291 protein-coding genes, 8 tRNA genes, 2 rRNA genes and 5 pseudogenes are annotated in these 341,634 nt (G+C 73.0%); 203 read left to right on the top strand and 103 right to left on the bottom strand.

Translation table 11 applies throughout. The annotated features are described in order from the left end of the window. The 4 genes and pseudogenes from ACFYWQ_RS28265 to ACFYWQ_RS28250 form a co-directional block, all read left to right on the top strand. Positions 1–73: ribosomal RNA gene (locus tag ACFYWQ_RS28265) — 23S ribosomal RNA — on the top strand; the annotation flags it as partial. Between the two features lie 100 nt (positions 74–173). Continuing rightward, positions 174–290, top strand: a 5S ribosomal RNA gene (rrf, locus tag ACFYWQ_RS28260). A gap of 145 nt (positions 291–435) precedes the next feature. Beyond that, positions 436–1,314: pseudogene (locus tag ACFYWQ_RS28255) on the top strand (hypothetical protein); the annotation flags it as partial. Positions 1,315–1,521: 207 nt separating this feature from the next. Beyond that, on the top strand, positions 1,522–2,277 hold the full coding sequence (locus ACFYWQ_RS28250) for a hypothetical protein (RefSeq protein WP_389520093.1): 756 nt from the start codon (positions 1,522–1,524) through the stop codon (positions 2,275–2,277). 73 nt (positions 2,278–2,350) lie between these two features. Here ACFYWQ_RS28250 and ACFYWQ_RS28245 read toward each other — a convergent pair whose 3' ends face one another. Next, the gene (locus ACFYWQ_RS28245; RefSeq protein WP_389520063.1) at positions 2,351–3,634 is read right to left on the bottom strand and encodes a DUF1015 family protein; all 1,284 of its coding nucleotides are present in this window, start codon (positions 3,632–3,634) and stop codon (positions 2,351–2,353) included. Positions 3,635–3,705: 71 nt separating this feature from the next. Here ACFYWQ_RS28245 and ACFYWQ_RS28240 point away from each other — a divergent pair, with 71 nt between their 5' ends. The 4 genes from ACFYWQ_RS28240 to ACFYWQ_RS28225 all read left to right on the top strand — a co-directional run bounded on the left by ACFYWQ_RS28240 (position 3,706) and on the right by ACFYWQ_RS28225 (position 8,008). Then, complete coding sequence (locus tag ACFYWQ_RS28240; RefSeq protein ID WP_389520061.1) at positions 3,706–4,734, top strand: HAD hydrolase-like protein; 1,029 nt, start codon at positions 3,706–3,708, stop codon at positions 4,732–4,734. Positions 4,735–4,923: 189 nt separating this feature from the next. After that, positions 4,924–5,967, top strand: coding sequence for a FecCD family ABC transporter permease (locus ACFYWQ_RS28235; RefSeq protein WP_389520059.1), 1,044 nt, complete (start codon positions 4,924–4,926; stop codon positions 5,965–5,967). A gap of 113 nt (positions 5,968–6,080) precedes the next feature. Then, entirely contained in the window at positions 6,081–7,100 is a 1,020-nt protein-coding gene (locus tag ACFYWQ_RS28230) for a FecCD family ABC transporter permease (RefSeq protein WP_389520091.1), read from the top strand. A gap of 32 nt (positions 7,101–7,132) precedes the next feature. Beyond that, positions 7,133–8,008 (top strand): ABC transporter ATP-binding protein, encoded by an 876-nt coding sequence (locus ACFYWQ_RS28225; RefSeq protein WP_389520057.1) that lies wholly within the window; start codon positions 7,133–7,135, stop codon positions 8,006–8,008. A gap of 88 nt (positions 8,009–8,096) precedes the next feature. Here ACFYWQ_RS28225 and ACFYWQ_RS28220 read toward each other — a convergent pair whose 3' ends face one another. Then, on the bottom strand, positions 8,097–8,444 hold the full coding sequence (locus ACFYWQ_RS28220; protein ID WP_389520056.1) for a sterol-binding protein: 348 nt from the start codon (positions 8,442–8,444) through the stop codon (positions 8,097–8,099). Positions 8,445–8,660: 216 nt separating this feature from the next. Between ACFYWQ_RS28220 and ACFYWQ_RS28215 the strand changes: the two genes are divergently transcribed. The 5 genes from ACFYWQ_RS28215 to ACFYWQ_RS28195 all read left to right on the top strand — a co-directional run bounded on the left by ACFYWQ_RS28215 (position 8,661) and on the right by ACFYWQ_RS28195 (position 14,398). Beyond that, positions 8,661–8,990, top strand: coding sequence for a hypothetical protein (locus tag ACFYWQ_RS28215; RefSeq protein WP_389520089.1), 330 nt, complete (start codon positions 8,661–8,663; stop codon positions 8,988–8,990). A 22-nt stretch (positions 8,991–9,012) separates the two neighbouring features. Beyond that, positions 9,013–9,828, top strand: coding sequence for a TlyA family RNA methyltransferase (locus ACFYWQ_RS28210; protein WP_389520055.1), 816 nt, complete (start codon positions 9,013–9,015; stop codon positions 9,826–9,828). Then, positions 9,825–10,730: an NAD kinase gene (locus tag ACFYWQ_RS28205; protein WP_389520053.1), complete on the top strand. Its 906-nt coding sequence runs from the start codon at positions 9,825–9,827 to the stop codon at positions 10,728–10,730. Before ACFYWQ_RS28210 ends, ACFYWQ_RS28205 begins: the two co-directional genes overlap by 4 nt. 233 nt (positions 10,731–10,963) lie before the next feature. After that, entirely contained in the window at positions 10,964–12,682 is a 1,719-nt protein-coding gene (gene recN, locus ACFYWQ_RS28200) for a DNA repair protein RecN (protein ID WP_389520087.1), read from the top strand. Between the two features lie 594 nt (positions 12,683–13,276). After that, positions 13,277–14,398, top strand: a complete 1,122-nt coding sequence (locus tag ACFYWQ_RS28195) for a glycosyltransferase family 4 protein (protein ID WP_389520051.1) — start codon at positions 13,277–13,279, stop codon at positions 14,396–14,398. A gap of 304 nt (positions 14,399–14,702) precedes the next feature. Here the strand turns inward: ACFYWQ_RS28195 and ACFYWQ_RS28190 are convergent, their stop codons facing one another. The 3 genes from ACFYWQ_RS28190 to ACFYWQ_RS28180 all read right to left on the bottom strand — a co-directional run bounded on the left by ACFYWQ_RS28190 (position 14,703) and on the right by ACFYWQ_RS28180 (position 19,758). Then, on the bottom strand, positions 14,703–16,346 hold the full coding sequence (locus ACFYWQ_RS28190) for a PucR family transcriptional regulator (RefSeq protein ID WP_389520049.1): 1,644 nt from the start codon (positions 16,344–16,346) through the stop codon (positions 14,703–14,705). 157 nt (positions 16,347–16,503) lie between these two features. Continuing rightward, the gene (locus ACFYWQ_RS28185; protein WP_389520047.1) at positions 16,504–17,886 is read right to left on the bottom strand and encodes an FAD-binding oxidoreductase; all 1,383 of its coding nucleotides are present in this window, start codon (positions 17,884–17,886) and stop codon (positions 16,504–16,506) included. Between the two features lie 69 nt (positions 17,887–17,955). After that, positions 17,956–19,758: a glycoside hydrolase family 15 protein gene (locus tag ACFYWQ_RS28180; protein WP_389520086.1), complete on the bottom strand. Its 1,803-nt coding sequence runs from the start codon at positions 19,756–19,758 to the stop codon at positions 17,956–17,958. Positions 19,759–20,288: 530 nt separating this feature from the next. On the opposite strand from ACFYWQ_RS28180, the gene ACFYWQ_RS28175 reads away from it, so the two are divergent. The 11 genes from ACFYWQ_RS28175 (at position 20,289) to ACFYWQ_RS28125 (ending at position 33,446) form a co-directional block, all read left to right on the top strand. Next, on the top strand, positions 20,289–21,953 hold the full coding sequence (locus tag ACFYWQ_RS28175) for a CTP synthase (protein WP_389520045.1): 1,665 nt from the start codon (positions 20,289–20,291) through the stop codon (positions 21,951–21,953). Between the two features lie 133 nt (positions 21,954–22,086). Beyond that, positions 22,087–22,713, top strand: a complete 627-nt coding sequence (locus tag ACFYWQ_RS28170; protein WP_389520044.1) for an NUDIX domain-containing protein — start codon at positions 22,087–22,089, stop codon at positions 22,711–22,713. A 173-nt stretch (positions 22,714–22,886) separates the two neighbouring features. Beyond that, positions 22,887–24,956: a tetratricopeptide repeat protein gene (locus ACFYWQ_RS28165; protein WP_389520043.1), complete on the top strand. Its 2,070-nt coding sequence runs from the start codon at positions 22,887–22,889 to the stop codon at positions 24,954–24,956. Positions 24,957–25,091: 135 nt separating this feature from the next. After that, the gene (gene ald, locus ACFYWQ_RS28160) at positions 25,092–26,216 is read left to right on the top strand and encodes an alanine dehydrogenase (RefSeq protein WP_389520041.1); all 1,125 of its coding nucleotides are present in this window, start codon (positions 25,092–25,094) and stop codon (positions 26,214–26,216) included. A 421-nt stretch (positions 26,217–26,637) separates the two neighbouring features. Continuing rightward, entirely contained in the window at positions 26,638–27,774 is a 1,137-nt protein-coding gene (locus tag ACFYWQ_RS28155) for a ParA family protein (RefSeq protein WP_389520039.1), read from the top strand. Next, positions 27,759–28,352, top strand: a complete 594-nt coding sequence (locus tag ACFYWQ_RS28150; RefSeq protein ID WP_389520037.1) for a hypothetical protein — start codon at positions 27,759–27,761, stop codon at positions 28,350–28,352. The genes ACFYWQ_RS28155 and ACFYWQ_RS28150 overlap by 16 nt, the downstream gene beginning before the upstream one ends. Before the next feature lie 363 nt (positions 28,353–28,715). Then, entirely contained in the window at positions 28,716–29,831 is a 1,116-nt protein-coding gene (locus tag ACFYWQ_RS28145; RefSeq protein ID WP_389520035.1) for a segregation and condensation protein A, read from the top strand. After that, positions 29,828–30,484 carry an SMC-Scp complex subunit ScpB gene (gene scpB / locus ACFYWQ_RS28140; RefSeq protein WP_389520033.1) on the top strand — a complete coding sequence of 219 codons (657 nt, stop codon included), beginning with the start codon at positions 29,828–29,830 and terminating at the stop codon, positions 30,482–30,484. The genes ACFYWQ_RS28145 and scpB overlap by 4 nt, the downstream gene beginning before the upstream one ends. A gap of 18 nt (positions 30,485–30,502) precedes the next feature. Next, a complete protein-coding gene (locus ACFYWQ_RS28135) occupies positions 30,503–31,570 on the top strand; it encodes a pseudouridine synthase (RefSeq protein WP_389520031.1) in 1,068 nt (355 codons plus the stop codon). A 137-nt stretch (positions 31,571–31,707) separates the two neighbouring features. Continuing rightward, a complete protein-coding gene (locus ACFYWQ_RS28130) occupies positions 31,708–32,430 on the top strand; it encodes an NUDIX domain-containing protein (RefSeq protein WP_389520085.1) in 723 nt (240 codons plus the stop codon). After that, entirely contained in the window at positions 32,427–33,446 is a 1,020-nt protein-coding gene (locus ACFYWQ_RS28125; RefSeq protein ID WP_389520029.1) for an ADP-ribosylglycohydrolase family protein, read from the top strand. The genes ACFYWQ_RS28130 and ACFYWQ_RS28125 overlap by 4 nt, the downstream gene beginning before the upstream one ends. Position 33,447: 1 nt before the next feature. Here the strand turns inward: ACFYWQ_RS28125 and ACFYWQ_RS28120 are convergent, their stop codons facing one another. Beyond that, entirely contained in the window at positions 33,448–33,867 is a 420-nt protein-coding gene (locus tag ACFYWQ_RS28120) for a Rieske (2Fe-2S) protein (protein WP_389520027.1), read from the bottom strand. Between the two features lie 299 nt (positions 33,868–34,166). Here ACFYWQ_RS28120 and aroH point away from each other — a divergent pair, with 299 nt between their 5' ends. From aroH to der, 5 genes are all read left to right on the top strand, one after another. Continuing rightward, complete coding sequence (aroH, locus tag ACFYWQ_RS28115; protein WP_389520025.1) at positions 34,167–34,529, top strand: chorismate mutase; 363 nt, start codon at positions 34,167–34,169, stop codon at positions 34,527–34,529. Beyond that, complete coding sequence (locus tag ACFYWQ_RS28110; protein ID WP_389520023.1) at positions 34,526–35,611, top strand: prephenate dehydrogenase; 1,086 nt, start codon at positions 34,526–34,528, stop codon at positions 35,609–35,611. Before aroH ends, ACFYWQ_RS28110 begins: the two co-directional genes overlap by 4 nt. A gap of 401 nt (positions 35,612–36,012) precedes the next feature. Then, on the top strand, positions 36,013–36,699 hold the full coding sequence (gene cmk / locus ACFYWQ_RS28105) for a (d)CMP kinase (RefSeq protein ID WP_389520021.1): 687 nt from the start codon (positions 36,013–36,015) through the stop codon (positions 36,697–36,699). Then, the gene (locus ACFYWQ_RS28100) at positions 36,657–37,358 is read left to right on the top strand and encodes a lysophospholipid acyltransferase family protein (RefSeq protein WP_389520019.1); all 702 of its coding nucleotides are present in this window, start codon (positions 36,657–36,659) and stop codon (positions 37,356–37,358) included. Before cmk ends, ACFYWQ_RS28100 begins: the two co-directional genes overlap by 43 nt. Before the next feature lie 121 nt (positions 37,359–37,479). Then, entirely contained in the window at positions 37,480–38,958 is a 1,479-nt protein-coding gene (gene der / locus ACFYWQ_RS28095; protein WP_389520017.1) for a ribosome biogenesis GTPase Der, read from the top strand. Between the two features lie 67 nt (positions 38,959–39,025). Here the strand turns inward: der and ACFYWQ_RS28090 are convergent, their stop codons facing one another. Together ACFYWQ_RS28090 and ACFYWQ_RS28085 are read right to left on the bottom strand one after the other, a co-directional pair. Then, entirely contained in the window at positions 39,026–39,430 is a 405-nt protein-coding gene (locus tag ACFYWQ_RS28090) for a hypothetical protein (protein ID WP_389520016.1), read from the bottom strand. 155 nt (positions 39,431–39,585) lie between these two features. Continuing rightward, on the bottom strand, positions 39,586–40,368 hold the full coding sequence (locus ACFYWQ_RS28085; protein ID WP_389520014.1) for a hypothetical protein: 783 nt from the start codon (positions 40,366–40,368) through the stop codon (positions 39,586–39,588). A gap of 519 nt (positions 40,369–40,887) precedes the next feature. On the opposite strand from ACFYWQ_RS28085, the gene ACFYWQ_RS28080 reads away from it, so the two are divergent. Then, complete coding sequence (locus tag ACFYWQ_RS28080) at positions 40,888–41,619, top strand: transglycosylase family protein (protein WP_389520012.1); 732 nt, start codon at positions 40,888–40,890, stop codon at positions 41,617–41,619. A gap of 206 nt (positions 41,620–41,825) precedes the next feature. Here the strand turns inward: ACFYWQ_RS28080 and ctaD are convergent, their stop codons facing one another. After that, entirely contained in the window at positions 41,826–43,514 is a 1,689-nt protein-coding gene (gene ctaD / locus ACFYWQ_RS28075; protein ID WP_389520010.1) for a cytochrome c oxidase subunit I, read from the bottom strand. Between the two features lie 415 nt (positions 43,515–43,929). Between ctaD and ACFYWQ_RS28070 the strand changes: the two genes are divergently transcribed. After that, positions 43,930–44,145, top strand: a complete 216-nt coding sequence (locus ACFYWQ_RS28070) for an I78 family peptidase inhibitor (RefSeq protein WP_389520008.1) — start codon at positions 43,930–43,932, stop codon at positions 44,143–44,145. Positions 44,146–44,312: 167 nt separating this feature from the next. Here ACFYWQ_RS28070 and ACFYWQ_RS28065 read toward each other — a convergent pair whose 3' ends face one another. Together ACFYWQ_RS28065 and ACFYWQ_RS28060 are read right to left on the bottom strand one after the other, a co-directional pair. After that, positions 44,313–45,317 carry a phosphatase PAP2 family protein gene (locus tag ACFYWQ_RS28065; protein WP_389520007.1) on the bottom strand — a complete coding sequence of 335 codons (1,005 nt, stop codon included), beginning with the start codon at positions 45,315–45,317 and terminating at the stop codon, positions 44,313–44,315. Between the two features lie 239 nt (positions 45,318–45,556). Beyond that, positions 45,557–46,795: a mannosyltransferase family protein gene (locus ACFYWQ_RS28060; protein ID WP_389520005.1), complete on the bottom strand. Its 1,239-nt coding sequence runs from the start codon at positions 46,793–46,795 to the stop codon at positions 45,557–45,559. 261 nt (positions 46,796–47,056) lie between these two features. Between ACFYWQ_RS28060 and ACFYWQ_RS28055 the strand changes: the two genes are divergently transcribed. Continuing rightward, entirely contained in the window at positions 47,057–48,652 is a 1,596-nt protein-coding gene (locus ACFYWQ_RS28055; RefSeq protein WP_389520004.1) for an MFS transporter, read from the top strand. Between the two features lie 79 nt (positions 48,653–48,731). Then, positions 48,732–49,919, top strand: a complete 1,188-nt coding sequence (locus tag ACFYWQ_RS28050; RefSeq protein ID WP_389520003.1) for an acyl-CoA dehydrogenase family protein — start codon at positions 48,732–48,734, stop codon at positions 49,917–49,919. Positions 49,920–49,954: 35 nt separating this feature from the next. Here ACFYWQ_RS28050 and ACFYWQ_RS28045 read toward each other — a convergent pair whose 3' ends face one another. Then, complete coding sequence (locus ACFYWQ_RS28045; protein WP_389520001.1) at positions 49,955–50,392, bottom strand: cell division protein SepF; 438 nt, start codon at positions 50,390–50,392, stop codon at positions 49,955–49,957. 353 nt (positions 50,393–50,745) lie between these two features. On the opposite strand from ACFYWQ_RS28045, the gene ACFYWQ_RS28040 reads away from it, so the two are divergent. The 5 genes from ACFYWQ_RS28040 to ACFYWQ_RS28020 all read left to right on the top strand — a co-directional run bounded on the left by ACFYWQ_RS28040 (position 50,746) and on the right by ACFYWQ_RS28020 (position 59,573). Continuing rightward, positions 50,746–51,936, top strand: coding sequence for a DUF5685 family protein (locus ACFYWQ_RS28040; protein ID WP_389520000.1), 1,191 nt, complete (start codon positions 50,746–50,748; stop codon positions 51,934–51,936). Between the two features lie 366 nt (positions 51,937–52,302). Then, positions 52,303–53,208, top strand: a complete 906-nt coding sequence (locus tag ACFYWQ_RS28035; RefSeq protein WP_389519998.1) for a S1 family peptidase — start codon at positions 52,303–52,305, stop codon at positions 53,206–53,208. Between the two features lie 400 nt (positions 53,209–53,608). Further along, on the top strand, positions 53,609–54,691 hold the full coding sequence (locus tag ACFYWQ_RS28030) for a S1 family peptidase (protein WP_389519997.1): 1,083 nt from the start codon (positions 53,609–53,611) through the stop codon (positions 54,689–54,691). Positions 54,692–54,921: 230 nt separating this feature from the next. Continuing rightward, positions 54,922–58,572, top strand: coding sequence for a DNA polymerase III subunit alpha (locus ACFYWQ_RS28025; protein ID WP_389519995.1), 3,651 nt, complete (start codon positions 54,922–54,924; stop codon positions 58,570–58,572). Next, positions 58,569–59,573 (top strand): hypothetical protein, encoded by a 1,005-nt coding sequence (locus tag ACFYWQ_RS28020; RefSeq protein ID WP_389519994.1) that lies wholly within the window; start codon positions 58,569–58,571, stop codon positions 59,571–59,573. The genes ACFYWQ_RS28025 and ACFYWQ_RS28020 overlap by 4 nt, the downstream gene beginning before the upstream one ends. Before the next feature lie 259 nt (positions 59,574–59,832). Here ACFYWQ_RS28020 and ACFYWQ_RS28015 read toward each other — a convergent pair whose 3' ends face one another. Beyond that, entirely contained in the window at positions 59,833–60,897 is a 1,065-nt protein-coding gene (locus tag ACFYWQ_RS28015; protein WP_389519992.1) for a lytic polysaccharide monooxygenase, read from the bottom strand. Between the two features lie 179 nt (positions 60,898–61,076). After that, on the bottom strand, positions 61,077–61,211 hold the full coding sequence (locus ACFYWQ_RS28010; RefSeq protein WP_389519991.1) for a hypothetical protein: 135 nt from the start codon (positions 61,209–61,211) through the stop codon (positions 61,077–61,079). A 139-nt stretch (positions 61,212–61,350) separates the two neighbouring features. Between ACFYWQ_RS28010 and ACFYWQ_RS28005 the strand changes: the two genes are divergently transcribed. Continuing rightward, positions 61,351–61,965, top strand: coding sequence for a class I SAM-dependent methyltransferase (locus ACFYWQ_RS28005; RefSeq protein WP_389519989.1), 615 nt, complete (start codon positions 61,351–61,353; stop codon positions 61,963–61,965). 102 nt (positions 61,966–62,067) lie between these two features. Here the strand turns inward: ACFYWQ_RS28005 and ACFYWQ_RS28000 are convergent, their stop codons facing one another. Then, positions 62,068–62,580, bottom strand: coding sequence for a DUF402 domain-containing protein (locus ACFYWQ_RS28000; RefSeq protein WP_389519988.1), 513 nt, complete (start codon positions 62,578–62,580; stop codon positions 62,068–62,070). Further along, positions 62,561–63,489 (bottom strand): annotated as a pseudogene (locus tag ACFYWQ_RS27995) (GNAT family N-acetyltransferase). Before ACFYWQ_RS27995 ends, ACFYWQ_RS28000 begins: the two are co-directional and overlap by 20 nt. Before the next feature lie 71 nt (positions 63,490–63,560). On the opposite strand from ACFYWQ_RS27995, the gene ACFYWQ_RS27990 reads away from it, so the two are divergent. Beyond that, the gene (locus ACFYWQ_RS27990; RefSeq protein ID WP_389519987.1) at positions 63,561–63,929 is read left to right on the top strand and encodes a GntR family transcriptional regulator; all 369 of its coding nucleotides are present in this window, start codon (positions 63,561–63,563) and stop codon (positions 63,927–63,929) included. 309 nt (positions 63,930–64,238) lie between these two features. Here ACFYWQ_RS27990 and ACFYWQ_RS27985 read toward each other — a convergent pair whose 3' ends face one another. From ACFYWQ_RS27985 to ACFYWQ_RS27960, 6 genes and pseudogenes are all read right to left on the bottom strand, one after another. Beyond that, positions 64,239–65,015 carry a DUF72 domain-containing protein gene (locus tag ACFYWQ_RS27985; protein WP_389519986.1) on the bottom strand — a complete coding sequence of 259 codons (777 nt, stop codon included), beginning with the start codon at positions 65,013–65,015 and terminating at the stop codon, positions 64,239–64,241. A 15-nt stretch (positions 65,016–65,030) separates the two neighbouring features. Beyond that, positions 65,031–66,125 (bottom strand): DUF5925 domain-containing protein, encoded by a 1,095-nt coding sequence (locus ACFYWQ_RS27980; protein ID WP_389519984.1) that lies wholly within the window; start codon positions 66,123–66,125, stop codon positions 65,031–65,033. Between the two features lie 182 nt (positions 66,126–66,307). Then, a complete protein-coding gene (locus ACFYWQ_RS27975; RefSeq protein WP_389519983.1) occupies positions 66,308–67,108 on the bottom strand; it encodes a polysaccharide deacetylase family protein in 801 nt (266 codons plus the stop codon). Between the two features lie 347 nt (positions 67,109–67,455). Beyond that, positions 67,456–68,418: pseudogene (locus ACFYWQ_RS27970) on the bottom strand (glycosyltransferase family 2 protein); the annotation flags it as partial. 125 nt (positions 68,419–68,543) lie between these two features. Then, a complete protein-coding gene (locus tag ACFYWQ_RS27965) occupies positions 68,544–69,374 on the bottom strand; it encodes a glycosyltransferase family 2 protein (RefSeq protein ID WP_389519981.1) in 831 nt (276 codons plus the stop codon). 605 nt (positions 69,375–69,979) lie between these two features. Then, complete coding sequence (locus ACFYWQ_RS27960; protein WP_389519979.1) at positions 69,980–71,188, bottom strand: S8 family peptidase; 1,209 nt, start codon at positions 71,186–71,188, stop codon at positions 69,980–69,982. 309 nt (positions 71,189–71,497) lie between these two features. On the opposite strand from ACFYWQ_RS27960, the gene ACFYWQ_RS27955 reads away from it, so the two are divergent. Beyond that, positions 71,498–72,304 carry an SGNH/GDSL hydrolase family protein gene (locus tag ACFYWQ_RS27955; protein ID WP_389519977.1) on the top strand — a complete coding sequence of 269 codons (807 nt, stop codon included), beginning with the start codon at positions 71,498–71,500 and terminating at the stop codon, positions 72,302–72,304. A gap of 8 nt (positions 72,305–72,312) precedes the next feature. On the opposite strand, the gene ACFYWQ_RS27950 is transcribed toward ACFYWQ_RS27955, so the two are convergent. The 4 genes from ACFYWQ_RS27950 to ACFYWQ_RS27935 all read right to left on the bottom strand — a co-directional run bounded on the left by ACFYWQ_RS27950 (position 72,313) and on the right by ACFYWQ_RS27935 (position 79,405). Beyond that, positions 72,313–73,971, bottom strand: a complete 1,659-nt coding sequence (locus tag ACFYWQ_RS27950; RefSeq protein WP_389519975.1) for a serine/threonine-protein kinase — start codon at positions 73,969–73,971, stop codon at positions 72,313–72,315. A gap of 43 nt (positions 73,972–74,014) precedes the next feature. Next, on the bottom strand, positions 74,015–75,694 hold the full coding sequence (locus ACFYWQ_RS27945; protein WP_389519973.1) for a sulfite exporter TauE/SafE family protein: 1,680 nt from the start codon (positions 75,692–75,694) through the stop codon (positions 74,015–74,017). Then, on the bottom strand, positions 75,691–77,694 hold the full coding sequence (locus tag ACFYWQ_RS27940; RefSeq protein ID WP_389519972.1) for a tetratricopeptide repeat protein: 2,004 nt from the start codon (positions 77,692–77,694) through the stop codon (positions 75,691–75,693). Before ACFYWQ_RS27940 ends, ACFYWQ_RS27945 begins: the two co-directional genes overlap by 4 nt. Positions 77,695–77,863: 169 nt before the next feature. Continuing rightward, the gene (locus ACFYWQ_RS27935) at positions 77,864–79,405 is read right to left on the bottom strand and encodes a DUF4331 domain-containing protein (RefSeq protein ID WP_389519970.1); all 1,542 of its coding nucleotides are present in this window, start codon (positions 79,403–79,405) and stop codon (positions 77,864–77,866) included. Between the two features lie 205 nt (positions 79,406–79,610). On the opposite strand from ACFYWQ_RS27935, the gene ACFYWQ_RS27930 reads away from it, so the two are divergent. The 3 genes from ACFYWQ_RS27930 to ACFYWQ_RS27920 all read left to right on the top strand — a co-directional run bounded on the left by ACFYWQ_RS27930 (position 79,611) and on the right by ACFYWQ_RS27920 (position 81,367). Beyond that, positions 79,611–80,153: a sigma-70 family RNA polymerase sigma factor gene (locus ACFYWQ_RS27930; RefSeq protein ID WP_389520084.1), complete on the top strand. Its 543-nt coding sequence runs from the start codon at positions 79,611–79,613 to the stop codon at positions 80,151–80,153. Next, the gene (locus ACFYWQ_RS27925; protein ID WP_389519969.1) at positions 80,150–80,965 is read left to right on the top strand and encodes an anti-sigma factor domain-containing protein; all 816 of its coding nucleotides are present in this window, start codon (positions 80,150–80,152) and stop codon (positions 80,963–80,965) included. The genes ACFYWQ_RS27930 and ACFYWQ_RS27925 overlap by 4 nt, the downstream gene beginning before the upstream one ends. Before the next feature lie 126 nt (positions 80,966–81,091). Next, positions 81,092–81,367 (top strand): hypothetical protein, encoded by a 276-nt coding sequence (locus ACFYWQ_RS27920; protein ID WP_389519967.1) that lies wholly within the window; start codon positions 81,092–81,094, stop codon positions 81,365–81,367. A gap of 9 nt (positions 81,368–81,376) precedes the next feature. Here the strand turns inward: ACFYWQ_RS27920 and ACFYWQ_RS27915 are convergent, their stop codons facing one another. The 4 genes from ACFYWQ_RS27915 to hmgA form a co-directional block, all read right to left on the bottom strand. Next, complete coding sequence (locus ACFYWQ_RS27915; RefSeq protein ID WP_389519965.1) at positions 81,377–82,573, bottom strand: CaiB/BaiF CoA transferase family protein; 1,197 nt, start codon at positions 82,571–82,573, stop codon at positions 81,377–81,379. A gap of 337 nt (positions 82,574–82,910) precedes the next feature. Further along, complete coding sequence (locus tag ACFYWQ_RS27910; protein ID WP_389519963.1) at positions 82,911–84,098, bottom strand: type ISP restriction/modification enzyme; 1,188 nt, start codon at positions 84,096–84,098, stop codon at positions 82,911–82,913. 26 nt (positions 84,099–84,124) lie between these two features. Beyond that, positions 84,125–84,874, bottom strand: coding sequence for a GntR family transcriptional regulator (locus ACFYWQ_RS27905; RefSeq protein WP_389519961.1), 750 nt, complete (start codon positions 84,872–84,874; stop codon positions 84,125–84,127). A gap of 152 nt (positions 84,875–85,026) precedes the next feature. Next, complete coding sequence (gene hmgA / locus ACFYWQ_RS27900; protein WP_389519960.1) at positions 85,027–86,391, bottom strand: homogentisate 1,2-dioxygenase; 1,365 nt, start codon at positions 86,389–86,391, stop codon at positions 85,027–85,029. Between the two features lie 221 nt (positions 86,392–86,612). Here hmgA and ACFYWQ_RS27895 point away from each other — a divergent pair, with 221 nt between their 5' ends. The 10 genes from ACFYWQ_RS27895 (at position 86,613) to ACFYWQ_RS27850 (ending at position 99,162) form a co-directional block, all read left to right on the top strand. After that, positions 86,613–87,389: a hypothetical protein gene (locus ACFYWQ_RS27895; protein WP_389519959.1), complete on the top strand. Its 777-nt coding sequence runs from the start codon at positions 86,613–86,615 to the stop codon at positions 87,387–87,389. Beyond that, on the top strand, positions 87,386–88,114 hold the full coding sequence (locus ACFYWQ_RS27890) for a TetR family transcriptional regulator (protein WP_389519958.1): 729 nt from the start codon (positions 87,386–87,388) through the stop codon (positions 88,112–88,114). Before ACFYWQ_RS27895 ends, ACFYWQ_RS27890 begins: the two co-directional genes overlap by 4 nt. 107 nt (positions 88,115–88,221) lie before the next feature. Continuing rightward, on the top strand, positions 88,222–90,474 hold the full coding sequence (locus tag ACFYWQ_RS27885) for a molybdopterin oxidoreductase family protein (RefSeq protein ID WP_389519957.1): 2,253 nt from the start codon (positions 88,222–88,224) through the stop codon (positions 90,472–90,474). Positions 90,475–90,610: 136 nt separating this feature from the next. Beyond that, complete coding sequence (locus tag ACFYWQ_RS27880) at positions 90,611–92,083, top strand: CitMHS family transporter (RefSeq protein WP_389519956.1); 1,473 nt, start codon at positions 90,611–90,613, stop codon at positions 92,081–92,083. A gap of 22 nt (positions 92,084–92,105) precedes the next feature. Next, positions 92,106–93,353 carry an MFS transporter gene (locus ACFYWQ_RS27875; RefSeq protein ID WP_389519954.1) on the top strand — a complete coding sequence of 416 codons (1,248 nt, stop codon included), beginning with the start codon at positions 92,106–92,108 and terminating at the stop codon, positions 93,351–93,353. 102 nt (positions 93,354–93,455) lie between these two features. Beyond that, positions 93,456–94,253 carry a hypothetical protein gene (locus ACFYWQ_RS27870; protein WP_389519953.1) on the top strand — a complete coding sequence of 266 codons (798 nt, stop codon included), beginning with the start codon at positions 93,456–93,458 and terminating at the stop codon, positions 94,251–94,253. Beyond that, positions 94,240–94,890 (top strand): class F sortase, encoded by a 651-nt coding sequence (locus ACFYWQ_RS27865; protein ID WP_389519952.1) that lies wholly within the window; start codon positions 94,240–94,242, stop codon positions 94,888–94,890. The genes ACFYWQ_RS27870 and ACFYWQ_RS27865 overlap by 14 nt, the downstream gene beginning before the upstream one ends. Positions 94,891–95,107: 217 nt before the next feature. Continuing rightward, positions 95,108–96,451 (top strand): ABC transporter ATP-binding protein, encoded by a 1,344-nt coding sequence (locus ACFYWQ_RS27860; protein ID WP_389519950.1) that lies wholly within the window; start codon positions 95,108–95,110, stop codon positions 96,449–96,451. A gap of 231 nt (positions 96,452–96,682) precedes the next feature. Then, positions 96,683–98,071 (top strand): aldehyde dehydrogenase family protein, encoded by a 1,389-nt coding sequence (locus ACFYWQ_RS27855; protein ID WP_389519948.1) that lies wholly within the window; start codon positions 96,683–96,685, stop codon positions 98,069–98,071. Positions 98,072–98,082: 11 nt separating this feature from the next. Continuing rightward, positions 98,083–99,162 (top strand): Zn-dependent alcohol dehydrogenase, encoded by a 1,080-nt coding sequence (locus ACFYWQ_RS27850; RefSeq protein ID WP_389519946.1) that lies wholly within the window; start codon positions 98,083–98,085, stop codon positions 99,160–99,162. A gap of 322 nt (positions 99,163–99,484) precedes the next feature. Here ACFYWQ_RS27850 and ACFYWQ_RS27845 read toward each other — a convergent pair whose 3' ends face one another. From ACFYWQ_RS27845 to ACFYWQ_RS27835, 3 genes are all read right to left on the bottom strand, one after another. Further along, the gene (locus ACFYWQ_RS27845) at positions 99,485–100,426 is read right to left on the bottom strand and encodes a DMT family transporter (RefSeq protein ID WP_389519944.1); all 942 of its coding nucleotides are present in this window, start codon (positions 100,424–100,426) and stop codon (positions 99,485–99,487) included. 206 nt (positions 100,427–100,632) lie between these two features. Next, complete coding sequence (locus ACFYWQ_RS27840) at positions 100,633–101,346, bottom strand: ArsR/SmtB family transcription factor (protein ID WP_389519943.1); 714 nt, start codon at positions 101,344–101,346, stop codon at positions 100,633–100,635. Positions 101,347–101,449: 103 nt separating this feature from the next. Continuing rightward, positions 101,450–102,091 (bottom strand): TetR/AcrR family transcriptional regulator, encoded by a 642-nt coding sequence (locus ACFYWQ_RS27835; protein WP_389519942.1) that lies wholly within the window; start codon positions 102,089–102,091, stop codon positions 101,450–101,452. Positions 102,092–102,169: 78 nt separating this feature from the next. On the opposite strand from ACFYWQ_RS27835, the gene ACFYWQ_RS27830 reads away from it, so the two are divergent. From ACFYWQ_RS27830 to ACFYWQ_RS27820, 3 genes are all read left to right on the top strand, one after another. Continuing rightward, positions 102,170–103,321: an acyl-CoA dehydrogenase family protein gene (locus tag ACFYWQ_RS27830; RefSeq protein WP_389520082.1), complete on the top strand. Its 1,152-nt coding sequence runs from the start codon at positions 102,170–102,172 to the stop codon at positions 103,319–103,321. 69 nt (positions 103,322–103,390) lie between these two features. Further along, positions 103,391–103,681: a YiaA/YiaB family inner membrane protein gene (locus ACFYWQ_RS27825; RefSeq protein WP_389519940.1), complete on the top strand. Its 291-nt coding sequence runs from the start codon at positions 103,391–103,393 to the stop codon at positions 103,679–103,681. 98 nt (positions 103,682–103,779) lie between these two features. Beyond that, positions 103,780–104,409, top strand: coding sequence for a TetR/AcrR family transcriptional regulator (locus tag ACFYWQ_RS27820; protein WP_389519938.1), 630 nt, complete (start codon positions 103,780–103,782; stop codon positions 104,407–104,409). A gap of 20 nt (positions 104,410–104,429) precedes the next feature. Here ACFYWQ_RS27820 and ACFYWQ_RS27815 read toward each other — a convergent pair whose 3' ends face one another. Continuing rightward, positions 104,430–104,891, bottom strand: a complete 462-nt coding sequence (locus ACFYWQ_RS27815) for a MaoC family dehydratase (RefSeq protein WP_389519937.1) — start codon at positions 104,889–104,891, stop codon at positions 104,430–104,432. 117 nt (positions 104,892–105,008) lie between these two features. On the opposite strand from ACFYWQ_RS27815, the gene soxR reads away from it, so the two are divergent. Further along, complete coding sequence (gene soxR, locus ACFYWQ_RS27810) at positions 105,009–105,530, top strand: redox-sensitive transcriptional activator SoxR (protein ID WP_389519935.1); 522 nt, start codon at positions 105,009–105,011, stop codon at positions 105,528–105,530. Positions 105,531–105,873: 343 nt separating this feature from the next. Here the strand turns inward: soxR and ACFYWQ_RS27805 are convergent, their stop codons facing one another. Then, on the bottom strand, positions 105,874–106,947 hold the full coding sequence (locus ACFYWQ_RS27805) for an RNA ligase (ATP) (RefSeq protein WP_389519933.1): 1,074 nt from the start codon (positions 106,945–106,947) through the stop codon (positions 105,874–105,876). A 482-nt stretch (positions 106,948–107,429) separates the two neighbouring features. Here ACFYWQ_RS27805 and ACFYWQ_RS27800 point away from each other — a divergent pair, with 482 nt between their 5' ends. Further along, on the top strand, positions 107,430–107,846 hold the full coding sequence (locus tag ACFYWQ_RS27800; protein WP_389519931.1) for a hypothetical protein: 417 nt from the start codon (positions 107,430–107,432) through the stop codon (positions 107,844–107,846). Positions 107,847–108,284: 438 nt separating this feature from the next. Here the strand turns inward: ACFYWQ_RS27800 and ACFYWQ_RS27795 are convergent, their stop codons facing one another. Next, positions 108,285–108,890, bottom strand: coding sequence for a hypothetical protein (locus ACFYWQ_RS27795; protein WP_385066868.1), 606 nt, complete (start codon positions 108,888–108,890; stop codon positions 108,285–108,287). A 244-nt stretch (positions 108,891–109,134) separates the two neighbouring features. On the opposite strand from ACFYWQ_RS27795, the gene ACFYWQ_RS27790 reads away from it, so the two are divergent. Then, positions 109,135–111,960, top strand: a complete 2,826-nt coding sequence (locus ACFYWQ_RS27790) for a penicillin acylase family protein (RefSeq protein ID WP_389519929.1) — start codon at positions 109,135–109,137, stop codon at positions 111,958–111,960. A 76-nt stretch (positions 111,961–112,036) separates the two neighbouring features. On the opposite strand, the gene ACFYWQ_RS27785 is transcribed toward ACFYWQ_RS27790, so the two are convergent. Beyond that, complete coding sequence (locus tag ACFYWQ_RS27785; protein ID WP_389519927.1) at positions 112,037–113,272, bottom strand: exo-beta-N-acetylmuramidase NamZ domain-containing protein; 1,236 nt, start codon at positions 113,270–113,272, stop codon at positions 112,037–112,039. A 173-nt stretch (positions 113,273–113,445) separates the two neighbouring features. Here ACFYWQ_RS27785 and ACFYWQ_RS27780 point away from each other — a divergent pair, with 173 nt between their 5' ends. Genes ACFYWQ_RS27780 through ACFYWQ_RS27770 form a run of 3 tightly spaced genes read left to right on the top strand, consistent with a single transcriptional unit; the run spans position 113,446 to position 116,518 of the window. Further along, on the top strand, positions 113,446–114,219 hold the full coding sequence (locus ACFYWQ_RS27780) for an SDR family oxidoreductase (RefSeq protein WP_389519925.1): 774 nt from the start codon (positions 113,446–113,448) through the stop codon (positions 114,217–114,219). Next, complete coding sequence (locus tag ACFYWQ_RS27775) at positions 114,216–115,883, top strand: class I adenylate-forming enzyme family protein (protein ID WP_389519923.1); 1,668 nt, start codon at positions 114,216–114,218, stop codon at positions 115,881–115,883. The genes ACFYWQ_RS27780 and ACFYWQ_RS27775 overlap by 4 nt, the downstream gene beginning before the upstream one ends. 41 nt (positions 115,884–115,924) lie before the next feature. Beyond that, on the top strand, positions 115,925–116,518 hold the full coding sequence (locus ACFYWQ_RS27770) for a TetR/AcrR family transcriptional regulator (RefSeq protein ID WP_389519921.1): 594 nt from the start codon (positions 115,925–115,927) through the stop codon (positions 116,516–116,518). 262 nt (positions 116,519–116,780) lie between these two features. Here the strand turns inward: ACFYWQ_RS27770 and ACFYWQ_RS27765 are convergent, their stop codons facing one another. Both ACFYWQ_RS27765 and ACFYWQ_RS27760 read right to left on the bottom strand, forming a co-directional pair. Next, positions 116,781–117,995 carry an acyl-CoA dehydrogenase family protein gene (locus tag ACFYWQ_RS27765; RefSeq protein WP_389519919.1) on the bottom strand — a complete coding sequence of 405 codons (1,215 nt, stop codon included), beginning with the start codon at positions 117,993–117,995 and terminating at the stop codon, positions 116,781–116,783. Positions 117,996–118,000: 5 nt separating this feature from the next. Further along, entirely contained in the window at positions 118,001–119,023 is a 1,023-nt protein-coding gene (locus ACFYWQ_RS27760) for a phosphotransferase family protein (protein WP_389519917.1), read from the bottom strand. Positions 119,024–119,281: 258 nt separating this feature from the next. Between ACFYWQ_RS27760 and ACFYWQ_RS27755 the strand changes: the two genes are divergently transcribed. Next, the gene (locus ACFYWQ_RS27755; RefSeq protein ID WP_389519915.1) at positions 119,282–120,244 is read left to right on the top strand and encodes an NADP-dependent oxidoreductase; all 963 of its coding nucleotides are present in this window, start codon (positions 119,282–119,284) and stop codon (positions 120,242–120,244) included. Positions 120,245–120,457: 213 nt separating this feature from the next. Here ACFYWQ_RS27755 and ACFYWQ_RS27750 read toward each other — a convergent pair whose 3' ends face one another. The 4 genes from ACFYWQ_RS27750 to ACFYWQ_RS27735 form a co-directional block, all read right to left on the bottom strand. After that, on the bottom strand, positions 120,458–120,772 hold the full coding sequence (locus tag ACFYWQ_RS27750; RefSeq protein WP_389519913.1) for a DUF202 domain-containing protein: 315 nt from the start codon (positions 120,770–120,772) through the stop codon (positions 120,458–120,460). Next, positions 120,769–121,161 (bottom strand): YidH family protein, encoded by a 393-nt coding sequence (locus ACFYWQ_RS27745; RefSeq protein WP_389519911.1) that lies wholly within the window; start codon positions 121,159–121,161, stop codon positions 120,769–120,771. Before ACFYWQ_RS27745 ends, ACFYWQ_RS27750 begins: the two co-directional genes overlap by 4 nt. Before the next feature lie 254 nt (positions 121,162–121,415). Beyond that, positions 121,416–121,931, bottom strand: coding sequence for an NUDIX hydrolase (locus ACFYWQ_RS27740; RefSeq protein WP_389519909.1), 516 nt, complete (start codon positions 121,929–121,931; stop codon positions 121,416–121,418). Between the two features lie 60 nt (positions 121,932–121,991). Then, positions 121,992–122,885, bottom strand: a complete 894-nt coding sequence (locus ACFYWQ_RS27735; protein ID WP_389519907.1) for a DMT family transporter — start codon at positions 122,883–122,885, stop codon at positions 121,992–121,994. Between the two features lie 713 nt (positions 122,886–123,598). Between ACFYWQ_RS27735 and ACFYWQ_RS27730 the strand changes: the two genes are divergently transcribed. From ACFYWQ_RS27730 to ACFYWQ_RS27720, 3 genes are all read left to right on the top strand, one after another. Beyond that, positions 123,599–124,528 carry a hypothetical protein gene (locus ACFYWQ_RS27730; RefSeq protein ID WP_389520080.1) on the top strand — a complete coding sequence of 310 codons (930 nt, stop codon included), beginning with the start codon at positions 123,599–123,601 and terminating at the stop codon, positions 124,526–124,528. A 121-nt stretch (positions 124,529–124,649) separates the two neighbouring features. Next, positions 124,650–125,375 carry a molybdopterin-dependent oxidoreductase gene (locus tag ACFYWQ_RS27725; protein WP_389519905.1) on the top strand — a complete coding sequence of 242 codons (726 nt, stop codon included), beginning with the start codon at positions 124,650–124,652 and terminating at the stop codon, positions 125,373–125,375. Continuing rightward, positions 125,359–125,994 carry a cytochrome b/b6 domain-containing protein gene (locus ACFYWQ_RS27720; RefSeq protein ID WP_389519903.1) on the top strand — a complete coding sequence of 212 codons (636 nt, stop codon included), beginning with the start codon at positions 125,359–125,361 and terminating at the stop codon, positions 125,992–125,994. Before ACFYWQ_RS27725 ends, ACFYWQ_RS27720 begins: the two co-directional genes overlap by 17 nt. 5 nt (positions 125,995–125,999) lie before the next feature. On the opposite strand, the gene ACFYWQ_RS27715 is transcribed toward ACFYWQ_RS27720, so the two are convergent. The 3 genes from ACFYWQ_RS27715 to ACFYWQ_RS27705 form a co-directional block, all read right to left on the bottom strand. Continuing rightward, entirely contained in the window at positions 126,000–127,235 is a 1,236-nt protein-coding gene (locus ACFYWQ_RS27715; protein WP_389519901.1) for a hypothetical protein, read from the bottom strand. Between the two features lie 203 nt (positions 127,236–127,438). After that, the gene (locus ACFYWQ_RS27710) at positions 127,439–128,836 is read right to left on the bottom strand and encodes a GntP family permease (protein WP_389519900.1); all 1,398 of its coding nucleotides are present in this window, start codon (positions 128,834–128,836) and stop codon (positions 127,439–127,441) included. A gap of 196 nt (positions 128,837–129,032) precedes the next feature. Then, positions 129,033–129,551 (bottom strand): gluconokinase, encoded by a 519-nt coding sequence (locus ACFYWQ_RS27705; protein WP_389519898.1) that lies wholly within the window; start codon positions 129,549–129,551, stop codon positions 129,033–129,035. 131 nt (positions 129,552–129,682) lie between these two features. Here ACFYWQ_RS27705 and ACFYWQ_RS27700 point away from each other — a divergent pair, with 131 nt between their 5' ends. Continuing rightward, positions 129,683–130,384, top strand: coding sequence for a FadR/GntR family transcriptional regulator (locus ACFYWQ_RS27700; protein ID WP_389519896.1), 702 nt, complete (start codon positions 129,683–129,685; stop codon positions 130,382–130,384). A gap of 19 nt (positions 130,385–130,403) precedes the next feature. Here the strand turns inward: ACFYWQ_RS27700 and ACFYWQ_RS27695 are convergent, their stop codons facing one another. Further along, on the bottom strand, positions 130,404–130,790 hold the full coding sequence (locus ACFYWQ_RS27695) for a YchJ family protein (RefSeq protein ID WP_389519894.1): 387 nt from the start codon (positions 130,788–130,790) through the stop codon (positions 130,404–130,406). A gap of 76 nt (positions 130,791–130,866) precedes the next feature. Then, a tRNA-Leu gene (locus ACFYWQ_RS27690) sits at positions 130,867–130,951 on the bottom strand. A gap of 204 nt (positions 130,952–131,155) precedes the next feature. Between ACFYWQ_RS27690 and ACFYWQ_RS27685 the strand changes: the two genes are divergently transcribed. The 3 genes from ACFYWQ_RS27685 to ACFYWQ_RS27675 all read left to right on the top strand — a co-directional run bounded on the left by ACFYWQ_RS27685 (position 131,156) and on the right by ACFYWQ_RS27675 (position 133,927). Then, complete coding sequence (locus ACFYWQ_RS27685) at positions 131,156–132,484, top strand: M20/M25/M40 family metallo-hydrolase (RefSeq protein ID WP_389519892.1); 1,329 nt, start codon at positions 131,156–131,158, stop codon at positions 132,482–132,484. 165 nt (positions 132,485–132,649) lie between these two features. After that, positions 132,650–132,883 (top strand): chaplin ChpH, encoded by a 234-nt coding sequence (gene chpH / locus ACFYWQ_RS27680; protein ID WP_389519890.1) that lies wholly within the window; start codon positions 132,650–132,652, stop codon positions 132,881–132,883. A 195-nt stretch (positions 132,884–133,078) separates the two neighbouring features. Then, complete coding sequence (locus ACFYWQ_RS27675) at positions 133,079–133,927, top strand: chaplin (RefSeq protein ID WP_389519889.1); 849 nt, start codon at positions 133,079–133,081, stop codon at positions 133,925–133,927. Between the two features lie 81 nt (positions 133,928–134,008). Here ACFYWQ_RS27675 and ACFYWQ_RS27670 read toward each other — a convergent pair whose 3' ends face one another. Beyond that, positions 134,009–134,197, bottom strand: coding sequence for a DUF5703 family protein (locus ACFYWQ_RS27670; RefSeq protein ID WP_385066927.1), 189 nt, complete (start codon positions 134,195–134,197; stop codon positions 134,009–134,011). Positions 134,198–134,244: 47 nt separating this feature from the next. On the opposite strand from ACFYWQ_RS27670, the gene ACFYWQ_RS27665 reads away from it, so the two are divergent. Further along, the gene (locus tag ACFYWQ_RS27665; RefSeq protein WP_389519888.1) at positions 134,245–135,105 is read left to right on the top strand and encodes a hypothetical protein; all 861 of its coding nucleotides are present in this window, start codon (positions 134,245–134,247) and stop codon (positions 135,103–135,105) included. A gap of 114 nt (positions 135,106–135,219) precedes the next feature. Here the strand turns inward: ACFYWQ_RS27665 and ACFYWQ_RS27660 are convergent, their stop codons facing one another. Both ACFYWQ_RS27660 and ACFYWQ_RS27655 read right to left on the bottom strand, forming a co-directional pair. Continuing rightward, positions 135,220–137,700, bottom strand: coding sequence for a helix-hairpin-helix domain-containing protein (locus ACFYWQ_RS27660; RefSeq protein WP_389519886.1), 2,481 nt, complete (start codon positions 137,698–137,700; stop codon positions 135,220–135,222). Continuing rightward, a complete protein-coding gene (locus ACFYWQ_RS27655; protein ID WP_389519884.1) occupies positions 137,697–138,683 on the bottom strand; it encodes an aldo/keto reductase in 987 nt (328 codons plus the stop codon). The genes ACFYWQ_RS27660 and ACFYWQ_RS27655 overlap by 4 nt, the downstream gene beginning before the upstream one ends. Positions 138,684–138,884: 201 nt before the next feature. Between ACFYWQ_RS27655 and ACFYWQ_RS27650 the strand changes: the two genes are divergently transcribed. Beyond that, entirely contained in the window at positions 138,885–139,940 is a 1,056-nt protein-coding gene (locus ACFYWQ_RS27650; protein ID WP_389519882.1) for an LLM class F420-dependent oxidoreductase, read from the top strand. 337 nt (positions 139,941–140,277) lie between these two features. After that, positions 140,278–141,066: a ferritin-like domain-containing protein gene (locus ACFYWQ_RS27645; RefSeq protein WP_389519881.1), complete on the top strand. Its 789-nt coding sequence runs from the start codon at positions 140,278–140,280 to the stop codon at positions 141,064–141,066. Between the two features lie 235 nt (positions 141,067–141,301). On the opposite strand, the gene corA is transcribed toward ACFYWQ_RS27645, so the two are convergent. Then, positions 141,302–142,297, bottom strand: a complete 996-nt coding sequence (gene corA, locus ACFYWQ_RS27640) for a magnesium/cobalt transporter CorA (protein WP_389519879.1) — start codon at positions 142,295–142,297, stop codon at positions 141,302–141,304. A gap of 83 nt (positions 142,298–142,380) precedes the next feature. Here corA and ACFYWQ_RS27635 point away from each other — a divergent pair, with 83 nt between their 5' ends. From ACFYWQ_RS27635 to mshC, 4 genes are all read left to right on the top strand, one after another. After that, positions 142,381–143,067, top strand: a complete 687-nt coding sequence (locus tag ACFYWQ_RS27635; RefSeq protein ID WP_389519877.1) for a histidine phosphatase family protein — start codon at positions 142,381–142,383, stop codon at positions 143,065–143,067. Between the two features lie 87 nt (positions 143,068–143,154). Then, positions 143,155–143,745, top strand: a complete 591-nt coding sequence (locus tag ACFYWQ_RS27630; RefSeq protein ID WP_385066945.1) for a DUF3090 domain-containing protein — start codon at positions 143,155–143,157, stop codon at positions 143,743–143,745. Beyond that, positions 143,709–144,542 carry an SCO1664 family protein gene (locus ACFYWQ_RS27625; protein WP_389519875.1) on the top strand — a complete coding sequence of 278 codons (834 nt, stop codon included), beginning with the start codon at positions 143,709–143,711 and terminating at the stop codon, positions 144,540–144,542. The genes ACFYWQ_RS27630 and ACFYWQ_RS27625 overlap by 37 nt, the downstream gene beginning before the upstream one ends. A 298-nt stretch (positions 144,543–144,840) precedes the next feature. Next, entirely contained in the window at positions 144,841–146,070 is a 1,230-nt protein-coding gene (mshC, locus tag ACFYWQ_RS27620; protein ID WP_389519873.1) for a cysteine--1-D-myo-inosityl 2-amino-2-deoxy-alpha-D-glucopyranoside ligase, read from the top strand. A gap of 108 nt (positions 146,071–146,178) precedes the next feature. Here mshC and ACFYWQ_RS27615 read toward each other — a convergent pair whose 3' ends face one another. The 6 genes from ACFYWQ_RS27615 to ACFYWQ_RS27590 form a co-directional block, all read right to left on the bottom strand. Beyond that, entirely contained in the window at positions 146,179–147,114 is a 936-nt protein-coding gene (locus ACFYWQ_RS27615) for a PAC2 family protein (protein ID WP_389519871.1), read from the bottom strand. A gap of 142 nt (positions 147,115–147,256) precedes the next feature. After that, positions 147,257–147,928: a FadR/GntR family transcriptional regulator gene (locus ACFYWQ_RS27610; RefSeq protein ID WP_389519870.1), complete on the bottom strand. Its 672-nt coding sequence runs from the start codon at positions 147,926–147,928 to the stop codon at positions 147,257–147,259. A gap of 276 nt (positions 147,929–148,204) precedes the next feature. Beyond that, entirely contained in the window at positions 148,205–149,821 is a 1,617-nt protein-coding gene (locus tag ACFYWQ_RS27605) for an FAD-dependent oxidoreductase (RefSeq protein ID WP_389519868.1), read from the bottom strand. 53 nt (positions 149,822–149,874) lie between these two features. Then, on the bottom strand, positions 149,875–151,413 hold the full coding sequence (gene glpK / locus ACFYWQ_RS27600) for a glycerol kinase GlpK (protein WP_389519866.1): 1,539 nt from the start codon (positions 151,411–151,413) through the stop codon (positions 149,875–149,877). A 76-nt stretch (positions 151,414–151,489) separates the two neighbouring features. Further along, entirely contained in the window at positions 151,490–152,284 is a 795-nt protein-coding gene (locus ACFYWQ_RS27595) for an MIP/aquaporin family protein (protein WP_389519864.1), read from the bottom strand. An 898-nt stretch (positions 152,285–153,182) separates the two neighbouring features. After that, positions 153,183–153,947, bottom strand: a complete 765-nt coding sequence (locus ACFYWQ_RS27590; protein ID WP_389519862.1) for an IclR family transcriptional regulator — start codon at positions 153,945–153,947, stop codon at positions 153,183–153,185. A gap of 300 nt (positions 153,948–154,247) precedes the next feature. Here ACFYWQ_RS27590 and metH point away from each other — a divergent pair, with 300 nt between their 5' ends. The 3 genes from metH (at position 154,248) to ACFYWQ_RS27575 (ending at position 160,698) form a co-directional block, all read left to right on the top strand. Beyond that, positions 154,248–157,763: a methionine synthase gene (gene metH, locus ACFYWQ_RS27585; RefSeq protein ID WP_389519860.1), complete on the top strand. Its 3,516-nt coding sequence runs from the start codon at positions 154,248–154,250 to the stop codon at positions 157,761–157,763. Between the two features lie 162 nt (positions 157,764–157,925). Next, positions 157,926–158,624: an HAD family hydrolase gene (locus ACFYWQ_RS27580; protein ID WP_389519858.1), complete on the top strand. Its 699-nt coding sequence runs from the start codon at positions 157,926–157,928 to the stop codon at positions 158,622–158,624. 466 nt (positions 158,625–159,090) lie between these two features. Beyond that, the gene (locus ACFYWQ_RS27575; RefSeq protein ID WP_389519856.1) at positions 159,091–160,698 is read left to right on the top strand and encodes an ABC transporter substrate-binding protein; all 1,608 of its coding nucleotides are present in this window, start codon (positions 159,091–159,093) and stop codon (positions 160,696–160,698) included. Positions 160,699–160,776: 78 nt separating this feature from the next. Here the strand turns inward: ACFYWQ_RS27575 and ACFYWQ_RS27570 are convergent, their stop codons facing one another. Then, a complete protein-coding gene (locus tag ACFYWQ_RS27570) occupies positions 160,777–161,448 on the bottom strand; it encodes a response regulator (RefSeq protein ID WP_389519854.1) in 672 nt (223 codons plus the stop codon). Positions 161,449–161,462: 14 nt separating this feature from the next. Next, positions 161,463–162,428: a RecB family exonuclease gene (locus tag ACFYWQ_RS27565; protein WP_389519853.1), complete on the bottom strand. Its 966-nt coding sequence runs from the start codon at positions 162,426–162,428 to the stop codon at positions 161,463–161,465. Between the two features lie 177 nt (positions 162,429–162,605). Here ACFYWQ_RS27565 and ACFYWQ_RS27560 point away from each other — a divergent pair, with 177 nt between their 5' ends. The 3 genes from ACFYWQ_RS27560 to ACFYWQ_RS27550 all read left to right on the top strand — a co-directional run bounded on the left by ACFYWQ_RS27560 (position 162,606) and on the right by ACFYWQ_RS27550 (position 166,000). After that, complete coding sequence (locus ACFYWQ_RS27560) at positions 162,606–164,279, top strand: site-2 protease family protein (protein WP_389519851.1); 1,674 nt, start codon at positions 162,606–162,608, stop codon at positions 164,277–164,279. A gap of 58 nt (positions 164,280–164,337) precedes the next feature. Further along, on the top strand, positions 164,338–165,240 hold the full coding sequence (locus ACFYWQ_RS27555; protein ID WP_389519850.1) for a tRNA (adenine-N1)-methyltransferase: 903 nt from the start codon (positions 164,338–164,340) through the stop codon (positions 165,238–165,240). A 190-nt stretch (positions 165,241–165,430) separates the two neighbouring features. Further along, positions 165,431–166,000, top strand: a complete 570-nt coding sequence (locus tag ACFYWQ_RS27550) for a hypothetical protein (protein ID WP_389519848.1) — start codon at positions 165,431–165,433, stop codon at positions 165,998–166,000. A gap of 58 nt (positions 166,001–166,058) precedes the next feature. Here ACFYWQ_RS27550 and ACFYWQ_RS27545 read toward each other — a convergent pair whose 3' ends face one another. Then, positions 166,059–166,364: a ferredoxin gene (locus ACFYWQ_RS27545; protein ID WP_389519846.1), complete on the bottom strand. Its 306-nt coding sequence runs from the start codon at positions 166,362–166,364 to the stop codon at positions 166,059–166,061. A gap of 243 nt (positions 166,365–166,607) precedes the next feature. On the opposite strand from ACFYWQ_RS27545, the gene arc reads away from it, so the two are divergent. The 6 genes from arc (at position 166,608) to prcA (ending at position 172,759) form a co-directional block, all read left to right on the top strand. Then, positions 166,608–168,374 carry a proteasome ATPase gene (gene arc, locus ACFYWQ_RS27540; protein WP_389519844.1) on the top strand — a complete coding sequence of 589 codons (1,767 nt, stop codon included), beginning with the start codon at positions 166,608–166,610 and terminating at the stop codon, positions 168,372–168,374. Positions 168,375–168,604: 230 nt separating this feature from the next. Then, a complete protein-coding gene (dop, locus tag ACFYWQ_RS27535) occupies positions 168,605–170,116 on the top strand; it encodes a depupylase/deamidase Dop (protein WP_389519842.1) in 1,512 nt (503 codons plus the stop codon). A gap of 187 nt (positions 170,117–170,303) precedes the next feature. After that, a complete protein-coding gene (locus tag ACFYWQ_RS27530) occupies positions 170,304–170,522 on the top strand; it encodes a ubiquitin-like protein Pup (RefSeq protein WP_389519840.1) in 219 nt (72 codons plus the stop codon). 45 nt (positions 170,523–170,567) lie between these two features. Next, positions 170,568–171,161 carry an endonuclease VII domain-containing protein gene (locus tag ACFYWQ_RS27525; RefSeq protein ID WP_389520078.1) on the top strand — a complete coding sequence of 198 codons (594 nt, stop codon included), beginning with the start codon at positions 170,568–170,570 and terminating at the stop codon, positions 171,159–171,161. Further along, complete coding sequence (gene prcB, locus ACFYWQ_RS27520) at positions 171,113–171,958, top strand: proteasome subunit beta (protein WP_389519838.1); 846 nt, start codon at positions 171,113–171,115, stop codon at positions 171,956–171,958. The genes ACFYWQ_RS27525 and prcB overlap by 49 nt, the downstream gene beginning before the upstream one ends. A gap of 57 nt (positions 171,959–172,015) precedes the next feature. Continuing rightward, entirely contained in the window at positions 172,016–172,759 is a 744-nt protein-coding gene (gene prcA / locus ACFYWQ_RS27515; RefSeq protein WP_389519836.1) for a proteasome subunit alpha, read from the top strand. 60 nt (positions 172,760–172,819) lie between these two features. On the opposite strand, the gene ACFYWQ_RS27510 is transcribed toward prcA, so the two are convergent. Then, on the bottom strand, positions 172,820–173,836 hold the full coding sequence (locus ACFYWQ_RS27510) for a LacI family DNA-binding transcriptional regulator (protein WP_389519834.1): 1,017 nt from the start codon (positions 173,834–173,836) through the stop codon (positions 172,820–172,822). Between the two features lie 160 nt (positions 173,837–173,996). On the opposite strand from ACFYWQ_RS27510, the gene ACFYWQ_RS27505 reads away from it, so the two are divergent. The 16 genes and pseudogenes from ACFYWQ_RS27505 to ACFYWQ_RS27430 all read left to right on the top strand — a co-directional run bounded on the left by ACFYWQ_RS27505 (position 173,997) and on the right by ACFYWQ_RS27430 (position 191,687). Beyond that, positions 173,997–175,256: an MFS transporter gene (locus ACFYWQ_RS27505; RefSeq protein ID WP_389519832.1), complete on the top strand. Its 1,260-nt coding sequence runs from the start codon at positions 173,997–173,999 to the stop codon at positions 175,254–175,256. Between the two features lie 9 nt (positions 175,257–175,265). Then, positions 175,266–176,627 carry a Pup--protein ligase gene (pafA, locus tag ACFYWQ_RS27500; RefSeq protein ID WP_030955459.1) on the top strand — a complete coding sequence of 454 codons (1,362 nt, stop codon included), beginning with the start codon at positions 175,266–175,268 and terminating at the stop codon, positions 176,625–176,627. A 161-nt stretch (positions 176,628–176,788) separates the two neighbouring features. Further along, positions 176,789–177,793, top strand: coding sequence for an FKBP-type peptidyl-prolyl cis-trans isomerase (locus tag ACFYWQ_RS27495; RefSeq protein ID WP_389519831.1), 1,005 nt, complete (start codon positions 176,789–176,791; stop codon positions 177,791–177,793). A gap of 61 nt (positions 177,794–177,854) precedes the next feature. Then, complete coding sequence (locus ACFYWQ_RS27490) at positions 177,855–178,226, top strand: FKBP-type peptidyl-prolyl cis-trans isomerase (RefSeq protein WP_389519830.1); 372 nt, start codon at positions 177,855–177,857, stop codon at positions 178,224–178,226. A gap of 193 nt (positions 178,227–178,419) precedes the next feature. Next, a complete protein-coding gene (locus ACFYWQ_RS27485) occupies positions 178,420–179,373 on the top strand; it encodes a helix-turn-helix transcriptional regulator (RefSeq protein ID WP_389519828.1) in 954 nt (317 codons plus the stop codon). 18 nt (positions 179,374–179,391) lie between these two features. Beyond that, positions 179,392–180,399 (top strand): annotated as a pseudogene (locus tag ACFYWQ_RS27480) (helix-turn-helix transcriptional regulator); the annotation flags it as partial. A 332-nt stretch (positions 180,400–180,731) separates the two neighbouring features. Next, a complete protein-coding gene (locus tag ACFYWQ_RS27475; protein ID WP_389519826.1) occupies positions 180,732–181,025 on the top strand; it encodes a hypothetical protein in 294 nt (97 codons plus the stop codon). A gap of 338 nt (positions 181,026–181,363) precedes the next feature. After that, entirely contained in the window at positions 181,364–181,558 is a 195-nt protein-coding gene (locus ACFYWQ_RS27470) for a hypothetical protein (RefSeq protein ID WP_389519825.1), read from the top strand. A gap of 261 nt (positions 181,559–181,819) precedes the next feature. Next, positions 181,820–182,107 carry a Sec-independent protein translocase subunit TatA gene (gene tatA / locus ACFYWQ_RS27465; protein ID WP_389519823.1) on the top strand — a complete coding sequence of 96 codons (288 nt, stop codon included), beginning with the start codon at positions 181,820–181,822 and terminating at the stop codon, positions 182,105–182,107. A 47-nt stretch (positions 182,108–182,154) separates the two neighbouring features. After that, positions 182,155–183,117 carry a twin-arginine translocase subunit TatC gene (gene tatC / locus ACFYWQ_RS27460; protein WP_389519821.1) on the top strand — a complete coding sequence of 321 codons (963 nt, stop codon included), beginning with the start codon at positions 182,155–182,157 and terminating at the stop codon, positions 183,115–183,117. 227 nt (positions 183,118–183,344) lie between these two features. Next, positions 183,345–186,194, top strand: a complete 2,850-nt coding sequence (locus ACFYWQ_RS27455) for a DEAD/DEAH box helicase (protein ID WP_389519819.1) — start codon at positions 183,345–183,347, stop codon at positions 186,192–186,194. A 789-nt stretch (positions 186,195–186,983) separates the two neighbouring features. Continuing rightward, positions 186,984–188,618: an ATP-binding protein gene (locus ACFYWQ_RS27450; protein WP_389519817.1), complete on the top strand. Its 1,635-nt coding sequence runs from the start codon at positions 186,984–186,986 to the stop codon at positions 188,616–188,618. Next, a complete protein-coding gene (locus ACFYWQ_RS27445; protein ID WP_389519815.1) occupies positions 188,615–189,022 on the top strand; it encodes a roadblock/LC7 domain-containing protein in 408 nt (135 codons plus the stop codon). The genes ACFYWQ_RS27450 and ACFYWQ_RS27445 overlap by 4 nt, the downstream gene beginning before the upstream one ends. Beyond that, positions 189,019–189,414 (top strand): DUF742 domain-containing protein, encoded by a 396-nt coding sequence (locus ACFYWQ_RS27440; RefSeq protein ID WP_389519814.1) that lies wholly within the window; start codon positions 189,019–189,021, stop codon positions 189,412–189,414. The genes ACFYWQ_RS27445 and ACFYWQ_RS27440 overlap by 4 nt, the downstream gene beginning before the upstream one ends. Further along, positions 189,395–190,015 carry an ATP/GTP-binding protein gene (locus ACFYWQ_RS27435; RefSeq protein ID WP_389519812.1) on the top strand — a complete coding sequence of 207 codons (621 nt, stop codon included), beginning with the start codon at positions 189,395–189,397 and terminating at the stop codon, positions 190,013–190,015. Before ACFYWQ_RS27440 ends, ACFYWQ_RS27435 begins: the two co-directional genes overlap by 20 nt. Before the next feature lie 46 nt (positions 190,016–190,061). After that, positions 190,062–191,687, top strand: a complete 1,626-nt coding sequence (locus tag ACFYWQ_RS27430) for a cytochrome P450 (protein ID WP_389519810.1) — start codon at positions 190,062–190,064, stop codon at positions 191,685–191,687. Here the strand turns inward: ACFYWQ_RS27430 and ACFYWQ_RS27425 are convergent. The 3 genes from ACFYWQ_RS27425 to ACFYWQ_RS27415 form a co-directional block, all read right to left on the bottom strand. Further along, positions 191,681–192,634: an RluA family pseudouridine synthase gene (locus ACFYWQ_RS27425; protein WP_389519809.1), complete on the bottom strand. Its 954-nt coding sequence runs from the start codon at positions 192,632–192,634 to the stop codon at positions 191,681–191,683. The two genes, ACFYWQ_RS27430 and ACFYWQ_RS27425, sit on opposite strands and share 7 nt — an antisense overlap. An 808-nt stretch (positions 192,635–193,442) precedes the next feature. Beyond that, the gene (locus ACFYWQ_RS27420) at positions 193,443–194,288 is read right to left on the bottom strand and encodes a siderophore-interacting protein (protein WP_389519808.1); all 846 of its coding nucleotides are present in this window, start codon (positions 194,286–194,288) and stop codon (positions 193,443–193,445) included. A 142-nt stretch (positions 194,289–194,430) separates the two neighbouring features. Beyond that, on the bottom strand, positions 194,431–195,360 hold the full coding sequence (locus ACFYWQ_RS27415) for a 5'-3' exonuclease H3TH domain-containing protein (RefSeq protein WP_389519806.1): 930 nt from the start codon (positions 195,358–195,360) through the stop codon (positions 194,431–194,433). Positions 195,361–195,619: 259 nt separating this feature from the next. Here ACFYWQ_RS27415 and ACFYWQ_RS27410 point away from each other — a divergent pair, with 259 nt between their 5' ends. The 3 genes from ACFYWQ_RS27410 (at position 195,620) to ACFYWQ_RS27400 (ending at position 199,524) form a co-directional block, all read left to right on the top strand. Beyond that, on the top strand, positions 195,620–196,702 hold the full coding sequence (locus tag ACFYWQ_RS27410; protein ID WP_389519804.1) for a glycine betaine/L-proline ABC transporter ATP-binding protein: 1,083 nt from the start codon (positions 195,620–195,622) through the stop codon (positions 196,700–196,702). Next, positions 196,695–198,509, top strand: coding sequence for an ABC transporter permease/substrate binding protein (locus tag ACFYWQ_RS27405; RefSeq protein WP_389519802.1), 1,815 nt, complete (start codon positions 196,695–196,697; stop codon positions 198,507–198,509). The genes ACFYWQ_RS27410 and ACFYWQ_RS27405 overlap by 8 nt, the downstream gene beginning before the upstream one ends. A gap of 448 nt (positions 198,510–198,957) precedes the next feature. Continuing rightward, positions 198,958–199,524 (top strand): helix-turn-helix domain-containing protein, encoded by a 567-nt coding sequence (locus ACFYWQ_RS27400; protein WP_389519800.1) that lies wholly within the window; start codon positions 198,958–198,960, stop codon positions 199,522–199,524. A gap of 19 nt (positions 199,525–199,543) precedes the next feature. On the opposite strand, the gene ACFYWQ_RS27395 is transcribed toward ACFYWQ_RS27400, so the two are convergent. Further along, a complete protein-coding gene (locus tag ACFYWQ_RS27395) occupies positions 199,544–200,683 on the bottom strand; it encodes a TDT family transporter (protein ID WP_389519798.1) in 1,140 nt (379 codons plus the stop codon). 70 nt (positions 200,684–200,753) lie between these two features. On the opposite strand from ACFYWQ_RS27395, the gene ACFYWQ_RS27390 reads away from it, so the two are divergent. Beyond that, positions 200,754–201,737: a LysR family transcriptional regulator gene (locus ACFYWQ_RS27390; protein ID WP_389519797.1), complete on the top strand. Its 984-nt coding sequence runs from the start codon at positions 200,754–200,756 to the stop codon at positions 201,735–201,737. Positions 201,738–201,896: 159 nt separating this feature from the next. Here ACFYWQ_RS27390 and ACFYWQ_RS27385 read toward each other — a convergent pair whose 3' ends face one another. Both ACFYWQ_RS27385 and ACFYWQ_RS27380 read right to left on the bottom strand, forming a co-directional pair. Then, entirely contained in the window at positions 201,897–202,631 is a 735-nt protein-coding gene (locus tag ACFYWQ_RS27385) for a gamma-glutamyl-gamma-aminobutyrate hydrolase family protein (protein WP_389520077.1), read from the bottom strand. Between the two features lie 78 nt (positions 202,632–202,709). Beyond that, positions 202,710–203,444 carry a FadR/GntR family transcriptional regulator gene (locus ACFYWQ_RS27380; protein ID WP_389519795.1) on the bottom strand — a complete coding sequence of 245 codons (735 nt, stop codon included), beginning with the start codon at positions 203,442–203,444 and terminating at the stop codon, positions 202,710–202,712. A gap of 119 nt (positions 203,445–203,563) precedes the next feature. Here ACFYWQ_RS27380 and ACFYWQ_RS27375 point away from each other — a divergent pair, with 119 nt between their 5' ends. From ACFYWQ_RS27375 to ACFYWQ_RS27365, 3 genes are read left to right on the top strand one after another with little or no spacing between them, the layout of a single operon-like run. Then, positions 203,564–204,934 carry a glutamine synthetase family protein gene (locus ACFYWQ_RS27375; RefSeq protein WP_389519794.1) on the top strand — a complete coding sequence of 457 codons (1,371 nt, stop codon included), beginning with the start codon at positions 203,564–203,566 and terminating at the stop codon, positions 204,932–204,934. A gap of 11 nt (positions 204,935–204,945) precedes the next feature. Continuing rightward, a complete protein-coding gene (locus ACFYWQ_RS27370) occupies positions 204,946–206,361 on the top strand; it encodes an aldehyde dehydrogenase family protein (RefSeq protein ID WP_389519792.1) in 1,416 nt (471 codons plus the stop codon). Beyond that, positions 206,358–207,149, top strand: coding sequence for a 3-oxoacyl-ACP reductase (locus tag ACFYWQ_RS27365; protein WP_389519791.1), 792 nt, complete (start codon positions 206,358–206,360; stop codon positions 207,147–207,149). Before ACFYWQ_RS27370 ends, ACFYWQ_RS27365 begins: the two co-directional genes overlap by 4 nt. Positions 207,150–207,316: 167 nt before the next feature. Here the strand turns inward: ACFYWQ_RS27365 and ACFYWQ_RS27360 are convergent, their stop codons facing one another. Further along, positions 207,317–208,519, bottom strand: a complete 1,203-nt coding sequence (locus ACFYWQ_RS27360; RefSeq protein ID WP_389519789.1) for an amino acid deaminase/aldolase — start codon at positions 208,517–208,519, stop codon at positions 207,317–207,319. A 1,043-nt stretch (positions 208,520–209,562) separates the two neighbouring features. On the opposite strand from ACFYWQ_RS27360, the gene ACFYWQ_RS27355 reads away from it, so the two are divergent. Further along, a complete protein-coding gene (locus ACFYWQ_RS27355) occupies positions 209,563–210,645 on the top strand; it encodes a hypothetical protein (protein WP_389519787.1) in 1,083 nt (360 codons plus the stop codon). Then, positions 210,642–211,844: a type VII secretion-associated serine protease mycosin gene (gene mycP / locus ACFYWQ_RS27350; protein WP_389519786.1), complete on the top strand. Its 1,203-nt coding sequence runs from the start codon at positions 210,642–210,644 to the stop codon at positions 211,842–211,844. The genes ACFYWQ_RS27355 and mycP overlap by 4 nt, the downstream gene beginning before the upstream one ends. Positions 211,845–211,975: 131 nt before the next feature. Here the strand turns inward: mycP and ACFYWQ_RS27345 are convergent, their stop codons facing one another. Then, positions 211,976–212,938: a serine hydrolase gene (locus tag ACFYWQ_RS27345; protein WP_389519785.1), complete on the bottom strand. Its 963-nt coding sequence runs from the start codon at positions 212,936–212,938 to the stop codon at positions 211,976–211,978. A 150-nt stretch (positions 212,939–213,088) separates the two neighbouring features. On the opposite strand from ACFYWQ_RS27345, the gene ACFYWQ_RS27340 reads away from it, so the two are divergent. Further along, positions 213,089–213,826, top strand: a complete 738-nt coding sequence (locus ACFYWQ_RS27340; RefSeq protein WP_389519784.1) for an SseB family protein — start codon at positions 213,089–213,091, stop codon at positions 213,824–213,826. A 12-nt stretch (positions 213,827–213,838) separates the two neighbouring features. On the opposite strand, the gene ACFYWQ_RS27335 is transcribed toward ACFYWQ_RS27340, so the two are convergent. After that, positions 213,839–214,216 carry a DUF1844 domain-containing protein gene (locus ACFYWQ_RS27335; protein WP_389519783.1) on the bottom strand — a complete coding sequence of 126 codons (378 nt, stop codon included), beginning with the start codon at positions 214,214–214,216 and terminating at the stop codon, positions 213,839–213,841. Between the two features lie 406 nt (positions 214,217–214,622). On the opposite strand from ACFYWQ_RS27335, the gene infC reads away from it, so the two are divergent. The 10 genes from infC to ACFYWQ_RS27285 all read left to right on the top strand — a co-directional run bounded on the left by infC (position 214,623) and on the right by ACFYWQ_RS27285 (position 225,720). Next, a complete protein-coding gene (infC, locus tag ACFYWQ_RS27330; protein WP_385075058.1) occupies positions 214,623–215,273 on the top strand; it encodes a translation initiation factor IF-3 in 651 nt (216 codons plus the stop codon). Between the two features lie 109 nt (positions 215,274–215,382). Then, the gene (gene rpmI, locus ACFYWQ_RS27325; RefSeq protein ID WP_004933563.1) at positions 215,383–215,577 is read left to right on the top strand and encodes a 50S ribosomal protein L35; all 195 of its coding nucleotides are present in this window, start codon (positions 215,383–215,385) and stop codon (positions 215,575–215,577) included. 97 nt (positions 215,578–215,674) lie between these two features. Next, positions 215,675–216,058 carry a 50S ribosomal protein L20 gene (gene rplT, locus ACFYWQ_RS27320; protein WP_030381833.1) on the top strand — a complete coding sequence of 128 codons (384 nt, stop codon included), beginning with the start codon at positions 215,675–215,677 and terminating at the stop codon, positions 216,056–216,058. 327 nt (positions 216,059–216,385) lie between these two features. Next, complete coding sequence (locus tag ACFYWQ_RS27315) at positions 216,386–217,234, top strand: TrmH family RNA methyltransferase (protein WP_389519782.1); 849 nt, start codon at positions 216,386–216,388, stop codon at positions 217,232–217,234. 47 nt (positions 217,235–217,281) lie between these two features. Beyond that, a complete protein-coding gene (locus ACFYWQ_RS27310; RefSeq protein ID WP_389519780.1) occupies positions 217,282–218,424 on the top strand; it encodes an ATP-binding protein in 1,143 nt (380 codons plus the stop codon). A gap of 150 nt (positions 218,425–218,574) precedes the next feature. Further along, on the top strand, positions 218,575–219,696 hold the full coding sequence (pheS, locus tag ACFYWQ_RS27305; RefSeq protein WP_389519779.1) for a phenylalanine--tRNA ligase subunit alpha: 1,122 nt from the start codon (positions 218,575–218,577) through the stop codon (positions 219,694–219,696). Beyond that, complete coding sequence (gene pheT / locus ACFYWQ_RS27300) at positions 219,696–222,206, top strand: phenylalanine--tRNA ligase subunit beta (protein WP_389519777.1); 2,511 nt, start codon at positions 219,696–219,698, stop codon at positions 222,204–222,206. The genes pheS and pheT overlap by 1 nt, the downstream gene beginning before the upstream one ends. Positions 222,207–222,436: 230 nt before the next feature. Beyond that, the gene (locus tag ACFYWQ_RS27295) at positions 222,437–223,516 is read left to right on the top strand and encodes a PP2C family protein-serine/threonine phosphatase (RefSeq protein WP_389519775.1); all 1,080 of its coding nucleotides are present in this window, start codon (positions 222,437–222,439) and stop codon (positions 223,514–223,516) included. Between the two features lie 218 nt (positions 223,517–223,734). Continuing rightward, on the top strand, positions 223,735–225,075 hold the full coding sequence (locus tag ACFYWQ_RS27290) for a transcriptional regulator (RefSeq protein WP_389519774.1): 1,341 nt from the start codon (positions 223,735–223,737) through the stop codon (positions 225,073–225,075). A 99-nt stretch (positions 225,076–225,174) separates the two neighbouring features. After that, positions 225,175–225,720 carry an NUDIX hydrolase gene (locus ACFYWQ_RS27285; RefSeq protein WP_389519772.1) on the top strand — a complete coding sequence of 182 codons (546 nt, stop codon included), beginning with the start codon at positions 225,175–225,177 and terminating at the stop codon, positions 225,718–225,720. A gap of 19 nt (positions 225,721–225,739) precedes the next feature. Here ACFYWQ_RS27285 and ACFYWQ_RS27280 read toward each other — a convergent pair whose 3' ends face one another. Further along, positions 225,740–225,997, bottom strand: a complete 258-nt coding sequence (locus ACFYWQ_RS27280; RefSeq protein ID WP_389519770.1) for a hypothetical protein — start codon at positions 225,995–225,997, stop codon at positions 225,740–225,742. Positions 225,998–226,251: 254 nt separating this feature from the next. Beyond that, positions 226,252–227,127 (bottom strand): 3-hydroxybutyryl-CoA dehydrogenase, encoded by an 876-nt coding sequence (locus ACFYWQ_RS27275; protein WP_389519769.1) that lies wholly within the window; start codon positions 227,125–227,127, stop codon positions 226,252–226,254. A 186-nt stretch (positions 227,128–227,313) separates the two neighbouring features. On the opposite strand from ACFYWQ_RS27275, the gene ACFYWQ_RS27270 reads away from it, so the two are divergent. Then, positions 227,314–228,552: a glycoside hydrolase family 10 protein gene (locus tag ACFYWQ_RS27270; protein WP_389519767.1), complete on the top strand. Its 1,239-nt coding sequence runs from the start codon at positions 227,314–227,316 to the stop codon at positions 228,550–228,552. 208 nt (positions 228,553–228,760) lie between these two features. On the opposite strand, the gene ACFYWQ_RS27265 is transcribed toward ACFYWQ_RS27270, so the two are convergent. Then, positions 228,761–228,967 (bottom strand): DUF1918 domain-containing protein, encoded by a 207-nt coding sequence (locus ACFYWQ_RS27265; RefSeq protein ID WP_385072712.1) that lies wholly within the window; start codon positions 228,965–228,967, stop codon positions 228,761–228,763. 103 nt (positions 228,968–229,070) lie between these two features. Further along, the gene (locus ACFYWQ_RS27260; protein WP_389519764.1) at positions 229,071–230,036 is read right to left on the bottom strand and encodes a DMT family transporter; all 966 of its coding nucleotides are present in this window, start codon (positions 230,034–230,036) and stop codon (positions 229,071–229,073) included. Here ACFYWQ_RS27260 and ACFYWQ_RS27255 point away from each other — a divergent pair. The 3 genes from ACFYWQ_RS27255 to ACFYWQ_RS27245 are packed head-to-tail and all read left to right on the top strand — an operon-like array spanning position 229,945 to position 232,635. Next, positions 229,945–231,531, top strand: a complete 1,587-nt coding sequence (locus ACFYWQ_RS27255) for a PLP-dependent aminotransferase family protein (protein ID WP_389519763.1) — start codon at positions 229,945–229,947, stop codon at positions 231,529–231,531. The two genes, ACFYWQ_RS27260 and ACFYWQ_RS27255, sit on opposite strands and share 92 nt — an antisense overlap. A 10-nt stretch (positions 231,532–231,541) precedes the next feature. Continuing rightward, positions 231,542–231,982, top strand: a complete 441-nt coding sequence (locus ACFYWQ_RS27250; protein ID WP_389519761.1) for a GNAT family N-acetyltransferase — start codon at positions 231,542–231,544, stop codon at positions 231,980–231,982. 59 nt (positions 231,983–232,041) lie between these two features. Continuing rightward, positions 232,042–232,635: a histidine phosphatase family protein gene (locus ACFYWQ_RS27245; protein WP_389519759.1), complete on the top strand. Its 594-nt coding sequence runs from the start codon at positions 232,042–232,044 to the stop codon at positions 232,633–232,635. Here ACFYWQ_RS27245 and ACFYWQ_RS27240 read toward each other — a convergent pair. After that, positions 232,617–233,060, bottom strand: a complete 444-nt coding sequence (locus tag ACFYWQ_RS27240; protein WP_389519757.1) for a DUF6314 family protein — start codon at positions 233,058–233,060, stop codon at positions 232,617–232,619. The genes ACFYWQ_RS27245 and ACFYWQ_RS27240 overlap by 19 nt on opposite strands. A gap of 143 nt (positions 233,061–233,203) precedes the next feature. Here ACFYWQ_RS27240 and ACFYWQ_RS27235 point away from each other — a divergent pair, with 143 nt between their 5' ends. From ACFYWQ_RS27235 to ACFYWQ_RS27210, 6 genes are all read left to right on the top strand, one after another. Then, positions 233,204–235,690 carry an alpha-L-arabinofuranosidase C-terminal domain-containing protein gene (locus ACFYWQ_RS27235; protein WP_389519755.1) on the top strand — a complete coding sequence of 829 codons (2,487 nt, stop codon included), beginning with the start codon at positions 233,204–233,206 and terminating at the stop codon, positions 235,688–235,690. Between the two features lie 295 nt (positions 235,691–235,985). Next, a complete protein-coding gene (gene argC, locus ACFYWQ_RS27230; protein ID WP_389519753.1) occupies positions 235,986–237,014 on the top strand; it encodes an N-acetyl-gamma-glutamyl-phosphate reductase in 1,029 nt (342 codons plus the stop codon). Next, a complete protein-coding gene (gene argJ / locus ACFYWQ_RS27225; RefSeq protein ID WP_389519751.1) occupies positions 237,011–238,162 on the top strand; it encodes a bifunctional glutamate N-acetyltransferase/amino-acid acetyltransferase ArgJ in 1,152 nt (383 codons plus the stop codon). The genes argC and argJ overlap by 4 nt, the downstream gene beginning before the upstream one ends. Then, the gene (gene argB, locus ACFYWQ_RS27220) at positions 238,159–239,076 is read left to right on the top strand and encodes an acetylglutamate kinase (RefSeq protein WP_389519749.1); all 918 of its coding nucleotides are present in this window, start codon (positions 238,159–238,161) and stop codon (positions 239,074–239,076) included. Before argJ ends, argB begins: the two co-directional genes overlap by 4 nt. Then, the gene (locus ACFYWQ_RS27215; protein WP_389519747.1) at positions 239,073–240,269 is read left to right on the top strand and encodes an acetylornithine transaminase; all 1,197 of its coding nucleotides are present in this window, start codon (positions 239,073–239,075) and stop codon (positions 240,267–240,269) included. Before argB ends, ACFYWQ_RS27215 begins: the two co-directional genes overlap by 4 nt. Positions 240,270–240,276: 7 nt before the next feature. Further along, the gene (locus ACFYWQ_RS27210) at positions 240,277–240,825 is read left to right on the top strand and encodes an arginine repressor (RefSeq protein WP_385072742.1); all 549 of its coding nucleotides are present in this window, start codon (positions 240,277–240,279) and stop codon (positions 240,823–240,825) included. 230 nt (positions 240,826–241,055) lie between these two features. On the opposite strand, the gene ACFYWQ_RS27205 is transcribed toward ACFYWQ_RS27210, so the two are convergent. From ACFYWQ_RS27205 to ACFYWQ_RS27185, 5 genes are read right to left on the bottom strand one after another with little or no spacing between them, the layout of a single operon-like run. Beyond that, positions 241,056–241,793, bottom strand: a complete 738-nt coding sequence (locus tag ACFYWQ_RS27205) for an FAD:protein FMN transferase (RefSeq protein WP_389520075.1) — start codon at positions 241,791–241,793, stop codon at positions 241,056–241,058. 55 nt (positions 241,794–241,848) lie between these two features. Beyond that, positions 241,849–242,976 carry an FMN-binding protein gene (locus ACFYWQ_RS27200; protein ID WP_389519745.1) on the bottom strand — a complete coding sequence of 376 codons (1,128 nt, stop codon included), beginning with the start codon at positions 242,974–242,976 and terminating at the stop codon, positions 241,849–241,851. Between the two features lie 28 nt (positions 242,977–243,004). Next, positions 243,005–244,387 (bottom strand): ferric reductase-like transmembrane domain-containing protein, encoded by a 1,383-nt coding sequence (locus ACFYWQ_RS27195; protein WP_389519743.1) that lies wholly within the window; start codon positions 244,385–244,387, stop codon positions 243,005–243,007. A 58-nt stretch (positions 244,388–244,445) separates the two neighbouring features. Further along, on the bottom strand, positions 244,446–244,892 hold the full coding sequence (locus ACFYWQ_RS27190) for an FMN-binding protein (protein WP_389519741.1): 447 nt from the start codon (positions 244,890–244,892) through the stop codon (positions 244,446–244,448). A gap of 10 nt (positions 244,893–244,902) precedes the next feature. Then, positions 244,903–246,249 carry a ferric reductase-like transmembrane domain-containing protein gene (locus ACFYWQ_RS27185; RefSeq protein WP_389519739.1) on the bottom strand — a complete coding sequence of 449 codons (1,347 nt, stop codon included), beginning with the start codon at positions 246,247–246,249 and terminating at the stop codon, positions 244,903–244,905. Between the two features lie 150 nt (positions 246,250–246,399). Between ACFYWQ_RS27185 and ACFYWQ_RS27180 the strand changes: the two genes are divergently transcribed. Further along, the gene (locus ACFYWQ_RS27180) at positions 246,400–247,140 is read left to right on the top strand and encodes a response regulator transcription factor (protein ID WP_389519737.1); all 741 of its coding nucleotides are present in this window, start codon (positions 246,400–246,402) and stop codon (positions 247,138–247,140) included. Beyond that, positions 247,137–248,594: a sensor histidine kinase gene (locus ACFYWQ_RS27175; RefSeq protein WP_389519735.1), complete on the top strand. Its 1,458-nt coding sequence runs from the start codon at positions 247,137–247,139 to the stop codon at positions 248,592–248,594. Before ACFYWQ_RS27180 ends, ACFYWQ_RS27175 begins: the two co-directional genes overlap by 4 nt. A gap of 74 nt (positions 248,595–248,668) precedes the next feature. On the opposite strand, the gene ACFYWQ_RS27170 is transcribed toward ACFYWQ_RS27175, so the two are convergent. From ACFYWQ_RS27170 to ACFYWQ_RS27160, 3 genes are all read right to left on the bottom strand, one after another. Beyond that, positions 248,669–250,351, bottom strand: coding sequence for a heme peroxidase family protein (locus ACFYWQ_RS27170; RefSeq protein WP_389519734.1), 1,683 nt, complete (start codon positions 250,349–250,351; stop codon positions 248,669–248,671). Between the two features lie 112 nt (positions 250,352–250,463). Next, positions 250,464–251,063 carry a pyridoxamine 5'-phosphate oxidase family protein gene (locus ACFYWQ_RS27165; protein ID WP_385072754.1) on the bottom strand — a complete coding sequence of 200 codons (600 nt, stop codon included), beginning with the start codon at positions 251,061–251,063 and terminating at the stop codon, positions 250,464–250,466. A 119-nt stretch (positions 251,064–251,182) separates the two neighbouring features. After that, on the bottom strand, positions 251,183–252,034 hold the full coding sequence (locus ACFYWQ_RS27160; protein WP_389519732.1) for a hypothetical protein: 852 nt from the start codon (positions 252,032–252,034) through the stop codon (positions 251,183–251,185). Between the two features lie 293 nt (positions 252,035–252,327). Between ACFYWQ_RS27160 and argH the strand changes: the two genes are divergently transcribed. From argH to ACFYWQ_RS27140, 4 genes are all read left to right on the top strand, one after another. Beyond that, the gene (argH, locus tag ACFYWQ_RS27155) at positions 252,328–253,761 is read left to right on the top strand and encodes an argininosuccinate lyase (protein ID WP_389519731.1); all 1,434 of its coding nucleotides are present in this window, start codon (positions 252,328–252,330) and stop codon (positions 253,759–253,761) included. 235 nt (positions 253,762–253,996) lie between these two features. Continuing rightward, entirely contained in the window at positions 253,997–254,968 is a 972-nt protein-coding gene (locus ACFYWQ_RS27150; protein WP_389519729.1) for an aldo/keto reductase, read from the top strand. 126 nt (positions 254,969–255,094) lie between these two features. Next, positions 255,095–255,661 (top strand): TetR/AcrR family transcriptional regulator, encoded by a 567-nt coding sequence (locus tag ACFYWQ_RS27145; RefSeq protein WP_389519727.1) that lies wholly within the window; start codon positions 255,095–255,097, stop codon positions 255,659–255,661. Then, positions 255,658–257,181 (top strand): MFS transporter, encoded by a 1,524-nt coding sequence (locus tag ACFYWQ_RS27140; protein ID WP_389519725.1) that lies wholly within the window; start codon positions 255,658–255,660, stop codon positions 257,179–257,181. The genes ACFYWQ_RS27145 and ACFYWQ_RS27140 overlap by 4 nt, the downstream gene beginning before the upstream one ends. A gap of 244 nt (positions 257,182–257,425) precedes the next feature. Here the strand turns inward: ACFYWQ_RS27140 and ACFYWQ_RS27135 are convergent, their stop codons facing one another. Beyond that, a complete protein-coding gene (locus ACFYWQ_RS27135; RefSeq protein ID WP_389520074.1) occupies positions 257,426–258,097 on the bottom strand; it encodes a lysophospholipid acyltransferase family protein in 672 nt (223 codons plus the stop codon). 602 nt (positions 258,098–258,699) lie between these two features. On the opposite strand from ACFYWQ_RS27135, the gene ACFYWQ_RS27130 reads away from it, so the two are divergent. From ACFYWQ_RS27130 to ACFYWQ_RS27120, 3 genes are all read left to right on the top strand, one after another. Next, positions 258,700–259,917: a glycerophosphodiester phosphodiesterase gene (locus tag ACFYWQ_RS27130; protein WP_389519723.1), complete on the top strand. Its 1,218-nt coding sequence runs from the start codon at positions 258,700–258,702 to the stop codon at positions 259,915–259,917. Positions 259,918–259,985: 68 nt separating this feature from the next. Next, positions 259,986–260,495, top strand: coding sequence for a sigma-70 family RNA polymerase sigma factor (locus tag ACFYWQ_RS27125; RefSeq protein WP_389519721.1), 510 nt, complete (start codon positions 259,986–259,988; stop codon positions 260,493–260,495). Between the two features lie 45 nt (positions 260,496–260,540). Further along, the gene (locus tag ACFYWQ_RS27120) at positions 260,541–261,038 is read left to right on the top strand and encodes a GNAT family N-acetyltransferase (RefSeq protein ID WP_389520072.1); all 498 of its coding nucleotides are present in this window, start codon (positions 260,541–260,543) and stop codon (positions 261,036–261,038) included. On the opposite strand, the gene ACFYWQ_RS27115 is transcribed toward ACFYWQ_RS27120, so the two are convergent. Together ACFYWQ_RS27115 and ACFYWQ_RS27110 are read right to left on the bottom strand one after the other, a co-directional pair. Then, a complete protein-coding gene (locus ACFYWQ_RS27115; RefSeq protein ID WP_385072831.1) occupies positions 261,028–261,444 on the bottom strand; it encodes a hypothetical protein in 417 nt (138 codons plus the stop codon). The two genes, ACFYWQ_RS27120 and ACFYWQ_RS27115, sit on opposite strands and share 11 nt — an antisense overlap. A 1-nt stretch (position 261,445) precedes the next feature. Then, positions 261,446–261,805 carry a hypothetical protein gene (locus ACFYWQ_RS27110; protein WP_389519719.1) on the bottom strand — a complete coding sequence of 120 codons (360 nt, stop codon included), beginning with the start codon at positions 261,803–261,805 and terminating at the stop codon, positions 261,446–261,448. A 574-nt stretch (positions 261,806–262,379) separates the two neighbouring features. Between ACFYWQ_RS27110 and ACFYWQ_RS27105 the strand changes: the two genes are divergently transcribed. The 8 genes from ACFYWQ_RS27105 (at position 262,380) to ACFYWQ_RS27070 (ending at position 274,424) form a co-directional block, all read left to right on the top strand. Continuing rightward, positions 262,380–263,432 carry a methionine ABC transporter ATP-binding protein gene (locus ACFYWQ_RS27105; protein ID WP_389519717.1) on the top strand — a complete coding sequence of 351 codons (1,053 nt, stop codon included), beginning with the start codon at positions 262,380–262,382 and terminating at the stop codon, positions 263,430–263,432. Then, a complete protein-coding gene (locus ACFYWQ_RS27100) occupies positions 263,429–264,166 on the top strand; it encodes a methionine ABC transporter permease (RefSeq protein WP_389519715.1) in 738 nt (245 codons plus the stop codon). Before ACFYWQ_RS27105 ends, ACFYWQ_RS27100 begins: the two co-directional genes overlap by 4 nt. Before the next feature lie 66 nt (positions 264,167–264,232). Next, on the top strand, positions 264,233–265,060 hold the full coding sequence (locus ACFYWQ_RS27095; protein ID WP_389519713.1) for a MetQ/NlpA family ABC transporter substrate-binding protein: 828 nt from the start codon (positions 264,233–264,235) through the stop codon (positions 265,058–265,060). Positions 265,061–265,286: 226 nt separating this feature from the next. Next, a complete protein-coding gene (locus tag ACFYWQ_RS27090) occupies positions 265,287–265,925 on the top strand; it encodes a GNAT family N-acetyltransferase (protein WP_389519711.1) in 639 nt (212 codons plus the stop codon). A gap of 94 nt (positions 265,926–266,019) precedes the next feature. Then, complete coding sequence (cbiE, locus tag ACFYWQ_RS27085; protein ID WP_389519709.1) at positions 266,020–267,237, top strand: precorrin-6y C5,15-methyltransferase (decarboxylating) subunit CbiE; 1,218 nt, start codon at positions 266,020–266,022, stop codon at positions 267,235–267,237. Positions 267,238–267,604: 367 nt separating this feature from the next. Then, positions 267,605–272,002 (top strand): nicotinate-nucleotide--dimethylbenzimidazole phosphoribosyltransferase, encoded by a 4,398-nt coding sequence (cobT, locus tag ACFYWQ_RS27080; protein WP_389519707.1) that lies wholly within the window; start codon positions 267,605–267,607, stop codon positions 272,000–272,002. Positions 272,003–272,289: 287 nt separating this feature from the next. Continuing rightward, positions 272,290–273,540 (top strand): uroporphyrinogen-III C-methyltransferase, encoded by a 1,251-nt coding sequence (cobA, locus tag ACFYWQ_RS27075; protein ID WP_389519705.1) that lies wholly within the window; start codon positions 272,290–272,292, stop codon positions 273,538–273,540. A gap of 65 nt (positions 273,541–273,605) precedes the next feature. Beyond that, positions 273,606–274,424, top strand: a complete 819-nt coding sequence (locus tag ACFYWQ_RS27070; protein ID WP_389519703.1) for a TrmH family RNA methyltransferase — start codon at positions 273,606–273,608, stop codon at positions 274,422–274,424. Between the two features lie 84 nt (positions 274,425–274,508). Here ACFYWQ_RS27070 and ACFYWQ_RS27065 read toward each other — a convergent pair whose 3' ends face one another. After that, positions 274,509–275,957 carry a serine/threonine-protein kinase gene (locus tag ACFYWQ_RS27065; RefSeq protein WP_389520071.1) on the bottom strand — a complete coding sequence of 483 codons (1,449 nt, stop codon included), beginning with the start codon at positions 275,955–275,957 and terminating at the stop codon, positions 274,509–274,511. A gap of 211 nt (positions 275,958–276,168) precedes the next feature. On the opposite strand from ACFYWQ_RS27065, the pseudogene ACFYWQ_RS27060 reads away from it, so the two are divergent. From ACFYWQ_RS27060 to ACFYWQ_RS27045, 4 genes and pseudogenes are all read left to right on the top strand, one after another. Then, a pseudogene (locus ACFYWQ_RS27060) lies at positions 276,169–276,448 on the top strand (hypothetical protein). 116 nt (positions 276,449–276,564) lie between these two features. Continuing rightward, positions 276,565–276,762 carry a hypothetical protein gene (locus tag ACFYWQ_RS27055; protein ID WP_389519701.1) on the top strand — a complete coding sequence of 66 codons (198 nt, stop codon included), beginning with the start codon at positions 276,565–276,567 and terminating at the stop codon, positions 276,760–276,762. Between the two features lie 378 nt (positions 276,763–277,140). Further along, positions 277,141–278,079 carry a phosphotransferase enzyme family protein gene (locus tag ACFYWQ_RS27050; RefSeq protein WP_389519699.1) on the top strand — a complete coding sequence of 313 codons (939 nt, stop codon included), beginning with the start codon at positions 277,141–277,143 and terminating at the stop codon, positions 278,077–278,079. Between the two features lie 81 nt (positions 278,080–278,160). Further along, positions 278,161–278,460, top strand: coding sequence for a zf-TFIIB domain-containing protein (locus ACFYWQ_RS27045; RefSeq protein WP_389519697.1), 300 nt, complete (start codon positions 278,161–278,163; stop codon positions 278,458–278,460). 106 nt (positions 278,461–278,566) lie between these two features. Here the strand turns inward: ACFYWQ_RS27045 and ACFYWQ_RS27040 are convergent. From ACFYWQ_RS27040 to ACFYWQ_RS27020, 5 genes are all read right to left on the bottom strand, one after another. Continuing rightward, positions 278,567–278,638 (bottom strand) — tRNA-Val (locus ACFYWQ_RS27040). Between the two features lie 34 nt (positions 278,639–278,672). Next, positions 278,673–278,744: transfer RNA gene (locus ACFYWQ_RS27035), tRNA-Val, on the bottom strand. A gap of 18 nt (positions 278,745–278,762) precedes the next feature. Continuing rightward, positions 278,763–278,834: transfer RNA gene (locus ACFYWQ_RS27030), tRNA-Val, on the bottom strand. 1 nt (position 278,835) lies between these two features. Next, positions 278,836–278,909, bottom strand: a tRNA-Cys gene (locus ACFYWQ_RS27025). Between the two features lie 39 nt (positions 278,910–278,948). Further along, positions 278,949–279,021 (bottom strand) — tRNA-Gly (locus ACFYWQ_RS27020). Positions 279,022–279,210: 189 nt separating this feature from the next. On the opposite strand from ACFYWQ_RS27020, the gene ACFYWQ_RS27015 reads away from it, so the two are divergent. The 3 genes from ACFYWQ_RS27015 to ACFYWQ_RS27005 all read left to right on the top strand — a co-directional run bounded on the left by ACFYWQ_RS27015 (position 279,211) and on the right by ACFYWQ_RS27005 (position 282,118). Then, positions 279,211–280,254, top strand: a complete 1,044-nt coding sequence (locus tag ACFYWQ_RS27015) for a chorismate-binding protein (protein WP_389519695.1) — start codon at positions 279,211–279,213, stop codon at positions 280,252–280,254. Continuing rightward, positions 280,251–281,072, top strand: a complete 822-nt coding sequence (locus tag ACFYWQ_RS27010; protein WP_389519694.1) for an aminotransferase class IV — start codon at positions 280,251–280,253, stop codon at positions 281,070–281,072. The genes ACFYWQ_RS27015 and ACFYWQ_RS27010 overlap by 4 nt, the downstream gene beginning before the upstream one ends. A 221-nt stretch (positions 281,073–281,293) precedes the next feature. Next, complete coding sequence (locus ACFYWQ_RS27005; RefSeq protein WP_389519692.1) at positions 281,294–282,118, top strand: GNAT family N-acetyltransferase; 825 nt, start codon at positions 281,294–281,296, stop codon at positions 282,116–282,118. A 109-nt stretch (positions 282,119–282,227) separates the two neighbouring features. Here the strand turns inward: ACFYWQ_RS27005 and ACFYWQ_RS27000 are convergent, their stop codons facing one another. Beyond that, a complete protein-coding gene (locus ACFYWQ_RS27000) occupies positions 282,228–282,773 on the bottom strand; it encodes a DsbA family protein (RefSeq protein WP_389519691.1) in 546 nt (181 codons plus the stop codon). Positions 282,774–283,347: 574 nt separating this feature from the next. Here ACFYWQ_RS27000 and ACFYWQ_RS26995 point away from each other — a divergent pair. Further along, the gene (locus tag ACFYWQ_RS26995; protein WP_389519689.1) at positions 283,348–283,794 is read left to right on the top strand and encodes a hypothetical protein; all 447 of its coding nucleotides are present in this window, start codon (positions 283,348–283,350) and stop codon (positions 283,792–283,794) included. Between the two features lie 348 nt (positions 283,795–284,142). After that, positions 284,143–284,295: a hypothetical protein gene (locus tag ACFYWQ_RS26990; protein WP_187750717.1), complete on the top strand. Its 153-nt coding sequence runs from the start codon at positions 284,143–284,145 to the stop codon at positions 284,293–284,295. A 150-nt stretch (positions 284,296–284,445) separates the two neighbouring features. On the opposite strand, the gene ACFYWQ_RS26985 is transcribed toward ACFYWQ_RS26990, so the two are convergent. Beyond that, positions 284,446–285,006: a CGNR zinc finger domain-containing protein gene (locus tag ACFYWQ_RS26985; RefSeq protein ID WP_389519687.1), complete on the bottom strand. Its 561-nt coding sequence runs from the start codon at positions 285,004–285,006 to the stop codon at positions 284,446–284,448. Between the two features lie 230 nt (positions 285,007–285,236). Next, positions 285,237–285,650 carry an SsgA family sporulation/cell division regulator gene (locus ACFYWQ_RS26980; RefSeq protein WP_004002642.1) on the bottom strand — a complete coding sequence of 138 codons (414 nt, stop codon included), beginning with the start codon at positions 285,648–285,650 and terminating at the stop codon, positions 285,237–285,239. A 191-nt stretch (positions 285,651–285,841) separates the two neighbouring features. Between ACFYWQ_RS26980 and ACFYWQ_RS26975 the strand changes: the two genes are divergently transcribed. The 7 genes from ACFYWQ_RS26975 to ACFYWQ_RS26945 all read left to right on the top strand — a co-directional run bounded on the left by ACFYWQ_RS26975 (position 285,842) and on the right by ACFYWQ_RS26945 (position 294,569). Next, entirely contained in the window at positions 285,842–286,300 is a 459-nt protein-coding gene (locus tag ACFYWQ_RS26975) for a TIGR02611 family protein (RefSeq protein WP_389519685.1), read from the top strand. Between the two features lie 76 nt (positions 286,301–286,376). Beyond that, positions 286,377–286,448 (top strand) — tRNA-Val (locus ACFYWQ_RS26970). Positions 286,449–287,958: 1,510 nt separating this feature from the next. Further along, positions 287,959–289,245 (top strand): ABC transporter substrate-binding protein, encoded by a 1,287-nt coding sequence (locus tag ACFYWQ_RS26965; RefSeq protein WP_389519683.1) that lies wholly within the window; start codon positions 287,959–287,961, stop codon positions 289,243–289,245. 14 nt (positions 289,246–289,259) lie between these two features. Then, entirely contained in the window at positions 289,260–290,216 is a 957-nt protein-coding gene (locus ACFYWQ_RS26960; RefSeq protein ID WP_389519681.1) for a carbohydrate ABC transporter permease, read from the top strand. Next, positions 290,213–291,088, top strand: coding sequence for a carbohydrate ABC transporter permease (locus tag ACFYWQ_RS26955; RefSeq protein WP_389519680.1), 876 nt, complete (start codon positions 290,213–290,215; stop codon positions 291,086–291,088). The genes ACFYWQ_RS26960 and ACFYWQ_RS26955 overlap by 4 nt, the downstream gene beginning before the upstream one ends. Positions 291,089–291,098: 10 nt before the next feature. Further along, the gene (locus ACFYWQ_RS26950; RefSeq protein WP_389519679.1) at positions 291,099–291,689 is read left to right on the top strand and encodes a hypothetical protein; all 591 of its coding nucleotides are present in this window, start codon (positions 291,099–291,101) and stop codon (positions 291,687–291,689) included. Between the two features lie 141 nt (positions 291,690–291,830). Further along, positions 291,831–294,569, top strand: a complete 2,739-nt coding sequence (locus ACFYWQ_RS26945; protein ID WP_389519677.1) for a Tat pathway signal sequence domain protein — start codon at positions 291,831–291,833, stop codon at positions 294,567–294,569. Positions 294,570–294,614: 45 nt separating this feature from the next. On the opposite strand, the gene ACFYWQ_RS26940 is transcribed toward ACFYWQ_RS26945, so the two are convergent. Continuing rightward, positions 294,615–296,954: an SCO7613 C-terminal domain-containing membrane protein gene (locus ACFYWQ_RS26940; protein WP_389519675.1), complete on the bottom strand. Its 2,340-nt coding sequence runs from the start codon at positions 296,952–296,954 to the stop codon at positions 294,615–294,617. Between the two features lie 94 nt (positions 296,955–297,048). Between ACFYWQ_RS26940 and ACFYWQ_RS26935 the strand changes: the two genes are divergently transcribed. The 3 genes from ACFYWQ_RS26935 to ACFYWQ_RS26925 all read left to right on the top strand — a co-directional run bounded on the left by ACFYWQ_RS26935 (position 297,049) and on the right by ACFYWQ_RS26925 (position 299,562). Beyond that, positions 297,049–297,495 carry an SRPBCC family protein gene (locus tag ACFYWQ_RS26935; RefSeq protein ID WP_389519673.1) on the top strand — a complete coding sequence of 149 codons (447 nt, stop codon included), beginning with the start codon at positions 297,049–297,051 and terminating at the stop codon, positions 297,493–297,495. 39 nt (positions 297,496–297,534) lie between these two features. Next, positions 297,535–297,606 (top strand) — tRNA-Val (locus ACFYWQ_RS26930). Between the two features lie 117 nt (positions 297,607–297,723). Continuing rightward, positions 297,724–299,562 (top strand): DUF2207 domain-containing protein, encoded by a 1,839-nt coding sequence (locus tag ACFYWQ_RS26925; protein ID WP_389519672.1) that lies wholly within the window; start codon positions 297,724–297,726, stop codon positions 299,560–299,562. 75 nt (positions 299,563–299,637) lie between these two features. Here the strand turns inward: ACFYWQ_RS26925 and ACFYWQ_RS26920 are convergent, their stop codons facing one another. Further along, positions 299,638–300,363, bottom strand: coding sequence for a 3'-5' exonuclease (locus ACFYWQ_RS26920; RefSeq protein ID WP_389519670.1), 726 nt, complete (start codon positions 300,361–300,363; stop codon positions 299,638–299,640). Between the two features lie 190 nt (positions 300,364–300,553). On the opposite strand from ACFYWQ_RS26920, the gene ACFYWQ_RS26915 reads away from it, so the two are divergent. The 3 genes from ACFYWQ_RS26915 to thrS all read left to right on the top strand — a co-directional run bounded on the left by ACFYWQ_RS26915 (position 300,554) and on the right by thrS (position 304,411). Then, entirely contained in the window at positions 300,554–301,120 is a 567-nt protein-coding gene (locus ACFYWQ_RS26915; protein WP_385072037.1) for a DUF4365 domain-containing protein, read from the top strand. After that, on the top strand, positions 301,117–302,343 hold the full coding sequence (locus ACFYWQ_RS26910) for a hypothetical protein (protein ID WP_389519668.1): 1,227 nt from the start codon (positions 301,117–301,119) through the stop codon (positions 302,341–302,343). Before ACFYWQ_RS26915 ends, ACFYWQ_RS26910 begins: the two co-directional genes overlap by 4 nt. Before the next feature lie 91 nt (positions 302,344–302,434). Continuing rightward, the gene (thrS, locus tag ACFYWQ_RS26905) at positions 302,435–304,411 is read left to right on the top strand and encodes a threonine--tRNA ligase (RefSeq protein ID WP_389519666.1); all 1,977 of its coding nucleotides are present in this window, start codon (positions 302,435–302,437) and stop codon (positions 304,409–304,411) included. A gap of 28 nt (positions 304,412–304,439) precedes the next feature. Here thrS and ACFYWQ_RS26900 read toward each other — a convergent pair whose 3' ends face one another. After that, a complete protein-coding gene (locus tag ACFYWQ_RS26900; RefSeq protein WP_389519664.1) occupies positions 304,440–305,108 on the bottom strand; it encodes a potassium channel family protein in 669 nt (222 codons plus the stop codon). Between the two features lie 67 nt (positions 305,109–305,175). Here ACFYWQ_RS26900 and ACFYWQ_RS26895 point away from each other — a divergent pair, with 67 nt between their 5' ends. Then, complete coding sequence (locus ACFYWQ_RS26895) at positions 305,176–305,739, top strand: HIT family protein (RefSeq protein WP_389519662.1); 564 nt, start codon at positions 305,176–305,178, stop codon at positions 305,737–305,739. Between the two features lie 185 nt (positions 305,740–305,924). On the opposite strand, the gene ACFYWQ_RS26890 is transcribed toward ACFYWQ_RS26895, so the two are convergent. Together ACFYWQ_RS26890 and ACFYWQ_RS26885 are read right to left on the bottom strand one after the other, a co-directional pair. Then, positions 305,925–307,577: a hypothetical protein gene (locus ACFYWQ_RS26890; protein WP_389519660.1), complete on the bottom strand. Its 1,653-nt coding sequence runs from the start codon at positions 307,575–307,577 to the stop codon at positions 305,925–305,927. A gap of 233 nt (positions 307,578–307,810) precedes the next feature. Next, positions 307,811–310,006 (bottom strand): elongation factor G-like protein EF-G2, encoded by a 2,196-nt coding sequence (locus ACFYWQ_RS26885; RefSeq protein WP_389519658.1) that lies wholly within the window; start codon positions 310,004–310,006, stop codon positions 307,811–307,813. A 295-nt stretch (positions 310,007–310,301) separates the two neighbouring features. Between ACFYWQ_RS26885 and pgsA the strand changes: the two genes are divergently transcribed. From pgsA to ACFYWQ_RS26795, 18 genes are all read left to right on the top strand, one after another. Next, entirely contained in the window at positions 310,302–311,024 is a 723-nt protein-coding gene (pgsA, locus tag ACFYWQ_RS26880; RefSeq protein WP_389519656.1) for a phosphatidylinositol phosphate synthase, read from the top strand. Next, a complete protein-coding gene (locus ACFYWQ_RS26875) occupies positions 311,021–311,956 on the top strand; it encodes a phosphatidylinositol mannoside acyltransferase (RefSeq protein ID WP_389519654.1) in 936 nt (311 codons plus the stop codon). The genes pgsA and ACFYWQ_RS26875 overlap by 4 nt, the downstream gene beginning before the upstream one ends. Then, entirely contained in the window at positions 311,953–313,137 is a 1,185-nt protein-coding gene (locus tag ACFYWQ_RS26870) for a glycosyltransferase family 4 protein (protein WP_389519652.1), read from the top strand. Before ACFYWQ_RS26875 ends, ACFYWQ_RS26870 begins: the two co-directional genes overlap by 4 nt. A 589-nt stretch (positions 313,138–313,726) precedes the next feature. Beyond that, a complete protein-coding gene (locus tag ACFYWQ_RS26865) occupies positions 313,727–314,269 on the top strand; it encodes a hypothetical protein (protein ID WP_389519650.1) in 543 nt (180 codons plus the stop codon). 288 nt (positions 314,270–314,557) lie between these two features. Beyond that, positions 314,558–315,463 (top strand): pyridoxal 5'-phosphate synthase lyase subunit PdxS, encoded by a 906-nt coding sequence (gene pdxS, locus ACFYWQ_RS26860; protein ID WP_389519648.1) that lies wholly within the window; start codon positions 314,558–314,560, stop codon positions 315,461–315,463. A gap of 7 nt (positions 315,464–315,470) precedes the next feature. Next, positions 315,471–316,082 (top strand): pyridoxal 5'-phosphate synthase glutaminase subunit PdxT, encoded by a 612-nt coding sequence (pdxT, locus tag ACFYWQ_RS26855; protein WP_389519646.1) that lies wholly within the window; start codon positions 315,471–315,473, stop codon positions 316,080–316,082. 74 nt (positions 316,083–316,156) lie between these two features. Further along, a complete protein-coding gene (locus ACFYWQ_RS26850) occupies positions 316,157–316,909 on the top strand; it encodes a YebC/PmpR family DNA-binding transcriptional regulator (RefSeq protein WP_389519644.1) in 753 nt (250 codons plus the stop codon). A gap of 138 nt (positions 316,910–317,047) precedes the next feature. Continuing rightward, positions 317,048–317,596: a crossover junction endodeoxyribonuclease RuvC gene (gene ruvC / locus ACFYWQ_RS26845; protein WP_389519642.1), complete on the top strand. Its 549-nt coding sequence runs from the start codon at positions 317,048–317,050 to the stop codon at positions 317,594–317,596. Then, positions 317,593–318,198 carry a Holliday junction branch migration protein RuvA gene (gene ruvA / locus ACFYWQ_RS26840; protein WP_389519640.1) on the top strand — a complete coding sequence of 202 codons (606 nt, stop codon included), beginning with the start codon at positions 317,593–317,595 and terminating at the stop codon, positions 318,196–318,198. Before ruvC ends, ruvA begins: the two co-directional genes overlap by 4 nt. Positions 318,199–318,250: 52 nt before the next feature. Continuing rightward, positions 318,251–319,324 carry a Holliday junction branch migration DNA helicase RuvB gene (gene ruvB / locus ACFYWQ_RS26835; protein WP_389519638.1) on the top strand — a complete coding sequence of 358 codons (1,074 nt, stop codon included), beginning with the start codon at positions 318,251–318,253 and terminating at the stop codon, positions 319,322–319,324. 243 nt (positions 319,325–319,567) lie between these two features. After that, positions 319,568–320,050, top strand: a complete 483-nt coding sequence (gene yajC / locus ACFYWQ_RS26830; RefSeq protein WP_389519636.1) for a preprotein translocase subunit YajC — start codon at positions 319,568–319,570, stop codon at positions 320,048–320,050. A gap of 137 nt (positions 320,051–320,187) precedes the next feature. Continuing rightward, positions 320,188–321,969 carry a protein translocase subunit SecD gene (gene secD, locus ACFYWQ_RS26825; RefSeq protein WP_389519634.1) on the top strand — a complete coding sequence of 594 codons (1,782 nt, stop codon included), beginning with the start codon at positions 320,188–320,190 and terminating at the stop codon, positions 321,967–321,969. Positions 321,970–321,972: 3 nt separating this feature from the next. Beyond that, the gene (gene secF / locus ACFYWQ_RS26820; protein WP_389519632.1) at positions 321,973–323,085 is read left to right on the top strand and encodes a protein translocase subunit SecF; all 1,113 of its coding nucleotides are present in this window, start codon (positions 321,973–321,975) and stop codon (positions 323,083–323,085) included. Next, entirely contained in the window at positions 323,082–323,621 is a 540-nt protein-coding gene (locus ACFYWQ_RS26815) for an adenine phosphoribosyltransferase (protein ID WP_389519630.1), read from the top strand. Before secF ends, ACFYWQ_RS26815 begins: the two co-directional genes overlap by 4 nt. Before the next feature lie 252 nt (positions 323,622–323,873). Beyond that, positions 323,874–326,405 (top strand): RelA/SpoT family protein, encoded by a 2,532-nt coding sequence (locus tag ACFYWQ_RS26810; protein ID WP_389519628.1) that lies wholly within the window; start codon positions 323,874–323,876, stop codon positions 326,403–326,405. A gap of 39 nt (positions 326,406–326,444) precedes the next feature. Then, positions 326,445–327,803, top strand: a complete 1,359-nt coding sequence (locus tag ACFYWQ_RS26805) for a protein kinase (RefSeq protein WP_389519626.1) — start codon at positions 326,445–326,447, stop codon at positions 327,801–327,803. Beyond that, positions 327,796–328,221, top strand: a complete 426-nt coding sequence (locus tag ACFYWQ_RS26800) for a hypothetical protein (protein ID WP_389519624.1) — start codon at positions 327,796–327,798, stop codon at positions 328,219–328,221. The genes ACFYWQ_RS26805 and ACFYWQ_RS26800 overlap by 8 nt, the downstream gene beginning before the upstream one ends. Then, positions 328,205–329,347 (top strand): caspase family protein, encoded by a 1,143-nt coding sequence (locus ACFYWQ_RS26795; protein WP_389519622.1) that lies wholly within the window; start codon positions 328,205–328,207, stop codon positions 329,345–329,347. Before ACFYWQ_RS26800 ends, ACFYWQ_RS26795 begins: the two co-directional genes overlap by 17 nt. Before the next feature lie 203 nt (positions 329,348–329,550). Here the strand turns inward: ACFYWQ_RS26795 and ACFYWQ_RS26790 are convergent, their stop codons facing one another. Both ACFYWQ_RS26790 and ACFYWQ_RS26785 read right to left on the bottom strand, forming a co-directional pair. Next, positions 329,551–330,780 (bottom strand): DUF349 domain-containing protein, encoded by a 1,230-nt coding sequence (locus ACFYWQ_RS26790; RefSeq protein WP_389519620.1) that lies wholly within the window; start codon positions 330,778–330,780, stop codon positions 329,551–329,553. Between the two features lie 143 nt (positions 330,781–330,923). Then, on the bottom strand, positions 330,924–331,739 hold the full coding sequence (locus ACFYWQ_RS26785; protein ID WP_389519618.1) for a peptidylprolyl isomerase: 816 nt from the start codon (positions 331,737–331,739) through the stop codon (positions 330,924–330,926). A 179-nt stretch (positions 331,740–331,918) separates the two neighbouring features. Here ACFYWQ_RS26785 and ACFYWQ_RS26780 point away from each other — a divergent pair, with 179 nt between their 5' ends. From ACFYWQ_RS26780 to ruvX, 9 genes are all read left to right on the top strand, one after another. Beyond that, the gene (locus tag ACFYWQ_RS26780; protein ID WP_389519616.1) at positions 331,919–332,635 is read left to right on the top strand and encodes an MBL fold metallo-hydrolase; all 717 of its coding nucleotides are present in this window, start codon (positions 331,919–331,921) and stop codon (positions 332,633–332,635) included. Positions 332,636–332,648: 13 nt separating this feature from the next. Continuing rightward, positions 332,649–333,911: a histidine--tRNA ligase gene (hisS, locus tag ACFYWQ_RS26775; protein ID WP_389519614.1), complete on the top strand. Its 1,263-nt coding sequence runs from the start codon at positions 332,649–332,651 to the stop codon at positions 333,909–333,911. A gap of 184 nt (positions 333,912–334,095) precedes the next feature. Next, complete coding sequence (locus ACFYWQ_RS26770) at positions 334,096–334,755, top strand: vitamin K epoxide reductase family protein (RefSeq protein ID WP_389519612.1); 660 nt, start codon at positions 334,096–334,098, stop codon at positions 334,753–334,755. Positions 334,756–334,838: 83 nt separating this feature from the next. After that, positions 334,839–336,194: a replication-associated recombination protein A gene (locus tag ACFYWQ_RS26765; RefSeq protein WP_389519610.1), complete on the top strand. Its 1,356-nt coding sequence runs from the start codon at positions 334,839–334,841 to the stop codon at positions 336,192–336,194. 299 nt (positions 336,195–336,493) lie between these two features. Beyond that, a complete protein-coding gene (gene rpsD, locus ACFYWQ_RS26760; protein ID WP_129796831.1) occupies positions 336,494–337,108 on the top strand; it encodes a 30S ribosomal protein S4 in 615 nt (204 codons plus the stop codon). Positions 337,109–337,554: 446 nt separating this feature from the next. Beyond that, entirely contained in the window at positions 337,555–338,001 is a 447-nt protein-coding gene (locus ACFYWQ_RS26755; protein WP_389519607.1) for a DUF948 domain-containing protein, read from the top strand. 6 nt (positions 338,002–338,007) lie between these two features. Beyond that, entirely contained in the window at positions 338,008–338,376 is a 369-nt protein-coding gene (locus ACFYWQ_RS26750) for a hypothetical protein (RefSeq protein ID WP_389519605.1), read from the top strand. Continuing rightward, entirely contained in the window at positions 338,376–341,048 is a 2,673-nt protein-coding gene (alaS, locus tag ACFYWQ_RS26745; RefSeq protein WP_389519603.1) for an alanine--tRNA ligase, read from the top strand. The genes ACFYWQ_RS26750 and alaS overlap by 1 nt, the downstream gene beginning before the upstream one ends. 35 nt (positions 341,049–341,083) lie before the next feature. After that, the gene (gene ruvX, locus ACFYWQ_RS26740) at positions 341,084–341,548 is read left to right on the top strand and encodes a Holliday junction resolvase RuvX (protein WP_389520069.1); all 465 of its coding nucleotides are present in this window, start codon (positions 341,084–341,086) and stop codon (positions 341,546–341,548) included. Positions 341,549–341,634: the final 86 nt, after the last annotated feature.

The raw sequence follows: 341,634 nt of genomic DNA, 5'->3' as shown, positions 1-341,634 counted from the left end.
GTTGATAGGCCGGATCTGGAAGCACGGTAACGTGTGGAGGTGACCGGTACTAATAGGCCGAGGGCTTGTCCTCAGTTGCTCGCGTCCACTGTGTTAGTTCTGAGGCAACGACCGTTGCCGGTTTGAGTGAAAACAAGTGAAAAGTGTGCTTGTTCGCTCGAAACCATTAGGGTTTCGGTGGTTATAGCGTGAGGGAAACGCCCGGTTACATTTCGAACCCGGAAGCTAAGCCTTACAGCGCCGATGGTACTGCAGGGGGGACCCTGTGGGAGAGTAGGACGCCGCCGAACAATCTTTGGAAGGACCCCTGGTCCCAGCGTTCAGCTGGGACCAGGGGTCCTTTTTGTTTTTCCGGAGCGCACCGGGTACCCGGTTGCGCGAGAATGACTTGCGGTACCGAAGACAGGAGTCACCATGTCCACCAACTCTCCCGACGACCGACCGGAGCGCGACCAGCGGCGACGGGACAGTGGGGATCGCGGTGAGCGCGGCGACGGCGGCCGTTTCCGTAACGACCGTGGTGAGCGCGGTGACCGCGGCGGTTTCCGCCGCGACAACGACCGCGGTGGGTACGGCGGTCACGGTCGACGTGATGACCGGGACCGCGGTGACCGCGGAGGGTTCCGCCGAGACGACCGCCGTGATGATCGGCGCGACGACAGGCGCGGCGACCACCGTGGCGGGCACGGCGATCGCGATCGCGGTGGCTACGGCCGGCGTGACGACCGCCGTGAAGGCGACCGGGGCTCGCGTCCCGGATTCCAGCGGGACGACCGCGACCGTGGGGCACGCCGGGACGATCGCGGGGACCGTGGTGACCGGCCCGCCTTCCGGCGCGACGACCAGCGAGGCGGCTACGGCCGGCGTGATGACCGTCGTGACGACTCACGCAGCGGTCACGGCCGCCGTGACGACCGGGGCGGCTTCCGCCACGACGACCGGGGCGGTTTCCGCCATGACGACCGTCGTGACGACCGCAGGGACGATCGGCGCGATGACCGTCGTGACGACCGTCGTGACGACTCACGCAGCGGCTACGGCCGCCGTGACGACCGTGGTTTCCGCCGTGACGACCGGGGCGGTTTCCGCCGCGATGATCGGCGTGATGACCGCCGTGACGACCGTCGAGGCGATGACCGCGGGGACCGGGGCGGATTCCGGCGCGACGACCGCCGGGACGACCGGCGCGACGACCGCGGGGACCGTGGTGGGTTCCGCCGTGACGACCGCCGCGACGATCGGCGTGATGACCGGCGCGACGACCGTCGGGGCGATGACCGCGGGGACCGTGGTGGGTTCCGGCGCGACGACCGCCGTGATGACCGCCGGGACGACAGCCGGGGTGGCGAGCGCGGTGGATTCCGTGGGCGGGACGACCGCGGTGGGCGCGGCCCGCGTCGGGACGACCGGGGCGGTAGGCCCGGTGGCTTCCGGGGCCGTGACGGACGGGACGACCGCCGGGGCGGCGGGCGGTTCCGCGACGAGCGGGAGCGTGACCGTGACCGCGAGCCGATCAAGCGGCTGCCGATCCCGGAGGACGTCACCGGCGACGAGATCGACAAGGACGTACGGCAGGAGCTCCAGAGCCTGCCGAAGACGCTCGCCGAGGACGTCGCCAAGAACCTGGTGATGGTGGCGCGGCTGATCGACGAGGACCCGGAAGGGGCCTACGGCTACTCCAAGGTCGCGCTGCGACTGGCGTCGAGGGTCGCCGCCGTGCGGGAGGCCGCCGGCTTCGCCGCGTACGCCAACCAGAAGTACAGCGAGGCGCTCGCCGAGTTCCGGGCCGCCCGGCGGATGACCGGGTCGGTGGAGCTGTGGCCCGTCATGGCCGACTGCGAGCGTGGGCTCGGACGTCCCGAGAAGGCACTGGACATGGCCGGGGCACCCGAGGTGCACAAGCTCGACAAGGCCGGGCAGGTCGAGATGCGGCTCGTCGCGGCCGGTGCCCGCAGGGACATGGGGCAGCTGGACGCGGCCATCGTGACGCTGCAGAGCCCCGAGCTGGCCTCCCACTCCGTGCAGCCGTGGACCGCCCGACTGCGCTACGCGTACGCGGACGCCCTCCAGGCCGCCGGACGGCAGAGCGAGGCACGGGAATGGTTCGCGAAGGCCGTCGAGGCCGACCGCGACGGCAGCACGGACGCCTCGGACCGGCTGGCGGAACTGGACGGCGTGGAGTTCGTCGACGCGCTGGACGAGGACGCGCCCGACGGCGAGCCGACCGAGGACAAGACCGACGGCAAGACCGACGGCAAGAGCGAGGGCCAGGACTGACACACGTCGGTGAAGGACGAAGGGGCGGGATCCCGGTGGAAGCCGGGATCCCGCCCCTTCGCCGTACGGAAGGTCAGAGGTCCAGGGCGCGCAGCACCAGGCCAGAGGCCGGTTTCGGACCGAAGGACGTCGACTTGCGGGGCATCGTGACGCCCTGGCGGGCCAGATCGCGGACCACGTCCTCGCGGACCGGGTGCAGCAGCACCGCCGTGGCGCCGTCGTGTTGCGCCTTCTCGACCGTCGCGGCCGTGTCGTGGATGTAGGCGATGCGGGAGGGGTCGTCGTCCGGGACGTGCCACACATGAGCCAGGAGTGTCATGTGCAGGACCGTGGCGTCCAGGGAGCGCCAGGCCTCCGGGCGGTCGGCGGGCACCGTGCGGGCCAGCAGGGCCGGATCAGGGCGGTCGAGGAGGTGGAAGGCGCCGTCACCGGCCAGGAGGAAGGCGTTGCCCGCGCAGGCGGCGTCGGCCAGGGCGTCGAGTGCCTCCGGCAGCGGTCCCGTCAGGCGGCGGACGCGGAACAGGCCCTCGACGCGGGACAGGGCGTCCGCCACCGGCAGGCCGTGCAGCAGGCGGTGGATGGCACGGACCCGCAGGGGATAGCGGGCCGTGTCGACCAGGAGGACCAGGCCGTGGTCCCAGGGACTGGGGGAGCCGTGCTCCGCGCGGAGGCGCCGGTACGTCGCCCAGCGGTGGTGGCCGTCGGCGATCAGGGCCTGGTGAGGGGAGAGGCCGCCCTGGACACGGGCCACCTCGGCGGGGTCGGTGATCGACCAGAGGCGGTGGTGGTAGCCGTCCTCCGTGGCGGTGGAGAGCAGCGGGGGCCGTTCGGTGGAGCGGTCCACGACGTCCGCCGCGGCGCCGTCGCCCCGGTAGGTGAGGAGCAGGGGTTCGAGGTTGGCGTGGGTGGCGCGCATCAGGGCCGCGCGGTCGGCGACGACGTGCGGCATGACGTCCTCGTGGGGGAGGACGACGCCCGCCGAGGGCTCCGAGACGCGCAGCGCGCCGATGACGCCACGCTGGAGTACGCCGTCGGAGTGCCGCTGTTCGTAGACGTACAGGGCCGGTTCGGGGTCGGCCGCCAGGACGCCCTCGGAGAGCCAGCGGCGCAGGGTGGCCGCGGCCTGCTCGTTGCGGGCGGCTGCCGTGCCGGCCTGGGGAAGGATCAGCCGGACGATGTTGTACGGGTCCGCGTCCTGGAGGTGGTGCAGACCGTCGGGGCGGACGACGACGTCGTACGGCGGGGATGTGACGGCGGCGAGACTGCCGACCCGGTCGGGGTCGTAGCGCAGGCCTCGGAACGGGGTGAGTTCCAGGCCTCGGGGCGCCGTTGCTTCCGAGTGACCCGCTGAGTTCATCCCGGCATCGTACGTGTGTCAGTGGCATGCGGGATGATCGAGGAAAGCGAGCGAACGAGGAGCGATGCGGAATGAGCCCGAGCGTGAGGACGGGTCCCGACGGCAGTGGACAGGCCCTGAGCGAGGCGTACGACACGGCGCTGCTCGACCTGGACGGGGTGGTGTACGCGGGCGGGAGCGCGATCGTGCACGCCGTCGAGTCCCTGGCCGCCGCGCGGGAGGGCGGGATGCATCTCGCGTACGTCACCAACAACGCGCTGCGGACGCCCGACACCGTGGCCGCGCACCTCACGGAGCTGGGGATACCGACAGGAGCGCGGGACGTCATCACCTCGGCGCAGGCGGTGGCCCGGCTCATCAGCGAGCAGGTGCCGGCCGGGGCACGGGTGCTCGTCATCGGCGGGGACGGGCTGCGGGTCGCGCTCCGGGAGCGGGGTCTGGTGCCGGTGGAGTCGGCGGACGACGACCCGGCGGCCGTCGTCCAGGGGTACGGCGGGCCGGACCTGCCGTGGGGGCGGTTCGCGGAGGCGTCGTACGCCGTCGCGCGCGGCGTGCCGTGGTTCGCGTCCAACACCGACCTGACCATTCCCAGCGGGCGGGGGATCGCCCCGGGCAACGGGGCCGCGGTGGAGGTCGTGCGGATCGCGACCGGGGCCGAGCCGCAGGTCGCGGGCAAGCCGCTGCCCCCGATGCACCGGGAGACGATCCTGCGCACCGGCGCCGAGCGACCGCTGGTGGTGGGGGACCGGCTGGACACCGACATCGAGGGGGCGTTCAACGGGGAGGTCGACTCGCTGCTGGTCCTCACCGGGGTGACCGACGGCGCCCGACTCCTCGCCGCGCCGCCGCAGCACCGGCCGACCTACGTCGACGCGGACCTGCGGGGTCTGCTCACCGGACAGCCCGAGGTGACGGCCGACGGGGACGGCTTCCGGTGCGGTGGATGGACCGCGAAGGCCGGGGCCGAGCGGCTGCGCCTCGACGGTGACGGCGACGCGTTGGACGGGCTGAGGGCGCTGTGCGCCGCCGCATGGACGGCGGCGGGTGACGGTGTGTGCGAGCTGGACGGGGAGAAGGCGCTGGCGCGGCTCGGGCTGTGAACCGGCCGCCCCGCGGTGGCGTGCCTGCGATGACACCCCGCGGTGGCATGGCTGCGATGACACCCCGCGGTGGCGTGGCTGCGATGACACCTCGCGGTGGCGTGGCTCCGGATGCGGACGCGAAAAGTGCCGCAACCGGTGTCGGTCAAGGCATCGAGCCAGGTGAGGAGGGTAGGCTAACCTAACTGCGTGTTGGTCGACAGTGTTCCAGAACAGCGCGCGGAGACCGCCCCCGCGCCCCCAACCCGCCGGGCGGGCCGTTCCCTTGGGCTGCTCGTCTCCCTCGCGGTCCTGGTGGTCGTGGCAGTGGCGAGTGTCGCCATCGGTGCCAAGGAACTCTCCCTGGAACAGGTCTGGCACGGCCTGTTCCACGACACGGGGACCTACGGCGACGTCGTCGTGGGCGAGCGGCTGTCGCGGACGGTGCTCGGGCTGCTGGTCGGTGCCGCGCTGGGACTCTCCGGAGCCGTGCTCCAGGCCCTCACCCGCAACCCGCTGGCCGATCCCGGACTGCTCGGCATCAACGCGGGCGCGTCGGCCGCGGTCGTCACCGCCATCACCTACCTCGGCGTCACCAGCCTGACCGGCTATGTGTGGTTCGCCTTCTTCGGGGCGGCCGCGGTCGGTGCGCTGGTGTGGTTCCTCGGCGGCAGCCGCGGCGCCACGCCGGTGCGGCTCGCGCTGGCCGGCACCGCGATCAGCGCCGCGCTCTTCGGCTACGTCCAGGCCGTCATGATCATGGACAAGGCGGCGCTCGCCAGGATGCGCTTCTGGACGGTCGGTTCGCTGGCCTCCGCGACCGACGAGACGATCCGGCAGGTGCTGCCCTTCCTGGCGGTCGGCACGCTCCTGGCGTTCCTGCTCGCCCGGCCGCTCAACGCCATGGCCATGGGCGACGACACCGCCAAGGCGCTCGGCGCCCACCTCGACCGCACCCGGGCGCTGTCCATGCTCGCCGCCACCGTGCTGTGCGGTGCCGCGACCGCCGCCTGCGGGCCGATCGTGTTCGTCGGACTGATGGTCCCGCACGTCGTCCGCTCCTTCACCGGACCCGACCTGCGCTGGATCATGCCGTACGCGGCGCTGCTGTCGCCGGTGCTGCTGCTCGGCTCCGACGTGATCGGCCGGGTCGTCGCCCGGCCGTCGGAGGTCCAGGTCGGCATCATCACCGCCGTCATCGGCGGCCCGGTCTTCATCTTTCTCGTACGACGGCGGAGGACGGCCCAGCTGTGAAGACCGCATCCAAGACCGCGGCGGAGACCTCGGGGCGGACCCCTGCGGAGGGGACCGGGCGGCCCGGGGAGACCGGCCGCACGGGCGCCCGTACGCCGGGGACGCTTCGCGCCCTGCGCACGCCCGGGGGACTCTCCCTGCGGGTGGACGCGCGTGCCCTCGTCGTCGTCGTGCTGCTGGTGGCCGCCGCGCTCACCGCGAGCGTGGTGCTGATCGGCACCGGCGACTTCCCGATCCCGTCCGGCGACGTGCTGAAGACGCTGGCGGGCGACGGCACCGCGGGCCAGGAGTTCATCGTCAACGAGCTGCGGCTGCCGCGCGTCCTCGTCGGGCTGCTCGCCGGGGCCGCGCTCGGACTCGGCGGCGCCGTGTTCCAGGCGGTGTCCCGCAATCCGCTGGGCAGCCCGGACGTGCTCGGGCTAGGGCAGGGGGCGACGGCCGGCGCGCTCGTGGTGATCGTGCTGATGTCCGGGTCCGCCAACCAGGTCGCCGTCGGGGCGCTCGTCGGTGGTCTGGTCACCGGTGCCGCCATCTACCTCCTCGCCTGGAAGCGCGGCGTGCACGGCTACCGGCTGGTGCTGGTCGGCATCGGTGTGTCGGCCATCGCGACCGCGGTCAACGGGTACCTCATCACCAAGGCCGACCTGGTCGACGCGGCCCGCGCGGTCGTGTGGATGACCGGCTCGCTCGACGGCCGGGACTGGAAGCAGGTCTGGCCGCTGCTCGCGCTGGTCTGTGTGCTCGCCCCGCTCGTCCTCGCCAACGCGCGCGGGCTGCGGATGATGGAGATGGGCGACGACGTCTCCAACGCCCTGGGCGTGCGGGTGGAGCGCGTACGGCTGCTGCTGATGGTCGCCGCCGTGCTGCTCACCGCGGCCGCCACCGCCGCCGCCGGGCCCGTCGCGTTCGTGGCGCTCACCGCGCCGCAGCTCGCCCGGCGCCTGACCCGTTCGCCCGGCCCCAACCTGCTGCCCGCGCTGTGCATGGGCGCCGCCCTCCTGGTCACCGCCGACTGGGCCGCGCAGCGGCTCTTCGGCGACGGACAGCTGCCCGTGGGCGTCGTCACCGGTGTGCTCGGTGGCGTCTACCTGCTGTGGCTGCTGGTCACCGAGCGCCGGTCGGGCCGCATATGACGCCCGGCCGGGACAGCGCGTCCGGCCGGGACATGAGCGCCACCACCCGTGTCAGCCACGGGCTGAACAACCAAAGGAGCACCGTGAACCGCCTGTCCGCCGAGAACGTCACCCTCGCCTACGACCAGCGGGTCATCGCCGAACAGCTGTCGGTGGAGATCCCCGACAACTCCTTCACCGTGATCGTCGGCCCCAACGCCTGCGGCAAGTCGACGCTGCTGCGGGCGCTGTCGCGGATGCTGAAGCCGAGTCAGGGTCAGGTGCTGCTCGACGGGCAGGTCATCCAGTCGATGCCCGCCAAGAAGGTCGCGCGGACGCTGGGCCTGCTGCCGCAGTCCTCGATCGCGCCCGACGGCATCACCGTCGCCGACCTGGTGGGCCGTGGCCGCTACCCGCACCAGGGCATCCTGCGCCAGTGGTCGACGGAGGACGAGCGGGTCGTCCAGGAGTCCATGGCGCAGACCGGCGTCGCCGAGCTCGCCGACCGGTACGTCGACGAGCTGTCGGGCGGTCAGCGGCAGCGGGTGTGGATCGCGATGGCGCTCGCCCAGCAGACCCCGCTGCTGCTGCTCGACGAGCCGACCACCTACCTCGACATCCAGCACCAGATCGACGTCCTCGACCTCTGCGCCGAGCTGCACGAGGAACAGGGCCGCACCCTGGTCGCCGTCCTGCACGACCTCAACCACGCGGCCCGGTACGCGACCCACCTCATCGCGCTGAGGGGCGGCGAGGTCATCGCCCAGGGCGCGCCGAACGACGTCGTCACGGCCGGGCTGGTCGAGGAGGTCTTCGGGCTGCGCTGCCAGGTCATCGACGACCCGGAGACGGGGACGCCGCTGGTGGTGCCGGCGGCGCGCAAGGCGCGGACGGACGTGCGGAAGGTCGCGGCCGCGGAGGCTTCCTGAGGGTCACCGCGCCTTTTCGGGGCCGCACAGGAGCCTCCGGACCCCTTCAGGGGCTTTCACAGGAGCTTCCGGAGCCCTTCGGGGGCTTTCACAGGAGCTTCCGGAGGCGGAACAGGTCGCGCAGGCCCGCCTCCAGCCTCACCCGGCCCGAACCCCAGGCCTTCGCGAAGGCCAGGTCGCCGTCCACCATCGCCACCAGGTCGTCCCCGGTCATGGTGAGACGTATCTGGGCCTTCTGCGGCGGCGGGCCCTGGACGGTGTCGTCGACCTCGATGCGGCCGCCGGTGAGGCGGCCGACGAAGGTGATGTCCAGGTCGGTGAGGCGGCAGCTCACCGAGCGGTCCAGGGACACGGCCTCGCGGGCGTCACCCCGGGTGCCCCCCAGGTTCTCCGAGAACTTCTCCAGTGCGGCGCGGCACTCCTCGATCGTGGCCATCGCGCCCGACGGTACCCCAGGGGTTCGCGGTAGCGTCGGGGCATGAGCGACACAGCGCCGGACGACGGGCTCGCGCCGCACACCGGGCCCGCGCCGGGCGCCGGGCCCGCACGGCACGCCGGGCTCCCGCAGGACGCCGGGCTCCCGCGCGACGAGGGGCCCGCGCGGGGCACGGGTGTCGTGCGGGACGCCGAGACCCCGTCTGGCGCCGACGCCGTGCCCGGCGCCGACGCCGTGCCCGGCGGATCCGACGGACCTGACGGACCTGACGGACCTGACGGACCTGGCGGACCTGGCGGGTCCGATGGCGGGTCTGGCGGGCCCGACGGCCCCGGTGACGACCCCGCCGCCCCCGCGCCCCTGCACGTCCCCCGCACGCCCACCGGCAACGACGAGGTCGACGCCCACCTGGAGCGGCTGGCCGACGCCGACCACCTCGGCACGGACGGCCACCTGGAGGTGTACGAGGATGTACACCGGGGGCTGCGCGACGCGCTCACCGCGCTCGACGCCCGCCCGGGACCTCCGGCGCCCCCCTCGACGTAGACCGGTAGGAGCTGAACCGAACGTGGCAGGAGTCGCACGTCGTCGTCTGGACGCGGAGCTGGTGCGCCGGAAGCTCGCGCGCTCGCGCGAGCACGCCGCCCAGCTGATCGCCGCGGGACGGGTCACCGTCGGGAAGACCGTCGCGACCAAATCGGCCACGCAGGTGGAGACCGCGGCGGCCATCGTCGTCGCCACCGACGACAGCGATCCCGACTACGTCTCGCGCGGCGGGCACAAGCTGGCGGGCGCGCTGACGGCGTTCGTGCCGCGGGGGCTCGTCGTCGAGGGACGGCGGGCGCTGGACGCCGGCGCGTCCACCGGGGGCTTCACCGACGTCCTGCTGCGGGCGGGCGCCGCGCACGTCGTCGCCGTCGACGTCGGGTACGGACAGCTCGCCTGGTCCCTCCAGAGCGATGAACGCGTCACCGTCAAGGACCGTACGAACGTACGCGAGTTGACGCTCGAAGCGATCGATGGGGAGCCAGTGGATCTTGTCGTGGGGGACTTGTCCTTCATTCCGCTCGGGCTGGTGCTGCCGGCCCTGGCGCGGTGCACCGGGCCGGACGCCGACCTGGTGATGATGGTCAAGCCGCAGTTCGAGGTGGGGAAGGAACGGCTCGGCAGCGGGGGTGTCGTCCGCAGCCCGCAGCTGCGGGCCGAGGCCGTCCGTGGCGTGGCCGCGAGGGCGTGGGACCTCGGGCTCGGTGTGAAGGGTGTCACCGCCAGTCCGCTGCCCGGGCCCTCGGGCAACGTCGAGTATTTTCTGTGGCTCCGGGCCGGGGCGCCCGCCCTGGACCCGGCGGATGTTCACCGTGCAGTGGCGGAGGGGCCGCGTTGACACAGAACCGAGCTCGTACTGTTTTCCTGCTGGCCCACACGGGCCGGCCCGCCGCGATCCGCAGCGCGGAGCTGGTCGTGAAGGGGCTGCTGCGCGAGGGCATCGGCGTGCGCGTCCTGGAGTACGAGGCGGCCGACCTGCCCCTGCCGGACGAGGTGGAGCTGGTCGCCGAGGCCACCCCGCAGTGCCTGGTGGGCTGCGAGCTGCTGATCGTCCTCGGTGGTGACGGCACGCTGCTGAGGGGCGCGGAGTTCGCGCGGGCGTCCGGCGTGCCGATGCTCGGCGTGAACCTGGGCAGCGTCGGCTTCCTGGCCGAGGCCGAGCGGGACGACCTGGACAAGGTCGTCGACCGGGTGGTGTCGCGGGCGTACGAGGTCGAGGAGCGGATGACCGTCGATGTCGTCGTGCACCGCAACGGGGACATCGTGCACACCGACTGGGCGCTGAACGAGGCGGCGGTGCAGAAGGCCGGCGCGGAGAAGCTGCTGGAGGTCGTGCTGGAGATCGACGGGCGGCCGGTCACCGGCTTCGGGTGCGACGGCATCGTGCTGTCGACGCCCACCGGGTCCACCGCCTACGCGTTCTCGGCCGGCGGGCCGGTGGTGTGGCCCGAGGTCGAGGCGCTCCTCATGGTGCCGATCAGCGCGCACGCGCTGTTCGCGAAGCCGCTGGTGACCTCGCCGAACTCGGTGCTCGCCGTGGAGCTGCTGCCGCACATTCCGCCGGGCGTGCTGTGGTGCGACGGGCGGCGGACCTTCGAGCTGCCTCCGGGGGCGCGGGTCGAGGTGCGGCGGGGGGCCGTGCCGGTGCGGCTCGCGCGACTGCACCACGCCTCGTTCACCGACCGGCTGGTGGCGAAGTTCGCGCTGCCCGTCTCGGGGTGGCGGGGGGCCCGGCACTAGCCGGTCGCAGGAGGAGCAGGAGGAGCAGGAGGGGCAGGAGGGGCAGGGGGGCAGGAGGGGGTGGCCGGGGACCGCCGGCGGCCGTGGGCCGTGGGTGGCCGGCCGCGCCCACGCGGCGGGGGCCGTACTTCGGCGCGGTCCCGCGTCCCCGGGACACCTCCACCCGCCCGGGTGACAGGGTGCCTCGCACTTCTCCTCCCGGACCTCGTAAGGTCGTGTCCGTGTTGGAGGAGATGCGGATACGGTCGCTCGGGGTCATCGACGACGCGGTCGTCGAGCTGTCGTCGGGCTTCACCGCCGTCACGGGTGAGACGGGCGCGGGCAAGACCATGGTGGTCACCAGCCTCGGGCTGCTGCTGGGCGGGCGCGCCGACGCCGCGCTCGTGCGGATCGGCGCCGAGAAGGCGGTCGTCGAGGGGCGGATCGCCGTGCCCGCGGACGCCTCGGTGGTCGTACGGGCCGAGGAGGCCGGGGCCGAGCTCGACGACGGGGCGCTGCTGATCAGCCGTACCGTCTCCGCCGAGGGGCGCTCGCGGGCGCACGTCGGCGGGCGCAGCGTGCCGGTGGGCGTGCTGGCCGAGCTGGCCGACGAACTGGTGGCCGTGCACGGGCAGACCGACCAGCAGGGACTGCTGAAGCTGTCCCGGCAGCGGCAGGCGCTCGACCGGTACGCCGGGGACGCCGTCGCCGTGCCGCTGGCCAAGTACACCGAGGCCTACCGGCGGCTGCGGGCCGTGTCCGTCGAGCTCGACGAGATCACCACGCGCGCGCGTGAGCGGGCCCAGGAGGCCGACATGCTGCGCTACGGGCTCGACGAGATCGCCGGCGTGGAACCGCGGGCCGGGGAGGACGGGGAGCTGGCGGAGGAGGCGGAGCGGCTCGGGCACGCGGAGGCGCTGTCCTCGGCCGCCACGGCCGCCCACGCCGCTCTGGCGGGCAATCCGGAGGACCCCGAGGGCATCGACGCCGCGACGCTCGTGGCGGGCGCGCAGCGGGCCCTGGAGGCGGTGCGGGCGTACGACCCGGCGCTGTCCGCGCTCGCGGACCGGATCGGGGAGATCGGGATCCTGCTGGGTGACGTGGCGGGAGAGCTCGCGGGGTACGCCGACGACCTCGACGCCGACCCGCTGCGGCTGGCCGCCGTGGAGGAGCGGCGGGCCGCGCTCACCGCGCTGACCCGGAAGTACGGGGAGGATGTCGCCGGCGTCCTCGCGTGGGCCGAGCGGGGTGCCGAGCGGCTGACCGAGCTGGACGGCGACGACGAGCGGATCGACGAGCTGACCGCCGAACGGGACGCGCTGCGGACCGAACTGGGCGGACTGGCGCAGGCGTTGACGGACGCGCGGGCGGAGGCCGCCGAGCGGTTCGCCGCCGCCGTGACCGCCGAGCTGGCGTCGCTGGCCATGCCGCACGCGCGCGTGTCGTTCGAGATCCGGCAGACGCCGGACCCCGAGGGCGTGGCGGTCGGCGGGCGGACGGTCGCCTACGGGCCGTCCGGTGCCGACGAGGTCGAGCTGCTGCTCGCCCCGCACCCGGGCGCGCCGCCGCGGCCCATCGCCAAGGGTGCCTCCGGCGGTGAGCTCTCGCGGGTGATGCTCGCCGTGGAGGTCGTGTTCGCGGGGACGGATCCCGTGCCGACGTATCTGTTCGACGAGGTCGACGCGGGCGTGGGCGGCAAGGCCGCGGTCGAGATCGGGCGGCGGCTGGCGCGGCTGGCGAAGACCGCGCAGGTCGTCGTGGTCACGCACCTTCCGCAGGTCGCCGCCTTCGCCGACCGGCAGCTGCTGGTGGAGAAGACGAACGACGGGTCCGTGACCCGGTCCGGCGTGAAGGTCCTCGAGGGCGAGGAGCGGGTCCGGGAACTGTCCCGGATGCTCGCCGGACAGGAGGACTCCGAGACGGCCCGGGCCCACGCGGAGGAACTGCTGGCGACGGCGCGGGCGGACGTGTAGCGCCCCGCCGGCCGGGGCCGGGCCCGGGGCCCGTGTTCTGGGAAGCGGAGCGCACGAGGGGCGGTGACCTTGGGGTCACCGCCCCTCGTGCGTGGCCGGGCGGGTTCCGTGGTGCTCGCGCGGGCCCCGGGGACGGCGGGGCGCGCGGCGCACGTGCCGGGCGCGCTCCCGGTGGGGCGGTCGAGGCCGGCGGCGGGCGGACGGGGGTGTCGTGAGCCGGCGCGCGCCCTCGGTGTGGTGGGCGTGCGGGCGGCAGGCGGCAGGCGGCGGGCGAGTGGTGGGTGTGCCGTATGGGCGGCGCGGGAGTGGGGGACACGCGGTCGCCGATCTGCCCGGGGGGAGTGGGGGCACGTGGTCGTCGATCTGCCCGAAGGCCTGACCCGCTCGAACGGAACCCCGACCTCCTTCACTCGTGTGAGTGACATGCGGGGCCGTGTTGCCGGAGCCTCGGGCGCTCGACGGCACGGAACACCCGTACGTGCTGGCATCCTTGACGTAGGAGAGGGCGGAGCCCGAGCGGTCCACCCCTCCGTCCGGCCCCCTTCCGCACGTTCCTTCGTGACCGTCCGACGCCGAACCAGGAGCCCCGGCCACGTGAGCATCCACTCACCGCACGGCCAGTCGCCGCTGCGCACCGTGCAGGTGCTGGGCGGTGGCAACGCCACCAGCAGCGCGCACGTGCGCTCCCTGGCCGCGGGGCTCGTCGCACGGGGCGTGCGGGTGACGGTGTGCGCCCCCACGGAGGCCGATCACACCTACGACTTCACGGGCACCGGAGCCGAACACATGCCCGTGCCGCGCAGCAGCGACCCCGCGTCCGTGAAGGCGCTGCGGGCGGCCTGCACGGACGCCGACCTCATCCACGCGCACGGCCTGCACGCCTCCTTCCGGGCCGTGCTGGCGCTCGGCGGCCGGCGTACCCCGCTCGTCGTCACCTGGCACGACCGGGCGTACGCCGAGGGCGCCCGCGCCCATCTGCTGCGCCTGTTGGAGCGGAGGGTGGCCAAGGCGGCCGCCGTCGTGCTGGGAACGACGTCCGGTCTGGTGGACCGGGCGCGCCGGACGGGTGCGCGGGACGCGCGGCTCGCCCCCGTGGCGCTGCCGGGAGTCCGCCCCGCCGAGGAGGACCCCGAGCGGCCGCGGTCCAAGGTGCGCGCCGAACTCGGCGCGATCGGACGCCCGTTGCTGATGGCGGTCGGCTCGCTGGAGCGCCACCGCGGCTACGACGTCCTGCTGGACGCCTCGCGCGCGTGGCGCCTGCTGGACCCCGTGCCGTTGGTCGTGGTCGTGGGGGAGGGACCGCTGCGGGCGGATCTCCAGCGGCGCATCGAGGACGAGGAACTGCCCGTCCGGCTCATCGGGCTGCGGGACGACGTGGGCGAGTTGCTGGCCGCGGCCGATCTCGCCGTGCTGGCGGGCGACGAGGAGGCGCGGTCCGTCGCGGCGCAGGAGGCGCTCCACGCGCGCGTGCCGCTCGTCGCCGCCCGGACCGGCGGCGTCCGCGAACTCGTCGGCGACGCCGCCGAACTCGTCCCGCCCGGCGACGCGGACGCGCTCGGCGACGCCGTCGCCCGTTTGCTCGACGACCCCGGACGGTGCGAGCGGCTCCGCGACCTCGGCACCCGGCAGGCGGCCACGTGGCCCACCGAGGACGAGACCGTCGCCCAGATCCTCAGCGTCTACGACGAGCTGACGCAGCCCCAGCCGTTGATCTGAGCCGGCCTCAACCGCATCGCGGCCCCGCCGAGAGGGCGTCGCGCCGATTCCCGGACGGGCCGACGCTTGGCGCGCACCGGATCTCGGACGCGCCGATTCCCGGGCGTGCCGGTCCAGGGCGTTCCCGTCCCCGGTGCGCCGGTCCAGGGCGTTCCCGTCCCCGGTGTGCCGGTCCGGGGTGCCGGTCCCGCGGTGCCGTAGCGCGAGGTCCCCCGCCCGGTGGCACGGCGGGGCACTGCGGGACACGGCGAAGTACGGCAGGGCGCGCTGTCGGCTTGCCGCGCTCGCCGCCCCGCCGGACGGTTCACGGCACCAGTCGGCGGGCCCGCAGGGCGAGGCTCAACGCCAGGACCGTCTGCGGGTCGTCCAGGTCCGTGCCCAGGAGTTCGCCGATGCGGGCGAGGCGGTTGTACAGGGTCTGGCGGTTGAGGTGGAGTTCACGGGCGGTCTCCGCCTTGCGGCCGGCGTGGGCGAGGTACGTCTCCAGGGTGGGCAGCAGGGGCGGCCTGGAACGCTGGTCGTGGTCACGGACCGGGCCGATCGCGCGGTCCACGAAGGCCGCCAGGTCGGGATGGTCGCGCAGGCGCCACAGAAGCAGCTCGATGTCGAGGCGGCGGGCGTCGTACCAGGGCCGGTCCGACAGTCCCTGGGCGGCGGTCGCCGTCTCCGCCGCGTGCCGCAGGCCCGCCGACGCGGCCGCCCAGCCCCCCGCGACGCCGACGACCACGACCGGCGGCCGGCCTCCCGGCCGCCGCATGCCCGCCCGCTCCGCGCCGGCCCGCAGCGCCGCCGCCACCCGGTCCGCCACCGCCGACCGCTCCGACTCCGCGCGCAGGCCGAGCAGCAGCGGCACCCTGCCCTCCACCGGGCGTACGCCGAGCAGGACCGGCACCCCGACCGACGCCAGCTCCTCCGCCACCGCACGCGCCAGCACCGCCCAGCCACCGCCCGGGGAGAGCGCGTCGCCCAGCCGCATGACGACCGGCAGCAGCGGGCTGTCGCCCGGCTTGAAACCCAGCACACGCGCCTGCGCCGGGGCGTCCTGCGCCGCGATCCGCCCCTCGGCGAGGTCGGTCAGGAAGTCGCCCCTGCCCCGCGCCGCCAGTTCCTCCTCCTGACGCGCCTGCATCAGCACCACGGCCAGGACCCCGGCCGCCCGCTCGACCGCCATGCGGTGCACCGGAGCCAGCGCGGCACGCACCGGCAGCAGCACGAGCCGGGCCCGCACCGATCCCGCACCCGGCCCGCCGCCGGGCACGTCCACCAGCACCGAACCGGCGGGCGGCGGCGCGTCCTTGTGGGGCCCGCGCAATCCCTCCCACACCTGGAGCGGATCCGCTCCCTCGGGCCCGGCCCCGGCGGCGTACAGCAGCCGGCCCTCGGTCGTCTCCAGGAAGACCGGGTTGCCGCAGAAGTCCGCCAGGATCTCCAGGACCTGCGGGACCCCGCCCCCGCCCAGCAGGGCCTGCGTACAGCGGCGGTGCACTTCCTCCGCCCGCTGGAGCAGCGCGTAGTGGCCGTTGACGATCTCGGTGTGGATCTCCTCGGTCACCGTCACGAACGGCACCTCGCGGTGCAGTTGGACCAGGGGCAGCCCCGACGTCCGCGCTGTCTCCACCAGCGCCGCGGGCAGGCGGGTGAAGCGCGGGCCCAGCTCGATCACCAGGGCCGCGATGCCCCGCTCGGCCAGGGTCCGCACGAACGCCCGCTGGTCGGCCGGCCGGGTGCCCAGGCCGTAGCCCGTGGTCAGCAGCAGTTCGCCGCCCTTGAGCAGGGAGGCGATGTTGGGGACCTCGCCCGCGTGCACCCAGCGCACCGTGCGGCCCAGCCGTTCCGCGCCCGCGAGGATCTCCGGCAGCCCGCTGCGCAGGCCGGGCAGCTCCAGCGCGCGCCGCACGGTGATGCCGGCGCCCTGACTGTCGTATCGATGGTCCGTGCGGCTGTCCATGCCGCGGACGCTACCTGCGAAGACGTCCCGGCGACAGCTCCGCCCGGAGCCGGGGACGATCTCCGTCGGCGGCCTCCGGGGGGTGGGCGTGTCGGGCCCCCGGCCGGTCCCCCGGGCCCCCCGGCCGGTCCCCCGGGCCCCCGGCCGGACGCGCCGCTCAGATCGGTCTGATGTTGTGGTTGAAGCGGAAGACGTTGTCGGGGTCGTACCGTCGCTTCAGGTCCCCGAGCCGCCGGGCGTTCCCGGCGCCCACACCGGCCACGATCCGGTCGGGGCCCTCGTCGCCGATGAAGTTGAGGTAGACCGCGCCCGTGCTCCACGGCCCCACCTCGGGCCGCACGCCCCGGACCCACCGCACGCACCGCTCGTCGTCCGCGGGGTCCTCCCACAGTCCGAAGGGGTGCACGGCCCAGGGCGCGTCCCGGTACGGCACCGGGAACCCGTGCGGGCCGGCGGCGATCGCCCCGCCCTGCGGGAACAGGGTGTGCATCGAGCCGGTCGGCACGGGCAGCGCCTCCCCCCGGGTGCAGAAGACGTCCACGAGGTCGTCGGGCGCGCCCGACAGGTACTCCGCCGACCAGTGGTTCCGCATCCCGGGCGGTTCGTCGAACATGCACTGCACGTCGGCGTACGGCATCGGCCCGACGATCTCCGCCTCGTGCGGCAGCGCCAGCAGCGGCTCGGCCACCTCGCGCAGACCGGCCGCCGACCCGGCGTACGTCAGCAGCACGGCGCACACCAGCGCGCCGGCCAGGTGCGGCGGGACGAACTTCGCGGGCCGGCCGGTGAGGTAGAGGACGGCGCCGCCCGCCTCGTCGGGGCCGGACTCGATCACATCGCGGTACGCGCGCGTGGCGTCGCGGCCCGACTCCGGCCGGTACAGCAGCAGCGCGACGGCGAACTCGGGCAGCTCGTGCAGCCGCAGGGTGAGCGCGGTGGCGACGCCGAAGTTGCCGCCGCCGCCGTGCAGGGCCCAGAACAGGTCGGGATGGTCGTCGGGGCTCGCGTGGAGCCGGTCGCCGTCTGCGGTGACGAGGTCGACGCCGAGCAGGTTGTCGACGGCGAGTCCGCAGCGGCGGTCGAGCCAGCCGGTGCCACCGCCGAGGACGAAGCCGCCGACGCCGGTGGTGGAGGCCCGGCCGCCGGTCGTGGCCAGACCGTGGGGCCGGGTGGCGCGGTCCAGGTCGCTCATCGTGGCGCCGCCCGCGACCCGCACCGCCCGCGCCGCGGGGTCGACGTCGACCGCGCGCATGTGCCGCAGGTCGACCACCAGGTTGTTGTCGTTCACCGCCATGCCCGCCACGCTGTGTCCGCCGCCGCGCACCGCGACCTTCAGGTCGAGGTCACGGGCGAACCGCACGGCCCGGACGACGTCGGCCTCGTCCACGCACTGCGCGATCACCGCCGGACGGCGGTCGATCATCGCGTTGAACACCGTCCGGGCCTCGTCGTACCCCACGTCCCACGGCGCGAAGACGTCGCCGACCAGATCCTCGCGCAGCGCGGCGAGGGCCGCGCCCGCCTTCGACGGGGGAGCCATGGGCCGCCGCCCCCTTCCGTGCAGGGGCCGATGCCCCCAGCCTAGGCGGGCGTGCCGGGTCGGGCCGGGTCAGCCGCCGTACGCGCCGGATGCCGTCAGGCGCAGGGCCGTGTCGATCAGCGGGACGTGGCTGAAGGCCTGCGGGAAGTTGCCGACCTGGCGCTGGAGGCGCGGGTCCCACTCCTCGGCGAGCAGTCCGAGGTCGTTGCGCAGCGACAGCAGCTTCTCGAAGAGCTTGCGGGCCTCGTCCACGCGGCCGATCATCGCGAGGTCGTCCGCCATCCAGAACGAGCACGCCAGGAAGGCGCCCTCGTCGCCGGGGAGGCCGTCCACGCCCTCGTGGTCGCCCTGGGTGGGGTAGCGCAGGATGAAGCCGTCCGGCGTGGACAGCTCCCGCTGGATCGCCTCGATCGTGCCGATGACCCGCTTGTCGTCCGGGGGCAGGAAGCCCATCTGCGGGATGAGCAGCAAGGACGCGTCCAGCTCCTTGGAGCCGTAGGACTGCGTGAAGGTGTTGCGTTCCTTGTCGTAGCCCTTCTCGCACACGTCCCGGTGGATGTCGTCGCGGAGCTCGCGCCACCGCTCCAGCGGGCCGTCCGCGTCGCCGGACTCGATCAGCTTGATCGTGCGGTCGACCGCGACCCAGGCCATGACCTTGGAGTGCACGAAGTGCCGGCGCGGACCGCGGACCTCCCAGATGCCCTCGTCCGGCGTGTCCCAGTGCTTCTCCAGGTAGCGGATCAGCTTCAGCTGGAGGAGGGAGGCGTAGTCGTTGCGGGCCAGGCCCGTCATGTGGCCCAGGTGCAGGGCCTCGGTGACCTCGCCGTACACGTCCAGCTGGAGCTGGTGCGCGGCGCCGTTGCCGACCCGGACCGGCGCGGAGTTCTCGTAGCCGGGCAGCCAGTCCAGCTCCGCCTCGCCGAGTTCCCGCTCGCCGGCGATGCCGTACATGATCTGGAGGTTCTCCGGGTCGCCGGCGACCGCGCGCAGCAGCCACTCGCGCCAGGCGCGGGCTTCCTCGCGGTAGCCGGTGCGCAGCAGGGAGGACAGGGTGATGGCCGCGTCGCGCAGCCAGGTGTAGCGGTAGTCCCAGTTGCGCACGCCGCCGATGTCCTCCGGGAGGGAGGTGGTGGGGGCGGCGACGATCCCGCCGGTGGGGGCGTAGGTCAGTGCCTTCAGCGTGATCAGCGAGCGGATCACGGCCTCGCGGTAGGGACCGTGGTACGTACAGTGCTCGACCCACTCGCGCCAGAACTCCTCCGTCGCCTCCAGCGACTGCTCCGGCTCGGGCAGGGGCGGCGGCTCCTTGTGCGACGGCTGCCAGGAGATCGTGAAGGCGATGCGCTCGCCGGGGGAGACGGTGAAGTCGGCGTAGGTCGTCAGCGACTTCCCGTAGGTCTCGCAGTCGGTGTCGAACCACACCGAGTCCGGTCCCGCGACCGCCACCGTGCGCCCCTCGTGCCGGTGCACCCAGGGGACGACGCGACCGTAGGAGAACCGCATCCGCAGGGCCGAGCGCATGGGGACGCGGCCGGAGACGCCCTCGACGATGCGGATCAGCTGGGGGGCGCCGTCTCGCGGGGGCATGAAATCGGTCACCCGGACCGTGCCGCGCGGGGTGTCCCACTCGGATTCCAGGATCAGCGAGTCGCCCCGGTAGGCGCGCCGGGCGGCGGTGGGCGGCTCCTGGTCGGAGCCGTAGGCGGGCCCGAGCCGCCAGAAGCCGTGCTCCTCGGTGCCCAGCAGCCCTGCGAAGATCGCGTGCGAGTCGAAGCGGGGCAGGCACAGCCAGTCCACGGTCCCGTCACGGCAGACCAGTGCCGCGGTCTGCATGTCTCCGATGAGTGCGTAGTCTTCGATGCGCCCGGCCACGTGCAACTCCAGTCGAACGGCCACGTCACCCCCATGAGGGGGCTGTCGCTAGTGCGGTCAAGGGGGTTGTTGTCATGCGTCGTTGAGCGGTGAAGCAAAGCAGCCGCTCAGCCGTGTTGGCAAAACGCCAATTCTTGCTCAACGAACTGACGAGCTCTCGTTGTTCCGGTGGATACGGACGGGGGTGGTGCCGTGTCGGCCGGCCGGGCTCGGCAGTGAGTGTCCGAGCAGGATACGACGCACGTAGATGATCTGTGTGCCGCTCCGGGCAACGCGGGTGGGCCGAACGGGTGAGCACCGGGTGAGAAACCAGTGTGGACCCCGGAGCCCGTGTCCGGACGTGTGCGGAGCGTGGCCGGAAGCCATCTCCCCGAGGCGCTGATACCCTGGTAGCCCGTGGACCGGTGGGCTCGAAACCCCCGAACCGCAGCGACGGCGCCCCCGGAGAAATCCGGCCCCAACCGCTGGTGAGAGCCTCCGGACGCCGCACCGCACCCCCAGACCGCGACCACGGGAGCCCCCTCTTGGCCATGCCGCCCAAATCCACGACGACCAAGCACATCTTCGTCACCGGGGGTGTCGCCTCCTCTCTCGGCAAGGGTCTGACGGCCTCCAGCCTCGGGATGCTGCTCAAGGCGCGGGGCCTGCGCGTCGTGATGCAGAAGCTCGACCCGTACCTCAATGTCGACCCTGGCACGATGAACCCGTTCCAGCACGGTGAGGTGTTCGTCACCAACGACGGCGCCGAGACCGACCTGGACATCGGCCACTACGAGCGCTTCCTCGACCGCGACCTGGACGGCTCGGCCAACGTCACCACCGGCCAGGTCTACAACACGGTGATCGCCAAGGAGCGCCGCGGCGAGTACCTGGGTGACACCGTGCAGGTCATCCCGCACATCACCAACGAGATCAAGCACCGCATCCGCCGCATGGCGACGGACGAGGTGGACGTCGTGATCACCGAGGTCGGCGGCACCGTCGGCGACATCGAGTCGCTGCCGTTCCTGGAGACCGTCCGCCAGGTCCGCCACGAGGTCGGCCGGGACAACGTCTTCGTGGTCCACATCTCCCTCCTTCCCTACATCGGCCCCTCGGGGGAGCTGAAGACCAAGCCGACCCAGCACAGCGTGGCCGCCCTGCGCAACATCGGTATCCAGCCGGACGCCATCGTGCTGCGCTGCGACCGCGAGGTCCCCACCGCCATCAAGCGCAAGATCTCGCTGATGTGCGACGTCGACGAGGACGCGGTGGTCGCCTGCCCCGACGCCCGCTCGATCTACGACATCCCGAAGACCGTGCACGGCGAGGGCCTGGACGCCTACGTGGTCCGCAAGCTGGACCTGCCGTTCCGTGACGTGGACTGGACGACCTGGGACGACCTGCTGGACCGCGTCCACAACCCCGACCACGAGATCACCCTCGCCCTGGTCGGCAAGTACATCGACCTGCCCGACGCCTACCTCTCGGTCACCGAGGCCCTGCGCGCCGGCGGCTTCGCCAACAAGGCCCGCGTCAAGATCAAGTGGGTCACCTCCGACGACTGCAAGACCCCGGCCGGCGCCGCGGCCCAGCTCGCCGGCGTCGACGGCATCTGCATCCCCGGCGGCTTCGGCGACCGCGGTGTGCTCGGCAAGGTCGGCGCGATCCGCTACGCCCGCGAGAACCGGATCCCGCTGCTCGGCCTCTGCCTCGGCCTCCAGTGCATCGTGATCGAGGCGGCCCGCAACCTCGCCGGCATCTCGGACGCCAACTCCACCGAGTTCGACCCGGCCACCGCCCACCCGGTGATCTCCACCATGGCCGAACAGCTCGACATCGTCGCCGGCGAGGGCGACATGGGCGGAACGATGCGCCTGGGCATGTACCCGGCCAAGCTCGCCGAGGGCTCCATCGTCCGCGAGGTGTACGACGGCAAGGAGTACGTCGAGGAGCGGCACCGTCACCGGTACGAGGTGAACAACGCCTACCGCGCGGAGCTGGAGAAGAAGGCGGGCATCCTGTTCTCCGGCACCTCCCCGGACGGCAAGCTCGTCGAGTACGTCGAGTACCCGCGGGACGTCCACCCCTACCTGGTCGCCACGCAGGCGCACCCCGAGCTGCGCTCGCGGCCGACGCGTCCGCACCCGCTGTTCGCGGGCCTGGTGAAGGCGGCCGTGGAGCGGCAGGTCGCAGCTGGGGCGAATTCGAAGTAACACACCAGTTGTACGGTGGCCGGGGTGCAAACCTTCAAAGGTGGGCACCCCGGTTTTCTTCCGGGGTTCTCTCTCGGCCGGTCTCTCCGCCGCGTGCGGGCCGGTCACTCGCGTACGTGTGGAAGGACAGGGCATGACGATCAAGGACACCCCCGAGGCGTGGGAGATCCGGGCGACGGAGACCCCCTTCGTGGGCAACAAGACCTCCGTCCGCACGGACGAGGTGGTCATGCCGAACGGCTCGGTGGTCCGCCGCGACTACCAGGTCCACCCGGGCTCCGTGGCCGTCCTCGCCCTGGACGCCGACGACCGCGTCCTGCTCATCAAGCAGTACCGCCACCCCGTGCGGCAGAAGCTGTGGGAGATCCCGGCCGGCCTGCTCGACGTGCCCGGCGAGAACCCGTTGCACGCCGCCCAGCGCGAGCTGTACGAGGAGGCGCACGTCAAGGCCGAGGACTGGCGGGTCCTCACCGACGTGTACACGACCGCCGGCGGCTGTGACGAGGCGGTGCGCGTCTTCCTCGCCCGCGATCTGTCCGAGGCCGACGGCGAGCGCTTCGCGGTGGAGGACGAGGAGGCCGACATGGAGCACGCGCGCGTGCCGCTGGACGAACTGGTCCGGGGCGTGCTCGCGGGTGACCTGCACAACAACTGCCTCGTCGTCGGTGTCCTCGCCCTGGTCGCGGCGCGCGGCGGCGACGGGCTCGACGCGCTGCGGCCGGCTCAGGCGCCGTGGCCGGCGCGTCCCTTCGAGGCGTGATCGGCAGGTTGCCGGTGGGCCCCCACCGCCCGGTGTGACGATCGGCTGATCCGATCGGGCGACGCCACCGCCGTGCTCCTCCCGGAACGTCGCAGAGCGTGAACTAGGCTCTGGAATCGCCCGGTCCGGAGACCCGGCGGGCTTGCGCGTGCGGTGGGACGGGAGTGTGGCCCGTGACGGAACAGGCAGTGGACACAGACGGCGTGCAGCTGTCGGGACACGCTGCGACGGAGGGCCATTTCCTGGGCCGGGCCCGGGAGTTGAAGGAACTGCGCGCCGACATCGCGCGCGCGGGGCTGGACACGCTGTCCGGGAAGAAGGCGCCCCGCGCGCGCGTGCTGCTCATCGCGGGCCGGCCCGGCTCCGGACGCACGGCGCTCGCCGAGGAACTGGTCCGCCAGGTCGCGGACCGTTACCGCGACGGTGTGCTGCGCGCCCGTCTCGGGGAGCCGGACGGCACCCCCGTCCCCGTCGAGCGCGCCGCCCGCGAACTGCTCGGCGCCCTCGGCCTGCCCGTCCCGCCGGGCGCCGGCGAGGAGGACCTTTCGGCCACGCTGCGCGAGGCGCTCGCCGAGCGGCGGATGCTGCTCCTGCTCGACGACGCGGCGGGTGCCGACCAGGTCGACGCGCTGCTCCCGGACTCCCCGGAATGCCTGGTCGTCGCCGTCTCCGCGGGCCCGCTCACCGGGATCTCGGACGTGCGTCCCTGCACCCTGGGCGGCCTGGACACCAAGTCCGCCCTCGAACTGATCACCCGCTACACCGGATCGGTCCGCATCACCGTCGACCCCCGTGCCGCGGAGGGTCTCGTGGAGGCCTGCCAGGGCCATCCCGCCGCGCTGATCCTCGCGGGCGGCTGGCTCGCCGCCCGCTCCAAGGCGACCGTCGCCGACCTCGCCAAACAGATGCACGCCGAGACCGGCGACGACGGCGCCGACACCAGTCCCCTCGGCCGCGTCTTCCGGCTCACCCACGACTCCCTGCCCGCGGCCTCCGCCCGGATACTGCGCCTGCTCTCCCTCGCCCCGGCCGGCCTGGTCGACCCGCACACCGCCTCCGCGCTCGCCGGCTGCTCGGTCGACTCCGCCCGCACCACCCTGGACGGCTTCGTCGCCCTCGGCCTGCTGCGGGTGGTGGAATCCCCGCTGCCGCAGTACGAGGTCCCCGCCTGTCTGCACCCCCTGCTGCGGGCCGCCGCCGAGAGCCACGAACGCCCGGGCGAGCTCCAGCTGGCGCGCGCCCGCATGCTGGAGCGGACGGTTCGGCTGCTCCAGTCCTGCCGGGCGATCACGGAGACCGACGACCCCGAGGTCCGCGGCAGGCTCCAGGGCATGCCCCGGGCCCTGCGCTTCCCGAGCCCCCGCGCCGCCGCCGACTGGCTGCGCGTCCGACGGCCGGCCCTGCTCGCCTCCGCCCGTCTCGCGGTCGCCGACGGGGAGCTGGACACCCTGGCCAGGCGGCTGATGTCCCAGCTGGTCAGGGCGATGGTCGCGCACTTCGGCACCCAGGGCGCCGCCCCCGACCTGTACGGCGTCCACCAGCTCGTCCTGGACGTGGCCGAGCGGCGCGACCTGCCCCGCGAGAAGGCCGCGGCCCTGCTGAACCTCGCCGACGTCGACGCCCGGACCGGGCGGACGGCGGACGCCCTGGTGCGCTACCGGGCGGCGCTGGACGCCGGACGCGAGGCGAACGACCCGTATGCGACCGGCCGCGCGATGGAATCCGTAGGCGGTGCGCACCAGGAACTCGGGGACTACGAGCGCGCCGCCGACTGGTTCGGCAGGGCCCTGGCCCAGCGGCTGGCCCGTGACGAGCGCGCGGACGCCGCCCGGCTGTACGGCCGGATCGCCACGGCGCAGACCTACGCGGGCCGCTACGGCGAGGCGCAGCGCGGCTGGCGGGCCGCGGCGGCCGGGCACCGCAAGAACGGCGATCTGGGCGCCTACGCGCGGGCGTTGAGCGAGCTGGCGCGGGTCCAGGAGTACGCGGGCCGCCCCGAGGAGTCGCTGCGCACCTGCCAGGAGGCGGTGGAGTGGGCGCGGCGCGCACAGGACGTACGGCTCCAGGCCGCGTTGCAGCTGCGGCTGGCCGACACCCTGGAGCACCTCGGCGACCCGGCGGCGGCCCTGCTGCACCGGGGCGCGGCCGAGCGCATCCTGGGAGAGGAGGCCCCCGACAGTGATCCAGGGCTGGAACACCGCGCTAACACCTGCGAAATCCGTAGTACACCCGCTGAAGATTGATGCTTTGAAAGGCTAGACAGCGGGAACACCTTCATTAGACTGGCTCTGCCGCACGTTCTCCTGCGGTGTATCCCGGTGTGCCCGTTGCCTCCGGGTATCTGCTGCTATACCCCCACACCCTCTGAGCCAAGGACCGTGATCGACGTGAAGGTCGGCATCCCCCGCGAGGTCAAGAACAACGAGTTCCGGGTGGCCATCACCCCCGCCGGTGTGCACGAGCTGGTGCGCCACGGCCACCAGGTCGTCGTCGAGCGCAACGCCGGTGTCGGCTCGTCGATCACGGACGACGAGTACCTGGCCGCCGGCGCGCAGATCCTGGAGACGGCCGACGAGGTGTGGGCCGCCGCCGACCTGCTGCTGAAGGTCAAGGAGCCCATCGCCGAGGAGTACCACCGCCTCCGCAAGGACCAGACGCTCTTCACCTACCTGCACCTGGCCGCCTCCAAGGAGTGCACGGACGCCCTGCTGGAGTCCGGCACCACGGCGATCGCCTACGAGACCGTGGAACTGGCGAACCGCGCGCTGCCGCTGCTCGCCCCGATGTCCGAGGTCGCGGGCCGGCTCGCCCCGCAGGTCGGCGCCTACCACCTGATGCGCGCCAACGGCGGGCGCGGTGTCCTGCCCGGCGGTGTCCCGGGTGTGCTGGCCGCCAAGGCCGTCGTCATCGGCGGTGGCGTCTCCGGCTGGAACGCCGCCCAGATCGCCATCGGCATGGGCTTCCAGGTGACCCTGCTCGACAGGGACATCAACAAGCTCAAGGAGGCGGACAAGATCTTCGGCACGAAGATCCAGACGGTCGTCTCCAACGCCTTCGAGCTGGAGAAGGCCTGCCTCGAGGCCGACCTCGTCATCGGCGCCGTCCTCATCCCGGGTGCCAAGGCCCCGAAGCTGGTCACCAACGAACTCGTCTCGCGCATGAAGCCGGGAAGTGTCCTTGTCGACATCGCGATCGACCAGGGCGGCTGCTTCGAGGACTCCCGGCCGACCACCCACGCCGAGCCGACCTTCCAGGTCCACGAATCGATCTTCTACTGCGTCGCCAACATGCCCGGCGCGGTCCCCAACACCTCCACCTACGCGCTCACCAACGCGACCCTGCCCTACATCGTCGAACTCGCGAACAAGGGCTGGGCGGAGGCGCTGCGCCGCGACGCCGCGCTGGCCCGGGGCCTCAACACCCATGACGGCAAGGTCGTTTACCGCGAGGTCGCCGAGGCGCACGGCCTGGAGCACGTGGAACTCGACTCGCTCCTCGGCTGATCCCGCCCACCGGGCACCTCGCCGCACGGCCAAGTCACCTTTTCGTAAAGGCGATACGTCAACTCGGCGCGTCAACCGCGCGCACCCGGCCGGACCTTGCCCGACAAGGTCCGGCCGGATGTGTGTATGGTCACTTTGCGATGCTCGGACAACTCGCCTCGAACGTAACTGTTCGACCGATTCGCACCCCGGTGAAACCTGCTGTGCGACGGCCGTACGCCCTTGACAGCGGGATGTTTCATTGCCGACACATCGGGCCGGGTCCGGCGGATTGTGTTGCTGCGGACGCCCGACACGCCATAGAGTCGCCAACCGTCGGCATGGTGCCACGCTGACCTTGTCTAGAAGTTTCCTGGTCACCAAGGAGGTAAGACGACTTGTGAATGAGTCGACATTTGCTCCCGGGGGTGGTCAACCAGGAATGCCTACGCGGGGCCAGGGCTCCACGGGGCTCGAGGCTGTCGGCTCCGTCGCTGTCCGAACCTTCGCAGCCCATCAGAGCCAGAGAAGCCCCCATACGGCTCTGTCAGCACACCAGAGCATGGATGGCCATCACGTGAACGCCATGGCCGGCGACGGAAGTGGCGCGCCCCACAACCATTTCGCCGACTACGACGAACTGCCCGACGGGCACTTCTACGACCCCGACGCCGAGTACGAGCCCGACCCGGAGTACGCGGCCACGCTCGCGCCCGACGCTGCCCGCCAGCGCCGCGAGCGCATCGGCCCGACCGGTCGCCCGCTGCCGTACTTCCCGATCCCGGGACCGCTGACGAACCACGGTCCCGCGACGATCATCGCGATGTGCAACCAGAAGGGCGGCGTCGGCAAGACCACGTCGACCATCAACCTGGGTGCCGCGCTCGCGGAGTACGGACGCCGGGTGCTGCTCGTGGACTTCGACCCGCAGGGCGCGCTGTCGGTCGGTCTCGGCGTCAACCCGATGGAGCTCGACCTCACCGTCTACAACCTGCTCATGGAGCGGGGCATGTCCGCGGACGAGGTGCTCCTGAAGACGGCGGTCCCCAACATGGACCTGCTGCCCAGCAACATCGACCTGTCCGCCGCCGAGGTCCAGCTGGTCTCCGAGGTCGCCCGTGAGTCCACGCTCCAGCGTGCCCTCAAGCCGCTGATGGACGACTACGACTACATCGTCATCGACTGCCAGCCCTCGCTCGGTCTGCTCACGGTCAACGCGCTGACCGCCGCGCACAAGGTGATCGTCCCGCTGGAGTGCGAGTTCTTCGCCCTGCGCGGTGTGGCGCTGCTGACCGAGACCATCGAGAAGGTCCAGGAACGGCTCAACCCGGAGCTGGAACTCGACGGGATCCTGGCCACCATGTACGACTCGCGCACCGTGCACAGCCGTGAGGTGCTCGCGCGGGTCGTCGAGGCGTTCGACGACCACGTCTACCACACGGTCATCGGGCGCACGGTCCGCTTCCCGGAGACCACGGTCGCCGGTGAGCCGATCACCACGTACGCCTCCAACTCCGTCGGCGCCGCCGCCTACCGCCAGCTCGCCAGGGAGGTGCTCGCCCGGTGTCACGCCGAGTGAGTCTGCCGGGGGCCGACGAACTCTTCCGTACGACAGGGGGGACGGCGCTCCAGCCGTCCGCACCCCGGCGCCAGGCCAACGGCGAGGCCCGGGTGCCCGCGCCGGCGGGCGAGAGCGACGCGGTGGCGGCCGCCTCCGGCGAGGACGTGCCGCAGGCGGTGCCCGCGCAGGGCGGCGACGGCGAGGGTGCCGAGCACGTGGCGGCGGACACCGAGCGGGCCGACGCCGGTGAGTCCCGCAGCCGGATCGCCGGCGCGGAGCGCTCCGCGCGGCGCCAGGAGGCGCCGGCAGGCTCTGCCGCGGCGGCCGCCGCAGCCGCGGACGCCCAGCCGCGCAAGCGCGGGCGGTCGTCCGCGCGCCGGCCCAGCGGCCGGGAGCGGCACGACGAGAAGATCACGGTGTACGTCTCCGCCGAGGAGCTGATGGACCTCGAACACGCGCGTCTGGTGCTCCGCGGTGAGCACGGACTCGCCGTCGACCGCGGCCGCATCGTCCGCGAGGCGGTCGCCGTCGTCCTCGCCGACCTGGAGACCCGCGGGGACGCCAGCATCCTCGTACGACGGCTGCGCGGGCGGTAGCGGTAGCCTGCGGGGGCCATGACCTCGAAGGACGTTCCCGCTTCCGGCTCCGGCTCCGGCTCCGCAGCCGGTGGCCGTCGGCGTGCGCTGGGACGAGGACCGGGCGCGAACGGGCCGCGGCCCGAAGCGGTGACGGGACCCGCCCGATCGCCCGAACCGTCGGTACCGCCAGTGCCGGCCGCACAGCCGGTACCGCCTGGACCGTCTGCACCGCCCGTACCGGTCGACCCGCCGGAGCCCGAGGCCGCGCATGCCGGGGGGACGGCGGCCTGGGTGGAGGCCGCCGGGCCGGGGGCGGACGGGCCGGGGGCGGACAGGCGGGCGGAGAGCGTCGCGCAGGGTGCGGACGGGCCGGCTGAAAGCGTGGCGCAGGGCGCGGACGGGCGGGCCGAGGCCGCCGGGCCAGAGGCGGACGGGTCCGCTGGGACCGTCGGACCGGAGGCTGCCGGGCCAGAGGCTGACGGGTCCGCTGGGACCGTCGCGCCGGAGGCCGTCGCGCAGGGTGCCTCCCGACCGGATGCCGACGTACCGGCCCGGATCACCGGCTCGGGAGACGTCGTGCCGGGGGCCGAGGGGCGGGTCGGGAGTGTCGCGGGCGAGGATGCCGGGGCGGAGGCGGGCGGGCGGCGGCCCGGGGCGGGCGGGGCGGATGCCGGAGCGGCAGGGGCCGGCGGGGTCTTCCAGGTTCGGCTCGCCAACTTCGAGGGCCCGTTCGACCTGCTCCTCCAGCTGATCTCCAAGCACAAGCTGGACGTCACCGAGGTCGCGCTGTCGAAGGTCACCGACGAGTTCATGGCGTACATCCGGGCCATGGGGCCGGACTGGGACCTCGACCGGACGACCGAGTTCCTGGTCGTGGCCGCGACGCTGCTCGACCTGAAGGCGGCCCGGCTGCTGCCCCAGGCGGAGGTCGAGGACGAGGCGGACCTGGCGCTGCTGGAGGCCCGCGACCTGCTGTTCGCCCGGCTGCTCCAGTACCGCGCCTACAAGCAGGTCGCCGACATCTTCCACGGCAGGCTCCTCGCGGAGGCCCGCCGCCACCCCCGTACCGTCGGCCTCGAACCGCACCACGCCGAACTGCTGCCCGAGGTCGTCATCAGCATCGGCCTGGAAGGGTTCGCGAAGCTCGCGGTCAAGGCGATGCAGCCCAGGGCCAAGCCGCAGGTGTACGTCGACCACATTCACGCGCCCCTGGTCAGCGTGCGGGAGCAGGCCGGGATCGTGGTCGCGCGGCTGCGCGAGCTCGGCGAGGTCAGCTTCCGCACGCTCGTCGAGGACACCGGCGACACCCTCACCGTCGTGGCGCGCTTCCTGGCCCTGCTGGAGCTGTACCGGGAGAAGGCCGTCGCCCTCGACCAGGAGAGCGCGCTCGGCGAGCTGCTCGTGCGCTGGACGGGCGGGGAGGGCGACGAGGCACCGAGGGTGACCGACGAGTTCGACCGGCCGCCCGAGGAGCCGGAGAAGGAGAGGAAACCGTGAGCGAGGAGACCGCCGGGGGCCCGGCCGCGACGGACACCGTCGCGGACCTCGACCTCAAGCCCGCCCTGGAAGCCGTCCTGATGGTGGTGGACGAGCCCGCGACCGAGGAGCACCTCGCGAAGATCGTGGAGCGCCCGCGCCGACAGGTCGCAGACGCCCTGCGCGAGCTGGCCGACGAGTACACCGTGCAGCGGCGCGGCTTCGAGCTGCGGTTCGTGGCCGGCGGCTGGCGGTTCTGCACCCGCGCCGAGTACGCCCCGGCCGTCGAGCGCTTCGTCCTGGACGGGCAGCAGGCCCGGCTCACCCAGGCCGCGCTGGAGACCCTCGCCGTCGTCGCCTACCGCCAGCCGGTCAGCCGCAGCCGGGTCTCCGCGGTGCGCGGAGTGAACTGCGACGGTGTGATGCGCACCCTCCTCCAGCGCGGACTGGTCGAGGAGGCGGGCACGGAACCCGAAACAGGTGCGATCCTGTACGGGACGACGAACTACTTCCTGGAGCGGATGGGCCTGCGCGGTCTGGACGAGCTCCCGGAGCTCGCGCCCTTCCTCCCGGAGGCGGAGGCGATCGAGGCCGAGACCCAGGAAGGCGTACCGTCGTTCGATCCGGACGCCCCGGAGCCGGACGACGGTCCCCCGACGGACATGCCCGATTAGGACAACGACGGAACTTTGATGCGAAGCAGCGGCAGCGGTAGCGGCAAGAGCGGTGGGCGCGGTAACTACCGCGGAGCCGGCAACGACAGGGACCAGAAGCAGGGCCAGGGCCGTCCCCGCAAGCCCCGCCCCGAGGAGCGCCGCTACGACGTGGGCCCCGGCGCCTCCCCGGACGGCCCGAAGTCGGGGCGCGGCGGCGCGGCCCGCGGCGGCGCCAAGGGCGGCCCGAAGAGGCCCCAGCAGGGCGGCCGTACGGCTCCGGCGCGCTCGCGCGAGTACGAGACGCGGACCGAGGAGCGCAACCGCGAGCGGTACGCGGGCAAGAAGGACATCAAGCTGCCGAAGACCTTCCCGGGCGCCGAGCAGGAGGGCGAGCGGCTCCAGAAGGTCCTCGCCCGCGCGGGCTACGGCTCCCGGCGCGCCTGCGAGGAGCTGATCGAACAGGCGCGGGTCGAGGTCAACGGCGAGATCGTCCTGGAGCAGGGCAAGCGGGTCGACCCGGAGAAGGACGAGGTCAAGGTCGACGGCCTGACCGTCGCGACGCAGTCGTACCAGTTCTTCTCGCTGAACAAGCCCGCCGGTGTCGTCTCGACGATGGAGGACACCGAGGGCCGGCAGTGCCTCGGCGACTACGTCACCAACCGGGAGACGCGGCTCTTCCACGTCGGCCGGCTCGACACCGAGACCGAAGGCGTCATCCTGCTCACCAACCACGGCGAGCTGGCGCACCGGCTGACCCACCCCAAGTACGGCGTGAAGAAGGTCTATCTCGCGCACATCGTCGGCCCCATCCCGCGCGACCTGGGCAAGAAGCTCAAGGACGGCATCCAGCTGGAGGACGGGTACGCGCGCGCGGACCACTTCCGCGTCGTGGAGCAGACCGGCAAGAACTACCTCGTCGAGGTCACCCTGCACGAGGGCCGCAAGCACATCGTGCGCCGCATGCTGGCGGAGGCCGGCTTCCCGGTCGACAAGCTGGTGCGCACGGCCTTCGGCCCGATCACCCTGGGCGACCAGAAGTCGGGCTGGCTGCGGCGGCTGTCGAACACCGAGGTCGGCATGCTGATGCAGGAAGTCGAGCTGTGACGCAGGAAGCCGAGCTGTAGGGCGCCGCGTCGCGCCCCCGTTGAGCGGCCGGTCCGGGATCTCCGGACCGGCCGCTTTCTTGTGCCCGCACCCCCGGGCGGTTTATAGTCTTCAAGACTATTAAGGGGGTGGGGTGGATGCAGGGCTACGACAAGTACGCCTTCGAACCCTTCGCCGTCACCGTCGACCTCGCCGTCCTCACCCTGCGCGCGGGCGCACTGCACGTCCTGCTCGTCGAGCGCGGGCAGGAGCCGTACGCCGGCCGGTGGGCCCTCCCCGGCGGGTTCCTGCTGCCGGACGAGTCCGCCGAGACCGCGGCCCGGCGCGAACTCGCCGAGGAGACCGGCCTCACGGACGTCTCCGGACTCCACCTGGAGCAGCTGCGCACCTACAGCGAACCCGGCCGCGACCCGCGGATGCGGGTCGTCTCCGTCGCCTTCGCCGCACTGCTGCCCGACGCGCCCGAACCGCACGGCGGCGGCGACGCGGCCCAGGCCCGCTGGCAGCCGTACGACCACGTGCGGGCGCTCGCCTTCGACCACGACCGGATCCTGGCCGACGCCCACGACCGGGTCGGCGCCAAACTCGAGTACACCTGCCTCGCCACCGCCTTCTGCCCGCCCGAGTTCACGCTCGGCGAGCTCCAGCGGGTCTACGAGACCGTGTGGGGCACGGGCCTGGACCGGCCCAACTTCCGCCGCAAGGTGCTCGCCACCCAGGGCTTCGTCGAGCCCGTCCCCGGCGGCGCCGCACGCCTGACCGGCGGCCGCGGCAAACCGGCCGCCCTCTACCGCGCCGGCACCGCCACCACCCTCCACCCGCCGCTGCTGCGACCGCCCCGGGAAGGACGCCCCGCATGACCACCACCACCGTCAGGAAACGCGCCGCGACCGGGTCCCTGGTGGGCCTCGCGCTGGGGGACGCGCTCGGGTTCCCCACCGAGTTCATCGGCGTGCAGAAGATCACTGACTGGTACGGGCCCTGGCGGACGCTGGAACTGGCCACGCCGGCACGTGTCTCCGACGACACTCAGATGACGTTGGCGCTGGGACGGGGGCTGCGGGCCGCCATGGACCGCGGATCGCTCACCCCGGAGTCCTTCGAGCGGCAGGTGCGCGAGGAGTTCATCGACTGGTACCGCTCGCCCGAGAACAACCGTGCACCAGGACGCACGTGTCTCCAGGCGTGCGGCCTGTTGCAGAGCGACCGCCCCTGGCAGGACGCCAGCCAGATCCACTCCAAGGGCTGCGGCGCGAACATGCGCGTCGCCCCCCTCGGCCTCGCCCCCGGCCTCAGCGACGAGCAGCGCGCCGGCGCCGCCCAGCTCCAGGCCGCCCTCACCCACGGCCACCCCACCGCGCTCGCCGCCTCCGACCTCACCGCCCACGCCGTACGGCTGCTCACCCAGGGCGCCGAGCCGACGGGGCTGGTCGGACTGCTGCGCTCGTACGCCCTGGAGAACCGGACCCGCTACCACGAGCGCTGGCTCGGCGACCTGTGGACCCGGAGCCAGGACCCGACCCCCGAGCACTTCATCGCGCGCGGCTGGGACGAGTGCCTGGCCGTCCTGGAGCGCCTCCGGGACGCCCTGCGCGCCCCCTCGCCCGAGACCGACCCCTGCCTGGCCACGGGGGAGGGCTGGATCGCCGAGGAGGCCCTGGCGACCGGTCTGCTCTGCTTCCTGCTCTTCCCCGACGAGCCGGTCACCGCCCTGCGCCGGGCCGCCTGCTCGTCCGGCGACTCCGACTCCGTCGCCTGCCTGGCGGGCGCCTTCGCGGGCGCCCACGCCGGAGCCGAGGCGTGGCCGACGCAGTGGGCGGACCGGATCGAGTACGGCGGGGAACTGGTGACCCTCGGGGCGCTCTGGGACCTCTGACCTACGCCAGCACGATGCTGTCGCCCTGGACCGTGATCCGCTCGGCGGGCAGGGGGGTGGTCGCCGGGCCGCCGGTCGGCGCGCCGTCGGAGATCTTGAAGCTGCTCCGGTGGCAGGGGCAGTTGATGGTGCCGTCGGCGACGCTGGCGACCGTGCACCCCTGGTGGGTGCAGACCGCCGAGAACGCCTTGAAGTCCCCCTCGGTCGGCTGCGTGACGACGACCTTCTCGTCCTTGAAGATCTTGCCGCCGCCGACGGGGATGTCGGCCGTCCGCGCCAGCACCTGGGCGTCGCCCACCGCGGCCGAGGACGTGGTGGCGGAGGCGGAGCCGCCGTTGTCGTCGTTGTCGCTGCAGCCGACGGCGAGCGCCGCCGCGCCCGTCGCGAGGAGAACCGTCCGGCGCGAGGCGGTGTGGGTCATGTCGTCACTCCGAGGATGCGGAAGAACCAGAGGCGAGGGGGCCGGCCGACGGTGTCCGGGTACGGACGGCCCCAGGGGATCAGCGATGCGGGATCGGCGATGCGGGATCGGCGATTCAGGAAAGACTGCCACAAAACACTCCTGCGGCCTGTCAGATCCACGCCCGGCGTGCGGCGGCGTATCGAGACATCGCCCCCGCGCACGCCGTCTCAGCGGGCGGGCGCGGCACACCGCCGGGGCCCGGCCTGACTACGCTGGACGCGAAGAGCCGAAACGTACGGGAAACAAGGAGCGGTGCCGTGGCGGTACGAGCGGTCCGGGGAGCGGTCCAGCTGGAGCGGGACGAGGCCGGACACATGGACGAGCAGGTCGGGGCCCTGCTCACCGCCATCATGGAGCGGAACTCCCTCGGCGCCGACGACCTGATCAGCATCTGGTTCACGGCCACGCCCGACCTGCACAGCGACTTCCCGGCGGCCGCGGCCCGCAAGCTCGGCATCGTCGACGTCCCGCTGATCTGCGCCCAGGAACTCGACATCCGGGGCGCCATGCCGCGGGTGGTCCGCGTCCTCGCGCACATCGAGTCCGACCGGTCCCGCGCCGACATCGACCACGTCTACCTCGGTGCCGCCGCGGCCCTGCGCAAGGACATCGCCCAGTGAGGACCGCGCTCGTCATCGGAACCGGGCTCATCGGAACCTCCGCGGCCCTGGCCCTCGCCCAGCGCGGCGTCGTCGTCCACCTGGACGACCACGACCCCGAACAGGCCCGTACGGCGGCCGCGCTGGGCGCCGGCACCGACGAGGCCCCCGACGGTCCCGTCGACGTCGCGATCGTCGCCGCCCCGCCCGCCCATGTCGCCGGCGTGCTCGCCGACGCCATGCGCCGGGGAGTGGCCCGCGGCTACCTCGACGTGGCCAGCGTCAAGGGCGGACCGCGCCGCGAGCTGGAGGCCCTCGGCCTCGACCTCTCGGCCTACCTCGGCACGCACCCCATGTCGGGCCGCGAGAAGTCCGGACCGCTGGCCGCGAGCGGCGACCTCTTCGAGGGCCGCCCGTGGGTGCTCACCCCGACCCGGGACACCGACACCGAGGTGCTCAACCTCGCCCTGGAACTGGTCTCGCACTGCCGGGCCGTCCCCGTCGTCATGGACGCGGACGCCCACGACCGGGCGGTCGCCCTGGTCTCCCACATGCCCCACCTGCTGTCCAGCCTGGTCGCCGCCCGCCTGGAGCACGCCGAGGAGGCCGCCGTACGGCTGTGCGGCCAGGGCATCCGGGACGTGACCCGCATCGCCGCCTCCGACCCCCGGATGTGGATCGACATCCTGTCCGCGAACCCCGGGCCGGTCGCCGACCTGCTCACCGACGTCGCCGCCGACCTGGAGGAGACGGTCCGGGCGCTGCGGGCCCTCCAGTCCGCCGACGACGACAAGCGCCGCACGGGCGCCGACGGCATCGAGTCCGTCCTGCGCCGCGGCAACGCCGGGCAGGTCCGCGTCCCCGGCAAGCACGGGTCCGCGCCGCGGGTGTACGAGGTCGTCGCGGTGCTGATCGACGACCAGCCCGGGCAGCTGGCCCGGATCTTCGCCGACGCGGGGCTGGCCGGGGTCAACATCGAGGACGTGCGGATCGAGCACGCGACGGGACGGCAGGCCGGTCTGGTGCAGTTGATGGTCGAGCCGAAGAGCGCGGTGGTGCTGGCGGCGGCGTTGCGGGAGCGGGGCTGGGCGATCCGGCAGTAGGGGCCCTGCCTGCCGGACCGCCTCGCCGGGGGCTGCCGCCCCCGGGCCCCCGCTTCGGCCCTGAACGGGCCTCGTCCTCAAACGCCGGACGGGCTGGAGATGCGAGCCCTCGCCGGGAAGGTGCCGTCGGGCGGGGGAAGGCGTCGTCCTCCGCCGGGAGGTGCCGTCGGGCGGGTGGGGGCGTCGGCCTTCGCCGGGAGGTGCCGTCGGGCGGGTGGGGGCGTCGGCCTTCGCCGGGAAGGTGCCGTCGGGCGGGGAGAGGCGTCGGCCCTCGCCAGGGAGGTGCTCCGTGGTGCCGTCGGCCCCTGTGCGGCCGGACGAGTGACCCGCACCCAGTAACCTTGTGCGGGGCACAGTGTCGCCCCGCAGCCCACCGCCTCGCACCAGGAAGGTGTCCCCCCGTGGAAAACGGCGCCGCCCAGCCCGTGATTGTCGCCATCGACGGCCCCTCCGGAACGGGCAAGTCGAGCACGTCGAAGGCCGTGGCCTCGCAGCTCGGCCTGAGCTACCTGGACACCGGGGCGCAGTACCGGGCGATCACGTGGTGGATGGTGCACAACGGGATCGACATCGAGGACCCCTCGGCGATCGCCGCCGTCGCGGGCAAGCCGGAGATCGTCTCCGGCACCGACCCGCTGGACCCGACGATCACGGTGGACGGCACCGACGTGTCCGGGCCGATCCGTACCCAGGAGGTCACCTCCCGGGTGAGCGCGGTCAGCGCGGTCCCCGAGGTGCGGACCCGGATCACGGAGCTCCAGCGGTCGCTGGCGGCCTCGGCCGAGCGCGGGATCGTCGTCGAGGGGCGTGACATCGGCACCACCGTGCTGCCGGACGCCGACCTGAAGATCTTCCTCACCGCCTCGCCCGAGGCCCGCGCCGCCCGCCGCAGCGGCGAGCTGAAGGGCGCGGACGTCAACGCCACCCGCGAGGCGCTGATCAAGCGCGACGCGGCCGACTCCTCCCGCAAGACCTCGCCGCTCGCCAAGGCGGACGACGCCGTCGAGGTGGACACCACCGAGCTGACGCTGGCCCAGGTCATCGAGTGCGTCGTCACCCTCGTCGAGGAGAAGCGGGCCGCGCGGTGAGCGAGCTGCCTTCCGAGCGGGGCGCGGAGGTCGGGCGGCGCATCGGCGTCGGCCTGATGTACGGGCTGTGGCGGCCGCGGGTGCTGGGGGCCTGGAAGGTGCCGGCGGCCGGCCCGGTGATCTTCGCCGTCAACCACTCCCACAACATCGACGGCCCGATGGTGATGGGCGTGGCGCCCCGGCCGACGCACTTCCTGATCAAGAAGGAGGCGTTCGTCGGCCCCCTCGACCCCTTCCTGACCGGGATCGGCCAGCTGAAGGTGGACCGCGACACCACCGACCGCACGGCGATCACCCGCGCGCTGGGCGTGCTGGAGAGCGGCGGGGTCCTGGGGATCTTCCCGGAGGGCACCCGGGGCGAGGGCGACTTCGCCTCCCTGCGCGCCGGCCTCGCCTACTTCGCGGTGCGCAGCGGGGCGCCGATCGTTCCCGTCGCCGTTCTGGGAAGCTCCGAGCGGCGCGGACGGTTGATGAAGGGGCTGCCCCCGCTGCGCTCCCGCGTCGACGTCGTCTTCGGAGACCCGTTCGAGGCGGGCGACGGCAGCGGACGGCGTACGCGCAAGGCGCTGGACGAGGCGACCGAGCGCATCCAGAAGCACCTGGCCGCGCACCTGGAGCACGCCAGACGGCTCACCGGCCGGCGGACGGCCGGGGACTAGCGGGCAGCGGGCCGAGAACGCCGGGCACCCGCACGGGCGCCGGCGACACCGAGTAGTGGACCGACCGGGGAAAACGGGCGGTCCACCGACCACCACGAATGAACGACGAGGTACGGACTTCATGAACGACCACATCCAGCCCGACGGCTCGGACGCCTTCGAGCACGATCACGGGGCGCTCGGCGACGCCGAGTACGCGGAGTTCATGGAGCTCGCCGCGGTCGAGGGCTTCGATCTCGAGGACGTCGAGGGCGCCATCGAGGCGGCCGGTCACGGGCCGCTGCCCGTGCTCGCCGTCGTCGGCCGCCCGAACGTCGGCAAGTCGACCCTGGTGAACCGGATCATCGGGCGCCGCGAGGCCGTCGTCGAGGACAAGCCCGGCGTCACCCGGGACCGCGTCACCTACGAGGCCGAGTGGGCGGGCCGCCGCTTCAAGGTCGTCGACACCGGCGGCTGGGAGCAGGACGTCCTCGGTATCGACGCCTCCGTCGCCGCGCAGGCCGAGTACGCGATCGAGGCCGCCGACGCCGTCGTCTTCGTCGTCGACGCCAAGGTCGGAGCCACCGACACCGACGAGGCGGTCGTCCGTCTGCTGCGCAAGGCCGGCAAGCCGGTCGTGCTGTGCGCCAACAAGGTCGACGGCCCCAGCGGCGAGGCCGACGCGGCCTACCTGTGGAACCTGGGCCTGGGCGAACCGCACCCCGTCTCCGCGCTGCACGGCCGCGGCACCGGCGACATGCTGGACGCCGTCCTGGAGGCGCTGCCGGAGGCGCCCGAGCAGAGCTTCGGCACGGTGGTCGGCGGCCCCCGCCGTATCGCGCTCATCGGCCGTCCGAACGTCGGCAAGTCCTCGCTGCTGAACAAGGTCGCCGGCGAGGAGCGCGTCGTCGTCAACGAGTTGGCGGGCACCACCCGTGACCCGGTCGACGAGCTGATCGAGCTGGGCGGCGTCACCTGGAAGTTCGTCGACACGGCCGGCATCCGCAAGCGGGTCCACCTCCAGCAGGGCGCCGACTACTACGCCTCGCTGCGGACCGCGGCCGCCGTCGAGAAGGCCGAGGTCGCCGTCATCCTGATCGACGCCTCCGAGACCATCTCGGTCCAGGACCAGCGCATCGTCACCATGGCGGTCGAGGCGGGCCGCGCGATCGTCCTCGCCTACAACAAGTGGGACACCCTCGACGAGGAGCGCCGCTACTACCTGGAGCGGGAGATCGAGACCGAGCTGGCCCAGGTCTCCTGGGCGCCCCGGGTGAACGTCTCGGCGCGCACCGGACGGCACATGGAGAAGCTGGTCCCCGCGATCGAGACGGCTCTGAACGGCTGGGAGACCCGGGTCCCCACCGGCCGTCTGAACGCCTTCCTCGGTGAGCTGGTCTCGGCCCACCCGCACCCGATCCGGGGCGGCAAGCAGCCGCGCATCCTCTTCGGCACCCAGGCCGGCACCAAGCCGCCGCGGTTCGTGCTGTTCGCCTCCGGCTTCATCGAGGCGGGCTACCGGCGGTTCGTCGAGCGCCGGCTGCGGGAGGAGTTCGGCTTCGAGGGCACCCCGATCCACATCTCGGTGCGGGTGCGCGAGAAGCGCGGCAAGAAGAAGTGACACGACGTCCGGAGGGCGGCACCCGCAACGGGGTGCCGCCCTCCGGACGTCCTGTGGACCGCCGTGCTCACAGGCCTCTTCGCGGCGCCGGGGGCAGGGCCGCCGGGACGTGGTGCGTTCCCGAGGGCGCGTGCTGCCGGCCCACCGGACCGAGCGGCCCGACCCGCTGCCACTGCGACTGCTGCCCGAGCCCGCTGCGCGCACTGTGCGCGCCCGCGCTGTAGGCGCTGTAGGTGCTGGTGTACGCGCTGCTGAACGACCCCGTACTGTGCGGGATGTTCCCGAAGGCCGTGAACCCCAGATCGTCCTCCCCGCTGCGGTCCCCGGGCAGTGAACGGAACGACTTGACGTACTCGGCGTAGAGCGCGTCGTAGATCGGTGTGGCCGAGGGGCCGCCCTGGGGTTCGTGTACCGGCCGCGCGGACGGGAGCGACTGGTAGGCCTGGCGGCGCGGAACGTCGTAGGTGTGCACGTATGTCCAAACGAGGCCGGACGGGAAGGGATGCGGCCGGGCGGCGCCCCGAAGGAGCGTGCGGCCGCGTCGATGGGCGGCCCGCCGCGCGGACGCGACGGGCCGCGGACCGTCCGCGGCCTCCGGCCGCCGGCAGTTCCCCGTCGCGGTGGTGCTCAGGTGCCCGCGAGGGGCAGCGCCGCCCCGACCAGCTTGCCGCCCGCCGCCGCCTTGTCCAGCGCGTCCCGCAGCAGGTCCTCCCGCGGCTGGCGGCCGATCGACCCCACCGGTGCCGCGAACATCAGCACCTGCTGGTGCTTGTTGGCGGCCGCCCGCCACCCTTCCGTCACCTGGAGCGGCTGGTGCGCCTGCCACCACGCGACCGGCTGGCCGCCGCTCGCCGAGGGCTGGAGCACCGCGTGCAGCTGGCCCATCGCCAGCAGCACCGACCAGCCGTGCTGCACCGGCGGCACCTCGGACAGCTCGGTCAGCGGCATGAAGCCCTGCTCGATGAGGAGCGGCAGGAAGTCGTCGCCGGCGCCCGTCGTGCCGGGGCGCGCGATGGGGGAGGTCGGCTCGACGACCAGGGCCGGGTGCAGCTCTCCCGCGATCAGGACGAGTCCGCTGGTGACGCCCAGCACGGCCTGCTCGGGCACGACCTTCGCGGGGTCCAGGTCGACGGTGTCGCCGCTGATCGAGCGCACGGCCCCCTGGAGCTGCTCCTCGGTCACCTGGACGACCTGGGAGGGCAGGCAGGTGGCGTGGGCGAAGGCGAGGACCGCGGTCTCGTCCCCGATGAACAGGACGGTGCTGGTGCGCTCGTGCTCGGAGTCGCCCGGGGTGCGGCAGGACGTGCAGTCGTAACTGCCCGGGGCGTTCTCTCCGGCGAGCAGCCGGTTGGCTTCTTCGTCGCCGATCTCGGCGCGTACCTCGTCGCTGACGTCGAGCATGCGCGGCACGGGTGACTCCCTCGGAATGCGGTGCGTTGGCGGGGCCGGGTGGCTCCCGGCTCATGAAGAAGACAACGGGCGATCTGTGGCCAGGGTCACGCTGCCCGGTGAACGGAATCGCATCGCCCTGCGCGTACGGTCACGACCTGTGCGGAATCGGACACTCACTGTCAAGTCCGAAGTGCCGTAGGGAAGTTGGTTCCGTGAGGTGGGCCACAGTCCGTCGAGGGCGCAGGTCGACAAATCCTGAAATCGGCGTATGAAGTGGGTGGCTGGATTTCGTTGCTACCGGCGGTAACAGGCAACTGGCCTGGAGCAACGGGATGTTGCTTGATAACGGTTCGTCAAAATCCCTACATTCCTCCGCCGTGTGCACAGAGCACCGCTCGGGTACGTCCGTCGGCCGCGCAGAGCCAGACAGCGCGCAGCACGACCGCCGGCGGACGGGACGGAGCACGACGGCCGCGCGACCGCGCGGACGTTCGCGCCCCGTTCGGGGGGAGCCCGGGTCCGTAGAGAGGGATCTTCATGTCCGAATGTGCCGACAACACCCGCGTCGACCACCGCGTCGACACCCGCGCCGGCAAGGCGCGGACCACGGCTGTCCTCACCGGGGCGGCGCTTCTCGCCCCCCTCGGCCTGCTGGCCGCGACGGGCAACGCCGCGGCGGCGGACAGCGGGGTGTGGGACCGCATCGCCCAGTGCGAGAGCGGCGGCAACTGGCACATCAACACCGGCAACGGCTACTACGGCGGGCTCCAGTTCTCCGCCTCCACCTGGCGCGCGCACGGCGGCACCGCCTACGCCCCCACCGCCGACCGGGCCACCCGGGAGCAGCAGATCTCCGTCGCCACCGAGGTCCAGCGGGCGCAGGGGTGGGGCGCGTGGCCCACCTGCTCGGCGCGCGCCGGGGCGTCCGGCGGCGCACCTGACGCTCCTACGTCCGGCTCGGGCTCCTCGACGTCGTCCGGCGAGACCAAGTCGGGCTCGTCGACGTCGGGTTCGTCGGCATCGGGCTCGACCGGGTCCGGCTCGTCCGCAGGAGGCTCCGGGGAGACGTCGGCGACGGCGTCCGGCCGCTCGGCGGACCGCGCCTCCCGCGGTGGCTCCGGCGGCGACTACACGGTCCGCGCGGGGGACACGCTCAGCACCGTCGCCGCCCGGCACGGCACCACCTGGCAGCGGATCTACGCCGCCAACCGGGCCGCCATCGGCGGAAATCCCGATCTGATCATGCCGGGCCTGCGCCTGAACCTCTGACCCGGCCCCGCGCCGACGGCCCCACCCGGTACGAACCGCCGGGCGGGGCAGCCCGCCGTCGTGCGGGAAGGACGGAGAAGGGCGGAGAAGGGCGGGGAAGGGCGGGGAAGGGCGGGGAAGGGCGGAGAAGGGCGGGGAAGGGCGGGGCGCGGCCGCGCCCCCCCAGGCCCCTTTCCGCCCCCGCGTACGGACCGTGCCCGGGACGGTCAGGACGACCCGCGGGCCTGGTGCTTCTTCGGCTCGGGCTGCGGGATCCCGGCCGCGTACTCCGGGTGGTGCAGGTCGAACGCCGGGGACTCCGAGCGGATCCGGGGCAGCGCGGTGAAGTTGTGCCGGGGCGGCGGGCAGGAGGTCGCCCACTCCAGGGAGCGGCCGTAGCCCCAGGGGTCGTCGACCTCGACCTTCCGGCCGTACTTGGCGGTCTTCCAGACGTTGTAGAGGAACGGCAGCGTCGACAGGCCGAGCAGGAACGCGCCGATCGTGGAGACGGTGTTCAGGGTGGTGAAGCCGTCCGCGGCCAGGTAGTCCGCGTACCGGCGGGGCATGCCCTCCGCGCCCAGCCAGTGCTGCACCAGGAACGTGGTGTGGAAGCCGACGAACAGCGTCCAGAACTGGATCTTGCCGAGCCGCTCGTCGAGGAGCTTGCCGGTGAACTTCGGCCACCAGAAGTAGAACCCCGCGAAGATCGCGAAGACGACGGTGCCGAAGACGACGTAGTGGAAGTGCGCCACCACGAAGTACGAGTCGGTGACGTGGAAGTCCATCGGCGGCGACGCCAGGATCACCCCGGTCAGGCCGCCGAAGAGGAACGTCACCAGGAAGCCCGTCGCCCACAGCATCGGTGTCTCGAAGGACACCGACCCCTTCAGCATGGTGCCGGTCCAGTTGAAGAACTTCACCCCCGTCGGCACCGCGATCAGGAACGACATGAAGGAGAAGAACGGCAGCAGCACGGCGCCGGTCGCGAACATGTGGTGGGCCCACACCACCACCGAGAGGCCGGTGATCGCCATCGTCGCCCCGACCAGCGTGAGGTAGCCGAAGATCGGCTTGCGGCTGAAGACCGGGAGGATCTCCGTGATGATCCCGAAGAACGGCAGCGCGATGATGTACACCTCGGGGTGCCCGAAGAACCAGAAGAGGTGCTGCCACAGCAGCGCGCCGCCGTTGTCCGCCTGGAACACCTGCGAGCCGAACCGCCGGTCCGACTCCAGCACCAGCAGCGCCGCCGCGAGCACCGGGAACGCCATCAGGATCAGGATCGACGTGAACAGCGTGTTCCAGGTGAAGATCGGCATCCGGAACATCGTCATGCCGGGCGCGCGCATCCCGATGATGGTGGCGATGAAGTTGACCGCGCCGAGGATCGTGCCGAACCCGGCCAGTGCCAGGCCCATGATCCACAGGTCCGGGCCGAGGCCGGGGGAGTGGGCGGCGTCGTTGAGCGGCGCGTAGGCGAACCAGCCGAAGGCGGCCGGCCCGTCCGGGATCAGCAGCGAGCCCAGCACGATCAGACCGCCGAACAGGAACAGCCAGTACGAGAGCATGTTCAGCCGGGGGAAGGCCACGTCCGGGGCGCCGATCTGCAACGGCATCAGCTCGTTGGCGAACCCCGCGAAGCTCGGCGTCGCGAAGAGCAGCAGCATGATCGTGCCGTGCAGGGTGAAGAGCTGGTTGAACTGGTCGTTGTCGACGATCTGGAGTCCGGGCCGGGCCAGCTCGGCCCGCATGATCAACGCCATCACCCCACCGACCAGGAAGAACGCGAACGACGTGATGAGGTAGAGGTGCCCGATCTTCTTGTGGTCGGTGGTGGTCAGCCAGTCGACGACCACCCGGCCGCGCCGCCTGGCCCGCACGGCTCGTGCCGTCCCCGGTACGGTCTCCGTCCCCATCCCTAGCCCTTCGCTCGTCGCCCCGGGCCCGCCGCCGCCCGCGCCGCACGGGTGCCCGCCGGTCGCCGCCATGATGCTCGCGCCCCCGCTCGCACCGACAGGGGGCGTGCGGAGGTCGTGTGGGGGAACAGTGCATTTCCTATGGAATGAGAGCTCTCGCGGTGCGGTGCGGGAGGGGAATGGAACGGGTTCCGGGGACGGTTCTCCGGGAACTTTCCGACGGGTTATTCGAGGGGTCCGGACGACACGCGGGAATTACGTTCGAATGCGCGCGGAAGGCGTAGTGAACCGCTCGTACGTGTGACGGACATACACCGAAACGCCTGTCGTGATCCTGTGACAGAAGTGTGACCGGAGTGATCCACATCTCCGTTCCGGGGTTCCGGGGACGGCCTCCTCGGCCTAGCGTGGCGGTATGGCACCGATTCCCGCTCCGCAGGCGGAGCCCCAGGACGATCCGGACGGATATGTCGGCCTCGAGGCGGCGCGCGCCGAGCGGCTCGCCCGGGAACGGGGGTGGTCGACCGTGCGCTCGCTGGAGCCCGGGACGGTCATCACCATGGAGTACCGGGTGGGCCGGCTGAACTTCGAGGTGCGGGGCGGGCGCGTCAGCCGGGCCTGGAAGGGCTGAGAGAGGTCCGGCGGGGTTTCCGTCGCGCCTCCACCGTGTCCCTTCGCAGGCCTGCCGCGTCCGCCGCGCCGCGACGACGAGGGCCCCGGCTCCTGGGGGACAGGAGCCGGGGCCCTCGGGGTGCGGAGCGGGGCGGGTCTGTGCGTACCGGGAAGCCCCGCGGCCGGTCAGCCGCCGGTCAGCGGGCGGGCCGTGGACGTGGTCGTACCGCGCGGCAGCCGGTCGGCGTGCGGTGGGCGGCGGCTGCCGACGGGGGTGACCGGGGTGCGCTCCGAGCGGACCGTGTGCGGGCCGGGGGCGAGGTAGACCGGCGTCCGCGGGGAGCGGGCCGCGGTGGTCTCGTCCTGGGCCGCGGCGCGCGGCTTGAGCGGTACGGGCACCGGGACCGGGGCGGGCACGGGCACCGGACCGGCGCTGCGGTCGCGCCAGTGGTCGCGCAGGGCGAGGACCCATGCCTCGGCGCGGGCGATCAGCGGCTCGAACCAGGGCAGTGCCAGCAGGATCAGCAGACCGGCGGCCCAGCCGAGGACCACGTCGCTCAGCCAGTGCGTACCGAGGTAGACCGTGGCCAGCCCGACGCCGAGGGAGGTGACCGCGGAGAGGGCGGACAGCCAGCGGCGGGCTCTCGGCGTGGAGGCCAGATAGGCCAGGATTCCCCAGGTCACGACCGCGTTGGCGGTGTGGCCGCTGGGGAATATATCGCCGCCCAGACCCATCTCGTTCGAGCCGATGGTGGTGGCGTAGTGCGGTCCGAGGCGGCCCATGCCGATCTTCGCGGCGCCGACGGTGACGTTCAGCAGCAGCAGTGAGGTGCCGAGGGTGAGGAGCGGGCGCAGGGTGTGCTGGCGCCAGGATCTCCAGCCGAGCCAGGCGGCCACCATCACGGCGGTCGGGCCGCGCTGGCCGAGGACCACGTAGTAGTCGACGAACCAGTGGATTTCCGACCACTGCTGGTAGGGCCGGAAGAACATGACCTGCCAGTCGAGGCGGACCAGCCACGAGGTGATCACCACGAGCCACACGATCGCCAGGTAGAAGGCGAAGGTCGCGGCGAACAGCGCGACCCGGTGCCTGCTCATCCTCGGCACGTCGATGTGGGTCGGCCGTTCCGGCTCGCGGTCCAGCCTGGCGAACACCCGGTCCAGACGGGTGAGGTTTTGTTCGGTACGCACCCAATCGACGTTACAGCGAGTGAGCTCAGTTCTCGGCCGAATCCACGGGTTTGTGATGACGATGTGATGTGGGATTGCTCTCAGGGCGGCCCTTATTCCTCCGGATTCCGCAATCCGCCCGTGCCGTTCCCTTCAATTCCTTTGATCATTCTGGGGGGTAGTTTTAGGGAACTTATGAATGGGTTCACCGAATGGCGGCCCCTCCATTCACTGCGCGCTCACTGACGGTACGGAGTCGATCATGGGGGACCGGAGCCGTTCAGCCACCACGCCCCGTAGAGCGCCGACGCCACCGCGAGACCCGTCACCACCAGCGCGGACCGCGGCGCCCGCCACCGGGCGAGGGTCAGGGCGAGGGGGAAGAGCAGGGGGAACGCGGGCAGCAGCAGACGGGGTTTCGAGCCGAAGTAACTCGACGCGCACAGCGCGAGCGCCAGGACCGCACCCGTGTACACCAGCAGCGGAAGCGGCTGGCGCTGCCGTAGGCAGACGGCGTACAGCAGGAGGAGCAGGGCCACGCCGGCGATCAGTGCCAGCCCGGCGGCGGCCGATGGAATTGACGTGAACTTGTCCATGATGAAGAGGGCGAAGGCGTACCCGCCGTCGAAGCCGTTGCGCCAGCCCGCCTGGACGTCGAGATAGCCGAGGGGGCCCCGGCCGGTGCGGTGGCCCACCCAGAGGACGTAGCCGGCCGTCCCGAGGGGGGCGAGGAGAAGACCGAGGGCGCGTCTCGTCCTATGTGCGCCCCTGATGGTGCGTTCACGCTGGGTGAGGGGGTGGGGGGAAGGCCGAGGGGCGCGCACCTCCATACGCGCGCTCTCCACAAGCTCCGCGCTCCGGTGTCCCCCGAACGAGAGCGCACCGGCCGTCCACACCGCCGCGACCACGGCGAGCCCCACCGGCCGGGTCAGGCCCGCCAGCGCCGCCAGCACGCCCGTGCTCACCCAGCGGCCGGTGAGCACCGCGTACAGCGACCAGGCGGCGAGCGCGGTGAACAGCGACTCGCTGTACGCCATCGACTGCACCACCCCGACCGGCAGCACCGCCCAGAGCAGCACCGCGCAGACGCCCGCCCGGCGCCCGTACCGCAGGTCGGCGACCGCGAAGATCCCCCAGGCCGCGGCGAGCGAGGCGACCAGGGAGACGACGAGACCGGCCGCGGCGTACGACAGCGGCGTCACCGCGTGCAGCAGGCGCTCCAGCCACGGCAGCAGCGGGAAGAAGGCCAGGTCGGAGTGCACGTCACCGTGGGGCAGACGCACCTCGTAGCCGTACCCCAGCTCGGCGACCCGCGTGTACCACAGCGCGTCCCAGCGTGCCGTCAACAACGTGTACGCGCTCTTGTCCCGCGCGGCGCTCCACACGGCGAGGGCGAGCAGCCCCAGGGCGCGGACGGCCGCGTACCCCGCCAGGGCCGGGGCCGCCCGGCGCAGGGCCGCGGAGCCGGGGAGCGCCCCGCGCGTTCCAAGATCGGTCACGGGCCCGATTATCGGCCGGGCGCGCCGGGGCGGGGCGCGCCGGGACGCCCGGGACGCTGGAAAGAGTGGTGTACGCCACACGGGTTGCCCGGAGGTCTGAGAGGTCCGCCACGTGGACGAGCCACGAACTCGCGTACGCTGCGTGTCTCTCGCCGTTCGTCCGCGCGCGGGCCGGGGGACACCGCTTCCCTCCGGCCGCGTCGCGGGGAGTCCCCGCCCCGCGAGCCCGCCGAACCCGAGGAACACCTGGGAGGTACGTACATGTCCGGGACGACCACGGCCGCCGTCGGGCTGCGCCGTCGGGCGGCCGGGGCCGGTGCCAACCGCTGGATCGTGCTCGTGGTCCTGTGCGTCAGCCTGCTCCTGGTCGCCGTCGACGCGACCGTGCTGCACGTCGCGGTGCCCGCCGTCACCGAGGACCTCCGGCCCGGGGCCATCGAATTGCTCTGGATCGTCGACACCTATCCGCTGGTCTGCGCCTCGCTGCTGATCCTCTTCGGCACGCTCGGTGACAAGGTGGGCCGCAGACGCGTGCTGCTGCTCGGATACGGCCTGTTCGGCGTCGCCTCCGCGCTGGCCGCGCTCGCGGGGAGCGCCGAGGTGCTCATCGCGGCGCGGGCGCTCCTCGGGGTCGGCGGCGCGATGATCATGCCGGCGACGCTGTCGATCCTGCGGCAGGTCTTCCCCGACCGGCGGGAGCGGGCGGTCGCGATAGGCGTCTGGAGCGCGGTGGCCGCGGTCGGCGCGGCGGTGGGGCCGCTGCTCGGGGGCTTCCTGCTGGAGCACTTCTGGTGGGGTTCGGTCTTCCTGGTCAACATTCCGCTGATGCTGGTCAGCCTGCCGGTGGGGCGCCTGCTGCTGCCGGAGTCGCGCGGTACGGGGGACGGGCCGTGGGACGTCGTCGGCGCGCTGATGGCCGCCGTCGGCCTGTTCTGCGTCGTGCTGGGCGTGAAGCGGCTGGGCGGCGGGGAGGCCGACGTGCTCACCGCGGTGCCGCTGCTCGCGGGCGCCACGCTGCTGACGCTGTTCGTACGGCGGCAGCGGCGGCGCGCGCATCCCCTGGTGGACCTGCGGATGTTCGCCCGGCCGGCGTTCAGCACGTCGGTGGGGTGCATCGTGCTGGCGATGCTGGCGCTGGTGGGTCTGGAGCTGATCGCGGCGCAGTACCTGCAACTGGTGCTGGGGCTGTCCCCGCTCCAGACCGGGCTGCGGCTGCTGCCGCTGACCGTCGCGGCGATGGCGGCGGGGCTGGCCGGGGCGCGGCTGCTGCGGCGGTTCGGGCCGCGGCGGATGGTGTGCGGCGGGTTCTGCCTCACGGCGGCCGCGGTGGTGACGCTGACCGCGATGGGCGGCACGGACGACGCGGGGCTGCTGCTGTTCGGGTTCGTGCTGCTCGGTCTCGGGCTGGAGACGACGCTGTTCGGGGCGTACGAGTCGATGCTGAGCGAGGCCCCGCCGGAGCGGGCCGGCGGGGCGGCCGCGATCGGGGAGACCTCGTACCAGCTGGGGGCCGGGATCGGGATCGCCCTGCTGGGCAGCGTCATGAACGCGGCGTACGCGCCCGGGCTGTCCTCGGTGCCGGGGGTGCCGGCCGCGGACTCCGCCGCGGCGGGGCATTCGCTCGGCGAGGCGTACGAGGTGGCCGGCCGGCTCGGGGGAGCGGCGGGCGACGCCCTGCGGCGCACGGCCCGGGACTGCTTCGTGCACGGGCTGCACGTCACGCTGCTGGTGAGCGCGGGACTGCTGTTGCTGGGGGCGGTGATGGCGCTGCGGTTGCCGCGGGCCATGCAGGACGAGACCCCGCCGGTGGAGCTGCCCGGCCCCCGGGAGGCCGCGGAGGCCCGCGTCACGGCGTGACGCCCGGGGGAGAACGCCGTAACGTGGGGCGCCGGAGTCCGTGACTAGCGGTGCTAGTTTTCCTGTTCCGGAGGGTTCGATGTCCGTTTCCGCCCTGCCCCCGTTCGACCCCGCCGACCCGCTCGGCCTCGACGACCTGCTGACGGACGAGGACCGCGCCGTCCGGGACACCGTGCGGGCGTGGGCCGCGGACCGGGTGCTGCCGCACGTGGCCGGGTGGTACGAGACGGGTGAACTGCCCGTGATCCGGGAGCTGGCGCGTGAACTCGGCGGCATGGGCGCCCTCGGGATGTCGCTCGAGGGGTACGGGTGCGCCGGGGCGAGCGCCGTGCAGTACGGGCTGGCGTGTCTGGAGCTGGAGGCCGCCGACTCCGGGATCCGGTCGCTGGTCTCGGTGCAGGGGTCCCTCGCCATGTACGCCGTGCACCGCTTCGGCAGTGAGGAGCAGAAGCGGACGTGGCTGCCGCGGATGGCCTCCGGCGAGGTCATCGGGTGCTTCGGGCTGACCGAGCCCGATCACGGGTCCGACCCCGGCTCCATGAGGACGTACGCCAAGCGGGACGGCTCCGACTGGATCCTCACCGGGCGGAAGATGTGGATCACCAACGGGTCCGTCGCCGGCGTCGCCGTGGTGTGGGCCCGGACCGAGGAAGGGGTCCGGGGCTTCGTCGTGCCCACCGGCGTCCCGGGTTTCTCCGCGCCCGAGATCAAGCACAAGTGGTCCCTGCGGGCCAGTGTCACCAGCGAGCTGGTGCTCGACGACGTGCGGCTGCCCGCCGACGCGGTCCTGCCCGGGGTCGTCGGGCTGAAGGGCCCGCTCAGCTGTCTGTCGCACGCCCGCTACGGGATCGTGTGGGGGGCGATGGGCGCGGCGCGCGCCTGCTTCGAGACCGCCGTCGCGTACGCGCGGACGCGGGAGCAGTTCGGGCGGCCGATCGGGGGGTTCCAGCTCACCCAGGCCAAGCTCGCCGACATGGCGGTCGAACTGCACAAGGGGATCCTGCTCGCCCATCACCTGGGGCGGCGGATGGACGCCGGCCGCCTGCGTCCCGAGCAGGTCAGCTTCGGCAAGCTCAACAACGTACGGGAGGCGATCGAGATCTGCCGGACGGCGCGGACGGTCCTGGGCGCCAACGGGATCTCCCTGGAGTACCCCGTCATGCGGCACGCGACCAACCTGGAGTCGGTCCTCACCTACGAGGGCACCGTCGAGATGCACCAGCTCGTGCTGGGCAAGGCGCTCACCGGACTCGACGCCTTCCGCTGACCCCCGGGGGGGGCAGGGCCGGTGACGGCCCTGCCTCAGCTCTGGTTGAAGAAGCCGTCCGTGCGGCGCGCGGCCGGGTCGCCGTTGACGATCTCCGTGTCGGCCGGGGTGAGAAGGAACACACGGGTCGACACCCGCTCGATCGAACCGCGCAGACCGAAGATCAGCCCGGCCGCGAAGTCGACCACGCGCTTGGCGTCGCCGGCCTCCATGGCCGTCAGGTTCATGATGACCGGGACCCCGTCGCGGAACAGCTCGCCGATCACCCGCGCGTCCCGGAAGCCGTCCGGGGTCACCGTGCCGATCCGCCGGCCCTTCTCCTGGGCCGTGTCGGCGGCGACCCTCACCCGGGGGTCGGTGACCCAGGCGTCCCCGGAGTCGGTCCCCTCGGCATAGTCGTCGTCGTAGTAACGCTCGTCATCGTTGTCGTCGACGAGGCCAAGCCAGGCACTCGCCTTGCGTACCGATCCCATGGACGCCTCCTCTCACAGCGGTCTTTCTTCCGTTCCGCTTCCCCATGGTCGTCCATGATGCGGATGTCGCGCCAAGTGGATAGACGCCGCGCGGGGGGTTTGTGACGGTACTGGTGCACAGCCGATCCGTCGAGAGTCCGTGTGCCCCAAGGGTCCCGTCCCACACGGCTGCTGACTGAGAGTGAAATATGATTCTTCGCGGCGTACGAGTGAGGAGCGGGCCGTGCGAGTGAATCGGGCGGGCCGCTCCGGTGTGATGATCCGTCGATACGATGCGGCGGCGCGCTGCGGTTCACGGTGGATCTCCGCAGGTCGTCGCAGCTCAACGTCGTACGGACCACGGGGGGATCGTCGTGTTCGGAATCGTCAGGCCGTGCCGTCACCGGCTCGGTGAGGGACTCAGGACCCAGTGGATGGCACATCTGTGCGGGCTGTGCCTCGCGCTGCGGCGGGACCACGGACAGTTCGCGCGGGTCGTCACCAACTACGACGGGCTGCTGATATCCGTCCTGACGGAGGCTCAGGCCGTCGGCCGGGACGGCGGAGGACGGCGCACGGCCGGGCCGTGCCCGCTGCGCGGGATGCGGAGCGCGTCCGTCGCACAGGGCGAGGGCGCGCGGCTCGCGGCCGCCGTCTCGCTGGTGCTGGCCTCCGCCAAGGTGCGCGACCACGTCGCCGACGGCGACGGCTGGCTGGCCCGGCGGCCGGTGGCGCTCGCCGCGCGCCGGGTCGCCACGAGCTGGGGCGCGGCGGGCGCCCGCGGCGGGTCCGCGGTCGGGTTCGACACCGCCGTCCTCGTCGACGCCGTCGACCGGCAGGTCGGCCTCGAGGCGCTCGCCGGGCCCGGCACGCCGATCCTGACGGTCACCGAGCCGACCGAGACCGCGACGGCCGCGGCCTTCGCGCACACCGCGGTCCTGGCCGGACGGCCGGGCAACGCCGAACCCCTCGCCGAGGCCGGGCGCCTCTTCGGACGGCTCGCGCACCTCCTGGACGCCGTCGAGGACAGGGAGGCCGACGCCGCGGCGGGGGCGTGGAACCCGCTCGCCGCGACCGGGACGCCGATCGAGGAGGCCCGGCGGCTCGCCGACGACGCCGTGCACGGCATCCGGCTCGCCCTGCGCGAGGCCGAGTTCGGCGACGCGAAGCTGGCCCATGTGCTGCTCGTGCACGAGCTGCGCGCCTCCGTCGACCGCGCCTTCGGCACCACCTCGTGCGGGCACCCGGCGCAGCGGTACGGGCCCCCGCCGGGCAACCCGTACGCGCCCTCCGGCCCCGGAGGCCCGCCCGCGCCCCCGCAGCCGCCGCACCGCGACCGGCGCGGCCTCCTCGCCGGCTGCCTGGTCTGGGCAGGGCTCGCCTGCACGTGCCAGATGTGCTGCGGCGAGTACGACGACCCGTGGACGCGGGAACGCAAAGAGGGGTACTGCTCGCGCTGCGACGACTGCTCCGACTGCTGCGAGTGCTGTGACTGCTGCGGGAACTGCGGTGACGGCTGCTGCGGTGACGGCTGTTGCTGCGACGGCTGCGGGTGTGACTGTTAGACGGCTGCGGGTGTGACAGGGCCCAGGGTAACGGGAAGAGGGGACGGCGATCGCCGGGTCCCGGGTCCCGGGGCCTGGGACCCGGGTGCCGGGCGCCGGGTGAGTTCCGGGCGCCCGGCCGCGTCCTCGCCGGGGCCGCGGGGGTTCGGCGCGTACGCTCATGACGCCCAAGTCGCTCAGCCCGTTCGAAGACTGACGGCCGAAAGGTGCCCTTGCGCCGACCGGCCGTTCGGCCGAATACTCCCCCTCAGCGCTTGTCAGGGGCACGGCGTGTCCGGAATCCGGACGCCCGGGCCGACCTTTGACTGCGCCTCACGGGCCCCGACCCCACGCGGGCCCCCGACTTCCCCTGGGAGGGAACGAAACGTGAGGATCAAGCGCACCACCCCCACCAGCGGCATCACGAGACGGACCCGGCTGACCGCCGTCGCCACCGGACTCGTGGCCGCGGCGGCCGTCGCCATGCCCCACGCGAGTGCGGCCGACGCCACCCCGTTCAGTGCCGCCGAACTCAAGAGCGCCGGCGCCTCGGTGCTCGAGGCCGACGTCCCGGGCACCGCCTGGGCGGTCGACAGCAAGACCAACCGCCTCGTCGTCACCGTCGACAGCACGGTGTCCCAGGCCGAGATCGCGAAGATCAAGGAGCAGGCCGGCGCCAACGCCGACGCTCTGACGATCAAGCGCACCGAGGGCACGTTCCGGAAGTACATCGCGGGCGGCGACGCCATCTACGCGAGCAGCTGGCGCTGTTCCCTCGGCTTCAACGTCGTCGACAGCTCCGGCAACTACTACTTCCTGACGGCCGGTCACTGCACCGACGGCGCGGGCACGTGGTGGTCCAACTCCTCCCACACCACCACGCTCGGCACCACGGCGGGCTCCAGCTTCCCGACGAACGACTACGGCATCGTCCGGTACACCAACACGTCGGTCACCAAGTCGGGCACCGCCGGCAACACGGACATCACCAGCGCGGGCACCCCGAGCGTGGGCACCACGGTCTACCGCGACGGCTCGACCACCGGCATCCACAGCGGCCGCGTCACCGCCCTGAACGCGACGGTCAACTACGGCAGCGGCGACATCGTCTACGGCATGATCCAGACCACGGTCTGCGCCGAGGCCGGTGACTCCGGCGGTTCGCTGTACGGCACCAACGGCGTGGCCTACGGTCTGACCTCCGGCGGCAGCGGCGACTGCACCTCCGGCGGCACGACCTTCTTCCAGCCCGTGGTGGAGGCCCTGAACGCCTACGGGGTCAGCGTCTTCTGATCCCGGCGCCGCCCAGGTGTGCGCCCGGGACGCCACCGGTCGGCAGGTGAGCCCCCGCGCGCGACGGCGCGCGGGGGCTCCCCCCTGCCCCGAACGGTCTGTCGCAGCGCACGACGGCGCCCTCGGTGACGCCGCGAGCACCGGCGACATCGCGTCAGGTCCGGACCTGATCACCCGGTGTCCGGTGCGCCACGCGTGGCGTTTGCAGTGCGAACCGCCCGGCGCGAGGGGGGTGGTGAAAGCGCGTGGGGCGCGCTGTGGTCACCGTGTGCGCGTCGGCAAGGCGACCTTGTGTGCTCCCTGGGGGGTTCGGGAGAGTGGGCGCGCCCGTCGCCCCGGTCCCTCCGGCCCGCGGCGGTCCCCACGACCATCCGGGCCGACCCCCGCAGGAGGACGCGAGTTGAAGTACCGACGCATGTCCGGACGGCGGGCCGTCCTCACGGGAGCGGGCGTCGCCGCCTTCGTCGTCGCGGGAGTCACCTTCCGGACTGCGAACGCGAGCGAGGCCGCGGACCCTCCCGCGCCCCGGCCGCTCTCCGCCCCGGCGGCCGGAAAGCTCGCCTCGGCCCTCGGCGCGGACCTCGGCGCCGACGCGGCCGGCAGCTACTACGACGCCAGGAGCGGGACCCTCGTGGTGAACGTGCTCGACGAGGCCGCGGCCAGGACCGTCGAGGCGGCCGGCGCGAGGGCCAGACGCGTCGAGAACTCCCTCGCCGAGCTGCGCGGCGCCCGTACGGCGCTCCGGAAGCACGCGGCCGTCCCCGGCACCTCCTGGGTGACCGACCCGACCGCCAACGAGGTCGTCGTCACCGCCGACCGCACGGTCTCCGACGCCGAGTGGGCCCGGCTCGCCCAGGTCGTCGAGGGCCTCGGCCCCACGGCACGGCTCCGGCGCAGCCGGGGGGAGTTCACGCCCTTCGTCGCCGGAGGCGACGCCGTCACGGGCGGCGGTGGTCGCTGCTCGCTCGGCTTCAACGTGGTCAAGGACGGCGAGCCGTACTTCCTGACCGCCGGTCACTGCACCGAGTCCGCCTCGACCTGGTCGGACTCCTCCGGCACCGTCATCGGCACGACCGAGGCCTCCGGCTTCCCCGGCGACGACTACGGCCTCGTCAAGTACACCGCCGACGTCCCCCACCCCAGCGAGGTGAACCTCCACGACGGCTCGGCGCAGGTGATCACGGGCGCCGCCGAGGCCACCGTCGGCATGAGCGTCACCCGCAGCGGCTCGACGACCCAGGTGCACTCCGGCACGGTCACCGGCCTGGACGCCACCGTGAACTACGGCAACGGCGACATCGTCGACGGCCTCGTCCAGACCGACGTCTGCGCCGAGCCCGGCGACAGCGGCGGCCCCCTCTTCTCCGGCGGCAGCGCGATCGGCCTCACCTCCGGCGGCAGCGGCGACTGCGCCTCGGGCGGGGAGACGTTCTTCCAGCCGGTGACCGAGGCGCTGTCGGAGACGGGCACCCGGATCGGCTGACGGCGGCCTCACCCGGCCCGACGGCGTCCACCCCGGCGGGGAGAGGCCGCGGGAGGTGCCGGTTCCGGTGATGGGGGCGGCGGTGGCCGGTGTCATGTCCGCGCGGCCCGGGACGGCGGGCGTTCGCGCAGGTGGGCGGTGCCCGAACGGCTGTCGTACATGTGTTCGGGAATTGGTCTATGGTGGGGGTGAGGCGGTTTTGAACTGATGTTCGATAGCGGGAGGTGTGGATGCCGGACTTCACGCATCTGCACACCGTCTCCGGGTTCTCCCTGCGCCACGGCGCCTCGCACCCGGAGCGGCTGGCCGAGCGCGCCTGCGAACGCGGCATGGACGCCCTCGCCCTCACCGACCGCGACACCCTCGCCGGCACGGTCCGCTTCGCCAAGGCCTGCGCGAAGGCGGGCGTGCGGCCGTTGTTCGGGGTGGATCTGGCGGTGGCGCTCCCCGAGCCGGTCCGCGGGGACGGGGCCGTACGGCGGGAGAGGCGCCGCACCCCGGTGCGCGGAGGCGCCTTCGTCGACGAGTCGGCCCCCCGCGTCACCTTCCTCGCCCGGGACGGCGCCCGGGGCTGGGCCGGTCTGTGCCGGCTCGTCACCGCCGCCCACACCGCGGCGGACACCCCCCTGCTGTCCTGGGCGGACCAGCACGGCGACGGCCTGACCGTCCTGCTCGGCCCCGACTCCGACGTCGGCCGGGCCCTCGCCGCCGGCCGCCCGGACCGCGCCGCGCGGCTCCTCGCCCCCTGGCGGGAGGTCCACGGCGACGCCCTGCGGCTGGAGGCCGTCTGGCACGGCCGTACCGGCACCGGGCCCGGCTCCCTGCGCCTGGCCGCCCGTACCGTCGGCTTCGCCGCCGAACAGCGGATCCGCCCGGTGCTCAGCAACGCCGTCCGGTACGCCGACCCGGGCCAGGGTCCGGTCGCCGACGTCCTGGACGCCGCCCGCCGCCTGGTGCCGATCGACCCGGCCGGGGAACGGGACTCCGGCGAGGCCTGGCTGAAGGACCCGGACGCCATGCTGCGGGCCGCCGAGCGGATCGTGGAGGCCGCCGGCTTCCGGCGCGAGGCCGCCCACCGCCTGCTGGAGCAGACCCGGGCGACGGCCGCCGAGTGCCTGGTGGACCCCGAGGACGACCTCGGCATCGGCACCGTCCACTTCCCCGAGCCGCACCTCGTCGGCGCCGGACGCCGGACCGCCCAGCGGGCGCTGGCCTCGCGGGCGGCGGCGGGGATGGTGCTGCGCGGCTACGCCGGGCGGCGCGCGTACTGGGAGCGGATGCACCGCGAGCTGGACATCATCGCCCACCACGGCTTCGCCTCCTACTTCCTGACGGTCGCCCAGGTCGTGGACGACGTCCGGGAGATGGGCATCCGGGTCGCCGCGCGCGGCTCCGGCGCCGGCTCCCTGGTCAACCACCTCCTCGGTATCGCGCACGCGGACCCGGTCGAGCACGGGCTGCTGATGGAGCGCTTCCTGTCCAAGGAGCGGGTGGTGCTGCCCGACATCGACATCGACGTGGAGTCCGCCCGCCGGCTGGAGGTCTACTGGGCGATCATCGGCCGGTTCGGCGCCGAACGGGTCGCGACGGTCGCGATGCCGGAGACGTACCGGGTCCGCCACGCGATCCGGGACGTCGGCGCGGCCCTGTCCATGGACCCCGCCGAGATCGACCGGCTCGCCAAGTCCTTCCCGCACATCCGGGCGCGCGACGCCCGCGCGGCGCTGGAGGAGCTGCCCGAACTCAGGACGCTCGCCGAGCGGAAGGAGACGTACGGGCGGCTGTGGGAGCTGGTCGAGGCCCTCGACGCCCTGCCGCGCGGTGTCGCCATGCACCCCTGCGGGGTTCTGCTCTCCGACGCCTCCCTGCTCGCCCGTACGCCGGTGGTGCCGACCAGCGGCGAGGGCCTGCCCATGTCCCAGTTCGACAAGGACGACGTGGAGGACCTCGGACTGCTCAAGCTGGACGTGCTGGGCGTGCGGATGCAGTCGGCGATGGCGCACGCGGTCGCGGAGGTGCGGCGGGCGACGGGCGACGGGGTCGACCTGGACGCCCTGCCGCCGGGCGACCCGGCGACGTACCGGCTCATCCGGTCCACCGAGACGCTGGGCTGCTTCCAGATCGAGTCGCCGGGCCAGCGCGACCTGGTCGGGCGGCTCCAGCCGAGCACCTTCCACGACCTGGTCGTCGACATCTCGCTGTTCCGGCCGGGGCCGGTCGCCGCCGACATGGTGCGGCCGTTCATCGCGGCGCGGCACGGGCGGGCGCCGGTGCGGTACCCGCACCCGGACCTGGAGGGGCCGCTGAAGGAGACGTACGGGGTCGTCGTCTTCCACGAGCAGGTCATCGACATCGTCGCCGTCATGACGGGGTGCGGCCGGGGCGAGGCGGACCGGGTGCGGCGCGGGCTGTCCGACCCGGAGTCGCAGGGGCGGATCAAGGTCTGGTTCGCACAGCGCGCGGCGGCGAACGGCTATGACGCGGAAACGATTCAGCGGACCTGGGGGATCGTCGAGGCCTTCGGCTCGTACGGCTTCTGCAAGGCGCACGCGGTGGCCTTCGCCGTCCCGACGTACCAGTCGGCGTGGCTGAAGGCGCACCACCCGGCCGCCTTCTACGCGGGGCTGCTCACGCACGACCCCGGGATGTACCCGAAGCGGCTGCTGCTGGCGGACGCACGGCGGCGCGGGGTGCCGGTCCTGCCGTTGGACGTGAACCGGTCGGGAGCCGCCCACCGGATCGAACTGGTGTCTGAATCCAGGGAGTCCGGGAAGTCCGGGAACTCCAGGGAGTCCATGGGGACTTCGGGGAACTCCGGCCGGTGGGGCCTGCGGCTGGCGCTCTCCGACGTGCACGGCATCAGCGAGGCCGAGGCGCGGCGGATCGAGGACGGACAGCCGTACGCCTCGCTGCTCGACTTCTGGGAACGGGCCCGGCCCAGCCGGCCGCTCGCGCAGCGCCTCGCGCAGGTGGGCGCGCTGGACGACTTCGGCGCCAACCGGCGCGACCTCCAACTGCACCTGACCGAGCTGCACCGCGGCTCCCGGGGCGCGGGCGGCGGCCAGCTCCCGCTGGCCGGCGGGCGCGGGACGGCCCCGGCGGGGCTGCCCGACCTCACCTCGGAGGAGCGGCTCAGCGCCGAGCTGGGCGTGCTGTCCATGGACGCCTCGCGCAATCTGATGGACGACCACCGGGAGTTCCTGCGCGAACTGGGCGTGGTGTCGGCGCGCCGGCTGCGCGAGGCGCGGCACGGCGGGACGGTGCTGGTCGCGGGTGCCAAGGCGGCCACCCAGACCCCGCCGATCCGCTCCGGCAGACGGGTCATCTTCACCACCCTGGACGACGGCACCGGCCTGGTCGACCTGGCCTTCTTCGACGACTCCCACGACGCCTGCGCCCACACCGTGTTCCACTCCTGGCTGCTGCTGGTGCGCGGGGTGGTGCAGCGGCGCGGCCCGCGCAGCCTCAGCGTGGTGGGAGCCGCCGCCTGGAACCTCGCCGAGCTGCTGGAGATACGGCGGGAGGAGGGGCTGGAGGGCGTCGCGGCCCGGCTCGCCGAACCGGCCGGCCCCGCGCCCGCCGACGGCTCCATGGCGGTTGACGGTTCCATGGCGGCCGACGGCTCCGCGCCCGCCGGGGGCTCCGCGCCCGCCGGGGGCTCCGCGCCCGCCGGTGCCGACGGCCCGGCGCGCAGGCGGCTCGCCGGTTCCGACGGGCTGCCCGCGCCGGCCGGGTCCGCGGCCCAGGACGCGATGGAGCGGCGGCACCTCCGCATGCCCACGGGGTACCGGATGCACCCCTGGGCCGATCTGCGCCCCGCGGGCGAAGGGCCCGCGGTGGGAAGGAAGTTGTGGCACCAGAGTCCGGGGAGTGCGGGATGACCATCCTCTGCGTACGTTTCCAGCTGCCGCCGACGCACGAGACCGCCCTGCCGGGGCTGCTCGGGCTCCTGGAGGACTTCACCCCGGTCGTCGAGGCGCTGCCGCCGGACGGGGCGCTGGCCGATCTGCGGGGCGCCGAACGCTACTTCGGGCGCGACGCCGTCGAGCTGGCCTCGGTGATCCGCGTCCGCGCCCTCGCGCTGCACGGGGTCGACTGCGCGATCGGCGCCGGACCGGGCCCGATGCTGGCCCGCATGGCGATGCGGGAGGCCCGGCCCGGCGTGACGTGCGCCGTGCCCGAGGAGGCGGTGCGGGAGTTCCTCGCCGCAAGGCCCGTCGTCGCCCTGCCCGGCATCGGCACCGCGACCGCCCGCACCCTGTGCGAGTACGGCCTCGACACCCTCGGCCGGGTCGCCGCCGCGCCCCTGTCCACGCTCCAGCGGCTGGTCGGGGCGAGGGCGGGCCGGGACCTGCACGAGCGGGCGAACGGCGTCGACCGGGGCCGGGTCGTCCCCGACGGCGTCTCACTCCCCCACTCTCGGCTTCGCTCGAGCGGGGGGACCCCCATCCTGGCCACCGAACGCCCCTTCACCCACGACGAGCTGGACCCCGACCGGCACCGTCGCGCCCTGCTCTCGGCCGCCGGGGAACTCGGCTCCCGGCTGCGCGCCCTGGACAAGGTCTGCCGCACCCTCACCCTCACCGTGCGCTACGCCGACCGTTCTTCCACCACCCGCACCCGCACCCTGCGGGAGCCGACCGCCCACTCGCCGGAGCTCACCCGGACCGCGTACGACCTCTACGAGGCGCTCGGCCTCCAGCGCGCCCGCGTCCGCGCGCTAGCCCTGCGGGCCGAGGGCCTCACCCCCGCCGAACAGGCCACCCACCAGCTCACTTTCGACCCGGTGGACGAGAAGGCCCGCCGCATCGAGGAGGTCGCCGACCGCGCACGGGCGAAGTTCGGCCCGAGAGCGGTGACACTGGGGACGCTGGCGGCGTGAGCTGGGCGGCGGGGTAGCCGGTTCCGGGTGATGTGAGCCCGTTGGCGGGAGGCCGGCCATGGGGGACATGAGCCCGCCGGCGGGTGGCCGGGCCATGGGCGATGTGAGCTCGCCGGCGGGGAGGCCGGCTCGGGGGACGCGATCCCGTCCCGGCCCGGTGTACGGCACCCCCGGGTGCCGGCGAGCGGCCGGTCACCGGGGGCGTCCGGCCGGGGCCTGACCGGCCTGAGCCGCCGTTCAGGCCCCGGAGTCCGTGCGCTCAGCGGCTGTGGCGGGCGCCGCTCACCGCGCGCCGGCGGACCGATGCGAAGAGCACGGCCGCGCCCAGCGCGAGGACGCCTGCGCCCCCGACCGCGATGTACGGCGTGCTGCTGTCGCCGCCGGTCTCGGCGAGGCTCGTGGCGCTGCCGGCGGCCTTCGGGCGGTTGGCACCGCCGGCCGCGGCGGTCCGCGACGCCTCGCTCGCGGGCGTGGCGTCCGTCGTCGTGGTGGCGTCCTGGTCGCCGTGGCCGTGGTGCTCGATCGTCGACTTGTCGGCACCGGCCTCGATCTGCTCGTCGGAGGGGGCGGACGCCTCGGGCGCGGCACTGCCGTCCTGCTCGGCGGTGTCGCCGCTTCCGGTGTCGGTGTCGGTGTCTCCGGTGCCGGTGCCGGTGTCGCTCTCTCCCGTGGCGCCGGTGCCGCTGTCCCCGCCGAACGCGACGTCCGAGCAGGAGTAGAACGCCTCGGGGCTGTCCGAGCGCTGCCACACCGCGTACAGCACGTGCCGGCCCGAGCGCTCGGGCAGGGCGCCGGAGAACGTGTAGAAGCCGTCCGCCGCGACCGGGTCGGTGACCGTCGCCACCGGGTTCTCCAGGTCCAGGTCGGACCAGGCCAGCGGCTGCGCCGGGTCGTAGCCGGCCTGGGTGAGGTACACCGTGAAGGTGCCCTTGTGCTGGGCGGTCACCCGGTACTTGAAGGTGTACGAGCCGGCGCTCACGCTCGTCGCCGGCCAGTCGGTGCGGGCCAGGTCGAGGCCCTTGAACTCGTCGTTGTTCGCGCTGCACAGCTTGCCGTCCGGGATCACCTCCTGGTGGCGGCCGCCGGCGTCGCCGACGCGGATGCCGTTCCAGTCGTACAGCGCCTGCGTCCCGCCGGCCGCGACAGCCGCCTTGCAGGCGTCCGACGTCGGGCTCTCGGGGCCTTCCGCGTAGCACTGGGAGACCCGGCTGACGGGGTCCCCCATCGAGCCGTGCGCGGCCGCGGGTGCGGCGGACAGCCCGGTCAGGGCCAGGGGGGTCAGGCCGAGGGCGGCGACGGCGGCGGCCTTGCGGCGTGCGGACATGGAGGTCTCCTAGGAACCGGTGCTGATGTGTGCCGGAACCAAAGAAACCGTGAAAACACCTGCTGGGGGCGGTCGCGGGCGATCTTTAGGGTCGCCTTAAGGAAGCGCTCAGGCTGGGATCAGGTACGGGGCGGACGCGCCGGCCCGAGACGCGCCCGGGACGGGCGGCCGGGGCGGCGCTACCCGTCCGGCCACCAGGTGCGGGCGATGTCCTTGCGCACCTCGGAGCGGCCGGAGGGGCGCTCGTCGGTCTCCTCGCGGATCCGGCGCGAGTCGTTCTTCTTCAGGGGCTTCTGCACGGTCGTGCGGCGCATGGCTGCCTCCTCGGGGCGCTACCGAGTTCCGTGGTTTCACGGAGATAGACCCGTTAGGGGAGAGTTCCTCATCGCCACCTGTTCTGTCAGTGGCGGCTGTCACGATTCGATTGTCAGTGGTGGGTGTCACCCTTGGGGCATGGCAAACCGGAGTGACGGGACGACTTCGCTGTGTGTCGACTGGGACGCGGCGGCCGCCGCCTTCGACCAGGAGCCCGACCACGGCCTGCGCGACCCCGACGTGCGCGCCGCCTGGGCGGGGCGGCTGCGCGGCTGGCTGCCGGGGACCCCGGGTGACCTGATCGACCTCGGCTGCGGCACGGGCAGCCTGTCGCTCCTCGCCGCCGAGCAGGGACACCGCGTCACCGGGGTCGACCTCTCACCGGCCATGGCCGACCGGGCCCGGGCCAAGCTCGCCGGACGCGCCGCGGTGATCCTCCTCGGCGACGCGGCGGCGCCCCCGGTCGGGGACCGGCGCTTCGACACCGTCCTCGTCCGGCACGTGCTGTGGGCCCTGCCCGACCCGGCCCGCGCCCTGCGCCACTGGTGCGGACTGCTGCGCCCCGGAGGGCGGCTCGTGCTGGTCGAGGGCGTGTGGGGCGCCGTCGCCCCCGTCGGCATACCCGCGGACCGTCTCACCGCCCTGCTGGCGCCGCTCACCGGGCACGCGCGCGTGGAGCGGCTCTCCGACGCGCCGGAGCTGTGGGGGAAGGACGTACGGGACGAGCGGTACGCGGTGGTGGCGACGGTGTGACGCCCTCACGCCGGTCGGCGCGACGCCGCACGCCTCACGCCCGACGGCGCGACGCCGTACGCCCCACGGCGTGACGCTCTCGCACCGGACGAGGTGGCGCCCTCACGCCAGCAGCGACTCCAGGCCGCCCTCGGCGCCGGCGGACGCCTCCAGGGCGTCGAGGGCGGCGAGGGCGGCGGCCGCGGCCCCGGGATCCCGCTCGGCCAGCCCGCTCTCCGCGAACTCGTCCTCGTCCAGCCGCCGTACGTCGCTGCCGTCGGCGGAGCACCACAGGTCCAGGTCGAGGTCCTCGACGACCAGGTCGGAGCCGGTGAGCGTGGCGGGGCGGGTGACGTCGCAGTACCAGCCCTTCAGCGCCCCCGACGCGGCGCGGACCTCCTTCACCGAGTACCAGCGGTCGCGCCAGTAGTACTCCGTGAAGACGTCGCCCGGCTCGAACCGCACGAAGCCGAAGTCCCTTACGCCGTCGCCCGCCCAGGCGGCCCGGACGGCGATCCTGGTGCCGTCGTCGGACAGCAGCCCGGCGGGGTAGCGGATCTTCGTCCGGCCGCCCTTGACGAGGACGACGTCCACCCGGCCCGGGGAGCCGGCGGGGTCAGTCGAGTTCGCGGACATACCGCACCTCCGTTGCGCAGATCTCGTATCCGAACCACCGGTTGACGGCGAGCATCGGACCGTTCCCGGTGTCGTTGCCGGTGTACGCCTCCCGGTACCCGGCGGCGCGGGCGCGGTGCAGCGAGGCGTTCTTCACGAACTTGGCCAGCCCCCGGCCGCGGAAGGCGCGGGCCGTGCCGGTCATGCCGGAGACGTAGCGGGTCGCGCCGTCCGCGCGGGCCGCGGTGAACGCGACGGGACGGCCGTCGACGACGGCGACCGTGGTCAGGCCGGGATCGAGGAGCGGATGCCCCCAGGTCTCCTCGATCCACGCCTCGTAGTCGGTGAGCTCGGCGCCGACGTCGCCCGGTTCGTCCGCGGTCGTCTCCGCGTCGAGTTCGAACAGCGGGCGGGGATCGCCGGCGAAGTCGGCTGCGGTGCGCAGCTCGACGCCGGGCGGCGGGTCCTGGAGCGGCGGCAGCGTGCCGTGCGCCAGGTCCAGGCGGAGGAAGTGCGCGGAGCGGCTCGCCCGGTAGCCGCGCCGCTCGGCGAAACCGCGGTGCTCCGGCTCGTCCAGCACCCAGGCGAACACCCTGGCCGCGCCGTGCGCGGCCAGGTGCTCCTCGCCCGCGCGGGCCAGGAGCGCCCCGGCGCCCCGGCGCGTGCGCCCGGGGTGCACGTACACGTTGAGGAAGCCCTGGCCGGGCTCCGGGCTGTCGTGGGCGAGGCCGGCGTCGGCCGTGCCGACGATCTCGCCGTCCGCCTCGGCGACCAGCCGCCGTAAGCGGGCCGCGGGGCGGGCGTGGGCGAGGTCGTGGAGCACGGACCGCGGGGTGGACACCAGGGCGGGCAGGGCCAGTCGCCTGACCCGGACGTAGCCCTCGGCGTCCGCCGGCACTTCGGGGGCAGGTCGCGCACGCTGACGGTCATGGGGCGCAGGCTAGGCGGGGAAACCTCCGGTGCGCCTCCCCTTTTCCGGCGGGTGCGGGACAATCGGGTCCGTGACCTTGAAGATCCACATCGCTGAGGGGGCCGCTCCGTACGAGCAGGTGCGGGCCCAGATCGCCGAGCAGGCCCGGTCCGGCGAGCTGCCCGTGGGCCACCGGCTGCCGACCGTCCGGGGCCTCGCCGAGTCGTTGGGGCTGGCGGCCAACACGGTGGCCAAGGCCTACCGGGCCCTGGAGGCGGACGGCGTGATCGAGACACGCGGCCGCCATGGCACGTACGTCGCCGCCGCGGGTTCGGCGGCGGCGCGCGAGGTGGCCGCTGCCGCGGGGGCCTACGGGGAACGGGCGCGGCGGCTGGGGCTCACCCAGGACGAGGCGCTGGCCGCGGTCCGGGACGCCCTGCGGGCCGCCTACCAGGAGTGATGGACGGGGAGGGGAGCCTGCCCCACGCGTGCGGCGCCTGCCGCGTGTGCGGCGCCTGCCGCGTGTGCGGCGCCTGCCGCGTGTGCGGGGGTGTGCCGGTCCGGCGGGCGGCCGCGGGTGCGTCGTGGCCGGTCGCGCAGTTCCCCGCGCCCCTGAGTGGGTGACCTGGACCGGGGGCAGGGATGCGGGGCTGAGTGGGTGATCTGGGCCGGGGCAGGGGTGCGGGGCTGGGTGGGTGATCTGGGCCGGGGCAGGGGTGCGGGGCTGGGTGGGTGATCTGGGCCGGGGCGGGGGTGCGGGGCGCGGGTGTCACCGGTGGGTGAGGGACGTGGGGTCGGGGACGCGGGTCGGTCGCAGGCCCGCCCGCTCCGCCGTCCGGCCGAACATGACCGCGTTCCGCACGGCCGCGCCCCCGGGGTCGTTGTTGAAGTACGCGTACACCTCGGCGTCGCTCGGCCAGGTCGTCGCCACGCGGTCGAGCCAGGTCTCCAGGGCACGGCGGCCGTAGTGCGGCGAGGGGTGGGCGCGGCCCTGGTGGAAGCGGACGTAGCCCCAGCCGGTGGTCCGCCACAGCGGGCTGACCGGGCGGGAGAGGACATCGGCCCAGCACAGGGCCGCGCCCCGGGACTCCAGGACCTCGCGGACCGCGGGTGTCCACCAGGAGTCGTGGCGGGGTTCGACGGCGACCCGGGTCCCGGGCGGGAAGCACGTCAGGCAGGTGTCCAGCAGTCCCGGGTCGGCGCGCAGGGTCGGGGGCAGCTGGAGCAGCACCGGGCCGAGCCGGGAGCCGAGGCCGGCCGCGTGGCTCATCAGCCGCTGCACCGGCTCCTCGGGCTCCCGTAGCCGTTTGATGTGGGTCAGATAGCGGCTGGCCTTGACCGCGACGACGAAGTCCGGCGGCACGCGCTCGCCCCAGGACGCGAAGGTCTCCCGCGAGGGCAGCCGGTAGAAGGCGTTGTTGATCTCGACGGTGGCGAACCGTGCCGCGTACTCCTCCAGCCACCGCCGCACGGGGACGTCGGCCGGGTACAGGACGTCCTTCCAGTCCTTGTACTGCCACCCCGACGTGCCGACGAACAGGGTCATGGATCCATCAAAGCACTACAGGTACAGCCCCGCGTCCGCCCCGCCCCGCGGCTCCGGCAGCGAGGTCGGGGAGGTGCCCCGCCGCAGCGCGTACAGCTCCGCCAGGGTCGCGCCCTCCCGGCCGACCCCCTCGTCCGTGCCGAGCCAGTCCACCGCCTCCGGGCGGGTCAGCGGGCCGACCTCGATCCGGGCCAGGCAGCGGCCCGGCCGGACCACCGCCGGGTGCAGACGCTCCAGGTCCTCGTTGGTGGTCACCCCCACCAGGACGTTGCGGCCCTGGCCCAGCAACCCGTCGGTCAGGTTCAGCAGCCGCGACAGCGCCTGGCCGGCGGTGTGCTTGGCCTCGCCGCGGATCAGCTCGTCGCAGTCCTCCAGGAGCAGCAGCCGCCACCGTCCCTTGCCGGTGCCGTCCTCCTCGCCGATCGCGATGTCCATCAGATAGCCGACGTCGGAGAACAGGCGCTCGGGGTCCAGGACGCAGTCCACCTGGCACCAGTCGCGCCAGGAGCGGGCCAGGGTGCGCAGCGCCGAGGTCTTGCCGGTGCCGGGCGGGCCGTGCAGGAGCAGCAGCCGGCCGGCGATGTCGTCCGGGGTCGTCCCCATCAGACGGTCCATCGCCTCGGCGACGGGGGCCGTGTAGTTGGGGCGGATCTCGTCCCAGGTGCCCGCGGAGATCTGCCGGGTGGTGCGGTGCGGGCCGCGCCTCGGGGAGACGTACCAGAAGCCCATGGTCACGTTCTCCGGCTGGGGTTCGGGCTCGTCCGCCGCGCCGTCGGTGGCCGCGTTGAGCACCTTCGTGGCCAGTTCGGCGCTGGTCGCGGTGACCGTGACGTCGGCGCCGCGGTTCCAGCGGGAGACCAGCAGGGTCCAGCCGTCGCCCTCGGCGAGCGTCGCGCTGCGGTCGTCGTCCCGGGCGACGCGCAGCACGCGTGCGTCCGGCGGGATCAGGTTCGCGCCGGAGCGCACGCGGTCGATGTTCGCGGCGTGCGAGTACGGCTGCTCGCCCGTCGCGAACCGGCCGAGGAACAGCGCGTCGACGACATCGGACGGGGAGTCGGAGTCGTCGACGGTGAGCCGGATCGGCAGGGCGTCGTGTGGGTGCGCGGACATGCCGCCATGATCCGGCACACGGGGCCCGCGCGCACCGGGTTTCCGCACTGCGCGGCGGTGTGTCGGAGGTGGCTACAGCATTTCTGACGGTTTCAGGGCATTCGGGTGCATAAGATGCGTATCGCGTCGGCACCGCGGGCCCGGCCGGGGCGGTTCGACCGCCCCGGCCGTACCCCGTCGGCTCAGACGAGCGCCCCGACGGCCCTGCGGTGGATCCGCCGGGTCCTGCGGACCACCGCGTACCCCTTGGTCAGGGCGCGGTCCCGGGCGAAGGCGCGGGCGACGGCCCGGCCGTCGAGGAGCCGTTCGAACTCCTCGGCACCCGTGCCGCGCCGGACGGTCACCCGCCGCAGGGCGTACGGTCCCTGGGTGCGGCGGGCGAGGGAGTTGCCGACGGCGAGCGCCTGGGCGAACCCGTTCTCCCGCACCGCCGTGCGCACCCGCCGGCTGGAGTAGCCGTACGGGTAGGCGAAGGAGACGGGCAGGGCGCCCAGTTCGTCGGCGACGATGTCCCGGCAGCGGGTCAGCTCGGCGCGCAGCGTGCCGTCGTCGACCTGGTCGAGCTGCGGGTGGGTGTGGCTGTGGCCGCCGATCTCGACGCCCGCGTCCGCCAGTTCGCGTACCTGCGGCCAGTCCAGCATGGTGTCCAGGCCGCCGCCGGTGTCGTACGCGCCCCGGATCCAGCCGGTGGACACGAACAGCGTGGCCGGGAAGCCGTGCCGGGCCAGGGCGGGGAGGGCGTGGCGGTGCACGCCCTCGTAGCCGTCGTCGAAGGTGATCAGGACGGGCCGGTCGGGCAGGGGCCGTCCGGACCGCCAGCGGGCGGCCAGGCCGGCCGTGGTGAGGGGGGTGAGCCCCCGGTCCGCGACCAGCCCCATCTGCTCGGCGAACGCCTCCGGTGTGACCGACAGGGCGCGGGTGGCGTCGTTCGGCTCGGCGGCGACCGCGTGGTACATCAGGATCGGAACCCGCGCTTCCGTCATACGGCGCCCTCCGCCCGCGGCACGCCCCGCCCGCCGCCGGCCTCACCCACACCACCCGTTCCGCCGCTCCCGCGGCCCCCGGGCCCACCGAACGGCGCGACGGCCCCTGCCGTTTCGGCGGCCCCGGCATCCGTGCCCGTACCGTCCGCCCCGGTGTCCGTGCCCGTACCGGCGGCCCCGGTGTCCGTGCCCGCACCGGCCGCCCCGCCGCTCCCGCGGCCGCCGCGGTCCCCCAGGTCGCCGGGATCGCCGGACGGCGCGACGTTGCCGGCCGTGTCGGTCGCCCCGGTGTCCCTGAGGGCGTCCTCCGCTCCGGGCCGCCTCTCCGGAGGCGGGCCGTTCGCCGCGTCCTCTCCGATCCGGACCACCGCGAAGGTCGTGCCGTCGCGGCGTGCGCGGGCGGTGCCCACCAGGTAGCCGCCGGCGGCGGTCAGGACGCCGGCGACGATCGCGCCGGCGCGGCGGGCGCCCCCGGCGCGGCCCAGGAGCCCGTCGCGCAGGCCCCGGACGACGCCGGCCGGCAGTACCCGGGTGGTGTACCGGCGTTCGGACTCCAGGCCCTTGCCGGCGCCGACGCTGCGGGCGACGAGCGCCTTGGACAGGCCCTCGGCGTAGGTGCGGGTGCGGAAGTAGGCGAAGTGCTCGCGGGTCTCGGGCACCTTGTGGTGGATCACCGCGCGGTCGTCGACCAGCAGGATCGCGTCGGGTCTCGCGCGGCTGAGCCGGATGCACAGCTCGGTCTCCTCGCCGCCCAGCGGCCGCTTGTCGCCGTCGCGCCCGATGCCGGTGGCGAAGCCGCCCGCGACGGCGAACGCCTCCCGCCGGAAGGAGGCGTTGCCGCCGAGGACGTTGCGCACCCGGACCAGGCCGGGCGGCAGGCCCCGGTAGGAGCAGCCCACCACCCAGTCGAACTCCTCGGGGAACCAGGCGGGCCGCCGGCCGGAGGACCAGGCCGGTACGGTCCGCCCGCCGACCGCCATGACCCGGGGGTCCGCGTAGGCGTCGGCGAAGCGGAGCAGCCAGTCCCGTTCGGCGACGGCGTCGTCGTCGAGGAAGGCGACGATCGCGCCGTGCGAGGCCGCGATGCCGGTGTTGCGGCCGGCCGACAGGCCGCGCGGGCCCGCGTTGGGCAGCACCCGTACGTCGTGCGCCTCCCGGTACTCCCCGGCCAGCCGGTCGAGGAGGACCGGGTTGTGGTCGACGACGAGCAGGGTCTCCAGGGCCGGCCGGGTCTGCGCCCGTACCGAGGCGACGGCCGCGAGGATGTCCTCCCAGCGGTCCTCGGTGTAGACGCAGACGACGACCGAGATGCCGGCGGAACCGTCGCGTGCGGCCCGGCCGGCCGGCGTGCCGTTCAGGCCGGCGCCGGCGCTGCCGGCAGTGCCGCCGTGCGAGGTGCCGGCAGTGCTGCTGCTGTGCGAGGTGCCGTTCGAGCTCAAGACACCTCTCCCCGGACCGTGTCGAGCATCGGCGACCGGTGTCCGCGGCGGCGCAGCGCCCGGCGGTTGGACCGTTCCCCGAGGATCACCCGCAGCACCCGCAGCCCGTCGCGGACGGCCCGCAGGTTGCTGACGCCGTGGATGCGCAGGTACTCGTGGCTGGGGATCTCCTGCACCCTCAGCCCGGCCTTGACGACCCGGATGTTCATCAGGGTCTCCACCTCGAAGCCGGTGCAGTCGAGTTCGATCTTGTCCAGGCAGTGCCGCCAGAAGGCGTTGTAGCCGTAGCACAGGTCGGTGTAGCGGGCGCCGAACTTGCGGTTGACGACGGCGCACAGGACCCGGTTGCCCAGCCGGCGGACGAAGGTCATGTCGTCGGTGCCGCCGCCGTTGGCGAAGCGCGAGCCCTTGGCGAAGTCCGCGCCGGAGACGAGGGCGGAGACGTACGACACGATCTCGTTGCCGTCGGCCGAGCCGTCCGCGTCGACCATCACGATGATGTCGCCGGAGCACGCCTCGAAGCCGGTGATCAGGGCGTCGCCCTTGCCCCGGCCCTGCTGTCCGACGACCTTGACGCCGGGCCACAGTTCACGCGCGACCTCGACGGTGCCGTCGGTGGAGTTGCCGTCGACCAGGACCACTTCGTGGATCCAGTCCGGCAGGGTCTTGAAGACGTACGGTAGGTTCTCGGCCTCGTTCATCGCGGGGATCACGACGCTCACCGGCGGTGTGATGGCCAGGTGAGAGGTGATGGGCCGGTACTTTCCGGCGGTGGACGGAGCCTGGAGATCCTGGCCCGATGTCGCCGGCTGCAGCACGGAACTCATGAGTCTGGTTCCCTCTCGTCCGGTGGGCCGCCCGCCCCTGGGCGGCCCGGATCTACGTCCGGTTCGAAAGGGGGGTTGTTTCCCACCCGCGGCCGCACGGCACGACGGAGGACCTCTCCGCGACACGTCCGGCACGGCATGGCGGAGGACTTCTCCGCGCACGCCGGGTGAGCTGGCAGAACTGGACGGCCCCGGGAAACGGCGGCCGACCGCGCGGCACGGCCCGGTCACACAGTGCGCTGACCGAGCTCGGCACCCCCCTACCGCGCTCCCGCGCCGGACGCCGTCGAGGCGGTCCTTGAGCCCTCCCCTAGAGCCGCTTGCCGACGGTCCGATGCGGGTGAGATGTATGACGGTATTGACGATTGCACCCGTATGGCAAGACCTGGAAAGAGACCTCACCTTTTTGTTCGTTTGACCGTTACACAGCGGGTCGTCCGGTCGCCGGGACGACAAGGGTGATCAGGGGCCTGACAAAAGTGTTCCCCGGAGGCGCGGGGCCTCCGGGGAACGGCTCCGACTCATCGCCGTCTCGGAGGACGTGAGTCAGGGGGAAGAGCGGGTGCAGGAGCAGGGGAAGAGCAGAGGCAGGAGCAGGTGGAGCGTCAGGGCACGATCTTCAGCAGCCGGTTCGGGGAACCGGTGCCGGCGCTGGTGACCACGCCGGTGGTCGCGCCGCTCGTCAGGGCCGAGGCGACCTGGGCCGGGGTGGCCGAGGTGTGGCTCGCCAGGTAGATCGCGGCCGCGCCCGCGACGTGCGGGGTCGCCATCGACGTGCCGGAGATGGTGCTGGTCGCGGTGTCGCTGGTGTTCCAGCCGGCCGTGATGGACGAGCCGGGGGCGAAGATGTCCAGGACGGAGCCGTAGTTGGAGTAGCTGGCCTTGGCGTCGGTGCTGGTGGTGGCGCCGACGGTGATCGCGGCGGCGACGCGGGCCGGGGAGTAGGAGGAGGCGTTGGCGCTGCTGTTGCCGGCCGCGATCGCGTAGGTCACGCCGCTGGCTATGGAGTTGGAGACCGCGGTGTCCAGGGAGGTGGAGGCGGAGCCGCCGAGCGACAGGTTGGCGACCGAGGGGCCGGAGTGGTTGGCGGTCACCCAGTCGATGCCCGCGATGACGCCCGCCGTGGTGCCGGAGCCGCTGTCGTTCAGCACCCGGACCGCCACGATGTTCGCCTTCTTGGCCACGCCGTAGGTGGAGCCGGCGATGGTGGTGGCCACGTGCGTGCCGTGGCCGTTGCCGTCGGAGGCGGTGGTGTCGCCGTCGACGGCGTCGTAACCGTAGGAGGCGCGGCCGCTGATCTGGGAGTGCGTGATGCGGACGCCGGTGTCGATGACGTACGCGGTCACGCCGCCGCCGGCGGTGTCCGGGTAGGTGTAGGTGCCGGAGAGCGGGAGCGCGGCCTGGTCGATGCGGTCCAGGCCCCACGGGGCGCTCGACTGCGTGGTGTCGGCGAGCCGGACGGTCTGGTTCTGCTCGACGGTGGCGACCGACGGGTCGGCGGCGAGTCTGCGGGCCTCGGCGGCGGAGAGGGTGGCGGTGTAGCCGTTCAGCGCGGCGCCGAACGTCTTCTTCACCGTGCCGCCGTACTCCGCGACGAGGTCCTTGCCCGTGGCCGAGGACGCCTTGAAGCCCGCGTCCTTCTTCAGGGTGACGATGTAGCTGTCCTTGACGGCGGTGGGGGAGCCGGCCGCGAGGACCTTGCCCTCGGCCGGTGCGGCCTGGGCGGGGAGCGCGGTGAGCCCGCCGACGAGAGCGGCGGCCGCCACGGTGGCGGCGGCGGTGACGCGGAGCTTGGTGCTGCGAAGGTGTGCCATTACGAGGGAGTCCTCCTCTAGGCGGCGCGTGCCCGGATGTGTGGCACGCGTCTGTGGGGGGTGCGCACGGAGTCGCGCGCACGGCGTCGAGCGTCGCGGCGTACCGCTCTCAGCTGTTGCAAAGCTTGTGTCATCTACAGGTGTGGAACAAGAGACTTGAAGGCCTGTCAACAAATTTGGCATGGCCACGTAACAAATCGCGCATGATCAATCGCGACACGACACGAAAAGACTTGGCATGAACACTTCCTGTCAACGCGCGTAGCTGCTACCACGGTTGTGGCAGAGATTCTGCTAAAGGGAGGTTCCATGAGACGTTCCCGAATTGCCGTAATCGTCAGTTCCCTCCTCCTGGCCGCCGGTGCCGCACTCACCGGCGCCACCTCGGCGCAGGGCGCCCAACTCGCCGCCACCGGCGGCTACGTGGCCCTCGGCGACTCGTACTCCTCCGGAGTCGGCGCCGGCAGCTACGACAGCTCCAGCGGCGACTGCAAGCGCAGCACCAAGTCCTTCCCCTACCTGTGGAACGCCGCCAACGCCCCCACGTCGTTCGCGTTCACCGCCTGTTCGGGCGCCCGGACGGGTGACGTCCTCTCAGGTCAGCTCAGCCCGCTCAACTCCGCCACCGGGCTGGTCTCCCTCACCGTCGGCGGCAACGACGCGGGCTTCGCCGACGTCATGACCACCTGCGTCACCAGCTCCGACAGCACGTGCGTGTCCCGCATCAACACGGCCCGGGCGTACGTCGACTCCACGCTCCCCGGCCAGCTCGACAGCGTCTACTCGGCGATCCGCTCCAAGGCGCCCAACGCCCGCGTCGTCGTCATCGGCTACCCCCGCTTCTACAAGCTGGGCACCACCTGCGTCGGCCTGTCCGAGACCAAGCGCTCCGCCATCAACGCCGCCTCCGACCAGCTGAACACCGCCATCGCCGCGCGGGCCGCGGCCCACGGCTTCGTCTTCGGCGACGTCCGCACCACCTTCTCCGGCCATGAGATCTGCTCCGGCAGCTCCTGGCTGCACAGCGTCAACTGGCTCGACATCGGCGAGTCCTACCACCCGACCGCGTCCGGTCAGTCGGGTGGCTACCTGCCCGTGCTCAACGGCGCGGCCTGAGCCGTCCCTCACGAGGGTGACGCGGAGGGGGAGGCCTCGCCCGACGGGGCCTCCGTCTCGCACGTCACCGAGAACGGCACCGAGTTCGACGTCGTCCGCAGCGGCTCGCGCACCTCGACCCCGATCGCGTTCCGGTACGTCCCGCTCTCCGCGTACGTCGTCACGGTCACCCGGTCCTGCCGCGAGGTCCCCCCGCCGGCCGGGAAGTCGAGCGTCCTCCAGCCCGAGTCGGCGAGTTCACCCTCCTCCGCCACCCAGCGGTAGGACACCTGCGCGGGCAGCCGGCCCACCGTGATCGTCGCGGTGAAGGCGGGCGCCCCCTCGTCCCGCGGCGGACAGGCACCGGAGAACTCCGTGTGCGTGCCCGTGACACTGACCGCGACGGACTGCGCCGGAGTCTCACCGGCGGTGTGCCCGCTCCCGCCCTCGCTCCCGCTGGGACTCGGCGAGGACTCTGCTTTGTTCCCGGTCTCGCTCTTCGTCGGCGACGCGGTGGGTGACGTGGACGCACTCACGCCCTGCGAGCCGCCGGACGAGGTGACACCGCCGCCGGTGCCGTCGCCCCCGTCGTCCCGGTCGAGCAGCGCGTACGTCAGTCCGGCGACCGCCAGCGCGAGCGCCACCACGCCCGCCACCAGAACGCCCGCGGCGCGCCGGTTGCCGTCCCGCTCGTCCCGGGCGGCAGACGCGGGTCCCGTACCCGAAGGAGGCGCGGGGAGTTCAGGTCGCCGCGTCGGCGGCGGTTCCGTGTCCGCCGCCGACGGCAGACCCGCCACCGTCGGCGCGTACGGCGTCCCCCGGACGGTGCCGGCGTACGGGGCGCCTCCCGCGGAGGGGGTACCCCCGGCCGCGACGACCCTCAGGTCCCGCTCGGCCCGCTCGGCGGGCAGCCGCTCGGCCGGGTCCTTGCGCAGCAGCCCCTCGACCACCGCGGCGAGCGGCCCCGCCCGGCGCGGCGGCGGCAGTTCCTCGTCGACGACGGCGCGCAGCGTGCCCAGCGGGGTGTCCTGCCGGAAGGGGGAGGCGCCCTCGACCGCCGCGTACAGCAGCACGCCCAGCGACCACAGGTCCGACCCGGGCCCCGGCGTACGCCCCAGCGCGCGCTCGGGCGCGAGGAATTCGGGGGAGCCGACGAGCTCGCCGGTCATGGTGAGCGCGGAGGTGCCCTCGACGGTCGCGATACCGAAGTCGGTGAGCACCACCCGGCCGTCGTTCGCCATCAGCACGTTGGCCGGTTTCACGTCCCGGTGCAGCACGCCCGCCGCGTGCGCCGCCCGCAGCGCGGCCAGCACCTCCGCGCCGATGCGCGCGGCCCGCGCCGGCTCCAACGGGCCCTCGGCGTCCAGCAGGTCGGCGAGGGAGATGCCCCGCACCAGCTCCATGACGATCCACGGCCGGCCGTCCTGCACGGCCACGTCGTACACCGTGACGACGTTGCGGTGCGCGATCCGGGCCGCGGACCGGGCCTCGCGCTCCAGCCGGGCGTACATCCGTTCCACGTCGGCGGCCGGCAGTCCGGCGGGGGCGCGCACCTCCTTGACGGCGACCTCGCGGTGCAGGACCTCGTCCCGGGCCCGCCACACCGTCCCCATGCCGCCCTCGCCGAGCGGCGACAGCAGCCGGTAGCGTCCCGCGATCAGACGTTCACTGCCCGGTCGTTCGGACACCGCGCCCCCTTCGCATCCCGGCGGACACCACCACAAACGTAGCTCAGGCGACCAGGGATGCGGCCCCCTTGAGCACCAGTGCGGCCCCGAGGGCCACGACGACGAGCGCGGACCACAGCGGCACGTTGCGGCGGACCAGCGCCACGACCGGGTGCGCGGGCCGGCGCGCGCTCCGGTCCAGGAACCGGGCCGCGCCCGTCCCCAGCCTGACCACGGCGAACCCGGCCGCGGTGAGCGTCAGCGCGAGGCCCGCGCCGTACGCCACGACGAGCAGCAGCCCGAACCAGGCGTGCCCGAGCGCGGCCGCGCCGACGAGCACCACGACGGCGGAGGGACTGGGCACGAGTCCCCCGGCGAAGCCGAGGAGGATCGTGCCGCGCAGGGTGGGGGCGGTGGAGTGGGTGTGGGTGGAGCCGCCGTGGGTGTGGGTGTGGGTGTGGCTGTGGGGGTGGTGGCCGTGATGGTGGTGACCGGGGCCGTCGTGCTCGTGGTGGTGACCGGGGCCGTCGTGCTCGTGGTGGTGACCGGGGCCGTCGTGCTCGTGGTGGTGGCTGTGGTCGTGGTCGTCGTGGTCGTCGTGGTCGTCGTGGGGGTGTCGGGTGGGGGCGCCGGACAGGGCGAGTGCGCGGACGGGGGGCTTCGCGTGCTCGTGGGTGGGGGGAGTGGGGTGAGGAGCGGTGGGTGTGTGCCGCCGGGTGTGCAGGGCCCGGCGGACCAGGGCGGCGCCCGCGCCGAGGACGAGGGCGCCGCTCGCCAGACCCAGCCAGGAGATCACCGACGGGGCCGCGGCCGAACCCGCGGTGACCAGGAGCCCCAGGGCGACCACGCCCAGGGTGTGGGTGACCGTGACCGACGCCGCCAGCGGCAGGACGTCCTTCATCCGGGCCCGGCCGCCCCGGGCCGCCGCCGTCGCGGCCATCAGGGTCTTGCCGTGCCCGGGGGCGACCGCGTGCAGCGCGCCGAGCCCGACCGCGAGGAGCAGGGCCAGGGCGGCGAAACCGACGGTGAGGTCCTGCCGGGCGACCAGCCGGTCCAGGGCCCGTGTCCAGCGGTCGGCGCCGCGCGGCAGGACGGACGCGGCGGGCGCCTCGCGCTCCCCGTCGGCGAGTGCCGCGCCGCCCGGGCGCACCCGCAGGGACGCGGTCGCGGTGTCGGCCGGGGAGGAGAGCAACTCCCGCGGGTAATCGATGAGTTCGCCGGACACGGACTCGGCCGGTACGTCCGAGGCGGTGAGCGTCATGCGGTCGCCCCGCGCGGTGATCTCCCGCCAGCCCGGCCCGGCGGACCCGCCCGCGCCCCGGAAACCGACGGAGACCGTGCGGTCCTCGGGCAGCGGTGCCGTCAGCCGGCACTCCACGCGCAGGGTGTCCAGCCCGGCCTGCCCCGGCCGTACGGCCGCCTCGGCGGCGGTGGACGTGAGGGTGACCGGGCGGCCGTCCACGGTCAGCGCGCTGCCGGCGGCGGCCGTGGCGCAGCGCCGCCGGGCCCACTCGGTGAGACCGAGCCGCCCGACGTCCGGCTTCGCCTGGGTCGCCGGGATCTCGGCGAGGTCCTCGACGTGGTCGACGAGGAGCCGGCCGGGGGCGGCGATCAGACCGTCGTAGCGGTTGACGGTGAAGTTGCCCAGGGGGTGTGCGCTCGCGGTGGCGGAAGGGCCCAGGGCGAGTGCGCACCCGGCCGTCAGGACGGCCGCGCAGGAGGCGAACGCACGACGGGCGGTCACCGGGCGCCCTCCGGTGTCTTCAGCGGATTCAGCGTCTTCAGCGTCTTCAGCGTCTTGAGCGCGGCACGGGCCTCGCGGGCGCCCAGCGGGGAGAAGCCCGGGTTGAGGTCGAGGGCCGCCGTGAGGTGGGCGCGGGCGTCGGCGGTGCGGCCGGTGGCGCGTTCGATCATGCCGAGGTGGTGGAGGAAGACCGCGTTGCGGTAGCCCGTGGCCGTCGCCCGGCGGGCGTAGGGGAGGGCTTCCTCGTCCCTGCCGTTGACGTGCAGGGCCCAGGCGAGGGCGTCCGCGGTGTGCACGGTGCGGCGGCGGGCCCACTCCGCGCGGGCCGCGCGCAGGGCCGCCGCCCGGTCGCCGTGGTCGGCGGCGGCGAGCGCGGTGTCGAGGTCGGCGTCGACGCCGTTGGCGCGGGCGAGGGACGTCCAGGCGTCGACGAGCGTGTACTGCTCCCGCGCCTTCGCCGCGTCGCCCCGCCCGCCGCGGGCCTCGTACAGTTCGCCCAGCGCGACGAGCGGGCCGGGGAGCGGGAAGCGGGCGACGACGTCCTCCAGGCCCTCGATCGCCTCGGCCTGCCGGCCGGCGGCCGCCTGCGCGCGGGCGCGGCCCTCCAGCGCCGGCAGGTACGTCTCGTCGGCGGCCAGGGCGCGGGCGTAGTGGGCGAGGGCGGTGGTGTGGTCGCCCTGGCTCCAGGAGAGGTTGCCGAGCTGGGTGGCGACGTAGGCGATGTCGCCGGGCGTGACCGAGGCGGCGAGGGCCTGCTCCAGCACCCGGCGGGCGGTGGCGACGTCGCCGCGCAGTTCGTGGACGTACGCGTACCGCGTGAACACCGGTACACCCGGACGCCGTTCGTCGGCGGTCCGCGCGGCCCGCGCCGCCTCCTCGTACCGGCCGAGCTCGACGAGCGCGTCGATACGGGTGCACAGGGCGCGTTCGCTGTAGGGGTTGCGCTCCAGGGCGCGGTCGGCGTACCTCAGGGCGCCGTCGAAGTCGTGGCGGGCGGCGGCGAGGGCGGCCCGGCCGGACAGGGCCTGGTCGTTGCCGGGCCGCAGTTCCAGCGAGCGCTTCAGGGCCCGCTGGGCCTGCGGATAGCGGGAGGGGTCGCCCTTGGTCCTGGCCTGCTCGACGTAGGCGAGCCCGAGCGAGGCCCAGCCGTCGGCGTCGCGCGGCTGGGCGCGCAAGTGGGCCTGGAGCTCGGCGACCCCGGCGTCGAGACCGGCCCCGGACAGCAGCCCCGGAGAGACCGCGGCGGCCGCGACGACCGGATGCCCGCCGTCGCGCACCGCGCCGAACGCGACCGCCCCCGCGGTGAGGGCGACGGCCAGCATGGCCGCACAGGCCCCCAGATGGACGGCCCGCCACCGGCGCCCCGCGGCCCCCACCCGGCGCACTGCGGCGACCCGCACGTCGACCTCGCCGAAACCGACGACCGTGTCCGCACCGTCGGCCCCGACGTCGCCGGCTTCGCGGGTGCCTTGGCGGGATGCGGCGGTGTCGCCTTGGCGGGATTCGGCGGTGTCGCCTTGGCGCGCTTCGGCAGCGCCGGCTTCGCGGGCGCTTTCGCGGCCTTCGGCGGTGCAGGCTTCGCGGGTGCTGTCGTCGGCCGCGGGGCTCCCGCCTCCGCGGGTGCCCTCGCGTGCCTCGGAGCCGCCGCCCTCGCGGGTGCTTCGGTCGGCCGCGGTGGTCCCGCCCTCATGGGTGCCCTGGCCGGGCACGGAACCCCCGCCCTCACCGGTGCCCTGGCCGGTCACGGCGCCCTCGCCCTCACGGGTGCTCTCGGGGAGGGCCTCGGCGTCCCGAGGGGCGGTCGTGCCCCGGGGTTCCCCGGCGGCGTCGCGGTCCTCGGTGTCGCACGGGGCGGGGGCGTCGCCGGTTCCGGGCGGCCGCGACGAGCCCGTACCGGTCCGGCTCTCCGGCCGGTCGTCCTGCTCGGCGGGGTGTCCGGGGCCCGGCCCGGAGGCCGGCCGCTCGCGCTCCGGTCCGCCGTCGTTCGTACGCGGGGGCATGCCCTCTCCTCGGTCGCCTGGGATGGTCCGTCCTGCGGGTGGGGGAGGCGCGGCCCGCGCCGTGGGGGAAGGGGTACGCGGGCCGCGCCGGTCGGGGGGTGCGGTGCGGGCCGGGGGCGCAGGATCCCCCGGCGGTGGCTCAGACGCCCTCCTGGTAGGCCCCGGCGGCCTAGTACGCCCGGCCCCGCATCCGGCGCCACCACATCAGGCCGCCGCCGATGAGCAGGATCCCGGCCGCGCCGGCGCCCGCGGAGGCGGCGATCAGACCGGTGTCGCCGTCGGTCCAGGACGAGGCCGGCTGGAGGGCGTCGCCGAGCTGGTTGCGGACGTCGTTGCCGCCGGCGGTGCCCTCGGCGAGGGCACCGCGCGAGCCTTCGGTGGGCAGGGCGACGTACGGGAAGGCCTTCTCGAAGTCCTTGTCGTTCGTGTCCACCGCGTCGCCCAGGTCGTTCTTGGCGCCGAGCAGTTCTCCCTCGACGACCTGGAGCGAGGCGTCGATCACGTCGTCGGTGAGCCGGCGCCCGTTCGGGAACCCGGCGGTGTCGCCGTCGAGCACGCCCAGCCGCTTGGGTTCGGCGGCCGGCTCGATCGAGGTGTTCAGCCGCAGTTGCTCCGACGGCGTCACGTGCGGCGGCTGGTTGAGGCCCTCGACGCCCTTCAGGAACACGTCGACGAGGTCGTCGCGCGGCTCGTCGGGCGCCTCGATCTGGTAGATCGCCTCGATGAGCTTCGGCAGTTCGGGGTGGGTGACGTTCTTCAGGAACCGGGCGTCGTCCCAGGGCGCGGACGCGTTGAACTCGTCCTTGTCCTCGATGGGGTTGACGACCTCGTTCACCAGCGGGTTGCCCAGGCGCGACACCTGGGTGAAGTGGCCCTGCGCGTTCTTGCGCTGGGTGGTCGACCAGATGCCCACGATCGGCTGGTGCGCGGACTGCGTGATCAGGTCGGTCGGCACCTGGAGGGCGATCGAGTTGACGTTGTAGCCCTTGAGGGTGTCGTTGCCGACCTCGGAGAGGTCCCCGCCGTAGAGCAGGTCGAAGACGCGCAGGTCGAGGAAGAACGGGTCGTCGGCCTGGCCAGCGAAGGTCTGCGCGCCGTTGGAGAGCTTGTGGACCGCCTGGTCGCGCAGCGCCGCGTAGTCCGGCATCGACGCCTTGCCGACGTTCGACGGCGCCACGGGCACGTCGTCCGCGAGCTTCGTCCGGTGGACGGCCTTCTGCTTCTTCAGCTTGATCAGCTCGAGGTCGTAGGTCTGCGTCACGTTCAGGTCGGGGTCGTCCAGGCTCTCGACGGGCCCGGTGTTGTACAGGAAGGTCTTCTCGTTCTTCGTCTGCGTCTTGAAGGTGTAGCGGAAGAGCAGGTCGCCCTGTGCGTCACCGTCGTTGTCGATGTGCAGGTCGTACTGGGCGTCCTCGGCGAACGGGTAGAAGTTCGGGCCGCCCGCGGGCTCCTCGAACGGTGTCCAGTTCGCGATGATGGTCGTCGAGTCCGGCTTGTCCGGGCTGACGAACGCGTACACGTCGGTGTTGTCGTACTGCGGTGTTCCCGAGATGAGCGGGGCCTCCCGGTGGCTGGAGGCGGCGGCCCCCACGGGTTCGAGCGCGGCGACGCCGGCGGCCGCGAGCCCCCCGGCGGCCAGCGCACCGCATACGAGGGCGGCCACGCCCCTGCGTCCGGATCCGCCGGATCCGCTCCTGGAGATAGCTGTCATGCCGTCCGTCCTTGGTGCCGACTTGCCTGACGGACAGTGATACGGAGCGGGGTGAGGGGCCGGATTGGTGGGAACCCGAAAACTTTTCCTCGCCTGTTCACCCGCGTTCCGGGCCGCGCGATCCGTACCTCCTCCGGAGGTGTGTGCGTTGAGAATGCCTGGTATGACGGGACGGCCCGGGTGCGGCCGCAGGGAGGGGGACCGGATGGAGGCGGACGAGCTGCTGATCCTCGTGGCGGGGGGCGACCAGAAGGCGTTCGAACAGCTCTACACGCTGGTGTCCGGCCCCGTGTTCGGTCTGGTGCGGCGCGTGGTGCGGGACCCGGCGCAGTCGGAGGAGGTCTCCCAGGAGGTGCTGCTCGAACTGTGGCGCTCCGCGGGCCGCTTCGACCCCCGCCGCGGCAGCGCCCTGTCGTGGATCCTCACCCTCGCCCACCGCCGCGCCGTGGACCGGGTGCGCAGCGCCCGCGCGGCCGGCGAACGCGAGCGGCGCGAGGCCCGGCGCGCCCACCACCCCGCCTTCGACCAGGTGACCGAGGAGGTCGAGGCCGGACTGGAGCGCGAATGGGTGCGCCGCTGCCTGGACCGGCTGACCGCCCTGCAACGCCAGTCCGTCACCCTCGCCTACTACGACGGCTACACCTACCGTGAGGTGGCCGAGCGGCTCTCCCTGCCGCTGGGCACGGTCAAGACCCGGATGCGTGACGGACTCACGCGGCTGCGCGACTGCCTGGGAGGTGCCGCATGAGCGTCCGCGCCCTGTTCCGCCGCGAGGACCTCCACTCGCTGGCCGCGCCCTACGCGCTCGACGCCCTCGACCCCGACGAACGCCGGCGCTTCGACAAGCACCTGACGCGCTGCGACCGGTGCGCCGCCGATGTGCGGGCGCTGTCCGAGGACGCCGTCCGGCTCGCCTGGTCGACGGCCGCCCCGCCGCCGGCCGCGCTGCGCGACCGGGTCCTGGCCGCCGTACGGACGACTCCGCAGGAGCCCGTGGCGGCGCCGGTGCGGGAGCACGAGCCGCGGTTGCCGCCGCACGTCTGGGGCACGCAGCCGCCGCCGCGCACCCGTGCGCCCCGTACGCGCCGTCCGCTGTTCGTGCCGTTCGCCACGGCGACGGCCGCCGCCGCGCTCGTCGTCGCCGCGCTCTTCGCGGTCCAGGCCGAGCGCACCCGGGACCAACTGGGCGCCGAGCGCGACCGGGCACGTGAGATCGCCCACGTTCTCGCGGCCCCGGACGCCAGGGCGAGCACCGGCCGGGACGCTCGGGGACGCACGATCGGAGTGATCGCCTCCGCTTCGGCGGGCGAAGCGGTCGTCACGCTGAGCGGATACGGCGACCCGCCCGGCGGACAGGTACATCAGCTGTGGGTCATGCGGCCTGACGCGCAACCGCGCTCTCTCGGGCTCTTCGACCACGACACGCCCTTGGTCGCGACCGGCCTCGACCAGTCGTCGACGTCACTCGCGGTGACCGTCGAACCTGACGGAGGATCACCGCAACCCACTACACAGCCGGTTGTCCAACTCACCCTGAAATCGGTTGGATTCGGAGAGTGACCAAACGCGCATCGTCAACCTCCTTACGGGGAAGGTGAATCCTGGGACCGCGATACACGGGTGCTCCGGCGGGGCGATAGGGTTACCCTGCCCGGGCCGGGTGGACTCGTACGGGTGGGGAGTGTCATGGAACAGATAACAGTGCGCAGCAGGGCGAGGGTCCCTGCGATCACCTGCGGGAGCAGCGCGACCAGTTCGCGCCTCGACCGCCATCTCTCGGTGCTGGCGGGCCCCGCCATACCGCAGCGGGAGACGGTCGAGGCGACCACGCTGATGCGGGAACTGACGGCGCGTTCGCCCGCCCACCGCCGCAGCGCCAGGGGCGCCCGAGTGAGCCGGGTCTCGCTCTTCGCGCCGCTGCGCCGACTCCGCCGTTCGCTGTTCGGCGGCAACAAGCACTGAGGCCCGCGCTCAGGCGGCCACACCGTCCCGGCGCAACGCTGCGATCTCGTCGTCCGTCATCCCCACGGCACGCAGCACCGCCCCGGTGTGCTCCCCGAGCGCGGGCACGGCCCCCATCCGTGCCTCCGCCCCACCCGGCAGTGTGATCGGAGGCAGCAACGCCCGCAGTGGCCCGACCGGCGAGTCCACCTCCCGCCACCGCTCCCGGGCCGCCAGCTGCGGATGCTCCGCCAGCTCGTGCACATCCCTCAGACGCGCGCACGCGATGCCCGCGCCCTCCAGCCGTGCCAGCGCCTCGTCGGTGTCCAGCGCGCCCAGCGCCCCCGCCACCCACGCGTCCGTGGCCTCCCGGCGCGCGACCCGCGCCGCGTTCGTCGCGTACTCCGGGTCCGCCCCCAACTCCGGCCGTCCGATGACCTGTTCGGCCAGCCGGCGCCACTCCCGGTCGTTCTGCACCGACAGCAGCACCCGTCCGCCGTCGGCGGTGGCGTACGCGTCGTAGGGCGCGATCACCGCGTGCGCGAGACCCGTGCGGGCCGGGGCGGTCCCGCCGTGCATCGCGTGGTGCAGCGGATGCCCCATCCACTCCGCCAGCGCGTCCAGCATCGACACCTCCACCGGCCCGCCCCGCCCGGTCGCACCCCGCCGCAGCAGCGCCGCCAGCACCCCGGAGAAGGCGTACATGGCCGCCGCGACGTCCGCCGCCGGGATGCCCGCCTTCACCGGCCGCTCCGGCGTCCCCGTCACCGACACCAGCCCCGCCTCGCACTGCACGAGCATGTCGTACGCCCGCTTGCCCGCGTACGGCCCCGACGCCCCGTACCCCGAGATGTCCACCGCCACCAGGCGCGGGTGCGCCGCGCACAGGGTCGCCGCGTCCAGGCCGAGACGGGCCGCCGCGCCCTGCGCCAGGTTCTGCACGAACACGTCCGCGCCGGCGACCAGCCGGCGGACGGCGTCCAGGCCGCGCGGGTCCTTCAGGTCCAGGGCGACGGACTCCTTGCCGCGGTTGCACCACACGAAGTGCGAGGCGAGGCCGCCGGCCGCGGTGTCGTAGCCGCGCGCGAAGTCACCGCCGTCGATCCGCTCGACCTTGATCACCCGGGCGCCCAGGTCGGCGAGCTGCCGGGTGGCGAACGGGGCCGCGACCGCCTGCTCGACGGCGACGACCGTGATGCCCTCCAGGGGCAGGGGGAGCTGGTCCATGGGGTGGATCATGGCCCTCGTCCCGGGGGTTTGTCATGCACGCAGGTGCGTGCCCGTCCGGGGGAGGACACGCAGGCGTGTGCCCTTCCGCGGGAGCCGCCGGCCGCAGCGGACACGGGCGGGTGCGTCTGCCGGTGTCCTGCCGGCCGCGGCGGAGGCGGGTGTGTAGCGCCCACCGGTGTCCCGCCGGCCGCGGCGGAGACGGTGTGCGCCTGCCGGTGTCCCGCCGGCCGCGGCGGAGGTGGGTGTGTGCGCCTGCCGGTGTCCCGCAGGCGGGCATGCGCCTGCGTGCGCGGCACCGCGCACGGGGTGGGCGTCCCGGTGGCCGGACGCGGGGTCAGAGCAGGGCGAGCTGGCCCTCGGGGCCCTCCTCCGCGTGGTCCAGGATCGACGCCGGGCGGCGGCAGCGGTCCGGGACCGGCAGGATGCCCGCCGCGCGCAGGTCCGTCGCCGTGACCGGGGCCGCCGTCGTGGCCGGGTCCGCGGTCCCCAGTTCCTCCCGCTGCGGCAGCACAGGGGCCAGCAGGGCCAGCACCGTGATCAGTTCGAGGAGCTCGGACGTCCAGTTCTGCGGCCACGCGGCCGGGCGGATCGCCGCCAGGGTGCCCGGCTCGGCCGCGGCCGTCCGGACCGCGCACCACTGCTCCAGGACCCGGACGCCGCCCACCTTGAAGTCCCACGCCTCCGGCGGGACCGGCGAGACGCGGCCCCCGTCGAGGTGGAGGGTCTCCTCCTCGCGGTCGTAGCGGAGGGTGAGCAGCGGGGTCGCTCCGTCCGGGCGGGACCGGGGGAGGGAGGGCAGGGGCGCGCGGACGTAGGGGCGCCGCCCGCCGGGGAGCCGGGGGCGTTCGCCGTCGCGGCGCAGGAGCCACAGCACACGGTGGCCCAGTTCCACGCCCCGCGACCAGAGCCCGGGGTCCCGGGTGAGGGGGACCGTGCCGTCGGGGCGGACGGCGGCGAGGACCCAGGCCAGGAAGTCCAGCGGGTCGGCGGAGTGGCCCAGGTGCTCCAGCAGCCCCGGCGCCAGGTTGGGCTCCGCGCCGCCCGGGCGGCGGAACAGGGGGCGGACCCGGCCCGCGCGCGGCAGCGGGAACAGCGAGGTGGCCGTCGGGAACGGGGAGTCCGGGCTCTCCACGACGAAGACCTGGTGCGCGTCCGCCACCCGCCACAGCTCGGGGCGGGCCGCGTCGATGAGGCGATGGTCGGGAATGAGCCACTGCTCGTCGAAGGGCGCGGCGAGGACCCGGACGGGTTCGGGGCAGGGGCCCGTGGCGCGGACCAGCCTCCCCGTGCCGGCGCTCCGGCCGGGCAGCTGCCCCACCGCCGTGTGCAGGGTGCGGGCGCGCGTCGGCTCGAACAACGCCTCGCGGTCCGGCCCCTCCGCCGTGACCAGCGCGGCCCAGCGGTCCTTCAGCACGGCCGGGTCGGGAGCCAGCGGCCACCCCCGGCCGAGCCGAGGCGGTGCGACGGACCACGGCATGAGGTCCGCGAGCGGCGGAGCGTCGTCGGGCGTCACGCCGAGCATCGTACGACGCACTCCGCGCGCGCGGGTCAGGTGGCGTCCAGGGTCACCGTGAAGGAGAAGCGGTCGCCGCGGTAGTGGATGACGGCCACGTCCAGCGGGCGGCCGCCGGTGTCGTAGGTGACGCCGGTGTAGTGCAGGATCGGGCTCAGCAGCGGGACCCCCAGCAGCCGGGCGGTCTCCGGGTCCGCCAGCCGCGCCTCGACCGTGTCGGTGATGCGGCCGATGTCCGCGCCCACGACGTCCCGCAGCACCTTGGTCATCGGCCAGCGTCCCAGGTCCTCCGGGTCGATCAGGGCGGCGAGTTCGGGACGCACGTAGTTGCGGGCGTGGTTGGTCGGCTCACCGGTCTTCTCGTCGCTGCGCAGCCGGTGGTACGTCGCCACCTCCGCCAGGTCCGGGAAGTATTCGGCGAGTTCCGCCGGGGTCGCCGCCGTGCCCCGGTCGAGCAGCCGCGTCTCCATGCCGGACTGCTGCGCCACGATCGCGTCGACCGAGCCGAGCAGCCGCACCGGCGTGCCCCGCCGGGCGGCCGGCTCGATGAACGTGCCGCGCCGGCGGTGCCGGCTGATCAGCCCCTCGTCCTCCAGTTCCTTCAGCGCCTGCCGCATGGTCAGCACGCTCACCCCGTAGTGCCCGGCCAGCTGCTCCTCGGTGGGCAGGCGCAGCGGGTCCCGGGGTGAGCGGCCGAGTATCGAGGCGCGCAGCGACTGCGACACCTGGTACCAGAGCGGCAGCTTGCGGTTGAGGACGATCGAGTCCGGGGCGAAGGAGGTCACGGGGCCATCCGTACCGGGAGGGCACACTCGGTGCAAGGGGCGGAAGCGGCGTTCGGCGCACGGGTGGAAGGGGCGTTCGGCGCGTGGGCGGAAGGGGGTGTTCAATGCGCGGGGCGGAAGGGGGCGTTTAATGCGCGGGGCGGAAGGTGCGTTCAGTGCGCGGGGCGGAAGTGGCGCTCCAGCCCCGACCACACGTCGTCGTAGCGCTGCTGCCGGTGGTCGGCGCGGGCCGCGTGCGGGGTGAGGACGACCGGCCAGCGCGTCTCGAACATGAACGCCAGCCCGTCGTCGACCTTGTGCGGCGTCAGCTCGGCGGTGCTCGCCCGGTCGAACGTCTCCCGGTCCGGGCCGTGCGCCGACATCATGTTGTGCAGCGAGCCGCCGCCCGGCACGAAGCCCCCCTTCCCGGCCGTCTTGGCGTCGTAGGCGCCCTCGATCAGCCCCATGTACTCGCTCATCACGTTCCGGTGGAAGTACGGCGGCCGGAAGGTGTCCTCGCCCACCAGCCAGCGCGGCGCGAAGACGACGAAGTCCACGCCGGCCAGGCCCGGGGTGTCGGACGGCGCGGTCAGCACCGTGAAGATCGACGGGTCGGGGTGGTCGTAGGAGACCGTGCCGATCACGTTGAAGCGGCGCAGGTCGTAGACGTACGGGACGTGGGTGCCGTGCCAGGCGACGACGTCCAGCGGGGAGTGGTCGTACGTCGCGCTCCAGAGGTTGCCGCAGAACTTGTTGACCACCTCCACCGGGCCCTCGACGTCCTCGTACGCGGCGACCGGGGCGAGGAAGTCCCGGGGGTTGGCGAGCCCGTTGGCGCCGATCGGGCCGAGGTCGGGGAGGCGGAAGGGGGCGCCGTAGTTCTCGCAGACGTAGCCGCGGGCCGTCCCGTCCAGCAGCTCCACGCGGAAGCGGACGCCGCGCGGGACGAGGGCGACATGGCCCGGCTCGGCGCGCATCAGCCCGAACTCCGTACGCAGGAGCAGGCCGCCGCGCTCGGGGACGATCAGCAGCTCGCCGTCCGCGTCGCCGAACACCCGGTCCATGGAGGCGTTGGCGTGGTACAGGTGCACGGCCATGCCGGTGCGCTGGGCGGCGTCGCCGTTGCCGCCGAGGGTCCACAGGCCCGCCACGAAGTCCGTGCCCGGCGCGGGCTCCGGCAGGGGGTCCCAGCGCAGCCGGTTGGGGTCGGGGACCGTCTGCGTGAAGGGCGCCGTGCGCAGCGTGCCGTTGGAGGTGCGGGTGAACTCCGGGTGCGCGGCCGACGGACGGATCCGGTACAGCCAGGAGCGGCGGTTGTGGGCGCGCGGTTCGGTGAACGCCGAGCCGCTGAGCTGCTCCGCGTACAGGCCGAGGGGGCCGCGCTGCGGCGAGTTGCGGCCCTCGGGCAGGGCGCCGGGCACGGCCTCGGAGGCGTGCTCGTTGCCGAAGCCGGGGAGCCCGGGGAGCCCGGAGAGCCCGGAGAGCCCGGAGAGGTGGTGCAGCCCTTCGGCCGTCCTGCGTGCGTCCTCGCTGCCCATGCGCGCTCCCTGTCGGCCGCCTATTCCTCTGTATCACCGTAGGATTGGGGTTTCGGGGGCGCAAGGGGAGGGGCTCCTCCGTACGGTGGACGATCGTGCGGTGGGCGATCACGCGGCGGGTGACCGCGTGGTGGGTGACCGCGTGGTGGGTGATCGTCAGGTGGCGAGATCCCGACCCCGGGGGGATCCGTGTGTCGTACCGGTGTTCTACGCTCCCCGGCATGTCGTGGACGCGTGGCTCCCTTTCCGCGCTCGCGGTCTGTGTCCTGCTGGTGACCGGATCCGCGGGCTGCGGCTCCGGTGACGCCGTCGAGGGGGGCGGGGCGGCCGGGACGGCCGCGGTCTCGCCGGAGCCGGTGGGCGAGGTGCTGGAGGACACCGACGGCGACGGGCGGCACTACCGGGAGGTCGGGGAGAAGGACGCGCCGGACGTACGGGTCGAGGTCGAGCCCGACGCCCGCGGCGGCTGGGACGTCCGGCTCGAGGTGCGCAACTTCCGGTTCTCGCCGGCCGGGACGGCGGCACGGGCGGCCGCCGGCCGCGGCATCGCCCGGCTCTTCGTGGACGACCGCGCCGTCGCCGACCTGCGCGGCCCCTCCCACGACATCCCCGCCGGCTACCTCCCGCACGGCACCCACCAGGTCACCGCACGCCTGTACGCGGACGACGGGACGGTGTGGGCGGTCGACGGCGAGCCGGTGGAGAGCACGGCGGACGTCACGGCGTCGGAGCCGGACGGCGCGTCCGCCGGCCCGACCCCCGGCCCGACCGGCGCGACCCCCGGGCCGACCGGGGCGTCCCCGGGCCCGACCGGCGCGTCCCCGGCCCTGACCACCGCGTTCTCCGGGCCGAGCGGCGCGTCCCTGGAGTCGGCCGGCGTGTCCCCGGGGCCGGGCGCCGGCGTCTCCGCCGCGTCCCTCTCCGCACTGAGTGCACCGGGCATCTTTCTCCGTACCGAGGGGCGAGGTTCACCCGACCGCGGCGGAAAGGCATCATGAGCCCCGTGCCCCATGCGACATCGCTACGCCGTGCGCCCGTGCAGCGGCGCAGTGCCGAACGGCTGACCAGAATCCTCGACGCCTGCGCCGACCTCCTGGACGAGGTCGGCTACGACGACCTGAGCACCCGCGCGGTCGCCCAGCGCGCCGGTGTCCCCATCGGCTCCGTGTACCGCTTCTTCGGCAACAAGAAGCAGATGGCCGACGCGCTGGCCCAGCGCAACCTCGAACGCTACGCCGAGCGCGTCACCGAGCGGCTGAACGGCGCCCGCGCCGCCGCCCCCGCCGCCCCCGCCGGGAGCGGCGAGGCCGGCGAGGGCGGCTCCCGTCCCGGCGAGGGCGGCCCCCGCGGCGAAGGCGGCCCCCGTCCGGGAGAGGCCGGGCGCCGGGGGGACTGGCGGGCCGCCATGGACGCCGTGCTCGACGAGTACCTGGCCATGAAGCGCACCGCGCCCGGCTTCTCCCTCGTCGACTTCGGCAACCAGATCCCGGTCGGCGCCCGCGCCGAACCCAACCACCGGGTCGCCGACCGCCTCACCGACCTGCTCTCCGGCTACCTCGGCCGCGAACCCGACGAGGACCTGCGCCGTACCTTCCTGATCGCCGTGGAGACCGCGGACACCCTCGTCCACCTGGCCTTCCGGATGGACCCGGAGGGGGACCCGAAGGTGATCGGCGAGACCAGGGAGCTGCTGCGGGCCTATCTCGCCCGGTCCCTGGACTGACGTCCGCCCGCCGGGTCGCGTCGGTCCGGGCCCTCCCCACCATGCGTACCGGTCGGTATGCTCCCGGAGGAGAGCGCCACAGCCGCCGCCTTCTTCCGGGAGGACCCGTGTCCCGCACCGCCCTGCGAATCTGCCCCCTGTGCGAGGCCACCTGCGGGCTGACCCTCACCCTCGACGGAACCCGGGTCACCGGCGCGCGGGGCGACCGGGACGACGTGTTCAGCAAGGGGTTCATCTGCCCCAAGGGCGCCGCCTTCGGGGCCGTCGATGGCGATCCCGACCGGCTGCGCACCCCCCTGGTGCGCCGGGACGGGGAGCTGCGCGAGGCCACCTGGGAGGAGGCCTTCGACGCGGTCGCCGCCGGTGTCCGGCCGGTCGTCGAGCGGTACGGGCCGAACGCCGTCGGGGTCGTCCTCGGCAACCCGAACGTGCACACCGTGGCCGGCGCGCTCTACCCGCCGCTGCTCGTCGCCGGACTCGGCACCCGCAGCCTGTTCACCGCCTCCACGGTCGACCAGATGCCCAAGCACGTCTCCAGCGGCCTGCTCTTCGGGGACGCGAACGCCATCCCGGTCCCGGACCTCGACCGCACCGACCACCTCCTCCTCATCGGCGCCAACCCCCTGGAGTCCAACGGCAGTCTGTGCACCGCGCCCGACTTCCCCGCCCGGCTCAAGGCGCTCAAGGCCCGCGGCGGCACCCTCACGGTGATCGACCCGCGCCGCACCCGCACCGCCCGGCTCGCCGACCGGCACGTCGCGATCCGGCCCGGCACGGACGCCCTGCTGCTCGCGGCGACGGCCCGCACCCTGTTCGAGGAAGGGCTCGTGGACCTCGGGGACCTCACGCCGCACGTCCAGGGCGTCGAAGAACTCCGCGCCGCCCTCGCGGACTTCACGCCCGAGGCCGTCGCCGAGGCCTGCGACGTGGACGCCGGGGTGCCCCGTGCCCTCGCCCGCGACCTCGCCGCCGCCCCCACCGCCGCCGTCTACGGCCGTATCGGCAGCTGCACCGTCCCGCACGGCACCCTCGCCAGCTGGCTGGTCGACGTCCTCAACGTCCTCACCGGCAACCTCGACCGCCCCGGCGGCGCCCTCTTCCCGCAGGCCGCCACCGACCGCACCCCCCGGCCGGCCGGTCCGGGCCGCGGCTTCGCGCTCGGGCGCTGGCACTCCCGGGTGAGCCGGCACGCCGAGGCCAAGGGCGAGCTGCCGCTCTCCGCGCTCGCCGAGGAGATCGACACCGCGACCGAGGCCGGCGAACCGGTCCGCGCCCTGATCACCGTGGCCGCCAACCCCGTGCTGTCCGCGCCCGACGGCGACCGGCTCGACAAGGCGCTCGGCTCCCTCGACTTCATGGTCGCCGTCGACCCGTACCTCAACGAGACCACGCGCCACGCCCATGTCGTCCTGCCGCCGCCCCCGCCCTCGCAGAGCCCGCACCACGACTTCGCGCTCAACACCCTCGCCGTGCGCCACCAGGTGCGCTACACCCGGCCCGCCGTCCCCCTCGAACCCGGCCGCACGGCCGAGAGCGAGATCCACGCCCGGCTGATCCTCGCCGTGACCGGGACGCACGGCGCCGACCCGTCCGCCGTCGACGACCTGGCCATCGGCCAGGTCCTCGGCAAGTCGGTCCAGGAGCCGCACTCACCCGTGCACGGCCGCGACCCGCGGGAGCTGGCCGCCCGGCTCACCGGGGAGAACGGCCCCGAGCGCCGGCTGGACCTGATGCTGCGCCTCGGCCCCTACGGCGACGGCTTCGGCGCGCGTCCCGACGGGCTGAACCTCGCCCGGCTGCTGGAGCACCCGCACGGCATCGACCTCGGACCGCTGCGCCCGCGCCTGCCGCAGCCGCTCAGGACGCGCAGCGGACGGATCGAGCTGCTGCCCGGGCCGATCGCCGACGACCTGCCCCGGCTGCGGCGGGCGCTCCGGGCGCCGTCCCCCGGGCCCGTCCTCGTCGGGCGCCGCCATCTGCGGTCCAACAACAGCTGGATGCACAACGTGCCCGCCCTCACCGGCGGCACCAACCGCTGCACCCTGCACATCCACCCCGAGGACGCCGAGCGGCTGGGCGTCCGGGACGGCTCCCCGGTGCGGGTCAAGGGTGCCGGGGGAGAGGTGACCGCCCCGGCCGAGGTCACCGACGGCGTGCGCCGGGGCGTCGTCAGCCTGCCGCACGGCTGGGGCCACGACCGGCCCGGCACCCGGACGGTCCATGCCGCCGCCGACCCCGGCGTCAACGTCAACCAGCTCCTCGACGGCAGTCTGCTCGACCCGCTCTCGGGCAACGCGGTCCTCAACGGAGTGCCCGTCGAGCTCCTCCCGGTGGCCGAGGGGAACGTGCCGCTGACCTGAGCAAAGCCGTGACCTGGAGTTTTGCGCTTATTGCTCGCACGTCAACGTCTTGTTAACAACGTGCGAGCGGTCCTAACGTCAACGCACCGCCGACCCCAGGTGGGATGTTCAAGGGCGAACGTTAGGTACTCCACTCATGCTGACCATCCTCGGCTTCGCCATGATCGCGACCTTCCTGGTCCTGATCATGCTGAAGAAGATGTCGCCGATCGCGGCGCTGGTGCTGATCCCGGCACTGTTCTGCGTGCTCGTCGGGAAGGGCGCCCTGCTCGGTGACTACGTCATCGACGGCGTCACCAGCCTCGCCCCCACCGCGGCGATGCTCATGTTCGCGATCGTCTACTTCGGTGTGATGATCGACGTCGGCCTCTTCGATCCCGTCGTGCGCGGCATCCTGAGGTTCGCGAAGGCCGACCCGATGCGGATCGTCGTCGGCACCGCCGTCCTCGCCGCGATCGTCTCGCTGGACGGTGACGGATCGACCACGTTCATGATCACGGTCTCGGCGATGTACCCGCTGTACAAGCGCCTGAAGATGAGCCTGGTGGTGATGACCGGTGTCGCCGCCATGGCCAACGGTGTCATGAACACCCTGCCGTGGGGCGGCCCCACCGCCCGTGCCGCCACCGCGCTGAAGCTGGACGCCAGCGACATCTTCGTCCCGATGATCCCCGCCCTCGGCGCGGGGCTGGTCTTCGTGCTCGCCCTGGCGTACGTGCTCGGCCTGCGCGAGCGCCGGCGGCTCGGCGTGCTGACGCTCGGCGAGGTGCTGGTGGAGGAGAAGGAGCAGGAGAAGCTGACCGGGGCGGTCCTCGTGGGCGCCGCCTCCGGCACGGGCACGGCGCGCACCTCCCGCCAGGGTTCCGGCGGAGCCGGCGCGCCCGCCGCCGGCCCGGACGCCGGCCCCGGCACCGGCGCGGCGGACGAGGAGTCCGGCGGCGCGGCGGACGAGGAGCCCGAGGGCGGCGCGCGGGTCCTCGACCCGGACCGGCCCACCCTCCGCCCCAGGCTGTACTGGTTCAACGCGCTGCTCACCGTGGCCCTGCTCACCGCCATGATCATGGAGTGGCTGCCGATCCCGGTGCTGTTCCTCCTCGGCGCCGCGCTCGCGCTCACCGTCAACTTCCCGCACATGCCGGACCAGAAGGCCCGGCTCGGCGCCCACGCCGAGAACGTCCTCAACGTCTCCGGCATGGTCTTCGCCGCCGCCGTCTTCACCGGCGTCCTCCAGGGCACCGGCATGGTGGACCACATGGCCGAGTGGGTCGTGGGCAACATCCCCGATGGCATGGGCCCGCACATGGCGCTCGTGACCGGCGTCCTGAGCATCCCGTTCACGTACTTCATGTCCAACGACGGCTTCTACTTCGGCATCCTCCCGGTCCTCGCCGAGGCGGGCCAGGCCCATGGCGTATCGTCCCTGGAGATCGCCCGCGCCTCGATCGTCGGCCAGCCGCTGCACATGTCGAGCCCGCTGGTCCCGGCCGTGTACGTGCTCGTGGGCATGGCGAAGGTCGAGTTCGGCGACCACACCCGGTTCGTGGTCAAGTGGGCGGCGCTGACCTCGGTGGTGGTGCTCGGGGCGGCGTTCCTCTTCGGCACCATCTGATCGACTCCCTGGAGGACGTCCCATGAGGCCCGGCGCGCACCGCGGCTGGCTGTTCCGCCTTGTCATCTCCTTCGTCTTCGCGCAGGGGGCGGTGTCGATGGCCCGGCCCGCCGTCTCCTACCGGGCCCTCGCCCTGGGCGCCGACGAACGGGCCGTCGGCGTCATCGCGGGCGTCTACGCGCTGCTGCCGCTGTTCGCCGCGGTCCCGCTGGGCCGCCGTACCGACCACGGCCGGTGCACGCCCCTGCTGTCCGTCGGAGTGGTGCTCATATCCGGCGGCTGCGCGCTCAGCGGCGCGGCCGGCTCCCTGTGGACGATGGCCCTGTGGAGCGGGGTCATGGGCCTCGGCCACCTCTGTTTCGTCATCGGCGCCCAGTCGCTGGTGGCCCGCCGGTCCGCCCCGCACGAGCAGGACCGCAACTTCGGCCACTTCACCATCGGCGCCTCCCTCGGCCAGCTGATCGGCCCGATCGCGGCGGGTCTCGTCGTCGGCGGCCCGGACATGGCCGGCAGCAGCGCCCTGGCCCTGCTCTGCGCGGGCGCGGTCGCCGCGGTCGCGTTCACCTCGCTGTGGCGCCTGGAACACCGCGCCACGGCACCCGGGTCCCGTACCGGGCCGGGCGACCGGGTGCCCGTCGCGCGCATCCTGCGCGCCCGGGGCGTGCCCGCCGGCATCCTGGTCAGCCTCGCCGTGCTGTCCGCGAGCGACATCCTCACCGCCTACCTGCCGGTGGTCGGCGAACACCGGGGTATCGCGCCCGCCGTCGTCGGCGTCCTGCTCAGCCTGCGGGCGGCGGCCACCATCGCCTGCCGCCTGGTGCTCACGTCCCTGCTGCGGCTGCTCGGGCGCAGGGCCCTGCTCACCGTGACCTGTCTGCTGGCGGCCCTGCTGTGCGCCGGGATCGCGCTGCCGGTACCGGTGTGGGGGCTCGCCGTGCTGCTCGTCGCCCTCGGCTTCTGCCTCGGGGTGGGGCAGCCGCTGTCGATGACGACGGTCGTCCAGGCCGCCCCCGACGGGGCCCGCTCCACCGCCTTGGCGCTGCGGCTGACCGGCAACCGGCTCGGCCAGGTCGCCGCGCCCGCCGCGGCCGGTCTGGTCGCCGGCGTCGCGGGCGTGGCCGCGCCCTTCGTGATGCTCGGGGCGCTGCTGCTGCTGTCGTCGGGGGTCGCGCTGCGCTCGCCGGGCGGCCCGCGGGGCGCCCAGGAGCCCAGGGCCGTCCCGCGGCCGCGGCGGACCGGGACCGGTGTGGGCCGGACGGGGGACGTCTGACGGCGCGTCGGGCCGTGCTCCGGCACGGCGCGGGCCGGGTGTGAAAGAGAGTCAGATGAAAGCGCGATTTGTATGAAAATCGTCTGACTCGGAGGAATGTCCATGCCCACATTGATGCTCCCGCACGCCGCCGGCAGCCGCCTCGGCGTCGCCGCCCTCACGGCCCTCACCGCGGCCGGGGCCACCTGGCTCGCGGCACCGGCCGCCACGGCCGCTCCGGGGGACGGCGCCGACATCAGGGTCCACAATGAGCGCGTGCCCTACGGGGTGTCCAAGGACGACCCCGTGGTCTGCCGGTTCTACCTCGACGCCGCCAACTTCGGTGAGGTGACGAGCGTCGCGTACACCATCCAGGCCCAGCCGCCGCTGCCCACCGCCGCCACCGTGAGCGGCACCATCACCCTCGCCGGAGGCGCCGGGCACACCGACACGCTGGGACTGGCCGACGGCCAGTACCGGCTCGTGTGGACGGTCGCGGGGGGCACCGGGCCCAGGGAAAAGGTCTTCCGCGTCGACTGCGGCGACCCCCGCCAGGGCGTCGAGGGCCAGGGCGGGAGCCCGGGCCAGGGCCAGGGCCCGGGGCAGGGCCAGGGCCCGGGGCAGGGCCAGGGCCCGGGGCAGGGCCAGGGCTCGGGGCAGGGCCCCGGGAGCCAGCAGCAGAACGGCACCGGCGGCCGCGGGGACGACCCGAGCCGTCCGATCGAGGACCGCCAGGACGGGCAGGGCTCCAGCGGCCACGGGGACGCCCCGAAGGGCGGTGTCCACGCCGGTGGCGGCGGTCTCGTCGACACCGCGCAGGCCTTCACCCCGCTGAGCGCGGCCGCCGCCGTGGGGCTGGTGGCCGTGGGCGGCGCGGTCTACGTCCGGTTGATCCGCCGACGCACGCATGGTGCCGCGTAGGCGCGGACGCAGGCCCTGGTACCGGACGCGGGCCTTCCGGCTCACCAGGACGGCCGCGCTGGTGGCCGTCCTGGTGACGGCCGGCGTCCAGTGCGGGGGGAACGACGGACCGGCCGGCCCGGCCGCCGACGGCGAGGACCGGGCCGGCCGCGCGGCCCCGGAACGCCCGCCGACTCCGCTGCCCCGCTCCCGGGCCACCACCCTGCGCGTACCGTCCCTGGGGATCGACGCGCCGATCGTCGGACTGCGGCTCGGCCCCGGCCGGGAGCTCGGCACCCCACCGCTGGACAGGCCCAGGCTCGTCGGCTGGTACGAGGACGGCCCCACCCCCGGTGAACCGGGCACGGCCGTCGCCGTCGGCCACCGCGACACCCGGACCGGCCCCGCGGTCTTCGCCGGCCTGGAACGCGTACCTCCCGGCAGCCGGATCGAGGCCCGGCGCACCGACGGCCGCACCGCCGTCTACACCGTCGACCGGGTCGAGGTCTTCGACAAGGACCGCTTCCCCGACAAGGAGGTGTACGGCGCCCGCAAGCGCCCCGAGCTACGGGTGCTCACCTGCGGCGGATACTTCCACCGCAGGACCGGCTACACCAGCAACGTGGTCGTCTTCGCCCACCTGACCGCCACCCGCTGACCCGGCCGCCCGGAACCGGGCCCGCCGCCCGCCGGGGCCCACTGAACCACCCCGTCCGTTTCCGCGCTCAGCGGACCGGCGTGTCCGATTCCGTCCCGTGTCTTCCCCCGGGTGCGCACGGTCCGTTAACTTCCGTGCCCCACAGCCCCGTACGACACCGTACGGGGCTCCCGACCGCGGAGCACCACGCCCGAGCGAGCCCCCGGGGACACCGCCCATGACACGCGCCATCTCCCTGCACGACGTGAGCAAGGTCTTCGACAAGGGCGTCCGGGTGGTGGACCGGCTGTCGCTGGACATCGCGCCCGGCGAGTTCCTGGTGCTGCTCGGGCCGTCCGGCTGCGGCAAGTCCACCGTGCTCCGCATGATCGCCGGCCTGGAGCGGATCACCGAGGGGGAGCTGCGGCTCGACGGCGCGTACGCCAACGACCTGCCGCCGGCCGGGCGGGACATCGCGATGGTCTTCCAGAACTTCGCCCTCTACCCCACCATGACCGGCCGTGACAACATCGGCTTCCCGCTGCGCCTGGAGGACCCCGGCGCCGATCCGCGCCCCCGCGTGGACGCCACCGCCCGGATGCTCGGCATCGAGGACCTCCTCGACCGCTTCCCCGGCCAGCTCTCCGGCGGGGAGCGCCAGCGCGTCGCCATGGGCCGGGCCATCTCCCGCCACCCCTCGGCCTTCCTGATGGACGAGCCGCTGTCCAACCTGGACGCCAAGCTCCGCAACCACCTGCGCGCCGAGATCGCCGGCCTGACCCGCGCGCTGGGCGTCACCACGGTGTACGTGACCCACGACCAGTCCGAGGCCATGTCGCTCGGCGACCGGGTCGCCGTCCTGCGCGGCGGAGTGCTCCAGCAGCTCGACAGCCCCCGCACGGTGTACGCGCTGCCCCGCAACGTCTTCGTCGCCGCCTTCATCGGCACCCCGCGCATCAACCTCCTGCGCGGCACGGTCCGCGCCCCGCTGGACGGGGCGATGACGATCAGCCTCGGCAAGCAGGCGCTGCGGCTGCCCGAACCCCTGTCCCCGGACCACAAGCTGCTGCGCGTGCAGCAGGGCCGGGACGTGATCGTCGGGCTGCGGTCGGAGGCCGTCCGCGTCGGCCGGTCCGCCGACGCGCGCCCCGGGGAGACCCTCATCACCGGGCTGGTGGAGCACGTGGAGTTCCAGGGCCACGAGGCGCTCGTCCACTTCGGCACCGGATCGCGCCCCGCCGTGGTGCCCGAGCTGGAGGCGCCCCGCCCGCAGCCCCGGCCGGTCCGGCGCCGCCGGGAGAGCGGGGTCCTCGACCGGCTGCGGGCGAGGGCGGGGCGGACGGGCGGACCGCCGGCCGGGCCGGGCGCGGCGCTCGAGGCGCCGACCGCGCCCGACCCCGCGGTCGCCTCCCCGCAGGGGCGGCCGCCCGGCGACCTCGTGGTCCGCACCACCCCCGACTTCGACCTGCGGCACGGCGCGCAGGTCCCCCTCCTCGTCGACATCACCCGCCTGCTCGTCTTCGACCGCCACGGCGAACGGATCTGCCCGGCGCCGGCCCGGCTGCCGGACCTGGACGAGTGACGCCGCCGGCCCCGGCACCCGCCGTCCGCCCCCGGGACGGACACCCCGGGAGGGACGCCCTGGGGTGGGACACCCCTGGGAGTGGCATCGCCGTCCGTCCGGCGCCCCGAAGTGACACGGCCGCACCCCCGGTGCCACCGTGAGGCGTCGCACGGAGGGCACCCCTGGTGCCCAAAAACTATCGGCGCTAGTTTAGGGCGCGGACGACGACGACCGCCCGGAGGGAACACGATGAAGGCACACGACGGCATCTACCTCGACGGTGCCTGGCGCCCCGCCGCCGGCCAGGACGTGATCGAGGTCGTCAACCCGGTGGACGAGCAGGTCGTCGACCGCGTCCCGGCCGGCGGCGCCGAGGACGTGGACGCCGCCGTACGGGCGGCCCGCGCCGCCCTCCCGGCCTGGGCCGCGACCCCGCCGGCCGAACGGGCCGCGCGCCTGGCCGCCCTGCGGGACGTGCTGGTGGCCCGCAAGGACGAGATCGCCGAGACGATCACCGCCGAGCTCGGCTCGCCGCTGCCCTTCTCCCAGGCGGTCCACGCGGGAGCCCCGATCGCGGTCGCCGGCTCCTACGCCGAGCTGGCCGCGACGCACCCCTTCGAGGAGAAGGTCGGCAACTCGACCGTCTACCAGGAGCCGATCGGCGTGGTCGGTGCCATCACGCCCTGGAACTATCCGCTCCACCAGATCGTCGCCAAGGTCGCCCCGGCCCTCGCCGCGGGCTGCACCGTCGTGCTCAAGCCCGCCGAGAACACCCCGCTGTCCGCCCAGCTCTTCGCGGAGGCGGTGCACGAGGCGGGCGTCCCGGCCGGTGTCTTCAACCTCGTCACCGGCCTCGGCACGGTCGCCGGGCAGGCCCTCGTCGAACATCCCGGTGTCGACCTGGTCTCGTTCACCGGATCCACGGCCGTCGGCCGGCGGATCGCCGCCACGGCCGGTGCCGCGATCAAGAAGGTGGCCCTCGAACTCGGCGGCAAGTCCGCCAACGTCATCCTCCCGAGCGCCGACCTCGCCCGGGCCGTCAACGTCGGCGTCGCCAACGTGATGTCCAACTCCGGCCAGACGTGCAGCGCGTGGACCCGGATGCTGGTCCACCGCGACCAGTACGACGAGGCCGTCGCACTGGCCGCGGCCGCCGCCGCGAAGTACGGCGACCGCATCGGCCCCGTCGTCAGCGCCCGGCAGCAGGAGCGGGTGCGCGGGTACATCGAGAAGGGCGTCGCCGAGGGCGCCCGCCTGGTCGCGGGCGGCCCCGACGCCCCGCGCGAGCGCGGCTGGTTCGTCAGCCCGACGGTCTTCGCCGACGTCACCCCGGACATGACCATCGCCCAGGAGGAGATCTTCGGCCCCGTCCTGTCCGTCCTGCGCTACGAGGACGAGGACGACGCCCTGCGCATCGCCAACGGCACGGTCTACGGCCTGGCCGGGGCCGTCTGGGCCGGCGACGAGGCGGAGGCGGTGGCCTTCGCCCGCCGTATGGACACCGGGCAGGTCGACATCAACGGCGGCCGTTTCAACCCCCTGGCGCCCTTCGGCGGTTACAAGCAGTCGGGCGTCGGCCGTGAACTCGGCGCGCACGGCCTCACCGAGTACCTCCAGACCAAGTCCCTCCAGTTCTGAGGAGCTTTTCCGTGGTTCGAGCCGCCGTCCTTCCCGCCGTGGGCGCTCCCCTGGAGATCACCGGGATCGACCTCCCCGACCCCGGGCCCGGACAGGTCCGCGTCCGGCTCGCCGCCGCCGGGGTCTGCCACTCCGACCTGTCCCTGTCCGACGGCACCATGCGCCTCCCCGTCCCCGCCGTCCTCGGCCACGAGGGCGCCGGCACGGTCGTGTCCGTCGGCGAGGACGTCACCCACCTCGCGCCCGGCGACGGCGTCATCCTCAACTGGGCGCCGTCCTGCGGCGCCTGCCACGCCTGCGGGCTGGGCGAGGTGTGGCTGTGCGCCGACGCCCTCAGCGGCTCCGCCGCCGTGCACGCCCGCACCCACGACGGCACCGTCCTGCACCCTGGGCTGAACGTCGGCGCGTTCGCCGAGGAGACCGTCGTCCCCGTCTCCTGCGCCCTGCCCCTGCCGGACGGCATCCCCCTCATGGACGCGGCCCTCCTCGGCTGCGCCGTCCTCACCGGCTACGGCGCCGTCCACCACTCCGCCAAGGTCCGGCCCGGCGAGACGGTGGCCGTGTTCGGCGTCGGCGGGGTGGGCCTGGCGACCCTCCAGGCGGCCCGCATCGCCGGCGCGTCCACGATCGTCGCCGTCGACGTCTCCCCCGAGAAGGAGCACCTGGCCCGCGCGGCGGGCGCCACCGACTACCTCGTCGCCTCCGCGACCACCGCCCGCGAGATCCGGGCCCTCACCGGCAAGCAGGGCGTGGACGCGGCCGTCGAGTGCGTGGGCCGCGCGGTCACCATCCGGACCGCCTGGGAGTCGACCCGCCGCGGCGGCCGCACCACGGTCGTCGGCATCGGTGGCAAGGACCAGCAGGTCACCTTCCACGCCCTGGAGCTCTTCCACTGGGGCCGCACCCTCTCCGGCTGCGTCTACGGCAACTGCGACCCCGTCCGGGACCTGCCGGTCCTGGCCGACCACGTCCGGGCGGGCCGGCTGGACCTGGGGTCGCTGGTGACGGAGCGGATCGCCCTGGAGGGCATCCCGGCGGCGTTCGAGAACATGCTGGCGGGGAAGGGGGGCCGGGCGCTGGTCGTGTTCTGACCGCCGCCGGGGACCGGCCCCGCGCACCCCGTCCACGCCATGCCGGGGGCCCAGGGTGCCCGGGGGCCGACCCCGCTCACCGGGCCAACCGGGGAGACGGGGGTGCACCGGACTCACCGGGCGTACCGGTGCGCGGGTGTACTGGTGCACGGATGTACCCGGTACATGGACGTACCCGGTACATGGACGTACCCGGTACATGGACGTACCCGGTACACGGGCGTACCGAGTACATGAGTGCACCCGCGTATCGCGTACACGGGTGCACCCGCTCTCCCGGCTCACCGGGCACACCGGTTCACCGGCCGACCCTCCCCGGCGCTCACGGCGCCACGTCGGACTCCTCGGAGGGCCGCGGCTCCCGCGCCGCGGCCCTCCCCGCCCGTGCCCGCGAGCGCGAACGGGACACCGCCACCCCCGCCAGGCACAGCGCCCCGCCCGCCAGTGTCAGCGGCCCGGGCACCTCGTCCAGGGCCAGCCACGACATCAGCACGACCAGGGCCGGCACGGCGTAGGTGGTCGCGCCCATGCGGCCCGCCGTCGTCCGGGCCAGGGCGTACGCCCAGGTGGTGAAGGCGAGCGCGGTCGGGAAGACGCCCAGGTAGACCATGTTCAGCGTGGCCTGCACCGGAGCGTCGGCGGCCTCCCGCACCAGCTGCCCGGCGAACGGCAGGCACACCACCGCCCCCACCAGGCAGCCGAACGTCGTCACCTGCAACGCGCTCGCCGAGCCCAGCGCGGGCTTCTGCGCCACGACCCCGCAGGCGTACGTGACGGCGGCCAGCAGACACAGCGCCACCCCCAGCAGCGAGGAACCGCCCCCGCCCGACATCGACAGCCCCACCGTCACCGCGCCCGCGAACGACACCGCCATGCCGGCCAGCAGCCTCGGTGGCGGCCGGTCGCCCAGCAGCCGTGCTCCGAGCAGTGCGATGAGCAGCGGCCCGACGTTCACCACCAGGGCGGCGGTCCCCGCGTCCACCTCCCGCTCACCCCAGTTCAGGGCCACCATGTACAGGCCGAACCACAGCACGCCCGACACGCCGATCCCGCGCCACGCCGCCCGCGGCGGCCACCCCTCCCGTCGTACGAGACAGATCACCCCCAGCGTCAGCGCCCCGGCCAGCAGCCGGCCGAGGGCCAGGGCGCCCGGGGAGTACACGTGCCCGGCGCTGCGGACCGAGACGAAGGCCGACGCCCACAGCACGACGGTGACCGTGGCCGCACCGGCGGCGAGCAGTTCCGGACGACGAGGGGTGTTCATCACGCTCCTGAGGTGAGGAAGCCGGGGAGGGGGCGGCCGGCGGGGTACGGAGGGGCGGTCCGGCTCCTGCCCGGTCGGGCCGTTCGGTGCGGTCCTCCCGATGGATCGTGCCAGAGCCGCCGGGGTCGGGCCGGAGTAGTCGATGGGCGGCGGGCCGGTGCGGCCGGTGCGGCCGGAGCGGGCGGTGGGTCCGGGCGGTGCCGCCGTCAGCAGCGCAGTGTCCGCGCGTCGATGCCCAGCAGTTCGGCCAGCGCGCGCTCGCCCGCCGGTGTCACCCGCACCGCCCGCTCGGAGCCGATGCGCTCGCACCAGCCCGTGTCGAGGGCGTGCCGGCACAGGGCCGCGCCCGCAGTGCCGGCGAGGTGCGGCCGGCGCTCGGTCCAGTCCAGGCAGGCCCGGACCAGCGGGCGGCGGCCCGCGCGGTCGAGGGCGATGCCGGCCCCCTCGAACCACCGCAGCCCCGCGTCCGTCAGCGCGAACCCGGTGTCCTGGAGCAGCAGCCCGCGCGCGGTGAACGCGTCGGTGACCGCGATGCCGAGCCGTCCGGCCAGATGGTCGTAGCAGGTACGGCCGCGGGCCATCGCCGACCCGGCGCTCGACGCGCGCAGGCTCCGGGGCCCCGCGACGTCACCGGGGGCGACCTGCGCGGCCAGGTCCTCCACCAGCTGGGCGATCCGCGCGTCGGCCAGCCGTACGTACCGGTGCCGCCCCTGCCGCTCCTCGGTGAGCACGCCGCCCGCGACGAGCTTGCCGAGGTGCTCGCTCAGTGTCGACGCGGCGACGCCCGCGTGCCGGGCCAGTTCGCCCGCGGTCCAGGCCCGGCCGTCGAGCAGCGCGAGGAGGCACGCGGCGCGCGTCTCGTCGGCGATCAGCCCGGCCAGCCGGGCCAGCAGCGGTGCCCGGGGGTCCCTGGTGGTCATGGCTCCCAGCATGGGACACGGACGGTTCGGTGTTCGCCGCAGCGTGCCCGCCGCCGCGTTCTCCGGCGCGCCGTCCCCGTCCGCGGCGGGGGCCGTCGTGCGGCTACGCCGTCCGCCGCACCTGCTCGTACTGCTGGGCCAGCCCGTCCAGCAGTGCGGTGAGGCCCGCCTCGAAGGCGCGTTCGTCGATCTTCTCCTGCTGCTCGGCCAGCAGGTGGGCCTGGCCGAGGTGCGGGTAGTCGGCCGGGTCGTACGCGCTGGCGTCGCCCACGAAACCGCCCGCGAAGGAGCCGAGCGCGGAGCCCATGATGAAGTACCGCATCAGCGCGCCGATCGAGGTGGCCTGCGCGGGCGGCCAGCCGGCGTCGACCATCGCGCCGTAGACCGCGTCGGCGAGCCGCAGTGCGGCCGGGCGGCGGCCGGGGCCGCGCGCGAGGACGGGGACGACGTTGGGGTGGTCGCGCAGGGCGGCCCGGTAGGAGACGGCCCAGTCGTGCAGCGCGGTCCGCCACTCCCGCCCGTCCTCGAACATCGACAGGTCGACCTGGGCGCTCACGGAGTCGGCGACGGCCTCCAGGATCTCGTCCTTGGTCCGGAAGTGGTTGTAGAGCGAGGGCCCGCTCACTCCCAGCTCGGCGGCGAGCCGCCGCGTGGAGAGGCCCGCGAGCCCCTCCGCGTCGACGAGCGCGCGGGCCGTCTCGACGATGCGGTCGGTGCTCAGGAGGGGCTTGCGCGGTCGGGCCATGGCGCACATAGTAGGGCTGCACCCAGAAACTAGCAGTGCTAATTTAAATGTACGGCTTTCAAGTGAGGTGGTCTCGTGGTGTACCTGGGGCTCAGCGAGGAGCAGGAGGCCGTGCGCCGGCTCGCCCGCGATTTCGTGGAGCGCGAGATCGCCCCGCACGCCGTCGCCTGGGACCGGGCCGAGGAGGTCGACCGGGGCATCGTGAAGAAGCTCGGCGAGGTCGGCTTCCTGGGCCTGACGATCGACGAGGAGTACGGCGGCTCCGGCGGCGACCACCTCGCGTACTGCCTGGTCACGGAGGAGCTGGGGCGCGGCGACTCGTCGGTGCGGGGCATCGTCTCCGTGTCCTTGGGGCTGGTCGCCAAGTCGATCGCGGCCTGGGGCGACGAGGAGCAGAAGCGGCGCTGGCTGCCGGGGCTCACCTCCGGCGCGTCCGTCGGCTGCTTCGGCCTGACCGAGCCCGGCACCGGCTCCGACGCGGGGAACCTGACCACCCGCGCGGTCCGCGACGGCGCCGACTACGTCCTGAACGGCACCAAGATGTTCATCACGAACGGCACCTGGGCGGACGTCGTCCTGCTGTTCGCCCGCTCCACCGACGCCCCCGGCCACAAGGGCGTCTCCGCCTTCCTGGTGCCGGCCGACACCCCGGGCCTGACCCGCCGCACCCTGCACGGCAAGCTCGGCCTGCGCGGCCAGGCCACCGCCGAGCTGGTCCTCGAGGACGTGCGCGTGCCCGCCTCCGCGCTGCTCGGCGAGGAGGGGAGGGGCTTCTCCGTCGCCATGTCGGCCCTGGCCAAGGGGCGTATGTCGGTCGCGGCGGGTTGCGTCGGGATAGCCCAGGCCGCGCTGGACGCGGCCGTGCGGTACGCGGGTGAGCGCGAGCAGTTCGGCAAGGCCATCGCCGGGCACCAGCTCGTGCAGGAGCTGATCAGCGACATCGCGGTCGACGTGGACGCCGCCCGGCTGCTGACCTGGCGGGTCGCGGACCTGATCGACCGGGGGCTGCCGTTCGCCGTCGAGTCCTCCAAGGCCAAGCTCTTCGCCTCGGAGGCCGCCGTCCGGGCCGCCAACAACGCCCTCCAGGTCTTCGGCGGCTACGGCTACATCGACGAGTACCCGGCGGGCAAGCTGCTGCGCGACGCCCGCGTGATGACCCTCTACGAGGGCACGAGCCAGATCCAGAAGCTGGTGATCGGCCGCGCGCTGACGGGGGTCTCGGCCTTCTGAGTAGCCGTCGCCGCCGTCTGAGTACGACGGCGGATGCGGTCGGGGCCGCGCCCGCCGAAGCTTCTCCCCATGAGTGACACACCGGTCAAGCAGCAGAGCACGGCCGCCTTCTACGGCCAGGCCGTCGCCTCGTTCGCCATCGCCATGGCGGCCACCGCCCTCGGCATCTACCGGCTGGACACGGACGCCTGGGTGCGGGCGTTCCTCGCGATCGCGGTCCTGTACCTGGTGACCTCCGCCTTCACCCTGGCGAAGGTGGTCCGGGACCGGCAGGAGGCCGGCCGGATCGTCAGCCGCGTGGACCAGGCCCGCCTGGAGAAGCTCCTCGCCGAGCACGACCCGTTCGCCGAGAAGCTCTGACCCCGGTCCCGCCCCGCACGGCACACACGGGCACACTAAGCGACCGCTCACCTTCGGCGGTATGGTGGAGCTCCTGTACCGAGAGGGGCGAACGAGCGATGAGTACGGCTCAGGAGACGGCCGGCGGCGAGGTCGAGCCGTGGGAGGAGGTCACTCCCGACGCGGCCCGGCGACTGCTCGTCGCCGCCGTGGAGGCCTTCGCCGAGCGTGGCTACCACGCGACGACGACCCGCGACATCGCGGGGCGCGCGGGCATGAGCCCGGCCGCCCTCTACATCCACTACAAGACGAAGGAAGAGCTCCTCCACCGCATCAGCCGCATCGGCCACGACCGTGCGCTGAGCATCCTGCGCACCGCGGCCCGCGGTGACGGCAGCGCGACGCAGCGGCTCGCGGACGCGGTGAGCTCCTTCGTCCGCTGGCACGCCGGGCGGCGCACCACCGCGCGGGTCGTGCAGTACGAGCTGGAGGCCCTGGGCCCGGACGCCCGTGCCGAGATCCTCGCGCTGCGCCGGCAGGTGGACGCCGAGGTGCGCGGGATCATCGAGGAAGGGGTCGCGGCGGGCGAGTTCGAGGTGCTCGACGTGCACGGCACGACCCTCGCCGTGCTGTCCCTGTGCATCGACGTGGCCCGCTGGTTCAACGTGGACGGCCCGCGCACGCCCGACGAGGTCGGCGCGCTCTACGCCGACCTCGTGCTGCGGATGGTGGGGGCGGCGGCGAGGTAGCCCCGCCGCCGCACGGGGGCTCAGAGGTAGTAGCGGGACACCGACTCCGCCACGCACACCGGCTTGTCCCCGCCCTCGCGCTCCACGGTGAAGGCGACGGTGACCTGGACGCCGCCGGGGACGTCGTCGACGGCGGTGAGCGCGGCGGTGGCCCGCAGCCGGGAGCCGACCGGGACGGGGGAGGGGAAACGCACCTTGTTCGTCCCGTAGTTGACGCCCATCTTCACACCCTCGACCGAGATCAGCTGCGGTCCGAACAGCGGCAGCAGGGAGAGGGTCAGGTAGCCGTGCGCGATGGTGGTGCCGAAGGGCCCGGCGGCGGCCTTCTCCGGGTCGACGTGGATCCACTGGTGGTCACCGGTGGCCTCCGCGAAGAGATCGATCCGCTTCTGGTCGATCTCCAGCCAGTCCGTGTACCCCAGCCGCTCGCCGACCGCCGCCCTCAGGTCGTCGGCGGACGTGAAGATCCTCGGCTCTGCCATGTCTGCGGCCTCTCTCGCGTCACGAAGTCACCTCTAAGCGACTGCTTAGCATGGTAGGTCGGGAGGGGCCTGTCAACGGACCCGGGTGCCGCCCGTCGGGTCGGTAGGCTTCGAGAGGTGCCCCAGATCCCTGAGAAGGTCCACGAACTCACGGTCGGCCAGCTCGCCGCCCGCAGCGGCGCCGCCGTCTCCGCCCTGCACTTCTACGAGTCCAAGGGGCTCATCAGCAGCCGCCGCACCCCGGGCAACCAGCGGCGCTACTCCCGCGACACGCTCCGCCGCGTGGCCTTCGTCCGCGCCGCCCAACGCGTCGGCATCCCCCTCGCCACGATCCGCGAGGCCCTCGCCGAACTCCCCGAGGAGCGCACCCCCACCCGCGAGGACTGGGCCCGCCTCTCCGAGGCCTGGCGGGCCGAACTCGACGAGCGCATCAAGCGGCTCAACCGCCTGCGCGACCACCTGACCGACTGCATCGGCTGCGGCTGTCTCTCCCTCGACACCTGCGTGCTGTCCAACCCCGACGACACCTTCGGCCAACGCCGCTCGGGCTCCAGCCTGCTGGCAGGCCCCACGGCCACCGAAGAGCGCGGCAGGACCGTCCCGCACACCGCCCCGCCCCCCACGAACAGCTGCACCTGACAGCACGAGCCCGCCCCACCCGGCCGCGCACTGCGCCGTCCAGCCGCACGCTGCTCCGTCCAGCCACACGCTGCTCCGTCCAGCCGCGGACGCGCGCGGTCCGGTGCCGCGCCGCCCGGCCGCGCACGCGCGTGGTTCGGCGGCACGCCGCCCGGCCGCGGACTGCTCTGTCCAGCCACGCGCTGCTCCGTCCAGCCGCGGGCATACGTGCCGCAGGGCGGCACGGGTGGGCGCGGGCGGCACCCCGTCGGCGCCGGGCCGCGCGATGCCCCCCGAGCCCCGACGCCGGGCACCGTCCCCCGCGGCCCCGCACTCACCCGGCGCGATCACCCCGAGCACACCTCTACTCGTACTCCGTACCGCCCTTCCGCGTCAGATACGCCGCACTCACCGCCTTCGCGATCGCCCGCCCGCCGGTCACCGCGCTGTACCGCTCCACGGCCGGCCGTACCACCACGCCCTCCCTCAGGTGCAGCCCGCGCCCGGACACCGTCTCCCGTCCGCTCGCCAGCTCCAGCACCCGCGCACTGTCGTAGGGCCCCTCGAACAGCACCGGCACCAGGGGCAGTTCGTCCCGCAGCGCCGACATCTCCGCCGTGTCCAGCCACCGCACCGCGCCCCCGATCTCCGCGGACACGTCGAACACGGCGTAGCCGAGGGTGTCCCGGCGGCCGTCGGCGCCGTAGGCGAGGTCCTGCACGCCCGCCCCGTACACCTCGCCGAAGACGCCGACCCGCCGGGCGCCGAGCCGCTCGGCGATCCGCGCCGCCGCCTCGGCGACACCGTGCAGCCGCACGGCCCGCCAGTACAGGTTCCCCGGGTCCTCCTTCAGCGCCAGCGACCGCGCGCCGAAGCCCTTCGAGGAGACGAACACCCGCCCCTCGTCCGCGACGTACGTCAGCAGACACGCCGACCCGTGCAGCTTCTCGGTGACCACCACCGGCTCGCCGGGCCGGAAGACGCCGGGGTAGCGCTGGAGGTTCTCGATGTCGACCCACGGCAGCAGCTCCGGTGCCGGTTCGGCCTCCCCGTTCATCGTCGGCGGGACCGGTGGCACCCACTTGGTGATGCCGAGCCGCTCGGCGAAGTCGGTGCCGTCCGCCGCCGCCCGCGCGAGGTCGACGTCCGCCAGCGCCTTCGGCCGGCACACGATGCCCTGCGACAGCTCGCCCCGCAGCCGTACGGCCTTGACCCGGTCCGCGTTGCCGCCCGCCAGCCGCCCGGTCAGCCCCAGTTCCTCGATGAGCCCGGCCGGGAGCACCGCCTGCTCGGGGATGTAGACCGCCGACTCGCCGGTGCGGTAGGCGCCCTTGGCGACGACGGCCCGGTACAGGCCGACCTGGGCCAGTTCGAGGGCGTCGGCGTTTGGGTGATCATGGACGGTCAGCACTTCGGCGGTGACACGCAGCGTCGACATGCGGTGGCTCCTTCAGGACCTCAGGGGCATCTCATCGCCCCCCACTGTGGTCACGGCAAAGGGGTGGAGCGACCCGTTTGGCCGCTGGTAGCGTCGTCCTCTTCGGCCGGCCGCGCCGCCGCGCACGGAGTCCCGAGGGGAATCGACTCCCTTGACCAGCACCGCGATCGCCGCCGCTCTCGCCGCCGCCCTGGCCGACGTCGACACCGTCTTCAACGGCTTCTCCAGCGCGCACGAGACGCCGTGCCCCCTCTGCCACCTGCCGGAGGAGACGGCGTACCTGCGCACGCCGTACACCCGTGTCCCCGTCGACGTCGTGAACCGGTACCTGTTCGAGGACCCCGGCCATTTCCACGACCACCCCGCCGCGATGCGCCGCCTGCTGCCCCCGGCCGCGCACGCGATGGCCGACGGCGTCCTCGACGGGATCGGCTGGGGCGTCCACGGCCTCGCCCGGGTGGCGTGGCGGTCGTGGCCCCCCCGTGCAGGCGGCGGCCGTCGAGGCGTTCGTCCTCGCGTGGTGGCGGCACGTCCTCGCCTCGCCCGACCCGCCCTACCCCGTGCCCGACGTGTTCGAGACCTGCGCCATGATCCTGGGGACGGTCACCGGGCTGTTCGACCGCTGGGAGCCGGGACCGGTCCCCGACGCGCACCTCGCGCGCTGCGCCGGCGCCTGGCTGGACGAACTCGCCACCGACCGGACGCCGTTCTCCTGGTGGTCCCCGGACGACGGGCCGGCGGTGGTCGCCGAACAGCAGGCCTGGCTCGCCCGCCACGCCCCGGACCGCCTGCGCGCCGTAGGCGAGACCGACCTCGCGGTCCGCGCCGCACTCCTCGGCCTGCCCCACGACGAACGCTGGGCGCACCCGTACTGGTGCGGCGCCGCCGTCACCGACTGAGCGTCGGACAGTGCCCGCCGCCCGTCCGGCAGGACCAGGGGCAACCTCCGGTCCGGTCCGATCCGGGGCGTCGGCCGCGGCACGGGCCACACGCCGCCGTCCGCGCCGTGCGGAGCCCGGTCCCGGACCACGGACCCGCCTCGACGCCCGGCCCAGGGCGACCAGCCGGCCGGTGACCTCCTCGGCGCCCGGGCTCGTGCCGGTCGGCCGGCGCGGAGCCGGGCGGCGCCGACCAGGAAGGGCCGTGCCGCCGGCCGCGCCCCGCGTCCCGTCCGGGCGCACCCGCACCCTGTCCCGAGGGTGACGGCCGCCCCGGGAGGGGACCGGCGGCGAGGAGCCGCGGGGCGGCACACGGGACGGTGACACAGGGGATGCGGTGACAGAGGGCGTGCGGTGACACAGGGGGTGCGGCATCCCCGACGCACCCCCGTCGTCCTCTCAGGCCGACACCAGCAGTCGTCCGCCGCGCCGGGCGTACGCCAGCGCGTCGGGCGTGAGCACGGGCCGCGGCACGAGTATCCCGCAGTCCGTGCAGACCGGACCCGCCGACGGCTCGTGGTCCAGGCCGTACTTCCACACCAGCCGCTCGCCGCCGCACACCGGGCAGCCGGAGCCCGGCGCGCGCTCCAGCGCGGCGATCAGCCGGCGCAGTACCTCGGCCAGCGGCTCACGAGGGTGGACCCGCGGGTCGTCGCACCACGCCACACCGAAACCGCCCCAGGTCAGCCGGTGCCAGTCGTCCACACTGCCGGGCCTGCGCAGCCCGTCGTGCTTCTCCTTCCTGCGGCGCTCGGCGAACTCGACCTCGTAGGCCAGCCACACCGCCCGCGCCTCCTCCAGCTCCTCCAGCGCGGCCACGAGCCGCGCCGGGTCGGGGGAGCGGTCCTCGGGACCGAAACCGGCCCGGGAGCAGAGATGGTCCCAGGTCGCCCTGTGCCCGTAAGGGGCGAACCGTTCAAGGCACTTGCGCAGTGAGTACCGCCGCAGCGCCAGATCGCACCGCGGGTCGCGCACCTGTCTCGCCAGACTCCGGAAACCGGCCATCGCCTTGCACCTCCGTCACATCTGCACCTGCACTTCGGTCACTTCGGCGTTCATCGCACGGACTTCGCACGACGTCGTCGAATAGACGTATCGACACGCGATTCGGCTCCCCTCGGCTCCATCCGGTGTCCGGTGCCGTCCCACGAGCCGGATGAGGCGACTCCCGAAAGTGACGCATGTTCATCTTCAATCCCGGGGATACCGGCGGTAACCTTCCGGCCACCCCCGTCGCGAGGAGCTGCCGATGCCACGGCGAATCCCACGCACCGCCCTCGACGAACTGAGAACTCCCGGCAGATTCCCCGGGTTCCTGAAGACCGCATCCGTATGCGTCCTGTTGGCCGGTCTTTTGACACCTCTTTCCCCGGCGGCGGCGGTCGCCGGGGCACCCCGTTCCGCCGCGGCCGCCGAGGCCGAGGTCGTGGCCGCGGCCGCGAACGACCACTGCGGCGGCCAGTGTTCCGACATCCTGCCGCCCGGCGAGAACGGCAACGCCACCCTCGCCCAGATCCTGCTCAACCAGGCCTTCGGCACCCAGCCCGCGCACGCCGAGGACCAGCTCGGCCCCTACGCCGCCCTGGCCAAGGGCCAGTCCACCCTCACCAACGCCACGATCAACACGTTCTTCAACGACGCGTCGTTCGGGGTTCCCGCCGATCAAGTCGCCTCCACCGTCAATCCCGCCGGCCGCGGCGACGTCACGATCGTCCGCGACAAGAAGACGGGCGTCCCGCACATCACCGGTACCACCAGGTACGGCACCGAGTTCGGTGCCGGCTATGCCGCAGCCGAGGACCGGCTGTGGCTCATGGACGTCCTCCGGCACGTCGGCCGCGGTCAGCTCACCTCCTTCGCGGGCGGCGCCGCCTCCAACCAGGGGCTGGAGCAGCAGTTCTGGCGCAACGCCCCCTACACCGAGGCCGACCTCCAGGCCCAGATCGACGAAGCCGTGGCCGGCAACGGCGCCCGCGGACAGCAGGCCCTGGCCGATGCCAAGGCCTACCTGGACGGCATCAACGCCTACATCGACGCCTCCGACAGCGGCCGCTACTTCCCCGGTGAATACGTCCTGACCGGCCACAAGGACTCAATCACCAACGCCGGGACCATCGCCCGGTTCACCGTCACCGACCTGGTGGCGCTGGCCTCGGTAGTCGGCGCCCTCTTCGGCTCCGGCGGCGGGGGCGAGGTCGCCAACGCGGTCTCCCTGCTGGCGGCGCAGGAACGGTACGGCGTGGAGGAGGGCACCGAGGTCTGGGAGTCCTTCCGCGAACGGAACGACCCCGAGGCCGTCATGACCCTCCACGACGGCAGCAGCTTCCCCTACGCCGTCCGGCCCGACGACCCGCAGGGCCTGGCGCTGCCCGACGCCGGCTCGGTGGTCGAGGAGCCGCTGGTCCACGACCGCACCGGCAGCGCGGCCGCCGCCACCGCGACGACCGCCTCCGCCACGGCGGCCGCCACCGCCCTCACCTCCGCCCGGCGCGGCATGTCCAACGCCCTCGTGGTCGGCGGCGACCACACCGCGAGCGGCCACCCGATCGCCGTCTTCGGCCCGCAGACCGGCTACTTCGCCCCCCAGTTGCTGCTGCTCCAGGAGCTCCAGGGCCCGGGCATCAGCGCCCGCGGCGCCTCCTTCGCGGGCCTGAGCATGTACGTCGAACTCGGCCGCGGCCAGGACTACGCGTGGAGCGCCACCACCTCGGGCCAGGACGTCATCGACACCTACGCCGTCGAGCTGTGCCAGGACGACTACCACTACCTGTACCGCGGCACCTGCACGGCGATGGAGAAGGTCGAACAGAAGAACGCCTGGACGCCGACCACGGCCGACGGCACCGCGGCCGGCTCGTACACGATGCGCGTCTGGCGCACCGCGTACGGCCCCGTCACCCACCGGGCGACGGTCGGCGGCACGAAGGTCGCCTACACCACCCTGCGCTCGTCCTTCCTGCACGAGGTCGACTCCATCATCGGCTTCCAGATGCTCAACGACCCCGGACACGTCACGAGCCCGCAGACCTTCCAGACCGCGGTGCAGCACATCAACTACACCTTCAACTGGTTCTACGCCGACGCCGAACACACCGCGTACTACAACAGCGGCGACAACCCGGTGCGCGCGACCGGCGTCGACGCCGATCTCCCGGCGTGGGCGCGGTCCGCGTACGAGTGGCGGAACTGGGACCCGGCGACCAACACGGCCGAGTACACCCCCGCCTCGGCGCACCCCCGGTCCATCGACCAGGACTACTACATCTCCTGGAACAACAAACAGGCCCAGGACTACGCGACCGCGCCCTGGGGCGACGGGTCCGTGCACCGCGGCAACCTCCTGGAGACCCGGGTGAAGAAGCTGGTCCAGGCCGGCGGCGTCACCCGTGCCGCCCTGGTGAAGGCCATGGCGGACGCGGCCCTCACCGACCTGCGCGCCGAGGACGTCCTGCCCGACCTGCTGAAGGTGATCAACAGCTCGCCGGTCACCGACACCACCGCCGCGTCGGCCGTGGGCAGGCTCCAGGCCTGGCTGACCGCCGGCGGCAAGCGCACCGAGACCACGGCCGGTTCGAAGACGTACGCCGACGCCGACGCGATCCGCACCCTGGACGCCTGGTGGCCGCTGCTGGTGCGGGCCCAGTTCGAACCGGGTCTCGGCACCGGGCTGTACACCGCGTTCACCGCCAACCTGCCCGTCGACGAGACCCCGTCGGCCGCCCACGGCCCCACCGGCGCGCACGCCGGGAGCGCCTTCCAGTACGGCTGGTGGAGTTATGTCGACAAGGACATCCGGACGGTGCTCGGCGAAGCGGTGCAGGGCCCGTTGGCGCGCACGTACTGCGGCGGCGGCAGCCTCAGCGCCTGCCGGGACGTCCTGATCACCACGCTGAAGACGGCGGCCGGCCGGACCGCGGCCCAGGTCTACCCCGGTGACGACCTCTGCGCGGCGGGCGACCAGTGGTGCGCCGACTCGATCGTCCAGCGCGCCCTCGGCGGCATCGAGCACGGCGCCGTCAGCTGGCAGAACCGGCCCACCTACCAGCAGGTCGTGGAGTTCACCACGCACCGCTGACCCCACGCCGGGCCGGGGCCCGTGGTGGGCCGTGTCGTCGCGGACACGCCCCACCGCGGGTACCGCCCCGGCCCGCTCACCCGTACAGCAGGTACCGCCTCCGCAGTCGCCGGAAAGCGGCCAGTTCCTCCTCCCAGCCCCCCACCACCTCGTCCACGCCCGCGCCCGCGTCGATCGCCGTGCGCACCCGGGCGGACCCCGTCAGCCGGTCGATCCAGTGGTCCGGACGCCACGCGAAGCCGCTCCAGACCCGCTTGGCCGTCACCAGCAGGGCGACACCGGTACGGACGGGGTCGAAGGCGTCCCGGTCGCGCACATGGATCTGCACCCCGCCCACGGTCCGGCCCTGGAACGTGGAGAAGGACGGCGTGAAGTACGCCTCCCGGAAGACCGCCCCGGGCAGCTCCAGCCCGTTCACGGCGGCCGCCCACCGCCCGTCGATCCCCTCCGCGCCGAGCAGTTCGAACGGCCGGGTGGTGCCCCGCCCCTCCGACAGGTTCGTCCCCTCGAACAGACACGTCCCCGCGTACACGAGGGCCGTGTCCGGGGTCGGCATGTTCGGGCTCGGCGGCACCCACGGCAGCCCCGACGCGTCGTACCACTGCGACCGCCGCCACCCGGTCATCTCCACGGTGTCCAGCTCCACCGGCGCCTCCAGGAACTCCCCGTTGAACAGCCGGGCCAGCTCCGCGACCGTCATGCCGTGCGCCTGCGCGATGGGCCGCCGCCCGACGAAGCTCGCGAACTCCGGCCGCAGCACCGGCCCCAGCGCCGTCCGCCCGGTCACCGGGTTCGGCCGGTCCAGCACCACGAACCGCAGGCCCGCCAGGCGCGCCGCCACCATGCAGTCGTACAGCGTCCAGATGTACGTGTAGAAGCGGGCGCCGACGTCCTGGACGTCGAAGACGACCGTGTCGACGCCGGACGCGGTGAAGACGTCCGCGAGCGGCCGGCCGCTCCTGAGGTACGTGTCGTACACGGGCAGCCCGGTCGCCGGATCGTCGTACCGGCCCTCGGAGCCGCCCGCCTGCGCGGTGCCCCGGAAGCCGTGCTCGGGACCGAAGACCGCCGTGAGACGGACACGGGGATCGGCGTGCATCACGTCGACGACGTGCCGGACGTCACGGGTGACACCGGTGGGGTTGGTGACCACGCCGACGCGCGCTCCGTGGAGCAGGGCGTACCCGTCGTCGGCGAGGCGTTCGAAACCGGTTCTCGGTCGCCCGTGGCGCTCGGCGGCGGCGTCGGCGCCGGACGCGGGCAGGGACGCCACGGCGGTGGCGGCGAGGAGACCCCGTCGGGAGAGGCGCATGGAGGGATGTGTCCCGCGTCCACCCTTCCCTGCAACATACCGACCGGTTAGTCTGACGCGGCAGCAGAGCCGACGCACGCCGTGCCGCGTACGCCCGTCCGGGTACGCCGTGCCGTGCGGCAGTCGTGTCGTGCCGTGCCGCAGCCGTGTCGCAGTCGCGTCGAAGGAGACCGATGGTGCAAGCCGTGCAGGGTGCCGGAGTCGTCGTCACCGGAGCGGGAGGCGGCATAGGCGCCGCCCTCGCCCGCCGCTTCGCCGCCGAGGGAGCCCGCGTCGTCGTCAACGACCTCGACGCCGACCGGGCGAAGGCGGTCGCCGACGAGATCGGCGGCACCGCCCTCCCCGGCGACGCCTCCGCGATCGTCGCCGAGGCCCGGGACGCCCTCGGCGGCACCGTCGACGTCTACTGCGCCAACGCGGGCGTCGCCTTCGACGGCGCCGACGCCGGAGCGCCGCTCGACGAGCGCGCCTGGACGGTGTCCTGGGACGTCAACGTCATGGCCCACGTCCGCGCCGCCCACGCCCTGCTCCCGGACTGGCTGGAGCGCGGCACCGGCCGCTTCGTCTCCACCGTCTCCGCCGCCGGACTGCTCACCATGATCGGCGCGGCCGCCTACAGCGTCACCAAGCACGGCGCGTACGCCTTCGCCGAATGGCTGTCGCTGACCTACCGCCACCGCGGGATCAAGGTCCACGCCATCTGTCCGCAGGGCGTGCGCACCGACATGCTCGACGCCGCCGGCAGCGCGGGCGACCTGGTGCTCAGGGCGACCGCGATCGCACCGCAGGCGGTGGCCGACGCCCTGTTCCAGGGCATCGAGGAGGACCGCTTCCTGATCCTCCCGCACCCCGAGGTCGCCGGGTACTACCAGGCCCGCGCCGCCGACCCCGAGCGCTGGCTGGCGACCATGAACCACATCCAGCAGAAGTGGGAGACCGCACGGTGACCGCGTCACGCTACGCAGCCCAGCCCTGGCTGGCCCTCCTCGACGAGGCCCAGCGCGCCCCCGTCGACCCCGACGCGTCCCTGGTCCACGCCCTGCGCCGGGCCGTCGCCGAGGCCCCGGAGCGCACCTTCCTCACCTACTTCGACGGACGGATCGGCTACCGCGAGGCGGACGAGCTGAGCGACTCGATCGCCGGCCACCTGGCCGCCCGCGGCCTGGAGCGCGGCGACCGGGTCGCCGTCCTGCTCCAGAACTCCCCGCACTTCGTCCTCGCCGTCCTCGGCGCCTGGAAGGCGGGCGCGACCGTCGTCCCGGTCAACCCCATGTACAAGGCGGGGGAGGTGGCCCACGTCCTGCGGGACGGCGAGGTCGCCGCACTGGTCTGCTCGGACCGCGCCTGGGAGTCGTACCTGCGCGACACGGCCGCCGACTCGCCGGTGCGGATCGTGCTCACGGGCTGCGAGCTGGACTTCCAGACCCGGGGCGACACGCGCGTGCTCACCTTCGAACGGCTCCCGCAGGCGCCGGACGCCGACGACCTCACCGCCGTTGCCCGCGCCGGCCACCGGGCACCCGAGGACCGCGCCCCGGCCGCCTCCGACGCCGCGCTGATCAGCTACACCTCCGGCACCAGCGGCACCCCGAAGGGCGCCGTCAACACCCACGCCAACATCATGCACAACGCCGAACGGCAGCGCACCGGCCTGCGCCTGCCCGAGGCGCCCGTCTACTACGCGCTCGCACCCCTCTTCCACATCACCGGCATGGTCTGCCAGCTCGCCGCCTGCGTGAACAGCGTCGGCACGCTCGTGCTGACCTACCGGTTCGAGGCGGGCGTCGTCCTGGAGGCGTTCGCCGAGCACCGCCCGCACTACACCGTCGGCCCCTCCACGGCGTTCATGGCGCTGGCCGCCCACCCGGACGTCACCCGCGACCACTTCTCCTCCTTCGTGAACATCTCCTCCGGCGGCGCCCCGCTGCCGCCGGCCCTGGTGGAGAAGTTCCGGGCGGGCTTCGGGCCGTACATCCGCAACGGCTACGGCCTGACCGAGTGCACCGCCCCCTGCGCCTCCGTCCCGCCGCACCGGGAGGCGCCGGTCGACCCGGTGTCGGGAACGCTCGCGGTCGGCGTGCCCGGCCCCGACACCGTCGTACGGATCCTCGACGACCGGGGCGAGGAGGTGCCCTTCGGGGAGCAGGGCGAGATCGTCGTGAGCGGGCCGCAGGTCGTGCCCGGCTACTGGCGGCGCCCCGACGCCACCGCCGAGACCTTCCCCGGCGGCGAACTGCGCACCGGCGACATCGGCTTCATGGACGAACAGGGCTGGCTCTACGTCGTCGACCGCAAGAAGGACATGATCAACGCCTCCGGCTTCAAGGTCTGGCCGCGCGAGGTCGAGGACGTGCTGTACACCCACCCGGCGGTGCGCGAGGCGGCCGTCGTCGGGGTGCCCGACGGCTACCGCGGGGAGACCGTCAAGGCGTACATCAGCCTGCGTCCGGGCGCCGACACGGACCCGGACGAACTCGCGGTGTACTGCAAGGAGAGACTGGCCGCCTACAAGTACCCGCGACAGGTGGAGATCCTGCCCGACCTGCCCAAAACGGCGAGTGGCAAGATCCTCCGTCGGGAACTGCGTTCCCGCGCGCACGACAGCCGGTGAGGCAGACGCCGGGACAGCATCGAGAAAGGCAGGTGGCGGCAGTGCCCAGGACGACGGACGGCGACGGGACACCCGTGCCGCAGCGGCTGCTGGCCGCCGCCACCCGGCTCTTCGCCGAGCGGGGCTACGACCGCACCTCCGTGCAGGAGATCGTCGAGGCGGCCGGCGTCACCAAGGGGGCGCTCTACCACTACTTCGGCTCCAAGGACGACCTCCTGCACGAGGTGTACGCGCGCGTGCTGCGCGTCCAGCAGGAGCGGCTGGACGCCTTCGCCGGCGCCGACGAGCCGATCGAGAAGCGGCTGCGGGACGCGGCGGCCGACGTCGTCGTCACGACGATCGAGAACCTCGACGACGCGTCGATCTTCTTCCGCTCGATGCACCACCTGAGCCCCGAGAAGAACAAGCAGGTCCGTGCCGAGCGCCGCCGCTACCACGAACGCTTCCGCGCCCTGGTCGAAGAGGGCCAGCAGGCCGGGGTGTTCTCCACGGCGACCCCCGCCGACCTGGTCGTGGACTACCACTTCGGCTCGGTCCACCACCTGTCGACCTGGTACCGCCCCGACGGACCGATGAGCCCCCAGGAGGTCGCCGACCACCTGGCCGACCTGCTGCTGCGCGCCCTGCGCCCGTAGCGGGGGCCCACACAGCCCGTCTGGGGGTGCCCCCTCCGTGGGAGTCTGAGGACGAGGCCTGTCCGGACACAGCCCGTCCGGGGGTGCCCCCTCCGGGGGAGCTTGAGGACGAGGCCCGTCCAGGGCCGATACGGGGGTCTGGGGGCGGAGCCCCCAGGTACGGGACGGGAAGGGGCGGCGGGGGCGAGGAACCCCCGGCCGCCCCTTCCCGTCCCCGGCCGCCCCGACCACTCCCGGCAGCCCCCGACCGCCCCCCGGACGGTCACGCGTACTTCTTCAGCTCCCGCCGCGCCAGCGACCGCTGGTGCACCTCGTCCGGCCCGTCGGCGAGCATCAGCGTCCGCGCCCCGGCGTACAGCTCGGCCAGCGGGAAGTCCTGGCTCACCCCGCCCGCGCCGTGCAGCTGGATCGCCCGGTCGATGATGCCGACCACCGCACGGGGAGTGGCGATCTTGATCGCCTGGATCTCCGTGTGGGCACCCCGGTTGCCGACCGTGTCCATCATCCAGGCCGTCTTCAGCACCAGCAGCCGCAGCTGCTCGACCGTCACCCGCGCGTCGGCGATCCAGTTGTGCACCACGCCCTGCTGCGCCAGCGCCTTGCCGAACGCCGTGCGGGACACCGCCCGCCGGCACATCAGCTCGATGGCCCGCTCCGCCATGCCGATCAGGCGCATGCAGTGGTGGATGCGGCCCGGTCCGAGCCGGGCCTGGGCGATGGCGAAGCCGCCGCCCTCCTCGCCGATCAGGTTCGTCACCGGCACGCGCGCGTGGTCGAAGACCACCTCGGCGTGGCCGCCGTGGTAGTGGTCCTCGTAGCCGAAGACCGTCATCGCGCGCCGCACGGTCACCCCCGGGGTGTCGCGCGGCACGAGCACCATGGACTGCTGGCGGCGGATGTCCGCCCCGTCCGGGTCCGTCTTGCCCATCACGATGAAGATCGCGCAGTCCGGGTCCATCGCCCCGGAGATGTACCACTTGCGGCCGGTGATCACGTACTCGTCGCCGTCCCGCTCGATGAGCGTGGTGATGTTCGTGGCGTCGGAGGAGGCCACCTCCGGCTCCGTCATCGCGAACGCCGAGCGGATCTCCCCGGCCAGCAGCGGCTGCAGCCACTGCTTGCGCTGCCGCTCGTCGCCGAACTGCGCCAGCACCTCCATGTTGCCGGTGTCGGGCGCCGAGCAGTTCAGCGCGGTGGGCGCGAGCTGCGGGCTGCGGCCGGTGATCTCCGCCAGCGGCGCGTACTGGAGGTTGGTCAGCCCGGCGCCGTACTCGGAGTCGGGGAGGAACAGGTTCCACAGCCCCTGCCGGCGGGCCTCGGCCTTCAGCTCCTCCACCACCGCCGGGGTGTCCCACGGCGAGGCGAGCCGGGCCCGCTGCTCCTCGACGACCGCCTCGGCCGGGTACACGTACTCGTCCATGAAGGCGAGCAGCTTGGCGCGGAGTTCCTCGGTGCGCGCGTCGAACGCGAAGTCCATGGGCGTCAGCCTTCCTGGAGGGTGGTCAGTCCGTGGTCGATGAAGACGGGCACGAGGTCACCGATGCGGTCGAAACCGCGGCCGACCGTCCGGCCCAGCGTGTAGCGGTAGTGGATGCCCTCCAGGATCACGGCGAGCTTGAACCACGCGAACGCCGTGTACCAGGAGACGGCCGAGACGTCGCGCCCCGAGCGGGCCGCGTACCGTTCGACCAGTTCGGCCGGATCCGGGTGCCCCGGGGCCTCGGCGGTGGTGGAGACGGGCGAGTCGGGCATCCCGAGCGACATGCTGTACATCACCAGCAGGCCCAGGTCGGTGAGCGGGTCGCCGAGCGTCGACATCTCCCAGTCGAGGATCGCCCGGATCGTGTCGTCCTCGCCGATCAGGACGTTGTCGAGCCGGTAGTCGCCGTGCACGACGGTGGCAGCGGGGGAGGAGGGCAGGTCCCGGCCGAGCGCCGCGTGCAGTTCGTCGATGCCCGCCAGGTCCCGGTTGCGGGAGGCGTCCAGCTGCTTGCCCCAGCGCCGCAGCTGGCGGTCGAGGAAGCCCTCGGGGCGGCCGAAGTCGCCGAGGCCCACCTCGGCGGGGTCCACCGCGTGCAGCTCCACCAGCGTGTCCACCAGCGACAGGACGGCGCCCCGGGTGCGCTCCGGGCCGAGCGGGGCCAGCTGCTCGGCCGTCCGGTAGGGCGTGCCCTCCACGAACTCCATCACGTAGAACGGCGCGCCGAGCACCTCCTCGTCCTCGCACAGCAGCACCGGCGCCGGCACCGGCACGCTGGTCGGGTGCAGGGCGCTGATCACCCGGTGCTCGCGCCGCATGTCGTGCGCGGTCGCCAGGACGTGGCCGAGCGGGGGCCGCCGTACGACCCACCGCGCCTCGCCGTCGGAGACCGCGTAGGTGAGGTTCGACCGTCCGCCCTCGATCAGCCGGCCGCCGAGCGGGCCGTGGACCAGACCGGGCCGCTCGCGGTCGAGCAGGGCGCGCAGCCGGTCGAGGTCGAGTCCGGGCGGGTGGTCGGGGCTCATGCGTCGCTCCTACGGACGGGTCAACGAGACCTGCCCCATGATGCCGACCGGTCGGTATGCCGTCCAGAGGCGGTGCCCAACGTGATCGGATCCACCCGGACCCGGCTGCTCCCCGCACTCCGGGCGGGGACCCGCGGTGGCCCCGCCGGTGCTCACCTCCGGGGTACGGGGTGGACGACGGCCGGGCTGCCACGCGAACGGCACACGTCGGGGCATCCGGGCTTGCGTGGCGTTCGAGTACCCCGGAGGGTCGGTGGCATGAAGGGCATCAGCTACAGCCGGTACGGCGGTCCCGAGGTCCTCGAGTACGGGGAGGTGCGCGACCCGAAGGTCGGCCCCGACGCGGTCCTCGTCAAGGTGCGGGCGGCCGCCGTCAACCCGGTCGACTGGAAGTGCCGCGAGGGCCTGCTCGACGGGATCCTCGACGCCGTGTTCCCCGTGGTCCCCGGCTGGGACGTCGCGGGCGTCGTGGTCCGGCCCGGCGCGTCCGTCACGGAGTTCTCGGTCGGCGACGAGGTCGTCGGCTACGTCCGCGAGGACTTCCTCTCCCGGGGCACCTTCGCCGAGTACGTCGCCGCCCCGGTGCGCACCCTCGCCCGCAAACCGCGCAACCTCACCTGGGAGGAGGCCGCCGGGCTGCCCCTGGCGGGCCTGACCGCCTACCAGGTGGTGATCCGCGCCCTCCAGGTGAGGCGCGGCGAGACCGTCCTGGTCCACGCGGCCGCGGGCGGCGTCGGCTCGATCGCCGTGCAGCTCGCCCGCCACCTCGGCGCGCGGGTGATCGGTACCGCGAGCGAGCCCCACCACGACTTCGTCCGCTCCCTCGGCGGCGAACCCGTGACCTACGGCGAGGGCCTGGCCGAACGCGTGCGGGGCCTCGCCCCCGAGGGTGTCGACGCGGCCTTCGACACCATCGGCGGCGACACCCTGAAGACCTCCGCCAACCTGCTGGCCCCCGAGGGCCGCCTGGTCTCGATCGCCGACGAGGGCGTCGTCGACTACGGCGGCCGCTACGCCTTCGTCCGCCCCGACGCCGAGGACCTCACCCGGCTGGGCGAACTGGCGGAACAGGGCGCGGTGTCCGTCCACGTCTCGCACACCTACCCCCTCGACCGCACGGCGGACGCCCACCGCACCAGCCAGGAGGGGCGCACCCAGGGCAAGATCGTGGTGACGGTGGAGTGGGAGGAGGAGACGGAGACGCGGGCCACGGGCTGGTAGCCACCGGGCGCGCCCGCGCCGGGACGGCCGACCGGGGCTGCCCGGACGGGACGCCTGAGGCGGGACGGCCAGGCCGGGATGCCCGGGCCGGGATGCCCGCGCTGGGACGCCCGCGCTGAGACGGTCGGGCTGGGACGCCCGCGCCGGGACGGTCAGGCGGGATGTCCGAGTCGGGGCGGCCGGACCGGGACGTCCAGCCCTGGTAAGCCCTAGCTAGACGATGACCAGGGCCGCCGCGCAGACCGCCATCGCCACCGCGCACAGGACCGCCGCCGTGGCGTGCCACGGGGCCAGGGCCGCCGGCGCGGGCGCCGCGGCAAGGACGCGGATCCGGCGGTGGGCGAGCAGCAGGAAGGCCAGCCAGAGCCCGCAGCACAGCGCGCCGACCACGATCCCGCCGGCCGACGGCCCGCCGTGCAGCGCGGTCTTCATGGCCAGGACGGCGGCCACGGTGCTCGACAGCGTCGTCCGCCGCCAGGCGAGCCGGGTCCGCTCGGGCTGGAGCCCGGGGTCGCGTCCGCCGTTCACCCGTCCCACCCGAGGAGCACCACGGCCACCATCGCGACGGCCACCACCGCGACGGCGAGACTGAGCAGCGCGGGGAACCGGGACGCCGGCAGGTCCTCGCCCCGCCGCATCGCCCGTTCGCACCGCACCCAGTGGTTCACCGCACGCAGGGAGCACAGCACGCCCGCCGCCAGCAGCGCCAGCGCGAACCCGACCCGCCAGCCCCACCGCAGGTCGGGCAGGAACTGGTCCACCGCGAACCCGCCGCCGATCAGCGCGAGCGCGGTCCGCAGCCACGCCAGGAAGGTGCGCTCGTTGGCCAGCGAGAAGCGGTAGTCGGGGGTACGCCCCTCCTCCCGCACCCTCTCGGGCACGAACCACAACCGGACGTTCCGCGCGAAGTCGATCACGCTCAGGACCCTACCCGGGGGCCGCCGACCGGGCGTTGTCGGTCTACTCACGGCGCAGGAGCCCCCACGGCGCAGGAGCCCCCCCACAGCGCAGGAGCCCCCACGGCGCAAGCGCCTCCCATGGTGCAGGAGCCCCCGACGGTGCAGGAGCCTCCCCAGGGCGCAGGCGGCGAGCCCGGCACCTGGGCGAGCCCGGCACCGATGGCGAGCCCGGCACCGGTGGCCTCCCTCCGCCGCGCCGGGTGCCGCGCCGCTCAGCCCGTCGCCCGGTGGGCCCTGAGCCGCTCGTACGCCGCCATCCCGTCCGGCACCCACTCCCACTCGGACAGCCGCCGCTCGACCTCCTCCTCGGGAAGGAAGCCGTACCAGGCGACCTCCTCCGCCTGGGGCCGTACGGGCAGCTCGCAGCGCACCTCGTACACCGCCGACCACCAGGACCGCCCGGGGCCGTCGTCGTACAGGAACTTGAAGAGGAACTCCGGACGGGGCAGCCCGCTCACGCCGAGTTCCTCCTCGGCCTCCCGCAGGGCCGCGTCGTCGTACGCCTCTCCCGCGCCGACCACCCCGCCGACGAACATGTCGTACAGGGAGGGGAAGACCAGCTTGGTCGGGGTGCGGCGGTGGACGAAGAGCCGGCCGTCGGCGTCCCGCGCCTGGACGAACACGCAACGGTGGCGCAGACCGGCCGCGTAGGCCTCGCCGCGGGGGGACCGTCCGACGACCCGGTCGTGCTCGTCGACGATGTCGAGGATCTCGTCAGCAGCGCTCATGCGCCCATCCAAGCAGGCGCCGGACGGCGCCCGGTCACCTGGCCGGACCCCGTCCCGGCCTCACCGCGGCTGGAGGCCGCTCACCTGCTCGCGGTCGGTGGTGCCCTGCGGCAGCGCCGGGTGCAGCCCGAGCAGCACGATGCCCGCGACGACCGCCGCGAGGCCCGCCGCCTCCCAGGCCAGCGCGCCGGTGTCGGTGCGCAGCCGGTCCCCGAGGAAGCCGACCCCGCAGAGGATGCCGGCGAGGGGCTGGGCCGCGGTCAGCGCGGGCAGCGACATGCGCAGCGGCGCCGTCTCGAACGCGCTCTGCACCAGGATGAGCCCGGTCACCCCGAGGGCCAGCACGGCGTACGGCTGCCAGCCGCTCAGCAGCCCGACGAGGCCCGCCTCGGCGAAGCGGTTCCCGCTGACCCGGGTCAGGGCGTCCTGCACGCCGTACAGGAGCCCGGCCGCGAGGGAGAGCAGCACCGGGGCGGAGGACAGCCGGGTGCGCTTGGCGTACGCCGTGAGGAGCAGGGCCGGCCCGACCGTGGCGCCGATGATCAGCCAGTGCCGCACCGGATCGGTGACGACGGTGCCGCCGTGCGGCTGGCCCGCCAGCAGGAACGCGCTCACCCCGCCCGCGAGGAGGGCCAGGCCCGCCCAGCCCTGGCGGCCCACGGGCTGTTTGGTCCGGTGGCGGGAGAGGGCGAGCGCGAAGAGCAGGTTCGTCGCCAGCAGGGGTTCGACGAGGGAGATCTCGCCCTTGCCCAGCGCGATCGCGCCCAGCACCATGCCGGCCACCATCAGCCCGATGCCGCCCAGCCAGCGCGGCACCCGCATCAGGTCGAGGAGCAGCCGGGGCCGGAGGAAGTCGCCGAGGGGCGCCTCCTGTGCCGCGCTCTGCTGGAGGACGAAGCCGAAACCCAGGCAGCAGGCGGCGCTCACGGCGAGGACCAGAACCAGAACCGACACGCTGCGTACCTCGATCATCGGGTCGGGCCACGGGAGTGCGTTGTGGCCGACTGTAGACCCCCGGCGCCCTCCAGGCCCGGGAGCGCCCGGAAACGGCTTCCGGGACGGCTCCTGAACCGGGCGGCCGGCGCGGTCGCGGCACCCGACGGAACCGGCGCGGGGCTCGGGGACGCGGGGCGACCGTACGGCCATGCTCCGGGACGGGAACGGCGGGCGCCATGGCGTACGCCACACCGCGACCGGGCGCACCCGCCCCACCAGGCCGGAGCCACGGCCAAGTCCCCCGAATCCGGAGGAAGTTGACACCTGTCATGTGACCGCGGCTCTTGACGATGGACGTGAGCTGAGGATTTCCTGTGGGTCACCGGCCGCTCGCGGGCCGCTGCCAGGCCCGTCACCGAGGAGCATGAGGAAGTCCCGCGGTGCCCCCACCCCCGCTCCCCCTCCACCGAGATCCGAATCCGGACCGGGGCCTGAACCCGGACCGAGCCCCGGACCTGGATCGAGACCCGAATCCGGACCGAGCCCCGGACCTGGATCGAGACCTGAACCCGGACCGAGCCCCGGACCGAGCCCCGGACCGAGACTTGGACCTGGACCACAACCTGAATGCGGACCGAGCCCCGGACCGAGCCCCGGACCGAGACTTGGACCTGGACCACAACCTGAATGCGGACCGAGCCCCAAACCGAGGCCTGACCCCGGATCGGCCCCTGGACCGCGAGCCCGCGGCCCGCCCGCCCGACGCCGGTCCCGGCGCGGCGCTCGACGACACCGATCTCGCCGCCGCCCGCTCCGCCCTGGCGCAGGGCCGCTGGCAGGCCGCCCGCTCGCTGCTCGCCCGCACCGGCGACGACTGGGACCGCCGCGGCCACCGCGTCGCCGTCCTCGCCCTCGAACCGTACGCCGCCGCCTGGGCCGGTGCGTGGCTGCTCGCCGAACCCGGCTCGGCCGACGCGGCCGTCCTGCGCGCCCTGGCCCGGGTCCGCCGGGCCCTGCGCGGCAGGGAGGACCCGGCGGGCGCCCGCGCGGCCTGCCGCGACGCCGCCGCGCTCGCCCCCGCCGACCCCACCCCGTGGCTCGGACTGCTGATGCTGGAGGGCGAGGGCTCCGCCGACGCCGTGCGGATCTTCGAGGAGATCCGCGCCCGCCACCGCGACCACCACCACGCCCACCACCTGATGGTCGCCCTGCTCGCCGAGCGCCGTGCGGCAGCCGGTCCGGACCCGCTGCACGAGGTCTACGAGTTCGCCGCCTGGGCCGCCGAGCAGGCGCCCGCCGACTCCCCGCTGGCGATCCTCCCGATCGTCGCGCACGCCGAGCGCTACCGTGCCCTGGCCGCCCGCGGCTTCGCCCCCGCCGACCCGGCCACCGCCGCGCACTGGCGCGACCACCGGGCCGCGGACGTGATGAAGGCCGCCTTCGACTGGTGGCTGGAGTGGGAGCACGACGGCCACCCCCGCCGCCTGGTCGACCTGAACTACCTCGCCCACGCCAAGGTCTGCGAAGGCCGGCCCGCCGAGGCGGCCGCCCTGTTCCACCGCATCGGAGACCACGCCACCCCGGCCCCCTGGTCCTACCCGGACCGCGACCCGTACGCCGCCTTCCGCGCGGCACGGGCCGGCGCGCTCGGCGGCGGCTGACCGCGCACCGGGACGCCTCGGACAGGGCGTTCTCTGAGGACCGGGTGAGAAATGGCGTCGGATCACCCCCGATCCCCTCGGTCCCTGGCCACGCCGGGCCCCCAAGTGCTCGAATGGACCTGTGCATCCCGAACAGCCCGAGGAACGCGGCACCCCCGTCGGCCGCCGCGTCTTCCTCGGCACCCTCGGCTTGGGCGCCCTCGGCGTCGTCGCCGCTCCCACCCTCCAGCGCGGTCTGGAGGGCTTCCTCGGCGGTGCCGCCGACAAGGACCCCACCGGCCTCACCGGTCTCCTCCCCAACGGCGGCGGCTTCCGCTACTACTCGGTGACGTCCTCCGTCCCCCGCAAGGACGCCGACACCTACCGCCTCACCGTCGACGGCCTCGTCGACCGCCCCGCCGCCTACACCCTGGCCGACCTGAAGGCCCTGCCCCAGACCCGTCTGGTCAGGGACGTCCAGTGCGTCACCGGCTGGCGGGTGCCCGAGACCCCCTTCGAAGGCGTACGGCTGTCCGCGCTGCTCGACGCGGCCGGAGTGCGCGCCTCGGCCGGCGCGGTCCGCTTCACCTGCTTCGACGGCGCCTACACCGAGAGCCTCACCCTCGCCCAGGCCCGCCGCGCCGACGTCCTGGTCGCCCTGCGCATGCAGGACCAGGACCTGGGCCACGACCACGGCGGCCCCGTCCGCCTCTACGTGGCGCCCATGTACTTCTACAAGTCCGCCAAGTGGCTCTCCGGCATCACCGTCACCGAGACGGTGCGGCCCGGCTACTGGGAGGAGCGCGGCTACGACGTCGACGCCTGGGTGGGCCGCTCGAACGGACGTGACGATGACCCCACGAGCTGAGACCGCGCCGGCCGCGCCGGCCGCCGCCCCGAGGGTCCACCGCTTCACCCCGGCCGAACGGTGGGTGCACCGGGCGACGGCCGTGCTGATGGGCGTGTGCGTGGTGACGGCCTCCTTCCTCTACGTCCCCGAGTTCGCGCGGCTCGTCGGCCGCCGTGAGCTGGTGGTCCGCGTCCACGAGTGGGCCGGCCTCGCCCTGCCCGTACCCGTCCTTGCCGGTCTGGCGTCCCGGGCCTTCCGCGCCGACCTCGGCCTGCTCAACCGCTTCGGCCCGCACGACCGCCGCTGGCTGCGCGCCGCCCTGCGCCGCGACCGGCGGCGGGAGTCCCGGCCGGCCGGCAAGTTCAACGCCGGGCAGAAGATCTACGCCGCCTGGATCGCGGGCGCCACACTGGTGATGCTCGGCACGGGACTGCTCATGTGGTTCACCCACCTCACCCCGATCATGTGGCGCACCAGCGCGACCTTCGTCCACGACTGGCTGGCGCTGACCATCGGCATCGTCCTCGCCGGCCACATCGGTATGGCCCTGGGCGACCCGGAGGCCAGGCGGGGCATGCGGACCGGGGCGGTGAGCCGGGAGTGGGCCGGGCGGGAGCATCCGCTGTGGCGCGGATGAGGGACTCAGACGGCGGGCGCACCGGCACCTGAGCGGGGCGGGCCGGGACCGCCGGAGCGGGAGCGGGAGCCGGCGCCGGTGCCGTCCGAGGCGCCCGGCGGTTGCGGGGATCCGGGTCCGGGTGAGCCTGTGGGGCCACCGCCCTCCGGACCCACCAGCCGGAAGGCGTCCCTCTTCACCGCCTCCGTCGCCGCGTACCGCACGACGACGTCGACGGGCCGCGGAGGCCCGGCGTCGCCGACAGCCGGGACGACGACATCCAGCACCAGCCGGTCACCCCGCGACCCCGATCCCGATCCCGATCCCGAACCCGGTACCGCCCCGCTCTCCGCGCCTGTCCCCGCCCCTGTCCCGGACGGCACCCCAGACCCGGACCCCACCGCCGACACGGCCGCCCGCCGACCCCCGATGAGCACCGTCCCGGACCGTGCCAGCTCCGCGGGATCGAAAGGGACGCCGCGCAGGGCTATACGGACGGTCTCCCCGGGACGTGCCGCGCCGTCGTCGCCCGCGTCGACCGCGGCGACGCCGTAGGAGCAGGCGGGTGCGGCGGTCGCCGGGGCGTCGGCCAGCCGGGCGGTGCCCGAGGGGCGGGCCCGGTGGAAGGCGATCAGAGCGGCGAGCACCCGCCGGGCGGCGGATCCCTTGCAGCTGTTCACCGCGTCGGCGAGGGCCGCATGGGCCTGTTCGGCCACCTTCCAGCTGCCGCCCCGGCCCTGAACGGCGAGGCAGGCGTGGGCCAGTCCGCGCAGCACCGTCCACTCGCCGGCCGCCGGGGCGGCGGGGATCGCACGGAGGGCGTCCGCGCACCGGTCGGGCGCGCGCAGGAGGTCGTACACGGACGCCGGGTCCGGCCGGTGGTCGGCATCGGGGGAGGCGGGCCCGGGTGGCAGCCAGGTCACGGTGGCCACCGGGCGGCGGGCGGTCGAGTCCGGGGACGGGGCGGGCGAAGGGGTCGTCCCGGCCGCCGGGCCGACAGGGCCCTCCGGCTCCGGCTCCGGCGCCGCGGCCTCGTCCGTCTCCGTGGAGCCCAGCGCGCTCGCGGCGGGCGTGGGGCTCCCGGGCACCCGCCCCTGCGGCGACGCGGATCCGGGCCGGCCCGTGTCGGCCGGCGCGCTGCCGACGCCACCGCGCGGCGGCGCCCCGGCATGCCCGTCGCCCTCGTACACGGCCGCCGTCACGATCGCCACGGCGCCCGCGACGAGCACGGCCGAGACGCGCGTGCCGAGCGAGATCGCCATGACGCCCCCCAGTCGTCGGTCCCTTCATGATGAGCCGTCCCCCCGGCCGCCGGAACCCCGCGACGAAAGGTCCGTACCGCACCTGCGCACCGCACCCGTGCACCGCACCTGCGCACCGCACCCGTGCACCGCCCTGCGCACCGCATCGGAGAACCGCCCCTGGGAGCGGAGGCGCCGGAGCCCGGTGACACGGCGCCGATCCGCTAGATGATCAGCGACAGGAGCAGGACCAGGCCGCCGGCCACGACCGAGATGATCGTCTCCATCACGGACCAGGTCTTGACCGTCTGGCCGACGCTCAGCCCGAAGTACTCCTTCACCAGCCAGAAACCGGCGTCGTTGACATGGCTGAAGAAGAGGGAGCCGGCACCGATGGCCAGGACCAGCAGGGCCGTGTGGGTGGTCGACATGTCGGCCGCGAGGGGAGCGACCAGACCGGCCGCCGACACCGTCGCCACCGTCGCCGAGCCGGTCGCAAGCCGGATCACCACCGCGATCAGCCAGGCCAGCAGCAGCGCCGGGATCGACCAGTCCTCGGAGATCTCCAGGACCATCTGTCCCACGCCGGAGTCGATCAGCGTCTGCTTGAAACCGCCGCCCGCGCCGACGATCAGCAGGATGCCCGCGATCGGCGCGAGGCCCTTCTCGACGAGCTGCGAGAGCCGCTCCTTGGAGAACCCGGCGGGCCGGCCCAGGGTGAACATGCCGACGATCACGGCGGCCAGCAGGGCGATGAGCGGGGAGCCGACGACGTCGAAGACGCGCTGCACGGAGTGCTCGGGGTCGTCCACGACGATGTCGACCAGCGCCTTGGCCAGCATCAGCACGACCGGCAGCAGGATGGTCACCAGCGTGGCGCCGAAGCCCGGACGGCGCTCCAGCTCCTCCGAGGGGCGCTGCGGGATCATACGGTCCGGCGCGGGCACGTCCACCCAGCGGGCGGCGAACCGGGAGAACAGCGGACCGGCGACGACCACGGTCGGGACGGCGATCAGGACGCCCAGCGCGAGCGTGACACCGAGGTTGGCCTGGACGGCGTCGATCGCCACGAGCGGGCCCGGGTGCGGCGGGACCAGGCCGTGCATCACGGACAGACCGGCGAGCGCCGGGATACCGATCCGCATGAGCGAGAAGTTGCCTCGCTTGGCGACCATGAGCACGACCGGGATCAGCAGCACGACCCCGACCTCGAAGAAGAGCGGCAGACCGATCACGGAGGCGATCAGCACCATCGCCCACGGCATCGAACGGCCGCCCGCCTTGGCGAGGATCGTGTCCACGATCTGGTCGGCGCCGCCGGAGTCGGCGAGCAGCTTGCCGAGGATCGCGCCCAGCGCGATCAGCACGCCCACCCCGGCGACCGTGGAACCCAGGCCGGTGGTGAAGCTGGTGATGGCCTTGTCGAGCGGCGCCCCGGCGAACGCGCCCAGCGCGAGCGAGCCGATGGTGAGGGCCAGGAAGGCGTGGAGCTTGAACTTGGTGATGAGCAGGACGATGACGGCGATACCGGCCAGCACGGCGATGCCCAGCTGGGCGTGGCCGGCCGAGGTGATCGGCTCGACGGTGTCCGCTGCCAGCATCTCGACGCTGAGTCTGGTCACGGGGGTCACAGGGGTCCCTTACTGATACGGGGGATGGGGGAGGGGAGGGGGAGGGGAGAGGAAGGGCTCGTTCCAGCGGCCGGTCCACCTGGCCGGTCCACCCGGACGGCGCGGCCGGTCCGCGCAGGCGGTCCGAGCGGCCGGTCCGAGCGCGGCCGGTCCACGACGCTGGACGGCGCCGGTCTGCGAGGCCGGTCTACGCGGCCGGTTCGGGGAGCACCGTCAGGGCCTCCATGGCCCGTCGGCTGATCTCCTCGGGACTGCCCGTCACGTCCACGACGACCCCGGCCTCGTCCTCCTGGAGCGGCTGGAGCGTGGCGAACTGGGAGTCGAGCAGCGCGGTCGGCATGAAGTGCCCCTGCCGCTGCGCCATCCGGTCCTCGATGAGTGCGCGGTCGCCCGCCAGGTGGACGAAGACCAGGTCGGGCGCGACGGCCCGCAGCCGGTCCCGGTAGGACCGCTTCAGCGCCGAGCAGCTGACCACCCCGCCGAGCCCGGCCCGCCCGTGCGCCCAGGTGCCGATGGCGTCGAGCCAGGGCCACCTGTCGTCGTCGTCGAGCGGGGTGCCGGCCGACATCTTCGCGATGTTGGCCTGCGGGTGGAAGTCGTCGCCCTCGGCGTACGGGACGCCCAGCCGGGCGGCGAGCAGCGGACCGATCGTGGTCTTGCCCGTACCGGCGACGCCCATCACCGCGACGACGTGGGGGGTGCGCATCTCTGCCTCGCTGTCTTCCTCGACACCTGATGTTCGACGACACTGAAACTCATTAGGTACGACGAATTCAAGAGTCTGTGACAAATAAGTCTGACTTTTTGGCGCCGTGACGTACCCCGTACGCTGAGTGCATGACCACTCCGGGCCGGGGTCTGCACGGCCAAGTACTGGACACCCTCGGCCCCGCGATCACTGCGGGCGAGTACCCTCCGGGCAGCGTCCTGCGCACCGACGAGCTGGCCCAGCGCTTCGACGTCTCCCGCTCGGTGATGCGTGAGGCGGTCCGCGTCCTGGAGTCCATGCACCTCGTCGAGTCCCGCCGCAGGGTGGGCGTGACGGTGCGCCCGAAGGCCGAGTGGAACGTCTACGACCCCCAGGTCATCCGCTGGCGTCTGGCGGGCGCCGACCGCCCCCACCAGCTGCGCTCGCTGACCGTCCTGCGCTCGGCGATCGAGCCGGTGGCCGCCGGGCTGGCGGCGCGGAACGCCACGGCGGGGCAGTGCGCCGAGCTGACCGAGTGCGCCCTCGGCATGGTGGCCAACTCGCGCGGCCACCGGCTGGAGGCGTACCTCTTCCACGACGTGGCCTTCCACCGGGTGATCCTCGCGGCCTCCGGCAACGAGATGTTCGCCCGCCTCGGCGATGTCGTCGCCGAGGTCCTCTCCGGCCGCACCCACCACGAGGTCATGTTCGAGGACCCCGATCCGGCCGCCGTCACCCTGCATGTCCAGCTCGCGGAGGCGGTCCGCGAGGGCGACGCGGACCGCGCGGAGAAACTGACCCGGGAGATCACGGCGGGCGCGCTGCAGGAACTGGACATCCTGGCGCCGTAGCCCGGGCGAGCCCCTGCCGCTACTCCGCCGGGAACTCCCCGTCGACGTACACCCAGCCCCCGTCGACCCGCTCGAACCGGCTCCGCTCGCGCAGGGTGCCGCCCCGGTAGGAGGCCCGGAACTCCACGACGCCCGTGGTGTGGAAGGCGGATCCGTCCACCGTGTCGAGGATCTCCAGTCCGGTCCACCGCATCCGCGGATCGAGGTCGAGCCGCTCGGGCCGGGTCCGCGGATGCCAGGTCCGCAGCAGGTAGCCGGCGTCCCCCTTCACGAAGGCGCTGTACCGCGAGCGCATCAGCGTCTCGGCGGTCGGTGCGGCGGCGTCGCCGGAGTGGAAGCGGCCGCAGCACTGCGCGTACGGCCCGGACAGCCCGCACGGGCAGGAACGGCTGGTCATGGTCACCATTGTGCGGGACGGCCGGACCGGCACGCGGACACGAGTGAGGGCCGCGACCTGACGGTCACGGCCCTCACTCTCCGTGTGTCCGAGGGGGGACTTGAACCCCCACGCCCGATAAAGGGCACTAGCACCTCAAGCTAGCGCGTCTGCCATTCCGCCACCCGGACAAGGTGTCTGTCGTGCGGGGTTTCCCCCGCGGCGACGTCGTAAACATTACCAGGCTTTCGAGGGTGCTCGATCACAGGTGGTCCGCCGGCCGCCGCGGCGCGGTCGTGAACGGGGTGTGACGAGCCGGGTCCGCTCTTGGGCGCGGACGGCGGGCGGGGGGAGGATGAGGGGGACCCACAGCAGCGACAGCGGGAGGAATCAGCGTGAGCGCGACGGACGACACGGCCAGGGGCGTCACCGGCGAGGACGAGGTCGTGGACCTCTGCCGTGAGCTGATCCGGTTCGACACCAGCAACTACGGCGACCACTCGGGGCCGGGTGAGCGCAAGGCGGCCGAGTACGTCGCCGAGAAGCTCGCCGAGGTGGGGCTGGAGCCGAGGATCTTCGAGTCGCACCCGGGCCGGGCGTCCACCGTGGCCCGCATCGAGGGCGAGGACCCGTCCCGGCCCGCGCTGCTGATCCACGGCCACCTCGACGTCGTACCGGCCAACGCGGCCGACTGGACCCACGGCCCGTTCTCCGGCGAGGTCGCCGACGGGTGTGTGTGGGGGCGGGGCGCCGTCGACATGAAGGACATGGACGCGATGACCCTGGCGGTCGTCCGCGACCGGCTGCGCACCGGGCGCAGGCCCCCGCGCGACATCGTGCTCGCGTTCCTCGCCGACGAGGAGGCGGGCGGCACGTACGGCGCCCGGTACCTCGTCGACCACCACCCCGAGCTGTTCGAGGGCGTCACCGAGGCGATCAGCGAGGTGGGCGGGTTCTCCTTCACGGTGAGCGAGCAGCGGCGGCTCTACCTGATCCAGACGGCCGAGAAGGGTATGCACTGGATGAAGCTGACCGTCGCCGGCACCGCCGGGCACGGTTCGATGATCCACCGGGACAACGCGATCACCGAGCTGTCGGAGGCGGTCGCGCGGCTGGGCCGCCACACGTTCCCGGTCCGGGTCACCAAGACCACCCGGGCCTTCCTCGACGAGCTCGGGGACGCGCTCGGCATCGAACTGGACCCGGAGGACATGGAGTCCACCCTCGCCCGGCTCGGCGGCATCGCCAAGCTGATCGGCGCCACCCTCAGCAACACCGCCAACCCGACCCAGCTCGGCGCCGGTTACAAGGTCAACGTCATCCCGGGCGAGGCCACCGCCCACGTCGACGGACGCTTCCTGCCGGGGCACGAGGAGGAGTTCCTCGCCGACCTCGACCGGATCCTCGGGCCGAAGGTGCGGCGGGAGGACGTGCACGCCGACAAGGCCGTGGAGACGTCGTTCGACGGGGCGCTGGTGGAGGCGATGCAGTCGGCGCTGCTCGCCGAGGACCCGACCGCCAAGGCCATCCCCTACATGCTCTCCGGCGGGACGGACGCCAAGTCCTTCGACGACCTCGGCATCCGCGGCTTCGGCTTCGCCCCGCTGAAGCTGCCGCCGGAGCTGGACTTCGCCGGCATGTTCCACGGCGTCGACGAGCGGGTGCCGGTGGACGGGCTCCAGTTCGGGGTGCGCGTGCTCGACCGTTTCATCGACGCGTCCTGAATTGTCCCATTGTCCCGGTGAAACGAGAATTTACTAATCGTGCGCCTGTGCGGGCGTGACTGGGAAGGGTGAATGCGCCGATAAGCGCGTAGCCTCATTAATTCCTCCTCGTTACTGGTGATGCGATCCGCTGCTGGGGATCGCTTTTGTCAACTAGGAGGAATAATGATCAAGAAGGTCGTCGCCGTCGCGGCTGCCACCGGTGGGCTGGTTCTCGCGGGCGCGGGCCTGGCCGTCGCCGACTCCGGTGCCCAGGGTGCCGCGGTGCACTCCCCGGGCGTCGCGTCCGGCAACGTGATCCAGGTGCCCGTGCACGTCCCCGTGAACGTCTGCGGCAACACGATCTCCGTGATCGGCCTGCTGAACCCCGCCTTCGGCAACTACTGCGTCAACAAGTGACGCCGACCCGCTGAGGGGTCGTCCACACCGTCGGTCCCGGAGTGCGCGCCACGCGCTCCGGGACCGACCGGTCTTTTCGCGTCCCTTCACGCGGACGTCGAAGGAAAAGCCGAAGAAGTTCGAAGAACCCGAGGCGATCGCGTCCCTGGAATGATGCGAGCAATTCGGGACGAGATCGAAAGCAGGGACTCAGCAATGCGACAGGTCACCCGCAAGAGCCTGATGACCGTGGCGGCGGCTACGGGGGTGATCGCCGCCGCCGGCGGCTACGCCCACGCCGACTCCGGCGCACACGGGTCCGCCTCCCACTCGCCCGGCGTCGCGTCCGGCAACACGGTCCAGGCGCCGGTGGACGTGCCGGTGAACGTCTGCGGCAACACCGTCGACGTCATCGGCATCCTCAACCCGGCCGTCGGCAACTCCTGCGCCAACCGGAGCGCCGACCACGGCGGCGGAGGCCAGCACATGGGCGGCGGCGAGCACGGCGGAGGCAAGCACGGCGGGGGCAAGCACGGCGGGGGCAAGCACGGCCACGGCGGCGACCAGGGCGGCTCCGGAGCGCACAGCGGCTCGGGCGGCGCACACGCGGGCGGGCACACCGCCCACTCGCCCGGTGTCGCCTCCGGCAACCACGTCGAAGCGCCGATCCACGTGCCGGTGAACGTCTGCGGCAACAGCGTCGACGTCATCGGCGCCCTCAACCCGACGACGGGCAACCACTGCGCCGACGACAGCGCCCCCACCGGCCACGACTACGGCACGCCTCCCGGCGACCGGACCCCCGGCGACCCCGGCACCCAGAACCCCGGCAAGCCGGCCGACTCCGCCCCGGCCGGACCCGAGGGCGCGCCGTCCACCCCGGAACGGGTCACCCCGGCCGGCCACGCGTCCGCGCGGCAGCCCGCCCACGCCGCGCAGCCCGCCCACGCCGCGCAGCTCGCGCAGACCGGCAGTGAGCTGCCCCTGGGCCTCGCCCTGCCGGTCGGCGTGGGCAGCCTGCTCGCGGGCGCGGTGCTCTACCGCAAGGCGCGCGCCTCGGCGTAACCGGCCACGCGCCTACGGCGCCCTCCACGACGGAGCGGGCCCCGCCGCCACGGGGCCCGCTCCGTCTCCGTCGTGTTCAGCTCACCACGTGGCACGCGCCTGGCGGATGATCCGGCGGCGCAGGCGCACCCTACGGCTGCCGTCGCGCAGCAGGCTCAGGCGGTGCAGCTCCCAGTGTCCGTACTCGGCATGGTCCGTCAGCAGACGTGTCGCCTCCTTGCGGGAGACCCCGCGCGGTACGTACACGTCGACAAATTCGTATTCCGGCATCGCATCTATTGTGCGGGCTGGGGCCCGGTACGGATAGCGTCTGCTCTATGTCTGATGCTGCGCAGCCCACCGCTGCCGAGGTACGCGCCGCCGCCGAGGCGGTCAAGACCGCGCTCGACCGCCACCTGGCCGCGGTCGAACGCAGGACGGGGGAGGACGACCCGGCCGTCTACGAGGCGTTCAACCAGCTGGCCGCGGCGGCGGAGGCGTACGACGAACTGCTCTACGACCGCTACGACGAGGTCACCCCCTTCGAGATCCCCGCGGCGGACGACTCGCTGCCGCCGTACGCGGGTCCGGAGGAACCGAACGCGCTGAGCGTGCTGATCCGCCGCGACTACGCCGTGGCGGACCAGCAGCGGCTGCTGGGGCAGGCCCAGCGGGTCGAGGCGGCGGAGTACACCGGCGGCGCCGACGCGGACAGCCGGGCCTCCGGCACCGTCCACGGGGCGCTCGGCCTGCTGTTCGGGGAGTTCGAACCCGACGAGATCGCCTCCCGGCACAAGGAGTTCGGCCTGGAGGAGGGCGACTCCACGCTGTGGGTGGTGGCCGCGGAGGAACCGGCCGAGCCGGGCGAATGGCTGGAGGCGCCCTTCGAGCAGCTCGACCCGCAGCGGGTGGTCTGCCGCTTCGACGTGAGCTCGGTGTTCGACGACGACCTCGACGACCTTGACGCGGCCGACGGCATCGAGGACACCGGTGACATCGACGATGTCGACGACGTGGAGGACGTGGAGGACATCGACGATGTCGAGGACGCGGTGGACGACGTCGATGCCGATGCCGAGGTCGACGACGACGACGATCTCGACACCGATCTGGACGAGGACGTCGAGGACGGGCATCCGGGGTCGCTGGACACGGATCGTGCGGGCCGGGTCGGCGGTGCGGGGCGCGTGGACCGGTAGCAGCAGCGCGGACCGGTAGTCCGGGCTGCTCGGTCCGGGCCGCGGTGACCGACGGCCGGCGGCGGTGGCGAGGGGTTCGACCCGCCACCGCCGCCGTTCGCCGTGTCCCGCCCGTCAGCCGGCCGCCGGCACCTGGGTGCGCAGCAGGGCGGACAGCCGGGTGGTCCGGGGCTTCGCCGGCACCTCGGCGACCGCTCGCGGCAGGGCCTGCTCGACCCCGTGGACCACGGACAGGTGGCGCTCCGCCCGCCCGAAGGCCGTGTAGACCCAGGGGCGGGAGAGGGTCCGCGCGGCGTCCCCGGGCAGCACCACGACCGCCGCCGGCCACCGGGCGCCCACCGCCTGATGGGCCGTCAGCGCCCAGCCGTGCCGCACGGACTGCTCCACCCGCTCGCGCGGGACGACCACGGGGGCGCCCGCCAGGGACAGGTGCAGCCCGTCCGCGTCGGCCTTCACCACCTGGCCCACGACCGTGCGGCCCGGCGCGGGGGAGTAGGCGATCCGGTCCCCGGGGTCGAACCCGCCGAAGCGGCCGGGGCCCGGGTTGCAGCGCTCCTTGAGGGCGGCGTTGAGTGCGCGCGTCCCGGCCGCCCCACCGTGGCCCGGGGTGATCACCACCGTGTGCTCGGGGGCGATCCCGAAGGCCCGCGGCACCGAGTCCACGACGAGCTGCACGGTCCGGTGCACGGCCTCGCCCGCGTCCCGCACCGGGACGATCACGATCTCCTTGCCGGGCGCGTCCACCTGGTTCAGCTCGCCGACACCGATCCCGGAGACCAGTTCGCCGAGCGGACCCGGGTCGGGCGTGCGCGAGGCAACCTGCGGACACGCGCGCGCGGCGAGCAGGTCGGCGAAGACCCGGCCGGGCCCGGCCGACCACAGCACGGCCGGATCCCCGCTGAGCACCAGCCGGGCGGAGTCCGGCAGCGACTCCACCACCATCGCGGCGGCCTCCACGTCCAGTTGCGGGGCGTCCAGCAGGATCAGCAGGTCCACCGCGAGCGCGCCGTCGGTGTCCCGGCCGGGTCCCTCCGCGCCGGAGAGCAGACCCGACAGGGTGACCACGGCGTCGTCCCCCGCGTCCACGACGGAGGCGAGCCGGCGCCGTCCGTCCGGTGCGTGGCAGGCGGCCACGGCGCGCAGACCGAGGGTCCGGGCGGCGGTGAGCAGGGCCGCGGTCTCCGCGCGGGCGGCCTCCCCGCCGGTGTGCAGCACCAGCCCGTGGGCGGCGACCGCGCGGATCAGCTCGGCGGCGCTGCCGCGGGCCGCGGCAGCCGCCGGCTCCCAGTCGGCGGCAGCCTCCTTGGGCGGGGAGTTGACCACCCGTGCGAGGCCGTCGGCGAGGCTCTCCTCGGCGAGCGCGTACCGCTCCAGGCCGACCAGGACCCGGACCGGGCGGGCCTCCTCCTCGTCCTCCTCGGCCTGCTCCCCTGGTGTCTCCCCGGCGCGGTTCACCCCGGCCGAGGCGGCGCCGGGCTCCTCCAGGGCGTCCTGGAAGGCGAGGGCCTCGCCCTCCGCGAGGGTGCTCTGCACCGCCGCGTCCGCGTCCGGCACGCCCTGCCGGTCGAGCGCGGCCGTCAGGGCGGGCAGCTCCAGGGCGGTGTGTCCGGCCAGGGCGGCCTGCTCCAGCAGCCACACCGTCACCGCGCGGCCCCGCCGCTCGTCGTCCGGGGCGCAGTCGGCGCCGAGCAGCGCCCGCGCGAAACCGTCGGCCTGCTCGGGCCGCACCCCGGGGACGCGCAGCAACTGCCAGGGATCCTCGCCCAGCGCCTGCTCCGCGCCCTCGCCGAGGGCGGAGGCGGTCTGCGGCGCCAGCGCCTCGGGCGCGCCGCCGCCGGCCAGGACGCGCCGGACGGCCTCGACGGTCTCCGGCGCGGGCGCCGAGCCCGTGGCGGCGGGTTCCGCGACCACCGGCTGCGGTCGCCGCTCGGGCTCCGGGGCCGGGCGGCGCGGGGTGGGAGCGGGCTCGTCGAACGCGGTGGCGGCGGGCTTCGCGCCGCTCTCCACGGCCCGGACGGCCGCGAGCAGGTCGGCGGCCTTCCCACTGAGCTTGGCGCCGCTGTCGATCGGCTCCTTCTCGGCCTTGCGCCGCTCGATCCGCTCCCGCTCCAGCTTCTGCGCTGCCAGCTCGGCCTCGGCCTCGGAGCGCGCTCCCGCGTCGGCGCCGTCGCCGGTCCCGGAGTCCGCCCCACGGCCGCTGCCGTCGTCGGCCCCGGACCCGGTCGTACCGCCGCCGTCCGCGCCCCCGGAGTCCGTCGTACCGCCGTCGTCTCCGGTCCCGGCACCCGCCGCGGGCCCGCCGCTGTCTGCGTCTTCGGTGCCGGCCGTACCGCCACTGTCCTTCGCCTCGGAGCCGCCCCCGGCGCCCGCGCCCGGCCTGTCCCCGCCCTCCCCGCCGTCCGCGACCACGGGGAACTCGCGCCGCGTCCGCTCCGCGGTCTGAGGGGAGGCGGTGCCGTCGGCCGCGGCGCCGTCGGCAGGCGTGCCGTCGGCAGGTGTGGCCTCGGCGGGTGTGGCCGCGGTGGGTGTGGCGTCGTCCGGGGTCCCCGGCCCGGTGTTCTCCGTCGTCTCGGGGGGCTCCGGCTCCGTGCTCACAGCGTGCTCCAGTCGTGATCGGGATAGCGGTGCACGGGCGCCGACACGTCGTCGAGCGCCCGGCAGATCTCGTCAGGAAGACTAAGGGCCTCCACTGACAACGCGGCCGTGAGCTGCTGCGCGGTGCGCGCTCCGACGATCGGGGCGGTCACGCCGGGCCGGTCGCGGATCCAGGCCAGGGCGACCTGGAGCGGGGTCACCGCGAGTCCGTCCGCCGCGGTCGTCACCGCGTCCACGATGCGGCTCGCGGTGTCGTCCAGGTACGGCTCGACGAAGAGCGCGAAGTGGTCGGAGGCGCCGCGCGAGTCCGGGGGCAGCGCGCCGCCCCGGTACTTGCCGGTGAGGACGCCCCGGCCCAGCGGCGAGGAGGGCAGCAGACCGATGCCGAGGTCCAGCGCGGCCGGCAGCACCTCGCGCTCCACGCCCCGCTGGAGCAGCGAGTACTCCATCTGCGTACTGGCCAGCCGGGTGCGGGCGCCCGGTGCGGCGAGCTGCCAGGTGGCGGCCTTGGCGAGCTGCCAGCCGCAGAAGTTGGAGACGCCGGCGTAGCGGGCGCGGCCGCTGGCGACCGCTATGTCGAGGGCCTGGAGGGTCTCCTCCAGCGGGGTGGAGGAGTCGAAGGCGTGCACGTGCCACACGTCGACGTGGTCGGTGCCAAGCCGGGCGAGGGAGGCGTCCAGGGCGGCGAGGAGATGGCCGCGCGAGCCGTCGAAGCGGCGTTCCGGGTCGGGCACGCTGCCCGCCTTCGTGGAGATGATCAGGTCGCGGCGCGGAACCAGGCCCTCCATGAGCCGCCCCAGCAGGTACTCGGCCTCTCCGTCGCCGTACACGTCGGCCGTGTCGACGAGGGTCCCGCCCGCCTCCCAGAACGTCTTCAAGAGGTTCGCGGCGTCGTGCTCGTCGGTGTCCCGCCCCCAGGTCAGGGTGCCGAGCCCGACGCGGGACACACGCAGGCCGGTGCGGCCGAGATGCCTCTGCTCCATGAACGCCGAGATTACTGGCCAGAACTGGGCCGTGGGTTGCCTGTGGACAACCGAATTCCGGGTGGTCCCGGCCCGGGTTCGGGCAGGCCGGGAACCCGTCCGGTCCGACACGGCCCTCGCCCCACTGCCCTCCCCTCGACGGCGGCCCCGCGCTACTGTCTGCCCGACAGCGTCGTTACTGATCAGTAAGGGGAATCGGCCATGCAGCTCGGGATCAACCTCGGCTACTGGGGTGCCGGAATGGACGCGGACAACCTGGCCGTGGCCCAGGAGGCCGACCGGCTCGGCTACGCCGTGTGCTGGGCCGCCGAGGCCTACGGCTCCGACGCGGCCACCGTGCTCAGCTGGGTCGCCGCCCAGACCGAGCGGATCGACGTGGGCTCCGCCATCTTCCAGATCCCGGCCCGGCAGCCGGCGATGACCGCGATGACCGCCGCCACCCTCGACTCCCTCTCCGGCGGCCGCTTCCGCCTCGGCCTCGGCGTCTCCGGCCCGCAGGTCTCCGAGGGCTGGTACGGCGTGAAGTTCGACAAGCCGCTGTCCCGCACCCGCGAGTACGTCGAGATCGTCCGCAAGGCGATGACCCGGGAGCGCCTGTCGTACGAGGGTGAGCACTGGACGCTGCCGCTGCCGGGCGGCCCGGGCAAGCCGATCAAGCTGACCGTGCACCCGCAGCGCGAGCACATCCCGCTGTACATCGCGGCCATCGGACCGAAGAACCTGGAGCAGACCGGCGAGATCGCCGACGGCGCCCTGCTGATCTTCCCGTCCGCCGACCACCTCGAGGACACCGCGGTCAAGCACCTGCGGGCCGGGCGCGAGAAGGCCGGGAAGACGCTGGAGGGCTTCGACGTCTGCCCGACCCTGCCCCTCGCCGTCGGCTCCGACGACGACGTCGAGCGGCTCGCCGACACCTTCCGCCCCTACACCGCGCTGTACGTCGGCGGCATGGGCAGCCGCAAGCAGAACTTCTACAACCAGCTCGCCCGGCGCATGGGCTACGAGCAGGCCGCCGCCGAGATCCAGGACCTGTACCTGGCCGGTGACAAGGAGGCCGCCGCGGCCGCCGTCCCGCACGAGCTGATCGACCGGACGACGCTGCTGGGCTCGGTCGAGCGGATCGCCGACCGGATGAAGGCCTACGCGGCGGCCGGCGTCACCACCCTCACCCTCGCCCCCGCGGGCTTCACCCTCGACGAGCGCCTGGCCTCGCTGCGGGCGGGCGCCGAGGCGCTGGAGCGCGCCGGCCTGGCGTAGGGGGGAAGGCAGGGCGCCGACCGGCGTGGGGGGAGAGAGGAGGGCCGTCGCCCGGCGAGCAGGTCACCGAGCAGGCCACCCAGCAGGTCATCGAGCAGGTCATCGAGCAGGTCATCGAGCAGGTCACGGAGGGTGTTCAGCGGCCGTGGTGGGGGCTCGGGGGTCTTCCCCGCCACGGCCGTCACGGGGAACAACGCGCCGCGGCCCGCGCGGTCACGCCCCCGGGGCGACCGCGGTGGTCCTCCGTTCGGCGCAGTCGTCCGACACCCCTGTTGCACCCCGCCCCGCGCCGCATTTGACTCGTTCTTCGCGGAACCCTGCGGAGAGGTGCCCCACGATGCTTTCGGCCAAGAGTCTGTTCCAGGAGATCCTCGACCACGACGAGTCCTTCCGGCTGTTCTGCTCCATCGCCGCCGGCGGGGAGGCCCAGGGCGGCTGGGAGAACGCCCGGATCGCGGCGCTCGTCCCGCAGAGCGAACGCGCGCTCGCCCCCAAGATCGCCCGGCACGGCGCCGACGAGGACAAACACGGCCGGATCTTCGCCGCCCTGCTGAAGAAGCGCGGCCTCGACCCCGTCCCCGTGCCGCCCGAGACCGACTACACCATGCTCCTGGAGCGCGGGGGCATCGGTCTCGCCCACGACCGGCTCGAGGCCGACCGGCCGCTGACCGTCCAGGACATCGTCACCTACCTCGCCCACAGCAGGGTCACCGAGCAGCGTGCCTCCGAGCAGATGGCGCTGCTGCGCAGACACTTCGCCGACCATCCCGACATCGGCCGCGCGGTGCGGATGATCTCCGACGACGAGGACAACCACCTCGCCTACTGCCACGAGGAACTGCTGCGCTTCGCGCGTGCCGGACACGGCCGGGCCATCCAGCGGACGCTGCGCGAGAGCGCCCTCGCCGAGATCCGCGTCCACCGCGACGTCAGCCTCGCCGTCATGGCCCGCATGGGCCGCATCCTCGGCTGGTCCCGGCCCCGGGCGGCCCTCCTCGCGGCCGGCATCCACGCCGTGCACGCCTGGGAGCGGTTCGCCGGCTGGCGGCGCATGGTGTCCCTGACGATGCCCGAACGCCGCGACGCCCTCGGCGGACCGGAGACCACCGCTCCCGAGTTCGCCTGAGCCGGAACCAGCCCTCCAGCCGCCCAGCCGTCCAGTCGGCGAGTCGGCCAGCAGCAACTGACCGGGCCAGCCGCGACCCGCCGGTTCAGCCGCAACCGGCCGGGCCAGCCGCGACCCGCCGGTTCAGCCGCAACCGGCCGGGCCAGCCGCGACCCGCCGGCCCAGCCGCAACTGACCGGACCAGCCGCGACCCGCCGGACCGGCTGCGACCGCTCCCCCCGCGCGCGGGAGCCCGCTACATCCACCCCCGGTGCTTGAACAGCCGGTACAGCAGCACCTCCAGAGCCGCCATGACCGCGATCACCGCCGGATACGACCACACCCAGCGCAGTTCCGGCATGTGCTGGAAGTTCATGCCGTAGATCCCCGCGATCATGGTCGGGATCGCGGCCATGGCCGCCCACGCCGAGATCTTCCGCATGTCGTCGTTCTGCCGGACGCTCATCTGCGCCAGGTGCGCCGACAGGATGTCCGACACCAGCCGGTCCAGACCCTCGACGGACTCGTTCACGCGCGCGAGGTGGTCGCCGACGTCGCGGAAGAACGGCCGCGCCTTGTCGTCGACGAACGGCAGCGCCGAACCGACCGACCCCGTGTCCGCGAGCCGGGTCAGGGGCGGTGTCAGCGGGCCGGTCGACCGGCGGAACTCCAGGACCTGCCGCTTGAAGCCGTAGATCCGGGACGCGGTGTGCCGCGAGCCGCCGCCGTCCGGGGAGAACACCTCCGCCTCCAGCTCCTCCAGATCGGTCTGGAGCTCGGTCGCCACGTCCAGGTAGTGGTCGACGGTCGCGTCGGCGATCGCGTACAGGACGGAGGTGGGGCCCTTCGCGAGCAGCTCGGGCTCCTTCTCCAGCCGCTGCCGCACGACCGCCAGTGGAGAGCCCTCGCCGTGCCGGACGGTCACCACGAAGGAGTCGCCGAGGAAGACCATGACCTCACCGGAGGAGACGGTGTCGCTCCGCGGCTCGTACACCACCGGCTTCAGCACCAGGAACAGCGAGTCGTCGTACACCTCCAGCTTGGGCCGCTGGTGGGCCTTGAGGGCGTCCTCCACGGCCAGCGGGTGCAGGGCGAACTCGCGCGTGACGTGGTCGAACTCCTTCTCGGTGGGCTCGTGCAGCCCGATCCAGACGAAGCCGCCCCCGGCACGCGCGTCGTCGAGCGCGTCGGAGAAGTCTGGCGGGCCCTCGGTGCGGTGCCCGTCCCGGTAGATGGCGCAGTCGACGATCACGGAGTGCGTTCCCCTTTCGGCCGTTCACCTGTGCACCAGGACGTATCACCGGTGCCCCCGGCCCTACGCCTACCCTGGGCGGCATGCCCACGCTGATCCTCGTCCGGCACGGACGGTCCACCGCCAACACCTCCGCAGTGCTCGCCGGCCGGACACCCGGCGTCGCCCTCGACGAGCGGGGCGCCGCCCAGGCCGCCGCGCTGCCCGGACGGCTGGCGGAGCTGCCGCTCGCCGAGGCCGTCACGAGCCCCCTGCAACGCTGCCGGGAGACCCTGCGGCCCCTGCTGGACGCCCGCCCCGGACTGCCCGTGCACACCGACGAACGCATCGGCGAGTGCGACTACGGCGACTGGTCGGGACGCAAGCTCGCCGAGCTGAACGACGAGCCGCTGATGGAGGTCGTCCAGACGCACCCCTCCGCGGCCGCCTTCCCCGGCGGTGAGTCCATGCGGGCCATGCAGACCCGCGCCGCCGAGGCGGTGCGCGAGTGGAACGCGCGCGTGGAGCGCGACCACGGCGCCGACGCCGTCTACCTCATGTGCTCGCACGGCGACATCATCAAGTCGCTCGTGGCGGACGCGCTCGGGCTGCATCTCGACCTCTTCCAGCGAATCTCCGTCGAACCGTGTTCCATCACCGCGATCCGTTACACCCGTCTGCGCCCCTTTCTGGTGCGCCTCGGCGACACCGGCGACTTCGCCTCGCTCGTCCCGCGCCAGGAGCCCCCGGCCCAGGAGGCGACGGTCGGGGGCGGTGCGGGCGCACCGTGATCGTCGCCCGCAGTAGGGTGAAGCGGTCCGCATACGCACGTTCACGCATGGACGTTCACGTACCCACGATTCCCAGGGAGACAGGACGTGTCCCGTCAGGTGTTCCTCTACGACCCCCCGGACCGCTTCGTGGCCGGTACGGTCGGACTGCCCGGGCGCCGTACCTTCTTCCTCCAGGCCACCGCCGGCTCCCGAGTGACCAGTGTGGCCCTGGAGAAGACCCAGGTCGCCGCGCTCGCCGAGCGCATGGACGAACTGCTGGACGAGGTCGTACGCCGTAGCGGCGGGAGCGCCGCCGTGCCCGCGATGGCGCCCGCCGAGATCACCGACACCGGCCCCCTCGACACACCGATCGAGGAGGAGTTCCGGGTCGGCACCATGGCCCTCGCCTGGGACGGCGAGGAACAGCGCATGATCGTCGAGGCGCAGGCCCTCGTGGAGCTCGACGCCGACTCCGAGGAGGACCTCGCCGAGGCCGAGGAGCGGTTGCTCCAGGACGAGGAGAACGGGCCCCCGATGCTGCGGGTCCGGCTCACCGGCGCCCAGGCGAGAGCCTTCGCGAAGAGAGCCCTCGACGTCGTCAACGCCGGCCGGCCGCCGTGCCCGCTGTGCAGCCTGCCGCTCGACCCGGAAGGACACGTATGTCCGCGCCAGAACGGATACCGCCGCGGGGCGTGACGACCGCCGACCCCGCGGACGCGGAACTGCTCGCCCATGGCGGGCTGACCGTGCGCGGACGCATCCGTGACGCCTCCAACGCCGCCCTGTACTGCACGGTCGCCCACGACGGCCGGGAGGCCGCCTGCGTCTACAAGCCGGTCGCCGGGGAGCGGCCCCTGTGGGACTTCCCCGACGGCACGCTCGCCCAGCGCGAGGTCGCCGCGTACGCCGTGTCCGAGGCGACCGGCTGGGGGCTCGTACCGCCCACCGTGCTGCGCGACGGGCCCTACGGCGAGGGCATGTGCCAGCTGTGGATCGAGGCGTCCCCGGAGGACGGGCTGCTCGCCCTGGTCGACGAGGAGGAGCCCGGGCCCGGCTGGAAGGCGATCGGGTTCGCCGAGGTCGGCGAGGACCGGACCGCGCTGCTGGTGCACGCCGACGACGAGCGGCTGCGGCGCCTGGCCGTCCTGGACGCGGTGCTCAACAACGCCGACCGCAAGGGCGGCCATCTGCTCACCACCGCCGACGGGCGGCTGTACGGCATCGACCACGGCGTCACCTTCCACGCCGACGACAAGCTGCGCACCCTCCTGTGGGGCTGGGCGGGGGAGCCCCTCACCGAGGAGGCCGTCGAGGTGCTCAGCGGCCTCGCCGGCGCCCTGGAGCCGGGCGGCACCCTGGCGGCCGGCCTGTCCGCACTCCTCACCCCCGCCGAGGTCGACGCCACGCGCGCGCGGACCACCGCGCTGCTGGAGTCCGGCCGGCACCCCGAGCCCGGCGGCGAGTGGCCGGCGATCCCCTGGCCGCCCGTCTGACACGGTCCCGCGGCCCCGGGGATGATCCGTGACCCGCATCCCGCGGACCCGGAGGTGATCCGTGACCCGCATCCCGCGGACCCGGAGGTGATCCGTGACACGTGTCCCGCGGCCCCGGAGGTGATCCGGGACACGTGCCCGAGGACCGCCCAGCACACCACCGGCGCACGCGCAAGAGCGCGTTCCCGGGCGTCCCAGGACCCCCAGCACATCGCCCGCGCAGACGCAAGAGCGCCTTCTCGGCCGTCCGGACCGCTCCGGTTCGTACCCGGAACTTCCGGCCGGTTACGCTCATGACATGCATGCCTGGCCCGCTTCCGAGGTCCCCGCCCTGCCTGGTCAGGGCCGCGACCTGAGGATCCACGACACCGCGACCGGCGGACCGGTCACCCTCGACCCCGGTCCCGTCGCCCGTATCTACGTCTGCGGCATCACGCCGTACGACGCGACCCACATGGGTCACGCGGCGACCTACAACGCGTTCGACCTCGTTCAGCGCGTGTGGCTGGACACCAAGCGGCAGGTGCACTACGTCCAGAACGTCACCGACGTCGACGACCCGCTCCTCGAACGGGCCGAGCGGGACGGCGTCGACTGGGTCGCCCTCGCCGAGCGGGAGACGGCCCTCTTCCGCGAGGACATGACCGCCCTGCGGATGCTCCCGCCGCGGCACTACATAGGCGCCGTCGAGGCCATACCCGGCATCGTGCCGCTCGTGGAGCGCCTGCGCGACGCCGGTGCCGCCTACGAACTCGAGGGCGACGTCTACTTCTCCGTGGAGTCCGACCCGAACTTCGGCACGGTCTCCCGCCTGGACGCCGCCGCGATGCGGCTGCTCTCCGCCGAGCGGGGCGGCGACCCCGACCGGCCCGGCAAGAAGAACCCGCTCGACCCGATGCTCTGGACGGCGGCCCGCGAGGGCGAGCCCAGCTGGGACGGCGGCTCGCTCGGCCGCGGGCGCCCCGGCTGGCACATCGAGTGCGTCGCCATCGCCCTGGACCACCTCGGCATGGGCTTCGACGTCCAGGGCGGCGGCTCCGACCTCGCCTTCCCGCACCACGAGATGGGCGCCTCCCACGCCCAGGTCCTCACCGGCGAGTTCCCCATGGCCAAGGCGTACGTCCACGCCGGCATGGTCGCCCTGGACGGCGAGAAGATGTCCAAGTCCAAGGGCAACCTCGTCTTCGTCTCCGCGCTGCGGCGCGAGGGCGTCGACCCCGCGGCGATCCGGCTCACCCTCCTCGCCCACCACTACCGCAGCGACTGGGAGTGGACCGACCAGGTGCTCCAGGACGCCGTGGACCGGCTCGGACGCTGGCGCGCGGCCGTCTCCCGGCCCGACGGCCCGCCCGCCGACGCCCTGGTCGAGGAGATCCGCGAAGCCCTCGCCGACGACCTCGACGCCCCGGCCGCGCTGGCCGCCGTCGACCGCTGGGCCGCGCTCCAGCAGGAGCGGGGCGGCACGGACACCGCGGCCCCCGGCGTGGTCTCCCGCGCGGTGGACGCACTGCTGGGCGTGGCTCTCTAGCGGCAGCGGCAGCGGCAGCAAGGAAAAGGGGCGGTGCGCCTTCCGGCGCACCGCCCCTTTCCACTCCTGTCCCTCGCCAGTCCTCCAGTCCTCCGACCAGTCCTCCGACTAGTCCTCCGACGATTCGTCGTCGTCGGCGGACTCCCCGCTCGGCTTCGGCGGCTTCGGCGGCCGGGTCCGTTCGCCCGGGGCGGGCGGACCGCCGCCGTCCCGGCGCCGCAGATACCGCTCGAACTCCCGGGCGATCGCCTCACCCGACGCCTCCGGCAGCTCCGCGGTGTCCCGGGCCTCCTCCAGCGTCTGGACGTACTCGGCGACCTCGCTGTCCTCGGCGGCCAGCTGATCCACGCCCACCTGCCACGCGCGCGCGTCCTCGGGCAGCTCGCCCAGCGGGATGCGCACGTCGATCAGATCCTCCAGACGGTTGAGGAGCGCCAGCGTCGCCTTGGGGTTGGGCGGCTGCGAGACGTAGTGCGGTACGGCCGCCCAGAGGCTGACCGCGGGCACCCCCGCGTGCGTGCACGCCTCTTGCAGGACACCGACGATGCCCGTGGGACCCTCGTACTTGGTCTCCTCCAGGTCCATCCGGCGCGCCAGGTCCGCGTCGGACGTGGTCCCGCTGATCGGCACCGGACGCGTGTGCGGGGTGTCGCCGAGCAGGGCGCCCAGGATGACCACCAGCTCCACGCCCAGTTCGTGGGCGAAGCCGAGCAGCTCGTTGCAGAACGAGCGCCAGCGCATGGACGGTTCGATACCGCGCACCAGCACCAGGTCGCGCGGCTTCTCGCCGCCGATCCGCACCACCGACAACCTTGTCGTCGGCCATGTGATCTTGCGGACGCCGGCCTCCATGAACACCGTGGGACGGTTCACCTGGAAGTCGTAGTAGTCCTCGGCGTCCAGCGCCGCGAAGACCTCGCCCTTCCACTCCCTCTCGAGATGCGCGACCGCGGTGGAAGCGGCGTCGCCGGCATCGTTCCAGCCCTCGAACGCGGCCACCATGACCGGGTCGATCAGCTCGGGAACCCCCTCGAGCTCGATCACCCAGTGCCTCCTTCCGACGTGCCCTCGCCTGACCACCCAACCTTACGGCGTCCCGCGGGGGCGCCCGCAGCCCCCTTGCACGGGGGAGTGAACGGATCACTGCCCCGTTCCCCACCCCCGAACACCCGCCTGCCGAAGCGGCTCACAGGCTCGACCTCAGCCACTGCTCCACGCTCGCGATGTGCACCGTCGCCCACGACCGCGCCGCCTCCGCGTCCCGGTCCCGCAGCGCCGCGAGGATCGCCCGGTGCTCGTGCAGGGTGCGGGCGACCGCGTCCTCCTGCGTCAGCCCGCGCCAGATCCGGGCCCGGGTGGTGGGCCCCGACAGGCCGTCGAGCAGGGAACACAGCACCGAGTTGCCCGCGCCCTGCACGATGCCCCGGTGGAACTCCAGGTCGCAGGCGACGAGTTCCTCCACCGACGGCCGGGCGCCGAGCCGGTCCAACTGCGCGCCCAGGGCGTCGAGTTCCTCCTCGCCGATGCGCAGCGCCGCCATCGCCGTCGCGGCCGGCTCCAGGATGCGGCGCACGGCCAGGAACTCCAGGACCGTGTCGTCGCGGTGGAAGTCGACGACGAAGCTCAGAGCCTCCAGCAGCAGTTGCGGGTCGAGGCTGGTCACGTATGTGCCGTCGCCCTGCCGTACGTCCAGGATCCGGATCAGCGACAGCGCCCGGACCGCCTCCCGCAGGGAGTTGCGGGACAGGCCCAGTTCGGCGGCGAGCTCGCTCTCCCTGGGCAGCCGGTCCCCGGGGCGCAGCGCACCGGTGACGATCATGCCTTTGATCTTCTCGATCGCCTCGTCGGTGACTGCCATGACCGGCCTCCCTGTCGTTCATCGCCCAGACATCGGATGTCTAGGCGTCATTATGGGGGCTGACCAGGCGCGTGCCTCCGGTTCTGCGATCACTGACGGCGGGGAGCGGGGAGCGGGGAACCGTCCCGCTCCAGTGGTGCCGGGCCCGGTGTGGCGACCGGTCCCCGGTGCCGGCTCCGGTCTGCGGAGGCCGGTTTCTCGGTGCCGGCCCCGGTGTGCCGAGGCCGGTCCTCGGTGCCGGCCCCGGTCGGGAGGGCGGGCCGGCACCGAAGCCCTCTACTTCTTGTCGAGCAGGTCCTGGACCCCGGCGCGGACCTCGTCCGTGGCCAGGCCGCGGATCGTCAGCGTCGTCCGGCGGCGCAGCACGTCGTCCGCGGTCTCGGCCCACTCGTGGTCCCGGGCGTACACGACCTGCGCCCAGATCTCCGGGGCGTCGGGGTGGACGCGCTCGCCCAGTTCCGGGTTCTCGTTGGCCAGGCGGGCGATGTCGAAGGCCAGCGAGCCGTAGTGCGTGGCCAGGTGCCGGGCGGTGTCGGCGGCCATGCGCGGTCCGGGCGCGGGGCGGTCCACCAGCAGGCGGTGCGCGACCGCGCGCGGGTTGGCGACCCCCGGCAGCGGCAGCTTCTTCGGCAGGGAGGCGATCGGCTCGAAGTCGTCGCCGAGCGGGTGGCCCGGCAGCGCCTCCAGCTTCTGCATGACCGTCCGGCCGATGTGCCGGAACGTCGTCCACTTGCCGCCCGCGACCGACAGCATCCCGCCCCTGCCCTCGGTCACCACGGTCTCGCGCTTGGCCTTCGCCGTGCTGCCGGGGCCGCCCGGCAGCACCCGCAGGCCCGCGAAGGCGTACGTGATCAGGTCACGGTCGAGCTGCTGGTCGCGGACGGAGAACGCGGCCTCGTCCAGGATCTGGGCCACGTCCTTGTCGGTGACCGCGACGTCCGCCGGGTCGCCCTCGAACTCCTCGTCCGTGGTGCCCAGCAGCAGCATGTCCTCCCAGGGCAGGGCGAACGTGATGCGGTACTTGTCGATCGGGGTCGCGAGCGCGGCCCTCCACGGCGACGTCCGCTTCAGGACCAGGTGCGCACCCTTCGACAGGCGGATCGACGGGGCCGCGTTCGGGTCCTCCATCCGGCGCAGGTGGTCGACCCACGGGCCGGTCGCGTTGAGCACGAGACGGGCGTTCACCCCGAACTCGTCACCGGACAGACGGTCCTTCAGCTCCGCGCCCGTCACCCGGCCCCTGGTGAAGCGCAAGCCGGTGACCTCGGCGTGGTTGAGCACGACCGCGCCCGCCTCGACGGCCGCGCGGACCGTCATCAGCGCCATGCGGGCGTCGTTCATCTGGTCGTCGCCGTAGACGGCCACGGCCTTGAGGTTCTCGGTGCGCAGCTCCGGCACGTCCTGCTGCGCCTTGGCGGGGGAGAGCAGGTGCCCCACGCCGTCGCCGAACGCCGACAGCGCGGAGTAGGCGAAGACGCCCGCCCCGAGCTTCGCCGCGCCGTGCGGCCCGCCCTTGTACACGGGGAGGTAGAACGTGAGCGGGTTCGCCAGGTGCGGGGCCACCTGGCGGGAGACCGCACGGCGCTCGAAGTGGTTCTCCGCCACCAGCTTCACCGCGCCGGTCTGGAGGTAGCGCAGACCGCCGTGGAGCAGCTTGGAGGAGGCGGAGGAGGTGGCGCCGGCGAAGTCGCCGGCGTCGACCAGTGCCACCCTGAGGCCGGACTGCGCGGCGTGCCAGGCGGTGGAGATGCCCAGGATGCCGCCGCCGATCACGAGGAGGTCGTACGACGCCTTGGCGAGCTGCTCCCGGGTCTCGGCTCGGCTCGGGTTCGAGCCGGAGGCCGGGTGCGTCCCCAGGGCAGGCACGGACGGCAGGGTGGACTGACTGGTCATATCGGGTTCTTACTCCTCATCAGAGCGTACGCCTGAGCCGTCGCGGGCTGTCGTCAGCTCTCGTCCTCGAGCCAGCCCATGGTCCGCTCGACGGCCTTGAGCCAGCTCTTGTACTCACGGTCGCGGGTCTCCGCGTCCATGCGGGGGGTCCACTCGGCGGCCCGGCGCCAGTTGGCGCGCAGGTCGTCGGTGCTGGTCCAGAAGCCGACGGCGAGCCCGGCGGCGTAGGCGGCGCCGAGACAGGTGGTCTCGGCGACCATCGGGCGCACCACGGGCGCGTCCAGGAAGTCCGAGAGGGTCTGCATCAGCAGGTTGTTGGAGGTCATGCCGCCGTCGACCTTGAGGGCCGCGAGCTCGACGCCGGAGTCCTTCGTCATGGCGTCGGTGATCTCCCGGGTCTGCCAGGCGGTGGCCTCCAGGACGGCGCGCGCGAGGTGCGCCTTGGTGACGTACCGGGTGAGGCCGGCGATCACACCGCGGGCGTCGGAGCGCCAGTAGGGGGCGAACAGGCCGGAGAAGGCCGGCACGAAGTAGGCGCCGCCGTTGTCCTCGACGGAGAGCGCGAGCGTCTCGATCTCGGCGGCGGTGGAGATCAGGCCCATCTGGTCGCGCATCCACTGCACCAGCGAGCCGGTGACCGCGATGGAGCCCTCGAGGGCGTAGACGGGCTTCTCGTCGCCGATGCGGTAGCCGACGGTGGTGAGCAGGCCGTTGTAGGAGTTGACCGGCTTGCCGCCGGTGTTCATCAGCAGGAAGGTGCCGGTGCCGTACGTCGACTTGGCCTCGCCCTCGGCGAAGCAGGTCTGGCCGAACAGGGCGGCCTGCTGGTCGCCGAGCGCGGACGCGACGGGGACGCCGCCCAGGAGGTCACCGAGCCTGCCGCCCGTGACCTCGCCGTACACCTCGGCGGAGGAGCGGATCTCCGGCAGCATCGCCAGCGGCACACCGATGGACTCGGCGATCTTGGCGTCCCACTCCATGGTGTGCAGGTTCATCAGCAGGGTGCGGGAGGCGTTGGTGACGTCGGTGACGTGCCGGCCGCCGTCGACGCCGCCGGTCAGGTTCCAGATGACCCAGCTGTCCATGGTGCCGAAGAGGATGTCGCCGGCCTCGGCGCGCTCGCGCAGGCCCTCGACGTTGTCCAGCAGCCAGCGGGCCTTCGGGCCGGCGAAGTAGGAGGCGAGGGGCAGTCCGGTCTCGCGGCGGAAGCGGTCCTGGCCGACGTTGCGGCCGAGTTCCTTGCACAGGGCGTCGGTGCGGGTGTCCTGCCAGACGATGGCGTGGTGGACGGGCTCACCGGTGTGGCGGTCCCACAGCAGGGTGGTCTCGCGCTGGTTGGTGATGCCGATGGCCTTGATGTCGTCGCGGGTGATGCCCGCCTTGGCGATGGCCCCGGCGACGACCTCCTGGACGTTGGTCCAGATCTCGGTGGCGTCGTGCTCCACCCAGCCCGGCTTGGGGAAGATCTGCTCGTGCTCCTTCTGGTCGACGGAGACGATGCGGCCGTCGCGGTCGAAGACGATGCAGCGGGAGGAGGTGGTGCCCTGGTCGATGGCGGCGATGAACGGGCCGGCGGTGTGGGCGTCGGTCACAGTGTGCTCCTGGAGGTTCCGTGGGTGGGGGCGGTGCGTACGGCGCGTGCCCGCCGTGCGGCGGGGCCGGATGTCCCTAAGCGAACGCGAGGTTGTAGATTCCCGCGGCGATCGCCCCGCCGGCCAGCGGGCCGACGACCGGGATCCAGGCGTAGCCCCAGTCGGAGCCGCCCTTGTTCGGCAGGGGGAGCAGGGCGTGCACGATGCGCGGGCCGAGGTCACGGGCCGGGTTGATCGCGTAGCCGGTCGGGCCGCCCAGGGACAGACCGATGGACACCACCACGAGCGCGGTGATCAGGGCACCCAGGGGACCGAGGCCGTTGCCGTCGTCGTTGAGGCCCTGGGTGAGGACCGCGAGCACCAGCACCACGGTGCCGATGATCTCCGTGGCGAGGTTCTGGACCGCGTTGCGGATCTCGGGGCCGGTGGAGAAGACGCCGAGCACCGGGCCCGCGCCCTTCTCCTGTGCCTCGACGGCCTTGGCCGCCGTGGCCTGCGCGCCCGGACCGCCGACGATCTCGCGGTCGGTGAGGTGCGCGTGGAACTGGCCGTAGTAGGCGGCCCACACCAGGGCCGCGCCGATCATGGCGCCGAGCAGCTGACCGGCCCAATAGACCGGGACGTCGCTCCAGTCGCCGTCCTTGATCGCGATGCCGAGGGTGACCGCGGGGTTCAGGTGGGCGCCGGAGAGCGGTGCCGAGGTGTAGACCGCGGTGAGGACGGCGAAACCCCACCCGAAGGCGATGGCGAGCCAGCCGGCGTTGCGGGCCTTGGAGGCCTTCAGGGTCACGGCGGCGCAGACGCCACCGCCGAGCAGGATGAGTATGGCGGTACCGATGGTCTCGCCTATGAAGATGTCGGAGCTGGACACCCGCGACTCCTTTGTCCTTCGTCCAGGGAAGCCGAACCCCGGGTCCCTCCGGGGTTTCCGGTGCCCTCGAGATGAGAGCGATGCCGGCCCTTGGCGTTGTCACACTCTAGCGCGTATTGCCGGTAGCTGTTCGACAATGCCGACCGATGGACGGGAGTCTTGTCCTGGCGTGACGGGTGAGTCAAGAGTTCTGTTATCCAAAACGGGATCGTTATTGATCGGAATCGGCTATCGGTGGGGGATTGCTCGGGGACCGGCGCACGGTCGGTTCCCACCCGCTGCCGCGCCCGCGCCGAAGAAGCCCATGCCCCAGCTCGCTGCCGCACCCGAGCCGAAGCCCACGCCTCGCCCCGCCGCCGCGCCCGAGCCCGCGTCCTGGCCCGCCCCGCCGCCCTGCCCGGGCTCGTGCCCGCGTCCCGGCTCGGCCCGCCGCCGCGCCCGGGTTCGTGCCGAGTCCCGCCTCGGCCCATTGCCATGCCCGGACTCGTGCCCGCGCCCGGACTCGTGCCCCGCGCCCGGACTCGTGCCTGCGCCCGGACCCGCCGTCGTGCCCGGACTCGTGCCCGCGTCCCGGCTCGGCCCGCCGCTGCGCCCGGGTTCGTGCCGCGTCCCGCCTCGGCCCATTGCCGTGCCCGGGCTCGCGCCCGGACCCGCCGCCGTGCCCGGATCCACGCGGGCGCCTCGGCCGCCCGCCGCCGTAGCCGGGTCCCCGCCGGCGCCTCGGCCGCCCGCCGACGCCCGCCGCCGTGCCCGCGCCCCAGCCCGACGTGCCCCCGGCCCGGCCCGCCGTCACGCCCCGCCCGGGCATGGCGAAAGCCGGGACGACCTCCGTCGTCCCGGTCCGTTCACCTGCGTGTACCGGCGGCCGCCGGTCCGCCCCGCGGCGGCGGCCCGCCGCTCAGAACCGGGCCGCGCCCAGGTCCCGCGACACCGCGCGGGCGCAGTCGCGCACCGCCGCGACCAGCTCGGGCCGCAGCTCGCCCTCCCGGCACACCCGCTCCACCGCGCCGGTGATGCCCACCGCGCCCACCGGCATCCGCCGCCGGTCGTGGATCGGCGCCGCGATGGAGGCGACCCCCTCCCAGGTCTCCTCCACGTCCGCCGCGTAGCCCCGCGCGCGCGTGATGTCGAGGAGCTGCTCGAAGTCCTCCAGCTCGCACACCGTGCGCTCGGTGAAGGGCTTGCGGTCGGCCTCCAGCGCCTCGCTGTGCGCGACCGGGTCGTAGGCGGACAGCACCTTGCCCAGGGCCGTGGAGTGCAGCGGCTGCATGGCCCCGATCTCCAGGACCTGCCGGCTGTCGTCGGGCCGGAAGACGTGGTGCACGATCAGCACGCCCTGCTGGTGCAGCACCCCCAGATGGACGCTCTCACCGCTGGAGCGGGCCAGGTCGTCCGTCCACACCAGCGCGCGCGCCCGCAGCTCGTGCACGTCGAGGTAGGTGGTGCCCAGGCGCAGCAGCTCCGCGCCCAGCTGGTAGCGCCCGGAGGCCTCGTCCTGCTCGACGAACCCCTCCTGCTGGAGGGTGCGCAGGATGCCGTGGGCGGTGCCCTTGGCCAGGCCCAGGGACGAGGCGATGTCCGACAGACCCAGCCGTCGCTCGCCGCCCCCGAGCAGCCGCAGCATCGCGGCCGCCCGTTCGAGCGACTGGATGTTCCGTGCCATCGCCGTCCTGCCTCCGTCCCCATCGCCTGTCCACGGGCGGCATGCGCCACCGTCGTTCGGCAATGTCGAACACTACCGGTCCCTGCCGACCTCCCGCCAACGGTCGGTCGATACGTCTTCACGCCACGCGTGTCCCACGGCGGCCGGGACCGCCGTCCTGGTCCGTCCCGTGGACGCCCCGAACCATAAGCCCACGGTCCCGGATACCCTGGCGGCGTGCGCCGTCCTCGGGAAGCGTTGTCGCGCGCATTTCCGAGGTGACGCAAAGCCGACAGCCGTCGCATCCAAGGGAGCCCCTCCATGGCCTCAGTGCCGCCGACCCTTTCCGCCGACAGCCGGGCCCGTGTGTCCGCGCTCCGCGAGGCCCTCGCCACCCGCGTGGTGGTGGCCGACGGAGCCATGGGCACCATGCTCCAAGCCCAGGAGCCGACCCTCGAGGACTTCGAGAACCTCGAGGGCTGCAACGAGATCCTCAACGTCACCCGGCCGGACATCGTCCGCTCCGTCCACGAGGCGTACTACGACGCCGGCGTGGACTGCGTCGAGACCAACACCTTCGGCGCCAACTTCGCGGCCATGGCCGAGTACGACATCCCCGAGCGGGTGTACGAGCTGTCCGAGGCCGGCGCCCGCATCGCCCGCGAGACCGCCGACGCCTTCGCCGGCCGCGACGGCCGCACCCGCTGGGTGCTGGGCTCGATCGGCCCGGGCACCAAGCTGCCCACCCTCGGCCACGTCGCCTACCGCACCCTGCGCGACGCCTTCCAGCAGAACGCCGAAGGGCTCATCGCGGGCGGCGCCGACGCGCTCATCGTCGAGACCACCCAGGACCTGCTCCAGACCAAGGCCGCCGTGCTCGGCGCCCACCGCGCCCGCGAGAGCGCCGGCCTGGACGTGCCGCTGATCGTCTCCGTCACCGTCGAGACCACCGGCACCATGCTGCTCGGCTCCGAGATCGGCGCCGCCCTGACGGCCCTGGAGCCGCTCGGCATCGACATGATCGGCATGAACTGCGCCACCGGCCCCGCCGAGATGAGCGAGCACCTGCGCTACCTGGCCCGCAACGCCCGCATCCCGCTCGCCTGCATGCCCAACGCGGGCCTGCCGGTCCTCGGCAAGGACGGCGCCAGCTACCCGCTGACCGCCCCGGAGCTGGCCGACGCCCAGGAGAACTTCGTCCGCGACTACGGCCTGTCCCTGGTCGGCGGCTGCTGCGGCACCACCCCCGAGCACCTGCGCCAGGTCGTCGAGCGCGTCCGCGGCCTCAGCCCCGTCGAGCGCAGCCCGCGCCCCGAAGCGGGCGCCGCCTCCCTCTACCAGACCGTCCCCTTCCGCCAGGACACCTCCTACCTGGCCATCGGTGAGCGCACCAACGCCAACGGCTCCAAGAAGTTCCGCGAGGCCATGCTGGAGGCCCGCTGGGACGACTGCGTGGAGATGGCCCGCGAGCAGATCCGCGAGGGCGCGCACATGCTCGACCTCTGCGTCGACTACGTCGGCCGCGACGGCGTCACCGACATGGAGGAACTCGCCGGCCGCCTGGCCACCGCCTCCACCCTGCCGATCGTGCTGGACTCCACCGAGGTCGACGTCATCGAGGCGGGCCTGGAGAAGCTCGGCGGCCGCGCCGTCATCAACTCCGTGAACTACGAGGACGGCGACGGACCCGAGTCGCGGTTCGCCCGGGTCACCCGGCTGGCCCGGGAGCACGGTGCCGCGCTGATCGCCCTCACCATCGACGAGGAGGGCCAGGCCCGCACCCCCGAGAAGAAGGTCGAGATCGCCGAACGGCTCATCGACGACCTCACCGGGAACTGGGGCATCCGTGAGGAGGACATCCTCATCGACACCCTGACCTTCACCATCTGCACCGGTCAGGAGGAGTCCCGCAAGGACGGCATCGCCACCATCGAGGCGATCCGCGAGCTCAAGCGCCGCCACCCCGACGTGCAGACCACCCTCGGCCTGTCGAACATCTCCTTCGGCCTCAACCCGGCCGCCCGCATCCTGCTCAACTCCGTCTTCCTCGACGAATGCGTCAAGGCGGGCCTGGACTCGGCGATCGTCCACGCGTCGAAGATCCTGCCCATCGCCCGCTTCAGCGAGGAGGAGGTCCAGACCGCCCTGGACCTGATCCACGACCGCCGCGCCGAGGGCTACGACCCCCTCCAGAAGCTCATGCAGCTCTTCGAGGGCGCCACCGCCAAGTCCCTGAAGGCCGGCAAGGCCGAGGAACTCGCCGCCCTGCCGCTGGAGGAGCGCCTCAAGCGCCGCATCATCGACGGCGAGCGCAACGGCCTGGAGACCGACCTCGACGAGGCCCTGCTGAGCCGCCCGGCACTCGACATCGTCAACGAGACCCTCCTGGACGGCATGAAGGTCGTCGGCGACCTCTTCGGCTCCGGCCAGATGCAGCTGCCGTTCGTCCTCCAGTCCGCCGAGGTCATGAAGGCCGCGGTCGCCCACCTCGAACCGCACATGGAGAAGTCCGACACCGAGGGCAAGGGCACCATCGTCCTGGCCACCGTCCGCGGCGACGTCCACGACATCGGCAAGAACCTCGTCGACATCATCCTGTCCAACAACGGCTACAACGTCGTCAACCTCGGCATCAAGCAGCCGGTCGCCGCGATCCTCGAAGCCGCCGAGGAACACCGCGCCGACGTCATCGGCATGTCCGGGCTCCTGGTCAAGTCCACGGTGATCATGAAGGAGAACCTGGAGGAGCTCAACCAGCGCGGCCTGGCCGCCGACTACCCGGTCATCCTCGGCGGCGCCGCCCTGACCCGCGCCTACGTCGAACAGGACCTCCACGAGGTCTACGAGGGCGAGGTCCGCTACGCCCGCGACGCCTTCGAGGGACTGCGCCTGATGGACGCCCTCATCGGCGTCAAGCGCGGCGTGCCCGGCGCCAAGCTGCCGGAACTGAAGCAGCGCCGGGTCCGCCCGGCCGCCGCGATCGAGGTGGAGGAGCGCCCCGAGGAGGGCCACGTCCGCTCCGACGTCGCCACCGACAACCCGGTCCCCGAGCCCCCCTTCTGGGGCACCCGCGTCATCAAGGGCATCCAGCTCAAGGAGTACGCCTCCTGGCTGGACGAGGGCGCCCTCTTCAAGGGCCAGTGGGGCCTGAAGCAGGCCCGCACCGGCGACGGACCGACGTACGAGGAACTCGCCGAGACTGAGGGCCGGCCGCGCCTGCGCGGCCTGCTGGACCGGCTCCAGACCGACAACCTCCTCGAGGCCGCCGTCGTCTACGGCTACTTCCCCTGCGTGTCCAAGGACGACGACCTGATCCTCCTGGACGAGCACGGCAACGAGCGCACCCGCTTCACCTTCCCCCGCCAGCGCCGTGGCCGCCGCCTGTGCCTCGCCGACTTCTTCCGCCCCCAGGAGTCCGGCGAGACCGACGTCGTCGGCCTCCAGGTCGTCACCGTCGGCTCCCGCATCGGCGAGGAGACCGCCAAGCTCTTCGAGGCGAACTCCTACCGCGACTACCTCGAACTGCACGGACTGTCCGTGCAGCTGGCCGAGGCCCTCGCCGAGTACTGGCACGCGCGCGTGCGCTCCGAACTGGGCTTCGCCGGCGAGGACCCGGCCGACATCCAGGACATGTTCGCCCTGAAGTACCGGGGCGCCCGCTTCTCCCTCGGCTACGGCGCCTGCCCCGACCTGGAGGACCGCTCCAAGATCGCCGAACTGCTGCGGCCCGAGCGGATCGGGGTCCGGCTGTCGGAGGAGTTCCAGCTCCACCCCGAGCAGTCCACCGACGCCATCGTCATCCACCACCCCGAGGCGAAGTACTTCAACGCACGGTGACCCCCGCGGAGCCTCACCCACGGTGCCCCCGGCGGGACCTCACCCACGGTGAAGCCCGCCTCACCCGGCACGCCGGACCGACACGCCGTACACTGGTCGGTCCACTGCAGGCCGGTTCCCCCAGCGGGAACCGGCCTGCTCGTCCCTCAAGGAGGTACGCGGATGACCAGCACGGTTCCCGCCCTAGGAACCCGTACGGCCGAGGGCTCCGCCCTCCAGGCCGTGCTCCTCGACATGGACGGCACCCTGGTGGACACCGAGGGGTTCTGGTGGGACGTCGAGGCCGAGGTCTTCGCGGGACTCGGCCACACCCTGGACGACTCCTGGCGCCATGTCGTGGTCGGCGGCCCCATGGCCCGCAGCGCGGGCTTCCTGATCGAGGCGACCGGCGCCGACATCACCCTCGACGACCTCACCGTCCTGCTCAACGAGGGGTTCGAGGAGCGCATCGGACGCGCCCTGCCGCTGATGCCGGGGGCCGCCCGACTGCTGGCCGAACTGTCCGAGCACGAGATCCCCACGGCCCTCGTCTCCGCCTCGCACCGGCGCATCATCGACCGCGTCCTCACCTCACTGGGCGCCCAGCACTTCGCCCTCACCGTCGCCGGCGACGAGGTCGCGCGCACCAAGCCGCACCCCGACCCCTATCTGTTCGCCGCCGCCGGACTCGGCGCGGACCCCGCCCGGTGCGCCGTGATCGAGGACACCGCCACCGGCGTGGCCGCGGCCGAGGCGGCGGGCTGCCACGTCGTCGCCGTGCCCTCGGTGGCCCCCATCGCCCCGGCCGCCGGACGCACCGTCGTGGCCTCGCTGGAAGAGGTCGATCTGACATTCCTGCGCGATCTGATGCCGCTCCGATGATCGACCGGTCGATCATCGGTGATCTCGCGATAACGGAAATGCGATAGCCGTTCACCCAGCGTGCATCATCGATTGCGGCGGAAATTCGGCGCGTGTGCGCGGTGAATTCGGATCATCACCGACAGCTGAATTGCACACCCCCCACACCGCGCCGAATGTGTGACGTTCCTCACGCCGAAGGGGGTCGACAGGGTGCCCTCCCCGTGCTGTTCACCCCTGTTCGGGCGGAGTGGGCGTGCCCTTGTGTCCCGATTGGTGGAACGCTGCACGAATCATTCCCCAGTCGGCTTTTCCGTGCGTCCACACCCGATTCCGCTGCGTGATGGGCATTCAACTCCGGTGACCGCGAACCGTCCTGCAAGCGCGGACTAATCTCATCGCGAGAACATCGCCCCCACCCCGTGATCCGCTGCCACACCCCTGCATGCCGGGTACACGGACTTGACAGTTCTGGAGAAACCCGAGCATGAACCGCAAGACTTTGGTGCTGCCGGCCGTGGTCGGTCTGCTCGCGCCCGTGCTCGCCGCGTGCGGCGGGACCGACAGCGGGAGCGGCGGCGGCGACGCCATCGTCGTGGGCACCACCGACCGGTTCAGCGCCACCAAGGACGCCCCGGCGCCGCTCGACCCGGCGTACTCCTACGACGTCGGCACCTGGAACATCCTGCGCCAGACCGTGCAGACCCTGATGATCCAGCCCAAGGGCGACGGCGACCCCGTCCCGGAGGCCGCCGAGAGCTGCGGCTTCACCGACAGCGGCAACGAGCGCTACGCCTGCACGCTGCGCAGCGGCCTGAAGTTCTCCAACGGAGACGCCATCACCGCCGAGGACGTGAAGTTCTCCATCGACCGCGCCCGCGCCATCAAGGCGGACTCCGGCGTGTTCGCCCTGCTGTCCACCATCGACACGGTCGAGACCCAGGGCGACGACAAGGTCATCTTCCACCTCAAGACCGCCGACGCCACCTTCCCCTTCAAGCTCTCCACCCCGGTCGCCGGCATCGTCAACCCCGACGACTACGACAAGGGCAAGCTGCGCGAGGGCTTCTCCGTCGACGGCTCGGGCCCCTACACCCTCTCCGCGGAGACCGAGGGCGACGAGATGACCCGGGCCGTCTTCACCAAGAACCCCAACTACAAGGGGACCTTGGACGTGAAGAACGACAAGGTCGAGATCCTCTCCTTCACGGACGCCGACGCCATGGGCGCCGCCCTCGACGGCGGCGACATCGACGTCATGACCCGCACCATGTCGCCGGAGCAGATCGACGCCCTCTCCGACGCCGCCGCGGACAACGACGAGGACCTCGTCGAAGTCGCCGGCCTCGAGATCCGCTACCTCGCCTTCAACACCTCCGCCCCCGTGGTGAAGAGCAAGGCCGTCCGCCAGGCCATGGCCCAGCTCATCGACCGCAGCGAACTCGTCTCCGAGGTCTACGGCACCCAGGCCGAACCGCTGTACTCCCTGGTCCCGGCCACCGTCACCGGCCACTCCAACTCCTTCTTCAACACCTACGGCGACCCGAGCGCCGACAAGGCCAAGGAGCTGCTGGAGGAGGCCGACGTCAGCACCCCGGTGAAGCTGACGCTGAACTACACGACCGACCACTACGGCACGGCCACCAAGCAGGAGTTCGAGCAGCTCCAGAAGCAGCTCAACGACAGCGGCCTCTTCGACGTCTCCATCGAGGGCGCCGCCTGGGACACCTTCATCCCCGCCGAGCGCAAGGGCGAGTACGCGGTCTACGGCATGGGCTGGTTCCCCGACTTCCCCGACGCCGACAACTTCCTCGCGCCGTTCCTCGACAAGGACAACTTCCTCAAGTCCCCGTACAGCAACGACGAGATCACCGACACCCTCATCCCCGAGTCCCGCCGGGAGGCCGACCGCCTCTCCGCCGCCGCCAACCTGACGGCGATTCAGGACATCGTGGCCGAGGACGTCCCGATCATCCCCCTGTGGCAGGGCAAGCAGTACGTCGCCTCCCGGGACGACATCACCGGCACCGCGTACGTCCTCAACTCCTCCGCCACCCTCCAGCTGTGGGAGCTCGCCCGCGGCGTCAGCGGCTGATCCCGGCACCCTGACCCCGGCACACACGAAGGGCGCCCCTCCTCCCGGAGGGGCGCCCTCTGCCGTACCCGCGGGCGACTACTGCGCGCCCGGGCGCACCAGTCCGCTCTCGTACGCGTACACCGCGGCCTGCACCCGGTCACGCAGCCCCAGCTTGGTCAGCACATGCCCCACATGCGTCTTCACCGTCGTCTCGCTGACGAACAGGTCGGCGGCGATCTCGGCGTTCGACAGCCCCCGCGCCACCAGCTTCAGCACCTCGACCTCGCGGTCGGTCAGCGTGTGCAGCGTGTCCGGCACCGGCTCGTCACCGGACGGCAGATGCGTGGCGTACTTGTCCAGCAGCCGACGCGTGATGCTCGGCGCCAGCAACGCCTCACCGGCGGCCACCACCCGGATCGCCTGCACCAGCTCGGTGGCCGGGGCGTCCTTCAGCAGGAAGCCACTGGCGCCCGCACGCAGCGCCTCCACCACGTACTCGTCGAGGTCGAACGTCGTCAGCACCAGCACCTTCGCCGGGCCGTCCCGCCCCGGCCCCGTGATCTGCCGCGTCGCCTCGACCCCGTCCATCCGGGGCATGCGGATGTCCATCAGAACCACGTCGGGCTGAAGGGCCCGCACCTGGTCGAGGGCCTGCAAGCCGTCGCCGGCCTCGCCGACCACCGCGATGTCCTGCTCCGCCTCCAGGATCATCCGGAAGCCGGTACGCAGCAGCGGCTGGTCGTCGACCAGTAGGACGCGGATGGCCACGTAAGTCTCCTTCGCTAGTCCGGCCCCATTCTGCCCTGCTCCACAGCGACCGACCCGGGCGCCCTCACCGGCAGCGGATACGGCGGGGGAGTACCCCCGAACTCCGGACAGTGCTCCCGGTGATCGCACCAGCCGCACAGCTTCGTCGGCCTGGGCCGCCAGTCACCCGTCTCCGTCGCCTCCCGGATCGCCTCCCACAGCGCGAGCAGCTTGCGCTCCACCCGCTCCAGGTCGGCGAGGACCGGATCGTAGGTCAGCACGTCCCCGCTGCCCAGGTACACCAGTTGCAGCCGGCGCGGGATCACCTTCTTCAGCCGCCAGACCACCAGGGCGTAGAACTTCATCTGGAACAGCGCGCCCTCGGCGTACTCCGGCCGCGGCGCCTTGCCCGTCTTGTAGTCGACGATCCGCACCTCCCCGGTGGGCGCCACGTCGACCCGGTCGATGATCCCGCGCAGCGTCAGCCCCGACTCCAGCTCCGCCTCGACGAACAGCTCCCGCTCGGCGGGCTCCAGCCGCGTCGGATCCTCCAGCGTGAACCACCGCTCGACCAGCCGCTCCGCCTCCGCCAGCCACCCCGCCAGCCGCTCGCCCCGCGGATCGTCGGCGAACAGCTCCACCACCTCCGGCCGGGACTCGCGCAGCCGGTCCCACTGCCCGGGAACGAGGGCCTTGGCACGCGGCGCGGTCCGCTCGGCCGCCGGTGAATCGAACAGACGCTCCAGTACCGCGTGCACCAGCGTCCCCCGCGTCGCCGCCGGACTCGGCTTCTCCGGCAGCCGGTCGATCACCCGGAACCGGTACAGCAGCGGGCACTGCATGAAGTCCCCGGCCCGCGACGGCGAGAGCGAGGCGGGCGGTATGGCGACGTACGTCTTCCGACCGCCGTCCGCCACCGCCTGCGCCGCCCCCACCCGCGGCGGAACCCGCACGACACCGCCGTCGCCCACCTGGGCGACACCCTCGCTGCTGCTCTCCATGCCCACAGACCTTACGGCCCGCCACCGACAGTCACCCAGCCCACGGCCGGCGGACACCTGCGACGGCCGGGAAACACGGGGGTGCCGGGGCGGAACGCGTCCCGACGGCCGCATACCATCGGTAGCGAGACCCTTCCGCCCGGCAGGAGCGGGAGACGCTTCGATCGAGGGGACACCGTGGTGGAAAGCGGCGGGAGCGGGCGGCCGCGGCCGGACAGCGACGAGTCGGCCGAGCGCCCCGTGACACCTGCGCCCCGGACCACCGACCCGACCCCACCGGAGGCACCGCCCACACAGCCCACCCCCCCGAACACGCCGGACCAGGACACCACGGACGGGACCGAGCCGGGGACGGCCGAGACGGGCTCTGCCGAGACGGACACGGCTGAGACGGGCACGTCCGAGACGGACACGGTTGAGACGGGCACGTCCGAGACGGGCACCGCCAAGACGGGCACCGCCAAGACGGACACAGCCGCCCAGGGCGACAGCGACAGCGACACCGAGACGCACCCGGCCCGGGCGCGGGAAAGCAGCCCGAGCGCCACCACAGCAACCCCCACCGCCGCCGACCCCAGCCCCACAGCCCCCACCACCCCCACAGACCGCCACCCCCACCACCCCCACGCCCACACCACCACCCCCGCACCCGCCCTCGGCGAGCACCCCGCCAAGGGCCGCCCGCCCCAGCGACCCCCGGAGTCCCGCGGCGGCCTGCTCATGGGACGCCCCTTCGGCGTCCCCGTCTACGTCGCCCCCAGCTGGTTCCTCGTCGCCGCCCTCATCACCTGGGTCTTCGGCGGCCAGCTCGAACGCGTCCTGCCCGAACTCGGCGCCGCCCGCTACCTCGTCTCCCTCTTCTTCGCGGTCGCCTTCTACGCCTCCGTCCTCGTCCACGAACTCGCCCACACGGTCGCCGCCCTCCGCTTCAAACTCCCCGTCCGCCGCATCCAGCTCCAGTTCTTCGGCGGCGTCTCCGAGATCGAGAAGGAAGCCGAGACCCCCGGCCGCGAGTTCTGGCTGGCCTTCGTCGGCCCGCTCCTCTCCCTCGTCCTCGCCGGCCTCTTCTACCTCGCCCTCCAGCCCGTGGAACCCGGCACCGTCCCCGGCGTCCTCCTCGCCGGCCTGATGATCTCCAACCTCATCGTGGCGATCTTCAACCTCCTGCCCGGCCTCCCCCTCGACGGCGGCCGCATGCTCCGCGCCGTCGTCTGGAAGATCACCGGCAAACCCATGAGCGGCACCGTCGCCGCCGCCTGGGTCGGACGCGCCCTCGCCGTCTCCGTCCTCATCGGACTGCCCCTGCTCACCCAGTCCGGAGCCCTCGGAGAATCCGCCGAGGACAGCGTCGGCATGGACACCGTCCTCGACGCCCTGCTCGCCGCCATCCTCGCCGCCATCATCTGGACCGGCGCCGGCAACAGCCTCCGCATGGCCCGCCTGCGCGAACACCTCCCCGAACTCCGCGCCCGCACCCTCACCCGCCGAGCCGTCCCCGTCGAATCCGACACATCCCTCTCCGAAGCCCTCCGCCGCGCCAACGACGCCGGAGCCCGCGCCCTCGTCGTCGTCGACGCCCACGGCGAACCCCTCTCCCTGGTCCGCGAAGCCGCCATCGTCGGCGTCCCCGAACACCGCCGCCCCTGGGTCCCCGTCAGCGGCCTCGCCCAGGACCTCACCGACGGCATGCGCGTCTCCGCCGAACTCGCCGGAGAAGACCTGCTCGACGCCCTGCGCGCCGCACCCGCCACCGAATACCTCGTCGTCGAGGAGACCGGCGAGATCTACGGCGTCCTCTCCGCCGCCGACGTCGAGCGCGCCTTCGTCAAGGCCATGGCCCGCCCCAGCTGACCACCACCCTCCCCGAACCGTGGTCGGCGGCCCCCGCAAACGCCGGTAGGCTGTTCACATGTCCGAACCGACCGGTGCCGCCCGCAGGCGCGGGCCCTTCAAGGTCGGGGACCAGGTACAGCTGACCGACCCCAAGGGCCGCCACTACACGTTCACGCTCGAAGCCGGAAAGAACTTCCACACCCACAAGGGTTCCTTCCCGCACGACGAACTGATCGGCGCACCCGAGGGCAGCGTTGTCCGCACCACCGGGAACGTCGCCTACCTCGCGCTGCGCCCCCTGCTCCCCGACTACGTCCTGTCCATGCCCCGCGGGGCAGCCGTCGTCTACCCCAAGGACGCGGGGCAGATCCTCGCCTTCGCCGACATCTTCCCCGGCGCACGCGTCGTCGAAGCCGGCGTCGGCTCCGGCTCCCTCAGCAGCTTCCTGCTGCGCGCCATCGGCGACCAGGGCATGCTGCACTCCTACGAGCGCCGCGAGGACTTCGCCGACATCGCCCGGCAGAACGTCGAACGCTACTTCGGCGGCCCCCACCCCGCCTGGCAGCTCACCGTCGGCGACCTCCAGGACAACCTGAGCGACACCGACGTCGACCGCGTCATCCTCGACATGCTCGCCCCCTGGGAATGCCTGGAAGCCGTCTCCAAGGCCCTCGTCCCCGGCGGCATCCTCTGCTGCTACGTCGCCACCACCACCCAGCTCGCCCGGACCGTCGAGTCCATCCGCGAGATCGGCTCCTTCAACGAGCCGACCGCCTGGGAGACGATGATCCGCAACTGGCACATCGAAGGCCTCGCCGTCCGCCCGGACCACCGCATGATCGGCCACACCGGCTTCCTCCTCACCGCACGCCGCCTCGCCGACGGCGTCGAACCGCCCATGCGCCGCCGCCGCCCCGCCAAGGGCGCCTACGGCGAGGACTACGCCGGCCCCAACGCCGACGGCGGCACCGGCCGCTGACACCACCGCGCACCACGTCAACGCATCAGCGCCGTGGCCGAGTTCCCCGCACACCCCCGGAACTCGACCACGGCGCCCTCACGTTGACACCCACCACCGGCACCCCGCCCCCCGCCGTTCCCCCGCACTGTGACGTGTGGCACGATGCTGGCCACCCCCACCGGCACAGCCCTCACAGGAGACGCTCCTAGTGCAACCCGCCGTCCCGGAACTGGCACACACCCACACCCGGCCGATCCACTGGCTCGCGACCGCCACCGCCGTGGCCGGCGTCGTCGCCCTCTCCTCGGTCCTCCAGCCCCACCCGGCGACGGCCGCCCAGCCGACCGCCCCCGACACCCCGACCACACCCGCCGCCGCCCCCGCCACCACCGGCGTCGACTTCCCGATCGACTGCGGCCCGGTCAAAGCCCTCGTCCAGAAACAGGCTTCCGGCGACCTCGACGGCGACGGCCGCCCCGAAACCGTCGCCGCCGTCCACTGCGACGCCCCCATGGGCACCCCGCCCGACGGCGTCTACGTCCTCACCCAGGCCGCCGACGCCACCCACGCGCGCGTGGTCGCCACCCTCGTCGACCCCCAGACCCGCACCACCGTCACCAGCCTCTCCATCACCGACGGCACCGTCCTCGCCACACTCCTCGGCTACTCCTCTGCCGACGTGCCCAGTTGCTGCCCCGACGTCAAGGACAGCGCCAAGTGGCAGTGGAAGGACAACACGTTCGTCCGCACGACACCCTCCGGTACCCACAGCGTCTGACCCCCACCACCCCACGCTGTGAGAAATCAGACAGCCGTGACGGACCGTACGCGAACCCTCACTCCGCGTCCGGGCCGAACACCTCCACCCTGTCCGAAACCCTTCGCACATGGATGCACTCGCCCGGACACTCCCGCGCCGAGTCCACCACATCCGTCAACAACGGAAGCGGCACCGGCGTCGTCGCCCCACGCTCCTGCAAAAGCTCCTCCCCAGCCCCCTTCACATACGCCAGACCATCGATGTCCAGCTCGAACACCTCCGGCGCATACTGCGCACAGATGCCATCGCCGGTACAGAGATCCTGATCGATCCAGACCTCCAGCGCCTCGCCGCCGACACCGGCCTCCTGCTGCACGCCCATATCTCCTGCCGTTTACTGCCGAGCCGCCCGGGAACGATGCAGGCTCTGACGGGTGTTGAACACTTCGACCCTACCGTCGGCAGCTTTCCAATCATGTTCGGTGGGTATTCCCCTGGCGTGAGGGAGAGCGCAAGGGTGAAGATCGGACACACCCCGACAGTCTTTGTGATCTAGGGGTTTCAATCGACACCCACCCAGGTAGGGTCTGGAAGCGTCCAGCTCCCCTTGGAGGAGGTGAGGACCGTGGCAGCCCACGACGACGACATGAACCGCGGCATCCGCCCGGGACGAGGGTCCGACGACCCGGCCGGGCAGATCGCCTACCTTGAGCAGGAGATCGCCGTCCTGCGACGTAAGCTCGCCGACTCTCCGCGACACACGAGGATTCTCGAAGAGCGGATCGTCGAGCTGCAGACCAACCTGGCCGGCGTGTCCGCCCAGAACGAGCGACTCGCCAACACACTCCGCGAAGCCCGCGACCAGATCGTGGCCCTCAAGGAGGAAGTCGACCGGCTCGCCCAGCCGCCGGCCGGCTTCGGAGTCTTCCTCGCGGCGAACGAGGACGGCACGGCCGACATCTTCACCGGAGGCCGCAAACTCCGCGTGAACGTCAGCCCCAGCGTCGAGCTCGACGAGCTCCGACGCGGCCAGGAAGTGATGCTCAACGAAGCGCTCAACGTGGTCGACGCCATGGAATTCGAGCGCGTCGGCGACATCGTCACCCTCAAGGAGATCCTCGAGGACGGCGAGCGCGCCCTGGTCCTCGGACACACCGACGAAGAACGGGTCGTACGACTCGCCGAGCCCCTGCTCGACGTCACCATCCGCCCCGGCGACGCCCTGCTGCTCGAACCCCGCTCCGGCTACGTCTACGAGATCGTCCCCAAGAGCGAGGTCGAGGAACTCGTCCTCGAAGAGGTCCCCGACATCGGCTACGAGCAGATCGGCGGCCTCGGCGGCCAGATCGAAGCCATCCGCGACGCCGTCGAGCTCCCCTACCTCTACCCCGACCTGTTCAAGGAGCACGAACTGCGGCCGCCCAAGGGCGTCCTGCTGTACGGGCCCCCCGGATGCGGCAAGACGCTCATCGCCAAGGCCGTCGCCAACTCACTGGCCAAGAAGGTCGCCGAGGTCACCGGCCAGGCCGCCGGCAAGAGCTTCTTCCTCAACATCAAGGGCCCCGAGCTCCTCAACAAGTACGTCGGCGAAACCGAACGCCAGATCCGCCTCGTCTTCCAGCGAGCCCGCGAGAAGGCCAGCGAAGGAACCCCCGTCATCGTCTTCTTCGACGAGATGGAATCCCTCTTCCGCACCCGCGGCTCCGGCGTCAGCTCCGACGTGGAGAACACCATCGTCCCGCAGCTGCTCGCCGAGATCGACGGCGTGGAAGGCCTGCAGAACGTGGTCGTGATCGGCGCCTCCAACCGCGAGGACATGATCGACCCCGCCATCCTGCGACCCGGCCGGCTCGACGTGAAGATCAAGATCGAGCGCCCGGACGCCGAAGCGGCCAAGGACATCTTCGGCAAGTACCTCACCGAACGCCTCCCCCTGCACGGAGACGACCTCGGCGAACACGGCGGCGACAAGACCACCACCGTCCAGAGCATGATCCAGACGGCAGTGGAACACATGTACGCCGAAACCGAGGAGAACCGCTTCCTGGAGGTCACCTACGCCAACGGCGACAAGGAAGTCCTCTACTTCAAGGACTTCAACTCCGGCGCCATGATCGAAAACATCGTGGGCCGTGCCAAGAAAATGGCGATCAAGGACTTCCTCGAGAAGAACCAGAAAGGCCTCCGCGTCTCCCACCTCCTCCAGGCCTGCGTGGACGAGTTCAAGGAGAACGAGGACCTGCCCAACACCACCAACCCCGACGACTGGGCCCGCATCTCCGGAAAGAAGGGCGAGCGGATCGTCTACATCCGCACCCTGATCACCGGAAAGCAGGGCTCCGACACCGGCCGCTCCATCGACACGGTGGCGAACACCGGACAGTACCTGTAAAACCGGAACGGCTGCGGGTACCCGAACCGGGGTACCCGCAGCCGACTGCTTTTCGGGCCACGGCTGGAGCAGGCAATGACGCAAATGATCTCCCCACCAGCGCAGAGGCGTTCTAGGCTCTTCCGTACCGCCGGGCGCAGTGCGGGGACGGGCACCGCACACGCACCGGAGCACCAGCGGTACGCGAACGGCACCCACGACCGAGGATGCCGCCGGGCAAGGAGGGCCGCATGACCGTACGGCGAGTAATGGGCATCGAGACGGAGTACGGGATCTCCGTCCCCGGCCACCCGAACGCCAATGCCATGCTCACCTCGTCCCAGATCGTCAACGCCTACGCGGCGGCGATGCACCGGGCCCGCCGGGCCCGCTGGGACTTCGAGGAGGAGAACCCCCTGCGGGACGCCCGAGGCTTCGACCTCGCCCGCGAGGCCGCCGACGCCAGCCAGCTCACCGACGAGGACATCGGCCTCGCCAACGTGATCCTCACCAACGGCGCCCGCCTCTACGTCGACCACGCCCACCCCGAATACAGCGCCCCCGAGGTCACCAACCCCCGCGACGCCGTCCTCTGGGACAAGGCCGGCGAACGCATCATGGCCGAGGCCGCCGAACGGGCCGCCGCACTCCCCGGCGCCCAGCCCATCCACCTCTACAAGAACAACACCGACAACAAGGGCGCCTCCTACGGCACGCACGAGAACTACCTCATGAAGCGGGAAACCGCTTTCTCCGACATCGTGCGCCACCTCACGCCCTTCTTCGTCTCCCGCCAGGTCTTCGCCGGAGCCGGCCGCGTCGGCATCGGCCAGGACGGCCACGAACACGGCTTCCAGCTCAGCCAGCGCGCCGACTACTTCGAGGTCGAGGTCGGCCTGGAGACCACCCTCAAACGGCCCATCATCAACACCCGCGACGAACCCCACGCCGACGCCGAGAAGTACCGCCGCCTCCACGTGATCATCGGCGACGCCAACCTCTCCGAGATCTCCACCTACCTCAAACTGGGCACGACCGCCCTGGTCCTGTCCATGATCGAAGACGGCTTCATCGCCGTCGACCTCGCCGTCGACCAGCCCGTCCGCACCCTCCACCAGGTCTCCCACGACCCCACCCTCAAGCGCCTGGTCACCCTCCGCAGCGGCCGCACACTCACCGCCGTCCAGCTCCAGATGGAGTACTACGAACTGGCACGCAAATACGTGGAGGAACGCCACGGCGCCGACGCCGACGACCAGACCAAGGACGTCCTCGCACGCTGGGAGGACACCCTCACCCGCCTCGAGAACGACCCCATGAGCCTCGCCGGCGAACTCGACTGGGTCGCCAAACGCGAACTCATGGAGGGCTACCGGCGCCGCGACGGCGTCGACTGGGACGCCGCCCGCCTCCACCTCGTCGACCTCCAGTACGCCGACGTACGCCCCGAGAAGGGCCTCTACAACCGCCTGGCGGCCCGCGGCCGCATGAAGCGGCTCCTGACCGAGGCGGAGGTCGAACGGGCCAAGGCCAAGCCCCCGGAGGACACCCGCGCCTACTTCCGCGGCCGCTGCCTGGAGCAGTACGCCGACGACGTCGCCGCCGCCTCCTGGGACTCGGTCATCTTCGACCTGCCCGGCCGGGACTCCCTCCAGCGCGTCCCAACCCTCGAACCGCTTCGCGGAACGCGAAATCACGTCAAGGAGCTCCTGGACCGCTGTCGCACCGCGGAAGACCTGGTCAGGGTCTTGTCGGGCAACTGAGCGGGTACTCGGGCCGCCCCCGGCGCCGGGGTGGAAACCCCGGCGCCAGGGAATCATCGAAGTGGCACCCGTACGTTCCAACAACTGCGGGGCCGATGTCGGACCGGGCTTGTAGGGTCTGATCATCACCGATCGGCAGGAATGCCGACCTGTCGACCATGTCGGGCAACAGAGCGGGGTGAGGGTTATGGCGACCAAGGACACCGGCGGCGGGCAGCAGAAGGCCACGCGGTCCACGGAGGAGGTCGAGGAGCAGGCGGCGGAGACGCAGGCCTCGGAAAACCTCAAGGAACGGCACGAGAAGCTGAGCGACGACGTGGACTCGGTTCTTGACGAGATTGACGATGTACTCGAGGAGAATGCCGAGGACTTCGTGAGGTCCTTCGTCCAGAAGGGTGGAGAGTAGTTTTCGCCTTCGATTCGAAGGTGAAGGCGGGGGATTGGCGAAGTGATCGACGAGTCAAAGAGTACGAGGCGCTGTTCGCGGTGCAAGCGGCACCTGCCGCGGACGGCGTTCGCGAGCAACAAGTCCATGCCTGATGGCCTCCAGGCGTACTGCCGGGACTGTGCCGCCGAGTACTACCGGCAGCGCCAGGAGGCCAAGGGTAAGAAGGTTCGGGAGAAGGTCTCGGTTTCCGAAGGGTTCAAGCGGTGCCCCCAGTGTCAGGAGATCAAGCCCCACGCTGAGTGGGAGCGCAACAAGTCCTCGTCGGACGGCTGGTCCAGCTACTGCCGAGTGTGCCGGGCGGAGAGGAACCGGATCAGTTACTTCAAGCGCAAGTACGGTCTGACGCCGACGGAGCGGGACACGATGATCGCCTCACAGATGGGGCTCTGCGTGATCTGCCTGAAAGCTCCGGCGGTACATGTGGATCACTGCCACGAGACGGGTAAGGTCCGTGGCGTACTGTGCTTCAACTGCAATTCGGCCATCGGCAAGTTGGGAGACGATCCCGACGCGGTCCGTCGGGCTGCTGCCTACCTGGAAGGAACCACGTGGAAGCCAACACTCGTAGCACCGGGCGTCTACCAGCTGCCTTCCTGACGCCTGGGTCCTCGTCCTTCATGGACTTCCTCTCCGAGCACCAGCCGGAGCTGCTGCCCGGCAACCGGCAGCTGCCCCCGACCCAGGGTGTGCTCGAGGCGCCGCACGGCACCACGATCGTGGCGGTGACGTTCCCGGGTGGTGTGGTGCTGGCCGGTGACCGGCGGGCGACCATGGGCAACGTCATCGCGCAGCGGGACATCGAGAAGGTGTTCCCGGCGGACGAGTACTCGGCCGTCGGTATCGCCGGCACCGCCGGTCTGGCCGTGGAGATGGTGAAGCTGTTCCAGCTGGAGCTGGAGCACTTCGAGAAGGTGGAGGGTGCGCAGCTCTCGTTGGAGGGCAAGGCGAACCGGTTGTCGACGATGATCCGGTCGAATCTGGGCATGGCCATGCAGGGTCTGGCGGTGGTGCCGCTGTTCGCCGGGTTCGACGTGGACCGGGGCAAGGGGCGGATCTTCTCGTACGACGTCACGGGTGGTCGTTCGGAGGAGCAGAACTTCGCGGCGACGGGTTCGGGTTCGGTCTTCGCGCGGGGTGCGATGAAGAAGCTGTTCCGTGGTGATCTGACCGAGGAGCAGGCCACGACGTTGGTGGTGCAGGCGTTGTACGACGCGGCGGACGACGACTCGGCGACGGGTGGTCCGGATGTCGCGCGTCGGATCTACCCCATCGTCACTGTGATCACCGAGGACGGGTTCCGTCGGCTGACGGAGGAGGAGTCGTCCGAGATCGCCCGGTCGGTGCTGGCGCGTCGGCTGGAGCAGCCGGACGGTCCGCGGGCCGCGCTGCTGTAGGGGCCGTCGGTTCGGCGGGGTGATCGAGTGACTTCTACTGAAAGGGACGGATAACCGGTGTCGACGCCGTTCTATGTTTCGCCTCAGCAGGCGATGGCCGACCGTGCGGAGTACGCGCGGAAGGGTATCGCTCGTGGTCGCAGTCTGGTCGTGTTGCAGTATGCCGACGGGATCGTCTTCGTGGGCGAGAACCCGTCGCGGGCGCTGCACAAGTTCAGTGAGATCTATGACCGGATCGGTTTTGCGGCTGCTGGTAAGTACAACGAGTACGAGAATTTGCGCATCGGTGGGGTGCGCTATGCGGATCTGCGGGGTTACACGTACGACCGGGACGATGTGACCGCTCGTGGTCTGGCGAATGTGTATGCCCAGACGCTCGGCACGATCTTCTCCTCGGCGGGGGAGAAGCCGTACGAGGTGGAGCTGGTGGTGGCCGAGGTCGGTGAGACGCCGGACGGTGACCAGATCTATCGGCTGCCGCATGACGGGTCGATCGTGGATGAGCACGGTTCGGTGGCGGTGGGGGGTAATGCCGAGCAGATCGGCAGTTACCTGGATCAGCGTCATCAGGACGGGATGAGTCTGTCGGAGGCGTTGAAGCTGGCCGTGCAGGCGTTGTCGCGTGACACGAACGGTACGCAGCGGGAGATTCCGGCGGAGCGGCTGGAGGTGGCGGTGCTGGATCGTACGCGGCCGCAGTCGCGGAAGTTCAAGCGGATCGTGGGCCGGCAGTTGGCGCGGTTGCTGGAGGCCGGTGGTGCGGCGACGGAGGCGGAGACGTCGGAGGACGGTGAGGAGTAGGTCTCGGTTGTCGTCGTGTGTGCCCCCGGCCGGTGGTGGTGGTCGGGGGCACGGGTGTGTTCAGGGGGCGCCTGGGGGTGCTGTGGAGCCTCGGACGACGAGGTGGACGGGGATGTCTCCGTCGTCCGGTGTTCGGCCGTCCAGGACGGCGAGGAGGGCTTGCATGCCGCGTTCTCCGAAGAGTTCGGCGTCGAGTCGGACGGTGGTGAGTTCGGGGTCGAGGGCGGTGGCGAGGGTGATGTCGTCGACGCCGGTGACGGAGAGGTCGTCGGGGATGCGCAGGCCGCGGCGGCGGGCTGCTTTGTAGACGCCGGCGGCGAGTTTGTCGTCGTCGCAGACGACGGCGGTGGGGCGGGGGCCGGGTGTGTCGAGGGCGGTGTCGGTGGCGGTGAGGGCGCCGTCGATGGTGAGGGGGGTGTGGGCGGTGGTGAGTGAGGTTCCGGGGACGGTGCGCAGTCGGGCGGCGAGTGCGCGGGCGCGGATGTCGAAGGTCCAGGAGGGGATGTCGGCGGCGAGGTGCAGGAAGTGGCGGTGGCCGAGGGTGAGGAGGTGGTCGGCGGTCTGGTGGGTGCCGTCTGTGATGTCGAGGTTGACGGTGGCGGTGCCGAGGTTGCCGGTGGGGTCGCTGTCGAGCATGACGAGGGGGAGTCGGTCGCGGCGGATGGCGGTGAGGGCGTCGGCGGCCATGGAGGAGGCGATGACGCCGTCGAGGGCCGCGGGGGCGGAGGCGAAGGGGTCGCGGGCGGGGCCGATGCCTTCGGGGGAGGGGTAGAGGACGACGCCGAAGCCGTGGTGGGCGGCGATGCGGGCGGCGCCGGTGTAGACGCCGGCGAAGAATTCGGTGGTGAGGGCGGGGACGACGAGCAGGACGGTGCGGGTGCGGCCGAGGCGGAGGTGGCGGGCGGCGAGGTTGGGGCGGTAGTCGAGGTCGCGTGCGGCTCGGCGGACGCGTTCGGCGGTGGTTTCGGAGACGCGGCCGCGCCATTTGTCGCCGAGGACGAGGGAGACGGCGGCTTGGGAGACTCCTGCGGCCTGGGCGACGTCACGGCTGGTGGGGCGGGTGTTACCTGATGCCACCGTGGGCCTGCTCTCTGGTCTGGCGGGTGGGGTGGTGCGGGGGGCGTGCGGGCGGGGTGCTCTGGACTGGTGAACAGCGACATGGTACGTATGGCGGAGGGCGTTATACGTAAAACCCGGAGTGGTGCAGGGCTTCGGGCGAGCTGACGGAGGCGGGACTTTGGCCGCGGGATACGTGGAGATCCTCGGGATGAGGCATGTGGCGCGGCTGCTCGCGGGCACGCTCGTCGGTCGGCTGCCGAATGCCACGGCTGCGATCGCGATCGTGCTGTTCGTGCGGGCGGAGGGCGGGAGCTACAGTCTCGCGGGCGCTCTGGCGGCCGTGTACGGGGTGGCCAACGCGGTGGGTCAGCCGCTGCTCGGGCGCCTGGTCGATCTGCACGGTCAGCCGCGGGTGCAGTTGCCGGCGGCGCTGGCCTCGGCCGTGGCGATGGCGGTGTTCGCGTGGGCGGGTGTGGGCCCGCTGCTGGTGGCGTACGCGGCGGTGGCGGCGGCCGGGCTGTTCACGCCGCCGCTGGAGGGGGGTCTGCGGGCGCTGTGGCCGTCGGTGCTGCGCCGGGAGGACCAGGTGCACACGGCGTACGCGATGGACGCGGTGGCGCAGGAGGTGATGTTCACCGTGGGGCCGCTGCTGGTGACGCTGTGCGTGTCGCTGTGGTCGGCGCAGGCGGCGTTGCTGGTGCTGAACGTGGTGGGGGTGCTGGGGGCGCTGTCGGTGGTGGTGTCGGCGCCGTCGCGTGCGTGGCGGTCGGCTCCGCGTGAGGCGCACTGGCTGGGTGCTCTGCGGTCGCCGGGGCTGCTGGTGCTGCTGGCGGCGTTCCTGTTCGTGGGGGTGGCGCTGGGGTCGATCACGGTCGCTTCGGTGCCGTACGCGGACGAGCACGGCGGGGACGCGGTGTACGGGTGGCTGATGGCGGCTCTGGGGCTGGGTGCGCTGGTCGGGGGGGTGGGGTACGGGGCCCGGCGGTGGCGGGGGGCGCCGGAGCGCCGGTTGCGGGTGCTGGTGGCGTTTCTGGCGGTGTGTTATCTGCCGTTGATGCTGATGCCGGGCGCGGTGGCGATGGTGGCGTTGGCGGCGCTCGCGGGGGTGTTTCTCGCGCCGGCGATCGCGTGTGCGTTCGTGCTGGTGGACCGGCATGCGCCGGCCGGGACGGTGACGGAGGCGTTCTCGTGGCTGGTGACGACGTTCACGGTCGGTTCGTCGGTGGGAACGGGTCTGGCGGGTCCGGTGGTCGAGGCGGGTGGCGCGTTGTGGGGTTTCGTGGTGCCGGGGGCCGCGGGCGGGGTGTCTTTGCTGGTTTTGGTGGTGGCGGGGAGGGTACTCGCAGCTCCGGCCGGGGGCGGGGTCGTTGCGGCCGTTTCGGAAAATGATCCGAACCGTGCCGTCGAACCCCGTTTCAGTTCAGGGGATCGGGCGTAATGTTCAGTCATGGACCGCCGCATTTTCGGGCTGGAGAACGAGTACGGCGTCACGTGCACGTTCAGGGGACAGCGCCGCCTGTCGCCTGACGAGGTGGCGCGGTACCTCTTCCGCCGTGTCGTGTCATGGGGCCGTAGCAGCAATGTCTTTCTGCGGAACGGCGCCCGCCTGTATCTCGACGTGGGATCGCATCCGGAATACGCGACACCCGAATGTGACAACGTGACCGAACTGGTCACCCACGACAAGGCCGGCGAGCGCATTCTCGAGGGACTCCTGGTGGACGCGGAACGACGCCTGCACGAGGAGGGAATCGCGGGCGACGTCTACCTCTTCAAGAACAACACCGACTCGGCGGGCAACTCCTACGGTTGCCACGAGAACTACCTGGTGGCCCGGCACGGGGAGTTCTCCCGGCTCGCGGACATCCTGATCCCGTTCCTGGTGACCCGGCAGCTGTTGTGCGGGGCGGGGAAGGTGCTGCAGACGCCGCGCGGGGCCGTGTACTGCGTGAGTCAGCGGGCCGAGCACATCTGGGAGGGCGTGTCGTCGGCGACGACGCGTTCCCGGCCCATCATCAACACGCGGGACGAGCCGCACGCGGATGCGGAGCGGTACCGCCGGCTGCATGTGATCGTGGGCGACTCGAACATGTCCGAGACGACCATGCTGCTCAAGGTGGGTGCCACCGACCTGGTGCTGCGCATGATCGAGGCGGGCACGGTGATGCGCGACCTCACGCTGGAGAACCCGATCCGGGCGATCCGTGAGGTCAGCCATGACATCACCGGCCGGCGCAAGGTGCGTCTGGCCAGTGGCCGGGAGGCGTCCGCGCTGGAGGTGCAGCGGGAGTACTACGAGAAGGCCGTGGACTTCTGCGAGCGCCGGGGTATCCGGACGGGTACCGTGGAGCAGGTCCTGGAGCTGTGGGGCCGGACGCTGGACTCGATCGAGTCGGAGGATCTGGACCGTATCGGTACCGAGATCGACTGGGTGATGAAGTACAAGCTCATCGAGCGGTACCGGGCCAAGCACAACATGACGATGTCGCATCCGCGTGTCGCGCAGATAGACCTCGCCTACCACGACATCCACCGTCGTCGTGGTCTGTACTACCTGCTGGAGAAGAAGGGTCAAGCAGCGCGGATCTGCAACGACTTGAAGATCTTCGAGGGCAAGTCGGTGCCGCCGCAGACGACTCGGGCGCGGTTGCGCGGTGACTTCATCCGTCGGGCGCAGGAGCAGCGGCGGGACTTCACCGTGGACTGGGTGCATCTGAAGCTGAACGACCAGGCGCAGCGCACCGTTCTGTGCAAGGACCCGTTCCGTTCGGTGGACGACCGGGTGGAGAAGCTGATCGCCGGAATGTGAGTGAGGCGTTCGGGTGTCCTGGGACCTGGATCCGTCCGGGTGGGAGGGTGCCGTTCCGGAACGCAACGCGGGCGCCGTACGTTTTCCGTACGGCGCCCTTCTCACGCCGTAGAGTTGCGCGCACGCCCTTCACGAGATCGACCGATTACGAGGCCTTCACCGTGCGCCGACGCTCACTCATCTTCGCCGCCGTTCCCGCAGGACTGGTCACGCTCGCCGGGTGCGGTGACGACTCGTCCGGTTCGTCGAGCTCGGCCGACGGCAGTGCGTCGCCCTCCGCCTCGGAGTCCTCCGCGCCCGCGCCGAAGATCGTGGACGGTCCGCTGCCGGCTATCACGGCCGGTGTGAAGTTCGGGGAGAAGCCGACGGTCGCCAAGGGCAGTGGTGATCCTTCCGGCCAGCTCGCGGTGAAGACGGTGATCGCGGGCGGTGGCCGGACCGTCGCGGAGAACGACTACGTCCAGGCGAACTACCTCGGTCAGATCTGGGACACCGCGAAGGTGTTCGACAACTCCTACGACCGGAAGACGCCGCTGGTCATCCAGCTGGCGGCCGGGAGCATCATCGACGGCTGGCGCTATGCCCTGACGGGGAAGAAGACGGGCAGCCGGGTGGAGTTCTCCGTGCCGCCGACCTGGGGGTACGGCACGGAGGGCAACGAGCAGGCGGGTATCGAGGGCACCGACACGCTGGTGTTCGTGGTGGACCTGGAGGCCACGTTCAACGCGAGCAGCTCGGCGGAGGGCAAGGACGTCGCGCAGGACGACGCCGCTCTGCCGAAGGTGGGCACGAACACCGACGGCAAGGCGCCCTCCATCGAGATCCCCAAGGCCGATCCGCCGAAGAAGCTCGTGGCGAACTACGTCATCGAGGGTGACGGTGCGGCGGTCGCCGCGGACGACAGCGTCCTGGTGCAGTACAAGGGCGTCGTGTGGGACACGGGCAAGGAGTTCGACTCGACGTACTCGCGCAAGGCGCTGACGTCCTTCGGGCTCCAGCAGGTCGTCAAGGGGTGGTCGCAGGGGCTGACCGGGAAGAAGGTCGGCAGCCGGGTCGTCATCGTCGTTCCGCCGGACCTGGGGTACGGCGACGCGCCGCCGGCCGGCAGCGGCATCGATAAGGACTCGACGATGGTCTTCACGGTGGACATCCTCGCGAAGATGTGACGGCGTCGAGGTGTAAGACTGTGCTTGTTGCCTTTCCGTAGAAGAACGTGGAGCTAGAGACGTGAGCATCGAGAAGCCCGAGATCGACTTCCCCGAGGGCCAGCCCCCGGCGGACCTCGAGATCAAGGACATCTGGGAGGGCGACGGCGAGGTGGCGCAGGCGGGCCAGACCGTCACCGTGCACTACGTCGGTGTCGCCTTCAGCACCGGTGAGGAGTTCGACGCGAGCTGGAACCGGGGCACCCCGTTCCGCTTCCCGCTCGGTGGCGGCCGTGTCATCGCGGGCTGGGACCGGGGCGTGCAGGGCATGAAGGTCGGCGGCCGTCGTCAGCTGACCATTCCGGCCCACCTCGCCTACGGCGACCAGAGCCCCACCCCGGCGATCAAGCCCGGTGAGACGCTGATCTTCGTGGTGGACCTGCTCGGGGTCTGATCGTCCGGCGACCGGTCGTCGTGCGGCCGGTCCGTCCGGTCGTCGTGCGAACGGTCGGGGTGGTCGGGACGCGACCGGTTCCGACCACCTGGGGCCCATGCCTGTCCGGGCATGGGCCCTCGGCTTTTGCCGGGACACCGCGGGGCGGTACGGTCGTCCGTCGGAAGCACCATGAGGAAGGCGAAGGGCGTCGATGGCCATTGCCAAGGCCGAGCGGCTGATGAACCTGGCGCTGTGTCTGCTCGGGACGCGGCGGCCGCTCAGCAAGCGCGAGCTGCGCGAGTCCATCGAGGCCTACCTGGAAGCGGGCAACGACGACTCCTTCAACCGCATGTTCGAGCGAGACAAGGACGACCTGCGTGAGCTCGGCCTGGTCATCGAGACCGTGGAGAGCATCGACGGCGAGGTCGGCTATCTCGCCCGCCGCGACAGCAACCGCCTCCCGCCCATCACCCTCGACGCCGAGGAGGCCGCCGCGCTGGGGCTGGCCGCCAAGGTGTGGCAGCAGGCCCGGCTCGCCGGCGCCGCCAGCGGCGCGCTCCAGAAGCTGCGCGCGGCCGGACTGCCCGAGGGCGTCGACCCCTACGAGACGCACGGCGCCCTCGAGCCGCGCATCCCGGTGCACGAGGCCGCGTTCGAGCCGCTGATGCTGGCCTGCCGCGACCGCCGCGCGGTCTCCTTCGACTACCGCAAGGCCACCGCCGCCCGCCCCGAGCCCCGCAACGTCGAACCGTGGGCGCTGGAGTGCTGGCGCGGCCACTGGTACCTGGCGGGCTGGGACCGCGACCGGGGCGCCGAACGCGTCTTCCGGCTGTCCCGGATCACCGGCAAGGTGCGCTCCCGGGGCGGCCGCTTCACCGCCGCCGTCCCGGACGTGGTCACCGTCCGGGAGACCGTCGCGGGCTGGGCGGGGGAGACCGCCGACCGCAGCGCCCTCATCCGGCTGCGCACGGACGCCGGGTACCCCCTGCGGGCGAAGGCGACGGCGGTGCGGGAACTCGGGAACGGCTGGGACGAGTTGGAGATTCCGTACGGGCACGGGCTGGACGCCTGGCTGGTGGAGTTCGGGCCGGACGTGGTGGTCCTGGAGCCCGCGGAGCTGCGGGCCGACGTGGTGGACCGGCTGCGTGCCGTGGCCAAGGGCTGAGGGGGAGCGAGCGACACAGTGGCAGGCAAACCGGTCAGGCCGGCGAACGCGATCGACCAGACCCGGCGGATGCTCTCCCTGGTGACCTATCTGCGGGAGCGGCCCGGGGCGCGGATCGAGGACGTGGCGCGCGCCTTCGGCATCACCGAGGACGAGCTGGTCTCCGACCTCGACGTGCTGCCCATGTGCGGCACCAGCTTCCGCGGCGGCGATCTGCTGGACATCGACACCGACGGCGAGCGCATCTGGTGGCACAACCCGGCCGCGCTCGGCGCGGACGCCGCCGAGCCGCTGCGGCTGGCCGCCGACGAGGCGACCGCGCTGCTGGTGGCCGCGCGGGCCGTGGCCACGCTGCCGGGCCTGCGCGAGAGCGACCGCCAGGCGCTGCTGCGGGCGACGGCCAAGGTGGAGACCGCGGCCGGCGAGGCGGCGGGCGCCAGCTCACGCCTGTCGGTGACCTTCGAGTCCGAGGGCGGTGTCTTCGCCGACGTCGACCGGGCGATCTCCGAGCGGCGCCGGCTGTGGATCCGCTACTACTCGCCCGCCCGTGACGAGGTCACCGAGCGGGAGATCGACCCCATCCGCCTGGTCAGCGTCGGCCACACCTATGTCGAGGCCTGGTGCCGCCGCTCCGAGGCGCGCCGTACCTTCCGCCTCGACCGGGTCGCCGAGATCAGGATCCTCGACGAGCCGTCCGCCCCGCCCGAGATCGAACTGCGGGACCTGTCGGAGGGGCTGGTCCAGCCGGCCGCCGAGGATCCGGAGGTCGTCGTCGAGGTCGGCCCCGGCGGCCGCTGGGTCGCCGAGTACTACCCCCACGACCAGGCCGACGAGCTTCCCGACGGCGGTCTGCGCATCACGCTGCGCACCCCCGACCCGGCGTCCCTGCGCCGCCTGGCCCTGCGGCTGGGCCCCGACGGCCGGATCGTCTCGCCGCCGGGCCTCGCCGACAGCGCCCGCCGTGCCGCCCGCGACGCGCTCGCGGCGTACGACGGGGTCGAGGCGGAGGCGGCCCGCCGGGACGACGTTCCGTCCGGCGCAGGCGGGGACGACGTCCCCTCCGCCGGACGCCGTGACGAGGCTCCGCCCGCCGGACGTCGGGACGCGGCCCCGGAGCACGGCGGCCCGACGGCCGGGCATCTCGGGACGGCGCACCCCGGGTGGCCCGGTGAGCGGCTTGCGGGGCAGGCCGGTGCCGTGTCCGGCGAGCCGGGCGGCACGGCCGTGCGGGAGCGGACCGGTTCCGTGGCCGACGGACGGGTCGGCGGCCTGGCCGGTGGGCAGGATGACGCCGCGGCCGGGACGCGGGCCGGTGGCGGGCAGTGGGTCGGTCAGGGCGACGGGCGGGAGCAGAGGCAGTGAGCGAGTCGGGGCTGTCCGGTGTGCGGGGGGTCTCGGTGGCCTCCGCGTTCGCGGGGATGCGGAGCGTGGCTCCCGTGGCGTTCCGGGCCGGGTGTCCGGACTGCCGGGGACGGTTCGAGCTCTCCGCCGGCGCGCTGCTGCTGGCCATCGGAGCCACCAGCCGTACCACCTTCTACTCGTTCACCTGCCCCGACTGCGGGGCCGCCGTACGCAAGCCGGCCGGTGAACGGATCGTCGAGCTGCTCACCCGCGGCGGGGTCAGGACCCTGCGGCTGCATTCGACGCTCTGAGGGCGCCTTCGGCGCAGCCTTCCCGGGGGGACCGGGGGGACCGGGGAGACCGGAAGGGCAGGGGAGACCGAGGACCGGGGGTGCTGACCGTCCCGCGCGGGCGCCCGCGCCCCGGCGTACCGCCGCCGTCGGTCCGGTGCCGCCAGGACGGTGGTGCCGCGGTCGCGGCGCAGGACCAGCGGAGCCGGACCGACGAGGCGGGGCCGACAGGGCAGGGCCAAGGGACAGGGCCAAGGGACAGGGCCAAGGGGTCAGGCCCAAGGGGTCAGGCCCAAGCGGATGGGGCGATCCGGCGGGCGTGTCCTGGGCCGTGGCCAGGAGGGTCTAGGCTCGGCGTCATGTTCTGGCCGATGTTCGCGGTAGCCATGGGTTTCCTGGGTCTCGCCGTCCTCGCTGTGTTCGCCGTCCGGGTCTTCCTGGAGGCACGGCGCCTGGGACAGCAGGTCGTGGACTCCGCACGCCGTATCAACCGGGCCGCCGAGGAACTGGAGCGGGCCGCCGCGAGCGCGGGCCGGGCTGTGGGCACGCTGTGAGTGCTGCTGTGGCAGGGCTGTGAGTCCTGGGCCGAATGCGTTTTGGGCGACTTCGCCCTCCCATCACGCCCGTTCGGGCGGGTACGCTGCTGGTCGCGGTCCGGAAAACGAGGCCCGGGCCGCGGACCGGGAGTACGCAAGGGGATTGCCTCACGTTCACCCCCCGGCGTTACGATCGCTGCCAGCACGATCGTTCGGACGAATTGTCCGACCGGTCGGACAGCATCCCACCCAGCCGCCTCGGTGAGAAGGTAAAGACTTATGTTCGGAAGGCTCGGCGCCCCCGAGATCATTCTCATCCTCGTCGTCATCATCCTGCTGTTCGGCGCGAAGAAGCTTCCGGACATGGCCCGCTCGCTCGGCAAGTCCGCGCGCATCCTCAAGAGCGAGGCCAAGGCGATGAAGGAGGAGGGCAGCAGCAACACCACCCCGGCCGGCCCGCCGAACACCGGTGAGCAGCCCTCCGCTCAGCGCACCATCCAGGCCGCCCCCGGCGACGTGACCAGCTCGCGCCCGGTCGGCGAGCCGACGGACACGACCAAGCGCTGACGCAGGGCCGGTGACCCCCGGCCTGCCGCACGAGATGGGAACGTGGGTTGCTCAAGCCTGCCCGCAAGAAGGAGAAGGATCCCGAGGGGCGGATGCCCCTCGCGGAACACCTCCGTGAGCTTCGCAACCGGCTCGCGAAGGCGTTGCTCGCCATCGTCCTCGTGACGGTCGTCGCCGCCTTCTTCTACAACGACATCATCAACTTCCTCACCAAGCCGATCCTCGACTCGGTCGGCTGCGGGAAGACCTTCGAGCAGATCCAGAGCGAGCTCAGCTCGTCGGGCGAGACCAGCCAGCAGTGCGCGCGGATCACGATCAACGGTCTTCTCGCCCCCTTCACCCTGGCCCTCCAGGTCTCCCTGATGGCCGGCGTCGTCTTCGCCTCGCCGGTCTGGCTCTACCAGCTGTGGGCCTTCGTCGCCCCGGGGCTGCACCGGCACGAACGCAAGTACGCCTACGGGTTCGTCGGCACCGGCGTCCCGCTCTTCCTGGGCGGCGGCTACTTCGCCTACATGGTGCTGCCGACCACGGCGAAGGTGCTGATCGAGTTCACGCCGACCGGCGTCGACAACTTCCTGCCGCTCGACGACCTGCTCCAGCTCGTCACGCGCATGGTCGTGGTCTTCGGCCTCTCCTTCGAACTGCCGTTGCTGCTGATCATGCTGAACCTGACCGGTGTCATCACCGGCAGCCGCATGCTCGGCTGGTGGCGCGCCATGATCATCGGCATCACGGTGTTCGCCGCCATCGCCACGCCCAGCACCGACCCCGTCTCGATGCTGGCGCTCGCCGGACCGATCTGGATCCTGTACTTCGGCGCGGTCGCCTTCTCGCTGCTGAACGACCGCCGCAGGCGGCGCCGTGACGCCCTGGGCCCCGCCGACGACGAGGCCTCCGAGCTGGACCTGACACCCGAGGACATCGGCGAGGTCGAGACGGTGGCCGCGAGCCGCGCCCTGCCGGAACAGGCGAGCACGGAACGGGTCAACGGCTACGACGACGTGACCTGAGCAGAGCACCACGGCGGGCACTCCCCGAGGTCACTCGCGCGACCGTCGGGACCACCCGCCTCCTCACCCCACCGCGGGCCGCGGCCGGGGCGCCCGCACGGCGCCGCCGGCCGCTTCCGTGTCACGGGCGCGGCCGGCCGCACCGGACCGTACCGGCACGGCGGACATCGCCGGCCACGACCCCCTGAACTGCACGGATCGACGTTTTACAGCAGCAGATCCGGATAATGATCGTCCTGTTGTCAGTGCGGCCCGGTACGCTCGAAAGCACGATGACAGAGGACCTCTCACCGGCCGAGCGGTACGCGGCTGCGCGCAGGCGCGCAGCCGAGCAGGCCACCGCGCTCGCCTCCTTCCGCGAGATGTACGACTTCGGCCTCGACCCCTTCCAGATCGAGGCCTGTCAGGCGCTCGAGGCGGGCAAGGGCGTCCTGGTGGCCGCTCCCACCGGCTCCGGCAAGACGATCGTGGGCGAGTTCGCCGTCCACCTCGCCCTCCAGCAGGGCAAGAAGTGCTTCTACACGACGCCCATCAAGGCGCTGTCCAACCAGAAGTACTCCGACCTGTGCCGCCGCTACGGCTCCGCCAAGGTCGGCCTGCTCACCGGCGACAACAGCGTGAACTCCGACGCCCCGGTGGTCGTGATGACCACCGAGGTGCTGCGCAACATGCTGTATGCCGGCTCGCAGACCCTCTACGGCCTCGGGTACGTGGTCATGGACGAGGTGCACTACCTCTCCGACCGCTTCCGCGGCGCCGTCTGGGAGGAAGTGATCATCCACCTCCCCGAGTCGGTGACCCTGGTCTCGCTCTCCGCGACCGTCTCCAACGCCGAGGAGTTCGGCGACTGGCTGGACACCGTCCGCGGCGACACCGAGGTGATCGTCTCCGAGCACCGGCCCGTGCCGCTGTTCCAGCACGTGCTCGCCGGGCGGCGGATGTACGACCTGTTCGAGGAGGGCGAGGGCCACCGCAAGGCCGTCAACCCCGACCTCGCGCGCCTGGCCCGCATGGAGGCGAGCAGGCCGTCGTACCAGGACCGCCGGCGCGGGCGGATGCGGGAGGCCGACCGCGAACGGGAGCGCCGGCAGCGCTCCCGGGTGTGGACGCCGGGCCGGCCCGAGGTGATCGAACGCCTCGACGCCGAGGGGCTGCTGCCCGCCATCACCTTCATCTTCAGCCGCGCCGCCTGCGAGGCCGCCGTCCAGCAGTGCCTCTACGCCGGCCTGCGGCTCAACGACGAGGAGGCGCGGGAACGGGTCCGCGCCCTGGTCGAGGAGCGCACCGCCGCCATCCCCCGCGAGGACCTGCACGTCCTCGGCTACTACGAGTGGCTCGAAGGCCTGGAACGGGGCATCGCCGCCCACCACGCGGGCATGCTGCCGACCTTCAAGGAGGTCGTCGAGGAACTCTTCGTGCGCGGCCTGGTCAAGGCCGTCTTCGCCACCGAGACCCTCGCCCTCGGCATCAACATGCCCGCCCGCTCGGTGGTACTGGAGAAGCTCGTCAAGTGGAACGGCGAGCAGCACGCCGACATCACCCCCGGCGAGTACACCCAGCTGACCGGACGGGCCGGCCGGCGCGGCATCGACGTCGAGGGCCATGCCGTCGTGCTCTGGCAGCGCGGCATGAACCCCGACCAGGTGGCCGGTCTCGCCGGCACCCGCACCTACCCGCTGCGCTCCAGCTTCAAGCCGTCGTACAACATGGCGGTCAACCTCGTGGAGCAGTTCGGGCGGCACCGCTCGCGTGAGCTGCTGGAGACGTCGTTCGCGCAGTTCCAGGCCGACCGGTCGGTGGTCGGGATCTCCCGGCAGGTGCAGCGCAACGAGGAGGGCCTGGAGGGCTACAAGGCCTCCATGACCTGCCACCTCGGCGACTTCGAGGAGTACGCCCGGCTGCGCCGCGAACTCAAGGACCGCGAGACGGAGCTGGCCCGGCAGGGCGCCGCCCAGCGGCGGGCCGAGGCGGCCGTGGCGCTGGAGAAGCTGAAGCCGGGCGACGTCATCCACGTGCCCACCGGCAAGTACGCCGGCCTGGCGCTGGTCCTCGACCCCGGCCTGCCCGCCGGGCGGGCCAACGGCCACCGCGGCTTCGACCACCACGACGGGCCGCGCCCGCTGGTGCTAACCGCCGAACGGCAGGTCAAGCGGCTCGCCTCGATCGACTTCCCGGTGCCGGTCGAGCCGTTGGAGCGGATGCGGATCCCGAAGACGTTCAACCCGCGCTCGCCGCAGTCCCGCCGGGACCTGGCCTCCGCGCTGCGCAGCAAGGCCGGGCACATTCCGCCGGAGCGGGCCCGCAAGAAGCGGTCCCAGGCCGCGGACGACCGGGAGATCGCCCGGCTGCGCACCGCGCTGCGCGCGCACCCCTGCCACGGCTGTGCCGAACGCGAGGACCACGCCCGCTGGGCCGAGCGCTACCACCGGCTGCTGCGCGACACCTCGCAGCTGGAGCGGCGCATCGAGGGCCGGACGAACACCATCGCCCGTACCTTCGACCGGATCGTGGCACTGCTGACCGAACTGGACTACCTGCGCGGCGACGACGTCACCGAACACGGCAGACGGCTGGCCCGGTTGTACGGCGAGCTGGACCTCCTGGCGAGCGAATGCCTGCGGGCCGGCGTCTGGGAAGGGCTGGCCCCGGCCGAGCTCGCCGCCTGTGTCTCGGCGTTGGTGTACGAGGCGCGGGTCGGTGACGACGCCATGGCCCCCAAGCTGCCCTCCGGCAAGGCGAAGGCCGCGATGGGGGAGATGGTGCGGATCTGGGGCCGGCTGGACGCCCTGGAGGAGGACTTCCGGATCAACCAGACGGAGGGGGTCGGGCAGCGCGAGCCCGATCTCGGCTTCGCCTGGGCCGCGTACATGTGGGCCTCCGGCAAGGGGCTCGACGAGGTGCTGCGGGAGGCGGAGATGCCGGCCGGGGACTTCGTGCGCTGGTGCAAGCAGGTGATCGACGTGCTCGGGCAGATCGCGGCGGCGGCTCCCCCGGAGGGCTCCAGCGTGGCGAAGACCGCCCGCAAGGCCGTCGACGGGCTGCTGCGCGGCGTCGTGGCCTACTCGTCGGTGGGCTGAACCCGGGCCGTCCGGGCCGCGGCAGGGTCCCGAATCCGCCCCTTCCTGCGCGGATTCGGGACGACCGGCCGAGCGAGGCGGACGACAACCCTCGCCCCCGACCGCCCGCCCCCTTTCCCCTCGACCGGTACGCGCATCCAGTGGCCTCAGTGCGACGGTGCCGGGCGGCGTGCCCGGAGCCGGCCGTGACAGGGGGCGGTGGGCTCGGGAGCGGGTGCTCGCGCGGGCGGTCGTACTCGTGCGCCGGGGTGGCCGCGCGGCCCGGTGAGGATGTGCGCCGGCTGCCGTCGCCCGTCGGCCGCCCCCGGGGCGAGTTCCGGCTGACGCGACGGCGTGCGCGCCGTGAACCCCTGAGCGCGTCCCGTCATGACGCCTCGGCGTCCCCGCGCTCCCCTGCCTCTCCCGGCCCGTCGGGACGACCGCCTCCGTCCCCGCTCGTCGGTCGAGCACCCGTCCGCGAGTTCACCCGTTCCACCGGCGGCCCGGTCCGGCGCGTAGACGGCCCTCGGGGGAGGCGCGACGGGCCCTCGCGTCGTTCGGTTCATCCGTCCCGGTGAGTTCGTCCGTACGCCCGTTCGCCGTTACACACCGTGTTCGAGCGCAATCGGAGTGTGCGAAACGGTCGAGGTTACTCCACGCAGCCGCCCGATTTCAGGCGGTCGCCGAATATGACACAGCGATGATCCGGTCGGACTAAGCTCGCCCGCGGCGCACCGAGTTGGGGTGAATTCGTGCGCCTGTTCCCCATCATTCCGAAGATGCCGACATGTCCCTACAGAGGGTGCCCATATGGTGAGTGTTCAGTCCCCACCCGGTCGCCGCGAACCGGCCCCCGCCCGTGTGCTGGTACCACCGGCGATACTGATGGCCGCGGCGACCGGAGCGGCCGCCGCCCTCGTGGCACCGTCGGCCCGGCTCGCCGTCGGCGTCTGCGGAGCTGTGGCGACCCTTCTGGTGATCGCGAGCGGGGCCCAGTCGGTCCGCCGCGGCCGGCATCTGCGGGAGCTGCGCGCGGAGAAGGACCTGCGCGTCGCCCATCTGGAGCGACGGGAAACCGCTCACGACGAGCAGAACGTCCGCATCGCCCGGTACTTCGTGCCGCAGGCGGTGGAGTGGCTGCGCAAGGGCAGTTCCCCCCGAGAGGTGATGCTGCACTTCGCCGAGGTCGACCCCGCCTTCAACGAACTCGGCGACGGCCAGCGCCAGGTCATCAAGAAGATCCTCGACATCGTCGACCACGAGGAAGCCCTGCGCGACTCGGCCCAGCGCTCCTTCGTCAGCGTCGCCCGGCGCGTCCAGGCCATCGTCCACCAACAGGCCGCGGAACTCAGGGAGATGGAGGAGGACCACGGCCGCAACCCCGAGGTCTTCGACGACCTCCTGCGCATCGACCACGGCAACGCGCTGATCGGCCGCCTCGCCGACTCCGTCGGCGTGCTCGGCGGCGGCCGCCCCGGCCGCAACTGGCCCGGACCGGTCCCCCTCTACAGCGTGCTGCGCGGCGCCATGTCCCGGATCCTGGAGTACCGGCGCATCCAGCTCGACTCCATCGCCAAGGTCAACATCCGCGGTCTCTCCGTCGAACCGCTCATCCACGCGGCCGCCGAACTCCTCGACAACGCCACCCGCTACTCGCCCCCGCAGAGCAAGGTGCACGTCAACGCCGTCGAGGTGCAGACCGGCATCGCGATCGAGATCGAGGACGCCGGCGTCAGCCTCAGCGAGGAGGCCCGCGCCAAGGCCGAACGCATGCTGGAACTGGCCAAGGCCGGCGTCGACATCCAGGACGTCGGCGGCACCCCGCGCCTGGGCCTGGCCGTCGTCGGCCGCCTGTGCACGTCGTTCAACATGCAGGTGTCGCTGCGCACCTCGGCCTACGGCGGCGTCCGCGCCGTGCTGGTCGTGCCCAGCGAGATGCTCACCACCGACCCCGCCCCCGGGTTCGCCCACGGCATCGGCGCCACCTCCGTGCCGCAGATCGACCTGGGCAACATCGAGGGCCCCAAGCGGCCGCCCAAGAAGCGCCGCCCCACCAACCCGCGCATCCCGGCCGGAGTCTCCCTGGACGACGACGAGATCCCGGTCATCACCGAGTGGACCGACAAGGGCCTGCCCCAGCGCCGCAGCAAGGCCACGGTCCCCATCAGCGAGATCTACCGCGAGGCGTACGCGGCCAAGGACGCGGCCGAGGCCGCCGCGCGCGAGGGCAGGCCCGACCCCTTCGCCCAGGCCCGGCCCGAGCCCGTGGCCAAGAAGGACGGCACCGAACCCGGCGTGCACTTCGAGGCCTTCTGGGAGGGCCTGAAGAAGGACATCCCGTCGGACGTCCACCCCACCGACTTCACCCGCAATCCCACCGCATACCTGCACCTGATCGACGACCAGGCCACGACCGGGGCCGACGACGAGGGGGACCTCACGTGATCCAGCAGCGCGCCAACTTCGACTGGCTGCTCAAGGAGCTCTACGACGGAGTTCCGGGCATCGAGATGATCGTCGTGCTGTCGGCCGACGGACTGCGCATCGCCCGCTACGCCGGCGACCCCGACGCAGCCGACCGCGTCGCCGCCGCCTGCGCGGGCCTGCAGAGCCTGGCCGGTGCCGTCGCCCAGGAGATCCACTCCAGCGACGGCGAGATGCAGCTGGTCGTCATCGAACTGAACGGCGGCTACTTCTACCTGATGTCCGCCGGCGCCAACGCCTACCTCGCGGTCCTCGCCGACGTGCGCTGCGAGGCCGGCCGGATGAGCGGCATGATGCGCGACCTCGTGGTCCGCATCGGCGCCCATCTGACCACCCCGCCCCGGTACAACGGGCAGAGCGTATGACGCCTCCGCAACGCCAGCGGCGGCACCCTCTGCCGGAACCTCCCGCCCCGGGCCCGCAGGACGGGGAGCGCAAGAACGTCGAGCGGCTGTACGTCATCTCGGGCGCGGACGGTGAACGCGCCCCCCTCGACCTGGTGACCTTGGTCGTGGCGCACGCCGAACCGCCCTCCTCCGCCACCCCCGAACAGACGGCGGTGCTGAGGATGTGCCAGGCCCCGCTGTCGGTGGCCGAGGTCTCGGCCTATCTCGGCCTGCCGTTCAGCGTGGTGACGGTGCTGCTCACCGAGATGCTGGCGGCCGACCTCGTACAGGCGCGCGCCCCGATCGCCCGGCAGCAGGTTGCCGACCGTTCCCTTCTCGAAGCGGTGATGCATGGACTTCAAAGGCTCTGACACGATCCCCGGACCACGGGCCGAGGATCACCTGCCGCACACCACCACGGCGGCAGCCAAGATCGTCATCGTGGGCGGCTTCGGCGTCGGCAAGACGACCATGGTCGGCTCCGTCAGCGAGATCAGACCGCTGACCACCGAGGAGACCATGACGCAGGCCGGCATCGGCGTCGACGACGACCACGGCTCCGAGTCCAAGACCGCCACCACCGTGGCGATGGACTTCGGCCGTATCCGGATCACGGACCAGATCGTGCTCTACCTGTTCGGCACGCCCGGCCAGGAGCGGTTCTGGTTCCTGTGGCACGGACTGTTCGAAGGCGCGCTGGGCGCCGTCGTCCTGGTCGACACCCGCCGCCTCGAGGTCAGTTACGAGGTCATGGGGCGGCTGGAGGAGCGCGGCGTGCCGTTCGTGGTCGCCGTCAACACCTTCCCCGACGGGCCCCGTTACCCCGTCGACGACCTGCGGTCCGCGCTCGACCTGCCGCCCGAGGTCCCGATCATCGAGTGCGACGTACGCCGCCGGGCCTCCAGCCGTGACGTGCTGATGACCCTGATGCGCTTCCTGCACTCCCTGGCGCTCACCCGCAGCCTCACCTGACCCGCCCCCCCACCCCCGTTCGCCCACAGTTTCGGAGCGACCTCCTGTGACGCCTGAACACCCCCCGACGACCGGCCCGCACGACCTCGCCCTCGACCCGCCCCCCGGCTGCCCCGCGCACGGCAGCGGCCCCGGCGGACTGCACCGCCTCTACGGCCCCGGCGCCGAGGACCTGAACGACCTCTACGAGCGGCTCCGCGAGCAGCACGGCCCGGTGGCACCCGCGCTCCTCCACGACGACGTACCGATCTGGGTGGTCCTCGGCCACGCCGAGAACCTGCACATGGTGCGCGCGCCCTCGCAGTTCACCCGCGACATCCGCGTCTGGAACCCGCTGCGTGAGGGCACGATCAAGCCCGACCACCCGCTGATGCCGCACATCACCTGGCAGCCGATCTGCTCCCACGCCGAGGGCGACGAGCACAAGCGGCTGCGCGGCGCCGTCACCGCGGCCATGGCCACCATCGACGACCGCAGCCTGCGCCGGTACATCTACCGATCCAGCCAGCGCCTGGTCAACCGCTTCTGCGAGGAGGGCCGCGCCGAACTGGTCGGCCAGTTCGCCGAGCACCTCCCGATGGCCGTGATGTGCCACATCCTCGGCATGCCCGAGGAGTACGACGACCGGATGGTGCAGGCCGCCCGCGACGCGCTCAAGGGCACCGACACCGCGATCGCCAGCCACTCCCACGTCATGGAGGCGGTGAGCCGGCTCGCCACCCGCCGTCGCGCCCGGCCCGACGAGGACTTCGCCAGCCACCTCATCGCCGACCCGGCCGGCCTTACCGACGACGAGGTCCGCGAACACCTGCGCCTGGTGCTGTTCGCCGCCTACGAGGCCTCCGTCAACCTGCTCTCCAACGCGCTGCGCATGGTCCTCACCGACCCGCGGTTCGTCGCCCAGCTCAACGGCGGGCAGATGACGGTGCCGGAGGCGGTCGAGCAGTCCCTGTGGGACGAGCCGCCGTTCAGCGCGATCCTCGGCTACTTCGCCAAGCAGGACACCGAGCTGGGCGGCCAGCGCATCCGCAAGGGCGACGGTCTCCTCTTCGCGCCCGCGCCGGCCAACGTCGACCCGCGGGTGCGTCCCGACCTCGCCGCCAACATGCAGGGCAACCGGTCCCACCTCGCCTTCGGCGGCGGCCCGCACGAGTGCCCCGGCCAGGACATCGGCCGCGCCATCGCCGACGTCGGCGTCGACGCGCTGCTCATGCGGCTGCCGGACATCCAGCTCGACTGCGAGGAGGAGGACCTGCGCTGGACGACGTCGATCGCCTCACGGCACCTGACGGAGCTGCCGGTCCGGTTCGAGCCGAAGTCCCAGCAGGACATCGTCGCCAAGCCGAGCCACGGCCTGGTACCGCAGCCGCGCCCCCACCTGCCGCCGATCACCCTCGAACCCCGGCCGGCGCCGGCCGACCCCGCGCCCGCGGGTCCCGGGGCGGCCGCTCCCGCAACGCCGGCCCCGCGCCCGGTGGCTCACGGGACGGCCGCTCCCGCCCCGGCCGCCTCCGGCTCCGCCGCCGCGCCGCGCGCCGCCCAGCCCCTGCCGGGAACCGCACCCCGCCCCGGGGCCGCCCCGGCACCGGCGCCCGCCGCCGCGCCCGCACCGGAACCGGCCCGCGGACCGAACGCCTGGCGCCGCTTCCTGGCCTGGTGGCGCGGCTACTGACCGCCGTCCCAGTCGTCGTACGACGACCAGGCGCCCAGCGTGCGCCCGCTCCGCAGCCGGTGGGCCGTCCCCGTGACCGGATCGGTGAACTCCAGCTCCCGCGCCAGCAGTTGCAGCGGGCGCCGGAAGTCGCCGGCCGGGGCGGGGGCGGCCACCTCGGGATAGAGGGGGTCGCCGAGGATCGGGACGCCCAGCGCGGTCATGTGCACCCGCAGCTGATGGGTCTGCCCGGTCCGCGGCGTCAGCCGGTAGCGGGCCAGGCCGTCCGGCCGGTGCTCGACCAGCTCGACGCGGCTGACCGCGTTCGGCTCGCCCGGCACCTCGCGGGCGGTCAGCGTGCCGCGCTCCTTCACGATCCGGCTGCGTACGGTCACCGGCAGGGCGAGCGCGGGATCGTACGGGGCGACGGCCTCGTACACCTTGCGCACCCGCCGGTCGCGGAACAGGGTCTGGTAGGCGCCGCGCTCCTCGGGGCGCACGGTGAACAGCACCAGCCCGGCGGTGAGGCGGTCGAGGCGGTGGGCGGCGCCGAGCGCCGGCAGGTCCAGTTCGCGCCGCAGCCGTGCCAGCGCGGTCTCGGTGACATGGCCGCCGCGCGGGGTGGTGGCGAGGAAGTGCGGCTTGTCGGCGACGACGACGTGGTCGTCGCGGTACACGACCTCCAGGGGGAACGGCACCGGCTCCTCGGCGGGCAGCTCCCGGTGGAACCACACGAACAGGCCGGGCACGTAGGCCGCGTCCGGCGCCACCGCCCGACCGTCGGCCCCGACGATCCGCCCCGCCGCGAACATCTCCTCGACGAGCCCGGCCCGCGCCGCGCCGAACCGCTCCCGCAGATGCTCCCGCACGGTCGCCCACCGCCCCGTCCCCGGCAGCCGCACCCGCACCGCGTCGACCCCGTCGCGCTGGGGGAGGGGCGAGGGCGGGGGAGGGGTACGGCGTCTCATCGGGACCAAGCGTACGGCGAACGGGGCCGCGGGCCGGCCGACGCGGGAAGGCACGGCACGGCGCGGGAAGGTGCGGAAGGTGCGGGAAGGCGCCGGTGGGGCGGGCGGCCGGTACGGCGGCGGGGGCCGGGCGGGACGGTGATGGCCGGGCTCATGGGAGGCCCGTACGGCGGCGGCCGGTAGGTACGACGGCGGCCGGTAGGTACGACGGCGGCCGGTGTGATGGTGACGGCCGGGCTGACAGGGGTGGCCAGTACGGCGGCGGTGGCCGGTAGGTTCGGCAGCGGTCTGTGTGATGGTGACGGCCGGGCTCATGGGGGTGGCCCGTATGACGGCGGCTGCGGCGGGTACGACGGCGGTGGCCGGTAGGTTCGGCAGCGGTCTGTGTGATGGTGACGGCCGGGCTCATGGGGGTGGCCCGTACGACGGCGACTGCGGCCGGTGCGGCGGCGGTGGCCGGTAATCACCGCGGCGGCCGGGGTGACGGCGGCGGGCCGGGCCCGCGGGGACGGCCGTACGACGACGACGGCGGTCGGCGCCTCGGGGCGGGGCGGGGGCTGCGGTGCAGGGCGGTCGCGGCCGCGTCGTGGTCGCTCGGCGCGGTAGTGCCTTCGGTCTGCGGGGCCGGCGTCACCGCCGGGGCCGGGCATCGCGTCGTCGACGGGGTGCCGGGACGGTCACGGTCCGGAGGGCACCGGCCGGCACGTCCCGCCGTGGACCGGACGGCCGGCGCGTGGGGTGTCCGCACGCGCGGGGCCGTCGGGGACGGCGCGGCCCGCCCTCCGTGTGCGGGCCGCTCGCGGGGGGCTCAGGCCGCCGGTGCCGACCCTTCCTGCTCCTGCTCGACGTTCGCGTTCCACTCGCGCTTGGAGGCCTGCCAGCCGTCCTCGTTGTGGCCGAGCCGCCAGTAGCCGGAGATCGACAGGTCCTCGCGCGGGACCTCGTGCTCGACGCGGAGCAGCCGGCGCAGCTCCTTCACCGCCGCGGCCTCGCCGTGCACGAAGGCGTGCAGTCGGCCCTCGGGGAAGGCGAGCGCCCGGACGGCCTCGACGAGTTTCTCGCCGACGGGCCGGTCGCCGCGGTGCAGCCAGACGACCTCCACGTCGGAGTCGATCTTCTGCTCCTCCTCGGGGCCGGACACCTCGACGAACGCGTGGGCCACGGCACCGGCGGGCAGGGCCTCCAGTGCCGCCGCGATGGCGGGCAGGGCGCTCTCGTCACCGGCGAGCAGGTGCCAGTCGGCGGCCGGGTCGGGGGTGTAGGCGCCGCCGGGGCCCATGAAGCGGACGGTCTCGCCCGGCTGGACGCGGGCCGCCCAGGGCCCGGCCAGGCCCTCGTCGCCGTGGATGACGAAGTCCAGGGTGAGCTGGCGGTGCTCGGCGTCCCAGTGGCGCACGGTGTACGTCCGGGGCACCGGCCACTGCTCGCGGGGGAACTCGGCCCGGATGCGTTCCATGTCGAAGGGTTCCGGGTAGGTCACGCCCTCGGGGGCGAAGAGCAGTTTGACGTAGTGGTCGGTGCAGGTGCCGGCGGAGAACTCGGACAGCCCTTCGCCGCCGAGGACCACGCGCTGCATGTGCGGGGTGAGCCGTTCGGTGCGGACGACCTGCGCGGAATGGGGCTTCCGCGGCTTCCGTGCCGGACGTTCTGCCATGACGGCCTCCCAGTGCGTTTGGTTAGGTTTACCTAAGTTAGCATCCACCCCCCGGTGATGCTCATGGTGGTGTGCGTCGCCCCTCCGACCGAGAGTGACTTTCGGCCACAGAAACAACCATCCGTCCCCGCGAGAACAATGGTTACGCGGCGAGCGTGGTCAGCAGCCGCTGCAACGATCCGCCGAGTCCCCAGCGCTCCGCCAGCCCCTCCAGTGTCGCCGGTTCCCGCGGTGCGCGGGGCAGTGCGGTGTCCACCTCCGGCAGCGGCACGTCGTCGGCGACCCGGACCACCTTCGGCGCGACGGCGAGGTACGGCCGCGCCTCGGTGAGCCGCCGGCGCTGCGTCGGTGTGAGCTTCGCCGCGGGGTCGTCGACCGCCGCCATGATTCCGGCCAGGTCGCCGAACTCGGCCAGCAGCTTGGCCGCGGTCTTCTCCCCGACGCCGGCGACGCCCGGCAGGCCGTCGCTGGGATCGCCGCGCAGCAGCGCGAGATCGGCGTAGCCGCGGCCGTCGACGCCGTACTTCTCGCGCAGCCAGGCCTCGTCCGTCGCCTGGAGCGTCCCGACGCCCTTGAGCGGGTACAGCACCCGCACCCCACGCGCGTCGTCCACCAGCTGGTACAGGTCGCGGTCGCCGGTGACGATGTCCACCGGTCCCTTCGCCCGCGCGGTGAACGTGCCGATGACGTCGTCCGCCTCGTACCCCGCGACGCCCACCCGCGCGATGCCGAGGGCGTCCAGCACCTCCTCGATGACCGGCACCTGCGGCGAGAGCGTGTCCGGGACCACTTCCTCGTCGGGGCCCGCCGTGCGCTCCTCCGCGACCCGGTGCGCCTTGTAGGAGGGGATCAGGTCGACCCGCCACCGCGGCCGCCAGTCGGCGTCCATGCACGCGACCAGTTCGTCGGGCCGGTGGTCCTTGACCAGGCGGTCGATGAAGTCGAGCAGACCGCGTACGGCGTTCACCGGTGTGCCGTCCGGTGCCTTCACCGAGTCCGGGACGCCGAAGTAGGCGCGGAAGTAGAGCGAGGCGGTGTCGAGGAGCATCAGTCGTCCGGTCACGTCACGCATCATGCCCCACCGGAGCCCCCCGCACGGCGTCCGCGTTCACCCCTGTGGAGCTTGTGAGAGCCATGTGAACTGGCCCACTCATGCGTTTGCCCCGGTTCGGTCCGGGCAGGCGCCGCCTCGGAGCGGTGCCGGTTGCGCTTTCAACAGTTAGCGGTCCTCACGAGGTCCTCACGAGGTTCTCGTGCGGTCCCGGCCGTGCGGCACAGGGCCTCAGGGCCCGGTGTCCCTCCGCCCCTGTCCCCGATCAGAGAAGGTACGTGTGTCCTCCAGGCTTGAGGCCGAACATCTCTACAAGGTGTTCGGCAGACGACAGGACGAGGCGGTCGAACGGCTCCGCGGCGGAGCCGACCGGGAGGAGCTGCGCGCCGACGGCACCACCGCCGCCGTCATCGACGCCTCCTTCGCCGTGGACCCTGGCCAGATCTTCGTCGTCATGGGCCTGTCCGGCTCCGGCAAGTCCACGCTGCTGCGCATGCTCAACGGACTGCTGGAGCCCACCGCCGGGCGCGTCCTCTTCGACGGTGAGGACCTGACCGCGCTCAGCGACCGGGACCTGCGCGAGGTCCGCGCCAAGAAGATCAGCATGGTCTTCCAGCACTTCGCCCTCTTCCCGCACCGCAGCGTCCTCGACAACGCCGCCTACGGCCTCGCCGTCCAGGGCGTGCCGCGGGCCGAGCGCGAACGGCGGGCCGCCGAGGCGCTGCGGCTGTGCGGCCTGGCCGGCTGGGAGAAGTCCTGGCCGGACGAGCTCTCCGGCGGCATGCAGCAGCGCGTGGGCCTCGCCCGCGCCCTGGCCACCGACGCCGACCTGCTGCTGATGGACGAGTCCTTCAGCGCGCTGGACCCGCTGATCCGCCGCGACATGCAGGACCAGCTCCTCACGCTCCAGAAGACGCTGAAGAAGACGATCGTGTTCATCACCCACGACCTCAACGAGGCCATGCGCCTGGGCGACCGCATCGCCGTCATGCGCGACGGCCGCGTCGTGCAGAACGGCACCGCCGAGGACATCCTCGTGCGCCCGGCCGACGACTACGTCGCCTCCTTCATCCAGGACGTCGACCGCTCCCGCGTGCTGACCGCCTCCGCGGTCATGGACACCGGCGTCCGCGGCGACGAGGCCGACTGCGACTGCGCCACCGCCACCCCCGACACACCGTTCACCGTCCTGTGCGCGCTCAGCGCCCGGGTGCCGCACCCGGTCGCCGTGCTCGACTCCGGCCGCGGCCTCGTCGGCGTCGTCCCGCGCCGCCGTCTGGTCGGCTTCCTCGGCGACGAGCGGGCCGCGGAGGTCCCCTGCGGCAGTCCGCGCGCCCACGGGAAGGAGGCCGCCCGTGCCTAGGCTGCACCTCGGTGACTGGGTCGACTCCGGCGTCGACTGGCTCGTCGCCCACATGTCCTGGCTCTTCGACGCGCTCAAAGCGGTCGTCGAAGGCATGTACGACGGTCTCGACGGCCTCCTGAACGCCCCCCAGCCCCTGCTGCTCGCGGGCATCCTCGCGGTGCTCGCCTGGTGGCTGCGCGGCCTGGTCGCGGGTGTCCTCGGCTTCGCCGGGTTCGCCCTCATCGTCTCCCTCGATCTGTGGGAGGAGGCCATGTCGACGCTGTCCCTGGTGCTCGTGGCCACGGTGATCGCCCTGGTGATCTCCGTGCCGCTGGGCATCTGGGCCGCCCGTTCCAAGGCCGTCAGCGCGGCCGTGCGGCCGGTCCTGGACCTGCTCCAGACGATGCCGTCGATGGTCCTGCTGATCCCGGCGATCCTGTTCTTCGGCATGGGTGTGCCGGCCGGTGTCGTCGCCACCCTGATCTTCGCCCTCGCACCCGGCGTGCGCATGACCGAACTCGGCATCCGCCAGGTCGACGCCGAGCTCGTCGAGGCCGCCGAGGCGTTCGGCACGACGCCGCGCGACACGCTCCTGCGGGTCCAGCTGCCCCTCGCCCTGCCGACGATCATGGCGGGCGTCAACCAGGTGATCATGCTCGGCCTGTCGATGGTCGTCATCGCCGGCATGGTCGGCACCGGCGGTCTCGGCGGCGCCGTCAACGAGGCCATCGGCCAGCTCGACATCGGCCTCGGCTTCGAGGCGGGCCTCGGCATCGTCGTCCTCGCGATCTACCTGGACCGGATGACCGGCGCCCTGGGCACCCGCATCTCCCCGCTCGGCCGCCGGGCAGCCGCGAAGGCCCGCACCACGGTCTGGTCGTACCGCCCGCGCGCCTCCGTCGCCACGGTCGGCGTGGTCGTCCTCGCCCTCGTCGCCGGCGGCATGGGCGTCTTCGGCTCCGGCTCCGGCAGCGCCGAGGCCTCGGCCGGGAACGTGGGCCGGGGCAAGGAGATCACCATCGGCTACATCCCCTGGGACGAGGGCATCGCCTCCACCTTCCTCTGGAAGGAACTGCTGGAGCGGCGCGGCTTCGAGGTGAAGACCACCCAGTACGCCGCCGGCCCCCTCTATACGGGCCTGGCCACCGGGCAGATCGACTTCCAGACCGACTCCTGGCTGCCCACCACCCACGCCGAGTACTGGAAGAAGTACGGCAAGCAGCTCGACGACCTCGGGCAGTGGTACGGCCCCACCTCCCTCGAGCTGACCGTCCCCTCGTACATGAAGGACGTGAACTCGCTGGCGGACCTCAAGAGCAAGGCCTCCCGCTTCGACGGGAAGATCACCGGCATCGAGCCCAGTGCCGGCATGATGGGCCTGCTCAAGGACAAGGTCCTCAAGCAGTACGGCCTCGACGGCAGCTACGAGGTCGTCGACGGCTCCACCCCGGCCATGCTCGCCGAGCTCAAGCGCGCGTACGCCAAGAAGGAGCCGATCCTCGTCACCCTGTGGTCCCCGCACTGGGCGTACAGCGAGTACGACCTGAAGAAGCTGAAGGACCCCGAGGGCGCCTGGGGCGACGGCGACGGCGTGCACACCCTGGCCCGCAAGGGTTTCGCCGGGGACAACCCCGAGGTCGGCGAGTGGCTCAAGGACTTCTCGATGACCGAGCAGCAGCTCACCGCGCTGGAGGCGCAGATCCAGAAGTCCGGCAAGGGCAAGGAGCAGGACGCCGTCCGCACCTGGCTGAACGACAACCCCGGTCTGCTGGACCAGTGGGCGCCGGTGACCGGCGCGGGGGCGCAGAGCAGGGCGGCCGGGTGACCTGACAGCCCCGCGACCGCCCGGCGAGGGGCGGGCCCGCCGTACACGTCCGACGCGTACGGAGGGCCCGCCCCTCGCGTCGTTCTGCACGGCAACGATCCGGCCAACCACGCAGAGCCACGCCCATGCCCGGACTCGGCCATGTGCCGACCGGGCGTGCCGGTCGCTCCACCAGCGGGGATCGTGGACCGCGACGACACGGGAACACCACGGCCCGTCCGGGCATTGAAGAGGAGAACGCGCGCGACGTCCCCGCCCGGGGTCTCCCGGCGATGATCGACTGGCGCGATCCGTGAGGTCGCTCGTGACGCCGTATGTCCTCGATGTGACGGGCACATGAAACGGTTTGCCGAACATGCGTAGGGTGCAGAGAACTCATCAGAGGACGGGCGCCCGAAGCGGGGCACTCGGTGAGTCGGAGCGACGAGCGAAGGAGGGAGCCGGAGCGATGGGCGACCACAAAGAACAGCCCCTCCGGGTGGGCGCGGCCGTCCGGCGGCGGCGCCGGTCCCTGGACCTCACGCTCGCCGTCGTGGCCGAGCGCAGCGGCCTGTCCGTGCCCTTCCTGAGCCAGATCGAGAACGACCGGGCCCGGCCCAGCACCAGCTCCCTGGAGAAGGTGGCCGACGCGCTGCGCACCACGGCCGTCGAGCTCCTCGCCGCCGCCGACCCGGCGTGCAGCGTCGACGTCGTCCGCGCCGAGCTCGCCGCGCCCGGCCCCGGGCCCCGTTCCCGCTCCCTGGTGCGCGGCCATCACCAGATGCACGCCTCGGAGTTCACCGGCGACCACGAGGCGGGACGCGAGTTCCAGTACCGCAACGACCAGTTGATGTACGTGGCCGACGGCGCCGTGGAGATCGAGGCGGAGGGCCGCGCCTACCGCCTCGGCCGCGGTGACACGCTGTACCTGACCGGCGGGGTGCGCCACCGCTGGCGGGCGACCGTCCCGGACACCCGGGTGGTCGTCGTCGCGGTCGCCGAGCACATCGAGGCGGTCCGGGACCGCAGGCGGTAGCGGCCGGCCCGCGCGTCGGTCAGCGGACGGCGCCGGACGTGGTGCGGTCCGCCGCGCGCCGGGGCGCGTCGTCCGCCGGCCGGGGCGCCGGCAGCACCGGCCGGGGCGCCGCGAGCAGCGTGCCGCCGACCACTCCCCGCACGGTCAGCGCGGCGACGACCGCCCAGACGGCGACCAGGACCACGTACAGCCCCGTCGCGAGGGCCTCGTAGGCGACCAGGCCGGTGTGCCGGGCCAGGGCGGCGGCCCCGGTCACACAGGTGCCGACGGGGAAGGTGAACGCCCACCACGTCATCGTGAAGCCCATCCCGTGCCGCCGGGCCCGCACCACGTGGGCGGTGGCCAGGCACAGCCACAACAGGGCGAACCCCATGACGGGCACGCCGTAGAGGACGGCGAGGACGGCGAAGCCGCGGCTGTCCGGCGCGGGCACCGCCCCCGGCGCGGCCTCCGCGAAGGCGCCGGCGGCCGTCGTGGACTGTCCGAGCGGTCCGAGGACGAAGAAGAGCGTCGGGGTGAGCGCGAGGGGCAGCGGTCCGCCGGTGAGCAGCCGGCCGAAGACCACCGGCAGCATCACGAGCGTGCCGAGCAGGCTCAGACCGAACAGCGCGACACAGGCCAGCAGCAGGGTCTCCCGCGCCTGCCCGGCCGGCAGGTGCGGCACCAGCAGCGGCCCCGACGCCGCCGCCACCATCGGCGCCACCATCGGCAGCAGCCACACCGGCGTGGCCTGCCCCGGCTCGACGCGGTGGCGTACGGCCATGAGGTACGGCACGGTCACGGCGCCGGCCAGACCGACGGCCGTACCGGCGGTGAACAGGACGGCGTCGAGGGCGACGGCCGCCCCGGTGCCGATCCAGTCCCGGCCGACGGTGAGCGTGGCGCCCCCGACGGAGACCAGGGCCATGGCGAGGCAGCCGTAGAAGGGAGCCGCCGCCGGGTCGAGGAGGTGGGCGCGGGCCTGGTCGCGGTGGTGGCGCCAGTGCAGGGCGCGCGCGACGAGCAGGGTCAGCAGCAGGGCGAGCGAGAGGGCCCAGAGGGCGGTGCAGGCCTGCCTCGGCGCCGGCCGGGGCAGTGCGGAGCCGGCCGTGGCCACGACGGCGGTGCCCATGACGGTGGCGTACCAGTTCGGGCCGAGATGGCGCACGGCGGTGATCATGGTCCCACCCTGACGCCCGCAGGCGCCCGCGACCAGGGAGGATGTGTCTATGGGGGCATAAACTGGGCTTATGGCCAGTGGGCAGACGGAGACAGGGACAGGCACGGAGGAGGGGGCGCGTGCGCCGGGGCCGCCGGGGCCGCCGGGACCGGCGGGACCGGCGGGCTCGATCGCGCACCGGGTTCCGGACCTCGGGGCGCTGGAACTGCTGCTGGCGGTGGCCCGGCTGGGCAGCCTGGGCGCGGCCGCGCGGGAGCTGGGCATCACCCAGCCGGCCGCCAGCAGCCGGATCCGCTCCATGGAACGGCAGCTCGGGGTGGCCCTGGTGGACCGTTCGCCACGGGGTTCCCGGCTCACCGACGCGGGGGCGCTGGTCACGGACTGGGCACGCCGGGTCGTCGAGGCCGCGCAGGCCTTCGACGCGGGCGCGCAGGCGCTGCGGGACCGGCGGGACTCGCGGCTGCGGGTCGCGGCCAGCATGACCATCGCCGAGTACCTGCTCCCCGGGTGGCTGCTCGCCCTGCGCGCGGAGCGGCCGGACACCGCGGTGTCGCTGCTCGCGGGCAACTCCACCGCGGTGGCGGAGCGGCTGCTGGCCGGGGAGGCGGACCTGGGCTTCGTGGAGGGGCTGACGGTGCCGTCCGGGCTCGACTCGGCGGTCATCGCCCACGACCGCCTGATCGTCGTCGCCGCGCCCGCCCATCCGTGGGTCCGGCGGCGGCGCCCGCTGGCCGCGCGGGAGCTGGCGTCGACCCCGCTGATCCTGCGGGAGAAGGGGTCGGGCACCCGGCAGGTGCTGGACGCGGCCCTGGGCGGTCTGGCCCGGCCGCTGATCGAGCTGTCCTCGACGACGGCGGTCAAGGCGGCGGCGGTCAGCGGGGCGGGGCCGGCGGTGCTGAGCGAGCTGGCGGTGGGGGAGGAGCTGGCGATGCGGCGGCTGGTCAGGGTGCCGGTGGAGGGGGTGCTGCTGGCGCGTGACCTGCGCGCGGTGTGGCCGACGGGGCATCGGCCCACGGGGCCGGCGCGGGAGTTGTTGTCGTTGACGCGGGGGTGAGGGGCGGGGGCGGTGGGGGTTTCTTCGCCCCCGCCGCCCCTTCCCTCCCCGACTCTCGACTTCGCTCGAGCGGGGGGACCCCCATCGTCCCCGGGGGCTGCCGCCCCCGGACCCCCGCTGTCGGCCCTGAACGGGCCTCGTCCTCAAGCGCCGGACGGGCTAGTGGTGGCGGGGGCCGGTGGTGACGGAGGCCCCTCCGGCACCCCCGCCTGCCGCCGCCACCAGCCCCCGCATCACCCGTACGTCCTCGTCCATCTCCGGGTGCCACTGCACCCCCAGCGCCCACCCGCCGGCGTCGGGTGTCAGTTCCACGGCCTCCACCGTGCCGTCCGTCGCGTGCGCCGCCGGGACCAGGTCCGTGCCGAGGCGGTCCACGGCCTGGTGGTGGTAGGTCGGCACGGAGGTCTCCTCCGGGACGAGAGCGGCGTACAGAGTGCCGGGTACCGGCTTCACCGGGTGCCGGCCGAAGACGCCGACGGACTCCGCGTGCCCCTCCAGGTGCTGCACCAGCGTGCCGCCGACGGCGACGTTCAGCAGTTGCATGCCCCGGCAGATGCCCAGCAGGGGGACGCCCGCGGCCAGTGCCGCGCCGATCAGGGCGAGCTCCCAGACGTCCCGCTCCCGCGCCGGCGGGCCGGTACGGGGGTCGCGTCCGGCGCCGTAGCGGAGCGGCTCCACGTCCGGGCCGCCCGCGATCACCAGACCGTCCAGTCGCGCCACGGTCGCCGCCGCGTGCTCGGGCGCGTCCGGCGGGAGCATCGCGGCCAGCCCGCCCGCCCGCTGCACGAGCCGCGGATACCCGGCCGGCAGCAGCGCCGCGTCCAGCTCCCAGACGCTCCAGCGGGCCCCGGCCTCCAGATACGTGCTGACGCCGATCAACGGCCTGCCCGTCACCCTCGCCATGCCTCGCTCACCCCCTCGTTCGAATGGACGCGGATCGAACCATTGGAGCATGCCCGGTGTGTCCGGCCGTCACGCCAGGAAGCCCCTGAGCAAGGCGGCCGTTCCGGCGCAGTGCTCCCGCATGACCTCCCGCGCCCCGGCCGGGTCGCCGTCCAGCACGGCCTCCACCAGGGCCGCGTGCTGGCGCTGCGAGTGCTCCAGGTTGCGCACGAGCAGCGGGATGCAGTCCAGCAGGTCGTTCACCGTCGCCCGGACCGCCGCGTACTGCGCGGTCAGCGACGGGGAGCCGCACAGCTCGGCCAGGGTGAGGTGGAGCAGGGTGTCCCGGCGGCGGTAGTCGGTGAGCGGTGCGTCCCGGGTGCGGGCCAGCGCCCGGCGCAGCCGGCTCCGCTGCTCCTCGGTGAGACCGTGCTCCGCGCACAGCCCGGCGGCCCCCACCTCGAGCACCTCCCGGAAGCGCAGCACGTCCTCGATGTCGGTCGCGGCGACCCGCCGCCGCAGCTCGTCCTGCCCGGCCGCGTCCGCGCGCGCCAGCACGAACGTTCCGCCGTACCGGCCGCGGCGGGACTCCACCAGCCCCTGCTCCTGGAGCACCTTGAGCACCTCGCGCAGCGTCACGCGGCTGATCCCGAGCCGCTCCGCCAGGTCCCGCTCGGCCGGCAGCCGCTCCCCGCCCGGCACCAGGCCCAGCCGGACGACCTGGAGGATCTGCTCCAGCGCCTCCTCGAAGCCGTTCCCCGCCCGCACCGGCCGCAGCACCGGCGCCAACCGGTCGTCCGCGCCGCTGTCAGCGTCCACCGGCATCTGGCCGCGCCCCCTTCCCAAGCAATGGTTCTCACCCATACCTTAGGCTCCCGGCCGCCCCGCGAACCCGCCAGATCCCCGCACACCGCAGCGCAGAGGAAGCCTGAGGAGGCCCTCCCGTGGCAGACCGCACACCCCCGCTCGCCGTCGAGGAACTGCACGCCCTCGTCGCGGGCGGTGAGATCGACACTGTCGTCCTGGCCTTCCCCGACATGCAAGGGCGTCTCCAGGGCAAGCGGTTCGCCGCCCGCTTCTTCCTCGACGAGGTCCTCCACCACGGCACCGAGGGCTGCGCCTACCTGCTCGCCGTCGACACCGAGATGAACACCGTCGACGGGTACGCGATGTCCTCGTGGGACAACGGCTACGGCGACTTCGCCCTCCACCCCGACCTCGCCACCCTGCGCCGCGTGCCCTGGAACGCGGGTACGGCGATGCTGATCGCCGACCTCGCCTGGCACGACGGCTCCCCGGTCGCCGCCGCCCCCCGGCAGATCCTGCGCCGCCAGCTCGACCGCCTCGCCGAGCTGGGCCTCACCGCCCAGGTCGGCACCGAGCTGGAGTTCATCGTCTTCAACGACACCTACGAGCAGGCGTGGGACTCCGGATACCGGGGGCTCACGCCGGCCAACCGGTACAACGTCGACTACTCCATCCTCGGCACCGGCCGCGTCGAGCCCCTCCTGCGCCGCCTGCGCAACGACATGGCCGGCGCCGGCCTCACCGTCGAGTCCGCCAAGGGCGAGTGCAACCCCGGCCAGCACGAGATCGCCTTCCGCTACGACGAGGCCCTGGTCACCTGCGACCAGCACGCCGTCTACAAGACCGGGGCCAAGGAGATCGCCGCCCAGGAGGGCGTCTCGCTGACCTTCATGGCCAAGTACAACGAGCGCGAGGGCAACTCCTGCCACATCCACCTCTCCCTCGCGGACGCCGACGGCACCAACGTCATGGCCGGCTCCGCCGAGGACCCGCACGGCATGTCCGACACCATGCGCCACTTCCTCGCCGGACAACTGGCCGCCCTGCGCGACTTCTCCCTCCTCTACGCCCCCAACATCAACTCCTACAAGCGGTTCCAGCCGGGCTCCTTCGCGCCGACCGCCGTCGCCTGGGGCCACGACAACCGCACCTGCGCCCTGCGCGTCGTCGGCCGCGGCCGCTCCCTCCGCTTCGAGAACCGGCTGCCCGGCGGCGACGTCAACCCGCACCTCGCGGTGGCCGGCCTGGTGGCCGCCGGACTGCACGGCGTCGAGCGCAAGCTGGAACTGCCCGACCCCTGCCCCGGCAACGCCTACACCGCCGGCCACGCCCACGTCCCCACCACCCTGCGCGAGGCCGCCGAGCTGTGGGAGAACAGCCCGATCGCGCGGGCCGCCTTCGGCGACGAGGTCGTCGCCCACTACCGCACCATGGCCCGCGTCGAGCTGGAGGCCTTCGACGCCGCGGTCACCGACTGGGAGCTGCGCCGCTCCTTCGAACGCCTGTGAAAGGTCACCCCGTGCCCGATCCGCACGACAGCGACAGCGACGGCGCCCCCCTCGCGGCGGACCCGCACCAGCTGACGGTCCTCAACCCCGCCACCGAGGAGGTCATCGCCACCGTCCCCGCCGCCGACGCCGCCGACGTCGACCGCGCGGTCGCCCGCGCCGGCGCCGCCCAGGCGGTCTGGGCCGCCGCCGCCCCCGCCGACCGCGCCCGGCTGCTGCGCCGCTTCGCCGACGTCGTCGACGCGCACGTCGACGAACTGGCGCTGCTGGAGGTCCGCGAGGCCGGCCACCTCCTCGGCAACGCCCGCTGGGAGGCCGGCAACGCCCGTGACCTGCTGCTCTACGCGGCGGGCGGCATCGAACGCCTCCTCGGCCGGCAGATCCCCGTCCCCGGCGGCTGGAACGTCACCTTCCACGAACCCCTCGGCACGGTCGGGGTGATCGCCCCCTGGAACTTCCCGATGCCCATCGCCGCCTGGGGCTCCTTCCCGGCACTCGCCGCGGGCAACGCCGTCCTCCTCAAGCCCGCCGAGACCACCCCGCTCACCGCCCTGCGCCTGGCCGAACTGGCCCTGGAGGCGGGGCTGCCCGAGCACCTCTTCCAGGTGCTGCCCGGACACGGCCGCATCACCGGCCGCGCCCTGGTCGACCACCCGGACGTCGCGAAGATCGTCTTCACCGGGTCCACCCGCACCGGCCGCGAGATCATGGAGCGCTGCGCCCGGCACATCAAGCCCGTCACCCTCGAACTCGGCGGCAAGAGCCCCAACGTCGTCTTCGCCGACGCCGACCTCAAGGCCGCCGTCGACCCCTTCTCCTTCCTCGACAACTCCGGCCAGGACTGCTGCGCCCGCACCCGCATCCTCGTCCAGGAGACGGTGTACGACGAGGTCGCCGACCTCCTCGCCCGCGAACTGTCCGCCGTGGTGGTCGGCGACCCGGCGGACGAGGACACCCGGATGGGACCGCTGATCTCCCGTCAGCAGGTCGAGCGCGTCCGGTCGTTCGTGCCGGACGACGCCCCCGCGCTGCGCGGCAGCGCCCCCGACGGCCCCGGCTTCTGGTTCCCGCCGACCGTGCTCACCGGGGAGCGGCCCGACTCCGCCGCCGCCCGCGAGGAGATCTTCGGCCCCGTCGCCGTCCTGCTGCCGTTCACCGACGAGCAGGACGCGATCCGCCTCGCCAACGACACCCCCTACGGCCTCTCCGGCTCCCTCTGGACCCGGGACGTCGGCCGCGCCCTGCGCGTCGCGCAGGCCGTGCGCGCCGGGAACCTGTCCGTCAACTCCCACTCCAGCGTGCGCTACTGGACCCCGTTCGGCGGCTTCAAGCAGTCCGGCGTCGGCCGTGAGCTGGGCCCGGACGCCCTGACCGCCTTCACCGAGACCAAGAACGTCTACCTCAGTACGGAGGGCCCCGCACAGTGACCCCTGAGACCTCACCGACCGTCTGCCGCCGACTGGTCGGCCGTACCGCCGTCATCACCGGGGCCGGCAGCGGCATCGGCCTCGCCACCACGCGCCGCCTCGCCTCCGAGGGCGCCCACGTCGTCTGCGGAGACATCGACGAGACCCGCGGCAAGGCGGCCGCCGACGAGGTGGGCGGCACCTTCGTGAAGGTCGACGTCACCGACCCCGACCAGGTCGAGACCCTCTTCCGCACGGCGTACGACACCTACGGCAGCGTCGACGTCGCCTTCAACAACGCCGGCATCTCCCCGCCCGACGACGACTCCATCCTGGAGACCGGCCTGGAGGCCTGGAAGCGCGTCCAGGAGGTCAACCTCACCTCCGTCTACCTGTGCTGCAAGGCCGCCCTGCCCTACATGCGGCGCCAGGGCCGGGGCTCCATCATCAACACGGCGTCCTTCGTGGCCCGGATGGGCGCGGCCACCTCGCAGATCTCGTACACGGCGTCCAAGGGCGGCGTCCTCGCCCTGTCCCGCGAACTCGGCGTGCAGTTCGCCCGGGAGGGCATCCGCGTCAACGCCCTCTGCCCCGGACCGGTCAACACCCCGCTGCTCCAGGAACTGTTCGCCAAGGACCCCGAGCGGGCCGCCCGCCGCCTCGTCCACATCCCGCTGGGCCGGTTCGCCGAGGCCGAGGAGATCGCCGCCGCCGTCGCCTTCCTCGCCAGCGACGACTCCTCCTTCGTCAACGCCACCGACTTCCTCGTGGACGGCGGGATCTCCGGCGCCTACGTCACCCCCCTGTAGGCGCCCCGGCCACCGGCCACCGGGCCCGCGTGTCCCGCTCGCCGGGTGCCGGGCCCGCGTCCTGCCCGCCGGCCGCCGGGCCCGCGTCCTGCCCGCCGGCCGCCGGGCCCGCGTCCCGCCCGCCGGGTGTCGGGCCCGCGGGTCGGCCGCCGGGCCCGCGGGTCGGCCTACAGGAAGGTGCGCCCCTCGCCCCGGTACGTGGGCACCGTCGCCGTCACCACGTCCCCCTCGACCAGGTGCAGCACGTCGAACCGCTCGCACAGCTCACCGGCCTTCGCGTGCCGGAACCACACCTTGTCGCCGATCAGCAGATCGTCGGCGGGGGAGCCGAGCAACGGCGTCTGCACCTCGCCGGGACCCTCCTGGGGGTCGTAGCGGAGTCCCTCCGGCAGGTACGGCACCGGCAGCCGGTCCGGTCCGGCCGCGCCGGAGGCCGGGTACCCGCCGCCGAGGACGGTGACCACCCCCACCCCCGGCCGCCGCACCACGGGCTGCGCGAAGAGGGCGGCCGGACGGCCGCTGAACGAGGTGTAGTGGTCGAACAGCCGCGGCACGTACAGCCCCGAGCCCGCCGCGATCTCGGTCACCGCCTCCTCGGCGGCCGTGTGCTGCACGCTGCCGGTGCCGCCGCCGTTGACGAACTCCAGGTCCGGCGCCACCGCCCGCACCGCCCGCACCACGGCCGCACGGCGCTCGGCGAGCTCCCGGCGCGCGGCGGCCTGCATCAGCCGCACCGCGCGCGACCGCAGCGGCCGTCCGGCGACCGCGTCGCCGACCCCGGCGATGTGCCCCTCGTACGCCATGATCCCCACCAGCCGGAACCCCGGCCGCCGGGCCACCGACCGGGCCAGGTCGGCGACCTGGGCGGGGGAGTGCAGGGGCGAGCGCCGCGCGCCGACCCGCACCCGCCCGCCGAGCATCCTCAGCGAGGTGTCCAACTCCAGGCAGACCCGCACCACTTCGCGTCCGTCGGCCCGCGCGGAGTCGATCAGGTCGAGCTGGGCGACGTCGTCGACCATGACGGTCACCGCCTCGGCGAGCTTGGCGTCGCCGGCGAGTTCCGCGAAGCCGGACCGGTCCGCCGACGGATACGCGAGCAGGACGTCGTCGTATCCGGAGCGCGCCAGCCACAGCGATTCGGCCAGGGTGAAGGACATGACGCCCGCGAAGCCGTCCTTCGCCAGGACGCGTTCCAGCAGGGCGCGGCAGCGGACGGACTTGCTCGCGACGCGGACCGGCTTGCCTCCCGCCCGGCGGACGAGATCGTCCGCGTTGGCATCGAAGGCGTCGACGTCCACGAGGGCGAGCGGTGCGTCCAGGTGGGCGGTGGCCCGGTCGTAACGGGCCCGGTCGGTGGCGCGCGCAGTCATGGACGCAGCCTGCCAGACCGGATTACCGCGGGGTAGGGGGATGATCCGGGCAGATGCCCCGGGGTCCCGGGACTGGTTCCCGTTCGCGCGGCGACAAGCCGTAGAGTGACGCGCACGCACGGACGAGCGGCTCCGGCCCGGCAGCCGCGCCGGGATGCCGGCCCGCCCGTGCGGGTATGCGTGCCCTGACGGACCGTACGTCCGCGCCGGGCCGCCCTGGGCACGAACAGCGAGCGCCCGCGCAGAAGAACGACGGCCCGGGACGAGGAAACGGGGGGTGCATGAGCACGGACGCACGCCGCGCCCCGGTCCCCCCGCGCCCGTCCGCCCCACCCCCCGCCGGTACCCCACAGACCCCGGACACGCCCGCCGCCGCCGCGACGCCGCCGCACCCCACGGCCCCGCCGCGCCCGGCCCGCCCACCGAGGGCGGGGGCACCCGAGGACGAGGAGACGCCGGAAACCCCCGCCCGCGCCGAGTCGCCCCCGCCCCCGCACGGCGACGGCCCGGAGCGGCCGACCGGGGCCGGGGGCGCCGCCGACACCGGTCGGGACACCGCAGGGGCCGGGCCCGCCCGTCCCTCCGCCGGGACCGGCGCTCCCGACGTGCGCCCGAACGGCACCCGCCCCGCCGGCCCGCACGCCACGGACACCCCCAGGCCCCCCGGCTCCGGCCCCGCGTGGACCCCGCTGCCCCGGACCTGGGCGCCCAGCCCCGCCGAGTCTCCCCGGGAGGCCCTGTCCACGGCCGTGCCCGGACACCGGGCCGGCCAGGAGGCGGGACCCGCCTGGACGCCCACGACACCGGTACGGCAGTCGCCCTCGGGGGAGGCCGCGCAGTCCCCGCGGACACCCACCGCCCCGCCTGCACGCAGCGGCTCCGCCGAGCAGGCCGCGCAGTCCCCGCGGGCGTCGTCCGCCACGCCTGTACGTGGAGGCGTCCCCGAGCGGGACACACGGACCCCGCGGGTGTCGTCCGCCCCACCCACGCGTGGCGTCCCCGAGCGGGACGTGCAGTCCCCGCGGGTGTCGTCCGCCCCACCCGTGCGTGGCGTCCCCGAGCAGGACGTACAGGCCCCGTGGGCGTCGACCACCGCGCCCTTGCGGCGGGAGTCCTCCGAGGACGACTCCCGGCCGGCCTGGACGCCGACGGCGCCCGTGCGGCTCCCCGAGGTCGACGGGCCGGACGTGTCCGGGGCCGTGCGGGTGCCGAGGCCCGGCGGGGCGCCGGAGACGGCGGCCCGGTCCGCCGGCCCGGTCGGGCCCGACCCGGCGTTCTCCTGGAGCGCCCCGACGGCACCGGGCGCCGCGCCCCGCGCCACCCGGCCCGTCATCAGGTTCGCTCGGCCCGAGGGGTACCGGGACCTGCCGCGGCCCCGGCGGAGCCGGACCGTCGCGGCCGCCGCCTGTGTCGTCCTCGGGCTCGGACTCATCGGCGGAGCCGTTACCGGCAGCTGGCTCGTCGGCGACACCGCGGACGCGGGCGAGCGGGGGGCCTACGCCACGGCCGGCGGCCTGTGGCACAACGTCCCCGTCGACCAGCTGTTCCCGCCCACCGTCGACGGACAGGGCGCGGGCCCCGGCGGCGCCGACCGCACCTGGACGCGGATCGCCGTCGCCCCGGACGGCGGCTGCGCCGACGCCTTCGACCCGCTGCTGCTCAAGACGCTCGCCCCGGTCGGCTGCACCCGCCTGCTGCGCGCCACCTACACCGACGCCACCCAGAGCTACGTCACCACCGTCGGCCTGCTGTTCACCAAGGCCGACGCGGCCGGTATGCGCGCGCTCGACGCCCGGTTCGCGAAGGAGGCCCTCGCCGCCCGCACCGACCTGATCCCCCGCCCGTACGCAGCCGAGGACACCGTCGCCGCCGCCTTCGGCGACCAGCAGCGCGCCTCGTGGACGATCTCCGTCCTCACCGACGCGCCCGTCGTCGTCTACGCCGTCTCCGGCTGGGCCGACGGCCGTACGGTCGCCACGCCGCAGCCCGCCGCACAGGCCACCGCGTCCGGCGCCACCACGTCCCCCGCCCAGGGCGGCCTGGGGCACGAGGCGAAGGGCCTCGCCGACCGCATCGAGCGCGCCCTGCGCAGGACCGCCGTCTCGCCCTCGGAGCAGCCCTCATGAGCAGCAGCCGTACGAGCCGAACGACGAGGACGCACCGGGCCGGCCTGCTGTGCTGCCTCCTGGCCGCCTCCCTCGCCCTGCTGCCCGCCGCCCCCGCGCACGCCGACGGCATCCGCGCCCAGCAGTGGGCGCTGGAGGCCCTGCACACCGACGAGGTCTGGCAGACCACCAAGGGCGCGGGCGTCACCGTCGCCGTCCTCGACACCGGAGTCGAGGCCGACCACCCCGACCTCGACGGCAACGTCCTGCCCGGCAAGGACCTCGTCGGCTTCGGCGCACAGGACGGCGACCGCGCCTGGGCCCGCCACGGCACCGCGATGGCCGGCATCATCGCCGGCCACGGACACGGCACCGGCGGCGCCGACGGCGTCATGGGCATCGCCCCGGAGGCCACGATCCTGCCCGTCCGCGTCATCCTGGAGGACGGCGACCCGGCCCGCACCAAGGCCCGCACCACCCGCGGCAACGCCCTCGCCGAGGGCATCCGCTGGGCCGCCGACCAGGGCGCCGACGTCATCAACCTCTCCCTCGGCGACGACTCCGCCTCCGCCCACCCCGAGCCCGCCGAGGACGAGGCCGTCCAGTACGCCCTGAGCAAGGGCGCCGTCGTCGTCGCCTCGGCCGGCAACGGCGGCGAGAAGGGCGACCACATCTCCTACCCGGCCGCCTACCCGGGCGTGATCGCCGCGACCGCCGTCGACCGCTACGGCACCCGCGCCTCCTTCTCCACCCGCCGCTGGTACGCCACGGTCAGCGCCCCCGGTGTCGACGTCGTCATCGCCGACCCGGACCACAAGTACTACGAGGGCTGGGGCACCTCCGCCGCGGCGGCCTTCGTCTCCGGCGCCGTCGCCCTGGTCAAGGCCGCCCACCCGGGCCTGACCCCGGCGCAGATCAAGAAGCTCCTGGAGGACACCGCCCGCAACGCCCCCACCGGCGGCCGCGACGACTCCCGCGGCTTCGGGTTCATCGACCCGGCCGCCGCCATCGAGGCCGCCGCCACCCTCGCCCCGGAGGGGCTGCGCTCGGCCTCGTACGGGGAGGAGTACTTCGGCCCCGGTCCAGACACCGAGGCGGGCGAGGACGAGCCGAGCTGGGCCGGCCCGCTCGCCGGCGGTACCGGGGGAGTGCTGCTGGTGGCCGCGGTGGTGCTGTGGCGGGGCCGCCGCGAGCGGGAGCCGTACGACATCACCTTGTGAGTCGGCGCGAGCGGGAGCGAGCCGTACGACATCGCCTCGTGAGACGCCGCGAGCGGGAGCCGTACGGCTTCGCCCCGTGAGACACCGCCCGCCGGCCGTGTGCCCCGGCCTCGGGCGCGGACGGCCGACCGTCAGGCGTCCGTGAACGCCGTCACCGCCGCCTTCGCCGCCGCCTCGACCAGCGTGACGCCCACCGCCTGGGTCGTGTTGCCGTTCGACAGCACGGCCACCAGGAAGTCCCGCCCGCCGGCGGTCACCCGGCCGATGCTGTTGACGTCCCACAGACCGGTCGTGCTCCGTGCCAGCCACCCGTTCTTCAAGGCCCAGGCGGAGGCATCGGCGGCGGCCGAGACGCCCCAGTCCTGATCGGCGGCGATCGCGCCCATCAGCTCCTGGAGGTACGCCCGGGACGCCTCGCTCAGCTCCGAGTCCTCCCCGAACACCTGCTGGAGCAGGACCAACTGGTCGGCGGCCGTCGTCTGGGTCAGCCCCCACAACGCCCCGTCGCCGCCCTCCGTCGCCGTCAGCCCGAACCGCTCGTTCGCCGCGTCCAGCCCCGCGCCCTGCCCGATCGCGTCCCACAGCGCCGACGCCGACTCGTTGTCGCTGTTCTCGATCATCGCGGTGGCGTACGCCTTCTCCTGCGCGGTGAGCACCCGGCCGTCGTCCTGCGCCTGGAGCAGCAGCGCCGCCAGGATGTCCACCTTGACGATGCTCGCCGTGTCGAAGGGCTCCGTGCCGTACGTGGCGCTGTCCCCGGAGTCCACGTCGAGCACGGCCACGGACAGCGCCGCGTCCCCCGGCACGGTCACCGCCCCCATCGCCTCCGCCAGCATCGCGTCCCGGTCCACCTCGGGCTCGGACTCGGCCACGGACGCCACGGACGCCTCCCCACTCGCCGGAACCGACGCCGCGGCCGACGGCGTCCCCGACGACGATACGGCGCCGGAACCGGAGAGCGGATGCGCCCTCACGTACACGGTCCCGCCCGCCGTGGCACCGAGGACGGCCACGCAGGCCAGCGTGGAGTAGAGGAGGGGACGGCGCCGGGGCGGCCGAGCGCGACGGCTGCGACGTGCTCTGGAGGACTCCATGCCCGCGATGCTGGGGGCGGTGCCTGTGCCTTCCGTTAGGCGAACGTTAGATCTGCGTCAGGGAAACCTGAGAAACCCGTGAGAGGCGTCACCGCCGTGTTTCCGGCCCCGCACAAGACCAGCAGCATCCCCCCGATAGGGTCGGTGACCGTGGCGAACAAGAACATTCCCGACCCCGGCTTCTCCGACGACGACGGCTCCGCCGACCCCCGGCTGAGCGCCGCGCTCGCCGCCTGGGCCGAGGACCGCACCGCCGTGGGACCGGTGCTGGAGGCGCTCAGGGGCGCCCGGCTGCTGGTGCCGGTGGTGGCCGTGCTCGGGGAGGTCGAGGAGGACGAGAACGGACTGCGCCGCGAGAAGACCAGCGACATGGCGGTCCCGACCCTGAAGGCCGGCCGGCGCACCGCCCTGCCCGCCTTCACCTCCACCGGCTCGCTCGCCCGCTGGGACCCCGAGGCCCGCCCCGTCGCCGTACCCCTGCACCAGGCGCTCCAGGCCGCCGCGCACGAGAAGGCGGACACCGTGGTGCTGGACATGGCCGGACCGGTGGCGTTCGAACTGACGGGACCGGCGCTGCTCGCCCTCGCCGAGGGACGCACCACGACCGACCCGCTCGACGACCCCGCGGTGGTGGAGGCGGTCCGGGCCGCCGTCGCCGCCGAGCCCGCCGTCCTCCGCGCCCACCTCGGGCCGGGCCGGTCCGACGGCATCCTGGCCCTCGTCCTGGACCCGGCCGCCGCCCCCGCCGAGGCCGCGCGGGCCGTCGCCCGTCGCCTGGCCGCCGACGAGACACTGAGGGCCCGCCTGGTGCGCGGTCTCGACCTGGCACTGCTGCCGGCCGGGACGACGCCTCCGGGCGAGCCCCTGTACGTGAGGAAGCCGGCCTAGGGCGCTGGCGCCCTAGCCGTAGACCGGACCGGTGTACTTTTCGCCCGGCCCCTGGCCCGGCTCGTCCGGGACGATCGACGCCTCGCGGAACGCCAGCTGGAGCGACTTCAGGCCGTCCCGCAGCGGCGCCGCGTGGAAGGAGCTGATCTCGGTCGTGCTCGCGTCCAGCAGTCCGGCGAGGGCGGTGACCAGCTTGCGGGCCTCGTCCAGGTCCTTGTACTTGTCGCCCTCCTCGGTCAGACCGAGCTTCACGGCGGCGGCGCTCATCAGGTTGACGGCGACCGTCACGATCACCTCGACCGCGGGGACCTCGGCGATGTCGCGGGTCATCTCGTCGAAGTCGGCGGCGCCTGCCGTCTCGGGGGTGTCCGGGGAAGGGGTCTCACTCATGCCCCACACGATAGGGCCCACCGGGCGCCCCCTTGACAGCAGGAGGCGGGAGACACCGGATTCGCGCCCGCCTCCATGAGCTGCTAATCTCGTGTAACGACCGGTCGGACACGCATGCGCCCCAGCAGGTGGGCCCGACCCGCAAGTGGAGGCTCCGAACTCCCACCCGACCACCCTCACGGGCGGCGGGTCACCCGGTCAGGCGGCCGCCATCGTTCCGTACGGACGATGGAGTCGCCCGGTAGTGCGCCCCGCGATCCTCGCGACGGTGCTCCGGTAGTGCTTGGAGCCCCGCATGTGATCGTTCGGGGCATTTTTTGTGCTTCGGCGTGGTTACAAGCCTGACGAACACAGACGTTACGCGGCCGTCCGCCAGACCGCCGCGTGGTGCTACCGAGGAGGATCCATCAGCGCCGAGCCCCGCATCAACGACCGGATTCGCGTTCCCGAGGTGCGACTTGTCGGTCCCAGTGGCGAGCAGGTCGGCATCGTGCCGCTCGCGAAGGCACTGGAGCTTGCGCAGGAGTACGACCTGGACCTGGTCGAGGTCGCGGCGAACGCCCGCCCGCCGGTCTGCAAGCTCATGGACTACGGGAAGTTCAAGTACGAGTCGGCCATGAAGGCCCGTGAGGCGCGCAAGAACCAGGCGCACACGGTCATCAAGGAGATGAAGCTCCGGCCGAAGATCGACCCGCACGACTATGACACCAAGAAGGGTCACGTCGTCCGGTTCCTCAAGCAGGGCGACAAGGTCAAGATCACGATCATGTTCCGTGGTCGCGAGCAGTCCCGGCCCGAGCTGGGCTACCGACTGCTGCAGCGTCTCGCGGAGGACGTCCAGGACCTCGGCTTCGTGGAGTCGAACCCGAAGCAGGACGGCCGCAACATGATCATGGTCCTCGGTCCGCACAAGAAGAAGACCGAGGCGATGGCCGAGGCTCGCCAGGCGCAGGAAGCCCGCAAGGCGGAGGCGAAGGCCAACCCCGGTCGCTCGCAGAACCCCGCGGACTCCGAGGCGCCCGCCGAGGAGCCTGCCGAGGCGCCCGCCGAGGCGTGACCCCCGGGACGGAAGTCCCAGGACGTAACCGATACAAGAGCGACGCTCCACCGTGCCCGGTTTTCGCGACCGGGCACCGGAGCGCCACCGACGAGGAGAGAACGGCGCCATGCCGAAGAACAAGTCGCACAGCGGTGCCAGCAAGCGCTTCAAGGTCACCGGCTCCGGCAAGGTGCTCCGCGAGCGCGCCGGCAAGCGCCACCTGCTCGAGCACAAGTCGTCCCGCGTGACGCGTCGCCTCACCGGCAACGCCGAGATGGCCCCGGGCGACGCCGCGAAGATCAAGAAGCTTCTCGGCAAGTGACGTCCGGCGCGGACACCGCGCCTGACATCTGACCGGGACCCAATCGTTTCCGGGCCGTGTGAGTCCAACCACGGCCCCGCTACAAGGAGTTAATCAAGTGGCACGCGTCAAGCGGGCAGTCAACGCCCACAAGAAGCGCCGGGCGATCCTCGAGCAGGCCTCCGGCTACCGCGGTCAGCGTTCGCGCCTGTACCGCAAGGCCAAGGAGCAGGTCACCCACTCGCTGGTCTACAACTACAACGACCGCAAGAAGCGCAAGGGCGACTTCCGTCAGCTGTGGATCCAGCGCATCAACGCCGCTGCCCGCGCCAACGGCATGACGTACAACCGCTTCATCCAGGGTCTGAAGGCCGCGAACGTCGAGGTCGACCGCAAGATCCTGGCCGAGCTCGCCGTGAACGACGCCAACGCGTTCGCCGCGCTCGTCGAGGTCGCGCAGAAGGCGCTGCCGAGCGACGTCAACGCGCCGAAGGCGGCGTGACGCCGCGCCGGCACTGAGCCGATGCCGGACGGACCCGCAGGCAGCAAGCCTGCGGGTCCGACTGCGTCCGGGCCCGGTCGCTTCCCGCCCCCGCCGCCCCGTCCCGTCCCGTCCCACGGGGCTCCGCCCCGGACCCCGCTCCTCAAACGCCGGAGGGGCTGGGTTCGTCAGCCGTCCGGCGCTCGAGGACGAGGCCCGTCCAGGGCCGAAGCGGGGGTCCGGGGGGCGGCAGCCCCCGGGAACGGGACGGGAAGGGGCGGCGTGGGCGGGACACACCGGGGCCCGCCCGCACCCCCACGTTCCGCCGACCCACCGAAGGTGACCCCCATGCCCCCCGCCACCCCCGACCTCATCTCCCCCCGCTCCCCCCGCGTTGCCGCCGCCCGGCGCCTCGCGCGACGGAACTTCCGGGGGAAGGAACGGCTGTTCCTCGCGGAGGGGCCGCAGGCCGTACGGGAGGCCGCCGCGCACGGGGACACGCTCGTCGAGCTGTTCGCCACCCTGGAGGCCGCGGAGCGCCACGCCGACATCATCGGCGAGGCGCGGGGCGCCGGAGCCCGCATCCACCTCGCCGCCGAGCAGGTCATCGAGGACATCTCCACCACCGTCACCCCCCAGGGCCTGGTGGGCGTCTGCCGGTTCCTCGACACGCCCTTCGACGACATCCTCGCCGCCCGGCCCCGGCTCGTCGCCGTCCTCGCCCACGTCCGCGACCCCGGCAACGCCGGCACCGTGCTGCGCTGCGCCGACGCCGCCGGCGCCGAGGCGGTCGTCCTGACCGACGCCTCCGTCGACCTGTACAACCCCAAGGCCGTCCGCGCCTCCGTCGGCTCCCTCTTCCACCTGCCCGTAGCCGTCGGCGTCCCCGTCGAGCGGGCCGTGGCCGGGCTCAAGGAGGCCGGGGTGCGGATCCTCGCCGCGGACGGGGCCGGGCAGCACGACCTCGACGACGAGCTCGACAAGGGCACCATGGGCGGGCCCACGGCGTGGGTGTTCGGCAACGAGGCCTGGGGCCTGCCGGAGGAGACCCGCGCCCTCGCGGACGCCGTCGTCCGCGTCCCCCTCCACGGAAAGGCCGAGAGTCTGAACCTCGCCACCGCCGCGGCCGTATGTCTCTACGCGTCGGCCCGTGCACAGCGCGCCTCCGGAGGGTGCCGCTCCGTCACCGAGAGCTAGTAGGGTGACCAGCTCGGGGGTCCTCGTCTGGGAGGTGGGGTACGAGGATGAGTGTCGGTACGAGCAGCGCACCGGGAGCCGGGAACACGCGGCGCCCGCCCGCGGCCCGACCGGCCGGTGACCTCGCCGGACCGTACGCCGTCGACCCCGACGACCTGCCCGACGGTCTCGTCGTCGCCGACGAGCACGGGCACGTCGTCTGCTTCAACGCGGCCGCCGAGCGCATCACCGCCGTCCCCGCCGCCGAGGCCCTCGGCCGGCGCCTCGACAAGGCCCTGCCGCTGGAGGACCTGGAGGGCCGCCGCTGGTGGCAGCTGACCGACCCGTACGGCGGGCTCGCCATCCGGGTCCGGCAGCCCGAGCGGAACCTGCTGCTGCCCGGCGGGCGCGAGGTGCTCGTCTCCGCGCGGTACGTGCGCGCCGAACCCACCGGGCCCGTCCGCCGCGTCGTCGTCTGCCTCCGGGACACCGAGGCCCGCCGCCGCACCGAACGCAGCCACGCCGAGCTGATCGCCACCGTCGCCCACGAGCTGCGCTCCCCGCTCACCTCCGTCAAGGGCTTCACCGCCACCCTCCTCGCCAAGTGGTCGCGCTTCACCGACGACCAGAAACGGCTGATGCTGGAGACGGTCGACGCCGACGCCGACCGCGTCACCCGCCTCATCGCCGAGCTGCTCGACATCTCGCGGATCGACTCCGGACGGCTGGAGGTGCGCCGCCAGCCCGTCGACATGGGCGCCGCCGTCGGACGGCACATCCAGGCCTACGTCGCCGCCGGGCAGCCCGCCGACCGCTTCCTGCTCCGCATCGAACAGCCGCTGCCCGCCCTGTGGGCCGATCCCGACAAGGTCGACCAGGTCCTCAGCAACCTCATCGAAAATGCGGTGCGGCACGGCGAGGGAACCGTCACCATCGACATCACGCCCGCCCCGTCCCCCCGCGAGGGAGAGGACGCCGGCACGTCGGTCGTGGTGAGCGACGAGGGCACCGGCATCCCGGAGGAGTCCATGAACCGCGTCTTCACCCGCTTCTGGCGGGGCAGCAAGCGCGGCGGGACGGGCCTCGGGCTGTACATCGTCAAAGGCATCGTCGAGGCCCACGGCGGCACCGTCACGGTCGGACGCGCCCCCGGCGGCGGCGCGGAGTTCCGATTTACGTTGCCCGTGGGGGCCCCGGCGTATCTCACCTGAGAGCCGCCCGAGCAGCCCGCGGGCGCATTCGCGTTCCTCCACCCCGTTAGACTCGGCCTTTGGCACCTTTGTGTCCCAGGGACGGCCCTCAGCCAGTCGCAGAGTCGGTGACGGGGACCTTCAGCCAGCCAATCGGAAGCACGGGAAGAGATGTCGGCACCCAATAAGTCGTACGACCCTGTCGAGGTCGAGGCGTTGAAACCGGAAGAGATCGAGCGCATGCGGGACGAGGCGCTCGCCGCCTTCGCCGCCGCGGGTTCCCTCGACGCGCTCCAGGAGGCCAAGGTCGCCCACACCGGCGGCACCTCCCCGCTGGCCCTCGCCAACCGCGAGATCGGCGCGCTGCCCCCGCACGCCAAGGCCGCCGCCGGCAAGATCGTCGGCCAGGCCCGCGGCGCGGTGAACAAGGCCCTCGCCGCCCGGCAGGCCGAGCTGGAGGACGAGCGCGACGCGCGGGTGCTGGTCGAGGAGGCAGTGGACGTCACCCTGCCCTACGACCGGGTACCGGCCGGCGCCCGCCACCCGCTGACCACGCTGTCGGAGCGCATCGAGGACGTCTTCGTCGCCATGGGCTACGAGGTCGCCGAGGGCCCGCAGGTCGAGTCCGAGTGGTTCAACTTCGACGCCCTGAACATCGGCCCGGACCACCCGGCCCGCGGTGAGGCGGACACGTTCTTCGTACAGGGCCCGCAGGGCGGCACCGAGTCCGGCGTCGTACTGCGCACCCACACCTCGCCCGTGCAGATCCGCTCCCTGATGGAGCGCGAGCTGCCGGTCTACGTGATCTGCCCCGGCCGCGTGTACCGCACCGACGAGCTGGACGCCACGCACACGCCCGTCTTCCACCAGGTCGAGCTGCTCGCCGTGGACGAGGGCCTGACCATGGCCGACCTCAAGGGCACCCTCGACCACATGGTCCAGGCGCTGTTCGGCGAGGGCATGAAGACCCGGCTGCGGCCGAACTTCTTCCCCTTCACCGAGCCGTCCGCCGAGATGGACATGGTGTGCTACGTCTGCCGCGGCGAGTCCGTCGGCAACCCCGACCGGCCCTGCCGCACCTGCTCCTCCGAGGGCTGGATCGAACTCGGCGGCTGCGGCATGGTCAACCCCAAGGTGCTGGCCGCCTGCGGTGTCGACCCGGAGAAGTACAGCGGCTTCGCCTTCGGGTTCGGCATCGAGCGAATGCTGATGTTCCGCCACAACGTCGAAGACATGCGAGACATGGTCGAGGGTGACATCCGGTTCACCCGGCCGTTCGGGATGGAGATCTGATGCGGGTCCCGCTTTCCTGGCTGCGGGAGTACGTCGACCTGCCGGCCACCGAGACCGGCCGTGACGTCCAGGCCAAGCTGATTTCGGCGGGCCTGGAGGTCGAGACGGTCGAACAGCTCGGCCACGACCTCAAGGGGCCGCTCGTCGTCGGCCAGGTGCTGACCATCGAGGAGCTGGAGGGCTTCAAGAAGCCGATCCGCTTCTGCACCGTCGACGTCGGCCGGGCCAACGGCAGCGGCGAGCCGCAGGAGATCGTCTGCGGCGCCCGCAACTTCGCCGTCGGCGACAAGGTCGTCGTGGTCCTCCCCGGCGCCACCCTGCCGGGCGGCTTCTCGATCTCCGCGCGCAAGACCTACGGCAAGACGTCCCACGGCATGATCTGCTCCGGCGACGAGCTGGGCATGGGCGACGACGGCAGCCACGGCATCATCGTGCTGCCCCCGGAGACCGAGGTCGGCAAGGACGCCATCGAGCTGCTGCAACTGGTCGACGAGGTGCTGGACATCGCCGTCACCGCCAACCGCGGCGACTGCCTGTCGATCCGCGGCGTCGCCCGCGAGACCGCCATCGCCTACGGTCTGCCGCTGCGCGACCCGGCGCTGCTCGACGTGCCCGGCCCGAACGCCTTCGGGTACCCCGTGCAGGTCTCCGACCCGGCCGGCTGCGACCGCTTCACCGCCCGCACCGTCACCGGTCTGAGCCCCGAGGCGCGCTCCCCGATCTGGCTGAAGCGACGGCTCCAGAAGGTCGGCATGCGCCCGATCTCGCTCGCCGTCGACGTCACCAACTACGTGATGATGGAGCTGGGGCAGCCCCTGCACGCCTACGACCGCTCCCTGGTCCAGGGCACCATCGGCGTGCGCCGCGCCGAGGAGGGCGAGAAGATCGTCACCCTCGACGGCGTCAAGCGCACCCTGCACGCCGAGGACCTGGTCATCACCGACGAGCGCGGCCCGATCGGCCTCGCCGGTGTGATGGGCGGCGCCAACACGGAGATCGCCGACCACACCGAGGCGCAGGGCACCACCGACGTGGTCATCGAGGCCGCGCACTTCGACGAGGTCGCCATCGCCCGTACGGCCCGCCGGCACAAGCTGTCCTCCGAGGCCTCCCGCCGTTTCGAACGCGGTGTCGACCCGCAGGCCGCGTCGGCCGCCGCGCAGCGCACGGTCGACCTGCTGGTGCTGCTCGCGGGCGGCACCGCCGAGGCCGGCGTCACCGAGGTCGTCGCACCGTCCGCGCCGCACACCATCACCTGCCCGGCCGACCACCCCGACAAGGTCGCGGGTGTCACCTACGGCCGCGAGACCGTCGTACGGCGGCTCCAGCAGATCGGCTGCGACGTGTACGGGCAGGACGAGCTGCTCGTCACCGTGCCGTCCTGGCGGCCCGACCTGGCCGAGGCCAACGACCTGGCCGAGGAGGTCATCCGGCTGGAGGGCTACGAGAACCTGCCCTCCACGCTGCCGAAGCTCCCCTCCGGCCGCGGTCTCACCCACCGCCAGCGGCTGCACCGCCGCGTCGGCCGGGCCCTCGCCGGGGCCGGGTACGTCGAGGCGCCGACCTACCCGTTCGTCGGTGAGCAGGTCTTCGACCAGCTCGGCCTGGCCGCCGACGACCCGGCCCGCCGGGTCGTCAAGCTGGTCAACCCGCTCAACGACGAGGAGCCCGCGCTCCGCACCACGCTGCTGCCCGGCCTGCTGGGCGCGCTGCGGCGCAACGACGGGCGCGGCGCGCACGACCTTGCGCTGTTCGAGACCGGGCTGGTCTTCCTGCCGCGCGAGGAGCAGCGCGTCGCCGGTCACCTGCCGGTCGACCGCCGGCCCACCGACGAGGAGCTGGCCTCGCTCGACGCCGCGCTGCCCGAGCAGCCGCGCCACGTCGCCGTCGTCCTCGCGGGCGCCCGCGAGCAGGCCGGCTGGTGGGGCAAGGGCCGCCCGGCCGACTGGGCCGACGCCGTCGAGGCGGCGCGCGCGGTCGCCCGCGAGGCGGGCGCCGAGCTGACCGTCCGCAGCGGCCAGTACGGGCCGTGGCACCCCGGGCGCTGCGCCGAGCTGGTCGTCGTCCTCGACGGCGCCGAGCGGGTCGTGGGGCACGCCGGTGAGCTGCACCCCCGGGTGCTGAAGGCCCTGGGCCTGCCGGCGCGCACGTCCGCGATGGAGCTGGACCTGGACGTCCTGGAGCAGGTCGGTGACGGCACGCCCCAGGCCCCGGGCATCTCCACGTTCCCGGTCGCCACGCAGGACGTCGCCCTCGTCGTCGACGCGTCGGTGCCGCACGCCGAGGTCGAGTCCGCGCTGCGCGAGGGCGCGGGCGAGCTGCTGGAGGCGATCCGGCTGTTCGACGTGTACGAGAACGCCGAGCAGCTCGGCGACGGCAGGAAGTCCCTCGCCTACGCGCTGCGCTTCCGCGCGGCGGACCGGACGCTGACGGTCGACGAGGCGTCGGCCGCGCGGGACGCCGCGGTCGCCCTGGCGGGCGAGCGGACGGGGGCCGTGCTGCGCGGCTAGCCGCCGTGGGGACCGCGCGGTGTGCCGGCCGCGGCATCGTCGTGGCCGGTCGCGCGGTTCCCCGCGTCCCTGGTGTGGGGGCCTGCGCCCCCACACAGGCCCCCACCGGCCCACAGCGGTCACCTCACTCGTTCGAGTGAGATCTCCCTGTGACCTGGCTCTCCCGGCCATGACCTCGACAGAATCGGACCGGCCTCTCGGGGCCGGTCTGTCTGCGTTGTCAGGCCTGGATGGGGGCCATCGACATGTCGGTCATCGGACGGCCGCTGCGCCGGGCCCTCTCGCCGGGGCTGCCCGCGGTCCGGGGAGCCGTGGCGGTCACCTACAAGCTGGGCTGCCCGCTGGCCCGGCAGGACGGGCTCGGCGCGCGGATCGTCACCAGCGCCGTCTTCTTCGCCGTGGGCACCGGACTGATCCACCACCTACGGCACCGGCTGCTGCGGGAACTCCGGCAGGCGCGCCGGGTCGCCCGTGCCGCGCAGGGCGTGCTGCTGCGGCCCCTGCCGCCGCGTGTCGACGGACTCGACGTGGCCGCCGCCCGGCTCTCCGCGGAGCGCGGCGCCACCGTCGGCGGCGACCTGTACGAGGTCATCGCCACCGAACACGGCGTACGGGTCGTCATCGGCGACGTGCGCGGACACGGACTGCCCGCCCTCGGGGCCGTCGCCGCGCTCCTCGGCAGCTTCCGCGAGGCGGTGCACGACGAACCCGACCTCGGCCGTGTGCTGCGCAGACTGGACCGCGCCCTCGCTCGCCACCTGCGGGAACGGCACCGTGAGGAACACCCCGCGAGCGGCCGGGTCCCGGAGGCGCCGGTCTCCGAGGAGTTCGTCACCGTCCTGCTGCTGGAGATCGGCGGGGACGGCGAGGTCCGCGCCCTGAACTGCGGCCACCCCTGGCCGTACCTGATCGGCGGCGGCGGTGTCGAGCCGCTGGCCCGGGCCGACCCCCTGCCGCCGCTGGGGCCGTTCCCCCTGCCGCCCGACCTGCCCGTCGTCCCGTGCGGTCCGCTCCGCCCGGGCGAGTCCTTGGTCATGTACACGGATGGCGTGGAGGACGCGCGGGACGCCAGGGGCCGCTTCTTCTCCCTGCCGGCCGCCCTGGCCGCGGTGGCACACGACCCTCCGGTCTCCCCCCAGACGATCGTCCGCACGGTCGAGGGCGCGGTTCTTCGGCATACGGCAGGGGCGCCGGCCGACGACGTGGCGTTACTGGTCCTGCGGAACGGCCGGGCGGGCGTGCGCATCCCCGGGGCGCGGGGAACCGCGCGGCCGGCCGCCCTGCAACCGCACCCGTCCGACCACCGGTGAGCGTGGCCGGACCCGCGGAGCGGGTCGCCGGACCGTCGCTTTACGAGGGGGAGCCGACGGCCCGGCGGTCCTCTTGCGAGGCAGTCCAGTCAACCGGGCCCGGCACGCTCCGCGACAGCGCGCACACGGTACGGATGCGCGTACTCCGTTCACACCCCGTGTGAAGACGGACCCTCTACTCTGACGACACCGACGGCACCTGGCCACCGGGGGGAACCATGCAGCCCAACACGCTGCTCGACGCGATCCTGGACGAGGCGGGCATCTCCCACGCCGGCCTCGCCGCCCACGTCAACCAGGCCGGACGCGCCCGCGGACTCGCGCTGCGGTACGAGCACACGGCCGTCGCCCGGTGGCTGAAGGGGCAGCGGCCGCGCGGCCAGGTGCCCGACCTGATCTGCGAGGTGCTCGCCGGCCGGCTGCGACGGCCCGTCACCCTCGACGACATCGGCCTCGGCGTCCCGGGCGAGCCCGCCACCGGGCACGCCACCTCGCTGTCCGGCTTCGTCGAACGGGCCACCGCCCTGTGGCGCTCCGACGAACAGCAGCGCCCGCACGTCCTCGGCGCCGCCGCCGTCACCGGCACGCCCGCCGTGATGCCGGTCTGGGAGTGGGAGAACCCGCCCGAGGACGTCGACGTCTCCCGCGGCGGACGGCACCGGGTCACCCCTGCCGACATCGACACCCTGCGCGCCGCCCGCACCCACTACGAGCAGATGTACCGCAAGGCCGGCGGGGTGGCGACCCGCAGCCGGATCGTCGGCTTCCTCAACGCCGAGGCGGCCCCGTTGCTGCGCGGCGGCTACACCGACGCCACCGGCCGTCAACTGCACCGCGCCACCGGCGGACTGGTCGCGATCGCCGGCATCTGCGCGTACGACTCCGACGCCCACGGGCTCGCCCAGCGCTACTTCCACCAGGCGCTGCGCCTGGCGAAGGCCAGCGGCGACCGGGGCCTCGGGGCCTACGTGATCGCGCTGCTGGTGAACCAGGCGCTGTTCATGCGGGAGTTCCGGCAGGCCGTCGCCTTCGCGGAGGCCGCGCTGCGCGCCGCGGGCCGGCACATCACCCCCGCCCTCGCCTCCGACCTGTACGCGATGCAGGCGAAGGCGTACGCCCATCTCGGCGACGGCACGAGCGCCCTGGGGTGCATCCGGCGGGCCGAGACCGCCGCCGACCGCATCCTGCGCGGACGCGAGCCGGACGAGACCGGCTACGTCCAGCCGGGCCTGGTCAACGTCCAGGTGGCGGAGGCCCTGCTGAGCCTCGGCGATCTGACCGCCGCGGCCGAGCACGCCGAGGCCGCCGTCGACACCCCCGCCCACGACCGCGGCCGGGTGCACCGGCTCGCCATGCTCAGCACCATCGAACTGCGCCAGGGGAAAGCCGACAAGGCGGTCGCCACCGCCGTGCGGATGGCCGAACAGGCCCGCGGCATGGAGTCGCAGCGGCTGCGCGACAGACTCCGCGCGGTGCGCGAACACCTGGTGCGCAGCGGCTGCGCGGGCACCGCCGAGGCGGCCGAACTGATCGACGGGGCCCTGCGCGTACCGCTGTAGACAGACCCGCGGTGACCGCCGCGGGCCGGGGACCGAGCACCGGCGCGACACAGTTCCTGCTGCGATATTGCCACTTACTCGACGGAAGGTGGCAGAACCGTGCAGTGGACGAAACAGAACGAACAAACTGTGTATGAGAACCGCTGGTTCCGGGTCAACCTCGCGGATGTCGAACTGCCCGACGGCCGGCACCTGGACCACTTCCTCATACGGCTCAGGCCGGTCGCCGTGGCCACCGTGGTGAACCGGGCCAACGAGGTCCTCCTGCTGTGGCGCCACCGCTTCATCACCGACAGCTGGGGCTGGGAACTCGCGGCGGGCGTCGTCGAGGACGGCGAGGACGTCACCCACGCGGCCGCCCGGGAACTGGAGGAGGAGACCGGCTGGCGGCCGGGACGCCTGCGCCACCTGATGAGCGTGGAGCCGTCCAACGGCCTCACCGACGCCGTCCACCACGTCTTCTGGTCGGACGAGGGCGAGTACGTCGGGCACCCGGTGGACGACTTCGAGTCGGACCGCAGGGAATGGGTCCCGCTCAAGATCGTCCCCGACATGGTCGCCCGGGGGGAGGTCCCGGCCACCACCATGGCGGCCGCGTTACTGCTGCTGCACCATCTGAGGCACGGACAGGACGCCGCGCCCTGAGGGGCGAGGGTCGATACATCTAGCGCCCGAAGGCCTGCCAGACCGTCAGGACGAGGGCGCCGACGGCCGTGACCGCCGCGATCGACGGCAGCGGCCAGCGGGCGTGCTCCAGTGTGACGATCCGGGTGTTCAGTTCGTCGATCTCCTTGGCGGTCTCCTCGGTGCGGTGCGTCAGCAGCGCCAGACCACCCTCGACGCGTGCGTAGGCCACGTCGAGCCGACGGCGTAACTCGGCGAGTTCTCCGTGGACGACGGGATGCTCGCTATCGGCGGTCACGTCTCCACTCCCTTCCCTGGTTGTCGCGCATACCTTGCATGCGCATGATGAGTCAACCCGTCCGGCGGGCCGAGGGGGAGAGTGTGCGAACGGCATATGCGGACCCGGCGCGCACACGCCGTGTGAATGCCGCGGGCCCGGCGCTCACCGAGGCGCCGGGCCCGCGACGGCCGCCGGGAGGGGCGGGCAGCCGTAGGTGACGATCAGCCGTGGACGATGATCAGCCGTGGACGGCGATCAGTCGTTGGTGACGATCAGCCGTACGTGTAGAAGCCGGAGCCGGTCTTGCGGCCCAGCCGGCCCGCGTCGACCATGCGCTGGAGCAGCGGGGGAGCGGCGTACAGCGGTTCCTTGAACTCGTCGTACATGCTCTGCGCCACCGAGGCGACCGTGTCCAGGCCGATCAGGTCGGACAGCTTCAGCGGGCCCATCGGGTGGGCGCAGCCCAGCTCCATGCCGTTGTCGATGTCCTCGCGGCTGGCGATGCCCGTCTCGAACATCCGGATCGCGGAGAGCAGGTAGGGGATCAGCAGCGCGTTGACCACGAAGCCGGAGCGGTCTTGGGCGCGGATGGCGTGCTTGCCCAGCAGCTTCTCGGCGAACAGCTGGGCCCGGCTCAGCGTGCCCTCGGAGGTCGTCAGCGCCGGGATCAGCTCGACGAGCTTCTGCACGGGGGCCGGGTTGAAGAAGTGGATGCCGACGACCTGGTCGGGCCGCGAGGTGGCGACCGCCAGCCGCACCAGCGGGATGGAGGAGGTGTTGGAGGCCAGAATGGCGTCCGGGCGGGTCACCACCTGGTCCAGCACCTGGAAGATCTCGGTCTTGACCTGCTCGTTCTCGACGACGGCCTCGATGACCAGGTCGCGGTCGGCGAACTCGCCGAGGTCGGTGGTGAAGCCGAGGCGCGCCTGCGTGGTGTCCCGCTCCACCGCGGTGATCTTGCCGCGCTCGGCGGCCTTGGCCAGGGAGTTGAACAGCCGGGTACGGCCGATCTCCAGGGCCTCGCCGGTGGTCTCGGCGACCTTGACGTCGAGACCGGCGCGGGCGCAGACCTCGGCGATGCCGGCCCCCATCTGGCCGCAGCCCACCACTCCGACGCGTGCGATGTCTCCCGCTGGGATGTCCGTCACATCGTCCCCTTCACTGCGCTGCTCCTGACGCTGATGGCTGGGACAGGTCCGCCGGATCCCGGTCCGCCTGCTCCGATCGTGCACGTTACTAGCAAGTATCGATGATCGATCGGCTGGGTGGGGGCATCCTGGGCGCGAAGACGGTCCGTGACCGATCGGATCCGCGGTGTGTCTGGGGTGTGTGCGATGGGACGACTGACCCGGCGGGCGTTCGCGCTGGCCGCGCTGGCGGCGTGCACGACGACGGGAGCGGCGGCAGCCGGCCGCGGGCCCTCGGGGCGGCCCGGTGACCGCCGGGCCGGCGCCTCGATGCGGGGGGTGTGGCTGGCGACGGTGCACAACCGCGACTGGCCGTCGCGGCCCGGCCTGACCGCCGCCCAGCAGCGCTCCGAGCTGCTCGCCTGGCTGGATCTCGCCGTCCGCGACCGGCTCAACACGGTGATGTTCCAGGTGCGGCCCACGGCCGACGCGCTGTGGCCCTCGGCGTACGAGCCCTGGTCGGAGGTGCTCACCGGCACCCAGGGCAAGGAGCCGGGCTGGGACCCGCTGGACACGGCCGTACGGGAGGCGCACGCCCGCGGCCTCCAGTTGCACGCCTGGTTCAACCCGTACCGGGTCGCCACCCACGCCGACCCCGGGCGGCTCGTCGCCTCCCACCCCGCGCGCCGCCACCCCGACTGGGTGGTCCCCTACGGCGGCAAGCTCTACTACGACCCCGGGCTGCCGGAGGTCCGCGCGTTCGTGCAGGACGCCATCCTCGACGCGGTCCGGAAGTATCCGGTGGACGCCGTCCACTTCGACGACTACTTCTACCCGTACCCCGTGGCCGGCCAGAACTTCGACGACGACGCGTCCTACGACCGCCACGGCGGGAGCTTCCCCAACCGGGCGGCCTGGCGGCGCGACAACATCGACCGGCTGGTCCGCGAGACGGCGGCCAGGATCAAGGCGGCCCGGCCCGCCACACAGTTCGGCATCAGCCCGTTCGGGGTGTGGCGCAACGCCTCCACCGACCCGCGCGGCTCGGACACCCGCGCCCTCCAGTCCTACGACGCCATCCACGCCGACACCCGTACGTGGGTGCGCGAGGGCTGGATCGACTACATCGTCCCGCAGCTGTACTGGCACATCGGCCTCTCCGCCGCCGACTACGCCAAGCTCGTGCCCTGGTGGGCGGAGGTGGCGCGGGGGAGCCGGACCAAGCTGTACATCGGGGAGGCGCTCTACCGCGCGGGCGACCCCGCGCAGGACGCCGCCTGGCAGGAGCCGGCCGAGCTGTCCCGGCACCTCACCCTGGCCAAGGGCCACCCGGAGGTGCGCGGACACGTCTTCTTCGCCGCCAAGGACGTCGCGACGGACCGGATCGGTGCCATGGCGCGGGTGCTCGCCGACCACTACCGGCAGCCGGCGCAACCGCCGCGCTGACGCACCGGCCGCCCGGTCGACGGCCGGTCTCCCGCGGGCCCACCGGCCGCTCGGTATGCGCCCGGAGCCGGCGCGTGGGGGTCCCGCGCGGGCGGGCCGGCCCGGTCGGCGGGAGGGATCTCGTGTGGGCCTACCGGCCGCTCGGTCGACGGCCGGTCCCCTGCGGGCCCGCCGGCCGCTCGGTCTGCGGCCGGGGTCTTGTGGGGGGCTACCGGCCGATCGACGGGCCGGTCTCCCGGTGGCGGATCTCGGTGTCGGGGCCGGGCGAGCACAGGCCCTCGTGTCCGTCCTCGAAACGGACGCGGTACGGGGGATTGCCCTCGTGGCCCAGGACTTCGACGATCTCGCCGACCTTGTCGTGTTGGCCGACCACCCTGCCGTGCTGGACAAGCTGGTCGCCCACGGTTGCACGCATCTCTGGGGCCTCCTCAGCGAGAGCGGGAGCAGCGGTCCGTGGCCTTGGTTCTGCGCGGGTTCTGCGGAGCGGAGCGTGGCGGAGAGCCGGCCGTACGGCCCGCTCAGCCACGCGCCCGCTGGGTGACGGCGATGCAGACGAGCACCGCCGCGGCCGTCAGCGGGGCGGCCACTGTCAGGTGCTCGCCCAGCAGCAGCACCGACCACACCAGTGTGAGCAGGGGCTGGGCCAACTGCAACTGGCTGGCCTTGGGAATGCCGATGGCCGCCATGCCCCGGTACCAGACGACCAGGCCCAGGAACTGCGAGCCCGCCGCGACCCACAGCACCCCCGCCACACTGTGCCCGGTGAGCGCGACCGGCTCGTGGGCGAGGGCCACCGCGGCGGCCGGCACGGACAGCGGCAGGCAGAGCACCAGCGCCCACGCGATGACCTGCCAGCCCGGCATGACCCGGGCCAGCCGGCCGCCCTCGGTGTAGCCGGCCGCACACACCAGCAGCGCCCCGAACAGGTACAGGTCGGCGCTGGTCAGGGCCCCACCGCTCTGCTGCACGGTGAACGCGACCACCGCGCCGGCACCCGCCAGCGCCGCGATCCAGAAGGTGCGGGAGGGACGGGAGCCGACGCGCAGGGCGGAGAACAGGGCGGTGGTCAGGGGCAGCAGGCCGACCACGACCGCGGCGTGCGCGGTGGTGGACGTCCGCAGGGCGAGCGTGGTGAGCAGCGGGAAGCCGGCGACGACCCCGGCGGCCACCACGGCGATCCCCGGCCAGTGCCGCCGGGCGGGCAGCGGCACGCCCCGCGTCCGGCTCCGCCCGGGTACCGACGTCCGCACGGCCAGCAGGCAGCCGCCCGCGATCACCGCGGCCAGCACACTGCGCACGGCGACCAGCGACCAGGGGCCGAACCCTTCCAGTCCCCAGGCGGTGGCCGGGAACGTCAGGGAGAAGGCGACGACACCGAGAGCGGCCTGGAGGGTGCCGGCGGGCCCGGACCGGGTCGAGGAGGCCGTCGGGGACGTGGTGACTGCTACCGGGGGCGGCGCAGTAGCGCTACTCTGTGTCTTCATGCACGAGCGTAGCAGTGTGGGTGAACTGGCGGAACTGCTGCGAAGTGAGCTGGACCGCTACTCGCCGGGTGGAAAGCTCCCGTCGAGCCGTGCCCTCGTCGAACGGTTCCGGGTGAGCCCGGTGACCGTCTCGCGCGCCCTGGCGCGACTGGCCGCCGAGGGACTGGTGGTCACCCGGCCCGGCGCCGGCGCCTTCCGAGCCCGGCCCCGCACGCCCACCGGGCCGGCCGGCGACACCTCCTGGCAGGAGGTCGCGCTGAGCGCCGACGGCGCCGCCGACCTCGTCCCGCGCTCGGTGGACGCCTCGGGCGTCACCGTCTCGCTGGCCGCCCCGCCGCCCGGCGTGATCGAGTTCAACGGCGGCTATCTGCACCCCACCCTGCAACCGGAGCGGGCGATGTCCGCGGCGCTGGCCCGGGCCGGACGGCGCCCCGGCGCCTGGGGACGGCCGCCGATCGAGGGGCTGCCGGAGCTGCGCGAGTGGTTCGCGCGCTCCATCGGAGGGGCCGTCACCGCGGCCGAGGTGCTGGTCGCCGCGGGCGGCCAGACGGCCCTCACCACCGCCCTGCGCGCCCTGGCCCCGCCCGGCGCGCCGGTGCTCGTGGAGTCGCCGACCTACCCCGGCATGCTGGCGATCGCCCGGTCGGCGGGGCTGCGGCCCGTCCCCGTGCCGGTCGACCCGGACGGGGTGAAGCCCGAGCTGCTCGCGGACGCCTTCCGGGCGACCGGGGCCCGTGTCTTCGTCTGCCAGCCGCTGTTCCAGAACCCGACGGGCGCCGTCCTCGCCCCGGACCGGCGCGGCGAGGTGCTGCGCATCGCGCGCGAGGCGGGCGCCTTCGTCGTCGAGGACGACTTCGTCCGGCGGCTCGCGCACGAGGACGCCGGTGCGCTGCCGCGCCCGCTCGCCGCCGACGACCCCGACGGCGTCGTCGTCCACGTCGGCTCCCTCACCAAGGCGACCTCGCCGAGCTTCCGGGTCAGCGCCCTCGCCGCCCGCGGCCCGGTGCTGGAGCGGCTGCGCGCTATCCAGGTCGTCGACACCTTCTTCGTGCCGCGCCCGCTCCAGGAGGCCGCCCTCGAACTCGTCGGCTCGCCCGCCTGGCCGCGCCATCTGCGCACGATCGCGACCGAGTTGAAGGCGCGGCGCGACGCCATGACCCGGGAGCTCGCCCTCCGCCTCCCCGAACTCGCCCTGCCGCACGTCCCGTCCGGCGGCTACCACCTCTGGCTGCGCCTGCCCGACGGCACCGGGGGCACCTCCCCGGCCTTCGGCTCCGGGGTGGAGCCGGCGTTCACGGCGGCGGCCCTGCGCGCCGGCGTCGCCCTCGCCCCGGGCCGCCCGTACTTCAGCGCCGAACCCCCGGCCGCGCACGTGCGCCTGAGCTTCGCGGCGGTCGCGGGGACGGCGGAGATCGGCGAGGGGGTGCGGCGGCTGCGGCAGGCGTGGGACGAGGTGCTCGCGGAATCCGTTCGACAGGGGGCGCGCGGTCTGTGAGGGTCCCCCCATGACCGACGTCACGCCCCTCGCCGAGGGCTACGAGATCTCCACCGACCTCGCCCGCATCGATGCCGGGAAGGTCCACCGCTGGCTGTCCACGGACGCGTACTGGGCCCTCGGGCGCGCCCGGGAGAAGCAGGACCGGGCGATCGCCGGATCGCTCAACTTCGGGGTGTACGACACCGCCTCGGGGGAGCAGGTCGCCTATGCGCGCATCGTGACGGACCTGGCGACCTTCGCGTGGCTGTGCGACGTGTACGTGGATCCGGCCGTGCGCGGCAAGGGCATCGGGACCTCGCTCGTCGAGGCCGTCCGCGAGCACCTCCGGCCGCACGGCCTGCGCCGCATCCTGCTCGCCACGCACGACGCGCACGGAGTGTACGAGAAGGCCGGTTTCGCCAACCTGCCGGAGCCCGATCAGTACATGGCGCTGTTTTTCGAGAAGTAACGAGAAGTAATTCGCGAACACCCCTTGCCCTGCCCACGCGGTCGCCGGACCATCGCCGCATGGCAGTCCGGGTCACGTTCGTCGCCAGCGCGCGCAGTTCCCCGCTGCTCGCGGACCGCTTCGAGGACGACCGGCCGCTGGACCGGGCCGGCTGGGACGCGGTGCAACGCGTGGTCGGCGACCTGCTGCCGCTCGCGGCGGCCGAACTGCGCTACTGCTCGCCGACCCCGCGCAGCCGCGCCACCGGGGAGGCGCTCGGGTACGCCCCGCTCGTCCAGCTAGCCCTGCGCGACTGCGACATGGGCCGCTGGCGGGGACTGACCCTCGGTGAGGCGATGGCCCGGGAACCCCAGGCCGTGGACGCCTGGCTGGCCGATCCCCGGGCCACTCCGCACGGCGGTGAGTCGCTGCTGTCGTTCATCTCCCGGGTGGGCGGCTGGCTCGACACCCGGCCGGTGGAGGACGGCTGCCGGATCGTCGCCGTGGCCGAGCCGAGCGTGATCCGGGCCGCCCTGGTGTACGCGCTCAAGGCGCCGCCGTCGTCGTACTGGAACATCGACGTCGGGCCGCTGTCGACGACCACCGTCAGTGGCCGGGGCGGGCGCTGGCACCTGCGTCTCGACGGGACGCCGGCTCAGGCCTCGCGCACGTAGTCGGTGGTGAGCAGCAGGTCCTTGGCCGGGCCGGCCACGCGCCAGACCGTGCGCCAGCGGTCCGCGTCCCGGACGGTGAACTCGCCCCGGTAGAGATCGGCCGCGCACGGGTGGTCGGTGACGTGCCGTCCGCTCGTCAGGTCCAGGTCGTGGAAGGGCCGGCCGTCGGCGAACCGCACGTCCGCCGTGCCGGGGGCCGGACCGGGCAGGAAGCGCAGGGTCCGCTCGGCGGGCCGGGGGACGCCCCGCCAGGTGAAGGTGCCCGACTCGTGGTGCAGCAGCCCGCCCCCGTCGAGCGGGCCGAAGTCGGTGACGCCGGTGAACGCGCCCTCGTCGCCCCCCGCGAGATCCCGTACGGACCGCTCGACCCGCCACCGGCCGGCCAGGTGGGCCAGGACGTCGGGCACTGGCCAGAACTCGCCCATGGATTCCGTCCTCCGTCACGTCCGTTGCTGCGCGACCCATTGACGCGCTCCCGCCCCCTCCCTATCTTGCCGTTCGAAGTGCTGATCAATGTCCGTAATCTCGAACAACTGCGACGATGCCCCACCCGAGCCGCGGAGTATCCATGTCACGCAGCACCGCCCGCACCCGCTGGAGAGCCGGTCTCGCCGTCACCGCCCTGCTGACGGCCGGCGCCCTCCTGCCCGCCCCCGCGCACGCCGAGGACGTCACCGACTACGCGATCACCGTCGACCCCACCGCCCAGGGCGCGACGATCGACGACACGATGTACGGCGTCTTCTTCGAGGACATCAACCGGGCCGCCGACGGCGGGCTGTACGCCGAACTCGTGCAGAACCGGTCCTTCGAGTACTCCACCGTCGACAACCGCTCCTACACCCCCCTGACCTCCTGGACCGTCGACGGCACCGCGCAGACCCTGGACGACGACGGCCGTCTCAACGAGCGCAACCGCACCTACCTCTCCCTGGCGGCCGGAGCGTCGGTCACCAACGCCGGCTACAACACCGGCATCTCCCTGGAGCAGGGCGAGAAGTACGACTTCTCGGTGTGGGCCCGCGCCGAGGCCGGCACCTCGCTCACCGTCTCCCTCCAGGACGCCGACGGCACCCTGGCCACCGCCCGCAAGGTGGCCGCCAAGGGCGGCTGGGCCCAGTACCGGGCGACCCTCACCGCCACCCGCACCAGCACCGCCGGCCGCCTGACCGTCGCCTCGTCCGGCGCGGCGGCCCTCGACATGGTGTCGCTGTTCCCGCGCGACACCTACAAGCACCAGTCCAACGGCCTGCGCAAGGACCTCGCCGAGAAGATCGCCGCCCTGAAGCCGGGCTTCGTGCGCTTCCCCGGCGGCTGCCTGGTCAACACCGGCTCCATGCAGGACTACAGCGAGGCCTCCGACTGGCAGCGCGCCCGCTCCTACCAGTGGAAGGACACCATCGGCCCCGTCGAGGAGCGCGCCACCAACGCCAACTTCTGGGGCTACAACCAGAGCTACGGCCTCGGCTACTACGAGTACTTCCGCTTCGCCGAGGACATCGGTGCGATGCCGCTGCCCGTCGTGCCGGCCCTGGTGACCGGCTGCGGACAGAACCAGGCCGTCGTCGACGACGCGCTGCTGAAGCGGCACATCCAGGACACCCTCGACCTCATCGAGTTCGCCAACGGCCCCGTCACCTCGACCTGGGGCAAGAAGCGCGCCCAGATGGGCCACCCGAAGCCCTTCGGCCTCACCCACCTAGAGGTCGGCAACGAGGAGAACCTGCCCGCGGCGTTCTTCGAACGCTTCCAGCAGTTCCGCGCCGCCATCGAGGCCGTGTACCCGGACGTCACCGTCGTCTCCAACTCCGGCCCCGACGACTCCGGCACGACCTTCGACGCCGCCTGGCAGCTCAACCGCGACGCGGACGTCGACATGGTCGACGAGCACTACTACAACAGCCCGCAGTGGTTCCTTCAGAACAACGACCGCTACGACTCCTACGACCGCAGCGGCCCGAAGGTCTTCCTCGGCGAGTACGCCTCCCTCGGCAACACCTTCAAGAACGGCCTCGCCGAAGCGGCCTTCATGACCGGCCTGGAACGCAACGCCGATGTGGTGAAGCTGGCGTCCTACGCACCGTTGCTGGCCAACGAGGACTACGTGCAGTGGAACCCGGACCTGATCTGGTTCGACAACCACGCCTCCTGGAACTCGGCCAACTACGAGGTCCAGAAGCTGTTCATGAACAACGTCGGCGACCGCGTCGTCCCCTCCACGGCCACCACCACCCCGTCCGTCAGCGGCCCCATCACCGGCGCCGTGGGCCTGTCGACCTGGGCGACCACGGCGGCGTACGACGACGTGAAGGTGACGGACGCCGACGGGACCACCCTGCTGTCCGACGACTTCTCCGGTGACGCCTCGCAGTGGACGCACACCGGCGGCGGCAGCTGGTCGCTCCAGGACGGGCGGTACGCGCAGACCGACGTGGCCGCCGAGAACACCATGGTCTCCGCCGGCGACACCGCCTGGCACGACTACGACCTGCATGTGAAGGCCACCAAGACGGCCGGCAAGGAGGGCTTCCTCGTCGCCTTCGGCGTGCAGGACACCGGCAACTACTACTGGTGGAACCTGGGCGGCTGGAACAACACCGCCAGCGCCGTCGAGCAGGCCGTCGACGGCGGCAAGTCGACGCTCCTCTCCAAGGCCGGGACGATCGAGACCGGCCGGGCCTACGACATCGACATCACGGTGCGGGGCCGCCAGGTCACCCTCTACCTCGACGGCCAGGAGTGGGGCAGCTTCACCGACGACAAGCCGGCCGAGCCGTTCCGCCAGGTCGTCACCCAGGACAAGAAGACCGGCGACCTGATCGTCAAGGTCGTCAACGCCCAGTCCGCGGACGCCCGCACCGCGATCGACCTGGGCGGCGCCAAGGCCGCCTCCACGGCCCGGGTGACCACGCTGGCCGCCGCGCCGGACGCGGTCAACACGGAGACGGAGACCCCGGTCACGCCGGTGACCTCCACCTTCACCGGGGTCGCCGACGAGTTCACGTACACCTTCCCGGCGAACTCGATCACCTTCCTGCGGATCAAGCGGAGGTGAGCCGGGCCCGCGGGAGGTGGCCGGGTTCCCCCGGGCACCTCCCGCGGGGCGCCTTCCGCCGGGGGTCCCGTCAGGCGCGAGCTCCGCGACGGCGAGGGTCAGGACCTCGACGGACACCGCGGTCCCGCCGTTGGACAGATCCATGCTTCGGCACCAGCCTGGAACACGTTCCCCATGCGGGAGGTTACGCAGACGGATGGCCTGGGCACGGATCGCCCGGAGCGCGCCGGTGCCTGAATAGATTGCATAAACGTGCAGCGAAACGTATAGTCATGCCATCCAAGAGGAGGAGACCATGGCGGTACGTGCGGCAGTGGCCGGAGCGAGCGGGTACGCGGGCGGCGAGGTGCTGCGCCTGCTCCTCGCACACCCCGAGGTCCAGATCGGCGCCCTGACCGGCGCCTCCAACGCGGGCCAGAAGCTGGGCGCGCTCCAGCCGCACCTGCTGCCCCTGGCCGACCGGGTGCTGGAGCCGACGACCGCCGAGATCCTCGCCGGACACGACGTCGTCTTCCTCGCGCTCCCGCACGGACAGTCCGCCGCCGTCGCCGAACAGCTCGGCCCGGACGTCCTCGTCGTCGACATGGGCGCGGACTTCCGGCTGAAGGACCCGGCCGACTGGGAGCGGTTCTACGGCTCCGCCCACGCCGGCACCTGGCCCTACGGCCTCCCCGAACTGCCGGGCGGCCGCAGCGCGCTGGAGGGGTCCAAGCGCATCGCGGTCCCCGGTTGCTACCCCACGGCCGTCTCCCTCGCCCTCTTCCCGGCGTACGCGGCGGGGCTGGCCGAGTCCGAGGCCGTGATCGTCGCCGCCTCCGGCACCTCCGGCGCGGGCAAGGCGCCCAAGCCGCACCTGCTGGGCAGCGAGGTCATGGGCTCCATGTCGCCGTACGGCGTCGGCGGCGGCCACCGGCACACGCCGGAGATGATCCAGAACCTCAGCGCGGCGGCCGGCGAGCGGGTCTCCGTCTCCTTCACGCCGACCCTCGCGCCGATGCCCCGCGGCATCCTCGCCACGTGCAGCGCGAAGGCGAAGGACGGCGTCACCGCCGACTCCGTCCGCGCCGCCTACGAGAAGGCCTTCGCCGACGAGCCCTTCGTCCACCTGCTGCCCGCCGGCCAGTGGCCCACCACCGCGTCCGTGTACGGCTCGAACGCCGTTCAGGTGCAGGTCGCCCATGACGCGGACGCGGGACGGATCATCGCGATCAGCGCCATCGACAACCTGACCAAGGGCACCGCGGGCGGTGCCGTCCAGAGCATGAACATCGCCCTGGGTCTCGACGAGACCACCGGCCTTTCCACGATCGGAGTCGCACCGTGAGTGTCACGGCAGCCAAGGGGTTCACGGCGGCGGGCATCGCCGCCGGGATCAAGGAGAACGGCAACCCGGACCTGGCCCTCGTGGTCAACACCGGGCCCCGCCGCGCCGCCGCGGGCGTCTTCACCTCCAACCGCGTCAAGGCCGCCCCGGTGCTCTGGTCCGAGCAGGTCCTCAAGAGCGGCGAGCTCGCCGCCGTCGTCCTCAACTCCGGCGGCGCCAACGCCTGTACCGGACCGAAGGGCTTCCAGGACACGCACGCCACCGCCGAGAAGGTCGCGGACGTGCTCGGCGTGGGCGCGGGCGAGGTCGCGGTCTGCTCCACCGGCCTGATCGGCGTCCTGCTCCCGATGGACAAGCTCCTGCCGGGCGTGGAGACCGCCGCCGCCCAGCTCTCCGAGCACGGCGGCGAGAAGGCCGCCATCGCCATCAAGACCACCGACACCGTCCACAAGACGTCCGTCATCACCCGGGACGGCTGGACCGTCGGCGGCATGGCCAAGGGCGCGGGCATGCTCGCCCCCGGCCTCGCCACCATGCTCGTCGTCCTCACCACCGACGCCGACCTGGACGCCGCGACCCTGGACGGGGCGCTGCGCGCCGCCACGAAGGTCACCTTCGACCGCGTCGACTCCGACGGCTGCATGTCCACCAACGACACCGTCCTGCTCCTCGCCTCCGGCGCCTCCGGGGTCACCCCGCGGGAGGCGGAGTTCGCCGAGGCCGTCCGGGCCGTCTGCGACGACCTGGGACAGCAGCTGATCCGTGACGCCGAGGGCGCCAGCAAGGACATCAGGATCGAGGTCGTCAACGCCGCGAGCGAGGACGAGGCCGTCGAGGTGGGCCGCTCCATCGCCCGCAACAACCTCCTCAAGTGCGCCATCCACGGCGAGGACCCCAACTGGGGCCGTGTGCTCTCCGCGATCGGCACCACCCGTGCCGCCTTCGAGCCCGACCGGCTCAACGTCGCCATCAACGGCGTCTGGGTGTGCAAGAACGGCGGCGTCGGCGAGGACCGCGAGAAGGTCGACATGCGCTACCGCGAGGTGCACATCGTCGCCGACCTCGCGGCGGGCTCCGAGACCGCCACGATCTGGACCAACGACCTGACCGCGGAATACGTCCACGAGAACAGCGCGTACTCGTCATGAGCACTACCCGTAAGCACACCGCCCTGCCCAAGGCCCAGATCCTCATCGAGGCGCTGCCCTGGCTGGTCCGCCACAACGGCAGGACCGTCGTCATCAAGTTCGGCGGCAACGCCATGGTCGACGAGGACCTGAAGGCCGCCTTCGCACAGGACGTCGTGTTCCTGCACCACGCCGGCCTCAAGCCCGTCGTCGTGCACGGCGGCGGCCCGCAGATCAGCGCCGCCCTCGACAAGCACGGCATCGTCAGCGAGTTCAAGGCCGGCCTGCGCGTCACCACCGAGGACGCCATGGACGTCGTCCGCATGGTCCTCGCCGGACAGGTGCAGCGCGAACTGGTCGGGCTGCTCAACCAGCACGGCCCGCTCGCCGTCGGCCTCACCGGCGAGGACGCCCACACGATCACCGCCACCAAGCACCAGCCCGAGATCGACGGCGAACGGGTCGACATCGGACGGGTCGGCGAGATCACCTCGATCGACACGGGCGCCATCGAGGCCCTCATCGCCGACGGCCGCATCCCGGTCGTCTCCTCGATCGCCCGCTCCGAGGACGACGGACACGTCTACAACGTCAACGCCGACACGGCGGCCGCGGCGCTCGCCGCCGCCCTGGGCGCCGAGACCCTCATGGTCCTCACCGACGTCGAGGGCCTCTACGAGGACTGGCCGAACTCCGACGAGGTGATCAGCCGCCTCACCGCTTCCCAACTGGAGAAGCTGCTGCCGGAGCTGTCCTCCGGCATGGTGCCGAAGATGGAGGGCTGCCTGCACGCCGTGCGCAACGGCGTCACCACCGCCCGCGTCATCGACGGACGGGTCCAGCACTCGATCCTGCTGGAGATCTTCACGGATGAAGGAATCGGCACGATGGTCGTGCCCGACGACAAGCCGGCCGAACAGGGGGAGCCGTCATGAGCAACCAGGAACTGACCGCGCGGTGGCAGGGCGCGCTCATGGACAACTACGGCACCCCGAGGCTCCCTCTGGTGCGCGGTGAGGGCACCCGGGTGTGGGACGCCGACGGCAAGGAGTACCTCGACTTCGTCGGCGGTATCGCGGTCAACGCGCTCGGCCACGCCCACCCGGCCGTCGTGGAGGCCGTGAGCCGGCAGATCGCGTCGCTGGGCCACGTCTCCAACCTCTTCGTCGCCGAACCGCCCGTCGCCCTCGCCGAACGGCTGCTCCAGCACTTCGGCCGGGACGGCAGGGTCTACTTCTGCAACTCCGGCGCCGAGGCCAACGAGGGCGCCTTCAAGATCGGGCGGCTGACCGGGCGGACCCACATGGTCGCCACCCAGGGCGGCTTCCACGGCCGCACCATGGGCGCCCTCGCGCTCACCGGCCAGCCCGGCAAGCAGGACGGCTTCCACCCGCTGCCCGGCGACGTCACCCACGTCCCCTACGGCGACGCGCAGGCACTGGCCGCCGCCGTGACCGAGGAGACCGCCCTCGTCGTCATCGAGCCGGTCCAGGGCGAGAACGGCGTCGTGGTGCCGCCGGCCGGCTACCTCAAGGCCGCCCGGGCGATCACCGCGGCCACCGGCTCCCTGCTGGTGCTGGACGAGGTGCAGACCGGGATCGGCCGCACCGGGCACTGGTTCGAGTACCAGGCCCACGAGGGCGTCCTGCCGGACGTCGTGACGCTGGCGAAGGGCCTCGGCGGCGGGCTGCCGATCGGCGCGACCGTCGCCTTCGGCCGCGCCGCGGAGCTGCTCCGGCCCGGCCGGCACGGCACGACCTTCGGCGGCAACCCCGTCGCGTGCGCCGCCGGGATCGCCGTCCTCGACACCATCGCCGACGACGGCCTGCTGGAGAACGTCAAGCGGCAGGGCGAGAAGCTGCGCAACGGGATCGAGGGCCTGGGCCACCCGTTGGTCGATCACGTCCGGGGCGCCGGCCTCCTCCTGGGTATCGTGCTCACCGAGCCGCTCGCGCCCCAGGTGCAGCAGGCGGCTCAGGAGGCCGGTCTCCTCGTGAACGCGCCCGCCCCCGACGTCGTCCGGCTCATGCCGCCGCTGAACCTGCGGGACGACGAGGTGGACGCCTTCCTCGGAGCGCTGCCCGGCCTCCTCGACACAGTGGGCGGGGACGGACGAACCGGGGAATGAGACGACGATGAGCCAGGCGCAGGACCACGACGAGCAGCCGGGGGCGAACGGGCCCGCCGTGCCGCAGACGCGCACCGCCCGCCACCGCCGGATCGTCGACATCCTCAACCGGCAGGCCGTGCGCTCCCAGAGCCAGTTGGCGAAACTGCTCGCCGACGACGGGCTGAGCGTCACCCAGGCGACGCTCTCCCGGGACCTGGACGAGCTGAACGCGGTCAAGATCCGCAACACCGACGGCGACCTGATCTACGCGGTGCCCAGCGAGGGCGGTTTCCGTACGCCGCGCGCACCGCTGGGGGAGTCGGCGAAGGAGGAGCGGATGCGGCGGCTCTCCCAGGAGCTGCTGATCTCGGCGGAGGCCTCGGCGAACCTCGTGGTCCTGCGCACCCCTCCGGGGGCGGCGCAGTTCCTCGCCTCCGCGATCGACCAGGCGGAGCTGCACGACATCCTGGGCACGATCGCGGGGGACGACACGCTGCTGCTGATCAGCCGGGAGCCGACGGGGGGACAGGCCCTGGCCGACCACTTGCTCCGGCTGGCGCAGAACGGCCACTGAGCCGCCTGGCGACCGCGGGTGTGACCGTGGCGCGCCGGCTGCGACCGCGGGTGTGACCGTGGCGCGCCGGCTGCGACCGCGGGTGTGACCGTGGTGCGCCGGCTGCGGGCGCGTGGGGGGCGCGTGGGGGCCGGCGGTGCGCCGGCTGCGGGCGCGTGGGGGCTGGTCGCGCAGTTCCCCGCGCCCCTTCAGGTCCGTTGAGCTGCGGGAGCCGTGCCTTGCCCCGCGGCTCAGCCCAGCCGCCTCGCCAACCCGCCGGTGCACCGCACCTCGTCGCCTGCCGTGACCAGCAGTGCCTCCACGTCGGGCAGCGACTCCAGCCAGGCCAGTCCCTCCCGCGACCCCATCGCGAACGCGGCAGTGGCCCAGCAGTCGGCCCAGGTCAGTTCGGGGGCGACGACGGTGACGGCCACCAGGTCCGTCACCGCGGAGCGGCCCGTGCGGGGGTCGACGATGTGCGCGCCCCGCTCCGCCGTACCCGACGTGGCCACGGCCAGCTCGTCCGCGCCGGCCGCCGACACCACGGCCGCGAGCCCACCCGGCCGCAGGGGGTCCGAGACGCCCACTCGCCACGGCCGCTCCGGGCCGGGCACGCCCAGCAACTGCACATCGCCGCCGCCGTTGACGCTGACCCCGCTCACCCCGGCCCCGGCGACGATCCGGGCCGCCCGCTCGGCGGCCCACCCCTTCACGATCCCGGTCGGGTCGAGCGGGCCGTCGTAGCGCAGGCTGAACCAGCCCCCGCTCACCCGCTCCGCCTCGGCGCCCAGCTCCAGCACCTCGGCCACCTCGGGATCGCACTCCTCGACGCCCAGCTCCCCGCGCACCAGCCGGGAGACCTGGCTGTCCTCGCGGTAGGTGCTGAACACCTCGTCGACCCGGTGCAGCGAGGCGACCGCCGCCCGCAGCGCCGTCCGCACCGCGCCGGGTTCCCCGCCGCGGACGTCGAAGGAGAAGACCGTCCCCATGACCTCCTCCACGTGACGCACCGCGGCGGGAGCCTGCGCCCACTCGGCCACCGCGTCAGCCACCGGCCCGGTCCAGCGCCGACTGGAGCGACTCCTTGTAGCCCGCGCTGGTGTACGTGGCCCCGGACACCGCGTCGATGTCCGCGCTGCCGGCCGCGACGGCCGCCTGGTTGAGCTGGGGCACGGCGTCCGCGGTGACCTGGTCGCTCCGGCCGCCCTTGGGCGCCTGCACCGCCTCCGCCTTGGTGATCTTCCCGTCCGCGACGGTGATGCGGACCTGCACCGCGCCGTACTGGGTCTGGGCCGCGTCCCCGGTGAAGGTGCCGGACGCCTGGTCACTCCCGGAGCCCTGCGCCCCCGACTCCTGTGCTCCCGGCTCCGGCGACTCCGACTCCTGCGCCCCCTCCTGCGCCCCGGAGTCCTGCGACGACGACCCCGCGCTCGCGTTCGCCTTGTCGATCGCGGACTGGAGGGACTTCTTGTAGCCGGTGCTGGTGTAGGTCGCCCCGGAGACCGTGTCGATGTCGGGGCTCTGCCCGGCCACCGTCGCCTCGTTGAGCTGGGGCACGGCGTCCGCGGTGACCTGGTCGCTCCGGCCGCCCTTGGGCGCCTGCACCGCCTCCGCCTTGGTGATCTGGTTCTTGCTGACGGTGATGCGGACCTGCACGACCCCGTACTGGGTCTGGGCCGCGTCCCCGGTGAAGGTGCCCGTGACCTGGACGGTGCCGGACCCCTGGGAAGCGCCCGCGCCCGCCTTCACCTTGTCCAGCGCCGACTGCAACGACTTCTTGTAGCCCTCGCTGGTGTAGGTGGCCCCGGAGACGGAGTCGATGTCCGCGCTCTGCGCGGCGACCGCGGCCTGGTTGAGCTGGGGTACGGCGTTGGCGGTGATCTGGTCGCTCTGGCCGCCCTTGGGCGCCTGGACCGCGTCCGCCTGGGTGATCTTCCCGCCGGCGACGGTCAGCCGGACCTGCACGACCCCGTACTGGGTCTGGGCCGCGTCACCGGTGACCGTGCCGGTTCCCGCGGCCTGGGCACCGCCCTGGACCGAGGACTGCGCGGGCGCGGTGCCCGCCGCGGAGGCCGGGTCCGACGACGGCTTCAGCGCCAGCAGCAGCACGATCCCGGAGACGGTGGCGGCACCGGCGAGCACGACGCGCCGGAAGGGGTGGCTCTTCCTCATCGCTTCCTGAGCTCCTGATTCCCGTCGCTCACATCTCGAACGACTCGTGATGGATGCGGCGGGCGGGGACCCCGGCGCCGCGCAAGGCCTCGTACACCGACTGGGCGAAACCGTTCGGCCCGCACATGAAGACGTCGTGGCGGTCGATGTCGGGGATCTTCCGCTGAAGCGACTCCGCCGAGATGTCGGGGCGCTCCCCGTCGGGGCTGTTGACCGCGTACATCAGCCGCGCCCCGCGCTCGTCGGCGATCTTCGCCAGTTCGTCCCACAGGGCCAGGTCCTGGGTGCTGTTGGCCCGGTAGAGGAGGGTGATGTCCCCGGCCGCGCCCGGCAGCGTCTCGAACAGCGCCCGCATCGGGGTGATCCCGACCCCGCCGGCCACCAGCAGCACCTTGCCGCGGCTGCGGCGGGACGCCGTCATCGCGCCGTACGGGCCCTCGGCCCACACCTTCGTGCCGGGCTTCAGCCCGCGCAGGGCCGCGCTGTGGTCACCGATCGCCTTGACGGTGATCCGCAGCATCTCCGGGCGGGGCGCCGCCGACAGCGAGTACGGGTGGGAGCTGAACCGCATCCCCGGCGCCAGGAACCGCCACCGGAAGAACTGCCCGGCCTCCGCGCCCATCCGGTGCAGCCTGCGCCCGCCGATCAGCACCGACACGATCCCCGGCGTCTCCTCGATGACCGCCTCGACGTAGAGGCGGTGACGCAGGTTCAGCCGGAGCGGGGTGAGGACGCGGTACCAGACGACCAGCGCGGTGACCGACCCGTACAGCGCGTACCAGGCGGTCTTGGCGGCCGGCTGGACGGCGAAGTCGTTGCCCGTGGTGATCTGGTGCCAGAACGTCAGGAACACCGCGGCGTACGTCATCAGGTGGACGTGGTACCAGGTGTCGTAGGGCATCCGGCGGCGGACCGGGCCGATCGAGACCAGACCGATGACCAGCAGCAGGCCGGTGCCGAGGGCGGCCTTGCCCATGTCGGGCAGCTGGTTCACGGAGTCGACGGTCTGCTGGACGACGTCGCCGAGCGACTTGCCGGCCTGGAGCGCGTAGCCCCACATGATGAGGAACACGTGCGTGAAGGTGAGGCAGAGGGTGTACCGGCCGGTCATCGCGTGCCAGCGGGCGACCCGGTCCGAGCCCACCCGCCGCTCCAGGGCCGGCACCCTGGCCATCTGGAGGACGACCAGTGCCATCAGGTAGCCGGCGAGCAGGCCGGTGATGCGTCCCGCGTTCAGGACCCGGCCGGTGTCGTCCGCGATGGACGGCGTGTTGTCCCACCACAGCCACAGCACGCCCGCGGCACCCGCCCAGACGGCGAGCAGCAGCGGGACGGCCGGGGAGCGGCGCGGTCGGATGCGGCGCATCGTCTGGCGGCGGGCGGCACGGCCGCCGGCGATCGTCGTGGTCACGGTTCCTCCGTGGGTACGGACCCTTGACCCACGAATACGTGCCGGCACCGCGGAGTGTTCAGCCGCCCGCGGAGTCGAGGGCGGACTGGAGCGACCGGCGGTAACCGTCGCTCGTGTAGGTGGCCCCGGAGACCGTGTCGATGTCGGCGCTCTGCGCCTGGAGCGCCTCCGTCCGCAGCCGGGGCAGGGCGTAACTGTTGATCTCCTGGTCCCGAGGGTTGTCCGTGGGGTAGTCGACGGCGGTGACGTCGGTGAGCTTGCCGTTCTGGAGCGTCACACGGACCTGGACGGGGCCCCAGCGCGTCTGCGCGGAGTCGCCGGTGACGGTCGTGCCGCCGGCCGTCGAGCCGCTCGTGCCGCCGGACGGGGCGGTCGCGGGGGCGGGGACGGCGACGGCCGGCGTGTCGTGCGGCTTCAGCGACAGCAGCAGGACCATGCCGGAGACGGTGGCGGCGCTCGCCAGCACGATCCGCCGCAGCGGGCGGTTCTTCCTCAGCGCGTGCACGGGTGGGACCTCACAGTTCGAAGGACTCGTGGTGGATACGGCGGTCCGGCACCCCCGCGGCGCGCAGGGCCGCGTACACGTCCCGGGCGAAGCCGGGCGGACCGCACAGGTACACGTCGTGGTCGGCGAGACCGGGCACGCTCGCGCGCAGCGCCCCGGCGCTCAGGTCCGGCCGCCGCCCGTCCGGCCCGTTCAGCGCGTACCGCACCCGCCCGCCGCGCCACCGTGCCAGCGCCTCGAGCTCACCGCCCAGCGCGAGGTCCTGGGCCGTCCGCGCCCGGTAGACGAGGGTGACCTCGCCCGGCAGCGTCTCGAACAGCGCCCGCAGCGGGGTGACGCCCACCCCGCCCGCGATCAGCACCGCCCGGGGCGCCGTCCGCCGCTCGGCGGTCAGTGCGCCGTAGGGCCCCTCGGCCCACACCCGGGTGCCCGGCCGCAGCAGCGCGACGGCCGTGCTGTGGTCGCCGAGCGCCTTGACCGTGATGCGCAGCCGGTCCGGGCGCGGCGGCGCCGACAGCGAGTACGGCGTCGACGTCCACCGCAGGCCCCCGGTGAGGAACCGCCAGCGGAGGAACTGCCCCGCCCGCGCCCCCAGTTCGTCCAGCGCCCGGCCGCGCACGACGACCGACCACACGCCCGGCGCCTCCTGGTGCACGGACTCCACCCGCAGCCGGTGCCGCAGGTTCAGCCGTACCGGGGCGAGGATCCGGAACCACAGCACCAGCGCCGCCACCCCCAGGTACAGCGCGTACCAGGCGGCCCGCGCGGGTCCCGCCGTGAGGTCGGAACCCAGCTGGACCTGGTGGAAGAAGGCCAGGAAGACGGCCGCGTAGGTGAGCAGGTGGACGTGGTACCAGAACTCGTGTCCGACCCGGCGGCGCACGGCACGCGCCGAGGTGACGCCGACCACGAGGAGGATCAGCGTGCCCGCGGTGGCCTTCAGCATCTCCGGGTAGTCCAGGACCACCGTCGTCGTCTCGTGCAGGAGCGAGGCGCCGTCCTGGGCGGCATAGCCGGCGAGGATCAGCACGATGTGCGCGAGCAGCAGGCAGACCGTGTAGCGGCCCGCCATCGCGTGCCAGCGCGCCACCCGGTCGGAGCCGACGCGGCACTCCAGCAGCGGGACGCGGGCCATCAGCCCGACGAGCACGGCACACGCGTAGCCGCACAGCAGTCCGGCGATCCGCCCGGCGTTCGTCAGCCAGCCGGCCGTGCCGACCACCGACCCGGCGTTCAGCCACCACAGTGCCACCGCGGCCGCCGCCCCGGCCCACAGCAGGGCGAGCAGCGGTCCCGCGGGGGAGCGCCGGGCGGCGAGCGGCACGGCCGGCGTCGTCCGCTCGTACAGGGCGGTCATGGGTACGTCCTTTCTCCCGTCCGGCTCGCCACTGTGCGCGCCGAACCTCTCAGCACGCTCTGAGAAGGCGCCCCGCTGAGGAGACTCAGAGGGAACTCAGAGCCCCCGCGGGCGTCCGCGCACCCGGCGAGGGGCGATGCTGGAGAGGCCATGAACACCACGCGCTCCGGCCGCCCCGCCCTCACCCGCCCCGACGGCACCCCGCTGCGGGTCCTCGTCGTCGACGACGACCCCGACCTCGCGGAGGTGCTGAGCGGTGCGCTGCGCTACGAGGGCTGGCGGGTCCGCACCGCCGGCGACGGGGCCTCGGCGCTCACCGCGGCCCGGGAGCTGCTGCCCGACGCCGTCGTCCTGGACGTGATGCTCCCCGACACCGACGGCTTCGCCGTGCTGCGCTCCCTGCACACCGTGCGGCCCGACGTGTGCGTGCTCTTCCTCACCGCGCGGGACGCCGTGGAGGACCGTATCGCCGGCATCACCGCGGGCGGCGACGACTACGTCACCAAGCCCTTCAGCCTGGAGGAGGTCGTGGCGCGGCTGCGCGGTCTGCTGCGCCGCGCGGGCATGGCCCGGCAGCAGGAGGACGGCCCGCGGCTGACCGTCGGCGACCTGGTGATGGACGAGGAGGCCCACGAGGTGCTGCGCGCCGGCGAGCTGATCGAGCTGTCCCCCACCGAGTTCGAGCTGCTGCGCTTCCTCATGCGCAACCCGCGGCGCGTGCTCAGCAAGGCGCAGATCCTCGACCGTGTGTGGTCCTACGACTTCGGCGGCCGCGCCCATGTCGTCGAGCTGTACATCTCCTACCTGCGCAAGAAGGTCGACGCGGGACGCGAGCCGATGATCCACACCGTGCGGGGGGCGGGGTACGTCCTCAAACCGGTGACCCGATGACCTGCCCGGCCCGCCGGATCCCCCGGCCGCACACCCTGCGCGCCCGGCTCACCCTCGGGCTGGTGGTGCTGCTCGCGATCAGCTGTGCCGCCGTCGGCGTCGCCGCGGTCCTCGGGGTGCGGGCCTTCCTCACCAGCCGGCTCGACGAGCAGCTGACCGAGGCCGGCAACCGGTTCGCGGTCAGCCTGGAGCACGGCGGGGAGCCCGAGCGCGCCGACCATGACGGCGACGAGCACGGTGACACCCGGCGGCAGGCCACGGGCACCTTCGGCGCCCGGCTGGTGGACGGCACGGTGACCAACGCGGCCGTCGTCCGCACCACCGGCACCCTCGACGTCCGCCTCACGGACGCCGACCGGGAAGGGCTCGCCGCGGTCCCGCCCGACGGCCGCGGCCACAGCGTGGACCTCTCCGCCCTGGACGGCTACCGGCTGCTCGCCTCCCGGGGCATCGACGGCGACGTCCTGATCACCGGTCTGCCCCTGGAACCCGTCGAGGCCACCGTCCACCGCCTGGAACTGGTCGCCGGGATCGTCTTCGGGGCCGCCCTGACGGTGACCGGCGTCGCGGGCGCCCTGTGGGTGCGCTGGTCCCTGCGCCCGCTGAGCCGGGTCGCGGAGACCGCCGCCCGGGTGAGCGAACTCCCGCTGGCCAGCGGGGAGGTGGCGCTCCCGCCGCGCGTCCCGGAAACCGATCCGCGCAGCGAGGTGGGCCGGGTCGCCGGCGCCTTCGACCACATGCTCGGTCATGTCGAGGACGCCCTCACCAAGCGCCACGCCAGTGAGGAACGGCTGCGCAGCTTCGCCGCCGACGCCAGCCACGAACTGCGCACCCCGGTCGCCTCGGTCCGCGGCCACGCCGAACTCGCCCTGCTGCACCCGGGACCGGTCCCGCCGGAGGTCACCCGGGCCCTGGAACGCATCACCGCCGAGTCGACCCGGATGAGCGCGATGGTCGACGACCTGCTGCTCCTGGCCCGCCTGGACGCGGGCCGGCCGCTGGAGGCCCTGCCGGTCGACCTGACCCGCCTGGTCCTCGACGCGGTCACGGACGCACGGGCCACCGGCCCCGGTCACCGCTGGGAACTGGACCTCCCCGAGGCCCCGGTCACGGTGACCGGCGACGCGCACCGCCTCCCGCAGGTCCTGGCCAACCTGCTGACCAACGCCCGTGTGCACACGCCCGCCGGCACCAAGGTGACGGTCACCCTGGGCACGGACGCGAAGGAGGCCGTGCTCACCGTCCACGACGACGGCTCGGGCATCCCCGAGGACGTCCGGCCGGGCGTCTTCGAGCGCTTCACACGGGCCGACCGCCGCACCAAGACGGAGAGCGGCGGGGCGGGCCTGGGCCTGTCGATCGTGGCGGCGGTGGTGGAGGCGCACGGTGGAACCGTGGCCGTGGAGAGCGAACCGGGTTCGACGGCGTTCACCGTGCGCCTGCCGCTGCCCTGAGGCCGCCGGCCCCGGGACCGCGTGACGGCGGTGGCGCCCCGGTGGGTGACGCCGCCTCCCCCGGCGTCCTCCGCTCAGGCGCCCAGCGGGTTGAGCAGGTCCGCCCGCCCCTCGAAGGCGTGCAGCAGCAGGTCGGTCATCTCGAAGACGTCCTTGGCGCTGCGCGCCGGGTCGGGGCTGAGGAAGGGGCGCCAGAAGGGGTCGCGCACGATGGAGTGGCGGCTGCCCTCCATCGCCCGGTGGAAGACCTCGGCGACGATCTGCCCGCCGACGCCGGTCAGCCGCCCGCCGCCGTTCACCTCGGCCTCGCGCAGGATGTAGAACCACAGCGGGCAGTGGTCGACGAGCTCGGCCGCCAGGTCGCTGCTCAGCTGGGCCCCGGAACCGTTCGCGAAGTCGGAGGCGAGCAGCGGCTTGACGCCGAGTGCCTTGGCCATCTGCTGCCCGGTGGCGAGGCGGACCATGGTGCCCCGGGTGAGGTTGCGGAAGGCCAGGTTGAGCTCGTTGGTGTCCTCCGGCGCGTTCGGCCGGCTCCCGAAGGAGCCGAGCGGCAGTTCGGCGAGCGGGTTGACCAGCAGCGTGTCGATCCTCTTCGCCACGTTGGACTTGGCCGCCGGCACACCCAGGTCCGGCCGGCCGCCGGCCGGGAAGTCGAACAGCCGCCGCAGGTCGGCGATCCAGTTGGTGGGCAGCCGCTCGAACCGGCCGGCGTCCGGGTCGTCCGGGTCGTCGGGCGGCGGGGAGAGGATGCCGCTCGTGCCGCTGAACTGGAACAGCAGGCGCAGGGTGCCCGCGCCGTCGTCGAAGATCCGGTTCCAGTTGTAGGCCCCGCGGACCATGCTGTGGCCCAGCCGGTAGGCGGCCACCGAGAACTCGATCGGCATCGTGGGGCGGTCGTCCTCGCCGGCCCGGGGCTCGAAGAACCTGCGCCCTTGGGTGAACACCTGGTCCACGATGGCCGGGTCGACGATCCGGCCGAGGAAGTCGTGCCGCAGCATCCACTGGTAGTGCTTGACGACCGTCTCCCGGGCGGTCTCGAACAGCACCGCGCTCGAGACGCCCTTGTCGACGAGGTCGGCCACGACCCTGTTGTGGAAGCGGATGAACGCGGCGTGGATCTGGGCGACGGCCAGGTTCTCGTCGTTGCGCGGGTCCGGGATCAGCGGCCGGCGCCGCTCGGAGATCAGCGAGCCGACGCCCGCGCGGGGCAGGTCGAACCCGGTGAGGGACAGGCCGACCAGGGGGTCCGCGCCGGGGCGGGGCAGGCCCTGGGTGGTGCCGGTCCGCAGGCGCAGCCCGTCGTCCTCGTAGAAGCGGCGGTCGACGGGGTGGTCCGGTCCGAGCCCGTAGAGGCTGTCCAGGTCCAGTGCCGGGGAGCGGCCCTGGAGGAGCTGGTCGACGGTGACGTCCTTGCCCAGGTGGACGGCGGTGGCGTCCAGGGTCAGGTCGTGGTCGACGAACTGGCCGAGATAGGTGAAGCCGGCCGGGACCGCGGGGTTGTTGGAGTCGGGCTGGTTGCCGGCGGCGGTCATCGCCCCGGCGAGCGCCACGCGGGCGTCGTGGTCGAGCAGGTGCTCGGGCCGGGCCGGGGGCCCGAGACGGGAGAACCGGAACTTGCGCAGGGCGGCGAGGGACGACGCCTTGACCGGTGTCACCGGCCCGTCGCTCCCGTCGTCGGTGAGCACACCCTCACCGACGACGAAGAACGACGAGCGGACATGGCGTTTGCTCTGCGGTTCGCGTGAGGAGCGGAACATGTTTCCCCCATGTGTTCCTGTCGGCGCGCATGATGGCGCCCACGCTAGGTGACCCGAGCACCGGACGGGAGAATTCCGTCAAATACCGCAGTGATCCTATATTTCTGTACATTCAGTCAATCTGCGTAAACCGGGCAGGCGGGAGGGGGAGGGGGACGCCCGGCAGTCCGTCGATGCTCGTGGCGATGTGCTCCTTCTTCTCGAAGTACGCGCTGAGCGAGGCGTCGTCCTCCCGGGCGAACCGCTTCCCGTGCAGCTCGCGGTCCTCGTCGTACGTCATGAAGGGCACCGCGTACCCGCAGGTGTCCCGCACGAGTTCGGCGTGCACGAGGATGACCGCGCGCAGACCGTGCGGCGTCGGGTCGATGTCCGGGAAGTGGGTGAGGAGCGGGCCGAAGCGCGGGTCGTCGCGGAAGACCGGCTCGCCGCGGCCGTGCACCCGCACGATGTTCGGCGGGCCCTGGAAGGCGCACCACATCAGGGTGATCCGGCCGTTCTCGCGCAGATGCGCGACGGTCTCGGCGTTGGAGCCGGCGAAGTCGAGGTAGGCCACGGTGCGGTCGTCGACGACGGCGAACGACCCCTTCAGGCCCTTGGGGGAGAGGTTGACCGTGCCGTCGGCGGACAGGGGCGCGGTCGCGGTGAAGAACAGGGGCTGCTCCTCGATGAACGTACGGAGCCTGCCGTCTATGCGCTCATAGGTCTTTCCCATGTCCGGTGATTATCCGGGACTTTCCTTCGTTCGGCTGAGGAAATCTTGGGGTGGGGGCCCGGACACCGCGACGGCCGCCCCGGCCGGCGCTCCACGGGGCGGCCGCCGCGCCTGTCACGTCACTGGTTCAACGTGCAGGCGGCCAGGGCGTCGAGGCCTTCGGGGCGGGCGGCGGTGCGGCCGATGGCGATGGCGATGCGGTCGACGGTGGCGATGCGTTTGTCTTCGAGGGGGCCGAGGATGGCGTTCTGGACGAAGTTGGGGCCGCCCTGGCCGACGGTGTCGGCGAGGCGTTGGTTGGCTTCGGCGATCTGGGTGTCGAGCAGGGCGAGGTTGCGGTCGACCTCGGCCTGTGCGGTGGCCGGGACGGCGGGGAGCTGCGAGGCCACGTCCGGGCAGGTGATCGTGGAGACGCCGGTGCCGGTGTCGCCCGTTTCCCCGGCGTTCCCCGCGTCGTCCGCGTCGTCGGCTCCACCCGCCGACCCGGTCGCCGTGGCGCTCGGGGCGGCCGTGGCGCCGGCGCCGGCCGTGTCGAGGGTGCACGATGCCAGGGCGTCGAGGCCTTCGGGGCGGGCGGCGGTGCGGCCGATGGCGATGGCGATGCGGTCGACGGTGGCGACGCGTTTGTCTTCGAGGGGGCCGAGGATGGCGTTCTGGACGAAGTTGGGGCCGCCCTGGCCGACGGTGTCGGCGAGGCGTTGGTTGGCTTCGGCGATCTGGGTGTCGAGCAGGGCGAGGTTGCGGTCGACCTCGGCCTGTGCGGTGGCCGGGACGGCGGGGAGCTGCGAGGCCACGTCCGGGCAGGTGATCGTGGACGGGGAGGCGAGTGTCCTGGCGTCCGTGGCGCTCTTCCCGGACGACTCCCCGGCGAGGGCGGAGTTCACGACCACGGCGCCGGTCAGCGCCAGAGCGGCGGCGGCGCCGATGGCCGCCACACGACGCTTGTTGTACTTCGGAAGAGCCCTGGACATGCGGATGCCTCACTTGGGTCAGGGACGGGGGGACGGGCCGGCGCCGGCGGGTTCAGCGGTGAGTACGGGTAAGCGGTTGCCGGTGTTCAAGGGCTCCGTGAAAAGTTCGCCGGGAGCGGTGCGTCCGGGGGGCGGGCCCGAGCCGGGGCCTGATTGACGAATCATGCAGAGTTCTGCATACTCATGCATGCATGCCAGTTGTACGGTGACGGCAGGTGGAACGGGGCACCGTCCGAGCGGATCCGGACACCATCCAGGCGGATCATCCACACCCCTTGCGAGGAGCAGCACAAGTGAGCAGCAACAGCGGTGACGTCCGGCTCTGGGGCGGCCGTTTCGCCGACGGTCCCGCCGAGGCCCTGGCCAAGCTGTCCGCGTCCGTCCACTTCGACTGGCGGCTCGCGCCGTACGACATCGCCGGTTCGCGCGCCCACGCGCGCGTGCTGCACAAGGCGGGTCTGCTCGCGGACGACGAGCTGACGGGCATGCTCGCGGGCCTGGACCGGCTCGAGGCGGACGTGGCGGACGGCTCCTTCACCGGCACCGTCGCCGACGAGGACGTGCACACCGCCCTGGAGCGCGGCCTCCTGGAGCGTCTCGGCCCCGACCTCGGCGGCAAGCTGCGCGCGGGACGGTCGCGGAACGACCAGGTCGCCACCCTCTTCCGGATGTACCTGCGGGACCACGCCCGGATCATCGGCGGCCTGATCGCCGAGCTCCAGGACGCGCTGATCGGCCTGGCGGAGGCCCACCCCGACGTGGCGATGCCCGGCCGCACCCACCTCCAGCACGCCCAGCCGGTGCTCTTCGCCCACCACGTCCTCGCGCACGTGCAGTCCCTGTCCCGGGACGCCGAGCGGCTGCGCCAGTGGGACGAGCGCACGGCGGTCTCGCCGTACGGCTCCGGCGCGCTCGCGGGGTCGTCGCTCGGCCTCGACCCCCAGGCGGTCGCCGAGGACCTCGGCTTCGAGCACGGCAGCGTCGGCAACTCCATCGACGGCACGGCGTCCCGCGACTTCGTCGCCGAGTTCGCCTTCATCACCGCGATGATCGGCGTCAACCTCTCCCGGATCGCCGAGGAGATCATCATCTGGAACACGAAGGAGTTCTCCTTCGTCACCCTGCACGACGCGTTCTCCACCGGCTCGTCGATCATGCCGCAGAAGAAGAACCCGGACATCGCCGAGCTGGCGCGCGGCAAGTCGGGCCGGCTGATCGGCAACCTGACGGGCCTGCTGGCCACCCTGAAGGCGCTGCCGCTCGCGTACAACCGTGACCTCCAGGAGGACAAGGAGCCGGTCTTCGACTCCTGCGACCAGCTCGAGGTCCTCCTGCCCGCCTTCACCGGCATGATCGCCACGCTCACCGTCCACCGCGAGCGCATGGAGGAGCTGGCCCCGGCCGGCTTCTCGCTCGCCACCGACATCGCCGAGTGGCTGGTCAAGCAGGGCGTGCCGTTCCGGGTGGCGCACGAGGTCGCCGGCGAGTGCGTGAAGGCCGCCGAGGCCGAGGGCAAGGAGCTCGACGAGCTCACCGACGAGCAGTTCGCGAAGATCTCCGCCCACCTCACCCCCGAGGTGCGCTCCGTCCTCAACGTCCCCGGCGCCCTCGCCTCCCGCGACGGCCGCGGCGGTACCGCGCCCAGCGCGGTCGCGATCCAGCTGTCCGAGGTCAAGCGGAACGTGGCGGCCCAGCACGCATGGGCGACGGCGAAGAAGAAGAGCTGAGGCAGCAAGCGCCCTGCAGCGGGGACACGTGTCCTGAAGGAGCGTGGGGGCAAGCGCCCTGAAGGGGCGCGGGGAACTGCGCGACGAGCCACGACGATCCCGCACTCGCCACAGCACCGCGGCGACCGGGGCCACCGCGGCGACCACGGCGACCACGGCGACGGGTCTCTCGGACGAAGGTCATCGCGGGTTACGTTGGTCGAAGCCGTACCGGACCGACCGAACGGAGCCCGCGATGCCCTTCGCCCGCCTCGCCTCAGCGACGACCCCCACCTGCCACCTCGGACTGGGTCTCGCCGCCGTCGGCCGCCCCGGCTACATCAACCTCGGCCGGGACCGCGACCTCGGCGAGGACCGCAGCGTCGAGGCGCTGCGCGCCCGCACCGGCGAACTCCTCGACGCGGCCTACGCCCAGGGCGTCCGCTACGTCGACGTCGCCCGCTCCTACGGCCGTTCCGAGGAGTTCCTCGCCGACTGGCTCCGGGCCCGCCCCGACGTCGACGACGTCGTCGTCGGCAGCAAATGGGGCTACACCTACACCGCCGGCTGGACCACCGACGCCGAGCGGCACGAGGTCAAGGAGCACGGCCTCGCCACGTACGAGAGGCAGCGCGCCGAGACGGCCGGACTGCTCGGCGACCGGCTCGACCTCTACCAGATCCACTCGGTGACCCCCGACAGCCCGGCCCTCACCGACAAGGAACTCCACGCGAAGCTGGCCGAGGCCGCGGCCGGGGGCCTCACCATCGGCTTCTCCACCAGCGGCCCCGCCCAGGCCGACGCGATCCGCGCCGCCGTCGCGATCACGGTCGACGGCGCCCCCCTCTTCCGTACCGTCCAGTCGACGTACAACGCGCTGGAGACCTCCGCGGGACCCGCCCTCGCCGAGGCCCACGCGGCCGGACTGACGGTGATCGTCAAGGAGGGCATGGCCAACGGGCGTCTCGCGGAACCGCACGCGCCGGACGCCCTGCGGGCCGTCGCGGCCGGGACCGGCCTGGGCTGCGACGCCGTCGCCCTCGCCCTGGTCCTCGCACAGCCGTGGGCCGGGGTCGTCCTCTCCGGCGCCGCGACCACCGCCCAGCTCGCCTCCAACCTGCACGCGGCCGTCGTCGACCTCGACGAGGAGCAGCGGGCCGCGCTCGGCACGCTGGCCGAGGAACCGCAGGCCTACTGGGAGCGCCGCGGCCGGCTGCCCTGGCACTGAGCCGCCCCGGACACACCCTTCTCTCGCGCCACCCTTCTCTCCAGCACCCTCCCCTCCCACCGCCCTTCTTGAGACTCGCATGCCCATAGTGAGACATAGATGTCTCACGTGGGCTACTCTTGTCTCATGGCTGTCGACCGAGACCACGTGCTGCGCAGCGCAGCCGCCCTGCTGACCCGCAAAGCCACCGCGACCATGGACGAGGTCGCCAAGGCCGCCGGGATCAGCCGCGCCACCCTGCACCGCCACTTCGCCGGGCGGGACGCGCTCGTACGGGCGCTGGAGGCGCTGGGCATCGCGGAGTGCGAGGCCGCGCTGGACGCGGCCCGGCTCGACGACGGCCCGGCGCGCGACGCCGTCAGCCGCCTCGTCCGCGAGCTCGAACCCGCCGCCGGACTGCTGTCCTTCCTCTACACCGAGAGCCAGCTGTTCGAGGGCGAGGGGCAGAACGAGGGCTGGGACCGGCTCGACGCGCGGATCGCCGCCCTGTTCCGGCGCGGCCAGCAGAACGGCGAGTTCCGCATCGACCTCACTCCGGCCTGGCTCACCGAGGCCCTCTACGGCCTCATCGCCTCCGGCGCCTGGGTCGTGCTGAGCGGCAAGGTCGCCGCCAAGGACTTCCACCACATGATCACCGAGCTGCTGCTCGGCGGCGCACTGCGCCACCCCGCACCACGGAGAGAGGAACCATGACCAGCACCCTGCGGCCGGCCGGAACGACGGCGGAGGTGAGGCGTCCGGGCCGCTGGCTCGCGCTCTCCGTCCTCGTGCTCGCCGTGCTGCTGGTGGCCGTCGACGCGACTGTCCTCGGTCTCGCGACCCCCTACATCAGCGAGGACCTCCAGCCCACCGGCACCCAGCTCCTCTGGATCGGCGACGTCTACTCCTTCGTCATCGCGGGCCTGCTCGTCTCGATGGGCAGCCTGGGCGACCGCATCGGCCGCAAGCGGATCCTGCTCGGCGGCGCCACGGCGTTCGGCCTGATATCCGTCCTCAACGCCTACGCCGCGACACCGGAGGCGATGATCGCGGCGCGGGCGCTGCTCGGTGTCGCCGGCGCGACCCTGATGCCCGCCACCCTCGCCCTGATCCGCAACCTCTTCCACGACCCGCGCGAGCGCAGCCTCGCCGTCGGCATCTGGGGCGCCACCGCCTCCGCCGGCACGGCCGTCGGCCCCATCGCGGGCGGTTTCCTGCTGGAGCACTTCTGGTGGGGCTCGGTCTTCCTGATCAACCTGCCCGTGATGGTCGTCCTGGTCCTCGTCGGCAGCAGGCTCCTGCCGGAGTCCAGGAACCCCGAACCCGGCCCCTGGGACCTGCCCGGCGTCGTCCTGTCGCTGACCGGCACGATCGGCGTGGTCTACGCGGTCAAGGAGGCCGCCACCCACGGCCCCACCTGGGACGCCCTCACGGTCGGCGTGCTCGGCGCGGCCGCCCTGTACGGCTTCGTGCGCCGCCAGCTCACCCTGCAGGCCCCGCTGCTGGACGTGCGGCTGTTCCGCAACCGGGGCTTCAGCGGTGCCGTCCTGGCCGATCTGCTGACCGTGCTCGGGATGTCCGGCCTGGTCTTCTTCCTCTCCCAGTACCTGCAACTCGTCCAGGGACGGGGCTCGTTGGAGGCGGGTCTGGCCGAACTGCCCGCGGCGATCGGCGCGGTGGCCGCCGGTCTGGTGGCGGGCCGGGCGGCGCGCCGGTTCTCGGTCCGCGCGGTGGTCTCCGGCGGCCTGGCGGCCGTCGGCCTGGCCCTGGCCGCGCTGACCGTTCTGGACCGGTCCACGGGCTACCCGCTGCTGGGAGGCGCCCTCCTGGTCGTCGGCCTGGGCGCCGGCTTCTCCTTCACGGTGACCGCCGACGTGATCCTGTCCTCGGTCCCCAAGGAACAGGCGGGCGCGGCCTCCGCGGTGTCCGAGACGGCGTACGAGCTGGGCGCCGCCCTGGGCATCGCCGCGCTCGGCTCGATCGTGACGGGCGTGTACCGGGGCTTCACCGCGCCGGCGGGCACCCCGGAGGCGGCCCACGAGTCACTGGGCGGCGCGGTCGAGGCGGCGACGGCCATGCCGGCGGCCGGGGCCCGGGAGATGCTGACCTCGGCGCGCGAGGCGTTCGTCGACGGACTCTCCGTCGCCGCCGGCCTGGGCGCGGTGGTCCTGCTGGTCACGGCGGTCGCGGCATGGTTCCTGCTGCGGAACGCACGGCTGGAGAGCCGGCCCTGAAGGGGAGGCCGGGCCGGGGAGGCGGCCGAGCTGGGGAGGCGGCCGGGCTGGGGAGGCGGCCGGGCCGGGGAGGCAGCCGGGCTGGGGAGGCGGCCGAACTGGGGAGGCAGCCGGGCCGGGGAGGCAGCCGGGCTGGGGAGGCGGCCGAACTGGGGAGGCAGCCGGACCGAGGAGGCGGCCGGGCCGGGGAGCCGGCCGAGCTGGGGAGGCGGCCGAGCCGAGGAGCCGCCCGGCCGCCGGAGGCCTACGCCGCCTTCGCCTTGGTCGCGTACATGTCCACGTACTCCTGCCCCGACAGCCGCATGACCTCGGTCATCACCGAGTCGGTCACCGCCCGCAGCACGTAGCGGTCACGGTCCATGCCCTCGTAGCGGGAGAACTCCATCGCCTCACCGAAGCGGACGGTGACCCGCCCCGGCCGGGGCATCCCGGCACCGCCCGGCTGGAGCTTGTCCGTGCCGATCACCGCGAAGGGGACGACGGGCGCCCCGGTCATCAGCGTCAGCCGGGCGATGCCCGTACGGCCGCGGTACAGACGTCCGTCGGGCGACCGGGTGCCCTCGGGGTAGATGCCGAAGATCCTGCCCTCCTCCAGCACCCGCCGGCCGGTCGTCAGCGCGGCCACACCGCCGCGGCCGCCGTCCCGGTCCACCGGGATCATGCCGACGCCGGTGAAGAACCACGCCATCAGCCGCCCCTTGAGGCCCTTGCCGGTGACGTACTCGTCCTTGCCGATGAAGAAGACCTGACGGTCGCACACGAGCGGCAGGATCACCGAGTCGATGAAGGTGAGGTGGTTGCCGGCCAGGATGACGGGACCGTCCCCCGGGATGTGCTCCGCGCCTTCCACACGGGGGCGGAACATCAGGCGCATGATCGGTCCGAGCACTGCCTTGATGAGCGCGAAGCGGGACAACGAGCCCTCCGATGTCAAGGGATAGCGGTATGAGTCTGTGCAGGTGAGGACGATACTCGCGGCGCCCCTGGAACCGCACATCGGGTTCACCGAGGTCTTACGTACTGTTGACGTACGTTTACCTGAACGGACGCCCCGTCCCCGGTCCGTCACACGGACGGACCGGTGTGACGTATCTCGCGGCCGAGGCGGTCCCGGGGCGACGCGGACCGTCGCGGCCCTCGCCCCACCGGGCCCGGCACGTCCGCCCGCCACCCGGTACGGCACGCCGCCACCCGGTGCGGCCCGCCGTCCGGTGCGGCCCGTCACCCGCCGCGGCCCGCCGCCCGGCGTGCGCGGCGCGCCGTGTCACCGGGCGCGGAAGCGCTCGACGCCGTACGACGGCGAGCGCCACCGCGGCCCGGGCCGGCCGGTCCCGGCCCGCTCCGGCCGACACCGAGCGGCTACCCCGCCCCGCCCCACCGAATCCGACGGACCGTCACGACAGCGTCGGGAACCGGCCATCTCCCGTCACTCGCCCGTTCGGGCCGGAGCCTCCCTTCGGTCATGTGGAGGCCCCTACGATCTGCGCGCACGACACGAGCCGACGGCAGGGAGGCCCCATGGGAACGCGCGAGTCGCAGGAGTCGCGGAAGTCGCAGCACGCTCCGGAGTCGAACGACCGGGCGAGCGGAACCGGACGGCGGGCGTTCCTCGGAGCGGCCGCCGTCCTCGGGGCCGGCGGCACGGCGCTCGGCCTGACCGGCACCGCCCGGGCCGCCGGGACCCGGACCGCCGCCGCCGGCGGCGGCAAGGGCCTGAAGAGCCTGCCCGTGCCGACGATCATCGGGCACCGGGGGGCCAGCGGCTACCGGCCCGAGCACACCCTCGGCTCCTACCAGCTCGCCCTCGACCTCGGCGCCGACATCGTCGAGGCCGGCGACCTCGTGCCCACCAAGGACGGCCACCTCGTCTGCCGCCACGAGCCCGAGATCGGCGGCACCACGGACGTCGCCGACCACCCCGAGTTCGCCGACCGGAAGACCACCAAGGTCCTCGACGGCGTCTCCACCACCGGCTGGTTCACCGAGGACTTCACGCTCGCCGAGCTGAAGACCCTGCGCGCGACCGAACGCATCCCGGCCAACCGCCCGCACAACACCCTCTACGACGGCCGCTGGGAGATCCCCACCTTCGAGGAGGTCCTCGCCTGGCAGGACGAGCAGACCCGGGAGCGCGGCCGGCAGGTCTGGATCTACCCCGAGCTCAAGCACCCCACCTACTTCCGCAAGCTGGGCCTGGGCCTGGAGGAGCGGGTCGCCAAGCTGCTGCGCCGGGAGGGCAAGGACGACAGGAACGCGCCCGTCGTCCTCCAGTCCTTCGAACCGACCAGCATCCAGCGCCTGAACAAGCTGGTCGACAACCCCCTCGTCGTCCTCCTCTCCACCGCCGCCACCCGCCCCTGGGACTTCGTCGAGACCGGCGACCCGCGCACCGTCGCCGACCTCGTCACCCGCAAGGGCCTGCGCGAGATCGCCGGGTACGCCCAGGGCATCGGCCCCACCCTCGACCTGGTGATCCCGAAGGACGCGAACGGCCGCCTCACCACCCCGACCACCCTGGTGAAGGACGCCCACGCGGCCGGCCTGATCCTGCACCCCTACACCCTGCGCAACGAGAACCCCTTCCTGCCCGCGGAGTTCCGCAAGGGCACCGACGCGGACGCCTACGGCGACGTCTTCGGCGCCTACCGGGCGTACTTCGCCACCGGCATCGACGGCGTCTTCACCGACCAGCCCGACACCGGCCTGCTGGCCCGCGAGGACCACGTCAACGGCTGACCGACCCGTTGGGGTGACGAACCGGCCGCCCGGGCAACCCCGGCCCGGGCGGCCGCGTCGTGCCGCACATGACGCACGACCTGCTCGCCGCCCTGCGCCCGCTGCTCACCGCGGAGGCCTCCGCCGAGGCGCACGCCACCGGAACCGAGCCCGCCGACCTCGAACAGGCCGTCTGGCTGCGCCTGCTGGAACACCTCGCCACCGACGGCCGGCCGCCCCTCGACCCGCACCGCTGGCTGCGCGGCGCCGTCCGCGCCGAGTCCCGCCGCGCCCGCCGCACCACCCGCCGGGAACGGCCCTACGCGACCGATCCCGCCGACGACGGCGACCACGGACCCGAGCACCTCGCCCTCACCGCCGCCCGCCACCGCGCCCTGCGCGACGCCGTGCGCCGGCTCCCCGGCCGCTGCCCCCGGCTCCTCCAGGCGCTGCTGTCGCCGCGGGACCTCACGTACCGGGAGATCGCGGGGGAGTTGGGTATCTCACAGGGCAGCCTCGGACCGGAACGTTCCAGATGTCTGGGATGTCTGCGGCGTCTGCTCGCACCGGAGGTTGCGCCCCGCGAAGTGCGGGGATAGGAGTGAAGGACCACGAGCGATCAGGTGAGCGGGAGGCGTGCGCACATGGGCATGAGCGTGACCATCTCGGTGGCGACCGAGCAGGATGCCGAGCAGATCTTCAGGTTGCAGTACCTGTGTTTCCAGAGCGAGGCGGCCCTCTACGGCAACTACCGCATCGCCCCCCTCGTCCAGACCCTCGACTCGGTCCGCCAGGAGCTCGCCTCCGACTGCGTGTTCGTGGCGCGGCTGGGCGACGAGGTCGTCGGCTCGGTCCGCGGCTCCCTCACCGAGGACGGCGCCGCCGCCATCGGCAAGCTCTGCGTCCACCCCCGCCTCCAGGGGCACGGCATCGGCGCCCGGCTGCTGCGCGCCGCCGAGTCCGCCCTCGCCGAGGAACGCGGCGCCACGCGGTTCCGCCTCTTCACCGGCCACCGCAGCGAGGGCAACCTCCGCCTCTACCGCCGCGTCGGCTACGAGACGGTCGGCACCTCCCAGGGCACCGACGGCGTACCGATGATCGTCCTGGAGAAGGCGGCCGGGACGTACGTGGCTACGGCGTGACCGTGCGCGACCTGCGCAGCCAGTACAGCGCCGTCAACGGCAGCAGCACCGGGATGAACACGTACCCCATCCCGTAGTCCGACCACACGGTCGAGTCGGGGAAGGCCGACGGCTCCACCAGCGTCCACGTCCCGACCACCAGCACCCCCGCGAGTTCGGCGGCGCAGCACACCTGCGCCGCCCTCCGCGCCGTCTCCCCGCCCCGCACCAGCGAGTACGTGATGAAGCCGTACACGATCCCGGCCAGCGCGGACAGCGAGTACGCCAGCGGCGCCCGGTCGAACTCCGTGGCGATCTGGTACGCCGACCGCGACACGGCCCCGACCACCATCACGCCGTAGAACCACACCAGCACCAGCCCCGGCCCTCCGATGAGCCGCGCCGGCTTCTCCTCCACGGCCGCCATCTCAGCCTCCCCAGATGTCATAGAGCCGCACCTCCAGCACGGCGAGCACCACGCCGCCGGCCGCGACCGTCACCGAACCCCAGCGCGTCCGCTCGGCCAGCGACATGAACCCCGCCGCCGGCACGCACGCGAACGCCCCCAGCAGATAGGCCACGAAGATCGTCGTGCCCTGCGCCGGGTCCTCGCCCCGCGCCAGCTGCACGATCCCGATCACCAGCTGCGCCAGCGCCAGGACCGAGACCACGGCCATCCCGATGAAGTGCCAGTCCTTCGTGGGCTGATCACGGTAGGCCGCCCAGCCGCACCAGGCGGCCAGCAGCAGCGCGGCGACACCGGTCACCAGCGTCAGGACATCAAGCATGCAGCGACTTTATTACGGCGTGACCGGCGCCCCGTGGTCGGCCCCGGGCCCCGCCGCCGCGCCGCCCGCGCCCTCGGCGCGAGGACCGTGGCGTTGGCCACAGCCCACCGGCCCGGCGGTCCGGCGCCGCCCCGCTGTGAAAGAGCTGTCAGCCCCGTCCTTCCTGGTCAACGACGGGAGGGGAGATCTCCGAGGGCGTCCGGGGCACGTCCGTGGCCGTCCGTGATGCGGACGATCAGGCCCTGTCAGGACCGTACGTCTGGTTTACTGATCGCATGACCACCACGAGCAGCCGCACCCTTGCGACCGAGGCGACCCCGACGCCCGGTGCTCGTTGTACGGGTCGAATGTGCGCCTTTTAGAGGGCCCCTGCACCACCCCGGGTTCGCGCCCCGAAGCGAGCCGCCGTGGCACATCGGTACGCCGTGAGCCGTACGCGTCCCGAGCCGCGCCCCGCGCACCAGTTCTCCCCCCGGTTCGATCGCCACCGCGAGGACCGTGCCGCGTCCCTGACCGAATCTCCTCCGTGCCCGGGCACACCCACGCCCGCGCACTCGACAGTGACGGAAAACCAGTGATCACCACATCGGGCCTGACGAAGATTTATCGGGCTGACCGCTCCCGCAGCCGTGAGGTCACCGCCCTCGACGGCGTCGACCTGCACGTCCGCGAAGGCGAGGTCTACGGCGTCATCGGCCAGTCCGGCGCCGGCAAGTCCTCGCTCATCCGCTGCATCAACCTGCTCGAGCGCCCCACCGCCGGGACGGTCACCGTCGACGGACAGGACCTCACCGCCCTCGCGGGCCGCGGACCGCGCGCCGGCCGTGAGCTCCGCCAGGCGCGCAGCCGCATCGGCATGGTCTTCCAGCACTTCAACCTGCTGTCCACGCGGACCGTGCAGGACAACGTCGAGCTGCCGCTGGAGATCCTCGGCAGGTCGGGCCGGGAGCGCTCCCGCAAGGCCCTCGAACTGCTCGACCTGGTCGGCCTCGCCGACAAGGCCAAGGCCTACCCCGCCCAGCTCTCCGGCGGCCAGAAGCAGCGCGTCGGCATCGCCCGCGCCCTGGCCGGCGACCCCAAGGTCCTGCTCTCCGACGAGGCCACCAGCGCCCTCGACCCGGAGACCACCCGCTCGATCCTGACGCTGCTGCGCGACCTGAACCGGCAGCTGGGCCTGACCGTCCTGCTCATCACGCACGAGATGGACGTGGTCAAGAGCATCTGCGACTCGGCCGCGCTCATGGAGCAGGGCCGCGTCGTGGAGTCCGGCACGGTCAGCGAGCTGCTCGCGACGCCCGGCTCGGAGCTCGCCGCCGCGCTCTTCCCGGTGAGCGGCGAGGCCGCCGGCGAGGGCCGCACCGTCATCGACGTCACCTTCCACGGAGAGTCCGCGACCCAGCCGGTCATCTCCCAGCTCGCGCGCACCTACAACATCGACATCTCGATCCTGGGCGCCGCCATCGACACCGTCGGCGGCCTCCAGGTCGGCCGGATGCGCATCGAACTGCCGGGCCGCTACGAGGACAACGTCGTACCGGTCGGCTTCCTGCGCGAACAGGGACTCCAGATCGACGTACTGGGCGCTTCGCACGAGGAGTCCCCGCTGGTGAAGGACGGTGCCAAGTGACCTGGTCCGAGATGCAGCCCCTGCTCGCGCAGGCGTGTTGGGACACCCTCTACATGGTGGGCTGGTCCACCCTCATCGCCGTCGTCGGCGGCCTCCCGCTCGGCGTCCTGCTCGTCCTCACCGACCGCGGCGGCCTGTTGCAGAACGTCGTCGCCAACAAGGTGATCGGGCAGGTCGTGAACATCGCCCGCTCCATGCCGTTCATCATCCTCATGGTCGCCCTGATGGGCTTCACCCGCTCGATCACCGGCACCACCATCGGCCGCGAGGCCGCCATCGTGCCGCTCGCCATCGGCGCCATCCCGTTCTTCGCCCGCCTGGTCGAGACGGCCGTGCGCGAGGTGGACGGCGGTCTCGTGGAAGCCGTGCAGTCGATGGGCGGCAACACCTGGACGATCGTGCGCAAGGTCCTCGTACCGGAGGCCCTGCCCTCGCTGATCGCCAGCACCACCACCACGATCGTCGCCCTCATCGGCTACTCCGCGATGGCCGGCACGGTCGGCGCCGGCGGCCTCGGCGACATCGCCATCCGCTACGGCTACCAGCGCTTCGAGACCGAACTGATGTGGATCACCGTCGCGATCCTCGCCGTCGTCATCTCGCTCATCCAGTTCGCCGGCGACTACGCGGCCCGCTCCCTGCACCGCCGCGGCGGCCGCTCGGGCCCCGCCCCCAAGCTGCGGCTCCTCAAGGTCAAGGAGCCCGCGGCCGCCGACATCGGCAACGTCGCCTGACCCGTCCGCCCGGATTCCCCGCACACCCGCAGCGGGGTCGCATCACCCTCAGGAAAGGCACTTTTCGTGCGTAACACCGCCAAGATCACGACCGCCGTCCTCGCCGCCGGAGCCCTCACCCTCGGACTCACCGCCTGCGGTTCGGACAAGGACTCCGCCTCCGACACCAGCGGCCCGCTGATCGTCGCCGCGAGCCCGGTCCCGCACGCCGAGATCCTCGACTACGTCAAGGAGAACCTGGCCGAGAAGGCCGGCCTCGACCTGGAGGTGAAGGAGTTCACCGACTACGTCACGCCGAACACGGCGACCGAGGACGGCTCCGTGGGCGCGAACTACTTCCAGAACCAGCCGTACCTCGACGACTTCAACAAGAAGAACGGCACCCACATCGTGCCCGTCGTCACGGTCCATCTGGAGCCGCTCGGCCTCTACTCCAGCACGGTCAAGAGCGTCGACGACCTGAAGAGCGGTGCGACCGTCGCCGTCCCGAACGACACCGTCAACGAGGCACGCGCGCTGAAGCTGCTCGCCGCGAACGGGATCATCACCCTCAAGGACGGCGCGGGCACCTCGGCCACCCCCGCCGACATCACCAAGAACCCCAAGGGCCTGAAGTTCAAGGAGCTGGAGGCGGCCCAGACCCCGCGCTCCCTGGACGACGTGGACGCCGCCGTCATCAACGGCAACTACGCCATCGAGGCCGACCTCAAGCCCGCCGAGGACGCCCTCGTCCTGGAGTCCGCCAAGGACAACCCCTACGGCAACTTCCTCGCCGTCAAGGAGGGCAACGAGGACGACCCGCGCGTCAAGAAGCTCGCCAAGCTGCTGACCTCCGACGAGGTCAAGAAGTTCATCGAGGACAAGTACGCCGGCTCGGTCATCGCCTCCTTCTGAGGCACCGGCACCGGCACCGGCACCGTCGCGAGGCGATCCCGGCCGCTTCGGGCCGGCTCCCCCCGCGCACCCACGGCATCCGCGCACACCCACAGGGTCCGCTCCTTCACAGGGAGTGGACCCCGTGGTGCGTCGCGGTGCTTTCATGCTGCATGCTGGGCAGTTCAGCAGGCCTGACGGTCGAACAGGCCGGGCCCCGACGGTTTCGAAGGTTACGGAGCGGCGCATGACGAGCACCTTCCCCACCATCTCCATCAGCACGGAGCGGTTGGTGCTGCGTCCCCTCGACGAGGACGACGTGCCCGCCCTGGCCGAGATGATGAACGACGAACAGGTCACGGCCTGGACGGCGGTTCCCCAGCCCTTCTCCGAGGCCGGAGCCCGCACCTGGATCACCGAGTACGCCCCCGCCGAACGCACCGCCGGCCGTGGCCTCGACCTCGCCGTCACCGAGTTCCTCACCCAGCGGCTCGTCGGCGTCATCCAGCTCGGAAAGACGAACTGGCACGTCCGCTCCACCGAGCTGTCGTACATCATCGCCCCCTGGGCGCGCGGCGAGGGCTACGCCTCCGAGGCGGCGCTCGCCACCGCGCAATGGCTGTTCACCGACCAGAAGTTCGAGCGCATCGAGGTGCGCACGGCCGCCGACAACACCGCCTCCCAGCAGGTCGCGCAGAAGATCGGCTGCATCAGCGAGGGCGTCCTGCGCAACGCCTGCATAGCGCGCGCCCGCGCCGAGGACGGCACCTGGAACGAGGTGCGCACCGACTTCATCGTCTGGAGCCTGCTCCCCGAGGACCTGGACGGCGCCGGGGAGCAGCTCTCGGACGACGGCGGCTTCACGTCCTACGCCGACTGGAACTGACCTCCGGCCACCCCACCGCCGCCGCCCGGGCCCACCCGACCAGGTACTCTCACGGAGCCCGCCGCCTGCGTAGATTCCCGGGAGACTGACGACGATGGCCGACCGCGTCACGGTGATCGGCTGGGACGGCTCGCCCCTGACCGCCGCGGCCCGCTCCGCGCTGGGTGCCGCCACGCTCGTGGCCGGCGCCGCCCACCACCTGGCGCTGCCCGAAGTGCCGCCCGCCGCCGAACGCATCCGCCTCGGCAGCGTCGCCCTCGCCGCCCGCCGCATCGCCCCCCACCGCGGCACCGCGGTCGTCCTCGCCGACGGCGACCCCGGCTTCTTCGGCGTCGTCCGCACCCTGCGCGCCCCCGAGTTCGGCCTGGAGGTCGAGGTCGTCCCGGCCGTCTCCTCCGTCGCCGCCGCCTTCGCCCGCGCCGGCATGCCCTGGGACGACGCCCAGGTGGTCGTCGCCCACCGGCGCACCCTGCGCCGCGCGGTGAACGTGTGCCGCGCCCACCCCAAGGTCGCCGTCCTCACCTCACCCGGCGCCGGCCCCGCCGAACTGGGCCTGCTCCTGGAGGGCGTCCACCGCACCTTCGTCGTCTGCGAGGAACTCGGCACCGACCGCGAACGGGTCGCCGTCGTCACCTCCGACAAGGCCGCCGACCACACCTGGCGCGACCCCAACGTCGTCATCGTCATCGGAGGGCCCACCGCCCCGGTGGCGGGCGCCGAGGGCGGCTGGATCGCCGGCCGCGACCCGGGCGCCGGCCCGCGCGGCTGGGCCCTGCCCGCCGAAGCCCACGGCGGCGACCTCGGCGAGGGCGAGTCGGAACTGCTCCGCGCGGCGCAACTCGCCCGTCTCGGCCCGCGTGTGGGCGACCTCGTCTGGGACATCGGCTGCGGCAGCGGCGCCTTCGCGACCGACGCCGCACGGGCGGGCGCGGCCGTCATCGCCGTCGACCGCGAACTGGAGGCCTGCGCCCGCACCGACGCCTCCGGGCGCCGCCACGGCGTCCACCTCCAGATCGTCCGCGGCACCGCCCCGCACGTCCTGGAGAACCTGCCCGAACCGGACGTCGTCCGCGTCGGCGGCGGGGGAGCGGCGGTGGTCTCCGCGGTCGCCGACCGCCGTCCGCAGCGCATCGTCACCCACGCCCTCACCCGGGACGCCGCCGAACTCGTCGGCCGCGAGCTGACCCAACACGGCTACCGCGTCGAGTGCGCCCTCCTCCAGTCCGTCGAACTCGACACGCGGGACTGGACGGAGACGGAGCGGAGCGTCGCGTTCCTGCTCAGCGGGGTGCTCCCCGACCGTTCCGCCTGACCCGGTCCACCCTCCCCGTGATCCTGTTGTCGTACCGCGCGCGGTAGGCTGGCCGATCGTCGTACCGCATCCGTTCGCCCGGCGCTTCGTCGGTCAATGTCCGGAAAACGCATCCGTTTTGGGATGCGTGTGGTAGGGCGAAACCGGAGGGTGCGCAACGTGGCGCAGTCCACAAGGGAGCGTCGCGGATCAACCTGTCGTGGCGCGACGAGGGCCGGGACAATGCCACTGAATGGCTTTGTCGCCTTTTGCGGGCGGGTCGTTCGTGCCGCTGGGCGCGGACGCTCGTTCTTCACTACGGGGCGGTCGGTGCGCCGTTCCGGGTGAGCTGGTCGTAGGAGCACTAACCGATGGGCGAGGGGTACGCATGACCGACACCGGCCAGGTTCCGGGCGAGGGACTGCCGGAGAACGCAGGCATGGTGGATCAGCCGGGCGCCTCCGCACCCGGCGCGTACACCTACCTCTCCGAGACCACAGCCGAGGACGAGGACCTGTTGCTGCTGCCGGGCGCCCAGAGCGCCTGGGGCAACGAGGTGGCGCCGCCGGCACCGGAGCCGGTGGTCGAGGCCCTGCACGAACCGGGCCCGCACGAGACGGCCGGCCGCGACAGCGGATCGGTCGACCTCAGCGCCGTCCGCCTGCCCGGCCCCACGGTGCCCACGGCCCCCACCACGCCGATCCCGCCGATCACCCCCCGCCGCCCGCTGCACCTGGGCCCGCCCCTCCCCGACACCTCCGCCAGCCCGGTTCGCTCCCTCGCCGACCGCGGCCCCGCCGGAGCGCCGGTACGCCATCCGGGCCCGCCCGTCTCCGGCCCCGAGTACCTCGACGCCCAGCCGCTGCGCGAGACGGCCCCGCAGGGCGCCGTTCCCTGGGGTGCCCAGGCCGCGCCCCAGGCGCCGGTCGTCCCGGGGGCGGCCCCCGCCGAAACGGTTGTCCCGGCGGCCCCGCAGCAGCCCGAGCCGGTGGGCGCGGCCGAGGCGGTCGTGGCCCGCGTGGCCACGCAGGCCGTCGCGGCCACCGGTGTTCCGCAGCAGGAGCACGAGCACGAGCACGGGCACGCCGCCGCGACGCCGCAGCCCGTGGAGGCCGTTCACCCCGGTGCCGTCGCCGGCGCGCAGCCCGTGACCGGCGGCGCGGTGTCCGCCGAGGCCGCGCCGCACACGCCGGGGGCGGAGCCCGTGCCCGCCCCGGTGCCGGGGACCGGACAGGTGCCCGAGGCCGCCGCCGGTGCCCCGGCGCCGGCCGCGGGAGGGCCCGTGGACGGGCCGCAGGCGCCGCAGGCCGAGCAGGTCCAGCAGGGCGGGCATGCGCAGGAGTCCGCCGCCGGTGCCCCTGGGGGCGTGCAGGCGGCGGAGCAGACCGGCGCCGAGTCCGTGCCGTCCGAGTCCGTGCCGTCCGGGAGCGTGCCGTCCGGACCTGTGCCGTCCGAGGCCGTGGTGGCGGAGGCCGCGCCGGTGGAGTCCGTGACGGCGGAGGCCGCGCCGGTGGAGCCGGGGCCAGACCCGTCCGGGCCCGTCCTGGTTCCCGGGGCGGAGACTCCGGGCGCGGGTCTGCCCGCCGATCAGGGCGCGGGTCTGTCCGCCGGTACGGTGGACGGTCCTCAGGCGGCCGCCGCCGAGACACCCGCTGACGCGGCCCCCGCTGTCCAGGCTGCCGAGGGTCCGGCGGTGTCCCCGCCCGCCCCTGCCGCCCCGGTCGCGGAGGCGCCCGCCGCCGTGCCGGCGCCGGCCGCCGAGACCCCGGTGCCCGCGGCCGACGCGGCCGCCCCGGCCCCCGCCGAGGCGCCCCACGCGGACGCGGAGGCCCCGGCCGACGCGCAGGCCGACGCCGTCGAGGTGCCCGTACCCGGACCGGCCCCCGAGGCCGTCGCTTCCGACGTCCCGGCCACCCCCGGCGCGGCCGCCGAAGCTCCCGCCACCGATGCCGCGGCCCCGGTCCAGGAGGCCACCGGAACGCCCGAGACGGCGGCACCGGCGACCCCGCAGGTCCCGGAACCGGTCGCCCCTGCCGCAGAGCAGGCCGCTCCCGTAGAGCAGGCCGCTCCCGCTGAGCAGGCCGTTGCGGCCGAGCAGCCGGACGCCCCGGCCGCCCCCGCCCCCGAGGCGCCCGCTCCCGCAGCCGCCGAGCCCGTAGCCGCCGAGCCCGCCGTCGCCGAGCCCGCCGTCGAGGCGCCGGCCGAACCCGTCGCCGTAGCCGCGACGCCCGACGCCCACCTCGCGGACGCCTCCGCGGTCCCCGCCGAGGGCGCTTCCGCCGACCCGGCGCCCCAGCAGCAGCCCGCCGAGGCCGGGCAGGCCCCCCAGCAGGAGCCCGTGGCCGAAGCCCTCGTGGAGCCCGCACCCGAGCACCACCACGCCCCGGAACCGCAGCCGGAGCACGGGTCCGCACCGCAGCAGCCCGCACCGCAGCCCGGACCGCAGGCGGAACAGGAGCCGGAGCAGCAGCAGCCCGAGCCGCAAGCGGAGCAGCAGCCCGAACAGCCGACGGAGCAGCAGGCCGCCCCGCAGGCGGAGCCGACCGTGCCCGGGACCCCGGCGCCCGACCACGGAGCGGACCCGGCGTCCCAGGCCCCGGACACCGTCGCCGCCCCGGTGACGGCCGAGGCCGACCCCGCTGCCGCTGCCGTCGCCGCGCAGCCCGCCGCGCAGTCCGGGGCGGAGGCGCCCGCAGGTGAGTTCGTCCCGGTGGACGGCACGGTGTCCGCTGCGGACCTCGCCCCGGCCGCGCCGCACGTCATCATGCTGCCGGACGGCCCGCAGGCGGCCGAGCCGGGCGCGGAGACGCTCGTCGCCCCGGCGCCCGGGGCCGCTGCCGCCCCGGCGGCCGGCACCCCCGTCGCCACGGTCCCCGCCCCCCGCGGAGCCGACGCCCCGATCACGGCGGCCGTCGCCCCCGGCACGGAGCCGGGCGCCGAGCCGGGGCCCGAGCCCGACCCGGACGTCGCGCAGAACCCGGAGGACCTGGACACCAGGGCCGCCGACCAGGAGGAGAGCACGGCCCCGGTGGAAGAAGCACCGCAGCCCACCGGCCCCGCCGCGCCCGCGTACGACGACGCCGAGCGCGAGGCCGTCCTGAAGGTCATGCGGGAACGCCGTGACATCCGCAACGGCTTCCGCAGCGACCCCATCCCGCACGAGGTGCTGCTGCGCGTCCTGGAGGCCGCCCACACCGCGCCCTCCGTCGGGCACTCGCAGCCCTGGGACTTCGTCGTCATCCGCTCCGCCGACACCCGGCGCGCGATGCACGAACTGGCGATGCGGCAGCGCGACGCCTACGCGAAGTCGCTGCCCAAGGGCCGGGCGAAGCAGTTCAAGGAACTGAAGATCGAGGCCATCCTCGACACCCCGGTGAACATCGTCGTCACCGCCGACCCCACCCGCGGCGGCCGCCACACCCTGGGCCGCCACACCCAGCCGCAGATGGCCCCGTACTCCTCCGCGCTCGCGGTCGAGAACCTCTGGCTCGCCGCCCGCGCCGAGGGCCTCGGCGTCGGCTGGGTCAGCTTCTTCGACGAGCGCGAGATGGTCCGCGCGCTGGGCCTGCCCGACCACCTCGAAGTGGTCGCCTACCTCTGCGTCGGCTACGTCGACGAGTTCCCGGACGAGCCCGAGCTGATGCAGGCCGGCTGGGCCAAGCGCCGCCCCCTGTCGTGGGTCGTCCACGAGGAGACGTACGGCCGCCGCGCGCTGCCCGGCGAGGACCCGCACGACCTGCTCGCCGAGACCGTCGCCGGCATCCGCCCGCTCGACGCCAAGGCGCTCGGCGAGGCCTGGGAACGGCAGAAGCGCATGACCAAGCCGGCCGGGGCGCTCGGGATGCTGGAGATCATCTCCGCCCAGCTGTCCGGTCTGTCGCGCCAGTGCCCGCCGCCGATCCCGGAGCCCGCGGCCGTGGCGGTCTTCGCCGGCGACCACGGGGTGCACGCCCAGGGCGTCACCCCCTGGCCGCAGGAGGTCACGGCCCAGATGGTCGCCAACTTCCTGGGCGGCGGAGCGGTCTGCAACGCCTTCGCGACCCAGGTGGGCGCCGAGGTCTGCGTGGTGGACGTCGGCGTGGCGGCCGACCTCCCCGCCACCCCCGGCCTGCTGCCCCGCAAGGTCCGCGCGGGCACGTCCGACATGACCACCGGTCCCGCCATGACCCGCGAGGAGGCCAAACAGGCCATCGAGGTGGGCATCGAGACGGCTCGCGACCTGGTCGCGGCCGGCAACAAGGCGCTGCTCACCGGTGAGATGGGCATCGCGAACACCACGGCGTCCGCCGCCCTCATCTCCGTCTTCACGGGCGCTGACCCAGCCGAGGTCACCGGCCGAGGCACCGGCATCAACGACGAGACCCTCGCCCGCAAGACCGAGGTCGTCCGCCGCGCCCTCGAACTCCACCAGCCGGACCCCGCCGACCCCATCGGCGTCCTGGCCGCGATCGGCGGCTTCGAGCACGCAGCGATGGTGGGCCTCCTCCTGGGCGGCGCCTCCCTCCGTACGCCCGTGATCCTGGACGGCGTCAGCGCCGGCGCCGCCGCCCTGGTCGCCCGTGCCATCGCTCCCGAGGTCCTCGCGGCCTGCATCGCGGGCCACCGCAGCGCGGAGCCGGGTCACGTGGCCGCGCTGAACAAGCTGGGCCTGCGCCCCCTGGTCGACCTCGACCTCCGTCTCGGCGAGGGCACCGGCGCCCTCCTGGCCCTCCCCATGGTCCAGAGCACGGCCCGGGCGATGCACGAGGTGGCGACGTTCGACTCGGCCGGGGTGACCGAGAAGTAGCGAGGGTGGAGCAGCAGGTGACCGAGCAGTAGGTGACTGGGGACGGCGGGCGTCGCGCCCGGCGTCGTCCCCGCTCCGGGCCCGTCAGGGCCCGCCCTCACCCCGGGCGGGTCCCGGGCGTACCGGCTCGGCGCCCGGGCCGGGCCACCGGCTGGGCGCCCGTCCAACCGGTGCGCCCGGCCCGGCCAACCGTGCCCAGCCACCGGACACCCGATCCGCCAGAATCCCTCGCAGCTTAAAATCCGCACGTCAGGGCTATCGCACCGCCGCAGGAGGAGCCGCACCTCATGGCCGAACACCCCGCCTACCCCGTAGGCCTCCGCCTCACCGGCCGCCGGGTCGTCGTCCTCGGCGGCGGCCAGGTCGCCCAGCGCCGCCTCCCGGCACTGATCGCGGCGGGCGCGGACATCGTCCTCGTGTCCCCGACGGCCACCCCGTCCGTCGAGGCCATGGCGGACGCGGGCGAGATCGCGTGGACGCGGCGCTCCTACGCCGAGGGCGACCTCGCGGACGCCTGGTACGCCCTGATCGCCACCAGCGACCCGGAGGCGAACGCCCGTGCCTCGGCCGAGGCGGAGGCGCACCGCGTCTGGTGTGTCCGTTCCGACGACGCCGACGCGGCGACCGCCTGGACCCCGGCCACCGGCACCAGCGAGGGCGTCACGGTCGCCGTCCTCACCACGAACGCCCGCGGCCGCGACCCCCGCCACACCGCCGCCATCCGCGACGCGGTGGTCGAGGGCCTGCGCGACGGCACCCTGGTGGCACCGCACCACCGCACCCGCACCCCCGGCGTGGCCCTGGTCGGCGGCGGCCCCGGCGACCCGGACCTGATCACGGTCCGTGGCCGCCGGCTCCTCGCCGAGGCCGACGTCGTCATCGCCGACCGCCTCGGCCCCCGCGACCTCCTCGCCGAACTCCCGCCGCACGTCGAGGTCATCGACGCGGCGAAGATCCCCTACGGGCGCTACATGGCCCAGGAGGCGATCAACAACGCGCTGATCGAGCACGCCAAGCAGGGCAAGTCCGTCGTCCGGCTCAAGGGCGGCGACCCGTACGTCTTCGGCCGCGGCATGGAGGAACTCCAGGCCCTCGCCGACGCGGGCATCGCCTGCACCGTCGTCCCCGGCATCTCCAGTTCGATCTCGGTGCCGGGCGCGGCCGGCATCCCGGTCACCCACCGTGGCGTCGCCCATGAGTTCACCGTGGTCAGCGGCCACGTCGCCCCCGACGACGAGCGCTCCCTGGTCGACTGGGCGTCGCTGGCGAAGCTCACCGGCACCCTCGTGATCCTCATGGGCGTCGACAAGATCGGCCGGATCGCCGAGACGCTGGTGGCGCACGGCAAGCCCGCCGACACCCCCGTGGCGCTCGTCCAGGAGGGCACGACGTCCGCCCAGCGCCGCGTCGACGCCACCCTGGCGACGGTCGCCGAGACGGTCCGTACGCAGGAGGTCAAACCCCCGGCGGTCATCGTCGTCGGCGAGGTCGTCACCGTCGGCCCGCGTACCCCGGCACCGCCGCACACGCCGGCCTGACCGCGGGCGACAGCCCCGTTCCGAGCCGTTCGCACCGCACCCAGGACAAGGCGGTAACACCCACCGTGGCCGATCTCATCACCATCGACGACCCCGGCGACCCGCGTCTGCGCGACTACACCGGCCTGACCGACGTCGAGCTGCGCCGCCGGCGCGAGCCCGCCGAGGGCCTGTTCATCGCCGAGGGCGAGAAGGTCATCAGGCGCGCCAAGGAGGCCGGCTACGAGATGCGCTCGATGCTGCTCTCCGCGAAGTGGGTCGACGTCATGCGGGACGTCATCGACGAGCTCCCGGCCCCGGTGTACGCCGTCAGCCCGGAGCTCGCCGAACGGGTCACCGGCTACCACGTCCACCGCGGCGCCCTCGCCTCCATGCAGCGCAAGCCGCTCCCGACGGCCGCCGGCCTCCTGCGCACCGCCCGCCGTGTGGTGATCATGGAATCGGTCAACGACCACACCAACATCGGCGCCATCTTCCGCTCGGCCGCCGCCCTCGGCATGGACGCCGTCCTGCTCTCACCGGACTGCGCCGACCCCCTCTACCGGCGCAGTGTGAAGGTCTCCATGGGCGCGGTCTTCTCCGTGCCGTACGCCCGCCTGGACAGCTGGCCCAAGGACCTGGACTCGGTCCGCGAGGCCGGGTTCACGCTCCTCGCCCTCACCCCGGACGAGAAGGCCCGCAGCCTGGACGAGGCCGCCCCGCACACCATGGACCGGGTCGCCCTCATGCTGGGCGCGGAGGGCGACGGCCTGTCCACCCAGGCCCTGGTCGCCGCCGACGAATGGGTCCGCATCCCCATGTCCCACGGCGTCGACTCGCTCAACGTGGGCGCGGCCGCGGCGGTCGCCTTCTACGCGGTGGCGACCGGCCGCCCGCGGGCATAGACGCGTCCGGCGAGGCACCGCGCCCGGGAGACGAGGAACAGGGACCACGGACCACAGGCCGGCCCCTCGTCCCCGGCCCGGGACCTACCCGGCCGCCGACCCGCCACCGACCCCCGGCCGGGACTCTCCCTGCCCCTGCCCCTGATCCACTCCCTGCCCCTGCCGCTGATCCTTCACGACGCCGTCGCCGCCCCCGAGTCCCCGGGCGGGACCCTGGCACCCCTGGACGACGGCGATGCCGAGCGCGACGAGCAGCGTCACGACGACGAAGACGAACAACCGCTGCCGCAGCAGCCGCGGATTGGCCGGCCGCAGCCCGGTCCCCGTGGATCGCGGCGCCGTACGGCCCGAGGCGCCGCGGGGCGCCGGCCGGCTGCCGCTGCCGGACCGGGTGCCGCGGGCGGCGCGCGCGGTGCGGCCGGTCGGAGTGGGGCGGGCCCCGGACCGCGACGACGACGGCACACCGCCGCCCCGCGCGCCACTTCCGCCCCGGGAGGCGCTCCCGCCCGGCGCGGCGCCACCGCCCCGCGAGGGCGCGCCTCCCCGAGGCGGCACCGTCCCGCGCGAGGACGGAACCCCGCCCCGCGGCACCGGAGTGCCGGGCCGGCGCAGCGTGGGCTGCGGAAAACCGGGATCGGTCAGCCGCCCGGTCGGCCGGTCCGCCTCACTGGCCCGCGGCACGGGCGGCCTGACCTCGGTCATCCCGTGGGCCTCGCGGGCCGCGATCTCCTTCAGCCTGAGCGACAGGTCCAGGGTGCTGGGCCGCTCCTCGGGGTCCTTCGCCAGACAGGCCCGGATCAGCGGGGCCAGGGCATCCGGTACGCCGTGCAGCTGGGGCTCCTCGTGCACCACCCGGTACAGCATGACCTCGGAACTGCCCTGCCCGAAGGGGGAGTCGGCCATCGAGGCGTACGCGAGCGTGGCACCGAGCGAGAAGACGTCGGTCGCCGGGGTGACCGCCGCGCCGCGCACCTGCTCGGGCGCCAGGAAGCCGGGCGAGCCGACCGCCGTACCGACGTGGGTCAGCGTCGAGGCCCCCGTCGCCCACGCGATGCCGAAGTCGATGATCCGCGGTCCCTTGGGGGAGAGCAGGATGTTCGACGGCTTCAGGTCCCGGTGCACGACCCCGGCCTCGTGGACGGCGACGAGCCCCTCGGACAGCGCGGCCCCGATCGCCGCGAGCTCGGCGGCCCCCAGGGGGCCGTCGTCGTTGACCTTGTCGTGGAGGGAGGGGCCGGGCACGTACTGTGTGGCGAACCACGGGCGGTCGGCGTCCAGGTCCGCCGCGACCAGCCGTGCGGTGCACCCGCCCCTGATCCGCCGCGCCGCCGAGACCTCCCGCGCGAACCGCGACCGGAACTCCTGGTCCTCCGCCAGATCGGGCCGGATCACCTTCAGCGCGACCCGCTGCCCCTTCTTGTCGGAACCCAGATAGACGACGCCCATCCCGCCCGCGCCGAGCCGTCGGTGAAGCTTGAACGAGCCGACGACGCGCGGGTCCTCGCGCCTCAGGCGCATCATCGCCATGTTCATCCCCGCTGCCCGGTCCGTGTGACGTGGCACAGCTTACGTTTCCACAGCCGTCCGCGCGCAGAGGCCGCGCCCTCTCGGCCCGGCGGATTGTCAGTGCCCGGCGGGCCACTTGAAGAGCTGTCAGGGGGCTCGCGCCCGCAGGCGCCTTGCTGCCTCCGGCGCCTCAACGGTGCCGCACGGAAAGGGGGTTGAACCCACGAGGGGTGACCGGGTGGAGAGCGTCGTCGACGCCGGCGGCACGACACGGACGCACGAGGTGGCGGCGAGCAGGGCGGGCCGCCGGGCGGAGACCGCGGTACGCCGAGGGGTGGCGGAAGTGAGTGAAGTCACCCTGGGGGGTCCTCCGCGAGGACAACTCGGGAAAGCAGCCCGGTACCGGACGGCCCCTCCGGGAAGACCCCGAGACCTGGGCCACCGTCTCCACCCAGGGGAGTACGCCCCAGGTCACGGCTCATCCTCCGGGAGGCCCGCCAATCGGTACGAGGGCATGACGCCCGCCCTCCGCCACGCGCCTAGATTGGAGGTCAAGCGGCGGGTGCAGCACTCGTCCCCCGAGGTCAGACACCCGCCGCTGCCAAGGACAACCGACACGGTCAGGAGAGGGACCATGGCCCACACGGCACCGCGGACGCTCGTCCGCAGCCAGGAGCGCACCGCGCTCCGCGCCCGCCGCCAGGGCCGCCGCCACCCCCTGGTGGCGACGCTGATGGCCCTTCCTCTGGCGGTCCTGCTCCTCGTCGTCTTCGACGGCTGGGAGACAGTGACCACACAGGCGTCGTCCGTGGGCGTGATGCTGGGGCGCTGAGCGGCGACCCCAGGCCCGGAAGAGCGGTCCGGGCGGGGACATCCACCCATGAAACCCCGTGGGGACGGGGGTGCGGCGGACGGCACAAATGCCGGCGCAGCTGGGGAGCTGCGCCGGCATTGCCCTTTTCCGGCACGGTTGCCGCCCGTGCGGCGGCCATGCGGTGCCCGCGCGGTGCCTGTGCCACTGACCTCGCGTGGCGTTCCCGGAACCTGACCGTTCCCGGCCCCTCCTCCCAGTTCCTCCTCCCGGCGGCCCTCACCCCTCGCCCTTCGTCCCGGCGGACCGTCGTCTCTGCCCCCGCCCCTCGGCGGACTCTCTCCTCCGGCCACGTACCCTCGCCAACGAACCGACGTCAGGCGCCGCCGAGGGAGTCCCATGCCAGCCGTCCCCCTGCTCCCGGCGCTCGCCGCCCGCGCGCGCAGCTCCGCCCACGCGTCCGTCGACGACTGCGTCTGCGGCACCGCCACGCTCGCCGACCGCGCCGACGCCACCGTCGTCCGCCACGCCGGCACCGTCGCCAAGGCCCACGCCCCGGACACGGACGCCGGCGCACTCGCCCCCCGCCTCGTCACCGCCGCGCACCTGCCCGACGTCCTCCTCCCGCCGCTCACCCCGACGCCCGCTTCCCTCCACGGCCGCCTGGTCACCTTCTGGCCGTACGGCACCCCGGTGGACGCGGACGACCCGGACGCCGCCCCCTGGGAGGCCGCGGGGACCCTCCTCGCCCGTCTGCACCGCGCCGCCGCGCCCACCCCGCTGCCGCCGATGCGGGGTCCCGCCAAGGCCGCCCGCGCCGTGGCCCGCCTGCGTGCCGCCGGCCCCCACCCGGCCGTGGCCGACGTCCTGCGCGCCTGGGACACCCTGCCCGCCTGGGCCCGCGCCGAGGCGCCCATGCCGGACGGCACCACCGTCTGCCACGGCGACCTCCACCTCGGCCAGCTCGTCCGTCACCCGGCCCCCGACGGCCCCTGGCGCCTCATCGACGTCGACGATCTCGGCGTAGGCGTCCCGGCCTGGGACCTCGCCCGTCCCGCCGCCTGGTACGCCTGCGGTCTGCTGCCGCCCGAGGAGTGGACCCGCTTCCTGACCGCCTACCGGCAGGCGCACGGCCCCGCCGTCCCCGCCGACGGCGACCCCTGGCCCGACCTCGACGTCCCGGCCCGCGCCCTCACCGTGCAGAGCGCGGCCCGTGCCCTCACCAAGGTGCTCGCGGGGGGCGGACGGCCGTTGGACGAGGTCGAGCGGAGTCTCGTCGACGCCTGTGCCCGAATGGGGTCCCTCCCTCCGCAGTTGGCGCCGAACTCCGCCACGTAGGGTGCAACCGACCGCAGCCGGGCAGAGTCTGTCCCGGCGAGAGGCGAAGCAGGACCGACCGGCGAGGAGTTGAGCCGAACCATGCAGTGTCCGAAGTGTCACGCTCCGATGCACACCTACAACCGCAACGGCGTCCAGATCGAGCAGTGCAGCAACTGCCGCGGGATCTTCCTGGACTACGGCGAACTGGAGGCGCTGACCCGTCTGGAGTCCCAGTGGTCGCAGCCGGCCCCGCCGCCCCCGGCCGCCCCGCAGGCCTACCCGCCGGCCGCCCCGCCCGCCCCGGCCTGGGGCGCGCCGCACGGCGGCCACGGCGGTCATGGTGGGCACTACGGTCACCACCGCAACAAGAGCTTCGGCCACATGCTCTTCTCCAGCTGAGCCCGGCGGGCCACCCGGCCCGCCCCCTCCGCAGCCCTTGCAGCACTTGCAGCGCTCGCATACGGAGAAGCCCCCGGCCGTGGGAACGGCCGGGGGCTCCGGTGTGTGGACGATACTGGGATTGAACCAGTGACCTCTTCCGTGTCAGGGAAGCGCTCTCCCGCTGAGCTAATCGTCCTCGGGGCCACGACCCGCGGGTCGTGGGTACTGCGTGCGCGATACTGGGATTGAACCAGTGACCTCTTCCGTGTCAGGGAAGCGCTCTCCCGCTGAGCTAATCGCGCGGGGATCCGAAGATCCAGTGGACGATACTGGGATTGAACCAGTGACCTCTTCCGTGTCAGGGAAGCGCTCTCCCGCTGAGCTAATCGTCCTTGGAGGTGGAGACGGGATTTGAACCCGTGTAGACGGCTTTGCAGGCCGTTGCCTCGCCTCTCGGCCACTCCACCAGGAGTGCAGGGGTTCGGGAAGATCCCCTTGTTCCTTCGAGCGGACGACGAGGCTCGAACTCGCGACCTCAACCTTGGCAAGGTTGCGCTCTACCAACTGAGCTACGTCCGCCTGTCGTTTCGGTCCGCTTCCGCGTCCCGGCGACGTGTTGAACTCTAGCGGATTCCTCGGCCAGTACAAAAACGCGTTTGTGCAGCGTGCTGCGCTGCGTCTCCGCAGGTACCGGCCGCAGCGCCTGCTCAGGCCCCCCTCGGGACGTGCCCGGGCCGTCGCCGGGACGCCCGTCCTAGACTCGACAGCGTGCTCGACTTCCCTCCTCTCGCCCGCTTCGGCGACCGCGTCGCCACCGGGCTCCTCGACGTCACCGACGATCCCGCGGCCCTCGACTCCGAGGGGTTCTGGGCCGTCTGCGCGGACTTCGAGGGGCGTCTGGTCTGCGCGCGCTTCGCGGACGTGCGGGTCGAGCCGGTGCCCGCGCCCGCGCCGGGGGAGTGGCGGGGACCCACGGCGGACGACTGGACGTCGTCCCTGGACCGCGCCGCGTACACGGCCGGCGTGCGCCGCATACGGCAGCACATCGCGGCCGGCGAGGTCTACCAGGCCAACCTCTGCCGCGTCCTCTCCGCGCCGGTGGCACCCGACGCCGACGTGGACGCGCTGACGGCCCTGCTGGCCCGCGGCAATCCGGCACCGTACGCGGGAACGATCCGCCTGCCCGCGCACGGCGTCGAGATCGCCACCGCGTCGCCCGAGCTGTTCCTGCGCCGGGACGGGCGGGCCGTGGAGTCCGGGCCGATCAAGGGCACCGGGCGGACCGAGGCGGACCTCCTCGACAAGGACCACGCCGAGAACGTGATGATCGTGGACCTGGTCCGCAACGACATCGGCCGCGTCAGCCTCACCGGCAGCGTCACCGTCCCCGACCTGTGCGCGGTCGAGAAGCACCCCGGTCTCGTCCACCTCGTGTCGACCGTCCGCGGCGAGCTGCGCGACGGCGCGGGCTGGCCGGAGCTGCTGGACGCCGCGTTCCCGCCCGGCTCCGTCACCGGCGCCCCCAAGTCCAGCGCCCTGCGGATCATCGACGCGCTCGAGACCGCGCCCCGCGGCCCGTACTGTGGCGGCATCGGCTGGGTCGACGCCGACCGCGCCACCGCCGAGCTGGCGGTGGGCATCCGCACCTTCTGGATCGACCGCGCGGAAGGAGTCCTGCGCTTCGGCACCGGCGCCGGCATCACCTGGGGGTCCGACCCCGAGGCGGAATGGCGGGAGACCGAGCTGAAGGCGGCCCGGCTGCTCGCGGTAGCGTCGGGAGCGTACGAGGTGGAGGGAAGGACCCTGACGTGAAGATATGGCTCGACGGCGGGCTGCGGGACAGCGAGTCCGCGCGCGTCTCCGTCTTCGACCACGGCCTGACCGTGGGCGACGGCATCTTCGAGACCGTGAAGGCGGTGGACGGCCGGCCGTTCGCGCTGACCCGCCACCTCGACCGGCTGACCCGCTCCGCGCGCGGCCTCGGGCTGCCCGACCCCGACCACGACGAGGTCCGCCGCGCCTGCGCCGCGGTCCTCGAGGCCAACCCCATGCCGCTGGGACGGCTGCGCATCACCTACACCGGCGGCCACGGCCCGCTCGGCTCCGACCGGGGCGAGCACGGCCCGACCCTGGTCGTCGCCCTCGGCGAGACCAGCCGCCGGCCCGACTCCACGGCCGTGATCACCGTCCCCTGGACCCGCAACGAACGCGGCGCGCTCACCGGCCTGAAGACCACCTCGTACGCCGAGAACGTCGTCGCGCTGGCCCGGGCACACCAAGAGGGCGCCTCCGAGGCCCTGTTCGGCAACACGGCCGACCGGCTCTGCGAGGGCACCGGATCGAACGTCTTCGTCGTCCTGGACGGCGAGATCCACACCCCGCCGCTCGCCTCCGGCTGCCTCGCGGGCATCACCCGGGCGCTCACCGTCGAGTGGACCGGCGCCAAGGAGACCGATCTGCCCCTGGAGGTGCTCCAGCGGGCCGAGGAGGTCTTCCTGACCTCCACCCTGCGGGACGTCCAGGCCGTGCACCGCGTCGACGGCCGTGAACTGCCGGGCGCGGCGGGACCGGTGACCGCCAAGGCGATGCGCGTCTTCGAGGAGCGGGCGGGCGACGACCTCGATCCGTGACGGGCGGGGCCGGGCGGCCACCGGGACGCGTCCGTGGCCGGTGGTTCCACGGAGACGTCCCTGCCCGGCGGTCGTACGGGGCCGTCCGTGCCCGGCCGTTGCACGGGGGCGTCCGTCGCCGGCGTTCATGCGGAGGCGTCCGCCCAGGGTGTGTGTGCGCGTCCATCGCGTCCGCGGATATTCGGCTGACCCGGAGCGCGACAGTGGGTAGAACACCCGTGATGACGACGACCCTGCGGCCGACCGAGCCGCTCCAGCACGGTGCGGACGGGGCACTGTCCCGTCACTACCAGGTGTGCGTGAACAGCCGTCCCGTCGGAGCGATCCACCTCTCGACGTCCGTGTCCTTCGGCCCCCGTGTCGCCCAGATCGAGGATCTGCGCATCGAGGAGCCGGACCGCGGGCGCGGCCGGGCCACGGTGGCCGCGCTCGCCGCGGAGGAGGTGGCCCGGAGCTGGGGATGCGCCCGGCTCGAGACCAGGGTGCCCGCCCGCGCCGAGGCCGCACTGCGGCTGGCGTCCGCGCTCGGCTACGTCCAGCGCAACCGGGGCATGGAGAAGCCCCTCGGCACGGCCGTGCCCGAGCTGCCCGCCGGCAGCAGGGTCAGGCCCATGACGGAGCCCGAGTTCGAGCGGTGGTACGAACGGGCCGTTCCCGGCTACGCCCAGGAATGGATCGGCCGGGGCGTGCCCGAGGACGAGGCGTTCGCCAAGTCGCTACGGGACCACGAGGTGCTGCTGCCGCGGCGCCTGGCGACGGAGGACACGCTGTTCAGCGTGCTGGAGCACGAACACACCCCGGTCGGCAGCCTGTGGGTGTCGTTCCGCGCGGACAACGCCTACGTCTTCGACGTCGAGACCGCCGAGCCCTTCCGGGGCCGTGGCCACGGCCGGTCCCTGATGCTGCTGGCGGAGGCCCAGGCGGCCGCCGCCGGCAAACACGTGATCGGCCTCAACGTCTTCGCCGGCAACACCCCCGCCGAGCGGCTCTACGCCTCACTCGGCTACGTCCCGGTGAGCTACTCGCTGTACAAACACCTGCTCTGAGACCGGCCAGGTCCCTCCAGCCCCGGTCCCTCCAGCCCCGCGCGTCACCCTGGTCGGACCCGGTCCTGTCCGGGGAGCAGGCTTGTCGGGCCCGGTCCCGCCCGGTGGGTCAGCCCTGTCCGGTCAGCAGCCGGTCGGCGATCTCCTCGACCCTCGCGCGCAGTCCCTCCTGGCTCTTGCCACCGTCGAGGCGCTCACCGCCGATGACATACGTCGGGGTGCCGGTGACTCCGATCGCCTTGCCCTCGGCCTGGTCCGCGTCCACGATCAGGATGTGCCGGCCGTCGATGAGCGCGGTGTCGAACTCCTCGGCGTCCAGGCCCAGTTCCCGGGCGACCTCGACCAGGAAGGGTTCTCCCCCACGGGTCAGCTCCTCGACCCGGCCCAGTACCGCCTCGACGTACGCCCAGCCCTTGCCCTGCTCCAGTGCTTCCTCGGCGGCCTGCGCGGCGGCGAAGGCGTGCTGGTGCTTCTCCAGCGGGAAATGCCGCAGCCGCACCTCCAAGCGGTCCCCGTAGCGCTCGCGCAGGGCGTGGAGGTCGTCGAGGGCGCGGTGGCAGTCCGGGCACTGCAGTTCGCACCAGACGTCGAGGACGACCGCGGAGGGACGGGCGGCCACGGGCGCCGGGGCGGAGGCGGGGGAGGAGTCACTCATGACACCAGTCTCCCAGCCCACGCCACGCCACCCCAATCCGGACCGGACTCCCGCCTGCGCCGCCCCAATCCGGACCGGACTCCCGCCTGCGCCGCCCCGGTCCGGACGGGGCTCCCGCCTGCGCCGCCCCGATCTTGACGGGGTCCCCGCCTGCGGTCGCCCCGATTCGGACGGGGCTCCCGCCTGCGCTGCCCCGGTACGGACCGAGCCCCCGCCTGGGCCGCCCCACCCGGACCGGGTCCTCGGCCTGCGCTGTCCCTGAGGCCGTGGGCCTGCCCCTGAGGCGGTGGGCCTGTCCCTGAGGCGGTGGGGCTGCCCTTGAGGCCGTGGGCCTGTCCCTGAGGGTGTAGGGCCGGCCGATCCGCACCGCTCTCCGGGCCCGGGACGCCGGCCCGCACACTGCGCGGCGCCGACCGGGACCCGTGGAGGAGCCGACCCCGAGATGTCCCTGATGTCCGCTCGGATCCATGGCCCGGGGGCACCCCGCAGGTGCAGGATGGGAGGGGCGAAGCGCTGCCGTGCCGCGGCGCCGAGCCGTCCCTGCCCGATGCGTCACCGTTGCCTGGAGGACCGGATGATTGCCGAGACCGTCTGTTCCGCCGTCGCCGCGGCCGGCCTGGGCATCGCCGCGATCACGGCCTACCGCAAGCGCTTCCTGAAGGCCGCCCGGATCGCGGCCTACGCACTCGTCCCGCTCGGCCTCGTGATGACCGGTGCCGTCCAGTGGGTCGCGGACACCGCCTTCAGTCCCGTGGCCTGGGCCGGCTTCGGTGTGCTCGGCGTGGCCTGGGCGCTCCTCGCGACCACCCGGGCCGTGGAGCGCCGCCGCCGAGGCGGTACCCGCAAGGAGCGCAAGGCGGCGGCGCGGACCGCGCAGCCCGACGCCGTGGCCCCCGGCGTCTCCGCGCCCTCCCTGGGGCAGGGTTCCCGCCCGGCGTCCCGTCCCGCGGCCACGCCCAGGGAGACCGCCGCGGACGACTTCAGTGACATCGAGGCCATCCTGAAGAAGCACGGCATATGAAGAAGCGGTGGCGCACCGGCTGAAGTGCCGCCGCACCGGTCGGCCGCACCGGCCGCACCGCTGTGCCGACCGCACCGGCTCGTACGCCACCGGCATCGGCAGGCCGCACGGGAGGCGGCCCGGCCCTGCCCGGTGTGCGGGAGGCGGCCCGGACGGCCCGGCCCGGTGTGCGAGAAGCGGTCCGGTGCAGGTCGGCACAGCATCCACACCTGAAGCGACACAGTCGAGCCACACCCGCGCGAAAACGATCACGGCCGGAAGTCGACCTTACTAAATCGGCGAACACCCGCTCAATCCGGGCGTGTTGATCGCGAAGCCGGTGCCGCCTGCGTCATCATCGCCCGCGAGATGCTGGACACGACACAGAGCGATGCCGCGCCACCTCAGGACGAGCCGCGCGGGTGCCTCTTCGCCCTTTCCCAGCCACCGCTGATGATCTTCCTTGCGGTGATCGGGAGTCTGCTGCTCATGGCTGCGCTGCACGACCTGCTGCTGCTGTGAGCCGTACCCGCGGTACCCGGCGTCACCCGCCGGGGCCGCGTCGGCATCGGAGACTCCGGCACCGGCACCCGACGGCCCGGCGACCGGCTCGGCCGACCAGGGGAGACGGCGATCGACGGCTCCGTACCGGGGGAGTGGTCCAGCGGCTGCTCAGCCCGCGGCTTCCTTCCGGCGTGCGCGGTACGCGGCCACGTGCAGGCGGTTGCCGCAGGTGCGGCTGTCGCAGTACCGGCGGGAGCGGTTGCGGGAGAGGTCGACGAAGGCGCGCCGGCAGTCCGGGGCCTCGCAGCGCCGGAGCCGTTCCTGCTCGCCGGCCACCACGAAGAAGGCCAGCGCCATCCCGCAGTCGGCCGCCAGGTGATCGGCGATCGACGCACCCGGCGCGAAGTAGTGCACATGCCAGTCGTAGCCGTCGTGATCGGTGAGCCGGGGCGTGGTGCCGGCGGCGGCCACCAGCTCGTTGATCAGTGTGGCGGCGGCGCGGGCGTCGGGCGCCGCGAAGATGCCCGCGAACCGTGCTCGGATCCTGCGCACCGCGGAGAGGTCGAAGTCGGAGAGCGCACCGACGTCACTGATCTCGTGCTTTCGTACGAAGTCCGCGAGGGCGGCGACGTCCGGCAACCCGTCCTGCGCGGTGTCGTCCTCCGGTGCGGTGTTGACCAGATCCACCACGGCATCGAGTGCACACCGGGTGTCGTGGGTGATCAGCACGTTTCGCTCCCTGGCCTGGGGGTCGGGCGGACGCCCGCCGATGCTGGCCGATGGTAGCCGCACCGGGCCGTCGAGCCACGGCCCGCCGACGCCGTGGACGCGCACCGGACATGCCGGCGCCGCGCCACGGTGACCCGTGGCGCGGCGCCGGTGCATGCCCTATGCGGTTGTCCTGGCCCGAGCCGTCTCCCCGAGTGGACGGCGCCGGGCGGCTCAGCGGGAGCTTCGCCCTAGCTTTCCGCCAGGATGTGCGAGAGCTCCTGATCGAGGTCGAAGTGGCGGTGCTCCGTGCCCGGGGGCACAGCCGCGTCCGTCCGCTTCAGGAAGGATTCCAGGGCCCGCGCCGGGGCCTCGAGGAGCGCCTCGCCCTCCGGAGAGCTCAGGGCGATGCACACGACGCCCTGACCGTGGCTGCGCGACGGCCAGACACGGACGTCGCCGGTGCCCGTGGGCCGGTGCAGGCCCTCCGCGAGGAGGTCGCGGGCGAACACCCACTCGACGGTCTCCTCGGCTCCGGTGTGGAAGGTGGCGTGCACGGCGTAGGGGTCGGCCGTGTCGTACCGCAGGCCTGCGGGGACAGGCAGGGAGGACTCGCTCGACACAACGAGGCGCAGGTGCAGCTCGCAGCTGACCGTGGTGTTCATAAGCGCCAGGGCCTTTCGCTCAGTGTGCGCTCGGGGATTCGCACGTCGGCGAAATCGACATGCCACCTACGGTGCCGTTGTAAACCCCTCTGAGTGTTTTGCGTGCCTTTATGTAACCCTTCCGGCCGAGAGATCGTTCGGGGAGTACCACCATTACGGTGACCGGAATCTCTCGGGTAGGGTTGGCCTGTATGAATACGGGGAGTGACGAGCCGGGCGAGGTAGCCATGGCGCCGGAGGATGCGAAGACCGACGGGGCGGCGCAGGGGCAGGAGCAGGCGCTCGGCTCCCGGGCGCCGGAATTCGTCAAGGCCCGTCGCGTCCTGCACCTGAGCTGGCAGGTCGGGATCTTTGTCGTCGGTCTGGCGGTCGTGGTGGCCGGCATCATCATGCTGCCGCTGCCCGGACCCGGCTGGATCGTGATCTTCGGTGGCATGGCGATCTGGGCGACCGAGTTCGTCTGGGCGCAGTTGGTCCTGCGCTGGACCAAGCGCAAGGTCACCGAGGCGGCCCAGCGCGCGCTCGACCCGAAGGTGCGGCGACGCAACATCATCCTGACCTCGATCGGTCTCCTGATCATCGCGGTGATCGTCGGTATCTACCTGTGGAAGTTCGGCCTCGAGATGCCCTGGAACATCGAGGACCAGTGATCCGGGGCAGGGGCGCACGGACCGGGAGGCCGGTCACAGGCACCCGCTGACATGGGGTAATGTTCTTCCTGCGCCCGGGCGATTAGCTCAGTGGGAGAGCGCTTCGTTCACACCGAAGAGGTCACTGGTTCGAACCCAGTATCGCCCACCCGGCATGGCGGCCCGTCTGCGACAGAGCAGACGGGCCGCCGTCGTATGCCCGTCGCGCGCCTCCCTCCCGGCATGCCGTCGCACGCCGACCCCGTGCCCCGTCAGTGGCGCGGGAACCACCACGCCGGGGCGCAGGACGGTGGCCTGCGACCCGACGTGCCGCCCGCCGCGAACCGCCCGAGGACTCGTGCCGGGCCGCCCAGCCGCCCAGCCGCCGGGCCGCCAGGGGCCTGGCATGGCGCCTCCGGTCGGACGCCACTGAGACCGGCTGTCGGGAAGGCCCAAGAGGGCGCAGGGACCCGTGAGGGCGCAGGGGGCCTGCGAGGGCGGTGAAGCGCAGTGACGCGCGGTTGAGGCGACGCGCGGGATCCCCGGCGCCGGGTCTTCGCCGCCGTGAGGAGCGCCGTCTGCGCCGTGCGAGAGCCAGGGGGAGCCCGAGGTGAGCCCAAGGCGAGCCCGGGGTGAGCCCAGCCCGGGGCGCCGGCCGACGGCTCCCACCGCCTCGCCGTACTGCCTCCGTCGACCCTCCGGCCGGCTCCCCTTCCTGTCAGGGTGGCGGGCTGAGCCGTCGTGGTCCGTCCTTGCTGCTCAGGCGCATACTGCCACCCTGGCGCAGGCCGTCGTCTCGGCACAGGGTGCTGCCCGGCACAGTCGGTCGGCGCCCCTTCCCTTGCGGGGGTCGCCGATGGTCGGATGGGTGATGCATGCGGTGGCGGCCCATGCTCGGAGGGGCCATCCGTGCGGTGGCGGCAGGGGAGGTCGGGTGGCTGGACGCGCGATGGAGGCAAAGGCAAGCCGGGTGGCTGGACGCGCGGTGGCGACAGGGGGAGCCGGGGTGGCTGCACGCGCGGTAGCGGGAGCCCGGGTGGCTCGACGCTCAGTGACGGCAGCGGGAGCCCGGGTGGCTCGACGCCCAGTGACGGCAGCGGGAGCCCGGGTGGCTCGACGCCTGGTCACGGCAGCGGGAGCCCGGGTGGCTCGACGCCTGGTCACGGTAGCGGGAGCCCGGGTGGCTCGACGAGCGATGGCGGCAGGAGGCGCCCGGCTGACCGGATACGTCCGCAGCACGCGGTGCTCGCGCCGATGCGGCCCCACCCCCTCCTGGTCTGCCGGCACCTCTCCCGGCCGTCCTTCCTCGTGCGTCGCGCCCGCGCGACCTGCGCGACGCGGTCGCCCCCCTCGCCCTCGGCGGGGACCGGCCGTTCGCCCCGTCACCTCGACCCCCTGCTCCCCTCCCTGCCCCACCGTCGGCGAATTCCAGCCGCTCCCACACCCCCGCCAACCCCTCGCCCACTGTCCGAGCGGCCGAACGTCCGCCTCCCACCTGCGCCTTCCTCCCGTCGCTGACGGAATGTCAGCCACTTGCCCCGCCCCCGACCCGCGCCCGCCCGTCAAGAAATTCCTGTCCGAATCATTGACGCTCCTCCGACCCCCTCGTACCTTGTGCCAGCAAGCGCTTTCTTGAAACGATTCATGCAAGCGGCAACGACGCTGCGGGGAGGCCGGCTGTGGGAGCCAGCAGGAATGTTGACAGGCGAACGATCCTGAAGGTGGCCGGGGCATCGGCGGCCACCCTGGGGCTGGCCGCTACCACGGGATGCGGAGGCGACAGCGGTTCCGGGGGCGGGACAGTGACGCTCCGTTACGCATGGTGGGGTGGCGAGCCGCGCGCCATCGCCATCAAGAAGACGATCGCGCTCTTCGAGAAGAAGTACCCGAAGATCAAGATCAAGCCCGAATTCACCGACTACGAGGCGTTCTGGGAGAAGTTCCAGACCCAGGCCTCCGGCGGGAATCCGCCGGACGTTTTCCAGAACGCGGTCGGTTTCCTGCGCAAGTACGACAAGCGCGGTGTTCTGATGGACCTCAAGGCGCAGGCGGACGCGGGCAATCTGAGCCTGGAGAACTTCCGCAACGGCGTTCTGGCGAACGGTCAGGTCGACGGCAAGCAGATCGGCATACCGGTCGGCGCCAACACCATGTCGCTCGTCATCGACCTCAACGCCTTCAAGAAGGCGGGCGTCGAGCCGAAGTTCGGCTGGACCTGGGACGAGTACTTCGCGGCGCTCCAGACCATCCAGGACAAGCTGAAGATCGCCGGCGACACCGGTTACTTCGGCATCATGTACCTCTACGACCTCTACCTGCGCCAGAACGGCAAGGCCTTCTTCACCGACTCCGACCTCGGCTTCACCCAGGACGACCTGACGCAGTGGTGGGAGGACGGCTACAAGCGCGTGAAGTCCGGGCTCGTCGCCGACCCGAAGAAGATCGAGCAGGCCAAGCCCAAGTCCGGTCTGTCGGCGGGCCTCGCCGCGTCCGAGTTCACCTGGGACAACTTCTCCATCCGCTACGAGGGCGAGGGCGAGTCGGACTACGGGCTCGCGCCGATCCCCACCGGGAACGGCAAGGACACCGGCCAGTACCTCGGCTCGCTGATGCTCAGCGCCTTCTCCGGCACCAAGCACCCCAAGGAGGTCGCGCAGTTCATCGACTTCATGGTGCACGACCCCGAGGTCGGCAAGATCATGGGCTACGACCGCGGCATCCTCGCCACGACCGAGCAGTACGAGGCGTTCACCCCCACCGACGACAACAACAAGGGTGTCAAGGCGTACGAGGAGGAGGTCGCCGCGGCCGGCGTCCTCGGGAAGATCACCCCGCACCCGTCCGGCGCCGACATCATCGAGGCGGCCTTCCTGCGTCTGGGTGGTGAGGTCTCCCAGGGCAAGACGAAGCCCGCCGACGCCGCCAAGACGCTGTTCGCCGAGGCCAAGGCCGCGTTCGCGGGCTGAGGGGACGTACCACCATGACGCTCGTCAAGGAAGCGCCCGCGCGCTCGGCCGGGAAGCGGTCCGCCGCTCCCGTCGCCGGGCGCCGCGGGCGGCGCCGCGAGAACCTCGCCGGCTATCTCTTCATGTCGCCGTGGATCGCGGGGTTCCTGCTGCTCACGGCGGGGCCGATGATCGCGTCGCTGTACTACGCGTTCACCAGCTACAACCTGTTCACGCCGCCGCAGTGGGTGGGGCTGGACAACTTCACGACGATGTTCCAGGACCCGCGCTGGCAGAAGTCGGTGCAGGTCACGCTGAAGTACGTCGTCGTGGCCACTCCGCTCAAGCTCCTGCTCGCGCTCGGCGTCGCGCTGCTGCTCGCGCAGAAGCGGCGAGGACAGGGCCTGTACCGGGCCGCGTTCTACATGCCCTCGCTCATCGGCGCCAGCGTCTCCGTGGGTTTCGTGTGGCGGGCGCTGTTCTCGGACGACGCGGTCGTGGACCGTACGCAGAAGATCTTCGGTCTTGACGTGGGCGGCTGGATCGGCAACCCGGACTACGTCATCTACGCCCTGGTGGCCCTGAGCATCTGGCAGTTCGGCGCGCCGATGGTCATCTTCCTGGCCGGCCTCAAGCAGGTCCCGCGGGAGCTGTACGAGGCCGCCGAGATGGACGGGGCCGGACCGCTCCGCAGGTTCTGGAACGTCACGCTGCCGATGATCTCCCCGGTGCTGTTCTTCAACGTGCTGCTGGAGTCGATCCACGCGTTCCAGGTGTTCGGCTCGGCGTACGTCGTCTCCGACGGCCGGTGCGGGCCCGCCGATGCCACGCTCGTCTACACGTGCTACCTCTACCAGAAGGGCTTCAAGGAGGCCCAGATGGGCTTCGCCTCCGCGATGGCCTGGACGCTGGTGATCGCGGTGGCGCTCGTCACGGCGGTCCTGTTCTGGTCGCAGAAGAAGTGGGTGCACTACGAGGAGGCCGCCAAGTGACCACTGCCACCAGCCCTGTGGTGCGCACCGCGAACGAGCGGCGGCGCACCGGATCGATCGCCTGGCACGTGGGCGCGCTCCTCGTCCTCGCGGTCGTCCTGTACCCGGTCGTCTGGGTGGTCGGTGCCTCGTTCAAGCCGAGCAAGGACATCATCGCCAGCCTCGACCTGCTGCCCACCAAGCCCGTCTGGGCCAACTTCTCCGGGCTCGCCGACGGCATCTCCGGCATCTCCATCAGCAGCTTCTTCGTGAACTCGCTGATGTACGCCGTCCTCGCCGTCATCGGTGTCGTGGTGTCCAGCTCGCTGACCGCGTACGCCTTCGCCAAGATCCGGTTCGCCGGGCGGAACCTGCTGTTCACGCTGATGATCGGCACGCTGCTGCTGCCGTACCACGTGCTGCTCATCCCGCAGTACGTGATGTTCCGCAACCTGGAACTCGTCGACACGCTGGTGCCGCTCGTCGCGGGCAAGTTCCTGGCCACGGAGGCGTTCTTCGTCTTCCTGATGGTGCAGTTCATGCGCGGGCTGCCGCGTGAGCTGGACGAGGCCGCCAAGCTCGACGGCTGCGGGCACCTGAGGACCTACTGGTCCATCGTGCTGCCGCTGTGCCGTCCCGCCATCATCACCAGTGCCATCTTCACCTTCATCAACGCGTGGAACGACTTCATGGGGCCGTTGATCTACCTCAACACCCCCGAGAAGTACACGGTCTCGCTCGGCCTGATGATGTTCCGCGACCAGGAGGGCATCTCCAACTACGGCAGCATGATCGCGATGTCGCTGGTGGCGCTGGTGCCGGTCATCGCCTTCTTCATGGCCTTCCAGCGCTACCTCATCGACGGTATGGCGACGTCCGGACTGAAGGGCTGAGACGGTCACCATGGCGCAGACACGCGTGAAGGCACGCAAGGAGTCCGTGTTCGGCGAGCGCTTCGCGCTCTTCGCCGAGTCCCTGCTCACCGGCGTGTGGATCGCCGTGGCCTGTCTCGGGGTCGTCACCTACCCCGCGGCCTTCGCCGCCGGCGCGCGGCACCTGCGGCGACGGGCCCGTCACGAGGGCGGCGGCCGGCGCGACTTCGTCGCGGACTTCCGGGCGGCCGTGCGCGCGGGGTGGGCCGTCGGGCTCACCGGCTGGGTGGTGGCGGCCGCGGTCTGGATCGACGTACAGGCCGCGCGCGCCGGGCTCCCCGGCGGGCCGCTCGTCGGGGCCGTGGGCCTGTTCGCCCTGATCGGGTTCGTGGTCGCCGGGATGCGCGCGGCCGCGGTGTGGACGCCGGGGGACTCCTGGCGCCCGCTGCTCGCCCAGGCCGGCCGCCGTACCGTGCTCGACCCTGCCGGATCCTTTCTGCTCACCGCCGGGCTCGCCGTGGTCGTCCTGTCCGGCATGTTCGTCGCGCCGCTGGCGGTCCCCGTCCTGGGGGCCGTCGCGGCGGCGGCCGTCGCCGTCGAGGAGCGCTACCGGCGCCGCTGACGGGCGGTGCCCCCTTGTCGGTCCGGCGCTTCCTTGTCGGTCCGGTGCCCCTTCTCGGTCCGGCGCCCCGGGCGCCGTACCTCCCTCTGTCATGCCCCTGACCACCCCCTGCATCCCGCACGGAAGGAAAGGCTGCATCCCATGTCTCCCATCCCCCGCAGGTCCCTCCTCAAGGCGGCAGCCGTCGCCGGCGCCGCCGCCCAGTTCAGCTGGGCCCTGGGAGCGAAGGACGCGCAGGCCGCGCCCAGAGCCGCGGCAGCCGACGACGACCCGGTGACCCTGGACTGGCTGGAGGACGGCGCCCTCGGCGCCGCCCCCGGCTCCACCCTCGGCGTGCCCTGGCCGATGGGCACCTACCAGGAGGATCAGACGTTCGCGCTGACGGACGCCGACGGCAAGGACGTGCCCGTACAGTCCTGGCCGATCGCCTACTGGCCGGACGGCTCCCTGAAGTGGACAGCCCACGCCGTCAGCTCCGGCACCGGCAAGCTCACCCTCGCCGCCGGCACCCCGGCCGCCCCCGCCCAGAAGGTCACCGTCGACAAGAGCGGCGGCACCATCGACGTCTCCACCGGCGTCATCACCGCGAAGATCGGCAAGGACGGCGCCACCCTCATCAAGTCGGTCAAGCGCGGCTCCACCGAGATCGCCAAGAACGGCCGCCTGGTCCTGATCCGCCAGCCCGAGATCGAGGACGAGGACCAGGGCAGCGTCAAGACCGAGCGCTTCGACGGCGCCATCTCCGACGTCACCGTCGAGCAGGAGGGCCCGGTCCGCGCGGTCGTCCGCATCGACGGCAAGCACCGCAAGGGCAGCCGCAGCTGGCTGCCGTTCTCCATCCGCCTGTACTTCTACGCCGGCGCCGACTCCTTCCGCATGGTGCACACCATCACCTTCGACGGCACGCAGGAGCCCGGGAAGGCGAGCGGTGACTTCATCCGCGGCCTCGGTGTCCGCTTCACCGTCCCGATGCGCGACGAGTCCTACGACCGGCACATCCGCATCGGCGGCGAGGGCACCGGCCTGCTCCGCGAGGCCGTCAAGGGCATCACCGGCCTGCGCCGCGACCCGGGCGCGGCCGTCCAGGCGGCCCAGTACGCGGGCGAGAAGCTGCCCGACCCCTCCACCTGGGACCAGCGGGTCACCACCCGCCTCCAGTACATCCCCGAGTGGGGCGACTACACCCTCTCCCAGCTCTCCGCCGACGGCTTCACCCTGCGCAAGCGCACCAAGAAGGGCTACGGCTGGATCGGCGCCGGCGGCGGCAAGCGGGCCTCCGGGTTCGGGTACGTCGGCGGCGTGAGCGGCGGCCTCTCCTTCGGCCTCAGGGACTTCTGGGAGAAGTTCCCCGCCCAGCTCGACATCCGCGACGCCCACACCGAGGAGGCCGAGGTCACCCTCTGGCTCTGGTCGCCCGAGGCGCAGCCCATGGACCTGCGCTTCTACCACGACGGCATGGGCCAGGACACCTACGCCGAGCAGCTCGAAGGCCTCAACATCACCTACGAGGACTACGAGCCCGGCTTCGGCACCCCCTACGGCATCGCCCGGACCTCCGAACTCCTCTTCTGGGCCAACGAGGCCACCCCGACCCCGGAGAAGCTCGCCGAACAGGTCGAGGCCGTCCGCGTCCTGCCCCAGCTCGCCGCCCCGCCCAAGCAGCTCATCAAGGCGAAGGTCTTCGGCCCCGGCCTCTACTCCGAGCCCGACCGCTCCACCCCCGCCAAGGCCAAGATCGAGGACCACCTCGACTTCCTCTTCACCTACTACAAGGACCAGGTGGAGCAGCGCCGCTGGTACGGCTTCTGGGACTACGGCGACATCATGCACACCTACGACACCGTCCGGCACCAGTGGCGGTACGACATCGGCGGCTACGCCTGGGACAACTCCGAACTGTCGCCGGACCTCTGGCTCTGGTTCGCCTACCTGCGCTCCGGCCGCGCGGACATCTTCCGCTTCGCCGAGGCGATGACCCGGCACACCGGCGAGGTCGACGTCTACCACATCGGCCAGTGGGCGGGCCTGGGCACCCGGCACGGCGTCCAGCACTACGCCGACAGCGCCAAGCAGCAGCGCATCGCCAACACCACCTACCGCCGCTACTACTACTTCCTCACCGCCGACGAACGCGTCGGCGACCTCATGCACGCCAACGTCGACTCCGACGAGACCTTCCTCGTCCTCGACCCGCAGCGCAAGGTGCGCACCGACACCTACACGCCCGACCGGCACGCCCTGTCGATCGGCTTCGGCACCGACTGGAGCGGTCTGGTCTCGGCCTGGCTGACGGAGTGGGAGCGCAAGGGCCCCAAGTGGGAGAAGGCCAAGGCGCGCGTGCTGTCGACGATGGAGGGCATCGCCGCCCAGCCGAACGGCTTCGTGCAGGGCAGCGGCCTGTACGACCTCGACACCGGCCAGTTCGCCGTCGCCACGACGCCGGTCGTCGGCGTCTCCCACCTCTCCGCCGTCTTCGGCCTCAACGAGCTGTGCGCCGAACTCATCCACCTCGTCGACATACCGAAGTTCAACGAGGCCTACTACGACTACTGCCGCTACTTCAACGCCAGCAAGACCGAACAGGCGGCACGCTACGGCTCCAACTTCGGCACCCTGCTGCTGTTCCAGGGCCACTCGCGCCTCGACGCGTACGCGGCCGTGCAGACCGGCGACGAGAAGCTCGCCGCACGCGCCTGGGACAAGTTCTACAACTCCGACGGCTACAAGGAGTCCGCGCCGTGGACGACGGAGGCCCTCAGCGGCCCCGTCACCCTGGTGCCGGGCAGCGAGGCGGCCTGGGTGGCCACCAACGACACCGCGCTGTACGGCCTCGCCGCCATCGAGAACCTGGCGCTGCTCGGCGACAAGATGCCGTCGTAGCCGGCCGGGGGCGAAGGGGGTGATCCGCGTCGGCCGGATCACCCGCTAGTCCATCCTCCCCAGCACCTCCCGCACCCGCCGCGCGTCGCGCAACCGCTGCTCGTAGGTGGCACCCACCGCGAGCAGCAGCAGACCGGCGAGTGCGGGAGGCACCCACCGCGGGACGAGACCGACGACCTGGGCGAGGTACGGGGCCAGCTCGTGCAGCGCGACCAGGGCCAGCACCGAGGCGCCGAGCGCCAGGGGCGCCTGGAGCCGGTGCCGGGCGCCCAGCAGCGTGACCAGCAGCGCCGCGGCCCCCAGCAGCAGCGGACGCGTCCACTGCGGGTCGCCCCAGGCAGCGACGAGGCTCGGCAGGAACGTGGCCGCGAGCCCGGGGCCGTACGCCGTCCAGGACGAGGTCCCCGGCACGCGGCGCCGGCGCCAGGCCCCCACGGCCAGCGCCGAGACGGTCACGGGCAGCGTGTACGCCTCCGGCGTGGAGACGTCCCAGGCGGCCAGGCGGACCCAGGCGGCCAGCAGGAAGAGGCCACCGGCCGCGAAGCCGGCGGACCGGCGGCCGGCGCGGACCGCCGAGGCGCCCGTGATCACACCGCACAGGGACAGCACCAGCGCCAGCATCGGCGGATCGGTCACCGCGAGCCCCACGGCGAGCACCCCGGCGGCCGCGCCCGTCACCTCGACCGGCACGGTCGCCGGGGCCCCTCCGAGCCGGGCGGCGAACAGGGCCGCGGCCGCGGCGACCGCGAGGACCGGCAGCGCGGTGTGCGCCGCCGGCCAGTCCGCCGCCGCGCCCGCCGCGCAGGCCAGCGCGGTGGCGTACCCGAGCGCGGCCGGGGCCGTGACCGGGGTGAGCCGAGGCCGCGCCGACACCGTCACGAACAGCGCCGTCAGCGCCGGCAGCACGGTGAGGGTCGCGCTCTGCGTCGCCAGGGACAGCAGGGCGACGGTGACCGAGGTGGCCAGGGAGAGGGCCGCGGCGGTCCACGGGGTGGGCAGGAAGGCCGCTGCCGCGGTGATGACGCCGAGCGCCAGCAGCGTGGCGACGTAGGGCAGTTCGCAGACCGCCGGGAGGGCCGTGCACGCCGCCCACGCCAGGAACAGCGCCCCGGTACGGGCCCGGGGCCGCCAGCTCTCGTGCCGGACGGCCAGGGCGAGGCCGCCCGCGACGACCACCAGGACGAGCAGCGCCTGCACCGGGTGCGGCGGCCACGGGGTGTGGACGGTCACCGCGTCGCGGGCGTCCGCGGGCGCGCCCGACCAGGGGTGCTCCAGCCGGCCGAGCGGGCCCAGCAGCACCACCGCGACCAGGGGCAGGGCCCACAGCAGCGCGAGCGCCTGCACCGCGGCACCGGCCCGGACGAGGCCGACCCGCACCGGCTCGGCGAGCCGGTGCGGTACCGCCGCGAACAGGGCGAGGCCGAAGGCCAGGTGGGCGGGGACCGCCCAGCCGACGGGCAGCGCCGCCCGCAGCGCCCCGCCGCCCGCCGCCACCAGCAGCAGACCGCCCGCGGACGCCGCGGCACCCGCCGGGCCCGGACCCGGCAGCCGCAGGGCGGCGCCCAGCGCGACGGCCGCCGCGAGGACGAGCAGCGCCGTCGCACGGGCGGCGGCGCCCGGACCGGCGGCCGTCCAGGACAGCCATCCGGCCGCCAGGACGCCCCCACCGCCCAGCGCGCAGGCGCCGACGGCGGCGGTGACCCGCGCGGACCGGACGGTCACCCGGAGCGCGACGGCCGTGTCGAGCCCGGCCGTCACCAGCACCGCCGCCGCGACGGCGTCCAGGTCGGCACCCACCGCGAACGCACCTATCGGCAGCGGGAGTTGGGCGGCGGCCAGCGCCGAGGGCAACGGCAGCCGCAGGGCGGGCAGCCCACGGCCGTACCCCACCCAGAGCGCCGCCAGCACCGCCGTCGCGACCGCCGCGTACCCGGTGCCGTCGGTTCCGGGGAGCGCCGCCTCGCGCAGTGCGTGGGCGTCCAGCGCCGTGAGCGCCAGGCCGAGCCCTGCCACCGACTCCGCGGTCGAGCGCAGCCCGCGCCGCAGCAGGAACACCGGCGCGGCGAGCACGGCCACCGTGACCGTGCCCAGCACCAGCGCCCGCCCGGCGATCCCCAGATGCCCCCAGCTCACCAGGGTGAACGCGAGCGCCGCGATCGTCAGCAGGGTCCCGCCGAGCAGCAGCAGGACGTTCTGGACGCGCGGGGCGCTCGCCTCGGGACGCGCCGCGGGCCGGGGCGGCGCTCCCACCGGCGGCGCGCTGTGCCGCAGAGCGGCGACCACCTGGCCGCGGCGCGTCAGCAACCAGGCCCGACGGGCGTCCAGTTGCCGCAGTTCGGCGTCGATGAGCCACAGCTCCTCGGCCGGGGGCGGAAAATGCGTCATGGAACGGAGTGTGGTCCGCGTCACGGCCGACGGCATGAGCGCGGCTACTCAGGACGTACTCAGCTCCGGGGCCGGTGGCGGGCACACTCGGCCCATGGACTGGACGCACTACCGCTTCCGCAGCCTGTGGCGCCTGCCCGCGCCGCCCACCGCCGTCTACGCCGCCCTAGAACGCCCCGAGGACTACCCCCGCTGGTGGCCGCAGGTCCGCGAGGTGACCCGGCTCGACGACACCACCGGCGTCATCACGATCCGCTCGTTCCTGCCGTACGCCATGACCTTCACCGCGCGCGAGGTCCGGCACGATCCCGGGGCCGGGGTGCTGGAGGTCGCGATGTCCGGGGACATCGAGGGCTGGGCACGCTGGACGGTGACCGCGGCGGGAACCGGCACGCTCGCCCGCTACGACCAGGTCGTCGACGTCGGCAAGCCGTTGCTCAGGCGGTTCGCCGTGCCCGGACGGCCGGTCTTCCGCGCCAACCACCGGCTGATGATGCGCGCCGGCCGGCGCGGACTCGCGGCCTACCTGCGAGCGGTTTGAACGAAGCCCGCGGGGACCTGTATTGTTCACTCCGTTCCCGGGCGATTAGCTCAGTGGGAGAGCGCTTCGTTCACACCGAAGAGGTCACTGGTTCGAACCCAGTATCGCCCACCGGGAAAGAGCCGGTCCGCATCGAGCGGACCGGCTCTTCCGTGTTGCCGCGGGGCCGGATACGCTTCCGATCTTCACGGGGCAGGGGAGGCGCCCGTGGCGGGAGGGGACCTTCACTTGAGCACTGAGCAGGCCGGCAGACCGTGGGCGGCCGAGAACCTCACCCGGGCGCGGAGGGTCGTCGCCCCGTTCAAGATCTTCTTTCTCGTGCTGCTGCTCGGCGGGCTCGTCGCGCTGTTCCGGGTGACCGGCAACGTGGAGCGCGTCACCGCGATGTGGGTGGGCGCCGAGATCGCCGCCGACGGCAGCATCCGCGTCACCGAGGTCGTCGACTACGACTTCGGATACCCCGACACCACCCGGCACGGCATCTACCGGGACCTGCCGGACCTGCCCTACGACGAGGACACGGCCGGGATCGTCGTCACCATGGACGGCGCCCGGGTCCCGTGGGAACTCACCATCGGGGACGACTACCAGAAGCCGGACGGCAGGATCGAGGCCGCCCCCAGGATCAAGGTGGGCGACCCCGACCGCTCCGTCACCGGCGTGCACCGGTACCGCATCCAGTACACGCTCACGGAGGTCGTCAGGAACGGCGAGCTCGCCTGGGACGCGGTCGGTACGGGATGGCGGGTCGACCGCCACGACGTGGAGATCCACGTCGTGGCCCCGTACGACCTCACCGGCACCCGCTGTGTGCGGGGCACCGACGGTTCCGAGGACCCCTGCACGGTCCACAGGACCGGGCCCGGCCGGCTCGCCGCCGACCTCGGCACGCTCGAGGGACACGAGGGCGTCACCCTCTCCACCTCCCGCGGGCAGAAGCTGACCGGCGCGAAACCCGCACTGCCCGAGCCGCCCTCCGGGAAGGCCGCCGGAGAAACCCTGGAACACCCGCTGTGGGTCGCCCTGCTGGCCTTCGGCTCCACGCTGGCCTGCGCCGCCGTGACCATCTGGCTGCTGCGCCTCCTCGGCCGCGACCGGATCGTGGAAGAAGGGCCCGACGGGACGCCCGGCCGGACGCGGCGCGTCAGCCTCGACCGGCTCGCCGCCTCGCTCCCGCCGTCCCCCGTGCCCCCCGAGGGACTGACCCCGGCCCAAGGCGGGATCCTGCTCGCCGAACAGGTCGCGTCCGAACACCAGGCGGCCTGGCTGCTCGGCGCGGCCGTCGACGGGCACATCACGTTCGAGGGCGACGACCGCTACCCCACCCTCAAGCGCCGCGAGGCGGGCGACGCCCCGGCGGACCCGGTCGCCGAAGTCGTCCTCGACACCATGTTCGCCGGGCGGGACACGGTCACCCTCGGCCTGGCCGACGCGCGCTTCAGATCCGCCTGGGAGACGCTCGCCGACCGGCTGACGCGGTGGCAGACCGACAGCGGCCTGTGGGACGCGGCCGCCGCGCGCCGTGCCCGCGTCGGACGGCACATCGGTACCGCCGCCACCCTGACCGGCTTCGCCACGGCGGCGCTCGGGGCCTGGCTGGGCGGCGGCCGGAACCCCGCCGGTACGCCCGTGCTCGCCGCGGGCCTGATCGCCGTCGGCGTCGGCTTCGCGCTGCGGCTGCGTGCCTGGGAGTTGCAGACCCGCACCCCGCGCGGCGCCGCCCTCTGGCTCCGGACGGAGGCGTTCCGGCGCCACCTCCTCGACCCGTCCCCGCACCGGGACGGCGAACCCCTCGACGAGGAACGGGTGGAGCTGTACACGGCCTGGTCCGTGTCCCTCCAGGCGGAGCACCCCTGGCAGCAGGCACTCGCCGACTCGACGGTCGTCCCCCGGCAGGGCGCGACCGTCACGTCCCGGATCGGCCCCGCCCTCGCCATCGGCCTGGTCGCCGCCGCCGTGAGCTCCAGCACGGCCCCGTCCTCCGGAGGAGGCGGTGGCGGCGGTGGCGGTGGCGAGGGCGGGGGTGTAGGCGGCGGCGACGGCGGCGGTGGCGGCGGGTCGTGGTGACCGACCCGCCGGTGACCTGCCCGTATCCGTAGCCGTAGCCGCACACCGCAGCGGCAGGGGACGGCGTAGGGGCTCCTACGCCGCCGCCGGCAGCACCGGGCGCAGCGGCCACGACGTGTCGACCGTCTCCGGTGAGCCGCTGCGCGCGAACCACGCCTGGAGGCCACGTGCCTGCGCCGCGTGCCAGGACGTCTGCAACGCGTGCAGTTCGCCGGGCGACAGGCGCTCCAGCCGGGCCGCGAAGCGCCGGCCCAGCGCCCGTACCACCTCCAGCGCGGCCACCGCGTCCGCCGCGGCGTCGTGCGCGTCGGCCAGCGCCACGCCGTAGTGCTCACACAGGTCGGTGAGCGTGCGGCGGCCCTTGCGGTAGCGGTCCAGGTGCTTGTCCAGCACCCTCGGGTCCAGCACCCGGAGCGGTGCCGGCTCCAGCCAGTGCCCCAGCGACGAGGCGCGGTGCCGGCGCAGCTCGCGGTCGAGCAGCGTCAGGTCGAACGGCGCGTTCATCACCACCAACGGCCGCCCTGCCGACGCCTGTTCGGCGAGCAGTTCGGCTATCTCGTACATCACCGGCGACGGCCAGCGGCCGTTGCGGTGCAGATGGTCCTCCGTCAGCCCGTGCACCGCCGTCGCCTCGGCGGGCACCGGCACGCCCGGGTTCACCAGCCAGCGGGTCACCCGCGGCCGGAGGGCCGGCCCGTCCTGGACGACGAGCGCGGCCGACACGATCCGGTCGGTCTCGACGTCCACCCCTGTCGTCTCCGTGTCGAACGCCGCCAAAGGGCCCTCGTACCAGTTCGTCATACCTGCACAACCCCTCGTTCAGCCACGGCAGCTGACGTCCCGTCTTCTGCCTGTTCGGTGATACCCGGGCTGTTTGCGCCGTACGCCGGGAGGACACAACAGGAGTACGGGTCCCCGCAGTTCAGGGGCTCGACGCGGAACCCACCCGACCCCCGGCACGGGATCGGGTCTGCCTGGAAGGCTGTTGGCCATGGTGATAGCGCAGCCCGAGCGGGGCGGGCTGCTGCCCGAACGGACGGAACCCCAGCGCGGCACACTCGCCACCACCGCCTGCATGGAGACCTTGCAGGTGGGCTACCTCCACGCGGTCGCGGCGGCGGCCGGCTGCTCGTTGTCCCAGCCCTTTCCGGACAACGGCATCGACTGGCACGTCAGCCACAGCGCGCCCGGCCACACCGTCGACGACGAGGTGACCATCAAGGTGCAGCTGAAGGCGACGTACCAGATCCCGCCGAACCCGCCCGGCCGGTCCTTCTCCTTCACGCTCGACAACGACCACCTGAGGAAGCTCGCCCGCACCCCGGTGTCGGTGCACAAGATCCTCGTCGTGATGATCGTCCCCCGGTCCCGGGACCAGTGGCTGCGGGCCGGCCACGACCGGCTCGACCTCAGGCACTGCTGCTACTGGGTCAACCTCGCCGGCCACCCGGTCACCGGCCGGACCCGGACCACCGTGCGGATCCCCACCTCACGCGTCTTCGACGACCGGGCCCTGTGCGAGATCATGACGCGGGTCGGGACGGGAGGCAGACCATGACGCACCGCCCGTACGACGAACCCCTGCGGCCGGTACGGCCCCATCCCGCCGAGCCCGCCTGGCACCGTCCCCCCGAGCCCGCCGACGTCGACCCGGCCGTCCTCGGCGCCCTGCTCCACCGGCACGGCTGGCAGCGCCGCGGCGGCGCCGCCGGACGCTACGGCCGCTGGACCCCGCCCGGACCGGGCGGCGCCGCCACCAGCCTGCTGGTGCCCGAGAGCCGTGCCTTCCCCGACAGCGACGACCTGCTCGGCGAGGCGCTCCAGGCGCTGGCGCGCAGCCAGGCGCCCGCCGCGCGGGAGGTGCTGGTCGCCCTCGCCGTCCCCAGCGACGAGGTCCACTGGTGGCGCGACGTCCCGGCCGGGCCCGCGGCGGCCGTCGGCGCCGCCTCCTGGGCCGTCGAGGAGCAGCTGCGCGGCGCCGCCCGGCAGCTGCTCCTCGCCGCGGCGCTCGCCACCCGCGCACGGGCCGGCTACCACGGCGCCCGGCACCGGCGCACGGCCGCCGCGGTGCTGGAGACCGTCCTCGTCGGCTCCGCGGCCGACGGCCGCCGGCTGACCGCGTTCACGCCGGTGGCCGGGGCCCGCCCCCTCGCCGTACGCCTCCACCAGGCGCTGTACGCCGTCCGCGAGGCCATCGACTACCAGCGCGCCACCGGCGGCATGGACGCCTTCGACGGGGCCGTCGAGGCGGGCGCCAGCCGGGAGCTCACCGAGGCGCTGATCGCCCTCGTCCGGGGCACCGAGGGCGCCCGGATCGCCGTCGCCTGGGCGCCCGCCGCGGGAGTGCCCGAGGGCTGCGCCGCCACCGCCGAGCCCGTGGAGTTCTCGCCCGGGGACCTGACCGCCCTGCGCGCGGCCGGCGCCCGCTACCTGCGCGAGGAGCCATCGGTGCCCGTGCGCATCACCGGAGCGGTGGTCCGGCTGCGCCGGTCGGGGCCGCGCGGCGAGGGCAGCGTACGGCTGCGGGTGCTCGCCGGGGCCGAGGTGCCGCACGTCCGGCTCACCCTCGACGAGGACGACTACCGCATCGCGGGCCAGGCCCACCTGGTCGGACTGCCGGTGCGGGTGCAGGGGCGGCTGGAGAGCCGGGGCGGGTTCCGCAGGCTGACGGCCGCGCGCGGAGTGGTCCCCGTGCAGGTGGACGAGTCCGAGCGGGACCGGCTGATGAAGTCGCTGCACGAGAATCTTGACTGCTTCGAGGAGGCCTGCGGAGGGGACTGATTTCGCGGTCGGCGGGTGCGGGTCGGTACGATCCCCTATTGCGCGCGCTCCCGGTATGGCGCCGCACCCCACCTGCAGTCAGGAGAGACCGGTGTCAGACGTCCGTGTGATCATCCAACGCGATTCCGAGCGGGAAGAGCGCGTGGTGACGACGGGCACTACGGCCGCCGACCTCTTCGCCGGCGAGCGCTCGATCGTCGCCGCGCGGGTGGGCGGTGAGCTCAAGGACCTCGCCCACGAGCTCCGGGACGGCGAGACCGTGGAGGGTGTCGAGATCTCCTCCGAGGACGGCCTCAACATCCTGCGCCACTCCACCGCGCACGTCATGGCCCAGGCCGTGCAGGAGCTCTTCCCCGAGGCCAAGCTGGGTATCGGCCCGCCCGTCAAGGACGGCTTCTACTACGACTTCGACGTCGAGAAGCCGTTCCACCCCGATGACCTCAAGGCCATCGAGAAGAAGATGCAGGAGATCCAGAAGCGCGGGCAGAGGTTCGCCCGCCGGGTCGTGACGGACGAGGAGGCCCGCGAGGAGCTGGCCGGTGAGCCGTACAAGCTGGAGCTGATCGGCCTCAAGGGCTCCGCGTCCTCCGACGACGGCGCGGACGTCGAGGTCGGCGCCGGCGAGCTGACGATCTACGACAACCTGGACGCCAAGACCGGCGAGCTGTGCTGGAAGGACCTCTGCCGCGGTCCCCACCTGCCCTCCACCCGGCTCATCCCGGCGTTCAAGCTGATGCGCAACGCGGCCGCCTACTGGCGCGGCAGCGAGAAGAACCCGATGCTCCAGCGCATCTACGGCACCGCCTGGCCGTCCAAGGACGAGCTGAAGGCGTACCTGGACTTCCTCGCCGAGGCCGAGAAGCGCGACCACCGCAAGCTGGGCAGCGAGCTCGACCTGTTCTCCATCCCGGAGCAGATCGGCTCCGGTCTCGCGGTCTTCCACCCCAAGGGCGGCATCGTCCGGCGGGTCATGGAGGACTACTCGCGGCGCCGCCACGAGGAGGAGGGCTACGAGTTCGTCTACACCCCGCACGCGACGAAGGGGAAGCTCTTCGAGACCTCGGGCCACCTGGACTGGTACGCCGACGGCATGTACCCGCCCATGCAGCTCGACGAGGGCGTGGACTACTACCTCAAGCCCATGAACTGCCCGATGCACAACCTGATCTTCGACGCGCGCGGCCGCTCCTACCGTGAACTCCCGCTGCGCCTCTTCGAGTTCGGGACCGTGTACCGGTACGAGAAGTCGGGCGTCGTGCACGGCCTGACCCGGGCCCGCGGCTTCACCCAGGACGACGCGCACATCTACTGCACCCGCGAGCAGATGTCGGAGGAGCTCGACAAGACGCTCACCTTCGTCCTCGGCCTGCTGCGCGACTACGGTCTGACCGACTTCTACCTGGAGCTGTCGACCAAGGACCCGGAGAAGTTCGTCGGCTCCGACGAGGTCTGGGAGGAGGCGACCGAGACCCTGCGCCAGGTCGCCGAGAAGCAGGGCCTGCCGCTCGTGCCCGACCCGGGCGGCGCCGCCTTCTACGGCCCGAAGATCTCCGTCCAGACCAAGGACGCCATCGGCCGCACCTGGCAGATGTCGACCATCCAGCTCGACTTCAACCTGCCGGAGCGCTTCGACCTGGAGTACACCGGCCCCGACGGCTCGAAGCAGCGCCCGGTGATGATCCACCGTGCCCTCTTCGGCTCGATCGAGCGGTTCTTCGCGGTGCTCCTGGAGCACTACGCGGGCGCCTTCCCGGCGTGGCTGGCGCCGGTCCAGGCGATCGGCATCCCGATCGGCGACGGGCACGTGGAGTACCTGGAGAAGTTCGCCGCCGCCGCGAAGAAGCAGGGGCTGCGCGTCGAGGTCGACTCCTCCTCCGACCGGATGCAGAAGAAGATCCGCAACGCCCAGAAGCAGAAGGTGCCCTTCATGGTCATCGCGGGCGACGAGGACATGTCGAACGGTTCGGTGTCCTTCCGCTACCGCGACGGCTCGCAGGAGAACGGCATCCCGTTCGACGAGGCCATCGCCAAGATCGCGAAGGTCGTCGAGGAGCGGGCCCAGGTCTGATCCCCCGGTGCGCGGGCCCTCGGAGAGCTCAGTCCTCCGAGGGCCCGCCGCCGTTCCGGCGGTCGCTCTCCAGCGAGAACACCTGGAGCAGCCACGACGAGAACGAGCCCGTCACCGCGCCCAGCAGCGCCAGCCCGCACATCATCAGGCCGACGGCGATCACCCGGCCCCGGGCCGTGACCGGGACGACATCGCCGTAGCCGACCGTGGTCAGCGTTGCGCACGCCCACCACAGCGCGTCCCCGAAGGTGTGCATCTGGGTGCCAGGCGCCCCCCGTTCCTCGTCGTAGACGGCGAGCGAGCACGCGAAGCCGAGCAGGACGGTCGTCACCCCGGCGTAGGCGATCACGCGCGCGTAGAGCGACAGCCGGGGTTCACCGTGCCGGCGCTGGACGGCCTCGTACACCTTGACCACCCGCAGCGGGCGCAGCAGGGGCAGCAGGACGACCACGGTGTCCAGCTTGTGCGCGGGGACGAACCGCAGCCCCTGCCCGCTCAGCCGCCAGCGCACCCCGTAGTCGACCACGAACATCAGCCAGGCGAGGTACATCACCGCCGCGCACAGGTCCCGCCATGCGCCCGGCAGGCCCTGGGCGAGGACCTGGATCGCGTACATGATGAGGAACACCAGTGAGGCGACGGCCAGAGGCAGCTCGGTGCGCCGCTCCCAGCGGGCCTGACGGCCGACTTCGTCCATCGGCCCAGCTTGGCCCGCGCAGGTCGCGCCGCAACCCCGGCGACACGTCGCGAACGGGCGAAGCCATATGCTGCCTTGCATGACGAGTGAGCCGGAGCAGCAGATCGGAGTGGGGACGCAGGACGCGTTCCAGCGCCTGTGGACGCCCCACCGGATGGCCTACATCCAGGGCGAGAACAAGCCGACCGGCCCGGGGGCCGACGACGGCTGCCCCTTCTGCTCGATCCCGGCGAAATCCGACGAGGACGGGCTGATCGTCCGGCGCGGTGAGCACGTGTACGCGGTGCTGAACCTGTACCCGTACAACGGCGGCCACCTCATGACCGTCCCCTACCGGCACGTCGCCGACTACACCGACCTGACGGGGCCGGAGACCGCCGAGCTAGGTGAGCTGACCAAGCAGGCGATGACCGCGCTGCGCACCGCGTCCGGCGCGCAGGGCTTCAACATCGGCATGAACCAGGGCTCGGTGGCGGGCGCCGGCATCGCGGCGCACCTGCACCAGCACATCGTGCCCCGCTGGGGCGGCGACACGAACTTCATGCCGGTCGTGGGGCACACCCGGGTGCTGCCGCAGCTGCTGGCGGACACCCGGAAGATGCTGGCGGAGGCGTGGCCGCCGGCTTCCTAGGTGTCGTCCCGGAAGGCTCGGGACGGGTGAGTCAGGACTCGGCCACGGGATCCTGAACAGGTGAGGGCCTTCCGGTTCGCTGTGGATCGCGATGTCCACCGGAACCGAAAGGCCCTCGGGGCCCACCGTCCGCACCCCTGGCCGAGACCGGCCGTCCGCGTCCGGTCCGGTCCGACCGCGGGAGGCTACGCGTCGTAGGTGTCGGCCTTCTTCGGGGACGCCTCCTGCACCGCCCCGCTGAGCGCCGACGCGCGCGAGCTGAACTTGTCGGTGTCCACGTCGTGCTCCTTGAGCACCCTGAGCGCGGCCCGGTGCACCGCGCGCAGCACCGGCGTGGCGGTGCGCAGCGCGTCGTCCGCCATGAAGCGGTGGCTCCAGGGCTGGTCGGCCCAGGCGTGGCGCAGACCGAAGGGCTCGGGCAGGCCGATCGAGCCGCCGAGCCACTTCAACAGCGGCGGGTACCAGCTGATCGTGGCGCGGGCGGCCAGCCGCACCACCTCGTCGGGCGTGACGAGCGGAAGCTTGACCGTCCGGGTCTCCCAGAAGCGGACGGTCTTGGCCACCTGCTTGCTGGGCGCCGAGGGCTTGGTGCTGAACAGCCCGTTGACCGGGCCCAGGGCGTGTCCGGTGACCTCGATCCGCAGGGTCTCCTTCAGCACGGTCACCGTGATCATCATGGTGAGGATCAGATTGCCGTTCCACAGGTGGGGCCACTGGACGCCCAGGTAGTGCCGGTCGCCGCTGTCGAACTGCTGGTTGTTGCAGATGTCCTCGACGGCCCTCGGCTTGACCTGGTAGGCCTCGACGTCGGTGCCCTCGGGCCTGGACACCGCCGTGGCGCCCGCGCCCACGTGGGTGACGACCCAGTGCCGAACCGACGGAGCGGGGAACCCCCCGGTCTTCAGGTTCTGCCGGTTCAGCAGGCTCAGTTCGTCGTGGATGGCCCTCACGACCGTCCAGCTGCGGAACTCGTGGACGCCCTTGACCGGGTCGATCGGGACCAGCTCCTCGGCGAGGTGCCAGGCGCCCCAGCGGGTGCCCATGCCGAGGATGCCCTTGTGGCCCGCGTAGAAGACCGAGTTGGACTGCTGCTCGGCGCTGAGCCGGGCCAGGGACTGGCGCAGCTGCTCGGCAGCGGCCTGGTCGGGACTGGTGGGCACCGCCTCGGGGACCTTCGCGCCGACGCTGCCGCCGGACAGCAGCCCGCCCCAGTTCTCGCGCAGATCCTTCGCGGTGCTCTCGCAGAGCCGCTTGGCCAGGAACCAGCCGGCCACGGGGGCCACGATGCACCCACGCGCGTACCACCCCGCGATGCCGGTGAACGGCATCCGCAGCAGGAAGATCACGGCGAGGGCGCCGACGGCGATCAGCAGGCCGGTGGCGAGCCCGGAGACCCGCTTGTTGTCCGCCTTGCCCATGGTGGCCCGCAGCTGGAAGACGAGCAGCCAGACCAGCAGACCCGGCAGGAAGAGCACCCCGCACAGCAGCATGAGCCCGGTCAGCTTCTGGTCGCGCTGCCGACGGATGCGGCTGGCCGCCAGGCAGTGCTCGACGACCACCTGCGGTTCGCTGCCGAAGGACTGGATGAGCGGATCGCGGCCGACGCCCAGCATGCGGTCGATCACGGCCTGGGAGTAGGCCTCACCGAAGTTGGGCCGGAAGATCTTCGCCCACGGGCGGCCCTCCTTGACCGTGGTCTGGTGCCACTCGTTGTCGGCCTTCTTGATCTCCTCCATCGGTGTGTCCCGATAGGCTGCCGAAGCCAGGGCGTATGTCGGGGCACCCCCTGAGCCGCCCGTCCTCGGCACCTGTGGCCCGAAGAAGTCCTCAACGGTCATTCCCGCCCCCACTCGCCGCCACTCTCGCTCCTGCGGCCTTCCCGACTTCCGTACTCCGCACACCTGTTGATCAGGTCATCAGCGTATCTCCAGCCGACGGCATCCGTCGGCGGACGGCCGAAGCCGCCCGCCGAATCGGAGGAACCGGAGGAACCGGAGGAACCGGAGGAATCGCGGGAAAGCGTTCCGTACGGGTCACTTGAGGCCACTCGGGGACGGCCTCTTCCCAACTCCTAACCCTCCTCCGCCTGTTGGCGCACCCGCTCGGCCACCTGGACCGGCATCGGCTCGTGCCGGGCGTAGGAGCGGTCGAAGCGGGCCGTGCCGTGCGAGAGCGAGCGCAGGTCGACCGCGTACCGGCCGATCTCGATCTCGGGCACCTCGGCGCGCACCAGCGTGCGCCCGCCACTCGTCTGCTCGGTGCCCAGCACCCGCCCGCGCCGGCCGGACAGGTCGCTCATCACGGCGCCCACGTACTCGTCGCCGACCAGGACGGACACCTCGGCCACCGGCTCCAGCAGATGGATCCGGGCGTCGGCCGCGGCCTCCCGCAGCGCGAGCGCGCCGGCCGTCTGGAACGCGGCGTCCGAGGAGTCCACCGAGTGCGCCTTGCCGTCGAGGAGCGTGATCCGCACGTCGACCAGGGGATGCCCGGCCGCCACCCCCTTGGCCGCCTGGGCCCGGACGCCCTTCTCGACGGAGGGGATGAACTGGCGCGGCACCGCGCCGCCGACGACCTTGTCCACGAACTCGATGCCCGAGCCGCCCGGCAGCGGCTCGACCTCGATCTCGCAGATGGCGTACTGACCGTGCCCGCCGGACTGCTTGACGTGCCGGCCGCGGCCGGCGGACCTCTCCGCGAACGTCTCCCGCAGGGGGACCTGGTGCGTCACGACGTCGACCTGGACGCCGTAGCGGCTGCGCAGCCGTTCCAGGGCGACGTCCGCGTGGGCCTCGCCCAGGCACCACAGCACCACCTGGTGGGTGTCCTGGTTCTGCTCCAGGCGCATCGTCGGGTCCTCGGCGACCAGCCGTGCCAGCCCCTGCGAGAGCTTGTCCTCGTCCGCCTTGCTGTGGGCCCGGATGGCCAGCGGCAGCAGCGGGTCGGGCATCCGCCAGGGCTCCATCAGGAGCGGGTCGTCCTTGGCGGAGAGGGTGTCGCCGGTCTCCGCGCGGCTCAGCTTGGCCACGCACGCGAGGTCGCCCGCGACGCAGTGGGTCAGGGCGCGCTGCTGTTTGCCGAAGGGCGCGGACAGGGCGCCGACGCGTTCGTCGACGTCGTGGTCCTCGTGGCCGCGGTCGGTCAGCCCGTGGCCGGAGACGTGGACGGTGTCGTCGGGGCGCAGGGTGCCGGAGAAGACGCGGACGAGCGAGACACGGCCGACGTAGGGGTCGGACGACGTCTTCACGACCTCCGCGACCAGCGGCCCGCCCGGATCGCACGGCGTCAGCTCGCGCGGCTTGCCGTCGACGGTCGTGACGCCCGGCGCCTCGCGCTCCAGGGGGGTCGGGAAGCCGCGGGTGACCAGGTCCAGCAGCTCGACCGTGCCGAGGCCCTGGCGGGCGCCCTCGGCCGCGGGGGCGGCGGCCAGCACGGGGAAGAACGTCCCGCGCGCGACGGCCCGCTCCAGGTCCTCGATCAGCGCCCCGACGCCGATCTGCTCGCCGCCCAGATAGCGGTCCATGAGCGTCTCGTCCTCGCTCTCGGCGATGATCCCCTCGATCAGCCGGTTGCGGGCCTCCTCGATCAGCGGCAGCTGGTCCTCACCGGGCTCGGACTCCTTGCGCTCCCCGGTGGAGTAGTCGAACAGCTTCTGCGACAGCAGGCCGATCAGCCCCGTCACGGGCGCGTGCCCGTCCGGTGCCTGCGGGCCGTGCAGCGGCAGGTACAGCGGCAGCACGGCGTCGGGATCGTCGCCGCCGAAGGCCTCCGCGCAGATCCGGGTCATCTCCTCGAAGTCCGCGCGCGCTGCCTCCAGGTGCGTCACGACGATGGCGCGCGGCATGCCGACGGCGGCGCACTCGTCCCACACCATCCGGGTCGAGCCGTCCACACCGTCCGAGGCGGAGACGACGAAGAGGGCCGCGTCCGCGGCGCGCAGACCGGCCCTGAGCTCGCCGACGAAGTCGGCGTATCCGGGGGTGTCGATGACGTTGATCTTGATGCCGTCCCAGCCGACCGGCACCAGGGAGAGCTGCACCGAGCGCTGCTGGCGGTGCTCGATCTCGTCGTAGTCGGACACGGTGCCGCCGTCCTCCACGCGGCCCGCCCGGTTCACCGCTCCCGCCGTCAGCGCGAGAGCCTCCACCAGGGTCGTCTTGCCCGATCCGCTGTGGCCGACCAACACCACATTCCGTACGGACGCGGGGTGGTCGGCCGCCGTAGCCCTGCCGGCGGCTCCGGGGTGGGTGTGTGTCTTGTCGCCCATTTCTTGCCTCCCGTGCACGGTGAGGTCATCGGGGGCGCGGACACGGCGGCGCCGCGTGCGGTGGCGGCTCCGGCGACGCCCGCGGTCCTTCGAGCTTTCCACTCCCGTCACGGCTCGTCCATACGAGGGACGCGCCGGCGCCACGCACCCGTGGCGGGCGCGCGCGACCGGGCCGCCCGCCGGCCCGTGACACGGGGGGGCCGGGTGCCCGACGGCCGCCCCCGCGCGCCCGTGGCTACGATGGGCCAGCCGGTGGCCACCAGGGGCCGCGGCCACACCGACCGTCGGGAAGGCCATGCTGAACAAGTACGCGCGTGCATTCTTCACGCGTGTCCTCACGCCGTTCGCCGCGTTTCTCATCCGCCGGGGCGTGAGCCCCGACACGGTCACGCTGATCGGCACCGCCGGCGTGGTCGCGGGCGCGCTGGTCTTCTACCCCCGGGGCGAGTTCTTCTGGGGCACGGTGGTGATCACCCTCTTCGTCTTCTCCGACCTCGTCGACGGCAACATGGCCCGCCAGCTCGGCCGCTCCAGCCGCTGGGGCGCCTTCCTGGACTCCACGCTCGACCGGGTGGCCGATGGCGCGATCTTCGGCGGGTTCGCGCTCTGGTACGCGGGCGGCGGCGACGACGATGTCCTGTGCGCCGTCTCGATCTTCTGCCTGGCCAGCGGCCAGGTCGTGTCGTACACCAAGGCGCGCGGCGAGTCGATCGGGCTGCCGGTCGCCGTCAACGGGCTCGTGGAGCGGGCCGAGCGGCTGGTGGTCTCGCTGGTCGCGGCCGGTCTGGCGGGTCTGCACGCGTTCGGCGTGCCCGGCATCCAGTACCTGCTGCCGGTCGCCCTGTGGATCGTCGCCGTCGGCAGCCTGGTCACGCTGATCCAGCGGGTCGTCACCGTACGGCGCGAGTCGGCGGAGGCCGAGGCGGCGGCGGAGGCCGGGGCGGCGGACGCCGGGTCCGGGTCCGGGGCCGGGGCCTCCGACCGGCCGGAGACCGAGGGGCACGAGGCGGCCAAGTGAACCCCCGGGACCAGGTCAGCGACGCCCTGTACGGCCTCGGCTGGAGCACCGTCAAGCGGCTCCCCGAGCCCGTGGCGGTCCGCCTCGGCCACACCATCGCCGACCTCGCCTGGAAGCAGCGCGGCAAGGGCGTGCTGCGCCTGGAGAGCAACTACGCGCGCGTGGTGCCCGACGCGAGCCCCGAGCGCCTGGCCGAGCTCTCGCGCGCGGGCATGCGTTCCTACCTGCGGTACTGGATGGAGTCCTTCCGGCTCCCGGCCTTCGGCGCCGAGCGCATCAGGGACGGCTTCGCCGTCAAGGACCTGCACCACCTGACCGACGGGCTCGCCGCCGGCCGGGGCGTCGTCCTCGCGCTGCCCCACCTGGCCAACTGGGACCTCGCCGGTGCCTGGGTCACCACCGAGCTGAAGATCCCGTTCACGACGGTCGCCGAGCGGCTGAAGCCGGAATCCCTCTACGACCGTTTCGTCGCCTACCGCGAGGGCCTCGGCATGGAGGTCCTGCCGCACAGCGGCGGCACCGCCTTCGGCACCCTCGCCCGGCGGCTGCGCGACGGAGGCCTGGTCTGCCTGGTCGCCGACCGGGACCTGTCCGCGTCCGGCGTCGAGGTCGACTTCTTCGGCGACACCGCCCGCATGCCCGCGGGACCGGCCCTGCTCGCCCAGCAGACCGGCGCGCTGCTGCTCCCCGTCACGCTCTGGTACGACGACTCGCCCGTCATGCGGGGCCGCATCCATCCCCCGATCGAGGTGCCCGAGGCAGGCAACCGGGCCGAGAAGACGTCTGTCATGACACAGGCGCTGGCGAACGCCTTCGCCACGGGCATCGCCGACCACCCGGAGGACTGGCACATGCTGCAGCGGCTTTGGCTCGCGGACCTCGACCCGGCGCGTCCCGCTCCTCCCTCTCGTCCTTCCGGAGGGGCCGCGTGAGGATCGGCATCGTCTGCCCGTACTCCTGGGACGTGCCGGGCGGCGTCCAGTTCCACATCCGCGACCTCGCCGAGTACTTCATCCGGCTCGGCCACGAGGTCTCCGTCCTGGCCCCGGCCGACGACGACACCCCGGTGCCGCCGTACGTCGTCCCGGCCGGCCGCGCGGTGCCAGTGCCGTACAACGGCTCGGTGGCCCGCCTGAACTTCGGCTTCCTGAGCGCCGCCCGGGTACGCCGCTGGCTGCACGACGGCGCGTTCGACGTCATCCACATCCACGAGCCGACGTCGCCCTCGCTGGGCCTGCTGGCCTGCTGGGCGGCGCAGGGCCCCATCGTGGCGACCTTCCACACGTCCAACCCGCGCTCGCGCGCGATGATCGCCGCGTACTCCATCCTCCAGGCCGCCCTGGAGAAGATCAGCGCCCGGATCGCGGTGAGCGAGTACGCCCGGCGGACGCTGGTGGAGCACCTCGGCGGGGACGCGGTCGTGATCCCCAACGGCGTCGACGTCGACTTCTTCGCCAAGGCCGAGCCCAGACCCGAGTGGCAGGGGCAGACCATCGGCTTCATGGGCCGCATCGACGAGCCGCGCAAGGGCCTGCCCGTCCTGATGCGGGCGCTGCCGACGATCTTCGCGGAGCGGCCGGAGGCCCGCCTCCTCATCGCCGGGCGCGGCGACGAGGAGGCGGCGGTGGCCGGCCTGCCGGAGGAACTGCGCTCCCGCGTGGAGTTCCTCGGCATGATCAGCGACGAGGACAAGGCCCACTTCCTGCGCAGCGTCGACCTGTACGTCGCCCCCAACACCGGCGGCGAGAGCTTCGGCATCATCCTGGTCGAGGCCCTGTCCGCCGGCGCCCCCGTCCTCGCCTCCGACCTGGACGCCTTCGCCCAGGTGCTGGACCAGGGAGCGGCGGGCGAACTCTTCGCCAACGAGGACGCCGACGCACTCGCCGACGCCGCCGTACGGCTCCTCGGGGACCCCGCCCGCCTGGCGGAGCTGCGGGAACGCGGCAGTGCCCACGTACGGCGCTTCGACTGGTCCACCGTCGGCGCCGACATCCTCTCCGTCTACGAGACGGTGACGGCGGGCGCGGCCGCGGTGGCCGCCGACGAACGCACCCCGGGCGGCGGCAGCGGGAGCGGCGGACTGCGGGCGCGGCTGGGGCTGGCGCGGGACTGAGGGGCGGCTGGGCGGCACGGGGGCGGTGACGCGGCTCGGGCCGGTGGCGCGGTGCCGCTGTGACGGTGGCTGTCCTTGGCGCGGTGCCCCGGCGCGACGACGGTCTGGACGCCCGACGGCCAGGGCGGACGCGGTACGGACAGCGGCAGGACGCGCGCGTGCGTGCGCGTACGCCGATGCCTGCCCAGGCTCCTTGTGCGGCGAACCGGGGCTCACCCCCAGCGGTGACGCCGCCCGGGCGGAAGCCGGGGGCCGGGCGGGTGCCGGGAGCCGGGAGCCGGGAGCCGGGCAGAAGCCCGAGGCTAGCTCGAAGCCAGGTTCCGGGTGAAAGCCAGGTTCCGGGCGAAAGGCAGGTTCCGGGCGGAAGCCGGGGGCCGGGTCAAGCCGGGATTCGGGCGGAAGCCGCAGGCTGGTCCGAAGCGGGAGCCGGGGGCCGGCGCCGGACCAAGCTGGAACCCGGGCCGAAGCCGGCGGCCGGGCCAAGCCGGAATCCGGGCCGAAGCCGGGGCCTGGGTGTCGTCGGGCGGGTCGGTGGTCTCGCCGCGGGACCCGGCCGGCCCGCCGGACGTCCCCGGTAGCCTTGCGGCCCGTGACCGCAACCCTCATCTGGATCCTCGTCGTCCTCGTCGCGATCGGCCTGTACCTGAGCTGGACCGCGGGACGGCTGGACCGGCTGCACGCCCGCATCGACGCCGCCCGCGCCGCGCTGGACGCGCAACTGCTGCGCAGGGCCTCCGTCGCCCAGGAACTCGCCACCTCCGGGGTGCTCGACCCGGCGGCGTCGATCGTGCTGTACGAGGCGGCGCACGCCGCCCGGCAGGCCGAGGAGGAGCAGCGGGAGGTCGCCGAGAGCGAACTCAGCCAGGCGCTGCGCGCCGTCTTCGCCGACCCGCGGCAGGTGGAGGCCGTCCGCGAGGTGCCCGGCGGAGAGGCCGCGGCCCTGGAGCTGACGGAGGCCGTCCGCCGGGTCCCCATGGCCCGCCGCTTCCACAACGACGCCGTGGGCGCGGCCCGCAGACTGCGCGAGCACCGCAAGGTGCGCTGGTTCCGGCTGGCCGGCCACGCCCCGTTCCCGATGGCCTTCGAGATGGACGACGAACCGCCGACGACCTTGACCGACCGCGCGGCGTGAGCCGCAACCGCACGAGACGGAACCGCGCGGCGTGAGCCGCAACCGCACGAGACGGAACCGCGCGGCGTGAGCCGCAACCGCACGAGACGGAACCGCGCGGCGCGAGACGGAACCGCGCGGCGCGAGCCCGAACCGCGTGAGCCGGGACCGCGCGAGACGGCGCCCCTTCGGCGGGTCACCGACCCAAAAGGATCCACCGCCTTCCCATTGGCCCTTGCTGTGGACTGGTCCAATCGCGTTTCCTCGGTGCTCGAAGCGAACCCGTCTCCATCCCAGTGAGGTCATCCCGTGTCCATCACCGACAACCAGGCTCCCGAGACCGGCACCGCGCGCGTGAAGCGCGGTATGGCCGAGCAGCTCAAGGGCGGCGTGATCATGGACGTCGTCACGCCGGAGCAGGCGAAGATCGCCGAGGACGCGGGAGCCGTGGCCGTCATGGCCCTGGAGCGGGTCCCGGCCGACATCCGCAAGGACGGCGGCGTGGCCCGCATGTCCGACCCGGACATGATCGAGGGCATCATCGAAGCCGTCTCGATCCCGGTCATGGCCAAGTCCCGCATCGGCCACTTCGTCGAGGCCCAGGTCCTTCAGTCCCTCGGCGTCGACTACATCGACGAGTCCGAGGTCCTCACCCCGGCCGACGAGGTCAACCACTCCGACAAGTGGGCGTTCACGACCCCGTTCGTCTGCGGCGCCACCAACCTCGGCGAGGCCCTGCGCCGTATCGCCGAGGGCGCCGCGATGATCCGCTCCAAGGGCGAGGCCGGCACCGGCAACGTCGTCGAGGCCGTCCGCCACCTGCGCCAGATCAAGAACGAGATCGCCAGGCTGCGCGGCTACGACAACCACGAGCTGTACGCCGCCGCCAAGGAGCTGCGCGCCCCGTACGAGCTGGTCAAGGAGGTCGCCGAACTGGGCAAGCTCCCGGTGGTGCTGTTCTCCGCCGGTGGCGTCGCCACCCCGGCCGACGCCGCCCTGATGCGCCAGCTCGGCGCCGAGGGCGTCTTCGTCGGCTCCGGCATCTTCAAGTCGGGCGACCCGGCCAAGCGCGCCGCCGCCATCGTCAAGGCGACCACCTTCTACGACGACCCGAAGATCATCGCGGACGCGTCCCGCAACCTCGGCGAGGCCATGGTCGGCATCAACTGCGACACCCTCCCCGAGGCCGAGCGCTACGCCAACCGTGGCTGGTAACCACCCCATGTCCCACGAAGCCCCTGTCATCGGCGTCCTGGCGCTCCAGGGCGACGTACGGGAGCACCTCATCGCCCTGGCCGCGGCCGACGCCGTGGCCAGGCCGGTGCGGCGCCCCGAGGAACTCGCCGGAGTCGACGGCCTCGTCATCCCCGGCGGCGAGTCCACCACCATCTCCAAGCTGGCCGCCCTGTTCGGCGTGATGGAACCGCTCCGCGCGCGCGTGCGCGACGGCATGCCCGTCTACGGCACCTGCGCGGGCATGATCATGCTCGCCGACAAGATCCTCGACCCGCGCTCGGGCCAGGAGACCGTCGGCGGCATCGACATGATCGTGCGCCGCAACGCCTTCGGACGGCAGAACGAGTCCTTCGAGGCGGCGGTCGACGTCAAGGGCGTCGAGGGCGACCCGGTCGAGGGCGTCTTCATCCGCGCCCCCTGGGTGGAGTCGGTCGGCGCCGGGACCGAGGTGCTCGCCGAGCACGACGGCCACATCGTCGCCGTGCGCCAGGGCGACGCGCTCGCCACGTCGTTCCACCCGGAGCTGACCGGTGACCACCGCGTTCACTCCCTGTTCGTCGAGATGGTGCGCGCGAAGCGGGCGACGGAGTCCTTGTAGGATCTCCTGGGGTCCCCCGGGCTTCAGGGCCGGGGGCGTACGTACCAGATGGGTTACGCGAAGGAGACAGGCAGATGTCCGGCCACTCTAAATGGGCTACGACGAAGCACAAGAAGGCCGTGATCGACGCCAAGCGCGGCAAGCTCTTCGCGAAGCTGATCAAGAACATCGAGGTCGCGGCGCGCATGGGCGGGGTCGACCTCGAGGGCAACCCGACGCTCTACGACGCCGTCCAGAAGGCCAAGAAGCAGTCGGTCCCGAACAAGAACATCGACTCCGCGATCAAGCGCGGTGGCGGTCTCGAGGCCGGCGGCGCCGACTACGAGACGATCATGTACGAGGGCTACGGGCCGAACGGCGTCGCGGTGCTCATCGAGTGCCTCACCGACAACCGCAACCGCGCCGCCTCCGACGTCCGCGTCGCCATGACCCGCAACGGCGGCTCCATGGCCGACCCGGGTTCCGTGTCGTACCTGTTCAACCGCAAGGGCGTCGTCATCGTCCCCAAGGGCGAGCTCAGCGAGGACGACGTCCTCGGGGCGGTCCTGGACGCGGGTGCCGAGGAGGTCAACGACCTCGGTGAGAACTTCGAGGTCCTCAGCGAGGCCACCGACCTGGTCGCGGTCCGCACCGCCCTCCAGGACGCCGGCATCGACTACGACTCCGCCGAGGCCAACTTCGTCCCGACCATGCAGGTCGAGCTGGACGAGGAGGGCGCCAAGAAGATCTTCAAGCTGATCGACGCGCTGGAGGACAGCGACGACGTGCAGAACGTCTTCGCCAACTTCGACGTCAGCGACGAGGTCATGGAGAAGGTCGACGCGTAACCCCACCGCGGGCCGCACCGGCCGACGGGCCGACGGGACACACCCGTCGGCCCGTCGCCGTGCCGGGCGCCGCCGGCCGTCATTGTCGGTGGCACCCGATAGCCTGCACGAACAGGCTGTCGACGGGAGGGGCGGGGCGTGCGGGTACTCGGGGTGGACCCCGGTCTGACACGGTGCGGTGTCGGTGTGGTCGAGGGGGTCGCGGGCCGTCCGCTCACCATGCTCGGCGTGGGCGTCGTCCGCACGCCGGCCGACGCCGAGCTGGGGCAGCGCCTCGTCGCCGTCGAACAGGGCATCGAGCGCTGGCTCGACGAGCACCGGCCCGAGTTCGTCGCCGTGGAGCGGGTCTTCAGCCAGCACAACGTCCGGACGGTCATGGGCACCGCCCAGGCCAGCGCCGTCGCCATGCTCTGCGCCGCCCGCCGCGGCATCCCCGTCGCCCTGCACACCCCCAGCGAGGTCAAGGCCGCCGTCACCGGCAGCGGCCGCGCCGACAAGGCACAGGTCGGCGCCATGGTCACCCGCCTGCTGCGGCTCAGCGCGCCGCCCCGGCCCGCCGACGCCGCCGACGCCCTGGCCCTCGCCATCTGCCACATCTGGCGCGCCCCCGCGCAGAACCGCCTCCAGCAGGCCGTCGCCCTGCACACCGCCACCGCACCCACCCCCTCGAAAGGCCGTACGGCATGATCGCCTTCGTGAGCGGCACCGTCGCCGCACTCGCTCCCGACGCCGCCGTGGTCGAGGTGGGCGGGGTCGGCATGGCCGTGCAGTGCACGCCGAACACCCTCTCCACGCTCCGGCTCGGCCAGCCCGCCAGGCTCGCCACCTCCCTCGTCGTACGCGAGGACTCGCTCACCCTGTACGGCTTCGCCGACGACGACGAGCGGCAGGTCTTCGAACTGCTCCAGACGGCCAGCGGCGTCGGCCCCCGCCTCGCCCAGGCCATGCTCGCCGTGCACACCCCGGACGCCCTGCGCCGAGCCGTCGCCACCGCTGACGAGAAGGCCCTCACCGCGGTCCCCGGCATCGGCAAGAAGGGCGCCCAGAAGCTGTTGCTGGAGCTGAAGGACCGCCTGGGCGAGCCGATCGGCGCCCCCGCGGCCGGCGCCCCGGTCACCCAGGGCTGGCGGGACCAGCTGCACGCCGCCCTGATCGGCCTCGGATACGCGGCCCGCGAGGCCGACGAGGCCGTGTCCGCCGTCGCACCCCAGGCGGAGGCGGCCGAGGGCACGCCCCAGGTGGGCCAGCTGCTGAGGGCGGCCCTGCAGACCCTCAACAGGGCGCGCTGAGCCCGGCCGCCCCGCCCGCGCCGAACGACCCCGAGACCCCGAGGCACACTTCATGAACTGGGACGACACGACCGACACCGGCGCCGCCGCCGACCGGCTGGTGGGCTCTGTCGCCGACCGCGAGGACCAGGCCGTCGAGGCCGCCCTGCGCCCCAAGGACCTGGGCGAGTTCATCGGCCAGGAGAAGGTCCGCGAACAGCTCGACCTCGTGCTGCGCGCGGCACGCGCGCGCGGCGCCACCGCCGACCACGTGCTGCTCTCCGGCGCCCCCGGCCTCGGCAAGACCACCCTCTCGATGATCATCGCCGCCGAGATGGGCGCCCCGATCCGCATCACGTCCGGCCCCGCCATCCAGCACGCCGGCGACCTCGCCGCGATCCTCTCCTCCCTCCAGGAGGGCGAGGTCCTCTTCCTCGACGAGATCCACCGCATGTCCCGGCCCGCCGAGGAGATGCTCTACATGGCGATGGAGGACTTCCGCGTCGACGTCATCGTCGGCAAGGGCCCCGGCGCCACCGCCATCCCGCTGGAGCTGCCCCCGTTCACCCTGGTCGGCGCCACCACCCGCGCGGGCCTGCTGCCGCCCCCGCTGCGCGACCGCTTCGGCTTCACCGCCCACATGGAGTTCTACGAACCGGCCGAACTCCGCCGCGTCGTCCACCGCTCGGCGAACCTCCTGGACGTCGAGATCGACACCGACGGCGCCGCCGAGATCGCCGGCCGCTCCCGTGGCACGCCCCGCATCGCCAACCGCCTGCTGCGCCGCGTCCGCGACTACGCGCAGGTCAAGGCGGACGGCGTCATCACACGCGAGATCGCCGCGGCGGCCCTCGCCGTCTACGAGGTCGACGCCCGCGGCCTCGACCGCCTCGACCGCGCGGTCCTGGAGGCCCTGCTGAAACTGTTCGGCGGCGGTCCGGTCGGCCTGTCCACACTGGCCGTCGCGGTGGGGGAGGAGCGCGAGACCGTCGAGGAGGTCGCCGAACCCTTCCTGGTCCGGGAGGGCCTGCTCGCCCGCACCCCGCGCGGCCGCGTCGCCACCCCCGCGGCCTGGACCCACCTGGGCCTCACCCCGCCCCGCTCCACGACCGGGGGGAGCGGACAGCAGAACCTGTTCGGGGCGTGACACCAGGTGACGGCGGGTGACGGCACGTACGGCGCACCCGAAAGGCGGACCGGCACCCGGCCGTAGCCCGGCAGGGTGACGGCCAGGGCATTGGCGGCCGGAGGAACCCAGGTGCCATGCTGAACGTTGTTCCCTGTGCGCGGACTCGCTTAGACTCCGCCGATGCCGCCGTTGTCGGCGGCGCACACACCCCCAACCAGTAGGCCGCTCACCATCGCGGTCGTGCGAAGGAAGTACCGACCCGTGAGTCTCGTGACCCTCCTCCCGTTCATCGTGCTCATCGGGGCCATGTTCCTGATGACCCGGTCGGCCAAGAAGAAGCAGCAGCAGGCCGCCGACATGCGGAACGCAATGCAGCCCGGCAGTGGTGTCCGCACCATCGGGGGCATGTACGCGACCGTCAAGGAGGTCAACGAGGACACGGTCCTCCTCGACGCCGGCCCGGGGGTGGAGCTGCTCTTCGCGAAGAACGCCATCGGTGCCGTCCTGACCGACGACGAGTACAACCGCATCGTCCACGGCATCGAGCACGACCTGAAGTCCGACGTCGTCCCGGACGACGCCTCCTCCCTCACCGGGTCCGACGAGACCGCCGACGCTGCCGCCGCCTCCGACGACAAGCCCGTCGACCTCGGCAAGAAGGACGAGACCGAGGAGCGGGCCGCCGACACGGAGACCGACGCGGAGCCGAAGAAGACCGACGGCGACTCCGACGCGAAGAAGTAGCCACGCCCCCCGGGGCACGCGGGTGCGCCCCGCGTGCCCCGGGGCGCGCGCATCTCGCACCAGGGGATCCCGACACCATGTCATGGCCGCCGCCGCGCTGACCCGGCGCGAGGCGGCCCGAGAGGGAGTACGAGAAGGTGGCAGCACCTAAAAAGGGCCGGAGCGCGAGCGCCCAGAGCAAGCCGGGGCGCTCGCTGGCCCTGATCCTGATCGCGATCGTGGCGCTCACCGGAGGCATGTTCCTCTCCGGACACACCACTCCGCGTCTGGGCATCGACCTTGCCGGCGGCACGAGCATCACGCTGGAGGCGAAGGCCGACCAGGGGTCCGCGATCAACAAGGCCAACATGGACACCGCGGTCGAGATCATGAACCGCCGTGTCAACGGTCTGGGCGTCTCCGAGGCGGAGGTGCAGACCCAGGGCGACAGCAACATCATCGTGAACATCCCCAAGGGCACCAACTCCAAGGAAGCCCGGGAACAGGTCGGCACCACCGCCAAGCTGTACTTCCGTCCGGTCCTGGCCAGCGAGGCCAGCGGCACCGCCGCGAGCGCCTCGCCCAGCCCGTCCGCCAGCGGCTCGTCCACCGCCTCGCCGAGCGCGTCCGCCGGCGCCTCCGCGAGTGCCTCCGCCGATGAGGAGGCCTCCTCCTCCGCGTCCCCGTCGGCCTCCGCCACCTCGCAGGGCCGCGCCGTCACCGACGCGCTGAAGGCCGACTCCACCCCGTCGGCCTCCGCCTCCGCGAGCGCCTCGGCCTCCGCGAGCCCGTCGGCCTCCGCGAGCGCCTCCGACACCGACACCGCCGCACTCGAAGCCGAGTACGCGGACCTGGACTGCTCCAAGGCCTCGGCCCGCGCCACCGCCGGCGAGGGCGCCAAGCCCGCCGACTCCACCGTGGGCTGCGGCCAGATCCAGGGCGTCTGGTACAAGTACCTGCTCGGCCCGGCCGCCGTCGACGGCACCGAGGTCGACAAGGCCCAGGCGGTCTACGACACCCAGACCGCCGCCGGCTGGCAGGTCACGATGGACTTCAACTCCGCGGGCTCCAAGAAGTTCGCCGACATCACCGCGGAGCTCGCCCAGAACAGCGCCCCGCAGAACGAGTTCGGCATCGTCCTCGACGGCGAGGTCGTCTCCAGCCCGTACGTCAGTTCCTCCATCACCGGCGGCCAGGCCCAGATCTCCGGCAGCTTCACGCAGGACGAGGCCCAGAACCTCGCCAACATGCTGTCCTACGGCGCGCTGCCGCTCTCCTTCCAGGAGCAGAGCGTGACCACGGTGACCGCCGCGCTCGGCGGTGACCAGCTGCACGCCGGTCTGCTCGCCGGCGCCATCGGCCTCGCCCTGGTGGTCATCTACCTGGTGGCCTACTACCGCGGCCTGTCCCTCATCGCGATCGCCTCGCTGCTGGTCTCCGCGGCCCTCACCTACGTGCTCATGTCGCTGCTCGGCCCGGCCATCGGCTTCGCGCTGAACCTGCCGGCCGTCTGCGGTGCCATCGTCGCCATCGGCATCACCGCGGACTCGTTCATCGTCTACTTCGAACGCGTCCGGGACGAGATCCGCGAGGGCCGCTCGCTGCGTCCCGCGGTCGAGCGGGGCTGGCCGCGCGCCCGGCGCACCATCCTGGTCTCCGACTTCGTGTCCTTCCTCGCCGCCGCGGTGCTCTTCATCGTCTCCGTCGGCAAGGTCCAGGGCTTCGCGTTCACGCTGGGTCTGACCACCGTCCTCGACGTGGTCGTGGTCTTCTTCTTCACCAAGCCGCTGATGACGCTGATCGCCCGCCGTAAGTTCTTCGCGAGCGGCCACAAGTGGTCCGGCCTCGACCCGAAGAGCCTGGGCGCCAAGCCGCCGCTGCGCCGCACCCGTCGTCCCGCCGGTCCCGCCGCCGGCCCCGCCGAGCCGAAGGAGGCGTGAGCGATGTCGAAACTCGGTAACCTCGGCGCCCGACTGCACCGTGGCGAGATCAGCTACGACTTCATCGGGCACCGCAAGATCTGGTACGGCATCTCGATCCTGATCACCATCACGGCCATCCTCGGCCTGGGCGTCCGCGGCCTGAACATGGGCATCGACTTCCAGGGCGGCGCCGTCTTCACCACCGCGAAGAACAGCTCCGTCTCGGTCTCGCAGGCCGAGACCGCCGCGGAGGAGGCGGCCGGCCACGAGGCGCTCGTGCAGAAGCTCGGCGACGGCTCGCTGCGCATCCAGATCGCCGGCATGGACACCCAGCAGTCCGACAAGGTCAAGAACGCCCTCGCCGAGGACTTCGACGTCGACCCGGAGACCATCGCCGCCGACCTGGTCGGCCCCAGCTGGGGCGACCAGATCGCGAACAAGGCCTGGCAGGGTCTGGCGATCTTCATGGTCCTCGTCGTGATCTACCTGGCGATCGCCTTCGAGTGGCGCATGGCCATCGCCGCGCTCGTCGCCCTGGTCCACGACATCACCATCACCGTCGGCATCTACGCCCTCGTCGGCTTCGAGGTCACGCCGGGCACGGTGATCGGTCTGCTGACCATCCTCGGCTACTCGCTGTACGACACGGTCGTCGTCTTCGACTCCCTCAAGGAGCAGACGAAGGACCTCACCAAGCAGACCCGCTTCACCTACAGCGAGATCGCCAACCGCTCGATCAACAGCACCCTGGTGCGTTCCATCAACACCACGGTCGTCGCGCTGCTCCCGGTCGCCGGCCTGCTGTTCATCGGCGGCGGCTTCCTCGGCGCGGGCACGCTCAACGACATCTCGCTGTCGCTGTTCGTCGGCCTCGCGGCCGGTGCGTACTCCTCGATCTTCATCGCCACGCCGCTCGTCGCCGACCTCAAGGAGCGCGAGCCCCAGTACAAGGCGCTGAAGAAGCGCGTCCTGGCCAAGCGCGCCCAGGCCGCCGCCGAGGAGGAGTACACCGAGTCCCGCGGCACCGACCTCCGCGAGGACCTGCCGGAGGACGCGGCCGCCGTCGTCGGCCCGCGCACCCAGCCCGCCTCCCGCGGCCGGGGCCGCGGCCGACCCTCGGGGAAGCGCCGATGACCGGCATCCAGGAGCTGCTGCTCAGCCGTATCCGTGACGTGGCCGACTACCCGGAGCCGGGGGTGATGTTCAAGGACATCACCCCGCTGCTCGCGGACCCGGCGGCGTTCACCGCCCTCACCGACGCGTTCGCCGAGGTCGCCGAGCGCACCGGCGCCACCAAGATCGTCGGCCTGGAGGCGCGGGGATTCATCCTCGGCGCCCCCGTCGCCGTCCGCGCCGGCCTCGGCTTCGTCCCCGTGCGCAAGGCGGGCAAGCTCCCCGGAGCCACCCTCGCCCAGGCCTACGACCTGGAGTACGGCTCGGCCGAGATCGAGATCCACGCCGAGGACCTCACCGCCGACGACCGCATCCTGATCGTCGACGACGTCCTCGCCACCGGCGGCACCGCCGAGGCGTCGATCCGGCTGATCCACCGCGCCGGCGCCGAGGTCGCGGGCGTCGCCGTCCTGATGGAACTCGGGTTCCTGGCCGGCCGGCCCCGCCTGGAGGCGGCGCTGCGGGGAGCCCCGCTGGAGGCACTGCTCACGGTCTAGGACCGGCCGCCGTCGCCCCGCGCCGGGCTGACGGGAAGGACACATCACGGCACCCTCGTACGGTTGTCGTACGGATCAGGGGCGGGCCCGGAGGAATCCGGTGCCCGCCCCTGGTGTTTCCCCGGTACACCCCCGGTGTTTCCCGGGTACACGGCCTTCACATCGGCCTGAAGGCGATCCGGGAGCCCGGCATCGCTACGATGGGTGCTCCGGAGCCTGACCGGGGACCCGGATCGCGCACGAGGAGTCCTCTTGCCAGACGAGGCCCAGCACCTGACCGCCGCCAAGCCCGAGTCCGCCTCGGCGCCCGCGGCCAAGCCCGCGTCGGGGACGCAAGCCGACGCCCGTGGGCCGGTCGAGCACGACCGCTCCGCCCCCGTCGAGCAGCCGGCCGAGCAGGCCCGCCCCAAGCCGGCCGCGCCCGAGCGCTCCGCGACCACCCCCGCCGCCCGCCCGGCCGCCGCGCAGCCGCCCGCCCGCTCCGGCTCCTCCAACCGCGTCCGCGCCCGTCTCGCCCGCCTCGGCGTCCAGCGCGCCAACCCGTACAACCCGGTCCTGGAGCCGCTGCTGCGGATAGTGCGCAGCAACGACCCCAAGATCGAGACGTCGACGCTGCGCCAGATCGAGCGCGCCTACCAGGTCGCCGAGCGCTGGCACCGCGGCCAGAAGCGCAAGAGCGGCGACCCGTACATCACCCACCCGCTCGCGGTGACCACGATCCTCGCCGAACTCGGCATGGACCCGGCCACCCTCATGGCGGGCCTGCTCCACGACACCGTCGAGGACACCGAGTACGGCCTCGACGACCTGCGCCGCGACTTCGGCGACCAGGTCGCCCTCCTCGTCGACGGCGTCACCAAGCTGGACAAGGTCAAGTTCGGCGAGGCCGCGCAGGCCGAGACCGTGCGCAAGATGGTCGTCGCCATGGCCAAGGACCCGCGCGTCCTGGTCATCAAGCTCGCCGACCGCCTGCACAACATGCGCACCATGCGCTACCTGAAGCGCGAGAAGCAGGAGAAGAAGGCGCGCGAGACCCTCGAGATCTACGCGCCGCTCGCCCACCGCCTGGGCATGAACACCATCAAGTGGGAACTGGAGGACCTCGCCTTCGCGATCCTCTACCCCAAGATGTACGACGAGATCGTCCGCCTCGTCGCCGAGCGCGCCCCCAAGCGCGACGAGTACCTCGCCATAGTGACCGACGAGGTCCAGGCCGACCTGCGGGCCGCCCGCATCAAGGCGACCGTCACGGGCCGGCCGAAGCACTATTACAGCGTCTACCAGAAGATGATCGTCCGCGGCCGTGACTTCGCGGAGATCTACGACCTGGTGGGCATCCGCGTCCTCGTGGACACCGTCCGCGACTGCTACGCGGCCCTCGGCACGGTGCACGCGCGGTGGAACCCGGTCCCCGGCCGGTTCAAGGACTACATCGCGATGCCCAAGTTCAACATGTACCAGTCGCTGCACACGACGGTCATCGGCCCCAACGGCAAGCCGGTCGAGCTCCAGATCCGCACGTTCGACATGCACCGCCGCGCCGAGTACGGCATCGCCGCGCACTGGAAGTACAAGCAGGAGGCCGTCGCCGGCGCCTCCAAGGTCCGCACCGACGCGCCCAGGTCGTCCGGCAAGGGCAAGGACGACCACCTCAACGACATGGCGTGGCTGCGCCAGCTGCTCGACTGGCAGAAGGAGACCGAGGACCCGGGCGAGTTCCTGGAGTCGCTGCGCTTCGACCTCTCCCGCAACGAGGTCTTCGTCTTCACGCCCAAGGGCGACGTCATCGCGCTCCCGGCCGGGGCCACCCCGGTGGACTTCGCCTACGCCGTCCACACGGAGGTCGGCCACCGCACCATAGGAGCCCGGGTCAACGGCAGGCTCGTACCGCTGGAGTCGACCCTGGACAACGGCGACCTGGTGGAGGTCTTCACCTCCAAGGCCCCCGGCGCGGGCCCGTCCCGCGACTGGCTCGGTTTCGTCAAGTCGCCGCGCGCCCGCAACAAGATCCGGGGGTGGTTCTCCAAGGAGCGCCGCGACGAGGCGATCGAGCAGGGCAAGGACGCCATCGCCCGCGCGATGCGCAAGCAGAACCTGCCGATCCAGCGCATCCTCACCGGCGACTCGCTGGTCACCCTGGCGCACGAGATGCGCTACCCGGACATCTCCTCGCTGTACGCGGCGATCGGCGAGGGCCATGTGGCCGCGCAGAACGTCGTGCAGAAGCTGGTGCAGGCCCTCGGCGGCGAGGAGGCCGCGACCGAGGAGATCGACGAGGCGGTCCCGCCGTCCCGCGGCCGCGGACGCAAGCGGCGCACCAGCAACGACCCCGGTGTCGTGGTCAAGGGCGTCGACGACGTCTGGGTGAAACTGGCCCGCTGCTGTACGCCCGTCCCCGGCGATCCGATCATCGGTTTCGTCACGCGCGGTAGTGGCGTATCGGTTCACCGCAGCGACTGCGTCAACGTGGAGTCACTGTCCCGCGAGCCGGAGCGCATCCTCGGCGTCGAGTGGGCGCCGACGCAGTCCTCGGTCTTCCTGGTCGCCATCCAGGTCGAGGCGCTGGACCGGTCCCGGCTGCTGTCGGACGTCACCCGCGTCCTGTCCGACCAGCACGTCAACATCCTCTCGGCCGCCGTCCAGACCTCCCGGGACCGGGTCGCCACCTCCCGCTTCACCTTCGAGATGGGCGACCCCAAGCACCTCGGTCACGTCCTGAAGGCCGTCCGCGGGGTGGAGGGCGTGTACGACGTCTACCGGGTGACGTCGGCGCGGAGACCGTAACCTACGGGATGACCTGAGCGGCGGAGACGGGGGAGCGGGATGGGCGGGCCGGGGCGCGAGGGATTACCGGGCGGGGCGCCGCCCTCGGTGCCGGTCCTGGTCGCCGGCCGCTACCGGCCGGTCCGCTTCCTCGGCCGCGGCGGCATGGGCGTCGTCCACGAGGCGGAGGACACCCGGCTCGACCGTCGCGTCGCCCTGAAGATGCTCACCACCGTCGAGGGGCTGACCGGGGACAGCGAGGCCTGGGACCGCTTCCAGCGCGAGGCCCGCGCCCTGGCCAGGATCGACCACCCCGGCGTCGTCACGCTGTACGACAGCGGCGTGCACGACGGCACCCCCTACCTCGTGATGCAGGTGCTCGACGGCACCACCCTGGCCGACCTGGCGTCGTCCGCGGGGCCGCTGCCGACGACCGTGGTGTGCACGGTGGCCCTGGGCATCGCCGAGGCCCTGGAGGCCGCCCACACGGCCGGCGTGCTGCACCGCGACGTCAAGCCCACGAACGTCGGCCTCACCCGCAACGGGCGGGTCGTCCTCCAGGACTTCGGACTGGCCCGGCTGGCCGGCGAGGCCGCGATCACCCGCACCGGAGCCATCGTCGGCACCCCCCAGTTCATGGCCCCCGAGGCCATGCGGGGCGCCCTGCCGGAACGGGCGGCGGACTGGTACGGCCTGGGCGCCTGCATGTACCTGATGATCACGGGCGAGCTGCCGTTCGGCCCGACCGTCGACTACGGCGCCATCATCCACCGCGCCCTCGGCGACGGTGTCCCGCCGCTCACGGGCCGCCGCCCGGACTGCCCGCCGGACCTGTGCCGGCTCGTCGACGACCTGTGCCGGCAGGACCCCGCCCTGCGCCGCCAGAACGCCGAGTCCCTCCGCGAGACCCTGCTGCCCCTGTCCTACGGCGGCACGGAGCGGCTGGTCGACCTGGTGACGGACCGGGCGCGCGACGACGCCCTGCACGACGCGTGGGTGGTGCCCGACGTCCCCGAGTCGGTGTCCCGCGCCGAGGAGATGCCCGAGTACCTCTGGGACGAGGCGGCCGCCCTGCCCGACCGGCGCGGGCCGGCCGACGACCCCTTCCGGCCCGCCACCCTCAGCGACACCACCCGCCGGATCGTGCTCGGCACCATGACCCCGCAGAGCGCGCTGGCCCGGCAGCGCGAGGCGGTCAACCTGGTGCTGCGCGGCCGGCTGGAGGAGGCCGCGCAGATGCTGTCCGTCGTGGTCCCGGTCTGCCTCACCACGCTCGGACCCGACCACCCGACCACCCTGACCAGCCAGTACTGGCATGCCGTGTGCCTGGCCAGGCTCGACGCCGGGCGCCCCGCGCTGGAGCTGTTCTCCAGCGTCAACCGACGTGTGGCACGACGAACGGACGGACACGATGACTGACTCCGGCGCGGGCATCTCGGCCGCCCTGGACACCACGGGGACCGAGGACGATCTGCGGTCCCTGCTGCGCTGGCTGCGGGAGGACGAAAGCGTCGGCCTGCCCGTCCGGCCCGCCGGCGCGGCCCCGCACCCACCCGGCGGCATGGGCACCGGCTTCGACGTCCTCCAGTTCGCCGTCTCCGGCGGACTGTCGGCGGCCTCGCTCGTCGTCTCCGTCCTCCAGTGGCAGACCTCCCGGCGCCGCGCCCCGGCCGTCACCCTGCGCCGCGGCGACGTGGAGGTCCTCCTCACCGCCCGCGCGGCCCGCGACGAGGAGACCGTACGCCGTCTCGTCGTCCTCCTCGACGGCGACACCGCGCCCGCCACCCTGCCCGGACCGCGCACCGAAGGAAGCGGAGGCGATGACGGCACTGCCTGACCCGGCGCGCTCGCGGGCCGTCCTCATCGGCACCGCCTCCTACCGCCACCTGCCCCAGCTGCCCGCCGTCGAGACGGGCGTCGTCGACCTCGCCGCCGAACTGTGCGACGCCACCGTCTGGGGGCTGCCCGTACAGCACTGCACGGTCGTCACCGACCCGTTGAGCGCCCACACGATCCTCGACCCCGTCCACCAGGCCGGCGAGGAGGCCACCGACACCCTCCTCGTCTACTTCGCGGGCCACGGCCTGCGCGACGCCGACTCCGCCGACCTCTACCTCGCCCTGGGCGACTCCCGCGAACACCTCGGCTACACGGCCGTCGCCTACCAGCACCTGCGCTCCGCCCTGCGGTCCGCCCGGGCCCGCCGCAAGGTCGTCGTCCTCGACTGCTGCTTCAGCGGCCGCGCCGCCCGCGCCCTGGCCGGAGGCGACGTCCTCGCCGCCGAGGCCGCCGTGGACGGCGCCTACGTCCTCACCGCCTCACCCCGCGACCGGATCGCCCTGGCCCCCGACGGCGAGCGCTACACCGCCTTCACCGGCGAACTGCTGGGCGTGCTGCGCCACGGCGTGGACAACGGCCCGGAGCTGCTCGACCTCGACACGCTCTACCGCGTCCTGCTGGAGCGGCTGCGCGCCAAGAACCGCCCGCTGCCCCAGCACTCCCAGGAGAACGGCGTCGGACGCCTCCCCCTGGCCCGCAACAAGGCCCGCGCCGGTCTGCGCGCCCCCGCGGGCCCCGTCCTGGCCGCCGACGTCCGCACCGCCATGGTCTCCACCGGACTCGCCGTCGCCCGGCTCCTGCGCGCGGAGGGCAACACCCGCGACGCCCTGCCCGTCCTGCGCCTCGCCCTCCAGGAACAGCAGACCGCCGGCAGCGAGGGCGACCTGCTCGCCGTCCAGCTCGAACTCTCCGAGCTGCTCGCCGAGACCGGCCAGGTCAAGGAGGCCATCGAGGTACTGGAACTCGCCTTCCACCAGGTCCACAAGGTGTACGGTCCCGAGGCCGTCCTCGTCTGCCGGCGGCTGGCCGACCTGCTCCAGGAGTCCGGCAACCACCTCCAAGCCTGCGAGGTGCTCAAGCACGCCCTGGACATCAGCGAGCGGGGCGCGCCGGGGCCGGCCTGACACGGGCGCCGCGCCCCCGGCCTCCGGTCGCGCGCAGCCGCCCGCGTGGGGCCGCCGAAGCCGCGGGGCACCGGAACGTGCGAGGCCACCGCAACGTCACCGGAACGTGCGAGGTCCCCGGAAGGCACCGGCTCACCGGAACGTGCGACGGCCCGGCCGTGGTCTCCCACGGCCGGGCCGCTACGGCACCGACGGGTGTCGGCTCAGCCGCCGAACTCGTGCAGGCCCTTCAGCGCCTGGTCCAGCAGCGCCTGACGGCCCTGGAGCTCCCGCTCCAGCTTGTCGGCCTTGGCGGTGTTGCCCTGGGCACGCGCCTGCTCGATCTGGGACGTCAGCTTGTCCACGGCCGCCTGGAGCTGACCGGTCAGACCCGCGGCACGCGCCCGCGCCTCCGGGTTGGTCCGGCGCCACTCGGCCTCCTCGGCCTCCTGGATCGCCCGCTCCACGGTGTGCATCCGGCCCTCGACCTTCGGCCGGGCGTCCCGCGGCACATGGCCGATGGCCTCCCAGCGCTCGTTGACCGAGCGGAACGCGGCCCGCGCCGCCTTCAGATCCGTGACCGGGAGGATCTTCTCGGCCTCCTCGGCCAGCTCCTCCTTCAGCTTCAGGTTCTCCGCCTGCTCCGCGTCCCGCTCCGCGAAGACCGAGCTGCGGGCCGCGAAGAAGACGTCCTGCGCGCCGCGGAAGCGGTTCCACAGGTCGTCCTCGTGCTCGCGCTGCGCCCGGCCCGCGGCCTTCCACTCCGTCATCAGCTCGCGGTAACGCGCCGCCGTCGGACCCCAGTCCACCGAGCCCGACAGCGCCTCGGCCTCGGCGACCAGCCGCTCCTTGGCCCGGCGGGCCTCCTCGCGCTGTGCGTCCAGCTGCGCGAAGTGCGCCTTGCGCCGCTTGGAGAACGCCGAGCGCGCGTGCGAGAACCGGTGCCACAGCTCGTCGTCCGACTTGCGGTCCAGACGCGGCAGGCCCTTCCAGGTGTCCACCAGGGACCGCAGCCGTTCACCGGCCGCCCGCCACTGGTCGGACTGCGCCAGCTGCTCCGCCTCCGTGACCAGGTCCTCCTTGGCCTTGCGGGCCTCGTCGGACTGCTTGGCGCGCTGCTGCTTGCGCTCCTCGCGGCGCGCCTCGACGGTCGCCACCAGCTTGTCCAGCCGGGCCCGCAACGCGTCTAGGTCGCCGACCACGTGGTGCGCGTCCACCTGCTCGCGGATGTGGTCGATGGCGACCTGGGCGTCCTTGGCGGACAGGTCCGTGGTCCGGACCCGCTTCTCGAGGAGGCCGATCTCGACAACCAGGCCCTCGTACTTGCGCTCGAAGTAGGCCAGTGCCTCCTCGGGGGAGCCGGCCTGCCAGGAACCGACGACCTGCTCGCCATCGGCCGTCCGCACGTACACGGTCCCCGTCTCGTCGACGCGGCCCCACGGGTCGCTGCTCACAGCGCCTCCTCCACATGATGCCTGCGGGGAGTTTCGCAGCCCCGGGCATCGTCCACAGTTTCGTCACGGCCAACATAGGCGAACGGCGGGTCGCCTGTCCGCATCCAGCGCGACCGAAATTGCGCAGTTGACCGCCCCTGCCGTCAGGACTTGGTGACCGTCGCCTTGTCGATCACGACCGTCGCGTTCGGGGCGCCGTCACCGGCGCCCGTGTTCTCACCCGCGGCGGCGATCTTCTTCAGGACCGTCATGCCGTCGGCCGACACCGTACCGAACGGGGTGTAGCTCGGCGGGAGCGAACTGTCCTGGTAGACGAGGAAGAACTGGCTGCCGCCGGTGTCCGCCTCACCGGTGTTGGCCATCGCGACCGTGCCCGCCGGGTAGATGTCGTCCTTCAGGCTCGTGTCCTTCAGGTTCTCGTCCGGGATGGTGTAGCCCGGACCGCCGCTGCCGCTGCCCGTCGGGTCGCCGCACTGGAGCACGTAGATGCCGTTGGTGGTGAGCCGGTGGCACTTGGTGTGGTCGAAGTAGCCCTTGCCCGCGAGGAAGTCGAAGGAGTTCACGGTGTGCGGGGCCGCCGACGCCTTCAGCGCGATGTCTATGTCACCGCACGTCGTCGCCAGCGTCATCGTGTACTTCGCCGACTTGTCGATCGTGATCGCCGGCTCCTTCTTCCAGGTCGCCGTCTTGACGGAGCCCGCGGCGGCCTTCTCGCACGGGTCCTCGACCGCGCTGGGCGTGGCGGACGCGGACGCCTCCGTGCTCGCGCTCGCCTTGTCGTCGTCCTTCATCACGCCCGTGGTGTACAGCGCCAGGCTGCCCACCAGGACCACGCCGAGCACCGACGCGATCACCGAGTTGCGCACGCGCGCCTTGCGCCGCGCGGCCGTGCGGCGCTGCTGCTGCCGCAAGAACTTCTCCCGGGCTAGCTGACGCTTGCGCTGTTCCTGGGTGACCACCGGGTTCTCTCCTCATGCGTCTCGTACGACGGCCGGTACGCGAGCGCCCGGTGAGCCGACCGCGCGCGTGTGCCCCGTACCGTATATGGGTTCGCTGAGGAAACGGCAGCGCCGGTAGGCTCTGACGACGGGCGTAGCCGCTCGCAAGCCATCCCGTACCGACACAACGAAGGACGATCGTGCTCATTGCCGGGTTCCCCGCCGGGGCCTGGGGGACGAACTGTTATCTCGTCGCCCCCGCCGCCGGTGAGGAGTGCGTGATCATCGACCCGGGCCACCAGGCGGCCCCCGGAGTCGAGGAAGCGATCAGGAAGCATCGGCTCAAGCCCGTCGCCGTCGTCCTCACCCACGGCCACATCGACCACGTCGCCTCGGTCGTCCCAGTCTGCGGCGCGCACGACGTGCCGGCCTGGATCCACCCCGAGGACCGCTACATGATGAGCGACCCCGAGAAGGCGCTGGGCCGGTCCCTGGGGATGCCGCTGATGGGCGAGCTGACGGTGGGGGAGCCGGACGACGTCCGGGAGCTGACCGACGGCGCGCGGCTGGACCTGGCCGGTCTGGAGTTCTCCGTCGCGCACGCGCCGGGCCATACCAAGGGGTCGGTGACCTTCCGGATGCCCGAGGCCGCGGACGTTCCGTCCGTCTTCTTCTCGGGCGACCTGCTGTTCGCCGGCTCCGTCGGACGCACCGACCTGCCCGGTGGCGACATGGCCGAGATGCTCGACTCGCTGGCCCGCGTGTGCCTGCCGCTCGACGACTCGACCGTGGTGCTGTCCGGCCACGGCCCCCAGACGACCATCGGCCAGGAGCGCGCCAGCAACCCGTATCTGCGGCAACTGGCGGAAGACCGCCGAGGACGCGGCGCCTCCGAGGCTCCCCGACGAGGAATGTGACGAGAGACCTCCCGTGAGCACCTTCAAGGCCCCCAAGGGCACGTACGACCTGATCCCCCCGGACAGCGCCACCTACCTCGCCGTGCGCGAGGCGATCGCCGCCCCGCTGCGCACCTCCGGCTACGGCTACGTCGAGACACCCGGCTTCGAGAGCGTCGAGCTGTTCGCCCGCGGTGTCGGCGAGTCCACCGACATCGTGACCAAGGAGATGTACGCCTTCGAGACGAAGGGCGGCGACCGGCTGGCGCTGCGCCCCGAGGGCACCGCGTCCGTGCTGCGCGCCGCCCTGGAGGCCAACCTCCACAAGGCGGGCAACCTGCCGGTCAAGCTCTGGTACTCGGGCTCGTACTACCGCTACGAGCGTCCCCAGAAGGGCCGCTACCGCCACTTCTCCCAGGTCGGCGCCGAGGCGATCGGCGCCGAGGACCCGGCGCTGGACGCCGAGCTGATCATCCTGGCCGACCAGGCGTACCGCTCGCTCGGTCTGCGCGACTTCCGCATCCTCCTGAACAGCCTCGGCGACAAGGAGTGCCGTCCGGTCTACCGCGCCGCCCTCCAGGACTTCCTGCGCGGCCTCGACCTGGACGAGGACACCCTGCGCCGCGCCGAGATCAACCCCCTGCGGGTCCTCGACGACAAGCGCCAGGACGTGCAGAAGCAGCTCACCGACGCCCCCCTCCTGCGCGACTACCTCTGCGACGCCTGCAAGGCGTACCACGAGGAGGTCCGCGACCTGATCACCGCGGCGGGCGTCGCCTTCGAGGACGACCCCAAGCTGGTCCGCGGCCTGGACTACTACACGCGCACGACCTTCGAGTTCGTCCACGACGGTCTCGGCTCGCAGTCCGCGGTGGGCGGCGGCGGCCGCTACGACGGCCTGTCCGAGATGATCGGCGGCCCCGCGCTGCCGTCCGTCGGCTGGGCCCTCGGCGTCGACCGCACGGTCCTGGCGCTGGAGGCGGAGGGCATCGAGCTCGAACTGCCGTCGGCCACCAGCGTGTTCGCCGTCCCGCTCGGCGAGGAGGCCCGCCGCGTCCTCTTCGCCAAGGTCACCGAACTGCGCAAGCTGGGCGTCGCCGCCGACTTCTCCTACGGTGCCAAGGGCCTCAAGGGCGCCATGAAGAACGCCAACCGCAGCGGCGCCCGCTACGCGATCGTCGCCGGTGAACGCGACCTCGCCGAGGGCGTCGTCCAGCTCAAGGACATGGAGTCCGGTGAGCAGACGGCGGTCGGCGTCAACGAGATCGTCGCGGAGCTGGAAGCACGGCTCGGCTGACACGCGCGCGGGGGCGCCGGGTGCCGTACAGGGCGCCCGGCGCCTTCGCCGTACAGGAGAACGGAACACCTGCCCGCCGTGTACCGCTCACCCTTATGGGAAGCGAACGGTGCGCACGCGCGCGGGTGCGGCACAATGGGCCTGCCCGAAGAAGGTCCAACTCTCAAGTGACGGAATCGGCGTGATGAGCAAGACGACAGTTCGAGACGTCTCCACCGAGCCCGATCCGGAGCGTGCCGGGGCGGCCGCACCGGGGACGGCGGGCGGCAGCCGGGCGTTCGCGCTGCTGCTGGTGATCACCGGCGCGGCCGGTCTGCTCGCCGCGTGGGTCATCACGATCGACAAGTTCAAGCTGCTCGAGGCCAAGGTCGCGGGCACGACGTTCACCCCCGGGTGCAGCCTGAACCCCGTGGTCTCCTGCGGCAGCGTCATGGAGAGCAAGCAGGCCGCCGCCTTCGGCTTCCCCAACCCGATGCTCGGCCTCGTCGCCTACGGCATCGTCATCTGCGTCGGCATGAGCCTGCTGGCCCGCGCCCGCTTCCCGCGCTGGTACTGGCTCACCTTCAACTTCGGCACGCTCTTCGGCGTCGTCTTCTGCGCCTGGCTCCAGTTCCAGTCCCTGTACCGGATCAACGCCCTGTGCCTGTGGTGCTGCCTGGCCTGGGTCGCGACGATCACCATGTTCTGGTACGTGACCTCGTTCAACGTCCGCAACGGCTTCCTGCCCGCCCCGGGCTGGCTGAAGGGCTTCTTCGGCGAGTTCACCTGGGTCCTGCCGGTGCTGCACATCGGCATCATCGGCATGCTGATCCTGACCCGCTGGTGGGAGTTCTGGACCAGCTGACCCACCCCCGGGGCCGGCTGCCCCGCCCTCGGGCAGGCGACCGCCCCGGCCGGACTGTCGGTGCGGTGATTTAGGGTTTCAGCGTGGAGCCCGACCTGTTCACCGCCGCAGCAGAAGAACGCCAGGAGAAGGACCCCGCCGGCAGCCCCCTGGCGGTCCGGATGCGCCCGCGCACCCTCGACGAGGTCGTGGGCCAGCAGCACCTGCTGAAGCCGGGCTCCCCCCTGCGCCGCCTGGTCGGCGAGGGCGCCAAGGGCCCGGCCGGTCCGTCCTCGGTGATCCTGTGGGGTCCGCCCGGCACCGGCAAGACGACCCTCGCCTACGTCGTCTCCAAGGCCACCAACAAGCGCTTCGTCGAACTGTCCGCGATCACCGCCGGCGTCAAGGAGGTCCGCGCGGTCATCGACGGCGCCCGCCGCGCCACCGGCGGCTTCGGCAAGGAGACCGTCCTCTTCCTCGACGAGATCCACCGCTTCAGCAAGGCCCAGCAGGACTCCCTCCTCCCGGCCGTCGAGAACCGCTGGGTGACCCTGATCGCGGCCACCACCGAGAACCCCTACTTCTCGGTGATCTCCCCCCTGCTCTCCCGCTCCCTGCTGCTCACGCTCGAACCCCTCACCGACGACGACCTGCGCGGCCTCATCCGGCGCGCCCTCGTCGACGACCGGGGCCTCAAGGGCGCCGTCACCCTCCCCGAGGACAGCGAGGGCCACCTCCTGCGCATCGCCGGCGGCGACGCCCGCCGGGCCCTGACCGCCCTGGAGGCCGCCGCCGGGGCCGCGCTCGACAAGGACGAGACGGAGATCGCCCTCGCCACCCTGGAGGAGACGGTCGACCGGGCGGCGGTGAAGTACGACCGCGACGGCGACCAGCACTACGACGTCGCCAGCGCCCTCATCAAGTCCATCCGCGGCTCCGACGTCGACGCCGCCCTGCACTACCTGGCCCGCATGATCGAGGCCGGTGAGGACCCCCGCTTCATCGCCCGCCGCCTGATGATCTCCGCCAGCGAGGACATCGGCCTCGCCGACCCCAACGCCCTGCCGATCGCGGTCGCCGCCGCCCAGGCCGTCGCCATGATCGGCTTCCCCGAGGCCGCCCTCACCCTCAGCCACGCCACCATCGCCCTCGCCCTGGCCCCCAAGTCCAACGCCGCGACGACCGCGATCGGCGCCGCCCTGGACGACGTGCGCAAGGGCCTGGCCGGGCCCGTGCCGCCGCATCTGCGGGACGGCCACTACAAGGGCGCGGCCAAGCTGGGGCACGCGCAGGGGTACGTGTACCCGCACGACCTGCCCGAGGGGATCGCCGCCCAGCAGTACGCCCCGGACGCCGTCACGGGGCGCGAGTACTACACGCCCACCCGGCACGGCGCCGAGGCCCGGTACGCGGACGCGGTGGAGTGGACCAGGAAGCACCTCGGTCGCAAGCGCACGTGAGCACCCTGTAGAATCGCCTGAAGCGCCGCGTCCCGTGCAGTCAGAACGGGACAGTCGGCCGGAGCCGGTCCTTCGGGAACCGGCCCAAGGAGCGTCGCGCACCGTCGAACGGTGTCGCGGGCAGCCCACCACCACCCGGAGTCCCGGGACGGTCGGTGGGCCACTCGCGTGCTGCACGTATGTGCCCAGACCAGGGGAGCGGCTGCCCGGCAGGTCCACCAGTGGACCCGACGGGTTTCCCCGGCTGCGGATGCGACCTCCCTCGACCCTGACAAGCCGACACCAGGAAATGAGAGACAGTGGCGAACCAGTCCCGCCCCAAGGTCAAGAAGTCGCGTGCCCTCGGCATCGCGCTGACCCCGAAGGCCGTCAAGTACTTCGAGGCCCGCCCCTACCCGCCGGGTGAGCACGGCCGCGGCCGCAAGCAGAACTCGGACTACAAGGTCCGTCTGCTGGAGAAGCAGCGCCTGCGCGCGCAGTACGACGTGTCCGAGCGCCAGCTCGTCCGCGCCTACGAGCGTGCCTCCAAGGTCCAGGGCAAGACCGGTGAGGCCCTGATCATCGAGCTGGAGCGCCGCCTCGACGCCCTGGTCCTGCGTTCGGGCATCGCCCGCACGATCTACCAGGCCCGCCAGATGGTCGTCCACGGCCACATCGAGGTCAACGGCCAGAAGGTCGACAAGCCCTCGTTCCGCGTCCGTCCCGACGACGTCGTGATGGTCCGCGAGCGCAGCCGCGAGAAGACCCTCTTCTCGATCGCCCGTGAGGGCGGCTTCGCCCCCGACGGCGAGACCCCGCGCTACCTCCAGGTGAACCTCAAGGCCCTGGCGTTCCGCCTGGACCGCGAGCCGAACCGCAAGGAGATCCCGGTCATCTGCGACGAGCAGCTCGTCGTCGAGTACTACGCCCGCTGATCCCCCGGCGGACGCAGGACCCTGCGCCCGGACCCGCCGTCCCGCCGCCCCTCCCGGGCGGCCGGGGCGGCGGGTTCCCGCGTTCTAGGCCCTGTCGTCACATTCCCGTCTGCCCCGCGACGCCATGCACGCTCCCCCACTGCCTGAACGGCGTGGGCGGTGCCCCCACTCGCCGCACCGGGCCCAGACCCGAGTACATCCAGTACGAGGGTCAGGGCCCGGCACTCCCCCAGCCTTCGGCCGGGGGGACCCCCAGAGCACGCACCTGACGCCGCAGGGCCGCCCTTCGGGCGACGACGGGAATGTGACGACAGGACCTAAGGCCCGTGCCCGCGCGACCCGGCGGTCCGCACCGGCAAATCCGGTTCGGAGCGCCGCTTGCGGCGCGATAGGCTCGGTGCACGACTTTTTCGATGCAGAGGCACGTATCAGGGAGCGGGTGCGCAGTGTCCGGTGGAGAGGTGGCCGGCATCCTGGTGGCCGTGTTCTGGGCGATCCTGGTCTCCTTCCTCGCCGTCGCACTGGCGAGGCTGGCCCAGACGCTCAGGGCGACCACCAAGCTGGTCGCGGACGTGACCGAGCAGGCGGTTCCGCTGCTGGCCGACGCCTCCGCCACGGTGCGCTCGGCGCAGACCCAGATCGACCGGGTCGACGCGATCGCCTCGGACGTCCAGGAGGTCACCTCCAACGCCTCGGCACTGTCCACCACGGTCGCCTCCACCTTCGGCGGCCCCCTGGTGAAGATCGCCGCCTTCGGCTACGGCGTACGCCGGGCCCTCGGCGGGCGCAAGGACGACGTGCCCGCGAAGGAGCCCCGTCGTACCGTGATCGTGGGGCGGACCGTCCCGGCCTCGCGGCGGGCGAAGCGGACCTCCCGTGGAAAGAGGGACTGACGCAGCATGTTCCGCCGTACCTTCTGGTTCACCACGGGCGTCGCCGCCGGTGTGTGGGCCACCACCAAGGTCAACCGCAAGCTGAAGCAGCTGACCCCCGAGAGCCTCGCCGCGACCGCGGCGAACAAGGCCCTCGAGACGGGAGCGCGCCTCAAGGACCGCGCGGTGGGCTTCGCGCTCGACGTCCGCGACAACATGGCCCAGCGGGAGGCCGAGCTGGAGGAGGTCCTCGGGATCCACGAGAACCCCGAGCTCTCCGCACCCCGGCGGTACGCCGCCATCGAGAACCGCACCACACCGAAGAACGCCCGGTACATCGAGAACACGGCGTACCCGCGGGCGAAGCACCCGTACAACCGGAATGAGGACCACTGATGGAGTCGGCTGAGATCCGCCGCCGCTGGCTGAGCTTCTTCGAGGAGCGCGGGCACACCGTCGTGCCTTCGGCGTCGCTCATCGCGGACGACCCGACTCTGCTCCTCGTCCCGGCCGGCATGGTGCCCTTCAAGCCCTACTTCCTGGGCGAGGTCAAGCCGCCCTTCGCGCGCGCCACCAGCGTGCAGAAGTGCGTGCGCACGCCCGACATCGAAGAGGTCGGCAAGACCACGCGCCACGGCACGTTCTTCCAGATGTGCGGCAACTTCTCCTTCGGCGACTACTTCAAGGAAGGCGCCATCAAGCACGCCTGGGAGCTGCTCACCAGCCCCCAGGACAAGGGCGGTTACGGCCTGGAGCCGGAGAAGCTCTGGATCACCGTCTACAAGGACGACGACGAGGCCGAGCGCATCTGGCACGAGGTCGTCGGCGTGCCCAAGGAGCGCATCCAGCGCCTCGGCATGAAGGACAACTACTGGTCCATGGGCGTCCCCGGCCCGTGCGGCCCCTGTTCCGAGATCAACTACGACCGCGGCCCCGAGTTCGGCGTCGAGGGCGGCCCCGCCGTCAACGACGAGCGGTACGTGGAGATCTGGAACCTCGTCTTCATGCAGTACGAGCGCGGCGAGGGCATCGGCAAGGACAACTTCGAGATCCTCGGCGAACTGCCCAGCAAGAACATCGACACGGGCCTCGGCCTGGAGCGCCTCGCCATGATTCTGCAGGGCGTGCAGAACATGTACGAGATCGACACCTCCATGGCCGTCATCAAGAAGGCCACCGAGCTGACCGGTGTCGCCTACGGCGACGCCCACGGCTCGGACGTCTCCCTGCGCGTGGTCACCGACCACATGCGCACCTCCGTGATGCTCATCGGCGACGGCGTCACCCCCGGCAACGAGGGCCGCGGCTACGTGCTGCGCCGCATCATGCGCCGCGCCATCCGCAACATGCGCCTCCTCGGCGCCACCGGTCCGGTCGTCAAGGACCTGATCGACACGGTGATCGAGATGATGGGCCAGCAGTACCCGGAGCTGGTCACCGACCGCGAGCGCATCGAGAAGGTCGCCCTCGCCGAGGAGAACGCCTTCCTCAAGACGCTGAAGGCCGGCACCAACATCCTCGACACCGCCGTCACCGAGACCAAGCAGTCCGGTGGCACGGTCCTCGCCGGCGACAAGGCCTTCCTGCTCCACGACACCTGGGGCTTCCCGATCGACCTCACCCTGGAGATGGCCGCCGAACAGGGCCTCTCCGTGGACGAGGACGGCTTCCGCCGCCTGATGAAGGAGCAGCGGGAGCGCGCCAAGGCCGACGCCCAGGCCAAGAAGACCGGCCACGCCGGGGTCGGCGCCTACCGCGAGATCGCCGACAAGGCCGGTGAGACCGACTTCATCGGCTACACCGACACCGACGGCGAGTCCACCATCGTCGGCATCCTCGTCGACGGCGTCTCCTCCCCGGCCGCCTCCGAGGGCGACGAGGTCGAGATCGTCCTCGACCGCACCCCGTTCTACGCCGAGGGCGGCGGCCAGATCGGCGACACCGGCCGCATCAAGGTCGACACGGGTGCCGTCATCGAGATCCGCGACTGCCAGAAGCCGGTCCCGGGCGTCTACGTCCACAAGGGCGTCGTCCAGGTCGGCGAGGTCACCGTCGGCGCCACCGCCCACGCCTCGATCGACTCCCGCCGCCGCACGGCCATCGCCCGCGCCCACTCGGCCACCCACCTCACGCACCAGGCCCTGCGCGACGCGCTCGGCCCGACGGCCGCCCAGGCCGGTTCCGAGAACCAGCCGGGCCGCTTCCGCTTCGACTTCGGCTCGCCGTCCGCCGTTCCGACGGCCGTGATGACCGACGTCGAGCAGAAGATCAACGAGGTGCTCGCCCGCGACCTGGACGTCCGCGCCGACGTCATGGGCATCGACGAGGCCAAGAAGCAGGGTGCCATCGCCGAGTTCGGCGAGAAGTACGGCGAGCGCGTCCGCGTGGTGACCATCGGCGACTTCTCCAAGGAGCTGTGCGGCGGCACGCACGTGCACAACACCTCCCAGCTGGGCCTGGTGAAGCTGCTGGGCGAGTCGTCCATCGGCTCGGGCGTGCGCCGCATCGAGGCCCTCGTCGGTGTCGACGCCTACAACTTCCTCGCCCGCGAGCACACGGTCGTCGCCCAGCTCCAGGAGCTGATCAAGGGCCGTCCGGAGGAGCTCCCGGAGAAGGTCTCCGCCATGCTCGGCAAGCTGAAGGACGCCGAGAAGGAGATCGAGAAGTTCCGCGCCGAGAAGGTGCTCCAGGCTGCCGCCGGTCTCGCCGAGTCCGCCCAGGACGTGCGGGGCGTCGCCCTGGTCACCGGACAGGTTCCGGACGGCACCACCGCCGACGACCTGCGCAGGCTGGTGCTCGACGTCCGCGGCCGCATCCAGGGCGGCCGGGCCGCCGTCGTGGCCCTGTTCGCCGTGGCGAACGGCAAGCCGCTGACGGTCATCGCCACCAACGAGGCCGCCCGTGAGCGCGGCCTCAAGGCCGGCGAGCTGGTCCGTACGGCCGCCAAGACCCTCGGCGGCGGCGGTGGCGGCAAGCCGGACGTCGCCCAGGGCGGTGGCCAGAACCCGGCCGCCGTCGGCGAGGCCGTCGACGCCGTCGAACGCCTCGTGGCGGAAACGGCCAAGTGAACGCCGAGGCACGGACGAGCGGGGACGGCCGGGGCATGCGCCGCGGCCGTCGCCTCGCGCTCGACGTCGGGGACGCCCGGATCGGGGTCGCCTCGTGCGACCCCGACGGGATCCTCGCCACGCCGGTCGAGACGGTCCCCGGCCGGGACCTCCCGGCGGCGCACCGCCGGCTGAGGCAGCTGGTCGAGGAGTACGAGCCGATCGAGGTCGTCGTCGGTCTTCCCCGCTCCCTCAAGGGGGGCGAGGGACCGGCGGCCGTCAAGGTCCGCGGCTTCGCCCAGGAGCTGGCCCGGGGCATCGCGCCGGTCCCGGTCCGGCTCGTCGACGAGCGGATGACGACCGTGACGGCCAGCCAGGGACTGCGCGCCTCGGGCGTGAAATCCAAGAAGGGGCGGTCCGTCATCGACCAGGCAGCCGCCGTGATCATCCTGCAACAGGCGCTGGAATCCGAACGGGTGTCAGGGAGCGCACCGGGCGAGGGCGTCGAAGTGGTCGTCTGATCGCGATACGGTAACGTTCCGCGCGATGCGGCGGTGTTCGAACAGCTGCCGCACAAGAAGAGGCGGAACGGTGGCGGGTCCCGCAG

It is taken from the genome of Streptomyces sp. NPDC003247 (assembly GCF_042888135.1).
Classification (GTDB): Bacteria; Actinomycetota; Actinomycetes; order Streptomycetales; family Streptomycetaceae; genus Streptomyces.
The sequence above is the reverse complement of the archived record's forward strand: the minus strand, read 5'-3'. Positions and strand labels throughout refer to the sequence as shown.

Coding starts and splice junctions, on each gene's coding strand:
- ACFYWQ_RS28245 (WP_389520063.1), bottom strand. CDS start 3,634: ATGAACTCAGCGGGTCACTCGGAAGCAACGGCGCCCCGAGGCCTGGAA.
- ACFYWQ_RS28240 (WP_389520061.1), top strand. CDS start 3,706: ATGAGCCCGAGCGTGAGGACGGGTCCCGACGGCAGTGGACAGGCCCTG.
- ACFYWQ_RS28225 (WP_389520057.1), top strand. CDS start 7,133: ATGAGCGCCACCACCCGTGTCAGCCACGGGCTGAACAACCAAAGGAGC.
- ACFYWQ_RS28220 (WP_389520056.1), bottom strand. CDS start 8,444: ATGGCCACGATCGAGGAGTGCCGCGCCGCACTGGAGAAGTTCTCGGAG.
- recN (WP_389520087.1), top strand. CDS start 10,964: ATGCGGATACGGTCGCTCGGGGTCATCGACGACGCGGTCGTCGAGCTG.
- ACFYWQ_RS28190 (WP_389520049.1), bottom strand. CDS start 16,346: ATGGACAGCCGCACGGACCATCGATACGACAGTCAGGGCGCCGGCATC.
- ACFYWQ_RS28185 (WP_389520047.1), bottom strand. CDS start 17,886: ATGGCTCCCCCGTCGAAGGCGGGCGCGGCCCTCGCCGCGCTGCGCGAG.
- ACFYWQ_RS28175 (WP_389520045.1), top strand. CDS start 20,289: ATGCCGCCCAAATCCACGACGACCAAGCACATCTTCGTCACCGGGGGT.
- ACFYWQ_RS28170 (WP_389520044.1), top strand. CDS start 22,087: ATGACGATCAAGGACACCCCCGAGGCGTGGGAGATCCGGGCGACGGAG.
- ACFYWQ_RS28155 (WP_389520039.1), top strand. CDS start 26,638: ATGCCTACGCGGGGCCAGGGCTCCACGGGGCTCGAGGCTGTCGGCTCC.
- ACFYWQ_RS28135 (WP_389520031.1), top strand. CDS start 30,503: ATGCGAAGCAGCGGCAGCGGTAGCGGCAAGAGCGGTGGGCGCGGTAAC.
- ACFYWQ_RS28130 (WP_389520085.1), top strand. CDS start 31,708: ATGCAGGGCTACGACAAGTACGCCTTCGAACCCTTCGCCGTCACCGTC.
- ACFYWQ_RS28125 (WP_389520029.1), top strand. CDS start 32,427: ATGACCACCACCACCGTCAGGAAACGCGCCGCGACCGGGTCCCTGGTG.
- ACFYWQ_RS28120 (WP_389520027.1), bottom strand. CDS start 33,867: ATGACCCACACCGCCTCGCGCCGGACGGTTCTCCTCGCGACGGGCGCG.
- der (WP_389520017.1), top strand. CDS start 37,480: ATGAACGACCACATCCAGCCCGACGGCTCGGACGCCTTCGAGCACGAT.
- ACFYWQ_RS28080 (WP_389520012.1), top strand. CDS start 40,888: ATGTCCGAATGTGCCGACAACACCCGCGTCGACCACCGCGTCGACACC.
- ctaD (WP_389520010.1), bottom strand. CDS start 43,514: ATGGGGACGGAGACCGTACCGGGGACGGCACGAGCCGTGCGGGCCAGG.
- ACFYWQ_RS28070 (WP_389520008.1), top strand. CDS start 43,930: ATGGCACCGATTCCCGCTCCGCAGGCGGAGCCCCAGGACGATCCGGAC.
- ACFYWQ_RS28055 (WP_389520004.1), top strand. CDS start 47,057: ATGTCCGGGACGACCACGGCCGCCGTCGGGCTGCGCCGTCGGGCGGCC.
- ACFYWQ_RS28050 (WP_389520003.1), top strand. CDS start 48,732: ATGTCCGTTTCCGCCCTGCCCCCGTTCGACCCCGCCGACCCGCTCGGC.
- ACFYWQ_RS28045 (WP_389520001.1), bottom strand. CDS start 50,392: ATGGGATCGGTACGCAAGGCGAGTGCCTGGCTTGGCCTCGTCGACGAC.
- ACFYWQ_RS28025 (WP_389519995.1), top strand. CDS start 54,922: ATGCCGGACTTCACGCATCTGCACACCGTCTCCGGGTTCTCCCTGCGC.
- ACFYWQ_RS28020 (WP_389519994.1), top strand. CDS start 58,569: ATGACCATCCTCTGCGTACGTTTCCAGCTGCCGCCGACGCACGAGACC.
- ACFYWQ_RS28015 (WP_389519992.1), bottom strand. CDS start 60,897: ATGTCCGCACGCCGCAAGGCCGCCGCCGTCGCCGCCCTCGGCCTGACC.
- ACFYWQ_RS28010 (WP_389519991.1), bottom strand. CDS start 61,211: ATGCGCCGCACGACCGTGCAGAAGCCCCTGAAGAAGAACGACTCGCGC.
- ACFYWQ_RS28005 (WP_389519989.1), top strand. CDS start 61,351: ATGGCAAACCGGAGTGACGGGACGACTTCGCTGTGTGTCGACTGGGAC.
- ACFYWQ_RS28000 (WP_389519988.1), bottom strand. CDS start 62,580: ATGTCCGCGAACTCGACTGACCCCGCCGGCTCCCCGGGCCGGGTGGAC.
- ACFYWQ_RS27985 (WP_389519986.1), bottom strand. CDS start 65,015: ATGACCCTGTTCGTCGGCACGTCGGGGTGGCAGTACAAGGACTGGAAG.
- ACFYWQ_RS27980 (WP_389519984.1), bottom strand. CDS start 66,125: ATGTCCGCGCACCCACACGACGCCCTGCCGATCCGGCTCACCGTCGAC.
- ACFYWQ_RS27975 (WP_389519983.1), bottom strand. CDS start 67,108: ATGACGGAAGCGCGGGTTCCGATCCTGATGTACCACGCGGTCGCCGCC.
- ACFYWQ_RS27965 (WP_389519981.1), bottom strand. CDS start 69,374: ATGAGTTCCGTGCTGCAGCCGGCGACATCGGGCCAGGATCTCCAGGCT.
- ACFYWQ_RS27960 (WP_389519979.1), bottom strand. CDS start 71,188: ATGGCACACCTTCGCAGCACCAAGCTCCGCGTCACCGCCGCCGCCACC.
- ACFYWQ_RS27955 (WP_389519977.1), top strand. CDS start 71,498: ATGAGACGTTCCCGAATTGCCGTAATCGTCAGTTCCCTCCTCCTGGCC.
- ACFYWQ_RS27940 (WP_389519972.1), bottom strand. CDS start 77,694: ATGCCCCCGCGTACGAACGACGGCGGACCGGAGCGCGAGCGGCCGGCC.
- ACFYWQ_RS27935 (WP_389519970.1), bottom strand. CDS start 79,405: ATGACAGCTATCTCCAGGAGCGGATCCGGCGGATCCGGACGCAGGGGC.
- ACFYWQ_RS27930 (WP_389520084.1), top strand. CDS start 79,611: ATGGAGGCGGACGAGCTGCTGATCCTCGTGGCGGGGGGCGACCAGAAG.
- ACFYWQ_RS27925 (WP_389519969.1), top strand. CDS start 80,150: ATGAGCGTCCGCGCCCTGTTCCGCCGCGAGGACCTCCACTCGCTGGCC.
- ACFYWQ_RS27920 (WP_389519967.1), top strand. CDS start 81,092: ATGGAACAGATAACAGTGCGCAGCAGGGCGAGGGTCCCTGCGATCACC.
- ACFYWQ_RS27915 (WP_389519965.1), bottom strand. CDS start 82,573: ATGGACCAGCTCCCCCTGCCCCTGGAGGGCATCACGGTCGTCGCCGTC.
- ACFYWQ_RS27910 (WP_389519963.1), bottom strand. CDS start 84,098: ATGCTCGGCGTGACGCCCGACGACGCTCCGCCGCTCGCGGACCTCATG.
- hmgA (WP_389519960.1), bottom strand. CDS start 86,391: ATGGGCAGCGAGGACGCACGCAGGACGGCCGAAGGGCTGCACCACCTC.
- ACFYWQ_RS27895 (WP_389519959.1), top strand. CDS start 86,613: ATGTCGTGGACGCGTGGCTCCCTTTCCGCGCTCGCGGTCTGTGTCCTG.
- ACFYWQ_RS27890 (WP_389519958.1), top strand. CDS start 87,386: ATGAGCCCCGTGCCCCATGCGACATCGCTACGCCGTGCGCCCGTGCAG.
- ACFYWQ_RS27880 (WP_389519956.1), top strand. CDS start 90,611: ATGCTGACCATCCTCGGCTTCGCCATGATCGCGACCTTCCTGGTCCTG.
- ACFYWQ_RS27875 (WP_389519954.1), top strand. CDS start 92,106: ATGAGGCCCGGCGCGCACCGCGGCTGGCTGTTCCGCCTTGTCATCTCC.
- ACFYWQ_RS27870 (WP_389519953.1), top strand. CDS start 93,456: ATGCCCACATTGATGCTCCCGCACGCCGCCGGCAGCCGCCTCGGCGTC.
- ACFYWQ_RS27865 (WP_389519952.1), top strand. CDS start 94,240: ATGGTGCCGCGTAGGCGCGGACGCAGGCCCTGGTACCGGACGCGGGCC.
- ACFYWQ_RS27860 (WP_389519950.1), top strand. CDS start 95,108: ATGACACGCGCCATCTCCCTGCACGACGTGAGCAAGGTCTTCGACAAG.
- ACFYWQ_RS27855 (WP_389519948.1), top strand. CDS start 96,683: ATGAAGGCACACGACGGCATCTACCTCGACGGTGCCTGGCGCCCCGCC.
- ACFYWQ_RS27845 (WP_389519944.1), bottom strand. CDS start 100,426: ATGAACACCCCTCGTCGTCCGGAACTGCTCGCCGCCGGTGCGGCCACG.
- ACFYWQ_RS27840 (WP_389519943.1), bottom strand. CDS start 101,346: ATGACCACCAGGGACCCCCGGGCACCGCTGCTGGCCCGGCTGGCCGGG.
- ACFYWQ_RS27835 (WP_389519942.1), bottom strand. CDS start 102,091: ATGGCCCGACCGCGCAAGCCCCTCCTGAGCACCGACCGCATCGTCGAG.
- ACFYWQ_RS27825 (WP_389519940.1), top strand. CDS start 103,391: ATGAGTGACACACCGGTCAAGCAGCAGAGCACGGCCGCCTTCTACGGC.
- ACFYWQ_RS27820 (WP_389519938.1), top strand. CDS start 103,780: ATGAGTACGGCTCAGGAGACGGCCGGCGGCGAGGTCGAGCCGTGGGAG.
- ACFYWQ_RS27815 (WP_389519937.1), bottom strand. CDS start 104,891: ATGGCAGAGCCGAGGATCTTCACGTCCGCCGACGACCTGAGGGCGGCG.
- ACFYWQ_RS27805 (WP_389519933.1), bottom strand. CDS start 106,947: ATGTCGACGCTGCGTGTCACCGCCGAAGTGCTGACCGTCCATGATCAC.
- ACFYWQ_RS27795 (WP_385066868.1), bottom strand. CDS start 108,890: ATGGCCGGTTTCCGGAGTCTGGCGAGACAGGTGCGCGACCCGCGGTGC.
- ACFYWQ_RS27790 (WP_389519929.1), top strand. CDS start 109,135: ATGCCACGGCGAATCCCACGCACCGCCCTCGACGAACTGAGAACTCCC.
- ACFYWQ_RS27785 (WP_389519927.1), bottom strand. CDS start 113,272: ATGCGCCTCTCCCGACGGGGTCTCCTCGCCGCCACCGCCGTGGCGTCC.
- ACFYWQ_RS27780 (WP_389519925.1), top strand. CDS start 113,446: ATGGTGCAAGCCGTGCAGGGTGCCGGAGTCGTCGTCACCGGAGCGGGA.
- ACFYWQ_RS27765 (WP_389519919.1), bottom strand. CDS start 117,995: ATGGACTTCGCGTTCGACGCGCGCACCGAGGAACTCCGCGCCAAGCTG.
- ACFYWQ_RS27760 (WP_389519917.1), bottom strand. CDS start 119,023: ATGAGCCCCGACCACCCGCCCGGACTCGACCTCGACCGGCTGCGCGCC.
- ACFYWQ_RS27755 (WP_389519915.1), top strand. CDS start 119,282: ATGAAGGGCATCAGCTACAGCCGGTACGGCGGTCCCGAGGTCCTCGAG.
- ACFYWQ_RS27740 (WP_389519909.1), bottom strand. CDS start 121,931: ATGAGCGCTGCTGACGAGATCCTCGACATCGTCGACGAGCACGACCGG.
- ACFYWQ_RS27720 (WP_389519903.1), top strand. CDS start 125,359: ATGACCCCACGAGCTGAGACCGCGCCGGCCGCGCCGGCCGCCGCCCCG.
- ACFYWQ_RS27715 (WP_389519901.1), bottom strand. CDS start 127,235: ATGGCGATCTCGCTCGGCACGCGCGTCTCGGCCGTGCTCGTCGCGGGC.
- ACFYWQ_RS27705 (WP_389519898.1), bottom strand. CDS start 129,551: ATGCGCACCCCCCACGTCGTCGCGGTGATGGGCGTCGCCGGTACGGGC.
- ACFYWQ_RS27700 (WP_389519896.1), top strand. CDS start 129,683: ATGACCACTCCGGGCCGGGGTCTGCACGGCCAAGTACTGGACACCCTC.
- ACFYWQ_RS27695 (WP_389519894.1), bottom strand. CDS start 130,790: ATGGTGACCATGACCAGCCGTTCCTGCCCGTGCGGGCTGTCCGGGCCG.
- chpH (WP_389519890.1), top strand. CDS start 132,650: ATGATCAAGAAGGTCGTCGCCGTCGCGGCTGCCACCGGTGGGCTGGTT.
- ACFYWQ_RS27675 (WP_389519889.1), top strand. CDS start 133,079: ATGCGACAGGTCACCCGCAAGAGCCTGATGACCGTGGCGGCGGCTACG.
- ACFYWQ_RS27670 (WP_385066927.1), bottom strand. CDS start 134,197: ATGCCGGAATACGAATTTGTCGACGTGTACGTACCGCGCGGGGTCTCC.
- ACFYWQ_RS27665 (WP_389519888.1), top strand. CDS start 134,245: ATGTCTGATGCTGCGCAGCCCACCGCTGCCGAGGTACGCGCCGCCGCC.
- ACFYWQ_RS27655 (WP_389519884.1), bottom strand. CDS start 138,683: ATGGAGCAGAGGCATCTCGGCCGCACCGGCCTGCGTGTGTCCCGCGTC.
- ACFYWQ_RS27650 (WP_389519882.1), top strand. CDS start 138,885: ATGCAGCTCGGGATCAACCTCGGCTACTGGGGTGCCGGAATGGACGCG.
- ACFYWQ_RS27645 (WP_389519881.1), top strand. CDS start 140,278: ATGCTTTCGGCCAAGAGTCTGTTCCAGGAGATCCTCGACCACGACGAG.
- ACFYWQ_RS27635 (WP_389519877.1), top strand. CDS start 142,381: ATGCCCACGCTGATCCTCGTCCGGCACGGACGGTCCACCGCCAACACC.
- ACFYWQ_RS27625 (WP_389519875.1), top strand. CDS start 143,709: ATGTCCGCGCCAGAACGGATACCGCCGCGGGGCGTGACGACCGCCGAC.
- mshC (WP_389519873.1), top strand. CDS start 144,841: ATGCATGCCTGGCCCGCTTCCGAGGTCCCCGCCCTGCCTGGTCAGGGC.
- ACFYWQ_RS27610 (WP_389519870.1), bottom strand. CDS start 147,928: ATGGCAGTCACCGACGAGGCGATCGAGAAGATCAAAGGCATGATCGTC.
- ACFYWQ_RS27605 (WP_389519868.1), bottom strand. CDS start 149,821: ATGACCAGTCAGTCCACCCTGCCGTCCGTGCCTGCCCTGGGGACGCAC.
- ACFYWQ_RS27590 (WP_389519862.1), bottom strand. CDS start 153,947: ATGGCACGGAACATCCAGTCGCTCGAACGGGCGGCCGCGATGCTGCGG.
- metH (WP_389519860.1), top strand. CDS start 154,248: ATGGCCTCAGTGCCGCCGACCCTTTCCGCCGACAGCCGGGCCCGTGTG.
- ACFYWQ_RS27580 (WP_389519858.1), top strand. CDS start 157,926: ATGACCAGCACGGTTCCCGCCCTAGGAACCCGTACGGCCGAGGGCTCC.
- ACFYWQ_RS27575 (WP_389519856.1), top strand. CDS start 159,091: ATGAACCGCAAGACTTTGGTGCTGCCGGCCGTGGTCGGTCTGCTCGCG.
- ACFYWQ_RS27565 (WP_389519853.1), bottom strand. CDS start 162,428: ATGGAGAGCAGCAGCGAGGGTGTCGCCCAGGTGGGCGACGGCGGTGTC.
- ACFYWQ_RS27555 (WP_389519850.1), top strand. CDS start 164,338: ATGTCCGAACCGACCGGTGCCGCCCGCAGGCGCGGGCCCTTCAAGGTC.
- ACFYWQ_RS27545 (WP_389519846.1), bottom strand. CDS start 166,364: ATGGGCGTGCAGCAGGAGGCCGGTGTCGGCGGCGAGGCGCTGGAGGTC.
- dop (WP_389519842.1), top strand. CDS start 168,605: ATGACCGTACGGCGAGTAATGGGCATCGAGACGGAGTACGGGATCTCC.
- ACFYWQ_RS27530 (WP_389519840.1), top strand. CDS start 170,304: ATGGCGACCAAGGACACCGGCGGCGGGCAGCAGAAGGCCACGCGGTCC.
- pafA (WP_030955459.1), top strand. CDS start 175,266: ATGGACCGCCGCATTTTCGGGCTGGAGAACGAGTACGGCGTCACGTGC.
- ACFYWQ_RS27485 (WP_389519828.1), top strand. CDS start 178,420: ATGGCCATTGCCAAGGCCGAGCGGCTGATGAACCTGGCGCTGTGTCTG.
- ACFYWQ_RS27470 (WP_389519825.1), top strand. CDS start 181,364: ATGTTCTGGCCGATGTTCGCGGTAGCCATGGGTTTCCTGGGTCTCGCC.
- tatA (WP_389519823.1), top strand. CDS start 181,820: ATGTTCGGAAGGCTCGGCGCCCCCGAGATCATTCTCATCCTCGTCGTC.
- ACFYWQ_RS27455 (WP_389519819.1), top strand. CDS start 183,345: ATGATCGTCCTGTTGTCAGTGCGGCCCGGTACGCTCGAAAGCACGATG.
- ACFYWQ_RS27450 (WP_389519817.1), top strand. CDS start 186,984: ATGGTGAGTGTTCAGTCCCCACCCGGTCGCCGCGAACCGGCCCCCGCC.
- ACFYWQ_RS27440 (WP_389519814.1), top strand. CDS start 189,019: ATGACGCCTCCGCAACGCCAGCGGCGGCACCCTCTGCCGGAACCTCCC.
- ACFYWQ_RS27435 (WP_389519812.1), top strand. CDS start 189,395: ATGGACTTCAAAGGCTCTGACACGATCCCCGGACCACGGGCCGAGGAT.
- ACFYWQ_RS27425 (WP_389519809.1), bottom strand. CDS start 192,634: ATGAGACGCCGTACCCCTCCCCCGCCCTCGCCCCTCCCCCAGCGCGAC.
- ACFYWQ_RS27420 (WP_389519808.1), bottom strand. CDS start 194,288: ATGGCAGAACGTCCGGCACGGAAGCCGCGGAAGCCCCATTCCGCGCAG.
- ACFYWQ_RS27415 (WP_389519806.1), bottom strand. CDS start 195,360: ATGCGTGACGTGACCGGACGACTGATGCTCCTCGACACCGCCTCGCTC.
- ACFYWQ_RS27400 (WP_389519800.1), top strand. CDS start 198,958: ATGGGCGACCACAAAGAACAGCCCCTCCGGGTGGGCGCGGCCGTCCGG.
- ACFYWQ_RS27395 (WP_389519798.1), bottom strand. CDS start 200,683: ATGATCACCGCCGTGCGCCATCTCGGCCCGAACTGGTACGCCACCGTC.
- ACFYWQ_RS27390 (WP_389519797.1), top strand. CDS start 200,754: ATGGCCAGTGGGCAGACGGAGACAGGGACAGGCACGGAGGAGGGGGCG.
- ACFYWQ_RS27380 (WP_389519795.1), bottom strand. CDS start 203,444: ATGCCGGTGGACGCTGACAGCGGCGCGGACGACCGGTTGGCGCCGGTG.
- ACFYWQ_RS27360 (WP_389519789.1), bottom strand. CDS start 208,519: ATGACTGCGCGCGCCACCGACCGGGCCCGTTACGACCGGGCCACCGCC.
- mycP (WP_389519786.1), top strand. CDS start 210,642: ATGAGCAGCAGCCGTACGAGCCGAACGACGAGGACGCACCGGGCCGGC.
- ACFYWQ_RS27345 (WP_389519785.1), bottom strand. CDS start 212,938: ATGGAGTCCTCCAGAGCACGTCGCAGCCGTCGCGCTCGGCCGCCCCGG.
- ACFYWQ_RS27335 (WP_389519783.1), bottom strand. CDS start 214,216: ATGAGTGAGACCCCTTCCCCGGACACCCCCGAGACGGCAGGCGCCGCC.
- rpmI (WP_004933563.1), top strand. CDS start 215,383: ATGCCGAAGAACAAGTCGCACAGCGGTGCCAGCAAGCGCTTCAAGGTC.
- ACFYWQ_RS27315 (WP_389519782.1), top strand. CDS start 216,386: ATGCCCCCCGCCACCCCCGACCTCATCTCCCCCCGCTCCCCCCGCGTT.
- ACFYWQ_RS27310 (WP_389519780.1), top strand. CDS start 217,282: ATGAGTGTCGGTACGAGCAGCGCACCGGGAGCCGGGAACACGCGGCGC.
- pheS (WP_389519779.1), top strand. CDS start 218,575: ATGTCGGCACCCAATAAGTCGTACGACCCTGTCGAGGTCGAGGCGTTG.
- pheT (WP_389519777.1), top strand. CDS start 219,696: ATGCGGGTCCCGCTTTCCTGGCTGCGGGAGTACGTCGACCTGCCGGCC.
- ACFYWQ_RS27295 (WP_389519775.1), top strand. CDS start 222,437: ATGGGGGCCATCGACATGTCGGTCATCGGACGGCCGCTGCGCCGGGCC.
- ACFYWQ_RS27290 (WP_389519774.1), top strand. CDS start 223,735: ATGCAGCCCAACACGCTGCTCGACGCGATCCTGGACGAGGCGGGCATC.
- ACFYWQ_RS27270 (WP_389519767.1), top strand. CDS start 227,314: ATGGGACGACTGACCCGGCGGGCGTTCGCGCTGGCCGCGCTGGCGGCG.
- ACFYWQ_RS27265 (WP_385072712.1), bottom strand. CDS start 228,967: ATGCGTGCAACCGTGGGCGACCAGCTTGTCCAGCACGGCAGGGTGGTC.
- ACFYWQ_RS27260 (WP_389519764.1), bottom strand. CDS start 230,036: ATGAAGACACAGAGTAGCGCTACTGCGCCGCCCCCGGTAGCAGTCACC.
- ACFYWQ_RS27250 (WP_389519761.1), top strand. CDS start 231,542: ATGACCGACGTCACGCCCCTCGCCGAGGGCTACGAGATCTCCACCGAC.
- ACFYWQ_RS27245 (WP_389519759.1), top strand. CDS start 232,042: ATGGCAGTCCGGGTCACGTTCGTCGCCAGCGCGCGCAGTTCCCCGCTG.
- ACFYWQ_RS27240 (WP_389519757.1), bottom strand. CDS start 233,060: ATGGGCGAGTTCTGGCCAGTGCCCGACGTCCTGGCCCACCTGGCCGGC.
- ACFYWQ_RS27235 (WP_389519755.1), top strand. CDS start 233,204: ATGTCACGCAGCACCGCCCGCACCCGCTGGAGAGCCGGTCTCGCCGTC.
- argC (WP_389519753.1), top strand. CDS start 235,986: ATGGCGGTACGTGCGGCAGTGGCCGGAGCGAGCGGGTACGCGGGCGGC.
- argB (WP_389519749.1), top strand. CDS start 238,159: ATGAGCACTACCCGTAAGCACACCGCCCTGCCCAAGGCCCAGATCCTC.
- ACFYWQ_RS27215 (WP_389519747.1), top strand. CDS start 239,073: ATGAGCAACCAGGAACTGACCGCGCGGTGGCAGGGCGCGCTCATGGAC.
- ACFYWQ_RS27210 (WP_385072742.1), top strand. CDS start 240,277: ATGAGCCAGGCGCAGGACCACGACGAGCAGCCGGGGGCGAACGGGCCC.
- ACFYWQ_RS27205 (WP_389520075.1), bottom strand. CDS start 241,793: ATGGGGACGGTCTTCTCCTTCGACGTCCGCGGCGGGGAACCCGGCGCG.
- ACFYWQ_RS27200 (WP_389519745.1), bottom strand. CDS start 242,976: ATGAGGAAGAGCCACCCCTTCCGGCGCGTCGTGCTCGCCGGTGCCGCC.
- ACFYWQ_RS27185 (WP_389519739.1), bottom strand. CDS start 246,249: ATGACCGCCCTGTACGAGCGGACGACGCCGGCCGTGCCGCTCGCCGCC.
- ACFYWQ_RS27180 (WP_389519737.1), top strand. CDS start 246,400: ATGAACACCACGCGCTCCGGCCGCCCCGCCCTCACCCGCCCCGACGGC.
- ACFYWQ_RS27175 (WP_389519735.1), top strand. CDS start 247,137: ATGACCTGCCCGGCCCGCCGGATCCCCCGGCCGCACACCCTGCGCGCC.
- ACFYWQ_RS27170 (WP_389519734.1), bottom strand. CDS start 250,351: ATGTTCCGCTCCTCACGCGAACCGCAGAGCAAACGCCATGTCCGCTCG.
- ACFYWQ_RS27165 (WP_385072754.1), bottom strand. CDS start 251,063: ATGGGAAAGACCTATGAGCGCATAGACGGCAGGCTCCGTACGTTCATC.
- ACFYWQ_RS27160 (WP_389519732.1), bottom strand. CDS start 252,034: ATGTCCAGGGCTCTTCCGAAGTACAACAAGCGTCGTGTGGCGGCCATC.
- ACFYWQ_RS27150 (WP_389519729.1), top strand. CDS start 253,997: ATGCCCTTCGCCCGCCTCGCCTCAGCGACGACCCCCACCTGCCACCTC.
- ACFYWQ_RS27145 (WP_389519727.1), top strand. CDS start 255,095: ATGGCTGTCGACCGAGACCACGTGCTGCGCAGCGCAGCCGCCCTGCTG.
- ACFYWQ_RS27140 (WP_389519725.1), top strand. CDS start 255,658: ATGACCAGCACCCTGCGGCCGGCCGGAACGACGGCGGAGGTGAGGCGT.
- ACFYWQ_RS27130 (WP_389519723.1), top strand. CDS start 258,700: ATGGGAACGCGCGAGTCGCAGGAGTCGCGGAAGTCGCAGCACGCTCCG.
- ACFYWQ_RS27125 (WP_389519721.1), top strand. CDS start 259,986: ATGACGCACGACCTGCTCGCCGCCCTGCGCCCGCTGCTCACCGCGGAG.
- ACFYWQ_RS27120 (WP_389520072.1), top strand. CDS start 260,541: ATGGGCATGAGCGTGACCATCTCGGTGGCGACCGAGCAGGATGCCGAG.
- ACFYWQ_RS27115 (WP_385072831.1), bottom strand. CDS start 261,444: ATGGCGGCCGTGGAGGAGAAGCCGGCGCGGCTCATCGGAGGGCCGGGG.
- ACFYWQ_RS27110 (WP_389519719.1), bottom strand. CDS start 261,805: ATGCTTGATGTCCTGACGCTGGTGACCGGTGTCGCCGCGCTGCTGCTG.
- ACFYWQ_RS27090 (WP_389519711.1), top strand. CDS start 265,287: ATGACGAGCACCTTCCCCACCATCTCCATCAGCACGGAGCGGTTGGTG.
- cbiE (WP_389519709.1), top strand. CDS start 266,020: ATGGCCGACCGCGTCACGGTGATCGGCTGGGACGGCTCGCCCCTGACC.
- cobT (WP_389519707.1), top strand. CDS start 267,605: ATGACCGACACCGGCCAGGTTCCGGGCGAGGGACTGCCGGAGAACGCA.
- cobA (WP_389519705.1), top strand. CDS start 272,290: ATGGCCGAACACCCCGCCTACCCCGTAGGCCTCCGCCTCACCGGCCGC.
- ACFYWQ_RS27065 (WP_389520071.1), bottom strand. CDS start 275,957: ATGAACATGGCGATGATGCGCCTGAGGCGCGAGGACCCGCGCGTCGTC.
- ACFYWQ_RS27055 (WP_389519701.1), top strand. CDS start 276,565: ATGGCCCACACGGCACCGCGGACGCTCGTCCGCAGCCAGGAGCGCACC.
- ACFYWQ_RS27050 (WP_389519699.1), top strand. CDS start 277,141: ATGCCAGCCGTCCCCCTGCTCCCGGCGCTCGCCGCCCGCGCGCGCAGC.
- ACFYWQ_RS27045 (WP_389519697.1), top strand. CDS start 278,161: ATGCAGTGTCCGAAGTGTCACGCTCCGATGCACACCTACAACCGCAAC.
- ACFYWQ_RS27005 (WP_389519692.1), top strand. CDS start 281,294: ATGACGACGACCCTGCGGCCGACCGAGCCGCTCCAGCACGGTGCGGAC.
- ACFYWQ_RS27000 (WP_389519691.1), bottom strand. CDS start 282,773: ATGAGTGACTCCTCCCCCGCCTCCGCCCCGGCGCCCGTGGCCGCCCGT.
- ACFYWQ_RS26995 (WP_389519689.1), top strand. CDS start 283,348: ATGATTGCCGAGACCGTCTGTTCCGCCGTCGCCGCGGCCGGCCTGGGC.
- ACFYWQ_RS26990 (WP_187750717.1), top strand. CDS start 284,143: ATGCTGGACACGACACAGAGCGATGCCGCGCCACCTCAGGACGAGCCG.
- ACFYWQ_RS26980 (WP_004002642.1), bottom strand. CDS start 285,650: ATGAACACCACGGTCAGCTGCGAGCTGCACCTGCGCCTCGTTGTGTCG.
- ACFYWQ_RS26975 (WP_389519685.1), top strand. CDS start 285,842: ATGAATACGGGGAGTGACGAGCCGGGCGAGGTAGCCATGGCGCCGGAG.
- ACFYWQ_RS26960 (WP_389519681.1), top strand. CDS start 289,260: ATGACGCTCGTCAAGGAAGCGCCCGCGCGCTCGGCCGGGAAGCGGTCC.
- ACFYWQ_RS26950 (WP_389519679.1), top strand. CDS start 291,099: ATGGCGCAGACACGCGTGAAGGCACGCAAGGAGTCCGTGTTCGGCGAG.
- ACFYWQ_RS26945 (WP_389519677.1), top strand. CDS start 291,831: ATGTCTCCCATCCCCCGCAGGTCCCTCCTCAAGGCGGCAGCCGTCGCC.
- ACFYWQ_RS26940 (WP_389519675.1), bottom strand. CDS start 296,954: ATGACGCATTTTCCGCCCCCGGCCGAGGAGCTGTGGCTCATCGACGCC.
- ACFYWQ_RS26935 (WP_389519673.1), top strand. CDS start 297,049: ATGGACTGGACGCACTACCGCTTCCGCAGCCTGTGGCGCCTGCCCGCG.
- ACFYWQ_RS26920 (WP_389519670.1), bottom strand. CDS start 300,363: ATGACGAACTGGTACGAGGGCCCTTTGGCGGCGTTCGACACGGAGACG.
- ACFYWQ_RS26915 (WP_385072037.1), top strand. CDS start 300,554: ATGGTGATAGCGCAGCCCGAGCGGGGCGGGCTGCTGCCCGAACGGACG.
- ACFYWQ_RS26910 (WP_389519668.1), top strand. CDS start 301,117: ATGACGCACCGCCCGTACGACGAACCCCTGCGGCCGGTACGGCCCCAT.
- ACFYWQ_RS26900 (WP_389519664.1), bottom strand. CDS start 305,108: ATGGACGAAGTCGGCCGTCAGGCCCGCTGGGAGCGGCGCACCGAGCTG.
- ACFYWQ_RS26895 (WP_389519662.1), top strand. CDS start 305,176: ATGCTGCCTTGCATGACGAGTGAGCCGGAGCAGCAGATCGGAGTGGGG.
- ACFYWQ_RS26890 (WP_389519660.1), bottom strand. CDS start 307,577: ATGACCGTTGAGGACTTCTTCGGGCCACAGGTGCCGAGGACGGGCGGC.
- ACFYWQ_RS26885 (WP_389519658.1), bottom strand. CDS start 310,006: ATGGGCGACAAGACACACACCCACCCCGGAGCCGCCGGCAGGGCTACG.
- pgsA (WP_389519656.1), top strand. CDS start 310,302: ATGCTGAACAAGTACGCGCGTGCATTCTTCACGCGTGTCCTCACGCCG.
- pdxT (WP_389519646.1), top strand. CDS start 315,471: ATGTCCCACGAAGCCCCTGTCATCGGCGTCCTGGCGCTCCAGGGCGAC.
- ACFYWQ_RS26850 (WP_389519644.1), top strand. CDS start 316,157: ATGTCCGGCCACTCTAAATGGGCTACGACGAAGCACAAGAAGGCCGTG.
- ruvA (WP_389519640.1), top strand. CDS start 317,593: ATGATCGCCTTCGTGAGCGGCACCGTCGCCGCACTCGCTCCCGACGCC.
- ruvB (WP_389519638.1), top strand. CDS start 318,251: ATGAACTGGGACGACACGACCGACACCGGCGCCGCCGCCGACCGGCTG.
- secF (WP_389519632.1), top strand. CDS start 321,973: ATGTCGAAACTCGGTAACCTCGGCGCCCGACTGCACCGTGGCGAGATC.
- ACFYWQ_RS26815 (WP_389519630.1), top strand. CDS start 323,082: ATGACCGGCATCCAGGAGCTGCTGCTCAGCCGTATCCGTGACGTGGCC.
- ACFYWQ_RS26805 (WP_389519626.1), top strand. CDS start 326,445: ATGGGCGGGCCGGGGCGCGAGGGATTACCGGGCGGGGCGCCGCCCTCG.
- ACFYWQ_RS26800 (WP_389519624.1), top strand. CDS start 327,796: ATGACTGACTCCGGCGCGGGCATCTCGGCCGCCCTGGACACCACGGGG.
- ACFYWQ_RS26795 (WP_389519622.1), top strand. CDS start 328,205: ATGACGGCACTGCCTGACCCGGCGCGCTCGCGGGCCGTCCTCATCGGC.
- ACFYWQ_RS26770 (WP_389519612.1), top strand. CDS start 334,096: ATGAGCAAGACGACAGTTCGAGACGTCTCCACCGAGCCCGATCCGGAG.
- ACFYWQ_RS26750 (WP_389519605.1), top strand. CDS start 338,008: ATGTTCCGCCGTACCTTCTGGTTCACCACGGGCGTCGCCGCCGGTGTG.
- alaS (WP_389519603.1), top strand. CDS start 338,376: ATGGAGTCGGCTGAGATCCGCCGCCGCTGGCTGAGCTTCTTCGAGGAG.
- ruvX (WP_389520069.1), top strand. CDS start 341,084: ATGCGCCGCGGCCGTCGCCTCGCGCTCGACGTCGGGGACGCCCGGATC.